Source organism: Peribacillus huizhouensis, assembly GCF_014138605.1.
In the GTDB taxonomy this organism is placed as follows: Bacteria; Bacillota; Bacilli; order Bacillales; family DSM-1321; genus Peribacillus; species Peribacillus huizhouensis.
The window spans coordinates 159,570-537,567 of the sequence record NZ_JACJHX010000002.1; the positions used below are offsets into that span (position 1 = coordinate 159,570).

318 protein-coding genes, 1 tRNA gene, 1 other RNA gene, 7 pseudogenes, 6 riboswitches and 6 other annotated features (1 of these 339 running past the window's edge) are annotated in these 377,998 nt (G+C 38.3%); of the genes and pseudogenes, 39 read left to right on the top strand and 288 right to left on the bottom strand.

Annotated features, from left to right (window positions below; translation table 11 throughout):
- Nucleotides 1-198: the 3' end of a GNAT family N-acetyltransferase gene (locus HNP81_RS04025; protein WP_182501640.1), read on the top strand. Its footprint begins 570 nt before the window's first position; 198 of the gene's 768 nt are visible here — the last part of the coding sequence; the start codon falls outside the window, past its left edge; it ends in the stop codon at nt 196-198.
- Nucleotides 199-658: 460 nt separating this feature from the next.
- On the opposite strand, the gene HNP81_RS04030 is transcribed toward HNP81_RS04025, so the two are convergent.
- From HNP81_RS04030 to HNP81_RS04040, 3 genes are all read right to left on the bottom strand, one after another.
- The gene (locus tag HNP81_RS04030; RefSeq protein ID WP_182501641.1) at nt 659-1,081 is read right to left on the bottom strand and encodes a hypothetical protein; all 423 of its coding nucleotides are present in this window, start codon (nt 1,079-1,081) and stop codon (nt 659-661) included.
- A gap of 534 nt (nt 1,082-1,615) precedes the next feature.
- Nucleotides 1,616-2,674, bottom strand: a complete 1,059-nt coding sequence (locus tag HNP81_RS04035; RefSeq protein ID WP_182501642.1) for a DUF4179 domain-containing protein — start codon at nt 2,672-2,674, stop codon at nt 1,616-1,618.
- Nucleotides 2,649-3,197 (bottom strand): sigma-70 family RNA polymerase sigma factor, encoded by a 549-nt coding sequence (locus HNP81_RS04040; RefSeq protein WP_182501643.1) that lies wholly within the window; start codon nt 3,195-3,197, stop codon nt 2,649-2,651. The genes HNP81_RS04035 and HNP81_RS04040 overlap by 26 nt, the downstream gene beginning before the upstream one ends.
- Nucleotides 3,198-3,468: 271 nt before the next feature.
- Between HNP81_RS04040 and HNP81_RS04045 the strand changes: the two genes are divergently transcribed.
- Nucleotides 3,469-4,119, top strand: a complete 651-nt coding sequence (locus tag HNP81_RS04045) for a 2OG-Fe(II) oxygenase (protein WP_182501644.1) — start codon at nt 3,469-3,471, stop codon at nt 4,117-4,119.
- A 671-nt stretch (nt 4,120-4,790) separates the two neighbouring features.
- Here the strand turns inward: HNP81_RS04045 and HNP81_RS04050 are convergent.
- Together HNP81_RS04050 and HNP81_RS04055 are read right to left on the bottom strand one after the other, a co-directional pair.
- Nucleotides 4,791-5,318, bottom strand: a complete 528-nt coding sequence (locus HNP81_RS04050) for a hypothetical protein (protein WP_182501645.1) — start codon at nt 5,316-5,318, stop codon at nt 4,791-4,793.
- A gap of 68 nt (nt 5,319-5,386) precedes the next feature.
- Nucleotides 5,387-5,558, bottom strand: a pseudogene (locus HNP81_RS04055) (helix-turn-helix domain-containing protein); the annotation flags it as partial.
- A gap of 516 nt (nt 5,559-6,074) precedes the next feature.
- On the opposite strand from HNP81_RS04055, the gene HNP81_RS04060 reads away from it, so the two are divergent.
- Nucleotides 6,075-8,978 (top strand): transporter substrate-binding protein, encoded by a 2,904-nt coding sequence (locus tag HNP81_RS04060; RefSeq protein WP_182501646.1) that lies wholly within the window; start codon nt 6,075-6,077, stop codon nt 8,976-8,978.
- 368 nt (nt 8,979-9,346) lie between these two features.
- On the opposite strand, the gene HNP81_RS04065 is transcribed toward HNP81_RS04060, so the two are convergent.
- From HNP81_RS04065 to HNP81_RS04195, 27 genes and pseudogenes are all read right to left on the bottom strand, one after another.
- Nucleotides 9,347-10,063, bottom strand: coding sequence for a HoxN/HupN/NixA family nickel/cobalt transporter (locus HNP81_RS04065; RefSeq protein ID WP_182501647.1), 717 nt, complete (start codon nt 10,061-10,063; stop codon nt 9,347-9,349).
- Between the two features lie 171 nt (nt 10,064-10,234).
- Nucleotides 10,235-10,858: an AmiS/UreI family transporter gene (locus HNP81_RS04070; RefSeq protein WP_028391927.1), complete on the bottom strand. Its 624-nt coding sequence runs from the start codon at nt 10,856-10,858 to the stop codon at nt 10,235-10,237.
- 262 nt (nt 10,859-11,120) lie between these two features.
- Nucleotides 11,121-11,744, bottom strand: coding sequence for an urease accessory protein UreG (gene ureG, locus HNP81_RS04075; RefSeq protein WP_182501648.1), 624 nt, complete (start codon nt 11,742-11,744; stop codon nt 11,121-11,123).
- Nucleotides 11,745-11,766: 22 nt separating this feature from the next.
- Nucleotides 11,767-12,285, bottom strand: a complete 519-nt coding sequence (locus HNP81_RS04080) for an urease accessory protein UreE (protein ID WP_182501649.1) — start codon at nt 12,283-12,285, stop codon at nt 11,767-11,769.
- 16 nt (nt 12,286-12,301) lie between these two features.
- Nucleotides 12,302-14,020, bottom strand: a complete 1,719-nt coding sequence (gene ureC, locus HNP81_RS04085) for an urease subunit alpha (protein WP_312859646.1) — start codon at nt 14,018-14,020, stop codon at nt 12,302-12,304.
- A 76-nt stretch (nt 14,021-14,096) separates the two neighbouring features.
- Entirely contained in the window at nt 14,097-14,267 is a 171-nt protein-coding gene (locus HNP81_RS04090; protein WP_182501651.1) for an aspartyl-phosphate phosphatase Spo0E family protein, read from the bottom strand.
- Nucleotides 14,268-14,502: 235 nt separating this feature from the next.
- On the bottom strand, nt 14,503-14,886 hold the full coding sequence (ureB, locus tag HNP81_RS04095) for an urease subunit beta (RefSeq protein WP_182501652.1): 384 nt from the start codon (nt 14,884-14,886) through the stop codon (nt 14,503-14,505).
- A 118-nt stretch (nt 14,887-15,004) separates the two neighbouring features.
- A pseudogene (locus tag HNP81_RS04100) lies at nt 15,005-15,307 on the bottom strand (urease subunit gamma); the annotation flags it as partial.
- Nucleotides 15,308-15,333: 26 nt separating this feature from the next.
- A complete protein-coding gene (locus HNP81_RS04105; protein WP_182501654.1) occupies nt 15,334-15,990 on the bottom strand; it encodes an urease accessory protein UreF in 657 nt (218 codons plus the stop codon).
- A gap of 25 nt (nt 15,991-16,015) precedes the next feature.
- Nucleotides 16,016-16,837, bottom strand: coding sequence for an urease accessory protein UreD (locus tag HNP81_RS04110; RefSeq protein ID WP_182501655.1), 822 nt, complete (start codon nt 16,835-16,837; stop codon nt 16,016-16,018).
- A 698-nt stretch (nt 16,838-17,535) separates the two neighbouring features.
- Nucleotides 17,536-17,880, bottom strand: coding sequence for a hypothetical protein (locus tag HNP81_RS04115; RefSeq protein ID WP_182501656.1), 345 nt, complete (start codon nt 17,878-17,880; stop codon nt 17,536-17,538).
- A 907-nt stretch (nt 17,881-18,787) separates the two neighbouring features.
- Nucleotides 18,788-20,116: an alpha-glucosidase/alpha-galactosidase gene (locus tag HNP81_RS04120; RefSeq protein WP_182501657.1), complete on the bottom strand. Its 1,329-nt coding sequence runs from the start codon at nt 20,114-20,116 to the stop codon at nt 18,788-18,790.
- Between the two features lie 34 nt (nt 20,117-20,150).
- Complete coding sequence (locus tag HNP81_RS04125) at nt 20,151-20,981, bottom strand: carbohydrate ABC transporter permease (protein WP_182501658.1); 831 nt, start codon at nt 20,979-20,981, stop codon at nt 20,151-20,153.
- The gene (locus HNP81_RS04130) at nt 20,981-21,907 is read right to left on the bottom strand and encodes a carbohydrate ABC transporter permease (protein WP_182501870.1); all 927 of its coding nucleotides are present in this window, start codon (nt 21,905-21,907) and stop codon (nt 20,981-20,983) included. Before HNP81_RS04130 ends, HNP81_RS04125 begins: the two co-directional genes overlap by 1 nt.
- 82 nt (nt 21,908-21,989) lie before the next feature.
- The gene (locus HNP81_RS04135) at nt 21,990-23,252 is read right to left on the bottom strand and encodes an ABC transporter substrate-binding protein (RefSeq protein ID WP_182501659.1); all 1,263 of its coding nucleotides are present in this window, start codon (nt 23,250-23,252) and stop codon (nt 21,990-21,992) included.
- A 323-nt stretch (nt 23,253-23,575) separates the two neighbouring features.
- Nucleotides 23,576-24,622 carry a LacI family DNA-binding transcriptional regulator gene (locus tag HNP81_RS04140; protein ID WP_028391939.1) on the bottom strand — a complete coding sequence of 349 codons (1,047 nt, stop codon included), beginning with the start codon at nt 24,620-24,622 and terminating at the stop codon, nt 23,576-23,578.
- 806 nt (nt 24,623-25,428) lie between these two features.
- Nucleotides 25,429-26,919, bottom strand: coding sequence for a UDP-glucose--hexose-1-phosphate uridylyltransferase (galT, locus tag HNP81_RS04145; RefSeq protein ID WP_182501660.1), 1,491 nt, complete (start codon nt 26,917-26,919; stop codon nt 25,429-25,431).
- Between the two features lie 88 nt (nt 26,920-27,007).
- Nucleotides 27,008-28,150, bottom strand: a complete 1,143-nt coding sequence (locus HNP81_RS04150; protein ID WP_182501661.1) for a glycosyltransferase family 4 protein — start codon at nt 28,148-28,150, stop codon at nt 27,008-27,010.
- Nucleotides 28,151-28,231: 81 nt separating this feature from the next.
- Nucleotides 28,232-28,762 carry a phosphatase PAP2 family protein gene (locus HNP81_RS04155; RefSeq protein WP_182501662.1) on the bottom strand — a complete coding sequence of 177 codons (531 nt, stop codon included), beginning with the start codon at nt 28,760-28,762 and terminating at the stop codon, nt 28,232-28,234.
- Between the two features lie 12 nt (nt 28,763-28,774).
- A complete protein-coding gene (locus HNP81_RS04160; RefSeq protein WP_182501663.1) occupies nt 28,775-30,106 on the bottom strand; it encodes a UDP-glucose dehydrogenase family protein in 1,332 nt (443 codons plus the stop codon).
- Between the two features lie 485 nt (nt 30,107-30,591).
- A complete protein-coding gene (locus tag HNP81_RS04165; protein WP_182501664.1) occupies nt 30,592-31,770 on the bottom strand; it encodes an MFS transporter in 1,179 nt (392 codons plus the stop codon).
- Between the two features lie 695 nt (nt 31,771-32,465).
- Nucleotides 32,466-33,029 (bottom strand): TetR/AcrR family transcriptional regulator, encoded by a 564-nt coding sequence (locus HNP81_RS04170; protein ID WP_182501665.1) that lies wholly within the window; start codon nt 33,027-33,029, stop codon nt 32,466-32,468.
- A 1,081-nt stretch (nt 33,030-34,110) separates the two neighbouring features.
- Entirely contained in the window at nt 34,111-35,595 is a 1,485-nt protein-coding gene (argH, locus tag HNP81_RS04175; RefSeq protein ID WP_182501666.1) for an argininosuccinate lyase, read from the bottom strand.
- A 14-nt stretch (nt 35,596-35,609) separates the two neighbouring features.
- Nucleotides 35,610-37,298 carry an ABC transporter permease gene (locus HNP81_RS04180; RefSeq protein ID WP_182501667.1) on the bottom strand — a complete coding sequence of 563 codons (1,689 nt, stop codon included), beginning with the start codon at nt 37,296-37,298 and terminating at the stop codon, nt 35,610-35,612.
- The gene (locus HNP81_RS04185; RefSeq protein ID WP_182501668.1) at nt 37,291-38,397 is read right to left on the bottom strand and encodes an ABC transporter ATP-binding protein; all 1,107 of its coding nucleotides are present in this window, start codon (nt 38,395-38,397) and stop codon (nt 37,291-37,293) included. Before HNP81_RS04185 ends, HNP81_RS04180 begins: the two co-directional genes overlap by 8 nt.
- A gap of 14 nt (nt 38,398-38,411) precedes the next feature.
- Complete coding sequence (locus HNP81_RS04190) at nt 38,412-39,506, bottom strand: extracellular solute-binding protein (RefSeq protein WP_028391949.1); 1,095 nt, start codon at nt 39,504-39,506, stop codon at nt 38,412-38,414.
- A complete protein-coding gene (locus tag HNP81_RS04195; RefSeq protein WP_034301142.1) occupies nt 39,503-40,732 on the bottom strand; it encodes an ROK family transcriptional regulator in 1,230 nt (409 codons plus the stop codon). The genes HNP81_RS04190 and HNP81_RS04195 overlap by 4 nt, the downstream gene beginning before the upstream one ends.
- Before the next feature lie 258 nt (nt 40,733-40,990).
- Here HNP81_RS04195 and HNP81_RS04200 point away from each other — a divergent pair, with 258 nt between their 5' ends.
- Nucleotides 40,991-43,501, top strand: a complete 2,511-nt coding sequence (locus HNP81_RS04200) for an NEW3 domain-containing protein (RefSeq protein ID WP_312859643.1) — start codon at nt 40,991-40,993, stop codon at nt 43,499-43,501.
- A gap of 1,285 nt (nt 43,502-44,786) precedes the next feature.
- On the opposite strand, the gene HNP81_RS04205 is transcribed toward HNP81_RS04200, so the two are convergent.
- The 22 genes from HNP81_RS04205 to HNP81_RS04310 all read right to left on the bottom strand — a co-directional run bounded on the left by HNP81_RS04205 (nt 44,787) and on the right by HNP81_RS04310 (nt 70,875).
- Entirely contained in the window at nt 44,787-45,311 is a 525-nt protein-coding gene (locus HNP81_RS04205; RefSeq protein WP_028391965.1) for a type 1 glutamine amidotransferase domain-containing protein, read from the bottom strand.
- 405 nt (nt 45,312-45,716) lie between these two features.
- Entirely contained in the window at nt 45,717-45,866 is a 150-nt protein-coding gene (locus HNP81_RS04210) for a YwzD family small protein (RefSeq protein WP_154664007.1), read from the bottom strand.
- Between the two features lie 560 nt (nt 45,867-46,426).
- Nucleotides 46,427-46,660, bottom strand: coding sequence for a hypothetical protein (locus HNP81_RS04215; protein ID WP_182501669.1), 234 nt, complete (start codon nt 46,658-46,660; stop codon nt 46,427-46,429).
- Nucleotides 46,661-46,895: 235 nt separating this feature from the next.
- Nucleotides 46,896-47,963 carry a M42 family metallopeptidase gene (locus HNP81_RS04220; RefSeq protein ID WP_182501670.1) on the bottom strand — a complete coding sequence of 356 codons (1,068 nt, stop codon included), beginning with the start codon at nt 47,961-47,963 and terminating at the stop codon, nt 46,896-46,898.
- Nucleotides 47,964-48,110: 147 nt separating this feature from the next.
- Nucleotides 48,111-49,739, bottom strand: coding sequence for an ABC transporter substrate-binding protein (locus HNP81_RS04225; protein WP_182501872.1), 1,629 nt, complete (start codon nt 49,737-49,739; stop codon nt 48,111-48,113).
- 65 nt (nt 49,740-49,804) lie between these two features.
- Entirely contained in the window at nt 49,805-50,701 is an 897-nt protein-coding gene (locus HNP81_RS04230) for an ABC transporter permease (protein ID WP_034301150.1), read from the bottom strand.
- Between the two features lie 17 nt (nt 50,702-50,718).
- Nucleotides 50,719-51,723: an ABC transporter permease gene (locus HNP81_RS04235; protein ID WP_028391970.1), complete on the bottom strand. Its 1,005-nt coding sequence runs from the start codon at nt 51,721-51,723 to the stop codon at nt 50,719-50,721.
- A 42-nt stretch (nt 51,724-51,765) separates the two neighbouring features.
- Complete coding sequence (locus HNP81_RS04240; RefSeq protein WP_182501671.1) at nt 51,766-52,710, bottom strand: ABC transporter ATP-binding protein; 945 nt, start codon at nt 52,708-52,710, stop codon at nt 51,766-51,768.
- Complete coding sequence (locus tag HNP81_RS04245; protein WP_028391972.1) at nt 52,707-53,699, bottom strand: ABC transporter ATP-binding protein; 993 nt, start codon at nt 53,697-53,699, stop codon at nt 52,707-52,709. Before HNP81_RS04245 ends, HNP81_RS04240 begins: the two co-directional genes overlap by 4 nt.
- Nucleotides 53,700-54,628: 929 nt before the next feature.
- A complete protein-coding gene (locus HNP81_RS04250; RefSeq protein ID WP_182501672.1) occupies nt 54,629-59,215 on the bottom strand; it encodes a lamin tail domain-containing metallophosphoesterase family protein in 4,587 nt (1,528 codons plus the stop codon).
- Nucleotides 59,216-59,504: 289 nt separating this feature from the next.
- A complete protein-coding gene (locus HNP81_RS04255; RefSeq protein ID WP_312859647.1) occupies nt 59,505-60,500 on the bottom strand; it encodes a Gfo/Idh/MocA family protein in 996 nt (331 codons plus the stop codon).
- Nucleotides 60,501-60,585: 85 nt separating this feature from the next.
- The gene (locus HNP81_RS04260; RefSeq protein WP_182501674.1) at nt 60,586-62,295 is read right to left on the bottom strand and encodes a ribulokinase; all 1,710 of its coding nucleotides are present in this window, start codon (nt 62,293-62,295) and stop codon (nt 60,586-60,588) included.
- Between the two features lie 114 nt (nt 62,296-62,409).
- A complete protein-coding gene (locus HNP81_RS04265) occupies nt 62,410-64,221 on the bottom strand; it encodes an L-fucose isomerase (RefSeq protein ID WP_182501675.1) in 1,812 nt (603 codons plus the stop codon).
- 846 nt (nt 64,222-65,067) lie between these two features.
- Complete coding sequence (gene dgoD, locus HNP81_RS04270) at nt 65,068-66,216, bottom strand: galactonate dehydratase (protein WP_182501676.1); 1,149 nt, start codon at nt 66,214-66,216, stop codon at nt 65,068-65,070.
- A 38-nt stretch (nt 66,217-66,254) separates the two neighbouring features.
- On the bottom strand, nt 66,255-66,881 hold the full coding sequence (locus tag HNP81_RS04275; protein ID WP_182501677.1) for a bifunctional 4-hydroxy-2-oxoglutarate aldolase/2-dehydro-3-deoxy-phosphogluconate aldolase: 627 nt from the start codon (nt 66,879-66,881) through the stop codon (nt 66,255-66,257).
- Nucleotides 66,882-67,026: 145 nt separating this feature from the next.
- Nucleotides 67,027-67,779 (bottom strand): IclR family transcriptional regulator, encoded by a 753-nt coding sequence (locus HNP81_RS04280; RefSeq protein ID WP_182501678.1) that lies wholly within the window; start codon nt 67,777-67,779, stop codon nt 67,027-67,029.
- Between the two features lie 285 nt (nt 67,780-68,064).
- Entirely contained in the window at nt 68,065-68,487 is a 423-nt protein-coding gene (locus tag HNP81_RS04285) for a DUF1801 domain-containing protein (RefSeq protein WP_182501679.1), read from the bottom strand.
- A 111-nt stretch (nt 68,488-68,598) separates the two neighbouring features.
- Complete coding sequence (locus HNP81_RS04290) at nt 68,599-69,063, bottom strand: hypothetical protein (protein WP_182501680.1); 465 nt, start codon at nt 69,061-69,063, stop codon at nt 68,599-68,601.
- Between the two features lie 266 nt (nt 69,064-69,329).
- Complete coding sequence (locus HNP81_RS04295; RefSeq protein WP_182501681.1) at nt 69,330-69,704, bottom strand: hypothetical protein; 375 nt, start codon at nt 69,702-69,704, stop codon at nt 69,330-69,332.
- Nucleotides 69,705-70,050: 346 nt separating this feature from the next.
- Nucleotides 70,051-70,494, bottom strand: a complete 444-nt coding sequence (locus tag HNP81_RS04300; protein ID WP_182501682.1) for an SMI1/KNR4 family protein — start codon at nt 70,492-70,494, stop codon at nt 70,051-70,053.
- Entirely contained in the window at nt 70,491-70,727 is a 237-nt protein-coding gene (locus HNP81_RS04305) for an HNH/ENDO VII family nuclease (RefSeq protein ID WP_182501683.1), read from the bottom strand. Before HNP81_RS04305 ends, HNP81_RS04300 begins: the two co-directional genes overlap by 4 nt.
- Nucleotides 70,708-70,875, bottom strand: coding sequence for a T7SS effector LXG polymorphic toxin (locus tag HNP81_RS04310; protein WP_182501684.1), 168 nt, complete (start codon nt 70,873-70,875; stop codon nt 70,708-70,710). The genes HNP81_RS04305 and HNP81_RS04310 overlap by 20 nt, the downstream gene beginning before the upstream one ends.
- Before the next feature lie 365 nt (nt 70,876-71,240).
- Here HNP81_RS04310 and HNP81_RS04315 point away from each other — a divergent pair, with 365 nt between their 5' ends.
- Nucleotides 71,241-71,429, top strand: coding sequence for a hypothetical protein (locus HNP81_RS04315; protein WP_246399232.1), 189 nt, complete (start codon nt 71,241-71,243; stop codon nt 71,427-71,429).
- Nucleotides 71,430-71,612: 183 nt separating this feature from the next.
- Here the strand turns inward: HNP81_RS04315 and HNP81_RS04320 are convergent, their stop codons facing one another.
- A complete protein-coding gene (locus HNP81_RS04320; protein ID WP_182501685.1) occupies nt 71,613-71,969 on the bottom strand; it encodes a hypothetical protein in 357 nt (118 codons plus the stop codon).
- A gap of 656 nt (nt 71,970-72,625) precedes the next feature.
- Between HNP81_RS04320 and HNP81_RS04325 the strand changes: the two genes are divergently transcribed.
- Nucleotides 72,626-73,324 (top strand): DnaD domain protein, encoded by a 699-nt coding sequence (locus tag HNP81_RS04325; protein ID WP_182501686.1) that lies wholly within the window; start codon nt 72,626-72,628, stop codon nt 73,322-73,324.
- 528 nt (nt 73,325-73,852) lie between these two features.
- Nucleotides 73,853-74,323, top strand: a pseudogene (locus HNP81_RS04330) (GntT/GntP/DsdX family permease).
- Between the two features lie 179 nt (nt 74,324-74,502).
- Here the strand turns inward: HNP81_RS04330 and lsrF are convergent.
- From lsrF to HNP81_RS04355, 5 genes are all read right to left on the bottom strand, one after another.
- Nucleotides 74,503-75,396 carry a 3-hydroxy-5-phosphonooxypentane-2,4-dione thiolase gene (lsrF, locus tag HNP81_RS04335; RefSeq protein ID WP_182501687.1) on the bottom strand — a complete coding sequence of 298 codons (894 nt, stop codon included), beginning with the start codon at nt 75,394-75,396 and terminating at the stop codon, nt 74,503-74,505.
- A gap of 422 nt (nt 75,397-75,818) precedes the next feature.
- A complete protein-coding gene (gene lsrB, locus HNP81_RS04340) occupies nt 75,819-76,901 on the bottom strand; it encodes an autoinducer 2 ABC transporter substrate-binding protein LsrB (RefSeq protein WP_220478490.1) in 1,083 nt (360 codons plus the stop codon).
- Nucleotides 76,894-77,901, bottom strand: a complete 1,008-nt coding sequence (locus tag HNP81_RS04345) for an ABC transporter permease (protein ID WP_182501688.1) — start codon at nt 77,899-77,901, stop codon at nt 76,894-76,896. Before HNP81_RS04345 ends, lsrB begins: the two co-directional genes overlap by 8 nt.
- A gap of 7 nt (nt 77,902-77,908) precedes the next feature.
- Nucleotides 77,909-78,910, bottom strand: a complete 1,002-nt coding sequence (locus tag HNP81_RS04350) for an ABC transporter permease (RefSeq protein WP_182501689.1) — start codon at nt 78,908-78,910, stop codon at nt 77,909-77,911.
- Nucleotides 78,903-80,408 (bottom strand): sugar ABC transporter ATP-binding protein, encoded by a 1,506-nt coding sequence (locus HNP81_RS04355; RefSeq protein WP_182501690.1) that lies wholly within the window; start codon nt 80,406-80,408, stop codon nt 78,903-78,905. Before HNP81_RS04355 ends, HNP81_RS04350 begins: the two co-directional genes overlap by 8 nt.
- A gap of 354 nt (nt 80,409-80,762) precedes the next feature.
- Between HNP81_RS04355 and HNP81_RS04360 the strand changes: the two genes are divergently transcribed.
- The 4 genes from HNP81_RS04360 to HNP81_RS04375 all read left to right on the top strand — a co-directional run bounded on the left by HNP81_RS04360 (nt 80,763) and on the right by HNP81_RS04375 (nt 84,112).
- The gene (locus tag HNP81_RS04360) at nt 80,763-81,680 is read left to right on the top strand and encodes a sugar-binding transcriptional regulator (RefSeq protein WP_182501691.1); all 918 of its coding nucleotides are present in this window, start codon (nt 80,763-80,765) and stop codon (nt 81,678-81,680) included.
- A 32-nt stretch (nt 81,681-81,712) separates the two neighbouring features.
- Nucleotides 81,713-83,278 (top strand): autoinducer-2 kinase, encoded by a 1,566-nt coding sequence (gene lsrK / locus HNP81_RS04365; protein ID WP_182501692.1) that lies wholly within the window; start codon nt 81,713-81,715, stop codon nt 83,276-83,278.
- Nucleotides 83,279-83,297: 19 nt separating this feature from the next.
- A complete protein-coding gene (locus tag HNP81_RS04370; RefSeq protein ID WP_182501693.1) occupies nt 83,298-83,651 on the top strand; it encodes a cupin domain-containing protein in 354 nt (117 codons plus the stop codon).
- Nucleotides 83,652-83,947: 296 nt separating this feature from the next.
- A complete protein-coding gene (locus HNP81_RS04375) occupies nt 83,948-84,112 on the top strand; it encodes a Fe3+ hydroxamate ABC transporter substrate-binding protein (protein ID WP_182501694.1) in 165 nt (54 codons plus the stop codon).
- Nucleotides 84,113-84,361: 249 nt separating this feature from the next.
- Here HNP81_RS04375 and HNP81_RS04380 read toward each other — a convergent pair whose 3' ends face one another.
- From HNP81_RS04380 to HNP81_RS04390, 3 genes are all read right to left on the bottom strand, one after another.
- Nucleotides 84,362-85,177 (bottom strand): MetQ/NlpA family ABC transporter substrate-binding protein, encoded by an 816-nt coding sequence (locus HNP81_RS04380; protein ID WP_182501695.1) that lies wholly within the window; start codon nt 85,175-85,177, stop codon nt 84,362-84,364.
- Nucleotides 85,178-85,449: 272 nt separating this feature from the next.
- On the bottom strand, nt 85,450-85,596 hold the full coding sequence (locus tag HNP81_RS23720; protein WP_246399234.1) for an ABC transporter permease family protein: 147 nt from the start codon (nt 85,594-85,596) through the stop codon (nt 85,450-85,452).
- Nucleotides 85,597-85,889: 293 nt separating this feature from the next.
- Nucleotides 85,890-87,278, bottom strand: a complete 1,389-nt coding sequence (locus HNP81_RS04390) for an LLM class flavin-dependent oxidoreductase (RefSeq protein ID WP_182501696.1) — start codon at nt 87,276-87,278, stop codon at nt 85,890-85,892.
- A gap of 155 nt (nt 87,279-87,433) precedes the next feature.
- Nucleotides 87,434-87,536: riboswitch (SAM riboswitch) on the bottom strand.
- Between the two features lie 169 nt (nt 87,537-87,705).
- A riboswitch (SAM riboswitch) is annotated at nt 87,706-87,822 on the top strand.
- A 78-nt stretch (nt 87,823-87,900) separates the two neighbouring features.
- Between HNP81_RS04390 and HNP81_RS04395 the strand changes: the two genes are divergently transcribed.
- Entirely contained in the window at nt 87,901-89,058 is a 1,158-nt protein-coding gene (locus tag HNP81_RS04395; protein ID WP_246399236.1) for an acyl-CoA dehydrogenase family protein, read from the top strand.
- A gap of 215 nt (nt 89,059-89,273) precedes the next feature.
- On the opposite strand, the gene HNP81_RS04400 is transcribed toward HNP81_RS04395, so the two are convergent.
- The 13 genes from HNP81_RS04400 to HNP81_RS04460 form a co-directional block, all read right to left on the bottom strand.
- Nucleotides 89,274-89,696 carry an HIT family protein gene (locus tag HNP81_RS04400; protein WP_182501874.1) on the bottom strand — a complete coding sequence of 141 codons (423 nt, stop codon included), beginning with the start codon at nt 89,694-89,696 and terminating at the stop codon, nt 89,274-89,276.
- A gap of 550 nt (nt 89,697-90,246) precedes the next feature.
- Nucleotides 90,247-92,562 carry a putative bifunctional diguanylate cyclase/phosphodiesterase gene (locus tag HNP81_RS04405; RefSeq protein WP_182501698.1) on the bottom strand — a complete coding sequence of 772 codons (2,316 nt, stop codon included), beginning with the start codon at nt 92,560-92,562 and terminating at the stop codon, nt 90,247-90,249.
- Between the two features lie 24 nt (nt 92,563-92,586).
- Nucleotides 92,587-93,156, bottom strand: a complete 570-nt coding sequence (locus HNP81_RS04410) for a hypothetical protein (RefSeq protein ID WP_182501699.1) — start codon at nt 93,154-93,156, stop codon at nt 92,587-92,589.
- Between the two features lie 324 nt (nt 93,157-93,480).
- Nucleotides 93,481-93,882 (bottom strand): hypothetical protein, encoded by a 402-nt coding sequence (locus HNP81_RS04415; protein ID WP_182501700.1) that lies wholly within the window; start codon nt 93,880-93,882, stop codon nt 93,481-93,483.
- Nucleotides 93,883-94,296: 414 nt separating this feature from the next.
- Complete coding sequence (locus HNP81_RS04420) at nt 94,297-95,373, bottom strand: S1C family serine protease (protein ID WP_182501701.1); 1,077 nt, start codon at nt 95,371-95,373, stop codon at nt 94,297-94,299.
- Between the two features lie 618 nt (nt 95,374-95,991).
- Complete coding sequence (locus tag HNP81_RS04425; protein ID WP_182501702.1) at nt 95,992-96,507, bottom strand: VanZ family protein; 516 nt, start codon at nt 96,505-96,507, stop codon at nt 95,992-95,994.
- A gap of 385 nt (nt 96,508-96,892) precedes the next feature.
- Nucleotides 96,893-97,021: an anti-repressor SinI family protein gene (locus tag HNP81_RS24540; RefSeq protein ID WP_084552422.1), complete on the bottom strand. Its 129-nt coding sequence runs from the start codon at nt 97,019-97,021 to the stop codon at nt 96,893-96,895.
- 14 nt (nt 97,022-97,035) lie between these two features.
- A riboswitch (cyclic di-GMP riboswitch) is annotated at nt 97,036-97,117 on the bottom strand.
- Nucleotides 97,118-97,413: 296 nt separating this feature from the next.
- Nucleotides 97,414-99,213, bottom strand: a complete 1,800-nt coding sequence (locus HNP81_RS04435) for an ABC transporter ATP-binding protein (protein ID WP_182501703.1) — start codon at nt 99,211-99,213, stop codon at nt 97,414-97,416.
- Nucleotides 99,214-99,309: 96 nt separating this feature from the next.
- The gene (locus HNP81_RS04440) at nt 99,310-99,777 is read right to left on the bottom strand and encodes a lasso peptide biosynthesis B2 protein (RefSeq protein WP_182501704.1); all 468 of its coding nucleotides are present in this window, start codon (nt 99,775-99,777) and stop codon (nt 99,310-99,312) included.
- A 44-nt stretch (nt 99,778-99,821) separates the two neighbouring features.
- On the bottom strand, nt 99,822-100,115 hold the full coding sequence (locus HNP81_RS04445) for a lasso peptide biosynthesis PqqD family chaperone (protein ID WP_182501705.1): 294 nt from the start codon (nt 100,113-100,115) through the stop codon (nt 99,822-99,824).
- Nucleotides 100,102-101,046: an aldolase gene (locus HNP81_RS04450; RefSeq protein WP_182501706.1), complete on the bottom strand. Its 945-nt coding sequence runs from the start codon at nt 101,044-101,046 to the stop codon at nt 100,102-100,104. The genes HNP81_RS04445 and HNP81_RS04450 overlap by 14 nt, the downstream gene beginning before the upstream one ends.
- A gap of 372 nt (nt 101,047-101,418) precedes the next feature.
- Nucleotides 101,419-101,568: a paeninodin family lasso peptide gene (locus HNP81_RS04455; protein ID WP_182501707.1), complete on the bottom strand. Its 150-nt coding sequence runs from the start codon at nt 101,566-101,568 to the stop codon at nt 101,419-101,421.
- 14 nt (nt 101,569-101,582) lie between these two features.
- Nucleotides 101,583-103,523: a lasso peptide isopeptide bond-forming cyclase gene (locus HNP81_RS04460; RefSeq protein WP_182501708.1), complete on the bottom strand. Its 1,941-nt coding sequence runs from the start codon at nt 103,521-103,523 to the stop codon at nt 101,583-101,585.
- A 987-nt stretch (nt 103,524-104,510) separates the two neighbouring features.
- On the opposite strand from HNP81_RS04460, the gene HNP81_RS04465 reads away from it, so the two are divergent.
- Nucleotides 104,511-104,690, top strand: a complete 180-nt coding sequence (locus tag HNP81_RS04465) for a hypothetical protein (RefSeq protein WP_182501709.1) — start codon at nt 104,511-104,513, stop codon at nt 104,688-104,690.
- An 839-nt stretch (nt 104,691-105,529) separates the two neighbouring features.
- Here the strand turns inward: HNP81_RS04465 and HNP81_RS04470 are convergent.
- The 46 genes and pseudogenes from HNP81_RS04470 to HNP81_RS04695 form a co-directional block, all read right to left on the bottom strand.
- Complete coding sequence (locus tag HNP81_RS04470; RefSeq protein ID WP_182501710.1) at nt 105,530-107,359, bottom strand: right-handed parallel beta-helix repeat-containing protein; 1,830 nt, start codon at nt 107,357-107,359, stop codon at nt 105,530-105,532.
- 885 nt (nt 107,360-108,244) lie between these two features.
- A complete protein-coding gene (locus tag HNP81_RS04475) occupies nt 108,245-109,873 on the bottom strand; it encodes a glycosyl hydrolase family 28-related protein (RefSeq protein WP_182501711.1) in 1,629 nt (542 codons plus the stop codon).
- A gap of 2,852 nt (nt 109,874-112,725) precedes the next feature.
- Complete coding sequence (locus tag HNP81_RS04480) at nt 112,726-114,012, bottom strand: nucleotidyltransferase domain-containing protein (RefSeq protein ID WP_182501712.1); 1,287 nt, start codon at nt 114,010-114,012, stop codon at nt 112,726-112,728.
- A gap of 808 nt (nt 114,013-114,820) precedes the next feature.
- Entirely contained in the window at nt 114,821-115,861 is a 1,041-nt protein-coding gene (gene galE / locus HNP81_RS04485; RefSeq protein WP_182501713.1) for a UDP-glucose 4-epimerase GalE, read from the bottom strand.
- 423 nt (nt 115,862-116,284) lie between these two features.
- Nucleotides 116,285-117,328: a dTDP-glucose 4,6-dehydratase gene (gene rfbB, locus HNP81_RS04490; RefSeq protein ID WP_220478491.1), complete on the bottom strand. Its 1,044-nt coding sequence runs from the start codon at nt 117,326-117,328 to the stop codon at nt 116,285-116,287.
- Nucleotides 117,329-117,381: 53 nt separating this feature from the next.
- Nucleotides 117,382-118,275, bottom strand: coding sequence for a glucose-1-phosphate thymidylyltransferase RfbA (gene rfbA, locus HNP81_RS04495; protein ID WP_182501714.1), 894 nt, complete (start codon nt 118,273-118,275; stop codon nt 117,382-117,384).
- Nucleotides 118,272-119,444: a DegT/DnrJ/EryC1/StrS family aminotransferase gene (locus HNP81_RS04500; RefSeq protein ID WP_182501715.1), complete on the bottom strand. Its 1,173-nt coding sequence runs from the start codon at nt 119,442-119,444 to the stop codon at nt 118,272-118,274. Before HNP81_RS04500 ends, rfbA begins: the two co-directional genes overlap by 4 nt.
- 33 nt (nt 119,445-119,477) lie before the next feature.
- The gene (locus tag HNP81_RS04505) at nt 119,478-119,993 is read right to left on the bottom strand and encodes a GNAT family N-acetyltransferase (protein ID WP_182501716.1); all 516 of its coding nucleotides are present in this window, start codon (nt 119,991-119,993) and stop codon (nt 119,478-119,480) included.
- 25 nt (nt 119,994-120,018) lie between these two features.
- The gene (locus HNP81_RS04510; protein WP_182501717.1) at nt 120,019-121,215 is read right to left on the bottom strand and encodes an ATP-grasp domain-containing protein; all 1,197 of its coding nucleotides are present in this window, start codon (nt 121,213-121,215) and stop codon (nt 120,019-120,021) included.
- A gap of 68 nt (nt 121,216-121,283) precedes the next feature.
- Nucleotides 121,284-122,762, bottom strand: coding sequence for a lipopolysaccharide biosynthesis protein (locus HNP81_RS04515; RefSeq protein WP_182501718.1), 1,479 nt, complete (start codon nt 122,760-122,762; stop codon nt 121,284-121,286).
- A gap of 9 nt (nt 122,763-122,771) precedes the next feature.
- Nucleotides 122,772-123,755, bottom strand: coding sequence for a glycosyltransferase (locus HNP81_RS04520; RefSeq protein WP_182501719.1), 984 nt, complete (start codon nt 123,753-123,755; stop codon nt 122,772-122,774).
- 271 nt (nt 123,756-124,026) lie between these two features.
- Entirely contained in the window at nt 124,027-124,551 is a 525-nt protein-coding gene (locus HNP81_RS04525; RefSeq protein ID WP_182501720.1) for an acyltransferase, read from the bottom strand.
- A 218-nt stretch (nt 124,552-124,769) separates the two neighbouring features.
- Complete coding sequence (locus HNP81_RS04530) at nt 124,770-126,089, bottom strand: O-antigen ligase family protein (protein ID WP_182501721.1); 1,320 nt, start codon at nt 126,087-126,089, stop codon at nt 124,770-124,772.
- Nucleotides 126,090-126,093: 4 nt separating this feature from the next.
- Nucleotides 126,094-127,287: a glycosyltransferase gene (locus HNP81_RS04535; protein ID WP_182501722.1), complete on the bottom strand. Its 1,194-nt coding sequence runs from the start codon at nt 127,285-127,287 to the stop codon at nt 126,094-126,096.
- 223 nt (nt 127,288-127,510) lie between these two features.
- Nucleotides 127,511-128,296: a glycosyltransferase family A protein gene (locus HNP81_RS04540; RefSeq protein WP_182501723.1), complete on the bottom strand. Its 786-nt coding sequence runs from the start codon at nt 128,294-128,296 to the stop codon at nt 127,511-127,513.
- A 24-nt stretch (nt 128,297-128,320) separates the two neighbouring features.
- Nucleotides 128,321-129,214, bottom strand: a complete 894-nt coding sequence (locus tag HNP81_RS04545) for a glycosyltransferase family 2 protein (RefSeq protein WP_182501724.1) — start codon at nt 129,212-129,214, stop codon at nt 128,321-128,323.
- Nucleotides 129,215-129,231: 17 nt separating this feature from the next.
- On the bottom strand, nt 129,232-129,801 hold the full coding sequence (locus HNP81_RS04550) for a sugar transferase (RefSeq protein WP_182501876.1): 570 nt from the start codon (nt 129,799-129,801) through the stop codon (nt 129,232-129,234).
- Nucleotides 129,802-129,883: 82 nt separating this feature from the next.
- Nucleotides 129,884-131,716, bottom strand: a complete 1,833-nt coding sequence (locus HNP81_RS04555; protein WP_182501725.1) for a polysaccharide biosynthesis protein — start codon at nt 131,714-131,716, stop codon at nt 129,884-129,886.
- A gap of 380 nt (nt 131,717-132,096) precedes the next feature.
- On the bottom strand, nt 132,097-132,864 hold the full coding sequence (locus HNP81_RS04560; RefSeq protein ID WP_182501726.1) for a tyrosine-protein phosphatase: 768 nt from the start codon (nt 132,862-132,864) through the stop codon (nt 132,097-132,099).
- Nucleotides 132,865-132,983: 119 nt separating this feature from the next.
- Nucleotides 132,984-133,670, bottom strand: a complete 687-nt coding sequence (locus tag HNP81_RS04565; RefSeq protein ID WP_182501727.1) for a CpsD/CapB family tyrosine-protein kinase — start codon at nt 133,668-133,670, stop codon at nt 132,984-132,986.
- Nucleotides 133,657-134,373: a YveK family protein gene (locus tag HNP81_RS04570; protein ID WP_182501728.1), complete on the bottom strand. Its 717-nt coding sequence runs from the start codon at nt 134,371-134,373 to the stop codon at nt 133,657-133,659. The genes HNP81_RS04565 and HNP81_RS04570 overlap by 14 nt, the downstream gene beginning before the upstream one ends.
- A gap of 37 nt (nt 134,374-134,410) precedes the next feature.
- Nucleotides 134,411-134,749, bottom strand: a complete 339-nt coding sequence (locus tag HNP81_RS04575; RefSeq protein ID WP_182501729.1) for a helix-turn-helix domain-containing protein — start codon at nt 134,747-134,749, stop codon at nt 134,411-134,413.
- A 114-nt stretch (nt 134,750-134,863) separates the two neighbouring features.
- Nucleotides 134,864-135,064 (bottom strand): YwzD family small protein, encoded by a 201-nt coding sequence (locus tag HNP81_RS04580; RefSeq protein WP_182501730.1) that lies wholly within the window; start codon nt 135,062-135,064, stop codon nt 134,864-134,866.
- A gap of 782 nt (nt 135,065-135,846) precedes the next feature.
- Complete coding sequence (locus HNP81_RS04585; protein WP_182501731.1) at nt 135,847-136,032, bottom strand: hypothetical protein; 186 nt, start codon at nt 136,030-136,032, stop codon at nt 135,847-135,849.
- A gap of 32 nt (nt 136,033-136,064) precedes the next feature.
- A complete protein-coding gene (locus HNP81_RS23725; RefSeq protein ID WP_246399237.1) occupies nt 136,065-136,313 on the bottom strand; it encodes an anti-repressor SinI family protein in 249 nt (82 codons plus the stop codon).
- 445 nt (nt 136,314-136,758) lie between these two features.
- Entirely contained in the window at nt 136,759-137,790 is a 1,032-nt protein-coding gene (locus HNP81_RS04595) for an NAD(P)-dependent alcohol dehydrogenase (RefSeq protein WP_182501878.1), read from the bottom strand.
- A 74-nt stretch (nt 137,791-137,864) separates the two neighbouring features.
- Nucleotides 137,865-138,836: a substrate-binding domain-containing protein gene (locus tag HNP81_RS04600; RefSeq protein ID WP_182501732.1), complete on the bottom strand. Its 972-nt coding sequence runs from the start codon at nt 138,834-138,836 to the stop codon at nt 137,865-137,867.
- Between the two features lie 62 nt (nt 138,837-138,898).
- Nucleotides 138,899-139,876 carry an ABC transporter permease gene (locus tag HNP81_RS04605; RefSeq protein ID WP_182501733.1) on the bottom strand — a complete coding sequence of 326 codons (978 nt, stop codon included), beginning with the start codon at nt 139,874-139,876 and terminating at the stop codon, nt 138,899-138,901.
- A gap of 1 nt (nt 139,877) precedes the next feature.
- On the bottom strand, nt 139,878-141,389 hold the full coding sequence (locus tag HNP81_RS04610; RefSeq protein WP_182501734.1) for a sugar ABC transporter ATP-binding protein: 1,512 nt from the start codon (nt 141,387-141,389) through the stop codon (nt 139,878-139,880).
- A gap of 51 nt (nt 141,390-141,440) precedes the next feature.
- On the bottom strand, nt 141,441-142,457 hold the full coding sequence (locus tag HNP81_RS04615; protein ID WP_182501735.1) for a LacI family DNA-binding transcriptional regulator: 1,017 nt from the start codon (nt 142,455-142,457) through the stop codon (nt 141,441-141,443).
- 29 nt (nt 142,458-142,486) lie between these two features.
- Nucleotides 142,487-143,953 (bottom strand): xylulokinase, encoded by a 1,467-nt coding sequence (gene xylB, locus HNP81_RS04620; RefSeq protein ID WP_182501736.1) that lies wholly within the window; start codon nt 143,951-143,953, stop codon nt 142,487-142,489.
- Nucleotides 143,954-144,266: 313 nt separating this feature from the next.
- Nucleotides 144,267-144,446 (bottom strand): annotated as a pseudogene (locus HNP81_RS04625) (excalibur calcium-binding domain-containing protein); the annotation flags it as partial.
- A gap of 82 nt (nt 144,447-144,528) precedes the next feature.
- Nucleotides 144,529-144,681: a hypothetical protein gene (locus tag HNP81_RS04630; RefSeq protein ID WP_182501737.1), complete on the bottom strand. Its 153-nt coding sequence runs from the start codon at nt 144,679-144,681 to the stop codon at nt 144,529-144,531.
- A 331-nt stretch (nt 144,682-145,012) separates the two neighbouring features.
- On the bottom strand, nt 145,013-145,720 hold the full coding sequence (locus HNP81_RS04635) for an ABC transporter ATP-binding protein (protein WP_182501738.1): 708 nt from the start codon (nt 145,718-145,720) through the stop codon (nt 145,013-145,015).
- Entirely contained in the window at nt 145,720-146,499 is a 780-nt protein-coding gene (locus HNP81_RS04640) for an ABC transporter ATP-binding protein (protein ID WP_182501739.1), read from the bottom strand. Before HNP81_RS04640 ends, HNP81_RS04635 begins: the two co-directional genes overlap by 1 nt.
- Nucleotides 146,474-147,448: a branched-chain amino acid ABC transporter permease gene (locus HNP81_RS04645; protein ID WP_028392038.1), complete on the bottom strand. Its 975-nt coding sequence runs from the start codon at nt 147,446-147,448 to the stop codon at nt 146,474-146,476. The genes HNP81_RS04640 and HNP81_RS04645 overlap by 26 nt, the downstream gene beginning before the upstream one ends.
- 13 nt (nt 147,449-147,461) lie before the next feature.
- Nucleotides 147,462-148,340: a branched-chain amino acid ABC transporter permease gene (locus HNP81_RS04650; RefSeq protein ID WP_028392039.1), complete on the bottom strand. Its 879-nt coding sequence runs from the start codon at nt 148,338-148,340 to the stop codon at nt 147,462-147,464.
- A gap of 369 nt (nt 148,341-148,709) precedes the next feature.
- On the bottom strand, nt 148,710-149,885 hold the full coding sequence (locus HNP81_RS04655; RefSeq protein ID WP_182501740.1) for an ABC transporter substrate-binding protein: 1,176 nt from the start codon (nt 149,883-149,885) through the stop codon (nt 148,710-148,712).
- 332 nt (nt 149,886-150,217) lie between these two features.
- Nucleotides 150,218-150,988, bottom strand: coding sequence for a tRNA threonylcarbamoyladenosine dehydratase (locus HNP81_RS04660; protein WP_182501741.1), 771 nt, complete (start codon nt 150,986-150,988; stop codon nt 150,218-150,220).
- A gap of 361 nt (nt 150,989-151,349) precedes the next feature.
- Complete coding sequence (locus tag HNP81_RS04665) at nt 151,350-152,492, bottom strand: M20 family metallopeptidase (RefSeq protein WP_246399238.1); 1,143 nt, start codon at nt 152,490-152,492, stop codon at nt 151,350-151,352.
- Between the two features lie 560 nt (nt 152,493-153,052).
- The gene (locus HNP81_RS04670) at nt 153,053-153,793 is read right to left on the bottom strand and encodes a hypothetical protein (RefSeq protein WP_182501742.1); all 741 of its coding nucleotides are present in this window, start codon (nt 153,791-153,793) and stop codon (nt 153,053-153,055) included.
- On the bottom strand, nt 153,786-154,322 hold the full coding sequence (locus HNP81_RS04675) for an RNA polymerase sigma factor (RefSeq protein WP_182501743.1): 537 nt from the start codon (nt 154,320-154,322) through the stop codon (nt 153,786-153,788). The genes HNP81_RS04670 and HNP81_RS04675 overlap by 8 nt, the downstream gene beginning before the upstream one ends.
- 809 nt (nt 154,323-155,131) lie before the next feature.
- Nucleotides 155,132-155,316, bottom strand: a non-coding RNA gene (gene ssrS / locus HNP81_RS04680) — 6S RNA.
- A gap of 61 nt (nt 155,317-155,377) precedes the next feature.
- Nucleotides 155,378-157,153: an aspartate--tRNA ligase gene (gene aspS, locus HNP81_RS04685; protein WP_182501744.1), complete on the bottom strand. Its 1,776-nt coding sequence runs from the start codon at nt 157,151-157,153 to the stop codon at nt 155,378-155,380.
- Nucleotides 157,154-157,165: 12 nt separating this feature from the next.
- Nucleotides 157,166-158,437, bottom strand: a complete 1,272-nt coding sequence (gene hisS / locus HNP81_RS04690) for a histidine--tRNA ligase (RefSeq protein ID WP_182501745.1) — start codon at nt 158,435-158,437, stop codon at nt 157,166-157,168.
- A 336-nt stretch (nt 158,438-158,773) separates the two neighbouring features.
- Nucleotides 158,774-159,010 (bottom strand) — a binding site (T-box leader).
- A gap of 103 nt (nt 159,011-159,113) precedes the next feature.
- A complete protein-coding gene (locus tag HNP81_RS04695; protein ID WP_182501885.1) occupies nt 159,114-159,293 on the bottom strand; it encodes a hypothetical protein in 180 nt (59 codons plus the stop codon).
- A 124-nt stretch (nt 159,294-159,417) separates the two neighbouring features.
- Here HNP81_RS04695 and HNP81_RS04700 point away from each other — a divergent pair, with 124 nt between their 5' ends.
- Nucleotides 159,418-161,121, top strand: coding sequence for an N-acetylmuramoyl-L-alanine amidase family protein (locus tag HNP81_RS04700; RefSeq protein ID WP_182501746.1), 1,704 nt, complete (start codon nt 159,418-159,420; stop codon nt 161,119-161,121).
- 372 nt (nt 161,122-161,493) lie between these two features.
- On the opposite strand, the gene dtd is transcribed toward HNP81_RS04700, so the two are convergent.
- From dtd to HNP81_RS04735, 7 genes are all read right to left on the bottom strand, one after another.
- Nucleotides 161,494-161,934, bottom strand: coding sequence for a D-aminoacyl-tRNA deacylase (gene dtd / locus HNP81_RS04705; protein WP_182501747.1), 441 nt, complete (start codon nt 161,932-161,934; stop codon nt 161,494-161,496).
- Between the two features lie 12 nt (nt 161,935-161,946).
- A complete protein-coding gene (locus HNP81_RS04710) occupies nt 161,947-164,142 on the bottom strand; it encodes a RelA/SpoT family protein (protein WP_182501748.1) in 2,196 nt (731 codons plus the stop codon).
- 401 nt (nt 164,143-164,543) lie between these two features.
- Nucleotides 164,544-165,056: an adenine phosphoribosyltransferase gene (locus HNP81_RS04715; protein WP_182501749.1), complete on the bottom strand. Its 513-nt coding sequence runs from the start codon at nt 165,054-165,056 to the stop codon at nt 164,544-164,546.
- Nucleotides 165,047-167,416, bottom strand: a complete 2,370-nt coding sequence (gene recJ, locus HNP81_RS04720; protein ID WP_182501750.1) for a single-stranded-DNA-specific exonuclease RecJ — start codon at nt 167,414-167,416, stop codon at nt 165,047-165,049. Before recJ ends, HNP81_RS04715 begins: the two co-directional genes overlap by 10 nt.
- Before the next feature lie 252 nt (nt 167,417-167,668).
- On the bottom strand, nt 167,669-168,640 hold the full coding sequence (locus HNP81_RS04725; RefSeq protein ID WP_182501751.1) for a nuclease-related domain-containing protein: 972 nt from the start codon (nt 168,638-168,640) through the stop codon (nt 167,669-167,671).
- A 513-nt stretch (nt 168,641-169,153) separates the two neighbouring features.
- Nucleotides 169,154-171,403, bottom strand: a complete 2,250-nt coding sequence (secDF, locus tag HNP81_RS04730; RefSeq protein ID WP_182501752.1) for a protein translocase subunit SecDF — start codon at nt 171,401-171,403, stop codon at nt 169,154-169,156.
- Between the two features lie 260 nt (nt 171,404-171,663).
- Entirely contained in the window at nt 171,664-171,966 is a 303-nt protein-coding gene (locus HNP81_RS04735) for a post-transcriptional regulator (RefSeq protein WP_028392056.1), read from the bottom strand.
- Between the two features lie 134 nt (nt 171,967-172,100).
- On the opposite strand from HNP81_RS04735, the gene spoVB reads away from it, so the two are divergent.
- Nucleotides 172,101-173,663 (top strand): stage V sporulation protein B, encoded by a 1,563-nt coding sequence (gene spoVB / locus HNP81_RS04740; RefSeq protein WP_182501753.1) that lies wholly within the window; start codon nt 172,101-172,103, stop codon nt 173,661-173,663.
- On the opposite strand, the gene HNP81_RS04745 is transcribed toward spoVB, so the two are convergent.
- On the bottom strand, nt 173,664-174,323 hold the full coding sequence (locus tag HNP81_RS04745) for a DUF421 domain-containing protein (protein ID WP_028392058.1): 660 nt from the start codon (nt 174,321-174,323) through the stop codon (nt 173,664-173,666).
- 248 nt (nt 174,324-174,571) lie between these two features.
- Here HNP81_RS04745 and HNP81_RS04750 point away from each other — a divergent pair, with 248 nt between their 5' ends.
- Nucleotides 174,572-174,937, top strand: a complete 366-nt coding sequence (locus HNP81_RS04750) for a TIGR04086 family membrane protein (protein ID WP_034301183.1) — start codon at nt 174,572-174,574, stop codon at nt 174,935-174,937.
- Between the two features lie 124 nt (nt 174,938-175,061).
- Here HNP81_RS04750 and yajC read toward each other — a convergent pair whose 3' ends face one another.
- The 12 genes from yajC to nadB form a co-directional block, all read right to left on the bottom strand.
- The gene (gene yajC / locus HNP81_RS04755; protein WP_028392060.1) at nt 175,062-175,346 is read right to left on the bottom strand and encodes a preprotein translocase subunit YajC; all 285 of its coding nucleotides are present in this window, start codon (nt 175,344-175,346) and stop codon (nt 175,062-175,064) included.
- Nucleotides 175,347-175,384: 38 nt separating this feature from the next.
- On the bottom strand, nt 175,385-176,524 hold the full coding sequence (gene tgt / locus HNP81_RS04760) for a tRNA guanosine(34) transglycosylase Tgt (RefSeq protein ID WP_028392061.1): 1,140 nt from the start codon (nt 176,522-176,524) through the stop codon (nt 175,385-175,387).
- A gap of 67 nt (nt 176,525-176,591) precedes the next feature.
- On the bottom strand, nt 176,592-177,620 hold the full coding sequence (queA, locus tag HNP81_RS04765; RefSeq protein ID WP_182501754.1) for a tRNA preQ1(34) S-adenosylmethionine ribosyltransferase-isomerase QueA: 1,029 nt from the start codon (nt 177,618-177,620) through the stop codon (nt 176,592-176,594).
- A gap of 70 nt (nt 177,621-177,690) precedes the next feature.
- Nucleotides 177,691-178,695: a Holliday junction branch migration DNA helicase RuvB gene (gene ruvB, locus HNP81_RS04770; protein WP_028392063.1), complete on the bottom strand. Its 1,005-nt coding sequence runs from the start codon at nt 178,693-178,695 to the stop codon at nt 177,691-177,693.
- A gap of 12 nt (nt 178,696-178,707) precedes the next feature.
- Complete coding sequence (ruvA, locus tag HNP81_RS04775; protein ID WP_182501755.1) at nt 178,708-179,322, bottom strand: Holliday junction branch migration protein RuvA; 615 nt, start codon at nt 179,320-179,322, stop codon at nt 178,708-178,710.
- Nucleotides 179,323-179,920: 598 nt separating this feature from the next.
- Nucleotides 179,921-180,433, bottom strand: a complete 513-nt coding sequence (locus HNP81_RS04780; protein WP_182501756.1) for an intercompartmental signaling factor BofC — start codon at nt 180,431-180,433, stop codon at nt 179,921-179,923.
- 181 nt (nt 180,434-180,614) lie between these two features.
- Complete coding sequence (locus tag HNP81_RS04785) at nt 180,615-181,322, bottom strand: YhcN/YlaJ family sporulation lipoprotein (protein ID WP_312859648.1); 708 nt, start codon at nt 181,320-181,322, stop codon at nt 180,615-180,617.
- 109 nt (nt 181,323-181,431) lie between these two features.
- The gene (locus HNP81_RS04790) at nt 181,432-182,439 is read right to left on the bottom strand and encodes a phosphotransferase (protein WP_182501758.1); all 1,008 of its coding nucleotides are present in this window, start codon (nt 182,437-182,439) and stop codon (nt 181,432-181,434) included.
- Entirely contained in the window at nt 182,384-184,687 is a 2,304-nt protein-coding gene (gene safA, locus HNP81_RS24225; protein ID WP_182501759.1) for a SafA/ExsA family spore coat assembly protein, read from the bottom strand. Before safA ends, HNP81_RS04790 begins: the two co-directional genes overlap by 56 nt.
- A 323-nt stretch (nt 184,688-185,010) precedes the next feature.
- Complete coding sequence (gene nadA / locus HNP81_RS04800) at nt 185,011-186,117, bottom strand: quinolinate synthase NadA (RefSeq protein WP_182501760.1); 1,107 nt, start codon at nt 186,115-186,117, stop codon at nt 185,011-185,013.
- Nucleotides 186,117-186,965: a carboxylating nicotinate-nucleotide diphosphorylase gene (gene nadC / locus HNP81_RS04805; RefSeq protein ID WP_182501761.1), complete on the bottom strand. Its 849-nt coding sequence runs from the start codon at nt 186,963-186,965 to the stop codon at nt 186,117-186,119. The genes nadA and nadC overlap by 1 nt, the downstream gene beginning before the upstream one ends.
- Nucleotides 186,946-188,529: an L-aspartate oxidase gene (gene nadB, locus HNP81_RS04810; RefSeq protein WP_182501762.1), complete on the bottom strand. Its 1,584-nt coding sequence runs from the start codon at nt 188,527-188,529 to the stop codon at nt 186,946-186,948. The genes nadC and nadB overlap by 20 nt, the downstream gene beginning before the upstream one ends.
- Before the next feature lie 115 nt (nt 188,530-188,644).
- Here nadB and HNP81_RS04815 point away from each other — a divergent pair, with 115 nt between their 5' ends.
- Nucleotides 188,645-189,772 carry an IscS subfamily cysteine desulfurase gene (locus HNP81_RS04815; RefSeq protein WP_182501763.1) on the top strand — a complete coding sequence of 376 codons (1,128 nt, stop codon included), beginning with the start codon at nt 188,645-188,647 and terminating at the stop codon, nt 189,770-189,772.
- Nucleotides 189,773-189,841: 69 nt separating this feature from the next.
- Nucleotides 189,842-190,375, top strand: coding sequence for a transcription repressor NadR (locus HNP81_RS04820; RefSeq protein WP_182501764.1), 534 nt, complete (start codon nt 189,842-189,844; stop codon nt 190,373-190,375).
- Between the two features lie 116 nt (nt 190,376-190,491).
- Here HNP81_RS04820 and pheA read toward each other — a convergent pair whose 3' ends face one another.
- From pheA to HNP81_RS04960, 28 genes are all read right to left on the bottom strand, one after another.
- Nucleotides 190,492-191,367: a prephenate dehydratase gene (gene pheA, locus HNP81_RS04825; RefSeq protein WP_182501765.1), complete on the bottom strand. Its 876-nt coding sequence runs from the start codon at nt 191,365-191,367 to the stop codon at nt 190,492-190,494.
- 305 nt (nt 191,368-191,672) lie between these two features.
- A complete protein-coding gene (gene thrR / locus HNP81_RS04830) occupies nt 191,673-192,125 on the bottom strand; it encodes a transcriptional regulator ThrR (protein ID WP_028392074.1) in 453 nt (150 codons plus the stop codon).
- A 304-nt stretch (nt 192,126-192,429) separates the two neighbouring features.
- Nucleotides 192,430-193,719: a GTPase ObgE gene (gene obgE / locus HNP81_RS04835; RefSeq protein ID WP_028392075.1), complete on the bottom strand. Its 1,290-nt coding sequence runs from the start codon at nt 193,717-193,719 to the stop codon at nt 192,430-192,432.
- Between the two features lie 30 nt (nt 193,720-193,749).
- Nucleotides 193,750-194,307: a Spo0B C-terminal domain-containing protein gene (locus tag HNP81_RS04840; protein ID WP_182501766.1), complete on the bottom strand. Its 558-nt coding sequence runs from the start codon at nt 194,305-194,307 to the stop codon at nt 193,750-193,752.
- A 467-nt stretch (nt 194,308-194,774) separates the two neighbouring features.
- On the bottom strand, nt 194,775-195,065 hold the full coding sequence (gene rpmA, locus HNP81_RS04845) for a 50S ribosomal protein L27 (protein ID WP_028392077.1): 291 nt from the start codon (nt 195,063-195,065) through the stop codon (nt 194,775-194,777).
- Between the two features lie 15 nt (nt 195,066-195,080).
- Nucleotides 195,081-195,410, bottom strand: coding sequence for a ribosomal-processing cysteine protease Prp (locus HNP81_RS04850; RefSeq protein ID WP_182501767.1), 330 nt, complete (start codon nt 195,408-195,410; stop codon nt 195,081-195,083).
- Between the two features lie 11 nt (nt 195,411-195,421).
- The gene (rplU, locus tag HNP81_RS04855; RefSeq protein WP_028392079.1) at nt 195,422-195,730 is read right to left on the bottom strand and encodes a 50S ribosomal protein L21; all 309 of its coding nucleotides are present in this window, start codon (nt 195,728-195,730) and stop codon (nt 195,422-195,424) included.
- A 13-nt stretch (nt 195,731-195,743) separates the two neighbouring features.
- Nucleotides 195,744-195,825: a sequence feature (ribosomal protein L21 leader region), on the bottom strand.
- Nucleotides 195,826-195,867: 42 nt separating this feature from the next.
- A complete protein-coding gene (locus tag HNP81_RS04860) occupies nt 195,868-197,355 on the bottom strand; it encodes an Rne/Rng family ribonuclease (protein WP_182501768.1) in 1,488 nt (495 codons plus the stop codon).
- 43 nt (nt 197,356-197,398) lie between these two features.
- Nucleotides 197,399-198,265 carry a M50 family metallopeptidase gene (locus HNP81_RS04865; protein ID WP_028392081.1) on the bottom strand — a complete coding sequence of 289 codons (867 nt, stop codon included), beginning with the start codon at nt 198,263-198,265 and terminating at the stop codon, nt 197,399-197,401.
- On the bottom strand, nt 198,258-199,028 hold the full coding sequence (locus HNP81_RS04870; RefSeq protein WP_028392082.1) for a M23 family metallopeptidase: 771 nt from the start codon (nt 199,026-199,028) through the stop codon (nt 198,258-198,260). Before HNP81_RS04870 ends, HNP81_RS04865 begins: the two co-directional genes overlap by 8 nt.
- A 1,483-nt stretch (nt 199,029-200,511) precedes the next feature.
- On the bottom strand, nt 200,512-201,315 hold the full coding sequence (gene minD, locus HNP81_RS04875) for a septum site-determining protein MinD (RefSeq protein ID WP_182501769.1): 804 nt from the start codon (nt 201,313-201,315) through the stop codon (nt 200,512-200,514).
- A gap of 2 nt (nt 201,316-201,317) precedes the next feature.
- Entirely contained in the window at nt 201,318-202,001 is a 684-nt protein-coding gene (minC, locus tag HNP81_RS04880; RefSeq protein WP_182501770.1) for a septum site-determining protein MinC, read from the bottom strand.
- Nucleotides 202,002-202,253: 252 nt separating this feature from the next.
- Entirely contained in the window at nt 202,254-202,772 is a 519-nt protein-coding gene (gene mreD, locus HNP81_RS04885; protein WP_028392086.1) for a rod shape-determining protein MreD, read from the bottom strand.
- Nucleotides 202,769-203,632, bottom strand: a complete 864-nt coding sequence (mreC, locus tag HNP81_RS04890; RefSeq protein ID WP_028392087.1) for a rod shape-determining protein MreC — start codon at nt 203,630-203,632, stop codon at nt 202,769-202,771. Before mreC ends, mreD begins: the two co-directional genes overlap by 4 nt.
- 321 nt (nt 203,633-203,953) lie before the next feature.
- A complete protein-coding gene (locus tag HNP81_RS04895; RefSeq protein ID WP_028392088.1) occupies nt 203,954-204,973 on the bottom strand; it encodes a rod shape-determining protein in 1,020 nt (339 codons plus the stop codon).
- 142 nt (nt 204,974-205,115) lie between these two features.
- Complete coding sequence (radC, locus tag HNP81_RS04900) at nt 205,116-205,790, bottom strand: RadC family protein (RefSeq protein WP_182501881.1); 675 nt, start codon at nt 205,788-205,790, stop codon at nt 205,116-205,118.
- A gap of 69 nt (nt 205,791-205,859) precedes the next feature.
- On the bottom strand, nt 205,860-206,429 hold the full coding sequence (locus HNP81_RS04905; RefSeq protein ID WP_182501771.1) for a Maf family protein: 570 nt from the start codon (nt 206,427-206,429) through the stop codon (nt 205,860-205,862).
- A gap of 181 nt (nt 206,430-206,610) precedes the next feature.
- A complete protein-coding gene (locus tag HNP81_RS04910) occupies nt 206,611-207,597 on the bottom strand; it encodes an SPOR domain-containing protein (RefSeq protein ID WP_182501772.1) in 987 nt (328 codons plus the stop codon).
- Nucleotides 207,598-207,689: 92 nt separating this feature from the next.
- The gene (locus tag HNP81_RS04915) at nt 207,690-208,634 is read right to left on the bottom strand and encodes a LysM peptidoglycan-binding domain-containing protein (protein WP_182501773.1); all 945 of its coding nucleotides are present in this window, start codon (nt 208,632-208,634) and stop codon (nt 207,690-207,692) included.
- Nucleotides 208,634-209,224, bottom strand: coding sequence for a PilN family protein (locus tag HNP81_RS04920; protein ID WP_182501774.1), 591 nt, complete (start codon nt 209,222-209,224; stop codon nt 208,634-208,636). The genes HNP81_RS04915 and HNP81_RS04920 overlap by 1 nt, the downstream gene beginning before the upstream one ends.
- 9 nt (nt 209,225-209,233) lie before the next feature.
- Nucleotides 209,234-210,205, bottom strand: a complete 972-nt coding sequence (gene pilM, locus HNP81_RS04925; RefSeq protein ID WP_182501775.1) for a type IV pilus biogenesis protein PilM — start codon at nt 210,203-210,205, stop codon at nt 209,234-209,236.
- 13 nt (nt 210,206-210,218) lie between these two features.
- A complete protein-coding gene (locus HNP81_RS04930) occupies nt 210,219-210,974 on the bottom strand; it encodes a prepilin peptidase (protein ID WP_182501776.1) in 756 nt (251 codons plus the stop codon).
- A gap of 325 nt (nt 210,975-211,299) precedes the next feature.
- A complete protein-coding gene (locus HNP81_RS04935) occupies nt 211,300-211,758 on the bottom strand; it encodes a type II secretion system protein (protein ID WP_182501777.1) in 459 nt (152 codons plus the stop codon).
- Nucleotides 211,759-211,862: 104 nt separating this feature from the next.
- A riboswitch (cyclic di-GMP riboswitch) is annotated at nt 211,863-211,946 on the bottom strand.
- 67 nt (nt 211,947-212,013) lie between these two features.
- Complete coding sequence (locus HNP81_RS04940) at nt 212,014-213,222, bottom strand: type II secretion system F family protein (protein WP_182501778.1); 1,209 nt, start codon at nt 213,220-213,222, stop codon at nt 212,014-212,016.
- Nucleotides 213,222-214,262: a type IV pilus twitching motility protein PilT gene (locus HNP81_RS04945; protein WP_182501779.1), complete on the bottom strand. Its 1,041-nt coding sequence runs from the start codon at nt 214,260-214,262 to the stop codon at nt 213,222-213,224. The genes HNP81_RS04940 and HNP81_RS04945 overlap by 1 nt, the downstream gene beginning before the upstream one ends.
- A gap of 12 nt (nt 214,263-214,274) precedes the next feature.
- On the bottom strand, nt 214,275-215,921 hold the full coding sequence (locus tag HNP81_RS04950; protein ID WP_028392099.1) for a GspE/PulE family protein: 1,647 nt from the start codon (nt 215,919-215,921) through the stop codon (nt 214,275-214,277).
- 346 nt (nt 215,922-216,267) lie between these two features.
- Nucleotides 216,268-216,771, bottom strand: coding sequence for a hypothetical protein (locus HNP81_RS04955; RefSeq protein WP_182501780.1), 504 nt, complete (start codon nt 216,769-216,771; stop codon nt 216,268-216,270).
- 9 nt (nt 216,772-216,780) lie between these two features.
- Nucleotides 216,781-217,200, bottom strand: a complete 420-nt coding sequence (locus tag HNP81_RS04960; RefSeq protein WP_182501781.1) for a type IV pilus modification PilV family protein — start codon at nt 217,198-217,200, stop codon at nt 216,781-216,783.
- An 87-nt stretch (nt 217,201-217,287) separates the two neighbouring features.
- Here HNP81_RS04960 and HNP81_RS04965 point away from each other — a divergent pair, with 87 nt between their 5' ends.
- The gene (locus HNP81_RS04965; RefSeq protein ID WP_182501782.1) at nt 217,288-218,658 is read left to right on the top strand and encodes a prepilin-type N-terminal cleavage/methylation domain-containing protein; all 1,371 of its coding nucleotides are present in this window, start codon (nt 217,288-217,290) and stop codon (nt 218,656-218,658) included.
- 408 nt (nt 218,659-219,066) lie between these two features.
- Here the strand turns inward: HNP81_RS04965 and HNP81_RS04970 are convergent, their stop codons facing one another.
- The 5 genes and pseudogenes from HNP81_RS04970 to HNP81_RS24545 form a co-directional block, all read right to left on the bottom strand.
- Nucleotides 219,067-220,341 carry a VanW family protein gene (locus HNP81_RS04970; RefSeq protein WP_182501783.1) on the bottom strand — a complete coding sequence of 425 codons (1,275 nt, stop codon included), beginning with the start codon at nt 220,339-220,341 and terminating at the stop codon, nt 219,067-219,069.
- Nucleotides 220,342-221,103 (bottom strand): hypothetical protein, encoded by a 762-nt coding sequence (locus HNP81_RS04975; protein WP_182501784.1) that lies wholly within the window; start codon nt 221,101-221,103, stop codon nt 220,342-220,344.
- A 656-nt stretch (nt 221,104-221,759) separates the two neighbouring features.
- Complete coding sequence (locus HNP81_RS04980) at nt 221,760-222,257, bottom strand: hypothetical protein (protein ID WP_182501785.1); 498 nt, start codon at nt 222,255-222,257, stop codon at nt 221,760-221,762.
- Between the two features lie 4 nt (nt 222,258-222,261).
- A complete protein-coding gene (locus HNP81_RS04985) occupies nt 222,262-224,595 on the bottom strand; it encodes a PrsW family intramembrane metalloprotease (RefSeq protein WP_312859644.1) in 2,334 nt (777 codons plus the stop codon).
- A gap of 397 nt (nt 224,596-224,992) precedes the next feature.
- Nucleotides 224,993-225,166 (bottom strand): annotated as a pseudogene (locus HNP81_RS24545) (MBL fold metallo-hydrolase); the annotation flags it as partial.
- 567 nt (nt 225,167-225,733) lie between these two features.
- Here HNP81_RS24545 and HNP81_RS04990 point away from each other — a divergent pair.
- On the top strand, nt 225,734-226,273 hold the full coding sequence (locus tag HNP81_RS04990) for an SMI1/KNR4 family protein (RefSeq protein WP_312859650.1): 540 nt from the start codon (nt 225,734-225,736) through the stop codon (nt 226,271-226,273).
- A gap of 55 nt (nt 226,274-226,328) precedes the next feature.
- Nucleotides 226,329-226,760 carry an Imm44 family immunity protein gene (locus HNP81_RS04995; RefSeq protein WP_182501786.1) on the top strand — a complete coding sequence of 144 codons (432 nt, stop codon included), beginning with the start codon at nt 226,329-226,331 and terminating at the stop codon, nt 226,758-226,760.
- Between the two features lie 346 nt (nt 226,761-227,106).
- Here HNP81_RS04995 and HNP81_RS05000 read toward each other — a convergent pair whose 3' ends face one another.
- Nucleotides 227,107-228,396: a bifunctional folylpolyglutamate synthase/dihydrofolate synthase gene (locus HNP81_RS05000; RefSeq protein ID WP_182501787.1), complete on the bottom strand. Its 1,290-nt coding sequence runs from the start codon at nt 228,394-228,396 to the stop codon at nt 227,107-227,109.
- 387 nt (nt 228,397-228,783) lie between these two features.
- On the bottom strand, nt 228,784-231,429 hold the full coding sequence (locus tag HNP81_RS05005) for a valine--tRNA ligase (RefSeq protein WP_182501788.1): 2,646 nt from the start codon (nt 231,427-231,429) through the stop codon (nt 228,784-228,786).
- 53 nt (nt 231,430-231,482) lie between these two features.
- Nucleotides 231,483-231,717 (bottom strand) — a binding site (T-box leader).
- 154 nt (nt 231,718-231,871) lie between these two features.
- Between HNP81_RS05005 and HNP81_RS24900 the strand changes: the two genes are divergently transcribed.
- Nucleotides 231,872-232,162, top strand: a complete 291-nt coding sequence (locus tag HNP81_RS24900) for a YszA family small membrane protein (protein ID WP_512698946.1) — start codon at nt 231,872-231,874, stop codon at nt 232,160-232,162.
- Nucleotides 232,163-232,218: 56 nt separating this feature from the next.
- Here the strand turns inward: HNP81_RS24900 and ysxE are convergent, their stop codons facing one another.
- From ysxE to hemA, 8 genes are all read right to left on the bottom strand, one after another.
- Entirely contained in the window at nt 232,219-233,289 is a 1,071-nt protein-coding gene (gene ysxE / locus HNP81_RS05010; protein ID WP_182501789.1) for a spore coat protein YsxE, read from the bottom strand.
- 225 nt (nt 233,290-233,514) lie between these two features.
- Nucleotides 233,515-234,930: a LysM peptidoglycan-binding domain-containing protein gene (locus HNP81_RS05015; RefSeq protein ID WP_182501790.1), complete on the bottom strand. Its 1,416-nt coding sequence runs from the start codon at nt 234,928-234,930 to the stop codon at nt 233,515-233,517.
- Between the two features lie 289 nt (nt 234,931-235,219).
- A complete protein-coding gene (gene hemL, locus HNP81_RS05020; protein ID WP_182501791.1) occupies nt 235,220-236,509 on the bottom strand; it encodes a glutamate-1-semialdehyde 2,1-aminomutase in 1,290 nt (429 codons plus the stop codon).
- A 154-nt stretch (nt 236,510-236,663) separates the two neighbouring features.
- The gene (gene hemB / locus HNP81_RS05025) at nt 236,664-237,653 is read right to left on the bottom strand and encodes a porphobilinogen synthase (protein ID WP_182501792.1); all 990 of its coding nucleotides are present in this window, start codon (nt 237,651-237,653) and stop codon (nt 236,664-236,666) included.
- A gap of 216 nt (nt 237,654-237,869) precedes the next feature.
- Complete coding sequence (locus HNP81_RS05030; RefSeq protein ID WP_182501793.1) at nt 237,870-238,655, bottom strand: uroporphyrinogen-III synthase; 786 nt, start codon at nt 238,653-238,655, stop codon at nt 237,870-237,872.
- Nucleotides 238,655-239,587, bottom strand: coding sequence for a hydroxymethylbilane synthase (gene hemC / locus HNP81_RS05035; RefSeq protein WP_182501794.1), 933 nt, complete (start codon nt 239,585-239,587; stop codon nt 238,655-238,657). Before hemC ends, HNP81_RS05030 begins: the two co-directional genes overlap by 1 nt.
- A 9-nt stretch (nt 239,588-239,596) precedes the next feature.
- Nucleotides 239,597-240,427, bottom strand: a complete 831-nt coding sequence (locus HNP81_RS05040; protein WP_182501795.1) for a cytochrome C assembly family protein — start codon at nt 240,425-240,427, stop codon at nt 239,597-239,599.
- Between the two features lie 12 nt (nt 240,428-240,439).
- Nucleotides 240,440-241,783, bottom strand: coding sequence for a glutamyl-tRNA reductase (gene hemA, locus HNP81_RS05045; RefSeq protein ID WP_182501796.1), 1,344 nt, complete (start codon nt 241,781-241,783; stop codon nt 240,440-240,442).
- Nucleotides 241,784-242,006: 223 nt separating this feature from the next.
- Between hemA and HNP81_RS05050 the strand changes: the two genes are divergently transcribed.
- A complete protein-coding gene (locus tag HNP81_RS05050) occupies nt 242,007-242,495 on the top strand; it encodes a LiaI-LiaF-like domain-containing protein (protein ID WP_246399239.1) in 489 nt (162 codons plus the stop codon).
- A gap of 224 nt (nt 242,496-242,719) precedes the next feature.
- Here HNP81_RS05050 and yihA read toward each other — a convergent pair whose 3' ends face one another.
- From yihA to HNP81_RS05140, 18 genes and pseudogenes are all read right to left on the bottom strand, one after another.
- Nucleotides 242,720-243,301 (bottom strand): ribosome biogenesis GTP-binding protein YihA/YsxC, encoded by a 582-nt coding sequence (gene yihA, locus HNP81_RS05055; protein ID WP_182501797.1) that lies wholly within the window; start codon nt 243,299-243,301, stop codon nt 242,720-242,722.
- On the bottom strand, nt 243,298-245,619 hold the full coding sequence (gene lon, locus HNP81_RS05060) for an endopeptidase La (RefSeq protein ID WP_028392122.1): 2,322 nt from the start codon (nt 245,617-245,619) through the stop codon (nt 243,298-243,300). Before lon ends, yihA begins: the two co-directional genes overlap by 4 nt.
- 419 nt (nt 245,620-246,038) lie before the next feature.
- Nucleotides 246,039-247,703, bottom strand: coding sequence for an ATP-dependent protease LonB (gene lonB / locus HNP81_RS05065; protein WP_182501798.1), 1,665 nt, complete (start codon nt 247,701-247,703; stop codon nt 246,039-246,041).
- Between the two features lie 886 nt (nt 247,704-248,589).
- A complete protein-coding gene (gene clpX, locus HNP81_RS05070) occupies nt 248,590-249,855 on the bottom strand; it encodes an ATP-dependent protease ATP-binding subunit ClpX (protein WP_182501799.1) in 1,266 nt (421 codons plus the stop codon).
- Nucleotides 249,856-250,868: 1,013 nt separating this feature from the next.
- Nucleotides 250,869-252,164, bottom strand: a complete 1,296-nt coding sequence (tig, locus tag HNP81_RS05075) for a trigger factor (protein WP_182501800.1) — start codon at nt 252,162-252,164, stop codon at nt 250,869-250,871.
- A 177-nt stretch (nt 252,165-252,341) separates the two neighbouring features.
- Nucleotides 252,342-253,376: a tetratricopeptide repeat protein gene (locus HNP81_RS05080; RefSeq protein ID WP_182501801.1), complete on the bottom strand. Its 1,035-nt coding sequence runs from the start codon at nt 253,374-253,376 to the stop codon at nt 252,342-252,344.
- 317 nt (nt 253,377-253,693) lie between these two features.
- Nucleotides 253,694-254,293, bottom strand: a complete 600-nt coding sequence (gene leuD / locus HNP81_RS05085) for a 3-isopropylmalate dehydratase small subunit (RefSeq protein ID WP_028392128.1) — start codon at nt 254,291-254,293, stop codon at nt 253,694-253,696.
- Between the two features lie 15 nt (nt 254,294-254,308).
- Nucleotides 254,309-255,724 (bottom strand): 3-isopropylmalate dehydratase large subunit, encoded by a 1,416-nt coding sequence (gene leuC / locus HNP81_RS05090; protein ID WP_182501802.1) that lies wholly within the window; start codon nt 255,722-255,724, stop codon nt 254,309-254,311.
- Between the two features lie 483 nt (nt 255,725-256,207).
- Complete coding sequence (leuB, locus tag HNP81_RS05095) at nt 256,208-257,305, bottom strand: 3-isopropylmalate dehydrogenase (protein WP_182501803.1); 1,098 nt, start codon at nt 257,303-257,305, stop codon at nt 256,208-256,210.
- Nucleotides 257,306-257,479: 174 nt separating this feature from the next.
- Nucleotides 257,480-259,012 (bottom strand): 2-isopropylmalate synthase, encoded by a 1,533-nt coding sequence (locus tag HNP81_RS05100; protein ID WP_028392131.1) that lies wholly within the window; start codon nt 259,010-259,012, stop codon nt 257,480-257,482.
- Nucleotides 258,999-260,030: a ketol-acid reductoisomerase gene (ilvC, locus tag HNP81_RS05105; protein WP_182501804.1), complete on the bottom strand. Its 1,032-nt coding sequence runs from the start codon at nt 260,028-260,030 to the stop codon at nt 258,999-259,001. Before ilvC ends, HNP81_RS05100 begins: the two co-directional genes overlap by 14 nt.
- Nucleotides 260,031-260,125: 95 nt before the next feature.
- The gene (gene ilvN / locus HNP81_RS05110) at nt 260,126-260,644 is read right to left on the bottom strand and encodes an acetolactate synthase small subunit (RefSeq protein ID WP_028392133.1); all 519 of its coding nucleotides are present in this window, start codon (nt 260,642-260,644) and stop codon (nt 260,126-260,128) included.
- Nucleotides 260,641-262,359, bottom strand: a complete 1,719-nt coding sequence (gene ilvB / locus HNP81_RS05115; protein ID WP_182501805.1) for an acetolactate synthase large subunit — start codon at nt 262,357-262,359, stop codon at nt 260,641-260,643. The genes ilvN and ilvB overlap by 4 nt, the downstream gene beginning before the upstream one ends.
- 114 nt (nt 262,360-262,473) lie before the next feature.
- Nucleotides 262,474-262,732, bottom strand: a binding site (T-box leader).
- A 302-nt stretch (nt 262,733-263,034) separates the two neighbouring features.
- The gene (locus HNP81_RS05120) at nt 263,035-264,309 is read right to left on the bottom strand and encodes an FtsW/RodA/SpoVE family cell cycle protein (RefSeq protein ID WP_182501806.1); all 1,275 of its coding nucleotides are present in this window, start codon (nt 264,307-264,309) and stop codon (nt 263,035-263,037) included.
- A 4-nt stretch (nt 264,310-264,313) separates the two neighbouring features.
- A complete protein-coding gene (locus HNP81_RS05125) occupies nt 264,314-264,721 on the bottom strand; it encodes a PadR family transcriptional regulator (protein ID WP_182501807.1) in 408 nt (135 codons plus the stop codon).
- Entirely contained in the window at nt 264,706-265,254 is a 549-nt protein-coding gene (locus tag HNP81_RS05130) for a sigma-70 family RNA polymerase sigma factor (RefSeq protein ID WP_182501808.1), read from the bottom strand. The genes HNP81_RS05125 and HNP81_RS05130 overlap by 16 nt, the downstream gene beginning before the upstream one ends.
- Before the next feature lie 363 nt (nt 265,255-265,617).
- Nucleotides 265,618-265,872, bottom strand: a complete 255-nt coding sequence (locus tag HNP81_RS05135) for a hypothetical protein (RefSeq protein ID WP_182501809.1) — start codon at nt 265,870-265,872, stop codon at nt 265,618-265,620.
- 306 nt (nt 265,873-266,178) lie between these two features.
- Nucleotides 266,179-266,434, bottom strand: a pseudogene (locus tag HNP81_RS05140) (DUF4183 domain-containing protein).
- Between the two features lie 259 nt (nt 266,435-266,693).
- Between HNP81_RS05140 and HNP81_RS05145 the strand changes: the two are divergent.
- Nucleotides 266,694-269,729 (top strand): DUF7852 domain-containing protein, encoded by a 3,036-nt coding sequence (locus HNP81_RS05145; protein WP_182501810.1) that lies wholly within the window; start codon nt 266,694-266,696, stop codon nt 269,727-269,729.
- A 421-nt stretch (nt 269,730-270,150) separates the two neighbouring features.
- On the top strand, nt 270,151-270,912 hold the full coding sequence (locus HNP81_RS05150; protein WP_028392140.1) for a CsxC family protein: 762 nt from the start codon (nt 270,151-270,153) through the stop codon (nt 270,910-270,912).
- A gap of 408 nt (nt 270,913-271,320) precedes the next feature.
- Here HNP81_RS05150 and HNP81_RS05155 read toward each other — a convergent pair whose 3' ends face one another.
- The 21 genes from HNP81_RS05155 to HNP81_RS05255 form a co-directional block, all read right to left on the bottom strand.
- Entirely contained in the window at nt 271,321-271,497 is a 177-nt protein-coding gene (locus HNP81_RS05155) for a hypothetical protein (RefSeq protein WP_154664008.1), read from the bottom strand.
- 758 nt (nt 271,498-272,255) lie between these two features.
- Entirely contained in the window at nt 272,256-273,143 is an 888-nt protein-coding gene (locus HNP81_RS05160; protein WP_182501811.1) for a DUF4352 domain-containing protein, read from the bottom strand.
- Between the two features lie 145 nt (nt 273,144-273,288).
- Nucleotides 273,289-273,456 carry a hypothetical protein gene (locus tag HNP81_RS05165; protein WP_182501812.1) on the bottom strand — a complete coding sequence of 56 codons (168 nt, stop codon included), beginning with the start codon at nt 273,454-273,456 and terminating at the stop codon, nt 273,289-273,291.
- Nucleotides 273,457-273,588: 132 nt separating this feature from the next.
- A tRNA-Arg gene (locus HNP81_RS05170) sits at nt 273,589-273,662 on the bottom strand.
- 202 nt (nt 273,663-273,864) lie between these two features.
- Entirely contained in the window at nt 273,865-274,377 is a 513-nt protein-coding gene (locus tag HNP81_RS05175; RefSeq protein WP_182501813.1) for a metallophosphoesterase family protein, read from the bottom strand.
- A complete protein-coding gene (locus HNP81_RS05180) occupies nt 274,374-274,988 on the bottom strand; it encodes an XTP/dITP diphosphatase (protein WP_182501814.1) in 615 nt (204 codons plus the stop codon). The genes HNP81_RS05175 and HNP81_RS05180 overlap by 4 nt, the downstream gene beginning before the upstream one ends.
- Nucleotides 274,989-275,238: 250 nt before the next feature.
- Entirely contained in the window at nt 275,239-275,943 is a 705-nt protein-coding gene (locus HNP81_RS05185; RefSeq protein WP_182501815.1) for an ABC transporter ATP-binding protein, read from the bottom strand.
- On the bottom strand, nt 275,940-277,586 hold the full coding sequence (locus HNP81_RS05190; protein WP_182501816.1) for an ABC transporter permease: 1,647 nt from the start codon (nt 277,584-277,586) through the stop codon (nt 275,940-275,942). Before HNP81_RS05190 ends, HNP81_RS05185 begins: the two co-directional genes overlap by 4 nt.
- Nucleotide 277,587: 1 nt before the next feature.
- Nucleotides 277,588-278,673 carry a Fe(3+) ABC transporter substrate-binding protein gene (locus HNP81_RS05195; protein WP_028392145.1) on the bottom strand — a complete coding sequence of 362 codons (1,086 nt, stop codon included), beginning with the start codon at nt 278,671-278,673 and terminating at the stop codon, nt 277,588-277,590.
- A 357-nt stretch (nt 278,674-279,030) separates the two neighbouring features.
- On the bottom strand, nt 279,031-280,101 hold the full coding sequence (locus HNP81_RS05200) for a GerMN domain-containing protein (protein ID WP_182501817.1): 1,071 nt from the start codon (nt 280,099-280,101) through the stop codon (nt 279,031-279,033).
- A gap of 181 nt (nt 280,102-280,282) precedes the next feature.
- Complete coding sequence (gene racE / locus HNP81_RS05205; RefSeq protein ID WP_028392147.1) at nt 280,283-281,080, bottom strand: glutamate racemase; 798 nt, start codon at nt 281,078-281,080, stop codon at nt 280,283-280,285.
- Between the two features lie 16 nt (nt 281,081-281,096).
- Entirely contained in the window at nt 281,097-281,534 is a 438-nt protein-coding gene (locus tag HNP81_RS05210) for a MarR family winged helix-turn-helix transcriptional regulator (RefSeq protein ID WP_028392148.1), read from the bottom strand.
- A 480-nt stretch (nt 281,535-282,014) separates the two neighbouring features.
- A complete protein-coding gene (locus HNP81_RS05215; RefSeq protein WP_028392149.1) occupies nt 282,015-282,239 on the bottom strand; it encodes a helix-turn-helix domain-containing protein in 225 nt (74 codons plus the stop codon).
- Nucleotides 282,240-282,707: 468 nt separating this feature from the next.
- A complete protein-coding gene (gene sdaAA / locus HNP81_RS05220; RefSeq protein WP_182501818.1) occupies nt 282,708-283,583 on the bottom strand; it encodes an L-serine ammonia-lyase, iron-sulfur-dependent, subunit alpha in 876 nt (291 codons plus the stop codon).
- A 71-nt stretch (nt 283,584-283,654) separates the two neighbouring features.
- A complete protein-coding gene (gene sdaAB / locus HNP81_RS05225; protein WP_182501819.1) occupies nt 283,655-284,317 on the bottom strand; it encodes an L-serine ammonia-lyase, iron-sulfur-dependent subunit beta in 663 nt (220 codons plus the stop codon).
- A gap of 91 nt (nt 284,318-284,408) precedes the next feature.
- Nucleotides 284,409-285,443: a PTS sugar transporter subunit IIC gene (locus HNP81_RS05230; RefSeq protein WP_182501820.1), complete on the bottom strand. Its 1,035-nt coding sequence runs from the start codon at nt 285,441-285,443 to the stop codon at nt 284,409-284,411.
- Nucleotides 285,444-285,804: 361 nt separating this feature from the next.
- Nucleotides 285,805-286,251, bottom strand: a complete 447-nt coding sequence (locus HNP81_RS05235) for an acyl-CoA thioesterase (protein WP_182501821.1) — start codon at nt 286,249-286,251, stop codon at nt 285,805-285,807.
- A 130-nt stretch (nt 286,252-286,381) separates the two neighbouring features.
- Nucleotides 286,382-286,894 carry a hypothetical protein gene (locus HNP81_RS05240; protein WP_034301208.1) on the bottom strand — a complete coding sequence of 171 codons (513 nt, stop codon included), beginning with the start codon at nt 286,892-286,894 and terminating at the stop codon, nt 286,382-286,384.
- 249 nt (nt 286,895-287,143) lie between these two features.
- Nucleotides 287,144-287,911, bottom strand: a complete 768-nt coding sequence (sdhB, locus tag HNP81_RS05245) for a succinate dehydrogenase iron-sulfur subunit (protein WP_028392154.1) — start codon at nt 287,909-287,911, stop codon at nt 287,144-287,146.
- An 18-nt stretch (nt 287,912-287,929) separates the two neighbouring features.
- Nucleotides 287,930-289,681 (bottom strand): succinate dehydrogenase flavoprotein subunit, encoded by a 1,752-nt coding sequence (gene sdhA, locus HNP81_RS05250; RefSeq protein ID WP_182501822.1) that lies wholly within the window; start codon nt 289,679-289,681, stop codon nt 287,930-287,932.
- A 62-nt stretch (nt 289,682-289,743) separates the two neighbouring features.
- A complete protein-coding gene (locus HNP81_RS05255; protein ID WP_028392156.1) occupies nt 289,744-290,352 on the bottom strand; it encodes a succinate dehydrogenase cytochrome b558 subunit in 609 nt (202 codons plus the stop codon).
- A 357-nt stretch (nt 290,353-290,709) separates the two neighbouring features.
- Between HNP81_RS05255 and HNP81_RS05260 the strand changes: the two genes are divergently transcribed.
- Nucleotides 290,710-291,165, top strand: coding sequence for a YslB family protein (locus HNP81_RS05260; protein ID WP_028392157.1), 456 nt, complete (start codon nt 290,710-290,712; stop codon nt 291,163-291,165).
- A gap of 64 nt (nt 291,166-291,229) precedes the next feature.
- Here HNP81_RS05260 and HNP81_RS05265 read toward each other — a convergent pair whose 3' ends face one another.
- The 8 genes from HNP81_RS05265 to HNP81_RS05300 form a co-directional block, all read right to left on the bottom strand.
- On the bottom strand, nt 291,230-292,462 hold the full coding sequence (locus HNP81_RS05265; protein WP_182501823.1) for an aspartate kinase: 1,233 nt from the start codon (nt 292,460-292,462) through the stop codon (nt 291,230-291,232).
- Between the two features lie 95 nt (nt 292,463-292,557).
- A riboswitch (Lysine riboswitch) is annotated at nt 292,558-292,735 on the bottom strand.
- A 64-nt stretch (nt 292,736-292,799) separates the two neighbouring features.
- Nucleotides 292,800-294,572 carry an excinuclease ABC subunit UvrC gene (uvrC, locus tag HNP81_RS05270; RefSeq protein WP_182501824.1) on the bottom strand — a complete coding sequence of 591 codons (1,773 nt, stop codon included), beginning with the start codon at nt 294,570-294,572 and terminating at the stop codon, nt 292,800-292,802.
- A 346-nt stretch (nt 294,573-294,918) separates the two neighbouring features.
- On the bottom strand, nt 294,919-295,233 hold the full coding sequence (gene trxA / locus HNP81_RS05275) for a thioredoxin (protein WP_028392160.1): 315 nt from the start codon (nt 295,231-295,233) through the stop codon (nt 294,919-294,921).
- Between the two features lie 366 nt (nt 295,234-295,599).
- Nucleotides 295,600-296,577 (bottom strand): electron transfer flavoprotein subunit alpha/FixB family protein, encoded by a 978-nt coding sequence (locus HNP81_RS05280; protein WP_028392161.1) that lies wholly within the window; start codon nt 296,575-296,577, stop codon nt 295,600-295,602.
- Nucleotides 296,578-296,647: 70 nt separating this feature from the next.
- Entirely contained in the window at nt 296,648-297,421 is a 774-nt protein-coding gene (locus HNP81_RS05285) for an electron transfer flavoprotein subunit beta/FixA family protein (protein ID WP_182501825.1), read from the bottom strand.
- Between the two features lie 108 nt (nt 297,422-297,529).
- On the bottom strand, nt 297,530-298,303 hold the full coding sequence (locus tag HNP81_RS05290; protein WP_182501826.1) for an enoyl-CoA hydratase: 774 nt from the start codon (nt 298,301-298,303) through the stop codon (nt 297,530-297,532).
- Between the two features lie 253 nt (nt 298,304-298,556).
- Entirely contained in the window at nt 298,557-299,144 is a 588-nt protein-coding gene (fadR, locus tag HNP81_RS05295) for a fatty acid metabolism transcriptional regulator FadR (protein WP_028392164.1), read from the bottom strand.
- Nucleotides 299,145-299,419: 275 nt separating this feature from the next.
- Nucleotides 299,420-301,120 (bottom strand): AMP-binding protein, encoded by a 1,701-nt coding sequence (locus tag HNP81_RS05300; RefSeq protein ID WP_182501827.1) that lies wholly within the window; start codon nt 301,118-301,120, stop codon nt 299,420-299,422.
- 276 nt (nt 301,121-301,396) lie between these two features.
- Nucleotides 301,397-301,562: riboswitch (M-box (ykoK) riboswitch) on the top strand.
- A 703-nt stretch (nt 301,563-302,265) separates the two neighbouring features.
- Between HNP81_RS05300 and mgtE the strand changes: the two genes are divergently transcribed.
- Nucleotides 302,266-303,624, top strand: a complete 1,359-nt coding sequence (gene mgtE / locus HNP81_RS05305; RefSeq protein ID WP_376766718.1) for a magnesium transporter — start codon at nt 302,266-302,268, stop codon at nt 303,622-303,624.
- A gap of 263 nt (nt 303,625-303,887) precedes the next feature.
- Here mgtE and HNP81_RS05310 read toward each other — a convergent pair whose 3' ends face one another.
- The 5 genes from HNP81_RS05310 to zapA form a co-directional block, all read right to left on the bottom strand.
- Nucleotides 303,888-304,295 (bottom strand): DUF350 domain-containing protein, encoded by a 408-nt coding sequence (locus HNP81_RS05310; RefSeq protein WP_028392167.1) that lies wholly within the window; start codon nt 304,293-304,295, stop codon nt 303,888-303,890.
- Between the two features lie 120 nt (nt 304,296-304,415).
- On the bottom strand, nt 304,416-306,773 hold the full coding sequence (locus HNP81_RS05315; RefSeq protein ID WP_182501828.1) for an endonuclease MutS2: 2,358 nt from the start codon (nt 306,771-306,773) through the stop codon (nt 304,416-304,418).
- Nucleotides 306,774-306,806: 33 nt separating this feature from the next.
- Nucleotides 306,807-308,525: a DNA polymerase/3'-5' exonuclease PolX gene (gene polX / locus HNP81_RS05320; RefSeq protein WP_182501829.1), complete on the bottom strand. Its 1,719-nt coding sequence runs from the start codon at nt 308,523-308,525 to the stop codon at nt 306,807-306,809.
- Nucleotides 308,526-308,658: 133 nt separating this feature from the next.
- A complete protein-coding gene (locus HNP81_RS05325) occupies nt 308,659-309,204 on the bottom strand; it encodes a CvpA family protein (protein ID WP_182501830.1) in 546 nt (181 codons plus the stop codon).
- A 4-nt stretch (nt 309,205-309,208) separates the two neighbouring features.
- Entirely contained in the window at nt 309,209-309,469 is a 261-nt protein-coding gene (zapA, locus tag HNP81_RS05330; RefSeq protein WP_028392171.1) for a cell division protein ZapA, read from the bottom strand.
- Nucleotides 309,470-309,772: 303 nt separating this feature from the next.
- Here zapA and rnhC point away from each other — a divergent pair, with 303 nt between their 5' ends.
- Nucleotides 309,773-310,723: a ribonuclease HIII gene (rnhC, locus tag HNP81_RS05335; protein ID WP_182501831.1), complete on the top strand. Its 951-nt coding sequence runs from the start codon at nt 309,773-309,775 to the stop codon at nt 310,721-310,723.
- A gap of 441 nt (nt 310,724-311,164) precedes the next feature.
- Here the strand turns inward: rnhC and HNP81_RS05340 are convergent, their stop codons facing one another.
- From HNP81_RS05340 to HNP81_RS05355, 4 genes are all read right to left on the bottom strand, one after another.
- Nucleotides 311,165-311,374 carry a hypothetical protein gene (locus HNP81_RS05340; RefSeq protein WP_182501832.1) on the bottom strand — a complete coding sequence of 70 codons (210 nt, stop codon included), beginning with the start codon at nt 311,372-311,374 and terminating at the stop codon, nt 311,165-311,167.
- Nucleotides 311,375-311,786: 412 nt separating this feature from the next.
- Nucleotides 311,787-314,201: a phenylalanine--tRNA ligase subunit beta gene (gene pheT / locus HNP81_RS05345; protein WP_182501833.1), complete on the bottom strand. Its 2,415-nt coding sequence runs from the start codon at nt 314,199-314,201 to the stop codon at nt 311,787-311,789.
- A gap of 217 nt (nt 314,202-314,418) precedes the next feature.
- Nucleotides 314,419-315,459 (bottom strand): phenylalanine--tRNA ligase subunit alpha, encoded by a 1,041-nt coding sequence (pheS, locus tag HNP81_RS05350; RefSeq protein WP_028392175.1) that lies wholly within the window; start codon nt 315,457-315,459, stop codon nt 314,419-314,421.
- Nucleotides 315,460-315,652: 193 nt separating this feature from the next.
- Nucleotides 315,653-315,891, bottom strand: a binding site (T-box leader).
- A 218-nt stretch (nt 315,892-316,109) separates the two neighbouring features.
- The gene (locus HNP81_RS05355; RefSeq protein ID WP_182501834.1) at nt 316,110-316,865 is read right to left on the bottom strand and encodes a TrmH family RNA methyltransferase; all 756 of its coding nucleotides are present in this window, start codon (nt 316,863-316,865) and stop codon (nt 316,110-316,112) included.
- Nucleotides 316,866-317,137: 272 nt separating this feature from the next.
- Between HNP81_RS05355 and sspI the strand changes: the two genes are divergently transcribed.
- A complete protein-coding gene (gene sspI, locus HNP81_RS05360; RefSeq protein WP_028392177.1) occupies nt 317,138-317,350 on the top strand; it encodes a small acid-soluble spore protein SspI in 213 nt (70 codons plus the stop codon).
- A gap of 29 nt (nt 317,351-317,379) precedes the next feature.
- Here the strand turns inward: sspI and HNP81_RS05365 are convergent, their stop codons facing one another.
- The 4 genes from HNP81_RS05365 to HNP81_RS05380 all read right to left on the bottom strand — a co-directional run bounded on the left by HNP81_RS05365 (nt 317,380) and on the right by HNP81_RS05380 (nt 320,228).
- Complete coding sequence (locus HNP81_RS05365) at nt 317,380-317,523, bottom strand: hypothetical protein (protein WP_154664010.1); 144 nt, start codon at nt 317,521-317,523, stop codon at nt 317,380-317,382.
- A gap of 131 nt (nt 317,524-317,654) precedes the next feature.
- Nucleotides 317,655-318,311, bottom strand: coding sequence for an HAD family hydrolase (locus HNP81_RS05370; RefSeq protein ID WP_182501835.1), 657 nt, complete (start codon nt 318,309-318,311; stop codon nt 317,655-317,657).
- Nucleotides 318,312-318,602: 291 nt separating this feature from the next.
- Nucleotides 318,603-319,688, bottom strand: coding sequence for a M42 family metallopeptidase (locus HNP81_RS05375; RefSeq protein ID WP_182501836.1), 1,086 nt, complete (start codon nt 319,686-319,688; stop codon nt 318,603-318,605).
- 42 nt (nt 319,689-319,730) lie between these two features.
- Nucleotides 319,731-320,228, bottom strand: a complete 498-nt coding sequence (locus tag HNP81_RS05380; protein WP_028392180.1) for a dUTP diphosphatase — start codon at nt 320,226-320,228, stop codon at nt 319,731-319,733.
- 719 nt (nt 320,229-320,947) lie between these two features.
- On the opposite strand from HNP81_RS05380, the gene HNP81_RS05385 reads away from it, so the two are divergent.
- Nucleotides 320,948-321,109, top strand: coding sequence for a DUF3934 domain-containing protein (locus HNP81_RS05385; protein WP_084552364.1), 162 nt, complete (start codon nt 320,948-320,950; stop codon nt 321,107-321,109).
- A 109-nt stretch (nt 321,110-321,218) separates the two neighbouring features.
- On the opposite strand, the gene HNP81_RS05390 is transcribed toward HNP81_RS05385, so the two are convergent.
- Nucleotides 321,219-321,794 carry a TetR/AcrR family transcriptional regulator gene (locus HNP81_RS05390; protein ID WP_028392181.1) on the bottom strand — a complete coding sequence of 192 codons (576 nt, stop codon included), beginning with the start codon at nt 321,792-321,794 and terminating at the stop codon, nt 321,219-321,221.
- 58 nt (nt 321,795-321,852) lie between these two features.
- A complete protein-coding gene (locus HNP81_RS05395; RefSeq protein WP_028392182.1) occupies nt 321,853-322,500 on the bottom strand; it encodes a carboxymuconolactone decarboxylase family protein in 648 nt (215 codons plus the stop codon).
- Nucleotides 322,501-322,989: 489 nt separating this feature from the next.
- Between HNP81_RS05395 and HNP81_RS05400 the strand changes: the two genes are divergently transcribed.
- Together HNP81_RS05400 and HNP81_RS05405 are read left to right on the top strand one after the other, a co-directional pair.
- Nucleotides 322,990-323,367 (top strand): sigma-w pathway protein ysdB, encoded by a 378-nt coding sequence (locus HNP81_RS05400; RefSeq protein ID WP_182501837.1) that lies wholly within the window; start codon nt 322,990-322,992, stop codon nt 323,365-323,367.
- A gap of 312 nt (nt 323,368-323,679) precedes the next feature.
- Nucleotides 323,680-324,429: a DUF4184 family protein gene (locus HNP81_RS05405; protein WP_182501838.1), complete on the top strand. Its 750-nt coding sequence runs from the start codon at nt 323,680-323,682 to the stop codon at nt 324,427-324,429.
- A 105-nt stretch (nt 324,430-324,534) separates the two neighbouring features.
- Here the strand turns inward: HNP81_RS05405 and HNP81_RS05410 are convergent.
- From HNP81_RS05410 to HNP81_RS05550, 29 genes and pseudogenes are all read right to left on the bottom strand, one after another.
- Nucleotides 324,535-324,886 (bottom strand): annotated as a pseudogene (locus HNP81_RS05410) (VOC family protein).
- Between the two features lie 222 nt (nt 324,887-325,108).
- Nucleotides 325,109-325,678 (bottom strand): TVP38/TMEM64 family protein, encoded by a 570-nt coding sequence (locus HNP81_RS05415; RefSeq protein WP_182501839.1) that lies wholly within the window; start codon nt 325,676-325,678, stop codon nt 325,109-325,111.
- A 111-nt stretch (nt 325,679-325,789) separates the two neighbouring features.
- Nucleotides 325,790-326,059, bottom strand: coding sequence for a DUF1294 domain-containing protein (locus HNP81_RS05420; protein ID WP_182501840.1), 270 nt, complete (start codon nt 326,057-326,059; stop codon nt 325,790-325,792).
- A 70-nt stretch (nt 326,060-326,129) separates the two neighbouring features.
- Nucleotides 326,130-326,489 carry a 50S ribosomal protein L20 gene (gene rplT, locus HNP81_RS05425; RefSeq protein WP_028392187.1) on the bottom strand — a complete coding sequence of 120 codons (360 nt, stop codon included), beginning with the start codon at nt 326,487-326,489 and terminating at the stop codon, nt 326,130-326,132.
- Nucleotides 326,490-326,524: 35 nt separating this feature from the next.
- Nucleotides 326,525-326,725, bottom strand: a complete 201-nt coding sequence (gene rpmI / locus HNP81_RS05430; RefSeq protein ID WP_028392188.1) for a 50S ribosomal protein L35 — start codon at nt 326,723-326,725, stop codon at nt 326,525-326,527.
- 22 nt (nt 326,726-326,747) lie between these two features.
- Nucleotides 326,748-327,248, bottom strand: a complete 501-nt coding sequence (infC, locus tag HNP81_RS05435) for a translation initiation factor IF-3 (protein ID WP_028392189.1) — start codon at nt 327,246-327,248, stop codon at nt 326,748-326,750.
- 125 nt (nt 327,249-327,373) lie between these two features.
- Nucleotides 327,374-327,506, bottom strand: a sequence feature (ribosomal protein L20 leader region).
- 159 nt (nt 327,507-327,665) lie between these two features.
- On the bottom strand, nt 327,666-327,848 hold the full coding sequence (locus HNP81_RS05440; RefSeq protein WP_028392190.1) for a hypothetical protein: 183 nt from the start codon (nt 327,846-327,848) through the stop codon (nt 327,666-327,668).
- A gap of 209 nt (nt 327,849-328,057) precedes the next feature.
- Entirely contained in the window at nt 328,058-329,989 is a 1,932-nt protein-coding gene (gene thrS / locus HNP81_RS05445) for a threonine--tRNA ligase (RefSeq protein ID WP_028392191.1), read from the bottom strand.
- Between the two features lie 406 nt (nt 329,990-330,395).
- A complete protein-coding gene (ytxC, locus tag HNP81_RS05450) occupies nt 330,396-331,235 on the bottom strand; it encodes a putative sporulation protein YtxC (RefSeq protein WP_051404969.1) in 840 nt (279 codons plus the stop codon).
- Nucleotides 331,236-331,686: 451 nt separating this feature from the next.
- Complete coding sequence (gene dnaI, locus HNP81_RS05455) at nt 331,687-332,625, bottom strand: primosomal protein DnaI (RefSeq protein WP_182501841.1); 939 nt, start codon at nt 332,623-332,625, stop codon at nt 331,687-331,689.
- A gap of 7 nt (nt 332,626-332,632) precedes the next feature.
- Nucleotides 332,633-334,036, bottom strand: a complete 1,404-nt coding sequence (locus tag HNP81_RS05460; RefSeq protein ID WP_182501842.1) for a replication initiation and membrane attachment family protein — start codon at nt 334,034-334,036, stop codon at nt 332,633-332,635.
- A gap of 1,084 nt (nt 334,037-335,120) precedes the next feature.
- Nucleotides 335,121-335,588, bottom strand: coding sequence for a transcriptional regulator NrdR (gene nrdR, locus HNP81_RS05465; protein ID WP_028392194.1), 468 nt, complete (start codon nt 335,586-335,588; stop codon nt 335,121-335,123).
- Between the two features lie 298 nt (nt 335,589-335,886).
- Nucleotides 335,887-336,276 (bottom strand): hypothetical protein, encoded by a 390-nt coding sequence (locus HNP81_RS05470; protein ID WP_028392195.1) that lies wholly within the window; start codon nt 336,274-336,276, stop codon nt 335,887-335,889.
- A 172-nt stretch (nt 336,277-336,448) separates the two neighbouring features.
- Entirely contained in the window at nt 336,449-336,829 is a 381-nt protein-coding gene (speD, locus tag HNP81_RS05475; RefSeq protein WP_028392196.1) for an adenosylmethionine decarboxylase, read from the bottom strand.
- 544 nt (nt 336,830-337,373) lie between these two features.
- The gene (locus HNP81_RS05480) at nt 337,374-338,408 is read right to left on the bottom strand and encodes a glyceraldehyde-3-phosphate dehydrogenase (RefSeq protein ID WP_028392197.1); all 1,035 of its coding nucleotides are present in this window, start codon (nt 338,406-338,408) and stop codon (nt 337,374-337,376) included.
- A gap of 258 nt (nt 338,409-338,666) precedes the next feature.
- Complete coding sequence (gene coaE / locus HNP81_RS05485; RefSeq protein ID WP_028392198.1) at nt 338,667-339,275, bottom strand: dephospho-CoA kinase; 609 nt, start codon at nt 339,273-339,275, stop codon at nt 338,667-338,669.
- A gap of 15 nt (nt 339,276-339,290) precedes the next feature.
- Complete coding sequence (gene ytaF, locus HNP81_RS05490; protein WP_034301224.1) at nt 339,291-339,935, bottom strand: sporulation membrane protein YtaF; 645 nt, start codon at nt 339,933-339,935, stop codon at nt 339,291-339,293.
- 80 nt (nt 339,936-340,015) lie between these two features.
- Nucleotides 340,016-340,852 carry a DNA-formamidopyrimidine glycosylase gene (mutM, locus tag HNP81_RS05495; RefSeq protein WP_182501843.1) on the bottom strand — a complete coding sequence of 279 codons (837 nt, stop codon included), beginning with the start codon at nt 340,850-340,852 and terminating at the stop codon, nt 340,016-340,018.
- A gap of 108 nt (nt 340,853-340,960) precedes the next feature.
- Nucleotides 340,961-343,594, bottom strand: coding sequence for a DNA polymerase I (gene polA / locus HNP81_RS05500; protein ID WP_182501844.1), 2,634 nt, complete (start codon nt 343,592-343,594; stop codon nt 340,961-340,963).
- Nucleotides 343,595-343,879: 285 nt separating this feature from the next.
- A complete protein-coding gene (hflC, locus tag HNP81_RS05505) occupies nt 343,880-344,809 on the bottom strand; it encodes a protease modulator HflC (RefSeq protein WP_182501845.1) in 930 nt (309 codons plus the stop codon).
- Nucleotides 344,806-345,768: an FtsH protease activity modulator HflK gene (gene hflK, locus HNP81_RS05510; RefSeq protein ID WP_028392203.1), complete on the bottom strand. Its 963-nt coding sequence runs from the start codon at nt 345,766-345,768 to the stop codon at nt 344,806-344,808. The genes hflC and hflK overlap by 4 nt, the downstream gene beginning before the upstream one ends.
- 236 nt (nt 345,769-346,004) lie before the next feature.
- On the bottom strand, nt 346,005-347,771 hold the full coding sequence (gene pnpS, locus HNP81_RS05515; RefSeq protein WP_182501846.1) for a two-component system histidine kinase PnpS: 1,767 nt from the start codon (nt 347,769-347,771) through the stop codon (nt 346,005-346,007).
- Entirely contained in the window at nt 347,768-348,484 is a 717-nt protein-coding gene (locus HNP81_RS05520; RefSeq protein WP_028392205.1) for a response regulator transcription factor, read from the bottom strand. Before HNP81_RS05520 ends, pnpS begins: the two co-directional genes overlap by 4 nt.
- Before the next feature lie 469 nt (nt 348,485-348,953).
- Nucleotides 348,954-349,337, bottom strand: a complete 384-nt coding sequence (locus HNP81_RS05525; protein WP_182501847.1) for a VOC family protein — start codon at nt 349,335-349,337, stop codon at nt 348,954-348,956.
- 141 nt (nt 349,338-349,478) lie between these two features.
- Complete coding sequence (locus HNP81_RS05530; RefSeq protein ID WP_182501848.1) at nt 349,479-349,946, bottom strand: MaoC/PaaZ C-terminal domain-containing protein; 468 nt, start codon at nt 349,944-349,946, stop codon at nt 349,479-349,481.
- A gap of 104 nt (nt 349,947-350,050) precedes the next feature.
- Nucleotides 350,051-350,986 carry a malate dehydrogenase gene (mdh, locus tag HNP81_RS05535; protein ID WP_182501849.1) on the bottom strand — a complete coding sequence of 312 codons (936 nt, stop codon included), beginning with the start codon at nt 350,984-350,986 and terminating at the stop codon, nt 350,051-350,053.
- A gap of 130 nt (nt 350,987-351,116) precedes the next feature.
- The gene (icd, locus tag HNP81_RS05540) at nt 351,117-352,385 is read right to left on the bottom strand and encodes an NADP-dependent isocitrate dehydrogenase (RefSeq protein WP_028392209.1); all 1,269 of its coding nucleotides are present in this window, start codon (nt 352,383-352,385) and stop codon (nt 351,117-351,119) included.
- Nucleotides 352,386-352,504: 119 nt separating this feature from the next.
- Nucleotides 352,505-353,620, bottom strand: coding sequence for a citrate synthase (citZ, locus tag HNP81_RS05545; protein WP_182501850.1), 1,116 nt, complete (start codon nt 353,618-353,620; stop codon nt 352,505-352,507).
- A 461-nt stretch (nt 353,621-354,081) separates the two neighbouring features.
- Nucleotides 354,082-354,540, bottom strand: coding sequence for a DUF441 domain-containing protein (locus tag HNP81_RS05550; RefSeq protein ID WP_028392211.1), 459 nt, complete (start codon nt 354,538-354,540; stop codon nt 354,082-354,084).
- Nucleotides 354,541-354,762: 222 nt separating this feature from the next.
- Here HNP81_RS05550 and ytvI point away from each other — a divergent pair, with 222 nt between their 5' ends.
- Complete coding sequence (gene ytvI, locus HNP81_RS05555; protein ID WP_182501851.1) at nt 354,763-355,890, top strand: sporulation integral membrane protein YtvI; 1,128 nt, start codon at nt 354,763-354,765, stop codon at nt 355,888-355,890.
- Between the two features lie 219 nt (nt 355,891-356,109).
- On the opposite strand, the gene HNP81_RS05560 is transcribed toward ytvI, so the two are convergent.
- Together HNP81_RS05560 and HNP81_RS05565 are read right to left on the bottom strand one after the other, a co-directional pair.
- Nucleotides 356,110-356,505 carry an FxsA family protein gene (locus HNP81_RS05560; RefSeq protein WP_182501852.1) on the bottom strand — a complete coding sequence of 132 codons (396 nt, stop codon included), beginning with the start codon at nt 356,503-356,505 and terminating at the stop codon, nt 356,110-356,112.
- A 128-nt stretch (nt 356,506-356,633) separates the two neighbouring features.
- Nucleotides 356,634-357,908 (bottom strand): MFS transporter, encoded by a 1,275-nt coding sequence (locus tag HNP81_RS05565; protein ID WP_182501853.1) that lies wholly within the window; start codon nt 357,906-357,908, stop codon nt 356,634-356,636.
- A 562-nt stretch (nt 357,909-358,470) separates the two neighbouring features.
- Between HNP81_RS05565 and HNP81_RS05570 the strand changes: the two genes are divergently transcribed.
- Genes HNP81_RS05570 through HNP81_RS05580 form a run of 3 tightly spaced genes read left to right on the top strand, consistent with a single transcriptional unit; the run spans nt 358,471 to nt 361,600 of the window.
- The gene (locus HNP81_RS05570) at nt 358,471-359,382 is read left to right on the top strand and encodes a DoxX-like family protein (RefSeq protein WP_182501854.1); all 912 of its coding nucleotides are present in this window, start codon (nt 358,471-358,473) and stop codon (nt 359,380-359,382) included.
- A gap of 9 nt (nt 359,383-359,391) precedes the next feature.
- A complete protein-coding gene (locus HNP81_RS05575) occupies nt 359,392-360,006 on the top strand; it encodes a DUF4166 domain-containing protein (protein WP_182501855.1) in 615 nt (204 codons plus the stop codon).
- On the top strand, nt 359,993-361,600 hold the full coding sequence (locus HNP81_RS05580; protein WP_182501856.1) for a YndJ family protein: 1,608 nt from the start codon (nt 359,993-359,995) through the stop codon (nt 361,598-361,600). The genes HNP81_RS05575 and HNP81_RS05580 overlap by 14 nt, the downstream gene beginning before the upstream one ends.
- A 138-nt stretch (nt 361,601-361,738) precedes the next feature.
- On the opposite strand, the gene pyk is transcribed toward HNP81_RS05580, so the two are convergent.
- From pyk to dnaE, 7 genes are all read right to left on the bottom strand, one after another.
- A complete protein-coding gene (pyk, locus tag HNP81_RS05585) occupies nt 361,739-363,496 on the bottom strand; it encodes a pyruvate kinase (RefSeq protein WP_028392218.1) in 1,758 nt (585 codons plus the stop codon).
- Nucleotides 363,497-363,529: 33 nt separating this feature from the next.
- Nucleotides 363,530-364,489: a 6-phosphofructokinase gene (gene pfkA / locus HNP81_RS05590; RefSeq protein WP_182501857.1), complete on the bottom strand. Its 960-nt coding sequence runs from the start codon at nt 364,487-364,489 to the stop codon at nt 363,530-363,532.
- A gap of 733 nt (nt 364,490-365,222) precedes the next feature.
- Nucleotides 365,223-366,215 (bottom strand): acetyl-CoA carboxylase carboxyl transferase subunit alpha, encoded by a 993-nt coding sequence (gene accA, locus HNP81_RS05595; protein WP_028392220.1) that lies wholly within the window; start codon nt 366,213-366,215, stop codon nt 365,223-365,225.
- Complete coding sequence (accD, locus tag HNP81_RS05600; RefSeq protein WP_182501858.1) at nt 366,212-367,078, bottom strand: acetyl-CoA carboxylase, carboxyltransferase subunit beta; 867 nt, start codon at nt 367,076-367,078, stop codon at nt 366,212-366,214. Before accD ends, accA begins: the two co-directional genes overlap by 4 nt.
- 105 nt (nt 367,079-367,183) lie before the next feature.
- Nucleotides 367,184-367,810 (bottom strand): FadR/GntR family transcriptional regulator, encoded by a 627-nt coding sequence (locus HNP81_RS05605; protein WP_182501859.1) that lies wholly within the window; start codon nt 367,808-367,810, stop codon nt 367,184-367,186.
- The gene (ystJ, locus tag HNP81_RS05610) at nt 367,807-369,048 is read right to left on the bottom strand and encodes an NADP-dependent malic enzyme (RefSeq protein ID WP_182501860.1); all 1,242 of its coding nucleotides are present in this window, start codon (nt 369,046-369,048) and stop codon (nt 367,807-367,809) included. The genes HNP81_RS05605 and ystJ overlap by 4 nt, the downstream gene beginning before the upstream one ends.
- A 115-nt stretch (nt 369,049-369,163) precedes the next feature.
- Nucleotides 369,164-372,523, bottom strand: coding sequence for a DNA polymerase III subunit alpha (dnaE, locus tag HNP81_RS05615; RefSeq protein ID WP_182501861.1), 3,360 nt, complete (start codon nt 372,521-372,523; stop codon nt 369,164-369,166).
- Between the two features lie 443 nt (nt 372,524-372,966).
- Between dnaE and ytrH the strand changes: the two genes are divergently transcribed.
- On the top strand, nt 372,967-373,308 hold the full coding sequence (ytrH, locus tag HNP81_RS05620; protein WP_084552369.1) for a sporulation membrane protein YtrH: 342 nt from the start codon (nt 372,967-372,969) through the stop codon (nt 373,306-373,308).
- Nucleotides 373,305-373,805 carry a sporulation membrane protein YtrI gene (ytrI, locus tag HNP81_RS05625; RefSeq protein ID WP_182501862.1) on the top strand — a complete coding sequence of 167 codons (501 nt, stop codon included), beginning with the start codon at nt 373,305-373,307 and terminating at the stop codon, nt 373,803-373,805. Before ytrH ends, ytrI begins: the two co-directional genes overlap by 4 nt.
- 51 nt (nt 373,806-373,856) lie before the next feature.
- Here the strand turns inward: ytrI and HNP81_RS05630 are convergent, their stop codons facing one another.
- On the bottom strand, nt 373,857-374,798 hold the full coding sequence (locus HNP81_RS05630) for a DHH family phosphoesterase (protein WP_182501863.1): 942 nt from the start codon (nt 374,796-374,798) through the stop codon (nt 373,857-373,859).
- 564 nt (nt 374,799-375,362) lie between these two features.
- Here HNP81_RS05630 and HNP81_RS05635 point away from each other — a divergent pair.
- A complete protein-coding gene (locus HNP81_RS05635) occupies nt 375,363-375,671 on the top strand; it encodes a YtpI family protein (protein WP_028392228.1) in 309 nt (102 codons plus the stop codon).
- A gap of 297 nt (nt 375,672-375,968) precedes the next feature.
- Here the strand turns inward: HNP81_RS05635 and HNP81_RS05640 are convergent, their stop codons facing one another.
- Nucleotides 375,969-377,282, bottom strand: coding sequence for a CBS domain-containing protein (locus tag HNP81_RS05640; protein WP_028392229.1), 1,314 nt, complete (start codon nt 377,280-377,282; stop codon nt 375,969-375,971).
- Between the two features lie 68 nt (nt 377,283-377,350).
- Nucleotides 377,351-377,542 (bottom strand): hypothetical protein, encoded by a 192-nt coding sequence (locus tag HNP81_RS05645; protein ID WP_051405030.1) that lies wholly within the window; start codon nt 377,540-377,542, stop codon nt 377,351-377,353.
- Between the last annotated feature and the right edge of the window lie 456 nt (nt 377,543-377,998).

Sequence of the window (377,998 nt, forward strand, 5' to 3'; positions counted from 1 at the left end):
GAAAGTTATGGTATTTATGATGTTATGACAAAAGAAACATTTAGAAGTAAAGGATATGGCAGTGAAATGTTTCAATACCTTCTTACTCAAACAAAAGATAAACAAAAACCCGTTGTCTTACAAGCATCAAAGGATGGGGAAAATATCTATAGGCGCTTTGGGTTTATAGATGTCGGAGAAATGGTTGTATTTGAATAAGGAGATTTCTTATTAAGCTAAAAGGGAGCGTTAGTTTAACAAGAATTAAACAACTTTAATATCCTTTTAAGCACCATAATTCTTTTAGTTCAATTCCGTTTTAAACAACTTTTAAAAGCCTTATTACATTTAATTGTAGTAAGTCTCTTGTTTATTATGGAGAAATAAACAACTTTATTATTTCTCTACAAGAGTCTGTTACATAGCAATGGAAAGAGCCTGTTATGAAAAAATTTGATCATAACAGGCCATATTTAATGTAGGTTTGTAATAAAGATTTATTAAAATAGATTTAATTATTTAACTTAATCATATAATATTTATAATAAATCGTCGGGTAAATACCTAAAACATATGCACCCAGTTATCTCAATAAGTAAACGAATTAAATGTATAAAAAATAGGCCATAATGGCTAACAGGATTAATGACAGCCACGATTCTTCACTAAAACATTCAGATCAATTCTTTGATGGTTGAGTCACCCCGAATAAACCCACGATAAGAGTTAATCCAGCCACCATTGGAGTGATTCCAAAGAAACTTAGTTCAAATGTCCAAAAAACATTCGGCAAAAATGTTGCATTTGGAAAAAAGGTGGTTACGATTGGCGAATAAAACGAAATAATAAGACACGGGACTGATACACACAGAATTAATGGTTTATTCATTTTAAACAACCACTTTTGTATAAAAAGTAGAGAAATATAAGCACCTAATAAAAATGGTGCAATTGAATAAAACCAAAAAAGAGGCAATATATGATATGTTTCACTAGCCTTTTGTTGTAGAGATTGTTCAAAATGAAACCCCATAAATAATAATCCCAATAAACCTACAACCCAGAATAATTTCAAGACCCATATTGACCACTTTGGAAGCATCAGAACACCTCTTTTGAGCAAAAAATTTTTAGATACATCTTCTATGTATATGAGTCCATTTCTTTGAATGTGTCTATTATTCCTTTTAAATTTCAACTACCCTGCTCCCCGTTCGTTCTAAGAAAAACTCTCTTAAAAATATAAACCAGCTCAATCATTTAATGATCTAACCGTTACAGAACTGTATCCATCTCTTCTTTAATTTTTTTAGTTGTTTTCTATTTTTTTCAAATTACCCCGGTATTTAAGTATCCAAAAATCTATCTCCAACAATAATCGGGTAAACTTCTTATACTCAATGTGTGCTTCTTTGACATTGTCAGTGTGTGATACAATTTCTTATTGATAATATTAACCTTGCTCATTTAAATGAATGACGTTTGAAACCTCGGCTGCACATAAATTGGCTAAAAATCTTTTTAACAATAATATTTTAGCCAATTGAATAAGAAAAAGGTTGTCATGAACACCCCCATTACATTAGAAAGAAATGAATGGTACTGCTATTTGGATTCACACAATACGGCAGATTGATTAAGGAAGAGTCACTGTAAAACTTTTAAATTCGATATCAGCTCCTTTTAAAGGATTGAATTCAGTTATCGTATCATTGCCTTGTGCGTCAATTTTCACACTGCTTCCTCCTATCGGTTGAGTAAGATAAGGAGTAATTGTCAACTTTTTCACATTATCACCAATTGGATCAATTAGACGAGTACCAGTCAAATGTTCCTTTCCTGCCATGGTTTCGACTTTGCTTCCACCAGAATGAGATACAAGTTCATTGCCTTTCTCATCGATTACTTTGAAGTCAAGCACACCGGATAAATAGCCTGGTTTTTCTGACTGCGCACTCAAGGTAAATAGCAAACCGGCTGGACTTACTTGTAAATCTGTAACAGTGAGATCTATACCACCTGCTTTCTGAGTATGATGAATCGCAACTGACTGGACATTTGCTTGAGCACTAACCGGGGTTGAGAAATCCCACTGCTTGCCATCCTTTCCATTAAACTTTAGCCCTAGCGTAAAAGCTTCTGGCAATTCTTCAAATGCCTCAATATTAGCAATACCTGTTCGATGAGTCTTTGATATTTCGGTTTCTTTATAGTCGCCAGCGTGTGAAAAGCTTTTCCCATTCACCGTGAAAGATGGTCCTGAGGACAAATAGAATTCTCCCAACGGCTTCTCTGATTCAATTGAAAATCCAATCGTAAACCGTGTCTTATCATAGAAAACTTCATGAAGTGTAATGGAAGTGCCTTCTACTGTTTTCGTTATGCCTACTAGATCTGCTAAACCTTGCTTGCTTACTTGCTCCAAACCTCGATCTTCAGACTCACTAAATATCGTTCCGATAATTGGAATTTGTGAAACGATATTAGCCATAACGGGTGAGTTGGTTGCCGAACTAAGAAACAAACCGAACACAACAACTGCAGCGCCTACACTATATAATATTTTCTTTCTGATGGAACTATTTCTTTTTGGCAATCTCCCCTGAACTGTGTTCAAAATAATAGCATCCAACTTATCAACCGGCACGTGAATATGATCTATTTCTTCTTTAAATGAACGAATTTTGTCTGTCATCACAATAAGCCCCTTTCATTTTTTTCTTTAACATCACTAATCCACGGCGAATATTCGTCTTCACCGTACCTTCAGGGCAGTTGAGAAACGTAGCAATTTGGTTCACTGTATAATCTTCATAGAAACGCAGCAGCAGGACTGTTTTATACTTCTCCTCGATTTCATTCATTGCTTGAAGTAAATCAAGTTGGTCATCACGATGTAAGTGCTCCACCCCGCTCATATTTTCTAGCATTTCATGACTAATCGAAACGATCTTTTGTTTCTTTTTCAATGTTGCAATTGCTGTATTAATTAAAATCCGCGTAACCCAAGTAGAGAAATAATCGTTGTTTTTCAATGTTTCGATAGACGCAAAAGCTTTATAGATGCTTTCTTGAAACACTTCAAGCGCATCTTCTTCATTTCGCATATATACATAGGCCATTTTGTACAATTTTTCTTTTTCTTCATGAATTAATGTTTGAAATGCCTCGGCATCTCCTTGTTTGGCGCGGTTTACTACCTTAGATTTTGTCTTCACTTTAGGCAACCTCCTTTTCTCTTCTCCCCTATTAGAGAAAATGAAATAACAAAACGATTCAAATTTGATAAATTTTTTTAATTGGTAACCCAGACTGAAATGGAAGCCGATCGGATTGAGACACTATATTGAAGTTCCTGAAAAATAATATTTTCTTTAACCACTGAATCAGAAACAGTAATAAACATGCAGTTCATGATATAATAATCATAAACAATCGCATACAAAAATAAAATTCCGAAAATTAAATCTCTTTAGGGGTCGATAAAAGATGACAGTGGATAGTAAAAATTCAATGAATAAAGAACAAACTATTTTTAATCACATTGGCACTAAAATCAACACAGAAGATAGAGAAGTTAATATAGTTGCTAGATTAGAAGAACCACTTATCGTAGTTTTGGGAAATGTTTTGAGTGACGAAGAATGCGACGAGCTTATTAGATTGTCAAAAGACAAAATGCATCGCTCTAAAATCGGAGTTAGCCACGAAGTAAATGAGATAAGAACAAGTAATAGTATGTTTTTTCAAGAAAATGAAAATGACATCATTACCAAAATTGAAAAAAGAATATCATCTATTATGAATATACCCATTGAACATGGGGAAGGTATTCAAATTCTTCAATATACTCCTGGCCAAGAATATAAAGCTCATTTTGATTTTTTTACTTCTGCAAGTAACGCAACAATAAATAATAGAATTAGCACGATTGTCATGTACTTAAATGATGTGGAACATGGAGGAGAAACTTTTTTTCCTAAACTAAATTTTTCAGTATCCCCCCAAAAAGGAATGGCCGTGTATTTCGAATATTTCTATAACGATCAAAACCTAAATGAACTAACATTACATGGTGGAGCGCCAGTTATAACTGGAGAAAAATGGGTTGCAACACAATGGATGAGAAGACAAAAATAGTATATTCTAAGACGAACACAACTTCTAAAAAATCATTCGATCTTAACTTAATCGTGTCAACAAGACAATACTAGTATCACGTAAACCCTATTAGCACATAAATTGTCCCCTATGTAACGTATAAAAAAATGCTGTGCCGAAAATGATACAGGGGGCATATTCTTTTATTTCCAATAATAGTATAATCACTTGTCAAATCCCCATCTATTGGAATTTAATTACTTTCAATATTTTTTGAGCTTTTTTAACTTTCACGGGAGCAATATAAGAAAAAGTACTTTTATATATTCAATCGGGTTTCTTTCATTATCAAAAACTCTCTTATAAATGCACTTACACACATTGAACAGTCAATAACTGAGAGTAGCATACCCCATATTCGTGGTTATTTATTTTTAATTTCTTCTAATAGAGAAATAATCTTTTCGTTCTGTTCAATTATAGTTTAATTTTGTTGCCTAAATTTTGCAAAATCAAACAAATATACGATTAAAATCGCTGGAAAAAGGAGAACTAAAATAATTTCAAACATCACCCCACCTCCAAATCTCTAATCCATTCTAAATTCTACCATTCTCCATTCAACTAAAGCGCTTAATTAGCAACACTTTCATTCTACCAATCTATTTCCTCAATAAATTATAAAGAATATGTTTAATTTCATTTTTCAGTTAATGTGCTACTTTCTTTTTGGAATATCCCGTAATAACCAAACATGTAATAAACGCAACTATTGTAACGATGATAGTGAAAAATAATCCAATAGCTCTCATGAAAGTATCTTCTCCGGGATAAGATGGTTTTAGTGTCACGAACCAATAAACGAATACTAAAGTTAAGAAAATATAAAAACTGCTTCCGACAGCTCCCATCTTTAAACGGTTGCTTTTCGTACCTTGCCAAGCCTTATTTATTACGATCCATAAAAAGATACTTCCGATTACAGCAAAAACCATCACAAGTATATGAAGAAATGGAATAAAGAAAAACATCAACATATACAGCACAAGACAAGTTGAAGAAAATAGAACGGCATTCATGACGAATAAGAATATTCCAGATAACCAATGATTTTGAAACCACATAGTATTTTTTAGTTTATGTAGTAGTTTGTTATTTTCAAAACTGTCTATTATTGGATGTTTAAACAATATAACAAGTGACACTCCAAGAATCCCGATCAATAAGATCAATGACATACTATCCCACCTAAAAGTTCTTGTTTTTGGAGAAAAACTGAAGTCCGTTTGTTCTTGCGCTTCAATGAATTTCTGTATTCTAGAATATCACCAGGTTGACAGTCCAAAGCCTTACATATAGCTTCTAATGTTATAAAATCTAACTGCTATTTCCTTTCCATTTTTTAGAATAGAAAGCTTAGCCATCGTGGTAGTAATTCTCTCCGAAAGTTCTGATACGCTCATTTTCTTCGCTAACATCACATCAATATGATTGTCTCACACTGTCAAATCATTCTCTAAGTACACTTCTTTTAACAGTTGATGATCAGCAGAGAATATAATTATTATCAATATAATAATACCGCATTTATTGATTTACAATATTTATTTATTAAATAACACTGTATTTTTATTGAGCTAACTATCTCCAATAAAGTAGGGTACACAAAAATAGCTAGCCATTAAAGGGCAGCTGTTTTCGGTGAAGAGCAAACCTACTGTATGTTGCCTTCATGAGTGCCCGTTCATCACGAGACAAGATCATTGAATAGCATTTTGGAACAAATACTCATGGAAAGGATTCTCCGGTTTCATATTACTTGAAGGAAATTCATAAATCCTGTCGAATGTTGATTTAAGTACTGCCAATAAGTTAAGAGTAGAGTGCTACTGTATGTTCAATAATTTCATTTCACAATAAAATTGCACAATTATTACTCGTAGAATACAAATATAAATTATTTAAAAACGTCATTTTTTAGGAGGTTTGAAGGAATGGATAATCTTGAGTTAAAAGTTGGGATTCTATTTTCATTGACTGGTACGACAAGTATTACTGAACAAGGATTACACCAAGCTAGTTTATTAGCTATTCGCCATATTAATGAAAGTGGGGGAATTAACGGAAAAAAACTAGTTCCGATTGTCGAAGATGTTGCTTCAGATCCTTATTTAGCTGCCCGAAAAGCCGAAAAGCTCATCACTTCAGACAAAGTAGCAGCCATTGTTGGGCTCTATACTTCTGGCTGTAGAAAAATAGTGATCCCTGTTCTGGAAAAGCATAACGCCCTGCTATTTTATCCTACTTTTTACGAAGGTTCGGAACAACATCCGAATGTCATTTATTGTGGATCATTGCCCAATCAGCAATTGCTTGATTTTATCCCATGGCTCATCCAAAATGTTGGAAAATCATTTTACTTACTTGGCTCCGATTATATCTATCCTTTGGAAACGAACCGTCATATTCGCCAGTTGATTCAAACCAATGGTGGTACTATATATGGAGCAAAATATGTAGCGTTGGGGCATCAGAACTTTGCTAAGACAATTAATGAAATTCGCGGAATGAATCCAGATATCATCTTCTCTACTTTGGTAGGAGATAGTGCACTCAGCTTTTACCAACAACACGAGCAACACGGACTACATCAGCCGATTGCCAGTACCGTTTCGGCTGAAACGGAAATTGCAGCCCTTCATCCCTACAAGGCCATTGGCCATTATTCTTGTTTTCCCTACTTCAGTTCTATCGACAGCGACAGTAACAATAAGTTCATTACTGAATACCGACGAACATATGGCACCGATGTAATTAGTTCTATGATCGAAAGCGCTTATAATAGTGTCTTATTACTAGCAGAAGCCTTGAAAAGGACCGATACAATTTCAACCGACTCCATTCGCGGCGCTTTGTCCGGACTTTCACTTGAAACTCCGCAAGGAAAAGTCATGTACGATGTTGCGACTCAACATTTTTGGCTGAATTCTAGGATTGGAAAGGTTAATGAAACCGGTCAGTTCACTATTGTATGGGAGTCTGGTAAGCCCATCGAACCCATTCCGTTTCTGGAACATAATCTATCGGATTCAACTCTGGATTTCAATCCCATTGATGACACCTTCCATTTGAAGTCTAAAATCATGCAGCATGATTCTCTATTGACCATGTTGAAAAAATCTCTATCAGCCCTGCCTGTTCCATTTGGTTATTTTGATGAAGACGGTGTTATGCTAGAAATCTTCAACTCATCTTTGATTCATACTCAACTTCATGAATTGAAGCCTGGGGCCAACGGTTATCGTGGATCTTTAGGCAAAAGTGGTATTGGTCTTGCACTGCGGAAATACTCAACTTCTTATGAAGAGACTAGAGAACTAAGGACAGGAGACACCCAATATGGGACGACGACAGTAGGTTTCCCCATCATCGGAAACTCCGGTGTCCGGAAAGGTGTATTAGCTGTATGGATTACTGATACTGGCCCTGAATCTACCGAACTCCTGCTCAAAAGTATAGCGAGCATCGTCCATGTATGCGCCAATATGGCAGATATCGAAGAGGAACAACGTACTATATCTGATGTACTACATGGAGTATCCGCTCAACTTACGAAGAGTCTATTTGTCATAAAAGAAGGAAGAGTTCTGTTTCAAAACCAAACGGCCGATACACTATTCAAACGCAAACGAGATTTGGTCAACTCCGTCCTGCTAGAGATCTCTTCAGAACAAGAAGAAAGTATAGAAAACTTTGTTCGGACTTTAAGGCGGGAGGATTCAGACGAAAGCTATGAAGTTAAAGTGATCTATAAAAACTCTATGCACTTCATATATTTTAAATTGCTCCCCCGCCAGATGCACCGTTTTTCGTTAAAAGAGAGGCGGAACTTAACTACCAATGATTTAATTGGCTCGAACGAATTGTTTTTGCAAACAATAGGATATGCCCGTTCCGCTGCAAAAACTAAGGCTAATGTCCTTTTGCTAGGAGAAAGTGGAACCGGGAAAGAGATGTTCGCCCGGGCTATTCATAATGAAAGCAAACGAAAGGAAAAACCATTTATTGCGATAAACTGCGCTTCCATTTCAAAAGAACTAATCAATTCTGAACTGTTCGGATATGAGGATGGAGCGTTCACAGGTGCCAAAAAAGGAGGGAATGCAGGTAAATTCGAAATTGCAAACGGAGGAACACTTTTTCTCGATGAGATTGGGGATATGCCTATTGATCTTCAATCAACATTATTGAGGGTATTGCAAGAGAAGGAAGTTGTTCGAGTCGGTGGCTATAAACCCATCCCCGTAGATGTTCGAATTATTGCCGCAACGAACAAAAATCTATTTCAGGAAATTGCCTATAATGGCTCTTTTCGGAGCGACTTATATTATCGCTTGAATGTTTTTACAATCGAACTGATACCGCTACGCAAAAGAACCGAAGATATTATCAAATTGAGCAGCTATTATTTGGAAGAACTTAGTGCTGATTTGGGGCAGCCGAGGAAGGAACTTTCAACGGAAGCCGCCGAGCTAATAAGAAAATACAACTGGCCAGGAAATATTCGGGAGCTGAACAATGTTATAGAAAGAGCATTTTATTTGGCCGAGGATTCTCCGTTTATTATGGTAGATCACTTACCTCAATTTATTATTCATAATTCTAATGCCTTGGGAGTTAATACAAGGGATCTATTAATTGAGTCTCTTCCTGATGGGGCTAATATTGAAGCTTTCAAACAAAAAAGCGATGAGCACGAACGGCAAGTTTATATTCAAACTTTAATGAATCATAAGTGGAATATTTCAAAAACGGCAAAACAACTAGGAATTTCTCGCACAACCTTGTATCGTAAACTTAAAGAGCATAACATTCAAGCTAGAAAAGTTAAATTATAATCGCTAAGTATTTCCATTCTCAATACCACATTAGGCTCCAATTTTTAAAGTCAGCCGATTGGCTGACTTTAATTCGTTCACTTCATTCCGTTCGCTTATCTAGCCTACCGTTACGAAGAAGTCTTTTACAGAAGCCACTTCAACGGTCGTTCCTTAATTCATCGTGGTATCAAGACTTGTAATGAATGGCTATCACATCTTTTTAGCAAGGCTGACAGGTCGACCTGGCTCCAGGAAACGAGGTAGAGAGCTAAATTCTTCAATCGTTTCCTGGAGCTTGAGCTAAAATGAGTCAAAAATAAACAGAGTTAATTGACAAAGTCATATTAAAAACTAAGCCTAAAAAATCAGGAGTTAGTAAACTCGCATTACTGTATCCAAATTTTAAACAATCCTTCTGTTACACCTAAATTGTACATGTAATAAATTCCAAACACTGTACTAACCACTCCAGTAATTTGGGTAAATGTTTTATTCAGACTTAACTTTTTGGCACTGAAAACAAATGGAATTCCAATAATCGTAGTAAAGAAAAGCATACCAACGACTGTTCCAATACCAAATATAAGGATATAAATAGCTCCTTCCCAAACATCCTGTACTGTACTCATAGTTAATAGAACCATTGCACCACTTCCTGCAAGGCCATGAACTAAGCCAATCAACGAGGATTTTAAATAGGAAACTTTTTTCTGATGGTGTTTATGCTCATGTTGACCACTATGTTCATGAGAATGAACATGTTTATGTTCTTCTCTATTATGTTCATGCTCGTGTATATGGATATTTTTAAAAGAAAGGAAAGTTGTAACGCCAAGATAAACAAGCATAATACCTACTAAAAATTCTAATGACATAGCCCATTCTTCCGGTATTTCACCTTTCATAAAAATGAGAATAATTCCAACTATAAATAATGTTGCAGTGTGACCTATCCCCCAAAACACTCCTGCTAATGAGGAACGCAATAACTTCTTGCTTTGACTAGCTATTGTCGATACAGCGATTATGTGGTCTGGCTCAATTGCATGTTTGATTCCAAGTACAAATCCCAAAGCTAGAATGGATAGAAAACTTACCCCCATTAATATACCTCCCCGTATACCGTTACATAGATATGTAGAACTGTATCACCTCCAATAAGATTGTACAGGTAGCTATTGATGGATGTCGAAACTACAATTATTATTCATTCGAAGATGGCTTATTCTTACATGCAGACAGGCAATATGATATGCCTGTCTGCCAAACATACATTAAGACCCTGATTGCAGCTCAGAAACCTCGGACGATACAGAAGACTTTGTGGACAAATACGCAACTATGAAAAGTAGAATTGTGAGTATCGTTACACTCCATGTTGTTTTTGGCCCCACTGCATCCCACTGACCAATTAAAGTAAGAAAAGCAGGAATCGTTGCAGTAATCCAAGCTTGAATAAGGGTTACCCATCCAGTAAAGATAGCAATATTCTTCTTTGAAGCGAGTAATAAGTAGAACAATGTCCAGAGAAACGCCCACATCAACCAGATAACACCAAATTTCACATCATTGAAATGGATAAAGCTTACACTCGCATAACCTACTGCAAGGATAGCTACCCATAAGGAGTACCAACCTACGCCTGAGGAATTATAGTTTTTAAGATTCGTAATTCCTACATAGAGGTACGTAAAACCAAATAAAAAAATACCAGAGGCATTAAAAATGACCCAAGAATCCCCATTTGCTGTGAAAATTAAATAGAGAGGGGAGATCACCTGTATAGCACCGACAAAGAGATTAAACACTCCAGCACTTTTGCCGTCAATTTTACCAAACAGCATTAAACTGTTGACAAATAATACAGCACCGACATACATTAGTCCAACCGAGTTCACTTTTTAACCTCCTTTAAGAATCCAGGAACAGGTAGATTAAATGGTTTCCTTTATAATTACTTTTCAGAATATAGCGCTCTCCTTTTTCCATATAACACCAAAACGATTCACCATTTTTAAGTCATCTATAACGAGCGTAAATGAATGTTTGAGTCATTTACGCTCGTTTTTTACTTTGGCCATTTTTTCCTCAAAGTCAAGTGTTTCAAAATCGTTAAATTTAACTTTAAACCGATAACTATTTTGGCGATATTTGATAATCCTATTGACTCTTTAAAGAAAGATCCTCTAGAAGAACTTGCTTCTTGATCCAACTCATGACTTCATCTAGGCCTTCTTCTGTTACCATATTAGTGAACAAATATGGCCGATCCCCTCTCATACGTTTAGTGTCTCGATCCATCATCTCCAAGTCTGCACCAACGTAAGGAGCAAGATCAATCTTGTTAATGACCAGCAAATCAGAACGAGTAATTCCGGGACCACCTTTGCGTGGGATTTTATCACCTTCAGCCACATCGATAACATATATGAAAGCATCGACTAGCTCTGGACTGAAAATGGCCGACAAGTTATCACCCCCGCTCTCTACTAAAATAAGCTCGACATCTGGAAAACGCTCAACAAGATCGTCAATCGCTTCTAAATTCATAGAAGCATCCTCCCGAATCGCTGTATGAGGGCATCCTCCCGTTTCGACTCCAACGATCCGTTCTGCAGGGAGAACTCCTGAACGAACCAGAAATTCCGCGTCTTCTTTTGTATAAATATCATTTGTGACGACGGCCATGCTGTATTCCTTCGCCATGTGTTTGGTCAAACGCTCGGCAAGTGCCGTTTTACCTGAACCAACTGGTCCTGCAATACCTACTCTGACATATCCCATTTTACATACCTCCGTTAAAAGTTTATTGTTTACTGCTCATCAAACTTTGATCTATATGACCATGATCGTGATCATGGTGGTGATGTCCGCCTCCCTTTGGAATGGGTCGGAAGCGTCTGCATTGTATCTCATAATGTACATGCAGCTTGTTCAATAGCACTTCCGTCGGGTCGTCTATTAGTAGAACAATTTCCCCGCTATCCGTAACTTCAAGAGGCAAGTGTCTATTTCCTAATTCATAGGCGATCAACCCAAGCTCTTTGGTTGATTCAGAGATCACAACGAAAACATCGCAAGGCTGAAGGGATACAAGAACTGTCCCTTCCTCCTCCCTTGTCAGAATATCTCCATGGCGAAGTGATGTCTGTGGCTGCAGTGGCAAAGAAATGCCTATTTCTCTGCCGCGATTCGTCTTCTTGCGAAGAATTCGTTTAGCGCATTCATCCCATGTCAATTCGACAGTCTCAAATCCACGTAACTCCTCGTTCCCATTAGAAAGCCCATCTTCAAATATATTCCCTACTATTTGATTGCAAATCATTACACATCATCCTTTCTTATCTAAGAAAATAAAGTCGGCTCATCGGTACTTCCTCCAACGGTTCACACGTTATCAATTCTCCATCTACTTCTACACGGTACGTCTCAGGATCCACTTTAATATCAGGACAATAATCGTTCCGTATCATATCTTTTTTACTAAGATTTCTCGTATTTCGAACTGGTACAAACTTCTCTGCGGATGCTGGGAGCTGATCGGCGATTCCATTATCGATAGCTGCCTGGTTAACAAAAATATAAGAAAGTTTATTCGGATTGCTTCCAAAAGATCCATACTGCGGCCGATACAGCACTGGTTGACAAGTCATGAGCGAAGCGTTAGGCTCTCCCATCGTGGACCATGCGATGAAACCACCTTTAATAATTGTCTCTGGCTTTACACCGAATAATGTATGCCGCCAAAGGACTATATCCGCTAGCTTGCCAGGTTCCAAAGAACCGACATAATCTTTAATACCAAATACGGTAGCAGGATTAATTGTATATTTGGCCAAATAACGAAGCACACGAGTGTTGTCATTATCTCCTTGCTCCTCAGATAATGCACCCCGCTGAAGTTTCATTTTGGAAGCAAGTTGCCACACACGCAAAATGGTCTCTCCAATTCGTCCCATACCTTGAGAGTCGGAACCCATTATACTGATAGCCCCCATATCGTGAAGAACGTCTTCCGCAGCTATCGTTTCTGCTCGAACACGAGAATCTGCAAATGCTACATCCTCAGGTACTGCTGGATTCAAATGATGACAAACCATAATCATATCCTGATGCTCATCTACCGTATTAACTGTATACGGATTTGTCGGATTAGTGGAGGATGGAATGATATGCGGATAGCCTGCCGCCTTTAGTATATCTGGTGCGTGCCCTCCGCCTGCTCCCTCAATGTGATAGGCATGGATTGTACGGCCATCGATCGCTTCCAGTGTATCATCTACGAATCCAGACTCGTTTAGCGTGTCTGTATGGATTTGAACTTGAAAATCCATTTCATCTGCTACTTGAAGGCATGTATCAATGACTGACAATGTGCTTCCCCAGTCCTCATGAATTTTAAGTCCAATCGCCCCTCCTTTAATTTGTTCGATCAATGCCGCTTTGTCGCTCGAATTTCCTTTACCAAGCATACCCATGTTCATAGGAAACGCTTCAAAGGCATTAATCATTCGTTGGATATTAAAAGCACCGGGTGCTTCGATGCCTACAGTCTTCGGACCTGTTCCTCCCCCAAGCATGGTCGTGAGTCCGCTGCTGAGTGCTTCTTCAACTAATTGAGCTGAGTCAAAGTGTACATGAGTGTCGATTCCTCCAGCTGTCGCTATCATTCCGGGATCAGCAGAAATGATATCAGTACCAGGACCAACGATTAGACCGGGAGTAATATCCATCGTGTTAGGATTTCCAGCCTTTCCGATACCAACAATTTTGCCTTCCTTGATACCAATATCTCCTTTAACAATCCCTTGAATAGGGTCCATTATGATCACATTTGTAATGACAAAATCTAGTGCACCTTCACTATTCGGAATCGATGATTGCCCCATCCCCTCCCGCAATGTCTTACCGCCCCCGAACACTGCTTCGTCTCCATAGTTTGGAGCATTATAATCCTTCTCAATTTCAATCCAAAGATTTGTATCTGCGAGCGAGACTTTATCTCCAACAGTTGGACCGAATAATTCACCGTAATGCTTTCTGCTTATTTCCATCGTTATCCCCTTTTCATTAAAAGTAATATGTTCACAAGCTCAATCATATTTTTAATTCTTATAACCAGAAAATTCTGTTTATTCAGGAGCAAATTGCACCTTTTTTTTGCACCATTATAATTTTTCTGTCTATTCTTTGACTGATTTTAATTACATCGAAATCAGAAAGTGCTTTATTCTTTGCCAATTCATACATAACTAGTCGATCTTCATCTATACTCTTCTTTAAATCTAGTATATTGTTTAAAACCATTAACCTGTCCCTCTCTACTCCGCTACTTATTAAAATTTATTAATCTAAAATTAAGCAAACCTCAGAAACTTACAAAAAGATTTATAATCCATTGTTCTGCTTTTATAAAAACCAGAAATCAACACTATTCTAAAATCACAGCCAAAAGTTAAATGGCTTTAATTCCCGGTACATGTAGGATTAGGGTCTGTTCTTTCACTTTGGCCATGGTGTTTACTTGTTTTAATATTATTCTTCATTTTTTCATATAACCTTTTTCTACAGCTGTTTTAAAAGCATTTTCTCTAATGCTTTGATCTTCCATAGAACCCATCGTCAACCCATTAAAACCAAATATATTCTTTTTCCCTCCAAAGTCGACTAACTGAACGGTCTTTTCTTCACCAGGTTCAAACCGAATAGCCGTGCCAGACAATATATCCAGATGCATACCAAATGCCTTTTCACGGTCAAATTGCAAGGCTTTGTTCACTTCAAAAAAGTGAAAGTGGCATCCTACCTGAATAGGACGGTCACCACAATGCTGAACTCGAATCACCTCTCTTCGGGACCCTGGACGCAGCGTAATAGGTTCTCCCTCGTAACGAATTTCTCCTATATTTCCATTAATTTTAGTCATTCTGTCACCTCCTAAAATATTAAACAGTTTGGTTCACTTTCTCAGATCTTGACGAAGTGAAAATTGAATCATCCAATGTAAAGTAGTTTTGATTCCCTATTTCCGATCTTGTCGGGATACGAATTGGGTCATGTACAGTGATTAATTTTGATCCGTCTAAAAACATTCCTTCTACTTGTATGATTGGGATTAGCTCTCTCACTCCAGGCAAGACATCTTCTTGTGACAATATTTGCGTGCCAAAAGAAATAATATCCGCCAACAGCTTGTTCGCTGTAACGGCCTGTTCCATAAGCTCGTCGCTTATAATTGCCACCGCTTCTGGATAATTGAGTTTCAATCCATTTTTCAATCTTCTTCTTGCTAATTCAGCTGTAGTGAATACTAGCAGCCTTTCATTTTCCCTTGGAGTTAAATGCATTTTTGCCTCCACCACCTATTCATTTTTTATGACATGCAAACCCTTGTATATAAGGTTTCATGTTCCATTGAAGCGATCTCAAGACCAGGAAAAAAACTATTTACGTTCTCGATCGTAAATTCCTCTTCTATTATCGGATAATTTTCTAATTGTTTTCCAAGTCTGTAGAGTACAAGCTGCGACTCATTTTGGCCAAGTGGCATAATTCGGGTCGCCACGGATACCAAAGATACCATTCCAGAAAACAAATACGTCTGCACAGTCTCCCTTAGAGGTAAAGACAGTTTCGCTGCCACTACGCCATAGCCTATCGCGTAGTGATACTGCAAAGAATTGTTCAACAAGTTTTCATAAAAAGAAGTTTCATTGCCTGCCTGTAGATTTTTCACACCAAGCAATAGCGATCTCCCTGTTTTCATACTAGCCTCGAATAACTCCTTGGCAGGTTTTGCAGCCGTATACAATTGCTGAAGCTCAGCCAATCTAGCTGAATCATCCTGTAAAGTAGCCTCATACGCTTCTTTAACAAATACAGCGTCTAAACGAATATTTGCTTCAAGTATGGTTTGCAAAATACTTTCAACTTCTGTCGCTGTATTGATTCGATAGTTCTGAATGTAGGTTTCAAGCCCATAAGAGTGGTTAAAGCTACCTGTCGGAAATGTTCCTCCAGATAGTTGCAACCATGTAAGTAAACTTGATGTTTGCTTATTTCCGGATATAAGGCAACTCCCCTTTCAACATCAGCGGTCTCATAAAAGACCAAACGTCATTAAACAACTCTGTCATTTCTTCGTAATTCGAACTAAGTACTTTCATCGTAATGACACCGCTTGGATGCAGTGAACATCCTGCACGAACACTCAATCTGTCCTTTGTTGATAGATACTCCTGAAGCCGTCTAATAATATCAGCCTTACCTTGACCGGCATATAAGTACAAGGTCCCCCAATGTGAATATCCTTCTAAATAACCGAGGCGCGCGAATTGCTCCCGTTCCATGTTCAACCTAAATTGTTCCCAAATCGCAAGCTTTCCCCCAATATATAAATGTAACCGATTCGAGAGACTTCTGAATTCGAACGACTCTCCCGTGCTTTTACGACCACTGGAATACATTTCACAGTAAGCTAGTACAGAATTTGGATGTACATCAATCCGAGTTTGTGTCTCTAGTTCCGATTGCCGAAACAATGTGATCGCTTCGGGGAAACATTCCAAGCTGGCATTCTCTCCTACATGAAAGTGTTGGTTTATAAAAGCCTTACCTTCTGGCATTTGATAGATTTTGGAAGTCGAGGCGTTCGTCAAATAAAGACGGGCACAATCTTCCACACTTATGGAATAATCCGCACGATCCCCGGCCAACATCCCACCTGCTGTATCGAAAACATACACGAACGCAGTCCCCATATCGTCCATATAAAATGGGCGCATTACCTTCAAAGGGAATCTGTAATTCATCCGGGAAATATAACTTTTTTCATTCTGGTCAACCTTAATACCGAGTTCCAACATACCCTCCTGCATTTGCTACCTCCTTCCGCTGCCACCCGCTTTAAGATGACAGATGCTCAATTTTCTCTTGTCATCTTAAAGCGGGACGTCTGCTGCAAATATTCCGTTATTCTTCTCCAGCTCTATTTAGATTATAGGCGTTATCAATCTTATCCTGATGGAGCAGCGTTTTAAGGCCCATAAATCTTGTGACAATCACTCCCTCTCAATCTAATTAGTCATTTCGTGGCCAACCCTAGGTAATGATTTATCGTCCTTATCTTTTTATAAATGCAATTATCGTGCCAAATTTATAGATTATTCAATCATTTACACAAAATATTAAGAATACAATCATATAGTTAGTTGGTATCGAGCCGTTTTTCTTCAATCTCACAACCATAAAAATTCATTATGTGACTTTAAATGAACGTTTTTTTTACATTATAAATTTATGGAATACTGTATCATAATTGTCCAGTTGTCCACATTTGTATTGGACAACTGAACACTTGAGTGAGTTTTTTGTCGTATCTGATCATTCATGTAAATAAAAAACGCCATGCCTAATTTGGTTGATTTAACCAAAGGCATGACGTTTTGTGCTCATCTTACTAAAGTTAATGGCTATTGGGTCTGACCCTACAAGAACTAAATACAGTAAAAGAATATTCATTAAACACTACATACTGATACAGAGCGCAAGGTCAAACTATCAAAGATAATCGATGTTACCCTTCTTGAATTATTTGAGTATGGTATGAATAGTATTGTTTAAAGAAAGTAATTGCTCCCTGGGCATCCTGAATGTTCAATTTTTTGCATAAATTAGCTAATGCCAATAGTTTATAAGTCACGAACTTTTGCTTGTTCGTAGCAAGTACATAATAAATGAGAGTTTTTATGACAGAGGGTGGTAGCTTCATTTCGTTCAACTTACGGAGAATATCTGATCGAGAACGAATGGATGGCATGTACTCCTGGATTTCATTAAACACTTCCTCTGTTGAATGTGCTTCCAAAAATCGGGCTAGTTTTCTTTCCTTTGCTTCTAAAAGCTCACTATCAACAAGCATTTCCTGTTCTCCTTCCAATCAACCGTTTCGAGCTAATCTAGTTGGTTCTTATTAAAGCATACAAAATTAGATGTCCCTCTTATTCTTAGCCTTTTATTCCAAAAATAAGTCAAATGCTATGGTGATTAGCCAAAGAACAGAAAGAGCACCCGATATATATATGCCTAGACTAAGTAAAGTTTCCATCATGGCTCCTTCTTGACATATCTTGTTCTCCTTTTCTTACCGTGACAAATAAGTACCACAAGTATAGGATTTATTTGGGCTAGGGGATTCTATCAACATTCTGCACACGTATATTGGCACTTGATTAACCTAGAAACTTATCTTGCTAGCTACTAAGAGAACTGAATAATCAAAAGAATCATCGTTCAATGATTCTGATAGTTAGCTAGAATCAACCTATTTTCGAAAGCAAGCTTGTTTATTCAGTGGTAGAACATTATCGCGACAAGTTTTTATTACACGGTTCGTTTTTAATTGGATCCTTTTCAATGAAGCCAAAATCATTGGCTAGAACGTCCATCTTGATGACTACAGTCGCTATAGCTGATCGCTTCTAAAATGCTTTACATACAATTTTGCTCCATATCCGAAGTTATCATCACAATTATTTGATTGCGGGGATTTTCAACTCCTTTCTGTTAAAGCTAATGCCAGTATAAACAAGCTATTTTTAAAATTTTGTCGATTTATTAAATATTCCCTATTTGTAATAGAACTGTTATTTTGTCTTAACAATAGAAAACAAAATGTAATTATCGTTACTGTTTTATGTCTAATAAACACATTCAAATTATTAAACTTTATCATAAAAACAATCGAGCGAAAGGGTCAGACTCCGCAACTAATATATAGCGCGTGGTCTGACCCTTTTTAAGACACCCTCTTAATTCATCGCAAAATCTTATTTCACATAAACTTTAGATTCATTCTTCGTAAACTGCGGCAGCCAATCTCCATGTGCTTCAATTAACTCATCACACATCGAGATGATGTCGTCCATGGATAGTTCAGCGCTTGTGTGCGGATCAAGCATAGCCGCTTGGTACACATGCTCTCGTTTTCCAGTGATTGCTGCTTCGATTGTGAGAAGTTGAGTATTAATATTTGTTCGATTAAGTGCAGCTAGCTGCTCTGGTAGATCACCGATGTAAGTCGGCATAATGCCATTGCGGTCGACAACACATGGTACTTCGACCACTGCATTTTCTGGAAGATTACTAATTAAGCGACCGGTATTTAATACGTTTCCACCAAATTTGAATGGCACATTTGTTTCCATCGCTTCAATAATTCTTGAACCATACTCATTGGAACGAGTATGTGTTAGCTGACTGTTGTTCACCATATCTTCTCGCATTGATTCCCAGCTCTCAATTTGCGAAACACACCGGCGAGGATATTCATCAAGTGGAATATTGAATCTTTCAATCAGCTCTGGATATTTACTTTTTATAAAATATGGATGGTACTCGGCATTATGTTCGGAAGATTCTGTAATATAATAGCCGAACTTATCCATTAATTCGTAGCGAACCATATCATCATGTTTAGTTTTTTGTTTTTCCTTGGCACGACGTTTAATTTCTGGATATAAATCCTTTCCGCCACGCTTAACCTCTAATAACCATGCCATATGGTTAATACCGGCAATCCGTTCTTCAATGCCTTCATGATCCATTTCTAAGTCTCTAAATAAATGCTCTGTACAAATTTGAACACTATGACATAGTCCGATTGTTTTCACGTTTGTGTAGCGCAGCATCGCACCGGTTAAACTAGCCATCGGATTTGTGTAATTTAAGAACAGGGCATCAGGACAAACCTCTTCAATATCCTTCGCAAAATCCAGCATCACCGGAATCGTACGAAGGGCTCGGAAAATCCCACCAATCCCCGTTGTATCAGCAATTGTTTGCTGTAAACCGTATTTTTTAGGTATTTCAAAATCAATAACAGTACTAGGTTTGTAACCACCAACTTGGATTGCATTGATCACATATTTTGCTCCTCGAAGCGCTTCTTTTCGATCAGAGTATGACTGAATCGTTACATTACTATTATAGTTTTTCTTTAAGTTATTCAACATATTTTCAGAGTCTTTTAGACGTTGCTCATCGATATCGAAAAGGGCAAATTCAAACCCAGCTAATGCTGGTACAAACAAACAATCTCCTAGAACGTTTTTAGCAAAAATGGTACTTCCTGCTCCAATAAATGTAATTTTAGACATATTTCATCTTCCTTCCTTATCCCTGTTTTTATGATTAACCTTTTACTGATCCCGAAGCTAACCCTTTAATGAAGTATTTTTGTAAGAATAAAAATAAAATGGTCATTGGTAACATCGACATCAAGGCTGCTGCTGCTACTAAGTTCAGTTTATTTTGATTTGAACCAAAGAAATTAGCTAAAGAAACGGTTAATGTATGCATAGCACTATCTTGTAAGAAAAAGATCGCAAACTGGTAATCATTCCAAATGTATACACAAGATATAATCAGAATCGATGCAGTGATTGGTTTTAACAATGGAAACACGATTCTAAAGAAAATCCCGAGCGTACTCGCCCCATCAATCTTGGCGGCTTCTTCTAATTCCTTTGGTATCGTTGACCGAATGAAGCCTGCATATAAAAAGATCGTTAATGGCATAAACGCTGCAACATTATTGAGAATCGCCACATCATACGTATTCATCATGCCAAAATCAACAACCAAATTGTACAATGGCACAAGTGCCGTCAATGGTGGAATAATCATAATGGCAATAAATAAGAAGTAAAAAAACTTATTTAATTTTGTTTGCCGACGTGCCAGCGGGTAGGCAGCCATTGATCCTAATACGATCAATAATACGGCTGAAAACAGTGTGATAATCGCCGAATTGATAAACGAATTCCCTAAGTTGGTAAGTTCCCACGCCTCGGAAAAGTTTTCGAAACTTATTTGCTTGGGGAAAACCCATTTTGAACTGAAATCACCTTTCGCTTTTAAAGCAGTCGTAATTAAAATGTAGAAAGGTATGATATGAACGAGCGTAATGAAAATAGCCAACCCAGCAAACAATCGTTTCTTTTTCTTGTCTGTGTATGTCACTATGCTTCGACCTCTTTTCGTCTAAAGTAAACGAGAGCTGCTAAGCTTAAAATAAGGATGATGATAGCCATGAAAACACCTTGCGTAGCTGCATAACCAGCATCCTGTCTTTTAAAATACAAATCATACATAAACGTTGACATCGATTGAGAGGCATTTCCAGGTCCACCACCCGTTAAGGCAATAATCACATCAAATAATTTTAAACCACCGATAATATTGATCACCATATTAATCGTGATCGATGGCATTAACAATGGGAGTGTAATATTTTTAAACTGCTGAAGGGCAGAGGCACCATCAATTTGCGCTGCTTCATAATAATCTTTTGAGATGCTTTGTAACCCAGCTAAATAAATGATCATGGCAACGCCTACATATTGATATGTATTGACAAATACGATGATCCACGTATTCCACTCCGGATTTGCTAATGCATTGATTTTGTCTAAGCCTAAGAATAGCAAGACGTCATTCAGTGCTCCACCTTGATAGGCAAAGAAGAAATACCAGATATACCCCATGATTAACGGACTAATAATAACGGGAAGATAAATCACCGTTCGGGTAATGGCTTTCATTCGAATGCTTTGATTTAACAATAGCGCATATAATAAGCCGATAATATTTTGCAAGATGGTACTACCGATTCCATACAGTAAGGTATTTTTCACGACGAGCCATGTTGTGGGATCTGTTAACATTCGTTTGTATTGGTCTAAGCCTACCCAATCATAACTTTGGGAAAAACCGTTCCAATTCGTAAATGATAACTGAATCCCATTTAAGAAGGGATATAAAATAAATAGAAAAACGATGACCAAGCTTGGAGTATACATCCACCAAAGAGAAGATGGCTTTTTCTCTTTTCGCTTCGGTGCTTTCTTGGCAATGGCTACCTTTCTTCTAGCTACTAGTTCACTCATCATATCAACTCCATATTTAGACGTGCTTTGCCTGTATAAGGGAGTCGCCATCCTTCAATAACTCCCTTATTCGTACACGTAGCTACTGTTTTCTTAAACGATTATATTCTTCGCCCATTTTTTTCGATAACTTTTCAGGTGTTAAGCTACCTGAAAGCAATTCTTGACCAGTCGTCCCCATAACATCCCACATGCCACTTGGTAAATACACACGATCAAAGTAAGGTTGTACATCAATATCCTCGAATTCTTTATAATACGCGGAGAAATAGTTTTCCGCATCAACATTCGTAAAAGCATCTGGCGCTGATGTTCCATTAGCAATCGTTATAATATTTTCTGGTTGAGCGATAAAGTCAAGAAAACGTCTTGCCTCATCAGCGTGCTTTGTGTTTTTAGATATCGCTATAGTATGACGCTCACCGCCAATCCAACTTGGCTGATCTCCTTCATGAATCGCAGGTACTGGCATGGTCCCTATTTTTACATCTGGGTTTAATTCTGTTGCATCAGGGCCAAGTGAGCCTGCAACAAACGTGAATGCTATCTTATTTTGGGCCATTAACTCTGTTGCTTGTTGTATTTGTGCTGTTAGAACATCTTCATTTAACAACCCTTTGTCTTGCATTTCCTTCATTTTTTCAGCAAGCAGCGTGTAATTGTTCCAGTCAAATGTTCCATCTACTAATTGATCTCCATAACTATTCTTCTGGTCGGTAATCAGTAATGGCGTCGCAAACTCGTCAAAAATTTGAGCAATACCATCTTTATCACTACCAGGAATCCATAATGGTGTAACTTCTCCATTGCTTTTTTCTTTAACTGTTTCTAATGCTTTCATAAACTCATCTAGAGTCGCCGGTGGTTCAATGCCATACTCTTTTAACACAGCAACATTATAGCTAATTCCATCTTTCGCTTGATTCAATGGAAACGCATACACTTTTCCGTCTTTGTCCTTAAGTATTTGATCTAACGCTGGATCAAAATTTTTAACCCAATCCATATCCTTTAAATCCATGACATATTCACCATATCGAAGCTGTGACCAGCCATGTGTATCAAATAAATCTGGCATATCATTCGCAGCCATCTTGACACGAAGCATATCTTCATAATCTCCAGGCGAATTCAATTCAATCTTTATTTTAGGATTTGCCTCTTCGAACTTGGCAACAACACTTGCAAATGCCTTCTTTTCCCCTTCTTTTTTCATCGTTGAGAAAAGAGATAATGTGATTGTACCATCCGCTCCAACAGTCTTATTTGATGAACTTCTGGAGCATCCCGAAACAATTAAACTGAAAGCTACTATAAGCAAGAACATATTCAGATACTTTTTCATCGTTTTTCTCCCCTATTTTCTAAGTAAAATAAATGGTTTTTTCTTTGACTAATAACACATTATTTTTTGCTAATACGGATGAAGTTAACATACAATAGAGATCTAGTTCATTTCTCTTATAGAGAATAGTAGAGATGGAAGAGTCGTTGATAAAGATCTATTCTGCCAAATAGATCTTTATCTATTTATATGACTTTTCCTCTCTTTCTTTATGCGTACAATATGACCCCTTAATGACTCTAGACAAACGAATTAATTTCTCCAGTTCCTCACCTCCTTAAAAGTTAAACATTTTCCCCAATCATGATCGATATAATGTAACCTTAAGAATCTAGTTTATTTTTAGCCCCGCAGCTATCGCGGATAACTAACTTAGTAGGGACAGTCACTTTCAGAGGAATTTCCCTCCCATTAATTCTGTCTAATAATAATTTCACTCCAACTCTTCCCAATTGCTCTGTATAAACCTTAACTGACGTTAATGGTACACTTGCAAATTTCGCCATTAGGATATCATTAAAGCTAACAATGGCAATATCTTCAGGCACTTTTAAATGTGCCTCTTGAATTGCGCGCAGTGCGCCAATCGCCATCGAATCACTTGCGATAAAAAAGGCTTCAGGTAGATTCCCCTTATGAATTGCTTCTTTCATCAACATGTATCCTTGCGTCATTGAATATTCGCCAATAAATACTTGATCTCTCCGAAAGATACCTTTCGATTTCATTATTTCTTCATATATCGTTAGACGCGTATCCCTAACCACTAAATTGTTATCTGAATCATCACTCTCACTTCCACCGATATAACCAATTTCCTTAAATCCTTGATTCAATAAGTGTTCCATAGCACTAGTGGTTGCTTTTCTAAAATCAATCATGACTGAATCGTAACTATCCTCATCTGGTGAGTAATTGATAAACACAATATTATTCAAAGTATCTTTTAGTCTATTTAAAAGACTCAGGTTCATACCACCAATCACAATCAAGCCATCTATATCTTCCATGATTTGCTCTTGATTTGAATCAGAAGACCGAATAATCTTGTTCGTATAAATTCCCTGATTTAAACACTCACTCTCTACACCTTGTCTAATAATAGAAAAGTATGGGTCGTCATCAACACCATCTTCTTCTTCTTCTAATGAACACGTTAAAATAATACCAATTCTAGGACTCCTTACGTTCTCAAGCTTTTGTTCATTTCTCCGCTTTCTCACTGTCGTATAGCCCAATTCTTTTGAAACTTCTACTATTCGGTTCCTCGTTTCATCTGTAACTAAAAGGGTAGGATCATTATTTAAAACTCTAGATACCGTTGCACTAGACACTTTTGCACGAACTGCAATATCTTTGATTGTTGCCATTTCAGACTCCTTCACTACATTCAGTAAACATCAAACTAGTATACCCACTAATTTTTACTGAATATTTACTTGTTAAGTAAATAATACCAACTATTTTAAGCGCTTTCAATAATTTTTTTAGAAAATTCTATCAATAATTTCTGAAAAATAGACATTTTTCTCTATTAATCATTACTTTATTTGAAAAACACCTGTTTATTTTTAGTGATATTCACTAAACCTTTATTCAATTAACTAAATAAAAAATCAATCCTCCGCTAAAGTTTTACTAATCTTTTCCCCTTTTCTCGTTAAACAAAGCGGCACTATCGTTCTTCATCGTTATTTTCTAGATAAACTACACTCTTTTTATATGTGAACGAGTTCTGTACATACTCCCACAAAAAAATAAGAGACTGTCCCAAAAAATCTGACCTCACACTACCTACCATTTATTTTGACATGTACACGTCATAAAATTGATACTGTAGATTCAGGGTCTGACCTTTTTTATAAGCAGTCTCGTATCAAACACTTATATTTATTCGTTTGAGCTTTTATTTAGGAACCGAAACGGTCGCTTCCTTAGTCACGATGTTGCCGGCATAATCGCTTACCGTGTAGGTAATCTTGTAAATTCGACCGTCTCCTTTACCTGATCGTTCCGCGCGCAAACTAAATTGTGAGTCACTCGTGTTAAGTTCCACATCTTGAATGTCATCCGTGGAGTTCCTGTCGCCCAACCGGAAAATATTTACTATAAGTCGTTGTGTTGGAATTCAATTTATTTTTCAATCCATTTATTCTATTAAAAGTTCTCTCGCCCACTAAATCAGATGAAGGAAACGACGAAATGCTTGTTGGCCTTCTTCATTCCGCTTAAAAACGCCAGCATCTTCTAGACATTTCAGGAATTTCTGTCCTACTTCAGTACATAGAGTCGTCCGAACGGTTGCTTGCGTCATTTGATTATCGAATCTTGCTTTTATCTCATTCGCCCAAGGCTGATGATAGTCTTGAATTACATTTGGTTCTCGTAATAAATATTTTTCCACTTCTAAGAGCTCTTGTTTCAAACGCGGTGGGAGAACTGCTAGACCTAAAACTTCTATCAAGCCGATATTTTCTTTTTTTATGTGATGAAGTTCTTCGTGAGGATGAAAAATTCCAAATGGAAACTCTGCTGTCGTTCGATTATTGCGAAGAACGAGATCCATCTCATAAACATCGTTTCGTTTTCTAGCAATCGGCGTGACACTATTGTGGCCGATTTTACATGAATAAGCCTCGATGTTAACAGTAGAATCACTATAGCCTTGCCAGATTTCGAAAATATGACTACTAGCGTCAATAAGATCAATCACATCCTTACCACTCAGCCTGATTACAGACATCGGCCATTTAACTGTTCTTGCATTTACAGATGGAAGACTAGGAATCTCGAAGACTAACTCATTTTCTGCTTTTTCTAGGGCAAATTCAAATTGTCCGCCTTGATAATGGTCATGACTAAAAATGGAACCACCTATGATTGGAAGATCAGCATTTGAGCCGATAAAATAATGGGGAAATTGATCAACAAACTCGAATAAACGCTGAAATGTTTCACGTCCCATTCTCATTTCACGATGTTCCCCAGAATAGACAATACAATGTTCTGGATAATAAGAATAAGGCGAGTAGTGGAAGTACCATGGCTCATCAGTCAATTGGAGCCGAATTAGTCTATGATTAGAACGAGCAGGATGATCCACTCTTCCAGAGTAGCCTTCGTTTTCAATACAAAGCATACATTTTGGGTATGTGGAAGGAAGAGATTTTTGTTCTCTTGCCCAAGCGATTTCCATCGGGTCTAGCTCAGGCTTGGACAGATTAATCGTTAGAGCTAGCTTGCCATATTCCGTTTCTACCGAAAACTGGATATTATTTTCATTCCGCTTCGATTGGATATAATGACTATCCTTACTGAGCTGATAGAAATAATCCGTTGCTCGTTTCGGATTTTGCTCATATTTTTCAAAAAAAAGCCGATTTAACTCGGATGGCTTAGGTAGAAAAATATCCATCATCTTAGCTGAGAGTATGTCTCTTTCCTCAATAAAATGACCAATAACCTTCGTCTTTACTGCATATTCTGTTAATTCATCAAGGAGATCTGAAATATCTTTTTCAACTGTCTCTACTTCGCTTTTATAAAAATCCTGTAACGCCAATAAATCCATGATTTTATTACGTGCATAAAGCTCATCTTCCTTGCCAAGCATTCCCGAAAGCATTGCTTTGTGCAATAGTTGCTGTATATTCGAATACACATCCATATTCCCATCCTCCAGCATGTCATCTAGGTTCTTGTGGTTAAAAACAGGAATCAGCCCCTTTAGAAGAACTAAAGGGCTGACTCCAAACTTAGGCGAATTTTTGTTGCTTTGGTTCTTCGATTACATGTGCATAGTGCCAAAGTAACTGATCAAATATCGCATCCCACTTTTGTGTAATCGCATAATTTCTGCCCTCTATTCCCATCCGCCCCCGTACTTGATCATGAGCGAGTAGATGCATGAGCGAGTCGGTAAATTGCTGCACATCCCCAGGTTGACATAAATGTCCGGTTACCCCTTCTTGAATAATATGTTTTACTCCTCCCGCATTCGCGGCAATTACGGGTGTACCGCTTGCAAGTGCTTCAAGAACAACATTGCCAAATGTTTCGGTTGGTGATGGAAAAACAAATACATCAGATGCAGAATACACTTCCGCTAAATTTCCACCTCTTAAATAGCCAGTAAACTTCATGTTTTCAGGTGCTTCAGCTTCAAGCTCATCTCGCATTGGACCGTCTCCTATGATTAACCATTGAATTTGCTCATTTATGTTTGCAGGAATGGATTTTGCGATGGCAAGGAGTGTCTTTACATCTTTCTCTGGAGCTAATCTGCCTACATAAGTAAGCAAGTATTTTTTTTGAATATCATATTGTTTGCGTACCGCTTTTTTTCCATAATGGGGGTGATAAAGATTGCAATCTACACCTCTCCCCCAAAGCTCTAAATTTGTAAACCGATGACGTTTTAACTTTTCTAACGTATCCTTTGAGGGAACAAAAATTTTTTTAAAAGGACGGTGAAACCAATTCATATATCGCCAAAGCAGTTTAGAGAGAAATTCCATGTTATAGAATTGTAAGTAATGATCAAAATCAGTATGATAGGAGCCGACTAATGGAATGTTTAGTTTTTTTGCATAGTAAGCACCGCAAAGCCCAATGTTAAATGGAGTAGCGACATGAATCAAATCTGGAGCGAAATCCTGTAATTCTGATTTGACTTGACTTAGATTGGGAAAAGCTAAACGACACTCAGGATACAAGAAAAAAGACAGACTTTTAAAACGATGAATATGACTCGTAACATAATCATCCGATTGTGATTTAGGTGCAAAGATTTTAAAAGAAATATTCTGTTCACTTAAATAATCCGTAAATCGTTTCAATGTTCGCGCAACACCGTTTATATCTGGATCAAAAGTATCTGTGAAAATAGCAATCTTCATAAGATTCCTCCTCATTAGAAAAGTGTAAGAACCGATTCAAGACAAGGATAATTCTGGTGCTTCTTCCCTCTCGGCTCTACATTACACACTTAGTAAGTAATAGGAAAGACTCCCTACAAATGACCCGAGTATCGCCCCTGCCAAAACATCTGAAGGATAATGAAGACCTAAATAAATTCGTGATAAGCCTACTAGAATGCCTAATGGAATTAAGATCAGCGCAATAACTGGTATAAAAAGAATATTAGGTATAATAACAGAGAAAATCGACGTAGTATGACCGGATGGAAAAGAATGATCTTGCAACGGATTCGAATGATAATTTGTTTTTTCTACGATTAAATACGGTCTTTTTCTTGGGAAAAGCTTCTTAACAATATGAACAGGTATATGACTTACAGCTAAAGCAAGTGCGCTCGAAATGGCGGTCATTCTTGCAACACCTGACGAAAAAATAATCAAAATCAGTACGGTCGCAATTGTGCATGTTGCTCCGCCAATATGGGTAATATGTCTGAAAAAAAGATTTAAATGTCTGTTCTCAAAATGTCGATTAATTTTCTGAAATAATCGACATTCGAAGTTATAAAAGGTAAGTAACAATCTCGCCATCGTCTGCCCCCATTAATAGGTCGTACTTTTCTTATATTCATTAATAACAATCGGTCTTCCAATTGAAATATACGTCATCGGATGTTTTCGAATCTCTTTAAGTGAATAACAATTTCGTCCATCTATGACGATCGGATTTTTCATATATAATTCATAAGAATCTAATGAAAGTTGCTTAATTTCTTCCCATTCCGTTGCAATAATAGCTACGTCTGCATGTAAGAGGGCAAGCCGAATATCCTGTGTATATTCAATTGTGTTCCCTAAAACATGTTGGGCATTTGGAATCGCAATCGGGTCATAGGCTGTAATGATTGCCCCCTCTTTCAGTAATTCCTTTACAATGACTAAAGAGGCAGCTTCTCTGACATCATCCGTATTTGGCTTAAACGAAAGACCGAGCAGCGCTACCTTCTTGCCTTTTAATGAGCCGATTAATTCCTTAGCCTTTACAACTGGAAGTGAAGCTTGACGTGTGTTCACTTCAATAACAGCCTGTAAAAGATCAAAGGAGTGTTGCATATTTCCAGCGAGCTGAACAAGTGCTTTCGTATCTTTTGGAAAGCAAGACCCACCATAACCAATACCTGCTTGGAGAAAATAAGGTCCAATCCGCTCGTCTTTTCCAATCCCCTTTGTTACTTCATCTATATTCGCACCAACTTTCTCACAAATCGTAGCAATTTCATTGATAAAGCTAATTTTTGTTGCAAGAAATGCATTGGCTGCGTATTTAATCATTTCTGCACTCTTTATATCTGTTTTTATAATCGGAATGCCTAGCGGAAGATAGATTTGCTCAATTGTGGTTGCTGCCTTTGAACAATTCGTACCAATCACGATACGGTCTCCGTAAAAAAAATCGACAACCGCAGATCCTTCTCTAAGAAACTCAGGATTGGCGACCACCTCAGCATGGAGATTTACAGGTTTTTGACGTTGAATGATCTCAGCTATTTGATCGTTTGTTCCTACAGGAACTGTGCTCTTTGTACAAATAATGACATCATGCTTCATAAAATGGGCGATCGAATGGGCGACCTCACATACATATGTTAAATTCGCTGTACCATCTTGTTGCTCTGGTGTTCCTACCGCAATAAAAATAATCTCAGCATCTTCGTAGGCGTATTGTGGGTTAGTTGTAAAATGCAAATTGCCACACTGCAAGTTTTTTTCAAGAAGATCTTCTAATCCAGGTTCATATATTGGCGAACGACCAGATTGCAACATGGCAATTTTCTCTTCTTGAATATCTGAGCATATGACCCGATGACCTAATTCAGCTAAACAAACACCTGTAACCAACCCAACATAGCCTGATCCAGCAACAGTAATATTCATCCAATGCCCTCCTATAAAGTGACACTTCTATCAGTTGTTTTTTTCATCCCCCACCTACTTTTTCTTGATTCTCCCACAAAAATTAAGGTGGGGGTCTTACTGCCTGTTAATCCGGGATAAAAGTTTACTCTCCTTTATTTTATTAAAGAAAGTCCAATCTTTTCTTATACTGGCGTTAAGAGATTGTAAATATTTTGTAATATTTCAAAAACATGCAGATTTAGCCATAACTAATTGGGGTGATTTACGAGCTCTTTTCTGAATTTTGAGTTTGGCGCGCAAATCGCAAATCCGGTTTGTAAAGAGTTATTTCCAGCGTATAATTCTTAATTCTCGCGCGATTTATGCTTATTCTCGCTCAAATCTTGAGCAATGAATTGTAGTGCGAAAGAAGCAAGAGTTGTTTAGCGTAACGTAATTGGGATGAATAAGAAAAAACCGAGGCTGTCCCCTAATTAGGACAACCTCGGCCTTTTACATAATATTCAATGATTAATCACTTTCATTTTTCGAATTCCAATAAGATAAATCACCAAAATCAGAACCATGAAAATAGCAGAGTAACTGAAAGTCATGCCATAACCGACATAGCCAACGACACTGCCAAGTCCAATTGAGCCGACCGCCATTCCAAGATCCATAAAAATTAACAACATGGAATTAGCTGTCGCGTTTTTTTCCGGTGGGACCAGGCTTAACCCCCAAGCTTGAGTAGTTGGCTGAATCACGGCATAAGCGACGCCAAAAAAGAAACCACTGACTAATACCAGACCAATATGATGTGATATCCCTAATAAAATTAAGCCAATCGCACCAGATATTGTCGCTGGTATCATTAATATTTTATGACCGAACCGATCAAAGATTTTCCCCGAAAAGATTCTGACGATAATCATCGTAATCGCCTGAATAGTAAAAAACTGCGAAATACTGCCGCCAATATTCGTCTCTTTCCCTAGTGCCCCCATAAAGTTAACAGTTCCTGCGATCGCCATGTAGTCTAATGCGACGATAATACTTGGAAGCAGTACGCGACGATCAAACATATATTTGTAGAACGGCTCACTAGACGTTTTCTTTTTGACTGGCTTCTCTTTTTTGATATTTTTGATAAATAAACTGCCCATAAATGAAAGGAGTATAAGTGAAAGGATAACAAACAGCAACGATTGAAAGGAAAAATGACCGAGTAAGGATATTGCAAGCATATTCCCTACTGTCAAGCCAATGCTTGTTGCCATTGCAAAAAACACGAGTCCTTCCCCTAAACGTGTACTTGGTACGAGACTGCTCGATAATGTAAAAAGTAAAACCGTAATAACAGAAAAACCAATACCTTGTAGGACTCGAATGAAAAGCAAATACCCAATGGAATCATTCAGGAAGCTTAACCCGATCGTACCCATGAAATACACAAGAGAAATAAGCAACAGGACCTTCATATTCAGTTTCTGAATAAATATTCCTGATACAAAGCGAGTAACAAGTGACGCTATCATAAAAGCGGTCGTCATCGATCCAGCTAAGGTCGGTTTATTACTAATCTCTGTAATATGTATCGAAAACCCTGCTGTCAGCATATAAAAGCCAATAAATAGAATAAGTGTCGATAGTACAATTGTTGTGTATTGCCTCGTCCATAATTTTTCTTTTACAACATTCATGACCATTCCCCTTATTTATCCAGTCTTTTTCATATGTAGTCACTCCTTTTTTTATTTTGTCTAAAACATCTTTTTCTATTCCAATTATCCAATAAAGTGAAACTTCTATTAATGTTCTCTTCATTCCCAGTGATTTGAAATTTCATATTAGATTACTCACTATTTTTTTGCATAGCATCTAAACTTTTGAATTTTTAATGTTTTATCATAATAAAGTTAATTAATTTGCTTTTATATAAACACTTTTAACATCGTCCAATAAATTGAACAGTGTTAAAAGTACCCTCAAATCCCGTTGGCTTTACAAAACTGATAAAGGCTCTTTCACTTTACGGAAGTTAAATTCATAAGTATTATCTATCCAATTTGTCATGTCATCATCACTATGATCTAGCTATTTAAAAAGTAGATAAGGTAACCTAATACTAGGTTACTTTATCTACTTTTTAGCACTTACATATCAAAATCTCTATTCATTGCAATCATTGAATCTATTAATCATAAAAAGCTATTCCCCCGTAAAGACAATTGGGTGGTACTAAAATACCTAATGTTAAAAATAACCTCTTGCTAACCACTGAATAATTGACTTCATTCTCCTAAGGCAATATTTAATGCTGTTTCACTAAAAAGTCCAACAAATCCAACCACTAATAGAGCAGCCATTATTGGGCCAGTTTTGATGGTTGATTCACTTATATAAAACCCTTTAATAGATTTGGTAATCCCTGCGAAATAATTTTTAGTGGTTCACTTGTTTTTCGGGTTAAACAAAGCATAATTCCACCCTCGATAGTAGCTGTCATCATTAGAGCAATTGAATGAGCAGTTTCTTTCGAAAACCCATCTGCTACTAACTTTTTCGAATAAATCCCTTGCATCTTAGTGTAAAGGTCCGAACAGGCATTACGGACTGGTTCACTTAGTGATGCCATTTCACTAACGATGCTGCTAAATGTATAACCAGTAATTGTACCTTCTCGATCAAGATTGGCTACTAATTTCTCAATCATCGCATGAAGGGCTTCCATCGTCGTTTGACATCGTTCGAAAATTACCTCGATGTCCGTAGTAATCGCTTCATCCATATTTTTAAGACAAGCGATGAGTAATTCTTCTTTTCCATTCGGAAAATGATGATAGAGCGCACCTTTTGTAATATTACATACTTTTAAGATTTCATTTACTCCTACGCCCTTATATCCTTTTTGCTGAAAAAGATTTGTCGCGATTTCAATCATCTGCGATTTAGTATCCATTTCCGTAGTACACCTCCACATACCAACCGTTCTGTTTTAAACTATATCAAAAAAAATTCTATAAATCAAAACTTTTTTCACTCGCTACAGTATTAGTTTTCACAATTTAGACACAATTAATCTCCCCAAAAATACTCTTTCCTTCTACCATTCCTCTCCCCCTCAAACCCTAATCCCTCATGCTACCTTATTAGTCAAGCTTTATCCCAAAGCAACAAGAAGAGCGTTAATCCTATTAGGTTAACGCTTAATACTGCGACGTTAGCCTCCAAGAGCCACGTGGAGAATGCGCGCAGTATATGAAATAGTTGGAGTTTAACATATCCTCCTCTATTGAAGTACACCTTCATGTTGCCTATAGTATCCAAATTTATTCCAATCATCCATTATAGTTCTCTCAAGTGGTTTTAAATCCTACGAATTAGCGAGCATTCACTAGTAATATGTATCTTTCCGATGGGTTACGTACGAACCTTCACAATAATACTTCTCTATTAATAGATTAGGAAATCTGGAATTTTTAATAAAATTCTCATAAATAAGAGAGTTCAAAACTATAGGTTAAAAATGCTAGCCATCATAAATTACATGAAGGCTAGCTAAAGAATAGCAGCGTTATACGTTAGAAAATTCTTACCTCATTTCCTTTTTTCCAAGGTCATGCTACAAATCGTTATATTTATGTATATAAATAAAGCTTCTACACCACTCAAAATCTACCATACAAAATCACTCCATTATTTTTCGTAATTCTATGAGCCTATTCCGAAAAAAGTCAGCTACTTATACACTCTACTCAGTTACACACTTCTAAATCAACAGTGTTAATATCTATCTTAATTCTTTACTCTCCAGTATTCCATATTAGAACAACTTGCACCCTCATAGCAATTATCCCTAAGATCATTTTAACGATGTGGTTTATGTCCTCTTAACCTATATATTCAATGTCTAAATAACAAATTTAATTGTACGAAAAAAAAAGGATCTATGCTCATATATTGAACATAATATCCTCTTATTAGTTTAGTCTGTTTACTATTTTTTTATCGACTTTATTTAATGAGCCCCTTGATTTAACTCAATGCGCCAATAAAGCTTTTCTTCTTTCCCCTAATTCTCGAACGATTTTCTCATATTCCACCAACTGTTGATTCAGTTTTTGTTCTCGACTGACAATCATTCGCTTAACTTCTTTCGGACTTGGTCCACCTTGAATCTTTCTAATTTCGACAAAGTATTCAGGGGAGATGATTTTCTGCCATTCGTCTTCGCTAATATGTACGGCAATAAATTCAGCCATCATCTTGTTGATATCTTGTGAATCCCAGTCAGTTAATTCCTTCCCTTCACATATCGATTGTTTGGCAATATGGCTCGCTATCGAATGAGCTTTTCGAAAAGAAACTCCATATTCACGAGAAAGCGTATCCGCTAATTCGGTGATGGTAATACTGGATTTTGTGGCCATTTTCTTTGCATGCTCTTCATTCACTTTCAATGTCGCAATCACAGCATACATCAGCTTCATTACTCGGCCGGCTTTCGTAAACGCACGATATAAATGTGGCTGCAGATCATCTTCCGTATCAACGATATCTCCAAACGGCGTATTATGCACCATTTGAATGGCGCTAAGAGCGTCACCGTAGCTACTACTCGCAATCGAGCGGGCATGTTCAATCGAAACGGGGTTTCTTTTTTGTGGCATAATGCTACTCGTTTGGACGTATGGATCAGCCACATAAAAAGTCGCAAACTCCCTTGTCACAAGTTGCAGGAAGTCTTGAATCCATCTTCCCGTATTCACCATACATGTTATGATCGCGGTTGCTGTTTCTAGTAAATAATCAGCGCCTGCGATCGAGTCATACGAGTTTTCTACAAGCCCATCAAACCCGAGCAAAAAAGCGGTGCGATCGCGGTTAATTGGAAATCCAGTTGTCGTTAAAGCAGCCGCACCTAATGGAGATTGATTCACTGTTTTAAAGGCAGACCATAATCTCTCTCTATCTCTTTGGAGCACATCATAAATCGCGAGAAAATAATGAGCTAATGTCGTCGGTTGAGCGGGCTGCGTATGCGTGTAGCCTGTTATATACGTTTCTGTATGCTCCTTTGCCTGGCTTAATAATGCCTCACTCAATTGAGTAGTGCACTCGATCAATTGGAGCAGATGACCGCGTAAAACGAGTCGATACATCGCAACACCCATATCATTTCTGCTACGGCCAATATGAATCTTTCCTGCCAGTTCATGACCGATCTCTTCTCCAATCTTTGCTTCCATCATGAAAAATAAATCTTCAAATTGTGGCTCGTAAGATACTAAGGTGAGGTCAATTTCGGCCACCTTTCGAATGCCAGCCAACATACGATTTGCTTCCTCTTCTTTAATAATCTTTTGTTCACAAAGCATTATGACATGCGCCCGATGAATATCGAACATGACATGAAATAAGTAATCTCGTTGGTCATTAAAAACCGGCTTTAACAACTGCTCCACATAGGTTTTCCCCGGAAATACACTGCCTTCATTTTTGATAAATTCATCCAACTTACTCATCTTTGCACCACCATTTATAAGGCTTTTTCTGCTTTAATTCCAAAAAATTTATTCGAAATAAAGAGGACAATCACAATTAGCGTAATCTGAATCATGCCGTAAGCAGCGGCTTGCCCCATATTGAACATGCGAAGTTGATTCATTATTTCAATTGATATCGGTCGATTGGAGATTGTATACAGAAGGACAGACGTTGGAAATTCGCCAACTGACTCAATAAACGCTAATAATGTACCGGATAAAACACCAGGCATGATAATTGGCAAGATCACTTTTCTAAACGTATAAAACCATTTGGCTCCTAAATTTCTGGCTGCCTCCTCAATAGAATCATCCAGCTGTTCTAACACCGCATTCGTCGAACGGACAACGAGTGGAATATGCCGAATGAAATAGGCAAGTGGCAAAATCCAAAATGTACCGACTAAAATTTGTCCGAAAGAAAAAACGTTCGGTTCATTAAAAGCAAATACTAGATTCATCCCAATAACAGTCGCCGGCAATGCCCACGGAATCATAACGAGAATATCAACAAAGCTTTTGCCTACGAATTTCCGTTTGACTAATAAATAGGAAGCGATTACTCCAAAAACCAAATTTCCTACCGTAGCAATCACGGCCATGATTAAACTGTTTTTTAGAGGTTTGAATATATTAGGATCTGCAAATAAAAGCCGATAATTTTCCAGATTAAAAACGGACGGGTACGTTTGCCATGTCCATGTTCCATCCGGTACAAGCGAAAGCAATAAAATCGTAAAATGCGGCAAAAGCAGGATCAATACACCGATCATGCCAAAGCCAACCATTAGCCATTTCATGAACGGATTTTTCACTTCACTTCTATGCGCACCAATGCCTTTTGTAGCCATTCGGTAATCTTTCCGATTTTGATACCAGCGCATGAACAATAAAAATGAAATCGAAACAATCGAGAGTATGACCGATTGCGTCGCCGCAATTTCCATATCACCATTTATTTTCGAAAAATATATTTGTAGGCTCAAAACCCGATATCCGCCCGCTAATAGGAACGGAGCACTGAATGAAGCCATTGAAATCATAAATACAAGCAAAGATGCGGCAACGATAGCAGGTGTTAATAATGGGAATGTCACCTTCCAAAACACTTTAATCCGATTGGCACCTAAGTTGTACGCAGCCTCTTCTAAGGAAGGGTCGATTTTATTAATCGCCGCTGAAACGGTCATATAAAAATACACATACATCGTATACGCATGCACTATCAAAATTCCGGAAACGCCGCCAATTTTAAACGGAACTTTTTCAAGACCCAATAAATCTTTTATGGCGTTCGGAATCAATCCAGATTCACCATATAAAAACATAAACGCCATAACGCCTACTAGAGATGGCAAAACGATTGGCAAAATCGCAGCTGTTGAAAAGAAACTTCTACCCGGAAAATCGTAGCGGTTAAAAATAATCGCAAGTGGAATCCCGATTAAAGCACTGAAGAATACACTCAAAATCGATATATACACTGAGTTCCAAAGTGCTAACAAGTTGGTTTTTGATTCTTGTACAAAGAAATCTTGATAGTTTCCGAGTGAAATCGATCCGTCTGATTGTAAGCTTTCGAAAAAGGTTCGTAAAGAAGGATAGAGGACATACGCAACAAGCACAAAAACGACTGGGATCAAAAGCCAAATCGTTAATCTCGTATCACGGTTTTTAAACATTGACTTCACCGCTTATGACTGGGAGTAGGCGAAGTTGTTTTTCAGGAAGTTCTACATACACGTCCTTCCCTTGATAATAATGGCCGAATTCATGCGTATTCAACACATCCACCTTTAGTGATACATGATCAATCTGTACCATCAAATTGACAATCGATCCAAGAAATTGGACGGCTGCAATTTTCCCTTTCAAGACATTCGTTCCAGTTTCTACTGTATCAAGAATTCGAATCGCCTCAGGTCGAATCGAAACAGCCAGATTCCCTTTATTTAACTCATCTTCATTCGTATGATTATGGACAATAAGTTTTACCGGTTCCCCATCATTTTTTAACGTAACCGCTATATCCTCTTGCTCGACATGATCGACTTGTACAGGCAATAGATTAATTTCGCCGATAAAGCTTGCTACGAAATCATTGGCAGGTTGATTATAAATTTCTGCAGGAGTTCCTACCTGATGACAGACCCCATAGTTAAAAACTGCAATTCGATCACTCATCGATAACGCCTCTGCCTGATCATGTGTCACATAAATGGTCGTAATCTTATAATCTCGCTGCAACCGTAAAATTTCTGCTCTCATTTCATCGCGAAGTTTCGCATCTAAATTACTTAACGGCTCATCTAATAATAAGATTTCTGGTTCGATAGCGAGTGCTCTGGCGAGAGCTACCCGCTGCTGCTGACCTCCACTCAACTGGCTCACTTGCCGATCCGAATATTTCTCTAGCCTCACTTTACGTAGCACTTCCAGCACTTTCAACTTTACGTCAGCTGAAGAAACTTTTCTCACTTTTAAGCCGAATGCTACATTTTCAAATACTGTCATGTGAGGAAAAAGAGCATAGTTTTGAAAAACCATGCCCGTATTTCGTTTCTCTGGAGGTACACGCGTCATATCTTTTTCGCCAAATCGGACAACACCCTTTGTTGGATAATAAAACCCAGCAATCATTCGAAGGGTTGTCGTTTTCCCACAGCCACTCGGACCTAGAAAGGTAAAGAACTCACCGTCTTTTATTTCCAGATTCAACTGGTCAATAGCTATCGTTTTTCCGAAGGCTTTTTGGACATTCTCTATTTGTATCGACGCCATCAAACGACACTTCCTTATTCTTTAATTTCCTTATCTCCGCTCTTGATGTTTTCATCCCAATACTTCATCCACTCGTCGCCTTTTTCTTGGAAAACGTTCCAGTCTATATCCATTGCTTTAATTTCTGTATTCGTAATCCAGTCAGGTAAGTCCGTCACATCACTTCTTGTTGGAATTCGGTAAAACTCCTCTGCTAAGATTTTCGCAGCTTCTGGTGTGTTAACAAACTCATAAAAGGCTTCTGCCGCTTTTGGATGTTTGGCACCTTCAACAATGGCAATCCCTTCCGTCAATACTGGTGTCCCACTTTCAGGAATCACAAACTCAAACGGATAGTTTTTATTTTCCTTCAACATGACAACATCCGGCATCGCCCAAACTGACAACGCCCCTTCTCCTTTAGCTACTTTGTTATACATCATTTCCGGGTTAGCAGAATATTCTTTCGTGTTTTGGTCAAGCTTCGTCAGCCATTCGTAGCCAGCTTTTGGATCATTCGTATCTTTGTACGTACGATAAATCATAGCAGAAAAGATCGTCCTCATCGTTCCAGATGCGAGCGGATAGCGGATGATAACTTCATCTTTCCACTTCGGATCAAGCAGCTCATCCCAATCTTTCGGAACTTCGTCTTTGGATAATTCTTTACTGTTATACATAATAACTTCTGGAGTCTGGCTCGTACCGGTCCAATACCAGTCTGGATCACGGAATCCTTCATCAAGACTAGCAGAATAAGTAGGTTGATAGGCAGCTAGCAAGCCATCATCCTTTGCTTGGTTAAAATTCGTGGATGGGGCTCCCCACCAAACATCGGCCTGGGGATTATTCTTCTCTGATCGCACACGGTCGAGAATTTCCTGTGACCCCATATCAAGCCACTCTACATCGATTTCATATTTTTCTTCAAATTGCTTTTCAAATTTGGATAGTATGTCTTTTCCATGTGGTGAATATACAACAATCTTATCTTCCAATGCATTTTTTTCCTTTGCTCCGTCTGTATTCGAGTTTGTCTTCGTGTTTGTATCTGTACTACTACATCCAGAAATGAATAACGCGGCAGATAATGTCAACACGGAAACCATCGACTTTTTCTTGTTTTTCATAAAAAATCCCCCTCATCATGAACATTCAAAATACTCTCATACTCTCTTAAAAATAGGGAAACAGCTCCTAAGACTCCTGCATTTTCACCAAGCTTTGAAGTTGTTAGTTCTACTAAACTCGGCAGATAATGATCTACTATTTCCTGAATTCTAGGTACAATGTATGCAGCTGAATTTAATACACCACCTCCTAAAATTACAATCTCTGGATTTAGTAAACTCGTTGCATTTACAATTGCGTATGCTAAATGTTCAATTGCTTCATTAATAATTGCAATCGCTGCAACGTCTCCCTTTTTTGCGAATAAAAAGGCTTCTTCACCTGCTAGTTCAGAGCTCCTCGCCAGTTCATATAAGGCATGTTCTGGGTTTGCTTGGACAGCTTTGGTAAATTGAGCACCAATCGATTTCCCGCCCGCGACACTTTCCAAATAGCCATAGCGGTGGAATATCGGCTTGAATTCACGTTTCATATCTTCTTTGTTGGTTACCATATAACCCATTTCTCCAGCTGCACTTGAAGCTCCTCTAAATAATTGGTTATTCAGGATAATACCGCTGCCAATTCCTGTACCAACCGCAATAAACAGTACATTTCGCTTATTCTTTGCGTTCCCCAACCACTGCTCACCGAGAGCCGCCACATTGACATCATTGTCGATATAAATAGGAAAATCAAAGTAGCGTTTTGCTTCGGCGATAAACGGATACTGAATCCACCCTAAGCTCGGTGCCTCCATGACTAAGCCACTTTTCGTTTCCGTGATCCCTGGAATGCCTACTCCCATTCCTAAAATTCGCTCTTTGGCAATCTGATTCTTTGCAAGCAATCGATCCGTTTCAATCGCCATTTGCTTAAGAAGACCTGTTTGCAAATACGCAGTTGTAGAAAAACTCGTTTCAGCAAGGATGTTGCCATTTAGATCACATAATACAATTTTCACTTTCGTACCACCAATATCTGCCCCGATAATAAAAGCTTTACGTTCATTAAAAAAGAGCTGAATCGGTCGCCTTCCACCTTGTGCAGATGATTCACCAATGCCTTTCTCAACGACCCATGATTCATAGATGAGTTCATCAACTAGCTGCGAAACAGTCGGTTTACTTAAACCAAGCATACTTGCAATCTCTGCCCTCGAAATCGGCGAACATCCTTTTATACATTGAATAATTCTTTTTTTATTAACAAATTTTAGGTGACTTGGTGTTCGTTTAAAACTCATTACATCACGGCCTTACCTATTTAGTTAGTCAATCTTCCTAATTTACTAAAATATACCTGATAAGGATAATATACACAAGTAATTTTTATAATATTTTAAATAATCTGTTTTTAATAGTTATTTCGTATGATTTACAATTATAACCATCCGTGCTATTTATTTAGATAAGCTTTTTATCCTGGTTCGTTAGGTAATATTACTAACCTACTCAGCATATTCTGCAAAGAAGCTAAACTAAAATCGAAAGGGGTTACAGAGATGATGAAGAAAGTTTTAATCTCATTACTTTCTCTTGTGTTCGTATTTTCACTCGTACCGCTCACAGGAAGTGCAAACGAGCCACAGAAACCAGATGTGGAGTTGTGGAATGCAGTCAAACCACTCGAGACAACCGTTACATTCCTAAACAGTGGCGCTCACCCTGATGATGAACGTAGCGATTTTCTTGCTTATTTATCAAGGGGATTAGGTGTGAAGACATCAAGCCTGATCGCAAACCGGGGGGAAGGCGGACAAAATGAAATTGGCGATGAACTAGACAATGCCTTAGGGATTATCCGCTCCAGAGAAATGATTGAAGCAGCGAAAATTACCGGAGTAAAAGCCTATCATCTTAGTGAAACAACCTCTGATCCGATTTATGATTTCGGCTTTTCGAAAACACCTGAAGAAACATTAGCAAAATGGGGCGAAGACTTAACGTATGAACGGCTAATACGCTTTATCCGTACATATCAGCCTGATATTCTCATGCCTTCGTTCCAAAATGATGATACCCAACATGGCCACCACCGCACCATGACGATTTTAAGTGAACGTGCTTTTAAAGATGCAGCCGATCCAACTGTTTTCCCACAACAATTGAAACAAGGCCTATCAGTATGGCAAGCGAAAAAGTTATATCTACCTGTTTCCACTAAAGAGAAAGCGACTACATCTATCGAAATCGGCACCTATGATCCCATATATGGCATGACCTACCCACAACTAGGCGAACAATCGCGCTATCTGCACAAAAGCCAAGGGATGGGGTCCGATATCCCAGCTGCACCTCGCCAAGTCCACTTAGAATTGAAACAAACGGCTGTGGATACGAAAGGCAAGTTAGGCCTTTTTGAAGGAGTTCCTTATAATTTTACCGAGTGGTCTGCTAAGCTACCAAGCTCAGCGTCAAAATTAAAGTCGGAATTCATCAATGTGCAGCGAAAATTGAACGCGGTTGTTGCCGCCTATCCGAATAAACAACACGTTTTCACAACAACCCAAACCGCGCTGTCTGATGTACGTTTACTTTCTGCCCAAATAAAAAAAGCAAAACTAAACGCAGAATTGAAAAATGACTTGCTCCACAAGGTTTCCTTAAAAGAAGAACAGTTACAAACTGCAAGCTATGTCTCATCAGGTCTAAAAGTGCAAGCAAAAGCAGACTCGACAATCCTGACAAAAGGGCAAAAAACAAACGTAACCGTAACCGTGAAGAATTCAGGAAAGCAAACGTTGGAAAAAGTTGCTGCAACATTGGATGTGCCAAAAGGATGGAAAGCTAAGACCAAATCTAAAACAGTCAATTTAGCCCCAAATCAATCAACGACCATTACGTACGAGATTGACGTGCCTAAAGATGCAGATTATTATCACGCTTATCATGAACCAGCACTTACAACAAGCATTTCGTATGAATTCGGGAAAACTAAAACAACAGAAACCGAGGAATTGGAAGGAACCGTCGCTGTTCTACCAGATGTCAGTCTCACCCTTTCTCCTGAAGATATCGTCGTCAACACAGCCGATGGGCAAAAAGAAATACCTGTGAAAGTAACGGTGAAAAACTATCGAGATGGAAAAACATCCGCTGACGTTGCTTTACACACACCAAAAGATTGGAAAGTTTCTCCTAGCAAATCAACCGTTTCATTTACGAAAAATTTAGAAGAAAAACAAGTGAATTTCACCCTGACACCACCTAAAACGATTCAAGATGGTAAGTATAATCTAACAGCTCAAGCTACGGTCGATGGAAAAACATTCAATTCGACAATTCAAGAAATATCCTATGATCATATCGGCACATTCTATTATCAATACGAAGCCGCAATCAACACTGTTGCCTTTGAACTACTAAAGCCAGCCTCATTAAAAGTCGGCTATATTGAAAGCGGATTTGATAAAGTAGCCGATTACTTAAGTAACGCAGGTCTCAATATTACAAAACTAACAGAAGCTGATTTAGCATCTGGCGATTTGAGTCAATATGATACGATTGTGACCGGCATTCGCGCTTACTTGTCTCGCGCAGATTTAAAAGCAAATAATGCTCGCTTACTGCAATACGTTGAAAATGGCGGCCATCTTGTCGTGCAATATCACAAACCAGGTGATGGTTGGGATGAAAAGACGACTGCCCCATATCCACTTACTCTTGGCAATCCATCGATTAAGTGGAGAGTAACCGATGAAAAAGCTGCAGTCAATGTCTTACAACCATATTCAGCCCTTTTCAATTTCCCGAATGAAATCACAACAAAAGATTGGGACAATTGGGTGCAAGAAAGAGGCTTATACTTCCCGATGAAGTGGGATTCACACTATGAAACATTCATATCCATGAACGATCCTAACGAAGATCCATTTGATGGCGGTATTCTAATGGCCAATTATGGCAAAGGCACGTATCTCTACACCAACCTTGTCTTCTACCGCCAAATCCAAGGCCAAGTACCAGGTGGCTATCGAATTCTGACCAACTTGATAAGTTACGGAGCTGAATAATTAGATGAATGAACCTATGCATGTGTATATGTGCATAGGTTTTTTATTTTGGGCGAAACTAGCACTTATTTTTACCTTCAGACGTGGAAATCGCACAGCATTTTTACCATTTCGATCCGGATATCAAATTTGCGAGCGCCATTTCGAATTTACGTGCCAGAATCGATACTTCTCGAGCGAGATTTGCGATTTGCGTGCCGGAGCCTAATTTAGGAAATAAAACTGATGCAGTAAACATTCCGGAACTACGACAAAAAAACGAATCTGAATTTTAACCAAACATGAGTTGTTAGGGAGCTAAATAAATACACGAACGAACCTATGCATGCGTGATAGTGCATAGGTTTTTTATTTATTACGAAACTATCTCTTACTTTTACCTTCAGGCGTGGAAATCGCCCATTATTTCTACAGTTACGATCCGGATATCAAATTTGCGAGCGCCATTTCGAATTTACGTGCCGGAATCGGAGACTTACGTGCCAGAATCGATACTTCTCGAGCGGGATTTGCGATTTGCGTGCCGGAGCCTAATTTAGAAAGTAAAACTGTTGCAGTAAACATTCCGGAACTACGACAAAAAAACGAATCTGAATTTAAAAAAAACATGATTTGTTAGGGGGCTAAATAAATACACAAACGAACCTATGCATGCGTGATATGTGCATAGGTTTTTTATTTATTACGAAACTATCACTTACTTTTACCTTCAGGCGTGGAAATCGCCCTCTATTTCTACAGTTACGATCCGGATATCAAATTTGCGAGCGCCATTTCGAATTTACGTGCCGGAATCGGAGACTTACGTGCCAGAATCGATACTTCTCGAGCGGGATTTGCGATTTGCGTGCCGGAGCCTAATTTAGAAAGTAAAACTGTTGCAGTAAACATTCCGGAACTACGACAAAAAAACGAATCTGAATTTAAAAAAAACATGATTTGTTAGGGGGCTAAATAAATACACAAACGAACCTATGCATGCGTGATAGTGCATAGGTTTTTTATTTATTACGAAACTATCACTTACTTTTACCTTTAGGCGTGGAAATCGCCCTCTATTTCTACAGTTACGATCCGGAAATCAAATTTGCGAGCGCAATTTCGAATTTACGTGCCGGAATCGTGGATTTACGTGCCAGAATCGATACTTTTCGAGCGGGATTTGCGATTTGCATGCCGGATCCTAATTTAGGAAGTAAAACTGTTGCATTAAACATTCCGGAACTACGACAAAAAAAACGGAAGACCCATTATCAGGACTCCCGCTTTTCTATAAAACGTACTATCATTTTCCTTCTAATACGTTAATAAACTCTCTTAAATAATCTGGCAGATCTGGTGGACGACGGCTTGAGATAAGATGTCCATCTGTAATAACCGGTTCGTCATACCAATTAGCACCTGCATTTTCCATATCATCTTTAATGCCAGGTGTACTTGTTACGTTTTTACCTTGCAAAATTTTCGCAGAAATCAATACCCAGCCTGCATGACAGATTTGACCAATTGGTTTTTCACTAGCATCCATTTCTTGGATTAAGGAGATAACTTCAGGAAACCTTCTGATTTTATCAGGTGCCCAGCCTCCTGGTACTAGAATGGCATCATAGTCTTCTGGATTCACATCACCATAAGCCATATCAGATTCTGCTGGCACACCGTACTTGCCGATATACGTCTCATTTGCCACTTCACCAGCAAGATGGACAATCGCTCCCTCTTCCCGAAGTCTGAGAATCGGATACCATAGCTCTAAATCTTCACACTCATGATGAACTAGGCTAATAACTTTCTTTCCTTCTAATCGCATGTTATTACCTCCTTATCTATTTCTAATGCTATTCTACACCATTTTAAACTTTTTCGCTTGAACAAGTTAACTTTTCGGGTAAATTTGAATAACTCAAATAAAATCATTTATTGACTTTGGAAAACATAATCGATGAAAGTGAATGATTTTGAGGTATTATTTACTGAGTAAGAAGAACAGAAGTTATAATAAATAGAAGTTGTTTTTGAGCATGTTCAGGTTGAATATCTGTTTCTTGTTCTATTGAAAGATAAAGCCTCATCAAATTGTTCCATCACTTCGAAACTTTAATAAAATACAAAACCTAAACTTTTTCTAAATAAAGTGAAACTTCAATCAGTGGGGGTTCTTCACCCCCTATCGATTGTTAGCCCGTTAATGCGGGATAAGCCCAAACCACTTTATCTATCTTACGCTTTTTGGCAAAATGGCCTGGAGCTTTAAAGACAATTCTTCCACTAGCTCATTGACTGTTACATCCCTCTCCGATTCTCCTTTTTCAAAAGCATCTTTGAGAATGTGATAAAAGTCTTCCTTTGTTATACTTGCATTCATGATAAATTCTCCCTCGTTTATGTACAGAAATCATCCCCAAAAAGAGTCCAATTCAGCACTAGGCAATCCTTTTATCGTGTTATTTACACTTGCATTAAACAATGTGTAATACTTACTGGGTCTGACTCTTTATTTATGGAAGACCCCTCTCATTTCATAAGAAACCGGAGCCTTGTCCTTATATACTGACTTGATAACTTGCTCAAACATCTTTTCCAAGCAGAAAATAATTAACAATCAAATCCTATTATTCAGTCATTTTATTATTTTATCATATACAACTACTTTCTCACTTTGAATTATTTCGACAAAATTTGGGTAGCACAACCAAAACCTTTTGCTGTAAAATTAAATACCCCTTTTACACGAAGCAAAACTATGAATAAAATGGAAATACTATATGCTTTTAGTTAATCACTAACAATATTATGACTGATAGCAAAGCAAATTAAATGAATAGAAAGTATGCATTTAATCAAATGTCTCCCTTATAACCTAAACTTTCCTTAATCCCCGGAATCAAAAACTGACCAGTATCGAGGACTGGTCAGCATTTATTCCTATTCCTTTTTCGCTGCCACATCCTCAGAAATATAAGCAGTTTCATCTACTATCTCAAACGCCGACATGCTCGTTCCACCTGTATTAACATTTTCTGGTACGTCAACTTCAGCAACAGACTTTTCTTCCCCTTTTTCTTTTGGAGAATTTAGGTAAACACAAAGAATAGCAATTGTTAATAATATACCAAATATAACTGCAATTACAAGCGCCTTTTTTTGTCTATAATCCAACACTACACCTACTTTCTCAGATATCCCCTTCCTTAAATTAAGTATATTTTGATTATTTAGCTAAATTCCTTTTAATTTTTCTTATCTAATTAAGTTTTGAAGTAATAGGTGTTAAGATCAAGGTAATGTGGTTATTGCTTTCTTTAAGAAACGCATAAAATAGACTATGGAAAAAAATCATTTACTTCAATTTGAACTACAAGGACTTTCCACTAAAAGATAAGCTGGATCCTTCTTACGAATCTAAAAACGTCTTCCCCTTCAATTCATTCAACGTGACAACAAATTCATAAAGAAGTTTATAGGAGTTTTCCATATCTTCTAAGTCCACTACTTCAATAGGTGTGTGCGTATAGCGCGATGGGATGGAAATAACACCTGCTGATACACCTTTATGTGTCATGTGGATCGCCCCTGCGTCTGTGCCAATGCCCATGAAAACTTCAAGCTGATGAGGAATATGGCCGTTCTCGGCGATCTTCTTTAAATGTTGCGTAACAAGTGGATGGGCAATGAATGATTTATCGACAATTTTAATACACGGACCGGCACCTAATACCCTAGTCCCCGTCATCAACACGTCATTTGTATCACTCGTCGGCGTAGTATCTAGTACTAACGCATAATCCGGTTCGACAGCAGCTGATACAACGGATGCCCCTCTTAGTCCGACTTCCTCTTGAACGGTAAATGCTCCGTAAATATCGCCATGTTTGGCACCTGATTCACGTAAGTTTTGCAGAAAATGAATCAGAACAGCACAGCCCGCTCTGTCGTCCAATGCTTTTCCGACAACACGATTGTTGCCTATTTGCTTACACTCGGTTCCATAAGAAATCGGCTGGCCTACGCGAATTCCCATCTCGATGACATCTTCTTTCGAGCGGGCACCGACATCAATATATAGCTCACGATGATTAGCGACTCGGTTTGGGTCATCCCATTTCACATAATGAACGGATAGAGTCCCAATGACACCATGTACAATGCCACGATTTGCTTTAATAAGTACAGGTAAGGACAGCAAGATTCGGTCATCAAAACCACCTAATTTTTCAAATCGAATCAATCCGTTATCTTCAATTTTTTTGACAATAAAGCCGATCTCATCCGTGTGTGCCGCAATAACTAATGATGGGAAACTTGCATCATTGCCATTTATTTTCACGAGTAAATTACCAACTGCATCAACATGGTATTCATCCACATAGTCTTTCACTTCACGTAAAATAAACCGTTGGACATCTTGTTCGAATCCACTCGGTCCAACGATATTACTTAAACTTTTTAACAGTTCGTACATAGTTGCTCCTCCTTAATAAGGGTCAGACCCCACTTTTACTATATCTCGTTTATTTGTCTCGTAAATGAGGCAATAAACTTTGGATTTAGTGTGTGAGGTCAGACCCTTTATTTCGTTAATATAGAGTGTAAGGACTAATCCTTTTCCTTAGTTCGTCAAGTACACTTCAGCAAAATTATCATTTTCCATTGGGTGGGCGTTAAATCCTTGTACATAGCCCGCAAGACCCATAGGTGGCGTAGTATGTCCAATCGTTACCCACGGTGCATCTTGATGGAAAATTTCTTGTGCTTGTTTATACAACTTGATACGTTCTTCTTGTTCAAACGTTACACGAGCTTGTTGCAAAAGTTTTGTAAACTCTTCATTATTATAAAAAGCACGGTTGCTGGCTGGTTTTTCGATATTCGTATTGCTTAAGTTCGGGAATAAGAAATTATCTGGATCTGCCATAACACCCGTCCAACCGTATAAGGCCATTGGATGTTCCCCTTCACCCGTCTTTTGTAAATACGTTGCCCATTCATACGTTTTGATTTCTGCGTCAATGCCGATTGCTTTCAAGTTCGCTTGCATCGCTTCGGCAATTTTTAATGGTTGTGGTAAATACGGTCTAGGATTGCTCATCGTCCATAATTCCGTTTTGAAGCCGTCTGGGAAGCCTGCTTCTGCCAGTAGCTTCTTCGCTGCTTCTACATCGTATTTGTAATCTTCAATCTCATCATTATAGCCCCAAAGTGAAGATGGGAATGGGTTTTTCGCCACTTCTGCATAGCCATTATAGAATGCATCAATTAATTCTTTCTTGTTAATCGCCATATTAATCGCTTGGCGTACTTTCACATTATCAAATGGTGCCATTTGTGTATTGAAAACCATGAATCCTGTGTTAAAACTTGGACGTTCAATTAAGCTTAATTGTGAATTGGCTTTGATTGTATCTGCATCATCTGGATTTAAGCCATCAATAATGTCTACTTCACCACTTTGAAGAGCAGTAAGACGGGATGAATTATCCGGAATCACACGGAAAATCATTTCATCTAAGTATGGTTGTCCATCGACATAATAATTTTCATTTTTCTTTAAGACCACTTTGTCATTACGACTCCAGCTCTCGAACTTAAACGGTCCAGTACCAACTGGATGTTCATAAAACTTATCGCCATATTTTTTAATCGCATCGGGACTGGCAATTCCGAACATTGGAATCGCTAAATAACTAATAAATGGTGCTGTTTTTTCAGTTAATGTAATTTCTACTGTTGATGCATCTACTGCTTTTACAGAGGCAATTTTGTGATTTGGATCACCTTTAAATCCACCATACAGGAATGGATAGTACGGGAAGTCTCCCTTATGGTACGGATTCGCTGGGTCCATCCAACGCTCAAAGTTGAATACAACAGCATCTGCGTTAAAATCGGTGCCATCTTGGAATTTTACACCTTGTTTAAGCGTAAGTGTCCATGTTAAGCCATCTTCAGAAACTTTATAAGATTCCGCTAGTTTTGGTTGTAATTCGAGCTTATCATCGTAAACAAACAATGTTTCAAAAATATTATGCGTCACACGGATCGACTCGCCATCCGTAACATTGATTGGGTCTAAGCCAATCGAATCTGCGCCGCGGCCATAGATTAATGTTCCACCGGCTTTTGGTTCCGTTGTTTCGCTCTTGTCTACAGCTTTTTCTTTGTTCCCACCAGAACAAGCTGTAAGCAATAATGTTAGTACGACTAAAATACTTACAAATAATGAAGAATTTCTTTTCATCATCGTTCCCCCTATTTTCTATATGGAAAGCGGTACGAAGTGTTCGTCCCGCAGTCTACCTATTTCTAGCTTTTCATTTTTGGATCTAAGGCATCTCTAAGTCCATCGCCCATTAAGTTAAAGCCAAGCACCGTCAGCATAATCGCAATTCCTGGGAATAAAACGGTCCATGGTGCCTGAATAATGTATTGCCTTGAATCGGCAAGCATTTTCCCCCATTCCGCTTGTGGAGGTTGAGCTCCCATTCCTAAAAATCCGAGTGCCGCCGCTTCAATAATGGCTGTTGCGATCGCTAATGTAGCTTGCACAATAATCGGTGCTAAGCTATTTGGTAATACATGATGGAATAAAATACGACCATCACTCATCCCCACCGCTCGAGCCGCCATAATATATTCTTCCTGTTTCACACTGAGTACTTTTGAACGAATGAGCCTGCCGAAATTCGGAATATTAATAATTGCAATCGCAATTAAGGCATTTTGTAAAGATGGTCCCAATACGGCTACGACTGCAATCGCTAATAGAATACTAGGAAAAGCAAGCATAATATCAAAGATTCTCGAAATCACTGTATCGATCCATCGTCCGTAAAATCCGGCGATAATGCCAAGAAAACAGCCGATGATTACAGATCCCGCGACCGATACGAGGCCAACCCATAAAGAAATTCGCGCCCCATAGATAACCCGGGAAAAAATATCGCGGCCAAAATCATCCGTCCCGAACCAGTGCTCTGAAGATGGTGGGTTATTACGAATGGAAAGTTGTTGTTCATTGATACCATATGGCGCAAGTAGTGGTGCAAGGATCGCAATAATGATAAAAAATAGCACAATTCCTGAGCCAACTAATGCTACTTTGTTTTTCTTAAAGGTTTTCCACCCTTCTCGCCACGGGGAAACCGCTTCTTCCAGTTGAAGCTCATTTGTCTCATTTTCACGTTTTGCTAAAACCGGCACAAAAATCCCCCTTCCCTTTAGTTGTATTTAATGCGTGGATCGATCGCAACATATAGAAGGTCCACAATCAGATTAATCAATATGAAGATGGTTGCAATGATGAGAATACCAGACTGAATCACTGGATAATCGCGAAATCCGATCGCTTCATAAATATAACGGCCAATTCCAGGCCAACCAAATATCGTTTCCGTTAAGATCGCTCCACCAAGTAATAGTCCGACTTGAAGGCCGATTACAGTTAGTACTGGGATTACCGCATTTTTTAATGAATGCTTGTACACGACAAAAAACATTCTCATCCCTTTTGCACGTGCTGTTCTAATATAGTCGGAACGCATGACTTCTAGCATACTGGAACGAGTAATCCGGGCAATAATCGCCATCGGAATCGTTGCAAGGGCTAAACTCGGTAAGATTAAATGGCGGATGACTTCACCGAATTGATCGAATCTACCAGCGATCAATGTATCGATTAAATAGAGATTCGTCACCACTTCAACTGGATCTCGAACATTCTCACGTCCTGTTGAAGGAAGCCAACCTAATTCTAAAGAAAAAGCCCATTGCTCCATTAAACCGAGCCAGAAAACCGGAATCGAAATCCCAATTAACGCCAGAATCATCGCGACATAATCAAACCATGAATTTTGAAACCACGCACTAATAATTCCTGCATTGACGCCAATAAAAATCGCAATAAACATTGCGACCAATGATAATTCCAATGTAGCTGCAAGATATGGCCAAATTTCATCCTTAATTGGCGCTGAGCTTCGTAATGACTCCCCTAAATCTCCTGACAGGAGCCCTTTTACATAGTGAAAAAATTGCACATACCATGGATCATTTAAGCCAAGCTTTTCAGTTAATTGTGCCACCGCTTCTTTTGTTGCTTGCTGTCCTAAGATCACTTGGGCTGGATCACCCGGGATGGCTCGAATGATGAAAAACACAACAAATGTCATACCAAATAGGACGGGTATAAGCATCAATAGACGGCGAATTGTGTAGGTTAACACAAAAACCCCTCCCCTTTCATTTCTACATATCTAAGTGCTTTCTTACTTCAATCGACAAGCCACAAAATGGCCTGGCGCAACTTCAATTAAATCATCACGTTCTGAGTCAATATTCATCCAAGAATCATCGATGACATATTTACTTGGCAGTGTGCCAAATTGAATCGCAGCTTGTTCATCGGCTTGATAATATTCCGGATCTGGAATAGGTACCGCAGCTAACAATTGCTGGGTGTATGGATGAAGTGGATTTTGATAAATTTTTTCAGCGTCAGCTAACTCCACCATCCGTCCTTTATACATAACCCCGACTCGATCACTAATATGACGGACAACGCCAAGATCGTGGGCGATAAAGATATACGTTAATTGAAACTCCTTCTGCAAGTCTTTCAATAGATTGAGAACTTGCGATTGAATCGACACATCCAACGCTGAAACGGGTTCATCAGCAATAATCAATTTCGGATTGGTCATTAACGCCCTGGCTATGCCAATTCGTTGCCGCTGCCCACCACTAAATTGATGAGGATAACGTCTTGCGTGATAACTTGTTAATCCTACTACCTCTAACATATCGCTGACCTTTTTCTTTCGTTCAGCCTCATTGCCAATTCCATGAACAATCAGCGGTTCCTCTAATATTTTCTCCACTGTATGTCGCGGATTAAGAGAAGCATATGGATCTTGAAAAATCATTTGAATATGACGCCTTACTTTTCTCATTTCTTTTTTCGGGAGCGCCCGAAGATCTCGATTATCAAAGAGAATTGTTCCTTCTGTTGGTTCAATTAACCGAAGCAACATCCTGCCTGTTGTCGACTTGCCACAGCCACTTTCGCCAACGATCCCTAATGTTTCTCCTTCATTCACATGAAAAGAAACACCATCAACAGCCTTCATATCACCGATTTTCTTACCTAAAATCCCGCCCGTAATCGGAAAGTATTTTTTGACATTTTCCACCTGTAAGATCGGCTTCGTCATTTGGAAACACCCCCTTGTTGTTCATAAAGAAAGCATCTTACTTTTTGCCCTTCTCCGGTTTGATACAGTTCAGGTGTTTCCGTAAAACAGCGATCAAACGCATGTTCACATCGTGCAGCAAAACGGCAACCTTCTTTAATACTTCCTGGCTTTGGAACATTTCCAGGAATCGAATACAGCCGATCGACTTTTTTTCGCATATCAGGCACAGATTTAATTAAGCCCACAGTGTAAGGATGCTTCGGGCTTTTGTAAATCGTCGCAATATCTCCTTCTTCAACGACCTTTCCTGCATACATGACAACAACGCGCTGACAAACTTCAGCTACTACGCCAAGGTCATGGGTGATCATCATAATCGCTGTTTGATAGTCATGATTTAACTTTTTCATAAGCTTAAGAATCTGTGCTTGGATGGTGACATCTAGAGCAGTAGTCGGCTCATCAGCGATTAGCAATTGCGGGTTACAGACCATAGCCATCGCAATCATAACTCGTTGACGCATGCCGCCAGATAACTGGTGAGGGTATTCATTTAGCAATTCTTCCGCGCGAGGTAAGCCAACCATTTGCAAAATTTCAATCGCTCGTTCCTTCACTTGCTGCTTGTTCCACTTGTTATGTAAGCGAATCGTTTCCATAATCTGATTCCCAATTGTAAACAACGGGTTTAAAGACGTCATCGGTTCCTGGAAAATCATCGTAATATCATTGCCCCGAATTTGCCGCATCCGTTTTTCCGATGCCTTCGTCAAATCCTCGCCTTTATACAAAATTTCTCCACCAACAATTTTGCCAGGAGGACTTGGGACTAAACCCATAATCGATAACGAAGTCACCGATTTCCCGCAGCCCGATTCCCCAACAACCCCAAGAATTTCTCCTTTATTAATATAAAAGTCAATGTCATCCACTGCCGCCACTTCTCCATCATCCGTAAAAAAAGAAGTACGCAGATTTTTTACTTCTAAAACAGATTCACCGCTCATATGAAAGCTCCTTCCCATAACAATTCCCGACATTCCCCTTGCATTTCAATACCAAATTTCGTATTTAAATACAATCAATCCCGATAATTGTATACATAAAAAAGTCCAATTTTATCGAAAAACTTATTATTCTCAAACTTAAAGAACTTATAATCTATTTATTAATATTCTTTTGATATAATAATATTTTTAGAATATTTTTTGTTTTCATGTAGTATACCGCAAAAATCTACATTATTCTACAGTATTTTCACACACTTTAAGAGGATATTAAGCATCCGCAACCTGTTGGAGACATGGATTACGCGGGTGAAAGCGCTTTTATTTAAGGCGTAAAAAAACAGAGAGTCTATTTGAATTGACTCTCTGTTTTTGCTTAATCTGTAAAACTGTTGAAGAAATCAACGAATAAGATAACAAGTCTGATTTTCTCTCGTTAAATACTGTATGAGAAGCTTGATTTCAGCAAGATAATACTAAAATACATAATAGTGGCATATTCAAAATAGTTTTGACAAATATCGAGTGGTGACAAGCCAAAAAACTAGTAGATAGATAGCTTTGTTTCGTGCATCTTCCTAGCTTCTCCATCATAAAGCCGATAATTAGATTTGTGTGACGAAGCCAATCTTGTTCACCGAGGAGTCGACGTTAAACTCAACAAGCACTATCTAGCATTCAATAAAAATTTACAGTTTGCAAAGTAGGCACATTATTCTAATCGAAAAAACTATACTTTTTCATCCGAACTCTACAGTATTTTCAAACTTTTAAAACGAGGTTAAGCATCCGCAACAAATTCGAGGAATTCTATTTAGTTCCAGGTTTTAGACAGACTTAGAACCAGATCCATTATTTCATACCCTATTATAGTCATAAAGCCTGAACCCTTTTATGTTAGGTTCAGGCTTTATTAAGGACTATTCTTATTACTTACCGCTGAATTTCTCTTTTTCTACCTCATGTTTAGGATTACCTTTTCTAAATGACCAGATGTCAGAAACTGTTCTACCGGTGTAAATATCTTCAGCAACAGCATACCAGGAATACGTATGATTTGCCGGTAGCCCTTTCCAATCTACTTGTGCAGTTTTGCCGCTTTTCACATTTTCTACTTTGCCTATATCAGAATTGGTATAAACGTTGACTTCAAAACTGTCAGTCGCGACTCTTTTCTCTTGTAGTTGAAGATCCAGGTTGATGACAAACTCATCTTTTCCTGCGTATTTGTCTGTGTCATAGTAATTGTAATCATTCAGATAAGGAGAATATGTGTTTACGAGAATTCTGTTTTGGTCGGTATCGAAGTGAAGCAGGCGCATGTAGCCTTGTCCACCTTCTGGACCAGCTTGATAATCGGCAAGCATTTGGTAGACTTGACGATCCGGTGTTCCGTCCCCATCATCATCGATTGAATCAACCAGCGTTTGAGCTTCATGGTAATGGCCACTTAATACAGCGATGACGTTTGTGTTGGGCACTACCACTTGGTTATAGATTTTTTCTCCAAGCGGGTGTCTTGTTCCAGTTGACAATAAATACTCGTGGAAGCTTAGAATTGCTTTTCGGTCCGGGTAAGCCGCTAAAACTTCGTTTAACCAAGCGATTGATTCGTCATCGACTCCCCAGCCCATGTACGTGATGATATAGTCATTACCATTAGCTGAAATTAAATCATAGTGACCACGATTATTTTTGTAAGATTCGCCGTAGTATGGTTTGTCTTTAAAACGATCTGCACCAAAGTATTGAGAGTAATTTGTATAATCACCTGTTTTGTGATCTACGTCATGGTTTCCTGCTAGAACTCCATATGGTACTTTTGCATCGTCTAGGACTTTCATAAACTGATCTGCATTGTTCCATTGGTATTGCTTATCTGATTCATCTACTAAATCTCCGGTGTGGATGACATATTTAATTTTTAATGCTTCTTGCATTTCCGCAATCCACTGTGTTTGTCTTTCATAAATATGCGGATAGCTCTCGGAATAATATTGTGTATCGGACATCCAAACGAATGTATAGTCATAATCGTTTGGAGAAGCCGGAATTTCATCTTGTATCATTACGTTGATTTTACTGTTCTTTACATACTCGTTTACAGGAACGGTTTGCTTTAACGAAAAATCACTTTCTCCTGCAATTTTATAATCGATTGCCATCCAGTTATTTTTCGTATGATTCCATGCATACATCGTTACTTTTCTACCTATTAGTGAATGACCTTCCCACGATAATTCAACAACATCATCCTCATCAACTGATCTGTCCAGTGTTACATCAAAACGGTGGTACGGGAATTGCGTAGTTGAATCTGTCATCAAATATTCATCATCTGAAGCTGTTACTTTTGAGATGTCTTCATCGGTAAAGGATGTTTCACCTTCTGGAACTGCCATTTGTGGTGGCTCTACATCGGCTGCATGTTTAAAAGCTTTTACATAATCTTTATTTGCTGCATTATATGTGAAGCCTTTGTAAAAACTCACGTTCATATCATCGTTCGTAGGATCAGTCACTTTTACTTTCAAAGTTGGAGATCCTTTTACACCTGGATCACCATCGTTCGGTGATAGGAGCTCTGGTTTAGACGGTAATTCGTCGACTACAGAGAATCGGATTGAAAGTTCTGTTTTGTTTCCTACTTTGTCAATTGCAGTAATCAGTAGCTCATGGTTGCCTGGTGCTAATTGTGATGAGGAAGTTTTATACGGAACTGTTATTGGCTCGTTGTCCAGCTTAACTTCCGCTTTATCTATACCAGCTATCTCATCGGTAATAGATGGATCGATAATAAATTCGCCTTTATATTCCTTATTCTTCTCAATTGAAGGAGCAATAACAGGAGCAGTATTGTCTACTTTTACGGTAGCCGTCCGCTCGCCATTCACTGGATCGCTTACTTTAATCGTATGAGCACCATCCGATACTGTAGTTGTATTCCACTTATATGCCTTTGATGGAGCTTTTTCTACTGGTAGAGAAAATGTGAAATTAACTGCTGGATTATCATCTTTCATTGCAATCACCTTATCAGGATCTGTATAAACAGGATCATTTATTAATGTCCCGTCAGTAAGAACTAATCTCACGTTTCGTAAACTATAATCATCCCTGTTCTCTCCTGCATTCGAAGGGAATGGTGAAGCTTTATCACCAGAACGGATTGTAAAGGTGTTTTCGCCAATTTTTATTTTCTCCGGTTGTATCGGAATTGTGATTGTTTGCCAATCAATAATTCCGTCATCAAAAATGCGTAATACCTCATCCCCCATAGTCACTCCGTTTTGGAAGAAAGTATTTACATTACTTACTTCAAATGCAAGATAACTTTCATCTTCAAGAGCATAATAAGTCTGTTCCTTTAACTCAGACTCATCAATAAATAGCTTCACATTTTCCTGTGTTGCATCACTCGAAGAACCTTTAATAATTTCTTCTCCTGAAAGAAAATCTCCATTTTTTACATTGAGTCTTAACTTGTCAGGATTTTTATCGCTTGTAATCTTCACTTTGTATGTATTACTTTTTACTTCATTCGCTCCGTCAGAAACAATGAAATAATACTCAATGTTTTCTTTCCCAATTAAATCAGGCGAGTAAATTGTATAGTGATACAGTAAATCATTATAATCCTGCTGTAACAATGCCCTTTTATATTCTGTTTGCTCATTGTTTTTATAATACAGGGCAACCGTTTTTACTTTTACATTATCCGTGGCATCAGCCTTAATCTTTAAATCTTCTAATTGTTTTATTTCAGTTTTACCCGTCAAATCTTCCACTGTAGGAGATACACTATCATCCTGTACTTCAACTGTTTTTGCAGGGACTTGACCTGATTGGACTTTCCCAGGTGTAGCAGCATTTTTTCCTGCACTTATTTTGATCATCTTGTTTGACCCATCTACTGGATATCTGTATGTAATCCCTTTATCAGGATATGTGTCATCAATACCAGTTACTTCATTGTAATATGCAACCGAGCTTTCAAATCCTGTGTTGGTCGCTACGACAAGTCCTCGGACAGAACCGTTAGCCATTCCAGCGCTGTAGATTCTGACAATATCTTCAGTTTCTACTAGATTTGAATTGTAATTTGCATTAAAATCAGCTACCGTTTTCTTCTCATTTTGTTCATTAATAATCCAGAATACAAGAGTTTCTTTTGATTTAATCACAACATTATCGGGTACAGATTCCCAAATAACATCACTATTCGGGTCTTCACCATAACGGTATTGCATCTTATAATCTTTAAAATTTATATCTTTGTTCGTATTATTGTAGATTTCAATAAACTCATAGCCGTCAGCCCCTCCGACATTTGCTGAATCAGGAACTACTTCTGTAACGAGGAAGTCAGGCAATTTATTGTAATCTACTACTGGTTTTGCGACTGCAATATTATATTCTGACGTTTTAGTGATATTTTTTCCATCTGCTGCTTCAATATAATAAATCAAATCAGATTCAACTGTTTCAGCAGGAATTTCCACTGAAAATTTAGAAGAATCTTCAGGGGTAGCAGTCATCGATATTGATGTAAATTGCTCATCCCCTTCTTTTTTGAAATGAAGGGTGGCATAAGGTACAGCTTTATCATCTGTAACAGCCGCTTCGATCCTAATAGGTGTGTATGCTTCACTATTTTTCACTGCAGAATGCTGAATGTCAGGTGCCACTGTGTCTTCTATTATTTCAGGTAATATAACCGCTGTTGCAGGAACTTGCACAGGTACAATTGCTCCTGGCGTCGGATTTGCAAGCGTTTGGAATTTTTCCATTTCCGTTCCTGTTTTTGGATAGTTGAATTGAACAACTTTCCCAGTATTATCGGTCTCCCCAGGAAGATAACCTGCAGAGATGATTTCTTTCCCTGTTTGATCTTTAATAACAAGTGCACGATTCCCCCCATTCGCAAAACCAGGGAATACATCCTTGAATGGAATGACTTTGTCTTCAGTCAGGTTTATATTAAATTGTGCATTAAATTCAGCTAAAGTCTTTCCAGTATTATTGAACCAAAATACGAATGTCTCTTGTGGTTCAATGGTGATATTACTCGGAATTTGAAATGGTTTTTCCACACCTGTATCTAAATAACGGTAAATAAAAGAATAGTTATTTAATAGTAACGGTTGATTCGTATTATTATAGAGCTCGAAAAACTCATAATTGTCCGTTCCTGCGGAATCTGGTGAAATCTCAGTTATCAGTAAATGTGGGAGACTATTGAAATCTTCTACTGTAGTAGTTTCTGGTGAAGGAGTAGTTTCGGTTACAGAATTACTCGAATCAGCTGATTCGTCCGTTCCTTCCAAAGTTGATTTTATAGATTCAGTGCTTGAATCAGTATGTATGGAACCTTCCCTGGTTGATACCTGTGGAATAGAAATTTTTTCTAGTTCTTCCGCATTGGTAATGATTGGAGTAATTAAAATAAAGTTCGGTAATACTAGGCTAAAAACTAATATATACGACAAAGGCACCCTAAATCTCTTGTTTTTCATACTTCCCCCTAAAAAAATGATCGATTTTTGTAAAATTATACAATCATTTCATTAAGGAATATTTAGGAAATTGTAAAGTTTCGGTGAACTTAAAGAAAAACATTTCGAGTGCCAGGCACCAATTTGATAAAATTCCAGGTGTGCATATTAACTAAGTGTTCCAAAAGAAAGTAAACAACCTTTATACCTAAAAAGTGAAACTTCAAAATCAGTGGGGTTTTACTACCCGTTAATGCGGGATAAATGTAGGACTAAAGGTTGCTTAACTCTCTCTTCCATTCGTTTAAGATTATTTTACTTTTTCTACCTTTACAGGACTCTTCGTTCTTAATGATTGATAACAAGCTTCAATGACACCTAAATTTTTGTTGCTTAGTTTACCTTTGTTAATCGGTTGTTGTTGTAGGATAGATGTTGAGAAATGCTCGACTTGTAAGAGGTATTGATCCCCAGACACATGTTCTTCTCTTGCTTCTCCGTTTTCGTCTGTTATGGAAATGATCCCTTCGCCATCTCTTAAATCTGGACGAAAAGCGAAAGGAACACGAATGGCGCCCTTTGTTCCAAAAATTTCATACTGATGGGTCATCGGCTCTTCAAAGCTGCAATGAAATCCTGCGGTAATACCGTTGTCAAAGGTTAGTAGCCCAGAAGCCGTTAAGTCAACTCCTACATTTGCAGGAATATTACCAGATACATAGACTTCTTTTGGTTCTTGATCTAATAAAAAAAGGCTCGCATGAATACAATAGCAGCCAATATCAAAAATGCTACCGCCGCCTAATTCAGGATTGATCCGGATGTCACTCTTATTTAAATCAAGCTGGAATGTAAAGGCTGCTCTCATATGCTTTACATCTCCTATCTCTCCACTTGCAATGATTTCTTTGACACGTTGATGCTGCGGATGAAATTGATACATAAAGGCTTCCATGAATAAAACGTTGTTCTCGGCACATGCATTTGTCATTTCTCTTAAATCCGCAGAATGGAGTGCTGCTGGTTTTTCACATAATATATGTTTTCCCTTGTTTGCAGCTTCGATGACCCATTTTTTATGTAAAGAGTTTGGGAGTGGAACATATACAGCTTCAATATCTGGGTCCGCTAATAATTCCATGTAGCTGTCATAGGCTTTTGGGATATTCAATGTTTCTGCTACTTGTTTTGACTTGTTACTTTCGCTGGCAATTGCATAGACCTCACTGTTTTCCGCTGCTTGTAACGCGGGAATAATTTGTTTTTGTGCAATATTCGCCGTACTTAATATTCCCCATTTAATCACTCGTTTCAATGAATAGCCCCTCCTTCGGTTTTGTGCCTAATAGACGGCCCATTGGTCGTTTATTGTACACAACGGGCACTGATTGTTACTTTTGCGCTTCTAATTTCCTGTTATTCTGTCCTGGTTCTACAGTCTCGATCATTCTCATGTTTTTTAAGCCGTGCATGATTTCATACTTCTCTCGACCAAAATAATCATGAAGATCTAAATAATATTTATAAAGCTCATCATATATTTTCACATTTTCTGCGATTGGAACAAAAGCCTCCTCTTTAACTTTGGCCATACTCTCAGCTGCTTCAAAAATCGTGTCGTAACCACCGTTTTTTCCCCCTGCAGCAACTGAAGCGTACATGGCAGCACCGAGAGCCGTTGTTTGTTCCGAATTAGCTATTTTAATTTCACGATTGGTAATATCAGCGTATATTTGCATAAGCAATTTATTTCGTTGTGGGAGACCGCCACATGCGAAAAGTTCCTTGACCACCACCCCTGCTTCTGTAAAATTTTCAATAATTTTTCTAGTCCCAAATGCTGTCGATTCTAATAAAGAACGATAGATTTCTTCTGGTTTCGTAGCTAAAGTAAGTCCGATAATCGTTCCAGATAAATTGGCATCGACTAAGACAGAACGATTGCCATTCCACCAATCTAAGGCGATTAGACCTGATTGTCCAGGCTTATACCTGGTTGCCTTTTCCTCCAATACTTGATGGACACTTTTTCCTGCTTCTTCTGCTTCTTGTACAACATAGCTTGGTACTGCTTGCTCTACATACCAAGCAAAGGAATCTCCTACCGCAACTTGGCCTGTCTCATAACTGTAGTAACCAGGAATAATTCCATCTTCGACGATGCCACAAACCCCTTCAATTGCTTCTTCTTTATCCGCTATTAACATGTGACATGTAGACGTTCCCATCGCTAAAACAAACTGTCCAGGGTGTACGGCTCCAACAGCTGGAACCCCAGCATGAGCATCAATGATTCCAACAGCAACAGCAATCCCCGGTAAGAGCCCTAACTTGTCAGCCATCTCTTTTGTCAGTTCTCCTGCCTTTTCGCCAATCGACCGAACCTCACCACGCATTTTTGTTTCTAAAATATGTTCAAAACGCAGATGTAGTGCTTTAAAAAATGAAGCCTCCGGATACCCAGCTTCTTTATTCCAAAATGCTTTGTAACCACATGTATTACTACTTCGAATTAGATTGTTGGTTAATCGATACGTGACCCAGTCACAAGCTTCGATAAATAAGTCCGCTGCTTCAAACACCTCGGGTGCCTCTTTGATGATTTGTAAAATCTTCGGGAACATCCACTCCGAAGAAATTTTGCCACCATAACGATGTAAAAAATCTTCTTTTCTTTCTATGGCAAGACTTGTTATTTCATCTGCTTCTTTATTTGCTGCATGATGTTTCCACAACTTCACCCAACTATGTGGATGGCTTTCCCATTTTGGATCCAAACATAATGGATCTCCTTGTTGATCTAAAGGTAAAATAGTTGAAGATGTAAAATCGATCCCTATACCAATTACATCTTTCTTATCGATATGAGACAAACGCAACACTTCAGGTACCGATTGAAAAAGTACATCTAAATAATCTCCTGGGTGTTGCAACGCCCAATCTGGTTGAAGTGGTTTTCCGTTCGGCAGCACCTCATCTAAAACACCGTGTTTATAAGGTGTCACATGTGTGGCGATTTCCTCACCCGTGTCAACATCAACCAATAGCACTCTCCCTGATTCCGTTCCAAAATCAATTCCGATCGTATATTTTCTAGTCAATTTGTATTCCCCCTTTCTCAATTCCATGCATAGTGGTCATATTAGTAAAAAGAAACCCATAGGCTGTTCTAAAAAGGGTTAGACCCTTTTTAGAACAGCCCCATTTCGCATTCTTTATTTATATAATGGACCATACGCTTCACACGCTCTATAATCAGCGCCTGTTAAGTCACCAACACCAAAAGCACTCCAAGCACTTGGTCGGAATATGCGATTGTCCTCTACATTATGCATAGAAACCGGAATACGAAGCATTGATGCCAATGTAATTAAGTCGCCGCCAATATGGCCATAACTTACTGCACAATGGTTGGAACCCCAATTGTACATGACTGAATAGACATCTTTAAACACACCATGACCCGTTAATTTAGGAACGAACCATGTAGTTGGCCACGTTGAGTCTGTTCTTTTATCTAATACATCATGCATATCTTCTTCTAATTCTACCGTATAACCTTCTGCAAGTTGTAATACAGGACCAAGTCCCTCGACAATATTGATACGAGCAATTGTCACAGGCATTCCGCCGCGAGTCGTATAGTCGGTGGAGAAGCCTCCGCCTGGGAAGAAATCAACCGCTTGACACCACTCTGTTGCGTCCAAACATTTTTGCGCTTCTTGTTCTGTGATTTCCCAAAATGGCTTCATAGCTGGCTTGCCATCTTTCTCTTGCTGGCCTGTTCCATCTAATGCTGCTGGACCTGAGTTAAGCAAGTGGATAATTCCATTCGCAGCCACTCCCGTTAACTCTTTGCCCGTGACTCGTTTCACTGCCTCTGGACTCCAATATGTACGAACATCTGCAAATATTTGCGCTGCATTGGTTAATAAATGCCCGAATAACATTGTCACGCCATTCAACGTATCGTTTTCAGTAGCCATGATGAATGGTTCCCTAATGCCATTCCAATCAAATGATGAAGACAATATTGCTTCCATAAAATCGCCGGTAGGCATAAAGTCGGTCCATGCACGCTGTCCTTGGAAACCAGCTGCGATCGCATTATGACCTAATGCTGCTTCGCCAAATCCTTTTTCCGCTAACTTCGGATTGCCAATCATTAGATCTCTCGCAATTAGAGCCATTTTAACGATGGTTCTCCAGTCTTTCTCTTTCTGTTCTTCTGATCTTTGTGCATCAGGTAAAAGACCATTTTTCCCTTCTTTACAATGCTTCTTCACCCAAGCATAGGCAAATTCGTATTCTTCGGTATCATAAATTTCCAATTGCAATCGTCGCATGACTTCACTCATATCGACATATTCGTTTCTCATGCCGAGATATCGTTGAAAGAATTCTTCATTTACCATACTACTAGCAATCCCCATAGAGACCGAGCCTATGGAAAGATACGATTTGTCGCGGATGATCGTTACTGCAAGTGCTGATTTTGTGAATTGTAATAGTTTCTCTTGTACATCTTCCGGGATCGAAGAATCCGTCATCTCTTGTACATCGTGTCCATAAATGTTAAACACAGGCAACCCTTTTTGATTATGGGCAGAGGAAGCTGCTGCTAAATACACCGCTCCCGGTCTTTCCGTTCCATTAAATCCCCAAATTGCTTTAAGCGTATGAGGGTCTTGGTCCATTGTTTCCGTCGGATAACACCAAGATGGAGAGACAGTAATTGTAACAGCAACACCTTCTTTCTTAAATTTTTCACGGGCTTGTGCAGCTTCAACTACTCCACCGATTGTGGTATCAGCAATGACACATTCAACAGCAGTTCCATCTGGATAATGTAATTGTTCTTGTAAAAATGTCGCAACATTCGTTGCCATATTCATTGTCACTTCTTCTAATGATTCTCGAATCCCACCTTGGCGACCATCAATAACTGGTCGGATGCCGATTCGTGGAAATTCTCCTACCCATCTTTTATCACTTTGATTAATTAAAGATTCCATACTTGTTTCCATCTTTTGTTCCTCCTTCTTATTAAATTACGCCATGTTAGTTCCCTTGTTTATTTACCTGGAAAAAGTAGTTCCTGTACTTTAGTTCATCAAAGTTGTTCATTGTCACAGTTATACCTATATCGATTTGTTTTCTACCGCTCTAAATAGCATTTACTACGCTGTTGGTGCTCCTTTAAATTAACAATCATCTTACATAACTAATTCTGTTTTTCACCTCTTTCTCCTCCTTTGGTACAATGGATGTAATATAAATTTTTCAATTTAGAAATACTTTTCTGATCATTTCATCCTTATTTTTATTAATCATAAATTCAGAGATACTAAAGTCATTAATTAGATTCCGGTTTATCAAAAAATTACAGCCTTTCTTAGATGCGTCCCCCAAATACCACATTACAAAGCCGGAAATTAAATTTACGTGCCGGAATCGGTACTCTTCGAGCGGAAATTTGAGGTTTGCGCGCCAAAGCCAATATTTCTGCACTTATAAACAGAAAAACTCTCAACTGCTGTTAAGACAGTGGAGAGATCTTTTAACTCTTAGCCTATTTCACTTCTACAATAAAGCCCGCCCAAGTATTCATTCTTAGGTGAAAATTCAGTTTTGGATTTTCTTCAATTCTTACTTGTGTATAATAATATCCGGGTTCATCTAGTTTTATTTCATTTAAGAATACATCAAATACTATAACAACAAACAAATTACGGAAAAATAAAAGACATGATTCCGGTACAATATCGAACTTATATCCAACAAGCTGCCTAATGAAATATCCTGTCTAACTCTTTGGGGCACATCATAAAGGTTACTCTTTATACTCTTCCCGTTACACTCTATATGTTCACTTACCACTCTGCGATACTGCCGTCCTTATGACGCCAAACCGGATTGCGCCAGTTATGACCAACCTCTGCCATAGTTCTTACATGCTCTTCGTTAATTTCAATGCCTAGTCCTGGTCCGTTTGGAATTTTTACATAGCCATCTTCATATTCAAATACTTGTTTATCAACAATATAATCTAGTAAATCACTACCTTGATTGTAATGAATCCCTAAACTTTGTTCTTGAATAAATGCATTGTGACAGGTTGCATCTACTTGGAGGCAGGATGCTAAAGCAATCGGTCCTAATGGACAATGAGGCGCAGCTGCCACATCAAAAGCTTCGGCCATCGAGATAATTTTCTTACATTCTGTAATGCCCCCTGCATGTGATAAATCCGGTTGGATAATATCGACATAGCCATCCGTAAGCAGCTTTTTGAAATCCCATTTCGAATACATTCTCTCACCTGTTGCAATCGGAATCGCCACGTGGTTTGCGATGTCTCGTAATGCCTCATTATTTTCCGGCAAAACAGGCTCCTCAATGAACATCGGTCTGAACGGCTCTAGTTCTTTGGCAAGAATTTTCGCCATTGGTTTATGTACTCTGCCATGGAAATCAATGCCGATGCCAACATGAGGTCCGACTGCCTCGCGGACGGCTGCAATTCGAGCTAACACTTGATCAATTTTTTCATAGGAATCTACATACTGGAGTTCTTCCGTCCCATTCATTTTCACAGCTGTAAATCCTTTCGCAACCATGTCTTTAGCCGCTTCGCCAACATCAGCAGGACGATCGCCACCTATCCAAGAATAAACCTTAATCGATTCTCGAGCTTTACCGCCAAGGAGTTGATGGACGGGAGCGTTATAATATTTCCCTTTAATATCCCAAAGTGCTTGATCAATCCCAGAAATCGCACTCATTAAGATTGGACCGCCACGATAGAAACCTGCTCGATACATGACATTCCAATGGTCTTCTATATGAAGTGGATCTTTGCCGATCAGATATTCCATTAATTCATCAACGGCAGTTTTGACAGTTGCTGCTCTTCCCTCAACGACCGGTTCTCCCCACCCCACAATGCCTTCATCTGTGTCAATTTTTAAGAATAACCAGCGCGGTGGTACTTGGAATAATTCATATCCTGTAACTTTCATAGCACACTCTCTCCTTCTGTATGATCGAGATATTTGTTTTAAGAACGGATGGCAGAAACAAAGGATTCAGCCTTTTGCGTCAATGCCTTTAAGTATTCTTCGTTCACTTCCTGCTTTGTGTCGACGAGTGAGCTGCCTATTCCAAAACCAATCGCTCCAGCTTTTTGAAACTCGCCGATATTGGCTAAAGTAATACCACCAGTCGGTAAGAGTGGTATATGTGACAGTGGACCATGAATATCTTGTAAATAACTTGACCCCATGCTACCTGGAAACACTTTGATAATATCTGCCCCATACTCATAAGCGGTTAATATTTCTGTCGGTGTAAACGCACCAGGGATGCTGACCGCCCCATATCTTTTCGTCATTTTGATCGTTTCAATATTTACAGTTGGAGACAAGATAAACTTTGCACCTGCTAATATAGCCGCGCGAGCTGTTTCCGGGTCTAATACCGTTCCAGCGCCAACAACCATTTCATTCCCAACCGCTTGACTCACACGTTCTATCGATTGTAGGGCGTTTGGCGAGTTAAGTGTGATTTCGATCAATCGGATGCCGCCATCTCGTAATGCTTTAGCAATCTTGACTATATCTTCCGGTTTAGCACCACGGACAATCGATATAATTTTATGATTTAAAATCTGTGTAAGGGTATTCATTTCACCCACTCCTTTTCGTGTATCAGTGGAATGACATCTTCTTTGTGCGTTCGATTCATATCTTTATCAGGCAGCCCTTCAATATCCTCATTGGTAGTCGTGACTATTGCTCCGACTCGAACTGCCTGGGTTTCTTAAAAACCAGCTATGCTCCCAAATAACCAATACTCGCTGAGATTTTTTTTGCAGTCAGCAGCAAGTTTTCTACAATATAATCCTTTTGTTTGTTCATTCTTTCTTTAGGACCAGCCACACTGATCGCTGCTTGAATCGTTTGATCGGCTCCATAAACCGGAGCAGCTAAACAAAATAACCCTTCTTCATTTTCCTCATCATCGATCGAATAACCAAGTTGCCAAAAGATTCTTAGCTGCTCTAGTAGCTGCTGCTTGTCCGTGATGGTTTGCTTCGTAATTGGAAACAATTCCACAGCGTTTAAGATTGTATGCCGATTTTGTTCAGGCATAAAGGCTAAGAAGACTTTGCCAAGGCCTGTACAATATAAAGGCTTTTGGCCACCAGGCTGTGCACTCGTGCGAATCGAACGATTACTGTCAATCTTCGCGATGTAGACCAGATCCTGATCCGATAACACCGCCATAAATACCGTTTCTTGAACATCTTCCATCAATTGTTTTAAGAAGGGATATCCTTGAGAAGAAATATCTAACGATTCCATGGCAGCGCTACCAATTTGAATCAGCTTTGGCCCTAACTTATATGTATTAGCGGAATCAAGGGATAAATACCCTGCTCTAAAAAGCGTGCCAATCAGACCCGATGTACTACTTTGTGGAAATGATAATGTTTCACTTATTTCTTTAATCGTTAAACCATGTGGCTTTTGGCTTAATAATTCAAATACTCGAAGAACACGCTCTGCAGATTTAACGGACATATGTGCACCTCTTTCAAATCATATATATGATTTTGATTCCTATACGTGATTTAGTAAGTTAATCGTATCATGAATAATTTGATAATTCCAACAATATTTAAAAATGACTAACGATTCAAAGTCGTTAGCCATCTCCGTTCAATCAATAACAAGAGTTACTGATCGATTTTTATGTTTTCTTAAAAATTCTATTAAATGATTGTCTAGGTCATGTATACCGAAATCATACTCCCCGCCACTGGTCAACTCATTGAAAATGTAAGTCATCCGTTTCCTTTAGAAGCTTTACTGATGCGGATAGGTTTCTTTCAAAAATTTTACTGATTGATTAATTAACTCTTTTAAAACGTCAACATCAATATCTGCTATTTTATTTATATACACACATGCTTTACCTGTAGTATGTTTGCCAAAGTCCATTAATAATTCCTCGCGTTTCGAGTCACCTGGTGCAAAATACAAACTGATTTTAGCTTTTCGAGGTGAAAAGCCAACTAGAGGTGCATCACCTTCGTGACCGGTTGCATATTTATAATGATAGGAACCAAATCCAATAATACTTGGTCCCCACATCTTCGCTTGATAACCTGTCGTTTCTGTAAAAATATCTAATAATTTAAATGCATCTTCACGTTTTTTAGGGCTTTCGACATTTTCAATAAACTCTATGACACTACTGTCGGTTTCTTTTGTTTTTAGTTCGTACATTGTTAGAATCTCTCCTTTTCTTTAGTATACTGTTTAGTGGGCCATACTAAAACTTCAATATGAAAAGCTTTTTTCCTTCCGTTCCAACTCCCCGTTTGTTGAAGAAAAATATTATAGTACATCTACGACAAATGTATAGGATGAGTCACCGTTTGTCCATTCAGCATAAATTTCAATTACATACTTTCCTTTTTTCGATGGTAAGGTGATTTGGTGTTGATTCACAAGTAATGCTTCACCACGGTTTTCTTCTTCCCATATATATGCCTGTAATTGTGGTAGGGAGCCATCGTTAAACTCTACATTAGCTAGTGAACTTTGATCAATTATTTCCGCTTTCATATTTTCAGCTATTTGAAATGGTGAAGCAGCATCTGCAATAACCGTCTTATTTGAAAATAAACCCTTTGATTCCCATTTATAAGTGCCTCTAGCTGTTTCGATCTTTTCACCATTTATTTTTACTATGGCATCTGGCGGTATTTCTGGCGGCTCTTCTGCAGATTTACTTGAACAACCTACTACATTGAATATGAACAACATTATTATTGCAAATACATACTTCTTATTTTTCACGTAAATCCCTCCTTTTTTCTGTTAGACATTGCTTGTTTATACATGTTTCAAATCATATTTTATAATCTAGCCTTAAAGGCCAACATCATATTACACAAAAAATATCAAAACTTATTATTATAGTAGATTTCGGTCCCTTTGAAGTAATTTACAAATGATGATCAAAGCGAGCAGCGATCTGGCACTACATTTCTAATATTTTGGCACTGTTAAATTATTTGCAAAATTAGTCTACACTTGTGAACAATTCTATGTTATTTGCTTGACTATTTGTTAAATGTGACAGGAATTTTAACCAAGACATAATCACCAGTCCACATCTGCGTCGTGGCAATCAAACGATCTCCTTGTTTTTCAAAGAAAAGTCCGCTTCCGTCCTTTTGCTTGAACAGCCAGCCATTTTGACTTAGCATTTTCTTGATATTTTCGTCAGCTATGCTTTGTGCACTGCGTGTGATATACCACTCATATCCGTTTTCACTTGCTAATTTAACAATTGCTTTATTTGAATCATTTAGCAATTCTACCGCTTCTTTTTTACTAAGGTTCTCCATTGGAAGTGGAGGATAGAAAAGTTTGTTGGTAAATACAAAAACGGCAATAAATAGAACTGATACAACAAACACTATCATTTTCTTCATTCTATCGCCCCTTATGATTCTTCTTTCAATTCTATATTAAATATTCCAGTTGTATTCTAAAATACCTTTCTATTCGGAAAATCTCTTCTATTTAGACGTAGTGAGGTGTTTATTTCTATCATAGAACTCCTTAATAGATTCTGGAACATTTGACCGATCTTGTTGCATTTCTGAAATATAAATAGATTTGGTCGGTATACCACCTTCGTACACAATCATTTTTTATGTTGTCCAAAGTATAAATTTCTCACAAAATAGCACTTGTTGCCTACAATGCAATCAAGTGCTTACAGTTAACAATATCAATTTCTTAGTTTGTCTTGTTACAGCTAATGTCCTGGATATGTTAAAAATGTATATTTAATTCTTCACGAATTGCTTTTTCTAAGTATTCCTCAAAACTCTCTGCTATAATTTCTTTCCCACCGAAATCAAAGTCAAATGTAATAATTTCTGTATTCGGAGAATTAAAACCAACCGGATTTCCTGCACCGTCTATACCAATGGCAATAAAATTCTCATACTCTTTAGGGAATGCTTTTCTAAAATGTAGAGATTTCTCTACAAATGATGGTGTCGCAACAAACTCCGCCTCTCGCAATCCCAAGACAATAGCTTCACCAACTGCTCCAGAACCGTACCTCAAAAGAAATTCTTTAAAATCCTCTGGCAATTTTACTTTTAGTTCATCTTCTGCTTGGTTTACTTCCTCAATATTAAGAGGCTCTCCAAAGGCTTCAGGGCACATTTCGAACTCTTCATCGATGGCATTTAATATTTCTATCTTCATTCAATAATCCCCCTTTTAATCATTTCATTGGCATATCTTGCCTTCCAATATTCTTTACGCCACTTATTAAATTCTAGCCCCGCTTCTCCACTGCCAACTCCACCTGAATTTCCAAATGGATGTTGCCTTTTATTACCTAAATCATGGTATCTACTAGGCATCTCAATTATTGGCCCCTCAACTTTTTGTTCATGGTGATGGAGTACAATTGTATCAGAATCCACGGATGGCATTCCCCCCTGCTCCTTTAAGGGACTCCTCAAGCGCAATGAGATTGGTAACGGCCTCCTTGATTTGATTCATCTGATCTTTTTGGATATCTATTTTATCAAGGATCTCATCAATACCAGAATGCAGCGATTCTACTTCTAATACTTTCATTATAAAGGACATCCTCCACCTGTCGTATATTTAGTACTTTCATTATATCGATAGGTAAATTTTGGTCATATATGACATTAGTGGGAATTACTTATATGCATTTAGGCTATTCGTCGGTTTTTTTGTAAGTTCACTTTTCACCATTACGTTTTTACGAAAAGTTATATACAGCCTTTCCGCTGCAAAATTTCATGAATGTTTTTATCATCCATTCCTAAACGGAAAATTTGTAAAGCACCCTATTCAGCTGCTCCTATTTTTAATTGTGACAGGCATGAAAAAATAAAATTCGTATTAAGTTGAACGTAGGTAAACAAACACTCATTCCCTCAAAATACACATATATTAGTAAAAAAGGGGGTGATATGATGGATAGAATGATCCTAGTGTTTTTAGCAAGTCTTTTAGCTGGATTCTCACTGATAAAAGTGTCCTTAGCAGGAACATTTTTATCAAGTTTAGAACCATTCGCTACAATCATCGGAGTCTTAGCAGTTATCGTCTTTTCATTGGCCTTAATTTATCAAGGAGTAAAGACCTTATTTAACAAATAGCTATGTAAGCGCATTCAATTAAGATGACTCATATAGATCAGACCTCGCATTCTAAATCAGTATGTTATCTCATCCTGTATTTAGTTTTGCGGGGTCTCCTTCCTTTATGAGTGGTGACATTTCACGCCAAATCTATGTGACAACCAATCTCGGTTGCTCTATAATACACGATAAAATGAAACTTCAATCAGTGGGAGTTTTACTGCCCGTTAATGCGGGATAAACGATTCGTGGTACATCTTTACCATGAGCAATAACATCTCTAACTGCTCGTTTAATCCATTGTTTAGCCAAATCGTCAGTACCGCTAGCTTTTTCATGAAAATCTCTAATGAGACCTTTTGAGAACACACAAAGAACTTTTGTTTCACTATTAACTTGAAGTCTAACCCTTGGGTTTCTAGAGGAGACGATATATGTAAGGACCCCACTAGCATTCAAAAGGTAATGATTATTAGACACATCACATTCCATTACAGCTCTAGTTACCCCATTAACGAACTCTTTTTCGCCCTTTTGGATATACTTTTGACTTCCCATAGTAAACAAACCACCTTATTAAAATATTCATACCTATTTATATATTTCGTAAAGGTGTCTTAACTTCCTCTATTTCCACAGAAATATAACACAAATTTTACGAGTGAAATAAAAACTTTACATCAATTTTGAGTAATGGTTGATCTTTCACAAAAAAAGAAAACCCTACCTAAAATTTCTCACCACATGACTACCGTATCGATACGGTTTTCATAGACTAGGGGGAGAAGAAAGAGAAAGAGAATAATAATGCTAGCTTAAACTGCTTGAAAATCTGTACAAAAATAAAAAGTATCCCATAACGAAAGGGTCAGACACTTCGTCCACTTACATACACGCAGCAACAAAAATTTTGGAATCGAAATTCAATAAGATCCCTAACTACTTTATAACTACATCGACTTCTTATTCGGGCACTAAAAGCTTTGCTAATTTTAAAGAAACCATACTCTCCCTCCAAATACATTTTGTAAAAAGAGGTTCATAGCCGATTCATGTTTCGCCCTAATATTAACCTCCAAGAAGGAAACAACACCTGACACAATAAATTCCAAATCTAAAACCCTAAAAAATTTTATTGGCATGCTACTTTTTGCAAACACCAGCTTATAAAAGAAATGAAAGTAATTTTTATCGTTTCTAAGGAGTGTGTGTTTATGGCTGAATTTCAGATCCTTCATTCATTTTGGCAAGATGGGGTCGTGTTAAATCAAAAATATTTCTACTTTTATCTGCAGACCAATACGATTACCTCACAATGCGGCATTTATAAATTGCTAAAACAGATCATCGAAACTGAGACAGGTTATAACCGCGAAACCGTTGACGAAACGTTAAAGAACTTTTGTGATTACAAGAAAGTGCTGTATGACGAGTGCACAAAGGAAATTTTTCTGCTGTACTGGCTGAAGTACAAGAAGATTAATAATCAGAATGTATTTATCTTTATCAAGCAGGAACTCTCAAATGTTAATAACAAAGGTTTTGTTGAATCATTTTTTACTAGACTCGGAAATGACATCGAGTTTCTACCGTCAGATGAACAGCTAGCTGGAACAGAATCATCGGAAACAGAAGGTGATGATTCTACTATTGCCGTACAATTTTATCTCGATCATTTTGGCGTGATGACGACATCTTTGGCGGAATCGATCCTAAAGTGGGAAAACGATATAGGATCAAACTTGGTGATAGAAGCGATGAAGCGGGCACTAAAAAAACAACAAGTATGGAAATACACTGAGAACCTATTGAAAAACTGGGCAAGCAAAAAAAACACGGATGAGGCAAATCAACCATCTGCACCAACCCAAAGCAATTACAATACATGTTTAATCATCAATGACCGCTATTAGAATAATAAGCCGATCCGCATGTCAGCCTGGTTAAACTGAAATCGTCGACATGGACGAGGCCTTCGGTACACGAATGGTACAAAAGTGCAGAAAGTTACGGTCGTTCAGTTGAAGTGATCGGATACCTAAATTATAGAATGGTAGGTGCTTAAAATGTGTCAAATGTGTCATGGTACGCACGTTGTCAGCGCAAAAAACATTTCATCAATCTTAATATCCTGTTGTCCAATCTGTGGACCTGAATCTGAAAAAGTACGAAATGCTCGCTACAAAGACCTAATACTTGAGATTTCTCAATTAAAACGGTTGAGTAAGAAAGATTCTTAATACATATGCGACGGGAACATTCACATCACGTACTTACCTTCTTAGAGAAAGTAAAAAAACAAATTGCTGCCAGTTAATTCGGGCAGCTATTTGTTTGATATAATGAGTGTATTAACCTCTTTGTTTCCTGTCATATTTATGGGATTAGCCACTATTTTTTCTCTGCTATTTCCTGAAGAATCCAAAGTAAAAGAGAATACGATGGGATATGCACGCAAGATTCCAATGACAGAAATCGGAAACTCATTATCCCAATCTATCTCACAAATTGCCATGATGTTACTCATTATTGGCGGCGGTGGTGCCTTTAAACAAGTTCTTGTTGATGGTGGTGTTGGCGATTATGTCGCGACATTATTTAGCCAAACTAATATGTCGCCACCTTTAGTCGCATGGACGATCGCTGCCATATTACGCCTATGCCTAGGTTCTGCTACAGTAGCTACCCTTACGACCGCGGGCATGGTCACCCACTTATGATTGCTAGTTCAGTAAACCCAGCTTTGATTGTCCTAGCAACCGGGGCTGGTAGTGTCATTGGCTGGATTTTGGATGGTTAAAGAATATTTGGGTCTGAGCATGAAGGAAACGTTTCAAACTTGGACAGTACTAACAACAGTATTATCTATAACTGGACTTGGTTGTGTATTGTTATTAGGGTTGTTTATCTAAATAAAAACAGAGAGGCATTTAGTAATGACTCTCTGTCCTACTAATCTTGCAACGAGATTCATGTGATGCTAAATATTCCAAACTTATAAATTAATTTCCATTTTTCCCTACTCACTTCAAGCATAACAGATCATGGTTCTTATCAATCAACAGACAAGTTTAACACAGCCTTAAAAAAATTAATCTTCCTCGCTCACTTTCGTTAGATGTAGGAAAAATTCATAAGCCTCTACATCTGAGTATCCTTCATGCACGACTTTAGCAACCGCTTGAATCATTTCTTCTGGGTATGCAGATTGGAAAATATTTCTCCCCATATCAACTCCTGCAGCGCCACCTTGAATGGAGTTATATGCTAAAGCTAGCGCATCTTTCTCATGAATCTTTTTACCGCCAGCAACTACGAGTGGTACTGGACAAGCTGCGGCTACTTTTTCAAAATCATCACAATAATATGTTTTAACAATTTGAACGCCAAATTCAGCTAGCATTCTTGTTGCCAACAAGAAAAATTGAGTCGTCCGTTCCATTTCTTTTCCAACAGCGACAACACCCATTGTAGGAATCGAATATTTTGAACCTAGGTTAACCGCTTTATTTAATTCTTCAATTGTTTCTTTTTGTCCATCCGCACCAATAAAAGTTTGAATAGCGATTGCGCTTGCATTCATTTTAATGGCATCATCTATATCTACAACCATCGATTCGTGGCTTAAATCCTCTTGCAAAATGCTCGAACCTGAGGATGCTCTTAATGCAATCGATTTATTAAATGAAGGTGGTACACTACTTCGAATAGCCCCTCTCGTTCCCATCAGACAATCCGCATAATTGGCTAATTTAGGAATTAAAATATCTAATCTTTCTAGTCCAGATGTTGGTCCCATAAAATAACCATGATCAAATGCCAGCATGACTGTTTTACCTGTTTTCGGATTGAAAATTCTTGATAATCGATCCTTCATTCCCCAGTCATAATTAGCAGCACCCTTTACATGGAAATTACCATTATTAGCAAATACAATTTCCTCTGAAAAGTCTTTCGCAGCTTTGTTTCCTATCTTATCTACCATTCTGATCTTCCCTTCTTTACTAATTTCTTTTTTCGTAAGCTCTGTATTAAACTTGATTGTTGATTTCCGTTCCAGGCACTTCGCTTTCCGCTTAGCTACGCCTGAGCCTCCTCGACACTGCGTGTCTGCGGGGTCTCGCCTATCTCGCTTTTCCCGCAGGAGTCTTCGTGCCTTCCACTTCAATCAACAAGTTATCAAAAATCAACACTGGTCTTTAACACAGCCTTTTCGTAAAGCTTTTCCAACTAACAAATTAAAACAGTTGTTACTTGTAACGGATATACGAAAAATGTGTTGAGGGAGACCCCGCAGATGCAATGCACTGAGGAGGCTCCTGAAACCGCCGCTACAACGGATATCAATCTAGGGTGGGCGTGTAAATACCTTTTAGAGTAACAATGTATGCTTAAACATCCTAATTATTAAAAATCGTAGTCGTTTGTATTTTCTTTTGTGAATACGATTCTTTCAGGCAACACGATGATGCCGGAGTCTTCTGCTTCGTAATCATAGCCTTGAACGGTGTTTGGCTCTACTTTTACTTCTCCAAGCTCTGGGACATCAACGGTGCCGCCAACTTTCAATTCATTTCCTTGTGCTAAATGATACGCAATGTATACGGCAAGTGCACCTTGATCTTTAACATCCCATAAACCGTGATTTTCAATTGTTCCATTTTCAAGATATTGTCTCATTGAATTAGGAGAAGCAAATCCCGTAATAACCACATCTTCCTTGTTTAAACCTTTATTTTGTGCTGCTTGTGCCATGGCAGGAAGTGCAGTTGAATCAGGACAGATGATCACATCAATATCAGGATAGGTATGTAAGATACTTTCTCCCTTTTGTAGAGATACCTGTTCATTTCCTTCCCCGAATTGCTTGGTTACAATTTCCCAATTCGGATATTTTTCTGCAATATACTTTTCAGCATAATCAACCCATGAATTTTGGTCTGGTACAGTTGGACTTGAGTAGAACCAAGCAACTTGTTGGGGCTCATTAGGATTTTCAAGTTGCCCTGCAGCCATGTCGACAAGCATAGCACCCAAAATGTCAGGTGTTCCTTGATTGATATAGGCTGATCTATATTTTGGATCAACATCTGAATCCCAAGTGACAACTTTAATTCCAGCATCTAATGCTTTTTGTAATGCTTGATTTAAACCATCTGAAGAAACGGATGAAATAGCTATTGCATCAGCACCACTATTAACAGCACTATTAATAATTTGCACTTGATTAGCAACTGTTCCTTCAGGGGCACCATCATACTTAACTCTAAAACCAATTTTTTTAGCCATTTCCTGTGCACCGTCATTCCCAGATTCAAAGAAAGCATTTCCTGTCATTTTTGGGATAAAAACGACATCAATATCTCGCGCATCTTTTTTTCCTTTTTCTCCATCAGTACTGCTTCCAGCATCCTTGCTATTACAAGCTGCTAATAACATGGTTGAAATTGCTAAACCAGTGAATACTTTAAAAAATTTTGATTTACGCATTCAGATTACCCCCTCTATCTTTCTTTAAATTTAGTAACCTTCTAACATTCAACTTAAATTTTTGACCTCCCATAAATGCTACTGAAATAATCAAGAGCATCCCTGTTGCTAGTCCTATATATTGTGTTTGAACCCCACCCATTTGCAATCCCAGTTTTAAGAAACCAATGATTATGCTTGCAAGAGCAGTCCCGACAACACCCCCTTTACCACCTGTTATTAATGTTCCTCCTAATACAACAGCAGTTAAGATTGGCATTAAATATTCAGCGCCAAAATCTGCTCTAGAACTACCCAAATATGAGGTTAAAATAATTCCTGCTATTCCTGCACTAAGCCCTGATAATACATATGTACTAGTGATTATTTTCCTCGTATTGATTCCAGAGTACTCCGCAGAATTTTGGTTAATCCCAGTTAAATAGATGTACCTTCCATACCGCGTCCAATGAAGCAGCACGTAAGCAATTAGCAACATAACAACAAAAACGATAACTGAATGTGGAATGCCCAATAAATTTCCATTTGCTAGGTTAATAAACTCTTGTGAAAATCCGGAAATCCCTTCATAAGTACTTGCTCCAGAAAACCCAACCAAAACTAAAGCAATCCCACTATATAAAAGCATCCCGCCAAGCGTTATAACCATCGCTTGGACCTTTGAATAAGCAATTAGAATGCCATTCAGTAAACCGCATAATCCACCAACTAATACCGCAAGAAGAGCTGCAACCCAAATATTCAATCCGTAAACTTGAGCCAAAAGACCTGTCACCACTGATGTTAATCCGATAATAGATCCACCAGATATATCGATACCTCCAGTAATGATGACAAAAGTAACGAAGAAGGCAATAATTGCAATCCCAACAAAATCATTGAAGCTATTTAATAGAATGTTTATATTCCAAAATCTCGGGTTAATTAGCCCAAAGATTATGATTTCTGCTAGCAAGGTAGTTAATAAGACTACGTTCCATTTGGGTATTTTTTTTAACATCGAACTCTCACACCTCCTCTTTGTAGTTTAAAATTCTTGCATTTAATCTTTCTTTTCTTGTTCGATTATTAGCCCGGCGTGCAATGAGGGCATCAGCAACAACAATGATAATTAATAGAGAACCTGAAATAGCAGAATTCCAGAATGCAGGGACTTTCAAGAATACTAAAGCAGAGTTGATGGAACTCATGATAATTGCTCCAATTGCTGCCCCTATAACGGACCCAATCCCTCCTCTTAAAGATACTCCCCCAAGAACTGCTGCTGCGATTACCGTCATTTCGATCCCTAATCCAGCAGTCGTTGAAATAAATCCAATTTGGCTGGCAAATATTAGCCCAGCAATAGAAGCTAAAACGCCGGAAATGACAAAAGCAATAACTTTATATCGATTAACAGGTATTCCAATTAATACTGCACCATCCTCGTTATCACCTATCGCAGCGAAATACCTTCCTTTTCTACTATTAGATAAGTAAAAGTGAATGAGAATAACAGCTAAAATGACAATGATCGTTAATACATTTATTCCAAACATATTCATCCGTGAAATATGTTTGAAGTTTTCCGGAAGATTCTCAACCCACTTTCCATTTGTAAACATCACTTGGGTTACCCTTACAATTTCAAGCATACCCAGGGTCATAATAAATGAAGAGATTTTTAATTTAGTCACTCCTAATCCATTGATTAATCCAATAACACCACCGATCATGATCGCAATTATTACAGCAAGGAAAATACTACCGCCATCTCTAAGAATAACGCCACTAACTGAAGCACTTAGTCCTAATACTGCACCGATCGAGATATCGATTTCGCCAGTCAATAAAACAAATGTCATCCCTACCGCAAGTACGATATAAAGCAAGCTATTTTTTGTCGCATTGAGTATGTTTCCTGAAGAAATAAAATCAGCGTTTACTAAGCCTACAATCACAAACAGCAAAACTAAGAATACGAGCGTTCTAAATTCACGTTGCTTTGTCATACTCTTAACTTTAGACATGTCTTTCACTTCCTTTATATGTGCCAAAAGCCGCTCCCATGACATTTGTTGCATTTATCTCATCAAATCCTAAACAAACCTGACAAGTCCCCCGATAAATGGCATAGATTCGGTCACTAATTCTTTCGATTTCTTCCAAATCTGATGAAATGAGTAATATGGAGTATCCCTGTTCTTTTAATTGAGTAATGATGGAATAAATATCACTTCTGGCAGCTGCGTCAATTCCTCTTGTTGGTTCATCCATGATGATGATTTGTGGATTTGTTGATAAAATTCTTGCAATAACAACCTTTTGCTGATTTCCTCCAGATAAGGATTTAACCTCATCATCCTGATTGCTGATTTTAATACTCAATTTGTTAACATACTCATCCGTGATATCTTTTTCAAATTTTTTATCAATGAAGAATCGGTGTTTTTTTATCACTTGGGCTGTAACATTACTGCTTATAGAACTTATAGAAAAAATTCCGTTCAAAAATCTATCTTCAGGTATATAGGCTAAACCGCTTTCAATTTTTTCATTAGCAGATAAATCTGTGATATCTTTTCCTTTCAAGTAGATTTTTCCACTATGGACTTTATTCATTCCATAAATGGCTTCTGCAATCTCTGTCCTCCCAGCTCCAACAAGACCCGCTAGACCCACTACTTCTCCCTTATATACATCGAAACTAATATCTTTGAAGCCGTCCCCACTTAGTTTTTGTATCTTAAGAATGGGTTCTTCCTTACTTCGATCCAAAAATTCCTTCTTAAATGTTTCGTTTCCACTCCGTTCGCTATCCAAAGGTAATAACCCCTTGATTAACATTTCCTTTGTAAAATCATTGATCTTTCCTTTGAGAGTCACTTTACCGTCTCGTAATATAACGGCATGTGTTGAAATTTGAAAAACTTCATCTAATCGATGAGTGATATAAAATATTCCTACACCCGATGCTTTTAATTGTTCAATTAACTTAAACAATGACTCCGTTTCAGCAAACGTTAATGAAGAAGTTGGTTCATCCAATATGAGAACCTTCGCATCTCTTAGAAGTCCCTTAATAATCTCCACTTGTTGCTGTTCTGCGATTGATAAGGAAATGGCAGATCTATTTAAATCTAGATTCCAACCTAATTGTTTAATTAACCTTCTCGCTTGCTCTCTTACTTTAACTTTATTTTTACTAAAGCCAATCGTTAGATTTTTCTCGATAGTCATATTCGGAAATAGCAACGGTTCTTGCGGAACCAAATAAATTCCTTTACTATGGGCAATCGAAGGATTATAATGAACGACCTTTTCCCCATTAATTTCTATACTTCCTTCATCCGCTTTATAAACTCCCGTAAGGATCTTCATCAACGTACTCTTTCCAGCTCCATTACCACCTATAATCGAAATCACTTCTGACTCGCTGATTTCTAGAGAAACACCATTTAACACTTTATTTTGATTAAATGACTTCTGGATATTTTCAAATTTAACTAGTAGTCTTAATCCTTCCATAAAAGACCCTCCATACTTATTCAAAATGTCTCTATGTATATAGTTAAATAACCCTAATTTGTAACCGCTTTCCAAATGGTGCTAAAGTAATAATTTAATACATTTTATTAAGTAAGCATCATTTTATTCATTTTTTTAACGACTTCAATTGTTCAAGAAAGCACCATTTTCTTTTAAGTAATAGTAAATTACAAAACTGAATATACATAGAAACGGCATAAGATCTTATTCTCCGGCTTTTTCAAAATCGTTAACAATTTATTAATCTTGTTATTTTTTTTAATTTATTCAAAACAAATATTTATAGATGAATATTTTGTTTAAATCCAAATAATGATAAAAGAGTGATGAAAAATGACATATGAAAATGACTTAATCGTAAAAATAGCTTGGCAATATTATATTGAAGGTTTGACTCAAAATGAAATCTCTAAATCCCTAAACCTATCAAGAATGAAGGTGATTAAATACCTTGAAAAAGCCAAAACAAACAATGTAATACAGTTCAAAATTAACTTAGAAGAATTGGATCATCTAACGATTCAAAATAAGATTAAAGAAAAATACAATTTAAAGGATATTTTTATTGTCCCAACCTCCAATGACAATACAGTAGACAGTCTTACAATTGCGGCTGCTCAGTACATTGAAGATCGAATTACAAGCGACACAATGATAAGTATCGGTTACGGAGAAGCTGTATCGAAAACCCTGGGACACTTACAAATATCAACTAAATATAAAATTACATTTGTTTCTTTATCTGGCGGTGTAAAGTTCTACATGCCGACAGCAATAGATACGAGGTCCGATTACTATACAAATCAAAATTATAATCACTACATTGTACCTACTCCCCTAATCGTATCCTCAAAAGATATTGCCGATTCTTTGCTAGAGGAAAAAACAGTTAAAAAAATATTAGAAATGATCCCTTATTCCAATATTACTGTTATAGGAATTGGCGCTCTTAATGACCGCGCGACTTTAGTTAAAGAAGGATACCTAAATACGAATGACTTTGAAATTTTAAAAATAAAGGGAGCTGTTGGCGATTTACTAAGCCAGTTTTACGACATAAATGGTCATGTTCTAGATTTAGATTTTCATAAAAAGCTGATTAGTACTGAAATTAATGTATTGAAATCACTTAATCATGTTGTAGCAGTTGCAGGAGGCCTTGATAAAAAGGATGCAATCATCGGTGCACTTAAGGGGGGATACATCGATGTACTAATTACTGATGAATTGGTCGCCCAAAGTTTGGTTTAATGATTCAGTAAATCATTGAAAGGAAGGTAATTATGGAAAAATACCTAATGGCTATTGATGCTGGAACCGGCAGTGTTAGAGTCATCTTATTTAATACATTAGGCCATGAATTGTGTGTCGCTCAATCTGAGTGGACGCATAAAGAGGATAAGCGATATCCAGGTTCAATGGATTTTGATATTAATCAAAATATCAACATAATTACTGATCTAATCAAGGAAATCATTACAAAAAGCAAAGTAGCTCCAAAAGATATTATCTCTATATCTACCACAAGTATGAGAGAAGCGATTGTCTTATATGACGAAAAAGGAAAAGAATTATGGGCTTGTGCAAACGTAGATTCACGCTCAAATGATGAAGTTTATAACCTATATAGCATAAGCGATACAATTGAATCTGATCTTTATAAGGTATCAGGCCAAACATTTTCCTTAGGAGCTATTCCAAGGATTCTTTGGATAAAAAAGAATCTCCCTGAAACTTATAAAAAAATGAAGTATGTCACCATGCTGAATGACTGGATAACCTATCGTTTATCAGATGTCATTTCAGTAGAACCATCAAACGGCTGTACGACTGGTCTTTTTGATATTAAAGAAAGAATTTGGGACTCTCAAATAGCTAAGAAAGTAAATCTTAGGGAGGACATTTTTCCAATTGTTTATGAAAGTGGAACAGTTATTGGAAATGTCACCGAAGAAATGGCGGCGCTTACAGGTCTAAGTCCAGAAACTTTAGTTGTTGCTGGTGGTGGTGATGCTCAGTTAGGATGCATTGGTGCTGGAGTTGTCAATGAAGGCGATGCAGCCGTTTTTGGGGGGAGTTTTTGGCAATACGAATATACAACTAATCATGTTGAAATCGATAACGAATGTAGAGTAAGAATTAACTGCCATGCTGTACCCAATACTTGGCAGTACGAAGCAATTGCATTTTTCCCCGGATTAGTAATGAGATGGTTTAGAGATAGTTTCTGTGAGCTTGAAGGGTATCTTCAAAATGAAACAGGAGAAAGTATTTATTCACAAATGGAAAAACGAGCACGTAACGTACCAGCTGGCAGCTACGGTATGCTAGGTACATTTTCTAATATAATGAACTATAAGTCTTGGAAACATGCAGCCCCAGGCTTTATCAATTACAAACTGGACTCAGAGAAATATAATAAGGCAAGCTTTTACAGATCGATTATGGAAAATGCCGCCTTTGTAACAAAAGGAAATATTGAATTAGTTAATGACATAACAAATACATCTCCCAAGTCTATTATCTTTGCTGGTGGCGCATCAAAAAGCGATTTATGGTGTCAAATTGTTTCCGATGTACTTAATATACCATTACGAGTCCCTGTCGTTAGAGAATCAACTGCGCTTGGTGCTGCTATTTGTGCTGGAGTAGGCGCAAAAGTCTATAACGATTTCGATGATGCTATTTCAAAAGTAATTAAATTCGAAAAAACGTATTATCCAAATCACGAGAATAACAATGTATATGAAGATTTATATATAAAGTGGAAAGATATTTACAAAAAACAACTAGAATTAGCAGACAACAATTTAACAGAACATATGTGGATCGCACCTGGATTAAAATAAAGGATATGGAGTGATTACAATGACCATTATTAACGAGAATGAAAGAGAATATAGATTTACAGATAGTGGTCCAAAATATCTTTTAAAAGGACCAAGAATGAACTTTGGAATTGTTGTTTTAAAGCCCGGACAAGATTTCGCTGCCCATTATCATAATATAATGGAAGAAAACTTCTTTATCCTCGAAGGAGAATTAGAGATACATATTGATCATGAAGTTTTCACATGCAAAAAGGGAGATTTCATCCATGTTGAACCAAAGAAAATTCATTATTTAATAAATAAAGGGAATACTGATTTTAAGGCCGCTTTTATGCTTTCTCCTTACCAAGAAAAAGATAAAGTTGAAGTAGATTATAAACCAAATGTTTAACTTTTTTGAAGTGATAAGATGTGCGCGGAAAATCGTCTTTCGAAGTGCATCATCAATACTTATGTATAAATGAACAAGATTAAGAGGATAACTGGCGTTTATATGATTACAAAAATCCGACTTGTTAATGAATGAACTTAAACGACCACCTGATTTAGCAGGTGGTCGTTTAAGATACTTTCCATATTATAAAGCACCTTTTCCTTATTAAATTAGGCTGTTTTCGTAAACTTTGTTGTTTTTGATATGATAATATGAATTATATAAAGATACAAATCAGTAGGAGGAGGTTAGTTATGTTCAAACGAATTTTGTCTTGCTCAGTGTGCGGAGGAGATATAAAAGACGGAGAAGAAATTTACGCAAAAATGGAAGCACCTTCAAAGAAAGTTATGGTAGAGATTAAAGCATATTTAAAAGATAAAAGCGAAATAATTTGCAAAGATTGCTATGACAAATAGTGGTGTTATTTTAGAAATTATGACGATTTTAAAGAACTCTACGGTATCCGCAAAATACAACAAGCTACTACTTGCCTTACTGAAAAATGATAAATGATGGATCATTTTTTCTTGCAAGCTATATGCAGCTTTTCCTGTATGGCGGTCTAATAAAAATACAGTGTGACAAGTATGTAATATTTTTATGAAGCAAGACCACTCGGATCGTGCCAAACCTGAGGATCAAAAAGAAGCAGGAGAACGCCCCCCCTACTTCATCCAATCTGGTTGATGGAATCCTTGAAACTCTTCTTCAATCACTTTCTTAAATTCTACGGATTCTACTGCATCCTTGATGTCCTTCACAAATTGTTCATCTTTATTTTCCGTTAGAACCACGACACGATTAATGATATTTTCTGGCAGCTTATCCCTTACAAGTGCCTTCGTTAAGTCCAGTCCTGCCGCGATGGCAAAATTCCCATTGATTGCTGCAAGGTCAACAGATTCTAGTGCTCTTGGCGATTGAGCGGCTTCGATTGGTTTAAATTTAAGCTCTTTGGGGTTACTAATGACATCCTTTTCAGAGGCACGAAGAGGATCGGCATTACTGTCAAATTCGATTATGCCATTATCCTTTAACACCGTTAAGCCCCTTGCTAGATTGGTAGGATCATTTGCAAGTACAATGGTACTGCCTTTCTCAATCTCATCCAATGATTGATACTTATTAGAATAAATGCCGATGGGTGCTGTCGGTACCGTAATCACACTCGTTAATTCCATATCATTTTCTTTGGCGAACGCATTCATATATACCTCGTGCTGAAACAAGTTTGCATCCAGTGATCCGTTATCCAGTGCTGTATTTGGCTGTACGTAATCGTTGAATTCTTTCACGGTTACCTTATAGCCTTTTTCTTCCAAATAAGGCTTAACTCCTTTTTCTAGCATATCACTGTACGGGATTGTCGCCCCCAGCACTAATTCTTTCTTTTCACCTGCGGAGGATGAACTACCCGAATTACAAGCAGATAAAGCACCTATGACAAGAATGAATAGTAAAACAAAAATTGGTTTTTTCAATTTGACCACTCCCCTGTTTTTAGCGTTTGTTTATTTTTCACGATATGCCCCCCTATATATTGGAATAGTTGCACTAAGACAACCACCAAAATGAGGGTTGTGTACATGATCGTATTATCATAACGATAGTACCCGTAACGAATAGCTAAATCCTCGATCCCCCACCCCAATGATTCCAACCATAGCGGAATAGCCGATTAAGCTAATGGCAGTCATGGTAAAGCCGGTCATCAATCCTGGCTTGGCTTCTGGAAGGATAATGTTTGTGATGATTAACCCGAAGCCCCGACAGCAACCGCAGCTTCGATGACTCCTTTATCAATTTCTCTTGCAGATGATTCTACTAATTCTGCAAAAAAAGGAATCCCCGCTACCGCTAGAGTCACCGACGCTGCTAATGGTCTAATGGTTGTATCCACGAGAAAATTTTTTAAATAACATTAAGAATACGAGCAGGATATACGGAATGGAACGGATTAGGTTGATCAGGATCTCAAAAACCTGTTTAATCCATATATTTTCTTAAAAAGTCCGTGATCCGTGATAAACAAAACCATTCCTATAGATAAGCCCACCAGAATCGCGATTATTTCTCCCTTCTCGATCGTAAGCGAAACGTCATCTACACCCACAATCGTTTACTTTTTACCCCTAAATTCCTTCTTAATGTGCTTCAACTCAATCATCCGGCTATTCCACTCCGCTCCTATTTTTACCGCTCGGTAAGGACACGTCTGTACTGGCTCCCAGGATGGTCATCCGGCAAAATACTTTTCCCCCTAGGAAATAACTTTTCTCGCAATGTACCTGATTGATACTGCTTCTTATATAATCCACGCTCTTGCAAGATTGGAATCACTAACTCAATAAAGGATTCCAAATCACCAGGCGTCACCAAATGGTTTAAATTGAAGCCGTCTACTCCTGATTCTTCAAATTGACGTTGTATAGCGTCCGCAACCTCTGATGGGTTCCCAACAATAATTTGGGTTCGATCTAATGACTCGAATCGTTTAAGTGCTTCACCAACAGATAATTTCTTCGGTGCATCCTTCGTTAAAGTAGCTGCTTTATAATGGCCGCCTTCCGTCGATTTCTTATATTCAAACGGCTCATTCGGATCCACGCCCTCAAACTCGGCAATGTCATAACCGCTAGCTCCGAACTGTGCTTTAGCAGCATCTGAACTCCATACTTTGTTATATTCCTCGAACTTCTGCCAAGCCTCTTCCGTCGTTTCGGCAACAATAACACTCAGAAAAGAAATGATTTTAATATTATCTGGATTACGACCATGCTTTTGTGCTCGCTGTCTAATATCCTCTGTGTAAAAACGAATTCTCTCAGGTGTGGGACCGCCTACAAATATACACTCTGCATGTTTGGCTGCGAATTCCCTGCCGCGTTCCGATGTTCCCGCTTGATAAATGACAGGCGTTCGCTGAATGGAAGGTTCAGATAAATGAGGCCCTTCCACTTTAAAATAGGTGCCTTCATGATTGATTTCATGTACTTTTTCGGGATCTACCAATGTATTCGTTTCCACATTTTCAATCATGGCATTGTCTTCCCAGCTTTGCTCCCAGAGTTTATAAGACACCTCAAGGAACTCATCGGCTTTATTGTATCGTTCATCATGTTTGATCATATCTGGTAACCCAAAGTTTCTGGCTGCATTTGGGAGATAAGAAGTCACAACATTCCATGCAATTCTTCCCTTTGTCAAATGATCTAAAGTAGAAAAACGTCTAGCATTTCCAAATGGGGGTTCATAGGTCGTACTAACTGTGATTGCGAATGACAAATTTTCTGTTACACTGGCCATCGCAGAAATGAGCAGCGATGCATCGTTCACTGGCACCTGTAAGCCATCTCGAATGGAAGGATCTTTACTCTTCTGATAAATATCATAAATGCCAAGGACATCTGCAAAAAAAATCGCATCAAACATGCCTCGCTCCAATAGCTTTGCTAATTCAATCCAGTAGTCCAAATCCTTGTACCTGCGATGACGCTTATTGTCTGGATGCTTCCAAAGCCCATGGGAATTGTGCATCGAACTGCTCATTTCAAAAGCATTTAAAATGATTTGTTTAGTCAATTTTTTTCCTCCCCGCATTATATAATTTTTCTTATCCGTAAACTCGGATTAAAAGAAATCAAATAGGTTTCTCAGACTCCATTCAAAGTCATAAAAAACCCCCTTCTTTTACAAGAAAAGAAGGGGATTGATTACCATACGAAAGCATACATCCCTTCTTATCTTTCAAGCATTTCGCTCGATGGAATTGGCACAGTACTAAACTAGTCTGTTGCCGAGGTTTCACAGGGCCAGTCCCTCCACCTCTCTAGATAAGAAAAACATTTTCATTCAGCTATTTACAAAAATATACATGAAGATTAAAATTATGTCAAATTATTTTTAACAATTAAAACAATAATTATATTATGAATTTTTCATCACTTTAGTATTGACAATTATTAGAATTCCATTTAATGTGAGGCTATCAAATAGAATACGTAACAAATTCTTATCAAGAGTCAGGGGAGGAAGTGGTCCTACGATCCTGCAGCAACCATTTATCCAAAGTGATAAGTAAAGGTGCTAATTCCAGCAGACAGTTCCAATGTCTGGCAGATGAGAAAGAGCAGCTAAGAAACAAAGTCCTCTTTCGTCAGCGAATGAGGACTTTTTTGATGTTAAGAAAATGGAGGCAAATGTTATGACCATTGTTCATCAGCAAATACCCGTCAACAAAACGCAAGAAGAACGAATAAAACAAGCAAAAGTATTAGCAGATATCTTTAAAAAAAGAGCAGCTAAAATCGACAGAGAGGGCGAATTCCCTTATGAAAACTTTGAATATTTAAAGGAACAGGGCTTCTTAGCACTCACTGTTCCGAAAGAATACGGTGGTGCTGGAATTGATTTATATGAATTTCTATTGATTCAGGAAATCATCGCACAAGGAGATGCACCAACCGCTCTTTCCCTTGGCTGGCATCTAGGCTGCATCCTTGAGGCAGCCGAAAGAAGACACTGGAAAGAAGAAAGCTTTGCCAAGCTGTGTCAGTGGATTGTTCATGACAACGCCCTGATCAATTTGGCACAATCCGAACGCGCAACGGGGAGCCCTTCCAGAGGAGGGATTCCAACCACTACTGCCATCAAAGAAGGTAACGGGTGGCGAATCAATGGCGTTAAATCCTTTACCTCCATGGCCGTCGCACTCGATTATTCAATCGTCTCTGTAGATGTCAATCAAACTGGCAAGAAAGGATTTGTCCTTGTTGATCATAAGCTGGAAGGTGTATCTGTGGAAGAAACATGGGATAGTATTTCGATGCGGGGCACTAGGAGTGATGATCTGATTTTAGATCAAGTCTGGGTAGAATCAGATGCATTATTGGTACAAGAAGAGCTTAATCAACCCCATCCGAATGGCTGGTATCTTCAAGTACCTGCTGTGTACATTGGAATCGCCCTTTCTGCAAAAGAGTATGCTGTATCTTTCGCATCTACCTATCGTCCTAGTACACTGCCAGGTCCAATTAGTGATGTACCGGACGTAAGAAGAAAAATAGGAAAAATGGAACTAGAATTATTTAACGCTCGGGAAGTGTTATTTTCTGTTGCAAGAAAATGGATTGAATACCCTGAGAAACGGGCGTACATGGGTTCAGAACTAGCCGCCGTGAAATATATCGCAACAAACAGCGCGAATAGAGTCGTAGATTTAGCGATGAGAATTGTTGGAGCAAGAAGCCTTTCTGCCGAATCCCCCCTACAGCGCCACTTCCGGGATGTTCGTGCAGGTCTTCATAACCCGCCGACAGATGATGCGATTGTCTACAGCCTAGCCAAAACTGTGTTAGATTGAAGAAGCTAGGGGACGGTTCTCATGTCTCCCTTCCCCTATGCTTTCAAAATTTTTGCAGCCTGGCGTTGTGATACCTCTTCGATTACTTTTACTTTTGCAACACTTGATTTCTTTTTAACTGAGGCGAATTCTTTACTTGTACTGTAAATAAAAAAACAAAAGATGCCCCATTCGGTGCACCTCTTATTTTACAAATTTCTTCTCAACGTTTGTTGTTAGAGATATTTTTTAATGCTTGTGATCATTTCCTTATATTCTTCTTCTTTTAAGTATGTTTTACCTGGGTTCATTTCAAAGGTGGAACCCCATTCTTCTTTATCTTCATACTTAGGGACGATATGCATATGCAGATGATGCATTTTATCACCATATGCCCCATAATTAAGCTTATTTGGTTGGAAAGCTTTGTCCAAAGCCTCTCCTACTTTTTTTACATCATTCATAAATGCCGCCAATTCATCTTGATCGAGCTGAAAAAGTTCTTTTACATGATCCTTATACACGACATTACATCTGCCCGTATACGTCTGCTCTTTAAATAGAAAAACAGTAGAAACATCCAACTGACAGATTTCAATCATTAAGTTGTCGCGACTTTCATCCTCCATGCAATACATACAATCTTTATTACGCTCCATCACCCTCAGGTCCTCTCATGTTAGAAAATTCTAGACTTTCTAATTATATCACTATCATTTTCCTTTTGTGTTTTTTTATTAGTAAGGTTCATTTGGAAGCCAGGATTAACTTCTATTTAATGGAGCGATTTTCTCTGAACTTCGAATAAATCTATAACTTTTTGCTCGAACAAATCTTCAAGTGCCTCTGTTCCTTCCTTCTCAACAAATAACATATGCAACTTCTTAAATGCAAAGTGGCGGTTCTTTTAGCATAATTATATATGTACAAGCTTTTGGTAATCGAGGTCACATCTATAAATATTAACAAGGCAAGATTATTTTAAAAAAGACCTTTCTGAATGAAAGTGCCCCTCTGTCAAATAGACTTTAAGCCTGAACCCTATTTTTAAATAGCTCAGACTGTTTCTTATTTTGACGTGTTTCTTCTATTATACACGGATACTTTGTAAATCTCTTTTGACTACTTTTTAACCCTAATTCTTTCACGCCTTTATCAGCGTCATTCCTATCATGTGGACTGAAAAGGTGCAAGCGAACCGCCGCTTGCTTACAGTAATTTTTCAAAATCCTCCACACATACTGGGCGACTGAACAAGTACCCTTGAAACTCATCGCATTGTATTTCTTCTAGAAATGATTTTTGAATGTTATTCTCTACACCTTCAGCAATTACTTGGAAGTTCAAGCTTTTCGCCATCAGGACAATCAATTTCACAATGGCTGCATCTTTTTCGCTATTCTCTAAAGCAGAAATGAAGGAACGGTCTATTTTTAGGCGATCAATTTGAAATTGGCTTAAATAATGGAGCGATGAATAACCTGTTCCGAAATCATCCATGGCTATTTTAAAGCCCATTTGTTTTAACAAGTTTAATTTAGCTATGTTACTCTCAATTGGACCCATCGCGATACTTTCAGTAATTTCTAACTCGATTTGATTTGGATCGGCTCCGGTTTCTTTGATAATCTTTGAGATCATTTCAATAAAATTATTTTGCTGAAATTGTAAGGAAGAGATATTCACGGCAATTCTTAATTGAGTAAACCCTTTTTGACTCCAAAAAGCGGACTGCTCACATGCTTTCCGTAAAACTCTTTCTCCAATTGGCAAGATTAGTCCCATTTCTTCGGCAATTGGAATAAAATCTGATGGAGGTACCAGCCCATAGCCAGGTCTATTCCAACGTATCAATGCTTCTGCACCAACGATTTCTTGATTGATCAAGGAGATCTGTGGCTGGTAGTATAAGATAAATTCGTCCCGCTCTAGAGCCTTTCTTAATGAAGTTTCTAACTTTATCGTCGATTCCATGCTCATTGAACCATTGTAAATTTCACAATCATTTTTTCCTTTTTCCTTTACTTTGTACATGGCCGTATCTGCTGCCATCATTAGAGCATCTAAGTCATCCCCATGATCAGGAAAAATAGACACCCCAATACTTGGAGTAATATTAAGTTCAACACCCTTAATATAATAGGTCTCTCTTAAGGTAGCTAATAGAGATCCTGAGATGGCTTCTATCTCATCGATATTTGTATTTTCGATTAATAATGCAAATTCATCCCCGCCTAGTCGACAAACAAATTGATCTTGATTTAGACAACTGATTAATCTGCTTCCTACTTCTTTTAATAAAAGATCACCATAGGAATGTCCAAGACTGTCATTAATTTGTTTAAAGCGGTCCAAGTCAAGCATCATAAATGCCATTCGCTGTTGCAACTCATCCGAATTGCTGATCGCTTGTGAAAGTCTTTTCTCCATAAATCTACGATTCGGTAACCCAGTAACGACGTCATGTAAAGCGATATATTCCATTGAATTTAGCGTTTCTACTAGTTTATCCGTTCTTTCCTTGACCTTCCCTTCAAGGTCTTCATTTAATTGATTTAAATCGTTCACTAATTTATCATTTTCTAACAAAGTGAGGATTTGTCTCAAAATGGCTAATAATATGGTTAAAAACAGACCTAGTACAACAGGATGAGCTTTGTACAACAAGGAAATGAAATAAATGGAAAGGATAAGAACACCCAAGTAAGGAGTAATAATTTTTAAAAAGTGACTTTTATTTTTTCTTTTTTGATTGATGCTAGTCTCTTTCTTTGGAGAGGGAACATAATGGATTCCAGCTAAACCTATTAAGAGAATGGATAGAATCCATAATGGTTCATTGATACTTCCTACAGAGTATATATTCATCACCTTTAAATAGATAAAAATACTATCTGCAATAATCTGTGTTAAAAAACCAGAAACGAAAAGGAATCTTGTCATTTTAGAGAAAATGCTACCTGATGCGAAAAAAACACTTAAAACCCCTACGAATACACCTAAATCTAAAATTGGATATAGTAACTCCGCGATATTTACCATCATATTGGTATGTTGATGGATCAGTGGATTAATTAAAAAGATCCAACTAAATGTAGTGGCTGCCGTCATAACGATTAACAAATCAAGAAAGAACCGAATAGTGAGCAAATGGCTTTTTATTTTATTCAAGATAATCAGGAGTGCGATAAAATAGAAGCCATTTTGCAAGATCCAAAATCTCTCAGAGATCGTATTGGACGCTCCATCAAGATTAAGAATAAATGCATTGTAACTCCAAATCAACGTTCCAATTAGATAACTCAGAATTCCCAACCCAAGAAATAACCAAAAACTTTTTGAAGTCTTAATAAAAGTATAAATCAGCCATCCAATGGATGTAAGACAAGCAATGATTTGAAACGACACTGCACCCCAATCTAATAATGGCGGATTGTTTTGAAACATGATATTCCAAAGAAAATTAGAAAGAATAAAAAGCGCGATGAAAGTATAAGCCAATTTCCTGGTTTTAAGACTGTCCATTTGTTTCTCCATTCTGGCTTTGCATTACCTTAATATATAGTTCTTTTTATGTTCATCTTGATTACTATTTAATAACCAAGGATACTTTTCCTTATGTTGATACAGATCTTCAGGGTAAATAACAGCAGGGATTACATAATCCCCTTTATAGTAGATTTGTTCACCAACAGACTCCAATGGAAACTTATAAATCATTCTTAGTGTCTTATAGAAAGCCCTCTCAAGTAAAGCGACACAACAACTGATTTCATGTTGTTCCGAATAGTGAACAAACACCGATAATAGTCTTTCTAGATTCTTTCCTCTAAATTGTTTTAAGATGGCAACCTTATCAATTTCTATCACCGATTCTGGATTATTATTAATCGATTCAATCTGGTGAAAGGGATATACTGTGTTAATATTATTATTCGGCTCTAATAGATATGGCTTAAATTCTATCGTTCCTACTTTTTGTTCTTTTGAATCTATGATTATGTATCGATCGGCTGGACCATCTTCCATTTCCAAACCATATCCTTTTTCAAGCCAACACTCTATCCAAATATTATTAAATTGATTAAACAAGGCTAATGAATCTACTTTTATATACAAGATATTTTCCTCCAATTGACGAATGTAGTAAATTATCTGACCAAAATAATTATACATATAATCAGAAACTTATTACCACATAAATCCAAAGGGCAGAAAAATAATTTAAAAGTATTTAAGCGTTATAAGGAACATACTGAATATTATCTATATCTGCCATATCAGCAAACCAAAAAGACAGAAAGCATCGATAGGGCATCTGTCTACTCTAAATTATTCTAGATGATGGATTGTAACCTTGTATATAAAACCCTTGATATGTAGCGCTAGTTCTTTACATCTCTATTATACCAAATTTCGAGGGTTATTCTTTTATTTTTTATTTTACTCTTCACCATTGTTTTGCCTTATGTTTAATAGAAAAGAAGAACCTTTAAAACTTCTATTCTTAAAGTATTGATTAGTGACTGGCACAGAAATTTGATTTAGCTTGTTATACCACTCTTTCATAGCTACATAAATTTGACCTGCTCGTTCTACGCTAGTTCCAAATTCATCAGCCGCATTAGTGGAACTTGTAGATAATCTTATTATGATCATTTTCGGTACAGATTTCTTTTTTTGTTTAACTTCACCACCAGCACCCTTCTTCCCATCCACTTTCCCGACTACAGCACTCTCTACCTTTTTCGCAAATCGCAAATTGGTTTCCTTAGCATCATCCACCACTTCGCCAACGGTTTTATTGTCTGAGAGCTTAACGCCGTTATTAGTGACGAATTCCAAACCAGGCAATCCATAGTTTCAAATTTTCTTGCCGATTCCTTTTGTAAAATCTTTGACCCGTGAAATGGAATGGCTAATTGAATCTGTAGCTTTCTTGGCAACGGCTTTTACACGATCGGGAAGAAGGGACGTTTTTGACTTTCGTCAAGCCTATCACGACATCATCGCCATAATGTCGTTAATCCATTTTATACCTTTCATGCCCCCTTTCCGGCTTTTACAAGTGGGCCACCCACTATAGTATGCTTTAGCGTCATTAGGTGTCTGTAGTTTAACGTTTCCATATAATAACTGTAAGGACACGACTTAATGTTTTTCCAATCATAACAAAAAAAGCCTTGCAGAATTCTCTGCAAGGCTTCTCTTTCGCGCATTAAAGTATCAGGATTCAGGCACCAATATTTAAGATTTTTACTATTCTCCTTCACCGTTCAAACCATTTCCTTCAATATTTTCATCATTTGGGAATGGGGCTTGATATAGTGCGGGATCCTCATTTTCGATAGGTTCTTCATCTTCCAAGAAATCTTCAGTGTCAACGGGTTCAACGTATTCTTCATAAGTTTGATTGTCCTCTAGTTCCTCATACCCTATAGAATCATCAGTTCTTTGGTAATAGGAATCATCGTCAAAAGCATCTTGGGTATAGGATGAGTCGATCTCTTCATCACTTGGATTCTCAACATATGTATCTGGTTCTTCTTCACTATATTCTCCGCCGTCAAAATACCAATATTCCTCATCTTCCCAAAGGTCTTGGTAATAATATTCACCGTATTCATTATAAAACAAATCGAAAATCTCTTGTTCAGTAAGCGGCTGTTCAACCCAGTCTTGAAGAATGCTATAAACATCCTTGACAGGAATACTAAAACCAATCGCTTCTTCACCAATCATTTTTGCTGAATTAATAGCAATGGTTTTTCCACTTTTTTTAGATAATAGTGGTCCACCACTGCTGCCAGGAGAAATGGCTGCTGACATTTGATAGATGTTTTCATAAGAGCGGTTTCCAATGTAAAAATTGCGACCTACTCCAGTTATGTATCCTATTGTTGCCGTATTTTCAAGACCATGCGGACTTCCAAGAGCGATTACTTCTTCTCCTATTAATGTCTGGTTTGAAGTTTCAAGCGCCATTGGCTCCTTTCCTGCCAACTCCGGAACACGAATAATGGCAATATCAGTATTGTTGGAATATCCAATTACCTGACCGCCGTATTCACTTCCATCTGAATTCTTCACAATTGCCTGGACATATCCTTCAACCACGTGAGCATTGGTTACAATATCGCCTTTATGATTCATCAAAAAGCCAGATCCTTGAGCTGACTCTGTGTAAATTGTATACACTTTAGTTTGCTGTTCTGCAATAACATCCGTAATGTCTTTTTTACTCTCTACCTGTGCCTCAGTCTTTTTAGCCGGTAAGACAACAGGTTTAGCTTGTTCTTCCATTACTTGTTTCACAGGCTCAGTTACTGTTTTCACTGACGCTATTTCTGGCGGTACAACATACTGAAAGTAATAATAGAGCGACAAACCCAACGCCAATATGCTAAAAAAACTTAATGTAAGTAAAAAAGGAATGACTTTAGATTTTTTTAGCTTTTTCCCGCACGTTGAACAATAATTTGAGGAGTTTGCTATCTTTTCTCCACATGATGAACAATGCATATTTCCACTCTTTTCATATAAGTCTTTTATACTAATTATATAGAAAATTATGGATTTAGTCTAGGGGTTAATAGACTAGTATTTAATAAGTAATATATGATGATTGGCACCCAAATCAAAACTATACAAAAAAACAACTACCGTTTTAACTGGTTCAGCTGCTTTTAGACCTATCCTATTTCAATATAGACGTTCGTCCCTACGTTTTGTCACGATCATCAAACTTATCATAAAATAAGAGTATAGCCCCACCTACTTCAGACTAGTAGTTCGTAGTTGCACGCTTATATTGGAAGGGATAATCAAACTTCTACTATTAAAACTTACTTGTCCCCAGTATAAGAATCGTCTTCTAAAAGCAAAGAAAACCATTCGCCAAGTTTTTGGAAGACTAAGATAAACAGAGGAAAGCTGATCTCCGTTTGAATTATCTTATTTAAACCAAAACCAGTGTTTGACCGTACTTATCTTTTTACTACGTAGTAGCCCGTGGAAAAAGAGGATGCCTAGTAAGCCGCCAATTGTATCGATGATAACATCCTGCCATAAAGGCGTCCGACCGCCGGTAAAATGTTGATGGATCTCGTCTAAACACGCATAGAAAAACACACACATCACTGGGACACTAAAAGAAAAAACACAGCGCTTAGAAAAATATCGTAAAGCAGCTACAACCAAAAATCCAAAGACGAAAAAAATAGATAAATGAGCCGCTTTCCGGATAAAAAATTCAAGAAAACCAGCAAGACCTTGACTTTGGACACTTACCTCATGGCCACCATAACTAAAAACAACCCATGTTAACATATTCTCCAAACTAGTATGACCTTCGAGATACTTTCCTAAAAACGGTTGGAGATTCTGTTTTTCATATGGTTGGGATGAAAAATAAAAAATACAAGAGGCCCAAAGTAGAAGACTAGCGAATAGAATGCGTTTTTGGTTCATTGGAATAAATTCCTCCAATAGATTTAATAGACAACATAATATGAATATGAGATATTCCGAAATCAAGTGAAAAAAATAGCTCATTATTTAAAATTTTCTTCTGGATTAATATGAAAAAGAGCATCTGAATTAATGCCCTTTTTTACAAAACTAATTTTAGTGGATAAAATAACTACCTTGTATGTACCTGTAACAAATTGATAGGTTAGCAAATACTTTTATATTAATTATAATCCATAGATTTTGTAACATTCCTTTTAATACGCTCATATTGGAAAGGTGAAGCTCGTTACAAACGACGAGCCTTACTACCAACGAAAAAAGAAGCCTGTAAGCAAGCTTCCAAAGTAAACCAATCTATCTTTCTCTCATTCAATCATTGTTTTCAGCAAGTCATTCTAGTTTTAGTCATGTTGTGGATAAAATTTCGCACCTCTTCAATAGATAAGCCTAAATTTTTCGCTTCTAAAATTAACTCCATCCATTCTGCTTCGTATACTACTTGCTTACTCATATACTCACCCGATTTGTGGCAACACAGCCGTCATAGCATAGCCTTAGACCTGTAATTTTGCGTCCCTATTTTTCAATAGGTTTGCTTTTCTCAAAAGTAATGTAACACTCTATTAGTTCCTTACAATATGTAGTTTGAATACTTTAATCCCAATTATTTGTAAGAATGATCCTATTCTTTCCCAGTAATCTTAATAATAAATTTACATAACATTAACTATATATTAATAAATATACCAATATATTCTATTATTTGTAATCATTGTTTTTCTAAAAATTTCTACAATTTTCGACATCACTTCATTGAACGCCATGGGCCAAGTAATAGAATCTCTTTTGGTTACAATACTTTTTGTCTTTAATGGTACTACAATGTTAACTTCTCAAATTAAACTACCCACTTACTTCCATTTGGTTACCTAATAGATGGCTAAACATCCCTCTTTTTTCTTTCGCTAATTGGTTATACGCCCCTACTTGGATTATTTCTCCCTGATCCATGACTACCACTTGATCCGCATTACGAATGGTAGATAAGCGATGAGCAATGACGATGATGGTCATCGTTCCTTTTAGTCTTTCTATTGCAGCTTGAATCTTCGCTTCATTTTCTGTGTCTAATGCACTTGTTGCTTCATCGAGAACAAGGATGGAAGGTTTTCGTAAAATAGCTCGAGCTAGTACAAGTCGTTGCCTTTCCCCTCCTGATAACCTAATTCCCCGATCGCCAATGAGCGTATCCAAACCTAGAGGCAGCTTCCTTACAAAATCTGCTGCTGCTGCGAACTCCAGTGCATCCCAAAGATACTCTTCACTCGCATTAGGCTCAATGATCATTAAATTGTCTCGAATAGTTGCATTAAATAGAAATGGATCCTGAGGAATATAACTAATCGATTTCCTTAAGGATAGTAAATGATCCTTAGTAAGAGGGACATCATCGATGGTCACTTCTCCCTGCTCTGGTTGATTTAAGCCCATAAAAAGATCAATTAACGTACTTTTCCCAGCACCTGACCGCCCTACGATTGCTGTCATCTTATTAGAGGGGATGTCTATATTAATATTTTGTAGCGCATATGTATTTTCATTTGGATGATACCTAAAAGAGACATCACGACAAGATAACCCATGTTTAATCTCGATTGGCGTTACATCTTGATAATCACGGTTAAATAACTCTCTTGCTTCTAAACTCTCATTTTGTAAATCCAATAATGCTTTAAAGGAGGGAACAATGGCTCCTAGTTGCTCCAAATAAGCCTGGATCCCCGTAATCATTGGCCATAGTCTAGAAAAGATAACGAGAATTAGCATCAATTGAGCTCCCTCAGCTTTAAACGTTTGGATGGAAAGAAACACAAAAAAAGCGATTAATAAGGAAGAGGCAACTTTGAAGACCATTTGTGAGGTTGAATTTAGTTTAGTTATCTTAACACTATTATGTTCCATTTCTTTAATTAAAGGAAGAAACCAATTCAAGTGAGATTCCTCTAGAGAATTACTTTTAATATCTTTAATCCCGTTAAAATGATCGGTAATTCCTCCTAAGTAACTTTGTGATAATAGAAAGGATTCCTTCCCATAAAACATAGACCTCTTGACGAACTTTCTAGAAAAAAAGATAAGAATCATACCGAAAAGTAAGATTATGCTAGTCATATTCACTGATAAATAAAAGGCAACACCAATCTGAAACAAAATAAATATGAAAGAAGATAAGAACTTTAAAAACAATTGAACACCAGCACTTACATTAAATATTTCTTTTGTCATTAAGTTGATAATATCCGATTTTCTCTTCTTTAAATAAAATCCCCAGTTCGATTGAAGTAACCCTCTATAGGTCTCTTCTCTTAAATGCCTAATAAAACCTTGTTGGATCTTTGCCCCTAAGACTGATTGATTCCTCTTAAAAATACTTTGTCCCATCATAAGAAGCACATATATCCCTAATATGATGATGAGACTGAGTGTTTCAGGAATACCTTGAAATAATTCGTTAATCCAGCTTATAAATGGAATTTCCTTTGTAGTAACATCCAAAATTCCAGTTAAACCTACCAAAGGTATTAATAAGAAAATTCCAACACTTTCTAATAAACTAATGAAAATCATGCAAATTAGATTGATATAAAGTATTTTTCCTGAATAATTATGAATTCGCTTTGTAAAGTACAAAAGATGTTTCAAATCCATATCCTCCTTTTGCATGACTTGTTCTTTATTATCATGATCCACATACATAGTTAAATCAGGTTTCTTTTAAAGAGTGAGCTATTAATCTAATTAATCAGCCTTATTAGCACTGATTTCTTTAGCAAACTTTGCAACAACTGTAAACTTATCCATTACTTCGGAACCTGATATAAAAATTGGACCACTACGTAACCAGGCATGGGCAATAAGGTCACCTTTTTCATCTTTAGCTGTGCCTAAATAAAGTGTGCTTTCAATGTTTCTTTTCTCTAGCATTTTCATTCCAGCAATGGCCTTTACAAGACATTCACTTTCCCAAAACGTATAACTGCTCATCAAATGAATAGCATGAGAAACACTAACTAACACTTTTTTATTCGAAAGATCAGTTGTACTAGATGTCTCTTGCATTTTCTTTCCTAAAGAAGGAACCACTTTTGAAAAAGGGATGCTTTTCAAATAGCGAGCCCAAGCTAAATAAAGATAGGCTTCAATCAACATCAACTTCGTTTTCTTATCTAGCCTTACAAATGATCGCGCTTTCTTCAAAATGGTCATCTTGTCCTCCTAGAGTTTGAAAATCATGAAAACTAGGAATATGCTTATGCTTCTATCTTAATTAAACCTTCTTCTAGCAACTGATTTAAAAAGGCATGGACTTGTTCCTCACACTTTGTCTGCTCGACATCATATTGAGATTGTAATGTTGTAACCAACTCTTCCAATGAAATCGAGTCCTTAATCAACTCCCATATTACTCCACCTAATGCACCTAAATTATAATACTTCCCATTGTGTATACTTAACATCACTGTTTCGCCATCCATATCACTTACGATATTTCCTTCCATTTGACTAATCAGATGGTTGTGGGTTAATTCTTTAGTTTTTAACATGAAAATTCTCCTTCTTTTTTAACGTATTTAATATTAAGTCAGTTAATTCATGTGCCGTAAAATGGGAAATTGGTCTATGTAATCGGTAAATGTCAATTTTATTGACCATCTTTGCAGAGGTGTTAAAGTGCCAATCTATTAAATTTGAGGGTTCAATAAATAGATTACGATAGGTATGATTGAATAATACAAGAAAGCGTTCCATTTTTTGAATAGGATGCATTTCCACCACATCAGCCTCTGTTTTAACTAATTCAATTACACCAGCAAGAGGCAATGGTTCGTTGACAAACAGATTTTGAACCGGAACTGCAAATTTCGCTTCTCTATCTACTAGTGGTTGATAATTACTCGATACCATCCCAAAGTGATTTAAGCTTTCCATCCATAATTTTTGCTGCGGATATGCAGGTGCCACAACTGGAATATTTTCTTTATAAAGAGATACTGGAATAACGTCATCGCTTAGAAGTCTGTAGCCTTTGTTTAAAAAAGCAGAAGCAAGCGTAGATTTTCCAGCACCTGAATCTCCTACAATTGCATACGCCTTTCCATCTATGGCCACAGCACTCCCATGCAGTGGAAGAATTTTTCTTTGCAACAGTACAGCTCCCATGCAAGTACCCAGAATATAAATCCTGATTTCATTTTCCTGAGAATTTTCCATAGGTGAAAAAAAAATTTCATGCCCATTTCTAATTAAAAAAGTGGCGACACTAGGAACTTGAAACATAACTGATTTTTCTCTCATGACAAAGTGCTCATTTATTACGGATTGTTTAGCCCATGTATCGGTGAGATCTGTCTTTTTAATAACTATATCAATTACACTATCTTTATCATTGATTTGAGTTAATTCTGGTAGATGAATTTCACTAGAAATAGTTAAACCAAATGCTTTATATATATTTTTTTCTGCAGTCTCTATCAACTATTGATCCTCCACGTTCAAAACTTCTATATACAGATCTTTAATAAGTACTAAAATAAAAAGTCTGAAATTTATTAAACGGTTTTCTTATGGACTATGTCAAAATCCATTGTATTCTATATAAAGAACAAATAATTCTTTTGTTTAATAAGACTTTACTCTATTGAATCCCTCAATAAAATTCTTATTAATGAAGTAATACTTATATATTTTATTATTATTAAAAAGCCCTATACGATTAATACCTTGTATAGGAGCTTTTCAACCTGTACGTTAATAGAGCAGCAATCTAGCGGGTTCCCATATGTATGAAATACCCTAATTTGAATATTTTTACAATATCGATAATTAATAAACCTAATCTTTTTTCTCTTAGCTCGCAATTACAGGATTTCCATTTTCATCTACAGGAATTGGACTACCAGCAACAAAATTACCATCAAAATGTTTCCCCGAAGTACTAGCCATTGTCATATTCACATCAAGCACTTCCAATACGGGTTTTTGCCATTCTTTTCTCATCTTCTCACCTCCCTTCAAGTAAATTTTTTTAGAAAACGGTAAACTATTACACTGCGCATTAAAATCCTATAGTCAAAATTTGTGAAATATTCTGGACGAGCTCCATCTTTAACCGTTATCAAAGCTGATTTTATTTTTTGACCATCTATAAATTCTAATATTCGCTTATCCATACTTAGTTGAGTAACCTCATCAATAAATGTATTCCAATATGGAATCATCCGATGAACCCAATCAGCTGCTTGCACCCCAAATACTCGCTGATTCAACCTGATTTTTTCGGGTAAAATTTTTTCTGTAGATCTCCGGATAAGGGCCCGGTCTAATCCATTTTGTACACATTGCTCTTCTGGTACTGACAAACAAAAGCGGACTACACGCAGATCATTGGTTGGATCACGTTTCCAGAGTGCATGACGTAAGGATAGTTTAGAGTCAAGTGTATTACCTGCATTCCAAGGAAGCATGTCCTCAAAAAGTACTCTCCTCTGTTCATATAAATTGGGACTGGAAATCCATCCGGTTCGATCAATACCATGTTTTTTAAGTTTATTAAAAATACCAGTCCGTTCTGCAAAATCCGAATTAATTAACACCGGAAGTTCAGCGGGCGCCCCTTTGGACATAATTTGATTAATAATTGGAAATCCGATTTTGACGATCTCAGGTAACCGCCGAAGACTACGTCCACCTACGTTTTTGCTATATTGATTCAATTCTTGATAGAGCCGTAGCCATTTTAACTTTTTTAATAAGGTGGCATAGTAGTCTTCTGCCGAACCCCAGGATATAGTAAAATTCCCTCTATCTCCGTTTAGGAGCACTCCTATGCCAGCTTCTTCTGCCTTTTCAAACATTCCTTTTAACCAAAAAGAATTCTCCAAAAATTTATAGGGCATCTCCATAACGTCAAGTAAATCGTCAAGTTCCGAATAAGAATTTTTCCCTTCAAAATCCAAATAATGGTCAGTAATCCCTCCAACATGCTGTACGGTTGTTTTAATAAACGGCCTTTCATCAGGCATAAATAGTTTATGTGTAAAGTCCTCAAAATCACTCGGAGGAATATAACTAAATGTGTGTAATGTTTTTTTTCTCTCTCGCAATTCTCTAGCAGCAAAACCAACGACTGAACCCGAATCCAAGCCTCCACTTAACTGCGAGCCCACTTTGTGATGCGTACGCAACCTAGAAGTGACTGCTTTTTGAAAAACATCCTGAAATGCTTCGATATAATCGTTATCAGACTTTAATTTTAATTGTTTTTCTGATGTAAAGGTGCCATATCTATTAATCTTAATTTTATCTTTATATACCGTAATCGAATGAAATGGAGGTATTTGCTCTATATGACGATAAGGCGTCATACGCGCATCTACTGTATCTATCATCCCAGTAATAGCCAAATATTCAGAAAGCCACTGTTCATTTAGTATCACATCAACATACGGTAAATTTAATAATGGTTCTATCGTTGTACAAAAAGCAAAGTGAGACTGATTCCGATAGTAATAAAGTGTCCGATATCCAGAAGGATCCCTAGCACCAAAAAGTTGTTGATTTTTCTCGTCCCAAATCATAAAGGCGTAGTCACCTATTAAATATTTGGGTGATTCTTCTCCCCATTTATAATAAGCAAGTAAAATTAATTGACTATCAGGCATCGTTTTTCTAAGGTTTCGATCAACTTGTAATCGTTCAAATAATTCTTCACGATTATCAATAATTGCATCAACTGTAATAGCTAGCTGTCTCTCATGATCATAATAAGGCAACTGTTCTCCTATTGACTCTGGTGTGATCCATTGTGCATGACAGCCCAGAAAAACCTTATCTGAATGCCATATTTGGATATCATCTGCAGGGTATTTCTGTAATGCTGTCATTAAACCTTGCCCCTGCTGAAGATTTACTGGTTCTTCATTTAAATGATAAATTCCGGTTATAGCACTCATTTACTTCTCCTTCTTACTTTCTTAATAATAATTTCTTCTACAAACAGTATGATTATCCGTAATTAATTTTATGTAGTTATGTCTTTGATCTCCACCTATCTAGCATTTCAAATGTCTTTACTTTTTTATCTAAATTGTTTGGATACCAGTTAAAAAGTGTTACGCTTTATTTTTAATAAAATTGTGAACAGTTTTAGATAGAGAATAATAAATTCTTTACAAGAAACATTTTGTTCGTTATAAAGAATTTGATACCATAAAATTATCATTTTTTTTTACTTTTGTCAATATTTTCCGTCATTACAATTCCGTTTTTCTATTGTTTCATTAATTAAAGTTTTAGAGCAAAATAGCTTTGAGACTTCCATAGAAAAAGTCCCAAATGTATTGGGCATATGCAAGGAAATTTGAAGAAGATGGGAAGTTAAAAGACGTTTATGACTTTGTGGGAGGATTAGGTTATTCCAGTATGAAAAACTGTTGAGTTTACAATAAGCATGAATTTAGAAATTCTAATGAAATGTCATATGTGTACCTGAGCTGATCACTCTATGACAATACGATAACAGCAGTAATCAAATATACAGCAGTCGAAATACGATGTAATTGAGCGAAATTTTTATTTAATCTTTGTTTATTATGAGTTGTACGAAGGTAATTAGACCTCAAACAAAAAGGAACGTTGAGAACGTGGTTAGTTATATGAAGAAAAGTTTTAACAAGCATAAACATCTACCCACTCTTCGCTCTTTAAATGATAATGTTAGAAAAAACAGCAAATAAAACGTCCTATTGTACACTGGAAATTACGTGAGGTTAGTAGACTTTCATTAGTTTCATACATAGGGAAGCATTGTGTTGTACCGTAACTTTCGGTTTTGTTAGTCAATAAGGAATATTAAAAAAATCGCTAGATCATCAAGAAATCTTGATGAATTCGAGTGCATAGCTAAGCATCCTTTATTAATTGGAAATGCAGAGGCACATTTGAAGCTAGAACAGAATAAAAAAGGATTGAACGATACAACTCAAGGCTTAACTTCAAGTCCCAATCAATCATCCTTTGGGCTTGAAGTGGAGCAACATCTCCTACTAGACTATGAACCAAGGGAGCGGCAGTGGATGATTACTTACCATCTAGCTGAACTACTAATTAAAGTTGGATGAGACCATAATTCTGAGTTTCTTAACACTTTTCTATAAAATGAAATTGAATTCTGAAAATCTACAGCTTTAGTTAATAGTCTAAAAAAAGCAAAACTTGCGTTCAATGCTGTTCATAACTTTGATTTTGACCTTCATCCGAGTATTAGTGAAAAAAGAATAAGAGAGTTAAGTCTCATCTATCAACAGCCTTTTCTAAAGTAACAATTATAAAAGGCTCAGCACTCTTTATAGGAGCTGACGACATTATTAGTGAATTTAAGAAAGGAGAGTAACGAGTGCTTATTAATAGGTTATTAAACCCAGACATTTTGTCTACCGTTGAACTAGGTTATCTCCCCTTTGATAATTTTATATACTTTCAGCTCACTTCTAATGTTATGAGAAAGGTGGATTCTTAATTCTTACTTTAAATAAATCGCTAATTAAATGGATGAGGATATTTGATGATGAATTAGCAACAGCAATTCTATAACGATTTTTATAAATTTCCACAATATTTAACATTAAAGAAGATTCTTATAGGCCTGGTGAGATGCAAAAGCTGGCATACAGCCAGCTTTTCTTAAGACGTTGATAATAGGAATTTTAAACACGTTGTTGACAGTTATAAACTGATCGGTACTTGCTCATAGCCAACATTCAAAATAAGAAAAATATCGCACATAGATAGAATGCTCAGTCGTTAATAAAGTACATTTTCAATATGTTATTAGATTGGAGTATCTACGATTTTTTTGCAACTCAAGAATTCAATTGAGAAAATTGTCTATTTCCTTTCTATATATCCTGAGACAGTCGAAACTCTAACTGTTAACTTCAGTATCGACCTACTTACATTTTTAAATTAAAGTCGTTATTAAAGTACCGTCATCATTGACACTTAATTTATAATTCAAATTATTCGGCGATACAAGAATTGTACTGAATTGAACAGATTTATCAAATTGTTGAAACGGTCGAACAGGACTGTTTACAATGTCGTATACTTCACTAATTGACAATTTCCTTTGGAAAAATCCAGCCATTGAAATGATACCTTCATTAGTATTAGTCTTGTGTTCACGACCTGTTATTAATGCACTAGTCGGTGTTGTAACAGGAAAATTGTTATTAAAGTGTAGTCTAGCGGTTTCCCCATATGGATCTAAAAGTTCAACTATCCTTTCAGTAGGATCTACATAAATAAATTGCCATATGTTCTTTGTCGTCTTGGAAGTGTATCGACCAGATGGCTTAGATCTAGGCCACTCTGCAAAAACACCGTTATATAACCCTGCACTTATTGAACTAACTGTAGCTCCTACACTAAAATATTTGTTTTCGTTAGAATTAGATAGATATAATCCTATAGTTGAAGCATTCTCATTTTCAATAGAGAACACACTATAGTTATAAATAAACGTATAAGGTTGTGTCCAATCTACCGTATCGATCGGTATAGAAATTTTTCTACCATCTGAATGTTTAAAATGAACTCCAGTTCCCCAACTTCCATCTTTAACCCACGTAGGCGTACCTTGCAATGTTATATGTTTCTTATTTCCGGACTTATCTAATACAGTGGAGCCGCTACCTTCATTAAAAAACCACATAGCTTTCAATTCATTATCTTCTTTCATAGGATTTTTCGTTAAATCACTATAAGGAGATGCTTGACCAGTATCAGTGAATATTGTAGCTCCTTCCGATATTTTATTTATAAAGGTGCCATGAGAATTAATATGAGCTGTTCCAGAAAGAATTTCTATGTGAGTTTTAGTATTTTCAATCCAAAACTTTTCAAAGTAATTTCTTATTCCTTTTGCAGAATAAATTGCTGTGTCACAGTCACTTAATTGTCCATGACTAAAATTATTTACAGATCCATTTTCTATATATATACCGTAAGAATTCGACTCTGACATACTATAACCTCTTATAAACTTAATTAGAAAACTATTTCCATTAGGTGATGGATATCCCTTCGTTCCTTTTGACTTTAGATAAATGCCCTTTTTTTTGAAATAGTAAATATACAAATTAGACACATCTGATACATAGACTCCGCCCTCAAATACAATCCCATTTTCAGGAAAGAACATTGAGACATTATCAATTGTAATTAACAAGCTATCTTTCACATAAATACCAGTGTACTTATCTTTAGATGATGCTGTATGTTCAATTTTTATATCTTTAATAACATGTGACTGTCCGTTAACTATCTCTATCACGTTTCCCTTGTGTCGTGGACAAATGACTGTATTCCTATTTCCAGCTCCACGTAACTCAAAACCTTGTTTTGATGGTATTGATAAAGGTGCTGTAATTGTATAGTAACCTGATGGTAAATAGACATTCTTGTTATTAGTAGAAGCATAGTTAATAATTTCTTGCAGTATGGTTGTGTTTTCGCTATCGGTCTTATTGGGACCATAGGCTATTAATGGTGATGGTGGAAAAAGTACATTTACGAATTGAGATTGTATCTGTTTTTCTATTTCCGCTGATTTTTCCGCTAGTGCCTTCATTTCATTAACAAGCGACTTTCCTGCCCTATCATTATTGGATGAATCATTTTGGACTAACACTATATTTCCATTCTCTTTTTTTACTTTATATCCAAAATACCCAAAAAAGAAAGTGAAAATAAAAAACAAGATTTTCTGTAATAAGCCCCTTCTATTCATTGTATATCATCCCTTTCATAACTTTATTTTTATTCATCTGAGGTAATTTCATAAATTTCAGCCCTAATATGCCAAGGCTTTCAAAACATAAAAATGGAAGTACCTCCCCAAATATCGAAATAGTTAGTTACTACACTAAACTATAATAATGGGAGGAATACTTCCTATATCTTTAATAAGACAAGGAATCCTGTTTGACCCGCAAGATCTTTTGGATTTAGAAACTACTCAATGTTATGAAACTGTTATTGCAGCTACTGGTCTTGATTTGATTCTCCAGGGAGTAAAGAAAAAATCACGATTTGGAGCATCAGTCGAACTCAACTACGTTGCCATGACTATCTCTATGGTTGTTAGATTTGTGGAGAGAATTCCAACGATAAAAACTTAATTAAACGTTTATACCATGACTTATTATTTAAGTTAAATTGCGGATTCCTCGTCTCTGACGACTCCATCTGAGTCAGCTTAACCTAGGCTCCATCGAAACTGAGCGAATCCTATGTGCTGGAAAAGGCACAAGGTTCTCTATTACATCAAGCAATAGCTGAAGGATTTATTACCGATGATACAGTTTCCATTTATGAAGCGCATTTTAAGCTTGGGGACCCACATGAAGTAGAACCTCATTTTTCTCTTCTTAGATTTGACTAATTTTTGTTTTAGTAAATCGAATGGTATATTGTTTTAATGAGAATACATTTGTATTTCATTATGTAGTTTTGTGGTGCTATCAACTTTAGAGTATACAGATATTTTTCACACACAATTTTTTCTATTAAGATCAAATTATAGTGTTGAAACCCAAAAAAACACCAACTATTCAGCGGTGTTCATATTGGGTTGATTCCTTCTGGGCTAAGCCTTTATTATCACCCTGTATACCTATAGCTTAGTAATTACTATTTTACCCGTATCATCCACAGAAATTTTAAAACTATGTCCATTAGGGGAAATAAAAGTTTTTGATTTTGTTATTTTTTCATTCATCTCAATAAAGGGTCTTTCTACACTGTTAACTATATCAAGAACTTCTTTTTTAGAAAGTTTTCTTTGATAAAACATTGACATTGACATTATACCAATCGTCGGGTTGGTTACTACAATTGGTCTACCCGATAAATATAATTGGATAACACTAGATGAATCTTTTATAGCAATCGGGATAGAGGTAGTCATACCAACAGATTTATCCCGAGTAGGGTCAATTACCTCCACATAATTTATTGAGGGGTCAACGTAAATAAATACCCACTGAAAGTTGTTAAAACTTCCAGTTCCATATCCCAAAGTCTGATCGCTGTGAAGATTCGAGCCTAAAGAATTATCATGATTTACTACTTGTAAATAGGAATCGTGTAAAATAAAGGAGATATACTTTTCTCCCCCATCTATGAATAGACCAAATTGAGGGTAATCACTGTTTCCTTTATCTTCTATTTTGGCTAGTATACCAAAGGTATATCCTTTGCTCCAATCTAACACATTCGATGGCGCAATGATTCTATTGCCAGTCTGATTGTTAAACCTAATTGATTTCCCCCATTTACCTTCGTCGGTCCACTCTGGCGTGCCCAATAACTGCAGATGTTTTTGGTTCCCGGATTTATCTATCACTAAGTTACCTTCGGCTTCGTTGAAAAAATATAACCCTTTTAAATTCTTAGTGATATTAGGAGACTCATTTTGGAAGAATGAATAAGGACCTACATCACCAGTTAATGTTTCAATAATGGCACCCTCTAAAAGAATATTTCCAACTAATCCGTGACATTCCATGTAGTTTATCCCTGATATAGCTTTTACTGCATTTTTTGTGTGTTCTACCCAGATATTCCTAAAGTAATTTCTGCTTGCGTTTTCTAAATAAAACGCGACGTCAGAATGGCTTATCTGACCACCCCTAAATTCGTTAAGAATACCGCTTTCAATGTGGACGCCTATCGTTCCTAGCGTCGCACCATTATCACTCGTCACCATCTTTATTTCAAAAGTATTGGAATTAGGTGCTGTACCATCTAAAGATTTTTTAAGATAAATTCCCTTATTGATGAAATTTAATATGATAATATCCCTTGCATTTACGTAATATACGCTACCTTCCAATGTAATACCATTTTTAGGATACATTATATGAACATTATCGATGGATACCGAGTGTGCATTTGTAATATAAATTCCGGTAAATTTTTTCGAAAAACTACCAGTTGTATAAATCATAAGATCGCATATCCTGGACCCTTGAGATGATGTTTCAATAACATTACCATTATGATACGGATTAATTACCGTTGCACGGTTTCCTTCACCTATTATTTCTAATCCTTGTCTACTTGCAGGCATTTTAATAGGTGAAGTGACTTTATACTCACCCTTTGGTAAGAGCACCTTTGTAGGTCTTCCAGCTTCAGAGCAATAATTAATTGCTTCCTGTATAGAGTTAGTATCATCTACAATGCCATCACCTTTAGCTCCAAAATCCATTACACTAATAATACCCTTGAACCCAACCAATTTATATGCCTCCTTTTTATTACACCTTATTTGGAGTCAATAGTTTTCCCTTTCTAAAGTCCCGTAGTTCCCTATACCTTAACATTGTATTTTATCCTCTCATTAATTTCTCTGCTTTATATACTGAAATACTTGTATGTCAGATAATAATCAAAATAGTGTAATCTTCTAATTTTGTGTTACCATGTTAAACATGATACTTTCGTTTCAATTTTGAAGTAATTTTACTTACAGCTTAATCTATTCTATGTACAACCTTCTCAAATTGTAACGGCATGGAAGCCACTTTTGGTATTTGATAATTTAGATTTATGCAACTTTTCAATGGTTCGTTCAAAAAAATAGGCCACTCGATTTTCAAATTCACAACCCCTACCTTTATGAGAGAAAGTGACGTTGTAACTGAAAAGGATAATCAAAGTTGCTCTAAATCAAGTGCCCGCTGAACACTCAAGATCCTATGATCGCTATCGTCTCTATATTGTGCCTAATCATTATCTTGAGGCACTTTTAAAGAAACCTCAAGAAGCTGACACTCATGCTTTCATTTGGATGAGATAACCGATGTGTATAGAAGCTTCATAAGAAAACCGTGAACAGTAAGGTCTTGCAGGAGAGGATAAGTCATCCCCCACCTTCGTCATCGAAAAGTTAGAATAGAGACTTTAACAAAAGCATTTCTTTATGCAGAAACATCTCACATTTACAGGTATGAGGTTGTTTACAATAATATTCAAGGTTATATAAATAACGGAATGATTTTTAAAAATCTCAGCCCTTGTGCTCAAGGCTTTTAAGCATAAAAAAAGGCCACCTCCCATGAGTAAGTAGTCACACAATCTCTTAGACTGGAGGAAGACCCCTTTATGCCTATTATAGAAAGGAAGCTTTGTTGACATCCAATAATTATACGATTTAGAATCTACCCAATAATATGAAGCCATTTTTTCTTCCATTTACATAGATTCTGTGATTGTAGCCGTCTCAAAAAAAACTTACTAGGAACAACAACCGAGCTGAATTACACTGCGATGATCTATTGTTTGGTCACTAGATTCATTAATCGCAGTCCAACGATAAAAGCTCTTGTTCCAAGATTTAAATTTCTTTGAATGTAAATTTTTAGTTTCAGATCAGATTCCTAACGGCGCCTTGTATTCTCGAATATATGAAAAACTATCGGAAACAAATGTTATTGTAGAAATAAAGAAATCTATTCTTCTTAAAGCCATTGGAGAAGGTTTTATCGATTATAATCTAATGATTGATACCACTCAATTTGAGGCAAGTAGACCATGCAACTGTCCAAGAAAAACGGCAAAAACCAGAAGCCTGGTCATAAAAAGAAAGAAGAAAAAGGATAATATACCCAACTATAAAAAGCCTATAGAGTCTGCTTGAGGCGTCAAGAAAAACAGTGAAGGATAAAACGTGTTCTGACATATGATTATAAAGCACACCTTGCTGTTAACGGAAATAGCCAATATTTTCTTCAATCTATTATGAGCTTTGATAACCCGAATGAAGATAAAGCAGTACTTCTCATTTAAAGGTCATTGATCAACTTTCACTTTCTATTGGATTTGGAACCATGAATGCAGACAATAATTTTATTCCATCTACCAACAACTCTTTCAGATGGATGCTCATTCTATTATTGCTTACAACAATCGTGGAGAGGGATCTATGGCTATGATCAACATGTCGTTCCTACCTGTGCTAGGGAGCACTCCTACCGCTATGATAATTATGATAAGAAATACAAATTAATAAAGTTTCGTTCGACCAAAAGAGTGTGAAGATGTCCTTTAGCACAAGATTCACTTTGCCAAAAAATTTATTAAGTTAGAGTAGAAACCGATTACAGAAATACACAGCACCAGAACGAGGTTCAAAAAAACGGAAAAGCCTTTTCGCTATGAGTACAGCCGTTGAACAAATAAATACTATTGTAAAAGAAGCAATCATAAACTGACTCTACAAATTATTAATAGCAGATCTTCCTGTTTAGTAAATACCTATTAATCACTTAGTATATATAGTAGAACATTATGGACAATCAACAGGAGTAGCATCCAAACAAAAATAGTACTACTCAACAATCACATGGTCGAGCAGTTTAGATTGGTAGCTGGCAGCACTCGATAATCAATACGGTTTTCTCGAGAGAGGGGGCTAAGGAAGCAATATAAGGTATGAAGAATATCTATGTGGAATTGCAAACAAGAGAAGAAAATCAAAGGAAAAGAAGACTGTGTTGGCTACCTTTCTATAAGAAAGAGTTGGTACAATAAGTTCAATATCTGATTAGCGGACCAAACCCTTTCCTCCTTACAAACCCTAAATATAGATTTATAAAGATAAACATACTCGCCGGACTCATAATCATAATAGGAAGAACCGTTACTAATGACTTCTCCAAACAGACTACCATATTTAGCATTCTTTTTTCTTTCGTATAAACCTTTATTTATCCCACTCTTGGGTAATCTGGTGGTCAAGGTCCTCTAAAATTGCATAAAAAGGCTGAAAAGATTCCCCGTAAATTTCTCTACACCTTTTGTTCAATGCTCTTATCTTAGGAAATGTGATATTCAATTGAATTGAGGGCTCTCTCCTTTGAAACTTCTTTTTGGCAACTAAGACTCTACCAAAGAGGAGCCTTTTCCATTTTTTTTGCTTACACACTACCGCTCATACACTTATTATTCGCCTCAACATCCAGATTACGTCAACATCTTATTCTGGATGTTAAAGCCATTTATATCAAACATTTATTTTACTTATACATAAAGCTAGTACAGATTTTCTGAACAAATTTTTTAGATATTTGATATCATTATCTCCCATTATTACTTATTAACTAAATCCCTTTTTAATAATTCCACCTTCATATTCTTTGTCATTCTCCATGCCCACAAAAAGGGGCGTAACGGAAAATATAAAAACTGAAGTGACTTAGGTAACTTCAGTGTTTTCAAGTCGCCAGGACTAGGAAAAAAGCATAACATTAAAATGAATAAACCCTTATTAACAAAATTTGGTTTTAATAAAAGTTGATAGTAAATAGCAAAGAAAAATTTGTACAGTTTGAATACCAATGAAAATATGTGATTTTTTTTGTAATTACTAAACTCTAACTCAGAGCAGCTAGTCTGTTTTTGCACCATTTCGTTGATATAGAAAATACCCATTTGCGCCAACCTTATTGAACGTTTCCCCACTCTGATTGTTGGCACTCCGTTAATAGGAGTATTTATTAGATTAGAAATCAAAATAAGTGCTTGTCCTACAAATAAATGAGCATGTTTTCCTAAATGAATGGTTCCATACTCCTCCATCAATGTATTATTATTTTCCATATTATTAATTCCTTTTACAATTCGATCAATATCTGTTAACCAGCGCAGACGAAACCAGCCATGCCGAGTACCATGAGCAACAAGGTATAAAAATAGATCTTCTTCACCTAAAAAATTAACAGGATAGGTCGTTAGTTTACTTACCCTTTTTCGGTTCCACAATTCATTAAATTCTGGTTCCTTCATTGGGGGAGGGTGTAATCTCCAATGTACTTCAATCTCAATCATCTTTTTAGAATGGTAGTATGTTACGTGGTGATGCCTCCATTTCCAACAGTCCAAAGCCATTGAATCTACTACTTTCTTATATCCAAAATTCACAAGTAGCTTTTCTACTGTTTCTAGATCTTTTTTTTGAATCAATACATCCAGGTCCTTTGAAGTACGAAGGGAAATATCCCCGTAAAGATGGTCAGCAATAACTGGGCCTTTTAAAAAAAGAAGCGAAATCTGATTTTCTTTAAATATTTGACTTACACGTTCCATTTCTCCGCTTAATCTTAGCATTTGAAAAGTATTTTTTTTGTATTCTTGATACAAAGTTTGAACTACAAAGGAAGGGATCGATTTTTCATTTATTTTTTTTATCTTTGAATAAATTACTGGATAAACACGATGATGCTTTACTAAGTAGAGAAATATACTCCAATCGATTTCTTTAAACAAATCTTGTCTGTTTAGATTAATATTAATATCATTTTCTGTTTTCAGTATTTCTAGTATCAGTCTTAATTCTTTAGATAAGAAATTCGTATCGAGAATGAAATGATTATCCATGATTTCTCCTTCAATTATTAATACCTAATGTAGTTTAGCTAATTTTTCTATAATTCAAAAAGTCGTCATCTTTTGATCTTTAATAAAGAAAATACTATTATGTTCACAAGAAAATGCAAGAAATTCAATTGAAATAATTTTAGTCTTTTATCATAAATGATCGATCATCCATGAAAAAGATTTTGAAAGGAACATTTACTAAATCAAACTTCGCACATTGAAATTGACAAATAAGCCCTGATGTATTAAAGAAGAACTGCTATCCACTGTAGTTGAATTTTGATTGTTTTTCAGATATTCTTGTCTGTCATTTCTATTGTATCTTCAAGTGCTCAATTAATTGTTGTAAAGTTACAGCCCAATAGAGTACGGATATTTCATCTTAAAGTACATAGGAAATCCTATCTAATATGGGTTGATTTGTGTTGCATGGATTCTCCCACGACCATACGATTTATCGGGCCAACAGACTACTGGTTGTATGACGGCCCTGTGGAACTCTCTATACAGGTGTAATAAGGATTTTGTTGTTTTAGAAAAAATCTCAATGTACCAAAGCATCTTTAGATAAGCATGCTTTTCTGTTTGAAAAGTGTACAATCAGTGCTAATAATAGACGATTGATTTCCATTTTCTTAGAGTTAAATTACAAATTTGGGATAAATTTATACAAATGATAATAATCTAATAACGAAAAATTATACATAAAAAAAACAAAAAGAGATCCATAATAATAGTGGTCGCTTATCAACTACTATTCCTCATTAAGACTTTATTAATTTAACCTATAAACGTAGTTTCCTGTTACTTAAAGGTTAGATAATAGTGCATTATCTGACACTTTATATCCATTCGGATTATTTGATTGCCATCTCCATGAATCCTCACACATTTCTTCAATTCCCCTTGTAGCAATCCAATTCAAATCTTTTTTTGCTTTTGCAGGATCCGCGAAGCATGTGGCTATATCTCCAGGTCTTCGTTCGACAATCGAATATGGAACCTTCGTTCCAGATATTTTTTCAAAGGCCGCGACAAGCTCTAATACACTATATCCTCTTCCTGTACCTAAATTATAGGCATCTACACCGGTAGTAGTCATGACTTTTTGAAGAGCTTTTAAATGCCCTAATGCAAGATCTACAACATGTATGTAATCCCTTACACCCGTACCATCTGAGGTTGGGTAATCATTACCAAAGATTTTAAGCTCATCGAGTTTTCCAATACCTATCTGAGTTATAAATGGCATTAAGTTGTTCGGTATTCCAGAAGGATCTTCCCCAATAAGACCGCTATGATGTGCACCAATAGGGTTAAAATAGCGTAAGAGTGCAATACTCCAATTGTTATCAGAGACATACAGGTCTCTCATTATTTCTTCTATCATTTGCTTCGTACGACCATAAGGATTGGTTGCTCCTAGTGGAAAGTTCTCTGAAATTGGAACACTTTCCGATACACCATATACTGTAGCCGATGAACTAAAAACCATTTTCTTTACATCATATTTCTTCATTAAGTCACAAAGAATCAGTGTTCCAGTAATATTGTTATGATAGTATTGAATAGGAATTTCTACAGACTCACCAACTGCTTTAAGCCCTGCAAAATGAATAACCGCTTCAATCCTATTTTTAATAAAAATGGTTTCTAAGCTTTCTTTATCTAGCAAATCAACCACATAAAGTTCAATATCCTTCCCCGTTATCTCCTTTACACGGTTTAATGATTCAGGACTACTATTGATAAGGTTATCTACCACTAAAATATCATACCCTGCATTTATAAGTTCTACACAGGTTTGACTACCAATATAGCCCGCTCCACCAGTAACTAAGATTGCCATGAATGGACAACTCCTACTCCTATTTTCCCCACTAATATTGCATGGGTGTATATAGTTCTAAAATATTTGAATTATTTACAGTTATTTCTGGCAGTAAAACAAAAAAGGGACCAGGTATATTTTAACCTAGTGCCCTTTTTCTCTTATGATGTTATCTTATTTTTCACCTTTAAGATTAATCTTCGCTTTAGCAAAGACATTTAGTTTCTCTCGAATAAGTACTTTTTGTCTACATTTCTATTCGAGTCATTCGTTTGTCTTTGTTTGTAATTTAAATATTAGTGTTAGCCCTTAAGCAGTTTTGCCTGTTTTGAAAATACTTAATAAGGGTTAAAAGTCACTTTTCTTAGAATTAAAGTATCTATTTCTAAGTCATGCAATGCTAGTAATTTACCCTAAAGTACTAATTCAAGTAATAAACATTTATCTGTACATCTCTTCATAATACTTTATATATTCACCGGATAAGATGAACTCCATCCAATCTTTATTTTCCAAATACCAAGTAATTGTAATATCAATCCCCTTTTCAAAGGTATATGATGGGGACCATCCTAATTCTCTCTTGATTTTTGAATTATCGATAGCGTATCTTCTGTCATGCCCTAAACGATCTTTTACGTAATCTACCAGACTTTCGCTTTTTCTTAAACTACCAAGTATTAGTTTAATAATTTCAATATTTTGTTTTTCGTTATTTCCACCTATATTATAAACTTCTCCTACTTTGCCTTTATGTAGTACAGTACCGATAGCAATGCAATGATCTTCTACATAAAGCCAATCCCTGATTTGTTTACCGTCTCCGTAAACAGGAAGAGACTCTTCTGTTATGGCCCTATTTATCATAAGAGGGATAAGTTTTTCAGGAAACTGATATGGCCCATAGTTGTTAGAACATCTTGTAATATTAACAGGTAAACCGTACGTTTTATGATATGCCCTTACTAACATATCAGCAGATGCCTTTGAAGCTGAATAGGGACTATTCGGAGATAGGTTTGTTTCTTCTGTGAAATACCCTTCTTCCTCCAGAGTACCATATACTTCATCTGTCGATATTTGTATATATTTAACACCTTCTTTAAACTCTCTGCTATATTTATCAGTAGGATCCACTTTCCAGTATTGTTTCGCTACATCAAGTAAAGTTTGGGTACCCAATACATTCGTCCTCAAAAACAATTCTGGATTCATTATACTTCGATCAACGTGTGACTCAGCAGCAAAGTTAATAACGACATTTATTTCATATAGTTTAAAAATATTCTCGATAAGTTCCCTATCACAAATATCTCCTTTAATAAAGTGATAGCGATCATTTTTTACTATCCCCTCAAGATTTTGAAGATTGCCTGCGTATGTTAATGCGTCTAAATTTACAATTGTGTACTCAAACTTAGAAAACATATATTTAATAAAGTTCGAGCCGATAAAGCCAGCACCACCGGTTACCAAGATATTCATAATAAACTGTTCACGTCCTATTAGATATTATATTACTATTTAAATTTAAAAATTTATGAATGAACGGTTTGTGCATTTTGTAATCCTAAAGCCACCTCAACCAAATATTTACCATAGTCTGTTTTAATCAATGGCTGAGCTAAATCTAAAAGTTGCTCTTTTGAGATATATCCTCTTCTGAAAGCAATTTCCTCTAGGCACGCAATATATAATCCTTGACGCTTTTGAATTGCTTCAACAAAATTAGAAGCCTCTGAAAGTGACTCATGAGTTCCCGTATCTAACCATGCCAAACCACGTCCCATTACTTCCACCTTCAATTCACTTCTCTGAAGATATTCATCTATTACTGAAGTAATTTCTACTTCTCCCCGTGGTGAAGGAACTACTTTCTTTGCGATTTCAATCACTTTATTATCAAAAAAATACAATCCTGGAACAGCATACGATGATTTAGGATGCTCTGGTTTTTCTTCAATTGATACAGCATTCATTTGTTCATCTACTTCTACAACACCATATGCCCTCGGATCTTTGACATAACATCCAAAAATGATTCCTCCTGAGGATAATGAAGCAGCTCTCATTAATCTATTACCAAAATTGGAGCCATAAAAAATATTATCCCCTAGGACTAAGGAAACGGTTGAGTTACCTATAAACTCTTCTCCAATGATAAATGCCTCCGCAAGGCCATTAGGATTTTCTTGTACAGCAAACTCAAATTTCATCCCCAGCTTACTACCATTACCTAAAAGTTCTTTGAATCCTTCAACATCCCTTGGTGTAGAAATGATTAAAATTTCTTTTATTCCTGCTAGCATCAATACGGATAATGGATAGTAAATCATTGGTTTATCGTAAACCGGTAACATTTGCTTCGAAACAGCTTTCGTTAAAGGATACAGACGTGTGCCAGAACCACCAGCTAAAATAATACCTTTCATAACATATCGCCTACTAGTTGATATTGATTATCTACTGAAATCTCTGAATGTATCTTCTTTAGAATTGCACAAATTTTCTCTACTGACTCCAGCTCCAGTTCACCATAATAAGGCATTGACAAAACTTGTTTTACAGATTTTTGAGCTTGTGGCAGATTTTCAGGTTGGGCAGATGCTAGATGTTTATACCATTCAAAATCACTACATAATGGGTAAAAATATTTTCTTGTAAACACATTATATTTTTCCAGCTCATCATGAACCCAATCTCTAGACCTACCATACTTTTCCTCATCGATTTCAATAACAAAATACTGATAACTGCTATACTCATTTTTCAAAATAGTAATTATCCTAATTCCCGGAATATTCAATAAATTATTCTCGTAAGTTTCTTTAATCTTGTCCCTCTTAACTCTTTCTTCATCTACTAATTTTAATACTTCTAGTCCAATCCCAGCCTGAACTTCATTCATTTTTGCATTTAATCCACACAATACGACTTCTTCTGGCCCTAAAAGACCAAAATTCTTTAGAATTTTTACCCTTTCGTTCACCTTTTCATCCTTTACAGTAAGACCTCCACCCTCCAATGTGTTGAAAAGTTTGGTAGCATGAAAACTGAACATGGTCATATCACCAAAACTACCTATAGGCTTACCGTTTATTTTTGTTCCAAACACATGAGCACCATCGTATATCACTTTTAAATTGTATTTATCTGCTATCTTTTGAATATTGACCACATCACACGGATTACCAAAAACATGTACACCAAGAATAGCACTCGTATCTTTTGTAATTAGCGCTTCAATTTTATTCGCATCAATATTTAAGGTTTGCGGATCAATATCACAAAATACAGGAGTTAATCCATTCCAATCAAGAGCTTGTACCGTTGCTGGAAATGTAAATGGCGTTGTGATTACCTCTCCTTTAAGTTCTAGTGACTTTAAACCTAGTAATAAAGCCAAAGTTCCATTATTAAAAAGAGAGAGATTTTCTACCCTTAAATATTTCTTTAATTCTTTCTCTAATTCCTTATGTTGTGTACCGTTGTTTGTAAGCCATTTACTTTCCCATATCTCATCAATCTTATTTTTTATATTTTCTTTATCAGCTAATAGAGGGCGAGTTACGTATATAGGCTCTATAAAAGGAGGTACCATCTATTTGTCATCCTCTCTATATTTTTCATAGTATTAATACTTAAACTCTTGTTTTAAAATACTCATTATAATTAAATTATGATATTCATTATTTTTAAAAATAGCTTCCCTTAATAGGCCTTCTTCCTTAAAACCCATTTTATTATATAAATTAATTGCAGGTATGTTATTTTCTAAGACTCTTATCTGAATTCGGTTTAAATTCATATCGTTAAAGCCATGCTGTAGCATTTCTATTGTTGCCTTTTTCCCTATACCTTTTCCTCTGTAATTTAACTCACCGATAAAGATACCGAATTCTGCACTTTTTGTTATCCAATCTATATTTAACAAGTATGCAACTCCAACTACCTCGTCACTTTCCTTTGTACAAATAACACATCTAATATTATTATTTCTATTATTTTGATAAGATTGAAACCATTTGTCATCCGTTTCATTATTTATATATCTAAATGGAGTCACTAATGAGGTAATTAATTCTTTATCGCTTCTATGTTTATTTATTACCTTTAAATCACCTTCTGTGATTTCTCTAAGATAAACCATATTATATCTATCCTCTTTTCAAACCTTATTTCAACAGAATATTAATATATTGATTCATATTTTTCATCTTATTTTTTAATTCTTCTAAACTGCCGTATTTCAAAAAAATAATACCAAGAGCTTTGTTTGCCCCATTAAAGATTTCTATTTCGGACCCTTTTTCTTGATATATAACTTGGTTAACAATGTTTTTATCTATCCCATTTTTAAAAACAATATCAACTAACTTCCCTTCTTCAGCAGAGTGAAGTACATAGGTAGAGTAATATCTCTCTTTTTGCTCATATATAATATTAAAGTCATGATTGCCCATCGCAGCCTCAACAGTACCCTTAACTAAATTGACACCCGTAATCATCTCTAATAAATCGGGTATCATATTTCCTCCATTCCTTGGACCCATTTCGATAATGTATAGTTTTCCGTTTTTATCAAACATTACTTCGATATTCAAAGCACCCATTTTTATTTTTAAAAGATCAATTACCTTTTGGAGTTCATTACGAACTATATCTATTTGCTCTTCTGTAATAAGTAGAGGAAAACTTTTACCTATAGGAACATAAGGATTAACTTGTTTATCTCTATGGCAATTTAAAAATCCGCAAAATTCCAATTTTCTATCGATAACAAAAATATCACCACCTATCATATACTCATGAGCCATTTCAATATATTCTTCAACGATTACCCTTTTCTCTCTAGAGTTAGAAATGGCAAGTTCAAATGCACTTTCAAATTCTTCATTAGAATCTATTCGTGAGACTCCCTTACTTCCAGAAGAATCTGTTGGCTTTACCATGATAGGAAATTGAAATTTATGCATGCTATTCTTTGCTTCTTCTATGGTTCTAAAGCTTTCTGCTCTTGGACAATTAAACCCATGTTCCTTTAAAAACCTTCTAAATAAGTCCTTTTTAGATAAAATCAATACCGATTCATAAGGATTAGAGGGTAGATTTAATTTGTTACCTATATAAGCTGCCGTTGGGGCTGCAGGATCAGAAGCATATGCAACAATCCCGTCAATGTTCTTTTTCTTAGCGACTTCCAAAATAGACTCTTTATCGGTAGTGCTTACACAATGAAATTCATCGGAATAATTTTGTCCAGGATTATCAGCTAGATAATCACATAAGATCGTATAGTAACCTTGTTCTTTAGCGTATTTTATGGCTGGTATTTGTTGGGTAGAACCCCCGAGAAACATAATTTTTTTCAAAAATAACACCTCAAATTATTTCGTTTTATGGGGTAGAATAAAATCACTAAATTCTTGATATTTACTATTTATTGGCTAAGTTTTTGCTTCATTCTTTTAAATAAAGGCACAAACAAGCCATATATTGTTATTAATTCTTCTATTTTAGCTAGTTTGCTCACCACCACATAAATGACAATACCGATACTAATTTGAGAAACCAATTTAATGACATTGCCCTCAGGCAGTATCATTCCACTGAGTGACACAACTCCCACCATAAATATAGTCATAACAAAAATAGGTACCAAATCTGTTATTTGTTCTTTAAGCGCATAAGAAATTTCCTTTGCTGAAAAATAAGTGTTAATAAAGAGTGACACAAATGAATTTAGGATTGCCGCCCAAATCAGACCAATAATCCCCAATTGAAACCATAAAGACAATATAATAAATACTGTTAAAACCGATTTTTTTATTATTTCTAAAAGAAGAAATAAATCTGATCTTCCTTTGACTTGAAGAATATTTAGATTTATTGCATGAAGTGGATACAACATTCCGGCAACACACAACAATTGAAAATACAATATTGAAGACGTCCATTTATCCCCATAAAAAAGATGGATAAGGGGATTGGCAATAGCCGCTAAACCCAGCATAATTGGGAAGTTAATAAAGGCAGACGTCTTTATAATCTTTCTAAACCCATGCTTCAGTCTTTCCCCATCTTCTTGCATACCACTAAGAACAGGATAAGTCACACGTTGAACTGAAGCAGTAATGGATTGCGAAGTAATGTCTCTTAATTTCACTGCGTTTGTATAATATCCCAGTTGTGCAGTTGAAAATACTCTCCCGATAATAATAAAATAAATGTTGTTATAAATTGTATCAATTAATCCTGATACTAGTAGCTTAGAACCAAAACCAAAGAGCCTTTTAAATGAATTAACATTAAATACAAATGAAGGTATCCATTTAATAAAAAAACATAATAACAGGGACTGGATAAGTTGCATTAATAACGTTTTTACAACAAGACTCCAAACACCATAGCCCTTTAGAGCAAAAATTATCCCTACAATACCAGAAATAATTCCTGAAATTATATTAATTTTCGTTTGAGTTCTAAAGTCCACTTTCTTTATAAGTAATACTCTTTGGATAATCCCGAAGGAATTAAAGATAAGAACTAAAGAAAGCACCTTCAATATTGGAACCAGTTGATCTTCCCCGAAAAAAGCACTAATAGTATCAGCTAAAATAAATATTACAATATACATTACGAAAGCCATAAATAAGTTAAAGTAAAAGGCTGTAGAATAGTCCTCTTGATTTGCATCTTTCTCTCTAATCAAGCCTTGAGTAAACCCGCTATCGATAATAGAGTTAGAGATAGCTATAAATATTGCAATCATTGCTATTAGACCAAAATGTTCAGGTAATAATAATCGGGCAAGTATAATTTGAAGGATAAATTGAATCCCCTGGTTTGCCACCAAATCAGCAAAACTCCAAAATAAACCTGAGATCGTTTTTCTTTTTAAAGAACTTGTTTCCTGCATTATATGTTCCTACTTTTTCAGCTTATTATTTTTATATCCATCAATGTAGCCCTTTATATCAACTATCTTTGAATATAATTTAGGGAAATAATATTTTGAATTGATTTTTGATTTTTCTTTAATACTTATTTCGTCATAATATACTTTATACTTTGATTTTTTTATCTCTTTTATTTTGTTCTTAAGTACCAGTATTTCAAACTCCCTTTTCATTTTAGTCTTTTCAATTACAGTAAAATATTTGTTAATGCTATATCTATTGAACTCTTCTAATAATTTTATGTCTCCTTGTTTAACCCTGATATATTTTTCTGTTACATTTTCCCCTGAATTTAATTGACTTGTCCAGGATCCTTTACCGCCTATTCTATATGCCGACATGATTTTATCGATATAGTAAGCATACCCTTGACTAGTAAGCATCATCTGCAATGCATAATCTCCTACATGTGCATTCATAAAAAAATCAGATGGATTTTCCATTAACTTTTTAGGGTATAAAATTGATGCAGTTGGACAAAATGTCGTGCGGGAAATTATTTCCTCTATTGGGCTAATATCGCTTCTAGTATAAGGTCTCACCTCCTCACCTGTTGGTTTTCCATTGACATTTACTATCTTAACTGCATGAAAACATAAACTACATTCCGGATGACTTTCCATATAATCTACTTGTTTTTGTAGTTTATATGAATCTGTCCAGTAATCATCACCCTCACACTGCGCAATATATTTCCCTCTGGAATTTTCAATAAGTCTCAGTACATTTTTTCTCGCCCCAACATTTTTATCAGACGTTATTAACCTTATTTTATTAGGATATTTTTGCATATACTCTTCTACAATTTTTTTAGTTTTATCTGAACTACAATCTTCCCCAATAAGAATTTCAAAATCAAAGTTTGTTTTTTGCATTAAGAAACTTTCTATAGCATCCGCTATATACTCTTCATGGTTATATGTAATGCAATTAATACTTACTAGCAAATTCATATTTTAGTTCCCCTTTTATCATATTGAACGCACGAACACTTAATTTATGGGGTGGATTTTCTAAGAAACTAAACCTATGCCTTATCACTCAAAATAGTATATATATTTTAAATTTAATAGTAATTAACCGACCTAGATAATTTCTCCAAATAGTTAAACTTGAATGTCTGTTTAAGGTATCGACTAATTTTTAATAATTAGAATTTTATTATTAAATTTATTTTTCTGAAATTACGAATTTTATTTTATTACATTTACCCAATCGTTTAGATTAGTTTCTCATTTTCAATATCCTTGCTGGACTTCCACCGACAACAGCATAATTCGGAACTGATTTAGTTACTACAGCATTAGCAGCAACAATTACTCCATTTCCTATTTTTACGCCAGGTAAAATCGTTACTCTTCCACCAATCCATACATCGTTTCCTATAATTACAGGTTCTTCGTCGTAAAACCCTTGCTTCCACATAGGAATATCAATTCTATCGAACTTATGATTTCTGGTATAAACTACGCAATCTGGTCCCATCATTACATCATTTCCAATATGACAAGGACCTAGTATAGAGGCTCTTATTCCTATTCCTGAGTTATCCCCAATCGTCACTCTACTTGAAAAACTTGCACCTTTTTCGATATTTACGTTTTTTCCGCACCTATCTAGAAGCATTTTTCCACATATTTGTCTTATCTGTTTTGAGAAGAAACTAAATCTCTCATATGACACTGGTAAATGCTTTGCAAATGAGTTATAAATTAAATAACCAATTATCTTTCTTACTTTAATCAACATGTTCTTCCGCCTCAAATTACAATTTTTTAGGTGATTTATCCCAGGGACACTCATGAAAACAATTCATAAAATTAAATTAATTTAATGCAAATCTTGACCTCGGAAATATATATTTATATTATTTTTCTATTAAAAAAGTATTATCTGAATCCTATTGTTAATATTTTTTAGTGAAATCATTTAATATCACCGCTAATCTTCTTTAATAAATTCAGCACTTAATAATATGTCGTTATATAATTTTTTGCTAATATTGACAAGAGTATTATGTAGAAAAATTCATCAAAATAAAGCATATCAAGTGATAACCACGGCAGAAAGTAGGCAATTATTAATATCAAAAAGTAGTATTTTTCAAAAGTGCGTAATTTCACTTTATTGGATAAGATTGAATACACCATCCACCACCAAACAATTAGAAAAATTGAACCCAACAGACCAACTTGATAGATAATTTGTATTAAAGTGTTGTGAGAGGCTGATGTACTGACAAGTTCCATTGAAGAAAGCCCCACTCCGAAAAACAAACTGACAATACTCGAAAATAAATAATTAATATATATTTCAAATAATCCACTTCTTCCGGTGGTTAATGACTGAGTATCCGTAACCATTCCAAATCTAATTAAATAAAGTTCTATCTGTTCAGAGAACAAATTACTTGCAATACCTATCACCAAAACAAGTAATATAGTTAAACCCATTCCAATCTTATATAATACATTACGCTTTACTAATACAAGACTAAACACCCAAAGTACGGCTATTCCAGCAACACATAATATAAACATTTTTGAAACAGAAAGCATACCGTAATACAATAACGCCATAATCGAAACAATTTGAAGTACTATCATTGTTTTATTTTTCGTTTTGTACAAAACTATTAAAAGTGACGCAATCGTCACAAGGATATTCGCTGAGTAAAAGTTAGCATCACCATAAAAACCACTTAACCGAGTTAAGCCAATTTTTTCCCACTCATAAACATCGATATATCTAAGCATATGAGGGAAATTCATCAGTATTTTTGCGGCAGTACCAGCCGACAAAACGCCAACTGTTAAATATAATACACACGCTTCAAAATCAATGTTCTTCCCATATCTATTGACGTAAATGGGAATAAAAAAGAGCATCATAATAAAAAATAAATAAGACATATCTATAGCGTATCCATTCAAGAGTTTAACTAGCAGTGTGTAAGCAACAAAAAATAATGGAACAAATATACATTCCCTATAATACAACCTATTTTTAAAGTCGCTTAAGCTAATAAGTAGAAAGACAAATGGAACAACAAGAGTAAAGAATGTAAATGTACCGGGATTTATCTTTAGTACTGGGGACCATGGAAGATAAAATAGCATAATTGGCAAAAAGTATTTTTTGTTTGGTACCAATGTTACCCCTGCGAACAACAGCAATGAACCCAACAGCAATATTTGATTACTATAGGCATGTCCAATAGAAAGAATGAGTACGCTTATTAAAGCTAAAATCAATAACTTTACATTACTTTTCCTAAACTGCGCCATTTTTCTATAGCTCCCCGTCCGATATCAACATCCTAAACTGCTCTACCGCTGTTTCGTTTGTGTAATTTTGTTTCCCTAGATATTCTCTACACCTTTCAATAAAAAGAGGATCATCCAGAACTCTTTTTATTGCAATATATATTTCTTCTTCATTATTTCCGCAAACAATACCCTCTAAGCCATCCCTTACCATTTCTTTTGCAGATGTAGTATTTGTAGTAATTATCGGTACACTAAGACACTTAGCCTCATCAAATACCATCGGTGCTGCTTCATGAAAAGAGGGTAGAAAAAACAGGTCTGCGTTTCTGATGAATCTGTATGGATTTTCCTGATTACCATATAAAGTAACGTGCTCTGACAAATGATTTATTTTGATTTCATTCTCAACCTCGCTTTTTTGCGCACCGTCACCAACAATATACCATCGTATCCTGTAATTTTCATTAACGAGTCTTTTTATGACCTGAACCCCCCTTAAAATCCCCTTTTCAGGACTTAACCGGGCAACTGTTACAATATTTAAACTATCTTTGGGATATTCAACAGGGTTAACATTGGCCTTATTAATATACTCTGAATAGTTATGGCAGTTATAAACACAATGAGTTCTCTCTGCAAGGCTTGGAATGGTTTTTATAAAGCTCTGTTGACATCCTTCTGATACAGTAGCTATCTTGTCAAAATGTTTATACATTTCTCGGTTTCTGGGTGTATTTCCCCCATAATTTGAAAAATCACAGTGAGAAAATGTAATCTTTTGATTAGCATTTACTCTTTTCAACACAAAAGCATTACATCCACCATACAGTGACTTTTCTTCAGCGTTGTGCAAAAATGAAATTGCAACATCAAACCCTGATAACCTTTTCTGAGTTGATACAAGCAGGGATATAGGTAAATGATTGCTAAAAGTTTTTGTATATGATGCAAAAGCAGCCCTGGCGGCATAGTACATAAAACCTAGATTTTTTGTCTGTGCTTGAGACATACCAAGCAATTTTAATAATGGTGATGCCTCAATTACTTTTATCTTAGAAGGCATTAAATTTACATAATCTCCACTGTAGTCAAAAATAAATAGTGTTAAATCATATTGATCTTTTACTTGATTAATCAGATTTACTAAAGACCGCTGCACTCCACCAGTTGCAAGGTTATTATTCACAATAAGAACTTTTTTCTTTTCATTCGCCATACGTACCTCCAGCTAATAGATGATTTTATTCCTAGAATGAAATATGAATATGATATAAATGGTTTAATCTATCTATTAAGATGCACTACAACTGGAAAAACTGTTTAAAGAAATACTTAACAAAATAATTTCATGTTATAGAAACTCAAACAAGTTGTTGTTTTTAATCCAAATCATTAATCCAAAGTGGATGTATATCTTATTGCTTCTAGAAGATTAAATTTTATACAAAATGATTTCTTCTTCCCTCTGTCATATATTTTATTGCTTGAAACATTCCCATTTCATTTTTATACAAATTATACTTTCTTATTGCATACTGTAAAATTAATAAATAGGAGAATTTTTTAGATAGAGTAGCATATAAAATTCCTTTATCATAAAAATATTTTTTATTATGCCCCTTAAACCACGTTGAATCTTCTTGACTGACTGTTCCTATTTGAGCGGTATTTGTATATATTTCCAATCCTTTTTTTATACATTCATATATAAACAAAGTGTCTTCACCCGCACTATATTTAGCACCGCCACCAAATAATAAAGAGAAAAATACATTGGCTCTGATTACACTTTGTCTTCTAAATGCAATACTAACCGCTCCATACCGCATAAAGTTAAAATAATTAACCTTCGAATCTTTTTTTATTTCTTTGGGTCCTTGTCTATCATTGTTTAAACTTGGCACATTAAAGATTATTATGTCTGCTTTTTGATTATTTTCAAATGCATCTAAAACAATGTTTTGGTAATTATCACTGTATTTCACATCATCATCAGCTAAAATGCATATATCTGCTTCAGCCCTCATTAACGCAGTATTTCTACTTAAACCAATACCTCTTTCATTAAATGAATATTTTTTGATATATCTGCTTTTTTCGTTGATCTCTGTAAAATCATAATAATTACACTGGTTTACAATTATAGCGTTTCCTCTGATATTCATTTTATTGATTATTGACATATCCTCTTGATGCATTGTCGATACTAAAACTTCGATATCCATAATGTCTCCTTACTATTTTAATGTCTATAAAAAATTTTTTACCGCTAATGGTATACTTTTAATGGCGTAATACGGATTAAAAAAAGAGGCTTGTACTATATTTTTAATAGAAACAAGATACTTTTTTCTTTTAAAATTTGCAAACGCCAAAACAGAATAATGTCTAAATCTAATAAAATTTTTTTCTTTAGTTGAGAATAAATAGAAATATTTTTTCTTGAAATTGTATAAATCATTTTCTCCATTTATTTTCGCCTCTCCATTTGATAACCCACCTTGACCATGCACATATGCAATAACATCGGAACCCTTTAAATATCCAATTTTAGCTCCACTTTCAATAGTCTTTAACATTAAATAAAATTCATCACCTATATCAATAAAATTAAAGCCACCAATCTTTTTTAACAACTCACTTTTATACATAAAAGTATCAGTACCTGTTAAATGGTTCATTAAATGATACTTCAGTAAAGAATCTTGATTAAATTCATTTAGATTTTCTCTGTTTCTAACATCTACTATTTTTTGTTTTTCGTTTTTTAATATTAAATCTGTAAAACACATTTCCAAATCATTATTCAACATATAGTTTAACTGTCTCTTGACCTTATTAGCCTCATATATATCATCGTCATCTAAAAATGTTATATAATCTCCACTTGCCATATAAATACCAACATTTCTTGACCTTGCAGCACCTAGATTTTCTTTATTTTGTTTAAAAATTATTTTCATAGATGAAAATTCATTAATAACTTTTTGAACTTGATCTCTGTACTCACTTTCTTGTTCATTATCATCAATAACAATTATCTCTATATTTGTGTATGTTTGATTTACTACAGATGTGAGAGCCATCCTAAGTTCATTTATACGCTGATATGTTGGTATAATCACGCTTACTTTTTTCTCCATAATAACACCTCAAATGGTCATATCCTTTCTGAACCTTCTTTAATCCCTGCCCCCTTACACACACTAAAAATTGTTTTTAAAAAAATTAAAGCATCGAAGGCAAAACTCATTCTGTCTACATATTCTCCGTCAAGTCTAGTTTTTATTTCTAATGGCAACTCATCTCTGCCATTAACCTGAGCCCAACCAGTTAGGCCCGGATATATATCATTTGAGCCGTATTTATCCCTTTCAGCTATTAAATCATACTGATTCCAAAGAGCAGGTCTAGGACCAATGATGCTCATTTCACCTTTTAATATATTTATTATCTGTGGCAATTCATCAAGACTTGTCTTTCTTAGGAACTTACCAATTTTAGTTATAAAAGCTTCTGGATTCTGCAACATATGTGTAGGCATATCTTTTGGAGTATTTGTTCTCATTGTCCTAAATTTTAAAATATAAAAAATTTTCTTATTTTTCCCAATACGTTTTTGTTTGAAAAATACTGGACCTTTAGAATCAATTTTTATGATTATTGCTATCAATAAAAAAATGGGCGAAAGAGTTAGTAAGGCAACTAAAGATAATAAACAATCAATCATTCGTTTGCATATTGGATAAATTTCCACCTAATCTCCCCTTCATCTAGTAATCTTTATTCTTAAGTTTGTTAGACATAAGTGATTATAAATTAACTACTTCTCTCATCATCCTGCTTAAGTCTTGCTTTGTATTAGCGATTGTAATAAGCAATTCTCTCAACTCTGCATTGTTTTTAACATGTAAACTGTTAATAAACTCCCACAATACTTCGCCTTCCACAATCCCGGACTTTCCAATATGTATCTTTGGAAAGATATGTTCTGTATGAACTTCATTTTCATTCAATAATTCCTCAAACATCTTCTCGCCAGGTCGTAATCCGGTGTATTTTAGTCCAATTTCTTCTATAGTATATCCTGACAATTGAATCAGATTTTTTGCCAAATCCTCAATTCTAACAGGCTCACCCATATCCAAGACAAAAATTTCTCCACCTCTGGCAAAAGATCCAGCTTGAATAACTAACCGTGAGGCTTCAGGAATCGTCATAAAATATCGAGTCATATCTGGATGAGTAACCGTCACTGGGCCACCAGCTTGAATTTGCCTTTTGAATAGCGGAATTACACTACCTCGACTTCCTAAAACATTCCCAAAGCGAACAGCAACAAATTTTGTTGTGCTTGTTTCGTCTAGCTGCTGTATGACCATTTCCGCAATTCGTTTAGTTGATCCCATTACGTTTGTTGGATTAACAGCTTTATCTGATGAAATCATGACAAACGTGCCAATACCATACGTTTCTGCCGCTTCGGCAACGTTTTTTGTACCAAAGATATTATTCTTAACTGCTTCACGAGGATTATATTCCATAAGCGGTACATGCTTATGTGCAGCAGCATGATAAACAACATCTGGTTTATAATTATCCATCACCTCAAAAATTCTTTCTCGATCTTGAATATCCGCGATAACTGGTACCATATCAATTTGATCCGAGTACAACTTTCTTAGTTCCATATCAATCTGATAAATACTATTTTCTCCATGCCCGAGTAGAATAATTTTTTCAGGAGAAAATCTACATATTTGTCGGCAAATTTCAGAACCAATGGATCCACCTGCGCCAGTTACTAGAATGGTCTTATCCGTAACATATTCCGAAATACTATTCATATCTAATTCTACTGGTTCTCTTCCTAATAAATCTTCTACTTCCACTTCTCTAAATTGATTGACAGCCACTTTTCCTAACATAATATCCTCAATCATAGGCATGATTTGTGTTTTGGCATTCGTTTTCATGCATTCATCAAAGATGGCCTTCAATTCTTTTTTATTTAAGGATGGAATAGCGATTACAATATTATCAATATGATATTGTTCTACAATGTCATAGATTTGTTTAGAACTGCCCACAACAGGAATACCTAGAATATCTAATTTCTTCTTATTCGGATCATCATCTATAAAAGCTACTGGTTTTAATTCCGTATCATGATTATTTAGAAGTTGACGTACAACCATCGTTCCTGCTGACCCAGCACCTATAACTAATGTATTTTTGATTTCGGTTTGATTTTTTATGAAATGATCCCGTAACATCCTCCAAGAGAAACGAGAACCACCAATTAGAAGTACGTGCAACATCCATGTCAACGCTAGAGCCCTGACATATACATCTTGAAACACCGTCACTTGAACAATCACCGTTACAATGATAGAGAGGGTTACTGCTTTAACAATAGAGACTAATTCTCCTATGCTTGCATACTCCCATGCCTTTTTATATAGTTTATAAATCGAAGCAAAGATATGATGGCTAATTAATAGAGAAACTGAGCTGACTAATAGTGCAGTTAGCTTAAATATTTCTAAATATGGATGTAATACTAAATAACTTACATAAATAGCTGCTAAGACGATTATGGAATCTAATAGAGCTAATAATGTTAGTCGCTTCCGGTATGCCAACCAAAAACCCTCCTTTTAAAATAGTATTGTATGCTCGTCTTACATCTATGAATAAATTTTTCTATGTCTTCCCCATATAATTAGATGATTTAAAAGAGTTCTAAAATTATTACTGTGCTGTTTTACTGTTTAGTAGCACTTCTTTTCTTTTTTTTATTGAGTTAAATAGTACCGTTTCTAATTGAGGTAATTGGACTAAAGGTGCATCTTGTTTTATGTAACGTATTGCTTTTTTTATGGATTTTGGATAATCATCAAATCTTGTCATATTAATTAATCAATCCTTCCCTTTATATGATACCAATTGATTCTTTTCTAAGACTTTCATAGATTCATTGCCTATAACCAAAATTTAATATGTTGCCCAAGTAGGTGAATTTCTAAAAAATACCCAAGATCTTTTTTCTAATTGGAATCGGCGGTTCGATGGAGATGCTTTGACCTTGGAGCACTGTTAGGGCATTTTCTTTAAAATTCAATGTATGATCTATTCCATATGTTTTTGTGATCGTTTCAAAAGCCTCTTGAAGCGAGAAGCCCCTTGAACCAACATTATGTGCATCCGTTGCAATAAAATGGGCTAAGTGATGTTCTATGATTTTTTCAGAAAAGGATTTAATCTTTTTGCCAAACAGACCGATTACACTTCCAGATGTAAGTTGGGTTAATGCACCCTGCTGAACCAATTGAAAAAGGAGATGAGGATCTTCTATTAATTCTCGATTTCTTTCAGGATGAACAATAATTGGTGTTATTCCCTTCATTAATAGCTGGTAGATTACTTCTTGTGTATAGATAGGCACATAGCCAGAAGGCAGTTCTAGTAATAAATATTTTCCTCTATTATCCAAAGTTAAGACTTCATCCATTTCCAATGAGATTATTAAGTGTTGATGAATTCTTACTTCTTGTCCCGGATGGATGGTAAGAGGTATCGTCTCTTGTTGTAAATGCTTATTAACCTCAGTTACTCGAGCAAGAATCTCATTCTTCTTATTTATATATTGCCCATTCATGTGATGCGGTGTTGCAAATAGATGATTAATCCCAGCTCCTACCGCGGTATTTGCCATATCCAAACACTCCAACAAGTCAAGGGCTCCGTCATCAACCTCGGGTAGAATATGACAATGTATATCGATTAACACTTACAAGACCCCTTTTCAAATCTAAGATGAAAGAATGGAATTTCCATTAAAAAAACCGCAAATTTTTTCATAACCAGCAATAGTTGCATTGGCATGAGTTTCATTTGTCGGATTTCTTTTTATCCATATTGGTAATAGTCAGCTTTGGATTTCACTTCATTCACTACCACTCCAAGTAATTGTGCCTTCGCTTTTTCCAGCAATTCTTTTGCTTTCACAGCACCGTCTCGAGAAGTCTTACCACTAGATACAACTATGACGACACCGTCAGATTTATGTGCCATAATTTGTGGGTCTGTGACAGCAAGTACAGGCGGTGTATCATACACTACATATTCGAACAACCCTTTCAGCTCTTCCATTAATAGTTCCATAGATTTGGAATCTAATAGTTCCGAAGGATTATGTGGAATAGGGCCACTAGTTAAAATATTCAGATTGGGTACATGCGTATTGGAAATCGCCTTATCTAGGCTAATCCTCTTAGTCAACACGCTAGTCAGTCCATGAATATTATTGACGTTAAATGCATAATGAACTGAAGGTTTCCTTAAATCGGCATCTACAAGTAGAACTTGTTCCCCTTGCTGTGCTAAGACAATGGCTAAATTGGCGGCTGTAGTAGTTTTCCCATCTGAAGGTTCAGCTGATGTTACGACGATTGATCTGATTTCTTTATCTCCAGAGGATAAATGAATATTCGTTCTGATCAGTCGATATCTTTCAGTAATAGGTGATTTAGGACTACTATGCGCAATTAAGTTGACTTGCCTTACCTGTTTATTTTTCCATTTAAGACGCAACATGTTCACTTCCTACTTTTTGTATTCTAGATCTTTGCTTTCCTGGTGAAAATTTGTGAATCGATCCTAGTACCGGAAGTCCGAGGTATATTTCAACATCGCGCTCATCTTTTAACGTGTTATCCAAATACTCTAATAAAAACGCCAATCCTATACCAAGCATCAAGCCAACAACCACCGCTATACTAATATTCAATAATGGGTTTGGACCGACATGAATGGGATTCTCAGCCTTTGCCAGAATAGTTACATTGTCGACGTTCATAATTGCTGGAATTTCCCTTTGAAATGTTTCAGCTACTTCATTAGCAATTTGTACTGACATGGCTGGATTACTATGTTGAACAGCCAATGAAAAGACCTGGGAGTTATCTTGACTATTTACGGTAATTTTTTGATTGAGTTGCGCTACGCTTTCTGTAAGATTAAGATTTGCTTTGACTTTATCCAATATGGCGGGACTTTTTATGATTACACTATACGTATTAATCACATCTATATTCACTTTTAATTGGGTGGCGTCTATCTGATTGTTTTCGTTTTTCTGATTCACCAAGATTTGTGTTGATGCATGATATACAGGTGTTATTACAAAATAAGTAATGCCACCACTAATTAATGCTGCAACCACTGCCAGAAACACGATTAACTTCCAACGTTTCTTAAGGGTATTAAAAATATCGCTAATGCTAATTGTTTCCTCCATATAAACCTCCAGAAAATAGATTAAAATTGAATTTTATTTAGTTTTTCGAATGTTGATTTTGCCATTTAATAAATTCAATCAAGGTTCTGTATTGTTTAATCTCTTTTTTTTCCACTCCTAATTCTTTTAGCTCTTTTACAAAGTCGACCCATTCTTTCTCAATATATGTATCCTCGTCCTTGTCGGTCTTTAATAAAGTTTCGAGATCTACGTTTAAAACGGCTGCGATCTTTAACATAATCTGAAGGGACGGGTTCTTGTTCAAATTACGCTCGATATTGCTTAAGTAAGATTTCGATATATTTGTTAGTTCCGCAAGCTTTGAGAGGCTGTATCCTCTCCTTTTTCGAATTTTTACTATATTTTCCCCAATCATCCATTTACCTCTTTATTCCTTTTTTAACGTATACCTGTTGAACACTTACCTTCCTTCCACTTACTTCTCTAGCCTAAGAATTAATTTCACGATTTAAGTAACTCCGCCATTCTTTCATATTTTCACTTCTAATTCTTCGATGTAAGTAGTAGTAGTATTTATTCCTACCTCTCGTTCTGAGATCGCAGCTATAAATTGTTGCTTAATTTCTTCAACTAAAATCGTTACTGTCATATCTTTTACTTCATTTCCTCGTTTATAGGCATATGTTAAAATGTTTTTAAATGTTTCTTGATTTAATAACTCTGAGTTCAATATTCTTCACCATTCCCTACTATTATTTCTGCTAGAAATCCCTGTTATCGTTTTAGGTGGGTTTTCTACCCGATTAATACTTTTTCAAATACATTTCATCAGGGAGAGATAATTTTAGGAATACGTGCAGAACTTAACGCTCAGCATGCTTAAAACTACATTTTTGTTATATACTAGATGCCTGAATATAGAATAAACTACTGCATTTCCAACAAATTTTTCTATACCTGACAGCTCCTTTTCTAAACCAACTATTAAAGTACTAAATTACGAGTTCCCTTTAGAAACTTCATAATTTAATACTTTAATAATAAAATGGGGCATTTAACCCCTCCTCTCACCACACTCTTGACGACTTGCGTCTAAGGTTTATTTCAACCCACAGCGTAATCGAGTGCCTCCATTTATAGTGGTAAGGAGACATCACCAAACGAACAGACTTTATTAAGTTCATTTTTGTTCTCAATAACGAACATAAACACAAAAAAAATCTACATGAATTATTACTATACAGTGAATTTCTTGATTTATTATTTTTCTTCTTCACTTGCTCTTACTGAGAACAATAAAATGGCTATCCGTCTTTCATTTTTTCCACTCACGAAAATTTCTTTATAAAGAACACAATTAGTGATAAATAAAAAATATTCACTAAATAAAACCAATTTGTTCATTATAAAGAACTATTACGTTATTAAATTACCATTTTCTATATAATCTGTCAACTCTAATTCAAAATTTCCCCTACAAAAAAATACCATAAAACAAGTATATCTTTTCTACTACTTATAACGCTGCATAAGTAATATATCAAGCTTTGTTTCAATACGGTTTAAAGTTTCCATAAGAGTTTCTTGTAATTCAGACTCTTTATTATTGTTCTTTCGAGCTGTTTCGTACATCCATTGTTGCTGGTATCTCGATGCCTGTATAGATTGGTTGTTATTTTTTTTATCCACTTCTTCCAATATTCTCACTTCCCTATGCCATAAAAAGTTATTTATTTAGGTTTTAGCTGTTCTTCGTTATCCATATTAATGGAGTTCTTTGTAATGAACTTCCGAACTTCTTGAATTGATAACCCTATTTTTTTCGCTTCTTCTATTAAAAAGAGCCATTCTTGATCTATATCCTTGTCCAATGTATACAATCGTCCCATCCCCCAATATAGATTCTGACATTCTTTTTCCCCATATGATCGACTTTTTGTTCTTATTCGAGAAATTTCGTTCTTTATTAAGAATATCATATGTCAAATTTCCTATATTTTCAATCTATTAAAAATAATTCTGTCAATTTTTTTCTCAGCAAAGTTTTCTGATTTTAACAATATAGAAATGTATATGGAATTTACTTAGACATTAGTTGGAATATCAACCATGATGTAGAGTTCTTTCACAAGTAAAGAAGGTTATTATAGGACTTCGCAAAAGAGAGTAGAGGCTAAAGAAATCTCAAAACGTGTTTAAATTATTAACAAACAAGTTTATTCGGCTTGCTTCTAGCAAGAAAGTCGGAAAATACATAATGAGGCGTTGATCATGATTGTAATAGACACTCATGGATATACTTAGATATGATAATCTAGCCAAAAAGGAGAGCCGTTTACCCAAAAGGTAATTGCTCTCCTTTTCTATTTTCCTATGAACAAGATTATTCGGGGTGTGACAGGTACAAAAAACAGGTACCCTAGATTAAGGATTAATCATAATTTTCAATGTATTCGTCTTATCATGAATAGCCTTTTCAAACGCTTCTTTCACGTCAGTGAGTTGATATTGATTTGTAATCATTTTCTCAATATCAACTTCTTTACTAGCAAGCATTTCAATGGCTTTTGGGTAGGTGTGATGGTAACGGAAGACACCCATTAGATCAATTTCTTTATCAATAATCTTGCTAATGCTGACAGGTACTTCATCTTGAGGGGACATTCCAACAATGACGACTCTTCCGCCTCTTCTGACCGATGAAATCGTTCCTTGTACAGCTTTCGGATTACCGGCTGTTTCAATGGCAAGATCGACTCCAACACCATTCGTATATTTCATGACTTTATCGTCAAGATTGTCTTCGCGTAAATTGATTGTATGAGTTGCTCCCATTTCTTTCGCTACCTCCAAACGACTTTGCTCTAAATCGACTCCGATGATCGTTTTTGCCCCAGCCATTTTTGCCGCTGCTGCAGTTACTAGGCCAATGGGTCCCATTCCCATAATCACAACCGTTTCTCCAGATTGAAGTTTTCCTCGGCTAATGGCATGGATTCCGACTGAAAATGGCTCAATTAGTGCTGCAGTTTCAAAGCTCATGCTGTCTGGAATAGGGAAAACTAGATCCGCTCTCATGGCAATGTATTCACAGAAAGCCCCATCATAGGGTGGCGTAGCAAGAAACTCTACATGTGGGCATAGATTATAGCGTCCCTCTTTACAATGATCACATTTTCCACAAGTCGCCCCAGGTTCGATAGATACACGCTGTCCCACTTGAAGTTCCGTAACCTTTTCACCAACTTTGACAATCTCTCCTGATGCCTCATGTCCTAAAATAATGGGTTTTTCTACAATAAAGTCGCCAATTTTCCCATGCTCATAATAATGAACATCTGATCCACATAACCCTACCGTTTTGATTCGAATTAAAACCTCGTCAGCTTCTGGTGTTGGAATTTCCCTTTTCTGTATTTCAATATTTTTTACTTCGGTTAGTACTGCAGCATCCATCGTACTTTTTATATGTTTAGAATCATCTAGATTCGGCTTTTCAATTATCACGTAGACCACTTCCTCTAACAAAATTATTTTAGATATTCATCAACATTTTCATCTGTTACTAGCTCAAAAGGAATTTCATATTGTTTCTCAATGGTTTCCCCTTTGGCTGCTTTCACTGCCATATCAACAACTGTTTTGCCTTGTTCTATTGCATTTTGGTACACTGTTGCAATCATTTCACCTTTTTTGACTGCTTGAAGGGCATCATGAACCCCATCAACACCTACAACAGGTACATCTGTCATACCTTTGGCACGTAGCGCATTGATTGCTCCAATTGCCATTTCATCATTTTGAGCAATAACGGCATTAATTTTATCACCGTGTGTTTGAATCCAGTTTTCCATAATGGTCATAGCCTCAGCTCTAGACCAGTTTGCTGTTTGCTCTGCGATTAATTTAATGTCTTTATTTTTTTCTAGAATATTGTCTATTCCTTCACGTCTTTTTGTTTGGCCAGTTTGTCCAATTGGACCTTCTAATAGAACAACATTCCCTTTTCCACCTAATGCATCTACAATTTGTTGTGCTTCTGTTTCACCGGCAACAACATCTGGAGAACCAATATAAGAGTTTAATTTTTCAGATGTCAAGAACGCATTAACGCCTAATACCGGTGTGCCTGCATTAACAATCTCATCCACAGTTGCATTTAACGCTTCTTCATCAATGGGGTTCACAATAATCGCATCTACTTTTTGACTTTCTAAGTTTTTTAATTGTGAAATAGCTGTGCTAACATCATAGTTTCCATCCATTACTACAAGGTCTACCCCTATTTCCTTCGCATGCGCTTTCATTGCTTCCGTTAGATTCGTTGCAAATTCTCCTCGTAGACCATAAACCTGAAAGCCAATTTTAATCGAATCAGAATCTTTCTTTTGTTTGCTATCTCCACTACCTGAACTTGTTTCAAGATTGGAGCTACAAGCAGCGACCATTGTGGTCATGATTAATAGAACGAGCAGTAATAGTGACCCTTTAATTTTTTTCATCATAAATTCCCCTTTGTCATTTAAATTTTATTAAAAAAAGGTTAACCCTTCTCTTACCCTATTTACACTCTCTTACGATCTACTAAAACAGCAATAATAATAATTGTCCCTTTAACCACTTGCTGCCAATAAGAAGAAACAGCTAATAGATCTAATCCATTATTCAAAACGCCAATAATCAGTGCTCCTACTAACGTCCCCCATAAACGGCCTCGTCCACCAGCTAAACTAGTTCCACCAATAACAACTGCTGCAATCGCATCTAATTCATAAGACATTCCAGCTTGTGGTAAACCTGAAGAAACACGAGACGTAAGCAAGACACCAGCAAGACCTGCAAGTAATCCACTAATACAATAGACAGACATTAATGTTCTATCAACATTCAGCCCAGATGTTTTTGCAGCGTTTTCATTTCCTCCTACAGCATAAATATGTCGGCCTAATTTAGTACGATAGAGTAATACACTACAAAAACCAAAAACAATTAATACGATCCAAACAGAAATTGGTATCCCTAAAAATCCACCTGTTCCAATAACCAAAAACGAATTGGACAAACCTGAAATCGGCCGACCATTACTATAAATATAGGTAAGTCCCCTTGCAATGGACATGACACCAAGTGTGACAATAAAAGGCGCTACTTTCCATTTTGCAACAACAAGTCCATTAACGAGGCCAAGAACAAGGCCAGTTCCCAAACCAGCAGCTATTCCAAGAAATAAATTTGTATCATTTCCGGTAACTAATGAAGCGGTAACAATCCCTGAAAAAGCTAAGATGGAACCTACAGATAAATCAATTCCTTTTGTTAAAACAACAAAGGTCATACCAATAGCTAGAATGGCATTAATCGATACCTGTTTAAAAAGATTCAACATATTAGAAGTAGTTAAAAAGTTGGGACTTAATATCGTGATGACAATCACCAAAGCAGTTAGAGCAAGTAATATGCCATATTCTGATAATAAGTGGCCAAACTTTGGACTTCTCTTTTTGATTAGTTGTGTGTTGTTTGTAGACACATGGCTATTCATATTAAACCCCCATTTTATTGGCTGTAGCCAAACTTAATATTTTCTCTTGAGTCGCCTCTTTTGGACGAAGTGTTCCGGTTACTTTCCCTTCACTCAACACAATAATTCGATCACTCATTCCTAAAACTTCAGGCATTTCCGATGAAATCATAATAATGGAGTATCCTTCTTTCGTAAGTTGATCCATTAACTTATAAATCTCTGTCTTAGCTCCGATATCGATTCCCCTAGTCGGTTCATCTAATATTAAAACCTTCGGATCGGTTAACAGCCATTTTGCTAAGACAATTTTCTGCTGGTTCCCGCCACTCAGTGTTTCTACAAGTTGATTTCGACTATATGTTTTAATTTTAAGTTTCTTAATCATATCGTCGACTACTTGGGTTTCTAAATCCCGTTTCATCATGGGTCCTGACGTGAATTTATGGAGTGATGAGATCGTTATATTTTGCTTCACAGACATGGGCAAGACGAGCCCTTCTTCTTTCCTATCTTCTGTTACAAAAGCAATTCCATGTTTAATCGCATCTTTCGGTCCTTTTATTTTTACTTCTTTATTTTTTAGTTTGATTGTTCCACTCTCGAGAGGGATCATGCCAAAGATTGCTTTAGCAATTTCTGTTCGACCTGCTCCCATCAATCCAGTCAACCCCAAGATTTCGCCTTCTCTTAATTGAAAACTAACATTTTGAAAGTATCCTTTAGCAGTAATCCCTTCTACACTAAGAGCGATTTGGTCTTTTACTGACTTACTTCTTTCAGGAAAAATATCCGTTAGCTCTCTTCCTACCATTTGCTTAATTAATGAATCATGATCAAGCGTTTTTGCTAAGTTCGTAGAAATATATTCTCCATCTCGAAATATAGTAATATCATCCGCAATTTGGAAAATTTCATCCATCTTATGTGAAATATAAATAATTCCTTTTCCTTCTTTTTTTAATCGATTAATAATACTAAACAGTTGTTCTACTTCTTTATCTGCAAGAGAAGAAGTAGGTTCATCCATAATGATTACTTTCGAATCATATGAAACAGCTTTTACAATCTCAACCATTTGAATCTCAGAAACACTCAATTCTTTCATTCTCTGTTTAGGATCAATCGATAAACCAAGGTTTTCAAACATCTTTTTCGTATCTTTATACATTTTCGGATAGTTCACTAAATGAATTTTAGGATAAATGGGCTCTCTTCCTAAAAAAATATTTTCCGCTACAGTCATTTCAAAAATGGGGCTTAATTCTTGATGAATCATCGCGATTCCATTGTCTAAAGCCATTTTAGGATTATCTAGAAAAATCTCTTTTCCCTCTACTAAAATGGACCCTTCGGTTGGTTTATGGATACCAGATAAAATCTTCATTGCTGTTGATTTCCCTGCTCCGTTTTCACCCATGAGGGCATGAACGGTTCCTTTACGAATCTTTAGACTCACATTGCGAAGGGCCTTAACACCATTAAACACTTTTGAAATCCCTTTCATTTCTACTAATAATTGTTGATCGTACATTGGGAACCTCCTTCTTAAACGTTTAAGTTAAAGAGAAAATCTAGTGGAACATTAAGCTGTTCCACATGATTCACGAATAACTAACTTCAATGGCAATGAGGTCGTGATAATCTCATCTTTAGATTTCAATTTATGCAAGGCATGAATTGCCTGCCTGCCCATTTCAAAAGCGGGTTGTGAGACGATCGTTAACTTCGGAGAACTTATTTCTTGCCACGGATGATCATCAAAACCAATAAAACTAATATCTTTTGGAATACTAAGATTTTGTTCTTTTATGGCTTTAAGTGCCCCTATCATTAGCAGGTGATTCGTAGCAAAAATAGCTGTTGGTGGTGAAGACAAGTTCATCATTCTTATGACAGCCTGATAGCCCCCATCTATTTGTGCCTTCGTCCCTGTATTGTTTCCCCCAAATTGAATCAACTCTTCATCAATTTGTATGTTTTGACTAGTTAAAGCTTCGACATATCCTTGTTTTCTTTGAACCGTCGTACTAATTCCTGGTGAAGCCAAGATTAACCCTATTCTTTTATGACCGTTTTGCAGTAACTTCCTTGTAGCCTTGTAACATCCGTCAACATTATCTGCCTTAATGACGGGCAATTTAACATTTTCTACTTCACGGTCAATTAAAACAATCGGTGCATTTGCTTTTATTTTAGTAGTACTTAATGTTTCCGATACAGGAGCAAGTATAATCCCACTTACTTGTTGTGCGGACAACAATTCAATTAACTGATTTTGTCTCTTTTCACTTTCCTCGGAATTAGCAACGACAACCTGCCAATCATAGTATTCACATTCCTGTTGAATCCCGTCTAATATTTCGGTAAAGAAAGGGTTGTTATCAGGTACAATTAATCCAATTAGCTTACTCTCGCCTCTCTTTAAGCTTCTAGCTGATTCATTTCTGGAATAGCCGATTTGTTTAATGACCTCATTGACCCTTTGGATTGTTTCTTCACTTGCTTCATCCTTATTGTTTAACACATTCGAGACCGTTGCTATTGAAACATTTGCCTGTTTTGCTACATCATATAGCGTAGGCCGCTTTTTTTGTACCATTTACTATCTCCCTCTACTATCCGATTACATTATTTACTGGATAACTGCTTATATAAGTTCTGATACTTATGAAAGCTCTCTTTATATAGCAAATAATGATCTGTGCTAGGGGTTATTATAACATCATCTGCTCCATTCGTTACTTCATCAGGTTCTCTAAAGAAGCCAATTCCCATTCCAGCTAAGATTGCAGCACCAATAGCCGGTCCTTCAAATCGCGCGGATTTTTTTAGCTTAACACCTATGACATCTGATAATATTTGACTCCAAATCTCACTTTTTATTGCACCACCCGTAATCACAAATGATTCAGGGGAAGCTATATTTTTTATCAGTTCATGACAGTCCTTCAAACTATATGAAACCCCTTCCAATACAGCTCGTACAAAATCACCTTTACGATGAGTCAAATTCATTCCGTTAAAACCGCCTCTAGCCGTTGAATCATTATGTGGTGTCCGTTCACCTGATAAATATGGTGTGAAAATTAGTCCGTTTGCACCTGCTTTTACATCTTTTGCTTTTAATATTAATTCTTCATAGTCTTCCGCCAATTCAAAAGCTTTCCGGAACCACTTTAACGACTCTCCCGCAGTTAACGTTACTCCCATTGCATACCATGTATTCGGTAAAGCATGGCAAAATATGTGCAACGAAGAATTTGTTTTTGTCAGCAATTCTTTATCAGGTCTGTTATTAATTGGCACTAATACAACTCCTGAAGTGCCTACACTAATAAGTCCTTTATTTTCATTAAAGACACCGTTTCCAATTGCCGCCGCCGCATTATCCGCAGCCCCAGCTACAACAGGAATTCCTTCCTTTAACCCTATTGCTCTTGCAGCCGTACTACCAATCTCCCCAATCACGTCTATGCTTTCAAAGACCGGTGGAAACCACTCAGGATTAAATCCAAGTTCATGGATAAGATCCTTATTCCATTTTCTGTTATAAACATCAAAAATTCCTGTACCACTTGCATCTGTAACTTCTGTTGCCATAACACCTGTCAATTTATAATTAATAAAATCTTTAGGCATCATTATCGTAGCAATGCGTTTGTATGCTTCTGGCTCATTTCTTTTTAACCAAATTATTTTAGGTAGGGTAAAACCAGGAAAAAGAGTATTCATGGTTAAAGAGCGAAATCTCTCTTCACCAATTGTCTCTAAAACTTCTTTACATTCTTTTTCAGTTCTTTGATCATTCCAAAGAATGGCTTTTCGTATAACCTCACCATTAGCATCTAATAAAACACTGCTATGCATTTGACCAGTGACTCCAATTGCCTCTACAAATGAGGGGTCATTATGTATAAATAATGTCTTTAAAGCCTTTTTTACAGCAAGCCACCATTCTTCAGGATCATGCTCCGTCCAACCTTCTTTCGGAACATCAAATGAATAGGAAACTTCACAAGACTCTATCATTTTTCCTTCTTTATTAAGTAAGATGACTTTTGTGCCACCTGATCCAATATCAATACCTAAAAACATTTCACTATCCCTCCTTTACTTAAACGTTTAAGTAAGTACTTTTATTAAATTATATTTTCATAACATTGTCAATATTTTTTTAGAAAAAACTCTAGCTCCTAGTGTAAGAGACAAACTTAACCTACTTCCTTATCTGATATAAACGCTAAAACGTGAATGGTATGGTACTTCGTATTATTGTAAAGCAAGAGTCTGGCACCAAGATGATGGGCTGGCATGAGAAAAATGTTCTTCTCACAAAAAAAAGTCAAAAACCTTGCAGAAACTATTCTCCGCAAGGTCATTTCATCATTAAATACTTCCGCATCAAGAATTAACGCTCACAAGTAATGCCATCATGATCACGATCTTTGCTACTATTCGCATCATATAATGTTTTCGATACAAAAGATTTGTATTTTGTTTTTCCGCCTTTGGTTTTTACAGTGGAAGATTTAGCTACCCCGCCTTGATAGTCCTTGTTCAGTTCTGTGCAGTTTTTGCACGTTTTGCTTTAGTAGCCGCTGCTTCAACCGTGGTTGAACGAATAGAAAAATTAAAAAAACCCAAATTACCGTTTCTAAACGATGATGAGGCTAACTTGGGTCGTTTTCGTCTAATGATAATGTGACGACTTTCGTATATTCGCCCTTTGCGATTTCTTCTGTCGATGCTGTCTTTTCAAGTTCGTCTTCTGTGTCAATTCCTTCAGCAATTATTGGTTCCTCAGTATGGTTTTGTTTTTTCATGTTCGACACACCCCTTCATCCCTAGATTGTCCAGGCATGAAATCTTCATTCAATGATCTGTAATAAACATCAACATTTTTTTACATTTCTTTTATACAAGCATTATATCGAATTAACAATATATCCCTATACTAAAACCTAGGTGGATAGCATGCGTGGCTATCGTGGTATTGGCGCAGGTGGAGCCGATGCTGTTTCTTATTGTTACATAAAAATAAAAGGGTCAGACCTCACACTCTATATGCGGTTTAGTGTGTTTCTACTTCTGCACAATATCTAAACCATATATAAAATGTGAGGTCTGACCCTTCGTTTCGGGTATCCCTTCTTATCAGTTTCCACCAAGATAAGCCATTTTCACTTTCTCGCTTGATGTGAGTTCTTCGGCATTGCCTGAGAGAACGATGCGGCCGGTTTCTACGACATAAGCACGGTCGGCGATGGAGAGGGCTAAATTAGCATTTTGTTCGACGAGTAAGACTGTAGTACCCGTTACGTTAATTTCTTCAATGATCCGGAAGATCGTTTTTACGAGCAATGGTGCTAAGCCCATCGATGGTTCGTCAAGCAGCAGCAAGCGTGGCTTTGCCATTAAGGCTCTGCCCATGGCTAGCATTTGTTGTTCACCGCCCGATAATGTACCTGCTTGTTGTTTCAATCGTTCCAATAGCCTCGGAAATAAATCGTACACCATCTCCATGTCTTGTTTGATGCCTTTTTTGTCTTTTCGCAAATATGCCCCGAGTTGTAGGTTTTCTTCTACGGTCATATTGGCAAAAACTCGGCGGCCTTCAGGGACGTGTGAGATTCCTTGCTTGACGATTGTTTGGGCTGCTTTAGCGGTAATTGACTTCCCTTCAAAGATGATTTTTCCTTGTTTCGGTTTCAACAAGCCGGAAATTGTTTTAAGCAATGTGCTTTTGCCTGCTCCATTCGCTCCAATCAGCGTGACAATTTCTCCTTCATTGATCTCGAGCGAAACTCCTTTTAATGCATGGATATTACCATAATACACATTGAGATCTTCAACCTTTAGCATTATGATACCTCCTCGCCGAGATACGCCTCGATCACTTTCGGATGATTGCGAATTTCTTCAGGCGTTCCATGGGCAATGAGCTGTCCGTGATCGAGCACATAGATTCGTTCACAAACACCCATGACAAGCGACATATCATGTTCAATTAACAGGACGGTCAAATTGAATTTCTCACGAATGAAGGCAATCAAGTCCATCAGCTGTGCTGTTTCCTTAGGGTTCATGCCAGCAGCTGGTTCATCGAGCAGCAATAATTCCGGGTTAGCTGCAAGCGCCCGGGCGATTTCAAGTCGGCGCTGTTGCCCGTATGGCAGGTTTTTCGCTTTATCGTCCCGAAATTGGTCTAAGTTAAATAGTTTTAAAAACTCTAACGCCTTTTCTTCCATTTCCTTTTCACCGGAAAAATGATTGGGCAATCGTAAAATACTGCTTAGAATGGAATGCTTGGCGAGCGAATGATAGGCAACTTTTACATTATCAATGACAGATAGCTCTTCGAATAAACGGATATTTTGAAACGTACGGCTGATGCCTTTTTTCGTGATTTTATATGGAGGTTGCTTTCGTATGTTTTCCCCTTTAAAAAAGATTTTCCCATCGGTCGGTACGTATACACCTGTCAGCAAGTTGAAAAACGTCGTCTTGCCGGCTCCATTCGGACCAATTAAGCCAACGAGTTCCCCTGGGTATAATTTCATATTCACGTCCGCCACTGCCTTTAAGCCCCCGAAGCGGATTCCTACTTGATCAACCTTAAGCAACGGTGTGTGTGTTTCCATCTTTAGGTCCCCCTTTTTTATTTCTTCGGTTCGTAAATAAAGACGTGACTTCCTTCGTACCAAGCAATCCCCGCGGTCGGTACAGCATCGTGATGATTAAAATCAAGCTATAGATGACCATCCTTGTTTCCGGGTATTCTGTTAACAGCATCGAAACGAGTGTGAGTAGAATGGCAGCTATGACGGCACCACTCATACTGCCGAGTCCGCCAAGTACTACGAATATTAAAATATCAAATGATTTTAAGAATCCGAACTGGCTCGGTTGAATAATGTAAAAATTATGGGCCCAAAGCGCACCGCCTACTCCAGCAAAGAAGGAGCCAATTAAAAAGGCGACAACTTTATAATAGGTCGTGTTAATACCCATCGCGTCAGCGGCGATTTCATCTTCCCGAACTGAGATACAAGCTCGACCGTGAGTGGAATTGGTGAAATTTCGAATCACTAATATGGTGAGTAACATACAACCAAATACCCAAGGCCATGTTGTTAATTGTGACACCATCATGCCACTCGGCCCGCCGATATAATCAATATTAAAAAAGGTAATCCGAACAATTTCGCCAAAACCAAGTGTTGCAATGGCCAAATAGTCTCCTTTTAACCGAAGACTCGGAATACCTATCAGCATCCCAGCTATTGCCGCTGCAAGGCCACCAGCTATTAGGCCAATCAATAGTGGCTGACCGAGTTTCATCGTAAAAACCGCGGACGTATAGGCACCGACCGCAAGAAAACCGGCATGGCCAATGGAAAATTGACCAGTAATGCCAATAATCAGATGCAGACTTACCGCAAGAATGATATAGATGCCCATCGTCATAATGATATTGACGATATAAAAATTAATTAATGCACTCGAGATGACGATTTGGACGATCGTAAACAAGGCGAACGCGAATAGAATTGAGAGCCAAAAACCTTTTGTCTGTTTCAGTTTTATCATCGCTTTGTCTCCCCTACACTTTTTCTCGTTTGTTTTTTCCGAAAATTCCTTGAGGCATGAAAATGAGGATAAGAATTAAGACAATAAAGGCGACGCCATCCCGCCAAAGCGATCCTCCAGCTGCGCTCACTAATGATTCGATCACACCTAACAGCAAGCCACCGACCATCGCACCTGGAATAATGCCGATTCCTCCGAGCACTGCGGCAACGAACGCCTTCAAGCCAGGGATTACACCCATCAACGGCTCAATCTTATAATAATACGTTCCGAAAATGACTCCCGCCGCTCCAGCTAGTGATGAGCCGATAGCAAATGTGGCTGAGATTGTGTTATTAACGTTAATCCCCATTAATTTGGCGGCTTCTGCATCATGGGAAACAGCGCGCATTGCTTTACCGATTTTTGTTTTATGAACAACAAATTGCAAAATGATCATGAGGGCAACCGAAACACCGAGGATGAGCAATGATTTACTTTCCACCGTAACACCAAGTAAATTGATTTTATTCGTAGGTAAGATATCATTGGGATATGCTTCAAGTTGGGCGCCTCTAAAAAAGATCATCCCATTTTCAATGAGTAGTGACACACCAATCGCGGTAATTAACGCAGCAATTCTCGTCGCATTCCGCAATGGCTTGTAGGCAATCCGTTCAATCAGAACACCGAACAAGGCGCATGCGACCATCGACAAGATTAAAGCAGGAAAGAAAGATAAGTGTAAAAACGTAATCGAATAAAAGCCAACAAACGAACCGACCATAAACACATCTCCATGTGCGAAGTTGATCAGTTTAACAATGCCATAAACCATCGTATAGCCGAGAGCAATCAATGCATAAATACTACCAAGAGAAATTCCATTTACTAGTTGTTGGATGATTTCCATCACTCGACTCCCCTTATCAGAAAAGCGTAAGCGCCCATTAAGGAAGAACGGCTAAGTTCGCCACATCCTGTGGCAACGCCGTCCTAACCCACATCCTGTGGGCCTCAGACAAGCAAATGCTTCTCCAGCCAGAAAGTCGCTCTTTGACTTTTTGGCTGGAGAACATTGACCTCGGACGGGCTGGGCGCTGTAGCTAGACACGGAAATTTTTTATTTATAACTCCCAAGTTACTGATGTGAAGATTGGGAGCCGAAATGAGTGTATCCAAAAAGGGTCTGACCACACACAAGACACCTTTTATTGTTTGATTATCTATAAACAATAAATAGAAGATGTGGGTCTGACCCTTTCGAATAACCTCATGTTTCTTAAGGATTTACTTTTGTTTCGAAAACTTGCTCGCCCTTTTCATATCGTAAAATCGTCGCTGATTTGATTGGGTTATGGTTTTCGTCGATTGTAAATGTGCCTGATACTAATTGCAGATTTTTCGTTTCAGCAAGTGCTTGTTGAATTTTTTCGCTCGTTACTTCTTCGCCAGCGTTTTTAATCGCTTCTGCTAGGAAGTATGCTGTGTCATATCCTAATGCAGCGAAAGCATCTGGTTTTTTGCCTTTGTATTCTTTTTGGAAAGCTTCAACAAAGCTTTGGATTTTCACGTCAGGATCACCAGAAGAATAATGATTGGTGATAAATGTCTTTGTTAGAGCATCAGCGCCGGCAATTTCTAATAGTTTCGGAGAATCCCAGCCATCAGCGCCCATAAGCGGCACATCAATTCCTAATTCACGTGCTTGTTTCACAATCAAACCTACTTCTTCGTAATAGCCTGGAATGTAAATGAAATCAGGCTGTTTTGATTTAATCCGTGTTAAAGTAGCACGGAAATCGGTATCTTTTTGTAAATAAGCTTCTTCCGTTACAACGGAGCCGCCATTTGCTTCAAATGATTCTTTAAAAGATGCCGCAAGCCCTTTTGAGTAATCGCTTGAGTTGTCAATATAGATCGCTGCTGTTTTCGCACTTAAGTTTTTCGTAGAAAAGTTCGCGGCAACCGTTCCTTGGAATGGATCGATAAAGCATGTCCGGAATACATATTCATTCAATTTCCCTTTCGTCACTGTCACTTCTGGACTTGTTCCTGTTGCCGTAATGATCGGAACTTTGTTTTTATTCGCCAACTCTACTTGAGCAAGCGTGTTCGTACTCGTTGCTGAACCAATGATAGCAAGTACTTTGTCCTGATTGATCAGTTTCAAAGCCCCATTCATCGCTTCTTCTGCTGTAGATTTATTATCGTATTTGACAAACTTCAGTTTTTTCCCGTTAATTCCTTTTTCGTTGATTTCTTTAAACGCCAGATTTGCCCCTTCATAAATCGATTGACCATATGAAGCAACACCACCAGTCAATTCTAAGTTTGCTCCAATCAATAGTTCATCACTTGCATTGCTCCCGGCACTGTCTGAAGAACCACAGCCGGATAATAGCGCCGCTCCTAGTGACAGCGACATGAAAATTCCCGCTAGCTTTTTCGTTTTCATGCGTGTACCCCCTGATTTTTATAATGTTGGAACATTTGGAAGTCATAACTTTTTAAACAAAAAGTTAATATTCCAAATATAATAAATATTTTGACAATAGTGTAACTGATTCTAATTCGTTCGTCTACCTCGTTTTAAAGAGAATAGTTACTTATACGCAGGTCTATGTATGGAGATCTATTGGATAATCATATTGTAAAATAGGTGTTTTTTTCAAAAATACTTGTGTTCTATGGTACTATTCATATTTCACAATATTTTTCATTATAAAAAAAATAGCGAAAAGTATTTCATAAAAAAATGCCGATTGAAATCAGCATTTTTCTCCGATATTATTCAATTACGTCGCCAACGCGGTATACTTTCACTTCTTTCGTAATTTCACCTACGACCCAACTTGCGCAAATTAAGCCAGCAACTGATGGGACGAATGCATTGGAAGATGGCGGCATTTTCGCTTTACGAATTTTCGCGTCTGGTTTACCGACCACTTTATTGACTTCTTCTCTTGTGACAATTGGCGTTTCATCGGAAAAGACAACCGGAATTCCTTTATAGATGCCTTCTTTTCGTAAACGGGTACGAATCACTTTTGCAAGTGGATCTGTATGCGTTTTGGAAATATCGACAATTCGGAATCTCGTTGGATCCATTTTATTAGCTGCACCCATGCACGAAATAATCTTTATATCTCGTTTTAGACACTCTTTCATAAGATGGATTTTATAGATGATTGTATCAGAAGCATCAATTACATAATCAATGCCGTGACTGAAAAAGTCTTCGTACGTTTCTTCTGTATAAAACATTTTCATTGCAATCACTTCGCACTCGGGATTAATCGCTTTAATCCGGTCACGCATTAATTCAACTTTTTGTTGACCAACTGTCGAAAGAAGTGCATGTATTTGTCTATTTACATTCGTAATATCGACATCGTCCTTATCTACAAGAATCATACGGCCTACACCTGAACGTGCCAAAGCTTCAGATGCGAAAGAACCCACTCCGCCAATCCCAAGCACGGCAACCGTTGAATTTTTCAGCAGCTCTATACCTTCTTGACCAATTGCCAACTCATTACGCGAAAACTGATGTAACATATGTGTCAACTCCATCTTTACTATCTTAATAAATACAATTCCCAAAAACGACTATAACATAAACTAATGTAAAGTGAAACTGCTATCAGTGGGGTTTTTCCACTGATGGTTAGTTGAACCAATCGGGCTTTTACGGGCAGTTATCCCCCACCTCCGCTTCCTCGATTCCTCTAAGCCTTGAGGTCGGGGGCTTACTGCCCGTTAATGCGGGATAAAATATAAGTAGGGGAGTCGGGATAATTTATGGTAGCGGAGCATTTCGTCTAGATTGGGGACAGTATATCTCAAAGTCTGCTTGCTACTTTATCTTAATATCTGGTCACATAATATAAGACCCCCGGGCATCTCAGGGGTCTCACATTTATTCAGATAGTTTTTGAATCGTTTTGGCCAATAATAAAGTCCGTTCGGTTAAGGTTGGAATTTCTAGATATTCTTCATCACTATGGGCATTACCGCCGACAGGGCCGAGTCCATCTACAGTTGCAACACCAGTTGCTGCTGTGAATGATGCATCTGAGCCACCGCCCGTTGATGTGTCAGACACTTTTATGCCGATTTCTTCTCCTACTTTGCGAATGATGTCAAGAAGGCTCTTCGTTTGTTCAGTTTTTTCCATCGGTGGTCGGCCGATTTCACCGGTCAACTTGATTTTTGTACCGGGAACCGATGTGAATGAACAAATTTCTTTCATTTTTTCAAGCAAAGTTTGTGCTTGATCCATTTGCGCAATGCGAATATCAATATGGGCAACAGCTTTTGAAGAAACTGTGTTATAGGCAGATCCACCTTCGATCATACCGACATTGACGCTAATTCCTTTTTCGTGATCAGATAGGTGATGAAGCTGAATCACTTTATGCGCAAGTTCCTCAATCGCACTTCTCCCTTTTTCTGGCTCGATTCCTGCATGTGCCGCTTTTCCTTTCACAATCAGCGTATAATGACCGCCACCTCTTCTTGCAGAAACGAGAGATCCATCCTTGCGTGCCGGTTCCATAATGAGTGCAAATTCTTTCCCTTTTGCTCTTTCCATGATGAGCGAACGCGACGTCGGTGAGCCGATTTCTTCATCACTATTCAAGATAATTTGCACGTTCTTATAGCCTTCATTGCCTACTTCTTTCATATATTTCATTGCATATAATAGTTCGACTAGGCTTGATTTCATATCGACAACGCCCGGTCCATAGGCTCGGTCCCCTTCAATTCGAAATGGGCGCTTAGCAACTGTGCCTTTCGGAAAAACGGTATCCATATGGGCAACGATAATAATTTTCGGGTTCACTGCTTCATTATGCTGAATGATCAAATGATTCCCATATTCCTCTTGCTCAATCGTTTCCACCACAAAACCGATATCCTCAAAATGGCCTTTCAAAATTAAACCGATCGTATCAATACCACTTTTTACATGTGAACCACTATCTATATTCACCAATTGTTCAATAAAATGAAGCATTTCCTCCTGTTTGTCAGCTAAAACATAATCTATCAATTTCATCTCAAAGTCATCCCTTTGTCTGTACCTCTTGTCCTGCTTCATTACTACGCAAGAAAAAAGGTTTTACTTTAAATTGGAACATCCGCGTAATAAAGGTCTTTCTTTATCATATACGACGATGCCTCAAAGGATTTAACCCTTTCGTAACACCCGTCGACAGAATCCCTTTGCGCAAATCCCTATCTACAACCTGGCACGCTTTGTTTACCAAATTGACATAATTTTAATCGACTATTTACACTTCGTCAATCTAATATTTCATATTTCATTTAATATTCGGAATGTTCCTTGCTATATATATATGTTTGCGCAAAGAAAATGACTAGATATGTCGTCCAATTTTTCGCGGATTTATCGCATTAACGGGCAAAAAACCCGATTGGTAAGTTTTCGCCGACAGGATATGTGTTACATAGTCGAAAGACGAAAGGTCGCTCTATGATTCATTGAACCTTAGTTCGTAGTGGCACTTTACCTAAGCGGAGTGAGGTGTTTGCGACACTAGAATGGGACTAACCATCAGAGGGCGATGAAGCCCCCACTGTGATTGAAGTTTCACTTTATTCTTTTGGGATCAGTTTAAACTCTTTTAGCATGTTATCAAATCGAACAGCGTGACCTTCTGACGCTTCTAAAAAGTAGGTTTGTTTAATGACGAAGCTTCCTGCTTGGCCATTGCTGATGATATACGTTTTCGATACAGGTGAATCCCATTCAACTCCGGCAATCCCTTTCAACATCCACCCTTTTATAGGCGTCGTTACTTTTTCTGGTGCCTTCAATTCTGGAAATGATTTTCTTAATTCGTCTTGTACGTCTTTAAGCACTTCATCTGGTTTTTTATCGGAAATTTGTCTAATTTCCATTGAAACTTCAGGATATCGCTCCGGTAAATCCACTTTAGGTACGATCAGGTCATAGCCTTCTTTTTCTTCATAGCGATAATGTTCTTCATCTACATAGATGACATAGTCAGCAGATTCTTTCAGTGTCACATCTGTTTCTTCCTCTGTACCTTCGATAGACAGCGGCACTTTCTTTTCTGGCACAAATAACTGCTTCACCTTATCGATCAGGGCATAACCGGTACCGGTTTCCGTTCCAAATAATAAAAATACGGCAGCTGCTGCTGTGATGAGAATGGCGTACCGTTTCTTCACAGCTTGCTTTTTGTTATTCTGTTCCGATTGCTTAATTTCCGACTCGATCTTATTCCAGATTTCCTCTTTTTCCTGACTGTCATACTCGGTATTTTCCAGCATGGTTTGTTTGATTTCATCTTCGTTCAAATTTTTAGACATGTTGACCGCCTCTTTTCTCGTTTAACAGCTTTCTTAATTTTTCTCTTCCTTTTAATAACCGGGTTTTTATTGTGTTCACATTGATTTCTAGACAGGTGGCAATATCGCGTTCAGTAAACCCTTTAAGATATTTTAAAATTAACGGATGGCGGTACATATCTTTTAACGATTGAATCGCCTCATATAAATCATCATATTCCTCTTTTGGACTATTGCTGGAATTCACTTCTGTCTTTTGTGCTTGCACCAACTGTTTGATTTTTGCCTCCTTTTTTAATAATCGGTTGCATTCATTGATTAATATTCGATAAAACCAAGGTTCAAACGGTTGACTCTCATCATAGGAAGATAGATTGCGATACACTCGGATGAAAGTTTCTTGCAAGGCATCTTTCGCTACTTCGCGATCCCTCGTAATCGCAATCGCCGTACGCATTCCTTGGTTGAAATGAATGTCATACAGCTTCTTGAAGGCAGCCTTGTCACCTCCTAATATATCTTGAATCAGCTTTTTTTCATTAAGTTCCATAGCTTGGATTGCTCCCCTTCTTTTAATTCCTTTACACTACATACCTTAGTTAGCCATGAAAAGTTTGCTTTTTTGAAAAAAAATTAAATCTTTTGTTGGTTACCCTAGATAAATCTCAACTCTTTCCTATAAACCTACCCATGATGACTTATTTTATATAAGCCCGATGCTGAATGATTCGGCACCTGCCAAGATAGAAGCCGTACATACGGCCTTTTCGCTGTTCAAATCGTCTTTGCGAGCCGGATTTCAAATTTACGTGCCGGTTTGGCTTCTTTTCGGTCCGGAACGGAGCTCTTTCGTGCCGAAATCATCACTTTTCGAGCGAGATTGGCGATTTTCGCGCCGAAGCTTAAATCTCTACGGTTCAACCACTTAATTACGCTTTTTTTATGAACCCCGTTGCTGTCCCAGTTATGTTAGCTACGGCACATCAGCTAATGCACATGCACAAACCATCATTACGGGCCGGATTTCAAATTTACGTGCCGGTTTGGCTTCTTTTCGGTCCGGAACGGAGCTCTTTCGTGCCGAAATCATCACTTTTCGAGCGAGATTGGCGATTTTCGCGCCGGAGCTTAAATCTCTACGGTTCAACCACTTAATTACGCTTTTTTTATGAACCCCGATGCTGAATATTTCGGTACTAGCTATGTTAGCTACGTCATATCGGCCAGAGCCATGCATAAACCATCATTACGGGCCGGATTTTAATTTGCGCGCCAAAGCTAATTTCTTTACGACAATTAAAAATCCATACAAAAAACCCCACTCTAAAGAGCAGGGTTAATCATCTAATATTATGAAGTAAGAGGCCCGATTGTGCCGTTTACGCCTTTGTTTTGAACCCGCTCTTCGCAGGTGGGTGCGCTGTTCTGATCGTTGGCAAGTCCTCTTTCATGGAGGCATTTGCGTAGGGCAGAAACCTGGGCTCCCAAAACAATAAGTGTTCGGTCAAAACTTATCGGTTAAAGAACGAACACATCAGGACTCTTACTTGTTGGAATCATCATAACATACTGAATATTCACTTACAAGATTATTTATCTAGGAATTTATTCTTGTTTTTCCCCAACAATTGACAAATGTAATTCATCAAGTTGCGCCTTGCTTACGGCACCTGGAGCTTGTGTAAGCATGTCTGATGCACTTGCTGTTTTCGGGAAGGCAATAGTGTCACGTAAGTTTGTACGGCCTGCCAATAGCATCACAAGACGGTCTAGTCCTAATGCGATTCCGCCATGTGGAGGTGTACCGTATTCGAATGCATCTAATAAGAAGCCGAATTGTTCTTTTGCTTCCTCTTCACTAAAGCCGAGCGCTTTGAACATTTTTTCTTGGATATTGCGTTCGAAAATACGTAATGAACCGCCACCTAATTCGTAACCATTTAAAACTAGGTCATACGCTTGGGCACGTACACTTGCTGGGTCTGTTTCAAGCATTTCTAGGTCTTCACGGAATGGCATTGTGAATGGATGGTGAGCAGCGAAATAGCGTCCCGCTTCTTCATCATACTCAAGCAATGGCCAGTCGGTAACCCAAAGGAAATTGAATTGGCTATTGTCGATTAAGCCTCTGTCTTTTCCAAGCTTGATTCGTAGTGAACCAAGTGCATCCGCTACAACACTTTTCTTATCAGCAACGAAAAGAAGAAGATCGCCTGTTTCTGCTTCAACAATTGAACTTAATTGTGCTTGGTCTTCTTCTGTGAAGAATTTTGCGATTGGTCCTTTTAAGCCATCTTCTTCGACTTTCAGCCAAGCAAGTCCTTTTGCTCCGTATACAGCAGCAAATTCGCCTAGTGCATCAATGTCTTTACGTGAATAATCAGCCGCACCAGCTTTTACATTTAAAGCTTTTACTTGTCCACCATTTGCAATAGCACCAGAGAATACTTTAAATCCACTATCTTTCACAAGTTCAGATACATCAATTAATTCCATAGCAAAACGAGTATCTGGTTTGTCTGATCCATAACGGCTCATCGCTTCTTCATATTTCATGCGTGGCAGTGGTAAGGTGATGTCGATTCCTTTTACATCTTTCATGACTTTTGACATCATAGCTTCTGCCATATTCATAATGTCTTCTTGGCTCATAAAGCTTGTTTCAATATCGATTTGTGTAAATTCAGGCTGTCTGTCGGCACGAAGGTCTTCATCACGGAAACAGCGAGCGATTTGATAATAACGTTCAACGCCAGATACCATCAGCATTTGTTTGAAAAGCTGAGGAGATTGTGGCAATGCATAGAATTCTCCGTCATGAACACGGCTAGGAACTAAATAGTCACGTGCCCCTTCTGGTGTGCTTTTTGTTAAAATCGGTGTTTCAATATCAAGAAAACCTTCACCATCTAAGTATTCACGAACGGCTTTCGTCGTTTGGTGACGCATTTTCAATGTTTCAAACATAACCGGACGACGGAGATCCAAGTAACGATATTTCAAACGAAGGTCTTCTGACACTTCTGTTTTATCAGCAATTGCAAACGGTGTTGTTTTTGCTTCATTAATAATCGTGATAGCTTCTGCCAAAACTTCAATCTTACCTGTTGCAATATTATTGTTGACGTTGCTTTCGTCACGAGTCACAACTTTCCCTTGAATATCGACAACATATTCGGTACGAATTTTATCCGCAACCGCTAATGCATCTTTTGATATGTCAGGATTAAAGACAACTTGGACAACCCCAGATCGATCTCTAAGATCAATAAATATCAAACCGCCTAGGTCGCGTCGTTTTTGGACCCAACCTTTTAATGTAACTTGTTCGCCAACTGCTGTTTCAGTTACTTCACCACAAAAATAACTTCTCCCAAACATTCTATTTCCTCCTTAAGCGTAAAGCTTCTTAAATTCAGCAACAAATGAAGCTAGTTCATATTCAACCTGTTCACCGGTCGCCATATTTTTTACATTAATTTTTCCTTTTTCAAGCTCATCGTCACCAAGTACAGCCACGAATTTCGCTTCTAGTCGATCGGCTGATTTAAATTGCGCCTTCACTTTCCGATCGCTATAATCTTTTTCCACTGTAAAACCTGCTTCGCGTAATTGATACGCTAGTTTTACCGTATAATCTTTCGCTGCATCGCCCATGGAAACGAGGTAGCAGTCGATGCCTTGCTCAATCGGCAGTTCAACGTTTTCCGCTTGAAGTGCCGCAATTAGTCGCTCAATGCTTAGGGCAAAGCCGATTCCAGGCGTTTCAGGACCGCCGATTTCTTCAGCTAAGCCATTGTAACGGCCACCGCCGCAAAGCGTTGTAATCGCACCGAATCCTTCCGCTTCACTCATAATTTCAAATGCCGTATGATTGTAATAATCTAAACCACGTACAAGGGTCGGATCAACGACAAATTCAATGCCAAGGTCTGTCAAATGCTTTTGAACTTTTTCAAAATACACACGTGATTCTTCATTTAAATATTCAAGAATCGACGGTGCTGTTTTCATCAATTCATGATCACGGTCTTTTTTACAATCCAAAATACGCAATGGATTTTTCTCCAAACGACTTTGGCAATCACTACAAAACTCGCCAATCCGCGGTTTAAAGTGGTCGACCAAAGCATTACGGTGAGCTGTTCGACTTTCTTTGTCGCCAAGACTGTTAATCACAAGCTTTAACTTTTTCAAACCAAGCTCTTTATACAGTCCCATGGAAAGAGCCAATACTTCAGCATCAATCGCCGGATCCTTACTTCCTAACGCTTCAATTCCGAACTGCACGAATTGACGGAAACGACCTGCCTGCGGACGCTCATAACGGAACATCGGCCCGATATAATATAATTTTACCGGCTGATTCGGAAGACCGAACATTTTATTCTCAATATACGAACGAACAACAGCAGCCGTTCCCTCCGGACGTAACGTCAAGTCCCGATCGCCACGGTCTTTGAATGTATACATTTCCTTTTGAACGATATCTGTCGTATCACCGACACCACGTAAAAACAATTCTGTGTGCTCAAAAATCGGTGTTCTGATTTCTTTATATTGATAGCGACGACATAAATCACGCGCCGTTTTCTCGATATATTGCCAAATCTCCGTTGTACCCGGAAGCAAATCTTGCGTACCTCTTGGAATTTGAATGCTCATGAAGCTTCCTCCTTAATTGAATAAACAGATATTTTATTGTAAAACTCTGTTGTTTATATTTAATAATTTTACTCGTCTAAACACTACTGGAATGATCAACATAACAATTGTTTTCAGCCATTAAACATTTTCGTATATATTTAGACCTTAACACCGGGTATTTCTGACAGACAAAGATACTTTGCATGCAATCCAATTAAATAGTGGAATCATTTAAAGTACTACACTAAGTCTTGTCGTATCCAAGTTTAAGTCCATTCAATAATTTTACTCGTCCAACCATTACTGAAATGATTAATACAACAAAAAACTCCCATCCCTTGTAACATTGCTGCTACAAGGGACGAGAGTTGAAATTCCCGTGGTGCCACCCTTATTGAAACATATCATTATGCTTCCACTTAAAAAACAGTTAACGCCTGTCCTACGTTCATCTCTTACTAAAAAAATTTTTTCAGAGTGAAACCTCAGAAGTGTTCTTCATTAAGGCATCATGTAGAAATGCTTTCAGCCTAAGGCATTTCTTCTCTTTTCATGTGGTTCTTAATTACTTTTCTTCATCATTGGTTGTTTGTATGTATCAAAAATATAATAATTTTACTCATATACTTCATTAATAATAAGGACTATACCTAGTCTTGTCAATACCGCCATATTATTTCCCAATAGAAAGAGACTAACGGCCACCGAGCTTTTTTTTCAATTTTTGTACCTCTCGCTGATTTAAGCCATATTCTGATGCAAGTTCAAACATTGTTGAATCTTGTTCTTTTTGTAAATGATCTCGGAAATCGACACCGGAAAGTTGATTGGCTGGGTCTAGGCTTAATTGCCCTTTTTCACTAAATTTCATCATTCATCCCTCCTGCTTTTTTCTTAGTTTTACCCAAACCTCCAAGTTTTCTTCCTAAATAAACAGGAAATTTTATTACAAAGTAGAATTACTTATTGCTAGACGATTTTTCAACGAGGAGGAAGACATGAAAACTAAAACATATATCGCCGGGATTCTAACAGCAGCTCTTCTTACATCAAGTGGATTTTCGATCCAACCTGTATATGGTCAAAGTAACTCAGACATCACTGTCAATACAGAAGTGATCAATGTACGGGAAGGTCCGGCTTTAAGTTTCCCGGTTGTAGAAGAAGTTTACCGAGGAAGTACGTATCAGGTCGTTTCTGAGGAGAATGATTGGCTGGAAATTAAACTTGGTGAAAACAAATCGGGCTGGATTGCAGGCTATCTTGTTGCCGATCATGCGGAACGTGCAAAGCGTCTTGAAAAAGCAACGGTAACGTCTGATCATGTACGGATCCGCAAAGGCCCTGGCACGACTTTTGAAGAAACAGGTTATATAAATAGTGGCACTGAAATTAGCATCCTAGATCGAGATAATAATTGGATCCATTTTAAAAACGAGACGATTTCTGGATGGATATCTGCCGATTTTATCCAAGCGGGTAGAACTGAAAATAAAGTTACCAACGTACAACCTGTTAAAGCGACAGGAATTGCCTTAACGAACAATCTCAATGTCCGTGCATCTGCTTCTAAGGACGGGAGAGTAATTGGCAAACTAAAAAAAGATGCGACTATTTCATTCGAAGACATTCAAGGTGAGTGGGGGAAAATTACCTTGAATGGCGAAAGTGGTTGGGTAAATACATCATTCATTGCAATCGACGGTGAAGAAAAAGCCACTGTAACCGCGTCTGAACTAGTTGTTCGGAAATTTGCTACGACCGATGGAGAAATCATTGCGACTGTTCATCAAGGGGATTCCTTCACTATTTTGCAAGAGCGAAACGACATGGCAAAAATCCAATATGAATCTGGAAAAACCGGTTGGGTTGCGACTCGGTATTTGCAACAGCCAGGAAAATCGGTTCAAACCGTACCTATAAAGGAAGAAAAACCTACTAGTTCCACGATCGTCATCCTTCGTGATGGTACTAGTTTGCGAAGTGGTCCAGATACAAATACTACCTTACTCGCTCGTGCAAATAAGGGCGAAACGTTTTCCGTCCTCGGCGTGGAAAATGACTGGTACAAAATCCAGCTCGCAGAACAGACGGCTTATGTGGCAGGCTGGCTCGTTTCAACGGATGGACAAGCCCAACAAAGTAAACAATCCGGTATAGAAAAAAATCTCGCCGGTAAAGTGATTGTCCTTGACCCAGGCCATGGCGGAAGCGATCCAGGTACGATTGGCGTAGGCGGTACAATGGAAAAAGATTTAACGTTACGAACAGCTCGGATGCTTCAGGCAAAGCTAGAACAAGCAGGAGCAAACGTTATATTAACGCGCAGCCTTGATGCGTACATCACACTTCCAGCTCGGGTGGGAATTTCACAACTAAACGCGGCAGATGCCTATATTAGCATCCATTACGATGCGACTGAAGATACGAGAATTAACGGCTTTACTACATATTACTATCATTCCTATCAAATGCCGCTTGCCAAAGTTCTTGACGATGCCCTAAGCTCAAGCTTGAAAATTAATAATCGCGGATATCGTTTTGGTGACTATCATGTTTTACGAGAAAATGACCAAAACGCAGTCCTACTCGAACTCGGCTATTTAAGCAATCCAATTGAGGAAGTTAAAATCACCTCAGGTTCATATCAAGAAAAGGTAACTACTGCTATTCATAATGGATTAATGACGTTTTTTAAATAAAATGAAGTTAGACGTGCCTACTCCGGGCACGTTTTTTGGTTATGTTCAAAACTGTTCTTTCCTCTTCCTAAATGGGGTGCTGGCACGTAAATCTCGATTCGCGCTCGATAAGTAGAGACTCCGGCGCGAAAAGATCCCATTCTCGCACGTAAAGAGACGAATCCGGCACGCAAATTTGATTTGCGGCACGTAACGGATAAAAAGGACGCATCTTTTTTCAGTTTGCGCTCCGGATCGTAATATGTAAATGAGCAACACCTAGAAGGAAGTTCTTCCCTATTTGGTAAGCGTCTATCAACTTGGAGGCTAAACTATGAAACATGACCGGAAAATGTCAAAAAAAAGAAAGCAAACCAGTTTTGGTCTACTTTCTTATTTACTCTCAACAATCAAGGTTACCGGGCCATCATTGGTAAGCTCGACTTGCATATTAGCTCCGAATTGGCCTGTTTCAATGCGGATGTTTCGCTTACGAAATTCTTCGTTGAAAAGTTCGTAAATGGCGTTCGCTTCTTCTGGACGAGCGGCGTCCATGAAGTTCGGGCGGCGGCCTTTTTTGCAATCGCCGTATAAGGTGAATTGTGAAATAGAGAGGATTGAACCACCTACGTCGAGTAGGGAATGATTCATTTTCTCGTTTTCATCTTCAAAAATACGGAGATTAGTAATTTTTTCAGCGAGGTATGCGGCGTCTTCCGCTGTGTCGCCATGTGTAACACCGACCAGTAAAACAAGACCATGGTCGATGCTACCAATTGTTTCATGATTCACAAGTACTCTTGCTGCTTTAGAACGCTGTACAACAACACGCATGGTGATAACTCCTTAGTTCATGATTCTTCTAACTGAATAAATATCGGAAATTTGCTTCACTCGTTCGACGACCTTCTGCAGATGACTAATATTTTGGATTGCAATGGACATATTGATCGTCGCTACTTTGTTGCGATCCGACTTACCAGATACAGCCGTGATGTCCGTTTTCGTTTCATAGACCGCTTGTAGCACCTCGTTCAATAAACCGCGACGGTCAAAGCCGCTAATTTCAATATCTACATTGTATTCTTTGCGATCATTCAGATTTCCTTCCCACTCAACCGGGATGAGACGGTTTTCTGCTTCGCTCGTGTTTAGATTGGTACAGTCTCTTCTATGAACAGAAACCCCACGGCCTTTCGTAATGAAGCCGACAATTTCGTCGCCTGGAACTGGATTACAGCATTTTGATAAACGAATTAATAGATTATCAATGCCTGCTACGCGAACACCAGATTCCCGTTTTTTCGATTTATGAATCGTTTTAAGTTCAGAAACAGCTTCGGTAATCGTTGGCCCTTGTTCCATTTCTTTCTGTTTCCGCAATTTCTCGGTAAGCCTAGTGGTAATTTGTGCAGCCGTGATGCCGTTATAGCCAACAGCCGCATACATGTCTTCTTCGTTAGAGAAATTAAATTTTTCAGCAACACGTTTGATGTTTTCTTGAGTTAAGATTTCTTTTAACTCAAAATCCAAAGCTTTAATTTCCTTCTCGACCATTTCGCGGCCTTTTTCGATATTTTCTTCCCGACGTTGCTTTTTAAAAAATTGTCGAATTTTATTTTTTGCCTGTGAAGTTTGCGTAAGCTTCAACCAATCTGGACTTGGTCCATAGGAATGCTTAGACGTTAGAATTTCAATGATATCGCCTGTTTTCAGCTTGTTATCAAGCGGGACCATCTTGCCATTTACTTTAGCTCCTATCGTCTTATTGCCGATCTCTGAGTGAATGCGATAAGCAAAGTCAATCGGATTCGAACCAGATGGTAGCTCAATCACATCGCCTTTTGGGGTAAAAATAAACACCATATCTGAGAATAAATCAATCTTCAATGATTCGATAAATTCTTCAGCATTCGTCGCATCGTCCTGGAATTCAAGAATTTCACGGAAAAAGGTGAGTTTTTCTTCTAATGAAGATTGCTCATCAATTTCTTTGCCTTCTTTATACGCCCAGTGTGCAGCAATCCCGTATTCTGCAATTCGATGCATTTCGGAAGTACGAATTTGCACTTCCAGCGGATCGCCTTTTGGACCGATCACCGTCGTATGCAGCGATTGATACATATTTTGTTTCGGCATCGCGATATAATCTTTGAAGCGGCCTGGCATCGGTTTCCAGCATGTATGGATAATACCAAGCACGGCATAACAATCTTTAATGCTATTGACGACAATCCGTACAGCAAGCAAATCATAGATTTCACTGAATTGCTTGTTTTGCATGGCCATCTTGCGGTAAATGCTGTATATATGTTTCGGTCGTCCAGAAATATCCGCTTTGATTTTCACTTCATCTACTTCTTTGCGTACTTCCTGAATGACTTCATCTAAGTATTCTTCACGTTCGGCCCGCTTTTTCTTCATTAAATTTACGATACGGTAATATTGCTGAGGATTCAAATATCGAAGCGCTGTATCCTCAAGCTCCCATTTTATCGTACTAATCCCAAGACGGTGAGCGAGCGGTGCAAATATTTCCAATGTTTCGTTGGAAATCCTCCGTTGCTTTTCATGTGGAAGATGCTTTAACGTTCTCATGTTATGAAGACGGTCAGCTAGTTTAATTAAGATTACTCGAATATCTTGAGCCATGGCCACGAACATCTTCCTGTGATTCTCGGCCTGTTGCTCTTCTTGTGATTTATATTTAATTTTACCGAGCTTAGTTACACCATCAACAAGCATCGCCACTTCTTCACCAAACTGCGTTTCGATATCTTTCAACGTCACTTCGGTATCCTCCACTACATCGTGCAAAAATCCACCTGCAATGGTCGAAGGATCCATCTCAAGTTCTGTTAAAATGCCTGCAACTTGAATGGGATGAATAATATACGGCTCGCCTGATTTACGAAACTGCTCTCTGTGAGCGTGCTCCGCAAATTTATAGGCACGATAAATAAAGTCTGTCTCATCCTGTTGAAGATAGTTACTTGCCCGTTCAACAACCTGTTCAGCTGTTAAAATTTGATCATTTGCCATCGTATCACCTTTACCCCACTTTACCCAGCAGAATCGCCTATCAAAAGGTTTTTTCGAATCAGGTTAATAAAAAATAGCCACATTTAGTGCTGCCGCTGATGCTTCATCTTTCTACAAGACAAAATGGAAGGTACAGGTATTCAGCAAAAAGTGACATGTATTACAATTGGAAGTCAAGATCTTCCGCTATTTACGTCCAGAAAACAGAAAATTAGTATTGTATCTATTATCAAGAAAAAGAAGCCATATGTAAAGAGCTAAGACAGTATTTTCTGCATAATTCGAGGTGTTTTTAATTGGTAACGACAATATTCACCGTTTCTTTACAATATATCCATAATAAAAAGGGCCGACTTCACATTTTCACAGTGAGGTCTGACCCTTGGAAATATTCTCTCGTTTTAGTAGCTCATTAAAGTTAACACGTCATAACCTTCTAACTTACTTCTTCCTTCTAAGTATGTTAAGTCAATTAAGAAGGCAATTCCTGCAACTACACCACCAAGTTCTTCAACAAGCTTGATCGTTGCTTCAATCGTTCCGCCCGTTGCAAGCAGGTCGTCTGTAATTAGTACACGTTGTCCTGGTTTAATAACATCTTTATGCATCGTTAATACGTCTTTGCCGTACTCTAAGCCGTATTCAACTTTAATCGTTTCGCGTGGTAGTTTCCCTTCTTTACGAACTGGTGCAAAACCGACGCCAAGTGAGTAGGCTACTGGGCAACCAATAATGAAGCCACGTGCTTCCGGTCCTACAACGATGTCAATTTGTTTGTCTTTCGCATATTCAACGATTTGATCTGTTGCGTAACGATACGCTTCGCCGTTCTCCATAAGACTTGAGATGTCTTTAAATGAGATCCCTGGTTTCGGCCAGTCAGGTACAATCGTGATAAACTGATTTAAATCCATTGCTTTGTTTCCTCCTCAAGGCTTTGAGCCTTATGAACTAAATGATTGAACCAATCGAATAACTGCTGATAGGAAGAATAAACAAGCTCGCGTTCAAGCTCAAATTGCTCTTTCTTACGTGCATATGATTCTGATTCGCTCAAGTCGCGTTTATTCGCATTGTTTGTGAGCATAATTAACCCATTCTCTATTGTAACAAAATCTAGTTCAAAAAACACCTGTGAGATAAAATCAATCGTATCTCGTGACCAACCGCGATATTTCGCTAAATCATCACCATGTCGTTTCAAATCAAGCGGGCCTTTTTTTGCTAAAAAAGCATAAAACCATTTGAAATGTTCGCGCGTTGGCATCGTGCTGAGAAAATTCTCTTGCTGATGGTACAGATGAACATAAATCCGAGCAGGTTCTTTGTTTGCGATTAATTTTTCCAAAATAGACTTATACGGCGGCATATCCATTAAGATTAATGAACAATCGTTTACATCTACTTGTGCTGCCTCTTCTTCATTCTGAATGTGCAAAAACCCTTGTTCCTGTTGTAAAAATGGGTAACGACTAAGTGTCGTTTCTGAGAAAATAATGACTTTACGATTTTGCTTCGGCACATCATCAAGCCATTTTTCCACCTTATTCAGGCCGCGGTAATCGAAAAGCTGCCAATTCGTAACCGAAATATCTTGAAGAAAAATTTGCGGTTTCTTCATATTATTCCATTCATTAATCCCTAATTCCCCTATTACCGAAACTTCCGCATTTGGTGAAATATGATCAGCATAATTGCCGATTCCAAATCCGATTCCATCCAGTTTGACCGTTCCATTATCAAGTTGAAGTTTCAAGTGGTTTTGGTTCGAACCTATTTTACGAATGCCTGTAACACCAACGCTATCAATGACAACACGAGGTTTCGGATTGCTCATCCCGAACGGAGCAAGCAGACTCATTTCTTCAATGGTTTGAATGCTCACCTCGGTAAGATCCGTTTTCGCATCAAGCTTAGTGATTGGTGTGAAATCTTCTTCTGTTAATTGGTCAGCCGCTAGTTTGTTCAGCCTGTTTCTTAAATCTGAAACATCATCGAGCTTCAACGTCATTCCTGCAGCCATTGGATGACCCCCGAAGTGAGGTAGAATATCTGAACACAAGGTTAGATTTTTAAATAAATCAAAGCCTTCGATACTTCTAGCTGACCCTTTTGCAAGTCCTGTTTCGCTGTCATAACTTAACACGATAGTTGGGCGGTAAAATTTCTCAACAAGCTTGGAAGCCACAATACCGACGATGCCCGAATTCCAGCCTTCTTTCCCAATAATCAGGACACCATTATCGGCTGTTGGATAGTTTTCCTCTACTTCACGAATGGCTTCTTCGGCTATTTCAGCCACAATCGCTTGCCGTTCTTTATTCATTGCATCAATTTCTGTCGCTAGATCAGCCGCCGTTTCCATATCTTCGGCCATGAGTAAATCTACGGCAGGATCAGCTGCTCCGAGTCGTCCAGCAGCATTAATCCGCGGCGCCATGCCGAACCCGATCGATTCTTCATTCAACGTGTCCTGCTGGATGCTTGCTTTTTTCATAAGTGCAATGAGTCCTGGACGTCTAGTCTGACGCAGCTGTTCAATTCCCTTTGCTGCAAGTAAGCGATTTTCCCCATGAAGCGGGACAAGATCAGCAATCGTTCCAATCGCTGCAATTTCAAGCAAGTCCTCTGGCAATTCTCCAAGCAGCGCATGTGCAAGCTTGAAGGCAACGCCAACTCCAGCCAAGTCTTTGAATGGATAAGGGTTTCCGTCAATTTTAGGATGGATAATCGCCAACGCTTCTGGTAATTCCACACCTGGTTCATGGTGATCGGTGACAATGTAATCGATGCCTAACTCTTTCGCAATCTTAGCCTCGTGAATAGCTGAAATCCCCGTATCCACCGTAATTAATAGCTTTACTCCTTCTTGCGCTGCTAATCGAAAGGCCATTTCATTTGGGCCGTACCCTTCCGTAAATCGATTAGGAATGTAAAAATCAACATTCGCACCAAGCTTATTCAACGTATCCATCATCACGGTCGTCGAACTAACGCCGTCCGCATCGTAATCTCCGAAAATGCGAATTTTTTCGCCTTGATCTATGGCAGCTTTTATTCGTTCAACAGCCAGATCCATCCCTTTTAGTAAAAACGGATCGTGGAAAGCTTGTTTTTTTATAAAAAGAAAAGAGCGAGCTTCTTCAACCGTTTGGAAGCCTCGATTAACCAATAGTGATGCAACCAGAGGTGTTATATGAAGTTCCTTTGCTAGCATATTCGTAATCTGCTCATCAGCAGTTTGTAAATTCCAACGAGTTCTTGGCTTTAACAATACATTCACCCCTCAATCCTATAATTATACAAAAGAGGACGAGGGGTTTCAAACTTATTTCGTTTCCATCCGGCATCGCTGCATAGATTTTTCTTCCTTTTCATCTATTACGTGCCGCAAATCAAATTTGCGTGCCGGATTCGTCTCTTTACGTGCCAGATCGTATGGCTTTCGTGCCGGAATAGGGACGTTTCGTGCGAAATTTACGATTTGCGTGCCAAAGAAATATTTTGACCTAAAATGTTGAGATACTTATTCATCAATTATAAGTTGATATGTAACAGCTCTTGATTTGCCTTCTTTAGGGAGGTTCATTGAGTTAAGGAGTTTTGCAGAAATCGATGCTGATGGTATATCGAGAAAATTGCGAAACTCCCTATTCGTAATTTTAGTATCAACAAGTAGTGCATAATCTTGGATAGATTGGATGTGAGTTTTACTTGATTGATGATCACAAATATTGCATCTCCATTTACCTAATAATTTTTCCATTGGCAGTGTAAAACAGATTGGACAATGAACACCACTCATAAGTATTTCTCTTTGGATTTGATATTTCAATAATAAATCTTGATTCAGTGGTGTATGTGATTTCATAATTATTTTTGACACTTTCTTCATTGCTTTATGTGTCAGAAATTCTTTTGAATATTTATTCTCTAATCCTTGAAAAATGTGCAGAAATTTTTCTTTATGAATAACCTTTTTTGTAATTTTATGATTTCCCTGGGTTGTTTTTAATTGAGTATAAGGATTTGAAAAAATAACGAGGGTTTCAATTGGAATTGTTCCGAGTTTTTGTTCATGAAGATATATTAGAAGATTGGAGCGGTGTTGTTCTACTTGTGAAACAGGATCCGGGAAGGTTTCCTCGATGTCCTGTTGAGTCGTTCGGATTAATTGATCAAACTGGGGATCAAAATAAACCGTCCCTACATAATTCTTCACTTCAAGAATTAACGCAAAATTGGCGGAAAGAATTAAATAATCGATCTGAAAAAAATGATTTTTAATCGGCAGTCTTATATCATGAAAAATCAGGTATTGTTTCTCATTCAAAAAACTCAGTGTATAAACGAGGGACTGCTCACCTCGAAAACCAGCCAAATACTTGCCATAATCATTCTCAATAATTGGTCGTTTCGGATCTTCTAAAGGTAATCTTCGCAATAAAGCCTCCATTTTTCTTAATGTTAGCGAAGGTCCACATCCTTTAATAAACAAAAAATCACTCCTTATATTTTGTCATCTAAATCATTCGACAAAACCAAAGGAAATCCTACTCATTATAGCAAAAACCTATTTAATCTTTACAAAATAAGGTGGAAAATTGTCTAGTTCTGTATCATATCAACCCTTTACGAGCCGCTATTCAATTTTGCGTGCCTGGTTCGTCTCTTTACGTGCCAGTTCAGAAGAATTTCATGCCGGCATGGACTCGTTTCGTGCGTAATTTACGATTTACGTGCCACAGCAAGATTGAAGACGGATACTCCATTCAAACCCCTTTATTACAACTTTTATTATCCCCCCCCATGCTTCATGATGTGCGGAAAGCAATTATTGCGGATTACACCCTACGTGCCGGATCCGTCTCTTTACGTGCCAGTTCGGAAGGATTTCATGCCGGAATGGACACGTTTCGTGCGTGATTTACGATTTACGTGCCACAGCCTAATTCAATCAATTCACGAAGAAAACAAAATAAAGGACCAGCACAATCGCTGGTCCTTCATATTATACTTGTCCTTCTAGATTTTCTTTTTTAGCTTTTTCTGTGTTGAGTGTTCCTTTTTTCTTCAGTTCTTTTACTTTCAAGTCAAGCCAGAATTGAGAAGCAATGAAGAGTGAAGAATATACGCCGCAAAGCATTCCGATTAGGAGTGCAAGTGCGAAGTTTCTAATTGCATCGCTACCGAAGATTAACAAGGCGACAACAGCAACAAGTACGGTTAATACGGTGTTGATGGAGCGTGTTAATGTTTGGCGGATACTGATGTTTGTAATTTCTTCGAGTTCTTCCACTGTCTTGATTTTCTTCTTATGACGCAGATTTTCCCGGATCCGGTCAAAGGTTACGATCGTATCATTGATCGAGTAGCCGATGATCGTCAGTACGGCTGCGATAAAGGTTAGATCGACCTCAATTTGCAGTAAGCTGAATATGGTTATGATGAAAAATGCATCATGCAGGAGCGCGATAACCGTTGGTACACCCATTCTCCATTCAAAACGAACAGAAACATACAGGATGATACCTAGTGATGCAATCAAGACAGCCTTCAAAGCATTTTTCGCAAGTTCTTTACCGACTGTTGGCGAAACAGTGCTGACATTCGGCTCAGATTTATACTTTTTGATGAAATGGCTTTTTAGGTCAGCGATTTCTTGTTTAGTCAGGACACCTTTTAATCGGACAACACCTGATTGATTATTTGTACCAGCAAGGACTATGTCTTCTGTCTTCAGATTGAGAGAATCAAATTCACCTTTAATTTCTTCTTTCGTGAGCGGTTGAGCTGAAGACACTTCAATGCGTGTACCACTGCTGAAGTCAATGCCAAGGTTCAAGCCGAAAACAAATAGGAAGATGATGCCGATGATTGTTACACCAATTGATAGCCCGTAAAAGATTTTTCTTGTTTTAACAAAATCAAGTTTATCAAAACGAGTAGGCAAGTGATATAGGTCCATTTTTTCAGCAAGATCATGAATATGTTTCTTGTTTACCCCAAACCAGCCTGGGCGCTTGTTAAAGATATTGCTGTTCACCCATAGGTTCATAAAGAAGCGAGTTCCATAAACCGCTGTAATAAAGCTCATTAAAATACTGATGATAAGCGTCGTTGCGAATCCTTTAACAGAGCTTGTGCCATAAAAGAACAATACGCCTGCAGCAAGTAGCGTCGTTAAGTTGGCATCGAAAATCGTGCTAAGTGAGTTTTTCGTGCCCTCAGCTACAGCAGCTTTCACTGAGCGGCCAAGCTTGATTTCATCCTTAATCCGTTCATATGTAATAATATTCGCGTCGACAGCCATTCCAACTCCGAGAATCAAGGCAGCGATTCCTGGCAATGTCAAGACAGCGTTCATCCAATCAAACACAAGTAATGTTAAGAAAATATAAACAGCTAAAGTCACGACCGCGATGAAGCCTGGGAATCGGTAATATCCTAACATGAATACGAAAATAAGCAGAATACCGATGATTCCAGCAAGAATGGTTTCATTTAATGCCTGCTCACCGAACTGTGCTCCCACTGATGTTGAATATACTTCTTTCAATTCAACTGGCAGGGAACCTGCATTTAACAGATCAGCTAGTTCTTTTGATTCTTTCACTGTGAAGTTTCCAGTAATCTGAACTGTATCTGTATTAAATACTTGGGATACTGCAGGTGCGGAGATCATATTCTCTTGATTTCCTTTGATGGAATCTTTTCCTTCTTCAAAATCAAGCCAAATTGCCAAAAGATTGGTACCTTGAGGCATAGCTGAAATTTTTTGCGTCACTTCTTTGAATTTATTTTTATCTTTTAACGTGACAGATACAGCAGGAGTGTTATTTTCATCAAAAGTTGGCTTTGCTCCACCTTCTTTTAAATCAGAACCAGTTAGCATCAATTTATCGTTGTAATCACGGAACGTGAGCTTCGCTTGAGTCGATAAAATTTCCCGGGCTTTATTCTGGTCTTTAACACCAGCTAATTGCACACGAATTCTATTTTTCCCCTCAATTGAAATGACTGGTTCACTAACACCAAGGACGTTCACTCTTCGGTTTAAAGACTCTACCGTACTACTTAGTACATCTTGAGTCACCTTTTGATTTTCACCTGGTATTACTTCATACAGAACCTCAAATCCACCTTGAAGATCAAGACCGAGCTTAATATTGCTCAAGATTCCTTTTGAAGTGGTACCTATCGTCGCGATAATTAATAACAAGATGAGAAAAAACGCAACGATTCTACTTCTTTTTACCATTGATTTGTGGACCCCTTTCTATTACACGCCTTACCCAATAGTTTCAATGATCGGTATTATCGGCATCCTCACGAAAGAAACGGGTTCTCCCGAACTAAGTTTCAACCTGTTCGTATTTGATGAAAAGCGTATAACGTACCTAATCAAAAAATAGGCTTAAAGCGCTATTTCTCCAAGAAATTTTCTAAATAATTGCAACACCATTATTATGAAACAATTACAAACTACTGTCAATTTAAGTTTATCCCATTTACAAAACATTAATCTTTAAGTAGTTCTTTCAGCTCTTCACTCGATAATTCCTCGAATAAATTGGGTGCTGTATAGGCTTCTATCATTTTATAGGTCATATATTGGTTAGAAGAAAGAGTGAGGATGTCTTGGACAATTTCATGAATATGTATATCTGGCTCTGGTTTTTTCCATCTTTTCGAAACAAGACATCCCCATAGTTCATTTTCGTTCACCTCATCTAAACCGAACAGTCGTAATTCTTCTACTTTGTTGCGTAAAACAGGCTTTACTTTTATAAAATAGCGCTGATAGGGATGATGTTTCTCCATTAGTGACACCTCCATGGGATCATTTTGCTGATTTTTCCGTTGCTTTTTAGAAGACTAAGTCATGCTTTGTCCACATTCTCATATAGATAATTGTATATGATATTAGCTTTTTTGAGAAGGCAGGGATGAATGGCATGTCGAAGTTTTTAAAAGGAACCCTCATTTTGCTTGGTGCGAGCTTGATAACGAGGATTCTTGGATTTATTAATCGAATCGTAATTGCCCGTTTCATCGGTGAAGAGGGCGTTGGTTTATACATGATGGCGCTTCCCACTTTATTCCTTGTCGTCAATATTACGCAACTCGGCTTGCCCGTAGCCATTTCCAAGTATGTTGCAGAAGCAAATGCTAAAGGTGATGAACGAAAAGTAAAGAAAATCCTTGTCGTTTCAATTGCCTGTACGATTACTTTATCACTCATTTTCACACCAGCTATGATTTTACTTGCTCCTTGGATAAGTCAACATCTTTTCACAGATGATCGTACCGAGTGGCCGTTAATGGCTATTGCACCAATTGTGCCGATTATCGCTATTTCATCGGTTATTCGAGGCTACTTCCAAGGCAAGCAAAATATGAAGCCGTTCGCGTTTTCGCAAGTGATTGAACAAATTGCTCGGATTACCTTCATTGCTGTTTTGACAAAAGCGTTTCTGCCATATGGGATTGAATATGCAGCAGCTGGTGCGATGTTTGCTTCAATTATCGGTGAACTTGTTTCACTCGTTTATTTACTTACGATGTTTAAAATAAAAAAACATTTTAAAATGCGTAAAAATTTCTTTTCCGTTTTTTCATCTAGTAAATCAACGCTTAAGGAATTGATGAGTATTGCCTTACCAAATACCGGTAGCCGCTTCATTGGAAATGTCGCTTGGTTTCTCGAGCCAATTGTCGTTGCTCAAAGCCTAGCCATTGCCGGATTAACAGCATCTATGGCGACAAAACAATATGGAGAACTAACCGGATATGCCTTACCTTTATTAATGTTGCCATCTTTCGTGACCGCGTCCTTAGCAACATCCTTAATCCCATCTATTAGCGAAGCTCGATCGGTTGGTGATACTAATTTAATCGAGCGAAGGCTTCAGCAATCGATCCGAATTACCTTAATAACAGGTGCCTTAGCTGTTGTCGTTTTATTCGTCCTGGCTGAACCGATTTTACAAATGATGTACGGATCTGATAATGCGGCTGTTTTCATTAAATTTTTAGCCCCGTTTTTCATCTTGTTTTATTTTCAAACGCCATTACAGTCGATGCTTCAGGCACTCGATTTGGCCAAAGCGGCTATGGTAAACAGCTTAATCGGTTCCATTGTCAAAATTGCAGCTATTTGGTTTCTTGCTTCAAAAGAAAGTTTCGGCATCATGGGTGCCACAATCGGAATTGCCGTAGGCACTGTATTAGTCACATTCCTACATTTCACAACTCTTTTAAAAATCATCCCGGTTACGATCCATCTTCGTTTATATGCATCGACACTATTCATTACACTGCTAACTGGACTTTGTGGACATTATTCGTATTATACACTGGTCATTTCTCAGCCTTTGTTGCCAAGACTGTTGATTTCATGCGTCAATATGGTTGTCACATTCACTTTGCTTCTTTTACTTCTTGGAGAAATAAAGAAAACCGAACTGCAACGGATTCCAGTTATTGGCCATATGCTTGCAAGACTTGCCTGGCGCTAGCTAATGCTCCGGGCTATTTTTTTCATCAATAAACAATTGACCGTCCGTATAGCTGCAAAACGAAATGTGCTTAATGTTTGTGTATCCTTTTTTATCTAGCTCTTGCATGAGCCACTCGGGCGTTTGATTAATATAAGTCAAATTATCTTCTTGTAATTCGCCATCTAAAATAAGTGGAAAAGGACCCGTTTTCGCCGATTTCTTTACTTTGGACTTTTCAATGACAGAAAGCTCACCAGACGTTTCTAATATTGCATACTCGACATCGCCAATATTAATAATATTTTGTGATCTTAACTGAGCCAGTAAATCATCGAAATTATAGCGCTGACTCCGCATCGCATTTTCATTAATTTTCCCTTTACTAATAATGACTGTCGGTGATCCTTCAACAAGATTCCGGAATTTTAGGCTTTTTAATGAAAAATAAGCAAATGTGATTTGCGTGATTAATAATATCATCATCGGTAATAACGTAGACATGATCGGTTGATCCAATCTATCTATAGAAACGACTGCCATTTCCCCAATCATGATAAATACGACTAAATCCAGCACACTAAGCTCCCCTACTTCTCTTTTCCCCATCATTCGAAAAATAATCAGAATGACGATGTAAAGAAACAGGGTCCTCAAACTTAATTCGATATAATCATGCATCTGTCATTCCCCCAATCTGTTTTAGGATAGACGGAATACAGGGAAATTATTTACCTTGTTTAGCGCTCTTTTTTGTCCCAGTTTAACAGGCTGTATTCCCCACCACTTGAAGTTTCACTTAATCCGGCTGATCCGTTATTCACTTGGTCTAAAACTAGACACATACGAATATGCTTGTACAAAGACATCTAGGCCTATTAGACTTCGAGCCATGATGAAAGGGGAGGAATACAATCGAAACGAGAAAAATGGGGACTGCAATTCTGCATGGAGTAGGCGTCATTTTTATATTAATCATTCTGTTTAGCTTTATTTTTTCAATGATTCTGCGATTTACGAGTGTTACGGAAAGTTCACTCACTTATATTATTATGGCGCTTTCTTTTATCACGTTGTTTATTGGGGGCTTTGTTTCAGGTGGCAAGGGGAAGAAACAAGGGTTACTGTTAGGTAGTGGAACAGGGGTGCTTTATGTACTGATTATTCTTATGTTCCAATATCTTGGTCATGACTCACTATTCTCGTTGAAACAATGGATTCATCAAGGCTGCTTCGTTGTGACCGCAATGATGGGCGGCGTCCTTGGAGTGAATATGAGCTCATCACAGACGTAAAAAAGATCATAGGTACAAAGAAAGGGTCAGACCCCGCAACAATTAAACACAGCATAATATAGGTGTATGAGACACTTTATACTGATTTAGAGTGCGAGGTCAGACCCTTCAATTTTCATTCTGATTATACAAGTTCTTTTTCCGGAGCGCTTTCCTTTACTTCGCGGATTGCAGAACGCTCGAATTTCAGTTTACTTCCATCTGTCGCTTTAATGACAGCTGTTGCATCTTCAATGCTGTCAATTGTTCCATGAAGACCGCCGATTGTAACGACTTTGTCCCCTCTTTTTAAGCTTGATTGCATCAAATTAACCGCTTTTTGTCGCTTTTGATTTGGACGAATCAATAAGAAGTAAAACAGAACAAACATTAATACTAATGGTAGAATTCCACCTAGTCCTTGTGGCATAATATCTCTCCTTTCTGAATAATATCTATTTTTTTGAGTTAGAAATTCCTAGCATTTGGCTTATTAAAACCGTATTGCTCAAAAAATTCTTCTCTAAAGTCTAACAATCGATCTTCACGGATCGCTTGTCTAACCTGTTCCATTAAGTTTAACAGAAAATGAAGGTTATGGTAAGTAGTTAATCGAATTCCGAATGTTTCTTCACATTTAATTAAATGACGAATATAAGCGCGACTGTAATTTTTACAAACATGGCAATCACAATTTTCATCGATTGGTCCGAAATCACGCGCATATTTCGCATTTTTGACAACTAATCGACCATTGCTTGTCATTAAAGTACCATTGCGGGCAATCCTTGTTGGCAATACACAGTCAAACATATCCACGCCACGTATCGCGCCATCAATTAATGAATCCGGCGAACCAACCCCCATTAAATAACGCGGCTTGTCACTTGGCAATAGCGGTGTCGTAAATTCAAGAACGCGGTTCATGATATCTTTCGGTTCACCGACAGATAAACCACCAATTGCATAACCAGGGAAATCTAGTGAAACAAGATCTTTGGCACTTTGTTTACGTAAATGTTCGAATTCGCCACCTTGGACGATCCCGAATAACCCTTGATCATGTGGGCGCTCATGAGCGTTTAAACAACGTTCAGCCCAACGAGATGTCCTCTCAACCGATTTCCTCATATACTCTTCAGTTGCTGGGAATGGCGGGCATTCATCAAACGCCATCATAATATCAGAGCCGAGTGCATTTTGAATTTCCATCGCTTTTTCAGGACTTAAGAAAAGCTTGTCCCCATTCAAGTGATTTCGGAAATGTACGCCTTCTTCTTCAATTTTTCGGAAGTCGCTTAAGCTAAATACTTGGAATCCGCCTGAGTCGGTCAATATAGCCCGATCCCAGTTCATGAATTTATGCAGGCCGCCTGCTTCCTTAATAATATCATGACCCGGACGCAGCCATAGATGGTACGTATTACTTAAAATAATATTGGCACCCATTTGTTTTAAATCTTCTGGTGACATGGTTTTTACAGTCGCCATTGTTCCTACTGGCATAAAGGCCGGCGTTTCATAAGAGCCGTGTGGTGTATGAACAATTCCTAGCCTCGCACCACTTTGTTTACATGTTTTAATATGTTCATAACGTATTGCAGTCAAAAGCAAGAACTCCTTTATTTATTAAATTTTTTATCCCTGTAAAACTCCCACTGATGAAAGTTCCACTTTATATAATCAACATCGCATCGCCAAAACTGAAAAAGCGGTATTTTTCTAATACGGCTGTTTCATAAGCATGTAGCACATGTTCTCTAGTGGATAGTGCACTGACTAACATAATCAACGTTGATTTTGGCAAATGGAAATTCGTGATCATGCCATCAATCCCCTTAAACTCATAACCCGGGTGAATAAAGATACTCGTCCAACCACTTTCTTCTTGAAAAACACCATCATGACGCGATGCAATCGTTTCTAGTGTTCGGGTTGAAGTCGTGCCGACGGTGATAATTCTTCCTCCAGCCGAACGAACTTGGTTCAAGATCTGTGCCGTTTCAGCTGTCATTTGATAAAATTCCGAATGCATATCATGGTTGTCGATATCATCGACACTTACGGGGCGGAAGGTGCCTAAGCCGACATGCAATGTGATAAAGGCTATATGAACACCCATCTCTTTAATTTTTCTAAGCAGTGGTTCGGTAAAATGCAGCCCAGCTGTAGGAGCTGCTGCTGATCCCCGCTCCCTTGCAAAAACAGTTTGATAGCGGTCCTGATCATCCAATTGTTCTTTAATATATGGAGGCAGCGGCATCGTTCCAAGCTCGTCCAACACTTCGTAAAAAATCCCATCATAACTAAAGTCAAGGATTCTACCGCCATGTTCAAGCACGCCTGTACAAACGGCTTTGAGCTTCCCATCACCAAATACGATAACCGATCCTTCTTTAATCCGTTTTGCTGGTTTTACAAGCGTTTCCCACGAATCATTTTCTTCTTGCTTTAAAAGAAGAACTTCTATCTTCGCACCTGTTCCATCCTTACTACCGAATAATCGAGCTGGAAGAACTTTCGTATCATTCAATACGAGACAATCTCCTGGCTTCAGATAATTCGTTATTTGCTTGAATGTTTCATGCTCCATCTCACCAGTCTCTTTATTTAGCACCATTAAACGGCTTGATTCACGGTCTAAAAGCGGAACTTGGGCAATCAATTCTTCTGGCAAATGAAAATCAAATAAATCTACCTTCAACTTTTTCACTTCCTAAATCTTCAAATCATTCTCTTGATGCTTGACGAAAACGCATGCGTGTTCGCTCCAATCATTTTTCCATTAGCGGATCGATCTGAAAATGCCGATAGACAAGCTCAGTGACAATCCGGCCTCTTGGCGTTCGCTGGATAAACCCGATTTGCAGGAGGTACGGTTCGTAAACATCCTCAATCGTATGGGATTCTTCACCAATTGTCGCTGCAATCGTTTCTAAACCAACCGGTCCACCGCGGAATTTTTCAATAATGGCTTTAAGTAATTTATGGTCAATATGATCTAAGCCTAAACGGTCCACTTGCATTAATTCGAGTGCATAATCAGCCATGTCCCGTGTAATTGTACCATCTCCACGTACTTGGGCAAAATCACGAACCCGTCTAAGCAAACGGTTGGCAATCCGCGGTGTACCACGAGAGCGCCGCGCTAATTCCCCTGCTGCTTGTTGATCCATTTCTGTCTCCATAATCACAGCAGTTCGCTCGATTATATCCGCTAACTGTGGTTCCGTGTAGTATTCAAGCCTGCTTAATACACCAAAACGATCTCGCAATGGCGCAGACAAGGAACCTGCCCGAGTCGTTGCTCCGACAAGCGTAAAGGGCGGCAAGTCAATTCTAACAGAACGAGCAGTCGGCCCTTTTCCAATGACGATATCTAAACAGAAATCTTCCATCGCTGGATACAGCACTTCCTCAACGGTGCGGGGTAGACGGTGGATTTCATCGATAAAGAGCACATCACCTGGTTCAAGGGCACTAAGAATCGCCGCTAAATCACCAGGTCTTTCAATTGCCGGACCAGATGTTGTCCGAACATTCACACCCATTTCATTGGCAATGATTACTGCAAGGGTTGTTTTCCCAAGTCCAGGTGGGCCATATAAAAGAACATGGTCCAATGTTTCTTCACGCATTCTCGCTGCTTCTATATACACACTTAAATTCGCCTTTACTTTCTCTTGGCCAATATATTGTTTTAAATATTGAGGTCGTAGGCTTTGTTCAAAGGATTGTTCGTTCAATTCAGCTTCCTGGTTGAGCAGTCTCTCCTCCATATTCGCCACCCCTTATCTTAACATCATTTGCAATGCTTTTTTAATATATTGTTCTGTCGTCATTTCCTCATCCTGAAGCTTTTTCGCTACCCGCTGCACTTCTTTCTCAGAATAACCGAGTGCTTTCAACGCAAGTGTCGCCTCTTCCAATGCTTCACTGATCCCTGCAGCTCTTATAGCTTTATCATGACCGTCATTGAAAAGATTCGGAAAAGCATCAGGAATGATATTCTCAAGCTTCCCTTTCAAATCAAGTACGATCTGACGTGCCGTTTTCTTGCCGACACCTGGGAATTTCACAAGGAAGCTTTCATCTTCATTTTCAATGGCCTGTACCACTTGCTCTACTTGGCCGGAAGCCAAAATCGCAAGCGCCCCCTTTGGACCAATTCCCGTTACATTCAATAATTTTGTGAACAAAGCTTTTTGCTCACGTGTTTCAAAGCCATAAAACGCGGCAATATCTTCGCGTACATGGTGGTAGAGGAAAACTTGCACCTTTTCATTCATCTTTGCTGAAAAAACAAAAGGATTGGGCGTCATAATCTGATAGCCAATCTCTCCATTTTCCACCACTATGTATTCTGGTCCAATATAATCAATGGTCCCTTTTATATAATCATACAAATCTCTTCGCTCCCTGAATTTGCTTTACCTCTTATTTTACCACAAAAACACGGACAAGACAGAGAAATGATTGCGATCAAGTTAGCAAACAATGAATGGCGTTAAAACGCCACCAGTTACTATGAAGGGTAGATCATGAAGCACGCTATACTTCTCCTAATCAGAATGGTGGCGGTACAGAGCCGAAATTTCAGATGCTTTCTCGATCATATAGTGAAACTTCAATCAGTGGGGGGGCTTCTTCATCTCTAACTGATTGTTTGTCCCGTTCTACTGCCGCTAAATCTTTGATAAAGCGATAGTACGAACCAGATTCAATGAATCACAGACTAAGTGCGCCACGTACTGTGGCAACATCTGTGTGACCCACATCCTGTGGGCCTCAACTAAACCTCTGCTCGCGCGCATTGGTAAGTTTCAATGTATATCACCAATGGGGCTTTTACGGGCAGTTATCCCCCACCTCCGCTTCCACGATTCCTGCTAAGTAGATGGTCTATACTAGTAAGTCGCGAAGCCCCGTCCCCATGTCCTTCATACAAAAATAGACATGCTCGTCCCCATTCCCGAAACGAAACATGTCTTTTATTGGCTTGATTCATTTTTTATTATATGGAAGAGAATAAGACTTGTACGCTTCAAGCACCTTTTCATATTGATTCTTATTCAAAATGGGAATTCCATGTACAAGCTCTTCTTGTTCTTTCACTTCTAGCTTCTCTATATCGAGTTGGAAAAAAGACTGAATGATTTTTTGCTCCTCCGGTTTGCCGTTAAATATGGAGAAGATTCCATCTTCACTGATTCCAAAAAAGCCATTTGATTTTAGTAACGGGGAAATATCTGGTTCGTTTTTCTTTAAAACTATTCTTTCATTATTTTGGTCAACAAGCTCCCAGCCTACATATTCCGCCCAAAAATCCTCCATCGCTAAAATAGACTCAGTATGCGTCTCTTCACTCATCTCACCATCCAAATACACCCGCTGCAAAACGACCTTTCTTTCTATAGCTGCCGTTATCACATTGGTTTGTTCTGATGCTGATGAAACAGATCCAATCCAAGCTATTCCTGTTAATAGAATAGATAGGAAGACTAATTTCAATTTCACTTAGTAATCACCTCTTCTGGCCGAAGTGGAATCATTTATTCCATAGTTTGACCAAGAAGAAAGATTTTACTCAATATCCCTCAAAAAAAGGGCCAGACCTTACATCTACTATAACGTTTGTATGACGAGTAAAGTCATAATAAACGGTGTATAGAGTGTTGGTCAGACCCTTTGGAAATTATTATTTTATATGGTTTTCATGAATGTTAAGCGTATCCATCATATTTTCCACATTTAAGATGACTTGTTCTTTTGGTCCGCCGCCACGAAGCTTATTGTCTAGCACGGTTGTGCGATAATAAACTCCTTGGTCAGTTAGGACGTACAGCTTTCGACCGCCTGCCATAGATTTAACGCTGCTTTCAACTTTTTCTTTAGCAGCAATTGCCACGTCCCTAGAATAATCATCGAGCAATAATGTAACTATGAGCTCTTTATCTCTGACAATTGCGCATGATTCTTGCACATGATCGACTTTGTTTGCTGTTTTCATGATGGCGTCGACAAGTCTGCCTTCATACGCATTGTAATACGACGATTTCGTCCTTAGTGGAGTAATATGACCATGGTAATTACGATCTCTTGAGCTGAAACGGCGATCTTGAAATAGGATGCCATCCCCATATTCCGATCTCGGAATGGTGGGATCCTCGCCATTTCTTTCTAGATTTTCTTGAATCTGATTGGCTTCGTTATAATCGTACACCACCTGGCCAATTGGTGCTTGATACGTGATTTGCCGGACTAAACGATCCTTACTATTCGAATCATAGCCGCCCGTTTTTAGGACATCGTCTTGATTCTTATCCCCAGCCTGATTATTAGCCGAGCAACCAACGAGTCCGCAAAGCAAAACCACACATGGGAGCACGAGTTTTTTTTTCTGCACCAACGTAGAAAACCTCCTAAAATGAAAATGAGCGAGTATGCTCTATTTTAGTTTCCATTTCAGCTTCGGTTTTTACACTGTCAGTTGCGTCCAGACGAGAGGATTCCTGTCAAAGCAATTCAATCATACCAGCTATTTCTTCATTGAATTTCATCCGTTCCGCAAATCGTTCAACTGTCATTTTCCAGATGCTATGCATCTGCGTTGAATGGTTAGAAACCCGATGTTTACAGAGCCGATTCCACTCACGTAATATATCGGTTGGATATGTGAGAGCATATAAAAATGCTTTATTCTCTTTGTAGACTGCGATTTCCGGATACGACCATAGTTCTTTTGCTGGGTCACCTAAATAGGGCCAGATTCGACTACAATATTGCAAATAGTCGATGAGCGGTGCACCGTAGGCAATCAGGTCAAAATCAATCAGGGCAAGTTCGCCATCTTGTTTTCTTAAAAAATTATGATGGGCACAATCGCCATGAATGATAACTGATTTCTCAGCCGTTAACTCATTTTCATGCTGTTTCATCCCGGCTAACGCCCACTTAGCCCAGTTTATCCAACTAGTTAAAATCGGTTCAGCAACTAACTCGCGGAGAAATGGCTCATTGTAACAAAATAGCCCTAAACGTTCTTCCCATTTAACTATTTGATTAAAATAGCTGAGTTTATTGGTTAAGTTTGAGCCGGTACTTTTATGAAATGTACGAAGTAGGCGTAATCCTTCGATCCGATTTTTTTCATTTCTAAAATGAAAGCGGTCCGATGAAGGTGAGACGTACTCGATAGCTCCGAATACTTGGCCGGCATGTTCAAACACAGGTAAATGTTCCAAAAACGAATAGGAATCGGTAAACCCATTCTTTTTTAAAAGTTGAGTCAATTCTTTTTGCTTGTTTAATGCTACAATCGAAGCAAACCCTTTCATGATAAAAGAATGCTCCTTACATTGAACAAGGTAAACAGAACTACGCAAATGTTCGATTTTCAATGGCTGTAGCTGATGACTTTGCAAATAAGAGAGGAGACAAGTGTAAAATACACTGTCTCCTGTTGCCTTAATATGCATCACTTTCGTCGGCAAATGTCGGTCGTCCAAACGTTTGCGGAGCATTTACATTTCCTGGCATTAAATCCGGTTGAAACTGTCCGGTAATATCTGGTCGAGCACCGTACCATGGCTGACTTCCATTACCTCGTTGACCATCAACTGCTGGATAATCGCCGAATTCTGGATTGCGACCAAATCCTGGCATGCCTCCACTTGGTTGACCTCCAAATCCTGGCATGCCTCCACCTGGTTGACCTCCCATTCCTGGCATGCCTCCACCTGGTTGACCTCCCATTCCCGGCATGCCTCCACCTGGTTGACCTCCAAATCCTGGCATGCCTCCACCTGGTTGACCTCCCATTCCCGGCATGCCTCCACCTGGTTGACCTCCCATTCCCGGCATGCCTTCGCTTGGGTGGAACCCAGGCATGCCTCCGCTTGGTTGGCCTCCGAATCCTGGCATGCCTCCACTTGGTTGGCTTCCGAATCCTGGCATACCTCCACTTGGTTGACCTCCCATTCCCGGCATGCCTCCACCTGGTTGACCTCCCATTCCCGGCATGCCTCCACCTGGTTGACCTCCCATTCCCGGCATGCCTCCACTTGGGTGGCCTCCGAACCCTGGCATGCCTCCACTTGGTTGACCTCCGAATCCCGGCATGCCTCCACTTGGTTGACCTCCGAATCCCGGCATGCCTCCACTTGGTTGACCTCCCATTCCCGGCATGCCTCCACTTGGGTGGCCTCCTAATCCTGACATGCCTCCACTTGGTTGGCCTCCGAATCCTGGCATGCCTCCACTTGGTTGACCTCCGAATCCTGGCATGCCTCCACTTGGTTGACCTCCAAATCCTGGCATGCCTCCACTTGGTTGGCTTCCGAATCCTGGCATGCCTCCACTTGGTTGGCCTCCGAACCCTGACATTCCTCCGCTTGGTTGGCCTCCGAACCCTGACATTCCTCCGCTTGGTTGGCCTCCTAATCCCGGATTACTTCCGTGATCTGAATGGTCTCCATATCCCGGATTACTTCCGTGACTTGAATGTCCACCATATCCTGGTTTTGCTACTGGAATATTAGCATCATAATAATCAGACTCTACCGATTCATGTTCGTAGGATCCACCTACATTTTGTGGATAGTTAGCTTGATGATGATGTCCTGGACCCATGGCATACCCTGGTTGATACGGATTATATGGTTTTGCTACATGTTTTGGGCCACATCCACAATCGGATTCTTGTTTTTGCGGTTGGATATATGGCTGATACTGTGATCCCATCACGCCGCCAAAAGACTCCATAGAGGACTCATGTTTTCCATACGGAACGTGATGACCACCATGATAAGGCTGATTGGCCATGACTCCATGTATATTGTCGGTTCCATAATAATGAGGATGGTGATACATTTCATCAGATGAAGATTCGTGCATATGATAGTGGTGCGATCCAACTTGCGGCATCGGATATCCTGGCCCGTAAACCGGCTGCTGCGGATACTCATAACCAGTTGGACATGGCATGCTTTGCGTGCCTGCTACCATACCAGGCATATGTGGATAGGCCCAAGGATTAGGTGGAGGCGGATAACAAAAACCAGTACCTGGCATGATCGGTGTAATAGGCATACACTCCTCTTCCATAATTACCTCCACAGACTCCACTTCCATGGATTCTACAATCTTCTCTTCTTCATAACTAGGAAGCACATGTTTTGGCTTTTCAGGTATTACAGGCATTTGTGGCTGAACAACGGGCTTTTGCACATTCATATTCGCCATATTGACCATATAATAGTTATTAATATCAATTTCTGGAATAACCGGTTGAGGGATTGGCATTTCTTTTACAATCGGTTTTTCCTTCACGATTACTTTTTCCTTCACAATCGGTTTTTCTTTTATGATTGGCTTTTCCTTTACTACGTGATGCTCTTTTACGATCGGTTGTTCTTTTACGATTGGTTGTTCCTTTACCACTTGAGGCGCTTGAGGTGCTTGCACCATCGGTTGTTCTTTCACCATATGTTGCTCTTTAACGATTGGATATTCTTTCACAGCGTGCTGCTCTTTCATGATTGGATGATGTTCCACAGCCCCAGCCTTCGTACCGTAATTGATTTTCGCATGATGGTGCCCATCTTTCGCGACATGACCGCTTGCTCCAGGAATCTTTATTTTCATACCAGGCATCATCATATCCGGATTGCTAAGATGTGAATTTACCTTCTTAAGTTCTTCAAAGCTTACGCCATATTTCTTTGAAAGTTTCCAAAGAGTATCACCTTTTTGGACTATATGAATTTTCACGCTGTTAACCCCTCCTATGCATAAGTCCATATATACTATGAAGCGTTAGGCAAATTGCTATCATTATCATCAAAACTTATGCGAGAGATTACTTTTTTATGAGCGCAATCCCGTTCACCACTTGGGAAGAGCAAAATTTTCTAAAAAACATCCTGAGCGTCTGCTCCTAACTAAAACGATGAAAAAAGTTCAGGTTCTCAAATCGAATAACCTTATGAAGGTGGCGGTGCGGAGGTGATTTTGCGAAGCCCCGCCCCTTTTCCGAAGAGAATGCCATTTAGGTATTCTTTTCGGAAAAGGGGCGGGGCTAGAATATTTTAAGCTTACGCACGCTCAAGCATGCGATTTAAAGCAAGAATAGCATCATTTGCGATTTCTTGTGGCACCTCAATCGGATTAAACCGAACTCCACTTACAATTGATTCTAATGACCAGAGTAAATGAGGTAAATCGATGCGGTTCATCGTTAGGCAAGGGCACATATTAGGATTCAAGGAAATAATGTTTTTATCTGGATATTTGTTGATTAATCGTTTGACAAGATTCATTTCTGTGCCAATCGCCCACTCACTGCCGGGACTTGCTTGTTCAATTTTATCGATAATATAGGAGGTAGAACCGGCATAGTCAGACATCTCAACAACTTCTCTACGGCATTCAGGATGAACAATGATATTCATATTTGGACGCTCTATCCGTAACGTTACTATATTCTTGGTTGTGAAATTTTCATGAACAGAACAATGTCCCTTCCACAATAGCACAAGAACATCTTCCACATTACCATCATAGATCAATTCATCTTTATGCGGGTCCCATACAGCCATTTTATCTAGAGGGATGCCTAGATCATATGCAGTATTTCTTCCTAAATGCTGATCAGGTAAAAATAATATTCTTTGTTTTTCGGAAAACGCCCACGAAACCATTTCTTTGGCGTTCGATGAGGTGACGGTCGCACCACCATTTTTTCCGACAAAAGCTTTAATGGCAGCTGTTGAATTCACATAAGTAAGCGGCAAAATTGTGTCTCCGTACATCGCTTGTAGCTTTGTCCAGGCTCGTTCAGTTTGCTCGATATCAGCCATATCGGCCATCGAACAACCAGCTCTCATATCTGGTAAAATGACCGTTTGCTCTCGTGTTGTCAAAATATCAGCCGTTTCCGCCATAAAGTGAACGCCGCAAAACACGATCGATTCCGCCTCACGGTTTTTGGCAGCAAGTTGTGCCAATTGTAAGGAATCGCCTGTTACATCGGCGAACTGAATCACTTCCTCACGCTGATAGTGATGACCAGGAATAAATAATCGTCCGCCAAGTTCTTTTTTAATTTCCCAAACACGAGCTTCCATTTGTTCGTTTGACATCGTTTTATACATATCAGGTAAAACACTTGTTGATGCTTGTACCAAATCTAGAATACTCATTAGAGAGCCTCCTTACATTCCATTACTTTTGCGCTTATATCCAATGCCCGAACACTATGGGTCAGACAACCTAGAGAAATAAAATCAACATTTGTTTGGCGGTATAATGCCAATGTATTTAAGGTGATCCCCCCAGATGCTTCCGTTATAATATGGGGTGGCACGAGTTTAACAAGCTCAGCAATTTCTTCTGGCGTTCTATTATCAAACATAATAATATCAGCGCCGGCTGCAACGGCTTCTCTTACTTGCTCTGCCGATTCTGTTTCTACTTCAATTTTTATCGTATGACCAAGCTTCGATTTCACAATTTCAACTGCTTTCGTAATCGAACCAGCGAAGGAAATATGATTATCCTTAATCATGACAGCATCATATAACCCGTAGCGATGATTAAATGCTCCGCCAGAACGGACTGCATATTTTTCTAGCATCCTTAAGCCTGGCGTTGTTTTTCGTGTATCACACGCTTTCGTCTCCGTTCCTTCTAATAGGGTACAAGCTTGCTTAGATGCCGTAGCAATACTAGACATTCTTTGCACTAAATTAAGAACAACTCGCTCCCCCTTCAACAGTGCCGCCATGTTTCCAGTGATGGAAACAAGTGTACAGCCTGCCTCAAATTCTTCGCCATCTTGTACGAAAAGCTCAATAAACACATGCTCATCTAGTAACGAAAAGCCGGTCTTAATCACATCACTTCCCGAAAAAACACCTTTTTCCTTCGCTAAAAAAGTTAATGTGCCACGCTCATCTTTAGCAAACAATATATCACTCGTCACATCTCGATCACCGATGTCTTCGATGAAAAATGCTTCTAATATTTGCTTAAGCTTTAATTTGTTCATATAGCTCCCGACCTTTCAATTGATGGATGGCTCGATTCCGGTCAAGCACAACTGATTCCTCACGCCAATCCTCATCATGTTCAAACGGATAGTCTGTTCTGAAATGACCGCCTCTACTTTCCGTTCGCTCGATTGCTGAGTATGCAATCAACCATGACACGATGACCGCGTTGATTTTTTCGATATCACGTAAAGCGAGTTGTGTCACATCAACAAACAATAATGCTTCTATATTGAATGATTCCAGCCACGATAGGAGTCTGGAAAGTTTTGCTTGATTACGGACGATTCCCGCATCATTCATTATATTTGCTTGTATAACTGTTAGATTAGGTAAAATTAAATGTGATAGCGCTCGTTTTGTTTGCTTTTTTTCAATAGGCAAAACACGTTCAGGTGCTTCTGCAAGATACCGGCCAACAGACTTTCCAAAAACGAGTCCTTCAAGCAGAGAATTGCTCGCAAGACGGTTCGCACCGTGAACGCCTGTACAAGCGACTTCACCTACTGCATATAACCCTTTGACGGACGTTCTTCCCCATTCATCAACTTCAATGCCACCCATTAAAAAATGATTTCCTGGCGCAACCGGAATTCTTGCCTTGGTTAAATCCTGTCCATTGTTTTCACAAAGCGCAGCAATGGTGGGAAATCTTTTTTTGAAATCAGCAATCATCGAAATGTCTAGATAGACTTGTTCACCATTTTTCAAATAAGCATAAATTGTTTGTGCGACAATATGGCGGGGAGCCAGCTCCTTTTGGGGATGCACATCGTTCATTATTCGCTTCCCTGACTCTGAAACTAACTCTGCTCCTTCTCCCCGAACAGCTTCTGACACAAGTCCTACTGTTTTGCCATTTATATAAAGCAAGGTTGGATGAAATTGAATGAATTCCATATCTCGAATTCTTGCTCCTGCTTTAAATGCTAATGCAATGCCATCACCGCTCACAGTCGGTGAATTGGAAGTAAATTGAAATAATGATCCACAGCCCCCAGTTGCCAAAACAACCGCTTTCGCATAAATGGAGTTTATTTTTCCTTCTTTGCTCATCGTTTTGACGCCGATACATGAGTCGTCCTCGCCGAGAATTAATTCAATCGCCGCTGTATGCTCCATCACGTGTATGGAAGATTTGGCTAAGCGCTTTAGATAATGTTCCATCAGATGCTTTCCTGTTGCATCACCATGACGATGGAGAATCCTTCTTTGGCTGTGCGCTCCTTCTAGCCCTAGCAATGGCAAACCATGTTCATTACAATCAAACACCATTCCTGAATGCATGAGCTCTTGCATTACGACAGGACCTTCGTTTACAAGCTTGTCAACAGCAAGTCGATTATTGTAATTGCGACCAGCGCAGACTGTATCTATTTTATGTAGCTCAGGTTTATCGTCATTGGCGATGGCACAAGCAACGCCACCTTGAGCTAAGTAGGAATTACTTTGTCTTAATTCTGATTTTGTGATGAGTATCACATGTTTAGTCTTGCTAACTGTAAACGCTGTCTGCAAAGCAGCAACACCACTACCGACTATCAGTACATCCACCGGGTCCATACTTCCGCCTCCTGTATAAACAGATGTCTTGACACATATCTTTACATACTATTTAATGATTTACAAGAGTTTTTTTCTAGCAGTCTATTTAATTAACAAAATGGATGTGGATATATTGAGATATTTTGACTATGCAGCAACAACGCCAATCGATTCTGATGCACAGAAAATTTGGATCGAAGCTTCACAACGTTACTTCGGCAATAGCACAAGCCTTCATGACATCGGTACCAATGCTTCTGGGCTCCTCGATTTATCCCGGCAACAACTTGCCGATATTCTTGGTGTCAGAAAAGAAAGTGTCGTATTTACAAGTGGTGGAACTGAAAGCAATATCCTCGCCATAGAGACTTTTTTAGCTTCACGAAACCGAGCAAAAAATCATATCATGATCAGCCAAACTGAACACGCTTCGTTAGCAAATTATGTGAAAAAACTTGCAGATGAAACAGGCTATGAAATAACATATTTACAGCATTTAGCCGATGGAAGAATTGATTTGGAACATCTATATGACAATATGAACGAACAGACATGTATGGTCATTGTTCAGCACGTCAACTCTGAGACTGGCGTCATTCAGCCGATTATAGAAATCGGCCAGATTACGCAGGAACGAGGAATTTTCCTACATGTCGATTGTGTACAATCATTTGGGAAATTTCCGCTTCAAACCATTTGTGCGCTTTGTGATAGCATCAGTATTTCCAGTCATAAGGTCTATGGACCAAAGGGCGTTGGCGCCGTCATTTTTCCGAAAATCGGTGAGCTGACCCCACCGATTCCAAACATGACGCATGAAGCGGGCTTTCGCGCTGGAACGGTCAACGTTCCTGGCATTGCCGCCTTTATTACGGCAGCAAATGCATTCGTAGATCAACAAAGTCAAGAGTTCAGTCGTGTGAAAACATTACGCGATCTTTGCTTGAATCAGCTTTTTGAACATGACGTGGATGTTCAAGTTATTGAATCGTCCTACCAATCCCCATACATTCTTGCGCTTACGTGTAGAGGATTACAAGGCCAATATATGATGCTAGAGTTAAATCGAATGGGGTTTTGTATATCAACAGGAAGTGCTTGCCAAATCGGCAAGCAAGAGCCTTCAAAAACGATGATTGCACTTGGAAAATCAGAAGAAGAGGCACATCAGCTCATACGGATTTCTTTTGGCAAACACACTACGGAGAAAGATGTTCAAAATCTTTGTCAATGTATCATTGAAATTATTACGGTTTCATAACAAGATTACGGTTTAGGAGTCTCTTATGATAAACTTAGGATATCGATAATTACGCTAAGGAGCGGTACAATGACAGACAGAAAGAAATTGTTAGGGGAAGAAAGACGGGAAAAATTACTGAGTTTATTACAAACATCAGCTCAACCGATCACAGGAAGCGCACTCTCGAAAATGACGAATGTAAGCCGACAAGTTATTGTGAGCGATATTACCTTGCTAAAAGCAAGAAATGAGCCAATCGTCGCCACGAGTCAAGGCTATATATATTTGCAAACAAAAAAGCCAATCATGCATGAACGGACTGTCGCATGCAATCATGACCCATCACTCACTGAAATAGAATTAAATCTGCTTGTTGATCTAGGTATTATGGTAAAGGATGTAAAAGTTGAACATCCTGTGTACGGCGATTTGACTGCTTCCATTATGGTGACCAATCGCAAGGAAGTTCAGCAATTTTTAGAGAAGGTGTCAAAGACGAAAGCCGCCTACTTGTCCGAATTGACGAACGGTATTCATTTACATACCATTGCCGCATCTTCAGAAGAACTACTCAATGAAGCAGAGGCAGCGCTAAAGAAAGCAAACATCCTCATTGATTAAAGGATGTCTCCTAAAGGTCTGAACTCGCACTCTAAATCAGTAAGTAGTGTATTTTATCTATTACTGTATTTAGTTATTGCGAGGTCTGACCCTTTGCATGTACAGCACCATTCAACTCATTTCTGCATGACGCTACTTTTAACAGAGAAGCTAGGATAGGAGCCTAGAACAGACACTTTGCAACCTAAAGCCTCTAACTCAGCAATCGTTCCTGGAATCAACACTTCGTCCATCGCCATTTCTACATCAATAATAAAGAGATAGTCGCCAAGACCCGTTTTCATTGGTCGAGACTCGATTTTGGAAAGATTCAACTTCCTCCAAGCAAATGCAGATAACACTTGATGCAGCGCCCCCGTATAATCCGCTGGCAGCGTGACCATAAGCGTCGTTTTCTTGCCACCTTCTACCGCCATATGTCCACGATACGCTACATCTTTATGAGAAACGACAACGAACTTCGTATGATTATGGGAATAATCATGAATATTATGATTCGTGATGACAAGTCCGTACTCTTCTGCTGCCATCTCATTAGCAATCGCCGCAATTTTCCGCTCTGGATTCTCTTTAACCATTTTTGCTGCCGCAGCCGTTGACGTTGTATATTCATAAGGAATCCCTTTCAACTCACGGTGCAAAAATTTATGACATTGCGCGATCGCATGGGAGTGAGAGTAAACGATATCCGGTTTAAATGCAGGATCACTATGATTAGGATGAACCATATAATGCTGCTGAATCGGAATAATAATTTCTCCCCGTATCGGCAACTGTGCTTCATGGGTTAAATAATCAATCGTGATGTTAACCGAACCTTCCAACGCATTTTCAATCGGAACGAGAGCAAGTTCCACCTCTCCTTTTTCAACTGCATCTAGACAGTCAAGAATCGTCGGCATCGGTATTTTATTTGCATCAGGAAATAGCTTAGAAACCGCTAAATCCGTGAAAGTTGCCTTTGGACCCAAGAAAGCAATTTCATATGTCATGTAAAATAACTCCTTTTTCACGAAAATAATGTTTATCTTATGATATATTCTGATATTTTACAATAGTTTTGCAACAAAAGGGTGGAAAAACAAAAATTAAATGTATGAAATTAAGAATATGCATCGAATTTTGTCATTGATCAGGGATAAAACTTCCATTTTCCAGCTTTACAAGCGCCAGATTGAAGGGTTTGCGTGCCGGAATCGATACTCTGCGAGCGGGATTTAAGTATTGCACACCGGAGCTGAATTTATGCGTCAATCTATAGAAAAAAACCCACGCACAATATGCATGGGATAGCCAATCACGTACCAGATCCTAATACTTCTACCCTTTCGACGAATTCCATTTTCCTGAAATTTGTCATCATTTCATCCACTCCAACCTTCATCGCACTTGCATCGAGTGATAAAGTTACATTGGCTCGACCTTGTAGAGGAATCGTTTGGTGAATAGTTAACACGTTACAGCCAGATGATGCGACGACACGCAGCAACTCTGATAAAGTTCCGGAGCGATCTTCCAGATAAAAGAATAATGTAACCAATTTTTCCTTTACAATCGTATGAAATGGAAAAACGGTATCACGATATTTATAATAAGCACTTCTACTTAAATCTACCCGTTGGACGGCTTCCCAGACTGATTCAGCTTTGCCTCTTTCAATCATTTCTTTCGCATCCAGTGTTTTCTTCATCGCTTCCGGCAGCACATCTTCTCTAACTAAGTAGAATTTTTTATCAATTTTGTTCGCCATGCGCGCACCTCCAACTTTATGACGTTAAAATATTTTTGTCTTTATCTCGCATTAACGGGCAGTAAGACCCCGTTTGGTGAGATACAGTGAAACCCTACCGATGTGAACTTCAGCGGTTTTGTTGAGGCCCACAGGATGTAGGTCACACAGACGTTGCCGCAGGACGCGGCGCACTTAGACTGTGATTCATTGAATAGGATTTTCGTACTGTCGATTGATCGAAGCGAATGCGAAGATCTTAGCGACAGTAGAACCGGACTAACAATCAGCGGGGAATGAAGCCCCCACCGATTGAAGTTTCACTTTATTCAACAAACTCAAATTCATATTCCAGTATTCGAACAGTCACTCCATTTGTCGCTCCACGTGAGCGTAATGCTTCATCCACACCGAAAGTACGTAGCTGTCTTGCAAAACGGCGAACCGATTCATCGCGGGTGAAATCCGTCATTTTGAATAGGCGTTCGATTTTAAAGCCAGAAACATTAAAGCTTCCGTCAGACTCACGAGTAATTTCAAATTCATCTTGTGCCACTTCATGCTTGTACATGACGCGATGAACACCTGTCTCTTCCTCTTCATGCTCAAGAGGGAATTCTGGTGTTTCCTCGATTTTATCTGCAACAGCATATACAAGCTCGCGAATTCCTTCACGTGTAACAGCTGAAATCGGGAAGATTGGATAGTCTTCTGTCAATTTTTCTTTAAAGATCTGCAGATTTTCTTCTGAATCAGGCATATCCATCTTACTTGCAACGATGATTTGTGGACGCTCAGTAAGTCTGAGATTGTATTCTTGAAGCTCTTTATTAATCGTTAGATAATCTTCGTAAGGATCTCTACCTTCTAGTCCTGACATATCAATAACGTGTACGATGACACGCGTTCTTTCAATATGACGTAAAAATTGATGTCCGAGACCAACACCCTCAGAAGCTCCTTCAATTAATCCAGGCAAGTCAGCCATAACAAAGCTACGACCATCTTCAGTTTCAACCATACCAAGATTCGGAACAATCGTAGTGAAATGATATTCAGCAATTTTCGGACGTGCAGCAGAAACAACCGAAAGCAAGGTTGATTTCCCAACACTTGGGAAGCCAACTAGCCCTACATCAGCAAGTAATTTAAGCTCAAGAATAATATTCCGTTCTTGCCCTGGTTCACCATTTTCAGCAATCTCCGGAGCCGGATTGGATGGACTTGCAAAGCGGGAGTTCCCACGTCCGCCACGTCCGCCTTTTGCGATAATTGCACGTTGACCATGTTCAACTAAATCAGCAATGACCTCTTTTGTATCATCGTCCATGACAACTGTACCTGGTGGTACTTTAACAATCATATCACTAGCGTTTTTGCCGTGCATATTTTTGGACATGCCGTGTTCACCACGCGGTGCTTTGAAATGACGTTGATAACGGAAATCCATTAGCGTCCGTAATCCTTCTTCCACTTCAAACACAACATTCGCGCCGTGCCCGCCATCTCCTCCAGCCGGTCCGCCCATTGGTACATATTTTTCTCTTCGGTAAGCAACGATTCCGTTCCCACCATCTCCACCTTTTACAAATACTTTGGTTTGATCGATAAACATGCTATCACTTCCTTATCTCTGTATGTAATCCTAAGATGTCTTCTGTTTCCTATTGATATCCATAGTAAAGTAAAACATTTGCTCTGTTGTTTCCTCAAAATCAATCGTCTGGTTATCTTTTGACGAATTCCGCAAAAACTCAGTCACTAAGGCTACATCTTTTATCTTTCCCTGTAAATCAAAGGAAAATCGGATTAAATCGGTACTTTCATTTTTATATATGCTGATTAATAATCTATTTTCGCTATAAGCATCCAGCTGTTCTTCAAGAAAATGAAAAAAATTCATTGTCCAATCGTACATCATTTGATCCATCACGCTCGTACCCTGCACCATATCAATTACTTCGAATTCACTCTGAAACACACGAAATCTCCAATTAGCAGTCAGCAAAAGCTCGCTAAATTTAGGCATGTCAATACTGGATATCTTTGCCTCATGCCTAGCTACTAGTATGATATCATCAATGATTGCTTTCACACGGTCGGGTTTGCTTAGTTCCAGGTTCCCTTTTATTAATTGAATTTTATTCAGCCAGTCATGTCGTGAATGACGTAAAATTTCAACGGTTGTCCAATCTTTTTCCATAAATGATTACTCCTGCTATTTCGTCATAGGCTCTGTCATGTATTTCTAAATGGATAATAGCTGCACTTCTCACGTATTTTAATTAGTAATTAGCGTAAAACTTAAGGTGCTTCTGCTTGTCGCTGATAAACAGGCGCCTTCCGCTTTTCTATTCATTATATCAAATATTCGCAAAGTGCGGTTAGTAGGAGGTTGATTATTATCCTTACATGAACCACCTTCCAAAAAACTCTTTTTGTATGAAAGACATGGGGCGGACCTTCGCAACTTAATAATATAGCCAACACATACATATAAGTTCTTTGGACGATGGCAGAGCATGTTCAATCATTTTTCAATTATAAAAAAGGGTCAGACCCCTTCTTCACGATATAAAGCAAACCATTCATGCAAATGTCGCGATATATTGTGATTATAGAAGGAATCAGACCCTTTAAAGCAAAGCATCTTATTCAAAGATGCAAGGATTATGCTTCTTGTGCAACTGGATACACGCTTACTTTTTTACGGTCACGTCCGAAACGTTCGAATTTAACTACTCCGTCCACTTTCGCGAATAGAGTATCATCTCCACCACGTCCAACGTTTTCACCCGGGTAGATTTTCGTTCCGCGTTGGCGGTATAGAATAGAACCACCAGATACGAATTGACCATCTGCACGTTTAGCGCCTAAACGCTTTGATTGTGAGTCACGACCGTTTTTTGTTGAACCTACTCCCTTTTTGGAAGCAAAGAACTGTAAGTCTAATCTTAACATATGTTCCACCTCCTATTACTTGAGGATAATTTTCATGTATTTTCCGTAATCACGTTCGATCGTCTGAAGCGATATAAGCATACTGTTTAAGAGCAGCTGTACCTTCTCCTGTGATTCATCCGAAATGGAATCCGGAATAATACAGCGAAGATATCCACCGTCTTTTCCTTGCTCAATCTCAGGTTTTATATCTGTTAAAGACATAATGGCATTAAGCGCCCCGAAGGAAACCGCTGATGCCCCTGCACAAACAAGATCAGAACCTTTTTTAGCGAAATTAGCATGTCCACTCATTGTAAAAGATTTAATTACATTTTGTGGAGCATCAAATGTCACAGTAATCATAATAATCAGCCTTACGCGTTGATTGCTTCGATAACAACTTTAGTGTATGGTTGACGATGACCTTGTTTTTTGTGGTAGTTCTTCTTCGATTTGTATTTGAAAACAGTGATTTTCTTTTGTTTCCCTTGTTTTTCGACTTTACCTGTTACAGTAGCGCCGTCAACTAGTGGAGCACCAACTTTCACGTTTTCGCCACCTACGAATAAAACTTTGTCAAATGTAACAGTTTCGCCTGCTTCTACATTTAATTTCTCAATGTAAACTGCTTCGCCAGCTGCTACTTTAATTTGTTTACCGCCAGTTTCAATAATTGCGTACATACCTGCACCTCCTTGAATGTCTCAGACTCGCCAATCATAGGCGTTTTGCATTAAGCAAAAACTTGTGAACCTACTTTGAGCGGTTGTAGCACGGGTGCTACAAACATAACAGTAAAATCCTATCATATATTCATGGATTATGTCAATAGATTTTCACGTACTTTCATAAGTTCGGCTTTTGTTCCAAATCGTTTAATTTCATATCGATGATCATGCCCTTTGACAATCATAACAACAATTTCTTTATGAAGCATCTCTTCAAGCACCGGCTTATAAGCGTCCTGTTCTCCAAACAAGATCGTTGAGACGGCTTCGTTTGTTTCAATCAAGACGGCTTCCTCGTCACGCTTCCGATGTTCCATCAGTTCACGTTCGAGCCGAAAGGCAACCGTTTCTGCGCTATCCACCTTGCCCGTACCGAGACACATAGGGCAAGCCATGGTTAATTTTTCGCTTAGTGAAGCTGATGTCCGTTTTCTCGTCAATTGGAAAATCCCAAGCTCTGTAAAACCAAGTAACTGAACACGCATCTCATCTTGTTTCGTTTCTGTTTTCAGCATCTCAACAATCGCGTGGTGGTGCTGAACTTGTTTCATATTGATGAAATCAATCAAGATGATTCCACCAATATTCCGAAGTCGCAGTTGATGAGCAATCTCTTTTGCCGCTTGCATATTTGTTTCAAAAAGCGTCTGTTCCTTTTCAGCCTTGCCAGTAAACTTGCCCGTATTCACATCAACAACTGTGAAGGCTTCCGTTTCTTCAAAAATAAGATAGCTGCCATTTTTTAACCAAACAAACTTCTTCAACGCTTGCTCTGCTTCACTTTCGATGCCTAAATGAGAAAAAATATTGACCGGTCCAGCTTCATAAAAAATCTCCCAGCCACTTCCATGATCTTGCTGCCATTTTTTCAATTCCTGAAAACAAGTAAAATCATCCACATAAAGCTCTCCACTTGGCGCTTGGGACATTTCTGTTAAAATACTTTCAAAAAAAGAATCTCGGCGCGACACAAGAGTAGGTTTTTTTAACGAGGTAGCTTTTTTGAGTAACTGAGCATAGTTTTCTCTCTGTGTTTCTAGCTGTTTGAGGAATACAGCCTCGCTCATTTCTTCCATCGCTGTTCGAATAATAAGCCCTTCATCTGCTTTTTTATGTGTAAGGACCATGCTTCGCCATTGATTCTGACTTTCTGAGCTTTTGAATTTTTTAGACACACCGACATAATCGATTCCATGTATATAAACAACATGATTGCTCGAAAGCTCAATCAATCCTGTCAGCTTTGCTCCTTTTGTCCCCGCCTCATCACGAGTCACTTGAACAAGCAGTTTTTCCCCTTCACGTATGTACTGACTAATCGAGCTTTTCTGTGTACCTTTTCGTTTCGCTTCTTGATAAGATGGAAGCTCATCCCGATACAGAAATCCACTCTTTTTTTCCCCATAATCAATAAACGCCGCCTCCATACCAGGCAGAACTTTCGTCACTTTACCAAGGTAAATATTACCGACACTACCAGCAGATTTCGGCGGCTCAATTTCTAATTTAGTAATACGTCCATTTTCTATACATGCGTATCTTTTTTCTCGTGTAGATAGATTGGCAATTAGCTTTTTCATGATAAAATCCCTTCAAACAATGTGTGAAGCAAGAATATCACATTTAATAGGCATATAACAATTCACCAATTTTGCCATTGGTCATTTTATTTGTAAAATAGGCATGAAGAAGTTCATTTTCATCTAACGAACCGCTTTCCTGGCCATTTTTCATGACAATGACTGGATGCTTACAACCACGCTGAAATTTCTCCAATACTTTGTAAATCATCTCATTCTCATCGACTTGAATCGGTTCAAGCCTTGTTAAGTCCATACTTCTGCCATAATGGCGATCAAGTAGAAATCGAATGAACGCATAATAACGCTGACGCCATTCCATCGCTAGCGTAATCCCAATAAAGCAAGCAATAATCCATACGTTTAAATTGAACGAAATCAATAGCACCGACAGAATGAGACCTGCTGTTGCCAAAATAGCTGAGAAAAGAAGTGTGAACGAGTGCGCATCGAGAAAGGATTTGCGTTTGGATAATCCCAGAAACAACAGTTTGCCACCATCTAGCGGCCATACAGGAAGCAAGTTGAACAGCATCACAGCTGCATTGCTGTAAAAGAATTGCTGATACATCTCATATGGCATGATCGAAAACGAGTAGAACAAGTAGGCAAGGCCGACGAGCCAAACATGCTGAACAGGTCCTGCCAAAATCACAATCAAATCTTCCTTAAGTGATTTGTTTCCATACTCATCTGTTTCCATAGTGCCTCCAAATGGAAGCAGATGGATTGATTTAATCCGCCATTTAAAGAAATGAGCTGCTATAGCATGGCCCATTTCATGAAAGAAAATAATGACAAAAAACATGATCATTTGCGTGAAATGTGAAGTCAAGACAGAAATCGCAATCACGAGCCATAATGTAGGATGAATGTTGACTTTCCATAACAGCTTTAATAATTCATTCAAAGGAAATCACCTGTGTCGGATCAATAAATTGATCATTTTTTTTAATAGCCAAATAAAAGGTCCCCTTTGAACCGTTTTCACTAGCTGTTACCTTGCCGATTTCAGTGCCTTTAGCCACAGGATCATAAAGCTTTACATCGACTGATTCTAGTTGGCCATACCATGATTCACTCTTATCAGCATGTTGAATCATTACTGTTTTCCCCAAACCTTCCTTCACGCCGGCAAACATGACAATGCCTTCCCTAAGTGCATTCACCTTTTTATTTTGCGATGTCTCAATCAACACCCCTTCACCATTTACCTCAAAACTTTCTGTGATTTTACCAATAACCGGTAGTGCTGATTGATTATCTGGACGATCCGCAACTGTCCCCGATTCTTTTTTCGTTTTATCAGGATAAAATGCGATCGGTTTCCCAAACGTATCCTCATACCATGATGCAACTGTCGCAAACTGAAACTCTTGATTCATCGTTTCTTTCACAACACTTCTCACTTCATCAAGCTGTGTGGACGGATGTTTAAAAGCAATGGCTACTAATAAAAACAAACATGCAGCCGCAAGAATTTTAAACAAAAACCACTCTTTTTTGAAAAGGGGAAAATCATTTCCTGGCGATGGACTTTCATATGATAATGGGGGGCTATAACCATCTGTTTCATCTTGAATTAAATTCGCCCATGCTCCCTGTTGATGATGTTCAGCCCGCTTTCTCCGCTTGGCAATTCGTTCCTGAATTCTCTTTCTGCGATCATCCATACTTTGGTCCTCCCCCGTCTTCTAGCTTTGTACAAGTGTATGATGTACTTGTCCGAACTATGACAGTTACGCACAGGGGGCAATGTAAAATCAAGCATAGCCTGGGCAACAGCTCACCAGTTCAAGCATTGCGTGCCAAAATTCATATTTGCGTGCCGGAACGGGGGTGTTACGTGCCGGAACTTGTACTTTACGAGCCGGATTCACGATTTGCGTGCGAGATTTGCGATTTGCGTGCCGAAGCCAAATTCAACGCTAAAATTTTCGAAGCTAGCCTACCTTTTCATTCGAGATCAGTCCTTTATGACAGATTTCATAGGCAATCTGTAGCTTATTTATGTGGTCGGGCTATGTTCTGAGGAAATACCAGACTTTGCGCGGACATCTGCTCCCCAGTTCAAGCATTGCGTGCCAGAATTCGAATTTGCGTGCCGGAACGGGGGTGTTACGTGCCGGAACTTGTACTTTACGAGCCGGATTCACGAATTGCGTGCGAGATTTGCGATTTGCGTGCCGAAGCCCAATTCAACGCTAAATTTTTCGAAGCTAGCCTGCCTTTTCATTCGAGATCAGTCCTTTATGACAGATTTCATAGGCAATCTGTAGCTTATTGATGTGGTCGGGCTATGTTCTGTGGAAATACCAGACTTTGCCCGGACATCAGCTCCCCAGTTCAAGCATTGCGTGCCAGAATTCGAATTTGCGTGCCGGAACGGGGGTGTTACGTGCCGGAACTTGTACTTTGCGTGCCGGATTCACAATTTACGTGCGAGATTTGCGATTTGCGTGCCGAAGCCCAATTCAACGCTAAATTTTTCGAAGCTAGCCTGCCTTTTCATTCGAGATCAGTCCTTTATGACAGATTTCATAGGCAACCTGTAGCTTATCGATGTGGTCGGGCTATGTTCTGAGGAAATACCAGACGTTGCGCGGACATCAGCTCTTCAGTTCGAGCATTACGAGCCAAAATTCAAATTTGCGTGCCGGAACGGGGGTGTTACGTGCCGGAATTTGTACTTTACGAGCCAGATTCACGATTTGCGTGCGAGATTTGCGATTTGCGTGCCGAAGCCACTTCGACGCTAAATTTTTTGAAGCTTGCCTGCCATTTTCTTTCCAGATAAGCCCTTTATGACGGATTTCATAGACAACCTGTAGCTTATTGATGTGGTCAGACAATGTTCTGTAGAAATACCTGACTTTGCGCGGACATCAGCTCACCAATTCAAGCATTACGTGCCAGAATTCGAATTTGCGTGCCGGAACGGGGGTGTTACGTGCAGGAACTTGTACTTTACGAGCCGGATTCACGATTTGCGTGCGAGATTCGCGATTTGCGTGCCGGAGTCCAAATCGCCACAATATTCTTGATTGCACCCAAGAACTTATCTTATCCAAAACAAAAAGGGCCAGACTCTACATCAACTATATCGTTTATTTGACACCATAAACTGGATATAGGATGTGAGGTCTGACCTTTTTATTACGAACCGGCAAATAATTTTTTTAATTTTGCCATTAAGCCTTTTGGTTCGTCTTCTATTGATGAAAGCGGCACTGATTCACCTAAAATTCTCCTGGCAATATTGCGGTAGGCGATAGATGCGCGGTTATTTGGATCCATGGCGATCGGTTCACCTTCGTTAGATGCTCTGATCACTTGTTCATCGTCGACAACAATGCCAATCAAGTCAATTGAGAGATGGTTCGTGACTTCATCAATATCCATCATTTCCCCATTCTTCAGCATATGATTCCGTATTCGATTAATGACAAGTTTTGGCGGTTCAATATTTTCTTCTTTTTCAAGCAAACCAATAATCCGATCGGCATCTCTGACAGCTGATTTTTCTGGAGTGGTTACGACAATCGCTTTATCAGCACCTGCTATTGCATTTTTAAATCCTTGTTCAATTCCAGCAGGACAGTCAATAATAATATAATCATAGTCTTGCTTTAATTCGTGAACAAGTTTATACATTTGTTCAGGAACGATCGCCGTCTTGTCGGACGTTTGAGCAGCTGGAAGAAGATAAAGCCTGTCTTCAAAGCGCTTATCTTTCACTAAAGCTTGATGTATTTTACAGCGTCCTTCAATTACATCAACCAAATCATAGATAATCCGATTTTCTAATCCCATAACAACATCTAAATTTCTAAGACCAATATCTGTATCAATCAAACATACTTTTTTGCCAAGAAGAGCTAATGATGTACCTAAATTAGCGGATGTTGTGGTCTTTCCCACCCCACCCTTTCCAGATGTAATAACTATTGCCTCTCCCACGATTAGAGTCCCCCTTCTAATCTATTAAAATTCGGTCTATGATTCTTAAAAGCTTGTATCTTTTCGACAATAATACGGCCATTTTCATTGATAAAAGCACACTCCATCATATGGCCATCTTCTATATATTTATCAGGTGCTTTCATGATCTTATCAGCAATTCTAATATGTGATGGTTTCATGACAGAGGCACTAACAAAACTTTCTTGGTTGCCGTTATGCCCTGCTTGGGCAATTCCTCTAAGCGTACCCATCACAAAAATATTCCCACCGGCTATAATCGTCCCGCCTGGATTCACATCACCGATCAACAATAAATCACCAACAACCTCTAAAATTTGCCCCGACCTAATGACTTTAGCAATGGTAGTCATTTGATGTTCGTCCTTCCATTGCTTGGCTTCTTCCTTCGTTATCACATTAGAAATAATTTCATCAATGACCAGTTTTTTTTTCTGGCTGATTAATTCTCGGATACGATTTTTCTGATCCTCAAGCAGATAACGATTTCCTGTATGTACCTTAACGGCAATGCCTGAATCATTTTCTTGGAATTGATAATTTGCAGAGAGCTTTGATTCTAGTTCTTTCAATAGCTCTGAAAAAGAACACGAATCATCCAGATGAAGTGTGAGCCCATCCTTTGTGCCTTTTATCATAACATTTTGCTGAATTCTTTTATTCATGACGCATGTTTCACCTCAATGAAAGTATAATTCGACATGACTAGAGATATTTCCTTTTTCTACGCGCATGAAAGTAGAAAAACCTGTCACCGATCCTTGACTACAAAAAGACTAGCCAAGGAGACACGCATACGACTTATGACCTAAGCATGCCAGTGTAAGGTTAAACTTCAAAACTTATTATCAAACTACTTGCCTTTATCATGTCTAAAAGCACGCGAAAGCGCTTTTCACCTTTTAGCAAACTATTTTTTACTCTCCGTCTGATTCAAGTTTCTGTTTCTCAATCATCCGCTTTAACGGATAAGAAAAAACAACAAGGAAAGCGAGATTTAACAGTAGAGTTGGTACAAGTCTACTTTTCCAAAACGTATTAAAGTCTATATGAGCAAATCCAATCAGGATATTAATTTGATAGACAATTACTTCTAAAAACGTAATAAATAAGAGCGAAGTAAGGATGGTCACTAGCAGATTAGATTGAAGGATTCTCATAATTTTCGCTATAAGGTAAGCAAAAAATGGAAGCATGAACATATATACGCCCAAGATTTCTGTATACACGACATCATACATTAGACCCAGTATGAAGCCGTATATCATACCGTTTCTTCGTGTTCCATATATAGTAATGAACGCGATTAAAATCATAATGAATCGTGGGACAATAATTTTGTCACCACCGAATATATCACCAGCAAGTAAATTTGAAAATGAACCTTCCATAATAAAGAAAAGCAAGGCAGTGAGGGGAAGTTTTAGTCGCTTCATTCTTGTGCCTCACTCTTCGCATCTTCACCAATCACTTCACGTTTAACGACCATGACATTTTTTATATCATAAAAATCTGTTGCTGGTTCTAAATATGCCGTCTGATTCAAGCCATTTTGATCAATTTTCACTTCGACAACTTTCCCAACAATTAGACGTGATGGAAAAATGCCGCCTAGTCCTGATGTCTCTACGATCGAACCAATTTTTATTTCTTTATCAAATGGTATTCGCTTCATTAGCAAATAGCCCTGCTTGTCATCATAGCCTTCGATGATTCCGTTGGCTGCATCTTCTTGTACAATGGAAGCTGAAATTTTATTATTCGGATCTGTCGAACTGACCAGCAGTACAGTTGCCGTGGTAGGTGTCGTACTCTTTACCTTGCCGATTAATCCATCAGCTGTAATGACTGCCATATTCGCTTTTATCCCATTCATCTCACCTTTATTAATCGTAATTAACTCATTCCAACGATCTGGATTCCGACCGATTACAGTTGCTTGAATAGGCGAATACTTACTCAAATCATCTTCCTTACCAAGAATTTTACGTAATTCGGCATTTTCCTTCTTCAATGCTTGGACTTCTGTTTTTATCTGTACATATTCTCCTAAACGGGCTTTAAGCTTTGCATTTTCGTCATATGTATTTTGCAGGTCACTCAGATTTTCAAAAAGTCCGGTAACAGCAGAAACAGGTTTATCAAAGGCATTGGCAAACCATCCTGTTGTATCTTTTAAAAATTGTTCCGGCCATGACAATGTTTCGCGTTCTCTCAATGAAAACCCGATTAATGCCACAAGAACAATAATTCCTGCCAATAACAAGATTAACTTTTTGTTTAAAAACTGTGGCATGATCATCTACACCTCTATCTGGAAAAATGCCAGGCTTTTGCTAGAAAACACCGCTTTTTCTAGTCATTTGGATGATACCTGGCGCAGAACACTAATATTCCTTAAAACTTACGGTTACCTAAACGAAACAAACAGGGATTGTCCACTTAGGCTTTACGATCACAATTGGCCCAATGTGTTCAATCCCCATTATAGGCAGTTTATAAACGAGAAGAAAGAAGTTTATCCTATAAATTTGAATTCTCTTCGTATTTATCTCGCATTTGAAGTTTCAATTTCTTTCACTCGATCCGCATTCCTATTATTATAAGAAGCTTTTAATTATCGTAAATCTTTTGTTTTATTTTTAAAATTATCGATATGATCCAATGCTTTACCTGTTCCAATCGCTACACAATCAAGTGGATTTTCAGCAATAAGAACTGGCATTTTCGTTTCTTCACTTATTACTTTATCCAGATTACGCAGCAAAGCTCCGCCTCCTGTTAGAACAATCCCACGATCCATAATATCTGCCGCAAGCTCAGGTGGTGTTTTCTCTAGCGTATTTTTCACGGAATCAACAATTGCATCGACCGTATCACGAAGTGCAACTGAAATTTCCTTAGCGGAGATTTCAATCGTTTTTGGCAAGCCCGTCAATAGATCACGGCCGCGAATGTCCATATTTTCAATGCCTTCCGTATCCCCTGCTGACCCGATTTCCATCTTAATGCTCTCTGAAGTACGTTCCCCGATCATTAAGTTGTAATTTTTACGGATATAGCTGACAATCGCGTCGTCCATTTCGTCACCAGCAATGCGAATCGACTTGCTTGTTACAATTCCGCCCAATGAAATGATTGCAACTTCAGTCGTACCGCCACCGATATCAACGATCATGCTGCCTGTCGGTTCCCATACAGGAAGATTTGCACCAATCGCTGCCGCAAAAGGTTCTTCAATCGGATACGCATCACGTGCACCAGCTTGTCTTGTCGCGTCAATAACTGCACGTTGCTCAACCGCAGTAATTCCGGATGGGACACAAATCATGACATATGGCTTGCTTCCAAAAACACCTTTTTTCTGAGCTTCCTTCATATAATACTTCATCATCGTCGCTGTCGTTTCATAATCAGCAATTACGCCATCCTTCATCGGTCTTAATGCGACTACGTTACCAGGCGTACGCCCGATCATATTTTTTGCATCATTTCCGACTGCGACAATTTGTTTCGTATCTGTTTGCAGCGCAACAACTGACGGCTCACGGACAACAATCCCTTTTCCTTTTACATATACAAGCGTGTTTGCCGTTCCTAAATCGATTCCCAAATCTTTTGTGCCAATTCCAAACATATTGGTTTCTCCCTTTCATACACAAAATACTTTTTATAGTAAGATTTTAAATGGTCAATATTCAAAAATGCAAAGATTTATTATGTTACCCTTAAAAAATCATAAACACTATTATACCGTATCATTATCCATTTTAATAGTGTCACAAATACCCTTTTTCCTTTAAACTCACAAATTTATGTTCTCCAATAATAATATGATCCAAAAGTTCTATCCCTATTATTTTACCACACTCGACTAATCTCTTGGTAACTTCAATATCTTCTCTACTCGGTGAGGGGTCTCCAGAGGGGTGATTATGTAGACAAATAATAGAGGCTGCAGATCTTCTGAAGGCTTCTTTGTAGACTTCGCGGGGATGAACGATCGATGCATTTAAGCTGCCGATAAATATCGTTTGTTTGTGGATTACTTGATTTTTTGTATTGAGGTAAAGTGTGATGAAATGCTCTTGTGTGAGAAAGCGCATTTCTTCCATGCAGTATTTCGCTCCATCTTCAGGGGAACGGATTACGTATCGGTCGGGATAGTTCAACTGAGTAATTCTCTTGCCGAGTTCAACTGCGGCTAGGATTTGAATCGCCTTTGCTTCTCCAATTCCTTTAATGGCGGTGATTTCATCAATGGAGGCATCTATTAACATACGCAGCCCTTCAAACGTACTGATTAATCGATTGGCCAACTGCAGAACAGATTCTTCTTTCGTCCCTGTTCTGAGTAATATTGCTAGCAATTCCTGATTGGAGAGACTTTGAGGGCCGGTTTGGATAAAGCGTTCACGCGGCCTCTCATCTTTCGGAACATCGCGAATTAGCATTTTTTCTAACAAAATAACCACCCTCTCTTCATAAAAATGAGATGGATCCCTGTCAGAATGCTGAATGGGTTACTCGTTTTCCGCTTGAAACGCCAGAAGTTCACGAGACAATCTTGAAACCGGAAGTCCCACAACTGAAAAATAATCGCCATGAATTTTTTTAACAAACAACGAACCATAGCCTTGAATTCCATAGCTTCCTGCTTTGTCAAATGGTTCTCCACTATCAAGATACCTTTCAATCTCTGCATCTGACAGGTCCCAAAACGTCACTTCTGTTTCTTCATAGAATACGCGACTCTTTTCTCCTTTTACAAGCGCGACACCTGTATAAACAAAGTGTGTGTTTCCAGCTAACAATTGCAACATTTTTTTTGCATCTGTTCGGTCAACTGGCTTTCCTAATATCTTGCCATCAAAAGCTACAACCGTATCAGAGCCAATCACACAGGATTCTGGATATTTTACAGCAACCGCTTTTGCCTTTCTGTGAGCAAGCTCTTTTACGGCAACAGATGGCTCTGTATTCGGTTCAATGCTTTCATCAACATTCGCGTCTACTGATTGAAAAGGGATTTGAAGAACTTGCAGCAATTCCTTACGGCGTGGAGAAGCTGAGGCTAAAATCAATCGGTGCATACTAAACATCACATTCCTTACTATAAAAAATATCATTGCAGGCCAGGAGACCCACTGTAATCGTACCAAATAATACCTCAACTAACAATCCTAAAAAGAGGCCAGACTCCATTTCGCGCAGTAATGCATGAAAGAAGCGCTGGCCCATTATTTCCTGAGAAATAGTCGGATGTTGTCAGATTTAATAGGAATTCAAGAAATGTAGTAGTTTTTGCTGTGCTTGGAGCAAATGATCGGTTTCTTTCGTGCTTTGATATTGCTTTATTGAATCGAAAGCAGCATTCAAATCAGAATAGGCAGCTTTTAGTCCTGCTGGTGAATCGTCTTTCACCTGGGCTTTAAGGTCTTCAAGGTCTGTTTGCACAGATTTCAGATCGGTGGTTGCTGTCGGATTTAATAGCTGTGCAGAAGAGGCCTTTGTTAAGGTTTGATAGGCTGTATTCATTTTCTTTATTATTGCTTCATTACTGCTTCCCACACTTCCAGACTTAAGCGTGAGCTCTTTCCAAAACACTTCCACATCGTAGCCTTTTAAAAAAACGGCAAGCTGCTTACTTTCCTCAAGGCTCGTAGCTGAACCTAAAAACAAATAATATTTCTCTCCTTGTTTCAATATTTCAGTCGGTACACCTTTAGCTGAAACTAGTTCCTGTGTTTGTTTGGCAGCATCTTCATTACTAAATACTCCACCTTGTACAAGATAAACCGATAATGGAGCGACAGCTGTAGCTGTAGGCGCTCCTTTATTGCTATCACCCTTAATACTTGCACTAGGTTCCATCGGTTCGACAGGGACAGTAGCAACCTCTTTATCAGCCGTAATTGTCTTCAACACAATCAAACCTAAACCCGAACCGACAATCACAGCAAAAAGAATAGCGAAAAAGGGAATTTTAAATGAAAATCTCGATTTATTCCCTGGATTTTTTCGTTTACCGCCAAATGCAAGGATGATTGGATTTTTCTTTTTCGTAGAAGCCGGTGGTTGATAAAATATGCCCTCGTCTTTTGGAAATACCCAATCGAAGCTTTCATCCTCGGACTCGTTTGCTGCAGAAGCTTGGTTTTTAGCCACTTTAACGCTATTGCTACTATCATCTCCAACCAAGGGCTTTTCCTCGCCATTAATTTTTATGGTGATTCCTTTTTTATTTTCTGGGTTGTCCATTTTTTCGCCCCCCACGTACATTTTTTTCCATCCTAACATAGGAGAAAAAAAAAATAACAAGACTTTTGTCGTCTTGTTATTAATAGCTTTCGTCAATTTTTGCCATCAGCTGGAACAGGTATTTCAATCTTTGTATTCGCTTCAAGTTGTTGTAAATGATTCCAATCTTTTATCACTTTTTCACCGGATCTACTATTATAATACAAAATAGCAAGTTGAAAGAGAGTATCCCCTGGTTTCACTTTATAGGTGTACACTTTATACGTTGTTTGATTCCGTTTTACAATCTTCCAATCGGCACCCGTTTCTTTCTCCGTTTCGACTTTCTTCTTTGGTAGTTGAAGTAGATTCGTTTCAAATAATGGGTTTATTTTATTTGCTGGTTTTGGCTCCTCATATTTGGGCAGCTGGGTTTTAAGTTCTTCTAGTTTAGGATAATAATAGGTAGAAACAGTTAAGTTAAAAGTCAGTGTTTCAGCTGTGTTCATGAACCGATTAATTTCTTTTATTCCGGTATATTGAAGACTCTCTACTTTTGTATGGCGCTCCAAATCCTCAAGGCCTTTCACAAATGATTCCAATTCAAGATATGTTGGTGATTCAACCGTAATGACCGCTGTTAATTTCTTTACACCTTCAGGTAGCGAATTTGCATTTGATGCTTCTTCAGCTATCTCAAAATGTCCAGCTTCGAATTCATCTACTGAATCTCCTTGTTGTTTGGAATCGGCAAATACTAGATTCGTAATTAAAGTACCGGATGCTACTTCAACTTCTTCAAGCATTATAATAAATTGATCGACTAGTTCACTTACCGGAAGTTTCTTTTGTAAAGCTGTAGTATTAATAGAAACACTTTTCTTCTCTTTTTGATCTAGTTTTTCTAGCTCATCTTTTTCCTTCGCAATCGATTGGGTATGAGTGGAAATTTTTTCTTGTAATGGTTTATATTCAAAAAAATACGCTCCACATACAGCACTTATAAAAACAAGCAATAAAAGTGTGAGAATGAAGGACAGGACTTTTCGGGAAAGCATTATCGTCCCACCTCCCCTTGCATCTCTGTTTGAATAGCTGACTTGTCCACTGTTATTTCATATTGTGCATTGTATCGAGGAAGGACAGGTTCTGTCGTATGATCGTCCTCAAGCTTCTCAGTTGAAAGAGTTAATAGTTTAGCGCCTGAAAAAAGTTTTGAGTTTATTAGACTTTTTAAAAAATAAGCAGCTTGCCTTGAAGAATCGAATTGAACCGTGAGCTGAACCATTCCATCTTCCTTATAAGTAAAATCTCCGATAAACCCCCGCTCGGGTAATAACGAAGATACAGTTCTCATGATGATAAATGTTGAACTTTGATGATCTTCAACCCACTGAATCGCCGTTTCCAATTCACGAACAGATTCGGATTCAGCACTCTGAGATTGTTCGTATTCCTTCGCCATTTTTAATTCCTTATTCAAGGCTAACTCTTTTTCTAGTTGTACCAATTGTGCCTTCTTTTCTTGATAAGTAGCCATGAAGAAGAAGCCACTAACCAATAACATGATAGCAATCAACAGAATCAATAGCCCAACAATATGTCGATTTTTTTCTTTTTTAGGTAATAAATTAATATCTACGAGCATGTCAAACACCTACTTTAACGCTAGTCCAATACATTCAGCATATACAGGAGGGATGTTCCTGCCTTTTTTTGTTTGAAATAGCGGTTCAAGCAGCGGCTGAACAGATACTTCAATTGCAGTATGTATATCTTTATAAAAAGTTTCCATACAAGGATGATCTCCTGACAAAACGATCTTGGCTATATGATGTTTTCCTTTAGTGAGATTGAATCGGTAATAGGATAGGAAACGTTCAATTTCCATCGTAATATCCTGAGATTGACTTGTTAATTCGTTTACAACACCCATCCAAGCATAAAAATCAGAGCCGCTTCGGCTTTTAGAAAGTTCATAGTGTTCCTCATGAAATTCCAACGGATAGTGGCGCGAAAAAACAGGCTTATGTTCATAAAAAACAGATAAAACAAACGCATCTAAACCAATTTGCACGAATAGAACATGCTCATCCTGATTGGCAAGGCCTAGATGATAATACATTCGATAAAGCGACAGCATGGAAAGATCGGCGATATCTGGTTTTAACGATGCGCCCTTTAATAATTCGGTCCATTCATTCAATACTGTTTCTCTAGAAGCAAATAACAACACGTCTCGGTTTTCAGCCGTTTGCTCTAAAGGCACTGCTTCAATTAAAGGATCTGAAAAAGGCAAATGGATGCTATGGCCCAATTCCATATATAAATAACCATTCAGTTCATGATCTGGAACATCATTCGGAACATGTATAGTCCTAACGATTACTGTTGAATCAGGTACACAAAAAGAGACTTTTTTCCCTTTAAGCTTCCACTGATCAACCATTTCTTCCACAATCAGCTCAAGCGTTTCACGATCTTTTATTTGCCCTTCAACGATCACACCGTTTGGCAGACTCTTTTGCCCATAAGCTAGTAGGTTGTGCTTTTTTCCAGATTCCACAAAACGAATATACCGATCTTTAATAGATAGATGAACTCGATGCTTTCGGTTCAATATGTTCACGACAATCACCTGCTTATTCAAACATAGTAAAGTAATAGCTTAATATTTCGGCTCCATAGAAGTAGGAAAGCAAGGCACCAATCGCAATAAATGGACCAAATGGAATCGGCTGCCGTTTCTTATATTTCCCTCGAATCATGCCAGCTACCCCATACAGTGCTCCTAAAAAAGTTGCCAAAGCGAATGTCAGGATGGTCAGCTTTAAGCCGAGCACCAGCCCTAATACGAAAAATAGTTTAACATCTCCCCCGCCCATGCCACCTTTACTAATGACAGCAATGAAAAAAAGCAACCCGAAGCCAACTACCGCTCCGACAAACATATCCCACAACGGATCTAATGGTACGACTAATCGGGCAACTAAAACAATAGGTACAAAAAACAACAGCACTTTATTAGGAATAATCATATACACAATATCAGATACAAAGATAATGACTAACAACGAAATAAAGAGGAGGGCGATTACGAATTCTCCAGTCATACCAAACTCGTAAAAAGCAAGCATAAACAATAAACCCGTTGAAAGCTCAATCAGTGGATAGAGCGGCGGTATTTTCGAATGACAGTTTCGGCATTTTCCTCTTAAAAAAACATAAGACAATACAGGCACGAGATCGGTAGCTGTCAAGGTTTTTTTGCAAGCTGGACATTGTGACCTTGGTCGGACGACTGATTGATTTTCCGGAATTCGCAGTCCAACGACATTGTAAAAAGAACCGAGAACTAAGCCTATAATACCTATATAGCTGTAAAAAAATAATGTCATGGATTTCTCCTTTATATTGGAGTTGGTTTCACTTCTATTGGATGTAGTGTTTTTTTACGTCATGTTGTTTCTTTTATTATACAGGAAGTTGGATTGAATTGGAGATGATTATTTGGTGAAGATTAAATAGATAGGCCCTGTTAAACTTGCCTGATGATTTCCGCTTCAGGCGTTCACTTTCCGCGGGCGGTCCGGGAGTCTTACGCCTTCCGTTCCAATCAACAAAGCGCTAAGATCAACAATGACCTTTAACATAGCCAATAGATAAAAAAAACACTCCTGTGAAAAGGAGTGGTAAATATAGGTAACTAAAAAATCAATTACTTCAAGTTGTAGTACTCGGTGTTGGAGCAACAACTGACTCTCTATTTAATTCAGATGCTTTCTTATTAGTTATACTTCTCTTTGAACCTATTAGTGTAACAGTGTATTCATATTTCCCATTCGTTTCTGTTATCTTAACTTGTGCAGTAGAATAAAGTTTCCCTTTATCATCAGGATCCGTAAGGTCAGCAAGGTAACCCGCTTTCTCTAGCTGTTCGTATGTTACAGTTACCGGCCGGTTTTTCACAATATCATCATTCGCTGCAACCGCTAATTTCGCAGATGATATCAGTTGCTGTGCATTGGCAATATGTGCATCCTTTTTGCTGTTATCAATAATGTTGCCGATACTCGGTACTGCAATAGCAGCGATGATTCCTAAAATTACGATTACGGCCAAAAGTTCTACTAGCGTTAATCCTTTTTGGTTATTCATAAGGGCTTTTACTCGTTTCATCATATACCTTCACTCCTCATTTGATTTTTTATGTAGTCTAGCGACGGGTGTACAACCTAAAAACCCGCCACGTTTATACTTAAATTCCAAAAATTGAATTTAAGCATAAATTAATTGGCGGGTTGCACTACTCACTCCTGATCATTTAAGTGCCCAGATAAAAATGATCCATCACAGTTTCCAATCTATTGATATATTGCTAGTATATAAGAAAAATTGACCAGCTGACAACTAGTTTTCCCACTAAATTGAACATAATTATTGGATTTTGTTAAATATAGTGAACATCGGAATGGCAATGGCTGCCACAATACCTCCTACAACGACTGCTAGAAAGATAATGAGAAATGGTTCTATTAGAGATTTCATTTGATTCGTAGCATGGTCGACTTCCATTTCGTAAAAATCAGCCACACGATCTAGCATGACATCTAAAGTACCAGATTTTTCGCCGACTGCAATCATCTGTGTGACCATCGGAGGAAATGCCCAGTGTTTTTCCATCGGTATGGCCATGGACTCGCCTTTTTCAATGGAATGTCGCGACTGTTTCATAACCCTTATCAATACTTCATTTCCTAAAATTTTTTCCACCATTGTTAACGATTGAAGGATCGGTACAGAGCTCTTGATTAGCGAGCTTAAAGTTCTTGTCATTCTTGCAATCTCTGCTTTTTGAAGCAGCTGTCCAAAAATCGGCAAACGTAAAAGCCCATAATCCAGATAATATTTCGTGTCGTTCTTCGACTTGAGAGAACGAATAAGGACATATAAGCTAACCGCTACTAAAAGAAAAAACCACCAAAAACGTTCAAAAAATCCACTCAGATTGAGAACCAACTTTGTAAAGAAAGGCAGTTCACTGCCAAATGAAAGAAACATACTGGCGAAAGTTGGTACGACTTTCGCTAACATAAAAATGATAATGACAATACTTAAACAGCCAACCGTTACTGGGTACATCAACGCCGATTTTACTTTTTGCCTTGTTTGATACTGTTTCTCAAAATAAATCGCCATTCTTTCTAGAACCTCTTCTAGATTCCCACCAGCTTCACCCGCTCGCATCATATTTATGAAGAGTGGTGGAAACACATTCCGTTGCTTTTCAGCCCCTTCGGAATAAGGGTTTCCTTCTTCTAAACTTAATACGATATTTTCCAATGTTTTCCTCAACAATTTACTTGATGTTTGTTCCGCCAAAATCTTTGTCGATTCTACAACACTGATGCCTGCTTTAATTAACGTTGAAAACTGATGTAGATACATAATAAAATCGCGATTTTTCACTTTCTTGCTACCTAAAGAGATTTCTTTATATAATATTCCCTTTAGTTCATCTATACTTGTCACGGCGATTCCTGTTTCCCTAAGCCCTTCAACTGCTTCTTTTCGTGTGTCCGCAGTCACTTTCCCTTGTTTCTTTCTCCCTGCCCGATCTCTGCCTTGATAGTGAAAAACCGGCATTATAGGATTCCTTCTTCTAAATAAGGGAGTGCGGAAAATGCATCAATTTTCCCTTCTTCAATTAATTGTTTAATCGACATTTCAATCGTTTGCATGCCAGCCGATTTACTAGTCTGCATCACACTTGCAATTTGATGGATTTTTTCATTCCGAATTAAATTTTTGACTGCAGCATTATTCACCATGATCTCGATAGCTGCCACCCTTCCTCTTCGATCTTTTGACGGCAATAAACGCTGTGAAATAATGGCTGATAAGACAGAGGCAAGCTGAACACGAACTTGCGGTTGCTGATTGGGTGGGAACACATCTATGATCCGATCAATTGTTGCGGGTGCATCCGTTGTATGTAAGGTCCCCAGTACTAAATGGCCTGTTTCCGCTGCGGTAATCGCTGTAGAAATCGTTTCCAAATCGCGCATTTCGCCGACTAAAATAATATCAGGATCCTGTCGCAAGCAAGCGCGCAGGCCGTTTGAGAAATTCTGTGTATCAAAACCGACTTCCCGTTGATCAATAATACTCAATTGATGTTTGTGTAAATACTCGATTGGATCTTCAAGCGTAATAATATGTTTCTTCATGTTTTTATTAATATAATCAATCATCGCCGCAAGCGTCGTTGATTTCCCACTTCCAGTCGGGCCTGTCACTAATACAAGCCCTTGCGTTTTTTCAGATATCGTTTGTAAAACGGGGGGCAGCTTTAATTGTTCTAAAGTTGGCACTTCTGATGGTACAACTCGAATCGCAAGACTAATACAAGAACGTTGATGATAAGCATTGACCCGGAATCGTGAAACCCCTGGGATTCCGTATGAAAGATCTAGCTCTCCTTTTTCTTTAAACGTCTTCCACATCGATTCAGGAATCATCACTTTCGCCATTAATTCTGTGTCCGCTGGCTTAAGGACGTCTTTTCCGTACTGTTTTAAATCGCCGTGAAGTCTCATAATCGGTGGTACACCTACAGTCAAATGAATATCAGAAGTACCTAAATCAAAAGCAGCTTTTAAAATATAATCCAATTTCTCTTTCACAAGTATAGCCTCCTAATCATGTCGAGCTACCCGCAGTACTTCTTCTATCGTTGTCATTCCTTGTTTTGCTTTTAGGAGCCCATCATCAATGAGGAAAATCATTCCATTCAAAACCAAATATTGCTTGATTTCACTAAGCGGTTTATTATTCATCATCATCGTTTGAATCGTATCATCGATATTCAAGACTTCATGAATCGCAATCCTTCCATGGTAGCCACTGTTTTGACAGCTTGGACATCCTTCGCCACGATATAAAGATTGCACAGGTATGCCACGTTTTTGAAATAAATTTCTTTCCATGGCAGATGGTGTGTATTCTATTTTACAATCCGGACAAACTTTGCGAACTAGTCTTTGAGCAATGACGCCAATTAAAGAAGAAACGACTAAATACGGTTCGACATCCATATCTAATAGTCTCGGAATCGTCGAAAGTGCACTGTTTGTATGTAAAGTACTTAATACAAGATGACCCGTTAAGGACGCTCGGACGGCTATTTCTGCTGTTTCACGATCTCGAATTTCACCAATCATGACAATGTTTGGATCTTGTCTTAAAATGGAGCGCAATCCACTGGCAAACGTAAGACCAATCGATGGATTTACTTGCACCTGATTAATGCCTTTCATTTGATATTCCACAGGATCTTCCACGGTTATAATATTGACCTGTTCTGTGTTCAAATGATTCAAAGCCGCATATAAAGTAGATGTTTTCCCTGAACCAGTTGGACCCGTAATTAGTATCATCCCTGAAGGCCGTTCAATCATCTTAACAAAAGCTTGTCCATTTACTTTATTAAAACCAAGCTGTGAAAGATGAATCATAACATTGGATAAATCTAAAATTCGTATAACGATTTTTTCACCGTATATGGTGGGCAGTAAGGAAATTCGTAAATCAACAGGTGTTGCATTCACATCCAGTTTGATTCTTCCATCCTGCGGCAGCCTTGTTTCGGTAATATTCAAATTAGCCAAAATTTTAATTCTAGCAATTAACAAACTATAAATCTTCTTTGAAAGAATTCGTTCCGTTCGTAAAATCCCATCGACTCGATAGCGAATATGGATCTTTGACTCCTGAGGATCAATATGGATATCGCTCGCCTTCATCTGTACGCCCACTTCCAGAAGTTGATTGACAAGCTTAACAGCTGGTGCATCCTCACCAGCTAAATTTTCATCCGCAATCCTGTCCATGTCTAACTCTTCAAACGTCTCTGTTTTGCTAAAATATTTATAAAGTGAAGCAATGATTTCTTCCTTTTTCGCTATGACAGGTGAGATCACTAAACCAGTCGATAGCCCCATATCATCTAATGCGATATAATCCATCGGGTCATGCATCGCCACAATGAGTTGATTGCCATCTTTTCTGATTGGCATGACTAAATTTCTAAAGGCAAAATCTTTTGCAATCAAACTTATGACGGCAGTATCTATGGGATAACGAAATAAGCTGATCTGTGGTATACCTAGCTGAAACTCAAGCACTTCAATAAGTTGCTGCTCATTGATTAATCCTCTTTCCAATAAAGCATCTCCTATTTTTTGCCCTTCTTTTTTGTATGTTAATGTATCCTGTAAGTTTTCTTCGGTAATAATCCCTGCTTCAACAAGTAAATCGCCTAAACGCTTTCTATTACTTTTCATTCTATCACACCTATCTGGCAACCTTTGATCATCGTCTGCTATCATTCAAAATAACATGAAATCTACCTAAATTATAGAGCGAATTAACCAATCTTTGTAGTACTATATGGATTATGATATTGAAATGTTCATTTACTTTAGAAGAACATGCCCCTTTTATTTGTATTGATTGTGGGAAAAATAGATGAGGTACCTAACTTTGTTTTATCCGAATTTAGTTATGATTTGAAAGAGGGAGATGAAGATGAACTTGTAGCAGTCTGCCCTTTTTGTCATGGAACGATGCGACAAGCGAGAAAGAATCCCAAGTGAGTAAATCTACACTTGGGACGTGAGAAAGATAGCTTTAGAGATTTTGTTCTTGAATCTTTATATCAATGTTTTTTTCTCGTTCTGGATCTGCCTGAGCATACACGTTATTCAATGAAGGAATTATGGTATACGTGACCGTAAGAGTATTAACTGTTCTTGTTATTTTAATATAATCTATTTTAAATCGATACGTATGATCAGATGATATAATTTCTTTATCTACTAATTTAACTCTAAATTCCTCTTCATATTTAGCAGCAATTTCAGCATTCGTAGGCATAGGAACAGTGGTTGGAAAATCATTAAGCCATCTTATGACTGCTTTTTTTGCTTCTTCATTTGCCAAGTTTATCTCCTTCTCAACATATGTTACGCCCATTCGTGATGATTGATCTAACTGTATATTTTTCTCTGATTTTTGATTCTGCATAGCACTGTTTAAAACATTGCTAATTAAAGTTACCGAAAAAATAAGGATTAATGTAATCGTTAATAATACAAGCACTAATGTGTAGCCTGCTTCATTTTTTTGTTTCATCTTTTTCTCCTACTTATTGAGGTTTACATCTACATATCCATATGCATTCGTTAGTTCTTTATGGTCTTCTGATTCTATTCTTATCGAGATCGGAAGTAAGCCGAGTGAACTTTCTTGTCTACTTTGTGATAAAGGTGTCACGGTTGAAAGATAGTTTTTTTGATTTAATGGAATGGTTGGGCGAATATACTTATCTACTGGGATAGTTTGGCAATCGTTCGTTTTGCAATAAGTTTCCAAACTATTTGTTACCTCATAAAGTTCTTGTTCAGCTAGATTAATTGCTGTTAATTTATCTTCTGTATTTGTAGAAAATGTCGTTGCATTGGAGAAAAACGATAAAAAAATCGTTAATACAATACCTAGAATTGTGATGGAAGTTAGAACTTCGATAAGAGTGAAGGCTTGATTATTTTTTAGAGTATTCACGAATTTCTACCACCTAATATCTTTTTATTCATTATATAACAAACTATAATAGGGAATGGGTCAATTTTATCAAATGTGGTGAATTTTATGAAACAGGTAAACAAGGAATCTGGCATCACTTTAATAGAAGTGCTAGCCGTTTTAGCCATTACGGGGATTATTGGGAGTGTTGTGTATGGTGTGTTTTTTCAAACGGTACACATTAAGGTGAAGACACAATCGCATAACGAATTGAGGCAAGAAGCAAATATTGTCATGACTCAGTTGCGCTCAATACATGAGAATGGAGATAGTATTTGGTATAGTTCTGGCATGTTATTCACAGATAAAGAAAAGAAAAATCCATTAGCAACAGAAACAAATTATCTTTTTACAGAACTACTAATCAATGGAACTAAAATAGTTTCAGAGCAAAGTATACAGTTGTTGTCTACATCTACTTTCAAAGTAGCTTTTACTATGAAAGATCACGATCAAAACAAGTACGACTTGGAAACGGTGTTACCTGGGACAACGAATCAGCCTATTGCGGGTGAGATCGTGAAGCCCTCTCCTCCTAGTACAGCGCAAGATTTTTATACTTATCTAGTAAAGAATAATGTTTTTGTCTATGGTTCACAGTTTGAATTTCAAGGTAATCAAGTAAACGGACCTAATGCAGCGATTATTGTAAGAGGAAATTTGCTTGGCAGTCAATTAAACGGTGGTTCATTAAGTAATGTATCTAACATTGACATAAATGGACCCGTAAATATAGATGGAGGTAGTGCAGGTTTGGGTTCACGTATATCTCCAGGAACGATATATGTAAATGGAGATGTAACCTTATGGGGTGGAACACGTCATATATATGGAGATGTATATGTTAATGGCAATCTTAAGGTCAAAGATGCAATCATTCATGGAAATGTATACGTTCAAGGGAATGTTGAATTGGATTGGACACCTACGATAGAAGGAAATGCAAGAATTTATTATAAAGGGACTATAAAATATCCTCCTAATTATCATCAATCTATTCTGGACAAAGTGATTCTTAAAGCTGATGTTCCAAAGTTAACTAAGAGTTATTCTGATATTCCACCATTAAAAGATTCTCAGTGGTACAGGGATCATGGATATACCCAAACGATAAAACCTGATAACATGAAATTATTTGGGAATAGTATAACTATTCGAAGCTATAATGATAGTGGTTTAGGAAGATATGTAGATACTTTTACTAATGCAATCATTGTTAGTCAGGGAGATATTAATATCGATAGTGGGGACTTAAAAATGACAGGGGTGTTATTTGCCCCAAATGGCAAGGTAACTTTTAGTGGTAAATCATTTGAAGGTGTAGTAATTACTAGAGATGGTCTTTATGTAAAAAGTGGGGGAACTACTGTTACATTCAAGGGTATTGAACAGTATATTAGGGATCCTAAAGATTTCCCACTTAAAGACACTAAGTAAGGTTTATTAACAATTACAAATGATTTCACAAAAAAGTCGGGTTTATCATTCACTAAAATAACTAGAATGGCTGCCAAAAGTATTTGGCAGCCATTTCTTAAATTTATCCTGCATTAACGGGCAGTAAGACCCCCATCTCAAGCTTATGAGGGACAAAAACTGCCCGTAAAAGCCCGATTGGTGAGATACAGTGAAACTTACCTTTGTGGTCTTCAAAGGTAAAGTTTTCGCCCACAGGATGTGGGTCACACAGACGTTGCCGTAGGACGCGGCGCACTTAGTCTGTGATTCATTGAATCGGGTTCGTAGTGTCACTTTACCGTAGTGAAGTGGAGGTATTAGCGACACTAGAACGGGACTAACCATCAGTGGGGAATGATGGAACCCCCCACTGATGGAAGTTTCACTTTATTCTAGAGAGTTTTCTTTTTCTCCACTAGTCTCTGGTGGTAGAACTACTTTATCTTTTCCAACCACTTGCTCCTCGTTCACTTCTTCGTCTAATTGAGCATCTTCCTCTATTTCAACTTCAGACTCAACAGGCATTTCTCTCAAAACCACTTCATTAACAGGTAAATAAAAGTCATTCGACATTTGAACGGAATCCAGTTTTTTCTTCAATGGATCTTGGGTTTCCCGGTAAACAGATACGGAATATCCTGGCTTTCCTTTTACTTTAATATCTTCTCCGTTCGGCAATAAAGCTGTGTATTGGACGATTTTCCGGTATGGAATGGTCTTTGAATCTTTTACTTCGACCTTATATTGTCGTCCTGTTGGATACCCACGGATTTCAGCGGTAAGCACACCTGGTTGAGTAACCTTGAATGCAATCGTCAATTCGAAGTCATTAGGATTGGCTAATTTCAAGTCCATTCCGTTGCGGTTTACTTTTGCTTCATATCCTACTGTAACCCCTTCAGGTAATTCCTGACTTGTATTTCTTTCAAGAACTTGTAGATTTGTTGATAGGCCTGCTTCATACACTAGGGAGGCTGCTTGTGTTAAGAATTCATCCGACCAATTGCCAGCATTCACACTCAAATCGTTCATAAAAGAAAACTCGCCGAAAGCTGGAATCTTAATTGGAGGCGTACTTTCAACCCATGATGATAATGATTGGACGTCTATATTTTCCTTTTCAGCATGAGCAATCACACTTACAGACACCGAATCGTCAAAGAAATCCGTTAGACTTATCACTTGCTCACTCATATCGAGTAAACCAGCTTGTTTTTGAATTTCTGCTCGTAATTCAGAAACTTTAACCGTTTCAATAAGCTTTTCATCGGCTATTTCCTTTAACATCTGTTTTACATTACTTTCCGTTATCGTTGAAACTAAAGGATTGTCGATCCCATTTTTTGCATCTCGAACCGATTCTTCTAGAGAGAATTGGATAGTATGCACAGGTATCGTCATTTTCCGATCCGCAAATGTTAATGAAAGGCCACTTTTTGTTTGCCATTCATCGATAGAATGAAGAAGCTTTTCGGTTGCTTGTTTTTTCGATTCGCCACTAACCAAAACAGTGCCAATAGAAGTATTTGCAGCAAATAGCTGATCGGTCTGCGAGATTTTTTCATACGCAAAAGCGCCTAATTGTGAACAAGACATGATAAAAGCCGTCGAAAGAATCACAATGGTTAAAATCCGTAGGTAGGAAGAAGAGCGTTTCTCCATTTACTGTTCCCCCTCATGCTTTTTTTTCAAGTACATCTCTTCCAAATCATCAAATGCATGACTCAGACGTTCATTTGGTGCTACGTCTATTTCTTTATTATCATCTTGCTTAGGCTCGATGGCAGCTGCAACTTGAGCTTCAAGATTTTCAAAGATCTTCTTTCTCGCTTCTAAGACCTGCTCCTCATCACTTATACGGACTTTCCCTAATTCAGACGACGCCTCATGTAAGTCGAATATTTTCCGATTGGTAAAATCAATAAACTCCGATGAATCCACTTCAAAATCGAACGTCTGATGAACCGAGTCTGCTATTCTATCAAGTGAAGATACTACTTCTAATCTTACATCCTCTTGAATGACCATTGGATCAGTCTCTAACAATTGGGCAGATTCTAAAGAAACACGTTCTACCGAAGAACGATAATACTCATCGACTGTTTCACTCATCTTCGCTCGTTTTTGTAACTCATCAAAAGAAAACAAAGGATTCATTTCGATTAAAACAGCGGCTTTCGTTTCATTTTCATTCGATTGTAGCCAATTCATCATGAGATACGTCACGAGAATGGCTAATAAAAACTGCAGGCCAAATAGTACCCAAATGGAAAAACGATCATTCGCAATGATCTGTACTGATGCAATACAAACACTAGCTATAAAAATAGCTGTTCTTTTGGACCGCGATATTCGTAGAGGAATCATGTATAGAAGGAATGCTAGCAGAACGGCTGCAATCATAGTTGTATATAGGATTATCAAAATGCTTCACCTCATATTAAACATATCATAAACCTATGAATATTAAAAAATAAAAAAAGAGTATGAAAACTAGTTTTAGCATATATGACTCTGGTGGTGCGTAAATTTCAAGTTCGGAACATAATTCCCGTAGCTTTATGATGCGTTCGGGAAAATATCGGCAGAAACTCTGAACTTAGTACCTGGAGATATCCCTGTTGCTTTGAAATAAAGTTTGATGAGAAACACCCTCGCAAGCCAGCATTTTTCAGCAGATTTAAGTTTGGTTTTAATAAAAAAGTTTAATCATTTTCTACTTGTATTGCTCCACAATTGCGCCCAATTGCGGAATAAGGAAAAAATCCTGCGTTTTAATACAGGATTTTTGGTCCGACTTTTTAATAAAACAATGATCGAACTTAATTTCAAAGCCACAATTGCACTTCGTCGTTCAGTTGCTGGTTCTACCCCAAGAAAACCTCTTCTGCTGTCTGTACCTGTTTTGTCATGGTTTTCTTCCTCCTTTGATTTTGAGCATGCAAAAAGCTCATTCCTACTCATGTTTCAAGTTGGAATAAGCTTTTAAAAGTTTATCAAGTGTTTTGTCAAGTTGTTAAGTGTTTGGTTTCTTGGCTGTATTGTATGATCTTGATGCTAGAGTTGTAAACCCGAAATATTTAATCGGCCACTCTAATAAGTTTTGGGTTTTTGTAACACCAATCAGGGTCATAGGGTAAAGATTTTAATTTTTGCATGTCTTCCCAACCGTAAACCCAATCATAATCCGCAACCCAAAAATAGTCGTCAGGATTAGATTTGAGATAATGATATACAAAGCGAAATACTAACTCTTCTACACCATAAACGTCTTCGATAGTTCCTACTTGATATAGTTTATTATTGGAATCTAAACCCAAATCCTCATAATAAAAAAAATCAAGATGTGGATTATCCAATGCATCTACATAAAGTATAAACGAATCATTATTTTCTCGTACATTCTTATCGTTAATATTCAATGTCGTAGAAAGGAATTGTCCATTGCTGGCATAATTTTTACTGTTATGAAAGTTCAGCATAACATCCGCATGGAAAGCAGAAATGATGGAATCAGCTAAAAGACGTTCTGGTGTATACTTTTTTTGGTTCATTAAGATAAAAGCAGAAGTCCCCATCCTATTATAAAACCCCCTTCAGATCCTCTAGTGAGTTAACAATCGTAACACCTTTAGATTTTATGGTTTCCAGCATGGCTTTTTGTTCGGGTCTTAAATTACTCAAAGACTTATCAATATACAAAATAACCTTTTTATTCTCTGGATTAAAGAATAAATCATGAGTTGGATCAGTAAATTTATTAAATTGATCTACTTTTACCGATCTAATAGATGTTTTGACTTCAATAATCGCATCTTTTGTAACGACGTCTAAATCACCGGCAAATTGACCGTCACTCTTCTCAACTTTTTGCGCATACGCTTTTACTTTTACCTCTGTTTTATTTCTTACAAAGTCCGCAACCTTAGCCTCAGTTGCTTTACCAACGTCTTTACTATTTAAAAATTGGTTAATAGCTATATTAATATTTTTCGGAGATTGATCAACCCAAGTAAGTTCATTTCCAGCTGGATTTGTATATTTCGTTTTATTTTTAACCTTAACCATGTTGCCAATGGTCTTATCTTGTTCCGTCCCCTCATCGGCTTTATCCTTATTCGGCGTATCGTCATCCGACTTCTTGGGATTGTCATCTGGCTTCTTGGGATCTTCATCCGGCTTCTTAGAACCGTCATCTGGCTTCTTGGGATCTTCATCCGGCTTCTTGGGACCGTCATCTGGCTTCTTGGGATCTTCATCCGGCTTCTTGGGACCGTCCTGATGCTTACCCGGACCGGCATTCTTCGGAGGTTTCGGATGAACCGGGACGTCGATATCCGGCTTCCGGGAACCCAGCTTATCCAGAAGCTTGCGCAAATAGCGGCGCCCTTTTTTCCCGGCCCATTTTAGCGCTTTGCCGAAAGGGATTCGGCTTAATACAATGCCCACAGCCACGGAAAGCGCATTTTCGGGAGTCAACATCTTCTTCGGATCGCGGATATAGCCGGCAATCTCATGTCCGCTCCCGGCGATACTCGCCCCCGTCATCGCGATGCCTAACGCCGGCCAGAATCCGACGAACAGCAGTGACAAGGCAAGGGCCCCCAGCACGATCGCGCCCTGTTCATACCACTCCAGCCGATCCCACCAGTTTTGCAGCGAATCGAACAAGCAGGCGAAACATGCCGTCTCTCCTCCACCCGTATGAGCCCCGATGTCTGCGAACAGACTGGCCACAAGCAGAATCACAGCGAGTCCAGTTAGCGCCTGGCAAAGAGTTTTTACCCGAGCCTGGACAGCCTCCTGTCTACCAGCCGCTTCTTCATTTCCATAAAGCAAATGAAATCCAAGCTCCCTGCGCTCCCGGTAAAAGCCAAGCCAATATATGAATTTTCCCCGGTCCAGACAAAAAGAGCGGGTTATATTCCACAGCTCGATAAACGGATTAAGAAGCGGCTCGTTCGGCAGCGACGGAAGGCGGTTTCGTATTTTGTTCAGCGACCAGTAATCGGCAAAAATCGATGCGACCAGCATCAGCAGGAAGACCGGCTGAGTTTTATAACCGCTGCCGGTCCAATCATGAAGCCGGAACACCCAGTCCGGCAGCTTGAGCTGGCCGTTATTGGCCATATGATCCAGGATGGACCAAAGCAAAAGGATTGCTGGGAACAGAAAAACCCATTTCGTCAGTCTTTTCCGCAGCCGATAGGCAATTCCACACGCAAGCGCGACCATCGCAGTGTGCACGGGATGGCTGACGGTCATGAGGGTCGGCAGGAAGCTTGCTTCGAACCGCCCTGGGAATAGAGTCCAGAAATCCCAGTGGATCATCTTTCCTCCAAACATCGTCGTGCTGTAATCGATCGCTCCAGGGTTCAGCCACCTGCGGCTCAGCTCCTCCATGAGCTGGAAACCGACGCCAGTCGCAGCACCGATGAGCGTGTAATCGCTTAAACTCATGGCGGAAGCTCGACGCGAGAATAACAGGAATATGCCGAGTGGAAGGAGCTTCCACAATTCTTCGAAAATTGGCGTGATCACGGCAATGGACCAAGTGTCGGAAGTTTTTCCGCCGAAAAGCACGTGGAAAGCATTGACTGTAAGCGTCGTGAACGGTACGACAAGAAAAACGCCTGCGAGAACGAACAGAACAACTTGCTTCCACGGCATCGTTTTGCTTCGGCACAGAAACCAAAATTGCAGCAGCACATAAAACGACCACAAATATTGAATCATCATGGTACGCGATTCTTTAACGAAGAACAAACTCAACACAAACGCAAGCAACGACAGCCAGGAAAAAATCGCATACGCCGTTTTAATAAACGGATATTTCGCAATCCATGATTGGCAAGTTCGATAGATGGCCTCAAGGAAATCCCGAATTCCGGTTCGAATGGACCAGATCGAATTCACTACGGTCGCCTCCTTTGTAAGCCGACCACGTGCGAGCGGGACGTCTCCCTTTACGCTGGTCCTGCCCTAAGTAAATAAATGAATTCATGAAAACCATGGTCACCGATTGATCGGAGCGGAGGTTTATAGAGTAATTCCCGCAACATGTACCTAACCTATTTCTCGTGGGATTACTAGTATTATTGATATTTTTATAAAATGTTGAAAAGGCGCTGGTCGCAAATCGATTTTTGCACGAAGCCTCGAAAAGGTGGATTAACAAAAAACAATCCTTGTTAAAATGTATACAAAGGTACAGTGAAAGACCGTCAAGGCCTACAGAATTTAATGAATGTAATTCGGATGAATTATGTTGTTGTTGTAGCTTTATAAAAAAAGTCTGATTAAAGATACCCAGCAAGTCTTCAGATGCTTGTTGTGTGTTAAATGTATCAAAAACGATAACTTTATCACCTATATCCACAAAGCCTGCATTTGCTACAGCCCCGCCACCTTCTCTGGCTATTACTTCATATTAACCTTTACTAACTTGTTCTAGCTAAAAACGTTTACTACAAAATTCACCGTTCATTTACCTCACCTCTTATTTATTTGATTAACCTATATTTTTTATATTCGATATTACTAAAATGATACCTCTAAATTGAGTAATATTAACAAACCTGTTCTTTATCTTAATAAAATGATTTAAAAGCATCTAAATTTGCACATTCAGTTATTCAACTAAATAGCCATTCGTATTATAAGGTCAGCCAGAACCGTACTCAACTATGTCGGGGTACACGTTCAGTTACTAGCATTTTAGTAGGTGGTACCTCGGTTACGTTAATATCAGATGATTACTAGTGGCAGGAATTCTCGCTATTCGCTGAAACATTAGTTATACAATAGATTATTATATACTCAGATATCTTCGGAATATCTCATTTAAAAACTCCCTATCCCAACTCCCCAAGATCTTCTACATGTAAGCAAATACATCCACTACAACATTAGTAATAAGAAGATGCCAATGAATCATTAAAACGGAAGACTATGGAACTTACAAATTTTAACAATATTTATTTTCCGTAAATTTAATAAACTCCCTAGATTTAATAGAAATAAATGCTAGAATTCAATTGTTTGGAAACGCAAGATAAGACCTAATAATAAAAAACTTAATAATAAAGAATTAGCAGAATTTGATGATGTTATTGGATATAAATTACCACAAGACTATATTGATTTTTTAATGGAATACAATGGAGGAGACCCCGAAAACAATATAATTGAACTTCCAAATGGCGAAATACTTTCAATTTCAATATCCGATTTTTTTGGAATAGGTATAGAGAAAATTAATGATTTAAAGGCGAATTTCAAAGTTTTCAAAGAAAGAATACCAAAAGGTTACATACCTATTGCTAGAACAGAAGGCGGTAATTTGGTCTGTTTAGATGGTGACAACGGGCATTTATTCCTTTGGGACCACGAAAATGAATGTCAAAATGATTATATTGAAAATAAAAACCTCCTACCTATTGCTAATCATTTCGAGGACTTCCTTAAAATGATTAAATCCGATTCTGGCGAAGAATTGGAAGGCTACGAAGTAGAGGAAGTATGGGTTGACCCTGATTTTTTAGCCGAAATGAAAAAATGGTTTATTGAAGTAAAGGGTGCGATTGTTCAATAAGTGGAGACGCTTTTTCGGTAACGAGTGAAAGAAGTATAGGTTGGAGGTGTGTAAAATGATTCATGAGAATCCTTATATAACCTTTGGAGCTGATATTGGTGGTCCCAACGCAGGTAAAGTGATATCTCCCCATCTACAAGAGTTAAGGAATTTATTATATAAGTATTGTGACAATATTTACTGTGTTGAGATGGATAGTATTGATCCAGTTTTAAGAGTAGATGGTGAAATATCGTATTGGGAGTTTGAAGGCTGTGAAAAATTAAGACTTAGTAAAAAGAATCGATATATAACAATTGATGTAGGTATGCCCCGTTCAAGATGGGAAGGTGTCGATCCAGTAGATATTAGAAAATATCTTATAAATCAACTTAGGATTGCCTTAGAACTGATGTTAAAGCGATTAAAAAAGGAGAAGTACACTGTTAATGATACAGAATTATGGGCTGATTTTAGTAAAGTTGAAGAAGAATTCTTATTAAAGTAACTGGTGCTTTAGTAAAAGAAGAAAGGGTTCTACATATTAGTCATATCTAATATGTAGAACCCTTTAATTTTTCTATCTTTTTTAAAATTAGGTCTTGATAAATTACAAACATCGCATCTTTTTTACAAACATCGTGACTTTATTTCAAAGCCACAATCCCCTCTTCAATCTTTACGAGCGAGATTTACAACATTACGCGCCGGAAATCAAATTTACGCGCCAGTTTTGATTTTATCGCGCCGGAAGCAACACTTTGCGAGCGAGATTTACGATTTGCGCGCCGGAGACCATTTTACGCCCGAAATCCGTAAAGGTGTTCATTCCGGCGCGAATATTTCCATTTCGTTCAGCTTGTTTTTCTAATATAAGGGCGGGCCAATGCCAGAAAATAGAGCGATCCTGTGACAATAACTAAATCATTGGGATTCTGTAGATTTCGTGCATAATCGATTGCTTCCTGCCAATTGATCATCGCCTTTTTCCGCTCCAGCTTACTCGTTTCTAACAATTCCTGCGCGGATGCTGCTCGCTTAAAGTCAATTTCCGTAAAGGTAATCGATGTCGCATGTTCATCTACCATTCTTAACACTTGTCGATAATCTTTATCTGTTAAGGCGGTAAAAACGAAATGATAATTGACATCTGGATATCTAGTTTGTAATGTTTCTAGCAAAACTTTCATGCCAGCAGGGTTATGAGCACCGTCTAAAATGATCTGACCAGGTAACACTTCAAATCTTCCAGCCCAATGTGCCTTTGCCAAACCAGCCCGAATACTTTTTTCAGAGATTTCTAGCTGATACTCTTCAACTAACAGCTTTACTGCAGCAATTGCTAAAGCCGCATTATTCACTTGGTGACGGCCGAGCATTTTAAGGTCGATTTGTTCAAGCGTTGTATTTCCCATTTTAAAAGAAAAACATTGACCGTCTTGAACTTGACTAGGCTCACTCAAGAGGATTTCTTTATTTAGGCAATAAAGGTTTGCGCCCTGTACTTTGGCATATTCCATTATAGCCGTAGCAGGTTCCTCTTCCGTTACACCGCTAATAACAGGCACACCGCGTTTAATAATTCCAGCCTTTTCAGATGCGATTTCAGCCAAGGTATTTCCAAGTATATTCGTATGCTCTAAAGAAATCGATGTGATAATAGATAGTAAAGGAGTGATGACATTGGTACAATCTAGCCTGCCACCTAATCCTGTTTCGATGAGTGCAATGTCCATCTCGTTCTTTTGGAAATAAAGAAAAGAAATAACCGTAATAATCTCAAAAAAAGTAGCCCGATATCCCACTTGACCTTCTTCTAAAAAAGGATAAATGGTATTCATATGTTCGATCATTTCTTCATCTGAGATCATCGTTTCATTAATCATCATTCTTTCGTTTACTTTTTCCAAATGCGGTGAAGTAAAACTACCCACTTTAAGTCCTTGGGCCATTAAGATTTCCTTCAAAGCATTCAAAGTCGAGCCTTTGCCATTTGATCCAGCAATATGGATCGATTGAAAGCTCTTTTCTGGGTTCCTAAGCTCTTTTAAAAGATTCTCCATTCGCGCTAAGCCAAAGTCCATCCCAAGCTTCGATTCTCTACTATATAAATAATCCATGACTTCTTCCATTGATTGAAACAAACCGACCACTCCCTAAAACTGTTCTATTTCTCGATTTAATAAAGGATCACATTTAACCATAGCAAATTCTTAAAAAATAGACAAAAGGATTTTTTCATGCACAGCTGATCGTTTACTGATCATGTATTGGAGTTTACTAACCACATGAAGGTTTCCTCACAAAGTACTGAGGTTTTCTAACCAATTTTTGCTCAAGCCGACAACTAATAAAAAAGGATGACCCATAAAGTCATCTGATACCTGTTTGAGTCATCCTTTTATCGTGAAAAATGGGCGGGGCTTCGCAAAATCAGCTCCGCAACGCCACCTTCATTAGATGATACAGTTTTTAGATCCTGAACCTTTTTCATCCTAGGGATGAGAACAGACGCTCAAGGTAGTTTTTGTTTACAGCTGTTTCAATTCAATAATTCGTTGATTAACAGCGTCGCGTTTTTCAACGTAGTCTTTTTCTTTCGCTTTTTCTTCCTCAATTACTTGTGCAGGGGCTTTTTTCACGAAGCCTTCATTGCCTAGTTTCTTTTGCACACGTTCTACTTCTTTATTCAGTTTCTCTAGTTCTTTATCAAGACGTTTGATTTCGTCTTCGATATTAATTAAGCCCTGAAGTGGTAAAATAAGCTCCACACCTGTAACGACAGCTGTCATTGCTTGGCCTGGCTCATCCACTACTGTACCGATCGTTAATTCTTCTGGGTTACAGAATCGTTCAATATAGGCACGGTTATTCTGAAGTGTTGTTACAATGTTTTCATCTTTTGCTTTTAGGATCAATTTAATTTTCTTGCTTAGCGGCGTATTTACTTCACTGCGAATATTCCGTACAGAACGGATAATTTCCACAAGCAGTTTCATTTCCTCAGCGGCAATACCGTCAGAAAGCTCGGAACGTACTTCTGGCCAAGCAGCAACAGTGATTGATTCGCCACTATGCGGCAAGTTTTGCCAAATTTCTTCCGTGATAAATGGCATAAATGGATGTAATAAACGCATCGTATTGTCAAGTACATAGGCAAGAATTGAACGAGTCGTTTTCTTCGCTGCTTCATCTTCACCGTAAAGTGGTAGCTTCGCCATTTCAATATACCAGTCACAGAAGTCATCCCAAATGAAGTTATAAAGTGCGCGGCCAACTTCACCGAATTCATATTTATCAGCTAGACGAGTAACGGTTTCAATCGTTTCATTTAGACGAGTTAAGATCCATTTATCCGCAACGGATTTTTCACCTGTCAAATCAATTTCTTCGTATTTCATTCCGTCCATATTCATCAATGCGAAACGAGATGCATTCCAAATTTTATTAGCGAAGTTCCATACAGCTTCAACTTTTTCTGTGCTGTAGCGCAGATCTTGACCTGGTGAACTTCCTGTTGATAAGAAGTAACGTAATGAATCGGCACCATATTGATCGATGACATCCATTGGATCGACTCCATTACCAAGGGATTTACTCATTTTACGACCTTGTTCATCACGTACTAGCCCATGAATTAATACATCTTTAAATGGACGTTCGCCAGTGAATTCAATCGCTTGGAAAATCATTCGAGACACCCAGAAGAAGATAATGTCATAGCCCGTAACGAGTGAACCAGTTGGATAATAGCGTTTGAAATCGGCGCTTTCACGATCCGGCCAGCCCATCGTTGAAAATGGCCATAATGCCGAGCTGAACCATGTATCAAGAACATCTGTATCTTGTTCCCAGTTTTCAATGTCACTAGGTTCTTCTTGACCTACATATACTTCGCCTGTTTCTTTATGATACCAAGCTGGAATGCGATGTCCCCACCAAAGCTGACGAGAAATACACCAATCACGAATATTCTCCATCCAACGTAAATACGTTTTCTCAAAACGATCCGGTACGAAGTGAACTTTTTCTTCGTCTGATCCTTGTTGAAGTTTAATCGCTTCATCTGCTAATGGCTGCATTTTAACGAACCATTGAGTAGAAAGATACGGTTCAACAACAGCGCCACTTCGCTCAGAATGACCGACTGAATGCATATGTTCTTCAATTTTGAAAAGAACACCTTGCTCTTGTAAGTCTTTCACAATTTGTTTACGGCATTCAAAACGATCCATACCCTTGTATGTGCCGGCATTGTCATTCATTGTCCCATCTTCGTTCATCACAAGGATGCGCTCTAAATTATGGCGATTGCCAATTTCAAAGTCATTTGGATCATGGGCTGGCGTAATCTTCACAGCACCTGAACCGAATTCCTTATCGACATAATCATCGGCAACAATTGGAATTTGACGGCCGGTAACCGGCAGGATAACATGCTTGCCAATTAAGTGCTTATAGCGGTCATCTTCTGGATGAACAGCAACTGCTGTATCCCCTAGCATCGTTTCTGGACGAGTTGTCGCAACTTCGATAGAACCTGATCCATCAGCTAATGGATAGTTCATATGATAAAACGCACCCTGAACATCCTGATGAATCACCTCGATATCAGATAGCGCTGTTTTTGTTGAAGGGTCCCAGTTAATAATGTATTCGCCGCGATAAATCAAACCTTTATTATATAGTTTAACGAATACTTCACGAACCGCTTTAGAAAGCCCTTCGTCCAATGTAAATCGTTCTCGGCTATAATCAAGACCTAAACCTAGCTTTGCCCATTGATCACGGATATGGCCTGCATACTCTTCCTTCCAGCTCCAAGTCTCTTCGACAAACTTCTCACGACCAAGGTCATAACGGCTGATTCCATCAGCACGAAGCTTTTGCTCAACCTTAGCTTGAGTTGCAATTCCAGCATGGTCCATTCCCGGAAGCCACAAAACATCATAGCCCTGCATCCGTTTCATTCTCGTAATAATATCTTGAAGCGTCGTATCCCATGCATGACCTAGATGCAATTTACCTGTAACGTTCGGTGGTGGGATCACAATCGTGTATGGCTCTTTCTTTTCATCACTTTCCGCTTTGAAATACTGCCCATCTAACCACCATTTATAGCGGCCCTTTTCAATGGACTGCGGATCATATTTTGTCGGCATCGTTAATTCTTCCATCTGAATTTCCTCCTTAAAAATGTGTTAAAGACACAAAAAAACTTCCTTCATCACAAAAGGACGAAGAAAGTTGTTCGCGGTGCCACCTTTTTTCCGAAAAAAGAGTATAATCCTTTTCTCGGCTCTTAAAGATTTGATAACGGCTTTTCGCCGGCTTCCGCTACTTTTATTGTTCACGGAAACTGCTCATGGACGACTTCTGATGGTACACACTTAGAAACCTTTCAGCATTTGGCTTCCTCTCTTAAAGCGGTCTTTCATCATACTACTTCCAATCATAGCGGTTGATATGTAATTATTCATTAACATTCATTTTACAAAAGAAATACACCTAACGTCAATCATCTTCTTATTTTTTTAAACGTTAAGAAATTATAAATTGTCAGCGAAGAAGTTGATCCGACATAGTTTCCAATTTAATACTCGCCAATAGTCGAGTTTTATGTTACACAGTATATCCGGAAATGTGAGCATTCATTCACAAAACTCCACGAGTAACCATATAATAGGGTACCTCTTAAAAAGAAAGGGTTGGGCAATTTTGAGACAACGTTATTCTCCCTATACGCTGCCGCCCTGGTTGAAAGGTATCCGTAATATTTGTAGCCAGTTTATGTTACCGATATGTATTTTTCAGGGATTTCGCACACTTTTGTTTCCGACATTTTTAGATATTTTGATTCTATCTATCGTGGTCGTACTTTTGATTTCATTTCGACAAAATTGGATATAAGGATAAAAATAATCCGAAGCGTAATGCCACCATTCTTTATTAGCATATGCTCCGGATTATTCTGGATTCGGTTCTTGTTGTTGTTGTTGCTGTTGTTGCTGTGCTTCGGCAGCCGCTTTCTTTGCTCTTTCGTTTTCCTCGATTTTCATCACCATATACTCAATATTTTTCACTAACCAATATTGCCGTTGAAAATGACGGACATATTGCAGTTCACTCCGGTTCCCCTTTTTCTCAACATATCCTTTTACTACAGCAATCGATGATTCTGGGTATGCGAGATAGCTTTGAAATAGCAGGACTTCCTCAGGTTTTAGGGGGAAATAGCGCATATAGTTATAGAGAAGGTCGACACAGTCATCACAGGGAAACGGATACGTTCTCGCAGCCTCTACCAGATAGGGTAGCAAGTCAAAATGTGGCGGAGCTGTTCTTGAATTTTCGAAGTTGATAAAGTAGCCATAGCCTCGATCATCGTATACGTAGTGCTTCAATGAAACTTTGCCATGTGTCACAACTGTCCGGATCTTTTCATGATCCTTTGTTTTCTCATACCAGTCTTCTAGTTTTTTCGTTGAATATTCTAGCGCCTGTGATAAATCGGTATAGTACGTACAATACATCAGCTCAAATGGCGACATATACCATTTCTTTTCACAGCTTTCAACAAATTCACGGAGAAACCCCAGCTGTTTCTTCCACTCTTCATTGGTCGATTGATAATGTTCTTCACGTTCCTCTGCCTCAACGGTAATCTCTCTAACAGACAAAGTGTGCATGCGGGCAAGCTCACGAAACATTTGCTTATTCCGTTCGGAACGCTCTCCATTTTCCTGATCAGAAAGCCATGGCATCAAATAATACAAGCGATTATTGTGAAGCACCGCATAACGGCCGTCCATCGTTTGATAGATGGGGACAATTCGATTATACCCACGCTGATATAGGCGTTGAATATTTCGGATAAAATCAATCCCAATATGAGGATCAATCGATTTTAGGGCAAAGACACCTTTATCACTGTACAGCTTTGTAATATTGCCAATAAATTCAATATGATACGTTTTTACCGAATAGTTAAGGAGAACCGCTTCGGTATCCTGCTTTCTTCTTTCATTATCCGCCATGGAATTCACTTCCATCAGTTAATTTCTAGATAAGGAGGCAGAACGAGGGATTGGCCCGTTCTACCTCCTTGTTTAATTTTGGCTGTTTTGTATCCTATACTGCTTTTAATTATATTTACAATACTATCCTAGGTTGCTCATTTTCCATGAGCGCTCACTCAACTACAATCAACATCTGCTCGAATTTGTTACTTGCTAAAAACAACAATCTGTACGAAAAGAGTTTTAATTTTTAATCGCTCTCACCTTTGGAACGTATAATACTTGACCCTCATAAATATCTTGACTTGGTTCTAGTTCATTGCTGTTTAGAAGGGACTGTACACTGACTTCATAGCGTTCAGCTAAGCTGTCTAACGTTTCTCCTTGCTGAACAATGCACACTTTAATAGCAATTAACTCTTCTTCTTGTTTTCGTCCTAAGAAAGACGTTAACGAAAGATGATCTTCTTTCGTTGCCTCTTTTTCTGCCGATTCTCTTTCTGAGACTTTTTCACGTTCAGACGGATCTTTCTTCGTTGATTTTTCTTCTTTCCTTCGGACAAAATCTAGTAATGGACCGTGTTCCTTCTCTATCTGAGAATGTTCGTGAACGTCCTCAGCAACCATTTCTGATGCTCGGAGTTCTTCTAAGTGTTGCTCCACTTTTGGCGGTTCAATCGCTTGTATTTCTTGTATTTCTTGTGTTTCTTTTGTTGTATTGGCATAGATTGGCCGCGATTCTTCTGCATCTTCAATGTCTGGCAGTTTCCTAGCCTCTACAATAAACGGAGTAAATAACTCGTCCTCATCCTCTTTTTCCACTTCCATTTCTCGAGATAATGGAACTAGTTCGGTTTGTATTTCTTCTTGTTCATGGTAAATAGAAACAGGATCTTGTTCTATTTTCTCTGGCGAATAATCGATTTCTTCAGCTATATTTGTTGACTCTTCTAATTCTCGGAAAAGTGTGACTTGTTCTGATTCATTTTCCTCTAACATATCGTCCACTTCTTCCGTCTCGTTTACCATCTCTTCCTGATCCCTATAATAAGCAAGGGGCTCTTGGTCAAATGCCACATTTTCAGACTGAGAGGAAGTCTCCTCTTCAAATTCTACTTCAACCGTTTCTTCCCATGTTGAATTCGCTTCATCCCGCTCATTTTCTTCCTCTTCATATTCATCTAAAAAATCTGCTGGTTCTTCCTGTTTCCTTTCACTTCGCGAGTCTTCAATTCCACTTATGATAAGTTCTGCCTCAAGCTTCAGGCAATTTTTTTCAGGCATAAAATAATCAAAAGCATGGATATTTACATCAATATTATCCAAAGACTGTATGCGATTGTTCGGAATCGTAATATCGACTGGTATACGGTGAATAAATTCACTTAACCCGTCTGCTCTTAGATCGACGCTATGAATCGTCTTCGGATAAAAAGGCTGTGAGAATTCAAGATCAGAAGTGCCATCTTCCTCCCCTGTTTCCTTATACTCACCACTCAAATCCAAAGAACCCCTAATCACTACATATTGATCACTCTCTTGAATAGTCACATTCGGTTCAAGCGATAGGGAATAAAGCTCTTCTATCTCCTGCCCTTTCTGAAACCAGACAGATTCCTCTAAGGAAAATCGTAAAAACGATTGATTTTCGATTGACAATCAAACTCCTCCTTCCAAACTAAAAAAACAAGTAACGATGCCATTAACAATCTATGAAAAGTTCAACGATAATATGACGTCAAAATAACGCGAAGAAAACGAAGTCTACAGTTTTTCATGTTGACGTATAAAGTGATACTTCAATCAGTAGTGTTTTTCTGCCCGTGCAGGTTAAAACTTGTATTTGACGCATATTTTTTATTTTTGACACATAAAATCTAGTTTTGATGCATATCTTCACAAAAAAAAGCAGATTCACCTAAAAGGCAAACCTGCTTGTTACTTACGCTTATTTTCTCAATTTAGCAAATGCTTGTTCAGCAGCTGCGATTGTTTTTTCGATGTCTTCGTCACTGTGGGCAGTTGATAGGAAAAGCCCTTCGAATTGAGATGGTGGTAAGTACACACCTTGCTCAGCCATTTCACGGTAGTACGTGCCGAAGAAATTCAAATCGGATTGTTTCGCTGTTTCGTAATTGATGACATCTTCGTTTGTAAAGAATAAGCCAATCATAGAACCAGCTCGATTAAACGTATGTGGGATATCATATTTCTTGGCAACTTGACCAATGCCCGCTTCCAACATATCCCCTTTACGGGTAAATTCTTGATACACTTCAGGTGTCAGTTGACTCAGTGTTTCCAGCCCAGCAGTCATCGCAAGCGGATTACCTGAGAGCGTTCCTGCCTGATAAATCGTTCCACTTGGGGCAACTCGTTCTAGAATCTCTCGTTTACCGCCAAATGCACCGACTGGTAAACCACCGCCGATTACTTTTCCTAGACAAGTAATATCAGGTGTCACACCGTAATGTCCTTGGGCACAATTATAACCAACACGGAATCCTGTCATCACTTCATCAAAAATTAATAATGAGCCGTATTGTTCGGTAACAGATCGTAAGCCTTCTAGGAATCCAGGTTGAGGTGGGACAACTCCCATATTGCCGGCCACTGGTTCAACGATGATAGCAGCAATGTCTTCACCAAATTGTTCAAATGCATATTTAACACTTGCTAAATCATTGTATGGAACTGTAATCGTATTTCTTGCGATTCCTTCGGGTACACCTGGGCTGTCCGGCAAACCAAGTGTTGCGACACCGGAACCTGCCTTAATTAATAATGAATCGCTATGACCATGGTAACAACCCTCAAATTTCAAAATTTTATCGCGACCGGTATATCCACGTGCAAGTCGTAATGCACTCAAAGTCGCTTCTGTGCCCGATGAAACCATTCGGACCATTTCAATCGAAGGTACTCTTTCAATAACTAGCTTTGCTAATTCATTTTCAATGAGTGTAGATGCTCCAAAGCTTGTCCCTGTTTCTGCGACTTTTTTTAAAGCTTCCACGACACGGTCGTTCGAATGACCTAAAATAAGCGGACCCCATGACAACACATAATCGATGTATTCATTGCCATCAATATCAAAAATTTTTGAGCCTTTTCCCCGTTCCATAAAAATCGGATCCATGTCTACTGACTTGAATGCGCGAACCGGACTATTAACGCCGCCTGGCATTAAGTTCTGTGCTTCAGCAAAAGCCTGTTTTGATTTTTCATATGAACGCATGATACTCCCCACTTTATCGTTTATTTTAGTACGTGTTCAAAAAGGAGGATAAAAAGAGCCGAAAAGTTCTGCGAGCGATCGTCTCAAACCTTTCACATATGCAGTCATACGTGCGGACCGGACTTTTTGAACATCCTCTTTTAGAAAACGTTTCTTACTTCATGTCATCAAGATAGCGCGCAGCGTCTTTCGCAAAGTATGTAATGATTAAATCCGCTCCTGCACGTTTCATGCCTGTTAACATTTCTAAGACAATCGACTTTTCATCTACCCAGCCGTTTAATGCAGCTGCTTTGACCATCGAATATTCTCCACTTACATTATAAGCAACAACTGGTAAAGTTGTATAATTTTTCACATCTCGGATAATATCTTGATAGGAAAGCGCCGGCTTGACGATGAGGAAATCTGCTCCTTCATCTATATCCGATTCCGCTTCACGGAATGCCTCCATCCGGTTAGCAGGGTCCATTTGATAGGTTTTTCGATCGCCGAACTGCGGTGCGCCATTAGCTGCTTCTCGGAAAGGACCGTAATAGGATGATGCATATTTAACCGCATAGGACATGATTGGAACGTCTAAAAAGCCTGCTTCATCAAGTCCAGCACGGATCGCTGTAACGAAACCGTCCATCATATTGGAAGGGGCGATAATATCCGCTCCTGCTTCAGCTTGACTAATTGCGGTTTTGGTAAGTAAGTCAAGGGACGCGTCATTGAGGATTTTATCGCCTTCTACTACTCCACAATGACCATGGCTTGTATACTCACATAGACAAGTGTCAGCTACAACAATCAACTCAGGATACTTTTCCTTAATTAAACGTGTAGCGACTTGAACAAGCCCGTTATGGCTAAATGCGCCTGTACCTTCTTCATCTTTATCATGCTCAAACGGCACACCGAATAAGATGACGGATTTAATTCCTAAGCTTACGACTTCATCCACTTCTGCTAACAAATGATCCATGGAAAGCTGATATATCCCTGGCATAGAAGCGATTTCGTTTTTGATATCCTCACCATCAATGACAAAGATCGGGTAAATGAAGTCCTCTTTATGTAAATACGTTTCGCGAACGAGGGAACGAATGCCAGCACTTGAGCGCAGACGACGGTGTCTCGTAAATTGAATGTCTTTCATATAAATTCCTCCTTAGATTGATTTCTAATTGAATGACTTTCTAGTAGTGTTAAAAACCACTTTCAGTCTGATGTAGGACATGGGGAAGAGGCTTCAGGACTTATTCTCCTTAGTACCCCGAAATCCAGCTCCGCTCCGCCACCATTGTAATTAGGTGTATGTAACGTACTACATGATTTAACCTTCATAGTAAGTGGTGGTGTTTTAACGCAATATTCAGTTTGTATATTGTCTTGTCATATAGTCTGCCAAACTATCGATCATTGCTTCTGCTGTATATACTTTTGGAGAAACAGCTACGGACAGACCATATGATTCGGCTGTCTTCAATGCGATGGGTCCGATACAAGCAAATACGATTTTCTCCAAACTCGCTTGCAAATCATGTTTGTTTACGATTTTCATAAAGTGATGAACCGTTGACGAACTGGTGAATGTAACAATATTCAATCGCCCTTTAGTGAGCAATTCTGCTAACTTAGGCTCACTTGCTTTTGGCAAAACTGTTTGATAGATAATCATTTCTTGGCATTGTGCCCCTGCCTCTCGAATTTTATCGGCAATAACCGTACGCGCTAAATTCCCCTTCGCAATAAGGACACGTGAGTCCTGCTTTAGCATAGGAATAAATTCCGCTACAAAGGCTTCCGCTACAAAATGTAGGGGGACAAAATCCGTACTAAGCCCGCGACTCATAAGGTATTCTTCTGTTTTACTGCCGATTACAGCAATCCGTGGCAATTTTACCGGTGCCTGTTCTTCTAGAAGACGGAAAAAATAGTCGACTCCGTTTTGGCTCGTAAGAATTAACCAGTCATATTCATGAATATGGCGAATATAATGGTTGAGTTGGTCGATATTATCAGGCAGGATAAAATCAATAAGTGGCACGACGCAAGCGTTGCCGCCATAACTCTCCACTTTTTCTACTATGCTCGCTGCCTGACTTTTCCCTCTAGTAATAAGAACATGAGAACCTTTTAAAGGGGCAGACTTATTCATTACTGATTGAGCTCCTCTTTGACAGAATCAATTAATGCTTTTGCACCTTTTTCCGTTAAAATCCGCGCTGCTTCAACGCCAATTTCTTGAGGATTTTGTCCTGCAACCACTTCTTTAAAAATTGTTTTTCCATCAGGAGATGCTATAAGTGCTGTTAATTCAATATTTCCCGTTTCTTTTGTAATTGCATAACCTGCAATCGGCACTTGACAGCCTCCTTCCATCTTATCAAGAAAGACGCGCTCTGCTTCTACAGTTGCCTTCGTTTCTTTAGACGTCAGCTTCTCCAATTGTTCCATGAGTTCAACATCTGATTCTCTACATTCAATCGCAAGTGCTCCTTGTCCTACTGCTGGAAGGCAAAGATCTGGCTCCAAGAATTCTGTTACGACATCTGATTTCCAACCCATTCGGGAAAGACCCGCAGCTGCAAGGATGATCGCATCATAATCCTCATTTCTTAGTTTTTCAAGACGCGTATCAATATTTCCACGAATCCACTTAATTTCAAGATCTGGACGCTCTGCCAAAATTTGAGCACTGCGACGTAAACTGCTCGTACCGACAATCGCACCAGGCTTTAAATCTGCAAGCTTAACATGGTCCTTAGAAATCAATGCATCACGGTGATCTTCTCTCGGCGGAATACACCCAATGGTTAAACCATCTGGCAATACAGCTGGCATATCTTTCATACTATGTACAGCCATATCAATTTCTTTATCTAAAAGTGCTTGCTCAATCTCTTTAACAAACAAGCCTTTGCCGCCCACTTTAGATAAAGTTACATCAAGAATTCGATCTCCTTTTGTCACAATTTCCTTTACTTCAAATTCAAACGGGACACCGAGCTCCTTTAATTGATTAATCACCCAGTTAGTCTGCGTAACAGCTAGCTTACTTCGTCTTGAACCGACAATTATTTTTCTCATGATATCCTCCTATGTAGTCCATAAATGAAATGTGGAAAGACTTCCGAAAAGGAAAAAGTTAATAAGTACTATTAAAAATGAAATAAGGTTCAGATAGGCCAACGTTTTTCCATACATTTGCTTTCGGACTTTAAAATATAAATAGATACTGTACACAATGAGCACTAAAAATGAGCCAAGAATTTTTGGATCAAACCAAATGACATTTGGCACTTTGATATAGGCCCACTGCAACCCTAGAATAAGCGATAGAATCAACATCGGCACACCAATGACCGTTAGCACATAAGACATATGCTCAAGCTTGGCTAAATCACCAAGCCGTAATAGACGCTTTCCCCATTTCTTTCTTTTTAATAAATCGTATTGAATTAAATACAATAACGAGAATACAAAGGAAAGTGAAAACGCCCCATAGGATAGGATTGCAAGGGTGATATGTATCAGCAAAAGTTCTGAAACGAGCTGCTCTGCCAGTACCTTCGACTGAATTTGAACCGGTGCAAATGTATGTATCGCCATCACGATGAACCCTAATATATTCGTAAAAAATACAGTAAAATCAACCGGTAGAAATTTATTGATCATCAACGATAACGTAATGAGCACCCATGCATAAAAATATAAGCCTTCAAAGATCGTCAGCACGGGGAATCTGCCTGTTTGCAACATATATAAAAATAGAAATATGGTTTGTAGAACCCAAACAATAGCAAGTAACCAGAAAGCTCCTTTGTTTGCCTTCTGGTTATTATGAAGAAAATCAATAAAATATAAGAGCACACTTGCTGCATAAATTAATACAGTTACTTCATGCAATCTTGTCATCATCAATTCCATATAATACTCCAACTACACTTGAACAGGGACTGGTTTGACCTGCACTACTTTTCTATTTGCCTGTTGTACAGGCACAGTAGAATCTTCCACTAAATCTTCCAATTGAAAAATCTTCACAAAACGATCCAAAGCTTCTTTCGCATTTGGCTCGACCGCTATTTCTTTCGCATAAAGAATTGGATCTTTCAGCATTTGGTTAATGATGCTCTTCGTATGCTTGCTAATTAGCTTTCGATCGCGATCGCTTAAATGAGGAAGCTTACGCTCAAGACTTACCATTGTCTCGGATTGGATCGACAGCGCCTTCTCCCTTAGTGCTGAAATAACCGGCACAACACCTAAGACGTTTACCCATTGATTAAATTCAACAATCTCGGATTCAATCATCATGTAAATACTCTCGGCAGCTTTTTTTCGTTCCTGCATGTTTGCTTCTACAATTCCTTCAAGATCGTCAATGTCATATAAGAAAACATTTTCATGTTCAGCGATTGCAGGATCTAAGTCACGCGGAACCGCAATATCAACCATCAAGATCGGTCGGCCTTTACGCATTTTGTTCACAAAGGTCATCATTTCTTTATTAATGACAAAATCCTTTGCACCAGTTGAACTAATGAGTATATCTGCTTCCACTAGCGCACATTGCAATTCTTGTAACTGTTTCGCTTTACCAGAAAAGCGCTCAGCTAAAGAAACAGCTTTCTCATATGTGCGGTTAATGACTGTGATATCATCTGCGCCATTGCCGTGGAGATTTTGAATGGCCAGCTCTCCCATTTTCCCTGCACCTAGGATGAGCGTATTCTTTCCCTTTAATCCGCCAAATATTTTCTTAGCTAACTCGACAGCTGCATAGCTTACAGATACAGCATTTGTATTTATTTCTGTTTCAGAATGAGCTTTTTTTGCTAACGTTAATGATTGCTTAAAAAGATGATTGAACACAGTGCCAATTGTGGATTGTTTTTGGGCTTCCAAATAGCTTGAACGAACTTGTCCAAGAATTTGTGTTTCACCAAGAACCATCGAATCTAATCCACAGGACACTTTAAATAAATGTTCAATCGCTCCCTCGCCTTCATAGATTGTAAGATAGGAAGAAAACTCTTCTCTTTCGATATTGAACCACTCTGAAAGGAATTCTTTTATATAATATCTGCTTGTGTGCAATTGATCTGCCACCGCATAGATTTCGGTACGGTTACATGTCGAAATAATCACGTTTTCGAGAATACTTTTTTTATTTTTTAACGCTTTCATTGCTAAAGCAAGTTCAGCTTCGTTGAATGATAATTTCTCACGAATTTCGACAGGGGCAGATTTATAATTTAAGCCTACCGCTAATATATGCATCCTTCGTATTGCACCCCCAGTAAATTCAATCTTAACAAACCATATTATATCATTTATATTTTACTTAAAACGTCAAAATTATGAACAGTTCATGAAAACATATGCTAACATGGTACTGGTATGAAATAATTACACCGTACATAGGTAGTTTTCGACAATTCATTTATATAAAATTACCATATCAAAAAACAAAACGAACTTCAAGTAAACAAATTAGGAGGGCATGATGAAAAATCAACGAATCTTTCCCGGCATTATTCTACTCGGCTTCGGGCTCTATTTCTTGCTTCAACAATATAACCTCGTCTTATTTAAAGACTTTTTCAATTGGCCCACAGTTCTATGTATCATCGGAGCTGCTTTTTTAGGTGAAGCATATGGTGGGAAACAGACTCATGCCATCCTTCCAGGTGTGATTCTGTTTGGAACCGGCCTGCACTTTCATCTAGTTGGCCATCTTACATTTTGGCCAAGTCACATCGGTGTTCTTCTTCTCATCGTTGCCATTGGCTTCCTAATGCAGGCAAGTAAAACGAAATCAAGCTCAATTCAAGGCATCTTATTGCTTATTATTGCCATTATAACGGTCTATTATGACCAACTCATTAGCAAATTTGGACTGAGCGAAACGGCACTCGCAAACTCAGCGCCTTATTGGCCATTCCTTGTCATGGGGCTTGGAATCTATATTCTTTTCATTAAAAAGAAATAAAGAAGGGGTCAGACCTAATTCCCCTCTATCTCATTTATATGACGTGTACATGTCAGTATACAATGTGTAGTGTGTGAGGTCTGACCCTTTTTGCGTTTATGCTAGAAAATCGTGCATATACGTCTTCAACATGAAAAGGGTCAGACCCCACATCTTTTTCTATCGTTTATATGACGTGTACATGTCACTATAAACAATGTGTAGTGTGTGGTCTGACCCTATTCTTACATATACTTCTTCAACAATCCCCATGCTTCGTCTTTCCCTTGGCCCGTTTCACCAGAGAAAACGATGGTTTCGTCTTCTTTTGCCATATCCAATGTCTCACGAGTTACTTTTAAATGTTTTTGCCATTTCCCTTTTGGGATTTTGTCCGCTTTCGTTGCAACGACAATGACAGGCAAATCATAATGCTTAAAGAAATCATACATCATGATATCGTCTTTTGTCGGTGGGTGGCGCAAGTCAACGATGAGTAAAGCTGCTTTAAGCTGCTCACGGTTTGTAAAATACGTTTCAATCATTTTCCCCCACGCTGCCCGCTCCGTTTTAGACACTTTTGCGTAGCCATATCCAGGCACGTCAACAAAGTGCAACATGTCGTTAATGATATAAAAATTTAACGTTTGCGTCTTTCCTGGCTTTGAAGATGTCCGTGCAAGGTTTTTGCGATTAATCATCTTATTGATAAAGCTGGATTTGCCGACGTTTGATCTTCCTGCAAGGGCGAACTCCGGAATCGGTTCATTTGGATATTGTTCCGGCTTCACCGCACTGATGACGATATCGGCACTTGTTACTTTCATTCTGTTTCACCTACCAATGCATGTTCCAATACTTCATCAACATGAGAAACGAGAACAAATTCTAATTCTTGACGAACACTTTCCGGGATATCGTCAATATCTTTTTCATTATTTTTTGGAATAATGATTTTCTTTAAACCTGCCCGGTGTGCGGCTAATGATTTTTCTTTTAAACCGCCAATCGGAAGCACACGGCCACGCAAGGTAATCTCCCCTGTCATCCCTACTTCTCGATGAACTGGTCGACCTGTTAAAGCAGAAATTAACGCTGTCGCAAGCGTAATCCCTGCTGAAGGTCCGTCTTTGGGAACAGCTCCTTCTGGTACGTGAATATGAATATCATGCTTTTCATGAAAATTTGCATCAATTCCAAGTTGTTCTGTTTTCGTACGAACAAAACTAAAGGCTGCCTGAGCAGATTCCTTCATGACATCACCTAGTTGTCCTGTCAGAACGAGCTTCCCTTTTCCAGGTGAAAGAGATACTTCAATTTGGAGAGTATCTCCACCTACCGTAGTATACGCAAGACCCGTTGCGACACCAACTTGATCCTCAGCTTCTGCTTGGCCGTAATGGAAAATGGTTTTGCCTAGGAAATCTTCTACGTTTTTCTCACTAACCACCACACGCTTTTTCTCACCGGATACGATGATTTTCGCAGTTTTACGGCAAATGCTAGCTAATTGACGTTCTAGACTTCTGACACCAGCTTCTCTCGTGTAATAGCGAATGATATTGACTAATGCCTCTTCACGAACTTGAAGCTGTGTTTTTTGCAAACCGTGATTTTCCATTTGGCGAATGAGCAAATGATCTTTTGCAATATGAAGTTTCTCTATCTCGGTATACCCTGCAATTGAGATAATTTCCATCCGATCTCGTAATGGTCCTGGTATTGTCGCCAAATTATTAGCTGTTGCAATGAACATCACTTTTGAGAGGTCGTACGTTTCTTCAATATAATGATCACTGAAATGATTATTTTGTTCAGGATCCAATACTTCAAGCATAGCTGCTGAAGGATCGCCTCTAAAATCATTGGACATTTTATCGATTTCATCTAATAAAAACACTGGATTAATCGTTCCTGCTTTTTTCATGCCTTGAATGATTCGTCCTGGCATCGCACCAACATACGTTCTTCTATGTCCACGTATTTCCGATTCGTCTCTGACACCACCAAGGGAAATCCGAACGAAATTACGATTCATCGACGTTGCAATCGAACGTGCAAGAGAAGTTTTCCCTACTCCAGGCGGTCCGACAAGACAAAGAATTGGCCCTTTAAGCGACTGTGTTAATTGCTGAACAGCCAAATACTCAAGCACACGCTCTTTCACTTTTTCAAGACCATGATGTTCACGATTCAACACCTTTTCAGCTTTTTGAATATTTAAATCATCTTTCGTTGCCTTGGACCAAGGAAGCGTGATGAGCCATTCGATATAATTACGGATGACGGAGCTTTCCGCAGAGGAAGAAGGGACTTTCTCGTATCGATCTAATTCCTTCATGGCCGTTTCCTTTATATGCTCTGGCATCCCTACTTCATTAATTTTCTCAGTAAGGACAGCTATCTCTCCAGTTTTCCCTTCTTTATCTCCAAGTTCTTTTTGAATTGCCTTCATTTGTTCACGCAAATAATACTCTTTTTGCGTTCTTTCCATTGAACGTTTCACGCGCTGGCCAATTTTCTTTTCGAGGTTCAATACTTCTTTTTCATTATTGATGATTTCGATTATTTTGCTTAATCGTTCTTTCACATCAACCGTTTCTAAAATTTCCTGTTTTTCTTTCGGCTTTAAAGGCAAATGGGAAGCTATTACATCGGCAAGCCTACCGGGCTCCTCAATGTCTGCCGTTGCAGCAAATGTTTCAGGGGTAATTTTCTTTGACATCTTTATGTACTGTTCAAAGTATTCCAACAGAGTTCGCATCAATGCCTGATGTTCAATTCCCTTTTCATCACTGTCTTCATACACGATCACTTCTGCAGAAAATTGTGTCTCGTTATCATAGAATTCAGTAATCCGAGCCCTGTTCAGTCCCTCTACTAATACGCGAATGGTACCGTTCGGGAGTTTCAGCATTTGCTTCACTTTTGTTAAAGTTCCCATATGATAAATATCTTCTTCACCTGGTTCTTCTAGGGAAACATCTTTTTGTGTTGTTAAAAAGATTAGATGATCTTCCACCATTGCTTTTTCCAAAGCTTGTACCGATTTGTCTCGTCCAACATCTAAATGTAGCACCATAGTAGGATATACAAGTAAGCCTCTTAATGGCAGGAGGGGGACGATGAGTTTCTTATCAGCCATGCCTGACACCTCCAATAATTTATCGTATAGTTTTCAAGATTGACCAGTGTAACAATTCTAACGTATTTACATGAACGTGTCTATCTGACAAGCTTATTCCCCTTTTATTATCTCCAAAAACAAAACAATACGCACGAAAAACCTAAAATTTAACGTATAGTAAACGAATATCCGTCCCCAAAAACTAGTTATTTTTAACTATTAAAATGTCCTAACAAGCGGGAATGTACGAGATTGCTGAATAGCTTAGGTAGCTACAAAAAAAGAGCCAGATCTCGCAAAATCTTTTTTCAGCAAGAATTAAGTGCGTGTAACACCATATTCTCCTGAGTAAAGTACGAGAACTGACCCTTTTACTAGCTTTTTTCCGGTTCAACTAACCATCAAGCGAAAAGTGCACTCACTGATGGATGTTTCACTTATACACTTTCACGCTTCGTTAAATCAAGCTTGTGCATGATTTGTTCGGGAATTATATCTTTTCTTAACGCTATTTCAAAGACTTCTTTCACTGTTTTTACCGGGATGATATCAATTCCATCTATTTCATTCAGCAACGGCTGCATGTTTTCGTGGGGGATAATCACTTTTTTTGCTCCCGCAAGCTTGGCTGCTTTAATTTTTGGAATGACCCCGCCAATTGGTTTTACATGGCCATGAATACTTATTTCCCCAGTCATCGCCACTGTATTTTCAGCAGGAATTTTGTAAATTGCGGAGTAAATTCCACACGCCATTGCAATTCCGGCAGAAGGCCCATCCACCGGACTGCCTCCCGGGAAGTTGACATGGATATCAAATTGGTCAGCAGGCACCCCCATCGCTCGAAGGACGGTAATCACATTTTCAATGGAACCTTTCGCCATACTTTTTCTGCGAATGGATTTTCCACTACCACCGATGCTTTCTTCCTCCACAATCCCCGTTATATTAATCGTTCCCTTATCAAGAGCAGGCATGACGGTCACTTCAATTTCAAGCAATGCCCCGCTATTTGGGCCATATACTGCTAGTCCATTAATTCGGCCAACTTTAGGCTTGTCATCGATTTTACGGTCCATTCTTGGCGTCAATTGACTAGAGTGAGCCATCCACGCAATGTCTTCATCTTTAATATAATTACGATCTTCTGTAATCGAAATACCCGCTAACGTTTGAACCATATTCACAGCTTCCCTGCCATTTCGGGCATATTCAGCGATTGTTTCAAGACCTTTATCACTAATTGTTAACTTCACCTTTTCAGATGCTTTTTTGGCAATTGAAATAATTTCTCCCGGATCGAGCTCCCTAAAGAAGACTTCAATACAGCGCGAACGGATGGCAGGAGGAATTTCATTTGGCGTTCTCGTTGTTGCACCAATCAAGCGAAAATCCGCCGGCAGTCCATTTTTAAAAATATCATGGATATGTGTTGGAATATTCGTGTTTTCCTCTGAATAATACGCACTTTCTAAAAATACTTTACGATCTTCTAGTACTTTAAGCAGTTTATTCATTTGAATAGGATGAAGCTCGCCAATCTCATCTATAAACAAGACACCACCATGCGCATTGCTTACAGCTCCTTGTTTTGGCTGTGGAATTCCAGCTTGCCCCATAGCTCCGGCACCTTGATAAATCGGATCATGAACCGAGCCAATTAATGGATCTGCAATGCCCCGTTCATCAAATCGGGCTGTTGTTGCATCCAATTCAACAAATACGGCTGTTTTTTGAAACGGCGATTTCGCATTGCGTTTAGCTTCCTCTAAAACAAGCCTTGCAGCAGCTGTTTTTCCGACGCCAGGTGGCCCATACACAATAACATGTTGTGGATTTGGACCACATAGCGCAGCCTTTAACGTCTTAATCCCATCTTCCTGACCAACAATATCAGCAAATGTAATCGGCCGTACACGTTCTGATAATGGTTCCGTTAAAGAAATCGACCGCATTTTTCGCAACTGATCCATTTCTTTTCTAGAGTCACGATCAATCGATACCTTTTGTGTCCTTTGTCCCTTAAGCAAATTCAAAAAATACATACCAATCACAATACCAAAAAACAGCTGAATTAATAACGCGATTCCTGTCCAATTCATTGCCTTTCCCTCCTGCATTCACCAAGTATGTAAATGATAGTATCTCCTCAGCCTGAATGAATCATCCATCTTTTTTACGGAAGTATGTGAATTGAACATGCACAGAAACCATCTTTGGAAACCAGCAAAAAAACTACACTGGCATGAGTAATTGCAAAAGGAAACTCCAGTCACTGAGCGGGCTCACTCTTTTTCCAGCATTGCGTGCCGGTTTTCGGATTTGCGAGCCGAGTCTGTATATTTTCGTGCCAGATTGAACGAATTGCGTGCCAAAATCGGTACTTTTCGAGCGAGATTGGGGATTTGCGCGCTGAAGTTAAATTTACGAATCCTGCTTCCTCTTTTCATACGAAATAACCTTTTTATTACGGATTTTATAAAAAAATGCAGCTGTTTAGTGGCGGGATGACGCAATCGTCTGGGCAACACCAATCACTTCGTAGTCTCCATCTCTCCTTTTTCCAGCATGACGAGCCAGATTTCGGATTTGCGTGCCGGAGTTAAATTGATGAACCCCGCTTCCTCTTTTCATACGAATTAACCTTTTTATTACGGGTTTTATAAAAAAATGTAGCTGTTTAGTGGCGGGATGACGCAATCGTCTGGGCAAACTCCAGTCATAGCGTAGTCTCCATCTCTCCTTTTTCCAGCATGACGAGCCAGATTTCAGATTTACGTGCCGAGTTTGTACGTTTTCATGCCAGTTTGGATAAGTTGCGTGCCGGAATCACTGCTTTTCGTGCGCGATTAGAGATTTGCGTGCCGGAACTAAAAAATAGCGATTAAAGACAAAAAAAGGGCTGACTCCTCCCCAACATCATCCAGAAACACGTGAAGATAGCACGTATTGCTGTGTGTAGAGTACGAAATCAAACCCTTTTGAAGATTATGCAGATGTTTTATCAGCTGCGTTAATCGTTGTTCCATCTTTAAGAACGAGTTTAGGTGGCTCGTTTTCTGTGATGGCTGCCCCTGTAATGATACATTTGTCAATATCATCACGTGAAGGTAGCTCAAACATTACTTCAAGCATAATGCCCTCAATAATTGAACGTAGTCCACGAGCTCCCGTTTTTCTTTCAATTGCTTTCTTCGCAATTTCAAGTAAAGCATCATCCTCGAATTCGAGAATAACATTATCAAGCTCGAGCATTTTTTCAAATTGTTTAACTAGAGCATTTTTCGGCTTCGTTAAAATATCGATCAATGCCGCTTCATCTAATTGCTCCAATGTAGCAATGACTGGAATACGTCCGATGAATTCCGGAATTAAACCGAAGCGCAATAAATCTTCTGGAAGCACTTTAGAAAGCAGTTCTTTTTCTGCAACATCATCTTTCTTCACATCTGATCCAAAACCAATTACTTTTTGGCCTAAGCGACGTTTAATAATCGGTTCGATTCCATCAAATGCACCACCACAGATAAAGAGAATATTCGTTGTATCAATTTGAATAAACTCTTGGTGTGGATGCTTACGACCACCTTGAGGTGGGACACTCGCAACGGTACCTTCAAGTATTTTCAACAATGCTTGCTGAACACCTTCACCTGATACGTCACGTGTAATGGACGGGTTTTCAGATTTACGTGCTACTTTATCGATTTCATCAATATAGATGATTCCTTTTTCTGCCTTTTCCACATCATAATCTGCTGCTTGGATTAGCTTAAGCAAAATGTTTTCAACATCTTCCCCGACATATCCAGCTTCAGTTAATGAAGTCGCGTCAGCGATTGCAAACGGTACATTCAATAGTCGTGCCAATGTCTGTGCAAGTAACGTTTTCCCACTACCAGTTGGACCGATGAGAGCAATATTACTTTTTGCAAGTTCTACATCATCGACTTTACTATTTGAATTGATTCGCTTGTAATGATTGTATACCGCAACCGCAAGAGATTTTTTAGCCTGCTCTTGTCCAATCACATATTCATCAAGAATTTCGCGAATTTCCATCGGTTTAGGAACATCTTTAAATTCAATTTCTTCTTCCGTTCCTAGTTCTTCTTCGACGATTTCTGTACAAAGCTCAATACATTCATCACAAATATATACACCTGGTCCAGCTACCAGTTTACGAACTTGCTCTTGAGTTTTTCCGCAAAAAGAACATTTTAATTGTCCTTTTTCATCATTAAATTTAAACATGGACTCACTCCTTTAAAGAATTTTCCTATATACATAGCTTAAGCGCCTTATTTTTGGACAGAAATAAACGGCTAAGCTCGGTAATAAAAATTTTGATGTAGACCGCATTGTATCATGTTCCAAGTTTTTTTGTAATAAAAATGCTTCAGACATGAAAGTTGTCCAATAAGTACAATTCTTATCGATAATATGTATGTTGCCCGTAATAGGCTTTCCCAAACCTAAAAAACACGACGTGCAAAGGAAGTTAAAACACCAACGGCAAAGGCCGTAGATTATGCACCAACCTTTTTTGAAAACGCTTACTAAGCATTTGATTGAAACATTTCTATAACTCCAAAAGGCTTCAACTATTATAGTATAGGTCGAACACAAGCAATGGCATCATAGATTTCTCATACTAAAAGGCGTAGATCGGAACAATTTCTCTGTTCATTTCTTCCTCCTTTAGAACACGTATTAGTAAGGCAAGGGTCTTTTATTATGTATGTATATGCGGTATTAAAATTAATCTACACTGAATTCATAAAAAAATCAATGCTGAAATTCCCATCAAAATAATTATTTTTTTAAATGATAATTTAAGCTTACTAAAGTCATAGCGGTTAGCGCATGCATATTGTCGAAAATAAACCTTTTACCGTACTGCTAATGTCAAATTTTCATTTTTTATGTATGAAGGTCACGGGGACGGGGCTTAGAGATTTATTAATATAGCCATTCTACTTTGCAAGTATACTAATTTTATTATAGAAAGTCCCTAAATTCGGCTTCGCACCGCCACCATTGGGATTAGGCGAGTGTAGCGTGCTACTTGCTTAATCCTTCATGGTAGATGGTGGCGTTTTAACGCCATATTTGTTTTGTATGTTTATATTATATAAAGATATTAACTCATTACATTATGTATAAAACAAGGCACGAATGTTCGTGCCTTGCATGTTTCTAATTGTAATACAAAATATGTTGTTTGGCTAAATTTTAATACTTAGCCTCAAACACATTGGCCTTTATTATTCAGCAGCAGCGACTGTTTTGCTGTTTGCAACAAGGAAGTCGATTGCTTTGTTGATTTTAAGATCACCTTTAAGACCTTCTAGGCTACCAAGTGCTTTTTTGATGTTTTCTACATCCATTTTGTACATTTCAGCCATTTTTTCAACCTCTGCATTCACATCTTCGTCCGTTACTTCGATGTTTTCAGCTTTAACGATTGCATCAAGAGTTAGACTTACACGAACTTGGTTTTTCGCTTCTTCTAACATTTGGCCTTTAAGTGCTTCTTCATCTTGTCCTGAGAATTGGAAGTATAACTCCATGTTCAAGCCTTGAGATTGAAGACGTTGTTCGAAGTCTTTCATCATGCGATCTACTTCGTTATTTATCATAACTTCAGGGATGTCAACTTCCACGTTTGCAGTTGCTTGTTCGATAACTGCGTCACGAACTGCGTTTTCTGCTTGGTGTTTTTTGTCATGCTCAAGTTTTTTCTTTGTTTTTTCTTTCAATTCAGCAAGTGTTTCAACTTCATCGTCAACATCTTTTGCGAATTCGTCATCTAATTGAGGAAGTTCTTTTGTTTTGATTTCGTGTAATTTCACTTTGAATACAGCAGGTTTACCTGCAAGCTCAGCAGCATGGTACTCTTCAGGGAAAGATACTTCGATATCTTTTTCTGCTCCTGTTTCAAGGCCAACTAATTGCGCTTCGAAACCAGGAATGAAGCTATTAGATCCAAGCTCTAATGTATAGTTTTCAGATGCTCCACCTTCAAATGCTTCGCCATCAACGAATCCTTCAAAGTCGATCACAACTGTGTCGCCATCAGCTGCTTGTCCTTCTTCTTTTACAACTAGCTCAGCTTGACGTTCTTGAAGAGTTTTGATTTCTTTCTCAACATCTTCGTCTGTTACTTCAGCACTAACTGCTTCTACTTCAAGACCTTTATATTCACCTAATTTAACTTCAGGAGCAACTGTTACATTTGCTTTGAAAATAAGGTTTTGGCCTTTTTCCATTTGTTCAATGTCAATTTCAGGACGATCAACTGGGTTGATTCCTGCTTCTTCAACTGCATTTGCGTATGCTTCTGGAAGAATGATATCTAGTGCATCTTGGTAAAGAGATTCTACGCCGAATCTTTTTTCGAACATTTGACGAGGCATTTTTCCTTTACGGAAGCCTGGTACATTTACTTGTTTTACAACTTTTTTGAACGCAGCGTCTAAACCTTCGTTAACAGTACCAGCTTCTACTTCAATAGTTAGTACTCCTTGGTTACCTTCTAATTTTTCCCATTTAACAGACATGTGTTTCCCTCCAAAAATCTATATACTAAAATGAATAAGCAATGGATGAATCTGCTATGCTATTCCTAACAAGCATCACCATACCCTAATGAATTAGGGTCTGTTCGTTTTATAACAAAACGAGACATTACAACCCCTACATTATAACACAGGTTCCCTCGTTTCAACAGCAATACATTAAATATTCCCATAAGAAAATTCTTCAATTGTATGAATTTGGAGAATCATTTCTTGTACAGAATCCGGACCTACTCCATATTGAACAGCTCTTTCAATGACTGTATCTTCACCTGTTTGATAGCTCTCTGCTACAGCATGGTAGGCACACGCCCAAATTGGAAAGCTGCTTTTCTCAGGTGCGATTGGGTACATGATAAATTGTTGCCTTTCTATTAGAGAAGTGGCCATTGTTAGTAAGGATGGATTTTCTTGTTCTAATTGTGTTGCTACGAGGGACGTAACGGTTTTGAAAAATTCCGTATCCTTCATAGGCAGTATTTCCGTTGGTATGATATCCATCTCTTGTGAGAGCTTTGTTACCCGGACATTTTTATCATATTCCTGTTCTTGGAGAATATGGAGCAAAAGCGTCTTCAGAAAAGGATGCGCGGCTTCGTCAAACAGAAATTTTTGAACAGATGGCATAAAAGCTCGAATATTCGTTTCTGATAATCGACTTATATTCCTAAAAATTTCTTCGTCGGTTTTCCCAGTAAACCACTCATCATCAATAAACTCTGCTTCCGTTCGTTTCTCTTCTTCGATTTCTACAGACATATTTTCATTCTCTTCTAAAACTCTAGTACTAAAGGCAAGCATCTTTTTAAATTGATCGATTTTGTCATGAGGTACTTGATTATCATCCAATAGCGCTTCGATTGTCGTAACCATTTCTTCATGCTCATTAAGTTGGAGTAAAACCATTAAATAGATACTTACGATTTGAAAATAGTCACCAATTCCTTTATGAAGCATCTCTTTACACAAGTCCCGCGCTTCTGTATAGAGACCTATTTCGACAAATGAAACGATTAAACCGACATTTACATCGGGGTTCTCAGGATCAATCTCTCTTGCTTGGCTATACAATTCCGCTGCACGCTTAAACTCTCTTTTTTCGATATGTTCCATACCCTTTTCCACTAGCCTACTGCCCAAATTAGGAAACGGAACAACATTTCCTTCTTGCTTTTGTTTCTTTTTACCGTCCATCGTATAACTCCGCCTGTCGATATATTTTTCTAGCAATTAGTTTAGCATTGTTTTCTTCGCAATACAAAAATTAACTAAAAATTGAGTGGCAAAATGGAGTAAATTTACGTTTCATGTGAGTTTTAGGTAAATTATTCAAGAATTAGGCCTAGTATTAGAAATTTGATTTTATCTGTTCTCACTTATACTCATTTACGTGGAACAAATCAAAACAAAAGGACCAGACTTCACTACAACTATATACCTTTCAAATAAGTGTTTGAACACATCATTTTAGGTATTTGTATGAGTCTGATCCATTTGGCCATGCTATGCAATTATTTCGTAGACATAACGTCTATTGTATTTTCATATTTAGAAATTTGCTCATCATATTGCAGTGTGATTGAAATCTCATCCCAGCCGTTTACAAGCATCTCTTTCCAATATGGGTGAATTTCAAACTCCGCAACAAAATCAGCTGGTCCGAAAACCTTTTGATTAGGTAAATCAATTGTGAATTCAACGTCCGTATTTTTGGCTTCCTTCATTAAATAAGATACGTTTTCTGCCGATAAAGCAATTGGTAGAATCCCATTTTTTAAGCAGTTATTTTTAAAAATATCTGCAAATGAAGGCGCAATGACGATTTGAAAACCATAGTCTTGTAGTGACCAAGGTGCATGCTCCCTTGAAGATCCGCAGCCGAAATTTTCACCCGCCACTAGAATGGATGCACCAGCGGCCTCAGGTTGGTTTAACTCGAAGTCTTCACGAAGTTCTCCATTTTCCTTATATCGCCAGTTATAAAATAAAAATTCGCCAAAACCTGTCCGTTCAATTCGCTTTAAAAATTGCTTCGGAATAATCTGATCTGTGTCAACATTGTTTCGGTCTAAAACTGCCGGTTTTCCTCGGTATACCGTAATTGGTTCCATATTGCACCTCCTAAATTAATGTAATTGCATTTCTGATTGGTTTGCTATGTTTCGAATATCAACAAATTTTCCATATAGCGCTGCTGCTGCTGCCATTTCCGGGCTAACTAGATGCGTTCTTGCACCTGCTCCTTGACGACCTTCGAAATTTCGATTGGACGTTGACGCACAATGCTCACCTGCCGGAACAGCATCTGGATTCATTCCTAAACACATGCTACAGCCAGAATCCCGCCATTCAAAACCTGCAGACTTAAAGATTTCATCAAGACCTTCTTCTTCTGCTTGTTTTTTAACCTTTTGTGAACCGGGAACAACCATTGCCCGAACTGCTTGATGCACTTGTTTACCAGTGATCACACCTGCTGCTTTTCGTAAATCTTCAATTCTTGAGTTCGTGCATGATCCAATGAATACATGTTGAACCGGAATATCTGTAATTTGCATACCTTCCTCTAATCCCATATATTCAAGAGCACGTTGTAGTTCTTTTTCATCGATCGTATCACTTGATCCAACTGGAATATTTCCATCTACAGCACTGGCCATACCAGGATTTGTTCCCCAGCTCACCATCGGCGAGATTTGCTGAGCATCAATTGTAATTTCTCGGTCATACACGGCATCTTCATCACTAGCAAGAAGTTTCCATTTCTCCACACATTCTTCAAGCTCTTTACCTTTTGGTGCAAATTTTCTGCCTTTTAAATAAGAGAAAGTTGTTTCATCTGGGCTAACTAACCCAGCACGTGCTCCGCCTTCAATCGACATATTACATACTGTCATACGCTCTTCCATTGACATATTTCGGAACACTTCACCACAATACTCAACAATATAACCATTTCCGAAATTCACACCGTATTTAGCAATCACGTACAAAATAACATCTTTCGCCGTTACGCCAAATTGTAACTTTCCATTCACTTCTAGCTTTAACGTTTTCGGTTTTGTTTGCCATAATGTTTGTGTTGCAAAAACATGCTCTACTTCACTTGTTCCAATCCCAAACGCAATCGAACCGAATGCACCGTGAGTTGATGTATGGCTATCTCCACAAACAATCGTCATCCCAGGCTGTGTTAATCCCATTTCCGGACCAATTACATGAACAATTCCTTGATCAGGACTTTTCAAATCTGCAAGCTCAATTCCAAAATCACGGCAATTCGTTTCAAGAGCCGTCAACTGTTTCAAAGCAATCTCATCTTGGATAAAATAACGATTGATCGTCGGCACGTTATGATCCATCGTCGCAAACGTCCGATCTGGTCGCCTTACTTTCCGACCTTTCATTCGTAATCCCTCAAAAGCTTGCGGTGAAGTAACTTCATGAATGAAATGCAAATCAATATATAATAAGTCCGGTTTATTTTCCTCTTGATGGACAATATGTTGCTCCCAAATTTTTTCAATAATTGACTTTCCCATGCTTTTTCACCTCGCAAATTTTTTAATCTAGCTGTTTTCATTTATGAAGAATAAAAGGTTGAAACACTTAACTTAAACAGCTTTCTAATCTTTTGGCTCTGTTATACATGTTATTGATTTTGTTTCTGGCACTTCAATCAACAAATCAGAAATCACATATTTCTTTAACAAAGCCAATCTTTTAAAAGTTAAGCTAGACAATGTGTAAAAACCTAAAATGTCACATTCGCTCAAACTTACCTAAGTGGCGCTAGTTTATGGTTTTTATACATTCTTCCTTCATAAGAAAAATCCAGGTTGTTTCTTTTTAGTTTCTGTTAAAAATAATTGTTGATTGTAATGCAGGCTTTTCGTGATCCACTTGTAAATGCAATCAACATGATTCTTAAGCATAACTTTTTTAAAATAGCTCAAAAAAGTCGCTTCCTCCATCTAAAGGGCTGTAGGAAGGCTTATTTGAGCCATCTTCTTAATGAATCAAAATTATTTATTTGACGTTGTAACTTCGCTTAGAAGAGTCTCTTTAATTTCAGCAATCATTTCTTCAGTCGACAAGCTTTCTGTACTTTTCCCTGCGATATCCTTCGTTCTGAACCCTGAGTCAAGGACAGAATGAACCGCCTTTTCAATCGCTTCTGCTTCTTTTTCCAATCCGAACGATAGTCTAAGCATCGATGCAGCTGAAAGAATCGTCGCAATCGGATTCGCAATGTTTTGGCCAGCAATATCTGGTGCGGAACCATGAATCGGTTCGAACAAGCTAGGTCCTTCAACGGAAATCGATGCGGAAGATAGCATACCGAGTGAACCTGTAAGAACAGATGCTTCATCACTTAAAATATCCCCAAACATATTTTCTGTGACCACAACATCGAATTGTCTAGGATTGCGAATTAATTGCATGGCAGCATTATCGACTAGCATATGCTCTAATGTAACATCAGGATAATTCTTAGCCACTTCCTCAGCCGTTTCACGCCATAATCTACTTGATTCAAGCACATTCGCTTTATCGACAGATGTTACTTTTTTCTGTCTTTGGCTCGCAATTTCAAATGATAGCTCAATAATTCTTCTCATTTCTTCTTTTTGGTAAAATAGCGTATCAACGACCGCTTCTTTCCCTTCAAAAGTTGTCCGTTCACTTGGTTTCCCGAAGTATAAGCCCCCAGTTAATTCTCGTACAATAATAAAATCAACGTCTTCAATTATTTCTTGTTTTAATGGAGAGGCTTCTGACAAACTAGAAAAATAGCTAATTGGCCGTAGATTGGCATAAAGATTTAAATCTTTCCGGATTTTCAACAACCCGCGTTCCGGGCGTAAATGAGGGGGCTCATTATCCCATTTTGGTCCACCAACGGCACCTAGAAGAATTGCATCACTTGATTTACACAATTCAACCGTTTCATCTGGAAGTGGCGAACCTGTTGCATCAATCGCCGCCCCACCAATTTGACCATATTCAAAAGTGAATTCATGATCGAAACCTTCAGCAACAGCTTCGAGTATTGTAACTGCACCTCCCGTCACTTCTTTTCCGATACCATCTCCAGGCAATACTGCAATTTTCCTTTTCATCTTTCTCTCCTTTCTAGAGGATGTTCAAAAAAATGAGTAAAACAGCTGTTGAATTTCTTTATCTTTTAGATTGAGGCTGTCTCATAAGGAGTCAGACTCCTTATAAGACAGCCTCTTAAGCTTTTCGAATTTCTAGACTGTTAATTATCGTTTAATGAACAAAACTTCTCGCTGTTATTGTAAAACGGGCTCTTTTTCACTTAGATAAATAATGCGATTTACCGCATTTAAATACGCTCTTGCAGATGCTTCTAACACATCTTGATGTAGGCCTCGTCCGCTCGTTTCCATTCCGCGATAACGAACCTTCACATAAACTTGTGCCAATGCATCACGACCTGCTCCAACGGATTGGATACGGTAATCAAGCAGATTCACTTTATTATCCAGACATCTTTCTAGTGTATTGTAAAGAGCTTCTACACTTCCAGCGCCTGTAGCCGCTTCTTGAATAAGATCTGTATTTCCATTTTTTAAGGTAACAGTTGCCGTTGGAACTTGGTTCGTTCCATACGTAATCTGTAAAGAATCTAATTCAAAGAATCGATCATCTTTTGACATTTTTTCTTCAAGAACAAGTGCAGCTAGATCTTCATCTGTCATTTCTTTTTTGCGATCTGCCAATGCTTTGAATTGGACGAATAGGCGATTCATTTCTTCATCGGTTACATATAATTTCAACTCATCCAGACGGTTCTTAAATGCATGTCGTCCAGAGTGCTTGCCAAGAACTAATGCATCTGCAGAAACTCCGACAAGTTCAGGTGAGATAATTTCATACGTTGACTTCTCTTTTAAATAGCCATCCTGATGAATACCGGATTCATGGGCGTATGCATTTCTGCCGATAATCGCTTTGTTTGGTGGAATGACCATACCTGTCAATTTACTGATCATATCGCTTGTTCGTTTAATTTCATTAAGCGTAAGCCTTGTATTTGCTTGATAATGGTCACTACGGATATGTAGCGCTACTGCGACTTCTTCAAGTGCTGCATTCCCAGCTCGTTCACCGATTCCGTTAATCGTGCCTTCTACCTGAGTGGCACCTGCTTCAATTGCAGCCAGTGAGTTTGCTGTAGCCATCCCAATATCATCATGACAGTGTGTTGATAATTGCACCTTATCAATAGAAGGAACATGGTTGCGCAGATACGTAAAAATTTCGGCATATTCCTTTGGCGTTGTATAACCAACCGTATCTGGAATATTAATAATTCTCGCTCCTGCACCAATTACCGCTTCTACAATTTCAGCTAAATAATCAAGCTCAGTCCGACTTGCGTCCTCTGCTGACCATTGGACAAGCGGAAAGCGACTAGCAGCATACGCTACTGTTTGTACTGCGCGTTCCACAACTTGTTCTTTTGATAGCTTTAATTTATATTCACGATGGATAGGAGAAGTGGCAATAAACGTATGCAATCTTGGCTCCGCACCGTCTTTTAACGCTTCCCACGCTGCATCAATATCACTTTGCACCGCTCGCGCAAGCCCGGTAACCGAGCTTGTGCGAATTTTTTTAGCGATTTCTTGAACGGATGCAAAATCACCTTTTGATGCTGCGGGGAATCCCGCTTCGATAATATCTACGCCTAATCTTTCTAATTGGAAAGCAATTTCTATTTTTTCAGAAAAGTTCAGGTTCACGCCTGCTGATTGCTCACCATCTCTAAGAGTAGTATCGAAAATATTAATTTTTCGCAACAGTCACCACCTCTTTCTTAGCTTTTTGTTGCTGTTGTACAAAAGGCATCATTTCGCGAAGCTTACGGCCTACTACTTCAATTTGGTGTTCGTTTTCACGGTTATTGATTGCTGTGAATACTGGACGATTCGCTTGGTTTTCTAGAATCCAGCCTTTAGCAAACTCGCCATCTTGGATGTCTTTTAGTACCTTTTTCATTTCTGCTTTTACATTTTCATTGACAACACGTGGTCCTGAAACGAAATCTCCCCACTGAGCTGTATCAGAAATGCTATAACGCATGTTTTCTAATCCGCCTTCGTACATTAAATCGATGATCAGTTTCAATTCATGTAAACATTCGAAGTAAGCTACTTCTGGTTGGTAACCAGCTTCTGTTAATGTTTCGAATCCAGCTTTTACTAAAGAAGTTAGCCCACCACAAAGTACAGCTTGCTCTCCGAATAAATCTGTTTCTGTTTCTTCTTTAAATGTCGTTTCTAAACCACCAGCACGTAATGAACCGATTCCTTGAGCATAAGCAAGAGCTAACTCTTGAGCTTCGCCCGTTACGTTTTGATAGATGGCAAATAATGCTGGTACACCTGCTCCTTGCTCATACGTACGTCTTACAAGGTGACCAGGACCTTTTGGAGCAACTAGTAGAACATCTACATCTGCAGGCGGTACGATTTGATTAAAGTGAATGTTAAATCCGTGTGCGAAAAGCAAAGCTTGACCTGCTTTTAGTACTGGTTGGATTTCTTCTTTGTATACCTTTGGTTGCATTTCATCCGGAAGAAGGATCATGATTACGTCAGCTTGTTCTGCTGCTTCTTTAACAGAGTAAACTTGGAAACCATCTTCTTCTGCTTTATCCCATGAATTCCCTTTTCTAAGACCAATTACTACATCAACACCGCTGTCGCGAAGGTTTTGTGAATGAGCGTGTCCTTGAGAACCATACCCGATTACTGCTACTTTTTTATTTGCTAAATACGTTTCGTTTACGTCACCGTTATAATATACTTTTGTCATTTTAATACATCTCCCTTTTTCTCATTAATTATCAATTTTCCCAGTTTAACTTACTATCTATTGAAAAACCCACCGATGATGGAAATTTCACTTAATTAGACAATCGTGAAGCTTTTTACAACCGATTGTTTTTGTGTTCCGCGCGGGAAGGCTGCTGTGCCAGTTCGCGCAAGTTCTTTGATCCCATAAGGCTTGAGCAATTCAATGAACGCTTCAACCTTATCGGATTCACCTGTAATTTGTATCGTCAGGCTATCTTTGCTGACATCAATAACCGAGCCGCGAAATGGCTCTATTAAGGAATAAATCTCCGTACGAGTTTGGCTTGAAGCAAGCACTTTTATTAGTGCCAACTCTCTCGCTACAATGGATTGATTGCTAATATCTGTTACTTTTAATACATCAATCTGTTTATTTAACTGTTTCGTCATCTGCTCAATGACGTTCTCATCCTCAACATGAACAACTACGGTTATTCTTGAGATATTTTCTTGTTCAGATTGACCAACAGAGATGCTTTCAATGTTATAGTTTCGCTTCGTAAACAAATTCGTAATTCTGTTTAGTACACCAGGACGATTGTTTACAGTTAGGGTTAGAATGCCTTTCTTCATAGCTTCACACCTACCATTTCATGCAGTCCTTTACCTGGCGCTACCATCGGATAGACATTTTCTTCAGCTTCTACATCAAAGTCAATAAGTACAGGCCCTTTGATCGCAAGTGCTTCATCAATTTTGGCACTAGCATCTGCCTCATTATCGACTTTAAAAGCCGGAATACCATATGCATTTGCCAATTTAATAAAGTCTGGTTGATAATCGAATTTACTATGAGAATAACGTTCTTCATAGAAATCCGTTTGCCATTGCCTTACCATCCCTAGAGCATGATTGTTCACAATGATAATTTTAACTGGTAAATTTAATTCAGCCATTACCGCTAATTCCTGGCTCGTCATTTGGAATCCACCATCGCCAACGATCGCTAATACAGTTGCATCTGGATTAGCTATTTGAGCACCGACCGCTGCCGGTATACAGAATCCCATCGTTCCAAGGCCGCCAGACGTTACCCAAGCATCCGGTTTTGTAAAGCCAAAATATTGGGCCGCCCACATTTGATGCTGGCCAACATCTGTGACAACAATCGCATCACCAGCTGTTTTTTCATGTAAAAGTTCAATCACTCTTTGCGGCTTCAGTGTTTCCGACTCTCTGTCGTATACAAATGGGAATTCTTGCTTCCAATCTTGCAATGTTTTAATCCACTCAGTAAGCTCAGGCTTCTTGCCGTCTTGAGCGACCAACTGCTCGAGTGCTTCTTTGGCACATCCAACAACCGGGATCTTCGTCGGTACGTTTTTCCCAATTTCAGCAGGATCGATATCAATATGTGCAACCTTAGCGTTTGGCGCAAAAGCTGCCAAATTTCCAGTTAATCGGTCATCGAATCGAGCGCCGATGTTAATGAGCAAATCACATGTTGAAAGTGCCATATTTGCGGCATAAATACCGTGCATGCCGCCCATTCCGATGAATAATGGATGATCAGCTGGGAATCCGCCGAGTCCTAAAAGTGTGTGCACAACTGGAATGCCTTGTTGCTCTGCGTATTGCAATAAATGTTCAGATGCTTTTGCATGCAGGATGCCTGCTCCAGCTAAAATAACTGGTTTTTTCGAACTGCTGACAGCTTCAACTAATTTTCTAATTTGCAAATAATTGGGCTGTGTATTCGGTTGGTATCCTGGTAAATCCATTACCGGTTCACCTTCAACTTTGCCATCCAATATCGCCACATCTTTTGGGATATCGATGAGTACAGGACCTGGCCGCCCGCTTGAAGCGATATAGAACGCTTCTTTAATAATGCGCGGGAGGTCTTCCGGTTTTCTTACTTGGTAGTTATGCTTTGTAATTGGCGTTGTAATGCCAATCACATCCGCTTCCTGAAATGCATCTGAGCCAATAATGGATGTAGCAACCTGGCCAGTGAACACGACTAAAGGAATGGAATCAATCATGGCATCTGCTAGGCCAGTCACAATATTGGTTGCTCCTGGACCAGAAGTGGCAAGAACTACCCCCGGTTTTCCAGTAATTCGGGCATACCCTTCAGCAGCATGAATGGATCCTTGTTCGTGACGAGATAGGATATGATTCATGCCTGACCGATAAATTTCATCGTAAATCGGTAGAACAGCTCCACCCGGATATCCAAAAATGACTTCAACTTGTTCCTCTTTCAGGGCATCAATCAGAAAAGCGGCCCCGCTTTTTACTTGATGTTCCGCTTTGCTGGCTGTTACCACTGCTTTTTCTGTCATTTGAAAAGACCTCCTTCGCTTATTTTGTGTTTGATTGTGGTAATGCATTTACTCAATAAAGGCGAAAAACATATAAAAAGCCTCCCACCTCATTAAGCATGCTGTTGCATTACTTAAAGGGGTGAAAAGGCTATATATCCTATCCACGGTACCACCCTAATTCGCACAAAAAATACGTACGCACTCTAAACAGATTTCACTCTGCACTGTATTTTGATAACGGGTGCTGGTTGGCACCCGTTCAGCCTTACTCGTACACTTTCGGGCTGAAACTCAGAGGTGAGTTCACCTTTTGGACATTACCGGCTTCCAGCTACCCGGCTCTCTGTAAATGTCTGCTCAAAAGACTACTTATCCTCATCAATGCTTTAACATGTTGAATTTTATTATTATATTACTCTTTAATGTTTGAGTAGTGGCCAACTTTTTAAATTCTTTTAATTTTTAGAAGAATGTAAAAGCTGTTGTATTGAAACTTATATTACGCTGATATTTAAGGCACGTCAATACCTTTTTCCTAATTATTTGACTATTCGATTTTATTAAATAAATTGAATCCGCTTACATCATTGCTGTGACTTATTTTCTATATTAATAGAATTTTTGACCTTTTAAAAAAATTATAGAAACATGAAAAAAGAGAATTTCTTTTTTGAAGAAAATTCTCTTTTTCACTTATAAAGTCATAGCTCGCATCAAATCCTTTTTTCGATAAACACTTAACACAAGACCAATAAGACCCGCATTCATCAGAACCTGCATATTGCCGTAACTTATAAATGGGAGTGATACACTCATGATCGGAAATACCCCAAATGACATCCCAAGATTAAACATTACCTGAAAAGCAAAAAGACTTAAGGCACCAATTACAAGTATTTTTCCATATCCATCACGGACCGTTTTAACAACGTAAAACATGCGTAAGATCAGCAACACTAATGTACCTCCTAACACGACCGCAAATGTCCAACCAAGGGTATATGATAAAGAAATAAAAACAAAGTCCGTTGTACTTTCTGGTAACAAAGATCCTGATTCGGGAATTGACTGCCAAAACCATCCGGTTCCATCTCTAAGTTCTTTCATTTTTACATAGTGGTATCCAGATGATTCTGCATATTTTTCAGGATTTAGAAACGCCAATAAACGTACTAGTTGATATTCCTTGATTCCAGTGGTAAACCAGGCGTATAGCGGTACCACTGCCACAGTTACCAACGAGATAACATAAGACCAAATGATTTTCCTTTTCGCAAAGTGACTTCCCCACAACATGACACCAGTAATAATCGTGAACATGCCGAAAACGAAAAGATTTGGGGTTAATACAATTAAATAGCTTGTTATTAGATATAAAATTACGACCATATACATTTTCATTTTTTCATTTCGAAAAACCCCTGCCCATCCTATTAAAAAGAGTGGCAGTGTGATCGATATATCCGTTGAAAATGGTCCTAACACAAGAGTAGCACTACCGTTTACCCTATTTCCTGAAATGAGCGCAAAAGAAATTATTCCCCAACCGATCACAAACCAGCCAATACCTAGTTTTTGCAATTTTCGATAATCAAAAAACATGAGAATTGTGGCGAAAGCAATACCAATAAGCGTAACAATGAACTTATGAATAAAGGCCATCGCCGTGTGTTCAGATTCGAATACAAATATTGGCACCATTCCAAGAACTATGATAAACAAAAACAAGCCAATCATTTTCCAATCCACTTTCGGACGGTGCAATCGATCCATTTTTCGCCCAAGATGAATTGGATTCCCCATCATTAAAACGGCCTTTTGTTCAGCTTCCTTATCATTTAATCCCTGTTTCTTTAGAGCTTCTTTGGTTTGTTTCAAATGATTATTCAACTCTATTTCAACAAGTTTGCAAGCTTCCTTAGAACGAATGCTACGCGATACTTCGGACAAAAACTGCTCTTTTTTCATAAAATCAGCCACCCATTACGGCTTGAAAAACAAATGAGGCTGATTGTTTTTTTGCCTCTGCTTTGCTCAACAACTTCCGTCCTTTATCATTCAATTTGTATAATTTTTGCTCAGAAGTTCCCCAACACGACTGTATGTAATCTTTTTGTTCTAAATCATGTAGCAATGCGTACAGGAAACCTTCATTGTCAGCAAACTTCGCATTTCCTTTACTCGTCAAAACAGCCATGATTTCAAAGCCGCTTTTTTCATTTTTCAACATTCTAAATATGGTAAGTATGACTTCCTCTTCACCTGCTCCTTCGTTTACAATGGCTTGACGAATCTTATTCTGATGTTTTTCTGAAAATTTCACGTCGTAAAAAACCGTAGTTTGCATCGCTTTTTTCAATTGTCTTAATCGATTTTCCATGCTGTTCCCTCCAAACTGTTTTTTAAAATATGTTTAGCCCTGCGCATTCTTGTTTTAATCGTGCTCTGACTGTTCCCTGTCATTTCTGCCATTTCTTTAATCGTAAGCTCTTGGAAATAGTATAGATAAATCACTTCTCTGTATTTCACCGGGAGGTTCATGACAGCATCTGATAATACTTTATCCTCATCCTTTTGAATAATATCTTGTTCAACATGATCCACCGCTTGACAATTAGCATAATTTCCAGTGTTTAATTCGACTTGGCGGTAATACCAGCTCTTCAAGTAATCTTTACAATGATTGATCGCGATTCGCCACAGCCAAGTACGAATCTTCGCCTCTCCCCTGTACCTTGGCAGTGCTTGATAGCATTTCACGAAGATTTCCTGGGTTAAATCTTCTGCCAATGGAAGGTTTTTCACATACGAATAAACAAGCTGCAATATATCTTGTCCATATGTCATCATGATTTCATCAAGTATTGCGTCCTCCTCGCCACTTCGGAGAACTTCTGCAACTAACTCCTTCACGTATCTCACCCTTTCTCTCTATATCTTAGACGACTTTATGTAAGAATTAGTTTTATATTGTGTGAATTCTTATATGCTTGTGGTGGTCCTATAAGAATCTTTAACTCGTACTACTAATCAACGAAACCGAAAAAAGGTCTTGATGAACTTGTTTTGTTACATAATCCCTTTTTCTATGGAATAGGGGCATGGCTTCACAAAATTACCTCCACACCGCCATCTTTATAAAATGATACAATTTTTAGAGCCTTAACCTTTTTCATCGTCTGAGTTGAGAGCAGACGCTCTTGGGAGTTTTATGTAAAAGCGAGCTATTTTCATTCGTCTCGCTTTTTAACTTAAATTTTACCTGTCAGACTTTCGTTACCATCTGCCGTGAATGGCACCAATGCCTGCTACGCCGCCAACGTGAGAAACCCCCGGAATTCCTCCTGAAAATGCTGTATGCTCACCTAATCCTCCAACTCCTGCAAATCCTCCAAACGAACCTACAATCGGTACATAAGGAGAGCTCTGATAATAGGTGTATGGATAGTATGGATGGTATGGATGGTATGGATGGTATGGATGGTATGGATGCCAACCATAATGATACGGACCATAGAATTGTCTATTCACCGAAAATCTCCTCTCAAGTAAGATGATATCAGTTTATGCTGACTCCCTTTAAGAGGAGTGGGCACTTTATAGTTTTTGGTAACAAAGGAAGATGGTTTATAGTGATGTACGAGTTAAATGTCCGCTAAGACAACGCCGCAATTGAACTGTAAAAAACGGAAAACCTTATATTTTTAAAGTTTCCCGCTTCCGTTATCCACTAAATAGTTCTTTTTTAATAAAGCTGTTTTCCCGTATTTTGTTGCTTTTCAATTTATGAAAAGAACTTTTAATATACTTGTCCGATTTTGAACCCCTGTAATTCGTTTAAGTTACGACAAATTCAACAACAATCGGTGTAGCTGGATCTAATACGTCTCCACCAGGAATTGTGATAGCTGTTGTAGTAACTGATGAAGTATCTGCAGTTTGAACAATCGCATTTATATAAAGAGTGTAATACGCAAATGAAGCTGGAAATGCTGTAAGCAGCAGTACCAGCTTCTGTAGTCAATTCAGTTGCGTCGATTGGATAACCAGTTGCAAGATTCCCATCATCGTTTGTAAATTGATTCACTGGAATAGGTATATCCCATCTTTTCACCCCTTTTCCTTTAATTATTCAGATTATTTATAGATTGATTGGACATATGAGCGTTCTTTACCTTTCACTTAAAAGATAGTGAGACTCTAACTCCCACTCAATATACTCATTTTACGTTCTTACGCAAAAATAATGGCTTCTATTAACCAGCAGAATATATTTAGACATATAGGAACATTAGCGAAAAAAAAGCATACATAACTAACAGAGTAAAAGTTTCATTTAGGAGTTGAATGTAGTGAAGACTCCACGGTTTAACACTAAGAAGTTGAAGGATATCCTATCCAGACATATAAGAGAGGTTAATTCTTCTAGAGTTCATAAAAATTCTAATTTCCCCTACTGCAATTATAACAATAATGATTTTACAACTAGCATGAACGATATTTTATCAACACTTATTTCTAACCGCCGGAACTCCCGAGAAGGTGATGATTGTAACGGAGGATGTCATACAGAAATTCACGAGAATCCTTGTGAATCATCTGCATGTAAAGGTATTGAGCAGATTTCTGAAATGGACTTGGAAACTGAAATTCATGATCAACAAAACATGAATGAACCGACAAATGACCAGCATAATTTTCAAACGGATTCTGCTTTTGATACGAATGATCCTTCTGGTACCGTTGATGAAATATGCAAAGATGATTCATCCTTATCAACACTTATGTCTAACCATCGGAACCCCCTAGAAGATGATGATTTGAACAAAGAATGTCATACAGAAATTCACGGGAATCCTTGTGAATCACCTGCATGTATAGATATTCAGCAAATTTCTGAAATGGAACTGGAAACTGAAATTCATGATGTACGAAACATGAATGAACCGTCAAATGACCAGCATAATTTTCAAACGGATTCTGCTTTTGATATGAACGATCCTTCTGGTACCGTTGATGAAATATGTAAAGATGATTCATCCTTATCAACACTTATGTCTAACCATCGAAACCTCCAAGAAGATGATAATTTGAACGGAGGATGTCATACAGAAATTCACGGGAATCCTTGTGAATCACCTGCATGTATAGATATTGAGCAGATTTCTGAAATGGAACTGGAAACTGAAATTCATGATCAACAAAACATGAATGAACCGACAAATGACCAGCAGAATTTTCAAACGGATTCTGCTTTTGATACGACCGATCCTTCTGGTACCCTTGATGAAATATGCAAAGATGATTTATCCTTATCAACACTTATGTCTAACCATCGGAACCCCCTAGAAGATGATGATTTGAACAAAGAATGTCATACAGAAATTCACGGGAATCCTTGTGAATCATCTGCATGTATAGATATTGAACAAATTTCTGAAATGGAACTGGAAACTGAAATTCATGATCAACAAAACATGAATGAACCGACAAATGACCAGCATAATTTTCAAACGGATTCTGCTTTTGATACGAACGATCCTTCTGGTACCATTGATGAAATATGCAAAGATGATGATTTGAACGAAGAATGTCATACAGAAATTCACGGGAAGCCTTGCGAACCACCTGCTTGTAAAGGTAATGAGCAGATTTCTGAAATTGAAATTGATACTAAAATTCATGATGAACGAAACATGAATGAACCGACAAATGACCAGCATAATTTTCAAACGGATTCTGCTTTTGATACGAATGATCCTTCTGGTACCCTTGATGAAATATGCAAAGATGATGATTTGAACGAAGAATGTCATAAAGAAAATCACGGGAATCCTTGTGAATCACCTGCATGTATAGATATTAAGCAAATTTCTGAAATGGAACTGGAAACTGAAATTCATGATGAACGTAACATGAATGAACCGACAAATGACCGGCATAATTTTCAAACGGATTCTGCTTTTGATATGAACGATCCTTCTGGTACCGTTGATGAAATATGCAAAGATGATGATTTGAACAAAGAATGTCATACAGAAATTCACGGGAATCCTTGTGAATCACCTGCATGTATAGATATTGAGCAAATTTCTGAAATGGAACTGGAAACTGAAATTCATGATCAACAAAACATGAATGAACCAACAAATGACCAGCATAATTTTCAAACGGATTCTGCTTTTGATACGAACGATCCTTCTGGTACCCTTGATGAAATATGCAAAGATGATTCATCCTTATCAACACTTATGTCTAACCATCGGAACCCCCTAGAAGATGATGATTTGAACGGAGGATGTCATACAGAAATTCACGGGAATCCTTGTGAATCACCTGCACGAAAAGGTAATGAGCAGATTTCTGAAATGGAACTGGAAACTGAAATTCATGATGAACGAAACATGAATGAACCGACAAATGACCAGCATAATTTTCAAACGGATTCTGCTTTTGATACGAACGATCCTTCTGGTACCATTGAAGATGGAAGCAAAGATGATTCATTTGTCATTCCCGTACATGATTCACCCATTAATAAAACGGAGGAAAAAAATAATCAAGCTGGCACTTCCCTTGATTTTTTAAATATTAGAGTTCCCGTTGTAGTAGGTGAATACAAAATAGATATTTGTCTAGAAGAAACACTATTGTTTGAAGAGAATATTATGTGGATTAACGTAATTTCTAACAAAATAGTCTTATTAAATAGTCAATTCATCCCAACTGAATTTTCTAAGCCCTTAGATAACGGGATGTCTAAAGCATTAAAAGGAAATTTATTTATAGAAGGGCATCTCATTCAAAACATTGAATATACAGCCGATGATCACAATCTTGAATCAGACCCACTTTACAAAGATGGGAAAGTTCATTCAATAACAAAAAAAAGACCGTTCTCCACTTTTGTAGAAATTGATAGTTTTCTCCATCCACCTGTTTTTCAAACAAGTACTCAAAAAACATTTGACTTTATTGATCCAAACAATAAAAAAATCCCTCAAACTAATACTCAACTAGTCAACACTGTAACTTATTATCCAGAGCAGCCGTATTGTCGGTTAATTTGTTCTGAAATTCATGAATATACATGTTTATCAGAAGCGGATCATGCTACTAATGCCAATACTCCTATTGAGTCAGTTCAAGTAAATACCATTCACAAAAAAAATGAAACGAATGAAAAGCAATTAAACCAGAAAACAGTGTTAGTTACATTCGTCCATTTATTACAAGAACAACATGTCAAAGTCAGGTACGACGAGCACGAAAACCACCCCATTTTCCCAGATAAAGAAACCTGGGAGACCCATGATCTGCTTCAAAAAAAGGCAGGAATCAAGCCCTACAACATTGAAAAATGTGCCTCCACATCTAATTTTGACTAATCCCACAGCTAAAGCAGTGGGATTCTTTTTCGCAAACATGTCACGTACAAACTCCAAAAAGGAGATCGCAGCGGGAAAACTTAGGTGAACAACTCACGATAGAAAAACCTTTCATCAAAAGGGTAATGCACGTGCCTACTACGCTTTCCGTTTTCCTTAACCACTTTTTTAAAATGATACGTGTACATATAGCACAAATAAAATCGAAACTGAACATGTCTAAAAGCATGCCTGTTACGACTTCGCTACCTCCCCACCTCAGAAGGAGTGCTCTTTCTCGTTCGGAAATGTCTGTAGAAATACATGCACGAAAAAAAGGGTAAAGTTATCACTCCATTAACCTATACTTCAAAAAACTTTCTGAATATAGTAATTTTGTAAGGATTTTTAAAAATAAAAAATATTAAGGAGAGATTATTTTATGAGCAATAACTCGAACGATCCATCAATACAACAAGTGAACCCACCTTGTCCGGTCAATGCGACAGAACAAATTCCATTAAACGATCAAGCAACACCACTAGTTACTGTAGCTAGAACGCCAACTCTTAAAATCCCGGTTGTAGTAGCTGAAAGAACATTGCAAATTGTTGTAGAAGCAGATATTTCACTTTCACCAGCAGCAACGGAAATTAAACGAGTGCATAAGAATGCATTTCTAAATCAAGTCAAACTAGTTCCTGTTGAATTTGCCCCAATTGCCGGGACTAACTTTTTTAACGTAACAAGAGCTAAATTATTTGTTTCCGGATTCATCCGTAAAAATATTGAATATGCTTCAACAGAGTGTAATGGAACCTTGTTTGATCGAATTGCAGACGTGCCATTTTCTGGGTTCGCAGACCTTATGGCGGGAGATTTCATTTTATTCCCAATTTTAGCTGCTTCATCAGCCAACTCTGCTATGTTCCTTAATGAAACAAATCAACTAGCTCCTCGTTTGGATAAATTTTTCTTCCAAAACCTTGTGAATTACAATGAACAACCTTTTGGTGAATTAGTACGTGCCAACTTCTTTGAACTTGATTTTTCCCCAACTATGGTAGAACCTGAACAAGCGTTTAGCACATTGCGTGAAAAAATTGTTATGGACTTAACGTTAAAAGTATTACAAGTCCAACAAATCCAAGTAACTGGAAATCAAGTAATCCCTGGCTCAACGACAGGAATTACTCTTGGTTAATACGCTAGACTGTATTTCGAAAGTAACTAAATGATGTGATTGTTTATAAAGTGAAGCTTCAAGCAGTGGCAGTTGGGGGTCTTACTGCCCGTTAATGAGGGGTAAAATCATAAAAAAACTGATATTATCGGACACTCTTGATTACATTTAATCTCGAGATCCTTAAATATCAGTTTTTTACTTATTATTAACTTCCCAGGAGAGATTCGAACTCCCGACCTACTTTAATTTTATGTATTCAATCGTTATACTTTAAGGAAATTCAATATTACAGTTCTCGAACTATGACCGAGTTAAATACAATATAGTATATTTTGTACTCATTATTCAATATATTATATAAAAAAATCCCCCATGAAGCTAAAGTTAATTGCGTTAGGATTGCTTCTAGCAACATCAATTAGCTTATTAAACCAGCCAAATAAATGCAGCAATGCCCAATATCATAGCCCAAAAACCAATGGTACTATATGTTTTAATTATTTTAGGTGGTTCTTTTCTTTGATAATCATATATGGCAACAATCATAGAACTGATAAACCATGTGACTATAAATATAGTTACCATGCCTTTTAATAATATCATTCTACACCCGTCCTTCTTATGCCTATATTCTACCATGAAAGGTTTTGAAAACGTGGTGTATATTTTGCAGACACCAGACCGACCCCTGAGACACCCTCCAGCCCCCCTGTATATACCCTTGCCACGTTAGTGAGTTAAAGCGTGAGGCATTGTCCGTCATGTCAGTTCGTTGCCTCTAGTCACAGCGATTCATTCTGTTGTCGCTTCATTGTGATTCGTTGTCTATCGCTTGCATCTCGTTGTCACCTCGCCTTGTCTTGCGACTCTGTCATGCGCACTGGTGGCGGGTGTGGGGTGTCCATTATCCCTTGTCCTTTTTATCTCCATGCTGGTGCGGTGCTGTATGGGCTGTATGTGGGCGTGTGGTGGGCTGGTGCATAGCATGGCTTACAGTCCTGTTCATCATGTGGGCTGGCGGTCAGGCGGTAGGTAGATACCCCTATATGTTTTATAAGGTTGTCAGAAGTGGCAACCCATGACTATTATTCATTATATGAAGCATGAAACACCTTCGACCGGTCTTACGTAATTGATGGGGTAGGGGTAGTAGGGATATTGATTAAGACCTATTTATCCCAAACAAAATCGTAGATTCCATCGACAGGTTCTTAGATACACATTTGATAAAACACAAGCATCCTATTTCATATTTAAAATCCTACAAACGGATAAAATGTATAAAAACATCCGTCTGTTGGAGAATACTTAACCATAAGAAAAGACTACTAAACTTGCATGCTTAGCAGTCTTTTTTCGAATTATTTAACTTCCATAATCCATGTTGCTTTAGATTCGGTCATGAAATCTTTATAATAAATTTCATATGGAGCATTCCCTGTTACACCGAAAGCTGCTTGTCCTTTTACATGCTTACCAGGTTGTACCGATTCCGTAATATAATCGATAGGATACGTTTCCATCTTTTCACCTTTGCTATCATACACTTCGAAGTCTCCACCATCGATTAATTGTTCCTCTTGTGTACCATTTTGGTATTCTACATCAAAGATTAAAACGTTATTTGGTTGAGTTTCTTCAAATTCATTTCGCTCATCCGTATAACGAGCATTTGTTAACGTAATGATATGTCCTTCGACATTTACTTTTTCCCCAACCTTAAATGTTCCAAGATTTTTAGCTGTGTTTTCAGAAGAATCAGTGCCCTCTTCATAGTCGATAGCTTTCTTATTTTCTGCTATCAGTGTACCGCTTAAATCAATAGTTCGTATTGTCGGTTCCTTTTTATCATCATATAACTCTGAATGTTTATAAAATTCCCGGACGAAAGTATCCAAAATAGCTGCTTGCATTACGTTTTCTAAACTTTCGCCGTCAGAGTTATTTACCTTTAACTCAATCGTTTTGTCATCTTTTAATTGCGCATCTTTATAAGTAATTACCCCTTCTTCATCGGGAGTAGTAAATTCTTTTAAAAGGTCCTTGAACGTTTTTTCAGATATGTAAACTTTATCCCATTCTGCCTTATCAGGATTTTCCCAATCTATTTTCTTCATTTCTTCCATTGTCGTGAATTCTTTTTGCACTTTCGCCGGTTTTTCTACTTTTTCAGCGCCATTGTCATTTGAACATGCAACAAGAAAAATAGAAGCCATAATACCTACTACTAACGTTTTTACTAATCTCATTAATACTTTCCTCCTGTGTCTTATCTCTTATGCCAGTAAGTATTATCTCTTATTCCATATACTTTTTCAATTAACAATTCATTCCAAATATCCATTAAACTAGCAACTTATCTGTGAAAACAATAGTTTTATAAAAATTGGCTTATTAATGCCTTGTAAGAACATCAAGAGCATTTGAAATCAAGATTGAGTCATCTGATACAACAGTTTGGTCGATGGAGGATTTTGCAACAGCAGAATTAGAGACAGGTAATCCCTCTAATAACCCTCTTACGTCCACATCAATATCAAACAATCCTTTTCTTTTAGTCATACAAAAAAACCTCCCATATCGTTAGTATATAAGTCGATATACGGTGTAATTTCTTACATGACCGTTATACTGACCGTTTCACTAAACGATATAAGAGGTTGATTTGACGGGGGTTAACCGTCCATTTTTTGACGTCCCAGGAGAGATTCGAACTCCCGACCGACGCCTTAGAAGGGCGTTGCTCTATCCAGCTGAGCTACTGGGACATGATATGATATGTAATGACAAGATTTATTATAGATTGTAAACACCAAATAGTCAATACTTTTTCTTAATTTATTTCAATCTGAGAATGAATGAGGCTGTCTCATAGTGAAAAGATTAGACCAAACAAGTATGTACATGCCATAATACGGGCTACAGCGAGTGAGGTCAGACCTTTTTGAGACAGCTTCATGATCCATAATCTCAGTTAAATGTGTAAGTATTGCTTAATTCTGTTACTATATTCCCCTCGACATCATAGAATTGGATTATTGCTTCTTTTTTCTTTAACTCAAGGATGGCATACGTTTTTTCTTTACGGTTTCTCGGAAGTCGTATGCTTCCTGGGTTAATATATAGTCTACCGTCAATCATCTCAGAACCAGCGATGTGAGAGTGGCCAAAGCAAATGATGTCCGCTTGTTCTTCATCAGCTTTATAGGAAAGGTTCATAATAGTCATTTTCACATTATACAAATGGCCGTGGGTGACCAATAAGCGCAAGTCACCGATTGTTTCTACAACATAGTCTGGATAGGCAGCGTCATAATCACAGTTCCCTTTAACCGCTAACAACCTTTCCATAACCGCATCAGCTTTCTCTAACTCAGAATCACCACAATGGATGAATACATCGACTTCAGCTTGGTGACGTAATTTTATTTGTTCAACTTCTGAAGTTAGACCATGGCTATCGCTCATAATCCCTACTTTCATGCTTGAGTGTCTTCCTTTTCAAGAAAAGCATCTAATTTTCCTTCAAGTACATGTAGGGCATTGGCGCGGTGACTGATCTCATTTTTTTCGTTGCTCTCAAGCTCAGCCATCGTTTTCCCTTTTTCTTTTACATAAAAAACAGGGTCATAGCCAAAACCATTCGTACCCTTTGGTTCGTTGGTGATTCGTCCTTCCACAAAACCAGACACTGTAATCGTTTCTTGATTCGGGGAGGCGAGTGCTAACGCACAAAAAAATCTTGCCGTTCTCTTCTCTTCTGGCACATCGTTTAATTCTTGAAGAACCTTCTCAGTATTAGCTGCATCGCTTTTTTCCTCACCAGCATAGCGTGCAGAATAGACGCCAGGTCTGCCATCAAGCGCGTCTACAATCAAGCCTGAATCGTCGGCTATTACAAACTGCCCAAGCATTTTACTAATTGTTTCTGCTTTTAAAATAGCGTTTTCTTCAAAGGTTGTCCCTGTTTCCTCGACATCTGGCGCGTTTTCGAAATCAAGAAGTGTCTGAACCTGAACCCCTCTTGAATGAAATAAACTTTCGAACTCTTTTGCTTTTCCTTTATTTTTCGTTGCAATAATGACCGTTTTCAAACATTTCACTCCTAATTTCTTGTAAAATTTATATAAGGTAGTTAGCTTTCCACTATTCCTACGATAACTAAAGTCTACCACAATTTCCTCTTTCACAAAAATGCTACTTTTTCTGATTTTTTCGTTTAAGTACAATTGATACTAATAGCAATATAGAAGGGAGCACTTTTAACACATGTACTAGCATATTTTTTGCCTAAGCAATTTACAACATAACTAAGCATAATCCTGCATGTAGGCAATATTATGCTCATTTAACATGACAAGTTATGTTATATTCTGATGTTTTTTCGTTAATATTATTGGCAACATTCGACTGACCGATTACGATACTATAATCACATATCGCTTCAACATCATTTCGATCATGTGTGACCATAATACAAGTCATATTGGCTTTTTTCAATATTACCCCAAGTTCCTCCCGAATCGACCCTTTTAAATCTGCATCTAAGTTACTAAATGGTTCGTCCATTAACAACACATTCGGCTTCGGGGCAAGCGCTCTAGCAAGAGCAACCCTTTGTTGCTGACCACCACTTAATTCATGTGGGTATCTTTTCTCAAAATTCCCCATTTGAACAAGCTCGAGCATCTCTTCTACGCGCTGCTTCCGATCCTTTCGAGGCATGCGGGATAATCCAAAAAGAATATTCTCCTTTACCGTCATATGAGGAAATAGAGCATAGTCTTGAAAAACCATTCCCACCCCTCTTTCCTCTGGATGAATAAATATACCTTCACTCACAACAGTAGTACCTGCAATTTTAATAGCACCTTTTATCGGCATTTCTAATCCTGATATCAAGCGGAGTAATGTGCTTTTTCCACTACCACTTTGACCTAAAATGCCTACAATTTCCCCTTTCTCTATTGAAAAAGAAAAATCAGAAATCACGGGATCTTCTTTACGAGAAAATGAAAAAGTGAGACCTTCAATTTCAACAATACTCATTGTTTCACCTTCTTACCAATCATTTGAAAAATAATTACAGATAACATACTAATCGCAATGATTAAAAGCGATGAAATAGAAGCCTCATATATTTGCTCATCGTTTGCATATTGATAAGTCTTTGTTGCTAGCGTTTCAAAATTAAAAGGCCTCAGCAACAAGGCTAATGGCAATTCCTTGCAAATTTCAACAAACGTTATGAGAAATCCACTAATTAGAGACCCTTTAATTAAAGGCAGATCAATTCTAAAGAATGTTTTTGTCACACCTAGTCCAAGTATTCTTGATGCTTCCATGTACTTCGTTCCCACTTTCTCAAACCCCACTTCAATTGCATTAAATCCAGTAGCCATAAAACGAATGAAATAGCCAACGATTAACATGATTAAAGATAAACTTAACATAAGAGGTGCTTCACCGAGCCCCATTAAAGAGTATATCGGTGCGAGCCATTTATCAAGTGAGATAAAAATAGCTAGTACACCAATCGCAATAATCGGACCAGGAATTGAATAACCGGAAGTTACGCATTTTGAGATAATGAAAGAAAATGAAGAATGAGATCGGCAGACGTTTGCGACAACAACAGAAAGTATAAGAATCATCAATGTAGAGATTACGGCAACATAGACGGTTTGATAAATTAATGTAAAAAATGAAGGATCCCAAATTTTATAAAATGTCATTTTTGCCCAAGCAATTAACTGTAAAAACGGAATGAGAAATCCTAATAGAAACACGACACTGCAATACATAAAGGCAGATAGCCCAGCAAGTCCCTTCAGCTTCACAGGTACAAGCGGCCTCGATTTATTGCTCAAATGATAACGTCGTCTCTGTCTAAGCAGTCTTTCTAAAAAGAAAATTCCAACGATGATAACCATCAACCACGCAGCAAGTCTCATTGCAGAATTCACATCGTACATCCCGAACCATGTTTGAAAAATAGCTGTTGAAATGGTATGAATCCCCAAATAGCTAGTAACTCCATAGTCACCTAACACTTCATAGATTACTAAAACGATACCTCCAACAATAGCAGGCCTTGATAAAGGAAGTACTACTTTATAAAAAACAGCTAATGGTTTACGTCCTAACAGTCTGGCATTCTCTATATAAGATGTACTTTGACTTTCAAGAAATGCTCTTGTAATCATGTATACATACGGAAATAGAAAAAAGGTGAAAATAAAAACTGCTCCACGTATTCCCGAAACTGTAAGCATTTCAGCATTAATCTGATAATCAAAATGATTCCTTAACGTTGTTTGAACCACACCCGTATAGCCTAGCATAGTTCGATACGTGTAAGCAGCAATAAAAGTCGGGATTGATAGCGGCAACATTAATCCCCAACGGAAAAACCGTTTTAGTGGAAAATCATAGGCAGCAATCAACCATGCCAAGGTTACACCTAAAAGGGCCGTAAAAATACCTGTCAGGACCACAAGTATGATCGTGTTTGTGACATAATTTTTTAGCAAGTATTGACGAATTTGAAACCAATTTTCATTAGGTTCTTGAAATATAGAAGAGAAAATAAAAAGGATAGGCAGTAGAATAACTACTGCCCCAACTAAACTTATGATCCACCATCCGTTAAACTCTTTTTTAATATTACGTTTAATTAAATCTGCTCTCATATTACTTCCAGTCCGTTTTATTAAAGATTTCGATCGCCTTTTTATTATGCTCACCTAGAGTATCAAAATTTAGTTCTTGCATTTTGAAGTCTCCCCAGCTCTCTAGCAATTCAGGTTTTTTCGCATTAGGATTTACTGGAAACTCATAATTATTAGCTGACATAAATTCTTGAGCCTCAACGCTTGTCATATATTCAATCAGCTTAGTCGCATTTTCTTTATTCTTGCTGTGCTTCGTCAAACCAATTCCGCTAATATTCACATGAGTACCATTTGTTTCTTGGTTCGGGAAAAAGACTCCGATACTATCAGCAACCTTTACTTCTTCTGGATCTTCAGAGTTTGCTAGTAAACCAACATAATAAGTATTCATAATGGCAATATCACCAGTACCTGCAGCAATTGCTTTAGCTTGGTCACGATCACCACCATCTGGCTGACGGGCAAAATTGTTTACTATTCCTTTTGCCCATTGTTCCGCTTTTTCTTCACCGTTTAACTCAATAAAGGAAGCAAGTAATGATTGGTTATATAAACTTGTTGAAGAACGGACTAACAATTTCCCCTTCCATTTCTCACTTGTTAAATCCTCATATGTTGACAATTCTTCAGGTGCAACCCTGTCTTTCGAATAGGCAATAATACGTGCTCTTGTTGCTAACCCTACCCATTGATTATCTACATCACGAAGATTTTCGGGTACGTTTTTATTAATAATGTCTGATGAAACTGGTTGCAGAATATCATTTTGCTTTGCATTTGCAAGGACTCCACCATCTACTGTAACAAATAAATCAGCTTCTGTGCTTGCACCTTCTCGCTTTAATCTCTCAATAAGTTCTTCCGCTTCCCCTTTTACAACATTTACTTTAATGCCTGTTTCTTCTGTGAATTTCTTGTAAATCTCTTCATCTACTTCATAATGTCTTGCCGTATAGATATTCACTTCTTGATTTTCATTTGTTTTAGGTTTTGATGCTTCATCTTCCCCTTTTGAGTCAGTTTGATTTGTACTACTACAACCAGCTAGACCAATCGTTAGTACGGTACTAACGAGGAAAGGCTTAATTAATTTTGAAAAATTCATAATTTGCGTCCACCTCTGCTATTAATGTAACTAGAATGATATTGATAATTATTATCAATTAATACATTTTTATTCTACTGACTCGTACTACTAATGTCAACAAATAATTTTATATTTAAAATAATTTTGTATTATCTAATTTTTATATTTTTATGACTTGATTTAATTCACTATGACTTCCACAATAATGTTCTATTCTTGAATCAGGGGTAGAGGTAATAACATACAAATATATCCACGTTTTATTAAAACTTCTGACCTTCAAACAGAGTGATCCTCTTCATTCATTTAATCGAGTTCGCGCAACGAAAAAAAAGGTCTGCCATTAGCAGCCCCTCGTATTTAGAGATCCTTCTATTAATAACTACCTGTGTTCACTTTTGCAGGACGACTTACAGGTTCAGATAATGCTTTACCTGCATCATCTAATAAACCGCCTTTTCCTTGTACAAGCACTTCCACGCTTTCAATGTCTTTTTGTTCAGTTAACGAAAGGACAAGCGTGTCAAGGACATCTTTAGAAATCTTCTTCTCTTTGAAACTTCCTAGAATATTTTCATTGAAATTTAAAGTAACTTTCCCATCTTCATTTTTCGGCTCTTCAATTAAAGCAACATCATCCATGAAACCTGAAAGCAGGCTTGAAGCAAGTCCTGGTCCTTTTACAAGCTCATTGACCGCTGCCGTGATTGTATCTGTTTTCGTATCTTTAACCCTTTTGGTTACCGGAACATAATAGTAACTACCCTCATCACCGCCAACATAATACACAGTAAGTGGCATCGTATTGGAAACATCCATAACATCTGACAAGTCGAAGTTAATCCCTACTGAACGGTTTAGACCATCAGAAATCGGTGTTTTATTTACCGGCATTTCGTTTAACTTAGTACCATTCATTTTTAATACCACTTTATCAACTGTATCGAATTGGGTTAAAGTATAAGTGATGGCTTGAAGAATTTTTAGTTCATCCTCTTTCTGATATGTAGCAAATTCCTTGGAAAAATCAGCAGTTGCTACACCTTCCTTAATATCCACACTAACATGTGTATCTGCAGGAATCACTGCTCTGAAGCCATTTGGCAGCATCTCAGAGACTGGTCCGTTTGCGACTAAATATTCAAGCGCTTGTTGAGCAACTGCTGTATTTGAAGGAAGCTCCAGCGTTTGCGGTACGACAAACCCGCTTTTATCAATCAAATACAATTCAGTTTTAATCGTTTTTGTTGCTTTTTCTTTACTGTCAGTTTTCGCTGCTTCCTCGCCATTCACTTCTTTTAAACCCGATTCATCGTCTACTAATGTTACTCCTTCTGGCGGATCTATATTTGCTTTTTCTTTTGCACCGAACAGGCCGCAACCACCTAAAAAGAGCGAAGAAGCCAGAACAGTTGTGACAACTGATATTTTTGTTACGTGAGACATGGACATCCCTCCCAGGACAGTTTGTACTATTATTTATACGAGCCTTGGGAATTTATAGACCAATTTTTTTCAAAAAAAATAGAAGGCGCCACAAAAGGGTCTGCCTTCAAAAAAATTGATCGTATTTAAAACTGTAACCATTATGTCATAACCAACTCACTCTTAAGTCTCGAGTCGTCGATTAATCAATTTTCACCGTTTGGACAGTCCCTATTTTTTCACCAATCCAACTATAGGCAATGCTTTGGAATATTTCCTTAGATCCCGTCGTGAAAAATTGGTGTTTTGGTGTTTCATTACTTATATTCAACATATTATCATGTTGCAGGATAACGCTCGCTTCACGCGCCGTCTCTTCACCAGATGAAATGACTTTAATATTCCTTCCCATAAACCGACTAATTTCAGGTCCCAGTAATGGATAATGGGTACAACCTAGAACGAGCGTATCAATATTCGTTCTTTTTAAGGGCTGTAGCGTTTCAGCAATTACTTTTCTAACAATTGAACCATGAAATGCCCCGCTCTCCACGATTGGAACGAACTTCGGACATGCAAGGCTGTCAACTTTCACCCGATTATTAATCATGGCAAGCGCTTGATCATACGCCTTACTCGCAACTGTACCATTTGTTCCAATAATACCGATATGTAAATTCAAGGAAACCTTTAATGCTGCTCGGGCACCCGGATAGATCACTCCGAGTACCGGAATCGGTAGCTCTGAACTAATTTCTTCGAGAGCTGCTGCTGTAGCCGTGTTGCATGCGATAATCAGCATTTTCATATCGTATTTCAAAAGATAACGTGTCATCTGCCAAGTGAATTTTTTCACATCTTCCATTGGACGCGGACCATACGGGCATCTCGCCGTATCCCCGATATATACAATATTCTCATTGGGCAGCTGACGCATAACCTCTTTCGCTACGGTTAAGCCACCAACTCCCGAATCCATAATGCCTATTGGTTGTTTCAAACATCTCGCCTCATTCTTATCGCATTTCTTGATGTAATTTTATTAAATTTTCTTTAAGTGTGGTGACTTCTTCACTTGAAAAATTCACTAAAACGTCTTGCAGATACACTTGCCGCTTCTTAATTACTTCATCTATAATCCTTTTTCCTTCTTCTAATAGATGAATTCTTACCACTCTGCGGTCCTTTTCATCCTTCACCCGTTGGACGAGTTCATTTTTTTCCATGCGGTCAATCAGATCCGTCGTTGTACTGAAAGCTAAATACATCTTAGCGGAGAGTTCCCCGATTGTCATATCTCCTTCTTCAAACAGCCACTGAAGAGCAATAAATTGAGGAGGCGTTATCTTATAATTCGTTAGCATTTCCCGGCCCTTTTGCTTAATTAAACCCGAAACATAACGCAGCTCTTTTTCAATTCTTGCCACATGCTCCACATGCGTTACTTCATCCATTTCTCACAACTCCCAACCACTTATACAAAACTTAGTAACTTTATTGTCTATGAAAAAAAGAGAAATTTCAAGAACCATTCTTCCCCAACAAAAATTAACAGCAATAACAAGCACCTTCATGAATTGAATCATTCATTATAGTGCTAGACATATTGCTGCTAACAGTTTGACAAAATGGTGATCTGTAAGCTTTTTTCCCGCATTAACGGGCAGTAACCCCACCTCAAGGCTTAGATGAATCGAAGAAGCATCGGTGGGGGATAACTTCCCGTAAAAGCCCGATTGGTGAGATACAGTGAAACTTACCGATGCGTGAGCAGAGGTTTAGTTGAACCAATCGGGTTCGTAGAGTCGTTTTATCGAAGCGGAGCGGAGATATTAGCGACTCTAGAACGGGACTAACAATCAGCGGGGGATGGAGCCCCCCAACTGATTGAAGTTTCACTTTATCAATCAACTCAGTATGGAATTGAGAATGCTTTAGAGCTTCAACTCTCCCATACGAAGGAGTTCAATGACTGCTTGGGAACGCCCTTTGACTCCAAGCTTTTGCATCGCATTTGAAATATGATTTCGAACTGTTTTTTCGCTGATAAACAATTCACCTGCGATTTCTTTCGTTGTCTTATCTTGAACTAATAATTCGAATACTTCTTTTTCTCTTTTGGTGAGTAATGGCTTATGAGTGAATTCGTTCTCCTTCAAGTGTTGTAACCCTCCTTGCCTTCACCAGCATAAAAACCCGGAGTGGGTGTCTATTTAGTCATGTTATAGTATGACAAGTGAGGCAGGAAAGTGACTGTTCCGAGGCACGAATCGTGATTTTCTTTTGTATTTTTTATAAGCTCCAACTATTAGTATTTAAACTTTATAAAACCGACTTGATCACGGGTGTTTTGGTGGTCCACACATGATCTTGGAAACACTTTTTACTAAGACTTCATTCTTCACAACTGTAATTCAAGAAATCAAAGTATTTTATTCTTCATGATGTGAATAAGTGATTGTAAATATCAAATTTGATGCGAATCGGTTTAAAATTATGTATACCTCATAACGAAAGGGTCAGACCCCGGCACTAATATACCGTTCAATTACCACTAATGAACAGTATATATTGAGCGTGATTAGACCCTTTTAAGAGACTTGAAAAATTTTCTTGTATGTTTTGGATTATTTAAACGAACCAAATATTTCTGCTTCTAATCTACGACCTGTAGGTGTTGCTGCTAACCCACCTTCAGCTGTTTCACGAAGTGCGGATGGCATGCTTTGTCCTATTCGATACATGGCATCAATCACTTCATCGCAAGGAATTCTGCTTGTGATACCAGCTAGTGCCATATCAGCTGCTGTTAGTGCATTAGATGCTCCCATCGCATTTCGTTTTACGCAAGGAACCTCGACAAGCCCTGCTACAGGATCACAAACGAGTCCGAGCATATTTTTCAAAGTGATGGCCATAGCTTCAGCAGCTTGAGTTGGCGTCCCTCCGGCTAATTCAACAATAGCAGCAGCTGCCATTCCACTTGCTGCACCGACCTCTGCTTGACAACCGCCAGCAGCTCCCGATATGGAAGCATTATTGGCCACAACGAAGCCGAATGCAGCAGACGTAAACAAAAATTCAATCATTTCCAGTCGTGTTGGGTGTAGTTTCTCCTTTACAGCGAATAACGTTCCTGGGACTACACCTGCAGAACCAGCGGTTGGTGTTGCACAAATGACTCCCATTGCTGCGTTCACTTCATTTGTTGCTACCGCTTTACTCACAGCATCAAGAAGCAAATTGCCAGAAAGCGCTTTACCCGTTTGAATATATTGCTGTAATAAAACTGCGTCACCGCCCGTCAGTCCTGTAACGGATTGAACGCCTTTTAAACCTCGTTCTATCGCCTGTTCCATGACGGTTAAATTTGTATCCATCTTTTCTATTATTTTTTCTCTAGGCAGACCCGAGAAGCCCATTTCTTGTTGAATCATAATTTCAGCTATTTTAACTTGTTTACTTTCTGCTCGTGCGACAAGTTCAGCAACATTCCGAAACATCGTATCTCCCCATTTCTTATTTATCTATCATCGAAGTTGATCTAGGAGTTAAATAGGGCACTGGCCTTGATTCACTCTACCATTCGAATCACTTGAGTAATATTTGGCAAGTGTTCAAGTTCTGTTATGATTTTGTCATGAATCCTTTGGTCTACTTCAATAATCATTAAAGCCATTTTCCCTTTTTCTTTCCTGGAAACTTCCATGTGGCTAATATTAATTTCATGATCTGCCAAAACAGTTGTCACAGAGGAAATAAGTCCGAATTTATCATTGTGTACGACAAGTATAGCTGGATTCTCACCAGATAATTTAAGCTGAAATGAGTTTAACTCAGTAATTTCAATCGTTCCGCCACCGATTGAGATACCAACAATCTCTACTTTTTTCGTTTCATCAAACAATTGTATTTTTACAGTATTAGGGTGGTCTGTAACGGTTTCTTCAACTGTGAATATGACCTCCATGCCCCATTCTTCTGCTAAGTTCAAAGATGTGGGGATTCGCTGATCATCGGTATCAAAATTTAATATTCCACCAACAACAGCAACATCTGTTCCATGGCCTTTATACGTTTTGGCGAAAGAACCATAGAATGAGATAATTGCTTTTTGCGGCTGTTTTCCTAACAGTGTACGAGCAACCCTACCAATTCGCGCAGCTCCGGCAGTGTGAGAACTAGAAGGCCCAATCATCACCGGACCAATAATATCAAAAGCAGATCTATACTTCATGGCACATAGCCCCTTCATCATTCATATAGAATCATTCAGTCGCTTCCTTCAGACTAAATGATAGCGTTTTCAAAATTCCGTTATTATATTTTTATGCCGCTTGATTTTCTTCTTTTGTTCTAATTTGAGAAACCGTTCTTATTTTGAAATTTTTAAATAGTAGAGAGCCAAGGAAACCTGCAGTTGCACCTGTAGCAGCACAAATCAATGCAGTAATTGTAACTTTCATCGGATCATTAAACCCATACATAACAGCGAGGCCCGCAATCGGCGTTGCCGTACCCGTTGCATTGTTTACTAACCCAAACATCGATACAACAACCCCAGCAGCAGCTCCGCCGATAAAGTTCGTTATATAAACCGGAATTGGATTAGCTGAAATAATATCTGCCTGTGTTAGCGGTTCAATCGCTACAGCAATTGTCGTTCTTCTGTCCCCAAACTTCAAACGGTCGAATAAAACAAAATTCATAAAAGAAGAGCCAAATACAGCCAATGCCCCAATCGCCATCGGCAGACCGGTTAACCCAAGCATTGCAGTTAAGGCCATAGAGCTTAAAGGTGCAGTTGCTACAACCGTAATAACTCCTCCAAGAATAATCCCCATTAAGATTGGATTGCTGTTTGCTGTTTCGGTAATAATTCCACCAATATTCAATAATGTTGCATCAACTATTGGGTTCACCGTAACGGCAATGAAACGTACAAGAGGTGCTGCTATAATAATTGTTACGATCAGATCTAGACCTGCTGGTACTTTTTTCTCAATCACTAATACGATGAAAGCGACTATATAGCCAGCGAAAAATCCCGGAAGTAATCCCAAACCAGCACAAGAAACGCCAAGTAACAAAGCATATACAGGAGAAACCCCTAATGCAAGAGCAACTAGAGCAGCCGCAGCAACACCGCCCATACTTCCAGCAGCATCTCCTACCTCCCCTAGAAAGGCAAAATTCAATAAATCGCCTCCGACATATCTCTGAAATGCCTCAACAAGAAATGCAGCCACTGCAGCATTAGCGAGCGCTCCCATCGCTTTCATACCTTTTGGCGCTTTAAAACTAAAAAATGAAAACAACCCTAGCACCAATAATAATAGTGCTGTTCCTTTAATAATTTCCATCTGCTGTTCCCCCTCGGTGTACGATTCATAGATTAATAATTGCTGTTACATACATTCTTCTCATGAATTGTTATTTTACTAACATAGTAAAACAAAAATGAAAGCCCTTTCAAAATCAAGTTCATCATATCATATGAATTCATAGATTTACACTACTTTTTAGAATTTATTAAATATAACACTATTCAAAATATTATATATTCAAATAACATTAAACTTGATGCAAACGAAAGTATAAGTCCCTTTTGGGTAAGAATAAGGGTCTGACCTCGCACTCTATACACAGTTTTAAAACTACTTGTATATATGTTTGCTGGGACTGACCCTCTCGTTTGGAAATAATCTAGACTAGATCGACTTATTAAAACGTGCCCATCTTCTGTTTCATCTCCTCTATCCATGCCACTGATTTTCCGGTTTTCTTACTGATTTGAACAATCGTACCACGACCTGTAAAGCACACTTTCCCTTCCTTCGTCCCCATATAATGAAGATCAACGGATGAATTTCCAATTCGTGCTGCTTTGACGTGAACATCTATGTCATCATCGAAAAACAATTGCTCGACAAAGTCACATTGTAGATCGGCGACAACAGGGATTTCCTTTGCCTCCTCGTATAACCAATATTGCATAAAGCCGATCCTCTTAAAATATTCAATTCTAGCTACTTCAAAATACGTAAACGGAACCGAATTATTTACATGTCCAAACATGTCTGTCTCCGAAAAACGGACTTTAACCCGATGTTTAAATTGAAAGGATGATGCCCACTCCGCCATATTCTCAATATATCGTATTCTACTCATCCTGTTCACTCCCTTTCTCCCGCATTAACGGGCTTTATCCCCATCTACACTTCTTCCTGAAGTTTCACTTTATGAATGATTATTCATTCATATTATCTTTAAACATATTATTTTGAAAAGAATAAAGGATTCAATCCTTCTTTTCTTTTTTAATAATAACGTCACCTGTAACGATATCCTTTTCTTGTTTTTTTATGGAAAGTATTGCTGCCTGGCCGTCACTAGGAGAACCATCCGAAAAATACATCGGAAAAAGCGAAAAAAACATTATATAAAACGAAAAATAAATAAATTGGTACCAAAAAATAGAATTATTTAATATATCTACAAATATAAGTCCATTGATAATAAATATGCTGATTAAATTGAACAGCGCTCCACCTAAATAAATCATCACACTTTTAAAAGGGTGATTGACTTGTAATTTATCGAACTCACAGTGTCCATTCCAAAAGTAATATTTTTTTATATCCATTTTCAAGATCGAAAATAATTTATTGCCGCAACCGAGTGTAAGCTTTTTCCCTTTACCACCGAATATTGCAGCACAGAATAGGTGTCCACTTAAGTGAATAAATGTGACCATCGGCATGATGAGAAAAAAAGAAAAAATGAACTTGGTAACATCTGCTAAATCAAACAAACTATTACCTCCTACAGCGCAAGCCTTTCTTTTTGTTGTACTACTCTCTACCCAGTGCTAATCGTAAATAACTGGAAATTTTTCCTTGTCTGTTTTTGACGCATAAGTGGGAATTCAGAAATCTCCATAATAGGGATGCCCCCAAAAGTAAAGGGTCTGACCCCGCAACAACTAAATACAGTAAACGTGTCTAAGACACTATATACTGATTTAGAGTGCGAGGTCAGACCCTTATGAGACACCTCATTATTAGACTTGATCGCTCCCGAAGAAGTTACGGAATGATTGAAGTGTTGTATCTCGGTTTAATGCAGCGATTGACGTAGTCAGTGGGATACCTTTCGGGCAAGATTGTACACAGTTTTGTGAGTTCCCACAGTTTGCTAGGCCTCCGTCTCCCATAATTGCATTCAAACGATCTGAACGGTTCATTTCTCCAGTTGGATGGGCATTGAATAGACGTACTTGTGAAAGTGCTGATGGTCCGATGAAGTCGGAAGAACTGTTCACATTCGGGCAAGCTTCCAGGCAGACACCACAAGTCATACATTTAGAAAGTTCGTACGCCCATTGACGTTTCTTTTCTGGCATACGAGGACCTGGTCCAAGATTATACGTTCCATCGATTGGGATCCATGCTTTTACTTTTTTCAATGAATCGAACATACGGCTACGATCCACCTGTAGGTCGCGAACTACAGGGAATGTGCGCATAGGGCTTAAGCGAATCGGTTGTTCTAATTGGTCGATAAGTGCTGTACAAGACTGTCTTGGCTTGCCATTGATCACCATTGAACAAGCACCACAAACTTCTTCCAAGCAGTTCATGTCCCAAGCAATCGGTGTTGTTGTTTTTCCGTCTACTGTTACCGGGTTACGGCGGATTTCCATCAGTGCAGAAATGACGTTCATATTTGGACGATACTCTAATTCAAAAGTCTCTGTATATGGAGCTGAATCTGGAGTATCTTGTCTAGATATTTCAAAACGTACTGTTTTTGTCTTAGTCTCAGCCATTGTTTTCTCCCCCTCTTTTTAATGTGTTGTCGTATAGTCGCGTTTACGAGGTGCAATTAACGAAACATCAATATCTTCGTAATAGAATTCAGGAGCTGAATTTGGTCCAGTAAACTTAGCCATTGTTGTTTTCATGAATTCTTCATCGTTACGTTCCGGGAAGTCCGGTTTATAATGAGCTCCGCGACTTTCGTTACGATTAAGAGCACCTATTGTAATGACGCGAGCTAATTGGAGCATGTTTTGTAATTGTCTCGTGAAAGAAGCTCCTTGGTTGCTCCATTTTGCTGTATCTAGGATATTAATGTTTTTATACCGTTCCATTAACTCGAGAATCTTCGCATCTGTTGCTTGTAATCGATCGTTATGACGTACTACAGTTACGTTATTTGTCATCCATTCGCCAAGCTCTTTGTGTATAACATAGGCATTTTCTGTTCCATTAAGCGACATAATGCCATCCCATTTTTCTTGTTCTTGCTTCACATAACCATCGAATAAAGAAGATGGTAGAGATTCGCTTGTTTTCTCAAGACCAGAAATATATTTAACAGCATTTGGCCCTGCTACCATTCCACCGTAAATAGCGGAAAGAAGAGAGTTAGCACCTAGGCGGTTGCCACCATGCTGTGAATAATCACACTCACCTGCAGCGAATAAGCCTTTAATATTGGTCATTTGATCATAATCTACCCATAGTCCGCCCATTGAATAGTGAACAGCCGGGAAGATTTTCATTGGCACTTTACGTGGATCTTCACCCATGAATTTTTCATAGATTTCAATAATTCCACCAAGTTTAATATCCAATTCTTTCGGATCTTTATGAGAGAGATCCAGGTAAACCATGTTTTCGCCATTAATACCGAGCTTCATGTTTACGCACACATCGAAAATCTCACGCGTTGCAATATCACGCGGTACAAGGTTTCCGTATGCCGGATATTTCTCTTCCAAGAAATACCACGGTTTTCCATCTTTATACGTCCAAACGCGTCCGCCTTCTCCACGAGCTGATTCTGACATTAATCGAAGTTTATCATCTCCAGGTAGTGCAGTTGGATGGATTTGAATGAATTCTCCATTCGAATAAATCGCGCCTTGTTGATAAACAATAGAAGCCGCTGATCCTGTATTGATCATTGAGTTCGTTGATTTACCAAAGATGATCCCTGGTCCACCGGTTGCCATAATGACAGCATCGCCTGGGAACGCTTTTATTTCCATTGTTTTTAAGTCTTGGCCAACAATCCCGCGCGCTACTTGATCTTCGTCTATAACAGCCCCGAGGAATTCCCAGCCTTCATATTTCGTAACAAGTCCTTCTACCTCATAGCGACGAACTTGTTCGTCTAATGCATATAGCAATTGCTGTCCGGTTGTCGCCCCAGCAAATGCTGTACGGTGATGCTGTGTTCCACCGAAGCGACGGAAATCTAGTAAACCTTCAGGTGTACGGTTGAACATAACACCCATCCGGTCGAACATATGAATAATTGATGGTGCCGCTTCACACATTGCTTTAACTGGCGGTTGGTTCGCTAAGAAATCGCCGCCGTAAACCGTATCATCAAAGTGAATCAATGGGGAGTCCCCTTCACCTTTTGTATTTACCGCTCCATTTATGCCACCTTGAGCACAAACAGAGTGCGAGCGTTTAACAGGAACTAAAGAGAATAAATCTACCTGTTGTCCATGCTCAGCCGCTTTAATCGTAGCCATTAATCCAGCTAGACCTCCACCGACGACAATAATTTTACCTTTACCCATTATTGCTCACTCCCTCATATCCGTTCAAAACTTGTTAGCTTGCACTGATTGATTCTAACCCCTTATACGAAAGCAAAAATTGCACGTAGCCCAATATAGCTAAGGACTAGGAATATTACCAACGTTATATAAGTCATGACCTTTTGCGATTTAGGTGAAACGGTTAACCCCCAGCTTACTGAGAATGACCAAAGACCATTAGCGAAATGGAAAACAGTTGAAATAAGACCTACAATATAAAAAGCAATCATGAATGGGCTTGAAAAAATCGTTGCCATCATGTCAAAGTTTACTTCAGCGCCAAGTGCCGCTTGAATTCTTGTTGTATACACATGCCAAATAAGAAAGATTAACGTTATAATTCCTGATGCCCTCTGTAAAAAGAACATCCAGTTACGGAAAAAACTAAATCTCCCTAAATTGTTTTTAGCTGTAAAAGCGATGTAAATCCCATAAACAGCATGGAAAATCAACGGTAAATAAATGACAACAAATTCTACGACAATCTTGATCGGCGTGAATTCAATTAAGTGAACCGCTGCATTGAAGGTGTCCGCTCCTTTTGTTGCCATATAGTTGACTGTTAAATGAAAGATTAAAAACAGTCCAATCGGAACTACCCCAAGAAGTGAATGAAGCCTACGATTCCCAAACTCTCGATTTTGCGCCACAAAGTGCCCCCCCTTAATTTGTGAAAACTCTCGCAAAGATAAATTCAATTCTCCCTTACCCCTGCATTTACTAAATGTATGAAACTATTTAACAATCCTCTGACATGTCCATTTTACCCCTGTCTGATAATTGCGTCAAGAAAACGGATACAAGATTTCTTTTTTTAAAATAGAATTATTTTACTAGTCTAAAGCGAATTAAATTAGTAACTAAAAATGGTATGTTACCTTATTCCCTTAAGGAAAATTCCAGAAAACGTCATTTATCCAACAATTTAATTTAGGATTTTGCTATAAAAAATTAATGCTTCAATTCTTAAAACGTATATAATAGTTGTATAGAAAGTGGGGAATACGATGGAAAAAGATGCTCAGGCTCTACAAGAAATATCTGACAATACTGAAATGAATATCCCGATTTTTGGCTATGAATTAATTAGAGAAATATTATTAAATGATATTTTAGGCAAAGATTCTCCCCATGTTCTATATTGGGCTGGAAAACAGTTGGCAAGGAAATTTCCGCTTCACAACATAGATGAAATCATTGACTTTTTCTCTAGTGCCGGCTGGGGGGACTTGACATTTGTCAAACAATCTAAAGATGAACTTGAAATGGCATTAACCGGTATAATGGTTGAAAGACGGTTTAAATTGAACACGGAATGTCACTTTCAACTAGAGACTGGATTTCTCGCTGAACAAATCAGCCTCCAAAAAAAGTTTACAGCAGAAGGCGCTGAAGAATCGAAACGGCGTGCTGGAAGAGTGACGATATTGGTAAAATTAGATTTAAAAGACCCGATTGAGTAGATAAAAAGAAAAGAGGATCGTTAGGCCATGCTTTGCATAGGTTTAACGATCCTCTACTCATTTTTTACGCTCTAACTACCACTCTTTCATCAAGCTGAAATTTGACATGCAATGTCTCAACAGCCCGCACCATCTCTTTGTCTGGGATGACTGTAGAAACTTTGATTTCAGAAGTACTAACCATTTTCACTTGGATGCCTGCATCGGCAAGAATCGCAAACATTTCCGCAGCAACTCCTGGATTAGAAACCATTCCAGAACCGACGATACTCACTTTCGCTAAATCACTTTCCGTTTCGATTCTTTCAAACTGTAATTCTTTTTTATTGCTTTCTAAAACATTTAACACTTCTCTTACGTCTTTTGTTTTAATGGAGAATGTTAAATTCGTCGTACCTGTATCTGTTATACTTTGGATAATGATGTCTACATTTAAGTGCTGCTTTGCAAGTGTTGTGAAAATGGTAGATAATGAAGTTAGCCTTCCAGTCAGTCCAAAAATGCTTACCCTTGTAATACTGTCTTCAAATGCGATCCCTCTAACAATTAAATTCTCTTCCATCGTGACTTCCTCCTCAATGATTGTTCCTTGTTCTTGTTCTATGCTTGATCGTACGACTAGTGGTATTCCATAATTTTTCGCAAATTCTACGGCTCGTGGGTGAAGGACGCCCGCCCCAAGGTTCGCTAATTCAAGCATTTCATCATAAGAGATCGATTGTAATTTCCTAGCTGATTTTACATAACGAGGATCTGTTGTGAACACACCAGTTACATCTGTATAGATATCACAGCGATCTGCTTTTAAAGCTGCAGCTAGTGCAACAGCGGTCGTATCGGAACCACCGCGACCTAATGTCATAATTTCACCGATCGCATCAATTCCTTGGAAGCCCGCTACGACTACGATTTTCCCGGCCGATAGCTGTTCTTGAACCCGGTTCGTATCAATATCCAATATTCGTGCATTCCCATGAATCGATTCAGCTTTAATCCCAGCTTGCCAGCCCGTATAAGAAATGGCATCATACCCCTGTTCAAGTAAAGCCATCGTAAGAAATGAAATCGTTACTTGTTCTCCTGTTGATAACAGCATATCCATTTCCCGTTTGCTCGGAGTACTGCTGATTTCATTCGCCATCGTTACGAGCTCATCAGTCGTTTTACCCATTGCCGACACAACGACAACAACCTCATTCCCCAAAGCTGCTTCTTCAATGACACGCGTTGCTATATGTTTGATTTTTTCAATATTTCCTACTGATGTACCGCCAAATTTCTGTACGATTAATCCCACTTTGTTACACCCTTTCCAGCTGTTTTTTCCCAACAAAAAAAGCAATGAGAATTATCTCATTGCTGTGGTAACGTATCCTAGACATACGAATATCACAGTGAGATAGCCCTCCAGAACAAAATCGTTCTGACAATCTGCCATTTATTCAATGTCAGACCAGCTAATCAAGCTATGAGACTTGATTGCTTCGGCGACTTCCCCTTTCAAGACTTTTCACAGAAGCTCATCCTTCTCCAAGTCTTTACTAATGAAACTCGCACCTCTATCAACACTTTAAATAGTTAAAGGTCATATAAAATTATCTGTAGTATAGCACACCCAATTTCGAACAGCAAGATTATTCTTGCAATTTCTTCACAAGCTCCTCAGCAACAGGTCGTGGAATACCTGCTGCTTGTACTTCTTCTACCGTTGCTTCTCGCATTTTCTTTACCGAGCCAAAATGCTTCAAAAGTTGTTTTTTTCGTTTCTCGCCGATGCCATCAATCTCATCAAGCATAGATTGAAAAGCATTTTTCCCACGCAGTTGACGGTGAAAACTGATGGCAAACCGATGCACTTCATCTTGAATCCGTTGCAGCAGATAAAATTCCTGACTTCTATGGTCAAGCGGAACAATCTCAAGTGGATTGCCAATCATCAGTTCAGATGTTCGGTGCTTCTCATCTTTTACTAAACCTGAGAGCGGGATATCTAGACCGAGTTCATTTTCCAGAATATCTCTCACCGCTTCAACATGTCCTTTACCACCATCAATAATGATTAAATCTGGTAGCGGAAGTCCTTCTTTTAATACTCTTGAATAGCGGCGGCGAACTACCTCACGCATCGACTCGTAATCATCGGGGCCTTTAACCGTTTTAATCTTGTATTTACGGTATTCCTTTTTTTCAGGCTTGCCATCAATAAAAACGACAAGCGCAGAAACAGGATCCGTACCTTGAATATTTGAATTATCGAACGCTTCGATTCTGTGTGGTGTATAAATACCTAGTTTTTGACCTAGCGTCTCTACTGCTTTAATCGTGCGCTCCTCATCCCGATCAATCAAAGCGAATTTTTCCAAAAGCGCAATGCTCGCATTTTTATTAGCAAGTTTAAGTAGCTCTCTCTTTTGACCAATTTTTGGATTAATAATTTTAACTTGTAATAATTGCTCAGCTAATTGTAAGTCGACTGTTTCAGGCAGAAAAATTTCTTTTGGCTTGAAATGATTTGCCTTTGAATAAAATTGCCCTAAATAGGTTAACAATTCTTGATCGGGTTCATCATAAATCGGAAATAACGAGACATCACGTTCAATCAATTTACCTTGACGAACAAAGAATACTTGGACACACATCCAACCTTTATCATATGCATAGCCAAACACATCACGGTCGGTATAGTCATTGGACATCATTTTTTGCTTTTCCATCGTCACTTCTATATGGGCAATTTTATCTCGATATTCTTTAGCTCGTTCAAAATCTAGTGCTTCAGCTGCCTCATGCATTTGAACAGACAACTCATTTTTAATTTCTTTATAACCGCCATTTAAAAATCGTGTAATTTCATTCATCATCGTTTTGTATTCTTCCTGTGGCACCTCTTTCACACACGGTGCGAGACATTGGCCAAGGTGATAGTATAAGCACACACGATCAGGCAATGTATTACATTTTCTAAGCGGATATATTCGGTCAAGGAGCTTTTTCGTTTCATTAGCCGAAATGACATTCGGATAAGGACCGAAATATTTACCTTGATCTTTTTTCACTTTTCTTGTGATGATTAAGCGCGGATGACGTTCATTTGTCAGTTTGATGAACGGATACGTTTTATCGTCCTTCAACATGATATTATATTTTGGGTCATGTTTTTTGATTAAGTTTAATTCCAATATAAGCGCTTCGATATCTGATGATGTGACAATATATTCGAAGTCTTCAATTTCATTGACGAGTCTTAGCGTTTTGCCGTCATGGGTGCCGGTAAAATACGATCGAACCCGATTTTTCAGCACTTTTGCTTTGCCGACATATATAATGGTTCCCTGGCGATCTTTCATCAAGTAACAGCCGGGCTGATCAGGAAGCAGGGCAAGCTTGTCCTTCATTCTCTGATTCATGTCAAACCTCCCAACCAATCAATCTGTATAAAGTGAAACTTCAATCAGTGGGGCTTTTCTTCTTCCCCACTGATTGGTAGTCCCGTTCTAGTGTCGCTAATATCTCCGTTCCACTTCGATAAAGCGGGATAAAATATATAAAAGAAAAAACTCCAAGCCATAGACTTGAAGTTTCTTAATGATAAAGTGAAACTTCCCTCAGTGGGGGTTTTTTCATTCCCACTGAGGGTTAGTTGAACCAATCGGGGATTTACAGGCTGTTTATCCCCCACCTATTTATTTGTTGATTCTCTCACAAAAATTGATGTGGGGGTATTACAGCCTGTTAAACCGGGATAAAAAAGAATTACACGTGTTTTGCAAGAAGTTCTGATAATGCTTCTTTCGGTTGGAATCCAACCACTTTGTCAACAACTTCTCCATCTTTTAACACGATCAAAGTCGGGATGCTCATTACGCCGAATTTTCCAGCAGTTTCTTGGTTTTCGTCTACATCCACTTTTACGATTTTCACTTTGTCACCCATATCACCATCAAGTTCTTCTAGAACAGGAGCGATCATTTTACAAGGTCCGCACCATGGAGCCCAGAAATCTGCAAGCACTAAGCCCTCGTTTGTATCATTTGTAAATGTTTGATCAGTTGAATGTACAATTGCCATTATATATACCTCCTAATAAATACTATATTTCTAAAAAACAGTATACCATTGATTATAGTATGCATACTATTATTTTGCTTCATTGCTAAGATACCCCTAGCTTACGTATCTATACGCAATCAGATTCGTAATAATACTTAAAATAGCATCATCAGATTGCAAAAATCAAGACATATGCTTTTAATAGATCAGATTAGCGTAAGTGGCAGGGTTCAGACCCCACTACAACATTATTTCGTTAATAGCGCGTAAAGGTTTCTTATAAACTGTGTATAGGGTGTGAGGTCTGACCCTTTGACACTATTACATTTATGTTACGTATAAAGGAATTGATAAACAATGTATAAGGTGTGAGGTCTGACATTTTTAGGAGTTAATTTTAAGTTTCTTACATTCTTCAATAAGTAATGGAACGACTTCAAATAAGTCGCCGACGATACCATAATCCGCAACCTTGAAGATGTTTGCTTCAGGGTCTTTGTTGATTGCAACAATCACTTTCGAGTTGGACATTCCCGCTAAATGTTGGATGGCTCCAGAGATACCGCAGGCAATATATAGATCAGGTGTGACAACTTTCCCTGTTTGCCCAATTTGGAGGGAATAATCGCAGTAGTCTGCATCACATGCACCTCGCGAAGCACCGACTGCTCCGCCAAGAACTTGGGCAAGCTCCTTTAATGGCTTGAAGCCTTCTGCACTTTTCACACCACGGCCACCAGCAATGACTACTTTCGCTTCTGAAAGATCGACACCGTCTGTAGCTTTTCTTACCACGTCTTGAATAATAGCGCGAAGGTCTTTAATCTCCACATGAAGTGAAGAAACATCCCCAGTACGGCTTTCGTCCTTCGCTAGCGGCTCAATATTATTCGGTCGGATCGTTGCAAAGATGACTCCATCTATGACAATTTTCTTCTCAAATGCTTTGCCTGAATAAATCGGACGAGTGAAGACAAGATTTCCGCCAGCTTCTTCAATAGAAGTGACATCAGAAATAAGTCCAGAATTCAATTTACTAGCAATTCTTGGAGCCAGGTCTTTACCAAGAGCTGTATGACCGAAAATAATCCCTTCTGGGTTTTCCGCAGCAATGACCGCAAGAACTGCTTGCGCATAACCATCAGACGTATATTGAGCAAGTTTTGCATCTTCCACTGTCACGACACGGTCCGCACCATATTGAATGAATTCATTGCCCAATGTTTGGATGCTTTCTCCTACTAAAACGCCTACCACCTCACCACCATCTGCTGCTAATTTAGCAGCGCCGATTGCTTCAAATGATACATTTCTTAAATTGCCATCACGCGCTTCACCTAATACAAGGATTTTTCTAGCCATTAATATAAACCTCCTGTAAGCCATTTATTGTTTGAATCGGGATTGTCGGTTTGATCGAACTGGACAAAAACTAAATCACTTTCGCTTCTGAGCGCAGGAGTTGTACTAGTGCTTTAACTTGCTCGTTTAGATCTCCGCTCAGTACTTTTCCTGCTTCTTTTTTAGGTGGCAGGAAGATTTCAATCGTTTTTGTTTTTGCTGCTACATCGTCTTCTACAAGTTCCAAATCATCCAATTCTAATTCTTCAAACGGCTTCTTCTTTGCTTTCATGATACCTGGAAGAGATGGATAACGTGGCTCATTCAATCCTTGCTGAGCAGTCACTAATAATGGTAAAGTCGTTTCAATGATTTCTGCGTCGCCTTCCACATCACGGGTAACGCTTACATTTTTACCATTGATTTTCAGCTGAGTTATTGTTGTAATATAAGGAATGCTCAATAGTTCTGCTACTCGTGGACCAACTTGACCAGTGCCTCCATCTATTGCAACGTTTCCAGCGATCATTAAATCAGGATCTTTATCTTTTAAATATTCACTAATAATTTTTGCAGTTGTGAATTGATCGCCATATTCTACATCTTCTTCAATATTGATTAAAACCGCTTTATCAGCGCCCATCGCAAGTGCTGTACGTAGCTGCTTCTCTGCTAATTCATTCCCTACAGAAACAACGGTTACTACCCCACCATGTGTATCACGTACTTGAATCGCTTCTTCTACTGCATACTCATCGTACGGGTTAATGATGAATTCCGCCCCGTCATCATTGATTTTTCCATTCGCTAATGTAATTTTTTCTTCTGTATCAAACGTTCTTTTCAGTAATACATAAATATTCAAAGGAACCCCTCCTATTATTTTAAAAATTAAGACTATTTTAAACGTAGTTCAAAAAGGTCGAATACTTTTTTCTCCGCCTTTTTGAACAAACACAACCAGAAAAATCTGTTACTTGCCTTTAAAAACAGCCTCTCTTTTCTCAATAAAAGCGCTTATTCCTTCTTTGGCATCTTCTGAAACAAAAATCGTGCCAAAGCTTTTCGCTTCGTTTTCAATGCCTTTATAAAAACTCTCTGGCTTGGCATCATTTACAAGGTCAATCGCCGCTTTCAATGCTAGCGGGCTTTTCTTCGCAACTTTCTCTGCCAATTCTTTTGCTTTAATCAAAAGCTCTTCATCTACATAAGCATGGTTTGCTAACCCATATCGAACAGCTTCAATACCTGTAATCGGTTCACTCGTAAACAGCATTTCAAAAGCTTTTGCCCCCCCCACATAACGGGTTAGGCGCTGGGTGCCACCGAATCCAGGTACAAGTCCAAGCTGAAGCTCTGGTAAGCCAAGCTTTGCATTTTCCGTCACTAAACGGATATGACAGGCCATCGCTAGCTCCAATCCTCCGCCAAGAGCTGCGCCATGAATGGCAGCAATAACTGGTTTGGGATATCGTTCAATCTTCTCAAATACGTCTTGACCATTTCGAGAAAGTTCCGTGAAGGCTTCACCACTACTTATACTTGTAAACTCTTTAATATCAGCCCCAGCCGAGAAAAATCTTCCTTCTCCGTGGATCAGCACGCAGCGAACTGCTTTATTTGCTTCCAACTCATCAAACAGGTGGGAAATTTCCTTGATGAGACTTGATGATAGTGCATTAGCAGGTGCTCTTTGAATGGTAACGAGAGCAACGTGATTTTCGATTGTATGGCTTAAAAATGCCATGTTCTTTCCCTCCCTAAACATCTAAATAACTATGTAAAAAATTTAACATGTATCGTGTAAGATCCTCGTTAAAAACACTACCATTTACCATGAGGGATTAATCAAGTACATCGCTACACTCACCTAATCACAATGGTGGCGGTGCGGAGCCTTATTTCGGTATGTTTTTCAATAATAAAGGTACATCTACTAAGCAGATTGGCTATATTATTAAGTCGCGAAGACCCGCCCCATGTCCTTATACAAAAGCATGCTATATTTTAGCGCCACAACCCCCAAGTAATAGCTGATGGACCGATTCTGCCAGATCTGGCAAGGAATACTTCTGATCATTCATGACCCATGATGTTGCCGTTTCATCAATCGTTCCAAAAACCATTTGCCTTGTTAGTCTGACGTCCAAATTCGACTGAAACTCACCGTTCTCTTTTCCTTCAAGAATGATCGTGTCAACGATCTGTAAGTAATCTCGTAACACATCATTAATCCTCTCTCGAAGTTCAAGATTGGACTGCCGTAATTCAAGCTGGGTGACGATAGCCAAGTTCGCATCACTTGCAAGAATTTGAAAATGTTTTCTGATCATTACAAGTAACTTCTCCGCTGCACTCATCGTTTCCTTTATTTCTTCTTCAATTTGTTCCACAAAATAGCCCATTTTTTCATGGAATAAAGAAATTAATATGTCTTCTTTATTTTTAAAATAAAGGTAAATGGTGCCATCAGCGACACCTGCTTGTTTAGCAATTTTTGAAACTTGAGCTTGGTGATAGCCATTTTGTGCAATTACAACTACAGCTGCATCTATGATTTGTTTATACTTTGGTTTATTTCGATTCACTGAACTTCTCCTTAGCTCTCAAAATATGAATGAATAACCATTCATGTTTTTCATACTAGAGTGAATCTCCTCGGCTGTCAAGGAAAAATCAAAACACTGCTCCATGCTTTATGTTTGTTACGAAAAAAACAAGTTCCAAGCAAAGGATCAGACCCCGCAACAACTAAATACAGTATATGATAATATGGGACACTATACACTGATTAGAGTGCGAGGTCAGACCACTCGATTTTTCAGATTTGCACACATGTCAAAGGCTAAACCGAAGCAAATCTTTATGCTTCCTTATGGTCATCTTCACTCCACTTCTTCTTTTCTTCTTCAATAAGGGCCCGGCGCAAAATTTTACCTACTGCCGTTTTAGGTAATTCTTTGCGAAATTCATATACGTGAGGTACTTTGTATGCTGCAAGGTATTTTCTTGCGAATTCATCCAATTCCTTTTCCGTAACTGAAGCTCCTTCTTTCAAGACAATATAAGCCTTCACGGTTTCACCACGATATGGATCAGGGACTCCCGCCACGACCAATTCTTGAATATCTTCATATTCATATAATACTTCTTCGATTTCACGTGGATAAATATTAAAGCCGCCTGCAATAATAACATCTTTTTTCCGATCGACTACATAAAAATAGCCCTTTTCATCCATATACCCAAGGTCACCTGTAAGGAGCCAACCATTTTTGAATATCGCTTCTGTTTCTTCTGGACGATTCCAATAGCCTTTCATCACTTGAGGTCCTTTAATAGCAATTTCACCGACTTCTCCTATCGGCACAGGGTCACCTGTTTCCAATGAAAGGATGGCAGCGTCTGTATCTGGCCACGGTAGCCCAATGCTTCCTTTAACACGTGGTTCATCCCAGATTAGATTAGCGTGGGTAACAGGAGAGGTTTCTGATAAACCATATCCTTCGACTAACTTTCCACCTGTGATTTTTTCAAACTGATCTTGGATTTCTACTGGCAATGCAGCCGAACCGCTAATGCATGCATCAATTGAAGATAAATCATACTTCAAAAGATCAGGATGGTTCAACAAGCCGATATAAATAGTCGGCGCTCCTGGAAACAGCGTCGGCTTTTCTTTATGAATTGTTTTAAGCGTTTTTTCGGCATTAAAATTCGGCATTAAAATCATTTTATAGCCTTGGACAACAGATAATAGCATGACTGTAGTCATCCCATACACATGGAAAAAAGGTAAAATGCCGAGCACTATTTCTTTTCCTCGTATTCCTTTATACATCCACGCCTTACACATTTCCGTGTTCGCTAGCAAGTTTTTGTGCGTTAACATGACTCCTTTTGGCAAACCGGTTGTGCCTCCGGTATATTGCAAAAGAGCTAGATCATTGTCAAAATCAATGTCTACGGTTGATTCTTTTGGAACTGTAGTTTTCATTATTTCCTTTAATAAATGATGATTGTCGCTATGCTCTACTTGAACAACAAGTCCGTATTGTTTTTTCTGGATATATGGATAGATTAGATTTTTCGGGAAGGGTAAATAATCTTTAATGGTGGTTACAACGATGTGTTGAAGATCTGTACTTTTTGCAACGCTCGAAACTCGTGGGAAGAGAATGTCCAATGTTAACATAAATTTCGCTCCAGAATCATTCAGCTGATATGCAAGCTCACGCTCCATATAAAGTGGGTTCGTTTGTACAACGATTCCACCTGCCATCAATGTGCCAAAGAAACCAATCACACTTTGCGGGCAGTTTGGCAGCATAATCGCTACTCGGTCTCCTTTTCTTAGCCCGATATCTATAAGATAGGTGGAAAATTTCAGAGCCGATTCGTAAAGTTCCTTATATGTCATTTCTTTCCCTTCAAAGTGAATCGCGATCGTATGGGAGAATTCTTCAGCAGATTGCTTTAAAAACGCGTGCAGTGGCTTTTCTGTGTATTCAAGTGACGTAGGAATAGAAGCAGGATACATATCTTGCCATGGCTGATTGTTCATCCAGTCCCTCCTTTATTTAAAACAGAAAATTCAAATTATTATCCTTTATTATAATATACAGGACAACGGGTCACAATTCCTTCCCTTTAAAAAAATACACGAAAAGAAAGTAGATATGCGACCGATCCTTTCATGAACATACTATGAGATGGATGTGAGATGTGCATGGATGTTTCATTTACAAAACAAAATAGTAGTTGAATCATGAAGGAAGACCTAAGTTGTAAATAAAGATTGACTTCTTAAAAAGATTCCTTTAGAGTGGATGTGCCAACTAAATATCCTCGTTAGGTGAGGCTCCTGTGTTGGAGATATGCTACTGCCCAAAAATGTCGAAAGACGCCAATGGGTCAACAGAAACCATCGACATAAGGTGGTTTTTAATGTAGCTGGCTATGTCCTATGCCACACAGTGCTAAAGCTCTACGAATGGAGGAATAGATTCTCTGCTATCTATTTTATCAAGCAGACAATGTACATATATAAACTGTGTATTACACCTTCATTTGTAATGGAGGTGTTTTTCATTTTGGCTCTTTTGGTAAAGATTGTTGTTTTTGCAAGTACAAATTCGCGAGATGCTGATTATTGTTGATTGCGAGACGCCTGCTTAGAGAAGCGTTTTGAAGCGCTGAGGAGGCTCCTGAGACCACCCGCGAAAAACGTAACGCAAATCAACCCAGCATAGTAGGGTAAATATTATTTAGGCTCTTTTGTAAAGATTGTTGTTTTTAGCAAGAAACCAAACCAATTCGAACAGATGTTGATTGTAGTGGAAGGTGCGAGACTCCTGCGGGAAAAGCGTGTTGAGGGAGACCCCGCAAGTGCAAAGCACTGAGGAGGCTTCTGAGACCGCCCGCGGAAAGCGAGTACCTGCAACGGAAATCAACCCGGGTTATTAGTGTAAAAATGATTGAAAAGCAACAAAGGAGACGAAAACAGCCTTTATTTTTTTCAAACGAGAATGTCAGTTTTCTAAATGGGAGGTGAGCAGGGATGGATAACGATTCTGATCCTTACCAGAAGCATAAAGTTCATAGAAATACAAAGAGTAAGAAAGATGTAAATCCAATCATCTGCTTACTTTTATTAGATCGCCCGAGGGGAACTATTTTTTGCTCCTCAATAAAGGAGTGGCAATAACGTTGATCAAAGACATGACAGAAGACCAAATAACTCTTCAAATCATAAAAGTTTTAAAAGAAGGAAAAAATAAAGATTTTCAAGCAATTTTAGAAGAACTTCAGCCATATGATATTGCACGTATTTTCGAAGGTCTGCCAGAAAAACACCATACACGTTTCTTATTGTTTCTGACGAAGGAACAAATCGCTGAACTCATTCAGGAACTGGAAAAAGTACATCAGTTAATCATTCTTACTAAATTAGGCATTGAAAAATCCGGTCAAGTTATGGATTTAATGGAAAATGATGATTTAGCTTCTTTGTTAGAGAATCTCTCTCCCGATAAAATTGAAGAACTTCTTTCAGGTATGGAACAAGAAGAATCTAAAATCGTTCAACATATCATGAACTATCCTCCGGAAACAGCGGGACGAATCATGACAAACCGGTTCGTGTGGATCAAACAACATTATACGGTTCGCGACTCTGTTGATAAACTGAAAATATTTGCTGAGTTTTCGGAAACAATTAACTATCTATATGTCATTAATGATGATAAAAAATTAGTAGGGGTTGTCTCCTACAGAGATTTAATCTTGAGTGATGAATATGAAAAAATTCAAGATATTATGTATAGCCGGGTAATCGCCGTTTCTGCTTCGGCTGACCAAGAAGAAGTCGCTCGTGTTATTGAGCGTTATGATTTTTTAGCCGTTCCTGTTGTAGAAAATAATCATGAGTTAGTCGGGATTGTAACGGTTGATGATATTATTGATGTTGTCATTAAGGAAGCAAACGAGGATATTGAAAAACTTTCGGCATCGGGTAAATCGATTGATTTTGACACGAAGGCACATGTAGCTGCATATCGCCGACTTCCCTGGCTTATTTTACTTTTATTTATTGGTTTAGTATCTGGAACAATTATTAGTAGTTTTGAAGAAACATTATCCAAAGTAGTGGCACTGGCCTTCTTTATGCCTATGATTGCTGGGATGACAGGTAATACTGGTACACAATCTTTAGCAGTTGTTGTAAGAGGACTAGCAACTAGTGATACAGATCGAGGGGCTGTCGCCAAACTTATTTTACGAGAACTAATCGTTGGATTAATCATCGGGATTACTTGCGGCATCTTAATTTCGATTATCGCTTATATTTGGCAAGGAAATCCGGTTCTTGGATTAGTCGTTGGCAGTTCATTAATTATGACGCTCATTATTGGGACTTTAGCTGGGACGATTATTCCGCTCATCTTATATAAGTTTAACATCGACCCTGCTGTAGCTTCTGGTCCACTCATTACGACACTAAATGATATATTATCGTTACTTATTTACTTTGGCATTGCCACCATGTTTATATCAAAATTGATGTAGAATTAAATCTTAACGAAGCTCATTTATCAAGATAAGGGTCAGACCCCACACTCTATACGTTGTTTATAGTGTTATTTACACGTCATATAAACAAAATATAGTAATAGTGGGGGCTGACCCTTTTTTGGTAAACTATTCTTTCTGAATTAACCTGCATTCACTACCATATAGATAATTCCAATGACAAGAAAGGTGCCGCAGCAAATAAGTAAAATTTTTGCGAGTCTTTCCAACATTTCAACTTCTTCCCTTCTGCCTAAGGCTTATGAAATACCTGCTCCAATAACAAAGGACAAGCCGATGGAAATAATCATCGCTAGCAATCCGACTGCGCGATTGTCACGTTCAATTTCTTCATCGATTTTAAATCCTGGGGTTAAAAACTCGAAAATGAAATAACCAAGTAATAGCAGGACAAAACCGTAAACCCCCCAGCCAATCATCGTCAGTAAGGAGTCATTATGAATAATCGAGTGACGGAAGATGTTAGCTATTCCAAAAATTTTTCCACCTGTGGCCATCGCAACAGAAATATTGCCATTTTTAATTTCTTCCCAGTTTTTGTACTTCGTTACCAACTCAAATACGGCTAAAAATAAGACAATACATAAGATGACAACGCTAAAATAAGCAGTCGTATACACGTATTCGTTACCCCAGATTTTTTCCATTCAACTTCTCCTGATTCTTCATTATCTCGGTTTAACAGGTTGTAATACCCCCCACCTCAATTTTTGCGTAAGAATCAAGGAAAAAATAGGTGAGGGAAAATCACAGATGAAAATTTCACTTTATTTGAATTCGACTACCGTAACACCTGTTCCACCTTCACCCGCTTCTCCAAAACGACTGCGTTTAACTGAACGATGGTTTTTCAAATATTCCTGAACCCCTTGTCTAAGCGCACCAGTTCCTTTTCCATGAATGATAGATACACGAGGATAACCCGCAAGCAAAGCATCGTCAATATATTTTTCAACTCTTGATAAAGCATTTTCAAATCGTTCACCGCGAAGATCGAGTTCTAAGCTTACGTGATAATCCTTGCCTTTTACGGTTGATAGCGGCTTTGCCATTTTTTCTGGCTTTGGCGCACCAATCAATTGAATATCAGTTTCGTCTACTTTCATTTTCATGATGCCAATTTGCACTTGCCATTCTGTATCGGAAACTTTCTCGATTGCCTGCCCTTTTTGCCCGAAAGAGATTACTTTCACTTCATCACCTGGCTGAATCGTTCTAGGTGCTTTTTTCACGATTGACTTAGACGTTTTCTTAATAACCGGTGTTGCTTCCTCTAAACGTTTCCGCGCCTCGATCAATTCGTGTTCTTTAATCTCTGCGCTTTTCTCAAGGCGCATCTTTCGTAAATCGGCAATGATGGCTTCCGCTTCTTTTTTCGCTTGTTCAACCAAATCGGCTGCTTTTAGTGCCGCTTTCTCCATTATTGAATCTTTTTCTTGATGATACTCTAGCGTTTCTTTTTGCAACTCATTATGCAGTTTTTCTGCTTGCTTAAGATAATCGGCTGCTTCTCTTGCATCTTCTTCAGCTTGTCTTCGGCTTTCTTCTAAGGAGGCAATCATGCTCTCCACTTTATTCGTATCAGCGCCAATATGACTGCGTGCATGATTAATCACTGCTTCATCCAATCCAAGACGTTGTGAAATTTCAAATGCATTGCTTCGTCCGGGCACGCCGATTAATAGCTTATAAGTCGGCCTTAGTGAATCCACATCAAACTCCACGCTTGCATTAATGACCCCATCATGGTCATAGCCATATGCTTTTAATTCTGGATAATGGGAAGTTGCGATAACTCTTGCCCCGCGCTTATATACTTCATCAAGAATCGAGATGGCAAGTGCCGCACCTTCCTGTGGATCGGTTCCAGAACCAAGTTCATCAAATAAAACAAGACTCTCATAATCAACATGCTTTAAAATTTCTACAATATTGACCATATGAGAAGAAAATGTACTTAAGCTTTGTTCAATTGATTGTTCATCGCCAATATCCGCAAACACATGTTTGAAAACTGCGACTTCTGAGCCATCCAAAGCCGGGATTTGCAAACCGGCTTGAGCCATTAATGTACAAAGACCAATGGTTTTAATCGTTACCGTTTTCCCACCGGTATTCGGACCTGTAATGACGATCGTTGTAAATTCATCACCTAAATAAATATCGTTTGCAACTACTTCATCTGCTGGTATGAGCGGATGTTTCGCTTTTATTAGCTTAACTTTCCCTTGGTCATTTAAAGCTGGCTTCGAACCTTTGATTGCTTTCGCATAACGAGCTTTTGCAAAAATAAAATCGATTTGCGCGAGTACCTTCACATTGACGAGCAAATCATGTGTATGCTCGCCAACCGCTTGTGATAATTCCACAAGGATTCGCTCAATTTCCAGCTGTTCTTTCAATCTCGCTTCCTGAAGTACGTTATTTAGCTCAACCACCACTTGTGGTTCAATGAATAACGTTTGCCCTGAAGAAGACTGGTCATGGATGATTCCGCCGTAATGACTGCGATATTCTTGTTTCACCGGTATAACAAAACGGTCATTTCGAATCGTAATAATCGCATCAGAAAGCATTTTTTGCGCATTTGAAGAACGGATCATGCTTTCTAATTTTTCACGTACTCGACTTTCGTTTGTGCGCAGTTGATTGCGTATCGTTCTTAATTTATCACTAGCTGAATCTAAAACTTCACCATTCTCTCCGATGCAATAAGAAATTTGCTGTTGCAATTCTGGCATAGAAAGCAATGATTCCATATGACCATTTAAGTTTGGCAAACTAAATTCATTTTCAAGCAGTTCTTCAAAAAAACGCTCGAGAATTCTGCCTGCACGAAGGGTGCTGGCGATTTCCATCAATTCATGAGGGCTTAGCATCCCACCGATTTGTGCCCGTTTTGCATGTGGGCGAATATCAAAGATGCCGCCAAGCGGGACATTCCCCTTCCGGCGGAGAACATTTGCTGCTTCATCCGTTTCTTCCTGCCAATTTGTCACCTCGGTAAGGTCTGTAGAAGGGGCTAGTTCAGCTGCCTTTTCTTTACCAATTGCAGAAGAAGCATATTTCAATAGTTGTTCTTTTATTTTATCAAATTCCAATGTTTTCAAAACTTTCGAATGCATGGAGTTGTAGTCCTCCCTTTTTATGTGCGTCCATTAATCATTTCTTTTTAAGAAGGCAAGCAGGTCGTCTCGTTCTTTTACGTTTAAGACGGAAGAACGTTTCACCCAGCCTTTTTTCGCTGAAGAGACGCCTACTGCCATATGCTCAAGCATATCGATATTATGTGCATCCGTATTAATTACGATTGTAACGCCCGCTTCTTGGGCTTTTTTTAGATATTGAGGAGCAAGATCTAATCGATTCGGATTCGCATTCAGTTCTAATGCGGTGTTTGTTTTCGCTGCAAGTTCGATTAATTGGTCCATATCTACTTCATAACCAGAACGTTTGCCAATCAAACGGCCTGTTGGATGGGCAATAATATCGACATGAGGATTTTCCATCGCGTTTCTCAAACGCTCCATAATTTTCTCTTTTGGTTGTGAAAAACTAGAGTGTATGGAAGCTATTACGAGATCCATTTCACTAAGCAGGTCATCGTCATAATCAAGCGATCCATCAGGTAGAATATCCATTTCGATTCCTGAAAGGATGGTAAAATCGTCATATTGTTCGTTTAAAGCATGAATGATTTCTTTTTGCTCCCGTAATCGTTCCGCTGTTAATCCGTTCGCCACTTTTAAATATTGGGAATGATCGGTGATCGCCATATATGTATAACCTTTAGCTCGGCATGCTTCTACCATCTCTTCAATCGAATAGGCACCGTCACTCCAAGTCGTATGCATATGAAGATCCCCTTTAATATCAGCAAGTGAAACAAGTGGCTCTTTATCCGTGTACCGTTCCACTTCTGTTCCATCTTCACGAATTTCAGGTGGAATGAACGGCAGATTGAAATGCGCATAAAATGCTTCTTCTGAATCAAAAGTAAGTATCTCACCTGTCTCCGTATTTTCAACACCATATTCACTAATTTTCTCGCCACGATCTTTGGCTAGCTGGCGCATTCTCACATTATGGTCTTTTGAACCAGTAAAATGGTGAAGCGTTGTACTAAATTCCGAATCTGTTACAATCCGAAAATCAACCGACACATCATATTGGTAATCGAGTGTAACGGACACCTTCGTATCACCCGCCGCAATGACATGTTTAATGGCAGGCATGGAAAGGAGTTGCTCCTTCACCTTCTCTGGGTTATCGGATGAAATAATGAAATCTAGATCTTTTATCGTCTCTCTCATGCGACGGATGCTTCCCGCTCTCGAGAAACGGACGATATCTGTCATATTTCCAAGCGCCGTTTCAACCTCAACGGCAATAGGCATCATAAAGCTAAGCGGAAGCCGATCAGGTCGTGAACCTGCTTCAGCGATGGAAGCAAGAATTTTTTCTTCAGTCTTCGCGCCAAACCCAGCAAGTCCGCGGACTTTTCCTTCTTCACACGCCGTCTTTAGCTCATTCACGTCCCGAATTTGAAGCTCTTTATGCAGCTTGGCAATTTTCTTACCGCCAAGTCCTGGAAGTTGCAACAAAGGCACCAGCCCTTTTGGCACTTGTTCCTGCAGCTCTTCTAAAACAGTGGATTTTCCTTCATTGATATATTCCTCAATAACAGCAGCGGTTCCTTTGCCAATTCCGCTCAATTCCGTGAAATTACTGATCGATGATAAACTTCGATCATCTGTTTCAAGGGCAGCTGCAGCTTTTCTAAACGCTGAAACTTTAAACGGATTTTCCCCTTTTAACTCCATATATATCGCTATCTTTTCTAATAGTTTAATGATGTCTTTTTTATTGATTGACATAGTCCCTCACCTTCCCAACGTGAAATCTTAAAAAAAGATGACACAAGGCCATCAAGTGAGCTTGTAGCATGATCCCAGTTTAACTTTAAACATCAGTGGGCGATGTAAAAAATTCAACTGATGGAAGTTTCACTTATGCAGCTACATATTGAAACCACAGCTCTGTTACTTTCCCCGACAGATAAGGGGTATTTTTTACTATAAGATCCGCCAAAAACGAACCATTTAACGCATCCTGAACATTAGCCATTGGCAGTAATGCAGCTATGTATAATAGAATAAACATGATAAGATATACTTCAACAAAACCTAAAATCGCACCAGCCCATCGATTCAGCTGCTTTAAGATTGGTAAGTTCGAAATGAAATCCAACATCGATCCAAAAAGCTGCCAAACTAACTTCGTAGCGAAGAAGATGATCGCAAAGGCAATCGCACGATAATACGCTTCTTCAAGGTTAGTCTGACCGATAAACATATTCATTGTTTCTGAATCACCGCCTAAGGTAGGGAACGGAATCCATAAAGTTAGTTTCGGAGCGAGTTCATTGTAGTAAGAATATGCAGCAACAAAGGCAACAAAAAAGCCCGTCAAATGAATGAGCTGCAAAATGAACCCCCTTCGTAAGCCAACTATAAAGCCAATTAAGAGTATGGCCAAAATCGCCAAGTCTAACATCTACTCAGTCCTTTACTTTCTTTAATTCCAGTTCTAGCTGGTATATTTCGTCTTTTATTTTTAAATAATCATTCATAACATTTACAGCTGTCAGTACAGCAAGCTTGCCCGTATCCAAATAAGGATTCTTGGAGTTGATCTCCCGCATCTTATCATCCACCATCGAAGCAACTAATCGAATATGGCCGGAGCTCTCTTCACCGACGATTGTATATTGCTGTCCATATATATCAACTGTTATCCTATTTTTATTTTCACCCGACAAGCTGATGCCTCCAATCTGAAAAATCCTAATTTCTATCATATCATGAAGTTTTCTGTCATGAAAGCAAGAAAGGTGGAAGGCGCCCGATTATCGGCGACAAGCAAAAGGCAAGCAAGCTGAATGGGAACGCCCTTCTCCTCATCAGATTGATTGACTTTTGACTTCGGGCGATGGCACCTTGAGCTGGATAATAGAAATACGGAGTTACATGGAAGAACTGGTGGGGCTAATCTAAACAAAAACACACTTTGGATACATATATGTCTGTAAGCCAAAAACTATAAAGAATTGGAGTCTTTACTTATGTCGAATGTTGTATTAATTCTTTCCACAACTCAAATGAACAAAATGAAAGGACATTATCAAACTTCTCTATCTGATAAAATGCCGCCTGGCAGTGTTTTCGTTGCCAAACCGGGACAATGTACAGTGACAGCTTATAAGTCGGGGAAGGTGCTCTTTCAAGGGGCATCAGCAGAAGTTGAAGCAAAGAAATGGTCCAGCGACGCAAAAGCTAAGGCTCCTGCTGAAAAAAAGCGAACTTCTGTCACCCAGCATCGCTATTCTCCTCCCGCTCATATCAGTACCATGTCTATAATCGGCTCAGATGAAGTTGGCACTGGCGATTACTTCGGTCCAATGACGGTCGTCGCTGTTTATGCAAAAAAAGAGCAGCTAGCCCTGTTAAAAGAATTAGGCGTCCAAGATTCGAAAAATCTGAAAGATCCACAAATCATTGATATAGCAAAGCAGATTAAAAATGTTGTGCCGTTTTCCCTGCTCGTTTGCGACAATCCTAAGTATAATGCACTTCAAGCTCGCGGTATGTCTCAAGGAAAAATGAAAGCATTGCTACACAATCAAGCGATTAAGCACGTCATAGATAAAATTTCACCTGAACAGGCAGAAGCGGTTTTCATTGACCAATTCGCCCAGCCGGATGTGTTTTTTAACTATTTAAAAGGACAAGAACTGTTTCAAGCAAAACATACTTATTTGAGCACAAAAGCAGAAGGCATTCATCTTAGTGTTGCAGCAGCTTCTATTTTAGCACGCTATGCATTTGTTAAACATTTTGACAAATTAAGTGAAAAAGCTGGCTTCAAAATTCCCAAAGGCGCAGGCCCTGCAGTAGATGAAGCTGCTGCACGACTTATTCACGAAAAAGGGATCGACGCCTTGAATGAATTCACGAAGGTTCATTTTGCCAATACGGAAAAAGCGAAGGCATTGTATCGGAAGAAGTATCAATAGAGGGTTTGTCGTTCGTTGATATTAGGTTTGCCCCGGCTTTAAGAGTCGGGTTTTTTGAGATTTTACTCACCAACTCTAGAGTTATTAACCAATTCACACTGTTTTCTACGTAGCTTTTTACAGTAACCTTGAAATAAGGTTTGATTAAATTCACTCTATAAACATTGGTATATTAATATTTTCTCCACTAGGGCGTATTTAACATAAACCTTAATCTTAATTTGATTCTTATAATCAAATAGTGTGGTTTTAAGTACTTTTGTGTTTGAAAAGACTACTTTATTTTTATTTTGAAATAGTTTGTTCAATTTAATTAAGTTGCCTTTCTACTTTAAATAATTTCATTCACTAACTCATCATCTATCATATTACTCCAATAAAATAAAAATAGCGCCAACTTCTATTTAATAGAAATCGGCACTTCGTTTATTCGCTATACGTTTAGCGTGATGCTTTTGCCGGTTGGCACGCGTCACATTTACGTTGGCTATTATTTTTAAATTTCGTAAATGTTTTTTCAAAATTGCTACCACACGCACATTTAAATAGTAACTTTTGCGAAAAACCGTGATATTCCGTCGTTAGTAACTTACTTTCCGAATTGTTATCCACAAATTCTTTAATTTTACCGATCGTCCATCGTTTATTCATTCTCTTACACCTCCATATTTACGCTTTAGCGGAGGCTTTACTTGGCATCCGTTCAATTATGAGCAAAAGTCGTAATTATCCTATAAGATTCTTATTATAACATGAGCTGACAGACAATTAAATAGATCGTTATTTTGAACGCGTACTAGGTCATTTCAAACTGTTGTAGCATGTTCGATCTACTTGATCTTGTTGGGAATTGCATGCACATTCAATTACCAGCTATTTGTATTTGATTGAATACTGTATCAAGTTCCTCACTTCTTTCCATGCAATCTTCAATTTCTTCTTGTTTACTAATATCACCACTTTGTTCCTTTTACTAATCTACATGGGTTAATTAGTTAGGCACAACTCCTCCCTTAAAACAGCAAAGCAGCCTCCCAAACTCGGAAGGCTGCTTCATTTACCATTATCCTCGTAATTCAGCGCCAGCTTTTTCTTTCACAGCTGCTAGTACTTTTTCATGCGCTTTCGTTACATCTTCATCAGTTAGCGTACGCTCTGGATCAAAATATTTCAACGAGTACGCAAGAGATTTCTTACCTGGTTCCATGCGTTCGCCTTCATATAAATCAAAGACACTTACTTCTTTAAGAAGTTTTCCGCCTGCTTCGGCGATGATTTTTTGGATATCGCCAGCAACCGTAGTTGTATCTACAACAAGGGCAATATCACGTGTAATCGATGGGAAACGTGGAATGGCGCTGTATTGGATCGGTTCAACAGCCGCTTCTGCCATCGCTTTGAAAGATAGCTCGAAAACATACGTTTCTTTCAAATCAAGTTCTTTTTGGACAGTTGGATGAACTTGACCGACGAAGCCAATTACATCACCATTCAACAACACGTCTGCAGTACGCCCTGGATGCATCCCTTCTTTTTCAGATTGACGATAATCAATTTGCTCTGTCAATCCTAGTGTATCGAATAATGCTTCAAGCACGCCTTTTGCTACGTAAAAATCAACCGGCTTTTTCTCTCCTTGCCATTGATTCAATTCCCATAGACCTGTTATCGCGCCAGCTACATGCTCGCGTTCTTCCGGAAGTTGTTCCCCATCTTGTTTCAAGAATACAGAGCCGATTTCGTATAGTGCTAACGAATCAAGCTGACGGGCATTGTTATATTTCACAACTTCTAATAGTTGAGGGATGATGCTTAGACGAAGCTGACTGCGTTCCTCACTCATCGGCATCGCTAATGCAACAGATTCACGAGCATCTAATGCATATTGAGCCGCTTTATTCTTGCTTGTTAATGAATAAGTGATTGCTTGATAAAGGCCAGCACCTTCAAGCGTACGTCTTGCTTTACGGCGTTTTTGCTGATAATCAGTCAAATGGCCAGGTGTTACTGTTCCAGTTGGAAGTGTTGTTGGGATATTATCATAGCCATACATACGGGCTGCTTCCTCAACTAAATCGGCTTCGATCGTAATATCGCCGCGACGGGTCGGTACAGTTACGGTAAATGTCTCATTATCTACTGAAACTCCGAATTGCAAACGAGTGAAGATCGATTCGACTTCAGAAACCGTCATGCTTGTTCCGAGCAATTTATTAATTTTTTCAAGAGTAATTGAAATGACAGCTGGTTCGATTGTCAATGTATCAACTTCTACAGACCCTTCTAATACGGTTCCACCTGCATATTGACTAATCAACTGTGCAGCACGTTCTCCTGCTTCTCTTACTCGATTCGGGTCAACCCCTTTTTCGAAACGAGCACTTGATTCACTGCGCAATGCATGGTCTTTTGATGCTTTGCGGACAACCGTTCCAGCAAAATATGCAGCTTCAATGATGACAGTTGTCGTATCGTCCTGCACCTCAGAATTTGCTCCACCCATTACACCAGCAATCGCAACTGGCTCTGATCCATTTGTAATGACAAGATGATCGCTTGAAAGATCACGTTCTCCATCATCCAATGTCGTGATTTTTTCAGCCGCGTGCGCTTTACGAATGACTAATTCTTTCGAACCTAGACGATCATAATCGAACGCATGAAGTGGTTGCCCGTATTCAAGTAAAATATAATTCGTAATATCGACAACATTGTTATGTGGACGAATGCCCGCTGCCATTAAGCGAGTTTGCATCCAAAGTGGTGATGGCGCAATTTTCACATTTTTAATGACTTTCGCAACGTATAATGGATTATCTTCAGATGCTTCAACTTTTACTTGAATGAAGTCAGTTGCTTTTTCAGCGCTTTCTACTTTGTTAATTTCCGGCCATTTAACTTCACGACCTAAAATGGCACCTACTTCATAAGCAACACCAAGCATGCTCAAGCAGTCTGAGCGGTTCGGTGTTAAACCTAACTCAAGCACTTCATCGTCAAGTCCTAAAGCCTCTAGAGCATCTTGACCAACTTCTACATCATTCGGGAAAACGAATATCCCTGTTGCATAATCTTTAGCAATCAATCTTGATTCGATGCCAAGTTCTTGAAGTGAACAAATCATTCCGTTCGATTCTTCACCGCGTAACTTCGCTTTCTTAATTTTGAAATTGCCAGGAAGCACGGCACCAACTGTCGCGACTGCTACTTTTTGTCCTTTATCAACATTCGGCGCACCGCAGATGATTTGAACCGGGCTTTCACCACCAACATCGACTAAACATTTATTTAGTTTATCGGCATTTGGATGTTGTTCACGTTCTAGTACGTGACCTATGACAACCCCTTTAAGACCTTCACTTTTCTTTTCTACTCCTTCAACCTCGATGCCGCTTTTGGTAATCTTATCTGAAAGCGTTGTTGCTGTCATGCCAGAAAGATCGACATAATCCTGCAGCCATTTATATGAAACAAACATGGATAGCTCCTCCTTATCAAATGCGCCTTGGCGTATTTGCGCCCAGATTTTTTTCGGAGCCTGCTCTGAAAAACTTCCTTTAAAAAATCTGAGGCATAAGCCTGCGGCTTTAACTTTATTCAGTCGAGGTTTGACCCCCACTGAATTGTATTCTTTTTTGCATTCATCCCCACTTAACGAAGTAAGGTACTTTTGTTGAATAAAGTTAAAAAAATTATTAAGATTCGTGGCGATTAAATTGAGTTAAGAAACGGACATCATTTGTATAGAAGTGACGGATATCGTCTACACCGTATTTCAACATCGCAATACGTTCCACACCAATCCCGAACGCAAACCCAGAATATTTCTTCGAGTCAAATCCAGCCATTTCCAAAACATTTGGATGAACGATTCCACCGCCTAGGACTTCGATCCAACCTGTTCCTTTACAAACGCTGCAACCTTTTCCACCGCAAATTTTACAAGAAATATCGATTTCAACCGATGGCTCTGTGAATGGGAAGAAACTTGGACGCAGACGAATTTCCCGCTCTTTGCCGAATACTTGCTTCGCAAACACTTCAAGCGTTCCTTTTAAATCGCTCATTGAGATATTTTCATCAATAACCAATCCTTCAATTTGCATGAATTGATGCGAGTGAGTCGCATCATCATTATCACGACGATATACTTTACCCGGACAGATAATTTTAACCGGCCCTTGTCCTTTATGCTTCTCCATTGTTCTTGCTTGCACTGGAGATGTATGAGTTCGCATTAATGTTTCTTCTGTAATATAGAAAGAATCTTGCATATCACGTGCTGGATGGCTCTTTGGTAAATTCAACGCTTCAAAGTTGTAGAAGTCTGTTTCAACTTCCGGACCCTCTGCAACCGTATAGCCCATTCCGATAAATAAGTCTTCCACTTCTTCAATGACACGCGTTAACGGATGATGATTCCCTTTATTAACCGGACGTCCCGGTAATGTTACATCAATTTTTTCAACAGCAAGTTTGGCATTGACAGCTGCCTCTTCAAGCACCTTTTGCTTTTCTTCAATTTTTGTAGCAATCTCTTCACGGACAACATTCACTAACGCTCCCATTTTCGGGCGTTCCTCAGCGGAAAGCTTGCCCATTCCGCGCAACACTTCCGTGATTGGTCCTTTTTTCCCTAAATATGCGACACGAATGTCATTCAATTCCTTTAATTCAGAAGCTTCGGCAACCTTCTGTAACGCTTCTTCTTGCAGTTCTTGTAAACGTTCCTGCATCATGTCTCCTCCTTTTTTATAAAAAAATTTAGTTTCTGTTACTAGTTAACAATGATTGTTATCCATAAGGTGGCGGTGCAGAGTAAAGTTTAGTCCATCTTTTAGATCAGATGATTCCTAAGTAAATTGGCCATATGCTTATGTGGCGGAGCCCCGTCCCCTTGTCCTTAAACGCAAAAAAACCCCATCCCTAGAAAGGGACGAGGTTTATGTATCGCGGTACCACCCTTATTAGCGCCAAAAGAAATAAGCACTCACTTCATTGTAGATAACGGCTTTTTGCCGGTGCAGCTTTCAACAGGTCAATCTGTATCCCGATGCCGACTCAAGAGGTGAATTCACATCATCATGAACATAAAAATGCTTGCAGTCTAAGGCATTTTCTCCCTAAATGAATGATACGACGCTACTCTTCTCTGTCATAGTCTTTTACATTATGAAATTTAGCTTTAATTATATTATAAAACAAACCGAGATTCAAATTCAATTTTATAAATGAGCTTTACGAGCCAGAATTCCAATTTGAGTGCCGAATTTACATATTTACGTGCCGGAAGCAATGGTTTTCGAGCCGGAAATTGCACTTTACATGCGTGATTCGAGATTTACGTGCCAGAGCCTCATTTTACGCCTGAAACACCATGCAATATTTATTTCCGTAGGTGGTACATCAAAATCCCCGCTGCAATCCCGACGTTCAACGATTCACTTTTCCCGAAAATCGGAATATAGAGATTTTGCGTCGTTTTAGCTAACAGCTTTTTGTCAACACCTTGACCTTCATTACCTACAAGAAGAGCAAATGTTTCCGATTTTTCTACTTGATCATAGGGAACTGCTTTTTCTAAGGCAGTGCCATAAACCGGAATGTTCTGTTTCTTCAAAGCACCGATAACTTCTGTTAAGTTTCCTTTTAGGACAGCCATATGAAAGAGACTTCCTTGAGTCGAGCGAATCACTTTAGGATTATATGCATCTGCACAGCCTTCACCAAGTATAACTGCATCGATTCCAGCTGCATCAGCTGTTCGAATCATCGTCCCAATATTGCCAGGATCTTGTACAGCATCAATGAGTAGCACTTTTTTCGGTGAAAGGTCTTCAAAACGAATCTTTTTCTGATCACAGATCGCGGCAATTCCTTGTGGTGTTTCCGTATCGGTAATCGCATTCATTACTTCACTTGTCACATAGGTAACTTCTGTTCCTTCTAATTTAAATTTCCCCGGAATGACAGCTTCAATGCTGACAATCACTTCACGAACAATATCTCCTTCTTTCAGTGCTTCTTCAACAAGATGAAACCCTTCAATTAGATATGTACCTGTTAGTTCACGCTCTTTTTTTGTTAACAATTTCTTCCACTGCTTAACTTTTTGATTTTTGACGGACTCAATATATTTCAAGGTAAACGCTCCTTCATTTTTTCACTAGTTCTTATCCCGCATTAACGGGCAGTAAGTCCCTCACCTCAAGCTTATGAGGGATAAAGATGGTAGGTGGGGGACAAACTGCCCATAAAAGCCCGATTGGTTCAACTAACCATCAGTGGGGGATGAAGCCCCCCACTGATGGAAGTTTCACTTTATTATAACGCATTTCGCCCTTTGCTACATATTTTGATTTGATTTGTTCCATACTAAAGAAGTGGAACATGATGGTGAGGGGAGGGTTTGATATGAACTTGAATTTAAGAAATGCAATTATTCACAACGTATCAGGGAATACACAGGATCAGTTAGAGGATACGATCGTTGATGCCATTCAAAATGGCGAAGAAAAAATGTTGCCTGGACTTGGTGTGTTATTTGAAATTATTTGGCAACATGCATCAGAACAAGAAAGAACTGAAATGCTTCAAGCTTTAGAATCAGGTTTAAAAAAGCAATAGCCTAACTTAGGCTATTGCTTTTCTCTTGCTTATAAGTGGTCAGTGTTAATCCGATTCTGAAAGTATTCATCATGCATGATTGGATTATCATCCTCATCCAATTGAATGTTTTCCTCTTCTTCCTTCATTTGATCCGTTGAGTCATCCACCTTTAGCCTTCTCTTCTTATCCATTATCTTCACTCCTTCATATACACGTCGTAAGATTAGCTATTCCCGAAACGTGATCCTTTAAACAAAACTAGCTGATACAAAGACAAGGAAATAAAAAAGGTATAAAGGTGGTGTTATTGACAAACTTCCTATTACTCAATCAAATTTATAACTTCGGTCAAGCTTTTTTCCAACATTGATTGCAGTCGTAAATGGTGATTTTCAAAAGCTAACGCTTCAGTAACCGGGTTTGGCACGATTACACATTTTAACCCAGCTGCTAGAGCCGATTGAAGCCCATTTAACGAATCTTCAAATGCTACAGCTTCTTTTGGATCAACCTTTAAAACTTCGATTGCTTTTAAGTACAAGTCAGGTGCTGGTTTCACTTGATCAACATCATCGCTCGAAATAATGAAGTCAAAATAGTGTAACAGCCCAAGCTCGTTTAAATAGTTCGTTACCCATTCTTTAGTAGAGCTGGAAGCAAGGGCGATTTTGTATTTTAACTTACTTGCTTCCTCTAAATACTCCTTCACACCTTCACGCGCCAACGGTGTTTTCATCTTTTCCTTATGTATGCCTTTGGCTTTTTCCTCAATCTCTTCAATATTACAATTTTCCCCAATTTGTTCTCGGCAATATCTAAATAGTTCAGTATCATCTGAACCAATACATTTAACAAATTGTTCAAGTGGCAACTTAACCTTATATAAATCTAACGTTTCTCGATAAGCATCATACCAAACCGTCTCTGTGTCTAAAATTAAACCATCAAAGTCGAAAATAACAGCTTTGATCAAAATCATTCCTCCTTTAACTAATTAATAAGTAAATACTCACCTAAAATAGGCAGAAATTAATAAGCAATAGTTTCATAGAAATTTCCATTACTAAACATACTGTATAATAATGAACGAACCGTTTCAATCTTCTTGTTCTCCATAAGCAAAGGGTCAGACCCCGCAACAACTACATACAGATTATAGTTAGTATTTTACTACTATATACTGTGTATAGAGTGCAAGGTTTGACCCTTTTGGGACTTTCTTTATACATGGTTTTCTTCTAAAAGAACGACTTACTTGAAAGTCCTAGTTTTAGCCAAATGTAATCGCATCAACGGTTTTACGATCCAGTTTTTTAATCACTTCAACAATTAATTTAACGGCGTTTTCATAATCATCACGATGGAGCATCGCAGCATGTGAATGAATGTAACGAGTGGCAATTGTGATCGCAAGCGCTGGAACCCCATTTGCTGTCACATGAATCGATCCCGCATCTGTTCCGCCGCCAGGCATTGATTCGTATTGATATGGAATATTCATTTCATCAGCCGTATCTGTTACGAGATCCCGAAGTCCTTTATGGGATACCATGCTTGCATCATACAGAACGATTTGTGGCCCTTTCCCCATCTTACTTTGCGCTTCTTTGTCCGTTACACCTGGCGTGTCACCAGCAATACCAACATCCACCGCAAAACCGATGTCTGGTTGAATTTTATATGTAGACGTTTTAGCACCTCGTAGTCCGACTTCTTCTTGAACTGCTCCAATCCCGTACACAATATTTGGATGTTCACTACCTTTTAATTGTTTTAAAACATCAATCGCAATCGCACAGCCAATTCGGTTATCCCAAGCTTTGGCAAGAAGCATCTTCTCATTATTCATAACGGTAAATTCGAAATACGGCACGACCATATCTCCAGGTCTTACACCCCATTCCTCTGCTTCTTCCTTGCTTGATGCTCCAATATCAATGAACATATCTTTAATGTCGACAGGTTTTTTTCTTGCTTCTGGAGTTAAAATATGTGGTGGCTTTGAACCTATCACTCCGGTCACATCGCCTTTTCTTGTCACAATTGTTACACGCTGAGCAAGCATCACCTGTGACCACCAACCACCTACTGTTTGAAAGCGCAGGAACCCTTTTGAATCGATTTGAGTAATCATAAAACCAACTTCATCTAAGTGACCGGTTACAATGATTTCTGGTCCGCCTTCTTGACCTGTTTTCTTCGCAATCAAGCTGCCTAAGTGATCTGTAGTCACTTCATCAGCAAATGGGGCAATGTATTCTTTCATAATTTGACGGACTTCCCCTTCATTGCCAGCAATTCCTCTTGCATCCGTTAAACTCTTTAACATCGTTAACGTTTCATCTAAATGCGTCATTGTTATTCCTCCTTATGTATGGACACTATTCTTTAACTCGCATTAATAGCCTTGCTTCTGCCTATCATAATTAATTTGATTTTTCTCGACATAAGCCTGTTCCACATCTTCTCCAGAAAAACCAAGCATATTACCGAGACGAAGATAATCTGAAAACATGTTCTCATAGTTTTCCTGAGACTGTTCCATACTAAATGATTGAATAGAAGCGTATATTTTCAGAAATTGACTCGTTATATCATGTTCTTTACTAGATTGCCCTATTTTCACTTCCACACTCGTTGCTTGCAACTTACAGCCAATTCCGAGTGAAAGGATGAAGTGAACACCATCTACATATTCAGCTAAAATAGTTTGTCTTGCCGCTGGACCTTTTAAGCTCCAAAATTTGAAACATCTTGTTTCATTGGCCAGTTCACCAAGCTCAACGAATAAAGCCAGAATTTTTTTATCAATCAGCTCTGCTGCATGGAGGTTGTGCTTTTCTTGTATATGTTGATCAAGTAATTTTTGCATCTCGAACAGTTTCGTGATATTCATGATTCGTTCCTACTTTCATAAGCGATTTGTATGAAGGTCATGGGGCGAGGCTTCGCGACTTATTAATATAGCCATTTTTTTAAAAATAAACCTATATTATTAGTAAAGTATACCAAAATCCGGCTCCGCACCGCTACCATTTTGATTAGGTGAGTGTCGCGTGCTACATGTTGATCCTTTCATGGTAATGTGGTGTTGTAATGCCATACAGATGTTGTATGGTTTTACTATTGCATATTCCCTGAACAAGATAACTTTTATTATTATGAAACAAGATTAAAGTTATGCGAAGCGTGATGAATTATGGAGGTCTCGGCCATCCATGTACAACTTTAAGGACTATCTAGCTTGCACAAAAAAATGTATATCTATCTGTCATTATGTTGTATAGTTAATGCTTAATTACTAATAAAGTGAAACTTCTATCAGTGGCCCCCCCACTGGTGGTAAGTCCCGTTCTACTGTCGATTCAATGAATCACTAAGTACGCCGCGTCCTGCGGCAACGTCTGTGTGACCCACATCCTGTGGGCGCTAACTTACATTTGAAACCCACAAAGGTAAGTTTCACTGTATCTCACCAATCGGACCTTTACGGACAGTTGATCCCCACCTATCTTCTTTTGCATGCTCAGAATCTTGATGTGGGGTCTTAGTGGGAAATGGGCTAAACTAGACAATAACCGGTAGCTAAAAGCTACAACAATATGGAGTGATTATATGAGTAAAGCTAAAGGTGGCACAGGAAGAGGTACAGATAAGAAGGGCTGGAATCGTTGGAAAGCTGGTGCCAAAAAAGCCAAAAGTGCCAAACCATATATAAGCAAAGGTGTTAAGAAACGCGGTTCTGCACAGACTGCAAACAATAATAAGGGTGAATAACAACTGCTAATCTAGCGTATCATCTTATATTAACAAAAAAAGACCGAGTAAGGTCTTTTTTTGTTTTCAAGCATTAACGGGCAGTCTCCCCATTGATTGAAGTTTCACTTTATATAAGATGATACTGTTTTCGAATGATATCCATCACAGTAGCCAAAATCTCAATATCCTGTTGATTCTTCATTAATAGAATTCCGCCTTCAATCATGGCAACGATGGCTTGGGCACTTTTTGTACAATTTATTGTCGGATCTAATTGATTTTCCTCGACCATTTCGGTTAAGGAAGCTGCTACCTCAGAAATCCACTTGTTAAAAAATTCTTTAATTTTAACTCGGAATGTTTCATCGTGCTCGCTCATCTCAATCGCTAAATTACCCACAGCACAGCCAAGTTTACTTTTCGTTTCAGTATGAGAAGCAAGATTCCAATCAAGCATTTTGTTTAATCTTTTTTTAGCTTCTTCCTTTGACTGAAAGATCTCCTTAATCAACTGTTGATCTAGATCTTGAACTAGGTCTTCTACAACAGCTAGTCCAAGATCATATTTCGAAGTAAAATAATGATAAAATTGCCCTTTGCCGATAGAGGCTGCATTGAGAATATCAGATATCGAAGTTGCTTGGTATCCTTTAGAATGAATAATCCCTCTTGCGATTGTAATAATTTCTTGCTTTTTAGACATATATTCACACCTTTTTAGCTGTTTAATCTTAGATGATGTGCTTCACTATTTAATTCAATTATTCTCCATAGCTTTGAATTAAATTGGCGATATGAGCATACGCTCCACCTGCAAGCAAAGCAGATGTAACGAGTACTGCCTCAGATAATTCTTCTTGAGTGGCGCCAAGTTTTTCTGCATTTTTAGCATGAACATCAATACAATATGGACATTGTGTCGCATGTGCAACAGCTACAGCAATAATTTCTTTAAATTTTGCACTAAGCTTGCCTTCTTTCATTGCTGTTGCGCTAAATTTGGAGTACGCTTTAAAACCTTCAGGAGCCCCTTTTTGCAATTGACCCAGCTTTTTAAGATTTGACCGATTATATAAAGAATCAGGAGCTTCTTTACTTAAAGCATTTTCAATATGCGTGCTATGTGTCACTGCACCTCCAGCTTCTATACCCGATACTACAAATACAGCTTCAACTAGTTCTTCCAGTGTTATACCTACGGCTTTGGCTTTTTTCGTATGAATATCGATACAATACGGGCATTCTGTTACATGGGCAATCGCAACTGCGATGATTTCCTTTTCCTTAATTGAAAGGGCCCCTTCTTGAAAGACCGTATTGTTAAATTCTGAAAAGGCCTGTAATTGTTCAGGAGCTAAATCTTTTACTTGATTTAAGTTTCTTAAATTTTCTTTTTGATAAAAATTCATGTTTAACATCCTCCCTATTTTATACCTACCATTCGGTACAAATTTAGTGTAACATGGTTAGCGATCTACGACAAACAATTTTATCCAACTAACCGGTGTAACAGGCTGTAATATCCCCACCTCAATTTTGTTTAGAGAATCAAGGTAAGATAGTTGAGGATAAACAGCCTGTAAATCCCCATTCGGTGAGATACAGTGAAACTTACCTTTGTGGTTTTCAAAGGTTTAGTTGAGGCCCACAGGATGTGGGTCACATAGACGATGCCGCAGGACGCTGCGTACTTAGTCTGTGATTCATTGAATCGGGTTCGTAGTGTCGCTTTATCGAAGATTTAGCAACAGTAGAACGAGACTAACCATCAGCGGGGAATGAAAAATCCCCACTGATGGAAGTTTCACTTTAATTTAACGAGAAAAATTTTGTCAAAATAGCGAAACCTTTTGCTTGTCTATACGTACATATAGGAAAATGTATGAGGAGGAGTCTCCATGGTATTGTTCACTCGCCTGCTTTTGTTCGCTTTGATTATGTTTCTCATCTATACCGTGATTAAATATATCGTTAGTCCAAAGCGAAAATTGGAGCTCGCACAGGAACATAGTAAATTTTTCTTTCTCGATGATCCGAACAACATCCAAAAAAACTTTGTCGTGACGTATAAAGGAGTTCTTTTTGAAGGTGAAAAATATCTTGGGACAACTGCCCAAGCCTTTGAAGTCATTTCAATTTTCATCTGGCCGAGAAATACGAGCTTATTAAAAGGAATGGAACGCAAGGATTTTCAATTTATTGAGTCAGAGGTTAAAAAACGATACCCACAGGCGATTATTGATTGGAAAAGCCCGATCAAAGAATTTTTGGAATAAACTAGAATCACTATCAAAACACATGGCATTTTACCAAAAAAATTCAAGAGAATTTACTCCCAATCCAACGGTGAAAAAGGTTCAGGTTCTTTAAACTGTATCACCTTATAAAGGTGGTGGTGCGGAGCAGATTTTGCGAAGCCCCGCCCCTTTTCCGCAGAAAATCGCTATTTGTTTTTTTATTAGCAAACGTATCGCTATATCTCTATTATTATTCTAAAATGGTGTATTCAAAACTCAGCAACCTATGCTAGGCTATGTTTAACGGATTTAATGACCGTAATTTGAATAATAAATATTAGGTGAATACTTATGCCATTAACTTTTGCTCATCCAGCAGCTGTACTGCCTTTCTCAAGAAAAAGCAACTATATTCATTTTTCAGCCATGGTTTTAGGTAGTATGGCTCCTGATTTTGAATACTTTTTAAGAGGGCAGCCTTCTGGGGAAATTGGCCATACCTTTTTTGGCTTTCTTTATTTTAATCTCCCATTGGTTACCATCATTTACATGATCTATCATTTCTTTATACACCAAATCTTAGTTACTCATTTGCCCAGTTTTCTACAAGATTCGTATACGAAAAAATCTGATGCTAGTCAGCCATTGAAGATCATCGTTTTTTGTTATTCGGCGTTGTTTGGCATGCTCACTCACGTCATATGGGATTCATTCACTCACATGAATGGATATATGGTGATGAATTTCCCGATATTTAATTACATGTTTAGTGTCTATGGGTTAGACATACCTTTATATAAATTTTTACAACATGGCAGTACATTATTTGGAATCATGATGATCATTGGTTATTTATATTTCAGAGCCTCTTCTCAAAATAAGCAGAGAAATCTTTCCGGGTATCCAAAACAAAAATTCATTTTTTGGTCGACTATCTTCCTTCTCACCATATTATCTGTTACCCTATGGTTTCTCATCGATTGCGTTTCGATTAGGAGTTACGGCATAATTGTTGTCAGAATAATTGATTCAGCCCTGATAAGTTTATTCCTTATTTCTTTGTTTTTTAAATATAGACACCTTAAAGCAAATCAAGTCTAAAAAGGGTCAGATCCGGTTTTTGAGGGGTTCTGACCCTTTCGCTATGAGAAACCTTAGAGAAATTGATTAACAGCGTAAACAATTATCCAAAGTACTTCCCCTATTTCAGCTTGGCAGCTTAAGTTGCCATGAAACACCAAATTTATCGACAATCCAACCAAATTTTTTACTAAATGAATAATCACCTCATGGCATTAGAACGCCACCGCCTTGAGTTAAATTCTCATAAAGTCGATCGATTTCTTCTTCTGTATCACATGTGATATATAATGAAATAGAAGGAGTAAACGTAAATAAAATAACACTATCAATACATGAATTCTTGTTCCTTTATCGTAAAAGTAGCTTTCATGACACTGCCTTCTTTACCCGCTTCGTTTACACCATAGCGAGATATACTCGTTATTTCAGACTGCTCGAATAAAGTCGTATAATAATTCATCGCTTCTTCTGCCATACCTTCGAATATTAAAAATGGCTTAACCTTTTCCTTAATGAACGACTCCTTGCTTTATTAGTTATTATAAGAACAGTTTTATTTTACTACATTTTCATAATTTATTATGTCAAAAATATCCAACTTCAGAACGCAAAAAAATAAGCGTTGGGAGTCCCAAAGCTCATTTTTTCGAAGTATTATTGTACAATCAACAAAGACATCTCATAGAATCTGTCACTTTTAGTTTCCTACTTGAAAAAACTCCTGCCACTTAATCACTGTTTGTTTTTCTCTCATTAAATAGACTAATAACGTGAATGAACATAGGATAATGACAATGAGTGTCGGACTAAATGCACGGATATAATGACCGAACACCGTATAAAAAAAGGCGAGTGGGATATTGGTTGTAAAGGAGGCGGAAGTATACGCTCTCCATCCTTTTTTCAATTCCATTAAGCATAGAGATAGCATGTGATAATGGACAAAAGGGATAAGACGAAGTACAGTGATTTGTTTAACATTAAGTTTCCTTTGACCAAACAGTTTATTTTTCATTTTAAACAAGCGTGCCGTCAACTTCGGAACTTTGCGACTAACTCCATAAAAGACAAGACTAGATAACGTGAGACCAATGATCGAATAAATCGTCCCGGCAAGTGGACCGAATAATAACCCTCCCGTCATACAAATGACTGCTACTGGGATAAATAATACTTGCCTTGCCACATGAAATAAAATAAAGATTAATGGCGCAAACATCATCCCTGACTGAATAATACTCACGAGCATAACGAGTTCTTGATTCATAATGGGTGTCCCCCCTCTGCTGCTTCGCCCTGCTCTTTCAAGCATATACGTTTACCCTGCGACATATGACAATTTATCACACAGCTTTAGAAAGCTTTAAAACCAATGGCACTATCTTAAAATCCAGTAAGCAATCATCCACAGTTGAATAATCATTAAAATCGGAAATCCCCGTTTAAAAGAAACATGGTTCGTTTTATGGCGGAAATGCTTCATCCCTATGTAACCTCCTGTTGCGCCGCCAAAGAAAGCTAACAACCATAACGTTCGTTCACTGATACGATACTCATGGTTTCGAGCTTTTTTCTTGTCACTCCCCATTGTTGTATATGCTGCCACATTGATTGCCAACAAATAAATGATAAGTAGTGCTATCCCCATTCCAGTTCCCTCCTCTAAAATAAAAGCCACTCTCGAAGTTCGAGAATGGCTGATTTAGATCAAATTGATCTTATTTGTTTAAATGTTGTTTTGCAGCGTCTGCAAATTGAGCAAATGCTTTTTCGTCAGCAACAGCTAGGTCAGCAAGCATTTTGCGGTTTACTTCGATACCAGCAAGCTTAAGACCGTGCATTAAACGGCTGTAAGAAAGACCGTTGATGCGAGCAGCAGCGTTGATACGTGTGATCCATAGTCTACGGAAATCACGTTTTTTGTTACGACGGTCACGGAAAGCATAGTTCCCTGATTTCATAACTTGTTGATTAGCTACTTTGAACAAAATATGTTTTGCGCCATAGTAACCTTTAGCTAATTTTATTACCTTTTTACGACGTTTGCGAGTAACAGTACCGCCTTTTACACGTGGCATGTTATTTCCCTCCTATTTAACTCGATAAATCGAACTTATTTAATGTTGTCTAGCATATGACGAATACGTTTGAAGTCACCTTTACTTACAAGGCTAGCTTTGCGTAGTTTACGTTTAGCTTTAGTAGATTTGTTAGCAAATAAATGGCTTGTGTAAGCGTGTGAACGCTTAAGTTTGCCGGATCCTGTTTTCTTAAAACGCTTTGCAGATCCGCGGTGAGTTTTCATTTTAGGCATAAGGTATTCCTCCTCATTACAGTTACTTTTCGATTTTTGGTGCTAAAACTAAGAACATGCTTCGTCCGTCCATTTTCGGATGCGATTCAATTGTAGCCACTTCTTTGCAAGCTGCAGAGAAACGATCCAATACACGTTGACCAATTTCCTTATGGGTAATTGCGCGCCCTTTAAAACGGATAGAGGCTTTTACTTTATCGCCTTTTTCAAGGAATTTAATTGCATTGCGAAGCTTTGTGTTAAAATCATGTTCATCAATCGTTGGGCTCAGACGAACCTCTTTCAAGTTGATGACTTTTTGATTTTTACGAGCTTCTTTTTCTTTCTTTTGTTGCTCGAAGCGGTGTTTTCCGTAGTCCATAATTCGGGCTACCGGAGGCTTTGCATTCGCAGCAACTAATACTAAATCAAGATTTACACGAGCGGCAATTTCCATCGCTTCGAATTTTGTTTTAATTCCAAGCTGCTCTCCGTTTTGGTCGATAAGTCGAACTTCACGGGCGCGGATGCCCTCATTTACCATCGCGTCTTTACTAATAGTTAGCCACCTCCAAGGATATTTAGCGAATACAATCGTTTGGGCTAAAAGAAAGAATGCACACGTTTTAGTCGATCCTTTCACCCCATGATTTGTACTTGCTTTATTGAACAAACAAAAAAGTGCGGATGCAAAACACCCACACTGATAGACTAAGTTGAATAAATCCAAATAATCAAATCATGACCTACCGACAGCATAATGCGTCAATCAGGTGAGAAGCGGGTGCTTCTTCTTTTACTCAAACAAGTATTCAAATTACCTTAGAAAATATAACATAAACACTGATGATTTGTCAAATGCTTAAATTGTTTTTCAACAACAAAAATTATCTTATCAAATTCCCAATAAGTTTGCAATACATTTCTTTGAAATAATTTTGGAATAAAAGTCCTCTTCCCGCTAGTGGGGTTTATTAACCTTCTCAGCTTTTTTCTTATCTATCGATTCCCACGTAAAGAAAGCAAGCCAAAATAGCATGACTGGAATAATCGCCCACTGCCGATAATCCGGAAGCAACAACAAAATTAACGTTGCAAGGAATGTAGGGCCAAAAAGGGTAGTGAATTTTTTCTTTTGATTCACAAAAAACACATCTCCTTGTAAATCTGATCGTAATCTCCATAATAGTCCATAAATGGTGGCTACACAAATTATCTGTTTCAATCAGGCCAGAGAGCTGGTACTCATCCAAAGTGAAACTTCAATAAGTCGGGTTTTTACTGCCCGTTAATGCGGGATAAAAGGGTCTGCCCCCACATTACTGTATAGCATACGAGGTCAGACCCTTCTATTTAGCGGTTTATTTCGGCTTTAATAGCTATTACAAAATCTTCGAATGAAACCGTTTCGGATTTTTGTTCACCGTATTTGCGAACGTTTACGCTGCCTTCTTTGGCTTCGTTATCCCCAACAACGAGCATATATGGTATTTTTTGCATTTGGGCTTCACGAATTTTGTAGCCAATTTTCTCATCACGTACATCAAGATTGACGCGAATTCCTGCTGCTTTTAGCTTCGCCTGAATTTCTTTTGCATAATCAAGATGAACATCAGGAGAAACCGGGATGACTTGAGCTTGAACGGGCGCTAGCCATGTTGGGAAAGCTCCTTTATATTCTTCGATCAAGAACGCAACAAAGCGTTCCATTGTAGAAACGACACCACGGTGAATAACAACTGGACGATGTTGTTTGCCATCTTCACCGACATAGTTTAAATCAAATCGTTCTGGTAATAAGAAGTCTAATTGAACAGTTGACAATGTTTCATCTTTACCTAATGCAGTACGAACTTGAACATCAAGCTTTGGACCGTAGAACGCCGCTTCGCCTTCTGCTTCGTAATAATTTAGACCAAGATCATCCATCGCTTCTTTCAACATACTTTGTGCTTTTTCCCACATCGCATCGTCATCAAAGTACTTCTCTGTATCTTGTGGATCACGATATGAAAGACGGAAGGAATAATCGTTCAGATTAAAGTCTTTGTACACTTCAAGAATTAAGTTAACGACACGTTTAAATTCATCTTTAATTTGATCAGGACGAACGAAAATATGCGCATCATTTAAAGTCATTCCCCGAACACGTTGCAATCCTGATAGAGCCCCAGACATTTCATAACGGTGCTGTGTACCAAGCTCAGCAATTCTGATCGGAAGTTCGCGATAGCTGTGTATGCTATTTTTATAAATCATCATGTGGTGCGGACAGTTCATCGGACGCAAAACAAGCTGTTCATTATCCATATCCATAACAGGGAACATGTCTTCTTGGTAGTGTTCCCAGTGTCCAGACGTTTTGTATAGATCAACACTACCCATCACCGGAGTGTATACATGATCATACCCAAGACTTGCTTCTTTATCGACAATATATCTTTCGATCACTCGACGGATCGTAGCACCTTTTGGAAGCCATAATGGTAATCCTTGTCCAACCAATTGGTTACTAGTGAAGAGACTCAACTCTTTGCCGATTTTACGGTGATCACGTTCTTTTGCTTCTTCAAGCAAACGCATGTGTTCAGCAAGGTCTTCTTTTTTGAAGAAAGCTGTTCCGTAAATACGTTGAAGCATTTTGTTGTCGCTGTTTCCTCGCCAATAAGCGCCTGCAATACTTAATAATTTGAATTCTTTAATCTTTCCTGTTGACGGTACATGAATTCCTCGGCATAAATCGAAGAAATCACCTTGCTCATAAATGGTTACTTGTTGATCAGCTGGAATAGCATCAATCAACTCCAATTTATACTCGTCACCAATTTCTTTAAAACGTGAAATAGCCTCATCACGACTTACTTCAACGCGAGTGACTTCAAGATTTTCATTAACGATTTTCTTCATTTCTTTTTCAATTAACGGCAAGTCTTCTGGTGTTAATGATTCTTCAAGATCAACATCATAGTAGAATCCACCTTCGATAACTGGACCAACACCGAATTTAGCATTTTTGTATAAACGTTTAATCGCCTGCGCCATTAAGTGAGCTGTACTGTGACGAAGAACTTCTAGCGCTTCCTCACTGTCTTGAGTAATAATCGCAATCGAACCATCTGCTTCAATTGGACGTTTCAAGTCATACATTTCACCATTATATTTGCCTGCGATTGCTTTTTTTCTTAACCCCGGGCTGATGGATGCTGCGATATCATCTGTTGTTGTACCTTTGGCAAACTCCTTCATCGCGCCGTCTGGGAAAGTAATTTTCACTAATTCTGACATACTCGTTCACTCCTTAAGTTTGTTCGTAATCTTGCGTAAAACACAAAAAGCCCGCCCCTGTATAAAAACAGGGACGAGCTTATATATTCATTAACCCGCGGTTCCACCCTTGTTTCACTTTGCTTATTCCCACAAAGTGACACTCGTAGCTTGGTAACGGCAGCTTCCCGGCAGTTAATAGTTGCGTTTACACACGTTCCTAACTGAAGTTTAGAGGTGGTAAGTGTTCTGTTCGTGCTGGGAAGCTCTCAGCTTTGCATTCCCTCTCTGATAACCGAAATATAAGAATACCCATGTCCTCATCATGACTTTTCATTATTATAAATGTAAGTATGTAGGAAATTATATCGGGTTATTCATAGAAAATCAAGGACTGCTAGAAATAAATTCAGGAAGTTTCTTAAGTTTAGCTAAGAGTACTACTGAAGGATTGCACTGGCCGAATAATGGTCCGTTCTTCAAACACACGACGAATCGTTTGAATAAGCCCATCTTCCGCATCATCGGTATAAACATATAATCGTTCTGGTGCAATCGAAATAAGCGGTGCAAGTGCTGTCGAGTCAATATAAATCGGGTACCCTCCCAATAGCCTTCGATCCATCATTCTCGTGAAGTCGTCCTTTTCCAACCTCTGATAAGATTCATCAAAAAAAGCAAAGTTTTCTTGATGCACTAAATGGACCGTTTGTAATTGAGACTGACGTTTATTAAGGAAGTCACGTAGTGTAGCAATAAAATTTTGATAATCTTGTTCAAGTTTATACTCATCAATCGCAAGACCGGCATAATGCTCCAAAGATTCAAAAAAACCCTTTAATCGAAACGTCGCAATCGATTCAAATGAAAAAGATTTCGCTTCGGTTAGTACATCCTGAATAGATTCGGCAATCGCTGCTTTTGCCTCTTTAAATCCAGCACTTGAACCGACCTTCATCTCGCCTTCAACAATCGAAGCGGCAATGTCGAGAATTGCATCCACTTCGTCCTGTTCCTCAAATAAAAACTTCTCGCGAATTGTATGCTCAAGACCATCCCTCACCTTTTCCTCTACTAAAAACGTGTAAAACACATCACTTAATAACCGGTGAACATCATCCAAATGCCGCTCTTCTACCGTAATGATGATTCCTTCTTCCGAAACAAATTGTATATATGAATGCAGTTCTGCCCCTAAAGGGTGGACAGATACGAATTGGAGCCATTTACATGCCTCTGTATCATTTTGAAAATAAATATGTACCAACGATACCCCCCCTATACGAAACGATTTGTTTCTATGTATATGGGATAAGCCCTTTTTTTAGAAGTGAACTAGAAGGAAAAACAGGGGAATTTGCATACAAAACCCGAATGGCATGAAAACACCACTATTATGTAGCACGCTACACCTGCCTCATCACAATGGTGGGCGGTGAGGAGCCGGATTTTGGAGTACTTTCTTCATAAAGTAAGTCTACCTGCAAAGTAGATTGTTTACATTAGTAAGTCAGGAATCCCCGTCTCGATGTCCTCATTCAAAAAAGAGGTCGCCCCAAAAGATGACCTAAAGTTCTATACCCGTTCTTTGCCACATTAACATGCAGTAAAACCCACTGATTGAAGTTTCACTTTATCATGCATGTATACGTCAAATAAACGATAGATAGAAGATTTTAGGTCTAACTCTTTTGTATAGGACAACCTCTTACACGAAATCAATGTCTTCTGTTTTTACCTTTTAATAAAAATGGTTCTGCTAAATATTTAATTCGTTCCATGACCCTAGCTGCTTTGACTTCTTCCTTCTCACCTCGTTGTGAGAACGTAAGATGTGTCTGCATCTCCACAAAGTTAAAGTTAGATGTAAAAAAGGTCGGCAAGTTCTCGAGCATTCTAAATTGTAAAATAGGACCGATTACCTCATCTCTTCCCCAGCTTGTCATGGACTCGGAGCCAATATCATCAAACATAAGGACTGGCGCTTTTTTGGCCATGTCGATCTTGTCATTAAACGTATTGTCCGTAAATGATCCTTTCAATTCTCTTAGAAAATCTGGAACATAAATAAGTAATGAAGAAATCTCCTTCTTAGCGAGTTCATTTGCAATCGCACCAAGAAGATACGTTTTTCCAACTCCGAATTCTCCGTACAAATACAAACTTTTCTGCTTCTCCCCCGGCTTATAATCCATAATAAAAGCCATCGCTTTTTCCACTGCATCAATTCTATTCTCAGAAGCATCGCTACGATAAAAATCTTCCATTGTTGCCGCAAGAATATCTTTCGGTACATAGAAGCTTTGAATCAGCTTCTCTAGTTTCCGTTTTTTATCATCCATGACCTTACTCGGACAATCCTCATAATTCAAATCAATCATATTTCGCCGAATAACAAGCTTCGGATGGAAGCCTTGCAATAAATTTACACACTCACCTAAGCTTGGGCACTTTTGACACTGCTTACTTTGGGAGGTAAACTCATACAGTTTCATCAAGCTCTTATCTAGCATTTCCTCGGTAATCTGCGAGCTGTTTTCATTCAAAAATAGACGGATCTGCTCATCATTAAGCACTTCTTTTTTCAAGTCTTCATATTGCTTTCGAAATTTATTAGTATTGGTTACCTTGTTAAAGGCATTGTTAATCCGTTCCATGCATACCTCACCCCCTGTCTTTCAAAATTCCTAATGACTCTTCAATCTTGCGTAGTCGTTCCGCCGATTGCTCATTCAATTTAGTGGTTGTCTTTCCTTCTTTTTCACTGTCTTTCTCTTTATTCAACCACTCAGGCACAACTTCCGTTCGAACCGCTTTTCTTGTTGCTGTTTTGCCTTCTTTTTTCGTTTTGGCCCATTCTTGGTATTGACGATGTTCATTTTTAGCAAGTTCCATCGCCGCCTTGACGGTTATCACATTTTTCCTTGTCCAATGTGAAGCAATTTTTTCCATATAGGCTTTCGTTAGCTTCATATCTGTCTTTAGCATCACATATTCAATTAAGACATTTACAACACCAGGGTTTAATTTTTGATTAAAAAGAATTCCCTCAATAATTTGCAAATCAGCCTTTGTCGGTTCTGCCCCACCAGAAAGCTGCCTGAGTCGCTCTCTTGGTGAAATCATTTCAAGATGTCTTATATATTCTTCTTCCTTTGTTTTCGGCTCACTTGATTGAGTTCGATCCCGTTCAGGCTGTACGCGGTCCATTAAAGTTGGCAATTGATTTTGCGACTCGATTTGATACCAATCACGCGCAGATTTCCGCAATGTTTCAATATCAATTTCATTGTTGATATCAGCAGCACTAATGACGAGTTTTTGCATATCTAATACATCAATCCCATATAGAAACGAAAGCTTGGCAATCGTATCTTGAACATTGGGCGTGAAAGCTTTACGGGTGATTTGAGATGGTTTTACCCCAGAATACAATAAATCGAAATTAAAGTCTTCCTTAAAACCTTCAAGTTCTTTGCCATCCTGTCGACCTATAAAACGCTTCTCTTGTTCAAGATTTAATTCTTCTTCTCCTTCATCTGACACATACAGAGATGTCTGTTGATCGGACGCAAAAATATCGGTAAAGCTCTTCGTTACTTGTACATATTCATTGGTTGGTATCGCGCCATCACTAAAGAAATTTTTCAAACGATTGAAATGGACCTTGCCAATTTTTTTAAACAAATATACATTCAACATCCCATCATTGAAAAATTGCTTCGGTGTTAAAGGCGGATTCAACTCATAGATAAATTGTTTTCCTTCTTCTGTTTTTTTGCGGTATACATTCAAAAGACCGATACCTTCTAATTTATTTCTTGCCACATAAATTTCATTTAAATTCAAGCCCATTGTGTTCATTAAGTTGTAATGCAAGGAAGATTGAGACCAAAGTCGATTTTCTTCCAATTCACTACACAATGTCATATATAAACTAGTGCAGATCGGACCGATAAGCGGTTGATACAGCAACGTCATTACTTTACGATCATAATCGTGAAGCAACCCTGTCGATGAAACGGTATATCGATCAACAGGAAGTAATTCCTGCCAAGTGTTAGACATCTTCCTTCAGACCTTTCTTAAAAAAACCTTTATAGCATTAACAGTCCGCCAATTACCATGAAGGATAAATCATGTAGCACGCTACAATCGCCTCATTACAATAGCGGCGGTACGGAACCATTTTTCGAGGGGCCAATTAGTAAGTCACGAAGCCCCGTTCTCATACCCTTCATAACCCAAAAGTTAATATACTCAGTTTATACTGCGTACAATAGACATCAAATCTTATAAAAAGGCTGTTTTCACATACTTTGTTGCTTTTCAATCATTTTTACACTAATAACCCGGGTTGATTTCCGTTGTAGAGGCGGTCTCAGAAGCCTCCTCAGTGCTTTGCACTTGCGGGGTCTCCCTCAACACGCTTTTCCCGCAGGGGTCTCGCACCTTCCACTACAATCAACATCTGTTCGAATTGGTTTCTTGCTAAAAACAACAATCTTTACGAAAAGAGCCTATAAAAAAACGGATGTATGTTGAATGAATGTGCTCAGTTTTTGACGGAATACAGAATAGTAATGTACCATTCTGTCGCATAAATCACAATACTAGATCGTTCATACAGCACTCGCATTTCTATACCTGAAGTACCCACTACTGTTGTGAGGGTCACTTTATCCCGCATTAACGGGTAGTCCCTCCCCCACCTCAAAATCGACGAAGCGTAGGTAGGGGATAACTGCCTAATCTAGTTGCGTCTCCTAGCCCTACTTAAGATCCAAACTACGCCACGCCGTGTTCCATCTTATGCTTGTGGACTATCACAGGTCTTATGCGATCTTAGGTGACGTTCCCACATCAGTCGCCTCGCTTTTTGACGCAAAAGCCCGATTGGTGAGATACAGTGAAACTCGCCTTTTTGGTTTTCTAAAGTATAGTTGAGGCCCACAGGCTGTGGGTACTCAGACGAAGACATGAGCACGCGGCGTACTTAGTCTGAGTTCGTTGAATCGGATTCGTACTGTCGATTGATCGAAGCAGTAGCGAAGATCATAGCGACAGTAGAAAGGGATTCAGAAGAAACCCCCTATTGATATAAGGTTCACTTTATATCGATAGTGAAAAAAGAGCCAAAGTTAATAGCCCTTTAGCTCTGATTCCGCTCTTTATCTATTAAGTCTTTTAACTCATCAATAAATACATTGATGTCTTTGAATTGGCGATACACAGAAGCAAAGCGGACATAGGCCACTTCATCAACAGTCGCAAGCTTATTCATGACCATTTCACCAACTAAATCACTTTTCACTTCAGAAGCGGCTTCATTTCTTAGTTCCTTTTCAATCGTGCTCGTAATGTCTTCTAATTCTTTGAGCGGTACAGGGCGTTTCTCACAAGCCCTAATTAAACCACGAAGAATTTTGTCAGGACTGAATTCTTCACGCGTACCGTCTTTCTTCACAACGATGAGCGGAGTTTCCTCCACTTTTTCGAATGTTGTAAACCGATAGCTACATTTCTCACATTCACGTCTGCGGCGAATTGAACGGCTTTCATCGACTGGTCGGGAGTCAAGCACTCTAGTCCCATTATATTGGCATGATGGACATTTCACAGTTAATCAGCTCCGTATTATGTAGTATTCCCGATAAAGTGCAACCATTCCCACTGAGGGTCAGCCCACCATTCAGCGATTTACAGGCTGTTTATCCCCAACCTATTTTTGTTGATTCTCTCACAAGTATTACTGCTAGGAAAAAATCGGGATAAAAACGTCGTTTCCCAAAATTATGTTTCATCCCACATTTGCAGGCAGCAAGACACCCAGTAATAGATGTACTCACTTTTTAATATATCCATCTTATATAAATCTCCCTACTAGCACAAGAGTATTCGTTCAAACTCATGCCCCACTATTTGGTACGAATGGAAGGAAGCTTTTGATCAAGAGTTTCATACGCAGCAAGGATTTGTTTTTTTAATAACTTATTAATTCCAATCGGAGACCATTTTTCTGTGGATACAGTAAAATCAACAGCAGTTTCTAAAGGCCTAACGGTAATAATCGTAATGATGATGTCCAAAGCCGGTGATTGTTTGGAATGGACAAAAATCTCCCCGTGCTCTTTTGAAACCGACTTGATCTCATATTGTTGCTTATTGCCAAAAATCTCTTCAATAACACGTATTGTCTGTTCAAAATTACTTTTATAATAACGAGTTTTCAGTTCTGCATCATGATGATGTTCACTTGATTCACATTGCTGACTAAATCGATTCGTAAACGTTTTCAACCAACCCATACTCTAAATCATCCTCATATCTCTTTTTACCTTATATTATACACGACTTAACAGTAAAACTCATTGAAAACTAATACCTCATCTGAACAAATACACAAACTTCTTTAATAAAACAAATTATCATATAATCAAAAAAGAGATGCATCATTTGCACCTCTTGTACTAGCCAAAATTATATAGCACTTACTTCGCTTTTTTTCACTGAAACAGGACCCATACCTCGCGGAAGCTCCATGTTTTCGCGAATTTCTGCATTCAACGCGTCTGCAATATAATTAGCAGCAACATTCGGATTTAAATCTCCGCATGTATACACATCAATGCTAGCATATCCGTGTTCCGGAAAACTATGAATAGTTAAGTGTGACTCAGATATAATGACAACCCCGCTAACTCCCTGCGGTGCGAATTTATGAAACGCTACCTCACGTACCTCAGCACCTGATTTTAACGCAGCATCCACAAAAACTCTTTCAATATAATCCATATCATTTAGTTTTTCAAAGTCACAGCCCCAAAGCTCAGAAATTACATGTCTACCCATTGTTTCCATCTACTATTCCCCCTTTACATGATTAAGAATTCTGTAGAATACTATTCTACCAATAACTACCACGGGGGAAAGTTAGTCCAAAGAGGTCCTAACCCTTTAAGTAGCCATTATGGACTCTTATTCAAGAAGTTCACGATTGTTAGTATACTTTGTTTCAAAAAAATTTGCAACAGCGTTTTTTTATTTTATTTAAAAATTTAAATTACGTGAAGGCTTATATGCCATTCTTTCTAACAATATTAAACTTCAAATTTTCAAAAATAAAAAAGTGCCTTCATAATTTGAGGGCACTGAAAAGTCCGTTCAAACGAATAGCCTACTGCATTTAGCATTTTCTCTATTTCATTATTTATACTAGACTGTTTTCGTCTACTTTGTGAAAATAAATTATATTTACACTACTATCCTGGGTTGATTTCCGTAACAGATACTCGCTTTCCACGGGCGGTCTCAGGAGCCTCGTATATTAACTACAATCAACACTTGCTAAAAACAACAATCTTTACGAAAAGAGCCGTAGACAAAAATTTACTTATCACTTCATTTAACTATGCACCATCACTTTTGAAAGGCTTTTCATTTTTGTACCTACTAATTTCACAAGGTCTACGACACGTTTCGAATATCCCCATTCGTTGTCATACCATGCTAGTACTTTAATTTTTCGTTGACCAATAACCATCGTTGATAAACCATCAATCGTTGCCGATTGTGGACTTGTATTAAAATCTATCGATACAAGTGGCTCCATTGAAATTTCTAAAATCCCTGCAAAAGCACCTTCTGAAGCTTTACGGAAGGCATCATTTACTTCTTCCACAGTTACATCACATCGAACGTCTACAACAAGGTCTACAAGCGACACGTTCGGCGTTGGTACCCGGAGCGCCATACCATGTATTTTCCCAGTTAATTGCGGTAACACGAGCGATAATGCCTTTGCCGCTCCAGTGCTTGTTGGAATAATACTTTGTCCACAAGCGCGAGCACGTCTTAAATCCTTATGTGGATTATCGAGATTCTTTTGATCATTTGTGTAGGCATGGACAGTTGTCATCAACCCATTTTCAATACCGAACTGTTCATCCAAAATTTTCGCAACAGGTGCAAGACAATTGGTCGTACAAGAAGCATTTGATATAACAAAATGATGATTAACATCAAGTATATCTTCATTAACACCCATGACGATCGTGACGTCTTCATTTTTTCCTGGGGCTGTTAAGACAACTTTTTTTGCACCTGCTTCAATATGAAGAGCTGCTTTCTCACGGTGATTAAATTTCCCAGTTGCCTCAATCACGATATCAACATCTAATTCTTTCCACGGAAGCAGCTTCGGATCACGATTATTTAGCAATTGAACTCGACGACCATTTACTATAATGGCATCCTGCTCTGCAAAAACATCCCCTTCGAATTTCCCATGAATTGTATCATATTTAATTAAATGTGCTAACGTTTCAGCTGGATAACTTGCATTAATTGCTGTTACAACGAGATCATTATCTACAATAGCCTGACGAAAAACCATTCTCCCTATTCTTCCAAAACCGTTAATCGCGATTCTTGTGCTCATAATTTCAAACCCCCTTGAATTAATGTTATACTTTTTTATCATAATTTTAAAATTAGTATAACATATTTAAATTGAAAGCGTTAATAAAATACAAGATTCTCTAATATTTTTTTCCTCATCATCAAAAATCATATTTCACCAGCTAAGGGCTATACTATATTAGTCATCTTCTCATTCCTTATTCTGATGAATAATTACCCGCCAAAACCCAAAAATCATCTTAAAATTGGATTTTATTCAAAAAAAAAGAAGCTTATTTTAAGCTTCTATAACTTCCCACTCAACCAAAACTTGCTTTACTTGTTTCTGTGCTTCTAGAAGTGATCCATTATTATTAATTACGACATCAGCCAGTTCTTTCTTTTCAGCTAACGGCATTTGCGAATCAATTCTAGCTTTAGCGTCTGCCTCGCTTAAACCATTGCGTTTCATTAAACGTTCGAGTTGGATCTGCTCATCCACATAGATTAAAATCGTTTTATCTACCATATGTGTTAAATTACTTTCAAACAAAAGAGGAATATCCATGAATATGACCTGCTCCCCTAAATCAAACGCCGTTTCTTTTTGCTTTAGCATTCTTTTTCTTACAGCTGGGTGAACAATGTTATTAAGCTGCAATCTCTTCTTTTCGTCATGAAAAATAATACCGCCAAGTTTCGCGCGATCTATTGAAGTATCTGGTAGAAGTAGCTCGTTGCCAAATACCTGGATAATTTCTTGATAAGCATCTTGCCCCGGTTCGACCACTTCTCTTGCCGCAATGTCTGCATCAATAATTGTAAAACCTAGCTCTTCCTGAATAAATTGGCTAATACTGCTTTTGCCACTTGCAATACCGCCCGTAATTCCAATTACCTGTCGCATGCCCAACCCCTATTTCTACAATATTAATTTACAAAGACCAATAATAATTAATAAGACTCCTGGTAAGTAGGATAAATGCTGCATAACTTTATTTGACGATAGTAATTTACCACTTTGCAAGCCGCTCCATAAAAATAAAGAACTCATTAATGCGATGCAAATCGAAAGAATGAATGGAGAAACGCCAAGCATTGCCGCGCCAATACCCGCCCCAAATGCATCAAGAGAGAGGGCAAAGCCTAAGACTATTGCTTCTACACCTGTAATCGTACCTGATTTATCAAAATCGGCATTCATCGGTTTTTGTAAAATATTAATCGCTACTCCTAATGATTTGATTTCAAAATTAAAAAGTATTTTCTCAGTATCAATTGTTTGCTCTTCTTCTACCCGCCTTTTTGAACGAAAATACTGAAATAAAATCCAACTTCCAAGTAGGACTAAGATGATCCCACCCGTTTTAGCTGCTGCTTCTACAGAGATAAACCTCATAATAAAATCACCAATAATCATCGCCATGCCGACGCTTAATGCTGAACAACTCGCTATAACGGCAATGGATTTAAACGGAATGCTCATTTTCCTCATACCAAAGGTCATACCAACACCAAAACCATCCATGCTTACCGCAAAGGCAAGAATTATTAATTGTAGCCACATCGAAACGTATGCCCCTTCCATTCAAGTTGCTAGGATAGTATATGGATGGGGCATATCCGATGTGTGTTTACCTAGATAAATTAATTCGAACGAAGCGGCTGGCATGTAGGACAAATATGAGTACCTCTGCCACCTACTTTATATTTTTCAAGCGTGGTATTACATCGTTTGCACGCTTTTCCTTTTCGATCGTACACGAATAAATCAAGCTGAAACATGCCGATTTGACCTTGTGAATTAATGTACGAACGAATCGTACTCCCGCCTTTATTAACAGCCTCTGATAAAGTAGCAATAATTTCGTGATGCAGACGAGCTATTTCTTCTTCTGATAATGATGAAGCAATTCGCTCCGGATGAATTCCTGCGCGGAATAATGACTCGTCCACGTATATATTGCCAATGCCAACTACAACGGTTTGATCTAGTAAAACCATTTTGATTTTACGATTCGTTTTTCGAAGCTTTTCGGTAAGTCCATCGATCGTGAATTCACGAGACAACGGTTCTGGACCTAATTGTACAAGTGGAAGTTGATTCATTTCCTCGCCTTTTGCAAACAAATGCATCGTGCCGAATTTCCGAACATCCTGATAGCGAAGTTCCGTGCCATCCGTGAAGGAAAAAAGCACATGTGTATGTTTATCATATGGCACTTCTTTCTCGTAGACACCATATTTCCCTTCCATTCTTAAATGAGATACCATCGCATAATCGTCAAGCTGAAAAATAAGAAATTTCCCACGACGATGGATTTCATGAATCTTTTGTCCTTGAAGTGCATCTGTAAATTGCTCGACTTGCTCGGGAGCCTTAATGATTTTCGGCCAAAATACCGACACCTCTCGGATCTCCTTACCAATGACAAGTGCCTCTAATGTGCGCCTAACCGTTTCAACCTCCGGAAGTTCCGGCATCACTTCTCCCCCTTTTCAATTGTTTGTTTGCTAAACCAATTTAGCTTTTTCATAGGAAATAACGAACTTAGTTTACACGACTTATAGCAACCACTTCCGCTTTTCTTATTATTTCGCATCAAACCATGTCGGACCATAAGAGTAGTCTACTTTTAACGGAACATTCAGCTCAATCGCACGTTCCATTTCTTCTGGGACAATCTTCATTAGGATGTCAATTTCTTCAGGCGGCGCTTCGAAGATTAGTTCATCGTGTACTTGTAGCAGCATGTTTGTTTTTAGATTTTCCCGTTCAATTCGTTCCGCCATATTAATCATCGCAAGCTTAATAATATCAGCAGCGCTCCCTTGAATCGGCGTATTCATTGCCGTCCGTTCTGCAAAGCTTCTTATATTAAAGTTTTTGCTCGTAATTTCTGGAATGTAGCGACGGCGGTTTAAAAGCGTATTAACATACCCTTTTTGATTCGCTTCAAATATGCTTTCATGCATATATTCCTGCACCCCTGGAAAACTCTTTAAATACTTCTCAATAAACACTCCCGCTTCTTTTCGGGTAATCCCTAGGCTTTGAGACAAACCATAGTCACTAATTCCATAGACGATACCAAAATTAACGGCTTTTGCTTGACGACGCATATTTGAAGTTACTTCATCTTTTCCAACATGAAACACATCCATAGCAGTTTTCGTATGAATATCCATATCAGAACGGAACGCTTCGATCATCGCTTGATCATTGGCAATATGCGCAAGTACCCGCAATTCAATCTGCGAATAATCAGCGGCAAAAATAAGCCAGTCTTTTTTTGAAGGAATAAACGCTTGTCTAATTTTCCTACCCTCTTCTAATCGAATCGGGATATTTTGCAAATTAGGATCTGTTGAGCTTAGTCTCCCTGTTTGGGTTAATGCTTGATTGAATCTTGTATGAACTTTGTCGAGCTCTGAAAAACCGACTACCTTTAACAAACCTTCAACATAGGTTGATTGTAACTTAGCAAGCTGACGGTAATGTAAAATTTCACGAACGATTTCATGCTTATTTTCCAGTTTTTCCAAAACATCCGCTGAAGTTGAATAACCCGTTTTCGTTTTCTTCATCACTGGCAATTGCAGCTTTTCAAATAAGATTACGCCAAGCTGTTTAGGCGAATTAATATTGAAAGCCTCACCAGCTAAACTAAAAATCTTCCCCTCAATAGCTTGTAAACGTTGTGACAACTCTTGTCCCATATCCATTAGGCGTTTGACATCGACCTTTATCCCTTGTAATTCCATCTTGGCAAGAATGATTGAGAGCGGCAATTCTAAATCAGTTAATAAGGCATATTGCTCGTTTTCCTCAAGGTCGGCAATCATTTCATCCTTTAATGTCAAAATTGACCTTGCTTTCCTCCCGATAAAATCAGCCAAGGCATCTTGGTTAGGGATCGAACGTTTTGCCCCTTTCCCATAAAAAACTTCATCAGACAAAAGCATGGGGCGCTTTTGAACTTTTGCAATAGCTGCAACATCTTCAACCGATTCTTGGGGGTTAAGTACATAACTTGCTAAATATAAATCAAAATCAATTCCTTTTAATTCAATCCCTCTTCTACTTAGCGAAACAATCGAGCGTTTTGCATCATAAACGAATTTCTTATACGATTCATTTTCGGCCCAGCTTTTAAAAATTTCTGAGTGGGTGACCGCATCACCATGTATATAAAAATTTCCCTTTTCATTCGCAAGACTAATACCGATAATATCTCCACGATGATAATTATCATCGAGAATTTCGATATATAGAGCTGTTTCAGCAGTCAACATTTCTTCTTTAATCTCTGTGATCAACTCTATATCCATTTCTTCTTGAACAATCTCTTCAGCAGGATCTGCAACATCTAATTTTTCAAGCAATGTATTAAATCCGAGCTCTTTATAAATCGTCACGATTTTTTCCTCGTTCATGCCATTGAAAATTGTATCGTTTAATTGGATTTCAATTGGGGCTTCACGAGTAATCGTAGCAAGCTCCTTACTTAAAACAGCAAGCTCTTTATGGTCTTCAATTTTTTCTTTTAGTTTCTTCCCACTAACCTCATCAATTGATTCCAGCAGATTTTCAACTGTTTGAAATTGATGAAGCAATTTTAGCGCCGTTTTTTCGCCAACACCAGGAATTCCAGGTATGTTATCAGAAGCGTCTCCCATTAACCCTTTCATATCAATAATCTGAGCAGGTGTAAGGCCATATTTTTCTTGAATATGCGCCGGCGTGTATTCTTCAATATCGGTAATGCCCTTTTTCGTAATGCCGACCGTTGTGGCTGACGAAGATAATTGAGTTAAATCTTTATCTCCAGAGATAATCTTAATTTCGTAGTTTTCTTTTTCAGCAAAAAGTGATAATGTACCGATTATATCGTCCGCTTCATAATTCGGAAGCTCATAACGTGATATTCCATATGCGTCGAGAAGCTCTCGAATAAACGGAAATTGCTCAGACAACTCGGGTGGCGTTTTCTGGCGCCCACCTTTATATTCTTTATAAGATGCGTGGCGGAAAGTTGTTTTCCCAGCATCGAATGCTACAAGTACATGCGTTGGCTTTTCTTCTTCCAAAATCTTATTTAACATCATCGTAAATCCATAGATTGCATTCGTATGGACCCCTTTATCATTATTCAGCAGCGGCAAGGCAAAAAAAGCACGATACGCAATACTGTTTCCATCAATAAGCACTAATTTATTACTCAAGCTCGTATCCTCCTTTTTTCAAAAATATTGGATTTATAAACAGTTTATCGTATATTTTCTTGTTTTTTGTATGAAGGACATGGGAAGGGCTTCGCAAAGTTAGCTCCGTACCACCACCACCTTCATGAGGTGAATATCATTTTAGAACCTGAACCTTTTTCATCCTTCGAGCTATAGAACAGTCTCTCATGGATGTTTTTTATCAAAAAAAACGTTCATTCCATCTCTATATTCTACCACGAGTAGATATAGAAAGAGAAATGAACGGGTTACTGCGGAAATTCATTATTTAGTGTTTCCCATTAACAGACTTGCGTATGGAGAATTCGCCGGTAGAATAATAACCGTTTCATCTCCAATCGTTTTCTTATACGATTCAAGTGTTCGATATAAGCTGTAAAATTCAGCATCTTTAGAAAAAGAAGCATTATATACTTTCGCAGCTTCTGCTTCCCCTTCGGCGCGAATGATTTCAGCCTCTGCCTTTGCAGTTGCCAAAAGTTCAGTAACCTTTCTGTCTGTCTCGGCCATAATACGATTCTTATCTGCGTCACCTTTTGAAAGATACTGCTGTGCGGTTGATTCACGTTCTGAAATCATCCGTTTGAACACAGATGCTTCGTTCTCCGATGGCAAATCTGTCCGTTTAATCCGAACATCTGTCACTACAATGCCATAATTCGAGTCTTTAAGAAGCTCATTTACTTTGTCCGTCATCCGATCATTCAAACTTCCTCTACTGGACTTTTCATCATTGATAATCTCATCGTAATTCAATTGCCCAAGTTCGGTACGGACTACTGAATATATGAATTCTTCCATTCTCGCTTCAGCGCTTTCAATCGTTCTCGCATTCGTAATCATTTTCTTCGGATCTTCAATTCTCCAAACCGCATAATTATCGATCATAATTCGCTTTTTATCTCTTGTATTAATCTCTGCTTCCGAGACGTCATAGCCCATTTGATACTTCGGCAACGTTGTAACGCTTTGGATAAACGGGATCTTTATCTTTAAACCAGGAGTCTTATCAATGCGAACCACTTCTCCGAATTGACGAACGACTCGATATTCCCCTTCCTTTACAATAAACACGTTACTGATTAAAATACCAAATAATAGAAGCAAAATCACGAAGAAAATCCCGACTTTCACATACCCTCTCCACGGTCCAAAGTCTTTGCGACTATTTATTTCGACTACTTTATCACTCATTCCGTTCCCTCACTTTCAGCTGGTGCTTTAGGCTGTTCTTTTTCAAGTGCACGGATCGGGAAGTATTTCATCGTATTCCCGTCATCATTCATAATATATATTTCTGCATTTGGCAGGACTTGCTCAAGCGTCTCAATCACTAAACGTTCTCTTGTAATATCTGGGCTGTTTTTATATTCTGCATATAGTTTATTAAAAACCGCTACATCCCCGCGAGCACGCTCGGTTCTGGCAGCTTTTTCTCCTTCCGCTGCAGAATTGATCGCTGCAATTTCCCCTTCTGCTTCATTCATTCTCTGGTTCTCATACTTCTTCGCTTCATTATTCTTTGTATTCATCGTTTCACGTGCATCGGTAACATCTGTAAAGGCTTTTCTGACCTCATCATTTGGAAGCTCTACATCCTGAAGTTTAACAGCAAGGACTGAAATCCCAATATCATATTTTTCAATCAAATGGGAAAGCAATTCTCTGACGTTTGCTTCAATTTCAGCTTTTCCAGACGTTAGCGCATCATCGATTCTCGAATTGCCAATAATGCTACGAAGTGCAGCAGATGTTGAATCATATAGTAGTTCATTCGGGTTATCTACGTTATATAAATATTTTTGCGGATCGGTTATTTTCCATTGAACGACTAAATCCGCGAGCACAATGTTTTCATCACCGGTAATCATTTTCGTTTCTTTCGGTAAATCTTCCACTACACCATCTTTATCGGTATAGCCGAATTGCAGGCTGAATGTTTCCTTTGATACTTTCTCAACGGTCTGAATCGGCCAAGGCATTTTCACATGTAACCCAGGTTCAGTAATCGTTTCATCCACTTTTCCAAATGTTAAGATCACCGCTTGGTCTGATTCATCAACGGTATACCATGTAGTAATCGCCACAATTCCTAATATGATAATGATTAGAGTCAATCCAGTTGTTATGTAAATCTTCTTTAAACTGACCAACGAAACCCCTCCTTTATTCTCTCTCTTCTTATGTACGATACATATTGGAAAAGGATTCGTTATTTTCGTAATTTTATTACAAATCTCTTTGTTTCAAAGCCAAAAAAGACGAGGACATGGGGTTGTCCTCGTCTCATCTGCTCCCTGGATGATGGGGTTTTCTAGTTCATTGTAAACCCCATTTATAAACAGGATGTATTAAAATTGTTAAAATCATGTAAATTCTGATTTCTCCATCAGCGAATATGTTTCTTTAAGAAAACTGTAAACGTCGTTCCTTTCCCAGGGGAGCTTTCGACCGTTATCCTCCCTTTATGAACTTCCAAAATATGTTTTACTATAGCTAAACCTAGCCCCGTTCCCCCAGAGTCCCTACTTCTAGCCTTATCAACTCTGTAAAAACGTTCAAATATACGCGGCAATTCCTTACTTTCAATTCCGATGCCATTATCCTGAACAGCTACCCGAACATTGTCTGCGTCTTCTGATGCTTCAATCTTTACTTCGCCTTCACTTGATGTATAGTTTAATGCATTCGTAATAAGATTGATAAAAATTTGTTTAATCCGGTTTGCTTCCCCCTCAACCCATAGAGAAGGGCTCTTACTTTCAAGGATTAACGTAATATTCTTTTCTTCCGCTTTGCCACAAAGCATCGCCATCGATTCTTCAAGTATGGTACTAACATTCACAGAGTCAATTTGTAAAACAAAATCTTGCTGCTCAATTTTTGATAGATCCAACAATTCTTGTATAAGCTCTTGAAGTCGATCACTTTCACTTAGAATGATCTTTAGAAAATCATATAAGGCTTGTTCATCCTTTAAAGCACCATCTAGCAACGTCTCTGAAAACCCTTTGATGGAAGTGATAGGCGTTTTCAACTCATGAGACACATTCGCAACGAAGTCTTTCCGCATTTGTTCCAATTTTTTTAATTCGGTAATGTCATGGAAAACAATAATGATACCCTTCCACTCATCATTTTTTACGATGATTGGCGCTCCGTATACTTCAAAATGCTTTCTTTCAATTGAAAGCGGAATTAACACTTGGCGTTTGATACTTTTTTCCGTCATAAAAATTTCTTCAATAATCGCAATAATCTCTGCATATGGAATCACTTCATAATAAACTTTGTACAATAATTCAGTATCTTCCATATTAAACTGCTGCTTATACGCAAGATTTGTCATCGTTATATGCCCTTTATGATCGATTTGCAATACACCACTACCAATATTCTCAATAAGTGTTTCCAAACGATCTTGATGCAAATCTCTGGCAATTTGCATTTCTTGCAGATTTCTCGCCAAAATATTTAATGATTTACTAAGTATGCCTATTTCATCTGAACTCCGCTCATAGGTTCTTGCACGATAATTTCCTTCCGCAAGCTCAATCGCGGTTGTCGCCGCTGCCTCAATAGGTCGGGAATATCTAGAAGCAATTTTGCTCGCAAACATCGTAATTATGCAAAGTGACGCGATAAGGCTTATTGTCAAAATCCACCATATTTGACTATTTACCTGATCGATGGCTTCTATTTCATTACTTAATACGGCAGCACCCTCAATTGCGCCACCTTTTTGTATCGTTTGATAATAATATTGAAGGCCCTTAGGTCCTTCGACAATTCCACTCTGCTTGCCACTTTCCAAACGTTTAGCTATACTTCTCAACATGTCTTTGTGACGTTCTGGATGGCTATTACGATTTACATTATCATCATAAAGAATCAGCCCATCATTGTTAATAATTGTGAAATTATCATCATGTAAATTAGCCAAGTCTTCTGTCTTTCCTTGATGAATAAATTCAGAGACTCCCCCGTGTTCCTGAATATAGTTGGCGATAAAATTAGTTTCTCTTTCAATTCTTTCATTGAAAGTATGTACATAATAGTTTTTGAAAACTTGTCCGAGCAGTAACCCCTCTGCCAGAAGGACAATAATAATCAAGCTGATAATGGCCACTAACAGCTTTGTCTTGAATTTGGTCATTCCGGTTTTGGCTCCTCGAGCTTATATCCTAAACCACGTATTGTTTTAATATAGACTGGCTTTCTTGTATCTTCTTCTATTTTTTCTCGAAGATGGCTAATATGCACATCGACAATCCTCGTATCTCCCGCAAAATCGTAATTCCAGACTGCGCTTAGAAGTTGATCTCTCGTTAAGACTCTTCCCTTATGCTGTGCAAGATATAATAATAATTCGAATTCCTTTGGAGTCAACTCCAGTAACCTTCCCTTAAAAAAGGCTTCGTAACGATCATGGTAAATTTCTAATTCATTAAGTTGCAAAACGTCTTCGCGTTCTTCCTTTGGTTCTCCAGATTCCTGACTAATTTGTGATCTTCTGAGAATCGCTTTAATTCTTGCAACCACTTCTCTCGGACTAAATGGCTTGGTCATATAATCATCTGCACCGAGTTCCAACCCCAACACTTTATCAAACTCATCATCTTTCGCTGTCAACATTAAGATTGGCACCATTATTTTTTGCTGGCGCAGTTGCTTACAAACTTCAATCCCATCTAGTTTTGGAAGCATTAAATCAAGGATAATTAACTGTGGTTTTTCAGCAATTGCCCGGTTCAACCCTTCTTCTCCATCTAAAGCAGTAATTACTGAATAACCCGATTGCTCTAAATTGTATTGTAGTAATGTAACAATTGATTTTTCATCATCCACTACGAGAATTTTATTAGACATAGCTTCCTCCCGAAAATAAATTACCCCAAGACTCATTACGAGCCAAATCATCCATTTCCATTATAATTTAAAAACAGGAAAAGAGTAAGAAGAATATAAAGTGAAACTCCAGCAGTGGGAATTTCACTCCTGTTGATGCGGGATAAAATTGAATATAAGTTAAATTTATGAGGAGATTGTGAAGAACTTTTCTTACGCAAATTTGGCAGTACGACCTTCACCTTATATATTATCAGAGAATTTGAAGGGTAAAAGAAGAGATTTGTAAAAGATCCTATAGCCTTATCTAAGCTACAGGCACGTCCTGGTGTTTGCCGGTGTTTGTAGAATGTTTGATTCTTTATCATGCTTAATATGTGATATCACCGTCCAACTGGCTTATGGACGGTGAGTTGACGTATGGTGGTATTCACTTTTTTAGTCCCTCTGACTCCATTTATTAGGTGAAACAATTTTTCCTATGTAGTACCTAGTTACTTTTTTCCACTACGGCAAAATAATTTTCTTCATTATCGGCAAAATTAAATACTTTTCCTTCTGGAACATTGACAATTTCTCCGACGGTAATATTTTTATCAGTAAAGTCCTTATATAGTTTATCGAGATTATCGGAGAAAAACATTAATGAAGGTGTTTCCAGATTGACTCCAAGTGACATTTTAGCAACTAATTCCTTGTTGTGAAGAACGATACTTGTTTGCGCGTCTTTTGTTGGAGCAATTTCAAACCACTTCATACCTTGGCCATTATCTTCCTCCGAAACTAAGTAAAATCCTGCTTTTTCTGTCCAAAACTTCAATGACTCATCCTGATTATTTACATACAGCATAACTTGACCCAGTATATTAATCATTTTACTTCTCTCCTGTTCTTCTAGTCATTCATTTAACTATCTACATTTTAAACAAATTACTATTATCTATTCATTCCAAGGAGAATATTCTGTGTCACCTTCCCAACACACATTCTATTCATCAATCTATTTTAAAAGCTTTTAAAAGGTATCGTCGTCCATTCCATTCAATAGGCTTGGAGGACAAACTGTAATTAACCCTTCCAACACACAAGATCCCTCTTCATTTTCTCCTACAATTTCAATTACCACTTCATTTTCTTGTTGCCTCACTTCTTTTACTATAAATAGAAACTTGATCGTTTCATAATGATAGACCGGATTTGGCAATTCAATATGATGGGACAAAATATGACTACCTGGACCTGGCAGATATTTGGAGACAGCTGATGTGACCATACCGATTAGCATGATACTCGGAACAAGCGGTTTTTTATAAGTAGTTTGTGAGGCATAATCATGTTGAATATATAAGGGGTTTGCATCATTCGTTAATCCTAAATACAACAATAAATCTTTGTCTTCCATTTTCTCAGTCAGCGTCAACTTTTCGCCTTCTTTAATTTCTTCAATTTTTCTTCCAAGTTTTCGTTTCTTAAGCATCATCATTTTAACCTCCGTCCGATTTTAAAAAAACTGTCCAAAGCGAGAGTCGGACGAATAACACATCTTTTTCTCTCACTTAGACAGTCTAATTACATACATTACGGCAATTATCGGAGAATCGACATAACATTGCGAACCGAGTCAACAGATTTAGAAAGTGCTGCTTTTTCATCTTCTGTTAATTCAAGTTCAATGATTTGTTCAATTCCGCCTGCGCCAAGAACTGTAGGAACTCCAAGATAAATTCCCTCAAAGCCATATTCTCCTTCTAGGTATGCAATCGATGGAAGAACACGACGTTGATCTTTCAGAATAGCCTCGGCCATTTCTACAAGAGATGCTGCTGGTGCATAATAAGCACTACCGTTACCAAGAAGGTTTACGATTTCTCCACCGCCTGTACGTGTACGAGCAACGATTGCATCTAAACGATCTTGTGGAATAAGCGTTTCTAACGGAATTCCGCCTGCGTATGAGTAGCGAACAAGAGGAACCATATCGTCACCATGACCACCTAGTACGAAGCCAGTCACGTCTTTAACAGACAAGTTTAACTCTTGAGCAACGAATGTACGGAAACGTGCTGTATCAAGAACTCCTGATTGACCGATCACGCGTTCTTTCGGAAAACCAGATTCTTTATATACTGTATATGTCATCGCATCAACCGGGTTTGTTAAAACAATTAATGTTGAATTCGGAGAATATTTCACGATTTCTTTCGTAACAGCTGTCATAACTTTTTGATTAGTCTGCACTAAATCATCTCGGCTCATACCTGGTTTACGAGCAATCCCAGCAGTGATGATGACAATATCAGAATCTGCAGTGTCTGCATAATCAGAAGTACCTGTTATGTTAGCATCAAAACCAAATACAGGGCTTGCTTCTAGCATATCTAATGCTTTCCCTTTTGTCGGATTTTCCATTTGCGGGATATCTACTAATACAATGTCACCCAATTCTTTTTGTGCAGCAAAAAACGCAGTTGTTGCCCCTGTAAAACCGCCACCGATTACCGAGATTTTTTTACGTTTTGACATGAAAATGTCCCCTTCCTTTACGTAAAATCATAACTTCCAGTTTCTTTTCTAGGTCCAGTTACACTTAAAAACCTCTTTTAAAAGAAGCCGGTACACACCGGCTCCTCCACAAAGAAGTATTATTTGCAAATTATAGGTTTTTAATAAGTTCGTCAGCGAACTCCGAACATTTCACTTCAGTAGCACCGTCCATTAGGCGAGCAAAGTCATATGTTACAACTTTAGAAGCAATTGTTTTTTCTACTGAAGCTGTAATGCTTGCAGCTGCTTCTGACCAACCAAGATGTTCAAGTAATAGCACACCTGAAAGAAGAACAGATGAAGGGTTCACTTTATCAAGTCCTGCATATTTCGGAGCTGTACCGTGAGTCGCTTCAAAAATAGCATGCCCAGTTTCATAGTTGATGTTTGCTCCAGGAGCAATCCCGATACCGCCAACTTGAGCAGCAAGAGCATCAGAAATATAGTCTCCGTTTAGATTCATTGTAGCAACTACATCAAATTCTTTCGGACGAGTTAAGATTTGTTGCAAGAAGATATCAGCGATCGAATCTTTTACAATGATTTTGCCTTCTGCTTCAGCTTCAGCTTGTGCTTTGTTTGCTGCATCTGTTCCTTCAGCTTCTTTAATGCGATCATATTGATTCCAAGTGAATACTTTATCACCAAACTCTTGTTCAGCGATTTCATATCCCCAGTTCTTAAATGCGCCTTCTGTGAACTTCATAATATTCCCTTTATGTACTAAAGTTAATGAAGAACGACCTTCTTTAATTGCGTAATTAAGAGCCGCACGTACAAGACGTTTTGTTCCTTCTTCAGAAACTGGTTTAATACCAATACCTGACGTTTCAGGGAAACGGATTTTGTTTACACCCATTTCATTTTGAAGGAAGTCAATTAATTTTTTGACTTCATCTGATCCTTTTGCATACTCGATACCTGCATAGATGTCTTCTGTGTTCTCACGGAAAATGACCATGTCAGTATCTTCTGGACGTTTAACAGGTGAAGGAACACCTTCGAAATAACGGACAGGACGAAGACATACGAAAAGATCAAGCTCTTGTCGCAATGCAACGTTCAATGAACGAATTCCGCCGCCAATTGGAGTAGTTAGTGGTCCTTTAATCGCAATCAAATACTCGCGAATAACATTAAGCGTTTCTTCTGGAAGCCATTCTCCCGTTTGGTCAAATGCTTTTTGTCCAGCTAACACTTCTTTCCAAACAATTTTTTTCTCGCCGTTGTAAGCTTTTTCTACAGCTGCGTCTAATACACGGGATGCTGCTGCCCAAATATCAGGACCGATTCCGTCCCCTTCAATGTACGGTACAATTGGATTGTTTGGTACGTTTAGTACTCCATTTGTTACTGCGATTTTTTCACCTTGTGTCATGTCTGATTACCTCCGATTCATTATCAAAGATTAGCAAGTTCATACTGAATGCTCCTAACCTTTAATTCCTATCATCTATTAATTTACTACAGATTCACATAATTATAAAAAATACTATCTTATCTTTTGTCAATTGGTACATATTTTTGCATGCCAGGTCCCGTATAGTCTGCACGAGGGCGGATTAGACGGTTATTAGAGTATTGCTCAAGAATATGAGCGAGCCAACCAGATGTACGGCTAACTGCAAAAATTGGTGTAAATAAATCATGATCAATGCCAAGACTATGATATACAGAAGCTGAATAGAAATCTACATTTGGCGGAAGATTTTTTTGACTTGTGACCAGCTCTTCAATCTTTATGGACATTTCATAGTACTCAGGTTGTCCAGTAATCTCTGTTAATTTCTTAGACATTTCGCGCAAATGCTTAGCACGAGGATCACCTTTACGATATACGCGATGACCAAAGCCCATGATCTTCTCTTTATTATTTAGCTTAGCTGTGACATATGGCACTGCTTGATCAACAGAACCAATTTCAGTAAGCATTTTCATAACTTGCTCGTTTGCACCGCCATGAAGTGGCCCTTTAAGAGCACCGATTGCAGCAGTTACGCCAGAATAGATGTCAGACAAAGTAGCTACGCAAACACGGGCAGTGAATGTAGATGCGTTCAATTCATGATCTGCATGAAGTACTAGTGCTTTATTAAATGCTTCCTCTTCAATTGCGGAAGGCTCTTTTCCACTTAACATATATAAGAAATTGGCTGCAAAGCTTAAATCGGTACGAGGTGCAACTGGTTCTAACCCTTTGCGAACCCGAGCAAATGCAGTTACAACCGTAGGAATTTGTGCTTGAATACGGATTGCTTTACGGTAGTTTGCTTCATCGGTCATTACGTCTGATTCATCATCATATAGTCCTAACAATGAAATGGCAGTGCGTAATGCTCCCATTGGATGAACTTTATCGATTGGGTATGTTTTAAAATGATTGAGAACTTCAGTTGGGATAGCCGCGTTATCTGCCAACTGTTTTGTAAGTTCCGCTAATTGGTTTGATGTAGGGAGACTACCGTGCCAAAGCAGGTAAATTACTTCCTCGAACGTAGCATTTTTAGCTAGATCATCGATATCGTATCCCGCATACGTCAACGTATCGTCAATGATCGAGCTAATCTTTGATGTGGTTGCTACGATACCCTCTAGACCTTTTGTTGCTGTCATACAAAACCTCTCCTTTTCTTAAATATCCCCTGTGCCCCTTTTCACTTCACTAAATATAGCGCTTTCAATAGAAAATTGAGGTTAAACAAGCCTATATATTTTAGAGAGCAATAATCTTTAGATGATAGATATCACAATATATCAACATTTTTTAACAGAAGCAATCATACAGATACTTTCAATATTCCCTAAAACAAGGCGGTAAAACTCCCAACTAAGCGCTAGTCCCGATAATTGCAAAAAAACTGATAGATACGTTAGAATACATGATCAATCTATTCTAGAAACTTTATCAGTTAGCAATTACACTTATTATTATAAACAATTTTCAGATTTTTGGGAATGGAAAGCACTGAAAATGTGAAAAAAATATTATTTTATTAGAAAAATACAAAATTCGCTAAAATCATTTCATACATGTAAAAAGACGCCCTTAAAGAAAGGGCAACGTCTTTTCCTGTTCATTTAATAAATTGGACAAGCTGCATGCACAAATAGGCAATCCCCGCTCCAATCAATGGTCCTACTGCAACACCTTTGAATAAGGCAACTGCTAGTATCGTACCAAAAACAAGGGCAACGGTAATGTGAGGATCATTTGCCAAAAGAACGACACCGTTCTTAGCAATAAGAGCCACCGCTATTCCTGATGCAAGGGCAATCCAGGCATAAGGAGATTTAAGAGCATCCAGTAGCTCTTTAAACCCGATTGACCCATTTGCTATCGGAACTAATACAGCTATTGTGATCACCGTAACGCCAAGATTTATACCTTTTGCAGAAAGATAGGGAAATATTTTCGTGTCCAATCCTGTCATTTTCAGAACTAGTAAAAATCCTGCCGCGACCATTAGTGATGAGTTTTTGGCAAGCAGGCCAATTCCTAATAAAAGCAGTAAAAATATGATAGGTCCATTCATGTTCGCCCTCCTAAAGTTGACTCACTTATTATCTCAGCATAACAAAAAACAAGGTAATATTCCTATAAACACATGTAATTTCCCATCGTTCTGAATTATCTAAAATTTTACCTTTCTTTTCTATCTTTCAAAATGTACAATTATAGTATATAAGATATCCAAAAGTAAGTTCGCATTTCTCATTTACCTGAAATAATAGTGTTTTGACGGAAGGTGAGGCTTTTGAATCCGATTTACTTACAACGGTTTATCCGCTTCTGTATTGTAATGGGAGCGGCAATGATTGGCGGTTTAGTTCTGTTCCACTTTTCCAAATATACGTACCCTTTTATGATCGCATTAATTTTTGCCTTTTTTATGAATCCCCTTGTAAACTTCTTTGAACTAAAGGCAAGATTACCAAGAAGCATCGCAGTTTTTCTCTCTCTGTTGCTCATTCTTTCCGTCTTTGCAGGTTTAATTACATTATTAATTGCTGAAATCGTTTCAGGAGCAAACTACCTGGCTAAAGTTGTACCGGGCCATTTAGAAACAGTTATCCGTTTTATCGAAGAATTTATCGCCGGTCAGCTGCTTCCCTTATACAATCAAAGCGCTACGTTATTTAATAACCTTGATGGGCAACAACAAGATACAATTTTAGCCAACATTCGTAATCTCGGTGATAATTTAGCCACATCGGTAGGAAGCTTCATTCAAAAATTCCTCTTAAACATCCCTGCTTTCATTGCCTGGTTTCCCAATGCAGCCACTGTTTTAGTTTTCTCTTTGTTGGCAACCTTTTTCATCAGTAAAGACTGGAAAAAGCTTGCTCATTTTAGCAACAAAGTACTTCCGCCTAGAATATTACTCGGGACAGGCAAGGTAATCCATGATTTGAAAGGGGCGTTAGTGGGTTTTATTAAAGCACAGTTCACTCTTATCTCATTAACGACAGTCACCGTGTTGATTGGATTACTTATTTTGAAAGTGGAATATAGCATCACAATTGCATTAGTTTCTGGCTTAATTGATATCATTCCATACTTAGGAACAGGAACAATCTTTATTCCATGGATTGCGTATGAAGTCATCATCGGAAATTATCACTTAGCAATAGGGCTAATTGTCGTATATGTCATCGTAGTGGTCCAACGACAATTAGTTGAACCGAAAGTTCTATCTTCCAGTATCGGCATTGACCCACTTGCCACACTTGTAGCTCTATTTGTAGGCTATAAATTAATCGGATTTCTCGGATTGATTCTCGGCCCTGTCGTACTTGTTATTATCAACACACTCCATCGTGCCAACGTATTTAAAGCAATTTGGCGTTTCGTCATAGGGAATAATGAAACAAAAATTCGGTGATATGGCAATTAAAAGAGGATGCCCTATAAGTAAAGTGTCAGACTCTGCTACTATTCCAGACAGTATAAATGCGTGTATAACACGATAAACTGTCTAGCGAGCGAAAGACCGGACTTTTAGGACATCCTTTTTTTAAATTCTATTTAGAATACCAATATAACCCGCATTAACGGGCAGTACCCCACTGATTGAGGTTTCAATTTTATTGTATGTGAGTTTTTATCTAATAATCGTCACTTTACCTCGGTTCATACGGTGCATCCGATTTCTAATATATCTAAAAATAACGGGTTTAATTAGCGAACGAGTAAATGGTAGCACTAACAATAAACCGATTAAATCAGATACAAAACCAGGTAGCAGTAAAAAGAGCCCACCTAGTAAAATACAGATTCCGTCAACAATTTCAGCTCCGGGAACTTCCCCATATTTCATTTGTTCCTGAGCTTTTCTTAATGTTTCGATTCCTTGTTTTTTTGCCAATAAAACACCGAGAATACCAGTGCCCAACACCAAAACAAGAGTTCCGCCAATCCCCATTACTTTCCCTGCCAATAAAAGGGTGACAATTTCAAGAACGGTAAGAGCAAGTAAACTAGATATCATGTACTTCATTTAACATTCCTCCAGCACAGTCCATTTTTGGTGTCTGTAGGTCTATTATACGGTATTTGAGATGAAATATTAACTATAACTACTCGAAACAAATAAGGATATCCTTATTGAACATCCTCGTTCATCATTTAACTAGAAATCGTTGTCGTAGATACCGGCTCACCGTCTTCTCGTACACGAAGCAACAAGATGCCTCCTATGACGAATAAGATAATCAGACTGAACACGCCGCTGCTTGTGTTGCCTGTCATTTGCGCTGTTGCACCAACTAGGACTGGTCCTAATATTGCTGCGAATTTACCGAAGATATTATAAAAACCAAAGAATTCATTCGAAGATTCTTTTGGAATCAGCTTGGCAAAATAAGATCGACTCAAGGCTTGCACGCCTCCTTGCGACGTTCCGACCAGCATTGCAAGAATCCAAAAGTCGAGTGCAGACTCTAAGAAATAGGCATAAATACAGATAAAAATATAAACTAGAATTCCGACTGCAATCATTCTTTTTTCATTAAATCGATCGGACAGTTTTCCGAAAAGCATCGAAAAAGGAGCGGCAATGATTTGAGTAACGAATAAGACAATTAAAAGCGTCGTTGCGTCGAGCCCTAAATCAGACCCATACGCTGTAGACATGGTAATAACTGTATGAACGCCATCAATGTAAAAGAAATAGGCCAATAGGAAGAGAAATAACGCACGGTACGCTTTGATGTTTTTCAAAGTGAGGAACAGTTTTTTAAAACTCGTTGCAACAGGATGTCGTACACGGTCCACATAATATTTCTGTTCTACGTTTTTTAGCATTGGTATAGTGAATAGTCCCCACCATAAAGCTGTAATAGCAAAGGCAATCTGGCTAGCTACCGGCACAGAAATTGGAATTATCTTTTGTTGGGCCAAAATAATAAAAGCAATGCTGATAACGAACGGAATTGTACTGCCGATATACCCTAATGCATATCCATTAGCAGAGATCCGATGCATTCTTTCTTTGTCAGTTACGTCGACAAGAAATGCATCATAAAAGATATTCGCTCCCGCAAAACCGATAGACGTCAATACGAAGCATCCCAATAAAATCAGCCATTGATTATTTGGAACAACGGATAACATCAACGTGAAGATTACACCTAATGATGCGAAAAAAGTAAAAAATCTTTTTTTAAAACCCCTAAAGTCGGCGATCGTTCCGAGTAATGGAGCCAAAATCGAAACTAAAAGTGTCGCAAGCGAATTAGCATACCCCCAATAGGCAGTAGATGTATGTGCTGCAATACCTGCATTACTAGCGGCTGATTTAAAATATAAGGGAAAGATGGCTGTGACGACGACAATCGAATACGCCGAATTTGCCCAATCGTACAAGGCCCAGCTTCTTTCAGGTGTGGACATTTTCCCCATTCATAAATTCCTCCCTTGATATATCAGATACATTTCTAGTTATTGTTTAATACCTTACCCACTCATTTGCCTTCAACTTTTATTTAAAGGCTCTTTTCGTAAAGATTGTTGTTTTTAGCAAGAAACCAATTCGAACAGATGTTGATCTTCGTTACAGGTGCGAGACTCCTGCGGGAAAAGCGTGTTGAGGGAGACCCCGCAAGTGCAAAGCACTGAGGAGGCTTCTGAGACCGCCCACGGAAAGCGAGTACCTACAACGGAAATCAACCCGGGTTATTAGTGTAAAAATGATTGAAAAACAACAAAGTATGTGAAAACAGCCTATTTAAAAGACTTTTTGTTGCGTATAACCCTTCTTGTTAAACAGGGTTTTGATGAAGGTTCATCTCCCCCTTACTATAATAGTACTATTCTGAAACATAATTATCAGACTTTTAACCATTTATTTACTAATAATTATGATTCATTTACAAACAGAAGTTTTTTGCAATTTTTCAAATATATTCATTTATCATTTCCCTAATTTTCCAACTGTGATAAGCTACAATTAGAGGTGAGATCAATGAATGCGAAGCCAATCTATGTTGAAATAGATATCGATTCAGAGATGGACAAGCTATGGCAGGCAACACAAACACCAAACTTTCATGAGCAATGGGATCTTCGTTTTACTTCCATTACCTATTTACAAAGTGAAGATAATGAGCCGCAGAAGTTTTCCTATAAAACTAAGATCGTACCTGGATGGAGTATAGAAGGCTGGGGCGCGACTGTAGGATCACATTCTGGGAAAGATGGGTCAAGAACATCATCGTTGCACTTTGGGACAGATGATTCCATTTCCATCATTAAAGAAGGCAAAGGCTATTGGCAATATAAGCAGAAAAAAGATGCTATCACCTTCTTAACACAGTATACATATAACGTGAATTTTGGCCGTCTTGGTCATGAATTCGATCGTTTTCTGTTTCGGCCACTGATTGGCTGGGCAACTGCACTTAGCTTTGATGTGCTGAAAAGATGGCTGGAAAAAGGTGAAACACCAGCGACTCAATATATACGTTTTTTTAGCAGCTGGATGATCTCCTTTCTTTTCTTCTTCGTCTGGAGCTATCACGGATTCTTTCCGAAATTACTCTACACACACCCAGAGGAAATAGCGATGATCCAAAAAGGATTTCCATTCATTACACAATATGCAGAGTGGTTAGTAATCTTCATTGGAATTGCGGAAGTACTCTTCGGTTTCTTTTGGCTATTTTATAAAAACAAACGAAAGCTTTTTGGATTCCAAATCATCATTTTTCCATTACTTACTTTCGCTGCAATAATGGCTGAACGAGATTATTTAATTCATCCTTTTAATCCACTCACCTTCAATTTGAGTTTACTCACTCTTTCCATTATTGGATTTCTACTAAGCAAAGATATTCCTTCCGCAAAGAGTTGTAAGCGACAGAGAGAAAGAGATTAGGAGATTAGCATGTCTATATATAAAAAAATACTAGGAAACCAATTTAATGTACTCCATCCTATGCTGCAAAACAGGTATGATATTTCTGCAAAAAAGCCGTTTCAAGCATATGGTGTGATGAAAACGATAAAAGGTGGACCAAAATGGCTTTATCCTTTCTTCTTGCTAGGAGTTAACTGGAAGCTATTATTCCCAGAGCATGGTCACCTTATTCCTTTTTCAATCGTGAATACGGCACGAATTGGTAAAAATGGCGAAGAACAGATTCATTGGGAGCGCATTTTTTATTTTGAAGGCAAGAAACGATTTTTCAATGCAGTCATGAGCTTGGATCATGAACGACTTGTTATTAAGGATTATTTAGGGGAACCTAGCTTGTTCTACTCTGATCTTTCGTTTCATGTTTCACAAACTGGTGAAGTGCAAATCGAATCAAAAGATCAACGTCTCGTTTTAGGGTTGCTTGAAATCCCTGTACCGAAATTTTTACAAGGGTTAGCAACCGTAACCGAGGCATATATAGAAGACCGGAAAGTCTTTTCGATAAAAGTAGAAGTGCGTAATCCACTAATCGGTCTGATTTTTGCGTATGAAGGAGAATTTACACCGAATGAACGTTGCTAAAATCTTACTGTCGATTATTCTATTCTTGCTTGTCGTTTTTTTCGGTAAAGGTCCGTGGCATCTATTATTGTTAACAGGAGCACAAATTGTCTATGTGCCACTTACTTTAAAGTTAATCGTAACTAAAGGTGATTGGTTTTCAAAATTTTATCCCTTTATCTCAATTCCCGCTTATCTTTCCATTGTCCTAATCCAACTCACAACAAATACTGAGTGGGACGTCCTGTTAGCAGCGGTTTATTTATTGTTTACCTTTGTTGTTGCTTTATATGGTTTAAGTCGTTTCTTTATGAGTGGTTTTACGCATATAGAGGAATTTTCGATTAATATGGCGATGATGTATTTAGTAATGGGCGGCATTTGGTTTTTTGCTTTTACTGCCAACATCGACACCGGATTTACGCCCATGCTAACGTGGCTGACAGCGATTCACTTTCATTATTCCGCCTTCTTACTGCCGATTTTTGTCGGTTTTCTCGGAAGAGTCTATAAGCCGCGTTCATATAGCCTGATCACGAGTATTATTCTCATTGCTCCAATGATTGTCGCTCTTGGCATTACTTTTTCAATAGTGATTGAGCTTCTATCAGTTATCGCCTATATGATTGGGATTTATGGGCTCATTCACTTATCCTTCCAAGCACCATATTCAAGAACATTACAGAAGTGGCTCGTCTGTTTGTCATTTACATCTTTAGGTATCACGATATTATTTTCCTTATTGTATGCTTCAGGGAATCTATTCGGCACTCATTCTATTAGCATCGACTTCATGCTCCGTTTTCACGGTTTTGTTAATACTGCCGGATTTGCATTAACAGGGATTATCGGCTGGTCTATTTCGATTCCGCCAACAACTGTAATCAAATGGACGTTTCCCATAAGCAAGATAAGAGGAAAACATGTAATTGGCGAAAACATCCTTGCTGAAATCATTGAGAACAACCATTATCAGGGATTGATTGATCATATGGGTCTGTACGAACCAGAAATCAACCGGCAAACATTAGCACCCAGAATCATTGATTTTTATGAAAATACGAATGAATACAGGCTCTTTGCTAAAGTTAAATGGCAAGCATGGTTTAAGCCATTCGCCATCATCTATCGACCTATAAGTAGGTCTGTTAAACAAATCGATCTGCCTCTTTCAAGTCGGCAGATCGAAATGACCGGTGAGATCTTCCCGATTAACGACGAAAAGGATGGTCGGGCTAATACTAGAGCCTGGGTAAGGAAAATCAAAGAAGAGATTGTTTTTGTTGCTCTTTACTCAACACATGAAAAGGACAGCAGAACCTATATGAATATTTCGCTTCCTTTGCCATGGTCAGCAATGATTGGCATTCTCGAACTGAACCAAATAGGTAATGAATTGCAGCTTTCAAGTAAAAAAGTACATACACCAAATGCTGATTCTGGCATCTATTTAGCCATTAAACACTGGCTAGTAAAACTGCCAATTGATGAACAATTTCATGTTAAAGAAACAGCTGACGGCACGCTTGTCGCTAATCATACTATGTGGATTTTTTCCATACCTTTTTTAAAAATAGAGTATGTTATTTATCATAATAATGACGTTCATAAGTAGATTCATTACTGGAATGCGGACATATAGTGATGATCAACATCCTGGTGTTTACAGAAGGAAAACGAAAGGGTCAAGTCTCACAGCTACTGTACATAGTTGTGAGACCTGACCCTATTAAAGAATTCTTTTTAATACGAATTAAAGTACGCTTGCATGGCCTTTATATACCACACCGCGGCTAGCATCAACTGTTACATGTTGCCCATCCTTGAAGATCGAAGTTGCGTTATCCGCTCCAACAATCACAGGGATTCCTAAGTTCACACCTACTACTGCTGCGTGGCTAGTCAACCCGCCTTCTTCTGTAATAAGAGCTGAACATTTTTCAATAGCAGGCATCATATCTCGATCAGATCCAATTGTTACGAGTACAGATCCTTCTGTCACTTTTTCAAGTGCTTCTGCTGCTGTTCTTGCAACTACTACGTTTCCATTTGAAGTTTTGCGGCCAATCCCTTGAGCTTTCAGAAGAACCTCGCCCAAAACATGAACCTTCATCAAATTCGTAGTTCCTGCTTCACCTACTGCACCAGCAGTAATGACAACAAGATCGCCATGTTGAACTAGTCCAGAATTTAAGCTTACTTCTACAGCATTTTCAAGCATATGATCCGTTGTTTCACATTGTTTTCCGACTTGAGGGTAAACGCCCCAAACAAGTGCTAATTTACGTGATACGTGCTCATCGAATGTAACAGCAATAATCGGTGCTTTTGGACGATATTTAGCAATCATACGTGCTGTATGACCACTTTCTGTCGGTGCAATGATTGCGCCAGCATCCATATTAAGTGCAGTATGAGCGACAGATTGGCCAATAGCATCTGTAACTGTACGTTTACTGTCTTTACTTCTTTTCGATAAAATATCTTGGTAGTTAAGAGCAGATTCTGCACGTGAAGCAATATTATGCATCGTTTGCACAGCTTCAACTGGATAATTTCCTGCTGCTGTTTCACCAGAAAGCATGATTGCATCTGTACCATCAAAAATCGCATTCGCTACGTCACTTGCTTCTGCACGTGTCGGACGTGGATTACGTTGCATAGAATCCAGCATTTGCGTTGCCGTAATAACCGGTTTTCCGAACGTATTACATTTTTTAATTAACTGTTTTTGAACGAGTGGTACTTCTTCAGCAGGGATTTCAACACCTAAGTCTCCCCTTGCTACCATTAAACCGTCCGATACTTCTAGAATTTCATCGATATTATCGACGCCTTCTTGGTTTTCAATTTTAGGAATGATTTGAATTGAACAGTCTTTATTTTTTTGTAGCAATTCACGAATTCCTAGTACGTCTGATGCACGGCGAACAAATGAAGCCGCAATGAAGTCAACATCTTGTTCAATTCCGAAAAGAATGTCATTTTCATCTTTCTCTGTCATTCCTGGAAGATTTACAGATACACCAGGTACGTTTACGCCTTTTTTATTTTTCAGCGTTCCTGTGTTCATAATTTTTGTATGTAGTTCATTATTCGTACGATCAATTTCTGTTACTTCAAGACCAATTAAACCATCATCCAATAGAATTTTTGAACCGACTTCAACGTCGTTAATTAAGCCTTCATATGAAATAGAGAACTTTTCTTCCGTACCTAAAACTTCTGTCATAGATACGATAATGTTTGAACCAGCTTTTAATTCAAGCGCGCCGTTTTCCATACTATGCGTACGAATTTCAGGTCCTTTTGTATCTAAAAGAATAGCGACTGGTTTTCCAGTGATTTTAACCGCTTCACGGATGTTCTTAATTCGAGCTCCGTGTTCCTCATGGTCACCATGAGAAAAATTCAGACGAGCCACATTCATCCCTGCTTCAATCAACTGGGTTAATTTCTCTACACTTTCACTTGCTGGACCGATCGTACATACTATTTTGGTTTTACGCATGTTGATACTACCCCTCCTGTTTTTAACTAAAAATTAAATTGATAATTCTTCTGAAAGTTTATACATTTTTTGATCAATTGTATGATTTTTCACTAACGTTTCATTGATATCATAATGGACTAATTGATTCGCAACGATTCCTACTGCCAGACCGCCTTGACCATCCATCAAAAGTTCCACAGCCAGTGCTCCTAATCGACTTGCTAACACACGGTCAATTGCTGTAGGTGAACCTCCACGTTGAACATGACCTAAAACAGTTACACGTGTATCAAATGCTGTTGTGTTTTCAATATCTCTGGCAATGTCAACAGCACTTCCTACACCTTCAGCAACAATGATGATACTATGCTTTTTACCACGTTCTGCGCCACGCTTTAATTTTGCGATAATAGCTTCGATGTCATGCTTGTTTTCTGGACATAAAATCGTTTCTGCACCGCCGGCAAGACCTGCCCATAAGGCAATATCTCCAGCATTTCTCCCCATTACTTCAACTACATATGTTCTTTCATGGGAAGTTGCCGTATCACGAATTTTATCAATCGCATCAATGACTGTATTCAGAGCTGTATCAAAACCAATTGTGAAATCTGTACCAGGTATATCATTATCAATCGTTCCTGGAACACCAACACATGGATAGCCTCTTCTTGTCAAAGCCTGTGCCCCTTGGTATGATCCATCTCCACCAATAACAACAAGCCCCTCGATACCATGCTTCTTCAATTGTTCAATCCCTTTTAACTGGCCTTCTTCTGTTTTAAATTCCAAACAACGGGCTGAACGTAGCATCGTTCCTCCACGATGGATGATATCGCCTACAGAGCCAATTTCCATCTTGCGAATATCTCCTTCTATTAACCCTTGATAGCCTCGAGAAATCCCATACACTTCAATATTATGATATATCGCTTTCCGAACAACTGCACGAATTGCTGCATTCATTCCTGGAGCGTCGCCACCACTTGTAAGTACACCAATTTTCTTCAAATTCTATCACCTCTTTAACATCTCTCATTTACCAATTTGAATAAGATTTAATCTGTTCATAATTAGTATCGCAATAATTCAAGACTACATGATATCACTTATTAACGGAAATAAAAGATACCTCAACAATCCATTTTAGAATAGTTATCTTCGTTCGTAAACTATTTTTGTGCCATTCTTCATTATTTCCTAATTAATTAAATTTAATAAGCAAATTCATAAGCAAGTTCATATTAAAACCGTGAATTTTTCTAAATATTCTAGATTTAAATAAATGGAAAATTTTCTATGAATCAACCAAAGAAAACTCACCTTTTTTCTTCGGCGAGTTTTCCAATTGATCATTCATCAATCGAAAAAGAAAGACAAGAGGATTAGGAACTATCCCCCAGTTTAAACGCCTTGATTAATCCAAAGGCTAGCATAAGACAGCACTCTCGATAGGTCTCTTCTTCCCCATAAAGTGAAACTATAATCAGTGAGGGATTTACTGCCCGTTAAGCGGGATATAATCAATTAGCTCTTCGCCTTTAGGAGCTAGGAACAAGGGCGACCCTAACAGCAGGCAGTCACCTCGATTATTAAAATAAACCCAGTATAGATACAGTGAATCTTACTATAAGTTAAGCAGAGGTAAAGTTTGGACCCTCAGAATATAGGGCATACAGACGAAGACATGAGAAAGTGGCATGACTAAACATCAGTGGGGAGTCCCCACTGATGGGGTTATCTCTTATACAGACTTAATCCGATCAAGATTTCGTTCTTCTTCTATTTCGTATTTCCCGATTTTTTTATATTTCGTGTATCTTTGCTCAACGATTTCACTTGTTGATAGCGGCAATAATTCATTTAATGAGTGCTTCAAGCTATCCTTAATAGCTGTTGCTTGGTCTTTTAAATCATTTTTATGAGCACCACCCTTAGCTTCAGGGATAATCTCATCAACAATGCCAAGACCTAATAAATCCTGTGCAGTAATTTTCATCGTTTCAGCCGCACGCTTTGCCTGTGAGGCATCTTTCCATAGCAATGCTGCTGCTCCTTCAGGAGAGATGACGGAATACGTTGAATTCTCAAGCATAAGAATTCTGTCCCCTACACCAAGTGCAAGTGCGCCTCCGCTTCCTCCTTCACCGATGACAATACAAATAATCGGCACTTTTAAGCCAGCCATTTCGAAAATATTTTTCGCAATAGCTTCGCTTTGCCCGCGTTCTTCCGCCGCTTTTCCTGGAAATGCGCCTTTTGTATCAATAAAACAGATGACAGGACGGCCAAACTTCTCGGCCTGTTTCATAAGTCTTAATGCCTTTCTGTAACCTTCAGGATGAGGCATACCAAAATTCCTTCTGATATTCTCTTTCGTATCCTTACCACGCTGATGGCCAATGACCGTTACAGGAATTCCTTCAAACGTGGCAATACCAGCAACGATTGCTTCATCGTCTCCAAAATAACGATCTCCATGCAGCTCTAGAAAGTCACTGAATACTTGTGGAATATAATCCAATGTAGTTGGTCGGTTAGGATGTCTAGCTACTTGTACTCGGTCCCACGGCTTCATATTTTTATAAATGTCATCTTGTAAATTCTCCAACCGTTTTTCCAGTTTTTGAATTTCCGCTGTTAAATCAACATCTGCCGTTTTGGTCAGCTCTTTTAATTCATCAATTTTTTTCCGAAGATCCGTTATTGGTCGCTCAAACTCTAAATCACCTATCATACCCATTCACCACCTGGAACATGGATTTTCAATATATTCACTAGTTTTTCTTTTAATTCAGTCCGCGAGATAACAGCATCTAATTGACCATGCTTCAGCAAAAATTCTGCTGTTTGAAAATCCTCCGGTAGCTCTTCATGGATCGTTTGTTCAATAATTCGACGACCAGCAAAACCAATTAACGCTCCAGGTTCTGCCAAATTTATGTCACCTAATGAAGCAAAGCTCGCAGAAACACCACCTGTTGTTGGATGCGTCATAATTGATATAATTAGTCCGCCATTCTCACTGAACATTTTTAAAGCAGCACTGGTTTTCGCCATTTGCATGAGACTGAGAATACCTTCTTGCATACGTGCGCCTCCTGATGCTGTGAAAATAATAAAGGGAATGCGTAATTCGCCTGCTTTTTCAATTGCCCTTGTTATTTTCTCCCCAACAACCGAACCCATGCTGCCCATTCGGAAATGTGAATCCATGATGGCAACCGACACATCATACCCTTCGATTTTCCCAGTACCTGTGACAACTGCTTCATTCATACTCGCTTTTTGTTTATCTTTCTCTAATTTCTCTAGATATTCTGGAAAGCCAAGCGGGTTAACTGATAGCATATTGCGATCAATTTCAATAAAGCTGCCAGGTTCAAATAAACTTTCAATGCGTTCATATGCAGTCATTTGATGATGATATCCGCAATGAAGACATACTTTATTATTTTTTTGAAGTTCTTTCGTGTACATGATTTTTTTACATCCGGAACATTTAGTCATTAAACCTTCCGGTACATCTTGTTGATCACGATCTGACGGAATCGTGGCATATTTCTTCTTTTTATTTTTCGTAAAAAGATCTTTAAGCAAGATGAATCCTCCCTTACCGGCAATTCTCTGCCCCTTATGCATGTCCTCTACTTTAACAGAGGTTAAATGAAAACTTTGTTAAAACTTGTCATTCATCAGGTAATTTTATTTTTTTCTAATATTTTTCAAATAATGAGATATGGCCTGGTTTATATTTCGTTCTATCATCAAATGGATTAATCGAATGTATGAGCTATAATCAAGCGCTAAGAATTCTTGATTCGCGGCTCTAGCATAGCTATTGACAATCGTCCATATTCTTTCCATTAAAAAGTTACTATTTAAGCCGACCAATTTAGTGAAAAATTCATCGTCACTAAATTCTTGTCCAGTTGCCCAGTTTAGAAATTGCTCCAAGTCTTGTTCAGGAGATGACGAAATGACAATTCGGATACAATTAGTCTCTAGATACTCTTTCGTTTCAGCTAAATCTTGTTTCACCTTTGGATCTTGCAAAAAAAAGGTGCCTAATAGTTTAATGAGATTATGGTCTTGATAATCTCTTATGAATGTACCTTCCCCTCTGCGAGTTTCAATTAACCCGAGAAGTTCCAATGCTCGTAAAGCCTCGCGGATGGAAGAACGACCTACATTGAGGCGCTCTGATAGTTCACGCTCTGAAGGAATCTTATCTCCAGAAACGAGGCCATCTGTGTCAATCATTTCCCTAAGCTTTTCTACAATCTCTAAATAAAGCTTAGTTGAAGGCGTTGATTTGTTCAAATCATTCATTCTTCACTCTTTCCAATAATAGCAAGCCTTCTCGTTTTCTTCTTCACGTCTTCTGGATCTACTTTTCTTCTTGCTACACCAGTCTCCATCGCTGCCTTCGCAACAGCAGCTGCCACTTCGGGTGCTACCCTTTCATCAAAAGCAGCTGGAATCACATAATCAGGGTGAAGTTCCTCTTCTTTAATTAAACCAGCGATTGCCTCAACTGCTGCTACTTTCATTTTTTCATTGATATGTGTAGCACGGACATCTAATGCACCGCGGAATATTCCAGGAAAGGCAAGTACATTATTAACTTGGTTTGGAAAATCAGAACGGCCTGTTCCGACGACTTTTGCGCCAGCAGCTTTAGCAAGTTCGGGCATAATTTCTGGGTCAGGATTTGCCATCGCAAAAATGATCGGATCCGTATTCATCGAAGCAATCATGTCTGAGCTAAGCGCTCCTGCCACCGACACCCCAATAAACACATCGGCACCTTTGATTACCTCTTCAAGCGGTCCTTCTACTTTAGAGCGGTTTGTAACTTGTGCAACTTGATCTTTCACGTCATTCATGCCATATTTGCGTCCTTCAAAAATAGCGCCTTTGGAATCACACATAATAATGTCACGAACTCCATAATTATATAAAAGTTTAATGATCGCAATTCCAGCAGCTCCAGCACCACTTGCCACTACTTTAATTTCAGACATCGTCTTACCTACTATTCTTAGAGCATTAACAAGACCTGCCACTGTTACAATTGCTGTTCCATGTTGGTCATCATGAAAAACCGGAATATTCGTTTCTTTTTTTAATCTTTCTTCAATTACAAAACAATTGGGAGCTGCAATATCCTCTAGATTCACTCCGCCAAACGTAGGTTCAAGAAGTTTTACTGTTTCTATGATTTTTTCAACATCCGTAGTTTTCAAACAAATAGGGAATGCATCGACACCGGCGAAGCTTTTGAAAAGGAGTGCTTTTCCTTCCATAACCGGCAAAGCAGCTTCAGGTCCGATATTTCCTAAACCAAGCACGGCCGTCCCATCGGAAACAACAGCTACCATGTTTCCCTTCATTGTATAATCATATACTGTTTCTGGTTTGTCATAGATTTCTTTGCACGGCTCAGCAACACCTGGTGAATAGGCTAAACTTAAATCTTTCGCATTTTGGACGGGGACTTTCGAAACCGTTTCAAGCTTTCCCTTATGGACACGATGCATATGCAGTGCTTCTTCTCTTAATGTCAATGTATTCACTCCTTGAACTAGTTCGGATAGAATTAGGAAAATTTTTCATTTTTATAAGTGGTCTGACCACATTAGGCTTCTTTCAATATAACATATCTATCACTGATGTAAACATTTATTCTTGTTTTAGGACGACGTTTTCTTTACCGATTAATCCTGCTAATTGCTTGATTAATGCCTCGTTTGGCACGACCCAATCCAATAAGGAAAGTTGAACATAACGGTTTTCACTTTCATAATATAGCATGACTTTTGTCATCCCTTTATACTTTGCTAATACCTGTTTAATTTTTCTGAGTGTGTCATTTGTTTGTTTTTGTTTTGGAATTTTAATAAATAAGCGTGAGGTCGATTCTGCTTTCATTTCTTTCAAGACATCTAATGAGTAAACTTCATCAATAATCATCTGCGTTTTTCCATTGCGTTCCTCGATGCGCCCCTGAACCATAATGATAGCTTCATTCATTAAGTTTTCGGAACATGTTTTATACACATTTGGAAATACTACAGCTTCTAACTCATCGGCCTCATCATTAATTCCTATAAATGCCATCACTTCACCTTTTTTCGTGCGAATCGCCTTCACAGAAGAGATATAAACCCCAATGAGCACTTTATTTTCTTTTTTAACAATGGCTTCGTCAATAGATACAGCGCCAAAGTATTGAAAGAGAACTTTATATCCTATGATTGGATGCTCGGACAAGTACAAGCCAAGAGCCTTTTTCTCAAAAATAAGTTTATCTTCTAATCGAATAGGATCCACTTGAACATATTTCGGTTTGAGTGAAAATTCGCTGTTTAAAAATAAGTCAAAGTCGCCATCATTGGGATTTACTAACTCTGAATGGTCGATGGCTACGTCAAGGCTTGCAAGTAAGGTTGCTCGGTCCACCTCAAACTCGTCAAATGCACCAGCATGGATGAGCATTTCTATAACTTTACGGTTAACAACACTTGTGGAAACACGTAAGCAAAAATCAAATATATCATAAAACGGCTTCTCTCTCCTCGCTGCAAAAATTTCCTTTAAAATCGCACCACCGACGCTTTTAATTGCAGCAAGACTATAGCGGATTCCTTCCTTCTCTGATGTAAATGAGTAAAAGCTTTTATTTATAGAAGGTGGTAGAATGACTATTTCTTTCTTCTTCGCTTCCTTAAGATATTGAGCGATTTTCTCATCATTACCGATTGCAGATGTTAGCAAGGCTGCCATAAAGTCTGTCGGATGATGAGCTTTTAAATATGCAAGCTGATAAGCAATAAAGCTGTAGGCAACCGCATGGCTTCTTGGAAATCCATAGTTCGCAAACCGGACGATCATATCGTAAATAGTATGTGCAATTTCTTCTTTATACCCAAGCTTTACTGACCCGCTCACGAAATGGGTTCGCTCTTGGTCAAGAATATCCTTATTCTTTTTAGAAACAGCTCTACGTAATAGGTCGGCCTCACCCAATGAAAACCCGGCAAGCTTTGACGCAATTTGCATGATTTGCTCTTGGTAGACGATGACACCGTATGTATCTTGCAAAATGGCTTGTAAATCTTGATGTGCATATTCAATCGGTGTCAAACCATGTTTCCGTTCTATGAAAAGCGGAATATTATCCATTGGACCTGGGCGATACAAGGCATTTACGGCGACTATATCTTCAAATCGAGACGGCTTGAGACGAACAAGCACATTCGTAATTCCTTCTGATTCAAATTGGAAGATTCCAGTCGTTTCTCCTTTACTAAGAAGTGCATACGTCTTCTCATCCTGAAGCGGAATGGTAGCCATATCAATTTTGCGCCCTGTCCTTTTTTTTATCGATTTCGTAATATTATCAATCAACGTAAGATTGCGTAGACCTAGAAAGTCCATTTTTAACAGACCGATTTCTTCAAGCACATCCATTGGAAACTGAGTCAGATGGATTCCATCATGTCCTGCTTGAATGGCAATAATCTCTGTTAACGGTTGATCACTTATTACGACACCAGCGGCATGGGTAGATGTATGTCGTGGTAGTCCTTCAAGCTTAATCGCCGTATCATACAAGCTTCGGTAAAGCTCGCTCGAGTCAATAAAGTCGCGAAATCTTTTGGACTCCGTATACGCCTGATTTAACGTAATGCCCAGTTTCGCGGGGACAGATTTTGATAATGCCTCTTGCTCTTTCGAACTCAATCCGAATACCCTTCCGGTATCACGAAGTGCAGCTTTAGCAGCAAGCGTCCCAAAGGTTATAATCTGTGCAACATGAAATTCTCCATATTTCTGAGCTACATAGGCAATCACTTCATCTCGGCGATTATCAGGAAAGTCAATATCAATATCCGGCATCGTTACCCTCTCTGGATTTAAGAAACGTTCGAACAATAGCTGGTGCTCTATCGGATCGACATTCGTTATCGATAAAACATAGGCAACCATTGAACCTGCCGAAGATCCTCTTCCCGGACCTGTCAAAATCCTTTCCTTTTTAGCAAACTTCATAAAATCCCAGACGATGAGAAAGTAATCACTAAACTTCATCGTCTTAATGACATGAAGCTCATAATGAAGTCGTTCGATATATTCACTTGGCATATCTGGTCTTTTCTGTTTCAGCCCTTCTAAACAAATTTGCTCCAGCATGTCATCTGCCGTTTGATCGTTCGGAACTGGGAATTTGGGCAATAATGAACGATTGAATGGGATTTCTACATGACAGCTCTCTGCAATTTTCCGTGTGTTATCAAGTATGTCTGGTACATCACGAAAAAGCTCTTTCAATTGCTCTGCATTTTTTAAGTAATATTCCTGTGAAGGCAGCTTCATTCTGTCTTCATCAGTAAGCTTACTGCCGTTTTTTATGGCAAGCAGTACTTCTTGGGCTAGCGCATCGTTTTTTTCTAAATAAAAGACTGGATTCGTTGCGACAACGTCAATATTGACTTCTCTAGCAAACGTAAGGATGTGATTATTTTCTTCGTCTTGCCCCGTTGTCAACAGGCGTTGTAAAGACAGATAAAAAGAGTCGATCCCAAATAACCGTTGATACATGGCAACTGTTTCTTTTGCTTCTTCCATTTTCCCTTCTGAGAGCATTAATTCAATCTTGCCTCCACTTCCAGGAGAAATGGCAAACAAGCCAGCTGAATACGCCTTAAGCCATTTTATCGGCAATCCTAACTGTGACTTTGTTTGAATCGCTGAGCTAATTTTGAGTAGATTGGAGTAACCTCGGTTATTTTTGGCAAGTAGCAGGAGTGGAAAGGAACCCCCTTGTTCATCTAGTATATCCGCTATCAAGCCGATAATCGGCTTAATTCCTTGTTTCAGACATTCTTTATAAAAATAGGGTGCACCGTACATAACATTTCTATCGGTCAATGCTAGGCTTGAAAATCCATTCGCCTTTGCTTTTGATACAAGCTCATTTAATTTAATCGTGCTTGTTAGCAAGCTGTAAGCACTTTGTATATGAAGGTGAATACACATATTTCTCTCCCACCTTTATTAAGCATCTTTTCTATATCCCGCATTAACGGGCAGTAACCTCCCACCTACAAAGCTTAGAGGAATCGAAGAAGCGTAGGTGGGAGATAACTGTCCGTAAACGCCCTATTGGTTCAACTAACAATCAGTCGGGGATAAAGCCCCCCACTGAATGAAGTTTCACTTTATAGTATAGTGCTAAACTTCAAAAAAGGAAAATACGTTCCCATTTTGTACGCTAAAGGCTAATAATTTTGCGCAAATGAATAACCAATGATTTGACGCAGTTTTATCAAATTTACCACAATATATGAGTGTTTCGATTTTTATCGAGCTATGTTCCACACATTAGATTTCTTAACAATGCGCTTAAAAGAATTATCTTTATCATATCAAGTTTACTTGGTCCATATAAATAAGAATGAAGAATTAAATGAATAAGGGTGATGGATATGAAGGAAGCTTTTTTCCCTGCTTTTATTAACAGTTATTTTATTTCACTTGGCGTATTATTTGGGGGAGCATTGATTGGCGGGCTGGCGGCATTTTTCACTGGACAAGCACCTTTAACAACGATAAAAAACCTTGCGGACTCATTAAGAATATGGGCGATTATCGCAGCGATCGGCGGAACTTTCGATACCGTGTATTCGTTTGAACGTGGCATTTTGGATGGAGCGACCAAAGATATTTTCAAGCAATTTCTCTTGATTTTATCTGCTATGGGCGGTGCCAAAACTGGATCTTTATTAGTTATGTGGTTTACACAAGGTGAGATTTCATCATGAGGATTCCCCCGCTTTATCGAAAGTCCACTTGGCAGCGCTTCTTTGTCGGTGTAGTAATTGGAGGGCTGCTCAGCTGGTTTGTTTTTCTATATATGCACGGTGTTCTTCAAGAAAAACAAATTAATAAAATTCATAAGCAAAATAAGATAATCCATGATATGTCGGATAAAATAGAAATATGGGAAAAAGATTATCATCAATTGAATCAACAAGCAAAGAAAAAGCTTCTGATTGAAGAGGTAAAGGTAGTGGTTTTAAACGGGAAACAATATGATCTTGATTTATTAAGTATAGCAGAAGTGGAAGATGTCATTGAAGACGATTTAACCTCTCTAATCGCCAAAGAAGTTGAAACGGTTTATAACAGTAAAACCCTATTGAAAAAATCGATTGAAAACAAAATCATTGAAATAAACAAGAAAAGCTACCGTCTTGAAGTCGTTGAAATTTTCTTATACACGACGATGAATATTGAAGTGAAGTTGCATCGTAAATAATGAAAAGGGTCTGATGCTCCTAATCGACCCTTTCCCCCATCATTGACATCCTTATTGACTCTTTTGGACCACGTCTTCTAAATCGCGAATAACATGCTCTACTTCACTCCAAGAATAAATCGATGCTCCGGCAGCCATTGGATGTCCGCCTCCATTGTATCGCTTCGCAACTCCATTTATTACAGGACCTTTAGAGCGCAACCGAACGCGAATTTCTTTTTCTTCCTCAATGAAAAATACCCATGCTTTCAGCCCTTTAACCGAACCAAGCGCACTCACAAGCAATGAAGCTTCAGCTGGCGTTGTGTCAAATTGAGTAAGAATTTCCTTCGTAATGACCATTTTGCCGACACCGCTAGTGAGCACTTCAAAATGCTGTAGCACATACCCGTTCAAGCGAACAATCTTTTCTTCTACATCGTACATTGCTGTAAACAGCTCTGGTCTACTGAACGCATAATGAATAAGCTCACCTGCGTAGAGGAATGTTTTTTCAGACGTGCTCGGATATAAAAAGCGCCCTGTATCTCCTACCATTCCAGCAAATAGTAATCGAGCAGTATCATCATTCATTTTCAATCCCTTGTCTTTTCCATGCAGATAAAACTCATAAATCATTTCACTTGTCGAACTTGCACTCGTATCTACCCAGCGTATATCTCCATAACTGTCATCATTCGGATGATGATCGATTTTTATTAATTTGTCACCTTGACGATAACGATCATCGCAAATTCGTTCGACATTTGCTGTATCGCATACAATCACAAGTGCACCTAGATAAACATCATCAGATATCGTATCTAATCTTCTTAAATAATTCAGCGATTCTTCTTCCTTGCCCACCGTGTAAATATTTTTCTCTGGAAAAGAGGTTTTTAAAATTTCCGCCAGCCCTCCTTGTGATCCGTATGCATCCGGGTCAGGTCGAACGTGACGGTGGATAATAATAGTCTGGTATGATCTTATTACTTCTAAAATTTCAGCAATCATTGGATTCTCCTTCATTACTTGTAATGTATGGTTTTATCCCTCATTAACGGGCAGTAAAGCCCCCACCTCAGGGCTTGTCTTCAAAGGTTTTTAGTTTAGTTTAAGCCCACAGTATGTGGATCACTCAGACGAAGACATGAGGACGCGTCGTACTTAGTCTGAGTTTGTTGAAGCGGATACTAAATTGGGACTAACAATCAGGAGAAGATGAAGCGCCCACTGATTGAAGTTTCACTTTATTTACGCTATTCCTACTAACTTTATGATTCGATCCGCTGAGCCAAAATCCCTTCATACAGTATGAAGTATAAAGGATATAGGTGGAAATCTAGAGCTGAAAGCGTTACAATAAAGTGAAACTTCACCAGTAGACGACATCTCACTAGATGGTTAGCCCTGTTCTACAGTCGTTAATTATGAGCAAAAAGCGACACGACGAACCTGTTCAATCATAGACTTAAGTACAACTTTTAGGCCCGCGTCAACGTATGTTTGACTTACCACTGAGGATTTACGGCCTATTAAATCTAGGATTAGAAGTATGTAAACGGAGGATTAAAACGTATGTTACCACTTGTAGCGGTTATTTGTGTTTCACTTGCATTTTATCTGTTTTATAAAATAAAATCTGCTCGAACTCGTTTGCCAATGGAAAAGAAATGGCTGAAGGGCAAATCGTCTATTGCATTAGGTGTATTTGTTGCTACTTACGGGATTAACCAACTCATACTGTTCCAAACGACAACGACCTTCATAATTGGAGCAATCTTTATCGTAATTGGCGGATTAAGCATTTGGGGTGGTTTTAAAGTATATAAACATTTTTTACCGCTTGCAATTGAAGAAGCGAAGCATAAAATGACCTCCCACTGATTGAAAGTCCCGTTCTAGAATCGCAAATATCTCTGCTCTACTACGATAAAACGACTCTACGAACCCGATTATCAAATCGGGATAAGAATTGTACAATCAAATGAAAGTAGAAGAAGGATGTCCCAATCGAAAGGATCAGACCTGAAACCTATACAACTCATTTTATGTGTAAGTACCACTATGAAATGTATAGAGTAAGTGGTCGACCTTTTTTGGGATATCCTCTTTTAATAGAGATAAAAATAGATAACTTATTTGTAAAGGGTTAGCGATTTAAACAGCCTCTTTTCTAATGCGTTATGATTTTTCAAGTAATTGACACGTCAAAATCGCTTTCCCGACCAATTTCCCTTCATTGAATACTTCTACATCCACTTTACCGAACTTGCGGCCTACCTCAAGAACACGCGGATGAATCTCTAGCACGCTATCCATTTGAACCGGTTTGATAAAGTAGATTGTCATATTTTCAACTACCAAATCACCCCGTTTATAACTTCTGAGTGCTCGGTTCGCGGAATCTGTTACAAGTGTCGTAAAAACACCTGCTGAAATTGTTCCTAAATAATTCGTCATTTGCGGCGTCATTTCATACTGATAAATTTCTTCACCTTTATTCCCATTCATCACAAGCTGACTAGTAATCGTATCGTCAATCGTTTCGCCTACCTGAGGCTGCCTCTGGCTCATTTGCAGTGCTTTTAATACGTCTTGACGAGTGACAATCCCTTGAAGCACATGATGATCATTTACTACAGGCAGTTGCTCAATGCCTTCCCAAACCATCATATGCGCGGATGAAGCAACACTTGTTTTCATGCCGACCGTCATTGGATTCTTTGTCATGACTTTATCAATGAACACTTCTTCTTCCTGGGCTAGAACATCCTTAGAAGTGACCATACCTTGTACTTTCATATTGTTGTCTACGACGGGAAATCTACTATGCTTTGTATCACGATTAAGTTTGAGCCAATCGCTAATTTTGTCGCCCACGTTTAAGAAAGTCGTTTCATGGACCGGCATTAAGATATCTTCAACAAGTAGAATTTCTTTTTTTATTAATTGGTCATAAATAGCCCGGTTAATCATCGTTGCTACTGTAAACGTATCATAGCTTGTGGAAATAATCGGCAGCTGTAACTGGTCAGCAAGTTTCTTTGTATCATCTTCGGCATCAAATCCGCCGGTGATCAATACAGCCGCTCCCGCCGTTAACGCCTGGTCATGTGCTTGAGATCGATTCCCGACAATTAGTAAATCACCAGGTCCTGTATATCGCATCATTGCCTCAAGCTTCATCGCACCGATCACGAATTTGTTCAACGTTTTATGAAGACCTTCGCGCCCGCCTAGAACTTGTCCGTCCACAATATTAACAACTTCCGCAAAAGTCAGCTTCTCAATATTCTCTTTCTTCTTTCGTTCAATTCGAATTGTGCCGACCCGTTCGATTGAACTGACATATCCTTGGTTCTCTGCTTCCTTAATGGCTCGGTATGCTGTCCCTTCACTTACACTTAAAGCCTTTGCAATTTGACGTACGGATATTTTTTTACCGACTGGTAGTCCATCTATATGTTTTAAAATTTGCTCATGCTTCGTTGCCAAGCTCTTCACCCTTTTCCCAATCTTCCTGCTTTCATTATAGAGTGAATGTACGAGCTATTCAAACGCAACTATTGATAATAATGAATTCTTTTCTTTTTATTCATAGATGCTTTGTGCTTTTTTACCTTTTTCGGAGAATATAAAATAGCTGTTAAATTCCCAGCGATTGCAAACAAAGCAAACAATAACCAAGCAGCAGAAAATAGCGACGTAAGTCCGCCAGCCGTCAAAGATAGTCTTGGTATTGCATAATAAAGCATAACACCGCATAGTAGCAAACAAAGTAAATATCTTTGTTTTATGACAATCCCCTCCCCATAGTACCTTGCACTATATTGTATGCAAAACAAGGAGGAAAAAGAAGCAAGGGGAAAAGGCCTGACCTCACACTCTAAGAGCAAATCATTGAACAGGTCTATAAAGTGAAACTTACCTTTGTGATCTTCAAAGATTTAGTAGAACCAATGGACCTTTATGGATAGTAAGAGTGGGATAAATGGAGGAACGCTTGTCTTAATACTTTCATATAATATACAAGGCGTGAGGAAGCACCTTGCGTCCCCTTAGATTGGCTGTAAAAAGTCAGTCTTTTTTTAAGGCTCTTTTCGTAAAGATTGTTGTTTTTTAGCAAGAAACCAATTCGAACAGATGTTGATTGTAGTGGAAGGTGCGAGACTCCTGCGGGAAAAGCGTGTTGAGGGAGACCCCGCAAGTGC

Bases quoted from the DNA above. Each gene is read 5' to 3' on its own strand.
- HNP81_RS04035 (WP_182501642.1), bottom strand. From the start codon at position 2,674: ATGACAGACAAAATTCGTTCATTTAAAGAAGAAATAGATCATATTCAC.
- xylB (WP_182501736.1), bottom strand. From the start codon at position 143,953: ATGTTTTTAGGTATTGATATTGGATCAGGTGGCACAAAAGTCATCTTA.
- HNP81_RS04915 (WP_182501773.1), bottom strand. From the start codon at position 208,634: ATGCTTTCCCGAAAAGTCCTGTCCTTCATTCTCACACTTTTATTGCTT.
- HNP81_RS04940 (WP_182501778.1), bottom strand. From the start codon at position 213,222: ATGCCGGTTTTTCACTATCAAGGCAGAGATCGGGCAGGGAGAAAGAAA.
- HNP81_RS04610 (WP_182501734.1), bottom strand. From the start codon at position 141,389: ATGTACGATCAACAATTATTAGTAGAAATGAAAGGGATTTCAAAAGTG.
- HNP81_RS04460 (WP_182501708.1), bottom strand. From the start codon at position 103,523: ATGAGTGCTATAACCGGAATTTATCATTTAAATGAAGAACCAGTAAAT.
- HNP81_RS05390 (WP_028392181.1), bottom strand. From the start codon at position 321,794: ATGTCTAAAAAGCAAGAAATTATTACAATCGCAAGAGGGATTATTCAT.
- HNP81_RS04970 (WP_182501783.1), bottom strand. From the start codon at position 220,341: ATGGAGAAACGCTCTTCTTCCTACCTACGGATTTTAACCATTGTGATT.
- HNP81_RS04745 (WP_028392058.1), bottom strand. From the start codon at position 174,323: ATGCATGATTATATCGAATTAAGTTTGAGGACCCTGTTTCTTTACATC.
- HNP81_RS05405 (WP_182501838.1), top strand. From the start codon at position 323,680: ATGCCATTAACTTTTGCTCATCCAGCAGCTGTACTGCCTTTCTCAAGA.
- hisS (WP_182501745.1), bottom strand. From the start codon at position 158,437: ATGAGCATTCAAATTCCAAGAGGTACGCAAGATTTGCTTCCGGGTACA.
- HNP81_RS04190 (WP_028391949.1), bottom strand. From the start codon at position 39,506: ATGAAAAACAAGAAAAAGTCGATGGTTTCCGTGTTGACATTATCTGCC.
- HNP81_RS04030 (WP_182501641.1), bottom strand. From the start codon at position 1,081: ATGCTTCCAAAGTGGTCAATATGGGTCTTGAAATTATTCTGGGTTGTA.
- HNP81_RS04295 (WP_182501681.1), bottom strand. From the start codon at position 69,704: ATGAAGAAAATGATAGTGTTTGTTGTATCAGTTCTATTTATTGCCGTT.
- HNP81_RS04425 (WP_182501702.1), bottom strand. From the start codon at position 96,507: ATGAACCAAAAACGCATTCTATTCGCTAGTCTTCTACTTTGGGCCTCT.
- HNP81_RS04155 (WP_182501662.1), bottom strand. From the start codon at position 28,762: ATGGCGAGATTGTTACTTACCTTTTATAACTTCGAATGTCGATTATTT.
- HNP81_RS05280 (WP_028392161.1), bottom strand. From the start codon at position 296,577: ATGGCTAGAAAAATCCTTGTATTAGGTGAAGCGCGTGATGGCAATTTA.
- HNP81_RS04130 (WP_182501870.1), bottom strand. From the start codon at position 21,907: ATGAGTGAACTAGTAGCTAGAAGAAAGGTAGCCATTGCCAAGAAAGCA.
- HNP81_RS05415 (WP_182501839.1), bottom strand. From the start codon at position 325,678: ATGAATCAAGAACTCGTTATGCTCGTGAGTATTATTCAGTCAGGGATG.
- HNP81_RS05575 (WP_182501855.1), top strand. From the start codon at position 359,392: ATGTCTATATATAAAAAAATACTAGGAAACCAATTTAATGTACTCCAT.
- HNP81_RS04750 (WP_034301183.1), top strand. From the start codon at position 174,572: ATGGGGACTGCAATTCTGCATGGAGTAGGCGTCATTTTTATATTAATC.
- HNP81_RS05310 (WP_028392167.1), bottom strand. From the start codon at position 304,295: ATGGAAAAAATCTGGGGTAACGAATACGTGTATACGACTGCTTATTTT.
- HNP81_RS04660 (WP_182501741.1), bottom strand. From the start codon at position 150,988: ATGTTACATCAGTTTTCGCGTAATGAGTTGGCAATTGGTCAAGAAGGT.
- sspI (WP_028392177.1), top strand. From the start codon at position 317,138: ATGAACTTGAATTTAAGAAATGCAATTATTCACAACGTATCAGGGAAT.
- ysxE (WP_182501789.1), bottom strand. From the start codon at position 233,289: ATGGCGGATAATGAAAGAAGAAAGCAGGATACCGAAGCGGTTCTCCTT.
- dnaI (WP_182501841.1), bottom strand. From the start codon at position 332,625: ATGGAACGGATTAACAATGCCTTTAACAAGGTAACCAATACTAATAAA.
- HNP81_RS04325 (WP_182501686.1), top strand. From the start codon at position 72,626: ATGGCTGAATTTCAGATCCTTCATTCATTTTGGCAAGATGGGGTCGTG.
- HNP81_RS05630 (WP_182501863.1), bottom strand. From the start codon at position 374,798: ATGATTGCTGAAATTTTAGAAGTAATAAGATCATACCAGACTATTATT.
- leuC (WP_182501802.1), bottom strand. From the start codon at position 255,724: ATGGGAAAGTCAATTATTGAAAAAATTTGGGAGCAACATATTGTCCAT.
- secDF (WP_182501752.1), bottom strand. From the start codon at position 171,403: ATGGTAAAAAGAAGTAGAATCGTTGCGTTTTTTCTCATCTTGTTATTA.
- minC (WP_182501770.1), bottom strand. From the start codon at position 202,001: ATGAATAAAAGAATTCAGCAAAATGTTATGATAAAAGGCACAAAGGAT.
- hemC (WP_182501794.1), bottom strand. From the start codon at position 239,587: ATGAGAAAAATAATTGTCGGTTCAAGACGAAGTAAGCTAGCTGTTACG.
- HNP81_RS05235 (WP_182501821.1), bottom strand. From the start codon at position 286,251: ATGAGTAGAATACGATATATTGAGAATATGGCGGAGTGGGCATCATCC.
- aspS (WP_182501744.1), bottom strand. From the start codon at position 157,153: ATGTTTGGGAGAAGTTATTTTTGTGGTGAAGTAACTGAAACAGCAGTT.
- HNP81_RS04675 (WP_182501743.1), bottom strand. From the start codon at position 154,322: ATGGAACTTAATGAAAAAAAGCTGATTCAAGATATATTAGGAGGTGAC.
- rplT (WP_028392187.1), bottom strand. From the start codon at position 326,489: ATGCCACGTGTAAAAGGCGGTACTGTTACTCGCAAACGTCGTAAAAAG.
- radC (WP_182501881.1), bottom strand. From the start codon at position 205,790: ATGCTAATTCGCGATGTTCCGAAAGATGAGAGGCCGCGTGAACGCTTT.
- HNP81_RS04540 (WP_182501723.1), bottom strand. From the start codon at position 128,296: ATGGATATCGAAGTTTTAGTATCGACAATGCATCAAGAGGATATGTCA.
- rplU (WP_028392079.1), bottom strand. From the start codon at position 195,730: ATGTACGCAATTATTGAAACTGGCGGTAAACAAATTAAAGTAGCAGCT.
- HNP81_RS05380 (WP_028392180.1), bottom strand. From the start codon at position 320,228: ATGAATATCACGAAACTGTTCGAGATGCAAAAATTACTTGATCAACAT.
- uvrC (WP_182501824.1), bottom strand. From the start codon at position 294,572: ATGAATCAGAGAATGAAGGACAAGCTTGCCCTGCTTCCTGATCAGCCC.
- HNP81_RS04840 (WP_182501766.1), bottom strand. From the start codon at position 194,307: ATGGAAAAAGATTGGACAACCGTTGAAATTTTACGTCATTCACGACAT.
- HNP81_RS04520 (WP_182501719.1), bottom strand. From the start codon at position 123,755: ATGAATTTGCTAGTAAGTATTAATTGCATTACATATAACCATGAAGAG.
- HNP81_RS04980 (WP_182501785.1), bottom strand. From the start codon at position 222,257: ATGGGGACTTCTGCTTTTATCTTAATGAACCAAAAAAAGTATACACCA.
- HNP81_RS05200 (WP_182501817.1), bottom strand. From the start codon at position 280,101: ATGTCTCACGTAACAAAAATATCAGTTGTCACAACTGTTCTGGCTTCT.
- HNP81_RS05325 (WP_182501830.1), bottom strand. From the start codon at position 309,204: ATGTTAGACTTGGCGATTTTGGCCATACTCTTAATTGGCTTTATAGTT.
- rnhC (WP_182501831.1), top strand. From the start codon at position 309,773: ATGTCGAATGTTGTATTAATTCTTTCCACAACTCAAATGAACAAAATG.
- HNP81_RS04700 (WP_182501746.1), top strand. From the start codon at position 159,418: ATGAAAACTAAAACATATATCGCCGGGATTCTAACAGCAGCTCTTCTT.
- argH (WP_182501666.1), bottom strand. From the start codon at position 35,595: ATGAGTAAGTTGGATGAATTTATCAAAAATGAAGGCAGTGTATTTCCG.
- HNP81_RS04515 (WP_182501718.1), bottom strand. From the start codon at position 122,762: ATGCAGGAAACAAGTTCTTTAAAAAGAAAAACGATCTCAGGTTTATTT.
- HNP81_RS04170 (WP_182501665.1), bottom strand. From the start codon at position 33,029: ATGGATACTAAATCGCAGATGATTGAAATCGCGACAAATCTTTTTCAG.
- thrS (WP_028392191.1), bottom strand. From the start codon at position 329,989: ATGTCAGAATTAGTGAAAATTACTTTCCCAGACGGCGCGATGAAGGAG.
- HNP81_RS04110 (WP_182501655.1), bottom strand. From the start codon at position 16,837: ATGCAGGAGGGTATGTTGGAACTCGGTATTAAGGTTGACCAGAATGAA.
- HNP81_RS05340 (WP_182501832.1), bottom strand. From the start codon at position 311,374: ATGAATAAACGATGGACGATCGGTAAAATTAAAGAATTTGTGGATAAC.
- dgoD (WP_182501676.1), bottom strand. From the start codon at position 66,216: ATGAAAGTTACAGGATATGAATTATTCCAAGTACCACCGCGCTGGTTA.
- HNP81_RS05420 (WP_182501840.1), bottom strand. From the start codon at position 326,059: ATGGGGATAGCACTACTTATCATTTATTTGTTGGCAATCAATGTGGCA.
- leuD (WP_028392128.1), bottom strand. From the start codon at position 254,293: ATGGAACCAATTACGGTATACCGAGGAAAACCGGCAGTTTTAGACCGA.
- HNP81_RS04205 (WP_028391965.1), bottom strand. From the start codon at position 45,311: ATGCGATTAGAAGGAAAGAAAGTTATTAGCCTAGTTCATCATGAGTGT.
- HNP81_RS24900 (WP_512698946.1), top strand. From the start codon at position 231,872: ATGTTACACAGTATATCCGGAAATGTGAGCATTCATTCACAAAACTCC.
- thrR (WP_028392074.1), bottom strand. From the start codon at position 192,125: ATGGCGAACAAAATTGATAAAAAATTCTACTTAGTTAGAGAAGATGTG.
- HNP81_RS04280 (WP_182501678.1), bottom strand. From the start codon at position 67,779: ATGTCCGTTAAATCTGCAGAGCGTGTTCTTCGAGTATTTGAATTATTA.
- HNP81_RS05565 (WP_182501853.1), bottom strand. From the start codon at position 357,908: ATGGGGAAAATGTCCACACCTGAAAGAAGCTGGGCCTTGTACGATTGG.
- lon (WP_028392122.1), bottom strand. From the start codon at position 245,619: ATGGCTGATAAGAAACTCATCGTCCCCCTCCTGCCATTAAGAGGCTTA.
- HNP81_RS05370 (WP_182501835.1), bottom strand. From the start codon at position 318,311: ATGATTTTGATCAAAGCTGTTATTTTCGACTTTGATGGTTTAATTTTA.
- HNP81_RS04265 (WP_182501675.1), bottom strand. From the start codon at position 64,221: ATGGAAACAAGTATGGAATCTTTAATTAATCAAAGTGATAAAAGATGG.
- HNP81_RS04240 (WP_182501671.1), bottom strand. From the start codon at position 52,710: ATGACGAAGCCGATCTTACAGGTGGAAAATGTCAAAAAATACTTTCCG.
- HNP81_RS04355 (WP_182501690.1), bottom strand. From the start codon at position 80,408: ATGGAAGGATTAAGACTACTAGTTAAATTTGAAAATATCCAGAAGTCA.
- hemB (WP_182501792.1), bottom strand. From the start codon at position 237,653: ATGAAAGACATTCAATTTACGAGACACCGTCGTCTGCGCTCAAGTGCT.
- polX (WP_182501829.1), bottom strand. From the start codon at position 308,525: ATGTCAATCAATAAAAAAGACATCATTAAACTATTAGAAAAGATAGCG.
- HNP81_RS04195 (WP_034301142.1), bottom strand. From the start codon at position 40,732: ATGAGTTTTAAACGAACACCAAGTCACCTAAAATTTGTTAATAAAAAA.
- HNP81_RS04550 (WP_182501876.1), bottom strand. From the start codon at position 129,801: ATGATTGATTGTTTATTATCTTTAGTTGCCTTACTAACTCTTTCGCCC.
- HNP81_RS04445 (WP_182501705.1), bottom strand. From the start codon at position 100,115: ATGTTAAAAACTAAAGAATTAACCCACAACCATCTGATTAGTCAAATG.
- HNP81_RS04955 (WP_182501780.1), bottom strand. From the start codon at position 216,771: ATGAAACAAAAAAATGAAGCAGGCTACACATTAGTGCTTGTATTATTA.
- HNP81_RS04950 (WP_028392099.1), bottom strand. From the start codon at position 215,921: ATGAAAAGTAATAGAAAGCGTTTAGGCGATTTACTTGTTGAAGCAGGG.
- HNP81_RS04605 (WP_182501733.1), bottom strand. From the start codon at position 139,876: ATGAATAGCCATGTGTCTACAAACAACACACAACTAATCAAAAAGAGA.
- HNP81_RS04930 (WP_182501776.1), bottom strand. From the start codon at position 210,974: ATGACATTATTTTTTTACAGCTATATAGGTATTATAGGCTTAGTTCTC.
- leuB (WP_182501803.1), bottom strand. From the start codon at position 257,305: ATGAAAAGGAAAATTGCAGTATTGCCTGGAGATGGTATCGGAAAAGAA.
- lsrF (WP_182501687.1), bottom strand. From the start codon at position 75,396: ATGGTAGATAAGATAGGAAACAAAGCTGCGAAAGACTTTTCAGAGGAA.
- HNP81_RS04115 (WP_182501656.1), bottom strand. From the start codon at position 17,880: ATGCTTGTTGATAGTGAGCTTTTAGAAGCAAAGGAAAGAAAACTAGCC.
- HNP81_RS05385 (WP_084552364.1), top strand. From the start codon at position 320,948: ATGAGTAAAGCTAAAGGTGGCACAGGAAGAGGTACAGATAAGAAGGGC.
- HNP81_RS05195 (WP_028392145.1), bottom strand. From the start codon at position 278,673: ATGAATTTTTCAAAATTAATTAAGCCTTTCCTCGTTAGTACCGTACTA.
- ureG (WP_182501648.1), bottom strand. From the start codon at position 11,744: ATGGGATATGTCAGAGTAGGTATTGCAGGACCAGTTGGTTCAGGTAAA.
- lsrK (WP_182501692.1), top strand. From the start codon at position 81,713: ATGGAAAAATACCTAATGGCTATTGATGCTGGAACCGGCAGTGTTAGA.
- ytrH (WP_084552369.1), top strand. From the start codon at position 372,967: ATGGATATGAAGGAAGCTTTTTTCCCTGCTTTTATTAACAGTTATTTT.
- HNP81_RS05300 (WP_182501827.1), bottom strand. From the start codon at position 301,120: ATGAACAATCAGCCATGGCAAGATATGTATCCTGCTTCTATTCCTACG.
- HNP81_RS04345 (WP_182501688.1), bottom strand. From the start codon at position 77,901: ATGTTAAAAAAAATACCCAAATGGAACGTAGTCTTATTAACTACCTTG.
- yajC (WP_028392060.1), bottom strand. From the start codon at position 175,346: ATGCCACAAGGACTAGGTGGAATTCTACCATTAGTATTAATGTTTGTT.
- HNP81_RS04275 (WP_182501677.1), bottom strand. From the start codon at position 66,881: ATGAATACCCTTACACAGATTTTAAATCATAAAATTATATCGATTGTC.
- HNP81_RS04285 (WP_182501679.1), bottom strand. From the start codon at position 68,487: ATGTACGAACTAAAAACAAAAGAAACCGACAGTAGTGTCATAGAGTTT.
- HNP81_RS05120 (WP_182501806.1), bottom strand. From the start codon at position 264,309: ATGAAAAAAGAGCAGTTTTTGTCCGAAGTATCGCGTAGCATTCGTTCT.
- HNP81_RS04135 (WP_182501659.1), bottom strand. From the start codon at position 23,252: ATGAAAAAGTATCTGAATATGTTCTTGCTTATAGTAGCTTTCAGTTTA.
- HNP81_RS04595 (WP_182501878.1), bottom strand. From the start codon at position 137,790: ATGGATGCTGCAGTACTAACCGAAGTAAAAAATATTGAAATACAGAAA.
- HNP81_RS05530 (WP_182501848.1), bottom strand. From the start codon at position 349,946: ATGATGATGCTTAAGAAACGAAAACTTGGAAGAAAAATTGAAGAAATT.
- pheT (WP_182501833.1), bottom strand. From the start codon at position 314,201: ATGTTTGTTTCATATAAATGGCTGCAGGATTATGTCGATCTTTCTGGC.
- rfbB (WP_220478491.1), bottom strand. From the start codon at position 117,328: ATGAATATCTTGGTAACCGGTGGTGCTGGCTTTATCGGCTCGAACTTT.
- HNP81_RS04640 (WP_182501739.1), bottom strand. From the start codon at position 146,499: ATGGAAACACACACACCGTTGCTTAAGGTTGATCAAGTAGGAATCCGC.
- HNP81_RS05155 (WP_154664008.1), bottom strand. From the start codon at position 271,497: ATGATATTATTAAAAGGCATGGTAACTATATTTATAGTCACATGGTTT.
- rfbA (WP_182501714.1), bottom strand. From the start codon at position 118,275: ATGAAAGGTATTATTTTAGCTGGTGGTTCTGGCACACGTCTGTATCCT.
- HNP81_RS05080 (WP_182501801.1), bottom strand. From the start codon at position 253,376: ATGGACGGTAAAAAGAAACAAAAGCAAGAAGGAAATGTTGTTCCGTTT.
- HNP81_RS04530 (WP_182501721.1), bottom strand. From the start codon at position 126,089: ATGGCGCAGTTTAGGAAAAGTAATGTAAAGTTATTGATTTTAGCTTTA.
- mutM (WP_182501843.1), bottom strand. From the start codon at position 340,852: ATGCCGGAACTTCCGGAGGTTGAAACGGTTAGGCGCACATTAGAGGCA.
- HNP81_RS23725 (WP_246399237.1), bottom strand. From the start codon at position 136,313: ATGATATTCTTAATAAAGAACGAAATTTCTCGAATAAGAACAAAAAGT.
- nadC (WP_182501761.1), bottom strand. From the start codon at position 186,965: ATGAACAAATTAAAGCTTAAGCAAATATTAGAAGCATTTTTCATCGAA.
- HNP81_RS04045 (WP_182501644.1), top strand. From the start codon at position 3,469: ATGACAGTGGATAGTAAAAATTCAATGAATAAAGAACAAACTATTTTT.
- pheA (WP_182501765.1), bottom strand. From the start codon at position 191,367: ATGACATATGAAATTGCTTTCTTGGGTCCAAAGGCAACTTTCACGGAT.
- HNP81_RS05470 (WP_028392195.1), bottom strand. From the start codon at position 336,276: ATGGGTTGGTTGAAAACGTTTACGAATCGATTTAGTCAGCAATGTGAA.
- HNP81_RS04695 (WP_182501885.1), bottom strand. From the start codon at position 159,293: ATGATGAAATTTAGTGAAAAAGGGCAATTAAGCCTAGACCCAGCCAAT.
- HNP81_RS04315 (WP_246399232.1), top strand. From the start codon at position 71,241: ATGATGGATAGAATGATCCTAGTGTTTTTAGCAAGTCTTTTAGCTGGA.
- HNP81_RS04860 (WP_182501768.1), bottom strand. From the start codon at position 197,355: ATGAAAAAGCTAATTGCCAATCTATCTACACGAGAAAAAAGATACGCA.
- HNP81_RS04320 (WP_182501685.1), bottom strand. From the start codon at position 71,969: ATGGGAAGTCAAAAGTATATCCAAAAGGGCGAAAAAGAGTTCGTTAAT.
- sdhB (WP_028392154.1), bottom strand. From the start codon at position 287,911: ATGGCTGAGACTAAGACAAAAACAGTACGTTTTGAAATATCTAGACAA.
- HNP81_RS04440 (WP_182501704.1), bottom strand. From the start codon at position 99,777: ATGACCATTTTGAAGAAAGCGCGATCATTTGTAAGGCTAGATAAGAAA.
- dtd (WP_182501747.1), bottom strand. From the start codon at position 161,934: ATGCGTGTTGTTGTACAGCGTTCTAAAGCAGCAAGAGTACTTGTGAAT.
- HNP81_RS04575 (WP_182501729.1), bottom strand. From the start codon at position 134,749: ATGATTGGGGAAAATATAGTAAAAATTCGAAAAAGGAGAGGATACAGC.
- HNP81_RS05185 (WP_182501815.1), bottom strand. From the start codon at position 275,943: ATGAGTATTGTTGAAATTGAAGGTCTCACTTTTTCATTTTCTCGTAAA.
- speD (WP_028392196.1), bottom strand. From the start codon at position 336,829: ATGGAAACAATGGGTAGACATGTAATTTCTGAGCTTTGGGGCTGTGAC.
- HNP81_RS05005 (WP_182501788.1), bottom strand. From the start codon at position 231,429: ATGGAAGAATTAACGATGCCGACAAAATATGATCCGCAGTCCATTGAA.
- HNP81_RS05580 (WP_182501856.1), top strand. From the start codon at position 359,993: ATGAACGTTGCTAAAATCTTACTGTCGATTATTCTATTCTTGCTTGTC.
- HNP81_RS04535 (WP_182501722.1), bottom strand. From the start codon at position 127,287: ATGGCGAATGAAAAGAAAAAAGTTCTTATTGTGAATAATAACCTTGCA.
- HNP81_RS05560 (WP_182501852.1), bottom strand. From the start codon at position 356,505: ATGAAGTACATGATATCTAGTTTACTTGCTCTTACCGTTCTTGAAATT.
- HNP81_RS04060 (WP_182501646.1), top strand. From the start codon at position 6,075: ATGGATAATCTTGAGTTAAAAGTTGGGATTCTATTTTCATTGACTGGT.
- HNP81_RS05365 (WP_154664010.1), bottom strand. From the start codon at position 317,523: ATGGATAAGAAGAGAAGGCTAAAGGTGGATGACTCAACGGATCAAATG.
- HNP81_RS05460 (WP_182501842.1), bottom strand. From the start codon at position 334,036: ATGTCTAACACTTGGCAGGAATTACTTCCTGTTGATCGATATACCGTT.
- HNP81_RS04665 (WP_246399238.1), bottom strand. From the start codon at position 152,492: ATGAAATTGATAGATTATGTTTTAGCTGACAAACAGGAGGAAATGCTT.
- HNP81_RS04375 (WP_182501694.1), top strand. From the start codon at position 83,948: ATGTTCAAACGAATTTTGTCTTGCTCAGTGTGCGGAGGAGATATAAAA.
- HNP81_RS05570 (WP_182501854.1), top strand. From the start codon at position 358,471: ATGAATGCGAAGCCAATCTATGTTGAAATAGATATCGATTCAGAGATG.
- HNP81_RS05165 (WP_182501812.1), bottom strand. From the start codon at position 273,456: ATGACTAAAAGAAAAGGATTGTTTGATATTGATGTGGACGTAAGAGGG.
- HNP81_RS04615 (WP_182501735.1), bottom strand. From the start codon at position 142,457: ATGGTACAAAAAAAGCGGCCTACGCTATATGATGTAGCAAAACAGGCA.
- HNP81_RS04370 (WP_182501693.1), top strand. From the start codon at position 83,298: ATGACCATTATTAACGAGAATGAAAGAGAATATAGATTTACAGATAGT.
- HNP81_RS04910 (WP_182501772.1), bottom strand. From the start codon at position 207,597: ATGGACAACCCAGAAAATAAAAAAGGAATCACCATAAAAATTAATGGC.
- HNP81_RS04820 (WP_182501764.1), top strand. From the start codon at position 189,842: ATGACAGACAGAAAGAAATTGTTAGGGGAAGAAAGACGGGAAAAATTA.
- lsrB (WP_220478490.1), bottom strand. From the start codon at position 76,901: ATGCGTAAATCAAAATTTTTTAAAGTATTCACTGGTTTAGCAATTTCA.
- coaE (WP_028392198.1), bottom strand. From the start codon at position 339,275: ATGCGACAGGTAATTGGAATTACGGGCGGTATTGCAAGTGGCAAAAGC.
- HNP81_RS04870 (WP_028392082.1), bottom strand. From the start codon at position 199,028: ATGGATGATCGCAGAAAGAGAATTCAGGAACGAATTGCCAAGCGGAGA.
- sdhA (WP_182501822.1), bottom strand. From the start codon at position 289,681: ATGGGTAAAGGTAAAATTATTGTCGTCGGTGGAGGTCTAGCTGGATTA.
- HNP81_RS05160 (WP_182501811.1), bottom strand. From the start codon at position 273,143: ATGAGATTAGTAAAAACGTTAGTAGTAGGTATTATGGCTTCTATTTTT.
- HNP81_RS04405 (WP_182501698.1), bottom strand. From the start codon at position 92,562: ATGGACAGTCTTAAAACCAGGAAATTGGCTTATACTTTCATCGCGCTT.
- HNP81_RS05525 (WP_182501847.1), bottom strand. From the start codon at position 349,337: ATGATTAATATACTGGGTCAAGTTATGCTGTATGTAAATAATCAGGAT.
- HNP81_RS04050 (WP_182501645.1), bottom strand. From the start codon at position 5,318: ATGTCATTGATCTTATTGATCGGGATTCTTGGAGTGTCACTTGTTATA.
- ytrI (WP_182501862.1), top strand. From the start codon at position 373,305: ATGAGGATTCCCCCGCTTTATCGAAAGTCCACTTGGCAGCGCTTCTTT.
- trxA (WP_028392160.1), bottom strand. From the start codon at position 295,233: ATGGCAATTGTACATTCAACTGATCAAACATTTACAAATGATACAAAC.
- HNP81_RS04220 (WP_182501670.1), bottom strand. From the start codon at position 47,963: ATGTACGAACTGTTAAAAAGTTTAAGTAATATCGTTGGACCGAGTGGA.
- pnpS (WP_182501846.1), bottom strand. From the start codon at position 347,771: ATGACCAAATTCAAGACAAAGCTGTTAGTGGCCATTATCAGCTTGATT.
- HNP81_RS04150 (WP_182501661.1), bottom strand. From the start codon at position 28,150: ATGAAGATTGCTATTTTCACAGATACTTTTGATCCAGATATAAACGGT.
- ureB (WP_182501652.1), bottom strand. From the start codon at position 14,886: ATGACTAAAATTAATGGAAATATAGGAGAAATTCGTTACGAGGGAGAA.
- HNP81_RS05395 (WP_028392182.1), bottom strand. From the start codon at position 322,500: ATGAATTTTTATCAAAAAGAAAATTTAAGAAACTTAAATCAAGTAAAA.
- ruvB (WP_028392063.1), bottom strand. From the start codon at position 178,695: ATGGAGGAGAGACTGCTCAACCAGGAAGCTGAATTGAACGAACAATCC.
- HNP81_RS04995 (WP_182501786.1), top strand. From the start codon at position 226,329: ATGATTCATGAGAATCCTTATATAACCTTTGGAGCTGATATTGGTGGT.
- HNP81_RS05175 (WP_182501813.1), bottom strand. From the start codon at position 274,377: ATGAAAGTAGGGATTATGAGCGATAGCCATGGTCTAACTTCAGAAGTT.
- HNP81_RS04715 (WP_182501749.1), bottom strand. From the start codon at position 165,056: ATGGATTTAAATCAGTTTATCACGATTGTACCTGACTGGCCGAAACCA.
- HNP81_RS04565 (WP_182501727.1), bottom strand. From the start codon at position 133,670: ATGTTGCGTCTTAAATGGAAAAATAAACAGGTAAGGCAAGTCAACTTA.
- HNP81_RS05635 (WP_028392228.1), top strand. From the start codon at position 375,363: ATGTTACCACTTGTAGCGGTTATTTGTGTTTCACTTGCATTTTATCTG.
- HNP81_RS04300 (WP_182501682.1), bottom strand. From the start codon at position 70,494: ATGAAGATAGAAATATTAAATGCCATCGATGAAGAGTTCGAAATGTGC.
- nadA (WP_182501760.1), bottom strand. From the start codon at position 186,117: ATGAGTATTCTAGATTTGGTACAAGCATCAACAAGTGTTTTACCTGAT.
- HNP81_RS05125 (WP_182501807.1), bottom strand. From the start codon at position 264,721: ATGGAAAATCGATTAAGACAATTGAAAAAAGCGATGCAAACTACGGTT.
- clpX (WP_182501799.1), bottom strand. From the start codon at position 249,855: ATGTTTAAATTTAATGATGAAAAAGGACAATTAAAATGTTCTTTTTGC.
- HNP81_RS05645 (WP_051405030.1), bottom strand. From the start codon at position 377,542: ATGCTTTATTATGCAATACCAAGACTATCTTTGACGGCTGGCGGACTT.
- HNP81_RS04790 (WP_182501758.1), bottom strand. From the start codon at position 182,439: ATGCTCCGCAAACGTTTGGACGACCGACATTTGCCGACGAAAGTGATG.
- HNP81_RS05230 (WP_182501820.1), bottom strand. From the start codon at position 285,443: ATGGAAATTATTAAAGGAACAGCACTATTATTATTGGTGCTAGGGTTG.
- yihA (WP_182501797.1), bottom strand. From the start codon at position 243,301: ATGAAAGTAACAAGTGCCGATATCGTCATCAGTGCGGTGAAGCCGGAA.
- HNP81_RS04120 (WP_182501657.1), bottom strand. From the start codon at position 20,116: ATGTCTAAAATTACATTTATTGGAGCAGGAAGTACCATTTTTGCTAAA.
- HNP81_RS04160 (WP_182501663.1), bottom strand. From the start codon at position 30,106: ATGAATATTACTGTTGCTGGATCAGGCTATGTTGGGTTGGTTACAGGT.
- HNP81_RS04165 (WP_182501664.1), bottom strand. From the start codon at position 31,770: ATGAATGTTGTAAAAGAAAAATTATGGACGAGGCAATACACAACAATT.
- HNP81_RS05290 (WP_182501826.1), bottom strand. From the start codon at position 298,303: ATGGCATTTTTAAGCCATACAATCGAAAATCACGTTGCTCTCGTTACC.
- HNP81_RS04080 (WP_182501649.1), bottom strand. From the start codon at position 12,285: ATGATTTGCAATCAAATAGTAGGGAATATATTTGAAGATGGGCTTTCT.
- HNP81_RS04650 (WP_028392039.1), bottom strand. From the start codon at position 148,340: ATGGAAATCATCCAACAACTAGTAAATGGAATTTCTCTTGGTAGTATT.
- HNP81_RS05375 (WP_182501836.1), bottom strand. From the start codon at position 319,688: ATGACGCATTTAGATGAAACGTTAACGATGTTAAAGAGTTTAACGGAT.
- hemL (WP_182501791.1), bottom strand. From the start codon at position 236,509: ATGCGTTCATATGAAAAATCAAAACAGGCTTTTGCTGAAGCACAGAAC.
- ilvC (WP_182501804.1), bottom strand. From the start codon at position 260,030: ATGACAAAAGTATATTATAACGGTGACGTAAACGAAACGTATTTAGCA.
- HNP81_RS04395 (WP_246399236.1), top strand. From the start codon at position 87,901: ATGACCATTGTTCATCAGCAAATACCCGTCAACAAAACGCAAGAAGAA.
- HNP81_RS04905 (WP_182501771.1), bottom strand. From the start codon at position 206,429: ATGCACCGATTGATTTTAGCCTCAGCTTCTCCACGCCGTAAGGAATTG.
- obgE (WP_028392075.1), bottom strand. From the start codon at position 193,719: ATGTTTATCGATCAAACCAAAGTATTTGTAAAAGGTGGAGATGGTGGG.
- accA (WP_028392220.1), bottom strand. From the start codon at position 366,215: ATGATAGGTGATTTAGAGTTTGAGCGACCAATAACGGATCTTCGGAAA.
- HNP81_RS04245 (WP_028391972.1), bottom strand. From the start codon at position 53,699: ATGAGCGGTGAATCTGTTTTAGAAGTAAAAAATCTGCGTACTTCTTTT.
- HNP81_RS04185 (WP_182501668.1), bottom strand. From the start codon at position 38,397: ATGGCGTCGATACAAATAGAGAATGTCCAAAAAGCCTTCGGAAAAACG.
- mreC (WP_028392087.1), bottom strand. From the start codon at position 203,632: ATGCCACAGTTTTTAAACAAAAAGTTAATCTTGTTATTGGCAGGAATT.
- HNP81_RS04470 (WP_182501710.1), bottom strand. From the start codon at position 107,359: ATGAATAGAAGGGGCTTATTACAGAAAATCTTGTTTTTTATTTTCACT.
- galE (WP_182501713.1), bottom strand. From the start codon at position 115,861: ATGGCAATCTTAGTTACTGGTGGAGCGGGCTATATTGGTAGTCAAACC.
- HNP81_RS04895 (WP_028392088.1), bottom strand. From the start codon at position 204,973: ATGTTTGGAATTGGCACAAAAGATTTGGGAATCGATTTAGGAACGGCA.
- HNP81_RS04480 (WP_182501712.1), bottom strand. From the start codon at position 114,012: ATGGATAATCATTTCATTCTCGATACGAATTTCTTATCTAAAGAATTA.
- HNP81_RS04545 (WP_182501724.1), bottom strand. From the start codon at position 129,214: ATGGAGAAAAAAGTAAGCGTGATTATACCAACATATCAGCGTATAAAT.
- HNP81_RS05050 (WP_246399239.1), top strand. From the start codon at position 242,007: ATGATGAAAAATCAACGAATCTTTCCCGGCATTATTCTACTCGGCTTC.
- HNP81_RS04735 (WP_028392056.1), bottom strand. From the start codon at position 171,966: ATGGAGAAACATCATCCCTATCAGCGCTATTTTATAAAAGTAAAGCCT.
- nadB (WP_182501762.1), bottom strand. From the start codon at position 188,529: ATGGACCCGGTGGATGTACTGATAGTCGGTAGTGGTGTTGCTGCTTTG.
- HNP81_RS04670 (WP_182501742.1), bottom strand. From the start codon at position 153,793: ATGTCTAAAAATTTGAACGAAGATGAAATCAAACAAACCATGCTGGAA.
- pyk (WP_028392218.1), bottom strand. From the start codon at position 363,496: ATGCGTAAAACCAAAATAGTATGTACGATCGGTCCAGCAAGTGAAAGT.
- lonB (WP_182501798.1), bottom strand. From the start codon at position 247,703: ATGAATTGGACAGGAATCGCGTTATTAATTCAGCTGTTTTTTGGTATT.
- HNP81_RS04600 (WP_182501732.1), bottom strand. From the start codon at position 138,836: ATGAAAAAAATTAAAGGGTCACTATTACTGCTCGTTCTATTAATCATG.
- pheS (WP_028392175.1), bottom strand. From the start codon at position 315,459: ATGCAGGAACGTTTACAAGAACTGCAAGAAGAAGCGTTACAGAAGGTT.
- rpmI (WP_028392188.1), bottom strand. From the start codon at position 326,725: ATGCCTAAAATGAAAACTCACCGCGGATCTGCAAAGCGTTTTAAGAAA.
- HNP81_RS04250 (WP_182501672.1), bottom strand. From the start codon at position 59,215: ATGAAAAACAAGAGATTTAGGGTGCCTTTGTCGTATATATTAGTTTTT.
- HNP81_RS05190 (WP_182501816.1), bottom strand. From the start codon at position 277,586: ATGAGAGCAGATTTAATTAAACGTAATATTAAAAAAGAGTTTAACGGA.
- HNP81_RS04525 (WP_182501720.1), bottom strand. From the start codon at position 124,551: ATGTTGATTAAAGTAAGAAAGATAATTGGTTATTTAATTTATAACTCA.
- HNP81_RS04570 (WP_182501728.1), bottom strand. From the start codon at position 134,373: ATGGAGGAAACAATTAGCATTAGCGATATTTTTAATACCCTTAAGAAA.
- HNP81_RS05210 (WP_028392148.1), bottom strand. From the start codon at position 281,534: ATGGATGAAGTAACGCATGTGGAGCATGTGGCAAGAATTGAAAAAGAG.
- HNP81_RS05605 (WP_182501859.1), bottom strand. From the start codon at position 367,810: ATGAATGATTTGAACAAATCAACGCCTTCAACTAAGCTTTATTTAGAG.
- HNP81_RS05260 (WP_028392157.1), top strand. From the start codon at position 290,710: ATGGAAAAAGATGCTCAGGCTCTACAAGAAATATCTGACAATACTGAA.
- HNP81_RS04065 (WP_182501647.1), bottom strand. From the start codon at position 10,063: ATGGGGGTAAGTTTTCTATCCATTCTAGCTTTGGGATTTGTACTTGGA.
- HNP81_RS05030 (WP_182501793.1), bottom strand. From the start codon at position 238,655: ATGAATAAGTCTGCCCCTTTAAAAGGTTCTCATGTTCTTATTACTAGA.
- spoVB (WP_182501753.1), top strand. From the start codon at position 172,101: ATGTCGAAGTTTTTAAAAGGAACCCTCATTTTGCTTGGTGCGAGCTTG.
- ytaF (WP_034301224.1), bottom strand. From the start codon at position 339,935: ATGTGGCTACAATTAATAATTCTTGCCTTTGCGGTAAGCATGGATGGT.
- dnaE (WP_182501861.1), bottom strand. From the start codon at position 372,523: ATGTGTATTCACCTTCATATACAAAGTGCTTACAGCTTGCTAACAAGC.
- HNP81_RS04400 (WP_182501874.1), bottom strand. From the start codon at position 89,696: ATGGAGCGTAATAAAGATTGTATGTATTGCATGGAGGATGAAAGTCGC.
- HNP81_RS05150 (WP_028392140.1), top strand. From the start codon at position 270,151: ATGAGCAATAACTCGAACGATCCATCAATACAACAAGTGAACCCACCT.
- HNP81_RS04180 (WP_182501667.1), bottom strand. From the start codon at position 37,298: ATGTTTAAAAACCGTGATACGAGATTAACGATTTGGCTTTTGATCCCA.
- hemA (WP_182501796.1), bottom strand. From the start codon at position 241,783: ATGCATATATTAGCGGTAGGCTTAAATTATAAATCTGCCCCTGTCGAA.
- mreD (WP_028392086.1), bottom strand. From the start codon at position 202,772: ATGAAGCGACTAAAACTTCCCCTCACTGCCTTGCTTTTCTTTATTATG.
- HNP81_RS04645 (WP_028392038.1), bottom strand. From the start codon at position 147,448: ATGATAAAACTGAAACAGACAAAAGGTTTTTGGCTCTCAATTCTATTC.
- HNP81_RS04850 (WP_182501767.1), bottom strand. From the start codon at position 195,410: ATGATTACTGTGACATTTGATGCTCCACAAAATGTAATTAAATCTTTT.
- HNP81_RS04350 (WP_182501689.1), bottom strand. From the start codon at position 78,910: ATGTCTAAAGTTAAGAGTATGACAAAGCAACGTGAATTTAGAACGCTC.
- HNP81_RS04225 (WP_182501872.1), bottom strand. From the start codon at position 49,739: ATGAAAAGAAATTCTTCATTATTTGTAAGTATTTTAGTCGTACTAACA.
- HNP81_RS04305 (WP_182501683.1), bottom strand. From the start codon at position 70,727: ATGCCATCCGTGGATTCTGATACAATTGTACTCCATCACCATGAACAA.
- citZ (WP_182501850.1), bottom strand. From the start codon at position 353,620: ATGACAGCAACAAAAGGTCTAGAGGGTATCGTAGCAACCACATCAAAG.
- sdaAB (WP_182501819.1), bottom strand. From the start codon at position 284,317: ATGAAGTATAGATCTGCTTTTGATATTATTGGTCCGGTGATGATTGGG.
- HNP81_RS05040 (WP_182501795.1), bottom strand. From the start codon at position 240,427: ATGGAATTGATGATGACAAGATTGCATGAAGTAACTGTATTAATTTAT.
- HNP81_RS04210 (WP_154664007.1), bottom strand. From the start codon at position 45,866: ATGAATGCAAGTATAACAAAGGAAGACTTTTATCACATTCTCAAAGAT.
- HNP81_RS04360 (WP_182501691.1), top strand. From the start codon at position 80,763: ATGACATATGAAAATGACTTAATCGTAAAAATAGCTTGGCAATATTAT.
- HNP81_RS04140 (WP_028391939.1), bottom strand. From the start codon at position 24,622: ATGGCAACAATCAAAGATATTGCAGTTCGTGCAAAAGTGTCTAGTGCA.
- HNP81_RS04935 (WP_182501777.1), bottom strand. From the start codon at position 211,758: ATGATGAAACGAGTAAAAGCCCTTATGAATAACCAAAAAGGATTAACG.
- HNP81_RS04455 (WP_182501707.1), bottom strand. From the start codon at position 101,568: ATGAGAAAAGAATGGCAAAAACCCGTATTGGAAGTGCTTGATGTGAAT.
- mdh (WP_182501849.1), bottom strand. From the start codon at position 350,986: ATGTCAAAACGTAAAAAAATCTCGGTAATCGGTGGCGGTTTTACAGGG.
- rpmA (WP_028392077.1), bottom strand. From the start codon at position 195,065: ATGTTAAGATTAGACTTACAGTTCTTTGCTTCCAAAAAGGGAGTAGGT.
- galT (WP_182501660.1), bottom strand. From the start codon at position 26,919: ATGGATGTGTATTCGAATATACAGCAACTATTGCACAAAGCAATGCTT.
- HNP81_RS04310 (WP_182501684.1), bottom strand. From the start codon at position 70,875: ATGAAAGTATTAGAAGTAGAATCGCTGCATTCTGGTATTGATGAGATC.
- ilvN (WP_028392133.1), bottom strand. From the start codon at position 260,644: ATGAAGAAAGGCATTCTAACCCTAACTGTAAACAATCGTCCTGGTGTA.
- HNP81_RS04635 (WP_182501738.1), bottom strand. From the start codon at position 145,720: ATGCTAAAGGTTGAAGATCTCAATGTGTATTATGGTAATATCCATGCA.
- HNP81_RS04500 (WP_182501715.1), bottom strand. From the start codon at position 119,444: ATGGTACCTCCTTTTATAGAGCCTATATACGTAACTCGCCCTCTATTA.
- hflC (WP_182501845.1), bottom strand. From the start codon at position 344,809: ATGAGTGATAAAGTAGTCGAAATAAATAGTCGCAAAGACTTTGGACCG.
- HNP81_RS05315 (WP_182501828.1), bottom strand. From the start codon at position 306,773: ATGCATTCGAAAGTTTTGAAAACATTGGAATTTGATAAAATAAAAGAA.
- tig (WP_182501800.1), bottom strand. From the start codon at position 252,164: ATGTCTGTTAAATGGGAAAAATTAGAAGGTAACCAAGGAGTACTAACT.
- HNP81_RS04655 (WP_182501740.1), bottom strand. From the start codon at position 149,885: ATGAAAACGAAAAAGCTAGCGGGAATTTTCATGTCGCTGTCACTAGGA.
- HNP81_RS04200 (WP_312859643.1), top strand. From the start codon at position 40,991: ATGATGAAGAAAGTTTTAATCTCATTACTTTCTCTTGTGTTCGTATTT.
- HNP81_RS05550 (WP_028392211.1), bottom strand. From the start codon at position 354,540: ATGAATGGACCTATCATATTTTTACTGCTTTTATTAGGAATTGGCCTG.
- HNP81_RS04505 (WP_182501716.1), bottom strand. From the start codon at position 119,993: ATGGTTTATCTTAGAGAAATCACAGAAGGTGATTTAAAGGTAATAAAT.
- HNP81_RS24540 (WP_084552422.1), bottom strand. From the start codon at position 97,021: ATGAGTAAGCAAGTAGTATACGAAGCAGAATGGATGGAGTTAATTTTA.
- HNP81_RS05520 (WP_028392205.1), bottom strand. From the start codon at position 348,484: ATGTCTAATAAAATTCTCGTAGTGGATGATGAAAAATCAATTGTTACA.
- HNP81_RS05400 (WP_182501837.1), top strand. From the start codon at position 322,990: ATGGTATTGTTCACTCGCCTGCTTTTGTTCGCTTTGATTATGTTTCTC.
- HNP81_RS04630 (WP_182501737.1), bottom strand. From the start codon at position 144,681: ATGAAAAAACAAAACCATACTGAGGAACCAATAATTGCTGAAGGAATT.
- HNP81_RS05480 (WP_028392197.1), bottom strand. From the start codon at position 338,408: ATGAGCACAAGAATCGCGATTAACGGTTTTGGAAGAATAGGGAGAATG.
- HNP81_RS04920 (WP_182501774.1), bottom strand. From the start codon at position 209,224: ATGCTCGTAGATATTAATTTATTACCTAAAAAAGAAAAAAATCGACAT.
- ilvB (WP_182501805.1), bottom strand. From the start codon at position 262,359: ATGACAGAAAAAGCAGTGGTAACAGCCAGCAAAGCGGAACATCAAGTA.
- icd (WP_028392209.1), bottom strand. From the start codon at position 352,385: ATGACACAAGGTGAAAAAATCGCAGTAACAAATGGAGTACTAAACGTA.
- infC (WP_028392189.1), bottom strand. From the start codon at position 327,248: ATGGTAAATGAGGGCATCCGCGCCCGTGAAGTTCGACTTATCGACCAA.
- HNP81_RS04710 (WP_182501748.1), bottom strand. From the start codon at position 164,142: ATGGCAAATGATCAAATTTTAACAGCTGAACAGGTTGTTGAACGGGCA.
- HNP81_RS04965 (WP_182501782.1), top strand. From the start codon at position 217,288: ATGAAACAGGTAAACAAGGAATCTGGCATCACTTTAATAGAAGTGCTA.
- sdaAA (WP_182501818.1), bottom strand. From the start codon at position 283,583: ATGTTTCGGAATGTTGCTGAACTTGTCGCACGAGCAGAAAGTAAACAA.
- HNP81_RS04090 (WP_182501651.1), bottom strand. From the start codon at position 14,267: ATGGTTTTAAACAATATACTAGATTTAAAGAAGAGTATAGATGAAGAT.